Raw genomic sequence first — 448,514 nt, forward strand, 5'->3', positions numbered from 1 at the left:
CAGGACGAAAGCATCGACCTATACGCTGAATTGATTAGCGACCCGAAAGAGGCGCTGCTGATTGTGCGGCAGGCTTTGCGGGCCGGAAAAACCATTGTGTCGGCCAACAAGAAGATGATTTCCGAAAACCTGACCGAACTGGTTGCGCTGCAGGAGGAGTTTGGCGGTACTTTGCTGTATGAAGCGGCCGTTTGCGGCAGCATTCCGATTCTGAGAACGCTGGAGGCATATTACGGCAACGAGCCGCTGCTGGAAGTATCGGGCATCCTGAACGGTTCTTCTAACTATATTCTTACAAAACTCGACGCGGAGGGAATCTCTTACAACGAGGCGCTGGCACAGGCACAGGCACTTGGCTTTGCCGAGGCCGACCCAACTTTGGACGTGGGCGGCTACGATACCCTGCACAAAATCAGCCTGATTGCCGCGCATGCCTTTGGGGCGGTGGTGAAGCCGGAGCAGGTGCTTCGGGCCGGTATCCAGCACATCTCCCGCAAGGATGTGGCGCTGGCGCAGGCACTGGGTGGCCGCATCCGGCTGGTGGCCACAGCCAAGCTCAACCAGAACAACAAACTGGAACTGCAGGTGCTGCCCACGCTGGTATTCCCGGACTCAGAACTATACCATGTAGAGGCTGAGTTTAATGGGGTGCAGCTGGAGGCCCGCTACGCCGGCGACCAATTCCTGAAGGGCCGCGGTGCCGGCAGTCACCCAACTGGCTCTGCCGTGTGGGCCGACGTGTCGGCGGCACTAGCCGGTTACAAGTATAGCTACCCCAAATTCAGGCATAACGAGGAAGGCGAGTTGAGGCCGGTGCCGGTAGAGGAAGACGATGAGTTGAAGATTTACGTGCGCTCCACTATGCCGGAGTTTCTGCCGCAGTTGCCGTGGCGCGAGCTAACTGTTTTTGGCGAAGGTAAAAGAGAAATACAGTTGGTGGGCACCATCCGCCGCAAAGACCTGCTGTTGCACCTGTCTGCCCTGAAGCAGACCATCGCTTTTATAGCACAACTTCCGGCGCATGTATCGGCTGAGCAGGTGGTGGCAGCATCGTGTATTGCCTTAGAGGAAGCTGCCTGAAAGTATACTTAGGATATTGTACTTTATTGAGCCGGCTAACACTGAGAAACTAGAATAAACAAAGTATATCTATATGATAATTATACTATGTTTATTTTTAATTTACTGAAAATGTAGCTATTGTCAAAGTCTCTGCGTACAAATAATCAGTTTATCACTGAATTTTATTTGTACCTATATGAGACGCAAATCTTTACCAATACTCGCGTTTCTGGCGGTGATCATGGTGCTGTCATCTTGTCGGCATGATGGAGCCTCACCGATTCGGAACGTAAAAGCTGGCCCTACGCTCTTGAGGGCACAAGCTGGCAATGGCTCCTGCGACAACTATACTTACTTCTATAACAACGAAGAGAGAAACCTGGGAAACGTTTTTACAAAACAAGTGCTGGTGGCTTTTGCCAGCGGAATGAGTGCTGAACAGGAAGCCGAGGTGGTAGCCGCCTATGGCTTCGTGAAAGGACAAAGAGGGCAGGTTGGCTCCAACTCTGCTCTGCTGCACAACCTGGAACTGGTGGATGGGCTAAACTGCAGGCAAGTGGAGAAGGCGATGGAGTTACTAGCCCAGGACCCTGCCGTTGCGTATGTGGCGCCCTACTTTATGAACGGCGATGGCCTGCTTGGTATCAGCAACGAGGCGATTGTGACGATTGAGGCAGGAGCAGAAGATGCCTTAACTGCCTTGGCTGCCGAATATGGCGCGGAGGTGCTGATGCCGTTAAGCGGCCAAACTTACCTGGTGCGCGTGGATAAAAACGCCTCCGGCAATGCGCTGGAACTGGCTAACTTCCTGAAGGGTAAAGCCGGTATTACGCATGCCGAGCCCGACTTTATCGTATCGGCTGAGGTGCCGGTAGCGGACAGGAGGAACGGCATCGGAAATCGATTAGATTAAGCCTTAAAAGCATAAAAAAGCCGCTCTGGGATTAACTAGAGCGGCTTTTTTATACTTTACACTTTCCAGGTCTATTCTATTCAGTGGACTAGCGCTTGCTTGCCCTATTGCTGGCGAGAGTTTGCAACTTGTGCCTAGTATGGTGTCGGGTTTGTAACCCAACTGGCTTGAAAAGCCATGCCTTATACTTTGGCTATACTTCTTATACTTTAATATAGCTGCTGTTTCGGACATCCTTGTCCGAAACTACTTCTGCTGCGGACTTCCAAGTCCCCGTAGGCCATACTTTTATACTTGTGCCTTAGCCACTGCTTCCTTCCTCTTGAACCAAGCTATCCTTTCTAGCCTCTGTTCATCCTCCAGCCTCACAAACCTACAGTTCCATAGTATACTTTCTGCTCTCAAGCCCGAGAGGGCTCGCCTTCGGGCATCGCGCGGTGTTCCCTCCTTGCCTCGCTGCCGCTCAGCATGCCCTTACCGGGCACCGGATCTCACAAGGCGCTCAACCCAAAGGCTGGGTATAGGTTCAATAGCTGCTGCAGACGGAGCTTCAGCCAAGTTCCCCTTCGAAGGGGGCAGGGGGATGTAATCGTCTGCTGAGCAATTTCCCTCTTGGGAGGGGCTGGGGTGGGTTTATACCTAGAACAGACAGCCACTACGAAGCTCATATTTAGCATCTGTAATGACAGGTTCCCCGCTTTAGTCAAGGAGGGGTTAGGGGTGGTTGGACCCGAAACTAAAAAAGCAGGGGTTAAACCCCTCCGAAGAGAGACTTAACCCCAGCTGAAAATTTATACTTTCTAAACTCAGGCGCTATACATAAACAGCCTGCACTCTGTCGCGGAGGTTGTAGGCCGAAGACATGACTTCCCCGTAAGCTCCTGCCGTGCGGATGGCAATCAAATCGCCGCGATTGGTTTCCGGCAGCATCACCGCCTTGCCAAAGCAGTCGCTCGACTCGCAGATAGGGCCCACTACATCGTAGCGTACCTCCGGCTTCTGGCTTGTCAGGTTCTCAATCTTGTGGTACGACTGGTAGAGCGCCGGACGGATCAGCTCGGTCATGCCGGCATCCAGAATGGCGAAGTTAGTGGAAACGCCGTTTTTGATGTAGAGCACCCTCGAAACCAGCGTTCCGCACTGCGCCACCAGCGCGCGGCCCAGTTCAAAATGCACTTGCTGCCCCGGCCTTAGCTCCAGAAACTGGTTAAACAAGCCAAAGTATGCCTCAAAGTCCGGAATTGGAGTCTCGTCAGGTTGGTAGTAATCTACACCCAGGCCACCGCCCACGTTCACGTGTTCCAGCTGGATGTTGCGCGCCAAAAACCACTCCTGAAACTCGTTTACGCGGGTACATAGGTTTTTAAAGGCCGTCAGGTCCGTTATCTGGGAGCCGATGTGAAAGTGAATGCCGATTAGCTCCACATGCTTGAGCTGTTGCAGCAGTTCAAGCACACTCTCCAACTCCCAGGAGTTAATGCCGAACTTGTTTTCCTCCAGGCCGGTGGTGATGTACTTGTGCGTGTTGGCATTCACGTTCGGGTTAATGCGCAGCGCCACGCGAGCCACAGCACCTTTCTTCTCCGCCAGCTCATTAATCACCTCCAACTCATGCTTCGACTCGCAGTTGAAGCAGAAAATCTCCTGCTCCAGCGCATAGTTTATCTCCGCATCCGACTTGCCCACACCAGCAAACACCACGTGCTTCGGCGAGAAACCGTTTTCAATGGCCGCCTTTACCTCGTTGCCGCTCACGCAGTCGGCCCCAAAGCCGTGCTGGCGCACCGCGTCCAAAACCGGGGTGTTAGCGTTGGCTTTCAGCGCATAGTGCACCTGGAAGTTATACTTTTCGGCCTCCTGCTTTGCCGCCTGCAAGGTCTGGCGCAGCAGGTTCAAATCGTATACATAAAACGGAGTGGCGTGCTGCTGCAGCTGCTCCGGATTAAGGTTAAGCATGGGCTTCGTTTCCGTTAAAGATGCCATCGTTCAGTTTCGTAAGGGCCTCAATTTTATCGCTTGTGTTTACCAGTACGCTGATGTTGTTCTTGCTGCCGCCATAGGAAATCATGCGCAGCGGGATGTTCTGCAACGATTGGAACACGGCTAGCCCCGAGCCACTGCGCTCGGCAATAAAATCGCCCACCACGCAGATAATGGTCTGGTCCTGGTCTACCTCTACCTGGCCGAATTCCTTCAGCTCTGCCAGAATCTCATCCAGGTGCTTGGCATTGTCAATCGTCAGCGACACGGCCACCTCGGAGGTGGTAATCATGTCGATAGGCGTTTTATACCTTTCGAATACCTCAAACACGCTGCGAAGGAAACCGTACGCGAGCAGCATTCGACCAGATTTGATTTTGATAGCAGTGATACCATCTTTGGCAGCCACCGCTTTTATTTTACCGCTTTCGGTTTTGGTGCTGATGGTGGTGCCCCTGGCCTCCGGCTGCAGAGTGTTGAGCAGTTTTACCGGAATGTTCTTCTGCTTGGCTGGTTTCACGCTGCTTGGGTGCAAAATCTTAGCGCCAAAATAGGCCAGCTCCGCCGCCTCATCGAATGAAAGCTCCGCAATCGGGTGCGTGTTCTTTACGATGCGCGGGTCGTTGTTGTGCATGCCGTCAATGTCGGTCCAAATCTGGATTTCCTGGGCATCTACGGCCGCACCGATCAGCGAGGCAGAGTAGTCTGAGCCACCACGCTTTAGGTTGTCGATTTCTCCAAAGGCGTTGCGGCAGATGTAGCCCTGCGTGATGAACAGCGCCACGCCCGGGTGCTTCTCCAACTCTTTTTGTAGCTGCTGGGCAATGTAGGCGCTGTCCGGCTCCTCGTTCTCATCAACTTTCATAAAGTTAAGGGCCGGCAGCAGCACAGACTTTTCGCCCTGCTCCTCCAGGTAAAACTGGAAAAGGGCCGTGCTCAGCAGCTCGCCCTGCGCCAGTACCGCGCGCTCCTCGTGTATGGTAAAGAGGTCGAGGGTAAAGGCGTTGAGGTACTCAAAATGCTGCTTCAGCAGCTCGTTTGCCTGTTTCTTTTTATCATCGGAGGTGTAGAGTTCCTCTACCACCTGTTTATACTTATCATGAAGCGCCTGAATGAGCGCCTTTGCTTCGTCGTGTTTATTCTGGTACAGCGTTTCTGCTATCTGCACCAATGCGTTAGTAGTGCCCGACATGGCCGAAAGCACTACAATCTTGGGCTCACCGTTCAGGATGAGCGAGGCAACCGCCTTCATTCTCTCAGCTGACCCCACCGAGGTACCGCCGAACTTTAGTATTTTCATTAAGGTGATAGAAATGAGTGATGTTAAGCAGGCAAAAATAGCAAAAAATGATGGGAGTAAGTTGGTTAGGGACAAAAGGATGTGCAAAAAAATGAAAACGACCGGATGTAGCACCCGGTCGTTCTGGTAAAGTATAAAAGCTATACCTGCAAACTACTCTTTCACCACTTTGGTGGATTCGATTAGTTGCTCGTTCTGCAGGCGCAGGATGTACATGCCGTTCGGCAGGTCGAGCGGAGGCAGGGTAAGCTTGTTATAACCGGGGTCCAGCTGCACGGTGCTTTCATACACGCGCTGCCCCTGCATGGCGGTCAGCGTTATACTTGCCGAACCGGCTTCCTCAGCAAACACTTCTATACTTGCTTCCCCCTTGAATGGGTTAGGCCATACTTTCAGGCGCTGTTCAGAAGCCTCCGCGTTCAGCCGCACGGCCACTACTTTGCTGTACTCAGAGTCCCCGTTAAAATCTACCTGCTTCAGGCGATAGTAGATAACCTGCTGGAGCGGGGCCGCATCCGTGAATGTGTAATGCTGTGGCTGCAGGGTTGTTCCGGCCCCGGCTACCGTGCCGATGGCATTAAAGTCCTTGCCATCCATACTTCGCTCTACTATAAACTCTTTGTTATCCGTCTCAGATGCGGTGAGCCACTGTAGCACCACTTGCCGTTGCTGCACACTTGCCCTTAGGTATACCAGTTCCACGGGGAGTGGTACGATTACGGGGGAGTCGCCGAGGATACGCAGGACAATAGTGGTGACTGTGGTCATGCGGTACTGGTCCATCAAGCTGATGGTGAGCGGATAAACACCTTCTACTAGTGCGTTAGGCCTTACAACAGTAATAAGTCCGTTTTCTGCTGACAATTCTACGCCAGCCGGAAGTGTACCCTGAAGGATGGTAGCCGAGATAATGGTTCCATCTTGGTCCGAAGCTGTGGCAAGTACATTGCCGGAGGAATAAGTGTCCTTATACTTTGGAATAGCCAGGGTATAGCTAGCCTCGCAGTTCACGGTAAGGATGACATCATCGGAAGCCGAAGAAGTGGTGCCTCCGCAGTCTACCGTCACCGTCCATCGGAAAGTATAAGTACCGGGTTGCAGGTTTTCTATTGTGGTATTTGGGTTGTTTGGATCTACAATGCGTGCTACTGTAGGGGTAGTGCCTACCTGACTCCAAATGCCATTGCCCGACGTAGGAGCATTACCCTGCAGCGTGGCGGTAGTGCCGCAAACGTTCCTGTCGCTACCGGCATTGGCTATAGCGGGCTGGTTTGTTACCTCCACCTGCGCTGTATTTACCAAAGTCAGGGTGCCGCAAACGTTATTCGTCATTCTTCGAACTGTTACATAGAATGTCTGTGTACCGGCTGTGCCAAGCGACCCAGTTGATACAGATTGCACCTGCCCATTGCCCCTGAAGGTGCCCAACGGAGAATCTGATGATGGGCTGGGGCTCGTTCCTGCTCTGCGGTACACTGTATATTCGAAGTCATTGTTAGGCTCTGTTGATACATTGATATTAGTCGCGCCACCGACGCATACTTTGCTGGCAGTAGGGTACACTGCCCGAGTAATAGAAGGGCTGGTTATAGTAACCGATACCTGATTGGACAGCACAGTAGCGCATGAGTTGACATCACCAGTTCTTGAGGTGATACGCAGACTATAAGACATATTTGTGGTGACTGTACCCGTGGATAAGGTAATAGCGGCAGTGGAAGAACCTTGTACAGCAGAGCCAACCAGTTGATTAGTAGTCTGGTTCACCAGTTGGTAGTTGTAGTTGGGGTTAGTGCCGTTCAGGCTGAAGTTGGCGCTGGAATTTGCACAAACAGCTTGGCTGGTGCTCGTAAATAATAGACCTGCTATAGCAGGCTGCGGTTGCACTGTTACCGTTGCTGCACTTGCATAGGTGGCATCGCAGGCCGTGCCACTTACTTTTCTGGCTCTATAAGTAATGCTGGCTGTTGTATTGGCGGAGGTATAATTGGTGATAGGTCCCGAAACCAATGTAATTGGACCGCCCGTTCCCAGCACAGAGGCTCCGGACTCCGCCCCGTTTACCAGCAGCCTGTAGGAGATACCATACTCAGAGCCGGAAAGAGTCATGTTGATGATGCTGCCTCCGCAGATGGAAGCAGGTGGCGCCGACATCGAAAATGTGGTGAGGGGAGCCTTGCAGCTAACAGTAACCACTGCAGACTTAATGCTCTCACAGCCATTGGTTGGGGTAAAGGTGGCGGTAACCTTGGCGCCGGCAAACAACTCGGTTGAGGCAATGCCCGATACTTCCCACTTCCCATCACTTGCCACTACTACATTTGTTGGGAAAGGAGTGTCTTCTATGTATAAGGTCACAGTGCTACCTGCCGCACTGGTTGGACCAGTGCCCGCTACTTTAGTGTCTCCCTCGGTAATAGGTGTCGTAATGGCTAAGACTCCGGTAGGACCGGGCGTAGAGCTTACGGCATTTGAGTTCACGCTGCGCACTTCGCCAGGAGCTTTGGCTCGCGCCGTAATCAGGGTGCCAGCCGCAATACCTCCACTCGCCGCAGCAGACAAGTCTACCGACCAAAATCCTGTGCTGGTAACAGTTGCTGTAATGGGGGTAGTGGTGCCACTTTGTGTAATAAGCGTGCCATCTCGTGAACCCGCCGTACCTCCTGTGTAAAATTGCAAGGTTGTGCCTGCTGCTTCTGTAGATGTGCCACTAAGTGTGGTCACCAATCCACATTTAAGCGGATTTATGGTTGGAGAAGCTGTAGTCTCCTGTACTGTTAAAAAGTTAGAGGGAAGTGAAGCACCTGCACAGCCAGCAGTCTGAACAGTTCTTACATTAAGTACATCACCAACTGCTAATGCAGGGCTTATCCCCGACACAGTTAGAGTCTGAGTAGTTGTTCCTACAGCATATGGCGCCGAAACATTAGTTGCGGAGCCATTCCTATAAAGTACAAGGTTGCCAGCTTGCGTGCCTCCATTATAAGTTATTGAGACAGTAATTGAAGTCAGGTTTAAGGGTACTTCAGTAGTGCTATTAGCGTTTGTGCTGTTTGTAACACTGTTATAGGTAACGCCAGTAATTGATACAGCATGGGGGTTTGTTGTAGAATTTCCGCCCGAAGTGTAGCACAACTGGTTTGAACGTAAGGATTGGCAGCCAGTAGGATTGCCTGTAGCATCTGCTGGTGTAGATGTAATAGCATAGCTGTTATTCTGAGCTACAAGAAGTGCACTAGGTGCGCCAGTTGAAGAAGCAGGAAAGGCTGTTCCAGCGGTTAGGTTTAAAACTTGGGTAGTCTGAGTAGCACCTGTTGTCAAGTTATAAACTGTTATTATTTGATTACCACTAAAGCTAGGAGTAAGCACAAGGTATCTGCTTCCCGTTGTACCTGTAATGCTTGTAAGTCTTGGTGCAAGTGTAGCACATATACCCGAGGAAACCGTAACCGGTGCCGAGGCTGCAGAAACACTCTTACCCGATGCCGTGACGGTGGCTGTGATGATATTGCCCTGAAGCAACAGGCTACTGGAGATACCGGTCAAGGTCCATGTGCCGTTGGCGGTAACTGTTGTCGTTCCCACAATAGTGGGCGTGCCTCCCGCCACGCTGCGATAAACCGTGATGGTTGAGCCCGGCGCCTCTACCGATGAACCTGTAATGGAGGTGCTGTTAGCAAGTATAGGACTGGCCACAACGGGAGCTGTGGCTGCAATCTGCGGGAAGGCAGAAGTCTGCAGCGTGCTGAGGGAAGTCGGTGGGAATACGCCAATCAACGCGCGCCACGCGGAAGGTGCATCGTGGTTGTACGCCCTGAAATCCACCCCACCCACATCCGAAACGGTACCAGTAATGCCGCTCTGGGCACTGCTGATCGTGATGCCGCTCATCCGGAGTGGCGTAGCGGCTGTTATTCCTCCCCCAAAAGCGGTAAGGGGAACATAGAAATCATAGAAGTAGTCCGGGTTGCCACCACTTGCAGAGGCCGCAACGGACCGCTGGGAATATTGGTCGGCAGAGCCTGTGAAGATGGTGCTGCTGCCGGTGCCAGTATGGCGGATAACCTGAACAGAGAAGTTGGAGGCTAGCAATACCTCATACTCAAAGCCAGGGTTCGTTCCGGTGCCATCAAACTTTTGGTCTGAGTCTATCAGCACACTGTACCCCTTCGAGGCGGTGGAGGAGCCGCCAAGCCTGAGCCTGAAGAGCACGTTTGTGCCATCGAAAAAAGCAGCTACCGGAGAGCCTGTAAAGGCGGAACTGGAGTTGGGGGTGGCCAGGTCGGTGTGGCCGCCGCTGGAGCCCGTACTTAAATCCGCAATGGGTTCTGTAATAAGTGCCGGAAAAGGTCTGTAGGGAATTTCGCTGATGCCTGAGCCTTCGTCAGCGGAGCTGCCGAATCCGGTTTTAGCTATTGATACATAGCCATCTGCGTTGGGGTCCAGTACTTTGGCTCCATTGCCAATGGCGGGTTTATAGATTAAACCTGGAGTCTGTGCTGCTGCTGTAAAATAAAATATAAAGCATAGGAGTAGCAGGAATACTGCTTTTCGGGGTAAGTATTCTTTCATGTGGGTGCTGATAAAATTGTGCTTAATTATTTCATATTGATTTATTTTTATTGACTAAATGTCTTGGTTTAAGGAGTAGGTGCTTTAGGATTTATACTTTACAAGTACTGGTGAGGTGTCTTTTTTTTGTCTAAAAATGATTAAATAGGAATATAGGAGAACTGTAATAGTAATTTTTCTATGTGTATCAGTTGAAAATATTGTACTGATATATAGTGAAATGAGTTGCTAGGATTTGGATATAATAATGACGCTTTAACACGAGTTTGCCCGCGCCGGGGGCAGAAGGGAAAATTACTTTACCACACTAACAATGACGCTGGCCGCATTGCCGCCAAAGCCGGCGGCGTTTACCATGATGCGTTTTATACTTGTGGACTCCTGCTGCGGCAGGTGATGAGGGTAAGGGATAGCAGTAAACTGCTGATACTGTAGCACATGCAGTGCGTACTGCAGGCTCAAGGCGCCGGAGGCACCTAGGGTATGGCCAATCAGCCATTTGTTTGTAGTAATGAGGGGGAGGTTATCTCCAAAAACAGCCCGGATAGCAGCTAGTTCCGCTTTATCGCCGGCGCGTGTGCCGGGGGTGTGGGTGATGACGAGGTCTACCTGACGGTCGTGCTCGGACAGTTGCGCGATGGCCTGCCGCATCGACTTCTGAAAGTTAATACCTTCGGCCGAGATACCCGTTTTGCTCACCAGTTTCTCAAATCCAAGGCCAACTCCCTCCACCACCAGAGTTCCCGGTGCCGGATTGAATACTTGCTCCAGCGCGAACACGGCGGCTCCTTCCCCTAAGGTAAAGGTATTATGCTTTTCGGCGGCATAGGGCTGGCAGGGGTATGGATGGTCGGTGAGCCGGGAGTATATGCCCACTGCTTTCATCTGGGCGATGGTAAAATCGGTGAGCGGGGCCTCGGTGCCGCCGGCCAGGAAACGTTTGGCCATGCCGGACTTCAGCCAGGCCACACCGTTGGCTACGGCCATTAGGGCAGTGCTGCAGGTAATGGAGTGACTGATTTGCCCGCCGCCGGCGTTCACAGCATGCGCCACCCAGCTCGACAGGTTGCCTAACGTAGTGGTAGGGGAGGCGCTGGAGGATAAGTTTTCCTGCTGAAAAGCCTCGAAATGCTCTTCAAACAGACCGGTTGCGCCCCTCGAAGAGCCAATGTTCACCGCCAGGTCATCATCAGTCGGGGGGGGCTCATTTAGCCAACCCGCCTGCACTGCCGCCTGCCGGGCTGCGTACACGGCCATCAGCACCGAACGGTCGAGTTGCTTATAGACAGGGTTTGCGAGAAGCAAGTCTTGCAAATGCTCCTCTGCCTCAGCTGACAAAGCAGCTACCGGTGTGGGAGTGCCCTGGTGAAGTATGGTTTTGAAAGCCGGTATACCGGAAGTATAAGCCGTTGCAGTAGAGGCGCTATCAAACCCCAGCGGGGAGATAGCACCCACTCCTTTGATGATAATATGTGCTTTCGCTGCTTCCAAAACGTGGGTAAAGGTACGAATTCCGGATCAGGATTTACAGGATTTTAGGATGTGCAGGATGAGGAAGAGCAACATACTTTCCTGCTCCTTCGCTGTTTCGGACACCTTTGCCCGGAACAGCATCCCTCCAACCTCATAGCTATACTTTAAAACTCGAGTTACACTTTACTACTTTTGCTTAGGTGTAAGCCCACCCCTAACCCCTCCCGAGAGGGGAATTCCTACAGGTGTAATTTGATTCCCCTCTCGGGAGGGTGCAGGGGTAGTTAGTGGCAACCTATACTTTATATTTGCCTAATCATGCAGCATGATGGAGTCCGGGCGCGGGTGCTGCCTTTTGCCCGCCACAATCTCCTGCATTCCTTTCAGGGTCTGGTACACCTGGTCCAGTTGGGCATCGGTGATGCAGTAAGGTGGAATCACGTAGATGATGTTGCCCAGTGGACGAAGTATGACGCCGTTGTCCAGCCCGAAACTGTACAGCGTGTCGCGCAGGTCGCTGAAGTAGGAGGTGGCGCCATCGTAAAACTCTATGGCCAGGATGGTGCCCTGTTGCCGTACTTCCAGCACTTGCGGCAGGTCTTTTATACTTGCGGCAAAGGCTGCGTGGCGTTGTGCAATGTGGTTTATACTTTCCTGCGTCTCGGGCTGCAGCAGCAAATCAAGACTGGCCAGTCCGGCGGCGCAGGCCACCGGGTTGGCCGTGTAGCTGTGGCCGTGGAAAAGGGTTTTGCTTCGGTCGTCGTGCAGGAAAGCTTCGTAGATTTTCTCGTTGCAGGAAGTCGCTCCCAGTGCCATCGTACCACCTGTTAAACCCTTAGACAGGCAGACCATGTCCGGCTTTTGCTGCAGGTAGTCGGTGGCGAAGGTGCGGCCGGTGCGGCCAAAACCAGTCATCACCTCATCGGCAATGTTAAGGATGCCGTGCTGCTGGCAGATGGCCATGAGTTTATCGAGCACCTCCGGCTTGTACATTATCATGCCCCCGGTTCCCAGCACCAGCGGCTCATAGATGAAGGCGGCGATATCGCCTTGTGCGGCAAGTTTTTCTAGTTGCTTTATACTTTCCTCTTCCTTACCGGCGGTTGGCACGTCGATGAATTCCACCTCAAACAAGAAAGGCCAGAACGGGGCGGTAAAGGCGCTGCGGGCGCTCACCGACATGGCCCCAAAGGTATCGCCGTGGTAGCTGTCGCGGAAGGCGATGATTTTCTTTTTAGGCGTATCGAGGTTGTTCCAGTACTGAATAGCCATTTTGATGGCCACTTCTACGGCAGTAGAACCGTTGTCGGAGTAAAAAATACGGCTCTGGCCCGCTGGTAATATCTGCAGAAGACGCTCGGCAAAAGTAACGGCAGGTTCATGGGTAAAGCCCGCGAAGATAACGTGCTCGAGCGTGCGCAGCTGCTCGGCCACCTTTTCGGCAATGTAGGGGTGCGCGTGCCCGTGCAGGTTCACCCACCACGAGGCCACGGCATCAATGTAGGTTTTGCCATCCTCCGAAAACAAAAGCGCTCCCTCGCCCCGCACAATCGGAACAGGCAAGGCGGCAGTTTTCATTTGCGTGTAAGGATGCCAGATAATATGTTGGTCGCGTTCAGCTAAGTTCATAACAAAAGAATTTTTAGAAGGGATAATGGCAGAAAGTATGCGGTTTATACTTTGGTAACCTGCCGCAATATCTTTTTGCCCCGGGCCAGCATGGCAGGCGACCCATCCTGGAGGTAAAACTCTGTTTGCGCCTGCAGCTCTTCTTTAATCCAGGGAAAAGTATAAGAAAAGTTCAGAAGGATGTCCAGGCAGTTTACCCTTACAGCAACAGGAGTTTCAGGTTTGATGAGCCAGTCGAAAATCACCTCCACGATGTTTTCCTGGTCGGCTATACTTGCCAGTGCCTCGCGGCAGGCTATAGGTGCCTTGGGACTGGTCAGGTGCATCAGGATTTTAGTGAAGCAACGCTGGCAACTGGAGTTCTGCTGCTCGTGCAGCCGCTGTACAAACTCTGGGAAGTAGTACAGAAAGCAGTCAGGGTACGAGAGGGCTGCATGCTCCAGCACCCAGGCCGACCGGAAGGCAATGGTTGGAGCATCCTTCCAGAAGCTGATATCGAGTAAATCAGGGATAGGAAGCTTTTCGTCTCCTGCCAAAGCGGCCAGCTCCTGTACGTTGGATTTGGAGAGTGTGGAAGACAAGGCCTCTAGCAAAGCTTCTCGGGTCATAGCCGGTGCTATAAAGTATAAATCAAAGCAGCAAACACTTGCCTGTAGTCCTGAGCAGGCGAGCCATACTTTAAACCAGGGAAAGAGCGCAAGGTTTTAAAGTATAACGCCTTTCTGTAGTAAACAGGGCTATTAATTTCTTTAGAAACTGTCCCCTTGAGGGGACTATAGGGGTGTTAAGCTAATAGCCAGAGACTTCACCCAAAAGCTGACACCCCTCTAACTCCCCTCAAGGGGAGAGTTATGCCTAAGCGATATCTAACTTCGAATCCAAAGGCCAAGTGGACAAAGTAGAATTTTACAGCTCTCCCTTTACCAGGCAGTTATGTTGTTGCAATAAAGTATAAATCCAGCGTAGAGTGTCTTCTATAGGCGACGGGGATTATAGGTAACCTTCGAACTGTTTGGCGTAGGCTGCCACAGTATCCTTGCAGAAATCAGCTTCCTGGCGGATGGAGGGCAGCAGGCGCAGACCCGTATACTTGACGATAAAGTCTTCGGAGGTGGCGTTCTCCTCACCGTTAAAAATAATGCCGGCAACCGGAATTTTGCGGTAGCGCAGCACCTCGGCAGTAAGCAAAGTATGGTTTATACTTCCCAGGTAGTTGCGCGACACAAGTATAACCTCCAGGCCCAGCTGCTGCACCAGGTCCAGCACCAGGTAGCGCTTGTTCAGGGGCACCATCAGGCCGCCGGCTCCCTCCACAATCAGGTTGTTTTGGGTATCGGGTAGGCGCATGCCTTTCACGTCGATTTCGATGCCCTCGGCAGCGGCAGCTTTGTGCGGCGACGCGGCCATTTTGAGGCGGTAAGCCTCCGGGTGGAAAACCGAGCGCTCATTCGAAACCAGACTCTTTACAGTGTCTGTGTCGGTGAAGTCCAGGCCGCCTGCTTGCACAGGTTTCCAGTAATCGGCCTGCAGGGCTTCGGTAAGTATGGCAGCGGCAACCGTTTTGCCTACGTCCGTACCGATTCCTGTTACAAAATATCGTTTCATGTACCTTTGGCTATGGCCTGCACGAGGCCCTCAATTTCTTCTTCTCTATTAAAAGCATGCACAATTACGCGCAGCCGTTCCGTACCCTGGGGCACAGTTGGTGGCAGCACGGGGCGCACGTCAAAACCTTGTTGTTGCAGTGCAGCCGCCAGCGCCTTGAGCCGCTGAGGCTGTTGCAGGAAGACAGAAAGTATAACACTGCCTTCCGGGGAGCAGCTGATGCCGCTTATGTTGTTCAGTTTTCGGTACAATAGCTGCGCCAATTCCTTAACCCGTGCCCGCTCTTCTTTAAGCTCCGGTAATAAAGTATAGGCGCATTTCAGGGCCACCAACGCGTGCGTGGGTAGCCCGGTAGTATAAATAAAAGCGCGACTGTAATTGATGAGAAACTCGCGGAGCACCTGCGGACCCACCACGGCGGCCCCGTGCAGACCCATGGCCTTGCCGTAGGTCAGTACCCGGGCAAACACCTCCTGCTCCAGCCCCAGGGCCGAGACAAGTCCTTCGCCTTTCTCACCATAGAGGCCCACGGCATGTGCCTCATCCACAATAAGTGCCGCCTTGTGCGCGTTACATACTTGAGCCAGTTCCCGCAAGGGGGCCTGGTCGCCATCCATCGAGTATACCGACTCCACCAGCACGTATACCTGCCCGCTTGTCCGCTGCAGTTTTTGCCGCAAGTCTTCCACGCTGTTGTGGCGAAAGGAATAGCTCTTGGCAAAGCTCAGCCGCAAGCCGTCTTTCATGGAGGCATGGCTGGCCTCGTCGTACAACACGGTATCGCCACGCTGGGGCAGAGCCGACAATAAACCCACGTTAGCAGTGTAGCCGGAGTTAAAAAGCAGCGCCGCCTCCGCGTGGTGGTAGCGCGCAATTATCCCCTCCAGTTCCTCAAACAGTGGGTTGTTTCCTGATAACAGTCGGGAGCCGGTCGCGCCCAATGGCAAGTGTGTATACTTTTCCTCTTCCTTGTGGATAAGTGCCCGCAGTTTCTCAGAGCGAGCAAGGCCGAGGTAATCGTTCGAGCAGAAGTCGGTAAGGCCGGAGGTGGTTTTCAGTGCCCGCAAGTTGCCCTGCGCCGCACGCTCCGCCAGCTTCTGCTGTAGTTTTATTGACAAAGGATTTTGTGACAAAGGACAAAGGAATTAAAAAGTAGTACCTTAAAGTATAAGTCTTTTGTCTTATGTCAAACAGTCTTTTGTCTTAAGAGCAAACGTGTTGCGTCTCTTCTTTAAATGATTTTCTAGGGTTCAGGCCCAGCAGTTCGAACATGGCTTTGTCCGCGTCGAAATCCGGGTTAGGGGTTGTAAGGAGCTTCTCACCGGTGAAAATAGAGTTTGCGCCGGCCAGGAAGCAAAGTGCCTGCTCCGTCACGCTCATGCGCTCACGTCCGGCCGACAGGCGCACCATCGACTTTGGCATCAGGATACGGGCTGTGGCAATCATGCGTACCATCTCCCATACCGATACCAGCGGCTGATGCTCCAGCGGCGTGCCTTTTACCGGCACCAGCGCATTCACCGGCACCGACTCCGGGTGCTGCTCCATGGTAGACAAGGTATGCAGCATTTTAATACGGTCCTCGTCCGTCTCGCCTAAACCAATAATACCACCAGAGCATACGGAGATACCTGCCTTGCGCACGTTGTTGATGGTGTCCAGGCGGTCGTCATAGGTACGGGTGGTGATGATGCTGGCGTAGTTCTCCTCGGAAGTATCCAGGTTGTGGTTATAGGCGTAGAGGCCGGCCTCTTTCAGCTTCTCGGCCTGGTACTCGTTTACCATGCCCAGCGTGCAGCATACTTCCAACCCCAGGTCATTTACGCCTTTCACCATGTCCAGCACCTTGTCGAAGTCGCGGTTATCGCGCACCTCGCGCCAGGCGGCGCCCATGCAGAAACGAGTAGAACCGCCTTCTTTGGCACGCTGGGCTGCCGAAAGCACCTGCTCCTGGCTCAGCAGCTTGTGCACCTCCACGCCGGTGTGGTAGCGCGCTGCCTGCGGGCAGTAGGCGCAATCCTCGGTGCAGCCGCCGGTTTTAACAGACAATAACGTACATACCTGCACCTCGCCGGTGGCCTGGTATTGCTTATGCACATTGGCCGCCTCTACAATCAGCTCCAGTACGGGCTTGTTGTAAATGGCTTCAATTTCCGCCAGACTCCAGTCGTTGCGGAGAGCTGTGTTTTGTCCGTTCTGCATCATGGTACTCGTGTTTAGGGTCACGAAGGTAATTTGAAGATTTAGGATTTAAAAATCAAAAGTATGGGCAGTTTCGGTGGATAAATAGTTAACTGCTTCAGCTTGTGGCGCTTCTTTGTGGATAAATTACTTTGTTGATTTGTTAAGAAAAATTGTTTAGCGGGTTGGGTGTGGAAAACAAAAAGCCCCTGCTGACGGGCAGGGGCGGGGAGTAACGGTAAGTACAGGCTGCGAACAAGGCGTAGCCGAAGTATGGAGCCTGTGCAGGGGTATACATTGTTGTTTTGCCTATGGCACCACATCATATACAGTTGTGCTGTTGTTCTCAAAGATTTCTGCCTGAATCTTTCTTCCTAATGCTACCACCTCTTCAAGGGTCGAATTAGATTCAATTCTGATTACTGGTGCTGGTGTCAAGGATTGATAATGTGGTTGATTGCCATACGTCGTCATCACACTTTCCAATTCATACATTTGGGCAAATTCTTTTAGCTTATCAATGAAAGGGGTTTGCTCTTCAACCATTGACTCAAACTCGAGGTTGAACTTTCCCTTTTCATAAACGAAGTAGAGGCAGTCAATCCCATTGGAAGTAATGCCAATGAAATCAAATTCTGTTTGCCCATTTTTTAGCTTTGTTAATGTAGTAGTCAGCTCATCTATTTTTATTTTGTCTGCCATTTGGATGGTTTGTTCATTGTTTGTCTGTACTGCCGACACAGTGCCCGCGTTTCCACAGCTTACCAATAAGGCTATTCCTAACAGTTGGAGGGTAGAGTTAATTATTTTCATTTATGACTTCAGTGTGGTGTAATAGACAGGGCTTTGCGTTGGCGTAGCTACTGTAAAGGTGTGGTTAAGCTACTTTATTTCAATTTGTCTATAATGGGAACAGTCATTGGTAAATAGCCTACTCCATAATGCCCCTTTATGACAATGTTATTACTTTTGTCAAGCTCTATTTTCTTATAAATAGTGTAGAAGAATTCAATATCAGAATCAGTTCTATCTATTTCATCTTCCAGAATCAACTCATTATCTGACTGCACGGTTAGTATTGAAAAAACCCTGTCACCAACAAAGCGGGCCAAGATGCTAACTTTGACTAAGTGACCATGAATTTGGAAGTTTGCGCATCTCATAACAAAGTCTTCGTTAAGCCCTATTTCTATTCCCTTATCATAAGCTGTACCTGCGCTAACACTCAAGGAAGCATTTCTTAAGTCATGTGCAACTAAATTTAATGTTTCGCACGCTCTCTTCCAAAGCAGTTTCTTTTGTTCTGGGAGAGCTAGCGCCTCCAATTCTGTCCTGTTGAACAAGGCATTATGGTGAACATGTCCTCCATAGCTGTGGGTATAGTTTAGCTCCAACTGCTGGTTACCTTCATATGAAGCTTGAGTATAGAATTTTAGGTTTAAAAACTTTATTTTCTTTCCTTCATATGTCTCATTTAACAGCCTATTTAAGAGCATGGCTAATGGGAAAAATCGCTTGGTATTCTCATCAAGCTTCTCTTCTCCGTCATAAAACCAAAAAAGTAACCTATCTATCATCTCTAAATTATTGTTCAATGGAGCTTAACTAGAGTATAAATGGAACCTTATTCCGTTTATACTCTAGTTGGCTTCTAAACGGAGTATAATTTAAATATAGCAAACTCTATCTAAACAAAAAGAGCACCCGTTGCCAGGTGCTCTTCTAATGCTGTAATCATACGTTATACTTTACGCTTCCTTTTTCTCCTCCAGGTGCACCAGGTAGCGGGTTAGCTTGTCCCACTGCAGCTGCTGGAAGATAGCCCAGCCACCCTCGGCTACAAAAGTGTTCAGCACGGCGCGGTTACCGGCGTCTTCGCCCTGGTTGTTGATGGCCTCATTTTTACCAATCTCATACCCGTGGATGGTGTTGCCCTCGCGCGTCACCCGGAAGGTGCTGCTGGCTTCTTTCGAGAAAAAGTGCTTCACCTCCGCCTCGTCTGCGGCCATTTCTTTTGGTTTCTCGCTGGGATGCACGGTAAACTCGGCCAGGTTCTCCTCCTCCCGAATATCCGTTACCTGCACCCAGTTTTCAATGGTGGAGGCCGGCAGGATAATCTTCATGTAATACCCGTGCTCCGGCTTGAGCGACGTGGTGTGGCGTCCGCGGTTGTCGTAGAGCTCAAACGTGGAGTTAACGCCCGAGAGCTTGGTCCAGTCGTTCACGTTAAAGAGTTTTTGCCTGGAGCGCTCAAAGGCCGCGATGGCTTCCTCCTTGGAGGGGTAAGTGTTCTCGTTCTGGTAGAGTTTGTCCTTCGTTTCCTCGCCCTGCAGCACCTTGGCCTCTTTTTTTACCTTGTTAAAAATATCCTTTATCGACATAGCTGTATTTCGTTTTGGTGATGCGGAATATATTTCCTCAGAAGAAGAATGTACGCGCAGCAGGGGCGGATGTTGGACGATAAGGCGGTTTAGGTGCCTGCAAAGTATAAAAAAGAGGGTAGCGCATCAGAAAGTATAAAAGCCGGCGTTGAGGTGCAGTATCATAAAAAGGGAATAAAATCAACCTTATATACTAGGTATTATATTGCTAACTTAGCACTTCAAAGTCAAGAACATAAAGAAGCTAGATGATAGCGATACTGAAGGAAGGACAGAGGTGGCTTGTTTTGTGGCTGTTGCTGCTGGCAGCAGGGGCAAAGGCGACGGATGCCGGCAAACTTGGCTTCCCGTACATTCAAAACTACACAAAACAGCAATACAAGGCCGGAAACCAAAACTGGTCGGTTGCGCGCGGTGCCGACGGGGTGATGTACTACGGAAATTCCAGCGGGCTGCTGGCTTTCGACGGCAGCACCTGGCAACTGCACCGGATGCCTAACAACGTAATTGTGCGGGCTGTGGCCGCCGATAACAAGGGGCGTATTTACGCAGGGGGCTTCGGAGAAATGGGCTATTGGAGCCACGACAAGCAGGGACGCTTCGGCTATACTTCGCTGACAAACCTGGTGCCCGCCGCACATAAGCTCCCGGACGAAGTATGGAAAATTTACGTGGAAGGCGACAAGGTATACTTTCAGTCGTTTTCGGGTATTTATACTTTCCAGGACGGTAAAATCAGTGTGATAAAAGCGCAGCGTCCGTTCCTGTTCCTGCACCAGGCCGGCAACCGCTATTTTGCGGAGGTTATATCAGAGGGCCTCTTCGAGCTGAAGGAAGGCAGCCTGCACTTTGTACCCGGCAGCCGGAAGCTGGGCGACTCGGGCATCCTGTGCATACTTCCCTACACCGATGGCAGCTACCTGGTAGGCACCGCTAAAAATGGCCTGTTTCTGTTCGATGGGCGCGAGTTTAGACCCTGGCAGAACGAGGCCAACGACTTTCTGAAGACTTACCAGCTGAACAACGGCACCCGCATCAACGACAGGCACTACGCCTTCGGTACGATTCTGAACGGAGTAGTGGTGCTGGATGAGCAGGGCAGGCTCCTGCACCGCCTCAGCAAATCCAATGGCCTGCAGAACAACACGGTGCTCAACCTCCACGCCGACAGCTCCCAAAACCTGTGGGTGGGGCTCGATAACGGCATCGACAGGGTAGACGTAACCTCGCCTTTATACTTTTACTTCGATAAGGTGGGCAACTTCGGCACCGTGTACAGCAGCATCATCCACGGCGACAAAATATACCTGGGCACCAACCAGGGCCTGTATTACAGCAACTGGAGCCCAGGCAACCCCGACGCCACCCAGCACCTGGACTTCCGGATGATCGAAGACTCGCAGGGGCAGGTGTGGGAGCTGAAAAAGATGGGTGGAGATCTGCTTTGCGGGCACAACGAAGGCACCTTCAGGGTGGAGGGCAACAAGCTGGTGAAAATCTCTGACGCGAAGGGCGGTTGGACGATAAAGCAGCTGCGGTCGGAGCCGGAGGTGCTGATACAAGGCACCTATACCGGCCTGGCTGTATACCGCAAGGATACCAGCGGCCATTGGGCATTCTCACACATGGTGGGTGGCTTCGGGCAACCGAGCAAGCACGTGGAGCAGGACCAGGACGGCCACCTGTGGGTGAGCCACGCCTACAAGGGCCTCTACAGGCTAACGCTCAGCCCGGATTTGCGGCAGGTAACCCATACCCAGAGCTTCGACGAGAGCCATGGCTTGCCAGGTACCCACAAAGTACACATTTCGCGCCTGGCTAACCGGTTGCTCTTTTCCACCGGCACCGGCTTTTACCAGTACACCGAGGGCACAGGCCGGTTTTCACCGCACCAGGAGCTGAACAGTCAGCTGGGGCCTTTGGCCAGTGCCAGCCGTATCCTTCCGGCCTCCGGTCAGAAGCATTGGATCATTAACCATGGCAAAATAGCCTTGGCAGATCTGTCCAGCCCGCAGCAGCCGCGCATCAACACCAGCCAGTTCAGCATCCTGGACGGCCGCATGGTGCAGGAGTACGAAAGCATCAGCAAGATCAGCGATTCGGTTTACCTGATAAGTATAGACGATGGCTTTGTGATCTATAACACGGAGGCCAGGCAGCCGCCAAGTATAAAGTTGCCCCCGGTGCTTATTCGGAAGGTGGAGAACACGACCGACCACCAAGGCGTGCTGAGCGAAACAAACCGTCAGGAGACGTTACTGGAGCTCCCCTTTAGCCAGAACAACCTGCGTATCTCTTATGCCTTGCCATACTTTAAGCAGGCACAGGTCGAGTTCCAGCACTTGCTGGAGGGGCAGTCCGGCACCTGGTCGGCGTGGAGCAGCAATACCCAGACTGAGTTTACCAACCTGCGGCAGGGAGAGTATAAATTTAGGGTGCGTGCGCGCATAAACGGGGAGGAGATAACAGCGGATACCCTCTACCGTTTTGTGGTGCTGCCACCCTGGTACGCCACCTGGTGGGCCTACACATTTTATACTTTGCTGGCAGTTGTGCTGCTGTGGCTGGGGCGCAGGCTATACTTTAAAAAACTGCAGCGCGACCAGCAGCGCATACAGCAGCAACTGGAGCAGGAGAAGCAGGAACAGCTGCGGCAGGAGGCACTGCTGCACGAGCAGAAGCTGGTGAAACTGCGCAACGAGCAGCTCAAAGCCGAGCTTGCCAGCAAGAGCCGGGAGCTTGCCAGCACCGCCCTGAACATCGTGAACAAGAACGAGCTGCTGCAGAACATCAGCCACGAGGTGAACAAGCTGCAGGACGCGGAAGGCAACAGGCTGCCGGAGCGTCAACTAAAGAAAATACAAAAAATTATCCTCGATGGCATGAGCTCCGAAACCGACTGGAGCCTGTTTGAGAAGAGCTTTAACGAGACCAATGCCAACTACTTCAAGAAGCTGAAAGAGGGCTATCCGGAGCTTACTCCGAACGATATGAAGCTGTGCGCCTACCTGCGCATGAATATGACGAGCAAGGAAATCGCCTCCCTGCTGAACATTACGGTGCGAGGGGTGGAGCTGCGCCGCTACCGCCTTCGCAAAAAGCTCAACATGGACCCCGATAAAAACCTGGTGGAGTTCTTTATGGAGATTTAGCACCACATCATTACTACATCATCCACCTCTCATGCCGCCGGAACTATGCTTCTGGCGGCTTTTTTTGCGCCTTGCCTTCATCCATAACACCCGCGCTCCGTATACAGAAGTATGCACTTACCGGGCCTAATCTGTGCAATCCCGTAGGGGTAAGCACTCACTATTTTAGCGTATGATGTGGTATTGTAGTAGCTGAATTTTTGGGTGCTGAGCGGGAATTCCGGACTTTTAAATCATTATCCTAATCAAAATTAAAACCTATCATAAAACGTATGAAGAGAAAATTTTTACTACTCGTCATGTGCCTGCTGACATTCCACCTCTCCTTTGCCCAAAGTACAATTACGGTGCAAGGCAGAGTGACGGATGCCGAGACAGGCCAGCCGCTGATTGGAGCGGGTGTGGTAGTGCAGGGAACCACCACCGGTGCCCAGACCGACGCGGATGGTAATTATACTTTAAGCGCCCCCTCCGATGGTACGCTTACCTTTAATTACTTAGGCTATAAGGCAACTTCGGTTCCGATAAACAACCGCACAAGTATAAACGTGCAGATGGAGACTGACGCCGCTACACTGCAGGAAGTAGTGGTAACCGGCTACGGTGTGCAGGAGAAGCGCGACGTGACAGGCTCCATCGCCTCGGTAAAGAGCGAAGAACTGGTACGGCAGGCCTCCCAGAACCCGGTTAGCTCGCTGCAGGGTAAAGTGGCCGGTGTAACCATCACCAACTCGGGCGCACCCGGAGCCTCTCCCCAGATTCGAATTCGCGGTGCAGGTTCTGCCTTGGGTAGCACAGACCCGTTGTATGTAGTAGATGGTACGTTCGTAAACGACCTGAGCTTCCTGAACCCGGCTGACATTGAGTCGATTGAGATTTTGAAAGATGCCTCCAGTGCCGCCATTTATGGGGTACGTGCCGCCAACGGCGTGGTGCTGGTTACTACCAAGCGTGGCAAGGCCGGAGAGTCTACCGTAAACTACAATGGCTTTGTGGGAGTGCAGCGGGTTACCAACCAGCTCGACATGACCAACGCACAGGAGTATGCTACCCTGGTAAACGAGAAACTCAGAATAGAGAACCCGACGGCCAACCTTATTCCAACAAACCTGCCAAGCACGGATTGGTATGATCAGGTGCTGCGTACTGCCACCATTCATAACCACCAGGTATCCGCTTCCGGTGGATCTGAAAAAGTAACCTATATGGCCAGCGCCGGCTACCTGAACCAGGAAGGCATCGTAAAGGGCGACGAGTACCGCCGTATCACCGCGCGTCTGCAAACTGACTTCCAGGTTAGCGAAAACATCAAGGTAGGCTACAATGGTATTTTCTATGATTATCAATCAGATAACATCCCATCCGATATCTTCTACCAGGCCTTCGTGGCGCCTCCCATCATTCCTGTATTTGAGCCAAACGGCCGTTATGGCGACCCGGCCAACTATCCGGTAGGAAACTTCGCCAACCCACAGGCGTCTTTGGACTGGTTTAACCAAAAATCCAACGGACAGCGCTTAACTGCAAATGCGTTCGGTGAAGTAAGTTTTCTGGATGGCTTCACCTTCCGTACCAGCCTGGGCCTGAACTATGGAATAGATGAGTACAGAAACTACCGTTCTCAGGACTCGCTTACTAGCGTACAGTATGCTTCCAGAAGCCTTTTGACACAGCAAAGAAGCAAGTCAAACATGTGGCTCTGGGAAAACACCCTGACCTATGACAAGACCTTTGGCGACCACGACCTGACCGTGCTTTTGGGTACTTCTGCCCAGGAAGACAAGTCGAACTTCTTTAGAGGTTCTGTGAACGATGTAGAGTTTAACTCAGAAGCAGACCTGTACCTGGACTTAGGTGATCCTGAAACTGCCCTTATTGATGCGGGCGGTGCACGTGGCACGTTCGTTTCTTATTTCGGTAGAGTCAATTACTCCTTCCTCGATCGCTATTTGTTAACTGCCACGCTTCGCTACGATGCCTCCTCCAACTATCCGCGCAATGACAGGTGGGAGTATTTCCCTTCTATCGGCTTAGGCTGGCGTGTTTCGGAGGAAAACTTTATGCAGAACCAGGCTATATTCGATAACCTGAAAATAAGAGCGAGCTGGGGTAGACTGGGTAATAACAACATTCCGGCAAACATCTACAGACTGCCGGTTGACAGAGACCCGCGTTTAGCAGCTATATACAATGGAGTGCTATTCCCGGGCGCAAACCTGAGAGAGGTTGTACCTGCCACACTGTTCTGGGAGATTGTAGAAGAAGTTGACCTGGGTGTTGAAATGGGCTTCCTGAATAACAGGCTGACTGTGGAGGCAGACTGGTATAACAAGCAAACCAAGGATGCCATCTTCGGACTTACTCCGCTTGGGTTCTTAGGCTTGGGTGGCCAGATCAGAGGCAACTTCGCTGACTTCCGTAACCGTGGTCTGGAGTTGATTGCCAACTGGAGCGATGACCTGTCCACCGATTTCAGCTACAACATTGGTGTGAATTTCTCGCGCAACCGAAACGAGGTAACAAGTATAGCTACTGAGAACGCGGCCTTCTATAATGGCAACTTGCCAGTAGGTGGTTACCAGGTAAGCATAACCCGCGTGGGCGACCCGATTGGTTCGTTCTTTGGCTATGAAGTGGATGGTATCTTCCAGAACGAGCAGGAGGTTGAAGGATCCGCACAGCCGAACGCTGTTCCCGGCGACTTCAGGTTCAGAGACAGAGATGGTAACGGCATTATCGATGAGAGAGACAAAACGATAATCGGTAATCCAAACCCAGGATTTACTTACGGCATCAACACAGGGTTCCGCTTCAAGAGCTTCGACCTGCAGCTGGACATACAAGGAGTGGCTGATGTGGATATTTACAACGGTAACCGCAACGTGCGCTTCGGTAACGAGAACTACGACAAAGACTTCTACGACAACCGCTGGACCGGACCCGGGTCTACCAATTCTTACCCATCGGCTAAGTTAACCGGCAGAAACCTGGATCCAAGTGATTACTATGTAGAGAGCGGCAGCTATGTCAGAATCCGTAACCTGCAGTTAGGGTATAACTTACCGAGCGGAGTGGTGAATACCCTGAAGATGCGCAACCTGCGTGTATATGTAAACGCCCAGAACCCGGTAACCTGGTTTAAGTACAACGGCTTCTCCCCAGAGGTGAGCGGCGCTCCAATTAGCCAGGGTATCGACCGCAACGTGTACCCGCTGTCGGCTACTTACAACTTTGGTGTTAATGCTACATTCTAATTAACAGGGAAAACCCATGAAAAATATATTTTATAGCGTTAAACGCAACTCATTTATACTCATCAGTGCGCTGACCATTGGAGGCCTGGCCTCCTGCTCGGAGGACTTCCTGGATGTGGAGCCTGAAGGCGTAGGGGTAGGAGAGGATTTTTTTACGACTGCAGAGCATGCCAGGCTTGCCATTAACTCTGTCTATGGCAACACAAGGGAGTGGAACGTGATCGCTTTTGCCCACCTGGCCATTACCACCATCACCTCCGACAATGCTGCCAAAGGCAGTGTACCTGGAGACGCCGGCTTTATGGACGAGTACGACAACTTTACGCTGACAGCTACAGAAGGGCAGCTGAACGGCTACTGGAACGGACAGTATCAGGCGATCAACCTGACAAACCAAATCCTGACGAATGTACCGCTCATTGATATGGATGCGGCTGAAAAGGAGCGTATCCTGGCTGAGGCGAAGTTTTTCCGTGCCTACCACTACTTTAGCCTGGTTAGGGCCTTTGGTGGTGTGCCGCTACGTTTGTCTGTGCCACTGCCAGGCGAACAGGAAGATCCGGCTACGCTGAACATTCCAAGATCGAGCCCAGAGGAGGTATACGCGCAGATTATAAAGGACCTGACTGAGGCTGCAGCAGTGTTGCCAAACAGAGGAGCTACTGCACGGGGCCGTGCCACACAGGGGGCTGCCCTGGGTATGCTCGCCAAAGTACAGCTGTACCAGCGCAACTGGCAGGAGGTCGTAAACCTGGCAAACCAGGTAGAAGGCCTAGGGTATAACCTCGTGGAGGATTACTACAGCATTTTCCGCATCGCAGGAGAGCACAACAACGAGTCTATCTTTGAGATAGAGGCACAAACAGTACCTGGTAACTGCCCAGCCTCCAACAGCCAATGGGCTGAGGTGCAGGGTGTTCGCGGTCAGTTTGGCTGGGGATTTGTTGAGCCAACCGAGGATCTGGTAAACGCTTATGAGGAAGGCGATGAGCGCCTGGATGCCACCATCCTGTTCAGAGGCGAGACCACACCGGAAGGAGATTTAATCAACCCGAACGCGCCAAACCCAAGGTATAACCAGAAGGCTTATGTGCCGAGCTTTGTTACTAACGAGTGCGGTTACGCCAAAGATCAGAACGTGCGTATCCTGCGCTTTGCCGAGGTGCTGCTGATGCGTGCGGAGGCATCCAACGAGTTGGGTGATACGCAGCAGGCGCTGGCAGACCTGAACCGCGTGCGCGAAAGAGCCGGTCTGGACCCTATCGAATCAGCAACGCAGGAAGAGCTGCGCAACCTGATTTGGCATGAGCGCCGGGTAGAGCTCGCCCTGGAAAACGGCGACCGCTTCTTTGACCTAGTGCGCCAGGGCAGGGCTGCAGAGGTGCTGCAGGCACAGGGCAAGCAGTTCCAGGCGGGTAAAAATGAGTTGATGCCGATTCCGCAGCAGCAGATCATTCTCAGCAACGGTACCCTTACTCAAAACCCAGGTTATTAATCACTAAACTTTTAAAGTATGGAGCCGCTGCAAAGTGGGGCTCCATACTTTCTTTTCTTTCAATCAAACCCCACCCTTACCCCAAAGGATGATAAACAAACAGCTTTGCTACTGTTGTCTGTTACTGCTATGCGCGCTGCTATCGTGTAAGAGTGAGCCGGATGAAGGGCAGCCTACACCAGAGCCAACGGAGCCCGACACGCCAGCGGTGCCGACGGCTGCAGAAAACAGAGCCCTGCTGGATGAGGTGCAGGAGAGTACCTTCCGCTATTTCTGGGATTTTGCGCACCCTGCCAGCGGCATGGCCCGCGAGCGCAGCAGCTCCGGCGATCTGGTAACGACTGGGGGCACCGGCTTTGGTGTGCAGGCCATACTTGTAGGCGTGCATCGTGGATGGATAACACGTGAACAGGCTGTAACGCGACTAAACAAACTTACCGATTTTCTGGCCCGTGCCGACCGCTTTCATGGGGCATGGCCACACTGGCTTGACGGCAACACTGGTGCTACCATACCTTTCAGTCCCAAAGACAATGGCGGCGATCTGGTAGAGACATCCTTTCTGATAAACGGACTGCTGACGGCCCGCGCATACTTTGATGGCGGCGGGGCAGAGGCCGAGCTCCGGCAAAAGATCACCCAGCTCTGGGAGACGGTGGAGTGGGACTGGTACGCCTCGCGCGGCGACGGCAAGCTCTACTGGCACTGGAGCCCCAACTATGGCTGGGAAATGAACCTACCGATACGGGGTTGGAACGAATCACTGATCACGTACGTGCTGGCTGCCGCCTCGCCCACACACCCTATCTCGCCGGAAGTATACCAGAACACCTGGGTAAACGCCAATTTCGGGGCGGCCCAAAACTACGGCGGCTATACTCTGAAAATGGGACCGGCCTACGGTGGTCCGCTATTCTTTGCCCACTACTCTTTCCTGAGCCTGGACCCGCGGCAGCTGGAGGATAACTATACTAACTACTGGCAGCACAACCTGAACCATACCATGGTGAACCGCTCCTACAGCCTCAGCTCCGCGCCCAAAAACTACGGCTATACCGAGAGCTTCTGGGGCCTTACGGCTTCGGATGATCCGGATGGGTATGCTGCGCACTCACCGGCCAACGATAACGGAACCGTGGCACCCACGGCGGCGCTCGGCTCTTTCCCATACACGCCCTACTACAGCATGCAGGTGCTCCGGAATATGTACAACGGTCTTCGCAGCAGGATGGTGGGGCAGTATGGCTTGCGGGATGCCCATAACAAAGCCCGCAACTGGACGGCCACCGATCACCTAGCCATCGACCAGGGGCCTATCGTCGTGATGCTGGAAAACTACCGCAGCGGCTTGCTCTGGAGTCTTTTCACCAAACTGCCGGAGGTACAAACCGGGCTTTCAAAACTTGGTTTCCGGCAACCGACTTATGAGACCGGCTTCCCGCTGGTAACCCCCGACATCAGAACAAACCAGGTAGACCTGCTGCGCCACCCGGACAAGGATAACTATTTGATGGATGTGGCCACAAAAGAATCCGGAAGCTATACTTTAAAACTGCTGAAAGAAGACGGCACGGAGGTGAAAACAATCTGGAACAATGAGAGCAAAGGCCCTGGCCTGGAGCAGGTGGCACTGGGGCAGGAACTCGCGCCGGGAAAGTATAAACTGGTGCTCCAAGCGGGCGCTACATCCTGGGAGCTTATGCTTTCCCTCCATTAGCAACAAGTAGAAACAGTAGCAGATATAAGATTACAGAAATAAAATAACATTGACATGAAGCGAACCTTACTAGCCATACCCTTGCTGGCTGCCCAGCTTTTCTACGGCTGCCAGAATTCTTCCGAAACCTCTACCACGACAACTGAAACGGCTGCCGATACAACCGCAACAGACGTCAAGCAGCTTTCGGATGAGGAACTGCTGACACGGGTGCAGGAGCAGACTTTTCAATACTTCTTGGATGGAGCGGAACCTAATTCAGGTCTAGCCCGCGAGCGCATCCACATCGATGGCGAGTACCCGCAGAACGACCAGAATGTAGTGACTACCGGCGCCACTGGCTTTGGGCTGATGGCCATTGTTGTGGGAATAGAGCGTGGCTTTATTACCCGAGAGGAGGGGGTACAGCACCTGCAGAAGATGGTGAACTTCCTGGAGAAGGCAGACCGCTTTCATGGCGCCTGGCCGCACTGGCTGCATGGCGAGACGGGTAAAGTAAAGCCCTTCAGCCCGAAAGACGACGGTGCCGACCTGGTGGAAACAGCCTTCCTGGTGCAGGGCATGCTGACCGTGCGCCAGTACCTGCAGGACGGCAATGAGCAGGAGAAAGCCTTGGCCGCCCAGATAGACAAGCTCTGGAAAGAGGTGGATTGGAGCTGGTTCCGAAACGGCGGTCAGAACGCGCTGTACTGGCACTGGAGCCCGAACCATGGCTGGGCCATGAACTTCCCGATACGCGGGTACGACGAGTGTCTGATAACCTATGTGCTGGCGGCTTCCTCCCCAACCCACGGGGTGCCTGCCGAAGTATACCACGAGGGCTGGGCCCGCAGCGGCGCCATCAAATCCGATGCGACAAAGTATGGCCATGAGGTGGTGCTGAACCACAACGGGCACAAAGGCAGCGTAGGACCGATGTTCTGGGCGCATTATTCTTACCTGGGCCTGGACCCGCGCGAGCTCACTGACAAGTATGCCGACTACTGGAAACTTAACCGCAACCATACGCTGATTCAGCGCGACTACTGCGTGGATAACCCGAAAGGCTACAAAGGCTATGGCGAGAACGCCTGGGGGCTTACCGCCAGCTACTCCGTGAACGGTTATTCGGGCCACAGCCCGGAAAACGACCTGGGCGTGATCACGCCGACGGCTGCCTTATCGTCCTACCCGTATGCACCGGAAGAATCGATGAAAGTTATCCGCCACCTGTACGAAGACCTGGGCGACAAAGTGATCGGCAAGTATGGACCATACGATGCCTACTCGGAACAGGACAACTGGTTCCCGCAGCGCTACCTGGGCATCGACCAGGGACCGATTGTGGTGATGATCGAGAACGGACGCACCGGTTTGCTGTGGGATCTGTTCATGAGCGCTCCTGAAGTACAGGCCGGCCTCAAGAAGCTCGGCTTCCAGAGCCCGCAGCTGAAGTAAATATAAAGTATAAAAGCTGGCGCGGGAGTTTCTCCTGCGCCAGTCCTAATATAGGTCTGTTTAGTTCTGGTTTTGCTGTTTATATAGGTTCTGTCATTCTGTGAAGAAACTTGGTGGAATAAGCCTAAGCTTATGCTACAAGGCCACCAAGATCCTTCCAGGATGACATAAAGAAAAGAGCTTAGCAAGCTGTATCAGCTAGCAGGAAAATACCCAATAGGAAGAAAAACAAAGTATAAAACCATACTTATGAGAAGAGCCTTACAAGCTATACTTTCACTGGCCATACTTTGGGGGAGCGGCACGGCGGCCCTGGCCCAGAGCACGCACATGAGCACGTACTGCAATCCGATTAACATCGACTATACGTACGCCGTGTACGATGCCTACAAAGACATCTCGTACCGATCCGGCGCCGACCCGGCCGTAGTGGAGTTCCGCAACGAGTACTACATGTTTGTGACCCGCTCGATGGGCTACTGGCACTCCACCGACCTGCAGAACTGGAACTTCATCAAACCGGAGAAATGGTATTTTCAGGGCTCCAACGCACCGGCGGCTTTCAACTACAAAGACTCCTTGCTGTACGTGGCCGGTGACCCATCCGGCTCCATGAGCGTGCTGTTTACCGACAATCCCAAGCGGGGCGACTGGCAAGCCACACCCGGCATTTTGGGTGATTTGCAGGACCCGGCGCTCTTTATCGACGACGATGGCAAGGCCTACATGTACTGGGGTTCCTCCAACACCTACCCGCTTCGGGTAAAAGAGCTGAATAGGAAAGACCGCTTCAAGCCATCGGAGAAAACAGTGGAGCTTTTTAAGCTGCATGGCGACAAGCACGGCTGGGAGCGCTTCGGCGAGAACCACTCTGACACCGTACTGGCCGGCTACATGGAAGGCGCCTGGATGACGAAGCACAATGGCAAGTATTACCTGCAGTATGCTGCTCCTGGCACCGAGTTTAACGTGTATGGCGATGGCGTTTATATAGGCGATTCACCACTCGGGCCATTTACGTACGCGCCCAATAACCCGGTATCCTATAAACCGGGAGGCTACATGAACGGCGCCGGCCACGGTAGCACCGTGGTGGGTCCGGCAGGAGAGTACTGGCACTTTGGCTCGGCTTCGGTGTCGGTGAACATGAACTGGGAGCGCCGCATCAACATGTTCCACACCACGTTTGACAAGGATGGGCTGATGCACGTGGATACTTATTTCGGCGACTACCCGCATTTCGGTCCGTCGGTGCCGGGCAAGATGGGCCAGTTTGCCGGCTGGATGCTCCTATCTTATAAAAAGCCGGTGAAAGCTTCCTCTACCCTGGAGAACTTCAAGCCCGAGAACATGCTGGATGAGAGCACCAAAACCTTCTGGGTGGCCGAGCAAAACAATGACCAGCAGTGGGTGCAGATCGATCTGGAGAAGCCGGGCAAAGTATACGCTGTGCAGGTCAACTACCATGACTACAAATCCAACCTCTACGGCAAAGTGCCGGGGTTGTACCACCGCTACGTGGTGGAGGGCTCTACAGACGGCAAGAACTGGAAAACGCTGGTGGACAGGAGCGACAACTACCGCGACGTGCCCAACGATTATGTTGAGCTGGGTACCCCGCAGACGGTTCGCTACATCCGTTACCGCAACATCCATGTGCCGACGCCTAATCTGGCCATTTCCGGCTTGCGCGTGTTTGGCGTGGGGCAGGGCAAAGCGCCGGCCCGCGTGAAAAACTTTAAGGTAAACCGCCAGCAGGACCGCCGCGACGCGATGATTACCTGGGACAAGCAAGCCAACGCGCAGGGCTACAACGTGCTCTGGGGCATTGCTCCGGATAAACTCTACAGCTCCTGGATGGTGTACGACGACAACAAACTGGACCTGAAAAGCCTGGGCGTGGACCAAGGCTACTACTTCGCCATCGAGTCCTTCAACGAAAACGGCGTGTCCGAAAGAACGAAGCCGGTGAAGGTGGATTAAGGTGTTGAGCTAATGTATACTAACTATACTCTTTATACTTTGACTAACCTTAAATTAAGTGACGCCCTTAACTATACTTGATCATGATAGATGTATAAAACTGTTCCCAGTTTTTCCAGGAGGCGCCTTGTGAGATCCGGTGCCCGTTTAGGGCATGCCGAGCGCAGGCGAGGCAAGGAGGGAACACCGCGCTGAGTGGGAAAACGAGGCCTCCCGGCCTGGGAGGGCACCCAAACAGGAGATGAAACAGCAGCTTATTTAAGCCTGGAGGATGAACGGGAGCTAGCAAGGATAGCTTAGTTCCAGTCGAAGGAAGCGGTGGCTATGAAAGTATAAGCCGGCAAGTATAAAAGTATAGCAGAAGTATAAATTTGGCTTTTCAAGCCACTCGGATTGCAAATCCGAGAACATAGAAAGGCACGAGCTACAAGCTCGCGCCAGCAATGGGAATGAATAAAGTATAAATCGACAAGTATAAAGTATAGCCAAGTATAAATCAGAAAGTATAAACCAGCTAAGAGCCATGCGAAGTATACTTCTTGCCATCATTACCCTGTTGCACGCCACCAACCTGATGGCGCAGGAGACCCCCTACACCAGGGTTTTCTTCGACAACAGCTTGATGGACAAGGACCATTTCTATACTTCGGCCAGCTATACTTCGCCAAGCTGGGTGAAGAACAGCAGCGGCAAATTGCCTGTGAGCGAGGAAGTATACTTTACCCCCGGCAATGCGCTGGAGCTGAAGTATAACTCCGCCAAAGGCGGGCAGTGGCAGGCGCAGGTGCTGTACCACCCCATCCGGGGCATGGACTTTTTCCGGCCACAGGAGAAGCTGGTCTTCAGGCTATACATCAAATCCAACACGGCGGCAACAGAGCTTCCGGCAGTGGCTATTGGCAAGCGGGAGGCGAAGGAGCTTTCCCAGTTCCTGCCGCTGCAAAACTACATGCCCAACTATAAAACCGGTGCCTGGTTGACGGTGGAGGTGCCGCTCAGCAGCTTCAAAGGCCTGAACTTCAGCGATGCGAAGGAGGTGGATGTGGTGGCCTTTCAGCAGCAGGCAGAAGACGGAAAGTGGCACGAACTGTACCTGGATCAGGTGGAGATGCTGCCGCTGCAAGCCGGGGAAAGTATAAAGTCGGCCCCCAAACTGCTAAGCGCCACAGGCTACGAAAAACACATCGACCTGACATGGGAAAATATCGAAGACCCTGCCGTGCGCTACGTGCAGGTATACCGCTCCACCGATAACAAAAACTTCAGGCCGGTGGCGGTGCAACTGCCCTCCATCTGCCGCTTCGCCGACTACGTGGATACCGTGGGGCAGACGTTCTACTACAAAATCAGCTTGCTGGATGATCGCTACCAGGAAACAGGCCCCTCTAAAAGTATAAGCGCCGCCACCCGGCCCATGACGGACGAGGAACTGCTGACGATGGTGCAGGAGGCCAACTTCCGGTATTACTGGGAGGGAGCGGAGCCCAACAGCGGATTGGCGCTGGAGAACATTCCGGGTCGCCGGACGATGGTGGCCTCCGGAGCTTCCGGCTTTGGCATATTGGCCCTGCTGGTAGGTATCGAGCGCGGGTGGATAACGCGGGAGCAAGGGGTGGAGCGCTTTCTGCAGATCGTGCACTACCTCGACAAGGCTGAGAAGTTCCATGGTGCCTTTTCGCACTTCATCAGCGGGGAGACGGGTAAGGTAGAGCCTTTCTTCGGCCCGCGCGACAATGGCGGCGACCTGGTGGAGACGGCTTTCCTGGTGCAGGGGCTGCTGGCGGCGCGGGAGTATTTCACGGCAAACACGCCGCAGGAAAAAGAGATTCGCAACACCATTACCACAATCTGGCGCGGCGTGGAGTGGGACTGGTACCGCAAAAAGCCGGAATCTGATTTCCTGACCTGGCACTGGTCGCCGGACCAGGCCTGGGTGCTGAACCACCAGCTTATCGGCTGGAACGAAACGATGATCGTGTACCTGCTCGGCATTGCTTCGCCGACGCACAGCATACCCGCCAGCATGTACTACAGCGGCTGGGCCAGCCAGAGCGAGAAAGCGCAGCAGTACAGGGCCGCCTGGGGCCAAACCAAAGAGGGAATGATGTATACCAACGGCAACACCTATTTCGGCATTCCGCTGCCGGTGGGGGTGTCCAACGGCGGGCCGCTGTTCTTTATACATTACTCCTACATGGCAGCCGACCCGCGCAAGCTGACTGATAAGTACACCAACTACTTTGAGAATAACCGGAACATCGCGCTGATAAATTACCGCTATAGTATAGAGAACCCGGAGAACCACCAGGGCTACAGCGAGAACAGCTGGGGCCTCACAGCCTCGGACGGCCCGTGGGGGTACGCGCCCAACGAGCCGGTGCCGCACGCCGATTCCGGCAAGATGACACCGACCGGGGCGCTGGCCTCGTTCCCTTACACGCCGGAGGAGTCGATGCGGGCACTGAAGCACTTTTACCGCGAGTATGGCCACTTTCTGTGGGGTGCCTATGGTTTCCGGGATGCCTTTAGCCTGGAGGAGAACTGGGTGTCGCCGCTGTACATGGGCCTGAACCAGGCACCTATTACGGTGATGATCGAAAACCACCGAAGCGGCCTGATCTGGAACCTGTTCATGAAAAACAAAGAGATACAACAAGCCCTTAAAAAAATAGAGAGAACCCGATGAGAAAAATCTACTTGTCCTTCGCCCTGCTGTTTATACTTCTGGCGCTGCCCAACGCACACGCCCAGCATAACAATCCGCCTTTCTGGAACGAAATCCAGGCTTTTAAGCAGCAGGACAGCCAGCAGATGCCGCCCCGGGACGCCATACTTTTCGTGGGCAGTTCCTCCATCAAACTCTGGAATAACCTGCAGGAGATGTTCCCGAAGCATACGGTTGTTAACCGTGGCTTTGGCGGCTCCAACCTCCTCGACCTGAAGCGCTACCTCAACGACATCGTGATACCCTACCAGCCGAAGCAAATCGTGATCTATTCCGGTGAGAACGACATTGCCGGAGGCGATGTGCAGGCGCCGGAGGTGCTGGAGCGCTTTCAGGATGTGTTCCAAAGTATAAGGCAGGAGCTGCCGCAGGTGCCGGTGGTGTTTGTGTCCATCAAACCCAGCCCATCCCGCCTGAAGTATAAACCCATTATAGAAGAGGCGAACCAGCTGATAAAGGCCTACTTGCAGACACAGCCCAAGACAAAGTATGTGGATGTGTACAAGCCGATGCTGCAGAAGAATGGAAAACCAAAGCCCGAGATTTTTACGCAAGACAGCCTGCACATGAACCAGCAAGGCTACCAGATCTGGAGGAAGAAGATAAAATCAAGCTTGATTAAATAACCTAACTATAGTATCCATGAAACAAATCATACGCACAGCCCTGGTCATGTCAATCGGGTTGATGAGCACACAGTGTAATACAGCCCAGCAGCCTACCACCGCACAGCAAACCGAAACCGTGGAGCCGACACAAACGCCAACCGCTAGGGCCAGCAGCACAGCAGACCCGCGCATGCGCCAGTTTGTGGACAGCCTCCTGAGCCAGATGACGTTGGAGGAGAAGATCGGGCAGCTGAACCTGGTGTCGGTGGGCTTCGACGTGACGGGGCCGGTGGTGAGCCAGAATGTGGACGAGAACATCCGCAAGGGCAACGTAGGGGGCGTGTTCAACACCTATACCCCGGTGGCCGCCCGAAAGCTGCAGGAGTTTGCCGTCAACAACACGCGCCTCAAAATTCCGCTTTTGTTCGGCTACGACGTGATCCACGGGCACCGCACCATTTTCCCGATTCCGCTGGGCCTTTCGGCGAGCTGGGACCTGGAGGCGATTGAGCGCAGCGCCCGCATTGCCGCCGACGAGGCCTCTGCCGATGGCCTGAACTGGGTGTATTCGCCGATGGTGGACATTGCCCGCGACCCGCGCTGGGGCCGTATTTCGGAAGGCGCCGGGGAGGACCCATACTTAGGTTCTGAGATAGCTCGGGCGATGGTGCGCGGCTACCAGGGCGATGACCTGACCAAGGAAAATACCGTGATGGCCACCGTGAAGCACTTTGCGCTGTACGGCGCCTCCGAGGCCGGCCGCGATTACAACACCGTGGACATGAGCCTCAACCGCATGTTCAACGAGTACATGCCGCCGTATAAAGCCGCTATAGAAGCAGGTGTGGGTAGCGTAATGTCCTCCTTTAACGACATAAATGGCGTACCGGCTACCGGTAACCACTGGCTGATGACCGAACTGCTGCGCGACAAGTGGGGCTTCGATGGCTTTGTGGTGGCAGACTACACCGCCGTGAGTGAAATGATAGCACACGGGATGGGCGATGAAGCCAAGGTGGGCGAGTTGGCCCTGTCAGCCGGCGTGGACATGGACATGGTAAGTGAGGTATACCTCCGGCACGTGAAGCAGTCGGTGGATAAAGGAAGCCTAAGCGAGGAAGTGGTAAACACCGCGGCGCGCCGTATCCTGGAGGCAAAGTATAAACTGGGCCTGTTCGAGGATCCGTACCGCTACACAAATGATCAGCGCGCCAAAACAACGATAATGAAGCCGGAGTACCGCGAGGCCTCCCGCGACATTGCCCGCAGAAGCATGGTGCTCCTGAAAAACAGCAAGCAGACGCTGCCGCTGAAGAAGTCCGGCACGATTGCCCTTATCGGCCCGCTGGCCAACAACCAGCGCGACCTGATTGGTAACTGGAGCGGCGCCGGCGACTGGAAACAGGCCGTTTCGGTGGAGCAAGGTATCAAAAACGTGGCAGGCAACGGCGTGAAAATCAACTACGCCAAGGGAGCCAACATCACCGACGATGAGCAGATGATCAAGCGCCTGAATGCCCACGGCGGCGAGCTGCAGCTTGACAAGCGTACTTCCGAGCAAATGATTGCCGAGGCCGTAAAAGTAGCCCGCGCCTCTGATGTGATCGTGGCCGTAGTGGGAGAGTCGCAGGGGATGAGCGGGGAGGCCGCCAGCCGCGCCGACATTGGCTTGCCTGGCAAGCAGCGCGAACTGCTGATGGCCCTGAAGAAAACCGGCAAGCCGCTGGTGGTGGTGCTGATGAACGGCCGTCCGCTGGCGCTGCCTTGGGAAGACCAGAATGCCGACGCCATCCTGGAGACCTGGTTTGCCGGCACCGAGGCAGGCAACGCCATTGCCGATGTGCTGTTCGGCAACTATAATCCATCAGGTAAACTCACGGCCACCTTCCCGCAGATGGTGGGCCAGATTCCGCTCTATTACGCGCACAGAAACACAGGCCGCCCCTTCAACGGCGATCTGCTCAACAAGTATACCACCCGCTACATGGACGTGACAAACGAGCCGCTGTATCCTTTTGGGTTTGGCCTGAGCTATACTTCGTTTACCTACTCCAAGCCACAGCTGAGCAAGACCAGCATCAGCCCGAGCGAGAACCTGGAGGTAAGCGTGCAAGTGCAGAACACCGGCAACTACGACGGAGAGGAAGTGGTGCAGCTGTATGTGCAGGACGTGGTGGCCAGCATCACGCGCCCGGTAAAAGAGCTCAAGGGCTTTCAGAAAATCAACCTGAAGAAAGGCGAAAGCCGGACCGTGACCTTCACCATCACCCCGGAGCACCTCAAGTTTTATAACAACGAGCTGGACTTTGTACTGGAGCCAGGCGAGTTTAAAGTATACGTAGGCACCAACTCCCGCGACGTGCAGGAGGCCAGCTTTACGGTAACACAGTAAATTTGATAGGTTAGGTAGGTAGCTGCTGCCGGCCCTGAAAAGCCGGTGGCGGCAAACCTTCTTCTCATCAACTTAAAAAAACCGACACCATGAACAACCCCTACACGCTTAGCAAGTGGCTGGTAAGTGTACTGGCGCTGCTGCTGTGGCTGCCCACCGCGGAGGCCCAGAAAAAGAAGCAGGCCAAGCCCATGAACGTCATCTTTATACTTAGTGATGACCACCGCTATGACTTTATGGGGTTTATGGGCAAGGTGCCGGAGCTGCAAACGCCCAACATGGACCGCCTGGCCAAAGAGGGCGCGCACCTGCAGAATGCCTTTGTCACTACCTCGCTTTGCTCACCCAGCCGCGCCTCCATCCTGACCGGCCAGTACGCCCACAACCATGAGATAGTGGATAACAGTGCGCCGCTCCCCGAGGGACTCGTTTTTTTCCCGCAGTACCTGCAGCAGCAGGGCTACCAGACCGGCTTTTTCGGCAAATGGCACATGGGCAACACCGACGATCAGCCGCAGCCGGGCTTCAACAAATGGGTGAGCTTTAAAGGGCAGGGCGTGTACTATAGTCCTACGTTTAACATCGATGGCAAAGAGGTGAAGCAGCCGGAGGGGAGCTATACCACCGACCTGCTCACCGACTATACTTTGGAGTGGCTGCAGCAGCGCGACAAGAATAAGCCTTTTTTTGCCTACCTCTCGCACAAGGGCGTGCATGCCGAGTTTATGCCGGCCAAGCGGCACGAGGGCAAGTATAAAGACATCGAAGTTGTCAGCCCGCCCTCCATGTACCTCACCGCCACCGACTCCAGCAAGCGCTACGGCAGGGTGCAGGAGCCGAAGGGGCCGGTAAACGTGCGCGACATCCCTAAGTGGGTGAAGGCGCAGCGCAACAGCTGGCACGGTGTGGACGGCATGTATGACGGCGAGATAAAGTTCGATGATTTTTACCGCCAATACCTGGAAACACTGCTGAGCGTGGACGAAAGCATTGGCCGCGTACTGGAGTGGCTGAAGAAAGAGGGGCTGGACAAGAATACGCTGGTCATTTACATGGGCGATAATGGTTTCCAGTTTGGGGAGCTGGGCCTGATTGATAAGCGCGATGCCTACGAGGCTTCTATTCGCGTGCCGCTGCTGGCCCGCGCGCCGGGCTTGATTAAGCCTGGCACCAAGGTAGAGCAGATGGTGCTGAACGTGGACATTGCCCCCACCATTATGGAGCTGTCAGGCATGGAGAAACCGGCGCAGATGCAGGGCTACTCGTTTCTGCCGCTGCTGCAGGGAAAGAAGATCCCGTGGCGCGACAAGATTTTCTATGAGTATTACTGGGAGTGGGCCTTTCCGCAGACACCCACTATTTTCGGCGTGCGCACCGACCGGTACAAATACATCTACAACCACGGCGTCTGGGACATCAACGAGCTCTACGACATACAGAACGACCCCGAGGAGATGAACAACCTGATACGCAACCCGCAGTACGAGAAAATCGCAGGGGAGCTGAAGGCGGAGCTGTGGAACTGGCTGGAGACAACCAACGGACTGCAGATACCGCTCAAGAACGTGCCCTTTAAGCGCATCGACCTGCCCTATAAAGGAACTTTCTAAACATTAGAGACCCTGGTATTTCTCAAGTATAGCCCCCGGATTTGCTGCTGCCAGCCCTGTTCGCAGCTGATTTTATACTTAGGAAGAGGCAACATGCCCTGGCCAAAGCAGCTCAAAGGCTAGGGGGCAGGGAAGTATAGAAAACTATCGTCAGGCATCAAACTACTTGCATGAAGTATAACCGCAGGAATACCAGAAGTATGAAAATCAGCGTGTGGCCCAAAGCCATACTGGGCGGGTTTATACTTTGGCTGCTGCAGGTAACGGCCTTGGCGCAGGGGCAGCAAACCTACTGCAACCCCATCAACATCGATTATACTTACAGCGTGGTGCATGCCAGCCGGGGCGTGTCCTTTCGCTCGGGTGCCGACCCTGCCGTGGTGCCGTTCCGGGGCGAATATTACATGTTCGTGACACGTTCCCAGGGCTACTGGCACTCGAAGGATTTGCGCAGCTGGCAGTTCATCCGGCCGCAGAGCTGGTACTTTGAGTCCTCCAACGCGCCGGGTGCCTGGCCCATGGGCGATTCTGTACTGATAGCGCTGGGCAACCCGGCATCGGCGCAATCAGTCATTTTTACCGACAACCCAAAGGTGGGCACCTGGCGGGGAGCGCCTTCTGTGCTGCCGCTCACGCTGCACGACCCGGCCTTGTTTGTGGATGACGACGGCAAAGTATACCTCTACCACGAGTCCTCCAACACGCACCCGTTGCAGGGCGTGGAGCTCAACCCGAAGCATTACTTTCTGCCGGTGGGGGAGAACAAAAAGCTCATTACCCTTCATCCAGAGCAGCACGGCTGGGAGCGCTTCGGCGAAACGCACCAGGACTCGGCGGCAGGGTTTCTGGAAGGGGCCTGGATGACCAAGTATAACAACAAATACTACCTGCAGTATGCTGCGCCTGGTACCGAGTGGAGCGTTTACGGTGACGGCGTTTATACTTCCGATTCACCGCTTGGACCTTTCACTTACCAGGAGTACAGCCCCTTCTCCTATAAGCCCGGCGGCTTTATCAGGGGGGCAGGGCACGGCAGCACTGTGCAGGACCCTTATGGCAACTGGTGGCACTACGCTACCATGGTGATTGGGGTAAGCTTTAACTTTGAGCGCCGCATCGGGCAGTTCCCGGCAGGCTTTGACAGGGACGGGCAGCTTTACGCTAACACCGCCTACGGCGATTACCCGCACTACCTGCCCTCACCGGAGAACAAGAACCGTGAAAGTTTATTTACCGGCTGGATGCTGCTGTCTTACAAAAAGCCTGTGAGGGCCTCCTCGGTGCAGGAGAAGTATGGCCCGGAAAACACGGTGGATGAAAGTATAAAAAGCTTCTGGGTGGCGCAGACCAGCAAGCCCGGCGAATGGCTGGAGGTAGACCTGGAGCAGGTGAGCGAGGTAAGGGCCGTGCAGCTCAATTACCATGATTATAAGTCCAACATCTTCGGAAAACCGGACACGCTCTACCACCAGTACCTGCTGGAGTACTCGCTGGACGGGAAAAACTGGCAGACGCTGGTAGACAAAAGGGAAAACCGGCAGGATGTACCCAACGATTACGTGGAGCTGCCGCAGCCGCAGAAAGCCCGCTACATCAGGTTTACCAATCACCATGTGCCCACGCCCAACCTGGCCATCTCGGGGCTGCGGGTGTTCGGAAAAGGCGCGGGTAAAAAGCCCGCCACACCGGCACGCTTTAGCGTGAAGAGGGAGGCAGACAGGCGGCAGGCCAAGCTGGCGTGGCAGCCGGTAAAGGGAGCGCAGGGGTACCACGTGTACTACGGCATTGCCCCCGATAAGCTTTACAACTCCGTGCTGCTTTACCAGGACACTGCCTATGACTTGAACGCCCTGAATGTGGCACCCACTTACTACTTCCAGGTAGAGGCGTTCAGCGAAAACGGAATCAGTAAAAGAACCAAGATTGTGAAAGTGGAGTAGGAGCCACTGAAAAAGTATAAATTACGCGACATGATAAAGTATAAACACACCTTAACCTATAGATGCTCACTTATAGCACTCTTGTTCCTGTTGCTGGCAAGTATAACTACCCAGGCGCAGGGCGAACTGGATGCGTACGAGCGCCAGGTATACGTGCAGGGCAATGATACGCTGCCCTACCGCATCCTCTACCCGAAAAACTTCGATCAGAAAAAAAAGTACCCGCTGGTGCTGGTGCTGCACGGGGCCGGCGAGCGCGGCACTAACAACGAGTCGCAGCTGGTGTATGGGGCCAAACGGTTTCTGGAAGAGCAGGAGCAATTCCCGGCCATTGTGGTGTTTCCGCAGTGCCCCAAGGACAGCTACTGGTCTAACGTGAACATCGTGCCCAACGCGCAGGGCCAGCGCACCTTTAACTTTCAGGCAGGCGGAGAGCCTACCCGAGCGATGGCGGCGCTGATGGGGCTGCTGAAGCAGCTACGCAAGAGCGGAAACGTGGACAAGGACCGGGTGTATTTGGGCGGCCTTTCAATGGGGGGCATGGGTACCTTCGAGTTGCTGTGGCGCCAGCCCAAAACGTTTGCAGCGGCTTTCCCGATATGCGGTGGCGGGGCACCGGAAATGGCCCGCAAGTATGCCAAAAAGGTGGAGAGCTTCTGGGTTTTCCATGGGGAGAAAGACGGAGTGGTGCCGGTGGAGCACTCCAGAATTATGGCCGGGGCCATAGAGAATGCCGGCGGCGACGTGAAGCTGACGGTTTACCCCGGCGTGAACCACAACAGCTGGGATTATGCCTTCCGGGAGCCCGAACTGCTGCGGTGGCTTTTCTCCCAGGAGAAGTGAAAGCAAGAGATAAAGTATAGATAACGCAGGAAAGGCAGCATTCGCTGCCTTTTTCTTTGCCCGCCTATGTAAGTGTAGCGGCCTGACATAGAAAGATTTACAAGGTGCCGGATGGTGTTGTAATAAAAAAATAATATGTGGCGCTAAACCTCATGCACATTCTTAAGTATAGCAAAAACGCTGATTAAACGCTTTCTGGATTCATTCACACTATTTTTAGAGGCTTCGGCTTATTTTTAAAATTTGTTGTGATATTCTAGCTTAGTTTTGAACTTTAAAAACGCACAACTTGTATATGCTTTAGAATTAATTACACTATGAAAGAACTGGAAAGAATCGAGAGTAGCTTAAAAAAGAGTAACACATTACTTTACAAGCAGGATGATAAAGGACTTGCCTGCTCCTTCGTAAATGGCGGCTTAGTGGTAGACTCCTTTGTTATCCAAGACGAAGTGATTGCCGAGGCACTGGCCAAGAAGGGCACGAACGGCGTGGTGGAAGGGAGTAACTTTAACTTGCTTCGTAGCAACTACGATTGGTTTTCGCTGCACGTGAAGTCGAAAAAGCTTTACGACACCCTAAAAAAATAACCTGAGAAAGCAGCCAAGCGGCTGCTTTTTTGCTTTTATAGCCTCCCCTTATACTTTCACTTTTGCTTCCGAGGGCAGTTCTCCGACCAAGGCTATCCGCAGCTTGGCAAACAGGCGCAGCGATACCTGAAACACGGGGCTCAGGATGAGCGTGTACAGAAACGTGACCACATGAACCGGCCCGCCCAGCAGAAAGCCTATCACCAGCACCACGCTCTCTACCATAATCCTGGCCCTGCTAACTGAAAGTCTGGTGCGTTCAGAGATGGAGAGCATAAACCCGTCGCGGGGACCGGCACCAATGCCGCCTGCCACATACAGGCCGCCCGCCATACCCGTGATGAGAATCGCCAGCAGCAGCCACCCATAATCTAGCCAGGTATAACTGGCGTTGGGCAGGAAGTCCAGCCACAGGAAAAAATCCATGAAAGGCCCGATGAGCAGCGCGTTAAGGAAGGTGCCGATGTTGATGTACTTGCGGCTGATCAGCAGCGAGGAGAGTATCACCACCATACCCACCAGCACGCTCCAGGTACCGATGCTCCAGCCAAATTTATCTGTGAGGGCCACATTCAGCACATCCCAAGGGTGCAGGCCCAGGTGCCGTACCTTCACGGAAATGGCAATCCCAAGTCCAAACAAAACTAGTCCGAGGAAAAAGAAAGTATAGCGAATCGCCCAGTGGCGTAAGTTATCCATTTTAAAAAAAGCCATGCTGCAAGTTTAGTCATTCTGGCTGTTCCGCCCTATGCTTTCGCTAAATTACCCCTGCTGCGAAGGAAGCAATTTAGGATGATGGCCATATTATGATATGCTCTTTCGGATTTGCAATCCGGAGCAGGAGCAAGAGGGTGATTCCCCTCCTGGGAGGGGCAGGGGTGGGTTTATGGCACCTCAGGCTAGCCTATCAACAAAAAAGCCCCGTCTGCACGAGACGGGGCCTTAGGTAGGTAGTAGTTATACTTTCTGAGGCTTATAAGCCGCCGGCTCCGCCGTTGCCGTCGCCTTGCTTGGTGTCGTCGTTGCGGATGCTGCGCTTGCGGCGTGGCATCTTCTGTTTCTCCATCTTACCGAAGCGGTAATCGAAGGTAACACGGGCGCCGCGGTTGTAGTTGTTGATGCGCATGCGCTGCGTGAAGTCGATAGCCTCCACGTCGTTGTTCATCTTCATGCTCTTGCGGAAGGGGTTGTCCAGCCCCAGGCTAAGGCCACCTTTGCCCTCGAACAGCTCCTTTTTAAAGGCCAGCGAGTGGAAGGAGAAGGAAGCGAACTTGCCCTGCAGCTGAATCCTGCGCGAGTTAAAGCCTCCGTTAAATTGGGCGCTAAAGCCCTTGCCGAAGTCGTAGGAGGTGTTACCGTTGATGTTGTACATCCAGCCGCTATTCTCATAAAGCGAGCTCTTCAGGTCTACATAGTAAATGTTGGAGCTACCGCTTACCGTCCAGGCTTTCACAGGTTTAATGGAACCGAACAGGCTGACACCGTAGGTCTTGTTCTGAGCCACGTTGGCAAAAGTAAGGATGGTGTTATCACCTTCAAGGTCCGGCACTGTTTCGATGGCATTGTCGGTTTCGCGCATGTACAGGTTGGCACTGATAGAAGCCGTCTTGAAGTAGGTGCTATAGCCTAACTCGTACAAGTCAGTCAGCTCCGCATCCAGGCGAGGGTTACCGCGCACTATCGTTCCGGGTGCCTGCTCCTGGTCAAACGGGTTCAGGAAGAACAGCGACGGACGCTGGATACGCTGCGTGAAGTTGGCCTTTAGCGTATGCTTCTCCTTTAACGTATAAGACAAAGCTATACTTGGGATCAGGTTGTCGTAGCTATCGGAGTACTTCTCGCGCTCTTCACTGCCGTTCTCCAGCACCTGGAAGTAGTCTCCGGCAATCTCGGTGTGTTCGTAGCGGGCACCTACCTTGAAGTTGAGTTTCTTGACGGCGAAGCCATAGGTAAAGTAGGAGGCGTACACATCCTGTGCATAGTCGAAGTTCAGGTTGCTGTTAGCCGCCCCATTCTCTGCCACGAAAATATCGCGGTAAAAACCGTCACTCTTCACATCACGGAAGATAGACTTGGCGCCCAGTTCCAGCGTGGTTTTGTTCTCGAACGGCTGCACGTAATCGGCCTGGAAGGTCAGTTCGTTGTTGGCGCCGTCGTTGTTGTTGCGCTGCAGGTAAAACGGCTCCTCGCCGGCAGTATAGCGGTCCTGGTAGTTGCGGGTATCCGTGTCCGTCATGGTATACTGCGACAGGATTGCCAGCTCATGGCCCTGCTTCCCGAAGGTGTGCACGTAGTCCAGGTTCAGGTCGGTGCCCAAACGCTTGTTGCGGTTCTCGATGTCGGTGTTGAAAGTATAAGCCGGGTCTTCCACGCCATTCTCGGTAAAGCGCTGCGTCTGGTCGTTCTCCATTCTGAACTGACCGCCGTTGCGGCGCACACCGCCGGAGATGGTGTTCTTGGCGTTGATGTCGTAGTCGAAGCCAAGCTGTGCGTTCATGAAGGCACCACGGATCTTGGTGTCGCCGTACTGCTCACGTCGGTTCTGCACATCGCCCTCGCTTCTGAAAGTGGTGATGTTGCTCATGTCGCCGTGGTTGTAGAAGTGCACCCCGCTGCCGGTGGCGTTGATGCCCAGCTTGCCGCGGCGCAGGTTCAGGCTGGCGTTGCCGTTGCTGGCGCGCGTGCCGCCGGTAACCGCCACAGAGCCGCTCACGCCCTCTATCCCGCTGTCTTTTTTGGTAATGATGTTGATGATACCGGCCGTACCCTCAGCGTCATACTTGGCCGATGGGCTGGTGATAACCTCCACGGTCTTAATCATATCCGCCGGGATTTGCTTTAGGGCATCTGCCACGCTACCCGCCATAATGGAAGACGGCTTGTTATTGATGAGCACGCGCACGTTGCCGCTGCCGCGCAGCTGCACGTTGCCATCAGTGTCCACGCTCAGGGCCGGTACTTTCTGCAGCACATCGGCCGCGTTGCCACCCGTGTTGGTAATATCTTTTTCGGCATTATACACCGTGCGGTCGATTTTCTCCTCTACCAGCGGCTTCTCACCTGTAATCACCACCTCGCTCAGTTTCTGGGCGTCGGAGGCCAGGGAAATCGTGCCCACGTTTACCTCGGCGTTATCAGAGCTGACCGTAACGTTCTCAACGGCCTGCTGCTGGTAGCCCAGGAACGACACGTTGAGTTTATACTTGCCGGCGGCTACTTTTTGTATCGTAAAGCGGCCTTTGTCGTCGGCCATGGCGCCATCTATTGCCTTGCCTGTGCTCAGGTTAATCAGGGCCACGGTAGCAAACTCGATAGGCTGCTTGGTATCAGAATCCAGCACCACCCCGCTAATCTTGGCATTGCCTTTTGGGGCAGGCATGGCGGCTTGTTGCTGTTGCGGGCTTGCCTGCTGCGGTGCCTGCGCCCATCCTGCCGTGGTGCTCAGCCCCAGCAGGATTAGTAGTAACTGTTTCTTCATAGTTTAAGCGTTTAGTGGTCGGTTAAGTAAGGTGTAAGGCTTTTTCATACATGCTCTGCTATTTCTTCACGCTACAAAGTAATGCTGTAGATGTGTACTGAAAAAACAGAATATACCAATGCACGGCATTTCTATATGAATAGCCTGTGGTTGCCGATAAGGCGTTGGTAGGTATAAATGGCGGTTTTGTCGGCAGGGGGGAGGAGGAGCGCAGGATTGGTGCAACGACTCAAATATAAAAAGTGTCTCTGGCAGCTTTAATGGGAAGTTTTTGCTCTAAAAATAGTGGGTAAGGCACACAAGTACAGTGAATTTTAGCTGCGGCAGCGCATAAAATTATCCGGTAATGTATAGCCGGTATGTAAAAGCTTTAGTACATTTGCCCCGAATAGTATTGCTGACCGCAAGAAATTTATAGACGAAGAGGCGAGAGAACAGGCTCTATGACCTTCTGGCAACCATCCTCCTTGGAAAGGTGCCAAGTCCTGCCCAACAACGGGAAAATATAAATGACAACACCATGAACACAACACAGAACATCCCTACATTCGGAAACCCTTCTTCCCGACACAGCTTTACCCCTGCTGCTGCGATGTGTTGTTGTTGCTGTTGTACCTGCTAAAAATTACTTCTGATTTACGGCCTTTGACTTATTTGCTGCTTTTGTAAGGCAGCTCTACGGGCCATTTATCCTCATTTTTTACGCGTCTGTAGCGGCAGCTATACTTTTATAGTATGGCAGCCCGGGCGCATTGTAGCACAGGTATGCGTACAGCAGCAAATACCCCGTTTTTATACCTTTCCCATGCATGGGCCCAGGCCCGTTATAGCGCTATGCCACCGCATGCCTGCTGTTGTTGCCTGCAGCAGTTTGGTGGTATGCGTGCCTGTTAAGTATAACCTGCCTTTGTAGATTTCTTAGCCGCGCAGCCCTTCCTGGCCGTGTCCGGCGTTTCCATACCTTTTTTATACTTCATGCCGCTTTGGTGGCTTTTATACTTCAAGAATCACGATGCAAAGTTTTAGAACCGAAATAGAGAACCCGCTGGTAGCCAAAGACATTATTGAGCTGGAAAAGAAGATCCGGCTCTACCGCGAGGGCAAGTTGCAGGAAGATAAATTCAAGAGCCTGCGCCTGGCCCGGGGCGTGTACGGGCAGCGGCAGCTGGGCGTGCAGATGGTGCGCATCAAGCTGCCTTTCGGCAGGCTGACAACGCAGCAGTTGCTCCGCATCGCCGACATCTCCGACGAGTACTCAACCGGCAACCTGCACCTGACCACGCGCCAGGACATTCAAATCCATTTCGTGAGCCTGGACCGGACGCCCGAGCTCTGGGCCAAACTGGAAGAGGATGATATCACCATCCGGGAGGCCTGCGGTAACACCGTACGTAACGTCACCGCCTCGCCCGAGGCCGGCATAGACCCCGAGGAGCCGTTTGACGTATCGCCCTATGCCGATGCCACCTTCCGCTATTTCCTGCGCAACCCGATTTGCCAGGAGATGGGCCGCAAATTCAAGATGTCCTTCTCCTCCAGCGACTCCGACACGGCCATGTCGTACCTGCACGACCTGGGCTTTATCCCGAAAATCAAAGGCGGGGAGCGCGGTTTTAAAGTGCTGATTGGGGGCGGCCTGGGGGCGCAGCCGGTGTTGGCGCATACGGCTTTTGAGTTCCTGCCCGAGGATAAGGTTATCCCGTTGATAGAGGGCGTGCTCCGTATTTTCGACCGCTATGGCGAGCGCAACAACCGCAACAAGGCGCGCTTCAAATACCTGATTGCCAAACTGGGGCTGGAAGAGGTGCTGCGCCTGGTGAACGAGGAGTATAAGGCCTTGAAGTCGCACAGCTTCGAGGTAGACAAAAGTATAGACTTCAACGCTGCGCCGCCTGCCGCTCGCCCCATCCCGGATTTTGTGCTGGAGGATACGGACAAGTATGAGAAGTGGCTGAAGACGAACGTGTTCCGGCAGAAGCAAGAAGGCTTTTACGGCATCTACATCAAAGTACAAATCGGCGACATCAGCAGCGCCACGGCTCGTCAACTGGTGCCCCTGGTGCGCGACTTTGCAGCCGATGAACTGCGCGTGACGCAGGGGCAGAACCTGCTGCTCAAGTATGTGCGGCAGGAAGCCTTGCCCTACGTTTTTACCAGGCTGGATGAACTAGGACTGGCCGAGCCAGGCTTCAACAGCACCGCCGACATCACCACCTGCCCCGGCACCGACACATGTAACCTGGGCATCTCCAACAGCACCAACATTACCAAAGTGCTCGAGCAGGTGATTGTGCAGGAGTACCCGGAGATGCTGTTCAATACCGATTTCAAAATCAAGATAAGCGGCTGTATGAACTCCTGCGGCCAGCATGGTATGGCCAACCTGGGCTTTCACGGCTCCTCGCTGAAGAGCGGAAAAAGCGTATTGCCGGCCCTGCAGGTGCTGCTGGGCGGCGGCACGGTGCAGAACGGCGAAGGCCGCATCGCGCAGAAACTCCTGAAAGTGCCCAGCAAACGCGGGCCGGAGGTCCTGCGCTACGTGCTCAACGACTTCCTGGCAAGCAAGCAGGAGGGAGAGAGCTTCAACGCCTACTACGACCGCAACGGCAAAGACTACTTCTACCAGCTATTGAAGCCACTAACCGACCTGACTACGCTCACCGCCGAAGACTTTGTGGATTGGGGGCATCAGGATGGCTTTCAGCCGGCTATTGGGGTGGGCGAGTGCGCAGGCGTGATGATTGACCTGGTGGCGACGCTGCTCTACGAATCCGACGAGAAGCTGGAGTGGGCGGCGGAGGCGCTGGAGGAGCAGCGTTATGCCGATGCCATCTACTATGGCTATGCCGCCTTTATCAGCACAGCAAAGGCCCTGCTGCTCGGCAAGAGCGTGAGCACCAACACCCAGCACAGCATCCTGCAGGAGTTCGACACGCATTTTGTGGAAACGGGCCTTTTCACCTTCGCGCCTGATTTTAAGAGCAGCGTGCTGCAAATTAACCAGCACGAGCCAAGCGAAAGCTTTGCAACAGAATACCTGAGCCAGGCGCTCTTGTTTTTGCAGCAGGCTAACCGCTACAGGAAAGAAAAAGTTGTGAATGCCTGATGGCGTGAAGGAGCTGATTTTCAGGAAGTATAAACCTGTTTCTTTAACATCCACATTCACGCATTCACTCATTCAAAATTCAAAAAGACATGGCATCAAGAAGAAAAATAAAAAATACTACGCAGCAGGTAATTGCAAAGTATAAGCTTCCCAGACTTACGCTGGTGGGTGCGGGTCCCGGCGATGAAGAACTCATCACCCTGAAAGGTATAAAGGCACTGCAGCAGGCCGATGTGGTGCTCTACGATGCGCTGGTAAACCCGGAGCTGTTACAGCATGCCCCCGCCACGGCACCTAAAATTTTTGTGGGCAAGCGGCTGGGGAAGCATCACCTGACGCAGGACGAGATTAACAACCTGATTGTAGACTTGGCCTACTCGCATGGGCACGTAGTGCGCCTCAAGGGCGGCGACCCCTTTGTGTTTGGCCGCGGCTACGAAGAGTTGGCCCACGCCGACAAGTATAACATCCCGACGGCGGTGGTGCCGGGCATCTCCAGTTCCATTGCGGTGCCCGAGCTGCAGCAGATTCCGCTCACCATTCGCGGCGTGAACGAAAGTTTCTGGGTGATAACCGGCACGACAAGCTCCGGAGAGGTGTCTGCCGATGTAAGTTTGGCCGCTCAATCCAATTCGACTGTGATAATTCTGATGGGAGTGAGTAAATTAGCGCAAATTTCGGAAATCTTCGCAGCAGCCGGTAAAGCAGATACCCCTGTAGCAGTGATTCAGAACGGCTCTCTGCCCGACGAAAAGATAGTTTTGGGCAATGTGCACAACATCGTGGAGCGCGTGGCGGCCAAGCAGGTAGGAGCGCCCGCGGTTATCGTGCTGGGGGAGGTAGTCAATTATCACCCTGCCCTGCGCTATACCCTGGATTTGCTGCAGCAGAAGCCTGTTGCTGTGGAAGTATAAAAACAATTGATTAGATGGATAATCTCCAAGACAGTCATCTCCCCGAGCCCGTGGTGGCCCAGGAGAATGGAGAAGTGAGCAATCCGCTGTTCCCGGTTTTCCTAAAGCTGGAGGACTTGCAGACCTTGGTAGTGGGAGGCGGAGCCGTAGGGCTGGAAAAATTGTCGGCCATACTTGCCAACAGCCCCAAGGCGCAGGTGCGGCTGGTGGCCCCGGAGGTGCACAGCGCTATCTGGACCCTGGCAGCCAGGCACCCACACGTGGAGGTGGTCGTGCGCGAGTTTCAGGACGAGGACCTGACGGGCGTGGACCTGGCGCTGATTGCCACAGACGACCATATCCTGAACAAGGCCATCCGGGACCTGGCCAAATCAAGGAAAATACTCACCAACGTAGCCGACACCCCGGAACATTGCGATTTTTACCTGGGCTCGGTGGTGCAGAAGGGGAGCCTGAAGCTGGGCATCTCTACCAACGGTAAATCGCCTACGGTGGCCAAGCGGGTAAAAGAGGTCCTCAACGAGGCCTTCCCCGACGAAATAGACCAAGTGCTTGGCAAGTTGGGTAGAATCCGGACACAGCTCAGCGGCGATTTTACGGAGAAGGTCCGGCAGTTGAACCACCTCACGGAGGGGCTCGTCAACCCGCTGCCCAAGAAACGCTACCGGTACCGCTCTACCTACGTGCTGGCCACGCTAACGGCCGTGATTGCCCTGATGGTGACCGGGCACCTGCTCTTCAGCTACATCCCGCTGCAAACCATCGGCACCGTTGCCATGGACATTGCCTCCGAGGTCGACTCCGGCATCCTCATTTTTATACTTGCCGGCTTTGTGGCCCAGCTGATTGACGGCGCTCTGGGGATGGCCTATGGCGTGAGTGCGACAACTTTCCTGCTGAGCGTAGGGGTGAGCCCGGTGGCGGCCAGCGCCAGTGTGCATGCCTCCGAGATTTTTACCTCGGGCGTGTCGGGCTGGATGCACCTGAAGTTCAAAAACGTAAACAGCAAGCTCTTTAAGAGCATCGTGCTGCCCGGGGTGCTGGGAGCCATACTGGGTGCCTACCTGCTCTATGCCTTCGAGGATTACCTCTATGTCATCAAGCCGATCGTAGCCGCCTATACCATGTTCCTGGGTATCCTGATTCTGCGCAAGGTGTTGCGGAAGAAGACAAAAAAGAAGCCGGTGAAAAGGCTCGGGTTTCTGGCCACAGCAGGCGGCTTCCTGGATGCCATCGGCGGCGGTGGCTGGGGGCCGATAGTGTCCTCCACGCTCATTGCCAAAGGCCGCAACCCGATGTATACTATCGGTTCTGTGAACCTGGCCGAGTTCTTCGTGTCGGTGGCCAGCTCGGCTACTTTTGTGGCCTTTGCTGGTATTTCGCACTGGCAGATTATACTTGGCCTGATTCTGGGCGGAGCCATCGCGGCGCCGCTGGGCGCGTACCTGGCCCGTAAGCTGCCGGTTAAAACGATGATGATCATCGTGGGCATAGTGGTGATCATCGTGAGCCTGAGGCTGATGGTGCTGGCCTTGCCGTTTGATCTGCCCTGGTAAAAAATCCCGACACCATACTTTAATCTATACTAACCTTATTACGCACGATACATGAAGGATAATGAGACTGGGGCGATTCGCCTGCAGGCACAGCGCTCCCAATACCGGGAGCACTCTGTACCCTTATACCTTACCTCCAGCTTCACTTTTGAGGACGCCGAGCAGGCACGCGCCGTTTTTGCCGAAGAGGAGCAGGGGCAAGTATACTCCCGTTACGCCAACCCGAACGTAGATGAGCTGCTCCAGAAGATGTGCTTTCTTGAGAAAGCTGAGGACGGTTTTGCCTTTGCCTCAGGGATGGGCGCTATTTTCGGCACCTTGGGGGCCCTGCTGCAGTCCGGCGACCATGTGCTGGCCTGCCGTTCCGTTTTCGGGTCTACGCACCAGCTTCTGTCCAATATCTTCCCGAAGTGGGGCATTACCTATACCTATGCCGATGCTGCCAATCCGGAAGAATGGGAGAGTCTGATCAAGCCAACGACTAAGCTTATACTTATCGAGACGCCCTCCAACCCCGGTCTGGAGCTGATTGACCTGGCGTGGCTGGGGGAACTGAAACGAAAGCATAACCTGCTGCTGGTGGTGGATAACTGCTTTGCCACCCCTATCCTGCAAAACCCCACCGACTACGGCGCCGACCTGGTGATACACTCGGCCACCAAGTATATCGACGGGCAGGGCCGCGTGCTGGGAGGCATAACCGTAGGCTCTAAAGAGTTGATCGCGCAGATACGTTTCTTTGCCCGCCACACCGGTCCGGCCATCTCGCCTTTTAATGCCTGGATACTATCTAAGAGCCTGGAGACGCTGCAACTGCGCATGGAAAAGCACTGCGAAAACGCCCTGAAACTGGCCGAGGCCCTGGAAAACCACCCGGCGCTGGAGAAAGTGAATTACCCGTTTCTGCCGACCTTCCCGCAGTATGAGCTGGCCAAAAGGCAGATGAAACAGGGCGGCGGCATCGTAACGCTGGAAGTAAAAGGTGGTTATGAAGCAGCTAAGCGCTTTATCGACAACCTGCAGATGGCGAGCATCACCTCTAACCTGGGCGATACCCGCACCATCGTCACCCATCCAGCCTCTACTACCCACTCCAAACTGACCGAACAGGAGCGTTTAGCTACGGGTATCACGCCGGGCCTGGTGCGCGTTTCCGTGGGGCTAGAAAGTATAAACGATATCATCGCAGACCTACAGCAAGCGCTGGAGCGGGTTTGATAGTTATTCGTTGTTAGTTGTTAGAGAGGAAACTCTAACCCGCCTCTTCAAGAGCAGGGCCGATTCATTTTCTTCGTTTTGTCATCCTGAAAGGATCTTGGTGGCATATAGCAGTAGCTTAGCTACCCTTCTACCAAGTTTCTTAACAGCATGACAAAACTTAGATAGACCATAAATCAGAACTTAAGATTTTCTCTTTGGAGAAGGGAAGTGATGAGAGCTATATTCGGAGAGATTTTTCAAGCGCACTCATCAACTCTAAATCTACTTTTAACACCACCTGCGGGCTTAGCTTGCAGGCATTATTGTACAAACACATGGAAGTTAACCTTACACGCGTAGACGAGGATTTTCACTTTGTGGCCACAGGAGCCTCCGGAGTGGAAATTAACATAGACGGCTCCCCGGAAATCGGTGGCCACAACGCCGGCGCCCGCCCGATGGAAATGCTGCTCATGGGCCTTGGCGGCTGCAGCGCCATCGATGTTATTCAGATTCTGAAAAAGAAGCGCCAGCAGATCGACTCTTTCAAAATCAACGTGAAGGCGGAGCGGGAGCAGGGCGAATTGCCGTCAGTATTCAAGCAAATCCACATCCATTTTATACTTGGCGGGCCGCTGGAAGAGCTGAAAGTACAGCAGGCTATCCAACTGTCGATGGACAAGTACTGCTCGGTGGCGGCTATACTTTACAAGACCGCTACGATAAGCTATACTTTTGAACTGGTGAAGTAGGCAAGGAAGGCACGAGCATAAGTTCCAGCCCGCTTCCCGCAAGATTCTTGGCTGAGCAGGTGTGCAAGTATAGCAACTGTCCCCTTTAGGGGACCATAGGGGTGTTTTATACTTTGAATGAAAGCTAATGGAGTTTCCGATTTGCTGGCGTGGATTTGCAATCCGACTGGGCCCGAGGCCCAAACTATAGCCAGTCACGAGCGAGGACGCTCGCGCCATAAGGATAAGGCCTTTCGAGCCAGTCTTCATTAACTTGCTTCGTAGCTCTACACCCCTATAGTCCCCTCAAGGGGACAGTCCTGGAAAGACATATTTTCAGAAAGGATTTAGAAAAAGATAAGATACCTACCTGAGCTTACACGTTATAAAATCAAAAAGCCGCTGCAAGTATAAACTGCAGCGGCTTTTTGATTTTATAGAAAGTATAAACTTGAGATTAGTACTCAATCTCGGCCACCATACCGGCACCTACTGTTGCAAACGAAGTCTCATCCACCAGTATAAACCCACCATTAGACCGGTTGTCGGCATACTTGTCGAGTAGGAGCGGGGAGGCAGCTTTTATCTGTACACGGCAGATGTCGTTCAGCTGTATCTGGTCCACGTCCTCCAGGTAGTCGAGTGTGTTGATGTCGATTTTATAGTCGATGTTGCGCACCACACAGCGGGTTTCAGTGGAGTTGTGACGGAGCAGCAGCTTGGCACCCGGCTTCAGGGCCTTGTTGTGCATCCAGCATACTTCCGCCTCAAACTCCTGCGCTACTTCCAGGTTATCAGCAGCTTTTACAATCATATCGCCACGGCTAATGTCCACATCATCCTCCAGTTGCAGCACCACCGACATCGGCGCAAAAGCCTCTTCCAGCACCTGGCCGCCCAGTTCCACAGATTTAATGGTGGACGTTTGCCCAGAAGGCTGTACCGTCACTTTATCACCGGCTTTGTAGGTACCGCTGATTACTTTACCGGCATAGCCACGGTAGTCGTGGTGCTCGGCTGTTAAGGGGCGAATCACGTACTGCACCGGGAAGCGCGCGTCCTCCAGGTTAAAGTCCTGCGACACGGGTACCTGCTCCAGGTGCTCCAGCAGGCTGGGGCCTTTGTACCACGGCATGGTCAGCTCAGAGCCTTCCACAATGTTGTCGCCTTTCAGGGCGCTTACCGGGATGAAGGTGATTTCTTTGGCGCGCAGCTTCCTGGCAAACTGCTTGTAGTCCTCCACAATCTGGTTGTATACCTGCTCGTCATAGCCCACCAGGTCCATTTTGTTGATACAGATTACCAGGTGCGGAATGCCCAGCAGCGAGGAGATAATGGAGTGGCGGCGCGTCTGCTCCTGCACGCCCTTGCGGGCATCTACCAGTATAATAGACAGGTTAGAGTTAGAGGCACCCGTCACCATGTTGCGGGTATACTGGATGTGGCCCGGTGCATCGGCGATGATGAACTTGCGTCTCTCGGTGGAGAAGTACTTGTAGGCCACGTCGATGGTGATACCCTGCTCGCGCTCTGCCTTCAGTCCGTCCGTCAGCAATGAAAGGTCTACCTGGCCATCCTCGTTCATGCGGCCGGAGCTCTCAATGGCCTCCAGCTGGTCGGCAAATATCTGTTTGGTATCGTAGAGCAGGCGACCAATGAGTGTGCTCTTGCCGTCGTCTACGTTGCCGGCTGTTATAAATCGTAGAATGTCCATTAAAAATATCCTCCTTTCTTGCGGTCTTCCATTGCCGTTTCCGACAGTTTATCGTCGATACGGGTAGCGCCACGCTCACTTATCTTTGACTCCAGAATCTCGGCGATTACCCCATCAATGTCGTGGGCTATACTTTCCACGGCAGCAGTACAGGTCATGTCGCCTACTGTGCGGAAGCGCACCTGCTTTTTCACCACCACATCGTCCGGCTCCTGGAAGATAAAGTCAGACCAGGCCATCAGCTTGCCGTCGCGCACCAGGCACTCGCGTTCGTGGGTGTAGTAAATATTGGGGAGTTCGATTTCCTCGCGTTTGATGTAGTTCCACACGTCCAGCTCCGTCCAGTTCGAGATAGGGAACACGCGCACGTTCTCGCCTTTGTGGACGCGGCCGTTGTAGATGTTCCACAGCTCAGGGCGCTGGCGTTTCGGGTCCCACTGGCCAAACTCGTCGCGCACCGAGAAGATGCGCTCCTTGGCACGGGCCTTCTCCTCGTCGCGACGGGCACCGCCGATGCAGGCATCAAAGCCAAATTCCTCAATTGTTTCGAGCAGGGTGTGCGTCTGCAGCGCGTTGCGGCTGGCATAGCGGCCCTTCGGCTCCGATAGGCTTTTGCGCTTGATGGTATCCTCCACGTTGCGCACAATCAGCTTCTCGCCCAGGCGCTCGGCCAGCTCGTCGCGGTAGCGGATGGCCTCCGGAAAGTTGTGGCCCGTGTCGATGTGCACGAGCGGGAACGGGAACTTGCCCGGGCGAAATGCCTTCTCCGCCAGGCGCACCAGCGTAATCGAATCCTTTCCTCCTGAGAAAAGCAGGGCTGGCTTTTCAAATTGCCCCGCCACTTCGCGCATAATGTGGATTGCCTCTGCTTCCAGCTGATCGAGGTAGTCCAGGTATCTCTTTGTCATATCAATTTTGAATGAGCGATTGAGTGAATGACATTGCTTTGTCAAGCCTTCACTCTCTAACTTTTTAACTTTCTAACTTTCTAACTTATCTCGCGTGCAGCCCGCACTCTTTTTTGGAGTTGTCTTCCCACCACCAGCGGCCGGCGCGGAAGTCCTCGCCCGGCTGGATGGCGCGGGTACAAGGGGCACAGCCGATGCTGACGAAACCTTTGTCGTGCAGCGGGTTGTAAGGGATGTGCAGGGCCTTTACGGTAGCCAGCACTTCGTCCAAAGTATAATTCAGCAGCGGGTTATACTTGATGAGCTGGTGCGCCTCGTCCCACTCCAGCAACTGCAAATCCTGGCGCGCTCCGGACTGGTCGGCGCGGATGCCTGTTACCCATACCTGCACCCCCTGCAGGGCGCGGTTCAGGGGCTCCACCTTGCGGATGTAGCAACACTCCTTGCGGTCTTCAATAGAGTTGTAGAAGCTCATCGGGCCCTTCCCGTTCACCAGCTGCTCCACGGCCTCGTGCTTCGGAAAGTATACTTCCATGTTCTTGCCGTAGTGCTTGTTGGTTCTGTGCAGCAGGGTATAGCTCTCGTTAAAGAGACGGCCGGTGTCCAGCGTGAACACGCGCACCGGCAGGTTCTGCTCAAAAATGTAGTGAGTGATGAGCTGGTCTTCGATACCGAGACTGGAGGAGAAGGCGATGCTGCCCTCAAACTCCTCGGTGAGGCGGCGAAGGCCTTCGGCTGCCGGTAAACCCGCCAGTGCAGTACGCAGCACGTCGAGCTTGGCCAGTAGTTCCTGTGATAAATCCATACTTTATAAATAATCTCTTTTGAAGTCGGTTTCTGGTTCCGGGGCATTAACAGCACCTGTTCAGCGACTGCTGCATACCATGCAGGGCAATTGCTGTTTGTGCTATGGCTCTTAACATAAAGCCTGCCAAGCCGGAAAAGTTCGGGAGGTGCAATTTTAGCACATGCAACAGCAACAACAGCAACACTCCTGAGGCGGTAGTGCAGTATTGATGTGTAAAGTAGCCCAAACTGTGGTGTTGCCACAGCCTGTTGCTGTACATGGTGCCGGTTGGTTGTTGTAGGTTTGCATCGCGTTATCCATTTATATGCCCCGGCCGCGCCGGGATAGGATGTGGCACCTTACCTTGTCAGGAGGTTGCCAGAGGGTCTTGGAGCCTAGTCTCTCGCCTCTTCTCTATAAACTTCTACAGACGTTTCCGTCCTTTTAATATGAATGATGCAAAATTAAGGGTTTTTGTGAGAGATGTAAATTTTGTGTGTAAAATATTGGAAAACTTGCCGCCCGGCCGCGTTGGTTTTGAACTCAGGCGGCAAGTTTGGTTACATATTTTACAAGCGAGCGCTTGGCAATGGGCAGCAGCGACTGCTCCAGCGGCACCGGAAACCTGGAAACCGCCGCAAAAGTGGCAGGATTAGGCAGCTCCTTGCGCTCTTTAATAAGCTGGATTTTGAGGTGCTCGTGGGTGAGGGTGAGTCCCCGTCGCACGGTTTGCAGGTGCTTGGTGTTAATGCCCCTGTACTTCTCGTAGGTGTTCTCAAACACGGTGATGTGGTAGCTGTACACGTAAGTTTCTTTGCCCGCCGTGTGCTCCACAAACAGGTAACCCTCGTCGTGGTAAATGGGGGTGATGCCCACCGGGGTAATCTCGAGGTGGCGCTCCACGAAATCGTACAGTTCCTTGCCTTCGTTCAGGGCCGTGCTGAAAAGGGGGGTGGCGTACTGGATGATCTCCTCGATCTGCTCCATGGTCTCATCGTCCTGCACAATCTTCTCATACACCAGTTGCAGCTTCTCAAAATCGGCACGGCTGATGCGTTGCGGAAAGGACTCGTACACGAGCTGTTTATGCTCTTTTACCTGCACCAGGTTGCGGTAGTGCATGATCAGGTCGGAGAAAACAGGGTAGAGGCGGTGCTGACTGAACTCGCCTTTCACGGCCTGCAGGTAGGCCAGCAGCAGGTACTTTTTATACTCAAAATCCAGGAGCCCTTCGGTAAGCCAGTTGACAGGTAGGGTGTTCATAAGCCATCAACTTAATTAGGTTAAACGTGTGCTATATAAACGAAAAAGGCAGGAAAATGGGTTATACTTCCCAATATCTAAAACATGAATGTTTGGTGTACAGCCTGGGCAAAGTATAAAAACAGGCTTGGAAGTTAGGTAAGAACGAAGTAGAACCTAGCTTGAACCATTTAACCCGGCAATCAGGCCAATCAGCAGAAGGAAGATGTACACCAGCACGCTGCTCACGTTGGCCAGTATTTTCTTCCAGCCGCCCTGGTGCCGCAGGTGGTCCATCATGTAATAAAACAAGCCGCCAATGCCGCCTGAAACAGGAACCATGATGAGCGGCAGCATCATCCATCTCCACCCAGCTTCTGGGTTGGGATTTTTGCCCAGCAGCAGGAAAATGACAACTAAGATCAAAGCCAGCCCTGCGCCCTGCAGCACGCGTTTGTACAAAGGGGCTGCATGCACTGGTTGCTGGAGTTCTTCGGGGTTGGTCATGGGTTGAGGATTAAGTGATCTATACTACTGTACGAAGAAGTATAAACAACATTGACGTTTGGGCTAAGCTTTTACTTAACGAAGCTGCCAGTGCGCTTTAGACGAGCTACCGTATCCTATCAGAATCTACGTGTACCATAAGATAGTTAGTTTGCTTTTTGAAAGAGCGAATTGCTTGCGGAAGCGCCTCTTTTTGGGCTACGGTTACATTAACCAGTTTAAACTTTTCCTCTCCTTTAAGCATTCTTAAGCGCCAGTCCCACTGGTTGATAGTCTGGTGCTGGCCATTATCCATCCACCAGGCAGTATATAAGGTGTCTGCTCCCTTTTGTAGCTCTCCCACATATACTGTGTCCGCTCCAATTTGCCTTTGCTGCACGTGCCTGAATTTATAGCCGCTGCCTTCCCAGCAGATGAGTGGGTGGTGTTCTGTTGAGTAAAAGGCCTGAACCGGCTTAAGGTACACTAGCATTGCTTCGTTGCTATACTTTGTAACACCTTGCTGTAGCTTTTCCATGTCGAACCCCGGTAGCTGTGTAACTTGTTGCTCCGAAGCCACAAGTGGTTTTTGCTTGTTTATACTTACCCCAACACCTGTTAAACCTAGTAGAAGGAAGTAGTTGATGGAGAGTCCTCCGCGGAGGCTTATTGTACTGGCTGCAGGTTTGGGTGTAGCAGGCTCAAAGCTGGCATGTTGCAGCTGCTTTGCAAGAAAGTAGAAAGGGAGCAGGGCATAGAAAAACAGGCAAAGCAAGCCCAGCACATCATGCAGTGGGTTGTCTGGCAGAATCTTGAACCAGACAAGAAGCAGAATGCGCATTAGGTTTGAAACCAGGTTTAACAGCAGCATGCCCGTTAATAGCAGGCCAATAAACCAGAGCGGCCATACTTTTTTTTCAACCCGTTGCAGGTGGGCAAGTATAAATATCCCTAGCAGCAGCGCCAGCGACAGCATGGATAAGCCCGCACAAGCGGGATCCACAGCGAACTCATTCCCATTAATAAGGATAATGTTGCCTGCTGCTTCCGCCTCAGATCCTAATCGCTGAAGTATAGCCACTGCCCAGTTTGTCAGCTGTATCCTTAGCGGGAAGCTCAGAATGTTGACAACATATTTGAAAATGGGAGAAGCTACCATCAAGAGCAACAGGGGAAACAGTGAGAGGCGGCCAAGTACGGCCTGTAAACCACACCAGGCTGCAGTAACAAGTGCTAAAAAATATAATGTGCTGTTGTGCAGGTGATAGGACAGTATAGCAAAGCCAATGGCTATGAGTAAAGCGCTAATGGGAACAGACTTTTGTGACTGTACCTGTGTTACCAACGGTACCAGAGCCAGAGCCAGAGCCAGTAGCCACTGGCTGTCCCAGAGCAGGTAGTCGCTCAGAATAAACCCACCAATTAGCAAGTATAAACCCAGTATTATCGTTGTCAGGATAAAATGCTCTGTGCGGAGTATGGCTCTTAGGTTCATCGCAGGATGTATGGCTTTAAGATGATGGTACCAATGATGAGTACTGCCAGTATAATTAAGGCCCATTCTTCCGGCTCTGGCACGGCTCCTGAGCCATTCATGCTGGCGTTACCCAGGCTGTCTTTACTTTTTTGGATATCAAACCGCTCATAATCCTCCTGCGTCTCCAGCACAATAAGGCTCGATACGGGAGATACAATGTTTGCCTGCGATGCTTCCGCAAGCAGCTCATCCTCTACAAAATCTTTGCAGAGATAGCGCGGGCCAATTCGCTGCAGCAGGTGGTTGTAAGCGAACAGGCGCATCAGGTGATCAGGAGCATTTCCGTCTCCCGAAGCTCTGGTTTTCACAACGCCCAGGCCTGATAAGCCCAGTGGTACCGTGTCTTTATCCGGCGCTGTTTTGATAAATTGCTGGTGTAGCAGGAGCTGTTCCAACTGCTCTTCATCGCCCTGCATAGAGGCAATAACACGTAGCTCTTTCAGGCTTTTAAGGTATGGCGGAAGCTGCTGGCTGAGCGAGTATACTCTTACTGTTGAACTCAGCTGCAAAGCATCCGCCATGTCGTCGGCAAATGGAGAGCCCTTCAGGTCGCTGAGGTTAGGCGAGGTGCCGTTACTCTTGCTGATGACAAGTGCCTTGTCCGAATCTTTTATCTTGTGTATCGGGAAGAGCGAGAAATGTTGCTGTTGCAGTAGTTCAAACATTTGCTCCCTGTTCTGCTCTGTAAGCTGTACCATTTTCCCATCCCAGACATATACCGGCCGGTTCTTGACCAACTCCCATACTTTGTTAAACTCACTGGCAGACCAACTGGCGTTTATATCAAGGTATGCCTGCTGCGGAGCAAAAGGCGTCAACTGCTGCGGTAGTGCTACCAGGCTATAACTGTTGTCGCCATAACTGAAGCCGCCTTCTGCTGCTTTTGGCGCTGTAAAACTGAGGCTCCAGTCCTGTTGGTAGGTACTTTGGCGTTTGTACGCGTTGCTAGGGGTTAATTTGTAGCCTCGTGGGAGGTTTAAATGTTGCACCTGATCTTCCAGGTAAACAACGGATGTTTCGGATGCTGCCGTAGCAGAAGGGCCGGTAAAATAGATGTTTTCGTAAACCAGCTTTTCGCCTTGCACCAGCAGGGGAGAAGTAATGCCTATCTTAAACTGGCGGTTCTCTTCCGGGGTGCAGGGAAACACACGCACCGACACCCGGTTGCCCTCTTGCCAATGCACGACGGACGGGTCGCGTGCCTCCACACCTACAATGGTGTTATAGGCTGTTTGCGCTTTGCCCTTTGTGGTGAGATAGCCTTTTTCCTCGCGGCCGTTGATCCACAGCGATAGTGAGGTAACCACACTGCCTTCCGGTAAAAAGAAAGTATAAATCGCTTCCTGTTGACTCCAGCTGTTGGGCATACTATTGTGTATGCTCAATATTTTCTCGGTATAAGCCAGGCGGTATCCCGGGTAAATCTTCACCTGCGATACCACGTTGGTTGTGCTAAGGTTATTGCCTGACCAGAGCCGCTGCTCCGCCTGATGGCGGGCATCATACATGCTTTCCAGGATTTTTACTTTTTCAGGCCTGTCCAAGTTGGGCTTCCCCAGTAGAAGCACGGCCAGTATCACCAACGGGTCGTGCTTCTTTATCTCATGGAAGCTGTCGCCTGGCATTTCCCACATGCTGAAGGTCTCATCTGGCACCTGGTATACCAGCTCTGTTTTCATAAGTCGCTCAGTCAGGTAATCGGCAGGTAACTGCTGGCTTAGTTTCACCCAACGCGGCAAGCTTTCATTTTCCTGTAGCACATAGTCGTTGCTGTAAAAATCAACTTGTCTTTCACGCAGATGCCATTGCACCAGAAAGAAGGCTGCGAAAAGTATGGGGAAGGCAGCACCTGCCAGGAAACTCCGCAAATACTGGCGCTCCTGGGCTGCGGCTCTCATAACTCCCAGGCCTACGCTTATAACCACCCAGATTGGCACAAAAGTATGTACCGAAATACCCAGGACGAGAAGCCCAAGAATACTGATGGCGACAAGCGGCAACAAGTAAATGGAGTAGTATAGCCAAAGTATGGCGCCGGCCCCAAGCACAAAAAGCAGGAGTTGGTTCACCAGCCTCGGTAGCCGCTCCTGAAAGCTATAGGCTGTTAAGGCCACACAAAATAATGAAATGTATGCTTCCAGCCACGGAACCGAATCCTGAAAGATGTTCAGTTGACGGTTCAGCGAATAGCAGCTGATGATAGCCAAGACCTGTAGAAGGTACAGGGTATGTAGGTGTTGAAAAGGCCTTTTGAAAGAGTAGTGCCCGCTTATTATCAGAAGTAGAAAGTATAAAAAGACGAGACTGTAGTTAAGCCAGAAGATTCCGAATACCCCGCCTTCAGTTGCTCCCACACCCCATTCCGGCAACATAAAGATTAGGAAAGAAAGTATGATTAAGCCCACACCTGTGTAGTGCATCGACAGCTGAGTTTTAGCAGCCGGTTTAATAAGTTGTCTCATTTTTTCTATGTTAAAGTACTTTGTTTTCCAAAGTATAGGTTCAAAAAAATCAAAACTGAGCGGCTGTACCCTTCACAGCCTCATGGTAAGCTTCCAGACACTGCTCAAGCGGCTGGCCCTCTCGGTGGATGCAATTACAGAAATTGAGGCAAGCCTGAGGGTTGGGACTATCTTTGCAAGGCGATTGACACTCCGACAAGGTGTTATGTGGCTTAACACCATAGCTATTGGTCAGCACCACCATAACCATAAATACAGCCCATACCACTCCCATAAAGAATTTGTCGGGGAACTTACTGCTTAGCTGGCCCCAACGAGGTATTGCTGCCTGAACTGGGAAGCGATTAAAGGGAAGTATAAATTTCCAGGTGTGGTAATACCAGCAAAGCAGGTACAGGTTGGCCAACACCATTAAAGGCGAGGTAACCAGCGACCCATCGAAGCGGACAGCCAATGACAGGATGCAGATGTTCAAGATGATGGGGAAGTAGATAAACGCACCCAACACCGCCGTGCGCGGAACCAGTAACAAAACCGCTGCCGCTACCTGCATCACACCGATAAAGGTGTAGTAAAACCCGGTGTGATAAACGGCCTCCAGGTAGTTACCCATGGGATGGTTAGACGACAATACCGTAAAGCGCTCCTGCATGATTTTCACCAGCCCGGAAGGTATAAACCCGGCGGCCAGCGACACCCTGCAGAAGATGGCAAAGAGCCAGAGCCACCTGTTTCCACGTGCCCGCAAATGCAGCTGGTCTATCCTGGCAGAAATCCCCCCGGCGCTGTTGTCTTTAAACTGCTTTGCCGCCTTAAGTTCAGTCTTCGTCATGGCAGAAGTGTTAACAGCCAGGTCAATCAATCATATCCCCCAAATCACTCACCCCTAAGGTAAACCAGATGATGACAAGGCCCAGGATGACCTTCACGGCAAGCGGGACAGAGAAGCCGAACCTTGCTTTGAGCACAGCATTTACCTGGGGAGGGTACACCAGGGAAAGCAGCAGGAAAACAATTCCCGGAACGGGGTGTACCAGCACCAGGTTTGATAGGCCGATGGCAAACACAACGAGACCAATTACCCAACTGGTGATGTGTGCTGAGTTGAACGCGACTCTCATGGCTACACGATTTAACTCCCGGCCAACGGCGACTCGAAAATACCGACTGCGATTTCTGCCCATATTAGCAGGAGTGCCGCCAGCACAAGCACGATGAGAGCGATCCGGTAATCGGGCCTACGAACTTTTCTCAGCACCAGCTCGCACAACAGGCCCGTGCCCAGCAGCAGGCCGCCGGCAAGTATAAAGTCGAACAGGCCCCAGTTGAAACCGACTGAGAAAAGCGTTCCGAATAATGGGATAGACAGCAGCACTGCCACTGTAAGTAAAATGCGGGAAAGTCTTTTGTTGAGCGTTATCATACTTGTGTCTCCTTATTTTAAAGTGTTTTATGTTTTATTGATTTGCCTTACTTGAAGCTAAACAGCAGCGGGAAAAGGAAAATGACCACCACCACCCAGGCCACATAAACCGGAATGTAGAGCACGATAAACCGGCCGACTTCAGATATAGGAGCTTTCTTTGTCGCGGCCTTGTAGAGCATCACCGTTACGATTAGCAGGTGTATCAGCATCAGCACATTGGCCCCCAGCACCGCCACCCGGTTTGGCGTAATGCCCCACTCCGAGATTCGGAAGGAGATGGCCGACAGCGCAATGCCGTTTACCACCACCGTCACCACAGACAGCAACAGCAGCACCCACACGCTCCAGGCAGTTTTTTCCTCGGTGGAGCTTTCGGCCACGGAGAAGAAAATCAGGGCGATCACCCCAATCAGCAGCGCGTTAAACAGCATCAGGAATTCCCTGTCATTGTAAGGGTCTTTGCCCGAATAGATGATAGCGCCCAGGTAAATCACCAGCATGACGAGCACCAGCGGGCTGAACAGTTTGGCAATCACCGGCGATACCTTGTTGACCAGCTGCGGGTTGGTTTGGGTAAGGTAGGTGGCCACGATGGGCACGGCAGGCAGACCAAACGCCACCACGTACTCAGCGTAGAACTCCTCAATCTGAAAACCGATGAGCGCGAACAGCCCGATGGTAATGCCCGTCATTAGCACGCCAGCAATAACCAGGAGTGCCGTCATCACGGCCAGGTCGCCGTTAAAGCGCAGGAAGCCAAGGCGTTTTCTGTAGTTGCTGAGATCATCGCCCACAAACGAAACCCCAAGTATAACCCAGAGCAGCAGCGGCAAATGGATGCAGGCCAGGATGAGGGTATCGCTTTGCGGGTTGTTTGGCAGGAAATTGATATACAGGAGGCAGACAACCGTCGCAAAACCTAGGAAGGCGGCTTTGCCCTCCGGTAGTTTGTTTTTCCAGGCAAAGTAGGTGGCCAGGAACGGGAACACCAGAAACCCGATGTTGCGGGGATAGTAGAACTCTTCGCTGATGGGAAAAATGGCCGGCAGTTTGGCCAGTATGCCCGCCACCAAAGAGGCTATCACCACGAACAGCAACTCTTTTCGGGAGCCCCACGATATTTCCTCGGACTCGTAGTGGAGCCTTGCGTTCCAGAATTCGGCTAGGGCGTTGCCCTGGATCTCGGGGTAAAGTATGCTGAACTCCCGTTTGAAAGGCCCTTTGTTGCTGCGGTACAGCCTTTCGAGCTGGCCTGGGTCGTGCAGGTGGGAGAGGATCTCGTTTTTCATGACTTTATACTTTAAAGCTTATACTTCAGGATTTCCTGTATCTAATGCTCAATCCCACATGGTGCCGGCCAGCCCTAGCACAGTGCCCAGCCACAACCCGACAAAGTATACCACAATGCTCAGCAGTATGGCCAGCGTCCGGTTAAAGCCTCGGGAGCTTTGGTAGTCCATAAAGGCATAGAAGGCGCCCCCCATGGCCCCGGCTAATGGCGTCACAATAAGGGGCCTGATCCTCCAGAACTTTCCCCACTCAGCAGGAGTGTTGTCCACCCCAAATACAAAAAATGAAATGACGACTAAAGCAATGCCTGCCCCTATGAGCATAGGTTTGACAACTGACAAAGAGTGGGTTGATTGATTTTGGGATTCGTTTTGCTGTGCCATGGTTTTATATTTTTAAGTTGATAAGTGTTGTTTTGACTCTAAAGTACTTTGAGTTACAAAGTGATTAAACAAAAAAATTAGTCGAACTGCCGGTTGTTCAAAATTAACTGCTCCAGAGCGTCCAGATGGCTTTTAAAGGCTTCTCGGCCGGCCTCGGTGGCATGGTAGGTGGTGTTGGGTTTGCGGCCCACGAACTGCTTTTCCACGCGCAGGTACTCGGCCTCTTCCAGCGCCCGCAGATGGCTGGCCAGGTTGCCGTCCGTCAGCTGCAGGGTTTCCTTCAGGGTATTAAAGTCCACTTTGTCCTCCACCATCAACACCGACATAATGCCCAGCCGCGCCCTGCTCTCGAAGGCCTTGTTTATATTTTCCAGGTACTCTTTCACAGGTGGCTAGCGTTCGTATTTAAAGTACATCAAGGTACCATACACCATGTGCAGCACGCCGAACCCTACTGTCCAGGCAAGCAGGCCGTAACCGGTAAAAAAGCTGACCAGCAAGCCAAGTATCACCTCGCAAATGCCCAGGTACCGGATATCGCCATAGGTATACTTGCTCCCGTTTATCAGAGCCAAGCCATAAAAAACAAGCATGGCAGGAGCTATCAGGTATAAAATACCGTGGTAAAGCAGAATGGCACAGAAGATGCCGCCAGCCGCCAACGGAATGGCCAGGTTCATGAGCAGGCGCCTGGACTTGCTGTCCCACAGGCGGTGATTGTTAAGCTTGGCCTTGCGCGCGGTAAAGTATAGGGCAGAGCCAATAGCAAGGATGAGCACACCCAGGGCCACAGCCACCATAAACTGGATGCTGGACCAGGTAAGGGTGGCGCCGCTGTCCTGGGAATAGGTGACATTGTACTGGCTTAGGTGCCACTTTACAACAGCCGCCCCGGCAAGCGCCGACAGGCCTGCCGCCACCCCGGATAACCCGCTAAGCGAGATAAAACGGGAAGAGCGATCCATGATGTTGCGGATCTCGTGCAGGGCTTCTAGCTGGTCTTGCTGCTGATTCATGATAAAGTACTTTGAGTTTCAAAGTTAATAGGGGTTTACGTAAAGTCAAGCATCGGGTATAAAATATGCAGGAATAATTTATCAACACCGCTTCTGCCACCTGATCAGCTAAAATGGGAAGGCTTATACTTTGGGCAGGACTATCGCAGGAACCGGAAGCGCAAGTATAAAACCTGTTTAACCAAACCCCCGGCCTTACGTTTAAATGGCAAACCAAGGGGCAGGAAGTATAAAGTATGCATCCTGCCGTTTGTTATACTTGAAAACAAATAACCTATGAACTACACAGAGAACTACGAAGGCATAAAACTAGACGTACAGGCGGTTGATATTTCCATCTCGGATGCCCTGCAGCAGGGCGTGCGCGACGTGATAGACAAAGTTAAGCGCCACAACAAGAAGATAGATTCGGTGGATGTATACTTTAAAGAAGAGCCTAACCAGTCGACCAATACCAAGAGCGTGCGCATGCGCGTGGGCATTCCGGGCAACGATGTGTTTGCCCATGATGAAGGCGATAACTGGTTTGAGCTGCTGAAAAACGTGGAAGACAAACTGAGGCGACAACTGGAGAAGCGCTAAGCTGCCACCAGCCCGAAACCACAAAACCCGCTGCACTTACCAAGATAAGGCAGCGGGTTTTGCATTTAGTGCTTTTATAATTCGGGTTTTAAAACCTAAGTTGCGATTAACCCACCCCCGCCCCTCCAAGGAGGGGAATTTCTAAAATTTTATTATTATTCCCCTCCTTGGAGGGGTTAGGGGTGGGTTTACACTTCAGCGAAGTAGGCGTTAATATTTAAAGTATAGCAAAGTATACATCATACTTCACAACCGCACAAAAGTATATCATGAATCACTCCTACTACCAGCAAAAAAACATCCTGATCACGGGTGCTGCGCAAGGCATTGGGCTCGGCATGGCAGAGGCCTTTGCCAGGGCCGGCGCCAACGTCATCCTCACCGATATGGACGCGGAGGCGGGCCAGCAGGCGCTGCAGCGGCTAAAAGGGCTGCCTGCGGAGTTTATACCTTGTGATGTAAGTATAGAAAGCCAGGTGCAGGAACTGATGCGGCAGGTGGGGGAGAAGTATACTTGCCTGGACGCCCTCATCAACAACGCCGGCATAGCCGATCCGTTTCAGGGGCAGCTGCAGGAGCTATCTATAACTGACTTTGATAAAATTATCTCTGTGAACCTGCGTGGCCCCTTGCTCTGTACCAAGTATGCGCTGCCCCTGCTGCAGAAGGCCTCGCACCCCGCCATCCTGAATATTACCAGCACCCGCGCCTTTATGTCGGAGCCGGATACCTTTGCTTACTCGGCCTCCAAAGGCGGCCTGGAGGCGCTCACACATTCTCTGGCCATTAGCCTGGGCAAGGACGGCATCCGGGTAAACGCCATCGCCCCGGGCTGGATCGAGACCGGCGACTGGAAGAAGGATAGCCAAAAGTATGAACCCCGGCACTCAGAAGAAGACAAGCAGCAGCACCCGGTGGGCCGCGTGGGCCAGCCGCAGGACATCGCCGAAGCCGCCCTGTTTCTCTGCTCCGATAAAGCCGACTTCATCACGGGCCAAAGCCTTACCATCGACGGCGGCATGACGGTGAAGATGATCTATAGTTAGGAAGTTGGAGAGTTTAGGAGTTAAAGAGTTAGAAAGTTTGGTGGGGGATAGCGTGAAATTTATACTTGCGCCATCTTTCAAAGGGTCAAAGGCTTATTAATTCTTTAAAAGATTGGCGTGTGTGGCCATACAACCCTTGCCAGGTTTAAGGGGTAAAACCTATGGTTAAGATTATACGCTGATGAGAAACCTGCCACCAAACCTGTCGCTGCTTTATATTACCAACCCGATGTGTGCCTGGTGCTATGGCTTCACGCCTGTCATGCGCCGGCTGCGGGCCCTGTGGCAGGGGCACCTGGACGTGCAGGTGCGCTTCGGCGATTTGCAGGCGCACGAGTCTCACCCCTTGCAGCACGACCAGAAAGAGCGCCTGGCCATCAGCTGGCACCGGGTGCAGGAGCGCACCTACCTACCTTTCGAGTACCGTTTTTTCATCCAGCGCAGTTTTGTGTTTAACACCGAGCCAGCCTGCCGCGCCATGCTCTGTGTGCGTTTGCTGCGCCCCGTCCTTACCCTGGAGGTGCTGCGCGCCATGCACTCTGCCTTCTTCGTCGACAACATCGACCTGAAGGAAACCCGCGAGTTGGTGCGGTTGGTAGGACTTTTTGGGATACGCGAGAACCTCTTCCTGACCCTGTTTGAGTCTGATGAAATTATGCAGCAGATGGAGGAGGAGTTTGCCTTTGTAGATGACATCGGCGCCACGACCTTCCCCAGCGTTTACCTGAACACCAGCGACGGGCCCCAGCGGCTTACAGCCGGATACGTAGACCTGCACGAACTGGAGCAACGCATCCTGCAGCTACGGTAGTTGCCCAAGTATAAGTCTATACTTGCCTAACGTTTGATTTTGCCTATATAGTGGTTTCATAGCATCTATGACAACCCTTACGCCGCTATTGCCGTATATTAGAACTTCAGTATATTTAAGTGTTCTTGAATTTTAATTTAATAGAGAACCAGACTCCCCATGAGAAGCAAGACCACCACGAACCAAGTTGATGAGTATGTAGAGAAGCTGTCGCCGGAAAAGCGACTGCTTGCCCAGGAAGTACGCCGTATCATAAACACCTCCGTTGCCCACCTGGAGGAGAGCGTGCGCTGGGATTGTGCCTGTTACTTTTTCTATGGCCCGGTCTGTTACTTCGCCTCCTCGCGCAGCGGCATCCACTTTGGTTTTTTTAGGGGCAGAGAGATGGCAGACCCCCATCGCCGCCTGGTAAGCCGTAACGGCCAGCACCCGCACATCAAAATCCGCACCATCGCCGACATAGACGAGGCCTACTTTGCCGACCTCGTGCGGGAGGCGGTGCACCTGAACCAGAACTAATTTTCGTCAGAGCGCGCCCTCGTGGCTGCAAACTTCGTCGGGGCTTTCGAGTTCCAGCGTTACGTGCTGAATATCCATCTCGGCCATGGCGGCGCGCACTTCTTTCTTAAGCTCCTCGGCCTGCGCCGGAGGAAGCGAGGTGCCTGTCACAGCGTGTACCGTCAGGATATGGTAGCTTCCGTCCATCGTCCAGACATGCAGGTCGTGCACCGAGGAAATGCCGGGGATGGCCTGTAGTTTTGCCTCAATCTCCTGCGGCTTCAGGTGAGGAGGGGAGGCTTGCAAGAGGATGGTCATCGTGTCGCGCAGGTTGCGCACCACGTTGTAGAGCACATACACTGTAATGGCCACCGACAGGAGCGGGTCTATCCAGGGCAGGTCGAAAAAGTATAGAATAACACCGCCTACCAGCACGGCCACCCAGCCCAGCACATCCTCCATCAGGTGCAGCCTCACCACGCGCTCGTTGATGGAATTCCCTTTTTTCAGCCGGAGTACAGCGGCGCCGTTTACGACTATACCAAGTATTGCGAAGCCAATCATGCCGGGCGCATGCACCTCTTCCGGGTTCCAGAGCCGTGGGATGGCCTCAGAAAGTATAAAAAAGGAACCAACCAGCAGCACAACCGAGTTTATTACGGCACCCAGTATAGAAAACCGCTTATAGCCGAAGGTATACTTGTGGTCGCGGCCCCGCTTGGCCACTTTCTCAAAATACCAGGCAAGGCCCAGCGAAAGCGAGTCGCCGAGGTCGTGCAGGGCATCCGAAAGTATAGCCACGCTGTTTATCCAGATGCCGCCCACTATCTCCAGCAGGGTGAAACCCAGGTTCAGGAAGAAGGCTACCTTAATGTTGCTGCCCTCCCCGTGGTGGTGCCCATGATGATGGTGGTGGTGATGTCCGTGTGCCATTAAATATGAAACGATTTGGTGCGTTTAATAGTGCCAGGCCAGTTTTGGCTGTTAAATTTTGGCTTCCAGGTTGTACATTTGTGTGCCGCGTGAGGTAACCAGCCACTTTGCTAACCCTATTACCCATGAAGATACTGCTTATTGAGGACGAACCCAAAGTCGCCTCCTTTATAAAAAAAGGCCTGGAGGAGCAGAACTACGAGGTGGATCAGGCTTATGATGGCAGCCTGGGCATCCGGCTGGCGCTGCAGAATGAGTATGATCTGATCATCCTCGACATCATCCTGCCCCACATGAACGGGCTGGACGTATGCCGTGAGATCCGCCGCCACAACAGCACGGTCTCCATCTTGATGCTGACAGCCCTCGGCACCACCGACGATAAGATAACCGGACTCGACGCCGGCGCCGACGATTACCTGACCAAGCCCTTTGAGTTTAAGGAATTGCTTGCCCGCATCAGGGCCGTTTCCAGAAGAAGCAGCGATAACAACACCGGGGAACGCCTCTCCATTGCCGACCTGGAGCTGGATGTAACGCGCAAAACCGTAACCCGCGCCGGCAAACCCATCAGCCTGACTGCCCGCGAGTTTACCCTGCTGCATTACCTGCTGCGCAACAAAGGCCGTGTGGTGTCCCGGGTGGACATCACCGAGCAAGTATGGGAAACCTCCTTCGACACGGGCAGCAACGTGATTGACGTATACATTAACTTTTTGCGCAAGAAGATTGACAAAGGCCATTCCTCCAGGCTGATACACACGCTGGTGGGCATGGGGTATGTACTTAAAGAGCAGGACGAGGGATGAAAATACGCTCTAAACTAACGCTGCAGTTTGCCAGCATCGTGGCCCTGATCATGATCGTGTTCTCGCTGGTGGTATACTCTTTCACCTCTCTCTACCGCCAGGACGATTTCTACAAGCGTATTCTCCGGAGGGCAGAGGTAACGGCCCTCTACGTGCTGGAATCCGATAATGTAAGCGCAGAGCAGCAGCGCCAGTTTATGATCGACTTCTACCACGAGCTGCCGCAAGAGGCGGTCCGGGTGTTTGATGCCGAAGGCAAAGAGGTCTTTAGCCACGGCGAGGGCGACCTGGGCATAACGCCGGCTATACTCGATCTGCTGCGGCAAAGCCAGGTGCTGGAGTATGACAACGACGTGCGTCAGGTGGTGGGAATTATGTATGAAAACGATGGGCGTGCGTACCTGGTGTTTGCCTCCAGCATAGACTCCTACAGCCTCCGGAAGCTTCAGAACCTCAAAATTATTCTGGTAGTTGGTTTTATGGGTTCCCTGGTAGTGGTGGTGCTGGCGGGCTGGCTGTTTTCCAAGCAGGCACTAAGGCCCATCACCAAAGTGGTAGCCGAGGTAGAGAAGATCAGCGCCAACGACCTGCACCTGCGCCTGAGCAATGCCGACGGAAAAGACGAGCTGTCGCACCTGGCCCAGACCTTTAACAACATGCTGGACCGCCTGGAGCAATCCTTCGAGATGCAGAGCACTTTTGTCTCCAACGCCTCGCACGAGTTGCGCACGCCGCTCACCACCATGATCGGGGAACTGGAAGTGGCCCTGATGAAGCCGCGTGAGAAAGAAGAGTACCAGCGCGTGCTGCGCAGCACCCTGGAAGATGCCCGCCTGCTCACCGAGCTTTCCAACGGCCTGCTCCAGATTGCCCAGGCAAGTATAGACCAATCCAAAATAAAGCTGTCCATGCTGCGCTTTGATGAGCTGGTATGGATGGCCCGCGACCAGGCCCTCAAACGCCAACCCAACGCCCGCATCGAAATTGACTTTGCCAGTTTCCCGGATGATGAGAAGCGCCTGATGGTGCAGGGGAACGAGGCCCTGTTGCTGATCGCGGTGCTGAACGTGCTGGAGAACGCGATTAAATTTTCGCCGGACGGGCAGGTGGCCAGGGGGCAGATAGAGGTGCAGAGCCGCCAGGTGGTGCTGCGGGTGCAGGACCGTGGCCTGGGCATTGCCGCCGAAGACCTGAAACACGTGTTTGTGCCGTTCTTCCGGGCAGATAACGTGCGCAATATCACCGGGCACGGCATCGGGCTGCCGCTGGCAGAACGTATTCTCAAGCTGCACAGAGGCAGTATTGAAGTGCACTCGCAGATAAACAAGGGCACCGAAGTGATGATCTCCCTGCCACAGGCTTACCACACAATTTCCGCCTGAAACTCATTTTAATCTCCTTTTAATGTCGTTTTAATTTCGCCTTAATCTTGCTCACGTAGGTTTGTAACAGTTAGGTGAGACAGGTTAATCTACGCTTGCGCCCTGCATTAGCGGGCGCGGCGTGGAGACTTGTCGGTAGTAGTAAGACTAAGTATAAACATGACAGAAAGAGGAGAAAGAGTAAATTATTTGGCCACGCTCGGCAAGGATTTTCCTTCGGGCCTGGTCGTATTCCTGGTGGCGCTGCCGCTATGCCTTGGCATTGCACTCGCATCCGGTGCCCCCTTGTTTGCCGGTATCATCACCGGTGTGGTAGGTGGTGTGGTTGTGGCATGGCTTAGCGGCTCGCAGCTAAGCGTAAGTGGCCCGGCGGCAGGTTTGACGGTGATCGTGCTGAACGGCATCGAAACCATGCAGACGTATGAGGCCTTTTTGGCGGCGGTCGTGCTGGCCGGAGCTCTGCAGATAGGGCTTGGTTTAATAAGGGCCGGGGTGATTGGGTTATACTTCCCCTCCTCGGTAATTAAGGGAATGCTGGCAGCCATTGGCCTAATCCTTATCATACAGCAGGTTCCCCGTTTCATGGGTGCCAACGAGACGTTCTACAGCACACTTTTTTCTGATGTAACAGCCGGTTTAGCCTCCGTGCACACCGGGGCGCTACTGATTGGTGCTATCTCGCTCGCCATCCTTATACTTTGGGATACCCCTGCAGTGAAGAAATTTAAAGTGGCAAAGTCAGTGCCCGGTGCTCTGATAGCGGTGCTGCTCTCCATCGGTCTGAATGAGTTGTTCAAGGCTTCCTTCCCGGCTTTGGCTGTGGGCTCGTCAAACCTGGTGACACTTCCGGTGATTGGCTCCCTGGCTGAAATGGGGGATGTGCTAAGCTTCCCGGATCTGGGTGCTTTCGCTAACCCGCAACTGTATGTAGTGGCCTTTACGATCGCCATTGTGGCCAGCCTCGAAACGCTGCTTAGCGTAGAGGCCATCGACAAACTGGATCCGCACAAGCGCCGCACACCGAACAACCGGGAGCTGCTGGCGCAGGGTGTAGGTAACATGACAGCCGGTATGCTGGGTGGCCTGCCCATGACAGCGGTAATCGTGCGCGGTACTGCCAACGTTACCTCGGGCGCCCAAACCAAAATGTCGGCCTTTATACATGGCGTGTTCCTGCTCCTGTCGGTGCTGTTCCTGGCCAACTTCCTGAACCTGATTCCGCTTTCAGCGCTGGCTGCAGTACTCCTGATGGTAGGTTATAAACTCACCAAACCGAGCCTGTACAAGCAGCAAATCAAGATCGGATCAGAACAGTTCATTCCCTTCATCATTACCATCCTGGCTATCCTGTTCACCGACCTGCTGGTGGGTATTTGCGTGGGCCTGGTAGTGGGCGTATTCTTTATCCTGAAAGCCAATTACAAGTCGCCATACTTCTTCCATAAGGAGGAGCACCGCGAGCGCGAGGTTATCCGGATCAAGCTGAGCGAGCACGTGTCTTTCCTGAACAAGGCCAGCATTGTACTTACCCTGGACCACCTGCCGCATAACAGCCACGTGATCATCGACGGCGAAAACTCAGAGTATATAGACTACGATGTGCTGGAGGCGATACAGGAGTTTAAGAAGACAGCACATGAGCGCAACATCTTTGTGGAGCTGCTCAATATCAAGGAGGTAGCAGTGATGGATGTGCATTAATATGGCAACACAGGCATCATATTTAAATAATTTGTAATACTTTTAAAGGCTATAAAAGCATATATGGAGCAGATTTTTGAGAATAATAAGAAGTGGGTAGCCACCAAACTGGCTGAGGATAGCGAGTTTTTCCTGAAACTGGCCAACGGGCAGAAGCCACGTTACCTGTACATCGGCTGCTCAGACAGCCGCATTCCGATAAACGAAGTAACCGGCACAGGCCCGGGCGAGATATTTGTGCACCGCAACATCGCCAACATGGTAGTGCATACCGATATGAACCTGCTCTCGGTGCTGCAGTACGCAGTGGAGGTACTTAAAGTAAAGGATATTATTGTGTGCGGCCACTATGGCTGCGGCGGTGTAGCGGCGGCGGCCACCAACAAACAGTTTGGCCTTATTGATAACTGGCTGCGCAATATCAAGGATGTAATACGCCTGCACGAGCAGGAACTGATGAGCATTGCCGATGAGGAGCAGCGCCAGCGCCGTCTGGTGGAACTGAACATCATCGAGCAGGTGCATAACCTGTCAAAAACCTCTATTATTCAGAATGCCCAGCTTGGGGACAACCCGCCAAGGTTGTGGGGCCTGGTGTATGATATTAAAGAGGGCTTATTACGCGACCTGAAAGTGCGTGATGGGGAGTTTAAGCAGTTCGAGCATATCTACTGCGTAACTGGCGAAGTGACCGCTACTACCTAAGTACCTAAATGTTTATGATTAGTTTGTTGGAGCCTCCTGTTTTACAGGAGGCTCCTCTTTTTTATCTGTTGTAACCAGGCACGTAGCTCAGGGTTAGCTGGAACCCAGTGTTGTAGCGCTCGCGGCCTTCATAGCTTCCCTCGTCATCCAGCTTCTTCAGCCCGCCATTGTAGCGCAGGCCCAGGCCAATGCCGCTCGGGGCGCGGTACCCGATTCCGGCAGCGTAGCCAAAGTCGATAGGATAGGGGTTGTCAGTGATATCAGTTTCAGTGGTAGTGGTGGTGTTGGAGCGGCTCACTTCTGTAATCTGCTTGCCCTTCAGCAGGAAAGAAACCTGGGGGCCAAGCTCAAAGTATAGACCGCTTACCTGCAGGTGCAGCAACACCGGAATGTCCAGGTAGTTCAGGCGAAGGCGGTTCTCGATATCGGTGCCATTGGTGCTGTAGCTGTGCTTGGCGCCTTTGGAGGTGAACAGGGCCTCGGTCTGCACTCCTATCAGTTCGTTAAGGCCGTAGCGGGCGGTAAGGCCGACGGTATAGCCAGGGCGATAGTCATGGTTTTTTGCATCATCGCCTGTTAGGGAGCCATAGTTAAGACCGGCTTTAATGCCCACACTTTGGGCGCTGGCTGTGCCTGCCATCAGGGCAAGGCTTAAACCAAGTAGTAATTTCTTCATGTTAAAGTATAAAATGTTAACTTTAAAATAATGGCTGTGGCCATGTAGAGCGGCACATGCTCCGGCAAAAGTATAAAATTCTTTGAATATAGAAGCCTGAAATGCAAAAAGCCCTGCTACCTTGGTAGCAGGGCTTTTTTATTGGATTGATTTGGCTGACTTACCAACGGTTGCCGCTCAGAAACGGCCGCCTGTCGGTATGCCTACCATTCGTAATCTCTTCTGGAAGAGGAACCGTAAGAGTAGGGAGGTCCGCTATAGGTGTTCCCGTACGAGCTTCCATACCGGTTGCCGGTGTTGTAGTCGCGGTCCCTGTCGCGGTCGCGCATCTCATCCATTCTTCTGCGGCGCTCGGCCTCCTCATCTCCGAACCAGGATTTTATCTCATCACCGGCACGGTCAAAGAAGCCTCTGTCATCATCGCGGTATCTGTCGCGGTCATAGCTGGAAGAAGAGTGGCGGTCTCTGTCCCAGTTGCTGCCGCCGCTGTAGCCGGATGATCTGTAGCCTGTATTGTCTCTGTCGGAAGAGCCATAGCTGGAGCCTGAGCCCAAGCTTCTGCCGGAGTAGCCGGTGCCGTAAGTGCCCATACCGTATGATGAGCCACTGCCATAGCCTGATGAGCCGCTGCCGCTTCCGTAGTTGCTGCTGCCATAGTTTCCGCTATAGCTGGAGCCGCTGCTGTACGTAGAGCCTGGGCTGTAAGACGAGCCGGAGCCATAGGAAGAGCCCGAAGAACCATAGCCGGACGAACGGCCATAGTTAGAAGAGCCATAGTTGCTGCTGCTCCAGCGGTCGCTGTCGCGCATGTCGTCTCTTCTTCTGCGGCGCTCGGCATCATCGTCACCGAACCAGGATCTTACTTCATCCTTGGTGCGGTCCCAGGTATCGCGGTCTCCGCTGCTGCGGCCGTAGTCTGAGCTGTAGCCCGAAGAGCCGTAGCCATAGTTAGAAGATCCGGTACCGGCAGAGCGGCCATAAGATGATGTATTGCCATAGCCCGATCCGGTGTATGCATCCTGGCCGGAACCAAAACCTGATTGGCGCGATCCGTAGCCGGACGAGGAAGAATCGTAGCCTGTGCGGCGGCTACGGTTTGTCATGTCAAAATCGTTTGAATAATAGTTTCTGGCAGAACCTCTTGACTGGGTCCTGTCATTGTCGTTGTACGGGTTGTAGCCCGAGTTCTCATAGCTTCTCATAGCTTTTCGTTTTAATTTAAAGATGTTACGGCGTTAAAAAAGAACGTTTTACGAACGCATCCATAGTATAGTGCTTTCGCAGTGTTTTTTACGGAGGTCAGGATGATATGTTATCCTGCCCGTTAGTTAAGTATGATTTGCTTGCTTGGCCGCTCATCTACTTTAGGTAAAACCCCATAATTTTAGGTGTTGTGTTTTTGGTGCAATTGAAAGCTTGCATTGTACTGAAGTGTAGCTTCTGTAAAACTAATTTTAAATTGCACTTTATTTTTATGTATAGCTATCTTGCTTTTTCACTGTTTTTATATTGGACAGCTTTAATATACTATTATTTAACGTGTTGTATATTCGATTTGAGGATTAGTTCCAGGTATAAAATATAATTAAATTTGTAAAATTTAACTGAATTGTTTTGCAGGTTTGGTGGCAATGTATAACTTTGCGCTGCGTTGGATAAGAGTGGTGGCGGTAAATGCTGGCTAATAAGTGCAATTTTGCTGCGAACCAACCTGGCAACAGCAAGTTATTTTAGCCAAATTACCTATGAAACTGAAAACAATCCTCGCCTCCTTAGCTGCTGTAGCGGTACTTACCTCCTGCGAGGACATCTTTGAAGGCGGCAGCCTGCAACCAGACGGCTCAACCCCAAGCCTGACCATCAACAACCCTAGCAAGAACCAGAAAGTGACGGCTGCCACTGGCCTGAGGGTAAACGTTACGGCTGTTGACAAGGACAACGTGGAGAACCTGAACGTTACGCTACGCGGAGAGGGTTCGGAGAGGGCCGTGATAAACTTCAGCACCAAGCCGGGCAGAAAGGTAGTGGAGTTTGACACCACACTGACCGTAAGCGGTGTAGCGCCTGGTAACTATGAGTTAGCTGTTTCGGCTACGGATAAGCGCACAAACCTGACTGTGCAGCAAGTGCCTGTACTTGTGAAGTAATTAAACTAACGTATACTTTTCCTGTTGAGGCGGCTATAAGCAATTATAGCCGCTTCTTTTTTTAGCAGGACTCATGTCCGGTAACATCAGAACTGGTACACGACCTGCCACTGCTCGTTTAGGGTAAGCGAGGCATCGAAGGGTTCTCCGGTTTTTTGGGAGATGAAGCCCTTAATCTTTGGCGTCTTGCCTTTCAGTAGCAGTGCTGCAATCTGCTTTTCCGACAGCTGTTTGCCGCCCATCTCGAACGGCACTACAAACTGGCAGCCCTCCCGGAACCGGCTGCAGCCATAAGCAGCTTTTCCCTTCAACAGTTTACCCTGCTTGCAGCGCGGGCATTGCTCAAACGGGTCTTTGGCGGCGGCTTTTTCTACCAGCTCTATCTGCAGCTGGTTGTTGGTGTCCAGTTTCAGGATGGCGTCAAAGCTTTCGCCTTGCTCGTTTTTAAGTCCTTTGATGGTGGGGGTCTTACCTTTGCTGAGCAGGGCCTGCACCTGCTTTTCGGTCAGTTCCTTGCCGTGCTGCTCTATTGGGATGAGGAAGCGGCAGCCCTCTTTGTAGCGGATGCAGCCATAAGCCTTGGATCCTTTGAGGATGTGGCCTTCTTTGCAGGCAGGGCAGGAGCCCAGCCCTTTGGTTGGAGCCGTTTCCTTCTTTTCCGCTGCCTTGGCTGAGGCTGGCTTTTTGCCTTTGGCGGCAGGTTTTTCCTCCTGCTGCGGCTCCAGCGTCACGGTGGCGCGGTCATACTTTACCTCCTGCACCAGGTTGGTAACAAACTGCTCCAACTCCTTCAGGAACGCCTCAGCCTTAAACTCCCCGCCCTCGATCTGGCGCAGCTTGCGTTCCCATAGCCCCGTCATCTCTGCCGATTTCAGCGTTTCGTTTTTGATCACGCCAATCAGGTCGATGCCCATCTGCGTGGGCACGATTTTCTTTCTGTCCTTGCGGATATACTGCCGCTTGAACAGGGTTTCGATGATGGCGGCACGGGTAGAGGGACGGCCAATGCCGTTTTCCTTCAGCGCTTCCTTCAACTCCTCGTCGTCCACCTGCCGGCCGGCTGTTTCCATGGCGCGCAGCAGGGTAGCCTCGGTATACTCTTTGGGCGGGTTGGTCATCTTCTTTTCCAGCAGCGGCTCGTGCGGCCCATGCTCGCCCTTCTCAAAATGCGGCAGCACACCGGCGGCTTCTTCTTCCTCCTTGCCTTCTTTGCCTGCAGGTGCGTCCGACGATTTCACGTCTTCGGCGCCGTACAGCACGCGCCAGCCCGGCTCCAGGATCTGCTTGCCTCTTACTCTAAAAGTATAACCCGCCGACTCGGCCATCACTGTGGTGTTGCTCACGATACAGTCCGGGTAAAAGGCGGCGATGAAGCGGCGCGTGATGATGTCGTATACATCCGCCTCGCGGCCATAGAGGTTGCTGGCCGAGTCGCCGGTCGGGATGATAGCGTGGTGATCGGTAACTTTATTGTTGTTGAAGACTTTCTTCGTCTTGCGAATCTTGCTTTGCAGCAGCGGCGCTACTTCCTGCCTGTAGTTCGTCAAACCGCCTAAGATGCCCGGTATTTTTGGGTAGATATCGTCGGGGAGAAAGGTGGTGTCCACGCGAGGGTAGGAGACAACCTTCTTCTCATACAGGCTCTGCACCGTCTTCAGCGTCTCGTCGGCCGACAGCCCGTGCTTGTTGTTGCACTCAATCTGCAGCGAGGTCAGGTCGAAGAGCTTGGGCGGAGACTCAGTACCTTTCTTCGTCTCCACGTCCGTTATCGTCAGCTCATCCTGCTTGATGGCCTCCATGATTTTCTGCGCCTCCTCTTCCTTTTGGAAGCGGCCATTGGTGCTGGCGAAGGTGGTGTCGCGGTACACGGTTTTAAGCTCCCAGTAAGGCTGCGGCACGAAGTTGGCAATCTCGTGGTGGCGGTTGACGATCATGGCCAGCGTAGGCGTCTGCACCCGGCCGATGGACAGCGTCTGGCGGCCGCCGTTGGCGTACTTGAGCGTGAACAGGCGCGTGGCGTTCAAGCCCAGCAGCCAGTCGCCGATGGCGCGGCTCTTGCCGGCCTGGTAGAGCAGGTCAAACTCAGAACCCTCTTTCAGCTTGGCGAAGCCCTGGCGGATGGCGTCCTCGGTGAGCGAGGAGATCCAGAGGCGTTTGAAGGGTTTTCTATACTTGGCCTCGGTCAGCACCCAGCGCTGAATTACTTCCCCCTCCTGGCCGGCGTCACCGCAGTTAATCACTTCCTCAGCGTTTTCCAGCAGCCTCTTGATGATGCCGAACTGCTTCTGCACACCGCTGTCGTTCATCAGCTTGATGCCATACTTTTCGGGCAGCATGGGCAGGTCGTAGAGGCTCCAACGCTTCCACTCAGGGCGATAGTCGTCGGGCTCGCGCAGGGTGCAGAAGTGGCCGAAGGTCCAGGTTACCTGGTAGCCGTTGCCCTCAAAGTAGCCGTCTTTTTTTGTCTTGGCGCCAATCACCATGGCAATCTCGCGGGCTACACTTGGTTTCTCAGCAATGCAGACTTTCAAGCTGTTAAGGGGTTAGGTACGTGATAAACAGAATCCAAATTTAACGTTTTTATACCGCATCTGCGAATATTATCCCCACATAAACCTGCCCGCCGCGGAAGTGAATGTGTAAACATTTATCTGGATGGATGGTTAAGGATGCACATCGTATACGAAGTATAAAAACGGCTAGGGTAAAGTATAAACCTAAGACTGCAACCAACTGATTGAGAGTATAGTGCTACTATTAAGGCCTTTAGTGCTAAACATTGCGCCCTTTGTGAATGTAAAACCGGATGAAAGACTACTACAGAATAATACATGCTTCCTATCAATAACAAGTATAGCCGCGGTTTTATAGCTGCGGGTATATTATCGCTGGGGCTGCTGGGGCAGGCTTGCGAAGAGTTTGAGTACAGCCCCTACGAGATTAGGCTGCGCGAGGACGAAAAGAACATCAACGCGCGGAATCTGGCACGCATCCATGACCTGGGCCTGACCGCATCCGACACGCTGCGGTTTATACTTACGGCCGACACCCAGGGCTTTTATGCCGAGAATGAGCAACTGGTGGCGCACATCAACCAGCGCGACGACATCGACTTTGTGCTTATCGGGGGCGATTTGACGGACTTTGGCCTGACGAAGGAGTTCCGGCTTGTGCACCAGGATTTTAAGACGCTCAAGGTACCGTACCTGGCCGTGGTGGGCAACCACGACGCCATCAACAACGGCAAGCAGGTCTTCTCAGCCATGTACGGCGACTACGACCTGAGCTTTACGGTGGGCAACTCCCGGTTTATACTTCTCAACACCAACTACCTCGAGTTCGATAAAAAGGTGCCTGACCTGGACTGGCTGGAGGGCGAACTGCAAGCTGCGCAGGAGTCTGAGAACATCTTTGTCATCTCCCACATCCCGCCTACCAACAAAGAGTTTGGGGAGGAAAACGGCGTGCGCTATGGGCAGTTGATGAACCAATATAACGTGACCTACTCCCTCCACGGCCACAACCACGGCTACAAGCTGCACTTTCCGTTCGGAGAGGGGGTGCCGGTGCTGGAAACCGCTGCCACCGAGAAACTGGAGTACATCGTGTTCACGGTGATTGGAGGTAAGGTCAGCTTTCAGCGTGTTTTAATTTAGCCTCATCCCTTTATGCAGATAAAATTACTAGTATCTATCGCCTGCCTTCTGAGCCTGCCGTTTTATACGTTGGCACAGGAGGATACCACGACTACCTCCCGAAAATGGTACGCGCCCGACGCGGTGACGCTTCAGTTTGCCGGAAACGTAGGCATGTTTGCCGTGGGGCCGAACTACAGTTTCTCTGATGGCAAAGTGAATGCGGAACTGCTCTATGGCTTTGTGCCCAAGTTCGATGCCGAGGAGGTGTTGCACCTGCTCACTATCCGGGGCATTTATAAGCCTATTAAGCGCGTGGAGCTAAGCGACAAGTATAAACTCACGCCCCTTCGCCTGAACATGGGCCTGAGCTACTACTTCCGCGACCAGTTTTCGACCTCCTGGGACAGCTCTTACCCCAAGAACTACTACTGGTGGACGAGCAGCCTGCGCCTGACTGGCGGGCTTGGTGCCGAGCTGCACCGCCCCATCCCCAACAGCCGAAGTATAAAAGAATTGACGCTCTACGGCGAGATTGGTACTTACGACCTGATTGTGACCTCGGCCGTGAAAGACCCTACGCTTACCGCCTGGGATATTGTGAGTTTTGCGCTGGGCGTGCGGGCAGGGTTTTAGCCGAAGCCGTATATTGGAGCTGAAGCAACGCAGATAGGATGCAGCCAATTGGGAAAATTATTGTTATACTGGGAGTTATACTTGTCGTAATCGGCTTGGTCGTGTGGCTGGCCGGCGACAAGTTCAGCTGGTTCGGTCACCTGCCCGGCGACATACGGGTAGAGAAAAAGAACATGCGCTTCTACGCGCCCATCACCAGCATGATCCTGCTCAGCATCCTGCTCTCACTGGTGATGTGGCTGGTGCGGAAGTTTCTGTGAGTATAGGCCATACTTTATACTTTGGCCATACTTTTCTAACTTGCCGCCGCCAAAGTATAAACCCTGACACGGAACAGTTTCCCCAAGGATAGTTGGGGCGACAAATGAAAGTATGACAAAGGACTTCTGATTGAGGCAATCTGAACTGGTATGCACCTTAAACGGCTATACTTGTGCAGAGTGCCTTTTCCAGCAAAGTCTTTCATCCTTTGTCCTACGTCTTTTGTCTTAGTGGTGCTTTGGCTTTTCTACTGAGCCATGTTCTTTATACTTTCCAAGACCCTTGATTTTCTGCTGATGCCCCTGGTATGGGTGCTCGCGCTTTTGTTTCTGGCGGTGTTTCTGAAGTCGGTTAAATGGCGGCGCATTAGCCTGGTGAGTGCGCTGGTGATGCTCCTGTTTTTCAGCAACCCGTTTTTCGCTAACCTGGCCTGGCGTGCCTGGGAGGCCAAACCGGTGCCGGTAAGTGAGGTGGGCAACTATGACGTGGCTGTGGTGCTAACAGGCGTTACTTCCTTTAAACCCGACATCACCGACCGTGTGCACACCAACAAGGGGGCCGACCGCTTTCTGCACACCCTGCAGCTCTACCGCCTGGGTAAGGTGAATAAGATTCTGATAACCGGTGGCAAGGGCTTTTTGATGGACGAGATGGTGCCGGAGGCGGAGCAACTGAAGCGCGTGCTGCTGCTGGCTGGTGTGCCCGAGAAAGACCTCATTGTAGAGACCGGCGCCGTCAATACACGTGAGAATGCCGTGTATGCTGCCCAAGTGCTGGCGCAACACCCCAGCTGGAAGAAAGTGCTGCTGGTCACCTCTGCCTTCCACATGCGCCGCTCCGAGGGCTGTTTCCGCAAAGTAGGTGTCACCTTCGACAGCTACCCCACTGATTTCTATTCCTCCGAGCCTATTTTTACCCCGGATTATACTTTCATGCCCAGCGCCGTCGCCTTCGAGAACTGGCACCACTTAATTCATGAAATAGCGGGGTTTGTAGTGTATAAGGTGTTGGGGTATAGTTAACTTTTCGAGTTTATTTCTTGGTGTAAGCATCCGCTTGTGCCGCTAGTCGCGGCTGTTCCCCCCGCCGGCGAGGTTGCAACTTAACTAACTTGAAGAGCCATACTCATACTTTGGCCATACTTTTTATGCTTACCAGTTTATACTTTCATAGCCACTGCTTCCTGTAACTGGACACAAGCTATCCTTGCTAGCTCCCGTTCTTTCTCTAGTTCCTACTAACCTAACGTTGCATCTCTAACTTGGCTCCCTCCTAGGCCGGGAGGGCTCGCCTTCGGGCATCGCGCGGTGTACATTTCCTTTGCTCCTAACGTCACAATTTCGCTGAAGCGAAACCAGAAATCTACAAGGCGCTCAACCCAAAGGCTGGGATAATGTACGATAGCCACTGCCTCTGCTGTTATCTCGACCATTGGGAGAGATTTGATTAGAATCTCTCAATGCGTTCGAGAGGACATGGAAAATGGTAAATATAAATTCCCCTCTTGGGAGGGGCTGGGGTGGGTTTATACCTTGTGCGGACAGGTCGCGACCTGTCCGCACAAGGACTGAGGCTATGGAATTCATACTTTGGCTAGAGCAGCTACAGACTCCCCACCTTAGACTACCGAGAACGGGAGTTCGAAGGTAGCGAGCGTAGCTCTGAGGGGTTAGGGGTGGTTGGACCTGGTAAAGTACACTCCCTCCCCTGTATTTAGGGCTGGCGGTTTTTAATCTACTCCACCCAAATACTCTTCTGGTTTACAAACTCGCGGATGCCCAGGTAGGACAGTTCGCGGCCGTAACCGGACTTTTTGATACCACCAAACGGCATTTCGGGCGAGGAGGCTACTATAGCATTGACGAACATGGCGCCGGTCTCTACCTTGCGGGCTACGCGCAAACCGCGCTCCTTGTCCTGCGTCCAGACGGCGCCGCCCAGCCCGAAGCGGGAGTCGTTGGCTACCTGAATGGCCTCTTCCTCGTCTTTTACCACCATCACGGCGGCCACGGGGCCAAACATTTCCTCCTCGTAGGCGGGCATGCCGGGCCTCACGTTCTTCAGAATCATCGGCTTAAAGTAGGCGCTGTCCTTGCTCTCGCGGCCGCCATCAAGCACTACCTCAGCTCCCTGCTCTACAGATTGCCGCACCTGTTTTTCCAGATCCTCGGCCAGGTCCACGCGTGCCAGGGGGCCAAAGTCAATCTCGTCTTTCAGCGGGTCACCGGTTTTTAGGGCCTGCATTTTCTCCCTGAACTTCTGCAGAAACTGCTCGGCTATACTTTCCACCACAATGAAACGCTTGGCTGCAATACAGCTCTGGCCCCCGTTCACCATCCTCGACTTCACCGCGGTTTCAGCGGCTTTGTCCAGGTCGGCATCCTCCAGCACTATAAAGGCGTCGCTGCCGCCCAGCTCCAGCACGGTCTTCTTTATCTCCTGTCCGGCTTTCTCTGCTACCTTCGCGCCCGCGCCTTCACTGCCTGTCAGGGTTACCGCCTTCACATGAGGGTGCTCTATCACCGCATTCACCTCCTTCGAGCCAATGAGCAAGGTCTGGAAAACGTTGTCGGGGAAGCCGGCTTTGCGCACAATCTCTTCTATAGCCAGGGCACATTGCGGCACATTGGAAGCATGCTTGAGCAAGCCCACGTTGCCAGCCATCAGCGCCGGGGCCAGAAACCGGTAAGCCTGCCAGAAAGGGAAGTTCCAGGGCATAATGGCCAGCACCACGCCCAGCGGCTCAAAAGCAATCAGGCTGCGATTGGCCTTCGTTTCTACCTCTTCGTCAGCCAGAAAATCAGCGGCGTTCTCAGCATAGTAGCGGCAGGCCAGCGCGCATTTTCTGACCTCGCCGATAGCTTCTTTCAGCGGCTTTCCCATCTCCAGCGAAATGATCCGGCCATACTTTTCCGCTTCGTTTTCCAGGATCTCGGCCTGTCTGTTCATGTAGGTTGCACGCTCTTCGAAGCTGGTGTGGCGCCAGCTCCGGAAGGCTTCTTCAGCGGCCTCAATTTTCTGATTTACTTCCTCCGAAGTATGTGGCGTAAAGGTTTTCACTACCTCGCCGGTGGCTGGATTAACGGTTTCTATCGGCATAGTTTTATTTCTTCAGGTTGCGGTGTAAATATACGCATCGTGGCGCACCCGGGCCGAACAATCGTGCGTAAAGCAGCCTGTCCGCCCTGACATGGATAACATTTGCGGCCGGTTTAAGTTTTGCATACGATTGATGTTAAAAATGCTTAGATTTGGAGAGTAAATCTTGCAACCTGTTGCTTTTCAGGTACTAAGCAAGATTTGATGCCATTGTTAAAATCATACTTTAGTTAAGGTCGCTTTGAAGAAACTGCTGCTTTTCTGTGCCTTATGCTGGCTAACCTTGTTGCAAGCCTGTGGGCAATCCACAGACAGGGCATACGTGCTGATGCTGGAGGGGCTTTACCAAAAAACAGTGCCCACGATAGACCCGCTTGAGCTTAGAACTGCCCTCACCTTCGATGCTGTAAAGCCCCTGCTGATAGACACGCGGCAGCGGGAGGAGTATGAGGTGAGTCATCTGAAGGGCGCCCGGTTTATGGATTATGAAACCTTTGATGTAGATGCGCTGCAGGAGGTGCCCAAAGACACGCCGATTGTAGTATACTGCTCGGTTGGCTACCGTAGCGAGCGGGTGGGGGAGCTGCTGAAAGCGGCCGGCTTTACCAAAGTGCGCAACCTGTACGGCGGCTTGTTTGAGTGGGTGAACCGCGGGTATGCTGTGCACAACAGCCAGGGCAGAACAAACAAAGTACACGCCTACTCCAAAACCTGGGGAGTGTGGCTGCAGAAAGGGGAGAAAGTATATGGAAAAGAGTAAGCTGCTGTTGCTGTTTGTGCGCAACCCGGAGTTGGGTAAGGTAAAAACCCGGCTGGCTGCCTCTGTAGGCCCTGAAACGGCATTGGAAGTATACCTGCACCTGTTGCAACACACCAAACAAGTAACACAGGATCTGCCGGTAGAGAAGCTGGTATACTATGCTGGTGGCGTACAGGAACAGGATGTATGGCACAACAGCCGCTACAAAAAACGCGAGCAGGCGGAAGGCGACTTAGGAGCGCGCATGCAGGCTGCCTTTGCTGATGCTTTTCTGGAGGGCTATACGTCGGTAGTCATCATCGGGAGCGACTGCCTGCAGCTGACACCAGAAATAATTATGCGCGCCTACAAGGAGCTGGAAACGCACGAAGTAGTGATCGGACCAGCTCTGGACGGCGGCTATTACCTGCTAGGGATGAACTGCCTGTACCCGCAGCTTTTCCAGAACAAGCACTGGAGCACTGAGCGTGTGTTCTCCGAAACTATCCAGGACCTCCAGCGCCTGCACCTGTCATACGCGCTTTTGCCCCGCCTCTCCGACATCGACCAGGTGGAAGATCTGGATGAGGAGTTGCTGCGCAGCTTTGGGTTGTAGGATAGTGCTTCTTTATACTTTTCCAGTAGATGCCCACCCCTATTTCTCCAAGGAGTAAGAGCGTTTCATTCTGGTAAACTTGCTTTATATGGCGCGAGCGTCCACGCTCGTGACCGGCCATCGTTGGGCCTCCGGCCCAGTCGGATTACAAGTCCGACCTCATAAATAAGGCACGGGCTGCAAACCCGCGCCAGCGTGTTCTATTCCCCTCCTCGGAGGGGTCAGGGGTGGGTTTGAGAGTAAACAGAAATCAGTTGAACTCTTCAGCTAACAATTTTATACTTGAACAGCTGCAGCCTGCCTCTTCCAGCACCAAGCTACAGCCATAAGTATACTTTGAACAGACTAAATCATTCGGTCAAAGAAATTACTTTCTGCTGATTGGCTTCCTGGATTTGCTGCTTTTCCAGCAAGGCGTCGTAGCCGTACACATCTTCCCGGAAATGCACCTCCATCTGCTCGTTTACCCAGGAAGTGAAGTATACGATGTGCAACGGTATGGGCTTTCTAACACGCACGTAGTGGTTCGGCTTACCCTGCACCCACAGTTTATCCACTCCCTCGGTCGTATAACCGGAACCGCGCCTGAGCAGGTAATACGCCAGTTCCACTGGTTTTTCCAGGCGCACGCAGCCATGGCTAAAGTCGCGGTGCGGATGGTTGAAAAGCGCCTTGGCCTGGGTGTCGTGGAGGTACTGCGGCAGGCGGTTCGGGAACGGGAACTTCACCTGGCCCAACTCGTTGTCCAGTCCGCTTAGCTGCGTGATGCGGTAGTTAAAGTTGGCCCGGTTTATACTTTGCCAGTCCACCTCCGCGGGGTTGACACGCACCCAGCTGCCGTTGTCGTTGCGCTCCAGTATCATGTTCTTTTTAGACAGGTAACCGGGATTGCGCCGGAGTATAGGCACAATCTCGTTCACGGCGATAGACGTGGGCACCTGCCAGTACGGGTTCAGCACCACCATGTCGAGCTTGGAGTGGATGGGGTATGTTTTTAGCGTAGGCTTGCCAATCACCACCCGCATCTGCAGGTACACCCGGCCGCTGTCCACCACCAGCATTTTATACTCCGGCAGGTTTATCACAGCATAGGGCTCCTGCTCTTTTACAAACGTGGAATCGTAGCGGGTGAGGTTGATGCGCAGCTGCTCCAGCCGCCTGGCGGGGGGCACGTTGAGGGCAGCCACTGTGTTTGGGCCAACAACGCCATCGGGTTTGAGTCCGTGGCGGCGCTGGAAAAGCTTTACCGCCGTGCTCAGCCCTGAAGTATACTCCGGGGTGTTGTAAGAAGAGTCCAGCGGTAAATCGCCGGTGAGCAGGAGATTGTCCTGCAGTTGCGCGACAAACAGGCTGCTGTCGCCGGGGCGTAGCAGGAGGGTGTCGGGGAAAGTGTGCCAGTGGTCAGACTGGGCGATGGACTCGTACCGAAGTATGGCCTGCTCCATGCGTGCTTTGCTGTAAGGGGCATAGCTTGGCTGCTCCTGCCCCTGCGCAAACACCCTTGCCACCCCGGCCAGGATGAATAAAAGTATGTGCAGTAAGTTGAGCATGCGGAACAGAGTTGTGTCTGTTAAAGTATACGTTGCAACGCTTCTGCCTGCCATCGGTGTTCTCTTTTTCATATCCGGCTAAGGTAGTAGCTTTGCAAAGCATTAAAAATGACATATATCCCTCAACAACCAAGTATAAAATGACATCCACCATTGATAAGCACACCCTAACTTTTCTGGCAGACCTGTCGCGGAACAACACGCGTGAGTGGTTTAACGAGCACAAGCCACGTTACGAGAAGGCACGCAAAAATTACCTGAGCTTTCTGGATGAACTGTTGCGGGAAATGGAGCACTTCGAACCCGCCGCCCGAGGGCAGCAGGGCAAAGACACAGTTTTCCGGATCTACCGCGACGTGCGCTTCTCCAACGACAAACGTCCTTATAAAGACCACTTTGGCGCCTATGTGGCAGAGGGAGGCCGCAAATCCGTACTTCCAGGCTATTACCTGCACCTGGCCGGCGATAACCGGTCATTCCTGGCAGGAGGCCTCTGGTACCCGCCGGCTGCTGAGCTAAAGGCCGTGCGGCAGGAGCTGGACTATAACCTGGAGGAGTTTAAGCGCATCGTAGAGGCCGCGGAATTTAAGACCCGGTTTGGGGAGATAGAAGGGGAGCAGCTCAAAACCACTCCGAAAGGCTACGAAAAGGACAACCCGGCCATCCACTACCTGCGCTTCAAGAGCTGGAATGCCGTGATGCCGCTATCAGATGAACAAGTGCTGCGCCCGGATTTCCTGCAACTGGTGCTGGAGTCTTTCAGGATGCTAAAACCGCTAAATGATTTCCTAACGCACCCGCTGAAGGACATGGGGGAGGAGTAGATAGGTTATTAGTGGTTTATCATGAAGCCCGAGTCCATAGCAAGGAACATGATTTTTTATACTTGTGTATATCTCCGAGAGAGGTCTGTTTCGCTTTAGCCTGAAGTATGATTTTACTTCAGGCTAAAGCTATTTCTCCAACTCACCCAACAGGCCGGCTACATCAAGCGGGTGGGTGTACATGTCCAGGGAGCCATCCGGCTTCTGCGGCCATTGGTCCTTGGGCCTGTCCCAGTACAGTTCCACGCCATTTTGGTCCGGGTCATTGAGGTAGATGGCTTCTGATACGCCGTGGTCGGAGGCGCCCGTCAGCGGGTAGCCGGCATCCACGAGCCGCTTCAGAATGGTAGCCAGGTCTTTACGGGTAGGGTAGAGGATGGCTGTATGGAATAATCCTGCTGAATTTCTGGGGGCAGGAGGGCCGTTTTTGCTGTACCACACGTTCAGGCCCAGGTGGTGGTGGTAACCTCCGGCGGAGATAAAGGCAGCATCTTTCCCGTACATCGTCGTTATCTCGAACCCGAGCAGCCCGCAGTAAAAGTCGATGGAGCGCTGCAGGTCTGCCACCTTCAGGTGCACGTGCCCAATGTAGGTTGCTGCCGGAATTTTATACTTGTCATCGTTTTCCATAGATGCCGGTTTTGGTGTTATACTATGCAAGGCGCACGAGCCAAGCCAAAGAAAGTATAGTAATTACCTTATGCTTCGCTTAGTCCCTTTGCGCCTGAATTGTCGTGTGCTCAGTACATATACGGCAGGCCTGTGATAAAAGCTTTGGCAGGACACGGCGGCAGCCGAAACCAGGCAGTTGAGTGAAGCATGGGGCTGTTATACTTGTATATCCGGGCAGCATTTTCAGCGTTTAAGCCGCATCCGCTGCGTATGTTTATACTTTCTTTTAAAGAACCATACTTAGCAGCAGCACCATCAGAAAACCGGTAAGCGCAATCAGCGTGGTCATGACGGTCCAGGAGCGGAGGGTTTGGCGCTCGGTCAGGCCAAAGTATTTGCTCACCAGCCAGAAGCCGCTGTCGTTTACGTGCGAAAGTATGCTTGCCCCGGACGCGATGGCGATCACCATCAGGGCGCGGTGCATGTCGCTGGTGGCAGTGCCTTCCAGGAAAGCAGCCGTCATGCCGGCTGCGGTGATCATGGCCACCGTGGAGGAGCCCTGCAGAATGCGGATGGCGGCTGCCGTCAGGAAAGCGAACAGGAAGGCGGATAGGCCGTAGCTTGTCATCACCTCGGCCAGCATTTTGCCCGCCCCGGTTTCTGTGAGTATCTGCTTAAACACGCCACCCGCCCCGGTTATAAGTATAATCATACCTGCCGGAGCTAAGGAACTGGAAGTGATGGAGAGCAAATCCTGGCGGCTGAAGCCTCGTTTTAGGCCCAGCAGGTACCAGGCCAGCAGGTTTGCCAGGATAAGCGCCACAAAAGGATGCCCCAGCATTTTTATCCAGCTTTTGGAAGTATCGGTAAGCGGAATGCCGGCACCAAGCGGACTGTCCAGGTAGGTGTTCATCAGGATGAGCAGCAGGGGGAGGCCAAGCAAACCCAGGATCATGCCCGGAGAGGGAAGTTTTTGCGGAGTGGCCTCTGCCTCGATAAACGAAGCAGGTGTTTTGATGTGCATTCTCCTGGAGATGAAGCTGGCAAAAAGCGGTCCGGCCACGATGGTGGCAGGGATTCCTGCCATAAACCCCGCTGCAATCACCATCCCCAAATCTGCCCCCAATATATCGGCTACGGCCACAGGACCGGGCGTAGGCGGTATAAACGCATGCGTCACGGCCAGTCCGGCGAGCAGGGGCAAGCCATAAAACAGCAGCGAGCGTCCTGTTTTCTTCTGCAGCGCATACACCACCGGCACCAGAATCACAAAAGCCACATCAAAGAAAACCGGTATACTTACCAGAAAGCCCGTAACTGCCAGTGCCCAAGAGGCGCGTTTCTCGCCGGTTTTCTGAAGTATAAATGCCGCCAGCGACTGCACCCCGCCCGAGCTTTCCAGGATAGCGCCGAACATGGCACCCAGGCCCACCACCACAGCGATAAACCCGAGGGTGCTGCCCATGCCCTGCTGAATGTTGAGGATGATATCCGCAGCAGGCATACCCGCCAGCAGGCCCACCGCAATGCTGGCAATGAGCAGCGACAGAAACGCCTGCAGCCTGAAGTATAAAATCAGCAAGAGCAGCAGCGCAATACCAGCGACAACGGCAAACAGCAGCGTAGAATCTATCATGTATACTTTGTTTTCAGGGTGAGGGAAGTATAAACTAAGCAGCTCTCATGTTAGATGCGCTTAAATTTTAATGTTATGGAACAGCATCCACTGGTTCACGGTCTGGAGCCAGTATTTCAGAAAGTCCTCGCTGAGAAACTGGTTGGAGAAATCATTGAACCGCTGCACATGAATCCCGTGGTAGTAAAGCCAGATAGCCAGGCCGCCATACGGAATCAGCCTCTTTTCCTCTTCTGTGATGCTGGTAACGGACTCATACCCCCTGAAAAAGCTGTCCCGCTTCTTTATAAATACCTCTTTATCCGGCTCATTTCTGAAAAAAAGCATAACACTATACGCCATATCCAGGAACAGCCACCCGTTGCCACAGTTGTCGAAGTCGAAGATGGTGATGTGAGCCGCATCCTTGATTTTCATGTTCTCATACCACAAATCCAGGTGAACAACGCCATTCCTGAGATTGTCTGAGTCTGCTTTTTCAAACACTGAGGATACCAGCAGGCTCGCCCGCTCCAGGTACTGCATCTCGTCCGAGGTGGATAGGAAGTGGTTCCGGGATAGCTCATAAGCCCAGCCGGCAAGTGTTTCCGCATCATACTTTTTGCGGTTCAAGGTTTTGTTCACCGTTGTCTGATGCAGTTTGGCCATGGTGGTGCCGAGGTGATAGCAAACCTGCTCGCACGGATTTCTGATAGATTCTCCCTCTGCAAAGGAGAATAAAACGCCGAAACGCTTCCCTTCAACAGCGCTTAGTAGCTGTATGTAAACAGAGCTTTTATCCTGGATGGGATATGAAACCGGGATGCCTTGCCCTTTTAAATAGGTTAATAGGCTCAGCTCTTCGGCAATTTCAGTTTCGGTTTTCCAGTCGAGGAAGTAAACCCTGAACACATACTTTTTATCAGGAGTGGAGACCAGGTACGTATGGTTGATGCCGGTTTTTAGGATCCGGCAAGTGGTGTCCTGCGCAAATCCGTATTGCCTGATAACAAACGCTGCCAGGTGCTCCGGGGAAAGTATGGAACTTAGCGCAGGGATATACTGCATGTGATCGTGTCGTTAGGTAGATACAAACGCAACGCCTATTCCGCCTGCAAAGCCAGGTTCAGCGGCAAAACGAATACGCCCCCCTAAATATAATTAATTCTCTTTATACTTTACCCATTCAGGTTGGTGTGGTGGCGGCGCTGGCGGTAGAGGTATAACTCCACCACAAGCCATAGCAGCACCAGGCTATACTCCAGCGCCACGAGCAGCAGGTCCTCGCGGTAGGCAGGGGTGCGGTAGGTGGCGTAGGAAAGTATGGCCAGCCCCGTCCAGGTAATGGCGAAGCGGAAGTGGCTCATCACGGTCAGGGCCAGCAGCGTGGTCAGGTACCAGGGATGCACCGTGGTGGAAAGCAGCAAGTATACTGTCAGGGCCGCTGCCATGTAGCCGGCCAACCTCCTCACCGAGCCCAGCTTTTTAACCGAGGCCATACTTAGAATGGCGATGAAAGTAACCAGCGAGAGCAGGGGGCCAATCAGGGCAATGGCGTTGTAGCCCACCAGCCGGAAGCCCAGCCAGCGCAGCAGGTAGTAAATGCTGGCGTTAAACTCAAACTTCTGGAAGTATAAATCCAGGCTCTGGGAGATGTTCTGCAGCACCTGCAGGTTTACGAGCGGCGCAAACTGGGCCACCACCGTTATCAGCACCACGGTGCCGTAAAGTATAAACTGCCGCCACCCCAGCTTGCGCAGCACGAAGGGCAGAAACATGAGCGGCAGCAGCTTGGCGCCAATCGCCAGGCCAAAGGCAAAGCCCGACCACACCAGCCGGTGGTAAAATAGCTGGTAGAGCGCCAGCAGCAGGAAGAAGATCATCAGGGCCTCGAAGTGCAGGTTGCCCACCAGCTCAATTATCACCAAGGGGTTGAGGGCGTAGAGCAGCACGTGCTTTTCGGGCAGGGCCATTTTGCGGAGCAGGCGCCAGAGCAGCAGTATACTTCCCGCCTCGGCCAGCAGAAGTATAAGCCGCATCACCACCACACTGCCCAGTATACTGTTGGGAGAGAGCTGCGCCGCTAGCCAGAACACCGCCTGCGACACCGGCGGGTATACGCTGTAATAGTTCTGGGAATTGAGCTGCGCGAACAACTCCTGCGTAATGCCCGGCACCTGCGGCGCCTCCGGCTGCATCAGGAAAGTGGGCAGGTATAAGTATGGGTTTATCCCTGCAGCCAGCAGCCTTCCATCCCACACAAAGCGGAAAAAATCGTCGGTTAGGGCAGGGGTGGCGAACAGAAAGATGAGCCGGAAAAGTATAGCCGCTACAAGGCTGTGCCGCAGGTTAAGGCGCTGCCTGTTGAGCTGCAGGTAAGCGATAAAAGCGGCGGTGTAGAGCAGTAGCAGCTGGGTGAAATCAGTGCGTGGGGTGGCATAGGCCAGCACCACATACGCCGCCGCCGAAACAGCGAGGGCTGCATAGCTAAGTGCGTTGCTCTTTGCGGCTACCATACGTTACTGGGCTTCTGCTACCTTAATTTTACCCGATACGGCGAAAGGCGCCTACAGGTATCTAAATATAGTAAGTATGATTTTATACCCGGCCATGACTGTACCCTTTACGGTGCCCGAAACCTTGGACACGCCGATGCGCCTGCGGTACGACACGGGCAGCTCCGTATACTTTACTTTCTGTTTGGCGGCCTTTGCCTGCATCTCCACCGTCCAGCCATAGTTGCGGTCGCGCATGCCCAGGGCCTGCAGCGTTTCCAGTTTTATCGCCCGGAAGGGGCCAAGGTCGGTGAACCGCGCGCCGTAAAGGAAGCGGATAAGGGTGGTGGCCAGCCAGTTACCGAAAATCTGCTGCGGCATCATGGAGCCGCTTTCGCGCTGCCCCAGCGCCCTGGAGCCAATTACCATGTCGGCCTGCCCCTGCACAATGGGCTGCACCAGCTGCACCATCTCCTCGGGGTAGTCCGAGTAGTCGCCGTCCAGAAAAACGATGATGTCGGGGCGCAATGCTGCGGGCTTGCCGGCAGCGTAGGCAATACCCTTGAGGCAGGCGTTCCCGTAGCCGGGATTGGGCTCGTGCAGCACGGTGGCGCCTGCGGCGGCGGCAACCTCGGCGGTGCTGTCGGTGGAGTTGTTGTTCACCACAATCACATCCGCCACAAAACCTGCAGGGATATCCCGCACCACCTGGGCGATGGATTGCTCCTCGTTGTAGGCCGGGATGATAACGTTAATGCTGGGGCTTGGTAACATAGTAGCAAAGATGCCCAAAATCCTTCACACCACATTCTTGTGCCTATACTTAATAAAGCGCTGCTTCTTTTAGTTTCTGAGGTTTGTGGTATTACCTTTGCACCGAACTTTTTGCCTGTAAGCAGGTTATACATTTTAAAACTTATCGCAACACGTATGAAAGAGGAAGCCATAAAGGTAGGAGACAAAGTGCCTGACTTTGAGCTGGAGCGCCAGGACGGGGGCTTTTTTCGCCTGTATGACCTTATCGGGAAGAAAAACATTGTGCTGTACTTTTACCCAAAAGACAGCACACCCGGTTGCACCAAACAAGCCTGCGAGTTCCGCGACCAGTACGAGGTGTTTCAGGAGCAGGGGGCCGAGGTAATAGGCATCAGTTCAGACTCTGTGGCATCGCACCAGAAGTTTGAGAAGGCGTACAAACTACCCTTCACGCTGCTCAGCGACAAAGACGGTCAAATCCGGAAGCTGTACAAAGTGCCGCGCAAGCTGGGGCTGCTGCCGGGCCGCGTTACCTACATCATCGACAAGGAAGGGGTACTGCGCTACATCTTCAACTCCATGACCAAGCCGTTGGAGCACGTAAGTACAGCCTTAGAGGTGCTGCGCGAGATAAATAGCGAGGAAAAGCACTACAAGAAAGTATAAACAACCCAAAGTATAGGATTTTAAAACAAGAAGGGCCTCCGGATGCACCAGCACCGGAGGCCCTTTATACTTTCTGATTTATGCGGCAGCTTTTAGGCCTTAAGGAGTTGTCTTGGTTTTCAGCTCAATAAGCTCCAGCGTTTTACCGTTCTTCAGCTCCACTCTCAAGAAGCCATACTCCTTGTTGAAGTATACCAATTTAGGGTCATTGTCGGCGGTTGGAGTGGCGGTATAGACATACGCATTGTAATCATCGCCATTAACTTGTACTGGTTGAGGTACATCAGTGTTTTTAATTTCCCAGGCAACTTTGCTGCCCACTCCGATTTTTACAATCAGGGAGTCTGGTTTTTTCAGGATGTAAGTGCCCATGTAAGGCAGTTTACGTTCCTTGTCTTCGATGATGTTGGTCAGCTGCGTGTCGCGCTTGTCGATGCACTCGTCGTTGATGGAGTAGCCCGCGCCGGGCACGTTCTGCACATAGGTTCCGGTGCGCAGATAGGTAAGGGTATCAACTGTACCTCCGTCGGTTATTTTAAACAGAGCGGTGTCGTTCTGGCCGTACACCAGCCATTTGGTGTCCTCAACGGTGGGTTCTGTGATGGTAATATCGCCGCAGCTCTCGCAGGAGGAAAGGGTGGCCGAGGCAAACAGCAGCAGCAAAAACGATGTTACGGTAGTCTTCATGGTAGAATGACGTGTAAAAGAGTTGGTTCTAATGTACAGAATAATTTTAGCTTTTATCTACTACACAGACCCCGGTACAGGGGCGAAGGGTTGCATGGGGCAAAATATTTAGTGCCATTTGTTAAATGCTGCAATCAGGGCACCAAAAAGCCGGCACCCGAAATTAAGTTAGCTTCGAGTGCCGGCTTCATCAGAGGCTCCGGTGCCTTACTTTTTGACAGGTATGGGCTGCGGCTTTAGCTTAGGCCTTAAGAGCAACCAGGCAAGTGCACCGGCTATCGTGCCGGAGAAGAACGTCAGCAGGGTTATGATCAAACCATTCAGACCGCGTTGCTCGGCATCGAAGTATACGTACGCCAGTATCACTCCCAGCAGCACCAGGTACAGTCCTACCAGTGTCAGGAAGAGCACGTTGGTTATATCAAAAGTAATCGGTTCCATAACATGTAAGCTAAATTGTACAACTGCGAAGGGTGTATCTCACCCTTCTATACTTGTTAAACCGATTTGCTGCAGTAATGTTTATGACTATAAAAAGAATAATATAGGACTGCAGGATACTTTTACATGTTATTTTTGTACTATGACGAAGATTATGTGAAAAAAGCCAAATATCTTTCTTGCACAGCTACACATACTAATGCGCAGATGGCTGCATGGCAGCGAAATAAGAGCCCGTCTTAAAGCCTGATGAGAGGTGCCAAAGTATACTTTTACTGTGGCTGGTGCTGTTGCAGTTGCCGGAGCATGATCTCAGTCAGGTAGCTGCCGCTGTAGGGGCCGAAGAAGTTCATGCTGCGGGTTTCATACTCCTTCAGGTTGTAGTATTTATCGGGCGTGATGTAGCCGATATAGCCTCCGTTAAAGCTCGTGACAATCGCCTGCTGGCCCTGTTGCTGTGCCTGCGCCGCGATACCGGCCACAAACTCACCGGAGTAATCGGCAGGTGCGCCCAGAAACACCACATCGCCCACCTGCAAGCTGGTCACGTAAGCCGGGTGCTCGCCAAATATGCTGTTGAAGAGGAAGGGGGCCATCCGCCATCCCTTGCCGATGCGCCAGCTGGGTTTTGGCAGCTCCAGCTCCACGCGTCCGTAGCCCAGCGTGGAAACATACTTCGGCTCTACACGCCGCAGCTCCTCCCGCAGCAGTTTTGCCAGCCGATCGCCCACTGCCTCGGTGCTTTCAAAAGTATCGCCCTCAAAGTATACGGTGCTGTGGCTGCCCACCGCGCCGGCCGAGAAAGAGGCGAAGTCCACGCGCTCTTCCAGCGCATCTACCAACACGCCCGGGTAATCGCGGGAGAGGGTCGGGTCGTCGGAAGGCAAAATAGTAGGGTGCGCCGAGAAAACGGAAAGTATGGCCATGCTGCCATCCGGGCGCTCAAACTTGAGGAAACGCAGCTCGGTATCGCGGTTTTGCAGGCGCTCTTGGTAATAAGGGTTGTCCGGGTCGTCGAGCAGGCGGTTTTTCACCAGGCTGGCGGCGCTCGTGCTGCCGAAACCAATTTTGGTGGGCTGCAACTGCTGGCGGGCAAGCTTTATACTTTGCACAATCTGCTGTGCCAGCCGCTCCACCAGCTCTTCATCATACTTACCCGACATCAGCTTGATGCCCAACTTCTTTCCCCAACCCCCGAAGCTGGTATGGCTGTGGGTGGCGGTCAGGTATACTTGCTCCGGCTTCAGGCCCAGCGCCGGGTATACTTTCTCCAGCTCCTGCAGCACCTCCATCGGTACAATCAGCAGGTCCAGGGCCACGTAGTAGGCCTCTGTCTGGCCATTGCTGAAGGCAAACGTACGCGCCCAAGCCGAATCGTGCACCTGCTCATAGGCCATGCCCATGCGCTTGCCATAGCCGGCCAGCGGCGTGCCCACAGGCGGCGTAATGTTCACTTTCGCCCAGCCTACCTGCACCGTGTCGCCGTGGCTTATGATAGCCGGGGTTTCGTGCAGGTCGCTGATGGTTTCCTGGTAGTAGTCCGACTGCTGGTAAGGGGTGCGGTCCAGGGGGCGCACCACGCAGGCCGTGAGCAGCAGCAGGAAGAGCAGCAGGTACAGGTATTTGTAGCGGTCGGGGCTTTTCGGGTTCATTTCAGTCTGATAGCAAAACAGCAAGCACCCAAAGGAGCGCTTGCTGCGGCTGCATTTGCAAATATCCTGCCTTAATTCTGCATGGCCTCCGCCACATAGCCCGGCATGCGTGTGCCAGCCAGGGAATTACTCAGGTAGCGCATATCATCGGCTGCCGGGTGCTCAAACACTTCCAGGTCGAAGTACTTGACCGCTGCCAGCAAGTGGTCGAAGATATCTGCCATAATGCCCTCATAGTACGCCCAGCGCACATCGTTGGCAAACACATAGAGCTCTATCGGCATGCCGGTGGTGGTGGGCTCCAGCTGGCGCACCATCATCGTGAGCTCCTTGTGCACAAACTGGTTCTTCTCGATATAGGCACTGGCGTAAGCCCTGAAAACGCCTGCGTTGGTCAGGTTACGGCCGTTGATGAGCAGGCTTTTGTCTATCTCGTTCTCCTTGTTATAGGTGTTTATCTGCTCGTTGCGCTCCTCCAGGTACTTTTGGATAAGCTGAATCTTGCTCAATCGCTTGATATCATCCTGAGAGAGGTACTTGATGCTGGAGATTTTCAGGTGAATGGAGCGTTTAATGCGCCTGCCGCCCGTGCGCTGCATGCCGCGCCAGTTCTTAAACGAGTCTGAGATAAGGTAGTAGGTGGGGATGGTGGTGATGGTCTTGTCCCAGTTCTGCACCTTCACGGTGGTCAGGTTTATCTCTATCACATCGCCGTCGGCGCCATACTTTTCCATCGTAATCCAGTCGCCGATGCGTACCATATCGTTGGTGGAAACCTGGATGCTGGCCACAAAGCCCAGGATGGTGTCCTTAAACACAAGCAGAAGTATGGCTGAGGCCGCGCCCATGGCCGTGATAAAGGCCCATACTTCCTTGCCCGTCAGCAGCGAGAAAATCAGCAGGCCGCCCACAAAGTATAAAAAGATGGAAATGACCTGCAGGAAACTGTCCACGGGCTTATCCCGGAAGAGGTCGGTGCCCTTCATGAAATCCTTTATCGTGCGCAGGAAAGCCCGGATTACCCAGATGGAGAGCAGCACGGTGTACACATCGGTGAGCGTGCGCAGCGGCTTTATCCAGGCCGGGAAATCAGCGAAAACAAGGGGCAGCGCCTGCACCACAATGATAAGCGGCACCACCTTGGCCAGGTGGGTGAACACGTTGTTGCGGATAAGTAAATCATCGAACTGGGTAGTCGTTCTGCTGGAGAACTTCTGCGCAGCGCCCACCATCAGTTTCCTAGAGACAGTACCGGCCGCATACACCAGCAGGAGCACCACGGTAAACAACAGCAGCATGTTCAGGTAAATTGCCGTGGTTTCGGGCACGCCCATAGTTACAAGTTGGTTATAGGTCCAGTGGGTGAGGAAGGCGGAATGGGTTGCAGTTTCCATGTTGAATTGTAAAAGGTTGAAAGATGGATTGCGGTGCAAAGGTAGCAAAAATATAGGGAGGGGACGCGGAAAACCCGACGGTAGCCGCCTGCACACCACCAGCAAAACCGTTTAATTTTATACTTTCTGCCCCCGCCATTTCAGCAGATAAAGTTTTCTGGTTAGGCAATAAGGTTTAATTTTGGCGTTTCTTAAGTCCTTGTTTATACTTTGATAGCGCGGACAAAGGCTTTGGAAGCAGGAAGGGAGGAGTTTTTTTACTTATTTATACTTTTTCTGCCACAGCACCACAGCGCAACACCAGAAATTGGCTTATAGCATTATATGGAACCGAATTTAGAACATCTTTTAAAGATAGCCACCGAGCTGTCTGTTACCATTAAGCAGGTAGAGGCCACGGCCGGCTTGCTCGACGAAGGCGCCACGGTGCCGTTTATCTCGCGTTACCGAAAAGAGGCCACCGGTTCCCTGGACGAGGTGCAGATTGCCGCCATCCGCGACAGGCTGGAGCAGCTGCGCGAGCTGGACAAGCGCCGCGAAAGTATCCTCAAATCCATCCGCGACCAGGAGAAGCTGACACCGGAGCTGGAGGCCCAGATTATGGCCGCCGAGACCATGGCCGCCCTGGAGGATATTTACCTGCCCTACAAGCCAAAGCGCCGCACCCGCGCCACCATCGCCCGCGAAAAGGGCCTGGAACCGCTGGCAGAGCGCCTGTTTGCCCAGGAGAACTTTGATTTGGAAGCCGAGGCCGCCAGCTTTATCTCCGAGGAGAAAGAGGTGAAGGATGTGAACGAGGCCCTTGCCGGCGCCCGCGACATCATGGCCGAGTGGATGAACGAGAACGCCGAGGCACGTGCCGCCATGCGCCAGCTCTTCGAGAAGCAGGGCGTGTTCAAGAGCCGCGTGATGATGGGCAAGGAAGAGGATGGCCAGAAGTTCAAGGATTACTTTGAATGGGAGGAGCCGATTGAGAAAGCCCCCTCGCACCGCATCCTGGCCATGCGCCGCGGCGAAACCGAAATGGTGCTGATGCTGACTGCCCAGCCTGACGAGGAAGCCGCTTTGGCCAAACTCGAAAACATGTTCGTGAAGGGTAATAACGCCGCTTCCGAGCAGGTGAAGCTGGCAGCCAAGGATTGCTACAAGCGCCTGCTGAAGCTGAGTATGGAAACCGAGGTACGCCTGAGTTCTAAAAAGCGTGCCGATGAAGAAGCCATCCGCGTGTTTGCCGATAACCTGCGCCAGTTGCTGCTCTCTTCGCCGCTTGGCCAGAAAACAGTACTGGCCCTGGACCCTGGTTTTAGGACCGGTGTAAAGTCGGTGGTGCTGGACAAGCAGGGCAAGCTGCTGCATAACGAAACGATTTACCCGCATACCGGCCAGCACAAGGAGCAGGAGGCTGCTCAGGCCGTGCGCTACATGGTGACCCGTTTTGAGGTAGAGGCCATTGCCATTGGCAACGGTACTGCCAGCCGCGAAACCGAAGCCTTTGTGAAGAGCCTGAAACTGCCGGCTTCGGTGCTGGTGGTGATGGTGAACGAGAGCGGTGCCTCTATCTACTCTGCCTCCGAAGTTGCCCGCGAGGAGTTCCCCGACCAGGACGTGACCGTGCGCGGTGCCGTTTCCATTGGCCGCCGTTTGATGGACCCGCTGGCAGAACTGGTTAAAATCGACCCGAAAAGCATCGGCGTAGGCCAGTACCAGCACGACGTGGACCAATCCGCCCTGAAGCACTCGCTGGACGACGTGGTGATGAGCTGCGTGAACGCCGTGGGCGTGGAGGTGAACACCGCCAGCAAGCAGCTGCTGACCTATGTTTCGGGCCTTGGCCCGGCCCTGGCGCAGAACATTGTAGAGTATAGAAACCAGAACGGCCCGTTCCGTACGCGCACGGAGCTGAAGAAAGTGCCTCGCTTGGGCGACAAAGCCTTTGAGCAGGCGGCAGGCTTCTTAAGAATCCGCGACGCGAAGAACCCACTGGATGCCTCTGCCGTGCACCCGGAAAGCTACCCGATTGTAGAGCAGATGGCCAAAGACCTGGGCGTTACGGTGCAGGACCTGATGAAGAGCGAAGAACTGCGCAAAAAGATTAACCTCAAAAACTACGTTACCGACACGGTTGGTCTGCCTACCCTGCAGGACATCCTGAGCGAACTAGCCAAGCCGGGCCGTGACCCGCGCCAGACATTCGAGGCCTTCAGCTTTACAGAGGGCGTGAACGAAATCAAAGACCTGCGGGCAGGCATGAAGCTTCCGGGCATCGTGACCAACGTAGCGGCCTTTGGTGCCTTCGTGGACATCGGGGTGCATCAGGACGGCCTGGTACACGTGAGCCACCTCTCGGACCGCTTTGTGAGCAACCCGCACGAGGTGGTGAAGGTAGGGCAGAAGGTAGAGGTAACCGTGCTGGAGGTAGACGAAAACCGCAAGCGTATTTCCCTCAGCATGAAAGGCGACCCGGCTGCTCCGAAGCCAGCGGGCGGAGGCCGTGGCAAAGGCGGCAGCAAGCGCGAGGAAGAGCCGATGAACGACTTCCAGGCGAAACTGGCGCAGCTGAAAGGCCGCTTTAAATAAGCCTGGTAAAGTATAAAGTATAAAAAAGCCCCTGCTAAAGTATAGCAGGGGCTTTTTCTTTAGAGAAAGATGACTAGTTTCTGATAACCTTCAATGTCTGTGAAAATCCGAGCACATCAACCTTGATAAAGTATAGCCCACGTATTTGCTTGCTCAGGTCAATTCTGCTTAAATCCTGATTGTTTTTGTAAACCTGTTTCGAGAGAATCGTTCCATTTGAGTTCATGAGCGTGATGGTAATAGGAAAGATTTCGGGGGGTAGCTTTATCTCAAAGAAACCATCGGTGCTGGGGTTAGGAAAAACGATGATTGGCCCTACGTGGATGGGGCGATCGAAGTGCGGGTGTTTACCGGTTACAGTTACAGTCTGCCGGCTTACATCAGTCATGCCGGAGCTGCTGGAAGCCCTTAACTCAACAGTATAGGTTCCTGGTTTACGGTACGCGTACTCCGGCGATTTCTCGTTGCTAACCATGCCGTCCCCGAAGGCCCAATAGTACAGCTTCGCATCCTTAGTCTTGTTTATCAGTTTTACCTTGTGGGGTGTGCTCACAGCTTTAAACCTGGCCTCTGGGGTTGGCCCGGTAACAGGAAGGTTCACCACATCCGCTGTATAAATCTGCTTCAGTTTAATGCCTTTATAGAGGAATGGATTTTCCCAGAGGTGAGTTCGTTCTGTTGTGAGCAGCCCCCAGGGTTGCTGGTGTTCCGGTGCATAGTATGGGTAGTTCCAGTGTGTTTGCATCACGCTGTGGTCAGCTACCTCTGCTGTCTCTTCCACCTCAGCCGGGTGCGATAATCCGAAGGCGTGGCCTAGTTCGTGGGCCATCGTTCCGTGGGGCACGCAGGGCCAGGCATTTACGCCGGTGCCGCCTGAGCATACGCCAGTGTTGTTAAATTCGGGGAAGTTCTCAACCCCAGCCATGGCTACCCCACAATAGCCGTCGCACCATTGCGCCCCCAAACCGATGCCGTAAGGCTGACCTGTCTTAATCCAAAGGCTTGCAACCGTACCGTCCTGCCAGATAGGTAGACCTTGCTGCTCCATTTCGGGAAGTAGCATGCTCCACCAATCATCTGCGTAGTAAGCAGTGTTTTCCAAAGCCTCGTACACCACCACGGTGTCCGGGAAGCTGAAGGTATAGGTTACTCCGCCAGTGTTTATCTGAAACCAGGCCTGTATCTCTCTTGTGGCTTTTCTGATAGCGTCATACTCCTCCTGGCTATAAGAAGCATCCCTGGGCAGGACATAATATACAGCCACCTTATTGGCCCGTGTTGTGTCTGATGCCTGACGCAGCAGCTTTTGCTGCGAAATTGTAACGGGATTAGGCTCCCTGGTGCAATCCAACACCGGCTTTGTTACCTGGGCAAGTAGAGGCTGCAGCGAAAGGATAAGAATTGTGATGGAGAGTAAGTATGTTTTCATGATACAGTAATAAAGTGACAACCTACAAGTAGCTACCAGTATGTTAATCCCTTTCGGCTGGAGATAGCGAGGGAACATTGAAGGAGGAGGGTGACAATTATACTATATTAGAACTCATGCAACAGGCTGCTTTCTTAGCAGAAGACTGTCTTTGGGTGGGGCTCAGCCAGACCGAGCTGGCGCAAGCATTAATATTTCTTTAAATACGGGATATAGAATTGGGTTAACAAATAATTGATTTTTATTTAGTTGCAGCTGTTTTATTGTAAGTAGATAACAAGATTTGCCTAGGGATAAGTCTGATTATAGAATATGGCGCCGCTTATATAGGTATAGAGAGGAAGAGTTAATGAAAGACTTGTCATGTATAACTAGCGCAGCTGGAAATGCAAGGTTTGACAAAGTTTGGGAAGTATGAATTTATATAAAAGCCCCTGCTAAAGTATAGCGGGGGCTTTTTAGTGTTTAAAACAACCGGGTTCTGTAAAACAGGTCGAAAATAATGATATAGTACAAAGCATATATATGATAAAGATTTTGGATATTTGCCACATCCAATCATTTTAAAACCTATTTATGAAAAACAAATTTTTACTTACCCTGCTGTTTGTGGTTGCCTTAGGCTACACTTCTATGGCACAGTCAATTACCATCGGCCCTCGGGTAGGGGTTAATTTTGCTACCATGAGAGCCGTCGGCGGGGACGAAAAGGAAGATCGCAAAGACATGAACGATCATGCAAAATCAATAACCGGAGCTCAGTTTGGCGTGGTTGCCAACTTTGGTATCAATGAAATGTTCTCCATACAGCCTGAACTGCTTTACTCTCAGAAAGGACTAAAGGCAGAAGAATCTGATTATGACATGTCTTTGAAAATTGAACACAAGAAAAATTACCTTGAAATCCCTGTATTAGCTAAGCTGTCATTTGGTTCTGAAGACTTTCAGGGGTTTGTTACAGCAGGCCCTTATCTGGGATACTGGATGAGCGGCAAAGTGAAAGCAGAATTCATGGGGAGGAAAATTGAGGATGATTATGAGTTCACAAAAAACTATGACGAGGATGATTACAAGGAGAACAGACTTGATTTAGGTGCAAGCATTGGTATAGGTGCCGCATATAGGGTAGGCCCGGGCTCCCTTAACCTGGATGTGCGCTATGGCTACGGTTTCTCAGACGACACCAAGTATAAAGATGGTCGCCCGGATGGTGCTTTTAAATCCTCTAATAGAGTGATCGGCGTTTCCCTGGCTTACCTGTTCAGCCTGTAATCTTTATTGATTTAATGCTTTAAGGCGGCTCCTGCACCAGCGGGAGCCGCATTTTTTATTGCATGTGCAAAAAGATATTAGGCACTTCTACTAGCTGATTAAACAAGGCAGGAATTAACCTCGGAGCCGGTTTAGTTTATCCCATCACCGAAACGCTGGACCTCAACGCACAACTAAAGTATAAAACGCCGCTGGAGCAGATTGCCATTCAGGTAGGCATTGCCTTCCCTATAAACTAAGCGACACATAAAACGCCTCCGGGGAACTTGCTCCGGAGGCGTTTTATATTGATTGGGTGTACGGATTGGTGGTTTGATTAGTACGGAATCTGTAAAAATAGCGACCAGGTTTCAGCGGGCAACTTGTTCTCGTACTTTGTCCTGTTTTGGCACACGGTTTTTGGGGAGGAGTTGGCCTAAAAAGAGCCCGCCTATACTTCCGGCCAGCCCGTAGAGCATGGGATTGACGGCAGTGTCCAGGTATAAAGCCAGCAGCCATACGCCCATTCCGGCCAGCATAGAGAAAATGGCCGCAGCAGAGGTGGTTTTGCGCCAGAACATGCCCGCCACCAGCGGCACAAACAAGCTCACCAAACTCAAAGCCGAAGATTCGCTCACCAGTTCATGGATATTGCTGCGCATCAGCGCCATGCCCAGCGACACGGCTGCCACCAGCAACACGCTCAGCCGGGAGAGCAGCAGCAATCCCTTGTCGTTGATGTTGGGGAGGAGAGGCCGCAGCATGTTTTCGCTTAGCACGGCGGCCGGGGCAAGTATAGCGCCGCTGGCCGTGCTGATGATAGCCGACAGCAGGGCCCCGAAAAACAGTACCTGCACCGCCAGCGAGGAGGAACCCATCACAAGGCCGGGTACCAGCAGTTGGGTATCTTCCTGGAGCAGGTTCGGGTGTAGCTCTTTGGCGTAAAGCGCTAGCACAAGGGGCATAAAGGCTACTGTCAGGTATAAAAAGCCGGCTGCTATAGAGGAGGCCACCGCCACGCGCTCCGACCGCGCCGACATCACCCGCTGAAACACATCCTGCTGCGGAATGGAGCCCAGCCCAATCGTGATCCAAAGGGCAAAGTAGTTGAGCCAGCTGATGCTGTCGCGCTCCTGCGGCACAAACCGGAAAAAGCCTTCGGGCAGCGCGGCAGTGACCTGCTGCAGCGGCACTTCCTGCATCAACTCCCACGAAATAAAAATCAGCCCACCGATGATCATCACCGTCTGCACAAAATCCGTGACCGACACCGACCACATGCCGCCCATAAAAGTATAGCCCACCACCAGCGTGCTTCCCAGCACAATACCTGTGGCTGTGGAGATGCCGAACACCTGGTTCATGACGATGCCCAGGGCCACCATTTGCGCTGCGATCCACCCGAAATAGGAGATGATCATGAAAAAGCCGGCGATTTGCTCGGTCAGGCGGTTGTAACGCACCCGGTAGTAGTCGCCCATGGTGAGCAGGTTCATGCGGTAAAGCCGTTTGGCAAAGAACAACCCCACCAGCACCAGGCAGAGCGCGGCGCCAAACGGGTCTTCAATCACCCCCAGCAGCCCGTGCTGCGCGAATTCAGAGGAGGCCCCCAACATAGTTTCGGAGCCGAACCAGGTGGCAAACACCACCGCGGTGGACATGTAGAAGGGCAGCTGCCTACCCGCCAGCAGAAAGTCCGTGGTGTTTTTAACGCGCCTGGAGGCCCAGAATCCTACCCCCACGTTGAAGAGCAGGTAAAGCAGCACAAGAAGTAGAAGCATGGCTAAAGGTTAGAAAAGCGAAAATAAGCGATCCGGAAAAATGATAAAAGAGGGAGCTGCCAGCGAATGGTACAAAAGTGCATGGATACTGCATTTTTGGCAGCATACTTGCTATTATACTAGCCGTGCCGGAACCTGCGTTCTCAGGTATAGCCGCTTCATACTAAAGATTTTACCATGCCATACTTCAAAAAAATAGCTGTAGTACTTAGCCTTGTACTTGCCCCGGTGCTGGTGCAAGAGGCTGCAGCCGCAGCAGTGCCTCCTGCCGCTGTGGCTGTGCAATCCGATACCCGCGATATTGTGCAGGAGATAATCAACGTGGTGGGCCTGAAGCCCCGCTTCGAGCTGCGTGCCGCCGATATAGACAATGCCGCCGCTGTCATCTACAACGGCAAGCGTTACATCCTTTACAGTGAACGCTTTCTGGATGCCATCAATAATGCCGTGCACACCGACTGGGCCGGCGTAAGTATACTGGCCCATGAGATAGGCCACCACCTGAATGGCCATACCCTGAGCCGCAGCGGCAGTAACCCCGCCGATGAACTGGAGGCTGATGAGTTCTCGGGTTTTGTGCTGCGGAAGATGGGAGCCAGTTTGGCCGAGGCACAGGCCGCCATCAACCTGCTTTCGGAAGAGGAAACCTCGCGTTCGCACCCGGGCCGTAGTTACCGCCTGGCCGCCATCAGCAAAGGATGGCGCAGCGCTGACGAGCAACTGCTGGCCAGCGCCAGCAATCCCAAACCCGATAGCCGGGCTATAGAGCCAGCGCCACGCCAGCCGCGTGTGGCCCAGCAGCAGCCCGCCGCTCAGTCGGCTTCGCTCAGCAGCCGCATGGTGCTCTCCAAGGTGGTGTTTAGCCAAGCGCCCCGCGAGCAGTTTTACCTCACCACGCGCCTCCAGCTGGTGCACCTGACCAAAGATGGCCCCCGGGTAATCGGGAAGCTGGTGAAAACCGGAGATGCGCGCTACCCATATTATTTTGAGAGCGAGTACCTGAGAACCGTTTTCATTACCGAAAGGGGCGAACTGGTGAACAAGCAAGGACAGCGGGTAGGGCACCTGGCATAAAGTATAGCACAAAAGCCGCAGGTAAGGCCACATCGCAGGGAAGCGTCGTGGCCTTTTTTATACTTTGAAAATTAATATATTGCAGCAAAAAGTATAAAATCTATAAACTATGAAAATCCTGAAACTGCCGCTGTCCCTTTCCCTGCTCATGCTGGTGGGTGCGTTCACTTCCTGTAACCTGAACTGCCTCCGGGGCGAGGGCGATGTGGAAAGCCGCACCCTAGAACTCGCGCGCCTCAGCGGTGTTGACGTGAGCGGCGGCACTAAAGTATACATCTCCAGGGGAGAGCGGCAGCAGGTGGAGGTAAAGGGGCAGGCGAACATCCTGAACGAGCTTAAAACCGACATAAACGGCGACGGCACTTGGGAAATAGGTTTTAAGCAATGCCTGGGCAACCATGAAACCGTGGAAGTATACATCACGGTGCCGGAGCTGCACACTGCGCGGGTAAGTGGTTCCGGTGCGGTGGAGTTGCAGGATGTGTTCGAGAGTCGGGAATTTAATGCGGGTGTGTCGGGTTCTGGTAAGGTGCTGCTGCGTTTGGCAGCCGAGAAAGTGAGCGCCCGTATCAGCGGCTCTGGCACAATTCATGCGGCAGGCGTAGCCGACGTGCAGGACATCTCTATCTCGGGCTCCGGCAAGTATAACGCCTATGACCTGAACAGCCGCACAGTGCAGGTGGATATTTCCGGCTCGGGCAGGGCAGAGGTAACGGCCGAAGAAGAGATGAAGGCCGACGTGAGCGGCAGCGGCCAGGTATACTACGCCGGCAACCCAAGCGTTTCCTCGGATATGTCGGGCTCCGGGAAAGTAATGAAAAGGTAATTTTAGGAATGAGAATGAAGAAGATAAGTAACTACGCGCTCTTGCTGATGCTGTTGGTTGTTGGCTTTGCGTGTAAAACAAAGAATGACGTAGAGGCCTTCAAGGAGGCAAAATATGATTTGCAAAGTATAGATCAGATGGAGGTGAACGGCGTTGATTTGCTTAAGAAGAAGCGTCCGCAGGATTTCTCCTTCAACGATGCCGCCACGCTTTACACGGCCTTCTCCCAAAACGCGCTGACCGCTGTATCCACTATAGGGTTGAACGTGGAGCTACCTGAGGGGAGCCAGGAGCGCACCATGACGGTAACGCAACTGAAATGGCAACTGCTGGTGGACGACAAGCATACGCTGAATGGTTTGGTAAGCGAGCCGGTAGAACTCAAAAACGGGCTGAACACCATCACCATCAGCTCGCCGTTAACTTTTGCCACCGATGGCGGCAACCAGCCAGACCTGAACAACCTGCTCCGCCTGGCCACGCTCCTGAACAAGGACAGCGCCGACCGGCCTAAGATAACCCTGCAGATAAAGCCCACGATTCAAACCTCAGTCGGACCCTTCGAGCTGCCCGCCTTCATCAAGATAAAAGGATAGTATAAAGACCAGGTTTGCCGCCTGGTCTTTGTGTTTCCGGAAGTTTATTTAAAATTTTATGATGGGTTTGTAACTTTTAAGGGAATGCAATCGTAGTGGCACGATTTTTTAGCACCTTCTGTTGGAGTACTGAAGCAAATATCCAATTTTCAACCAACGAAGAAGATGACCTACAACGATTTAAAAACGGAAGAACTGTTTGTAGAAGCAAGTGCCATCAAATTTTACATGCGCCACTCCGGTTGGGTAAATCCGGGTGAGATTATAGGAAGCCGCAGTACCGTTACAGCCCAGGAAACCCATTCCTCCAATTCACATCAAGATACTAACAGCAATCAACCGCACCGCCAGCGCAACTGGATTGAGTGGGTGAGGTCGCTGTAAGATATAAGTCATTGCCAAAGGTAGCAGCCTCTGCTGTGCCGGTTTTCCGGTGTAGCAGAGGCTGTTTTATTTATACTTTATACTTTCCGGCTTATACTTTATGCTTTCATAGCCGCTGCTTCTTTCCACTTGAACCAAGCTATACTTCCAAACCACCGTTCATCCTCCATCCCCACTTGCCTAAAGTTGCATCTATACTTTAATGCCCTCCCAGGCCGGGAGGCCTCGTTTTCCCGCTCGGCGCTGGGAGCTTTTCCTGCCCTCGTGCCTCGGGCTGCCTGCGGCACCGGAAAAACTCGCATAGGCGCCTCCCAGAAAAACTGGGAATCATTTAGATTTCTACCTTATTTGTCATCTCGACCTTTGGGAGAGATCTAAATAGAATTCCGATAGATCTCTCGCGCTGCTCGAGATGACAGTGAATGTGGAATGTATAAATTCCCCTCTTGGGAGGGGCAGGGGTGGGTTTATACTTGTAGGGACAGGTCGCGACCTGTCCGCACGATAACAGCAGCTATGCAACTTATACTTAAGAAACAGTAATCACAGACTCCCAGCCTTAGACAAGGAGGGGCCAGGGGTGGTTGGACCGGGTATGGCAGCATTTCTCTAAAGCTAAGGAAAGGCTAACTGTAGGCATATAAAGTATAAGCAGACTATGCTCATCCCAAACTTGCCATAACCGCGCGCAACGCTTACCTTCGGTTTTTATACTTATGAAGAAACTACTCACATTCGCTTTTATACTTGCTACTCCTGTTTTGGGGCTGGCGCAGAAAAGTAAACCCGATGCCGCCACGTTGCTGCGGGATGTAAAGGTGCTGGCCGCCGACTCCATGCAGGGGCGCTTAAGCGGCACCGAAGGAAACCTCATGGCGCAGGAATACCTCCTGAAGCGTTTTCAGGACCTAGGACTGAAGCCGTTTGGCGATACTTACAAGCAGCATTTCCGAATAGACTCCAGAAGGGCGCAGGTGGAGCAGGCTACTAACCTGATTGGCTACATTCCCGGAAAGTCAGATAAAGTGATTGTGGTAACCGCTCATTACGACCATGTGGGGCAGCGCAACGGGGATATCTACAACGGGGCTGACGACAATGCCTCCGGGGTAGGTGCCTTGCTGGCCGCAGCGGCGCATTTCACGAAGCATCCTCCCAAGCACACCATCATCTTTGCCGCCCTGGATGGCGAGGAATTGGGTCTGCAAGGCGCCAAAGCCTTTCTGGACAACCCACCGGTGCCTCTGGCCAATATCCTGCTCAACGTGAACATGGACATGCTCAGCATTAACAACAAAGGCGAACTATATGCCAGCGGCGCTTACCATTACCCGCAGCTGAAGCCATACTTGCAGAAAGTGAAGCCCCGCAAGCACGCACGCCTGCTTTTAGGCCACGACAACCCTGCACAGGGCCGCGACGACTGGACCGGCCAGTCGGACCATTTCCGGTTTCATGAGCGGGGCATCCCCTACGTATACTTTGGGGTAGAGGACCACCCGCACTACCACAAGCCTTCCGACGATTACGAGAACATCAACCCAAACTTTTACCCGGATGCAGCGGCCCTGGTGATAGACTTTCTGGAGCTGATGGATAATCACTTGCACCGGCTGCCGGCGCGTGCGCAATAGTTAGCCAGGTAGGCGCCCAGGTACCATCCGGGATGGGGTGCTCCGTTTATCAATATTTTATACTTTAATTATTCTGATATTTCCATATATTTATCAGGAAACTGCCATCCTTCTGCCCGATAAAACGTAGAGAAGAGGACAATTAAGGCACCTGAAGGGATTGCCTGCCTACTCAAAAAAGATGTTTAACCTGTCTGATGATATGAACAGGAAGCGATACTATCTGCTTACACTTTTACTTCTTCTCTTACTAAACCCCTGGGATGCACTGGCGCAGCAATACCGCTATAAGCGCGGAAGCAAGGAAACCAATGTGCTGGAGCGGGGTTGGGTAATTCTGCTCGGAGGCGGGGTAACGGCCGTGCGCAGCGACATTTGCGGCAGCTGGGACTGCAACGACTTTGGCCCGAATGTAAGCGTGGGGGGGCTGTATAAGTTTTCGCCATACTTCGGGGTGAGCGGTACGATAGACTATGTAAAGCTTGGGGCAGTGGAGAAAAATACAGATGCACCGCTCAATATTGCCTTCGAGTCGGAGGTGATAGAGGTGGCGGCGTCTGCGGTGGTTAACCTGCTCGACAGTTATGCGGGCTCCGGTAATTACCGGGCTAAGCGTAAGCGCTTTATGGTGCCCTACATACGGGTAGGCTTGGGCGGTTTATACTATAACGCCACTTCCTTCCCCGCCGACCGCAAGCTCAACGACTCGCAGGTGACCTATGATCCGCAGCAGAAGTACCCGGCTTTTGCGGCAGTTGTGCCGGTGGGCGGGGGTATCCGGTTCTACATCAACGACGAGTTTAGCCTGGCTGGCGAGCTGGGGTACCGCATCACCAGCACCGATTTGCTCGATAACATTCCTGCCACCCTTACCAACGGCTCCCGCAAGGATGAGTATGGTGTGCTGGCCATCAAGCTGCAGTATACCCCGGTTTTTAAAAACAAGATCTTCTCCAAGAAACCCTAGCCAGTTTATACTTAACCCCGCTAATTCTACCGACGTAGAGGTAAGGGCAGGTGCACAAAGGCACCTGCCCTTATTTTATACTTCTACCGCTATGAAAACAAAAGACGGAAATAACCTCTTCTGGCTGGCCGCGGGCGTCAGTGCGCTGGCTGTGGGACGCGCCGTAATCCGGAGCCTTACCGCCTATGACTTTAACGGCAAGACTGTGCTGATAACGGGCGGCAGCCGTGGGCTTGGGCTGGTGATGGCGCGGCAACTGGCAAAGGAAGGAGCCAGGCTGGTGCTCTGCGCCCGCGACGAAACCGAGCTGGAAAATGCACGCATGGAGCTGGCCGGGAACGGTGCCGAGGTGCTGGTGCAGAAATGCGACGTAACCGACGAGCAGCAGGTAAACGACATGATTACCAATGTGCAGAACGAGTTCAGCCCGATTGACGTGCTGATCAACAATGCCGGTATCATCCATGCCGGTCCGGTGGCAGAGATGACGGTGCAGGAATTTGAGGAGGCCATCAACATACATTATTGGGGACCGATTTACACGACCCTGGCTGTGCTGCCCGCCATGAAGGCCCGGGGCGGCGGCCGCATCCTCAACATCGCCTCCATTGGCGGCAGGATAAGTGTGCCGCACCTGGTGCCCTACAGCGCCAGCAAGTTTGCCCTGGTAGGTTTGTCGGAGGGGCTGCGGGCCGAGCTGAAAAAGTATAACATCCTGGTTACCACCGCTACCCCGGGGCTGATGCAAACAGGCAGCCCACGCCATGCCTATATCAAAGGGCACCACAAGGAGGAGTATACGCTGTTCAAGATCATGGACTCGAGCCCGATTACCTCTATTTCCGCAGAGCAATCTGCCCGCCAGATGCTGAACGCCCTGCGCCACGGAGATGCTACCGTGACTACTACTGCCTTTGCTACAATCGGTGAGTTGCTGCACAGGCTCTCGCCGGGCCTCACCACGGATATACTGGCGCTGGTAAATGCCATACTTCCCGGTGAGGGAGGCATTGGGAAAAACAGGGCCAGGGGCTACGAGAGCGAAACGCCGCTGTCGGAGTCGTGGCTGACGGAGCGCACGCAGAAGGCTGAGACTAAAAACAACGAAGTATAGTTTATACTTACACAAAGTATAACTGGCCTATAGGTCAGATTTGCTAATTTTATACTTGCCAAACATTCACCCTTATGGATATCAAGAGCAGAGAAAAGGCCTATGATGGCTACTTTAAGATTTATAAACTAACCGTAGAGCAGCAGGGGCACACCTTCACCCGCGAGCAGTTTGACCGTGGCGATGCCGTGGCCGCCTTGGTGTTTGATACCGAGAAGCAGCAGTACATCCTGACCAGACAATTCCGGGTGGGTTCGGAGTCGGAGCTGGTGGAGGTAGTGGCTGGCATGGTAGACAAAGGCGAGCAGCCCGAGGAAAGTATAACCCGCGAAATTGAGGAGGAAACCGGCTACCACGTCGATAGGCTGCAGCACCTGTACACGTTCTATTCCTCGCCGGGCGGCACTACCGAGCGGGTGATGCTATACTATGCCGAGGTGACGAAGCAGAACGGCGCAGGCGGCGGCAACGCCCATGAGCACGAATTCATCGAAATCCTGCACCTGACGCCGGAAGAGCTGGACGCTCTCGAGACACCGGATGCTAAAACCATCATCGCGCAGCAGTGGGCCAAGCTGAGCAGGAGGGGGTAAGAAGACTGCGAAGTTCCTTCAGCGCGCAAGAGTAAGTATAAAACTTAAGTTCCGATAAACCCACCCCATGAGCTCTCGAGCGTAGCTCTAAGGGGGTGGGTTTACACCTTCACATCAAATTAGTAATCGTAACTTGAGTGTTATAGTATACTTGAGTGATAAAGTATAAATGCGGTACTGGCAAGGTCCCAAAAACCGGCACGGCCAAAATGCTTACCTTTGCCCCCATGAGGATACTGATAGTAGAAGACGACCCTACCCTGAACAGCAACATCATCAAAGCCCTGAAGCATGAAGGATTTCAGGCAGAAGGCGTTTTTGACGGTTTGCTGGCAGAGAAACTGCTGCGCAGAGAGGCGTACGACTGCATTGTGATGGACATTAACCTGCCTGGCAAGACAGGCTACGATCTGTGCAAGGACTACAGAATCCTCAACACCACCACCCCGGTACTGATGCTAACGGCTTTCTCCGAGCTGGAAGACAAGGTAAAGGGGTTTGAGTGCGGCGCGGACGACTACCTGACCAAGCCCTTTTTTATGCGGGAGCTGGTGATGCGCGTCAAGGCCCTGCTGAAGCGGGCAAACCAGCAGCAGACAGCTTCTGGCGTAAACGACATAATCGTTGCCGGTGATATCAGCATCCATACCGCACAGAAAAAGGTGACGAGGCAGGGCAAGGAGATAGCCCTGACGCCGCGGGAGTACCAGATTCTAAAAAGGCTTTGCGAGCATGCCGGGGAAGTCGTTTCTAAAAAAGACCTTATCAGCGAGATTTGGGGAAGCGCCCTGGATGTGAACACGAACACGGTGGAGGTGTACGTAAACTTTCTGCGCAACAAGGTGGACAAGCCCTTTGGAAAGGAAAGCATCAAGACAAAAGTAGGGTTCGGGTACTTTATTGCGTTTGAATGAAGCTACAGAACAGAATACTTTTATACTTCTCTAGCACTGTCATCACCCTGACAGCCATTTCGCTTACCGTTATTTACTTGCTTTTCGCAGAGCACCGGGAGCAGGAGTTCCGGCAAAGGCAGCGGGAGAAAATCAAGCTGACGATTGAGCTGCTGGCCAAGTATAAGGAGATGAGCGAGAACCTCACCGAGATGATGGACCGGCTCACCATCCACGACTTCTACGACGAGAAGGTGCTGATTTTTGACCGGCACAAGGACCTGATTTATGAAAGCGTGGACGACCTGCCCATCGCCAACAGAAACGCTATACTTACCCAACTGTCTCCTGCCATGCGGGAGCTGGAACTAAAGGAAAACGGCTACGAGATTATTGGTGTCTACGAGGAAAGGGCGAACACCCACTTCTATGCCATCAGCAAGGCGTACGACAAGTTTGGTTATACCAAGCTCACCTTCCTGCGCAATACCCTGATTTTTATCTTTATCTCCATCTCTGCCCTGGTGGTGTTTATCTCGCTGTTCCTATCCAAGCGTATTTCGGAGCCTATCATCAGGCTTGCGCAGAAGCTGGGCCGTTTTAAGGTGGGCGATAACCCTGACTACACCGCGCTGCACACCAACACCTACGAGCTCAATTACCTGAACGAGAAGTTCCACCAGCTGCTGAAGCGCACCAACGAGTCGTTTGATTTCCAGAAACATACCATCCACCACATCTCCCACGAGCTAAAGACACCCATTGCAATTCTGGTATCTGAGCTGGAGCGGATTGGGCAAAACCAGCTCCCCGGCGACCTGAACCGGCAACTGGAGGAGCAAATCACAAACGGCAAATCGCTGGGCGACATCATCAACACGTTGCTCGAAATCTCCAAGCTGGAGGCTGGGCAGGAGGTTTTTACGCAGGCCGTCCGGGTAGATGAGCTGATTTTTGATTTAGTGGAAGGCTTCAACCTCATTCACCCCACCTTTACCTTTGAGCTCAACTTTTTCCCGGAGAACATTGATGAGACCAGGCTGGAGATAAGAGCGAACAGGATGCTCCTGCGGCAAGCATTTCAGAATATTCTGGCCAACTGCATTAGCTATGCGGATAACGGCTCGGCAAAAATCAGCATCGACTGCTCCAGCCCCAGTCAGCTAAAGGTGCAGTTTAGCAACTCAGGCAAGGCCGTGAGCCAGGAGGAGCAAAAGTACCTGTTCAATCATTTCTTCCGGGGGGAGAACAGCCGCGGCAAGGGCGGTTTTGGACTGGGCCTGGTGCTGGTCAAGAGAATCATCAACCTCCACCACGGCACCATCGAGTACGCGCACGCCGACAACCAATTCAATGTGTTTGAACTGACCTTCCCCTTAAGGTAATTTTTATCCGCCTTAAGGCTTTTTTAATCTCGCTGCCCGGACCTTTGCCTGCAGTTAAAAGCAGCGAGGTAAAATGGATATCATTAAGTTCGGCACGTTATACTTTCTTCTTCTCTTACTTTCTTTCCCGGCCAGGGCACAGGATACGCTACGGCTCAGCCGTGAGCAGAGCGAGACCCGCTTTCTAAAAGAAAACTTACTCTTGATGGCCGAGAGCTTGCAGATTTCGCAAGCAGAGGCCGTGCTGTTGCAGGCAAAGCTGTGGCCCAACCCCAGCCTCTCCGTGGATGAGGTTAACCTGTGGGCAACCGACAGGCAGTTGCGTGTTTTCGGGGAGGAGCTGCAAGGGTTTAACGGGGGCAGCTTCGGCAGAAACCAGCAAATCAGCCTCAGCATTGAGCAGCTGGTGCTCACGGCGGGCAAGCGCAAAAAGCTGATGGCCCTGGAGCAGGTAAGCGTGGATAAATCACGCCAGTATTTCGAGGACCTGCTGCGCCACCTGAAAATGGAATTTCGTGGCCAGCTGACCAACCTGCAGTACCTGCAGGGCGTCCGGGATACGTATCATGGGCAGCTCAAATCTGTACAGCAGCTCACTCAGGCCTACAAACGGCAGGTAGCGCAGGGTAGCATCCCCCGGGGAGAGTACATCCGCCTGAAGGCGCTGGAGCTCGAGCTCGCCAAAAACATCAGTGCGCTGAACGAAGACCTGAACGAGGCGCAAAAGGAGCTGAAGCTGCTCATGCGACTGCCCGCCCATACGCACCTGGAGCTTACCGACGACGGGTATACCCGGGATACCCAGCAGCTGCAGGCGCTGGCACTCGAGCACCTGGTGTCGCAGGCCAAAGAGGCCAGGCCGGATTACAAACTGGCTGAGTTGGAGCAGACCTACTTCGACAAGCTTTATACTTACGAGCGCGCCCAGCGGGTGCCTGACCTGACGCTGAGCGGCGGCTACGACAGGGGCGGCAACTTCATGTATAACTTTGTTGGCTTCGGCGTGGCCATGGACCTGCCGTTCTTTAACCGCAACCAGGGCAATATCAAGGCTGCCAAAATCGGCAGAGAACAAGCGAAGTTACTCTTCCAGCACAAAGACCAAAGTATAGAAAGCGAAACGGTATTGGCCTACCAGAACCTGCGCAACGCCTTGCACTTCTACAGCCAGATTGAGCCGGATTATGAGCGCTCGCTCGATGAGTTGCTCAGCAGCTATACCCGCAACCTGACGGGCAGAAACATCAGCCTGCTCGAGTACCTCGACTTCATGGAGGCTTACCTGGAAAACAAGAAAATCATACTGGAGGCGGGCAAGGAGCTCAACGACAAAGCCGAGGAGCTGAACTTCGCTATAGGCCAGGATATCATCAATTACTAACGGATAAGAAAGATGAAAATAACACAACATGCTGCTTGGTCATGTTTAGCCGCACTGGTGTTCAGTGGGTGTGGCAGCAATAATCCGGAGGTGTCACAATCGGAGCGCGTGGAGACGTTTTGCTTGGAAGACTCTTTCCGGCAGAAACTGGCGTTTGAGCAACCTGTCAGCAAGCAGGTAACCGAAGGCATCCCGCTTACCGGAGCCGTGGAGACCAACCCGGACAAGGTAGTGCAGTTCGTGAGCCTGGTGGGGGGCGTTATCTCCAACACCTACTTCTCGCTGGGGGACAAAGTGGCGAAAGGGCAGGTGCTGGCCGAGCTGCGCAGCTCCGAACTGAGCAGCCTGCAGGCCGAAAAGAAAAACCTGGAGCTGCAGCTACAGGTGGCCGAGAGCAGGCTGCAATCCACTAAGTCTATGTATGAGGACGGCGTTTCGTCGCAGCGCGACCTGCTGGAGGCGCAAAGTGAGCTGGACATACTTAAGTCCCAACTGCAGCGGGTAAACGCCAACCTGACCCTGTACAGCGCTAGCCCCGAGAAAGGCGTGTTCCAGATAAAGGCCCCTACCTCCGGCATTATCACCTCCAAATCCATCGCAGCCGGGACGCAGATTTCGGCAGAGGGAGAGCCCCTCTTCACGATTTCTGACCTGAGCGAAGTATGGGTGATGGCCAATATCCATGCCTCCAACGTGCAGTATGTGCAGGAGGGCATGTCGGTTGATATTAAATCCCTCTCTTATCCGGATGAAACCTTTAAAGGAAAGGTGGCGGCTGTCTCGCAAGTATACGATAATGAGGCCAGGGTGCTGAAGGCGAGGATTGTGCTGCCCAACACAGACTTGAAGTTTAAGCCGGGAATGCTGGTAGATGTGATGGCCTTGAAAGAGCGAGACATCGAGGCCCTGAGCATCCCGACCAGGGCGCTGGTGTTCGACAACAACCAGGACTTCGTGATTGTGCACCGCTCGGATTGCGAACTGGAAATCCGGAAAGTGGAGGTCCTGACCAGTAGCAACGGCACCACCTTTCTCGCCGCCGGGCTAAAGGAAGACGAGACACTTGTTTCAAAAAATCAGCTTCTGGTTTACGAGCAGCTTAAGAACTTACAGGATTAGGACGCATGCAAAAGTTTATACAAGGCATTGTCGCCTTCTCGCTGAAGAACTCCATCATCGTGTTCTTTCTGACGGGATTGTTATTAGTGGCAGGGGTTATCAGCTACATCAACACACCCATCGAGGCGTTCCCGGATGTAACCAACACCCGCGCCCGTATCATTACCCAGTGGCCGGGCAGAAGCGCCGAGGAGGTGGAGAAATTCATCACACTGCCCCTCATGAAGGAGATGAACACCATCCCCAAGAAGTCGGAGGTGCGCTCCATCTCGCTTTTTGGCCTGTCGGTGGTGACGGTGATTTTTGAGGATGGGGTGGAAGATTTCTACGCGCAGCAGTATGCCGCCAACCGCTTGCAGGGCGTGGACTTGCCGGACGGTGCGGATGCAGGCATTGAGCCGCCTTACGGGGCCACCGGTGAGATTTTCCGGTATGTGCTCAAGAGCAAAAGGCCCATTAAAGAGCTCACCGCTATCCACGACTGGGTGATTGAGCGGGAGCTAGTCGCAGTGCCCGGCGTGGCCGATGTGGTGAGCTTTGGAGGCGAGGAAAAAATCTACGAAATCCGGATTAACCCTACCAAGCTGGCCAACTACGACCTGTCTCCCCTGGAAGTATACGAGGCAGTGTCGAAGAGCAACATCAACGTGGGGGGCGACGTGATAGAGCGCGGAAGCCAGGCCTATGTCGTGCGCGGCGTAGGCTTGTTGGAGAGCATTGCCGATATCGAAAACATTCTGATAGAGGTAAGGGGAACCAACCCCATCCTGGTAAAGCACGTGGCTGAGGTGGAAGTATCTGCCAAGCCGCGCTTAGGCGTGGTGGGCCTGCAGGACGAGGATGATTTGGTGCAGGGCATCGTCATCATGCTTCGCGGAGAAAACCCGGGCGACGTTATCGCGCGGCTAAAGGATAGAATTGCCGACCTGAACGACCGCATCCTACCGAAGGATGTACAGATAGAACCCTTTATCGACCGCACCGACCTGGTGGATGCCACAGTGAGCACCGTGAGCAAGAACCTGGTGGAGGGAATCTTCCTCGTATCTGTCATCGTCTTTATCTTTCTGTTCAACTGGCGCACTACCGTTATCGTCGCCTCCGTTATCCCGCTTTCCTTTTTGTTTGCCATTGTGATGCTGCGCATCCAGGGCCTGCCGGCCAACCTGATTTCCTTGGGCGCCATTGACTTTGGCCTGTTGCTGGAAGGTACGCTGGTGATTGTGGAGACGGTTTTTGTGGCGATGGAAAGGCGGGCGCACCAGCTCGGGATGGAGCGGTTTAACCGAATGAGTAAATCAGGGCTGATAAAGAAGAGCGCGGGCAGTGTGGCTACCTACATCGTGTTCGCCCAGATTATCCTCATCGTGGCCCTGCTTCCTATCTTCTCTTTCCAGAAAGTAGAAGGGAAGATGTTCTCTCCGCTGGCCTTTACGCTGGGGTACGCTCTGCTTGGGTCGCTGCTGCTGAGCATCACCTACGTACCTGCCCTGTGCAAAGTGATGCTGAAAAGAGACATCAAGGAGAAGGAGAACTTCATCTCCCGCTTCTTCCGCAATAACCTGTTCAACCTGTTTCTGTGGAGCTTCAGGCGTAAAAAGGCCGTTGTGGCTGGCTTTGTGGGTATCCTGGCCGTCTGCACGGCAAGCTTTCTGTTCTACGGCTCTGAGTTTATACCCAAGCTGAACGAGGGAGCCCTCTACGTAAGGGCCACGCTGCCCAACAGTGTGAATATTGAGGAATCGCAGCGGCTGGCCAGGGAGATGAAGGCCAAGCTCCGGGAGTTTGAAGAGGTGAAGTTTGTGCTCAACCAGGTAGGGCGACCCAACGACGGCACCGACCCGACAGGCTTCTTCAACATCGAGTTCCACATCCAGCTGTACCCAGAAAAGGAGTGGAGCCGGAAGATAAATAAGGACGCACTGATTGATGAGATGAGGCAGGCGCTGCAGGCCTACCCGGGCATTGTATTGGGTTTCAGCCAGCCCATCCAGGACAACGTGGAAGAGTATGTGGCAGGCGTGAAGAGCTCTTTGGTGGTGAAAATATTTGGGGACGACCTCTTTGAGCTGGAAGGGTATGCCGAGCAGGTGGCCAATAGCCTGCGGGATGTGAAAGGCATCGAAGACCTGAACATTTACCGGAACATCGGCCTGCCCGAGCTACGGGTGCAACTGCACGACCACAAGCTAGCCCGCTACGGGGTGGATATTTCCGATGCCCAGGCGGTAGTGGAGATGGCCATAGGTGGCCGGGCGGCTACCAAGTTCTATGAGAATGAGCGCATGTTTGATGTGCGGCTGCGCTTTGCCAAAGAGTATAGGGATGATGACCAGAAAATCGGCAACATCCTCATCCCGACCAAAGACAACCGCAAGATTCCTCTGAAGGAGATAGCCACGATACAGTACCTGACGGGCCCGGCCTTTATCTACCGCGAGGGCAGTAGCCGCTACATTGCCGTTGGCTTTAGCATCGAGGGAAGGGATTTGGGCAGCACGATTGCGGAGGCGAAGGCAAAAGTTGCCAGTGAGGTGCAGCTGCCGGCTGTGAACAAAATGGTGTGGGCGGGCGAGTTTGAAAGCAAAGAGCGGGCAAGCAAGCAGTTGGCCGTGATTGTTCCGGCGGTTTTGCTGCTCATCCTCTTCCTGCTATACTTTAACTTCGGCACCGTCAAGGACACGCTCATTGCAGCTAGCACTATCCCTTATGCCTTTATTGGGGGCTTTATCTCGCTTTGGGCAACGCAAACCATCTTTGGCATTTCGGCGGGAATTGGATTCATCATCCTGTTCGGGGTCAACACCATAAACAGTATCATTCTGATTGCCGTGATGAAAGAGAACATGAGGCGAATGTCGCTGAAAGAGGCCATCAGCAACGGCGTGTATACCCGCATCCGGCCTATCGTGATGATTGCCCTGATGGGCTCTATGGGCTTGCTTCCGGCCGCGCTCTCGACGGGGATGGGCTCTGAGATCCAGAAACCCCTGGCGATCATGATTGTGGGTGGCTTGCTTATATGTATGATTTTGTCGCTGACGGTGTTGCCGCAGGTGTTCTTTTTGGCTTACCGTAAAGCGGGGCAGGCGAAACAGCGGCAGGTCAGGTAGCGCAACTCCGCTGAAGTTTATACTTTGGCATTTATACTTGAAGGTTAGTTGTTTGTGTGAGCAGGCCAGGCCTCGGAGCCTCCCTTAGCGGAAGTTCCGGGCGCCTGGCCTGCTGCGTTGATAGGGTTGGGTGTGCGGGTGCTTTATGATATGAAATGGTTATACTTTGTAGCCTATGTAGCGAATGACCCACTGCTGAGAGCTTTGTTGGCTAAGACGAAATGCTATTTAGTCAGCTATGAGGAAGGGAACCACTACGTGTGTAATGTGATTCCTTGGTGTAAGAGCGTTTCATCCTTTTCCTTTTGTTATCCTGAAAGGATCCTGGTGGCTAGTAGTTCAGGCTTACCCCCCTTCTACCAAGTTTATTAACAGAATGACAGATAGTTTAGAGGACGTTGCGAATAGAATTAATTGGCCCTGCCTCTGGGGTGAGTAGACTGTAAGTTAGGTTTTATACTTCCCTTGGGAGACAATAGGCGCTACAGGTTCCCCATACCTAAGGGGCATGCTGGCGACAGAAAAAGTAAGGGTATGAGATGTATAGCAGCCAGCAAGTATAAAAGCTAACCATAATTGCTGGTTAGCTTTTATACTTTGGATGTGTTTATACTTTACTCTTCTACGTCCCTAAACATATCTTTGGTGTCGGCGGCGCCTTCCAGGGCCAGGTACTCTGCCTGCAGGGTGCGGATTTTGAGGTTATCAGATGTGCTGATTTGTCCTTCAAGCTGGCGGCGACGGTCATTCAGCTGGCTGTACACATGGTCCACGTAGTCCCAGTCGTTCTGGGTCCAGTTGCTCTTTTTGGTGCGTACGGTGCCGATAAAGGTTAAATAGGCCTCCCGGAGCTGCGCTGGTTGCAGCTGGTCGATGCTGGCGTACTCGCGCAGCAGGTCCTTCTGCCAACTGGTTACTTTTTCTGCCTGCAAGGGCTGTTGCATACGGCGATCCTGGCGCTCCTCCCAGCTGCGGTAGCGTCTCTGCAGGTCTCTGTACTCGGCTTTAGACTTCTCGGAGAGGCTGTCGAAGTTCTCTTCCAGTTGGGCGTTGCGGCGGCGAAGCTCCTCTTTTGCCTGCGGCCACTCACGGCGGATGGCCGTATCGCCTTTATCTGCCTGCTTGTTCAGCCAGCCCCTGAACTCCTCCAGCTCCCGCTCTGCCGTTTTTCCAGAGCGCACCACGGTGGCCGTATCGCGTTCTTCCGTTGTGGTCACGTCTCCTTCCTCACTCGCTACCTCACGGCGGCCATCGCAGCTCCACAACAGGGCAGCCAGGCAAAGTATAAAAGTGATATTTAAAGTATAGGTGGCCTTTTTCATCAGCATGTTTCTAGCATTTTTCATTTGATGCTATAGTACGAAACTTGCCGGTTCAGGATGCTTATTGTGCCGCAGCGCTCGCCATAAACGGTTTGTTCAGGTAAATGCCGTCGCCAAAGGCAAAGTGCTTGTTTACCGTTACAGCCAGCTTACCGCGTGCAGGCACCTTGCCGAAGATAACCTCAGCGGCGGCGGCCTGCGCATGAAAGTAGCCCTGGTAGGCCACCAGCAGTGCCCGGCTCTCCTCAATATCCGGAAACTGGTTTAAGGTATAGGCATTGTTGAAGAGCGTAATAACCGCTTTGTTCGACTTGGCCAGTTGCTGCACCAGCTTGGTGGCATCTTTGGAATAAGCCACATTGTTAGTTGGGCGTAAGCCGGGGCCGTAAAGCGCTACCAGCACCACGTCATACTTCTTCAGTTGTTTCCAGAGTTTCTTAGTCTCTTTGGCGTTAGCTTTGCGTGAGATGAAGAAGTGATCGGTTTCAGTGGCTATCTGGTTCACCTGCCGCTGAAAGGCTGTCACCCGGGTAGCTCCAATAGACAAAGTGGCAACCGTTTGCTTCTGTGACTCTTGCAGCGGGAGCATCTTTTTTCGGTTGCTCAGCAAAGTAACCGCCCCTTCGGCGATGCGCTTGTTTATCAGGTCGGCCATGGGTGGGTTTAGGTCTTCGTACAGGTTCTCCAGCGCCACCGGTTTATACTTGTCCAGCCCCAGCCATTGCTTGGCCGCCAGCACGCGTTTGCAGCGCCTGTCTATTTCTTCCTGCGTCAGGTCGCCTCTTTCGATAGCCTCCTCCACGGCACGGATAGCCTTGGGCACACTGTTCAGACGCTCCAGCACATCGTTGCCGGCCATCAGGGCGCGGGCTTCGGCCTCTCCGGGCTCAAAGAATTTGGTGACGCCCTTCATCACCATCGCATCCGTAAAAATCAGGCCCTTGTAGTTGAGCTGCTGCTTGAGCAGGCCGGTAACGATAGGCTCCGAAAGGGTAGAGGGCAGGTTGGGCGTGGGGTCGAGCTGCGGGATGTGCATGTGCGCCACCATCATGCCGCCGAGGCCGTGCTTGATCAGCTCCTGGAAGGGGTACATTTCCAACGAATCCAGGCGCCCGCGGCCGAAGGGGATAACCGGTAAATCGTAGTGCGAGTCCACGTCGGTGTCGCCGTGGCCGGGGAAGTGCTTGGCCACCGCCATAATGCCGCCATCCTGCATGCCTTGCATATAGGCAATGCTTTTAGCGGTCACGTCATACTTGTCCTCGCCAAAAGAGCGGTAGCTGATTACCGGGTTGTTGGGGTTATTGTTCACGTCGGCCACCGGCGCGAAGTTGATGTGCATGCCCAGGCGCTTAAACTCCTGCGCCACCTCCACGCCCATGCGGTAAATCAGCTCATTGTCGGTAAGGGCACCCAGCATCTGCTGCGAAGGGTACTCCACAGTGGAGTCCAGCCGCATGCCCACGCCCGTCTCGGCATCCATCGAAATCCACAAGGGCACTTTGGAGGCTGCCTGGTATGCATTGGTAAGTTTTGCCTGGCGCACCGGACCACCCTGGAAAAAGATGATGCCGCCCACTTTATACTCTTTGATGAGTCGCATCACGTCCGCCTCATACTTTGGCCCCCGGTTCGAGAATGCCTCTATAATAATGAGCTGCGCAATGCGCTCCTCGGGGGTAAGCGTATTGAAAACCGAATCAACCCAATAAGAGGAAGTGTCTTCGAGAGCGGCAATAAGGGAAGCAGGGCGGTTGTAGGCAGATGGCCTTTCCACCGGGAAAAACTGTCCCTGATCCTCAGAGTAGCTGCTTTGCTGGGCATCGGAGCCCTCGCAGGCATACAGGAGCACCGCCAGTAGGGGGAGCATCCATAGCCAGAGCTTGCTTAATCGGTTTGCCGTATGGTGAGTGCTTTGCATGATACTTCTTTTATAACGCACCAATTTGTACTTTCTTGCCTTAAACTGGTGTCTCTTTGACAGGAGTATACCTGATAGTATACCTTTTACGGTGTAACAGGCAATTGCGTATGATTCGGTTGGTTGAATAAGGTAACGGCATCCAGCCCGCTTTTTGTTCAATTTGGTTTATCTTTAGCCAAACACAGCTTCACTTATGGCCCTCTTTTCATCCAGAGATTATATACCGCAAACAGGGGGTGAGCCTCCTCATTTTGGCTACAGCTTTCTGCCGGGTTTGCTGTTTGTGGCGCTTATGTGGCTGGTTAGTTTTCTGAGCTACCTTACCAATGTCAACCTGGCCTTTCTGGGGATTATGCCGCGCAATTTCCTGGGACTGATCGGGGTCTTTCTGGGCCCTTTGATACACAGCGACCTGCTGCACCTGCTCTCTAATACCTTTCCGCTGGTGCTGCTCTCGGGGTTTATACTTTACATGCACCGCCGTGTGGCGCTAAAGGTAGTGGTGCTGGTATACCTGCTCAGCGGCTTGCTTACGTGGGTTATTGGCAGGCAGGCCTACCATATCGGAGCGAGTGGGGTGGTGTATGGCTTGGCGGGCTTTCTGCTGTTTAACGGCTTTCTGCGGCAAAACCGGGGCGCTATGGCGGTATCGCTGGCGGTGCTGTTTCTGTACAGTGGCTTGTTTTACGGGATTTTCCCCGGTGAGGAGCGGGTGTCGTGGGAGGGACATTTGGCTGGCCTGCTCAGCGGCTTGATAGCAGCCATTGCCTTTGGGGAAGGGGAGCTAACCAAGGAGGCGAACAGGCCTCTGGAACCGGATGTGGTGCAGCGCCATGTAAGTAGTACAGCAGGCAAACACTACCAGCACATGTTCATCAGCTACAGCGTGCAGCCGGAAGAACTGAGCAAGCCTTACCATTATACTTTTGACGCAGCCAGTTTATCGGCTAAAGTGTCAACCCCCGCCGCGCCTGCTCCGTCTAAGGATAAGGCCAAACCAAAGTGAACCTATGCGAGAGAAGCAAGAAGAAACCCGCCAATACCCCCAACAAGTAAGCGAGCCTAAGAGCCGCTTTGACACTGATCCATCCGAATCCCGCCCTGATACCCGGCAGCAGGACGAGGAAGTAAAACAGAGCAAGTTGCCCCTGTTTATAACCGCGGCGCTTATTGGCTGTCTGGTTGCCTCGTACTTTATTTTTCCTGGCTTTCAGCAGGGGGTAAAGGAGGGCTGGGAGGTGCTCACGAGCGGCGACGAGCAACGCATATCGGAGTGGGTAGGCCAGTTCAGTTTCTGGGGGCCGGTGTTTATTATCCTGGCCATGGTTGCCCAGATGTTCTTGCTGGTGGTGAATGTGGTGCTGCTGATGTTGGTGGCTATTATCGCCTACGGGCCTGTCTGGGGCTCCCTTATAGCGGTGGCGGCCGTGATGGTAGCCTCTACTGTCGGGTATATGATTGGCCGGGGCATAGGCGCTGCGGGGGTAAGCAAGCTGATTGGGCAGAAATCGCAGCAGAAGGTATCGCAGTGGATGGATGAGTATGGCATCTGGGCTATCGTGATTGCCCGCATATCCCCCTTCCTGTCAAACGATGCGGTGAGCCTGGTGGCCGGGCTGGCCTGCATGGGATACCTGCGCTTTATGGCGGCCACGCTGGCTGGCATCGTGCCGCTTACCATACTGCTGGCCTGGCTGGGTGAGGATAACGACCGCCTCATGAATGGCTTGATCTGGGTTTCAGCCGCCAGCCTGGCTGTGTTCCTGGGCTACCTGGGGTATAAAAAGTTCATCAGCAAGAAGTAAGCCTACAGTTATACTTTATTGGCGGTGCAGCCCAGTGGCAGGGGTTATCTTCCCCCTCCTTAATGCGCAAAAGTTATCTCCTTCTTTAGGTTTGTACTTTGTTTATTTATAATGAATATTATAAAAATCTTACGTATTTGAATTTTCTCTAAAAGGCCCTTTAGCAGCATTTCGGATAACATTGCAAAACCCAAACAAAAATCCATCGTTTAAGCGGTTTATTGTTTAGAAAATCGATGTTTCACGAAATGGACTGCTTATGTTTAGGATCAAAGTACTCGCAGCCGTGTTCTATGTAGTAGTGGCACTGGCTGAAGAATTATCCTTCTTCCAAGCTGATTATTCCGCTCCGAATATCGAAGAAACGCCCTCCGGAATAACCCTAGAATGGCCCCCGCTGGAACCAGAAGACAAGGCCACCAACCCGGAAGCGTTACCCGAACCCACCCCGACCCTCACAGTTACTGCTTCCATATACCACCCAGAGCCAGGCCAGACCGATTCCACGCCCTACATCACCGCCGACGGCTCACGCATCAACAAAAAAGACCCCAAGAAACACCGCTGGATTGCCGTCTCCCGTGACCTGCATAGCAGGTGGGGAGGAGTCATGGAGTTTGGTGACTCGCTTTGGGTAACAGGCATATCAGAGGAGCTGGATGGCCTGTACATTGTGCGTGATGTGATGAACCAGCGGATGCGCAACAAAATAGATATTCTGGTAGGCAGACACGATCCCATCTACGGCAAGTGGGAAAACGTGCAGATCGCGAAGCTGGATTAGCGGGCAATTATACCTTGTGCTGCTGCAGGATTATCGTTATTTTGGGTGCTTAAAACCTAAAATAATAGCGAAATGATAACCTACCAGGAGGCCAGGGAACTGCTCGAAAGTATGACCCGAAGTGAAAGCTTGCTGCGCCATGCTTATACCGTGGAATTGGTGATGCGCGCCTATGCGGCCAAATTGGGGGAAAACGAAGAGCAGTGGGGCATCACCGGCCTGCTGCACGACGCTGACTACGAGGCCCACCCGGATCAACACCCTAATGTGATTGTAGGCTTGCTGCGGGAGCGTGGTGAGGAGGAGATGGCGCATGCTATTTCGGCGCACTACACCAAGTGGGGTGTACCCTACAACTCGCTGCTGGATAAGGCGCTGCTTGCCTGTGATGAGATCACGGGCTTTATTGTAGCCTGCGCCTTAATCCGTCCGGGAAGGTTGCAGGGGCTGGAGGCAAAGTCGGTGGTGAAGCGGCTGGGGCAGAAGAGTTTTGCCGCCTCCGTTGACAGGGAGGAGGTACGCCTCGGTGCCGAGAAGTTTGGCGTGGACCTGAAGGAGCACATCAGCTTCATCATCGGGGTACTACAACAGCACCAGCAGGAGCTGCAACTGGAGCCAGTGGGAGAGCAGGCGTAAGTTACTGGAAGCAAAGTAAAAAAGCGGCAGCTGCTGGTAAAGCAGCTGTCGCTTTTATTTTTTAGATAGGTTTTAGTGATACCGGGTCCAATCACCCCTTACCCCTCAGAGCTACGCTCGCTACCTTCGAACTCGTGTTCTCGGTAGTCTAAGGAGGGGAGCTCTGTGATTGCTTTGGCTGAAGTATAAATCACATAGCCTCGGTTCTCGCGCGGACAGGTCGCGACCTGTCCCTACAAAGTATAAACCCACCCCTAACCCCTCCCGAGAGGGGAATTATACTTACTTCTTCTCCTGTCATCTCGAGCTGCGCAAGAGATCTATCGGGAACTCTAACCAGATCTCTCCTAAGGGTCGAGATGACAGCAAGGGCAGGAGCTATCGACCTCTTCCCAGCCTTTGGGTTGAGCGCCTTGTGGATGTTGCGGTGCCCGAAGGGCAGCCCGCAGCGGAGCGAGGAGCAGCTTCAGGCACACCGCGCGATGCCCGAAGGCGAGGCCTCCGGCCTGGGAGGGAGCCAGAGCTGGAGGTGAAACAGTAGCTTAAGTAAGTCTTGAGGATGAACTGGAGCTAGTAAGGATAGCTTGGTTCGGATTGCGGGAAACGGCGGCTATGAAAGTATAGCCAAAGTATAAAAAGGCACGAGCTACAAGCTCGCGCCAGCGGGAAGGGGCTATGAAAGTATAAGCCAGCAAGTACAGCTGGCTCTAAGCAAAATCCACTGCTACGAAGTATAATCCTTCAAAATCTCAAACCCCTCCTTATCATCCTTTGCCTCTACCACCTCATCTATCACATATTGGATTTCCGGCTCCGTCCAATTCTCTTTCTCAGCAGCCTTTATAAATATATCGAGGGCGGCAAAGCGGGAGCCCTGCGCAGGTATAGTGGCTTTCACCTTTTTCCGGATACGCATCGTTCTGTTTTTGCCCCAATTTACGAAGTATACCCCAATTCTCGCCACTTTATACTTTGCTAATCCCTTTGCTGGAGGGCCATCAGGCGCTAACTGCCTATAATCATACTTGCCAAAGCCAATGCAAGGCTAACCCTTTTGCGCGCTGGTCGTTTTAATAGGCTACATAAAGCTTCCTGCCGATGGAGAAAGAGCTATACACCTTCGACGACCTTACCCGACTCAACGACCTTACCATGATGCACTACGCCGCCCCGATCATTGTGCTGTCGGTGGTGGGGGAGTGGCTCTATGGGGTTTATAAAAACAGAAACACCTACCATCCAACGGAGTTTGTCTCTGCCCTGACCATTGGGGGCGTGAACGCTGTGATGGGAGCCATGCTGAAGTTGTGGCTTTTCGGACTGGCGCTGGTTATCTATAACACGGTGCCCTGGGCCATACCCCGAGGCTGGGTGGCCTTTGTGGTATGCTTTGTGGCGGTGGATTTCTGTCGCTACTGGGCACACCGGATAGCGCACGAGCAGCGGTTTTGGTGGGCTACCCACGTGACGCACCACTCCTCAGAGCGCATGAATTTCTCGGTTTCTTTCCGCACCGGCTGGACACAGCATATCAAGTTCATCTTCTTCATACCAGTGCCGCTGCTGGGCATCGATCCGTTCACGTTCTTCATCTGCCACCAGGTAGCCGTGCTGTACCAGTTTTTTGTGCATACCGAGCTGGTGCGCAAACTGCCTAAACCGATTGAGTACATTTTCGTTACGCCGTCGCACCACCGGGTGCACCACGGCTCTAACCCCGGCTACATCGACAAGAACTATGGCTCCACCTTTATTATCTGGGACAGGATGTTCGGCACTTTTGAGCCGGAGCGGGAGCAGGTAAAATATGGACTGACGAAACCGGTGAGCACCTTCAACCCGGTGTACCTTGTTTTTCATGAATGGATGGATATCTGGGAGGATTTGAAGTACGCCAAATCCTGGAAGGAGCGGTTCCTTATACTTTACAAGCCCCCGGGGGCCATTGTGACAGAGCACCAGCGCAGAAGTCAGCACGAGCCGGTGCAGCCCGCGCATCAGCAGCCAGAGGAGGTGGTGCTGAGTACAACTGTGGCGCAGCCTGAGGTATGAGCGCTTCCGTCAATCGCCCAGGAGCCAATGTATGGCGCTCTCCTCGTCTATAAAAGTCTCAAACTGCAGCTCGTTTGGCAGGGTAGCCTCTGCCTCCAGTCTTCGCTTCACCTCAAGCGAGTTAAGGTCCATCATCGTGAAGGGATCTTCCACGCGTGCCCATTTCACCACGGTGGATGCTTTTAGCCTGGGCATGATATGATCCCATAGCCAGTTGGCATCGCCAAGGTTCAGGTGATGCAGGGCCCGCACATTGCCGAGCAGGTATTTTAGCTGGTAGGTGTGGATGATGTCGAGTACCTGCATCAGGTTTTGCCTTACTTCCTCGCTCTCCAGGTGCTCTTTGCAATAGATGGTCAGCATGGAAAGGGTGAGGTCCACTTTAATGTAGCAGGTGTCATCCTCCCTGACAACAATAACATTTGTTTTTTGCTCTGCTTCCATACCTCGTCATAAGTAAGCCGTGAAATTATTCTACGTGGTGTTGGCCAAGCAGTTGAACGTGAAATAATTACCTCCTGTCCTTCCGGAAAGAAAAGTAGATATAAGCCAAAGCTCGCTCATAAGCAAATTTTGATGCCGAACAGGCCGATATTGTTAGTGGAAGTAGAGGAACTGGCTGGGAGAAGGGGCAAAAGAAAAAGCACGGCGGGAGCCGTGCTTGCTGAGTTAGTAACTGTCCTGGTAAGCGGAGTTTTGCTGCCTGGCGGCGGGATTGCTCTGCATCTCGCGCGGCACGCCCATTTTCTCCTCGCGGCGCTGCTGGTATTGCTGAAACTGCTGCGGCGTAAGTATGTCTTTCAGCTGCGACAGCCTGGTCTGGCTGATCATGTCCATCTGGGTCACCAGCTTCTTGGGATTGTTTTTATACTTCTTCTGAGCCTCTTCAGCACTTTTCAGGCTGCTCAGGTTAATGGCGTATACTTTCTGGCTCTGCTGCGGCGAGAGGCGCAGGTTCTTGGTAAAGCCGGCGGTAATGGCCTCGGCCCGTTGCTCCAGCGTTTGGGTGGCCTGCGCGGTTTTGGCCTGCGGCTGTTGGGCCTGCGCAAAAACGGAAGGGGCAGCGATGGCAAAGGCAATGGCAAAGACAATCTTCTTCATACTTTTCTGGTCGTTTTCTGTCCTGCTGGTACAGGCAATTATCGTTCCGGTTCTTTTAAGAAGTATAAAACAGGTTTTGGGGGATGATAGTTTCGCCTAACTCTCGTTGTAAAAGTATACTTTGTAAAAGTGCATGCCGCGCTCCTTGTCAAAGCCCCGCTCCACATACTGCTCGCTCTGCTCGGGGTTGTAGCCACTGAATTTTATCTCTATCTGGGTGTCGAGCTTGATAAAGTTGCGGAACTTACGCTTCATGTTGCGCACCGTGTTCTTGTTGATTTCGAAGTCGGTGAAGCCCTCGATGTCGCGCTCCTCAGCAAATGTATGGCTGTACTGCATAAAGCGCTCCTTCGTCTCCGGCTCATCTATCACGCTGCTGGTAAACTCCTCCAGGTCAAACGTTTCGCTTTTGGAGAAGTAGTCCACCGAGCGGCTAATGAAGTCTACCTGCGCCTTTTTGCTTTCGGTGCGGGCAAAAACCTCCTCCGAGAAATCCTTGCACAGATTCAGAACGGCTTTGGTGTTAAAGTTAGTGTCTTTCAGCTCGATTACGTTCAGGAAATCATCTTTCCAGAAAACGGCGTCGTAGCTGTTGGCGTCTACCATTTTCACCCGGAACCCGTCCTCGGCCTGTGTATTGTAAATCATGCAGCCCTTGTCCACGCCCTTCAGGTTCACGCCGAAGTGGTAGTTCACGTTCAGGTCGTCCGCCTCATCCTGGAAAGTCAGGAACGTATCCTTGTTCTCGGATTTAAACACGCCGATGGCATCCACCACCTCATCGCCCATCACGCAGCCCTCAAAGTATACCACGTACAGCTCGCCACTCTTCACCTTGGGGTGGTCCGACTGCTGGTAGAGGTGGTTGAGGATGTGGACCGAGTACTCGTGGAAGTTTTGCGGCTCGGTAAACATCAGCGCCGCGTAGGCGAACATCTCGTTCAGGGCCAGGTCCGAAGTATGGGTAAAGCGGAAAAACTCCTCCTGCTTAAACGGCGACAGGAAGTAGTTGAGCAGCAAGTCGTACAGTTGCTCGTCGTGCAGGTCCACCAACTCCCTGGAGGCCACCACGCCTTCCTCTTTTGCCTTGTTCCCGACCCGGTGCACAGCCAGTTTCCTCAGGCGCACCTGCGTTCTGTCTTTCATCTGTTCAGCTTCTTTTTTAAGGCTCCAAAGCTACACATTTAGCCGCGCATTGCCGATGCAGAATCGAAATCACTTGTACTTTTAAGAAGGGCTGCGGCGGCAGGGATAGCTAAAAGTATGGAACTGTGTTAAATTATAATATTGGGAATCAGTATTTTATACTTTGTTGAGCTTGGAAAGGAGAGAAGCTTATACTTTTCTGGCACGGTTATTTCTTTAGCGAGTTCGAGCAGGCCAGCTTAACGGAAAAGGATGAAGAAACAAATCTACTATTACCATGAAAAAGATTTTCCTACTCATAGCAGTGGCTGTGGGACTGGCAGCGGCCAGTGCCGAGGCCCAGCAGCAGCCTGTTCGATACAACAAGCAATCTGCCTACAACAATAACCCAAATCAGGTGCGCTTCGGCATAAAGGCCGGCCTTAACCTAGCCGACTGGCAAGGCGAAACCGTGCAAAGTATGCAGGACCTGGTGGATATGTCGGGCGGGTATGTGAGCAAAGAGATGCGCCCCGGATTTCATGTGGGCACCTATGTAAGTATACCGGTAGCGCCGGGCTTTGAGATTGAGCCGGGACTGCAGTACTCCCAGAAAGGCACTGTGCTGAAAGGCAAGATTCCGCTGGAGCAGTTCGACTTCCTCAACGCCAACGTGACCCTGACCAACAAGGCGGAGTACCTGGACCTGCCCATACTTGCCAAAGTATACGTAGGCGAGGGATTCCATATTTTCGCGGGTCCACAGGTGTCGTACCTGCTGTCTAACAAAGTATCGGCCGAGGCCGGCGCCTTTGGGTTTAAGGCCCTGAACCAGGAGTGGGACATGAACAGCGGCTTCCGTGACTTTGACGTAGCCCTTACCGGTGGCCTTGGCTACAGGTTTGCCAACGGCTTCAACCTCAGCGCCGGCTACGATTACGGCCTCAACTCCATCGACAGCAACGGCAGCTTTGATACCTACAACCACGTGATAAAAGCCTCTGTAGGCTTTACCTTCTAAAAGTTTAGTGTTTGAGTGATTTACAGGAGCCCACCGCTATCCCAGTGGTGGGCTCTTCTTTTTGCAGGGGCAGGAAAGTATAACTTAATCCCGGATCAGCCTGTTATGAGGGGTAAAACCAAATCTGTAATGATGCATAAACTTAACTTACTGTTGTTTAGCCTGCTGCTACTGGCAGGGCAGGTGCTGGGCCAGCAAGTGCCGGCTTCCCTCAATGCTACCCTCGATGACTATGAGTATCCCCACCCGGTAAATTATTTTGAAGTGGAACTGGAGGGGGCAAAGTATAAAATGGCCTACATGGACGTGCCCCCGGCCAAAAAAGCAACGGATGCGCCAGTGGTAATGCTGCTGCACGGCAAGAACTTTATGGGAGCCTACTGGCGCCAGACCATCGACTATCTCTCTAAAAATGGCTTCAGGGTGGTCGTGCCTGACCAGATTGGCTTTGGGAAGTCTGACAAGCCGGAAGTATACTATACGTTCCACCAACTGGCCCAGAACACGCAGCAGTTGCTGCAGCACCTAGGGGTGAAGCAGGTGGCGGTGGTGGGCCACTCCATGGGGGGCATGGTGGCCACACGTTTTGCGCTGATGTACCCGGAGATGACCTCGAAGCTGGTGCTGGAGAACCCCATTGGGCTGGAGGACTACCGGGTGATGGTGCCCTTCAAAAGTATGCAGGAGCTTTACCAGGCCGAGCTGAAGCAAACCGAGCAGGCTATCCGCAACTACCACCAGACCTATTACCCTGCCTGGAAGCCAGAGTTTAACGAGTGGGTGCAGGTACCCGCCGCGCAGATAAACCACCCCGATTACCCGAAAGTGGCTAAAGTAGCCGCCCTAACCTTCGCCATGATTTACCAGCAGCCGGTGGTGTATGAGTTCGGAAACTTGAAGGCCCCTGCCTTGGTGGTGATAGGGCAGGAGGACCGCACCATTGTAGGGAAGGGGTATATTCAGGATAAAGCGAAACAACAGCAGTATGGGCAGTACCCGCAACTGGGCAAGCAAACAGCCAAGGCCATACCGCAGGCACAACTGGTTGAACTGCAGAATGTAGGGCACATCCCGCACCTGGAAGTTCCGCAGTGCTTCCACCAGGAGTTGCTGCGTTTCCTAAAGAAGTGAGTTATTAATGGTGGTGATGGTGGTCGTGGTCGCCGGGTTTGCTGTTAAAGTTGGCGATGGTGCCAAGTATAAAGAAGGCGATCCAGCAAACGTAAAGCGCATTGAAGTTATCCACCGTTTTGCCCAGCAGCAGCATGATCAGGTTGGCGACTAAAGACATCACCAGGCCGGTGGTGGCCACAAACTGGTAGGAGTTCATCTCCCGTGGGTCGTATATCTTCGATAACTTCATGTGCTGCTGTTAAGGGTTAACTACCTGGTAACGCATATTCCGTACCGGAGGTGCCATTGGGGCAAAATTTAAGCAAAGATAAGGGAAGCCTCCGTACTTGCGGCAGTTTATACTTTAAACTTAAGTCGCACTGAATCCGCCCCTTCCCAAAGTATAATTCTCAGTCTGGGTTCTATACTCTTTTGCGGAAGCATAAAGTGTAAACGGCACAACATTTCTGCAGTTGTTCTATTATGTTAACTCATGCATGTCATTTCCGAACCGGGGCATTGTTACAGCGTATACCTCTCTGTAACTAACCTTCAGAAACGATGAATAATAAAGAGGAAGATAAAAAGAAAGCTCCATCTGAGGAGAAGAACATACATAGTGACTATAACAAACGCGTGGGCATGGGCAATTCGCCCGACCCCAGCGCAAAACGCAATATAGGACCTGAGGGCTATACCGAGCGACCGGGGCAAAAAGACAAGCTCAAGAATATGCACATCCAGGGGGATGAGACAACCGGCTACGGCGCCCACGATCCGCTAAGCACGGAGTCTTTTGCGCAGGGCCCAGGCTTTGAGGCAGAGGGCAGCGACACAGGCATGGCCGGCGACACAGCAGGCATCCGCAAGGGAGAACAGCCTCTGGGCGAGAAAAGAAAAGACGATGCTGACACAGATCAAAGCCGAACATAACTAATTGTTAATAAAGTATAAAAGCAGAAGCGGGAGCCATATTGGCTCCCGCTTCTGCTTTTATAGGTATTTCCATTCGAAGCAGGCCGGCAGGTGTGACGGCCTGCTTCATCTCGGGCAGTTCGGGTTGTTACTCCTCGTAGCTGACAGCTACGAAACGGGTCTGTTGCTGACGTGTCGGCTGGCTTTTGTAGTTAGCATAGGCCTGCAGCTGGTTAGGGTTTAAGAAAGCAGTAAGTTTCTGATCGTATTCCTGAGCCAGCTTCTCCAGTAGCTGCTCGGCAAGGTGCGTATCGTTGCGGTGGTTTTTAAGGATCTCCTGGGTGGCAGCGATGCGCTCCCGGTTCAGTTCTTTCAGTTTAATGTACCCCAGCTCGTTTAAACGGAGTTCGTTAGCCATGGAGCGGGTAAGGTTGGTGCAGTAGGTTTCTGCCTCCCGACTTAGGTTACTATTGGATTGGGCAGAAACAGAAGTATGAATTAAAAAAGCAAACGCGAATAGTAAACAGTATTTCATAGGGTTATCTGTTAAGTGTTAAATTGGATTGATTCTTGAATTCCTGCTTGCCCCTATATAGCTATATAGGCTTCGGAAGACACTCAACAGTACGCACCGGTTAAAAGAAGGGTTGTATAATTTTTGTAATAAATGTTAAATATTAATGATAGTATATATAATACTATATGAATTTACTTATGTTCTAGCACTTGGGGACGTGTAAAGGCAGGGGTAGAGAAACAAAAAAGCCACCGCGGAGAGCAGTGGCTGTACGTTAGCAGCGGCTATACTTGACAGGTTAGACCTGGCTTTACGTCAGGAGGTAATCTTCCTTGATCAGGTGCAGAATTTCCGGGGATAGGGGCTTGGAAAAGAAGTCGCGAACCTCGGAATGGGTCTTGGCGCAGATGATGTCTTCCCTGTCCACGGCAGAGGAAAGCATAAACAGGCAGCATTTTTTAGTAACAGCCTCCGGCAAGCTCCTATAGGCATCCAGAAACTTCCAGCCATCCATACCCGGCATGTTGATGTCGAGGAATATCAGATCCGGAAACTCCTCGGGATTCTGCTCAGCCGCCTGCTTCAGGTTGTTCAGCGCATCCTCTGCCCACTCATAACTTACCACCCTTTCCGCGAAGTTTTCACTCCTGATGATCGTCTCACAAACAAAGTTGTTTATCTGATCATCATCAATTAGAACCACCTTTTTTAACATACCTCTCCTAATGTTCTGTCGTCTGTTTTATATGTAGACTTTGAATGTAGTGCCTTTGCCAGGCTGGCTATCTACCTCGATTTTCCCCTCCAGAAGGTCTACCTGGGTTTTTACAAGGTGCAGCCCCAAGCCCCGGCCTTCTATGTGTGGATGGAAGCGCTTGTAGAGTCCGAACAAGCTGCTCCTAACTTTTGCAAGATCGATGCCAAGACCGTTGTCTGAAATTTCGATACAAATATAATCCTTTTCCTTATAAGTTCTTAAATAAATCCTTGGCTTACGTGCCGGCTCCCGGTACTTGACGGCATTTGTTATCAGGTTCTGCAGTATGCTGTACACATAGCTCCTTAGCGAGACGATTTCGGGAGCTTGGCTGAAATCATACGTCACCTCTGCACCCGTTTTCTCTAGCTCTATCGAGATGCTCTTCAGTATATCCTGCAGCAACTCCTCAAACTGCACCTCCTCCGAAACGCTCAGCACCTGCCCGCGCACTGTCAGGATATAGTTCAGGTCGCGGATGATGTTATCGAGGTTCTGCGCCGACTTGGCCAGGCTATCAATAATATGCCTGTTGAGCTCCGACTCCGGCCGCTGGCGGTCATATACTCTGGTAAGGCCGAGAATGTTGGCAATAGGAGCCCTAAGGTTGTGCGACACGATGTAGGCAAATTGCTGCAGGTTCTGGTTCTGTATCTGCAGTTGCTCGGTTAGCAGCGTCCGCTTTGCCTCTACCATCTTGCGCTCGGTAATATCGGCGGCGGATGCATCCAGCCGCAGCACCTTGCCATCTTCGCCCAGCATAGGCGAGAGGCGCAGCAATACCCATTTCTCCCTTCCGTCGCGGGCTATGATGCGCATTTCGTGTTGTATCTTTTTGCCGAGCGATACTTCTTTCTCCAGCAGGCCGCGCAGTACCGGGTAATCATCCCCGTGGATAATTTTTGGCCAGAGGTGATCTCCTGTAAATTCTTTCTCAGTGTAACCCGTAACATAGCTGCATTGCGGGCTAATGTAGAAGATCCGGAAATCGGCATCGGCTGAGAAAATAACTTCAGGGATGTTCTCGATGGTGGACTGGAACAGGTTCTTGGCCTCCCTTACCTCCATCTCTTTCTGCTTCTGCTCGGTGATATCCTGCGCGGTGCCCGTTACTTTCAACACCTGCCCGTCGTGGGTTACCAAGGGCTCCATGGTCTGGTGCAGGTATTTCACCGAGCCGTCCTTAAGCCGGATGCGGTGCTCTGTCGTAACGGCGGTTTTCTCCTCAATCACGCGACGGAAGGCCTCTAGGGCATCCTCCTTATCGTCGGGGTGGAAAAAAGAAACTATACTGTTAAAAGTTACTGTAAAGGTATGGGGGGCAATGCCATAAATATTGTACAGGTTATCGGAGATGGTGAGGGTGTCACGCAGGATGTCGTATTCCCAACTGCCAAGTTTGGCCAGCTTCTGTGCCCTGGTAAGCTGTGCCTCGTTGTCGCGGATGGAGGCTATGATTTTGCGCTGCTCCGATATATCATGGATGCTCATCGCTACGGCAATAATCTCCTGCTGCTGCGTCATCACGGGGCGGTAGGCCACCTCGAACCAGAAGTCGCCGAAGCCGGTTTCATAGGTAGTAGGCTCGCCCTTCATGGCCCGTGCATGGCTTTCCAGGAGCATGCTCTTCTGGTCTTCGGCCGTGATGCTGAGTACGCTTTGCCCGGCCTGCAGTTCCCGAAGCGTTAACTGCTTCACCTCCCTGGCTGCCACAGCGTTAAAAAGTATGATGTTCAGATCCTTGTCCAGCAGGTAAATAGCCTGTGGCGAGCTGTCGAGCAGGGCGCGCAGGTTGGCCTCGCTGGCTACAAGCTGCCGCTGTGCCTCTGCCTGGTCTGTGATATCAATAAAAGTACCGTTATAGATGAGTATACCGTCCTCTTTAGAAGAGGGAAGCCCGTGCCCGCGTATCCAAATCCATTTTTGCCGCACCTTGTTCCAGAGCCTGAAGTCTTTTACCCAAGGCTGGAAGTGGCTAGTGGCAGTAGCTATGCTTTCCTTCACATCCGGCAGGTCGTCCGGGTGAACGGCATTGAAAAGTATGTTCAGATCCTGGTACACCTCTTCCGGGGTAACACCAAATATTCTTGTAATGCCACCACTTAGGAACGGAATGCTCATGTTCCTGTCGGCGTCCATCCTGAACTGGTACACAGCCCCGGGGATGCTGGAGCTCACTTCGCGGAGCTGCTGCTCCCTTTTCCGCAGTTCCTCTATAAAGTCCTCCTGCTTTTGCACGTTTTCAGACGTTACAAGGCGGGGAAACACGCCATCAGCCGCTGCAAATGCATGCGACTTAAGCTTTACCCAAAAAACGGAGCCATCCTTGCGCTTGTGCAGGGCCCTCTCGCTACTGGCAAAGGCGGTCTTATCCAGCTGGCTGAGATGTCTCTCTACTTTCTCCCGTTCCTCCTCCGGCCTGATATCCAGAAGTGTCATTTGCCCGAACTCCTCCGAAGTATAGCCATACTCCTGTACGGCCGCCTCGTTTACCTCCAGAAACCGGTACGTATCCTGGTCATACACGAACATGGGGATTGGGTTGAGCTCGAATAGCTGCTTAAAGTGCAGCTGGGTTTGCTCCAGTTTAAGCTGTAGTGCCTCCCGCTCCTCTATCTCCTGGCTGAGCCTGTCGTTCTCGTGCTGCAGGCGCCTGGTAACCCTGCTGGATGCAAAGGCCGCCCAGATAATACAAACGGCCGCCAGCAGAAGCAGAAAGGCATAACTGTCAATAATATCCGTAACGGCCGGAAAGAACTCAGAGGTGTGCTTTTTGCCAGCCGCTGTAAGCCCATTGCTAAGGTTAATGAGGTTTGCCTGGTGGCGGATATAGAAAGGGGTGACAAATGCCCTGTTGTAAGCCACCAGCTTTTGCTGCTGCTGGTCACGGGAAAACCTGAGCAGGCTATCTACATGGATATGGTACTGCTGGAGGTCCAGGCTGATGTTGTGCAAGGTGCGCAGTAGCTCAGGTTGCTCCAACACGGTGTGCAGTTCCCGTATAGTAGCCTCGTTGGAGGCGTAGGCCTTTACAAGTTCCCGGCGTATGCTGTCCTTGCTGGCTCCGTCCTGCGTGCGCAAGTGTGCACTTAGTAGGTCCTGGGTCAGCTCTTTGTTCTTGAAGAGGCTGTTTACAAGCTCCAGGCGTTTATACGTGCGCAGCATCTCGCCTCCATATTCCTGCTGCAACTGGCTGACCTGGATGTAGAAAAAAAGGCAAACCGATACCAGGGCCACCATCATGCTGAGGAAGGCTATACCAATAGACCGTATAGCCCGCGCATTTCCCTGCTGATTATCAGGTGTTGTCATGCTGCTCTGTAAGCGTCATATTATACTTTCTGAACTGTGTGGTTGGGCGGCTTATGATAAAGACTAGTATAGTGCAATAAAGATACTAGCGTCCTTATTGTACAATAATAGATAAGAACATAAGAGCGATCAAGAAAAGTGGTTGAAAATTAGCAAGAATTAGTAAGATACCTTTTAACGTGGAAGGAATGGTAAGTGTATAAAGTATAAATTCAGCAGTTATTCAGTACAACTATTTTATACCTGAGCAGGGGGTGCCCTTTGGGTTAGCGTAAACTATGTAATCCTTATCCGGAATAATGTAACACTCCCGGGGTGATTGAGGGGTATCTTTGTAACAGATAAAACGATGAAAGAAATGGCAACTGTAAAAGATAGAAAACTAACCAAAGCCACCTTTCCGGTAGAGGGGATGACCTGTGCCTCCTGCGCCAACAGTATCCAGAGTATGCTGAACGCGCGCGAGGGAGTGGCTGAGGCCAACGTAAACTTTGCCGGTAAAACCGTGCAGGTGGCCTACGATGCCCAGGAGGTAAACCCTGTGCAGCTGCGCGAGACCGTGCAGGAAATCGGCTTTGACATACTCATTGAGGACACTACCCAGGAAGAACTGGAGGAGCGGCAGGCTAAGTCGCTGGCGGCCCTAAAACGCAAGACGATTATAGCCAGTATTTTGGCCTTCCCGGTGTTTGTGCTGGGCATGTTCTTCCACGACACCTTTACCTGGGGCAACTGGGCTATGCTCATACTGACCACCCCGATTCTGCTGTGGGCGGGGCAGCGCTTTTTTACCGGTGCCTGGGCACAGGCCAAGCACGGCCGCGCCAACATGGACACGCTGGTAGCCCTTAGTACCGGTATCGCCTATGTGTTCAGTGTGTTTAACACCGTGTACCCGGAGTTCTTCCTGAGCCGCGGTCTGATGCCGCACGTGTACTTTGAGGCGGTGGCCGTGATTATCGCGTTTATACTTTTGGGCAAGTACCTGGAGGAAAACGCCAAGGACCGCAGTTCTTCGGCTATTAAAAAGCTGATGGGCCTGCAGCCGAAGACGGTGCGGGTGCTGCGAAACGGCACCCAGATGGAGCTCAAAATAGAGGAGGTACAACTGGGCGACCGGGTTGTGCTGCTGCCCGGCGAGCGCGTGCCGGTGGATGGCGAAGTGGCCTCGGGCTCTACCTACGTGGATGAAAGTATGCTGAGCGGAGAGCCGCTGCCGGTGCAGAAAAATCCGGGCGACCTGCTCTACGCCGGTACCATTAACCAAAAAGGCAGCGTGCTGCTAGTTGCGCAGAAAACCGGTGGCGAAACCATGCTGGCGCACATCATCAAACTCGTGCAGGAGGCGCAGGGCAGCAAGGCCCCGGTGCAAAAGCTGGTGGATAAAATCGCGGGCATCTTCGTGCCGATTGTGCTGGTGATTGCCCTGCTGACCTTTGCCGCCTGGATGGTGTTCGGAGGCGAGGCCTACCTGACAGAGGCGCTGCTCTCCACCATTTCGGTACTCGTCATTGCCTGTCCGTGTGCGCTGGGTTTGGCTACGCCAACAGCCATTATGGTGGGCGTGGGACGGGGCGCTGAAAACGGCATCCTGATAAAAGATGCGGAGAGCCTGGAGCATGCGCATAAAGTAAACGCCGTTATACTTGACAAAACCGGTACCATCACACTGGGCAAACCCTCTGTAACGGATGTGGTCTGGGCGCAGGACACGCCGGGGCAGGCGCACCTTGAAACCCTGTTCTTCTCGATGGAGGCACAGTCGGAGCACCCTATTGCACAGGCCATTTATACGTTCTACAAAGAGCAGGGGCGGCAAGCTGTGCAACCCGACTCCTTCAACAGCCTGACGGGCTTGGGGATTGAGGCTACCTTCGCCGGCAAGCGCTACCTGGCGGGCAACGAGAAGCTCCTGCGCCAGCAGGGCGTGGTGCTGCCGGAGTACCTGCTGCAGGCGGCAAAAGCCCTGCAGGATGACGCGAAGACTGCCATCTTTTTTGCCGATGCCGCCCAGGCGCTGGCCGTGTTTGCCGTAAGCGACCCGATTAAGCCTGCCGCTGCCGAAGGTATCAAAGCCCTGCACGAGGCCGGGCTGGAAGTATACATGCTCACCGGCGACAACAGGCAAACGGCTGAGGCTGTGTCACGTCAGGTTGGCATAGACCATTTCCAGGCGGAGCTGCTGCCAAACGACAAGGCGGAGTTTGTGAAGAAACTGCAGGCCGAAGGCAAGGTGGTGGCCATGGTAGGTGACGGCATCAACGATGCGCAGGCGCTTGCCACCGCCGATGTAAGCATCGCCATGGGGCAGGGCACGGACGTCGCCATGGAAGTGGCCGGTATCACCCTCATGCGCTCGGACCTGACGCAGGTGGCCAAGGCCGTGAAACTGTCGCGGGCCACGGTGCAGACAATCCACCAGAACCTGTTCTGGGCCTTTTTCTACAACGTCATCTGTATTCCGGTAGCGGCCGGCGTGTTGTTCCCCTTCACAGGCTTCCTGCTGAGCCCGATGGTTGCAGGGGCGGCCATGGCCCTGAGTTCGGTGTCGGTGGTAACCAACAGCCTGAGGCTGCGCGGCAAGAAATTGTGAGAGTTAGAAAGTTGAGAAGTTATAAAGTATAAATCTTATACTTTGGTAGCGTCAATTTGCAACTCGTACTACTACCTGTCACAAGTATAAAGTGTGATTAATATGTTAAATAAATAAAGATGAATTAGTATGGAAACCTATAAGTTTAAGACCAACATCAACTGCGGAAACTGTGTAAAAGCTGTAACCCCACATCTGAACAAGCTCGAGGGCGTGCAGGAGTGGAAAGTGGATACCGATAACCCGGACAAGGTGCTGGAAGTGAAAGCAGATGCTGCCAACGCCGAGACCATCAAAGAAACGGTGCAAAAAGCCGGTTTTGAGGCAGAGCAGATTTAAGCAAGTATAAAGTACAAGTTTAGCTGTAGAAAGGCTGATGGGGTGTTACCTATCAGCCTTTTTTGCTTTGGGTAGCAAGTATAAAAAGAAGTATAGTGTTAAAATTTAACCATGCTCAGTAAACTTTTGAGTTACATATTTACTTGCCTGGTAACATATCATAGCGCGAGCGTCCTCGCTCGTGATGAGTATAGGAGTGGCCTCTGGCCGCTGTAGAATTACAGTATTGCGGCCCTCACTGCTGCTTCGGATTTGCAATCCGGAGCTTATTTAGAAGCGGATTTGTAATCCGCCTGTTTGCCCGTAGCTGCTGCCTTTGCCACTGCGGATTACAAATCCGCGGGTCCTATACTTTCGGATTGCAAATCCGAAAGAGCATGAAATAAGCAAATCTGGGCCAGAGGCCCCTCGATAGCAAGTCACGAGCGAGGACGCTCGCGCCATGCAACAACGCACCCTCGCTCGCCTCCGCCGAGTGTGCGTTGTAGTTTAGCCTCTGGCTAATTTAACCTTGGCCTTTATCGAACATGGCGGGACGCCACCTGGAAACCTCGCACTCGCCGGAGGCGAGCGAGGGGAAGTTCTAAGCGGTCAGAGTTTCCCTAAACCGTTCATCAGTAGATGCGCTACTAAGTATAAATCATTGTCAGTTAGCGTATTTAAAAAGAAAAGGACAGCTAAAGTAGCTGCCCCATTTCTGTACTCTCAAAACTAAACCATTATTGTCTTATATCACCAAGCCCATTCCGGGCAGATAATTTTTCGTGTGTTGCGCAACTTAAAACCGAGCACCACCTCGTGGCTGCCGGCGCTGGCATGCCCCAGCGGGGAGGTGGTGGCATCATAAGAATAGCCCAGGTCAAGGAGGGGGCTGATGTTGATGCCCGCCATGGCCGCCACCGACTCCTGATGGCGGTATGTAACTCCGGCCCAGATTCTGTCGCCATACATCACCTTCATGGTGGCATCCACCGACACCGGGCTAGGCTGTGCCACTTTTACCATCACGGAAGGGATGAGCGAAACGTAAGGGGCCACGTCCACGCGGTAGCCGCCCGTTACGTAGTAGTGCTGTTGCAACGAGCCATCGTCATCAGACGGAGCATTGTCGGTCAGGTATTTGCGCTTGCTTGGTACCAGCTGTGCCCCTGCCACCCCTGCGTAGAAGTTGCGTGAGTACAGCCAAAGGCCCATGCTCAGGTCAAACTTAACCTCGTTTACTCTTCCATCATAAATAGCCGGGTCGTGCAGGCTGTTGCCGGCCAGCTTCACCTTCGCCGGGTCTAGGCTGTACTGTATAATGCCTGGCTGAACCCCGGCAGAAACTTTCACGGTGCGTGAAAGTGGCTGGTGGTATGCATAGCTGGCCGATACGCTGCCCCGCTTCAGCGGACCTGTTTCCGTGGACATGGCCATCAACCCAAAGCCGTGGTGGGAGCGCACCCTGCGGTACATGTTCGTAGACTTCATGCTCGATTCCTTCGCCATTCCTCTGCCGCCATAGGTGCTGCCACCCGACTTGTTTATCGGCATGTGCAGCGTGGCATAGTAGGTCTGCGGTGCTCCCTCCAGCCCCGACCACTGGTGGCGTGTGCCCAGCCTCAGGTCAGCATAATCTTCTATGCCCGTAATGGCAGGGTTTGCCAGGTAATTATTCAACGTGTACTGGGTAAACTGAGGGCGCTGCTGGGCAAAGGCACAGCCGGTTGCCGCCAGAAACATCACACCCAAGGCTAAAAGTTTGTTCATAGATAAGGCTTATTTAACGATGGTTACGCTGCCGGTAAGCGGCTTTTCGTTTCGGTCTAATTTGATAACATAGTAGTAAGTGGCCATCGGCAGCGCACTACCGTTCTGGCGTCCATCCCAAGGCTGTTTGTAACCATCGGATGCAAACACCAGGTTGCCCCACTGGTTAAAAATCTCCACGCGGCAGTTGTTATACTTTTCAATGTTCTCGATGACCCAGGTGTCGTTGATGCCGTCTTGGTTTGGCGTGAACGTGTTCGGGATATCGACGTAGGGCAGCACCACGACCACCACTTCATCTGTGAACGTACAGCCGCCTTCCGTTGTAGCCGTTACCGTATAGACGGTGGTTTTCTCAGGCTTAACCATTGGGTTGGCGATGTTCGGGTTATCCATGCCGGTGGCTGGTGACCAAGTATATGTCAGGCCGCCGCTAGCCTGCAGCTGGGTGCTTCTGCCTTCCAGGATAGTCACATCAGGGCCAGCGCTCAGCTTAGGCTCCGTTACGGTAACTGTTACCGGCAAACGCTTGCTGGCACAGCTCTGCACTTCCTGCACATAATAGGTCGTGGTATGGAGCAAAACCGGCGTTTCAAAGGTGCTGCCTGTGGCAATCGGGCTTCCGCCTGCCGCGCTGGCATACCATTCCAGTCTGCCGCTGCCAGAACCTTTGGCCATTAGCGTCGTGCTGAGGCCGGCGCAGATAGTAGACCCCTGTGCCACAGTGGTTTCCGGAAGCGGCGTTACTTTCACTTCCACCGGGTTGCTGGTAAGCGAGCCGCAGGAAGCGGACGTGACCACACGGCGGAACCAGGTGCCCTCTGTCAGCGGGTTAGGCGTATAGTCCTTGCGGTTGTTTTGACCTAGGGCCGGAGTGTATACCCCATTGCGTGCGTTGCTTTGCTCCCACAGGTAAGCCGGGTTACCGCTTCCTCCGGTTGGCTCAGAACCTACCAGTGTAGCAGGTGCCTCACCGTAGCAAACGGTCTGCGTGCCGGAAAGCACCACGTTCTTGCTCAGGGCAGGCTTCACAGTAACCAGCACGGCATTGCTGGTGCTGCTGTAAGCGCCCGAGGTGGCCACTCGGCGGAACCAAGTGTCCTGGCTTACCGGGCCGGGCTGGAAGTTCTGCGCGTCGTTCGGAGCGCCGTTGTAGCCCTGTGCTGTCACAAAACCGGTTTTATCGCCTTTGGTGCTCATCTCCCAGCGGTAGTTGAAGTTGCCCTCACCGCCTTTTGGTACTTCGCCTTCCAGTAGGGCTGGCACGCTGCCGACACAAATGACCTGGTCTGCCTTGATGACGTTGCTGGCGATTTCAGCAATCACCGAGATTTTAACTGCATTGGAGATGGCCTCGCAGCCGCCGGAAATAATCACCCGACGGTACCAGGTATCCTGATACAAGCCTCTCGGGAAAGTATAATCAGCATTCAGGTTGTTGCCTTCGGCAGGGGCAAAGTTCTGACCGTCCGTACTGGACTCCCAGCGGTAGCCATACTTGCCGTTGCCTCCTTTTACCGGAGCCGTGTTCAGGCCGGTTAGCGTGGCCGGTTTGGTGCCGGCATAGATGCTCTGGTCAGCCTTGATGTTATAGTTCTCAATCGGGGCGTTTACCGTCACTTTTACCGGCTCCGAATAGCTGATACAGCCGCCGGAAGTAACCTTGCGACGGAAAAGCGTGGTCCGGCTCAGGCTGCCTGGCTGATAATTACCATCGGCGCGGGTGTTGGCGCCCGGAGCCGGCATGAAGTCGGTGCTTCCCTCTGGTTTATACTCCCAGGTGTAGCTATACTTACCCGCTTCGCCGCCTGTGGTCGGCGTGAGGCTGGTCAGCAGGGTAGGAGTGCCGCCCTGGCATACTTCCTGGTCTCCCGTAATCAGGTTCAGGAGCTTGGGGTTGACAGTGACTGTTACCGGGTCGCTGGTGCTCACGGTGCAGCTGCCGGACATCACAACTCTTCGGAAAGAGGTGGTCTCGGTCAGGTTGCTTGCCGTCCAGTCTTTGGTGTTGCTGCCGCGGCTGTTCGGTACCTCGCGATACTCGCCGCCTGCCGTTCTCGATTCCCAATAGTAAGTATAGCTGCCTGCGCCGTAGCCACCTTCCGGCATTTGGCCGGTAATCGTAGCCGCATCGCCCTCACAAATCGTTTGCGTGCCGGAGATGATGTTCTTGCTGATAGGCGGCATCACCTGCACCAGGATAGTGTTGCTGGTTACTGCCTGGCAGGAGCCCGACTGCACCACGCGCTTGTACCAGGTATTGCCTGTCAGCGGAGCCGCTGGCTTGTAGTTTGGTGCGTTGCTGTTCTCTATAGGCGTAAAGTTGACGTTGTCTTTGCTCACATACCAGGTATAAGTGTACGGGGCAGCGCCTCCTGCCAACACACCCTGAATTTCGTCTGGGATTTGGCCGTGGCAAATCGTCGCTACTTCGCGCAGCTCATTTTTGGTAATGGTTGGGATTACCTTCACCTCTACCGCTTCGGAGGCCAGCGCACAGCCATCGGAGTACACCATCCGCTTATACTTGGTCGGGAGCTTGAGCCCTGCCTGCACCTGGTAATCTTTGCCGGTGGCGCCGATGATGTTGGTAAAAGTGGTGCCGTTGGCGCTGCTCATCCACTGGTAAGTATAGGAGCCCTTGCCGCTTCCGCCAACAGGCTCAGAACCCGCCAGGTTGAACGGAGCATCCTCACATACTATTTCCGGAGCCGTGATGGCGTTGTTGTCCAGGATGGGGTTTACCGTGACCTGCACCTGGGTGCGTGGCCCGGCGCAGTTGCCCACTACCGCTTCTGCAAAGAAAGTAGTCGTGTGCTCCACGGTCGGCTCGTATACTTTGTCGCCCTCTTTTACCAGCAGGTTACCGCTGGCATCATACCAGTTATACTTGCTCGCATTGCCCTGTGCTACCAGCGTGGCCTTTCCAGCACCGCAAATGATAACAGGTGCCACTACAGGGGCTGCAATCTCCGGACGCACGATTACGGTGACGCGGGTGCGTGGGCCGGCGCACTGGTTTTCACCCACGTGCTCGGCGTAAAAATCAGTGGTTTGAGTTAGGTTACCGGTCTCAAAGCCAGTTCCGGCCGGAGTGGTAGCGAGCAGCTTACCGCCGTTCGGTTGGTCGTACCAGTTCACCTGGCCCGTCTGTACAGCTGCCTGCAGAGTGGTAGAGGTATTAAAGCAGATGTCTTTGATGCCTGATACTACCGGAGCGGCTGGCAGCGGCTTTACAATCACCTGCATCTCATCCGTGGTAAAGCAGGTGCCGGTATAAACGGTATAAGTCAGGGTATAGGTACCTACTTCCGAAGGCGTGAAAGTGCCATCCACCGTTACGAACCTGGAGCCGCTCCACTTACCACCCGCCGGGCTGGCACCAAGTATAAACTTGCCTTCATTCAGGCAGACTTCCTGCACCTTCTGTGCTACAGCAGCCTGCGCCACATCAGTTACCTGCACCGTCATCTGGTCGGCGTTGGTACAGCCTTTGGCGTCGGTGTAAGTATAGGTTAGTATGAAAGTACCTCTTCCATTTGGAATGAAAATACCGTCGGCGCTCACATGCTCGCCGCTCCAGGTACCGCCTGCCGGAATGGCCTTCAGCGTCAGTGGGGTGGGGTCGTCGCAGACAGTCATGTCCGGTCCGGCATTTACTTCTGGCAGGGGATTTACCGTTACTGTTACGGTGGCCGTGCTGCTGCAGCCGGTGGCGCTGTTGTAACCTGTCACGGTATAGGTGGTGGTCTCGGACGGAGAAGCCGTCACTTCCGCCCCTGAGGTAGCGCTAAGCCCGGCAGCCGGTGACCAGGTATAGGTGTCGGCACCGGAGGCGGTGAGGATGGCGCTGCCTTGTCCCTGGCAAATTTCCTGAGACGAAGCCGTTACTTTCACCTCTGGCAGCGGGTGCACGACTACGGTATAGGTAGTGGTGCTGGTACAGCCTGTTTCCTTGTTCGTACCCGTGATGGTATAGGTGGTTGTCTCGGTCGGGTTGGCAGTAACCGTGCTGCCGGTGGTGGCGCTCAGGCCCGTGGCCGGTGCCCAGGTATAAGTATCGGCTCCTTCTAATGTAAGGGTGGTGCCGCTACCGCTAATACAAATGCCTCCTGGTGCCGCTGGCGTTACCTTTAACTCGGGCAAGGGGTTGATAGTGATTTGCTGCGTAGCTGCCTCCGAGGCACCACACTCGTTGGTGGCCACCAGGCTGACGGTATAGGTGCCTGCCTGGGTGAAATTTATACTTGGGTAGGCCGAACCCGCATCAGTGCCCTCGGTAAAGTTGGCCATTCCCGGACCTGAAACGGACCAGTTGTATTGGCTGATGGTACCAAATTGTGCATCGTATACTGGCGCATGCAGCTTATTGTCGGTTGTAAAGGCGATGGTCTGCGGACCGCAGTATACTTGCTGCGCCGGCAACTGCACCTTCGGTTTGCCTTTGATAACGACTGTGGTTTCCTTCAGCGAGGTCTGGCAGCTGTTGCTGGCAGTCAGCGAGATGGTATAGGTGCCCGGCTTGGTGAACTGAAACTGGGCATTTCTGGAGCTGGACTTCGTACCGTTGGCAAAAGCCCATCCTTCAGCAGAGTTCACGCGCCAAGTATAAGCGGCCTCCGGACCAGTAGAGGTGTTCGTGGCAGCAAATACGGCTGTTACGCAGCTATTATCCCCGTTCAGGGTGAAGTCGGCCACTGGTGGCTCTTCGATGGTGATGACTTTGTTCACTGTACTTGCCAAACACTTCGTGTTAAGGCCTGTAGGTGTGGCCGTCATCTGAATGGTATAAGTGCCTGGTTTGGTGAACTTCACCGAAGGGCTCTTGGTCTTGCTGTTACCGGAAGTATACTCCCATCCCTCTGCCGGAGAGATTACCCAATCCACGATATAGCTGCCGGCACTGGCATCCGTGTTGGCGTTGGCGTTAAAGCCTTCAATCGTTTTGTCTGTCAGTTTGATAGGGGTGTTTAGACAGGCAGTGCCGAAAGCAAAATCAGCAATAGGGCCTTTGGACACTTTAATACCACCCACAGTGGCTGGCGTGGTGCCGCAGGGGTTGGTGGCCGTCGCGGTTAGGGTAAAGGCGCGTCCCGGTTTCTTCATGGAGGACTCGGTGAAGGTATGCTCGATGGTGGAAGGCAGGTTAGCGTGCGAGAACACCATTGGGGCCGAGCCATCGTCGAACTGGAAAGTATAAACCGTTTGCGGGGAGTTATACTTGGTGATTTCCTTGTCGATGTCGAAGATGAACGTGGCCGGGGCACAGTCGTTGGTGTTACCGCGGCTGGAGATACCCAGGCTTGGGTTACTGCCAATGAAAACGCGCTCCTCGTGGGTGCTGCTGCAGCCGTGCGCGTCGTAAGCCGTGACGATCAAACGGAAAGAACCGCCCGATTTGTACGTATGGGTGGCTGTCTCAAATTCTGCTCCCAGGGTGGTGGAGTTCCCATCGCCCCAGTTAATGACATAGCGGGTGTTCGTTGCTTTGGTGGTAGAGGCATTCTCGATGGTGAGCTCAAACGTGGCCACGTTACCTGCATAACTACAGGAGGTAAAGAAGCTGATGGGGTCGGCCACCGTGGCATCCGGACCACTAGTTATCACTATTTCCTCGGAGGTCGCCTCGCAGCCATCGGTCTGCTTGGTTTTAACCGAGTAAGTGCCAGGTTGGGTGATGGTTATACTTTTAGAAGTAGCCCCGGTAGACCACAAATAGGAGTCGGCCTCGGTAGCTGAAAGTACAACTTGGCCATCGCCGCAAAGGCTGCCGGAAGAGGTGATTTGTGCGGTACAGGTTTGGGCGTAGGTTGAGTTTGAGAGGGCACTCCAAAGCTGCAGCAGGAGCAGACATAAAATGCCTAGGGCAGGGGATCGCATATACTTTGGTTGTAAAATTTTTCTATATAAAGCTGCTCTTAGTTGGTATAATCACGCTCCTGTTGGTGACTTATCCCCGAAGGAAAGTCGCTGTCTCAGAAGTCGTTAATAAGTGAACCTGTATATTCTGGGACAGCCGTGTGTTCGGGTATAAGTCCAATAGCAGTATTTGCAGGTTCATTACAGGTAAGTGCTTTTCGGGATGCTAAAGTTCAAAACCGACACTGTTTTTTTGTGAAAAGTCGGTCAATTTTGAAACTTAAATTTAGAGCGAATCGTATAACGCTGATTTTTTGGTGATTACGGGTTTTTTCTCTCCTGATGTAAATTTCACCAGCGGCTCGGGAATCTCCTGGATGGAAGCAGATTGCATTCTTTCGGTAGAACAAATTATGCTTGAGGTCAGCGTTTTGCCTGAATATTTACATTTCTGTATATAACTATACAACCTGTATAGTTATAGTAAATACTTAAAATAGTTATAATAATCATGGCAGTTATATCCTCTGCCCCTCTCTCACTATACCTATTTTTCCGGCTACCCATATTAGTTGCTGATATATTGGAAGAGTTATATATGTGTGTGAGCGGCTACTAAGTGAGGGGTGGAGGATAGGTAGCTGCAAGTATGTTTTTATGCGAATAAATGAAGATTTCGTATATATAGATATCCTAATTAACGTATATTATTAAATTATTCTTTTTTAATAGAACTTGGTAAAATCATAAACCTTCCTGTTGGCACGCCCGTATTTCCCACTACACTCACAAGACCAAATGCTGCAGCTTTAGTGCTACAGTTAATGTACTTAAAAGCACGGCCTCTTCACATGAGGCCGGACTGAGCCGGAGACGCCGGCATTGCATAATGACTGTTGTAAGTAAGGAGGCAGCGGATAGGCCTGCAGGTAGCTAGTGATGATGGAACGTGAGGCAGAGACAAGATTTTCAAAGTTTACTTATGACCCCAAAATGTACTCAACCAAATGAATAGATATAGACATTACTACGGCTTTAACAGAGTACTTCTGTTGATTCTCGATATTACGCTTATCGCCTTCGCATTTAAGCTGTCAAACATGCTCCGCTACGGAAGCTTCGAGTTTGAGTATCAATACAATATCTTCTTCGTTCTGTTCGGCCTGGTGTGGTGGATCGTGTCTGGCTTCACCAACTTTATCGTGCGGGTGGACAGCATCCTGCCGATAGACAGGCGTTTGGGAAATCTTATCAACGTGTTCCTGATGCACGCGCTCATCCTGGCAAGCTGTATCGTTGTCTTTAACCTGGAGCAGCTTTCGCGCCTGCTGTTACTTTATACATACCTGTCCACCGCGTTTCTGATTGGCCTTAGCCGCCTGGTGCTGCACATGGCCGATCGCTACTTCACCGACTCCGATATGGCACACACCCGCTATGTTATAGTTGGTTCGGGTCCGGCAGCGGTTTCTTTGCAGCAAACCCTGAGCAACAACGATGAGATTGGTACCAAGTTCATGGGCTTTTTTGATGATGAGGTGGACCCAAGCAGCCCACACCAGGTGCTCGGAAGTATAGAAGACATGAAGGACTACTGCCTGCAGCACAGCATCGACGAGGTATACTATGCCAAGCCCATCATCGACTCTGAGCAGATAGAGGAGCTGACCGAGTTTGCCAATGACAACTTTATCTACCTGCGCCTTGTGCCTGATTTCAGCGCCATCGTGAAGAAGGAAGTGAACATGTACTTCTACCACAACATCCCGATGCTGAGCGTACGCAACGAGCCGCTGGAGCTGGCCTCTAACCGCATTGTGAAACGCATTTTCGACGTGGTCTTCTCCCTGGCGGTTATCCTGCTGATTTTCCCAATCCTGTTCCCCATCATTGCCCTGCTGATTAAGCTGGAGTCGAAGGGACCGGTGTTCTTTAAGCAGCTGCGCCCGGGTAAAAAGAACAGGCTGTTTGTGTGCTACAAGTTCCGCACCATGCGTGTGAACAACAACACGGAGCTGCAGGCTACTAAAAACGACCCACGCATTACCCGCTTTGGCGCCTTTATGCGCAAGACAAGTTTAGACGAACTGCCGCAGTTCTTCAACGTGCTGCTGGGCGACATGTCGGTAGTAGGGCCACGTCCGAACCTGGTGTCGCAGCTGGACCAGTACTCCAAGGTTATCTCCAAGTATAAAACACGCCACTTCGTAACGCCGGGCATTACGGGCTACGCACAGGTGAGCGGCTACCGTGGCGAGACCAAGGAAGTGCACCTGATGGAAAAGCGCGTGGAGTACGATGTGATGTACATGGCCAACTGGAGCCTGATGATGGACATGAAAATTATCTTCCTCACAGTGTGGAACATGATTAAAGGTGAAAAAAATGCTTACTGATACGACGACCCTACAAGAAAAACCTGTTGCCGCCGAGCCTCCTATAAAAGTAAAGCGTCAACTGCTCGGCTCCCTTATCTCGGCCGGCTCTTTCAACGACTTTGTGAACCATGTTTTCTGGCTCACCGATACTAAGGAATCCTCTTACGTGTGCTTTGCCAACGTGCACATGCTCATGGAAGCCCGGCAGGACAAGGAGTTCCAAAACCTGCTCAACAACGCCGACATCGCCTCGCCGGATGGGGGGCCGCTGTCGAAGCTGATGAAGCTGCTCTACGGCAAGCACCAGGACCGCGTGCCGGGTATGGACCTGATGCCGCGCCTGCTGCAGGAGGCCGAGAAGCGCGGAAAATCCGTGTTTTTCTACGGCTCCACCGACCCGGTACTGGAGGCGGTGGTAGCCCGCACCAAAGCCGATCTGCCGAACCTACGCGTAGCCGGCTATTACTCGCCGCCTTTCCGCAAGCTCACGCACATTGAGGATGAGGCCATCACGAACATGATCAATGACTCTGGCGCTGACTTGGTGTTTGTAGCCCTGGGTTGCCCGAAGCAGGAGCGCTGGATGGCAGAGCACAAAGGCAAGGTGAAGGCCTGCATGCTGGGGGTAGGGCAGGCTTACATGACCTATGCCGGGCTGGAAAAGCGCCTGCCCAAGTGGGCCCGCGACCTGAGCCTGGAATGGACCTACCGCCTGTGGCAGGAGCCGGGCAGATTGTGGAAACGTTATCTGCTCACCAACAGTAAGTTTTTGTATGAGGTAACCAAGCTGATGCTATTCGGCCGAAACAAGCGGGCAGAACTGAGCCAGTAAGTCTACGTATAGCTTTGATGCATAACGAAGCAAAGTACAATGAGATGGAGGCACTTCATCGTTCACCATTACCGTCATAAGCAGCGCTACAGCCTGTTCAGGCAATCCGCTGTGCAATTTTACGGAAAGGTGAAGTGCGGCAGAAGCAGTGCGCAGGCCATGTGCCTCTCCTCTAAACATGATGGTTTTACACGTTATGCAGGCATTACATCGGCCCATGCAGCCATTTCCAAAGCCGGGCCAGGCTCATGCGCGGCTAAGGCTGTATCAAGAAGTTCTAATTTCAATAAATCCTAATATAGAAATTCTCGTATTGAGCTTTAGGCTGCGTTGCCGGGGACAGTGCAACATTTAAGCGGCCGGAGCAAAATCTGATAACCTGAATTTTACCCTTTACAACATGAAAGCAGTTATACTTGCCGGAGGCTACGGGACCAGGATAAGTGAAGAAAGCGGCGTGCGCCCGAAGCCGATGGTAGAGATTGGTGGAAAACCGATCCTTTGGCACATCATGAAAATCTACTCCCACCACGGCATCGATGAGTTCATCATCTGCTGTGGGTACAAGGGCCACCTCATCAAGGAGTACTTCGCCAACTATTTCCTTTACAACTCTGATGTGACGTTCGATATGCGCACCAATAAAATGGAGGTGCACCAGAACAACAACGAGTCGTGGAAGGTAACGTTGGTGGACACCGGTGAGGGTACCATGACTGGTGGTCGCCTGAAGCGCGTGCGCGAGTACCTGGGCGATGAAACCTTCTGCATGACTTACGGCGACGGCGTGAGCGACGTGAATATCTCGGAAGCCATCGCATTCCACAAGCAGCAGGGCACTATGGCCACGCTGACAGCCGTGCAGCAGCCGGGCCGTTTCGGCGTATTCACGCTGGCGGGCGGTGAGACCCAGGTACGCCAGTTCCAGGAGAAGCCGAACGGGGGCGATCAGCCTTGGATTAACGGCGGTTTCTTCGTGCTGGAGCCTTCGGTTATCGACTATATCGAGGGGGACCACACTACCTGGGAGCGGGAGCCGATGGAGCACTTGGCCAAAGCAGGCGAGCTGTCGGCTTACAAGCACACCGGTTTCTGGCAGCCTATGGATACGCTCCGTGATAAGAACGTACTCGAGGAGTTGCTTAACGCCGGCAAGGCCCCCTGGTACAACATGATTAACAGTCCGAAAGAGCAGGAGGTAAGTCCTGCCATACTTTAAGCATTTTTTATAAGCAGGCATGGCGAAAGCCGCGCCTGCTTATACTTTGTGCTCAACCCTAAAGTATAACTCACGCATTGCCTGCCATACTATAAATCAGCAGATGAAGAAAGACGTTCTGCAGCGCACTTACAGCGGTAAAAAGGTTTTCCTGACCGGCCACACCGGCTTTAAGGGATCCTGGATGCTGCAAATGCTGCACCTACTGGGAGCAGAGGTGAAAGGATACGCCCTGGCCCCTGAAACAGAAGAAGACCTGTACCACCTGAGCGAAGGGGACTCCCTTTGCGAGTCGGTGCTAAGCGATATCCGAGATAAAGAGGCGTTGGAGCAAGCCATACTTGATTTTCAGCCCGACTTTATCTTCCACCTGGCCGCGCAGCCGCTGGTCAGACTTTCCTACGAGTTTCCTTCCGATACCTTTGCCGTTAATGCCATCGGCACGGCCTATGTGCTGGACGCGGTAAGGCTGCTGGAGAAGCCCTGCACCGTGGTGCTCATCACCACCGACAAAGTATACGAGAACAAGGAGTGGGTATACCCGTACCGCGAAACTGACCAGTTAGGCGGCTACGACCCCTACAGTGCCAGCAAGGCCTGCGCTGAACTGGTGATTTCCTCCTACACCCGCTCGTTTTTCCACCCCGACAAGTATGGCCAGCACCAGAAGGCTATCGCCAGCACCCGTGCCGGCAACGTAATCGGTGGCGGCGACTGGGCCAAAGACCGCATCATCCCCGATATTGTACGGGCTCTGCGGGTAGGCGAGCCGGTGACGGTGCGCAACCCCAATGCCGTGCGCCCTTGGCAGCACGTGCTGGAGCCGGTGGCCGGTTACCTGCTGCTCGGCGCCAAACTCGCCCAGGACCACAGCACGTATGGCGGTGCCTGGAACTTCGGCCCATTGGCCGGCGATAACAGCAGGGTGGAGGAACTGGTGCAAAGCGCCCTGCAGGTGTGGGGCAGCGGCGACTACGACAAACCGGAGCTGAAGAACCAGCCACATGAGGCTGGCCTGCTGAAGCTTGACATCAGCAAGGCACAGAACGTGCTGGGCTGGAACCCAAAGTATGACTCGGCGCAAGCTATTGAGCGCACCATTTCCTGGTACAAAACCTACCACGAGCAGCCGGAAAGTATAAAAGCGTATACTTTGGCCCAGATTGAGGAGTTCCTGACAGACGAGCAGCCGGTGCTGCAGGAGGGCTAAGTATACCTAAAAGTATAACCTATGATCTTTACAGAGACAAAGCTTAAAGGAGCTTACATCATCGACATAAAGAAGCTGGAGGATGACCGCGGTTTTTTCGGTCGCGCCTACTGCCAGAAAGAGTTTGAGGAATACGGCCTGAACACGAACCTGGTGCAGGCAAACGTGAGCTTCAACAAGAAAAAAGCCACCCTGCGCGGCATGCACATGCAGCTGGCCCCGCATGCCGAAACCAAGCTGGTGCGCTGCACCCGCGGCGCCATTTACGACGTGATTGTGGACCTGCGGCCGGACTCCGAGACTTACAAGCAATGGATTGGGGTGGAGTTGACGGCAGACAATTACCGCATGCTGTACGTGCCGGAGGGCTTTGCGCATGGCTACATCACCCTGGAGGATAATACGGACGTGACCTACCAGGTGACGGCCTTTTATGAGGCTAGTGCCGAGCGCGGCCACCGCTGGGACGATCCTGCTTTTAACATACAGTGGCCGCTGGAGCCGCAGCTGATTTCGGAGAAAGACCGGAATCATCCGTTACTGGAGGCTGTGGCTGAACAGACCGGAGTTTCCTGACAAAGGACCAGTGGACAAAAGACCTTTTGAAAGGCGCTTATGAACGTTATACGGGACAATCCTTTGTCTAAAAAACAGATAACACGAAGAAAATGATAATAGTAGATACAGCCTTAGCCAAGCGTGCCGCCGCCGGCAAGCCCATACGGGTGGGCATGGTGGGAGCCGGCTTTATGGCCAAAGGCGTTGCCCTGCAGATAAAGCACCACACGCCCGGTATGGAGCTGGTGGCCATCGCCAACCGCACCCCGGACAATGCCCGGCAAGTATACACAGAGGCTGGCATACAGGATGCCGTGGAGGCGAAGAGCCTGACGGAACTGGAGGAGAATATCCGTCAGGGCAAGTATAGCATCACCAACGATGCCATGCTCCTGTGCCATGCCGAAGGGATAGACGCTATCCTGGAAGTAACCGGGGCTGTGGAGCTGGGTACGCACGTAGCCATGGAGGCCATCCGCCACGGCAAGCACATCATCATGATGAATGCCGAGGTAGATGGCACTATCGGCCCAATCTTGAAAGTATACGCCGACAAGGCCGGGGTGGTGTTTACGAACGTAGACGGCGACCAACCGGGCGTGATCATGAACCTGTACCGCTACGTGAAGTCGATTGGCATGAAGCCGGTGCTGTGCGGCAACATCAAGGGCCTGCACGACCCGTATCGCAACCCAACCACGCAGGAGGGCTTCGCCAAACGCTGGGGGCAGAACCCGGCCATGGTCACTTCTTTTGCCGACGGTACCAAGATCTCGTTCGAGCAGGCGATTGTGGCCAACGGAACGGGCATGCGTGTAGCCAAACGCGGGATGCTGGGGCCATACGCACCGCAGGGCGCGAACATCCGGGAGTCAGTTAACCTGTTCCCGCTGGAAGAGCTGACGAACGGACCGGGCATTGTAGACTATGTGGTGGGCATTGCGGAGCCTGCGGGCGGCGTGTTTGTGCTGGCCACGCAGGATAACCCTGCCCAGCAGCATTACCTCAACTACTATAAAATGGGGGAGGGGCCGCTTTACTGCTTTTACACGCCTTACCACCTGTGCCACCTGGAAGTGCCACTGACCATTGCCCGCGCCGTGCTGTTTCAGGATGCCGCGTTGGCGCCGCTGGATAAGCCGTATGTAGAGGTGGTGGCTGCCGCCAAAACCGACCTGAAAGCCGGGCAAACCATCGACGGCATCGGCCATTACATGACCTACGGCCTGTGCGAAAATGCTGACGTAACGGCAAAAGAGCGCCTGCTGCCCATGGGCCTGGCCGAAGGCTGCGTGCTGAAGCGCGACATTCCGAAGGACCAGGTGCTGACCTACGACGACGTGGTGCTGCCACAGGGGCGCTTGGTGGATGCACTGCGCGAAGAGCAGAATTTATACTTTGCCGCCACTGAGGATGAAAGCCGCCATAACATTCTCAGGCACGGGCACAAAGCGGAGGCCTCGGTGTAACGAGACACACTCAAACTAAACCAGATTACCGCGCATCGCAGCCACAGGTAGCGGTGCGCATTTTTTATGATAAGTGGGGCCGCTGCCGTATGGCGCATCCCATTTATACTTTATCCTGATTTATACTTTATGCGCATACTTCAGATCCATAATTTTTACAAGCAGGCCGGCGGAGAGGACACGGTGTTGGAGCAGGAGGCGCAGCTGCTGCGGGCGCACGGCCATACAGTAGAGCAGCTTACCTTCTCCAACAACAACGTAACAAGTATAAAAGATAAGCTGCAGGCGGCGCTGGGGGTAGTATACAACCCGCAGAGCGCGCAGGTTATCAGCCAAAGTATAAAAACCTTCAGGCCGGACGTGGTGCATGTGCACAACTTCTTCCCGCTGGTGTCGCCGGGGGTGTTTTGGGTGTGCCACAAGTATAAAGTGCCTGTGGTGATGACCCTGCACAATTACCGCCTGGTTTGCCCAAGCGCGGTTTTATACTATGATGGCAAAGTGCAGCTGGAAAATGTACAGCAGCGTTTTCCCCTTAAGCCTGTTCTAAAAGGCGTTTACCGAGGCTCGAAAGTAGAGACGGCCTCCGTGGTCTTGGCTACCGGGGTGCATAAGCTGCTGGGCACCTGGCGCGAGAAGGTAAATAAGTTTATCGCCCTCACACCGGGCGCGGCGGCGCTTTTTCAGAACTCCTCCCTTCACTTAAAACCTGAGCAACTAAGTATAAAACCCAACTTTACGGAAGATCCGGGGATGGGTGCCGCCACCCGTGACGGGTACTTTTTATACTTGGGCAGACTGACCGAGGAGAAGGGTATCCGGACACTGCTGAAGACACATGCTTTGAAGCCGTTTCCGCTCCGAATTATCGGCACCGGGCCCTTGCAGGCGCTGGTGGAGGAGTATGCAGCGAAGCACCCAACGGTGGAGTATATGGGCTTCCGGCCACGGGAGGAGGCTATGGAGCAGCTTAAAAAAGCCCGTGCCCTTATCTTTCCATCGGAATGGCTGGAGACGTTCGGCATGACGGCAGTGGAGGCCTTTGCCACCTGTACCCCGGTGATTGCGTCTAAGATTGGCGGCGGAGCCCACCTGGTGCAGCACCAGCGCAATGGGTTGCACTATACGCCCGGGGACGCGCAGGAATTGGTAAAGCAAGTGGAGCTATTGCAGCAGCTACCAGATCTGGCCAGGGCGATGGGGCAAAATGCGCGCTGTGACTACGAGCGGCTTTATACCCCGGAGGCAAACTACACTATGCTGCTGCAGATTTACGAGCAGGCCATGGGTACAAAGAAAAAGCCTGCCGCAAACGTAGTTGCTGAGGCAGGCCTTTAATTTTATACTGTAGCAGAGGCGGCGTTTCAGGCCACTTCTGCTTTTTTCGGTTTCTCCGTTCGCATTTTTTCCAGAATCTCCACCACCTTATCGGTCTCCACCAACAAGTGCTCCCGCTGCCCCTGGTCGGCGTTACGCACGATCTTGTTGCTCTTGCAGATGATGTAATCGTAGTCCAGGTCCAGTTTGGTGGCGATGTCGTAGAACGGCTCAATCACAAAGCCCTCGTTAAAGATTTCGATCATCTTGGTGCCCGGCTTGCAGAAAATCATACTTATCAGCCCGGCGCCGGTCGCGCCCAACACCACCTTGGCCTTGGAGAATAGCCTGATCTTCTCTTTTATACTTAGCTTGCTCGACACGATGCTCCGGAAACCATACGGCTCCAGTTCCGCCAGCAGTTCCTGCTCGTTGAGTACGTTGCGGATGGCGGAGTCGGAGCGGCTCACGTACAGGTAAGGCGTTTCCGGGGTGATGCTGTCGGTTTCCTCCTCGGCGAAGGGCAAAAACGCCTCCTGCAGGTAATCGCACAGCCATTTCGGAACAAGCGTGTGGTTACCGCGTGGGGCTGTGGAGGCAATGATGCAGTCGGCGGCGATGTGCGGACACTTGTCCCCCTCAATCAGCTTCTCCCTCGGGATACCCAGCATGTCCAGCGTTTCGGTCTGGAAGTCGTAGCGGATGCTGGGCACATAGAACCAGTCTACTTTGTCGTAAAGGCCGCTTTCGCGCAGCAGGTGCAGGCGGGGCAGCACATCTATAAACCAGTGGCTGATGTTGTTAAGGCCCGCGCCACCCGTCAGCAGGGAGAAAACGGTGCCTTTATACTTTACCGGCGGCTTAAAGTAACGCTGCTCAAATATGTTGTTCAGGTTTGGCTCCGATACCTTACCACCGCTCAGACTCAGCGACACGTTCTCCACCAGGCGGTTATACTGCGATACCACTGCCACACTGCTCTCATTATCGGTATAAATGCGGCCGTTCGGCACCTCTACCACCATGTAGTCTGTCTCTACCTTTCTTTTGGGCTTCCAGTATTCGGAGCAAGCATCATATAGATCTTCAGAGATAAGCAGCTCTGTGGTGAGGTGGGGGTAAATCGGGTAAACTTTTATTTCGCGGGCATTATTGGCCGAGAGTTGCTCCAGGTTAATCCGGCACACGCCCCCCGGGCGGTAGTGGGTGTTGTGTGGGATGTATCTGCCAAGTATCTTCTTTAACTTCTTTTGTCCCTTCGTATAGTAAGCTTTAAGTTTCATGTGTATAGTTAGGTTTAATAGGTATTACATTCAATTTCCGGCTACTCCTCCTTGTAGTTCACCAGCAAGTGCTCTTCCGCTTCATACGGAGTTGCTTTAAGTTGTGCTACGGTGGAGTGCCTCGTTAGTAATTGGGCAGCTACTTTTACGGCTACTTCGTTCCAATGGGCATCATCCACCGGGTAAAGTTGCACTTGTTGCTGCTGGTAAAGCTCTCGGAAAGCAGGCTGCAGGTCTACGTACGCCACCCCGCGCGCGTCAAGCCGGCGCAGCAGCTGCGGCAGAAAAGTGGGCTCTTTCTGGTTGGGCAGCAGTTGGTAGTAAATATTCTCCTTGTTTGGTATGGGCAGGAAGACAAAGTGCATGCCGCGCGCCTGCAGCGCATCCCGGTAGCCTTCCAGCACATCGGCTATGCGGTCCAGTTCCTCCTCCGGATACGTACGGTTGGCATACTCGCCTTCCATGAAAAACTCGTTGTGGTAGCTGATGTACGCCTTGCGTCCCATGGCACGGTCTATCTCGGCCAGCGTGCGGCGGTAGAGCGACAGCTTGGAAATACGGTCGGCTTTTACAGTAAGGTTTGTCAGGAAAGGGGAGGAGCTGATGAGCTTACCGGTCATATTCCTGACTTTGGAGCCCAGGCTGTTGTCCCCAACCGCCGGGAGCTCGGGGATGCGGCGTTCTATACTGGATACAATCACCAGCTCAGGCGGGTTTTCCTCAAAGCGGTCGGTGGCCAGGAAACGGTTGACGGTGGCAGGGGCGAAGGAGTATACATCCCGGCCAAGGTGCTGCTCCAGCACTTCCGCCAGCGTCTCTTCCTGCGATAGCTTGGCCCCGGTAATGTTGGAGTCGCCGATGAGCAGCACGTCGTTTTTTGTGTCGCGGTTGCGGTAGCCATAGGGGTCGGTGTACCACTCTACCTGGCGCTTCCGGGCAAACGGTGTGCGCGGGGCCAGTTCGCCCTCCTCTTCCATTTGCATGTGCACGTTCGGATAAAAGGGGCCCGGCATCACGCGCATGCTGTTCACTGAAATGGTCTCCCAGATGCGGAAGGTAAAGAAGTTCATGGGCAGCACAAACACCTCTACCAGCGGCCAAAGTATAAAGGGCAGCGCCAGCAGGGTAAGTTTCCCCAGCAGTTTCTTAACACCTTTATGTTTCATGTCCTCTGCCATACTTCCTTAAAACTGAAAATAAATGAACTCCTGGTGCCCGAATTGCCCGAAGAGAAGTATGAAAACGATGGCTGTATAGTACAGGCCCCACCGCACCCAAACAGGGCGGCGCATGATAAGCTGGGAAACGCTGCCGTTGCGCTGAATAAGGTGGACGGTCTCCATGATGGCTATGGCTACCACCGACACGGCAAACACCTTCACGCCCTGGTCCATAAACACGTCGTGACTCCAGTCGAGGGCAGTGAGCTGCAGTGGGTTAGAGACTATCGAAGCGCACTGGCCCACGATGTAAAAGGCATCGCTGATGCTGTTGGCCCGGAAGAAAATCCAGCTGAAGCAGACCAGGAAGAACACGGTGAGCACCTGTACCCATTTATATACTTGGGCGTTGCTGTTGAGCCCGAGCTTTTGTACCAGGGCGTTGCGCTTCTCCTTTGTCATCATCCCAAATACCTGGTAAACACCGTGCAGGGCTCCCCATACTACAAAGGTCCAGCTGGCGCCGTGCCACAGGCCGCTCACCATAAACACGATAAACAGGTTATAGTACCAGCGCCACTTCACCACGCGGTTGCCCCCCAGCGGGATGTAGAGGTAATCGCGGAACCAGGTGGAGAGCGAGATGTGCCAGCGGCTCCAGAACTCGGGGATGGTTTTGGCAAAGTATGGGCTGCGGAAGTTTTCCATCAGCTTGATACCCATGACCTGTGCCGCCCCGATGGCGATATCAGAGTAGCCCGAGAAGTCGCAGTAAATCTGGAAGGCGAAGAACACGGTGGCGATGATGTGGGAGACGCCATCGTACTCGGTCGGGTTGTTGTATACCTGGTTCACCATCAGGGCCAGGTTATCGGCAATCACTAGCTTTTTAAAGAAGCCCCAGGCCATGCGGCGCAGGCCGGCCACCACGCGCGGGTAGCTGAACTCGTGGTACTGGCGCAGTTGCCCCAGCAGGTTGCCGGCCCGCTCGATGGGGCCCGCCACCAGCTGCGGGAAAAAGGTGACGAACAGCGCGAAGATGCCCAGGTGCCGCTCCGGCTTGATGCGCCCGTTGTACACGTCTATACTATAGCTCATCGTCTGGAAAGTATAGAAGGAGATGCCCATGGGCAGCAGCAGCTCAAAGGCAGGCATGGCGTAGGCCATGTTCAGGGCATGGGCAATGTCGCGGGCGCTCTCGTTAAAGAAGTTGTAGTATTTGAATAAGCCCAGGATGCTGAGGTTGGATATCAGGCTCAGCCACAGCCACGGCTTGCGTTTGTCCTTTTCTTCGTGGCGGCCCATCATCTGGCCGCAGAAGTAGTCTATCAGGGTAGAGAAGACAAGTATAAGGGCATATGCCGGCTTCCAGGCCATGTAAAAGTAGTAGCTGGCAAGCAGCAGGATAAGCCAACGGCGGTTAAAAGGCGTCAGGAAGTACAGGGTAACTACTACCGGGAAAAATATGAAAAATTCAGTAGAGTTGAAAAGCATACGTTCTCCAGTTTCTCAGGGTGTTCGTCTCAGGTAGCATCAGGGTCTATATGCACTGGCACGGGAGTCGGATAATGCGAGGCGTTGGGTTAACCTCTTCTGGTATTATATAGAAGTTGCACTAAAAGGTTGTCCTATTTTGGATATATTTTTTTTAATACTTTGATATTACCATGCTTAGGTTTCGCAACAGCTTGGAAAGCCACTTTTTACGGCCTCCGCGCGTGAGTGTTCATAGATGGGGTAATTTCAAAATGTACTTTTATCAGGGAATATAGGGTAAACGGCAACCAAGGTATAGGATGCCCGTTATATAGGGCATCATCAAAAAAGGCCTAAACAGTATACCCGCTCTATGCCCTTATACTTTTACCTCAAACAGCTGCACGTTAGGCTGCTGCCTCTTGTTTTCTTGACGATTTTATACTTTTCTGCTGCGGCCACTCCTGCTAAATTAACAGCTCTGTCCGCCCCGGCTTTGGAGGCCAAGCCTTCCCTTGCGGGCGCCATCACCCTGAAATGGACAGCAGTGGCAGGAGCCACAGGCTATGTGCTGGAGCGCTCTTTAGCAGGTCCGGAGGGAGCCTTTGTGCCTGTTAAGACACTTGCCGCCTCGGAGCTTACATTCAGAGACACAGAGCTATACTATAGCCAGCAGGCGCATTACCGCATCAAGGCCACCGGCAGCGGGGCCACCCCCTATAGCAACGTAGCCAGTGCCACTACGCTCCCGCAGAACCATGTGTACAGAATCATGCCGCTCGGCGACTCCAACACGGAAGGCGGCGTGCCCAGCGATCCGGTGGGAGCCCGTGCCTCTTACAGGGCTAAGCTGGAGCAACTGCTGAACGGGGCAAGTATAAAGTTCGACTATGTGGGCAGCGAGCGCCACGGTGGCAACCTGGTAAAGGACATTGACCATGCCGGCTTTGGCGGCAGCCGCAACGAGGACCTGGTGACCATCATCCAGAACGGCTGGTACGACCGCTGGTACGATGGCGAGCGCTTTGGCCTGGATCACACCGAAAATTACCTGGACTATTACAAACCCGATGTTATCCTGCTGCACAGCGGCACCAACGAGATCAGCAACGACGGCGTGGATAACTCGCAGCGCTCTGTGGATGACCTGGCGCAGATACTTGATGAGGTGGATAAGTATGAGCAGCGCTCCGGCAAGGAAGTAACCGTGATTGTATCCCGGATCCTGCTGACGGTGTGTACCCCAACCGATTGCTACCGGGGGCCTGAGAACACGAAAAATGACATCATCGAGCGATACAACGATAAACTGGAGGCCCTGGTGAAAGCCCGTATAAAGGCCGGCGACCGGCTGGAGTTGGTGGACATGGCTGATGCAGGCCTCATCTACCAGTTTGCCTCCGATGGCGGTGACATGGCCGACCGGTTTCACCCCTCCCAGCGGGGCTTTGATAAAATGGCCCCGGTTTGGTTTAAGGTGCTGGACCCGCTGCTGAACAGAGCATTAAAGCCTGTTGACACGACCGCACCAGAGACAGAGATTGCCGCCAAACCAAAAGAACTATCCAACAGCAGCAGTGCCGAGTTCAGGTTCAGCAGCAACGAGAGCGGCGTAAGCTACCAGGTAAGTATGGATGGGAGAGACTTTACGACCGTGCCCAATCCGTATACCTTGGCAAACCTGGCAGATGGGGAGCACACCATCCGGGTAAGGGCCGTGGACGCTGCCGGAAACATTGACGCCAGCCCTGCTGCTTATACTTGGGTGATAGACACCAAAGCCCCTGATGCCCCGGTGGTTGCCGCCCCGGCGCAGGGCAGTTTCCTGAACACAAACAAGCCAACCTTTAACGGAACAGCAGAGGCTGGCAGCACAGTCGCTTTATACTTTGGCACCACGAAAATCGGTGAGAGTATAGCCGCTGCAGATGGCAAATGGAGCCTGGCACCTGCCAATGCCCTATCCGAAGGCGCAAAGCAACTAACCGCCACCGCCACCGATGCCGCCGGCAATACCAGTAAGGCTAGCAGCGCCCGAAGCTTCACCATCGATACCAAAGCCCCTGAAACCACGATTGCCTCGGGTCCGGACAAGATGAGCAATAGCAAGGAGGCTAGCTTCAGCTTCAGTAGCAGCGAGGAAAACGTAACCTATGAAGTAAGCCTGGATGGCGGATCCTACGCAGCGGCAGAGAGTAAGTATACTGTGCAGAACCTGTCGGAGGGCAGTCATACTTTGTCGGTTAGGGCGATTGATGCGGCCGGCAACAAAGACCAAAGCCCGGCTACCTACTCCTGGGAAGTAGACACCAAAGCCCCGGAAGCCCCCGCCATGGCCGGCATTACGGAAGACCGTGGCCCGGCGGACGACGACCAAATCACTTCGGATAATACGCTCAGATTTTTTGGCCGCGCCGAGCCGGGTGCTGTGGCAGCTGTGTGGCAGCAAGAGAATAAGTTGGGTACAGCTGTCGTGAAGGAAGACGGCACCTGGGAGTATAGCCACGAGAAGACGTCGCTGCGGGAGGGGAAGTATACTTTTGTTGCCACTGCGACGGATGCTGCCGGAAACACAAGTCCGAAAAGCAAGGAGCTTGCGGTAACGATAGACCTGACCGCCCCGGAAGTAGCAATCAAAACGGAGCAGGAGTCACCTGTGAATACTTCTTTCCCTATAAGTATAGCTTTCACGGAAGAGGTGTATGGCCTCCGCGCTTCAGGCTTAAGTATAACCAACGGCAAGCTGCAGGATTTTAAGGAGTCCAGCAAAGCAACGTACACGGCCACCGTAGTGCCTGAGGCGGATGGGGAAGTGCGCATTAGCCTGGCCGCCGGCAAGGTGACCGACCTGGCTGGTAACCCTAACACAGCCTCAGAAGTGCTGCGCATCACCTATGATGCCGCTGCCCCTGCGGGTTATACTTTAGCGTTTAGCACCGAGCTGGTGGACATAACAAACCAGGAGCGGGTAGGGCTGCAGGTTGCGAGCGCGGAGCCGGGTGCTACGTACTTCTACAGCATCAGCAGCAACAAAGGCGGCGCACCGCTAACTGGCACTGGCGCCGTGGCCTCGCAAAGCTTTACGATTGATAACCTGAACCTGAGCGGCCTGTCCGACGGTTTGCTAACCGCCACTTTATACTTGGTGGATGCCGCCGGAAACCGGGGAGAGGAGATAAGCGCGCAGGTAGAAAAGTTAACCAAGGACATCACAGCGGTCATCAACCCGGCTGATAAAACAGTAAAGTTTAAAACAGGCTTTGAGGAAATCGGGTTGCCGCAGGAGGTGGAGGTGCGGTATACGTTCGGCAGCAACGAAAAGCTGAAAGTTACCTGGAACCCTGCTGATTACAATAGCGCCATTCCCGGCAGCTACCTTATACTTGGTCAGCTGGAGCTGAAGGAGAACACCAGCAACAGCAAAAACCTGACTGCCCGGGTGATTGTGACGTTGGAACCAAACCAACCCCCAACCGCCATCAGCCTGAGCGCCGACAAGTTCAGGCCAGACCTTAGCCCCGACGAGCAAATCGGCACATTCTCCACCACCGACCCGGACGACAACGCCTTTACTTATTCGTTGGTGAAAGGCCAGGGCGATGCGGATAATCCGCTTTTCGAGCTGCGCGAGGACGGGCTGTTTCTGAAGACAAACCGGGGCCTTTCGGGGAAATCCGTTTTCAGCATCCGCGTGCGCAGCACCGATCCATACAACAACACGTTTGAGCAGCAGTTTACCCTCACCAAATCACTTTATAATACTGATGGAAGTATAAAACTCGTCAACGCCTTCTCCCCGGACGGAGACAACATCAACGACCTGTGGCTGGTGCCTGAGCTTCGTTACTACAACCAGGTGCAGGTGCAGGTGTTCGACCGTTCCGGCACGCTGCTTTTCGAGACGACTGACCCGGAAAAAGGTTGGGATGGCAAGGGCAAGGATGGCCGCGTAACGGCCGGGTCCTACTTCTACATCATTCAGATAAAGGACATTAACCTGGTAGAGCGAGGAGTGCTAACCGTACTTAATTAAAGTAGATGAACAGATTTATACTTTGCCTCTGCCTGACGATGCTGGCCGGCGCGGTGCAGGCGCAGAACCGCAGGCAACTGGCAAACTTCTCACAATTCAGACACTATTATAACCCAGCCCTCACCGGCCACGAAGGCACCGTGCTGCGGGCGGCTTACCGCAACCAGTGGACGGGCTTTAAGGATGCCCCCAAGACCATGCTGGCCTCCGGGGAGCTGGATTTGCAGGACGCGCAGGGACCAAGCAGACCCTTTGCTGCACGGCCGCAGGGGCGGGAGCAAGCAGGCCCAACCGGCGCCAGGCACGGGCTTGGGCTTATACTTTTCCACGACCAGTTCGGGCCGACCAAAGAGACACAAGCCGTGCTGAGCTACGGTGCCGGTGTGCAGCTGTCGGAGCGCCTGAGCCTGCGCTGGGGCACCGGCCTGAGCTACACGTTCTATCGCCTCGATGGCAACAGCCTGACGGTGGACCAGGTAAACGACCCCCGCTTTGCCGATGTGCTGGGCAGTGAGAACCGCAGCGGCCGGGCAGACATCAACCTCGGGTTATCGCTGACGGGGCAGCACTTCTATGTTGGCTACGCGCTATTGGATGTGACGGAGGGGAAAGTTGCCTCCAGCGGGAATGAGCTGTTGGGTGATTTATACAAACGTCGGCATGTGGCCCAGGTGGGGTTCCGCCAAAGTATAACCGACCTGGTGGGTATTTCCCTGAGCGGCATTTACCAGCACGACAGCCAGCAGAAATCGGTGACCGAGGGGCAGGTGAAGGCCATCTACAACAACCTTTTCTGGGTAGGCGGCGGCTACCGCCACGAGATGGCTTACACCTTAGGGGCGGGGCTGCGGCTGAACCAGCTGGGCATCGGTTATACTTACGAAACACCTACCCAGGACGCCAGGGCCATAGATAAATCCACTAACGAAGTGACCCTCAGCTTTTACCTCAATCCTGCCGGGCAGAGCAACGGCAACGGACGCAAATCCTCGCGGCTAACTATATGGTAATGTTGCACAAGTAAACCCTCCTAAAGGCCCCTCACCTGTGAATAATGCTAAAATGCAGAAGCTCAGCAATACTATACTAAACTTAGCTATATAATTGGCGTACTATGCTTAAGTGACGTCCTGATAGTAAGATTAGTAGAGAAGCAGTTCCTGGCCCTGAAGGAATGGTGCTATCGGCCTCATGTAAATTATTGCACAGGTCTGCTGCGGGTTTAGCGGCGGATATCCAATAAGTATATACTTCATGACATACTTTATAGCAGCGTCAATACGCCGGAAGGGCGTAGCGCAGTTTACTCGTTTTCTGTTGATAGCCTTGCTTTTGCAGTGGCTGGCAGGCGCTGCTGCCCAGGCACAGCAGAATTGCCCGGACGGCCTTGTGCATTACTTTGGCTTTGATGAAACGGCTGCCGGCACCTACCAGGACTATGTTTCTGAGGCTACGGCCTCCTGCTCCACCTGCCCCTCACCGGAAACAGGGCTTTTCAACGGAGCACAGGCCTTCAAAGGACGTAGCCCGGGCATCACTATCCGGGGGCTGGAGCATTTTGAGTGGGGGCCCAACAGCAGCTTTACCATTGAGCTTTGGATGAAAGCCTCCGGTACCTCCTCCGATAACCAGGTGTTCATCGGCCGCGATGCCAAAGACTCAAACATGATCTGGTGGCTTGGCATGAACACGGAGGGCAACCCGCAGTTCGACCTTTTCGACAACAACCCCAACCGCACCCAGGGAGGCTTCAGCCTGGTCGGGAAAGACATCAAGATAAATGACAACAAGTGGCACCATATTGTGGTGGTGCGAGACGGCCGCCTGCGCCTGAACAAGCTCTATGTGGATGGCTATACGGTGGGCAACTTCCAGTATGATTATACCTACAACTTTGAGAGCGGCTCCCCGGTAAACATCGGCTTCCTGGACCTCAACAACGGGTATGCCTACAATGGCCTGCTGGATGAGATCATGGTGTATAACCGCAACCTGACGGAGAATGAGGTTCGGGCTCGCTATAACAATGGCGCGGGCAATTACTGCGGACCGCAGCAGGTAAAGCCGGTTATCATGTCGGAGGCAGTTACCCATGGGGTGGCGGAGCAGCAGTATAAGTATGAGGTGCAGGCTGTGGGAAATGCCAGGCCAACGTTTGCCCTTGCCGAGGGGCCGGCCGGTATGAGCATCAACGCCACTACAGGCGAAATCAAGTGGGTGCCCAGCGCTGCGGGCAGCTTTAAGGTAGGCGTTACAGCCAGCAACGCCGCCGGTTCCGACAGGCAGGACTTTACTGTTACCGTAAAGCGGGCATCAGGGGAGACGTCCGGGATGCTGCACCACTGGATGCTGCACGAGATGCGCGGGCCCACCTACCACGACTACTATACCCCAAGCCATGCCGCTGGCGCGGATAACAGGATGCCGAAGCCAGTCACCGGGGTGATATCCGGTGGGCAGGAATTTGACGGCGAAGACGATGGGCTGGATGTAACAGCCTGCGAAAATTTTAACTGGGCACCCGACGAGAGTTTCAGTATAGAGCTTTGGATGCGCAGCGCAGCCAGTTCCTCCGGCAACCGCGTACTCATTGGCCGCGATGCCAAAGACTCAGAAGCGCACTGGTGGCTGGGACTGGACAGGGAGGGACGCGCCATTTTTACCCTGCTCGACCTCGAATGGGCAGGGCCAAAAGTGGAACATGGCAGCGGCCCCGGTTTAAATGATGATCAGTGGCACCAACTGGTGGCGGTGCGTGACGGGAAATCGGGGCTCACAGAGCTGTACGTGGATGGGGAACGGGTGGCGAGCCAGACATTCAGGTATACTAACAGCTTTGCCAGCCGATCGCCGGTCAACATCGGCTACCTCAACGACGGCAGCGGGTATCATTACAAAGGCATTTTAGATGAGGTGAAGCTTTTTGGCCGAGCCCTCTCTGCGGCCGAGGTGAAACAGCGGTATGAGGATGTGTACGATGCCATCACGGAGCTGGTGCGCTTTGAGGGGGAATATGTGGGAGGCGTGGTGCAGCTGACATGGGAGACAGTTGCCGAGGCTGGGCTTTCTCACTTCGAAGTAGAGCGTGCCCCTGATTTGGAAACTTTCGAGAAGTTGGGTGAGGTAAAGGCCGCAGGAAACAGCAATACTCCGATTGCCTATCCTTTCACGGATGTTGATCCGCTTTCCGGCATTGGGTACTATCGCCTGAAAATTGTGAAGCAGGATGGCAAGTATACTTACTCCAATATCATACAGGTAGAGAACAAGAGTCTGCGCTCTGTCTCCTTCAAGGTATACCCAAATCCAGTGGATGTAGGCGACGTAACGGCCAGCGTGTTTGGCCTCTCAGCCGACGAGCAGGTGCAGTTTACCGTGTCGGACCTGCGGGGTAAGGTACTCCTGCAGCAACAGTTGCAAGCCAATAGCTTTGGCCAATTGGAAGTACTGGTGCCTATCACCACGGACTACAGGGCGGGGATTTATGTGCTGACGGTGATAACGGACAAACGGATTGTGAGCCGCAGGTTGGTGGTGCGGTAAATAAAAAGGGGCCTGCCAATCAGCAGGCCCCTTTCCTTTGGGCTAAAAGTTGTGATTTTTTATTCTTTTACAAGCTTGATGCTGTCAGACTTACCAGACTTATCTGTGTATTTCAGAATATACATGCCTCTTTTCAGGTCAACCAGGTTAAGCGATAGCCTGTTATTGGTCAACTCAAGTTTAGATTCTTTGTAAACTACGCGCCCGGTTTGGTCCAGTACAGTAACCTCTGCCAGTTCAACGCCTTCTCTGTCTCCGAAGTCAAGGGTTACCACATCGGCAAATGGGTTAGGGTAAGCAGTAGTCTGGGCGAAGAAAGGCTCTGAGTCAGCAATTTCAGATACTTTCATGGCAGAGATGCCGGTCAGTTCATCACCGAATGGTGACAGGTGCTTGCCTTCAATTGGCATCTCTTTGGCGCCGCTCGGCAATTGCCAGGCCACGGCCAGGTTGTCGCCACCGCCGCCTTCCATGTGCAGGGCCTCAATGTAGTAGCGCTTGCCGGCTTCGAGTGTGATTTTAGCAGACTGCTGTCCGGTACGCTTGTTCCACTCACGAGAGTTTGTCCAGTCGCTGGCATAGGCAATTCGCTGCTTCTTAGCCGGATCTTCTGAAGTGCTCAGGTACAGGTCGGCTTTGTCGTCGGCAGCAATCCATAAGGTATACTGGCCGCTTTCAGGAGCCGTCACGTAGCCACGGATACGCTGACCGTAGTTGTCGCCTGAGTTAGATGGCGCCTCGAACTTGGTTAGTTCCAGTGTGCTGGCTGGCTTGTCATTCACCGGAATCACGCTTACGTTTGAGCCGTGTACGCCTGTCCATTTCTCCAGGATGATTTTACCTGTAGCCACGATTGGCGTGATGTTTTGCTCTGCTGGAGCAGGGGCTGTGCTTCCCATCTCAGAAAGCCTGCTACCGGCAATTGGCATTTCTTTGGCGCCGCTCGGCAGTTGCCAGGCTACAGCCAGGTTATCGCCGCCGCCCTCTTGCTTGCTCAGGGCCTCAATGTAGTAACGCTTTCCGGCCTGCAGTGTAACCTGTGCTGATTTCTGTGAGCCATACTTGCTCCACTCACGTGGGTTGGTCCAGCTGGTGGTGTAGGCGATTTTCTTCTTGCTGCCGGCATCCTCTGAGGTGCTCAGGTACAGTTCAGCCTGGTCGTCGCCGGCAATCCAGAAGGTATACTGGCCGCTTTCAGGAGCCGTCACGTAGCCACGGATACGCTGTCCATAGTTGTTGCCTTTTCCGCCTGGCGCTTCGAAAAGCGACAGCGTGTTGGTGCTGGTAGGAGAGGTGCTAACCGGAATTACGCTTATGCCTGCTCCGTGCACATTGGCCCAGAACTCATGTGTGATCTTTCCAGTACCGGATGTCGTGCCATCTGACGGTTGCTGTGCCAGGGGATCCTCAGTTGGTGTGGATGGACTGGCTACCACGTTGATGTTCACGGCAGAAGATGTCTTGGAAGCACCGGCATTGTCATACGCCTTGGCTGTAAGGGAGTAAGCACCGGTTGGGGCATTGTTCCAGGTATAGGTAAACGGTGCGCTGGTGTCCTCACCTAGCTTCACGGCACCCTGGTAAAACTCTACTTTGGTAACAGAACCATCAGCGTCTGTGGCATTTGCCTCGATAATGATAGCACCACCTTGCGTAACAGAAGCGTTAGCGATAGGGGAAGTGATGCTTACACTTGGATCCTGGTTGGCAGGGGCAGAGCCGCCAGTGCCGTTCGGGCCAAGCTTGATGCCGTTCTTAGACAGTTTGCCTTGCCATAGGTTATACTCATCCTTCTCGGTCTGCTTCGTGATAGGATTCGGAAGGGCAGTGTTGTTTTTGAAGTCAGCGTTCTCCGCTACAGAAATGTCGTTACGGTTGTTGGTGTAACCCCACGCCACGATGCCCATCACGTTGTTATCCACAGAGTTCGCAAAAGTGGTGTTCTTTCTGTAGTAGTCCTTACTCCAGTAGCCGGAAGTATACATGTTATACCTTGAGCCGTTGTCGAAGGTGGCTGCGTTTACAGCTCTGTTGTGGTGGTAGCGGATGTTGTTGCCGCCGGCGATACCCATAGAGTAGTTGCCTAGGCCCACCAGGTGGTTGTCATGCGCCTCGATGTAGGCAGGGCAGTTGTTGATGTCGCCGTCACCGTCAGTGATGATACCGCCACCGGAGTACTGCTTACCACTGGCAGCTATCGGATAAGCCCCCTGTATGTAGTTGTTGTGGATCTTGATAGGCGAGCCTGACATACCGCGGGAGTTGTACATGTTGATGTTATCCTCCACCAGCGACTTGTCTGCCTCGTTGATTACCTGGTTCCAGGCAATTTCAGCGTGGCGGATAGCGCCCTTGAAGTTAAACTGCACGAACTGGGAGTGCTCTCTGTCGCCGCCGTACACACGGCCATCAATGTTTTTGGCAATGTTGTAGCGGATTCTAACCCCTTGAGATGAAGAGTTATCGCCTTCGTAGCGCGTACCCAGGTAAATACCTGCTGTGCTCTCCATGTAGTTGTTTTCCACCACCACATTTTTAAAGTTGTTCACGGTAACGAAACGGCGTGGCTTTTTGCTGCCGCTGTATGGGGTCTGTGGCAGGCCATAGCCATTCGAGTGGCGAACGGTAAGGTTTGTGGCGTAACCCCAGCTCTTGATCAGGTAACCGGCACCACGAATGTTGGAGTGCTCGATAATAACCGGTTCGCTGGTTTTGATTTCCACAGCGGCAACATTCGAGTCTCGGGACTCCCAGTTTCCTTTGTAAGTTCCGCCTTTCGTGATGACGATAGGGCCGCTGTAAGTTTGTGCATGTACTGTGGAAGGAAGAAGCACGAACAAAATGTAGGCGAAGAGCTGGGCCATAATTGCCCTACTTGCCCTTCTGCTCAGGGTAGAGGTTTTTGTGTTCATTTCCTTTGGCTAAAAGTTGAAAATTAGATTTTTTAATGTTTTGTTTCCTTTAAAAATCTTACAGTGTCCTTTGGCTAATGCACTGTTAATAAGATTTTTCTTTGTAATCCCCCGTAGTAAGACTGTGGTGTTAAGTGGCTAAAATTATAATTGTTGAACTGTTGCAAATATAGAGTAGAAAAAATTATAAATCATACAGGGTCCTTGAAAAATTAATAAAAAAATACATAATACTTAAAAAAGTTATACGTTTTGAAGCCTTTTATAAGGATTTAAATTCATTATAAAGCTGATAATCAGCTCTATAGCGTAGGTTACACTAATATATAACTTCTTTAAATATTAATATGCTATATTGTGCTGTTAATCAATGGGTATAGCAAATATTAAATGTTTTTTTGCGAAGAGTGGCAGGTGGGGCAATAGCGGAATAGTAATATAAACATGTAGCGAGAGATATATAGCTATATTACTGATTAGGTACCTCTGTAAATTTGTATTTTATTGTGTAGAAAGATTCCACACATTTAGAGTCGGCCTTCTAAAAAGTGCGATTAGATTGAAATGGGAGGGGTAGTGGATTCCACAGGTTGTGGATTTGGCCTGTGTTATAAGGCCTGCTGTGGGCCTATCTTCACGCTGTTTTGCTGCAGTTTTCGTTGCCACAGCCTATACTCTTCATCCTCCATTGTCTTAGTTATACTATCGGGGAGGATGTGGTTGGCGTACTCGGCGGCGGCGGCAAAGGTGCTATCAAACACCTCGTTGCGCCAGGTGCGGTTCTTGCCCATCACAGCCAGTGTGTTGTGGTGCATGCTGTTGTTAAAGGTGTTGCCCATCTTATAGTAGTCCTTGGCCCAGATGCCGCTGGTCCAGAAGTGGTAGGGCTTTCCATCGGGGAACGCTGCCGCCACCACGGCGCGGTTGTGGTGCATCTCGATGTGGTTGCCGCCAGCAATGCCTAAACAATAGTTGCCCAGGCCCACCAACTGGTTCTCGTATACTTTTACATAGGCGGTGGCCTCCAGCGAGTCGGTGCCCGGGGAGTCGGTGATGATACCGCCGCCCGTATACTTGGTTAGGTGAAGCGGGTAGGGGAAGGCCCCCTGTATGTAGTTGTTATGAATGCGGATAGGGGACTGGGGCGTTCCCCTGGAGTTGTAGATGTTGATGTTATCCTCCACGGCAGAGGCTTCCGGATAATTAATAACCTCATTCCAGGCAATCTCGGCACCCGGTACCTGCCCGCGGTAGTTAAACTGCACAAACTGCACGCGCTCCAGCCCCTGGTATACTTCGCCGGTAATGTTGCGGGCCTTGTTGTAGCGGATTTTTATACTCTGGTTTGGGCTTCCATCGCCGGTATACTCCACGCCCAGGTAAATGCCCGCTGTGTTCTCTATATAGCAATTCTCCACCACTACATTCCGGAACACATCCACTGCCAGAAAGCGGCGAGGCTTGGCGTAATTGCTCGTCGGGGTAGGCGGGAGACCGTAGCCTACCGTGTTCCTAACGGTGATGTCGGCGCCATAGCCCTTGCTGCGGATCAGGAAACCGGCGCCCCGGATTTTAGAATTCTCAATGATAACCGGCTCCTTTGTACGCACCTCCACCGCAGGCACCTCCGAGTCTCTGGATTCCCAGTGGCCGCTGTACGTGCCGCCTTTCGTAATAATAAGCGGGCCCTGGTAGGAAGGGGAGGCAGCTTTGGGTGAGAAGTATAAACTGCGCGTCAGGCTGCCTAGCGCTAGGGCAATGAGCAGCACAGCAGCAACAGCAAACAGCCACTTCCTGCTTGCCTGCAGCATATAGCTGCGGCGGTGGGAAGTGGCTGTTATACTTTCGAATTCCGTCATCTACTTCAGCATATACCCGAAAATGCGGCGGGCATAACCGTTTGCCAGATAGTATGGAATATAAGGTGGCGGGCAGTTCTTCAAAGTAAAGCGGGTGAAGTCGCGCAGGTTGCCGCCACCCTTGATATCAAACAGGTGCTTGTAAAAGTTCTGCAGCGATTTGCTCTGGCGGTTCTGGCGCTCGCCGCTTTCCTCCGGGTACGTATAAAGCTTGGCATCGTAGTTCACATACAGCTCAAAGCCGTTGCGCAAGGCTGTGTGGGTAAAGTCGTAGTCGGCCACGTAGTGCGGAAATCTTTCCTGGTCCAGCAGGCCGATTTTCTCAAACACAGCACGCGGAATCAACAAGCCACGGCCCGGCAACTGCGACACGGCGTGCAGGCCTACCTGCTGCTCCTTGGGCAGCTCCTGAAGCAGGTAACGCACCTTGTTCAGCTTAAAGTCTACAATCTCGCCACCAAAGGCTGGCTCGCGGGTGCCGGCATCCATCTCCAGGGCACCAAGTATAGCGTTTGGCTTCTCAGCCATCCTATTATAGGTGTTCTCAATGTAGTCCTCGGCTACCTCCAGGTCGTTGTTGAGCGTCATCACATACTCAGCCCCGGCCTGCAGGGCATGCTTGATGCCCATGTTCACGCTGGCAGTCCAGAAGAGGTTGCCGTCTCCAAAGAGTACCTCAACTTCCGGGAATTCCTCGCGCAGCATGTCGGCGGTGCCGTCGGTAGAGCCATCGTCCACCACAATTACTTTATACTTTTGGTTGGTACCACGCTTAAGGGAGAGCAGGCATTCTTTTGTAAAATGTTTTCGGTTAAAAACAGGGATAACAATGTATATCATTTCTAAAAAGGGCTAATTTATGGTTGAACGGTTAGTTCGGCAGGCTGCGCCTGGGTATACTTACTGTAAAAGTCGTTGATGTGTTGTGTCTTCACGGTCCAGGTTTGGGATTTGGAGAATTTATAGCCGTTCATGCCCATCTTGCGGCGCAGCAGGGGTTGGTCGTATAACTTCTCCACGGCGGCGGCTATGGCTTTTACGGTTTCATCAGCCGTGCTCACCGGCACTTTAATCCCCGCGTCGTCAGGCACCAGATTTTTGGCACCGTGCAAATCCAGGGTGATGATGGGCAGGCCGTAGGCCATGGCCTCCAGGAACTGCGCGGCACTGGAGTCACGCAGGCTGCAGAACAGGAAGAGGTCGTTGTGGGTATAGGCGCGTTTCACCTCATCCCAGGGCACCTGGCCTTTCCAGTTCACCTTGCCCTGTAGTTTATACTCTTCTATCCAGCGCGGCATGTAGTCACGCATCTGGCCATCGCCCAGTATCGTCAGTTCATATTTTAAGTCAGGACGCACCTTGCTCAGGGCATCCAGCACCAGCGGCAGTCCTTTGCGCGGAAACAAACGGCCAACCCACAGAATCCGCAGCGTTTCATCAGGGATGCGCTCGGGGTAGGCTTCCGGATAGAAGTCCTCCGGAAGGCTGGTGTCCAGGAACATTTTCGGGTTGAGCGCTCCGATGCGCTGGGCCATGTCGTAGGTATCCTGGTTAGTGGTGAGCACCAGCGAGGCGTGGCGCATGGCTTTGCGGGCATTGGGGTTAAAGGCCAGCAGTGCTTCGCTGATAACCTTGCGCATCACCTCGGTTTTCCAACCGCTGTAGAAGTACTTTTTCAGTGCCCTCGGTGCTTCCTGCCCGCCACCGGTCGGGCCGAAAATAAGTGGTTTGTTCAAGCGCCACAGGGCAGTGCCCATCTGCAGGCTGCCGATGGTGACGTGGTGCACCAGGTCGAAGTTAACCTTCTCGTCCAGTTCCTTTGCCTTCAGGTAAGCGCGGTGCTGCCAGTACATGTAGTGCGGGTAAAAGCCCAGGTGGTACTCAAACAGCTTGTCTACCCAGGCCGGAAGCTCTACAAAAACGATGTGCAGGTTGGGCAGTGCCAAACGCTCTACCTCCCGCTCTATACTTTCCCTGCCCTCCACAGTGGTCAGGCACCATACCTCGTGGCCGAGCCTGGCGGTGTTAAGCGCCCAATTCCAGCCGTTGCCCAGTTCGGTGCCCCGGTTTGGCTCACAGGCATATGCAGATAAAAGTAACTTCATAAACTCTACTAAAGACTAAAGCTAAACATAGCTTTCAGTTTGGCGCTTGCTTTGTCGCGCATCATTTTGTTAAAGTTGCGCCGGTCCGACTCCACATCGCGGATAACGAACTTGGGGTGGCGCAGCGGGAAGGCAATTTCCTCCTCGTATACTTTGGCCTTCTTGTCGTGCAGGTTAAAGGTATGGGTGGCATCCTCTCCGAAGCCGATGTTGCGCACCAGGTTTACCTCCGGCACAATGCACAGGCCCGAGTTGCTGTACACGGTAAACTCCCACTGGTAGTCCCACACGTCGCCTTTCTGGATGTTCTCAAAGGTCTCCTCCAGCTTGCTCAGCCTATACTTTTCCTCCAGCTTGTTGAGGAAGATACCGTTGAGGTATCCTTTGCGCTTTAGCTCCGGGAAAGTCCCCAGGTGGAAGTCGTAGAGCTGCCAGGCGCGGCGCCAGGTGGCCCAGCCCCAGCTGTTCACCTTGTCGGAGAAGTAGTAGGAGTAGTCCGAGTCGCGGCGCCAGCCATCCAGGTAGTTGTTCCCGCTGATATGCATCACGCGGGTATCGTGTTTATACTTCTCCAGCAGTTCCTGGCAAAACCAGAAAAAGCTTTTGGACGGGATGCAGTCGTCCTCCAGGATGATGCCGGTCTCCTCGTGCTCAAAGAGCCATGAGATGGCGCGGGAGGGGGCCACGCCGCAGCCCAGGTTCTGCTCCTGGAACAGCGTCTTCACCTCGCACTCCCAATCCACCTGCTCCACGATGCGGCGGGTCTCGGCGCAGCGCTCAGCATCGGTGGCCACGTGTGGGCGGGCGCCATCGGCGGCTACGTAAAGCTTTGTGGGCTTTACCTGCCGGATGCGGTCAAATACTTTCTGGGTGGTATGGGCTCTGTTAAATATGATTAGCAACACCGGAGTGTGCAGCGGTTCTTGCGGTATAGCGGTACTCATACAAGTGTAAGGGTTTTGGTATATGCATGTACTGCTATTCTGTTGTAGAGGTTATGTAAGATTTAAACAGAATGCAGTGTTTTTTGTAGGCTTTCCCGGCGCGCCCTCATGCGCATGCCAGATTCCTGTATACGTGTCTTATACGTCACCCTCTCTTCCTCCATGGCGGCAATGGCCCAGCCAACCACACCATAGAAAAACACCGGCAGCACATAGGAAATACCGAACACAAAGCCGCTGGAAATGAAAGCGACAAGTATAATCTGGTTGATGGTGAGCACCCGGCGGCGGAAAGTCATGACGATGGGGTAAAGGTAGAAGAGCAGGAAAAGTATAAATCCGACCAAACCGGTATAGAACAGCACCTCTACGTAAAAGCTGTGGAAGTGGTGCCCGTTGCCGTCCTCAAACACAGGGGCGTTCAGGTCGTCTCGGTAGAACTGGATAGGCAGCTCGAAGCCCTCGAAGCGCATGCCGAGCATGAAGTTATCCTGGATAAAGGGCACGTACGACATGATTTGCTGGTAGCGCCAGCCGCCGGTGCCCTGCTTGTCATAGTTCTCAATGTCGGAGAAGCTCTCCTGTATCTTGTCTACAATCTCGGGGTGGATGGAAAGTATAAACCCGCTGGCAAAAAGCGCCAGCACGCCCACCACCGTGCCGATGGGCAACAGCTTGGCCACAAAGTTGATGGGCTTGTCGGTCTTAAACCGGATCAGCAGGTAGTATACGGCCAGTACAAAGGCCGTCGTGATCCAGACGGTGCGGTGCTGGAAAAAGAAGATCAGAAACAGCACGAAGAAAGCCATGAACAGGTCCTTGAACTTGCTGTGGTAGAAGTAGTTGCTCAGAAAGTATAAAAAAGGCACGGTGAGCATGTACACTGAGTTAGAGTACACGCCGCGCTCGTGGTTGGTAAAGGATGATATGCTCAGGGTATGCGAGTTCACCAGCAACACGTTCAGCAGGAAGCCGCCTAGTATAAACCAGGACACATGCTTCATCTGGATGTGGTAATTGCCTTTGTAGTAAGTATAAACAAAGTAGGCGTAAGTGAAGATGAACACTTTCATGAACACGTGCGGGTACACCATAAAGGTGCCGTACACATACTTCGACTCAAACACAAGCGCGGCGATATAGACCACCAGCAGGCCGAAGGCCAGCTTCATGTGCTTCGACATCCGCTTAAAGAAGAGTACGCCGTAGCCCAGCGAGAGGGCCGCCATCCCCTTGATCATCATGCTCAGGATCATGCCCTGCCTGTCCTCATTATTAGGCGAGAGCAGCTCGATGAACAGGTGGTCCATGAGCAGGATGAGGACCAGGGGGATGCTGAATAGAAAAGTATAATTTATCTTCATGGTGCGATCGCTAGTTTAGTTCGACCAGGCTGCCGTTGCTTTTGTGCCGGAGCCAGCCATGGTGGGTACGAGCGGTTTGCCAAGTATGGTGGCGTAGTAGTCGAGGTGCTGCTGGATGATGGCGTCGGCAGAGTAATTCTCCTGCGCAAAAGTATAGCCTTTCTCTTCCAGCCTGGCCCGCAGCGTGTCGTCTTCCACCAACTGCAGCACAGCCCCGGCAATAGACTCCGGCGACTCCACATCACAAAGCAGGCCGGTGTTACCCTTATCCAGCAGGGTAGGCACGTAGCCGCTCTTTTCCCCGCCAATCACGGCAGTACGGGCAACCATGGCCTCCAGCAGCACCATCCCAAACGACTCCTCGCGGGCAGGGTGCAGCAGGGCTTTGGCGCCGGCTATCTGGTCCATTACCTCTTTAAAAGGCAGCTGCCCCAAAAACCTGACGCCCTCGGCCAGGCCGTTTTGCAGTGCATACTGGTGTGCCAGCCCGTTCTCCTCCATCTCTGCCCCCACCAGGTGATACTCCAGCTCAGGGTGCTTTTGGCGTACTTGTGCGAAAGCTTTCAGGGCCGTCTCGGCATTTTTCCGGTACGAGAAACCCATCAGCACCGACACAATGTAGTCCCCCTTCTCAATATCGGGGCTGAGCATTTGCTCCAGGTCCGGAGAGAAGAAGTTGTTGATCACGCGTGACTTGCGGCGGGTGCTGCGGTCGAGCATGTGATACGTATAGTCGGAGTTGGCAATCAGGTGCGAGGCTCGGGTTACTACCACGTAGTTCATGGCCCAGCGCACCAGCCGGAACATGTCCTTGTGGTTGAGCAGGATTTGCAGGGCCACATCGTGCAGACTCACCACCATCGGTATACCCGACTTCTGTGCGGCCCAGGCATACTCATAAGACCAGAAGGCACTGATGAAATCGGCAGGGTGCTGCTTTATCAGCCGGGCCATGTCGTTGATCTCGAACCAGAAAAAGCGGCGGCCCGGCTGCGGCTTCATGCGGCCAACGCACACGGTCAGTTGCTCAGTCTGGTATACTTTGGGTTCGGCAATGTCGGGGGAGTTAGTATACACAATCACCTTAAAGCCGCGCGCCAGCAACCCATTCACAAAATAGGTACTCAGCGGCACAGCGTGGGTTTCAGGTAAATCCGACCCCGCCAACTCCCAATCCAGCATCTTTATATCCACAGGGGCGCAAACTCCTATCGTCATGGTTTTCTTCAGGTTGTATCGCCTCAACCGGCGATTGTTCTGGTTAAGCTTCTTTTAATATGAATGTCCTGTACTTCTGCACCATACGGCCCACCGGGCTGTCGCCGCCGCCGTTCAGGCCAAACCGGTCGAGGATCATCTGCAGCTCGGCGCGCAACAGCGGGTGCGGGAAAAGCAGCGTGAGCACTGCCAGTAGCACAGCTCCTGTTACGGCTTGTGCAGCGAAGATGATGCCTGCCGGCATATCGGCTGTGCGCAACAACGAGCTCACAAAGTATAGCCCCACGGCCACCAGGATGCCATTCAGCATGCCCGGCAGGTAAATGGACAGCTGCTGGCGGTACGACAGCTCGAGCACCAGGTGCATCACACGCTGGTACAAAGCCATACGCACTGTCTCCCCGATAAGCACGGCAAAGGCAAAGCCTACCAGCCCATACGCACGCAGCAGGTAAAACAGGACACCAATCACAAGTATAAATACAATGTTGAGGATGATCTTCTGGTTTAGGATAGCCTTGGCATCGCACACGATGCCCGCAAACATGGTGATGAAGCTCAGGGAAATAGCCAGGCTTAGTACCTGCAGCACCGGCACCGACTCGCCCCACTGCTCGCCCAGCACAATGCGCACCAACTCAGGGGCCGCCACGGCTATGCCCATACAGGCCGGAAGCACGATGGCAGCCAGCAAGGTGATACTTGACAGGTAAATGCGGCCAAGCTTTTCGGTGTCATTCTGGATTTTGCTGAAGCTCGGAAACACTACCTTGCTAAAAGTGCGTGTGAGCATGTACATGGGCAGGTTCACCAGCATGTAAGCGCGGTTGTAAATACCGAGTTTATGCGAGCCCAACACACGGCCGATAAGGATGGTGCCAAACTCCTGGCTCAGGAACTCCAGAAAGCTGATGAACGACATGCGGCTGCCGTAGCTGAACAGCGGCTTGTAGGGCTCCAGCCGAAACTGCGGCAGCACGCTGTGCCGCACGGCAACATAGGCCCCGATTGCCGAGAGCGCCATCTGCAGCAGAGTGGCAATAATCAAACTCCACACCCCAAAGCCGAGCGCAGCCAGCACAATGCCCGCCACCAGATAGGAGAGCACGTAGGCCACCATCTCAATAATGCTGACAAGCTTGAACCGCATCTCGCGCTCGAGCATACTGACCGACGTAATCGACAAACCGCTGATCAGGAAAGCCAGCGACATGACCTGCACAATAGGCGTTACATCGGGGTTCTCAAAGAAGTCGGCGGCGAGAGGGGCCAGCAGAACGGTAAGGATGGTGAAAAGCAGCCCAAGTCCTGCAGATGCCGTGAAGGCAGCCCGGATGTGCTGGGGCTCCAGGTCCTCCTTTTGCACAATGGCCTTGGTCAGGCCCATGTTGGCAAAGTAGCTCCCGAAACGGATAACAACTCCGGCAATAGCCACCAAACCGAAAGCCTCCGGAGCCAGCAGGCGGGCCATGGCCGAAGTATAACCAATCTGCATGACTGCGTTGGCTATGGTAGACACGGTGCCCCACTTCAGTCCGCTGACGGCTTTAGAAGCTAAATTTTTACTCATCTTAAAAAAACGTAATTAGGTAACAGACAAGGTGCAGCCATACGTTGGCTGCACCCGCTGGTATTTCCTTGCCCGAGGCTCTAGGCGTAATAGTATTTGGCCTTCTTTTTATAGCCGTACTCGTAGGTTTTGTTATAGTTCAGGTCGTTCATGATCATGTAGATATTCTTGACCCTCCCGGTGCTGTACAGCTCGTTGATATCGGCCAGCAGATCCTTGTTTGTATACTTGTGCTTCACCACGTACAGGTTCACGTCCATGTGGCGCATCAGCACAAAGTACTCCGATACATACCCAATCGGCGGCGTGTCAATTACAATATAATCGTAGCGCTCCTTCAGCTCACTCAGCAATTGCTGCATTCTCGGCAACTCCAGCAGGTGAAGGGCATTGTCCGGAATCGGGCCGCACGGAATGATGTCCAGGTTCTCCATGTATGTCTTCTGCACTACCTCGTCCAGCGCATGGCCCTGCGTGAGGTAAGACGACAGGCCTACTGACTCTGCCACCGGGAAATACTTGCTGAACGTTGGCTTGCGCATATCCGACTCAATGAGTACCACGCGCTTGCCCGACATGGCCATCTCAGAGCTCAGGTTTACCGAGCAGAAGGTCTTGCCCTCGCCGGAGATAGACGAAGTGACGCCTATCACCTTGAAATTCTGATCGGCCATCAGGTACTGCAGGTTTATCCGGATGGAGCGGAACGACTCGGCAATGGCAGAGCGCTGGTTGTTCATCACGGCCAGCTTGTCTGACTTGGAGCCATGCGCCACCACGCCCAGGAACGGAATCTTGGTTAGGTTGCTCAGATCGTTTTTGCCCTGGATGGTGTTATCCACGTTAGACAGCAGCACAATCACACCGGCAGGTATGGCCAACCCGATAATCAGGGCCAGCAGGTAGATCATTTTAGGCTTCACGTTCACCGGGGCGCTGCCCACCATCGAGGCCTTGTCTATGATTTTCTTGTCGGTGGTGTTGGTAGCCAGGGCAATAGCCGCCTCGGCACGCTTCTCCAGCAGGAAGTCATACTTTTTGTCGATGAACTCAGACTGGCTTTGCAGATCCATCAGCTTGCGCTCATTCTCCGGCAGCGAGGCCAGCGTTCCTTCAATTTTGTTGATGCGCTCGCTCACATTGGCAATGGAGATGTCAGCCGACTCCACCAGGTTCTGCAGGTTGGCCTCGATGGCGCTGCGGGTGTTGGCAATTTCGCCCTCAATCTTGCGCAGCATCGGGTTCTCCTCCGTAGCGGTGGTTCTGTAGCCTGCCTTTTTCTGATTCAGCTCAGCCAGTTGCAAAAACAAGTTGTTCAGGATTGGGCTTTGGATGCCGCCCACCGTAGGCGATACCGACTGTGCAATGCCATTTCCATTACGGATCTGGTCCAGGATGTTCTCGTAGTATGTTTTGTCCGTATTCAGGCGCGCGCGTTCAGCCTCCAGCTGCGAGAGCTTCTCGTAGTTCAGGTTAGACTGCACGTTGATGTTGGCGATGCGGTTGTTGGACCGGAAGGAGGAAAGGGCCTGCTTGCTCTGGCGCAGCGAGTCCGACAGCGTAGCCAGCTGGCTATCGATAAACTCGAGCGTTTTCATGCCGTTTTGGTTCTTGTCCTTCAGGTCGTTGGCTACATACTCGGCCATCAGCGTGTTCAGGAAGGCCACCTGCTTGTCCGGTATACTTCCCTTGCTGCCCAGCACCAGCACGCGTGCCTCCCTGTCCAAGGGGGAGATGCCCAGCGATGCCTGGTGTTGCTTCACAAGGCTTTCGAGGCTATTTATAACAAAGTAATGCTTCTTTGCCGGCTCGATGTCCTTCATGTCGCTGCGGTAAAGCGTCAGGCTTATATTGTCGTCAGTGTAAGGCTCGCCGAAGTGCAGCGTTTTCTTAAAGCTCACGATAGGCAGGGAGCCTACCCGGGCATGGGAACGGAAGTCGTAGCGGGGCACGTTTTCTGCTTCTATCGACAGCTCATACGTTTGCTCATCCAGTATGCGCACCGAAATCGGAACATCTACCAGCTGTATGGAGGAGGTGTCTAAATCCACTTCATACGGGGCCGATTTATACTGCTCCTCTACCACCAGGTCCGAAACTTTATTCAGCCAATGGTCGGTAACGCGGTAATAGGCAACGGTAAAGTCCAGCTTTTGCAGGGCCTGCTTTACCATTTCAGCAGACTGCAGGAGGCCAATCTCATCCTCTACTTTAATGCCTCTGCTCTGCACATCCAGTACCTCCAGCAGTTCCTGGGCTTTTTTCGAACCAGTCTGTTGGTCGCCAAGCAATAGCGTGGACTTAAACTCAAATACGCGCGGAGAGCTTTTTACATACACATACCCCGCCGCAAGCGCTATCACGGCACTAAGGGCAAACCAATACCAGTTTGACCTGAACTTGAAAAACCAACTCCTTAAATCTATCTCGTGCTCCTGTTTATTTCTCTTCATCGTTATCTAAACAAATTATACAATAGTGCACCCGTCGAGATTACTCCGAACACAGCATTCAACACCACCAGGTTATCTCGTTTAAGTTGTCTCTTGCGTGGCTCCACGTAGAGCACATCGTTGGGCATGAGGTAATAGTATTGTGACTGTACGAGGTTAGGGTCTTTAAGGTCTAACAGCACTACCTCAGAGGAGCCGTCATTCTTCTGGCGCACCAATTTTACGTTGTCGCGGTTGCCGGCCTGCGTCATATCGCCGGCCAGGCTGAGGCCTTCCAGCAGGTTTGCCCGCTCGTTATAAATGTAGAAGTACCCGGGGTTGCGCACCTCGCCCAGCACACTCACCTTAAAGCTGATCAGCTTCACCACTACGGTGGCGTCGGTAATGTAGCGGTCCAGGTTCTTCTGTATCAGATCCTGAGTCTGGCTGGTGGTCAGGTTCTCCACCTTCAGCCGGCCCACGGTGGGCAGGTTGATAAAGCCCTCGCTATCGATGGCGTAGCCGCTCAGGTAAAGGCTGGCCGGCTCTGACATGCCCATCGCGTTAACGGGGTTGGTGATGTTGAACAGGTTGGACATGTCCGGGTCCACGCTCAGCACTTTAATAGACAGCACATCATTTGACTGCAGCTTATAAGCAGAATAGCGGGTCTGGAAGTCGGTAGGGGCGTTTTCCTTTAGGTTTGGATTCTGAATGTATACAAGTTCTTTCTTTGTTACGCAGGAACTTACGCCCAACAATAGCAGGAGAAAGTATACTATATGTCTCATAATAAAGGGTTAAGGGTGATGTTACAGCGTGGCGAAATGGGTTTGCATCTGTAAGCCTTCGATAATTTTAATATATACGCTTTGGGGTACCGATACTTTGGTTCTGCCATATATACTTCTGCTTGCATAAAAGGATTCTTAAACGGTGCAAATTTTTGGATATTTGTTAGGAAGCTTGCTTTAGGTATACCTGGGAATTGGTATAGTGCAAGTATAGGCCGGACGGCGGGGAGCCTGAGGAGAAAGAGGGGCAGAAACGGAAAAACCCACTTGCAGAGCTGCCGTGGCTGGCCCTGCAAGTGGGTTCTTTATACTTTGGTTAGTAAGCTTACATCAGGTGATATTACTCAATCCATTTGGTGCGGCGCTGCTTGGCAGGTTGCCTGCGCTGCTGCTGCTGTTGCACCCGTAATCTGTCTTTGGTGTGGCGCACGAGCTGTTGTGCGTATCCATCGCCGTGCTCCAGAATGCCGCCTTTCAATCTCCAACCCTGTGGCAGAAAACCTGCCACTTCCGATGCCAGACCCTCCAGGTCAGGCGCAGTGATAATATTGTACTCCATTACTTATTTAAACTTGGCTAAAAGAATTAGACCAAAGTAGAAAAAAAGAACAAAAGATGCACGGGCGCGCTACGAAAATAAATGCAATAGTGTTACATTCTTTTTAAAATAAAGCTGCTGCGCACAATAATGCAACAAAAGGGGAGATGAAGGTCTGGTTTTATGCTTATAATCCTATTATGTATTTATAAATACCGGCGGCTGCAGTTGCACATAGCTTATGTCGAAAGAAGAAATAGAAAAGACAAGCAAGTATAGATTAGACTGAGGATGCGCGTTAGAACCTGATGGTGAAGGTGGTATGCTGCGCATTGGCAGAGCCAAGGGAGAAGGTAAAACCATGGTTGACGAGTATGTCGCGCACCATGGTGAGGCCGATACCCTGGCCGTTGGCCTTGGTGGTATAAAATGGGGTAAACAGGTTTGCCTGTACATCCGCCGGTATCCCTCCGCCAGAGTCTGTTATACTTAGCTGCGGCGGTGTCATGCTGGTCGAAACGGTTATTTCCCCCCCGGAGCCGATGGCCTCCATGGCGTTTTTAAAGATATTGAGCAGCACCTGCTCCAACTGCTGTGCATCCAGCGATACGATGAGCGGGGCCTTGGCTAAGTCCCATTGCAGCTGTATGTTGCGGCGCTGCAGATCCGGCTGCAGCAGGCGGTGCAGGCTCTGCAACAGCGTGTGCACATTGGTTGGTACTTTTTTGGGTTGCGGCAGGCGCACCACCTCGGCAAAATTGGCCATAAACCGGCTCAGGTTGGTGTTGCGGTCGGTGGCTACCTGCAGTACATGGGCAAAGTCCTCGCGGTCATCTGGCTGCAGCTGGGAAGTATAAAACCCCAGTGAGCCAAGTATAGAGTTGATGGCCCCGGTGGTGTTGTTCACCTCATGCGACATCACCCGGATCACCTTCTCATAGGCCTGCCGCTCGTTCTGAAGGATGGCCTCGGTAAGTTCCTCGATAAGTATAAAGTAGTGCTGAAAGCCCCTGTCCAGGAAGTGGGCGCGGTGGCAGCGGTAGGTCCAGGTGCCGTTGATGCGGAACGTGACGGACTGCCCCGTGTTCAGGTCCTGTAGCTCCCTGGCCCATACGTCGGGCAGCTGGCTGACGTGCTTGCCCGCAAGCGCTGCGGCCGGTTGTCCCAGAAAGCGCTCTGCCGCCGGGTTTATACTTTCCACCTGGTTATCAAAACCTAAAAGTATAATACCAGCAGGGGAGGCCTGGATGAGCTTGTCGAGCAGAAAGTGCTTTTCGGCCTGGGCCACGCGCTCGTGCCTAAGCTGGTCTATCATGCGGTTGTACACGTTCACCAGCTCGTCCAGGTCCTTCTGGCCCACCGCCATAAACTTAGTCGAAAAGTCTTTGTCGCGGATCGACTCTATGCCCGAGCGAATGAGTTGCAGGGGTTTGAAAAAGGACCTGTAAAGCTGGAAGGTTACGTAGGCAGACACGATGATCAGCAGCTCCATGCCCAGGAACAGAAACTTGTTCTGTTGCAGCACAAACCACGACAGCGCCAGCAGGATGCCATGCATGAGCACGGCAAAAAGTATAAACTTAGTCCGCAGGGTCATACGGGATATCGAACTTGTCGAGGCGGCGGTACAGGGCAGCGCGGCTCAGGCCCAAGGCCCGGGCCACTTTGCTGATATTGTTGTGGTAAAAGCTCATCGACTTGCGAATCATGGAGGCTTCCATTTCTTCCAGCGTCATGGTGCCCACGGCGGGCAGGGTTTTGTCGCCGGGTTTGGCGGGGCTCTGCTGTGCCTGCGCCTTAAAATCCTCGGCCTGCAGCACATCCCGCTCTGCCACCAGCACCGTGCGCTCCACCAGGTTCTTCAGCTCCCGGATGTTGCCGGGTAATGGCAGCTCCCGGAGCCACTGCAGCGCCCGCGAACTCACCTCCAGCTCGGGGTGGTTGTAGGTCTTCTTTAGGTTGTTTACAAAGTACTGCACCAGCAGGGGCACATCGCCCTCCCGTTCGCGCAGGGCGGGAAGTTTTACCTTTATCAGGTTGATTCTATAGTATAAATCCTCCCGGAACTTACCTTCCTCCACCAGCTTGGCCAGATCCCTGTTCGTGGCGCACACCACCCGGATGTCGAGTTTGCGGGAGCGGCTGTCGCCGAGAACTTCGTAGGTGCGGTCCTGGAGCACGCGCAGCAGCTTTACCTGGCTGCCCAGGTCCAACTCTCCGATCTCATCCAGGAAAATAGTGCCTTTGTTGGCCAGCTCGAAACGGCCCGCGCGGTCGGCCTTAGCGTCCGTAAAGGCGCCGCGCTTGTGGCCAAACATCTCGCTCTCGAAGAGGGTGGAGGAGATGCCACCCAGGTTCACCTTCACGAAGGGCTGGTTTTTGCGCTGGCTGTTGCGGTGGATGGCCTCCGCAATCAGTTCTTTGCCAGTGCCACTTTCACCCTCAATCAGCACCGAGGCATCGGTGGGTGCGATTTGCCCAATCTTTTTCAGGATCTGCAGCAGCTGCGGATCCTGTCCGATGATGTTGCCGAAGTCGTACTGCTGGTCCAGCTTTTTGCGGGTGAGGGCACCTTCTGTTTCCTGCGGCTCCTTTGATAAACTCAGCGCTGTCCGCACCGCCTGCAGCAGGTAATCGTTGCTCCAGGGCTTGGTGATAAAATCTGCCGCGCCCAAACGCATGCCCTCCACAGCCAGACTGATAGAGCCCCAGCCCGTGATAAGTATAACCGGGAGCTTCGGGTAAAGGCCTTTAAACTTGCCCAGCAGGTTCAGCCCGTCGTTGCCGGTAGTGTCGATGGAAAAGTTCATGTCCATGATCGCCAGTTCCAATGGATGTAGCTCCGCCAGCTGCAGCGCCTCCTTGGGGGTGGCCGCCTCTTTGGTCTTATACCCGTTCTGCTTGAGCAGCAGGCTCAGCGAAGCGCGCACGGCTACGTCATCGTCTATTATCAGGATCATGGTTTGCGTTTAAAGTATAAAGATAAGGGTTTGGGATATAAATAGGTAGTGGGTAAGAGTGAGTGTTGGTTATACTTTTCTTTCTGGTTTATTGCTGTGTATTTTCTAGATATGTGTCAGGTATACTTTGTACTGTGATTTATACTTTATGCTTCCCCATTGCTGGCGCGGGTTTGCAACCCGTGCCTTTCTATTTTCTCGGATTTGCAATCCGAGTGGCTTGGAAAGCCATACTTTTATACTTTGGCGATACTGCTATACTTGAGCTATACTTTATACTTTCGCTGGCGCGAGATTGTAGCTCGTGCCTTTTTATACTTTGAATTATACTTCCATAGCTCCTGCTTCCTTCTGCTTGAACCAAGCTATCCTTTTAAAACACCGTTCATCCTCTAGTTCCCACCAACCTGTTGTTGCATCTCTTGCATTCTGCCCTCCTAGGCCGGGAGGCCTCGTTTTCCCGCTCGGCGCTGTGTTCCCTCCTGCCTCCGCTGCGCTTCGGCTGCCCTTAACGGGCACCGGATCTCACAAGGCGCCTCTCAGAAAAACTGGGAAGCAGTCCTATAGCCGCGGCCCTTGCTGTCATCTCGACCTTCGGGAGAGATCTGAATAGAATTCCCTCCAGTTCTCTCTCGCTGCTCGAGATGACAAGAGTGTAGCAAGTATGAATTCCCTGCCTTAGCTAAGGAGGGGCCAGGGGTGGTTGGACCCGGTCCTACAAATCTCCCTCCCCTGTTTTTAGGGGAGGGCCGGGGAGCGGTAAAACTCTCCCTCCCCTGACAAGAAACTTACTCCTCATGCAGCGCTATGGCAGGGTGTATTTTAGCGGCTTGTCGGCTGGGGTAGAAGGCGCAGATAGTGGTAAGCAGGTAGATGATGCCCACCGCACTCAGAAGCGCAATAAAGTATACTTCTGACTCTACCTGAAAGACCTGCAGGAGCGGAAACTGAACCGCAAAGAACACGCCCAGCAGCAATCCGAACGTGGCCAGCACCAGCACTTCGCCGATGAACTGCCAGTAAATCTGAGAAGATGCCGCTCCCAGGGCTCTGCGCAGGCCTATCTCGCTGTTGCGGCGGCTGATGTTGTGCCACAGCACGCCAAACAAACCCAGCGCCACGTTAAAAATCAGGAAGCCACAAACCAGGCCCAGCGCTATAAGGGGCACCAAAGCGAGCTTGGACTTATTCTGACGCATTTTCTCGAGCGTCGATACTTCCAATGTCCAGTTCTTGGCGACCTGGCCCAGCTGCCGGATCATCTTCTCCTCAAAGGCCACGCCTGTACCTGGCTTCACCCGAATGAGCATTTCGCCCCAGAACGCTCTCTCATTTTTTGCCGGAATTATGCGCTGGAAAAAGCTTGGTTCCTCAGCTGTATATTCGCTGGCGGGGCGGAAGTGCTCCACAACCCCTACCACCTGAAAGTTGCTGCTGTCGTTTTGTGGGAGCAGTTTTCCGAGCGGACTTTCATCGCCGAACAGTTGCTGGCGCATCATCTCATTAATCACGATCGGGATGTGGTGTGATGCGTCATCTTCCTGACCAAACCAACGTCCCTGACTTAGCTCCATTTGCATCACGTCTTTGAAGTCGTCTTGTACCTCGAAGATGTTAGCCAATACCGTTTTGTTATTGTAGGTGACGTTGTTGTTCATTTGGCTGAACGAAAAAGGCGCGTTGCTGCTGGTAAGCGCCGCAGCCTCTACCTCCGGCATACCTTTCACAAGTTGCAGCGCTTGGTCCATGTATTGGCGGTTTAGCGCAGTGGAGTCGAGTTCGGGGCGCATGGTCAGCAGCCACACTTGCTCGTACTTAAAGCCCAGCGGCTTGTTGTAGTTGCGGACGTTGTATACGATCAGGCTGAGCACCCCGAACAGCACCAGGAAACAGATGAAAATTTCGGTGATCAGCAGGAAGTTGCTTTTCTTCCGGTTCCAGATCAGTTTAAACAGATGGCGTATCATTTTGAACCTCCTCTCAGTGCCTCTACGGCTTGTAAGCGTGACATCTTAAAAGCGGGGTATACCCCGGAAACCAATCCAAAAACAAGGCAGAGCAGCAAGCCTACCCCAAAGATGCGCAGGTTCAGGCTCAGGTCTGCGTAAACGATAATCCCGCTATCGTTAATGAGCCACAGCACCAGGGCAGACAGTACAAAGCCCAGTAAACCGCCCAGCAGCGTCAGGAAGACGTTCTCAACCAGAAACTGGCCGATGATAGTGGAGGAGGAGGCGCCGAAAGCCTTGCGCACCCCGATTTCTGAGGAGCGCTCCATAATGCGGCTGATGTTGATGTTTACCAAGTTAATGGCTGGCAGCAGCATGAATAGCAACGCAAGTCCTGCGAGCAGGCCATACACGATGCCCACACCAGTTTCTTTCCCGTTGCCTAAGAAAGTGCGCGTTACGCTCTCCAGAAAAGTATCCGGGTAAGAGTGTAGTGTAACCCCTTTTTCAGGGCGTTGGCGCTCCACTTCGGCCATCATCGTGTCATATTCCTTTTTAATCTGCGGGATATCCGAAGCCTTTGCGGCTTTGATGGTGGCGAAGTATGTACCGTGCAGCCCCGGTTTGTTAAAGTCCTGGCTCTTGAGTGAGATGGGCACCCACACATCGGCATAGGAGTGCAGGCGCAGCACGGGCACATCCTCCACCACACCCACTACTTTATACTTTACCTGGTCTACTTCTATGTACTGCCCCAGGGCCTGAGCATCTCCAAAGTAACTTTTGCGGGTGTTTTCGTTTATCACGGCTACGCGGTTAGCGCTTTTCACGTCCTGCTGCCCGAAAGCGGCTCCTTCCACGAAGTTAAAATCGAGGATATCCCAGAACTCCTGGTCGGTATACTTGATATCAAGAGCCAGTTTGCGGTTGTTGATGTAGCTGTTGACCTGGAAGAACATGGAGTTGATGGATACCTTTTCTGGCGTTTGCAGTGTGCGCACGTGGCGATCGAGGAAGTGGTAGCTCAACGGTCCGCTTCTCGAGTGGCCTTCCTGTATCTCCTCGCGCATCATGTTCACGAAAAGCAGTTTGTCCGTTTCGCGCTCCGGCATTTGCGGCCCGAAAGTATGGTCGAAGAGGGAGGTGGCTACCACCAGCACCATCAGGGTAAAGCTGATGCCGAAGAGGCTGATGAAGGTGAAGAACTTGCGTCGCAAGAGCACCTTCCAGGCTATTTTAAGGTAATTCTTCAGCATGGCTATACTTGTTGAAGGTTGGCAAACACCTTGGCGTCAGACACCTGCTGCCCGTCAAAGAAGCGCACCAGACGCTCGGTTTTCTGGGCCATGTTCTCGTCGTGCGTCACCATCACGATGGTGGTGCCATCCACCCGGTTTAAATCCAGAAGGATGTTCATGATTTCCTCACCCATCACCGAGTCCAGGTTACCGGTAGGCTCGTCGGCCAGTATAATTTGCGGCTGGCCTATAAGAGCGCGGGCAATAGCCACGCGCTGGCGCTGTCCGCCGGAAAGCTGCGTGGGGTAGTGTTTGGTGCGGGCGCTGAGGCCTACTTTCTCCAGGGCGGTTTTGGCGAGTCTGGTGCGCTCGGAGGCGGAAATGCCGTTGCGGTAGAGCAGGGGAAGCTCCACGTTGTCAAGCACGCTCAGGTCGTTTACCAGGTGGTAGCTCTGGAAAACAAACCCGATTTTCTCATTGCGGATGTGCGCCAGTTCCTTGTCTTTGTAGCTGGTGATGGTATGTCCGTCTATTTCCACGGTGCCCTGGGTTGGCACGTCCAGCAGGCCCATGATGTTGAGCAGCGTGGATTTGCCGCAGCCCGAAGGCCCCATGATGGAGAGGAATTCGCCTTTGGGAACCAGCAGGTTCACGTGCTGCAGGGCCACCGTCTCGATAGACTTGGTTTGGTAGACCTTTTCGATGTTTGATAGCGTGATCATAGTTTTAAATATAATGTCTTTTGATTTTTATGGTGATTCAGTGTTTTATCATCTCTAATTGCTGGCGCAAGTCTTCAGACTTGTGTCCTATGATGATGTCAAGTTTGTAACTTGACTGGCTTGAAAAGCCATACTTGCTTCGGCTATACTTTTATCCTTGGCGATTTATAATTCGGTTTATACTTTCATAGCCCCTGCTTCCCGCAACTTGACATAAGCTATCCTTTCTAGCCACCGTTCATCCTCCAGCCCCACAAGCGGCTCGTTTCATCTCTGGCTTTGGCTCCCTCAAGGCCGGGAGGCCTCGTCCTGGGGGTAGGGGCCCTCGATAAGGGCATCGCGCTGCTTTCGCTTCCTGCCCTCGTGCCTCGGGCTGCCTCGCTTACGCTCGTCACCGGAACCTCTCGAGGCGCTCAACCCAAGGACTGGGAACAAGTTCGATAGCCGCTGCTTTGAAACTTGAACCAAAGTCCCCCTTCGAAGGGGGTAGGGGGATGACAATCGCCTGCCCAAAGCTCCCCTCCTTAGACAAGGAGGGGTAGGGGTGGTTGGATATATACCTCTGCTCATAACTCCTCCTGCGCCTCCACCACAATCGGTTCCTGTTTCTCGAAATCATAAAGCGTCAGTTGTCTTAAAGTATAATGTGCTTCCCAGAACTCGCTGAGCGAGGCGATGTAAGCGCGGCGGGCCTGGTCTTTCTCTGCCAGGGCGATGTTCAGTTCTGTGATGCTGATGCGGCCGATCAGAAAGGTGTTCTTGGCGATTTCATAGCGTTCGGCGGCAATGGCGTCTGCTTCTGCCGTGGTGCTGATGCGGGTTTTCAAGGTGTTGTATTGGTTCACCTGCGTCAGCACAGCCTGCTCAAAGTTGGTTTCTTCCTGGCTGATGGTATACTCTACCAGCTTCTGGTTCAGCTGCGCCACCTTAGTAACTGAGCGCTGGCGACCCCAGTCGAGGATGGGCATGGTAAAGCCGATGCGGGCGCGCTGCTGGTTGTCTGGCCGGTCATAGATATCGCTGAAGGCAACACCCTGGTTAGTGAGGCCGAAGGTGGCAAACAGGCTGGCGTTAAACCCGTTGTCACCGCGGGCTTTGGCTATCAGGCTTTCAGCTTCCAGTATCCTGCGCCGGAAGTTTATACTTTCCTTGCGGTTTTTCTTTGCCTCGGCCAGGGCTACTGCGGCTGCCACGGTGGTTTCGGGTATACTTTCGGGCACGTGCAGGCTGAACTGGGTGTCGTCTTTCAGACCGAGGTAGTTGCGCAGGGCCAGCGCCGCTGTCTGGGCATCCAGGTCGGCCTGCGCCAGCGCCAGGTCTGAGTTGAGGACCGCCAGGCGCAGCTGCAGCAAGTCGTTTTTGGAGAGGCGGCCGAGGTTATACTTTTCCTGCGCCACCTGGTATAGCGTATCGTTGTTAGCCAGGTTCTTGGCGGCTATACTTTGATTGGCCTGTGCCAGCAGCAAATCAAAGTATAAACCAGTGGCTTTCACGGCTATACTTTCCCTGTCCTCCACATACTGCTTCTGGGCCTCCTCGTAGCGCAGCGGCTCTATCTTCTTGTTCCAGCTCAGGGCGTTGTAGGCAAACAGCGGTTGCTCCAACCCGATAATGGCCGGGTTGCCGTTGTAACGGGTCTGGTCACGGTCAAAGTCGTCGAAGCGCTGCATGAGCGAGGTCACGAACACCTTGCCGCCGGTCGGGCTGATCACCTGGCTCAGCGTCAGGCCCAAATCTGTGTTGTTGATGGAAACGGGTTTAAACTCCGTAGTGCCGTCTGGTTGCGTAACGGGGGTAATCGTGCGGCTGAAATCGGGCAACGTACCTTCCAAACTGAGCTGCGGCCTGTACTCCGATTTCACGCTGCGCCATTTCCAATAGCTGTTTTCCCGGGTCGTCTCCACCTGCAGCGCCTCTGCCGACTGCGCCTGCGCCAAAGCAATCACCTCCTGCAGGCTCAGTTGCCGGGTGTCAGGCTGTGCTATACTTTGGACGCAGTGCAGGGCAAACACTACAAACAGTAAACAGTATGGGTAATGCTTTTTCATAGTTTCAGTTTAAGCGTATCAGGTAGCATGTATCAAGTATCATGATTTCTTGAGTTGTAAATCTGTGGTTTTATACTTTAGGCTTGCGCTTCTGAGAACCGAATCGAGCAACGTGTGTCATCCTGTTTGATTCGCATCTTACTTCAGCCGCACTTTCTGCACGTGCTCAAAGTCTTTCATATCAGAGATGACCACCACATCGCCCGGCTGCACACCGTTTTCCAGTTCCACAAAATCCGTGTTGCTCATGCCGGTGCGGGCCGGCACCTGTACCAGCGCATCCTCGCGCAGCACAAACACATTGTCGGGAGAGCCGCTGTTGAAGTAGGGACCATTTTTCACGCGCAGGGCGTCGTTTTTGCTGGCAGTCGTCACAAAGAGGTCCACGCGGAGGCTGGGGCGGAGTAACTGGTGACTTTTCTCCTCCAGGGCCACATAAAACGTCACGGTGCCGTTCTTTACCGAAGGTTCGATGGCCACAATGCTGCCTTTCAGGTCGGTGTTGTTGATGCGGGCAATGGCGTCGCCGCCCACGTGCAACTGGTCGGCAAAGGCATCCGAAATGCTGGCCTGCACCCGGAAGCTGCTCAAATCGGCCAGTCGGGCAATCACCTCGCCGGCGTTCACGCTGCTGCCAACCTCGCTTTTCACCCAGGTAACCACGCCTGGACGGGTGGCGCGTACTTCGGCCTGCTGCATCTTGCGCTCCAGTTCCTCCAGCGAGCGGCCGTTCATCGCCAACGTATAGCTTAGTTCCTGCTCGTCGGCTCGTAGCAGTTTGCGCTCGCTTTCGATGTCCTGCTCCAGCTGCGCCAGCTCCTGCTGCGCGATTTTCAGTTTCAGCTCTGCCTGTTTTACCTGCTCCTGGGTGCCGCCGCCAATCTTTAGCAGGTACTGCTCGTCCTCCAGCTGCGCCTGCAGGCTCCTCACGTTCATGCGCTTAATTGCCAACTGCGACTCCAGGCTGTTGAGTTTTTTGTCCAGTTGCAGGCGCATCTGCACGCTTTTGTGCTGGTTCAGCTGCTGCTCGTCTTTCAGTTTGTCGTAGGCCAGTTGGGTGAAGGAGCGGTCGAGGAGGAGCACTTGGTCGCCGGGCTTTACCTGCTCGCCGGCATTGCGCACCACCTGCTCGATGCGCGCCTGGATGGGACTCGTGATAGCCTGCTCATGCTCCGGCACCACCACGCCCGATGCGCTCAGGGTAGCTACTACCGGACCACGCTCCACCATGGCGGTGCGTACCTCGCTGCGGCTGATGCCCGGCGCCAGCAGGTTTCTGATCCCGAAGATGGCTGCCAGCACCAGGGCCGCGGCTATACTTACCTGCCAGATGCGCTTGCGTCGGTTAGCTTGTTTGGTAGCGGCTGATAATTCACGATCCATAGTCTTATTTTATACTTGCTCGTGAGGGTATAGCCAATTTAGATGCCAGTAATGTAAGTTGTTGATTATTAGTGTTTTGTGTGCTATAATATTGATTTTAAGGCTTTTGTAGGTGTTCAGTATTGAACAGTTTGTGCGGTTTTGGGAGGGGGGAGGTAATAATTTTATTGTATTTTTAGTATACAGGTAGACAATTTTTGCTACTTAAGTTTGAAAATTGAAATGAGGAGTACCAAATTATAAAATGATGTATACTAATGAGGATTGTCGCTGCACCCACATATAGGCATATTTTTGATGAGCCAGCCCCACAATTAACCGAACTGTTAAAAGATATTCCTACCAAAGTAATTATAGGGGTTGTTTCAGTCATAAATGCTGAACTCTATCTGAAAGCTGAAGAACCTGAGACCCATAAGAAGATACTGGATTTTTTGCTCTTTAGGCAGAATCAAAAAACAAAACGACTCATAATTGAAAGAATATATGCAAATGCAGTTAATTCAGAAGGTGCAGGGATTGCAATTTTTTCTACACATTTACTACTTGAGTTTCTGCATCATTCATTGTTGCATTATTATGAAAATGAACAATTTATTGACACCAACCCCACTCAAGAACTCTCAATTTTCAAAGCATACTTTTTGATTGCCGAAAAAGTAAATGCAAGAACGAAGCTAACAAAGGAAACAAACTCTCATCTTGATTATTATAGAAGAAATACTTGGCCTACTCACATCAATCAAATAGAAATAAATGATCGAATAAATTACCTGAACTCAATGGTTCGATCGAAATGCTTTTTTGATTTCTTAGAATATGATTCAAAGTTTTCAAATTACGTTTCCAGTTTTCTTCAACAACACCAATTTAAAGATTCCTGGTCATACATTTTTACTTTGGTACAGACAATTCAAATTTCTCATCAGACTGAAGAGGAATCTAGATTTGCTCCATTTTATATTAACATAGATATAAGTAACTATACTTTCCTTGATGAATTATGCCTTGATCCTAAATCTTATTCAGAACAATTTATTGAAGGAAAAAGGAATTATGACGGCTTCAAGGATAAACCCCTAATTAAGTTTGGTGCTAAAAGCTACTTGGTAATTGATTGGAATTTATTGGCTAATAAACTTTACAACGGACTTATTTATGATTTTTTTAGTAGATCTGGGATAGCTCAAGAACCTAGTTTCAAGAACACTAAATCTCCTTTCATCGCATTCAAGAAGTTCATTAGTGAATATTCAATTGAAAACTACCTATTCAAAAGATTGATAAGTTCTATTTTTAAAGGCACATATTCCACACCATATTTTAGTGATCAAGCAGGTCAAGGATTACCAGATGCTTACATCCGGGTAGGAAAGAGAATATTTATTTTTGAAATTAAGGATGCATTTTTCCCAACCCAAGCAGTTGAATCATATAACTATGACCAAATAGTATCTAAGATAGATGAGAAGTATAACACTGATAAGAAAGGTACAGGTCAGCTAATCAAACACTTCTTAAGGTTAAGAGAAAAGCCATTCGAACCATCATCTTATTCAAAACTAAAGCTAAAGACCAGAAACCTGGTAATTTATCCCATAATCATCTACACTGATACCTTTTTTAGTTTACCAGGAGTTATGCTCTACCTTCAGCAACGGCTTAGAGAAAGAATAACACAAGAGGGAATGGATAAAGATTTTCAGCAAATTAAAAGCCTCTCCTTTTTTAATATAGACTTTCTAATTGAGAACTTGGATTTGTTGCAAAAGAAAGAAAATTCTCTGGACAGAATAATTGATTATGTGCTAAGGGAAATAACAAAAAGAGAGAAGAGGTATGAAAGGAAAAGAAAGATACGTGATTTGCTAGATTGGAAAGATAACTTTGAAATAATTGCTTCTAAAATGCTTGATTTAAAAGTATCTAGAGATTACGTACGAACAATTTTTAACGAGCTAGACCTAAATCAAAAAGGAGTTGATTAATTTTTAGATAGCTCAAACGGTATATGTCGATCCTAGTATAATCTAAACCCTATCTTTGAGCCTCCATACTTTCCCCTCAGTTATGCTTCCTCTAAAAATCATAGTATAACCGTATACTTTACACATCAACCTAAACCTAAGAAACTATGAAAATTTTACTCGTTGGTGGCACCGGCACCATTGGCAAACGCATTTACTGGCGGCTGCAGGACGCACACGAAATCATAACGGCTGGCTCCAAGAGCGGCGACGTGCAGGTGGACATGACAGACCCGCATTCGATTGAGGAAATGTTCACGAAAACAGGCAAGCTGGACGCGATGGTGGTGGCTGCCGGCGGTGCGCCCATGGCGCCTGTGCAGGAGCTGACGCAGGAGCACTTTTACGAGGGCATCCGCAGCAAAATGATGGGGCAGATCAACCTGGCGCTCATCGGGCAAAAGCACCTGAACCCGGGCGGAAGTATAACGCTCACCTCCGGCATTTTATCCGAAGACCCAATAGCACTGGGCGCGGTGCTGAGTACGATAAACAGCGCTGTTAACGGTTTTGTGATTGGCGCGTCTGGCGAGCTGTTGCGGCAGGGCATCCGCATTAATGTAGTGAGTCCCGGCATCGTGGAAGACTCGGCAGAGGCAATTGGCAGTTACTTCCCTGGCCACAACCCGGTGCCGATGGAGCGGGTGGTCAACGGCTACCTGAAAAGTATACTGGGCATCTGCACCGGGCAGGTCATCAAGGCGTATTAAATACCGCTTCCCTGCGCATTTCTCCCCATCTTTCCTTAATTTGCCCGCAACCGAAAAACAACATTCCACATGACGCATAAAGATAGATTAGCAGCCATACAGAGCCAGATGCGAGGGGAGGGCGTGAGCGCCTACATCATTCCATCGGCCGATCCACATATTAGCGAGTATGTGCCGGACAGGTACAAGTGCATCGAGTTTGCCTCCGGTTTTACCGGCTCAGCAGGCACACTGGTGATAACTCCTGACACGGCCTACCTCTGGACAGACGCACGCTACTTTGTACAGGCCAACGAGCAGCTGGAAGGGACCGGATTTGAGCTGGCGAAACTGCGCGTACAGCACGCCCCGGAGTATATCGATTGGCTGGCGGATCGCCTTCCGGCCGGAGCCACCGTGGCCTTCGATGCCAAGCTTATCTCGGTAGGGCTGGCACAGCAACTGGAGGCGCAGCTTGTTCCGCTGGGCATCCACATCAACAGCGACCGCGACTACCTGGACCCGATCTGGCAAAACAGACCGGACCTTCCTTCGGCTCCTGCTTTTCTGCTGGGCGAAGACGTGGTAGGGGAGTCGCTGGAGAGCAAGCTGGCGCGCGTGCGGGCGGCCCTAAAAAAGTATAGAGCCGATTACCACCTCATCTCCTCGCTCGACGACATGGCCTGGCTGTTTAACATGCGCGGCTCCGACGTGAAGTGCAACCCCGTGGTGCTGAGCTTCGCCCTCATCAGCCAGGACAAAGCCATGCTGTTTATCGACACCGCCAAGTTCTCAGAGGAAGACCAGGCAAGGCTTAAAAAAGCAGGCGTTGAACTGGAAACCTATGATATGATAGAGCGGGCTGTTTCTGCCATCCCCGGCGACAGCATCCTAATAGATCCGCGCCGTAACTGCTATGCCCTGTACAAAGAGCTGCCAAAAGAGGTGCGCGTGATTCAGGATACCAACCCGACTACTTTCTTTAAGGCGGCTAAAAACGAGGTGGAGATAGCCCACACGCGTCAGGCGATGATCAAAGACGGTGTGGCCCTGACCCGCTTCTTTAAATGGCTGGAAGAGAACATCGGCAAGACCCGCATCACCGAGATCTCCGTGGCAGAAAAAGTGCGTGAGTTCCGGGCAGCGCAGGATGGTTTTATTGGCGAGAGCTTCGATACCATTGCCGGCTACCGAGCGCACGGTGCCCTGCCGCACTACAAAGCTACACCGGAAAGTGACGCCGAGCTGCAGCCTGAGGGCCTGTTTCTGCTGGATTCGGGCGGACAGTATACTTCCGGCACCACCGATATTACGCGTGTAATGTCGCTTGGCAACCTGACCGAGGAAGAAAGTATAGATTATACTTTGGTGTTGAAAGGGATGATAGAAGGCGCCACCGCCCGTTTCCCAAAAGGCACCAGAGGCTATCAAATCGATGCCATCACCCGCAAGCCGCTCTGGGACTATGCCCGCAACTACGGGCACGGCACCGGCCACGGCGTAGGTTTCTTCCTGAACGTGCACGAGGGGCCGCATGTGTTCAATCCAACTCCGACAGCAGTGGATATTGAGCTGGGCATGATCACATCGGTAGAGCCTGGCATTTACCGCCCGGGCAAGCACGGCGTGCGCATCGAGAACCTGGTGCTGACTGTGCCGGACGAGGCGAATGATTTCGGCGAGTTCTATACTTTCGAGCACCTCACGCTGGCTTTGATTGATACCACGCCGGTTAAAAAAGAACTGTTGGAGGCGCACCAGATCAAATGGCTGAACGAGTACCACCAGCAGGTAGTAGAAAAGCTCGGCCCACACCTGACCGAGGACGAACTGGCCTGGCTGAAGGAGAAAGCGAAGCCGATATAGATTTAGGTAACTCCCTCACCTGGGAACAGGGGAGGGAGTTTATACTTTGCCGGGGCCGGGTCCAACCACCCCTGGCCCCTCCTTGGCCAAGGAGGGGAGCCTATGATTACTGAGGTTGAAGTATAAGTTGTATAGGCGGAGGTGTTACGCGGACAGGTCGCGACCTGTCCCTACAAAGTATAAACTCAGCAACAGATTATCATCCCCCTGCCCCCTACGAAGGGGGACTTGGGTTCAAGTTGCATTAGCAACGGCTATCGAACTGCTTCCCAGTTTTTCTGGGAGGCGCCTTGTGAGATCCGGTGCCCGCCAAGGGCAGCCGCAGCGCAGCGGAGGCAGGAGGGAACACAGCGCCGAGCAGGAAAACGAGGCCTCCCGGCCTGGGAGGGCAGAAAGTATACTATGAAACGAGCCGTTGGTGGGAACTAGAGGAGGAACGGTGGTTTGAAAGTATAGCTTGGTTCAAGCTACAGGAAGCAGGGGCTAATGGAGGAAATCGCCAAGTATAAAAAGACACGAGCAGCAAGCTCGCGCCGGCGAAAGTATAAATCAGCAAGTATAGCTCAAGTATAAAGTATAGCCAAAGTATAAATATGGCTTTTCAAGCCAGTTGGGTTGCAAACACAACACTATAGTAGGCACGGGTTGCAAACCCGCGCCAGCGGAAAGTATTTCCACACCAACATGCAGATAAAAGAAATAACAGCCGAAGAAACCTGGCAGCTTAGGCGTGACGTGATGTGGCCGGAAAAGGACATCAGCTACGTGCAGTTGCCGGAGGATAAAGAAGGCCAGCACTTTGGTTTATACTTATCCGGCGAGCTGGTATCGGTGGTGTCGCTGTTTGCGGCGGGGCAGCGGGCGCAGTTTCGCAAATTTGCTACCTTGCCGCAGTACCAAGGCAGAGGCTATGGCTCCCAGCTGTTGCAGCACCTTATCTGGCAGGCGGCAACACAAGGTATCACGAAGCTCTGGTGCAACGCCCGCCAGGAAAAAACTTCGTTCTACAGGCGCTTTGGCCTGCAAGAATCAAATCACACGTTTGTGAAAGACGGTAAAAGTTATGTGGTGATGGAGGGAAGTATAGCCGCACCACCAAAGTCAGGAAGCGCAGCCAGATAGCCTATGCGGGAATTTATACTTTTCATAGACACCGAAACCACCGGCATTCCGCTCGATTGGGACGCGCCTTATTCCGACAATGAGAGCTGGCCCTACTCTGTGCAGATTGCCTGGTCGGTGTATAACCGGCAGGGGCAGGAGCTCAAATCCGAGAACCACTACATTTATGAGCCGGAGCTCGTAATATCTGAGGCTTCGGAGCGCATACACGGCATTACGAAGGCCTTTTTGGAGGAGCGGGGGGAACGCAGAAAGGATGTGCTCCTGCTGCTGACGCAGGATTTAAAGCAGTACAAGCCTTTGGTGGTGGGGCACTTCATGCAGCTGGATTACCACATGCTCGGGGTTGGGTTTCACCGGGCGAATCTGCCTAACCCATTGCCCGGCCTGCCGACTTTCTGCACCATGAAGGCCTCTGCCAGTTTCCTGCTTCGCCAGCAACAATGCTTTCTGAGGCTGGGCGAGCTGTATGAGCGGCTGTTTCATAAACCCCTGGAGCGCCAACACGACGCCGCCGTAGATGCCCAAGCCACGGCAGCCTGTTTCTTTAAGCTGCTCGAGCAGGGCGATATCACCGAAGATACCATCCGGCAGCAACAGACAGCGCGACAGGAAGTGGTGAAAGCCCCGGAGCCTCGCACTAACAGTATACTGTTGCTGCTACTTGCCATCGTTATACTTGCTGTTTTACTCATCTTACTGATATGACGGACAAACTAACGTTTCTGAAAACGGTAAAGCCTTTCAACCTGCTGCCCGAAGAGGTGCTGCGGGGCGTGGCCGATTTGCTGCAGGAGGTGCGGTATACCAAAGACACGGCCCTTTACCACCAGGAGGTAACCAAGATGAAAGGGGTGGACCTGATAGCGGCCGGCGAGTATGAGAGCTTTTTTTACGACAGTGAACAGAACAAGCGGGTGGTGGAGCAACATCATAGCGGTTACTGCTACGGCGGCATTTCGGTGCTGCTGAACCGCAAGCGCTCACTCCGCTCGGTTATCGCCCAAAAAGGTACGCTGGTATACTTCCTGCCGCGCCGCGATTTCCGGCAGCTGTGCCAGGGCTACGAGAACTTCTTCCACCATTTTACGGCAGAGTTTGGCCGCCGCATGCTCAACGATGAGTTTGCCCACTTTGTAAAGAAACCCACCGCCTTTGAGGATAACTTTATCTCCTCCGACCAGCTCTACTCGCGCAAGATAGAGTCGCTGGTGTACCGCGAGCTGGTGGTTTGCCACGCCGGAACCCCGGTGTACGAGGCTGCCCGCATGATGGCCGAAAAGAAGGTGAGCTGCCTGTTTGTGCAGGACGCGCAGGGACAAATTATCGGTTACCTCACCGACATCACCATCCGCGATAACGTAGTGGCAAGCCAGGTGAGCGTGCAGGAGCCGGTGCACGGGGTGATGGATAACCCAATTGTAAGTATAAACAAGCAGGCGTTTGTGTATGAGGCCATCCTGTTGATGTTCCATACCAAAACCCGTTACCTGCTGGTGGAGGATAATGGGCAGTATGTGGGCTTCCTGAGCCGTAACAAACTGCTGAGCGAGCAGGCGCAGTCGCCGTTCGTGTTCATACAATCCGTAAAGCTGGCGCAGTCGGTGCAGGAGCTAAGGCGCAAGTGGGAGAAAGTGCCGGAAATCGTATACCAGCTCCTGGACAGGGGCGTGAAGCCTGAGATTGTGAACCAGGTGATAACGACTGTTTCGGACACGATTACCACCAAAGTGATTGAGGGGGTGATAGACGAGATGGGCACACCGCCTGCCAAGTTTGCGTTTATGGTGCTGGGCAGCGAGGGGCGCAAAGAGCAGACCCTGAACACCGACCAGGATAACGCCATCATTTACGAGGACAAGGCCAATGAGCAGCGCGAGCTGGTGCGGGAGTATTTCCTGCGCTTCGCCGAGCAAGTGTCGGAGCGGCTCGACATGATAGGCTTTAGCTTTTGCAAGGGCGGTTTTATGGCCAAAAACCCCAAATGGACGCATTCGCTCTCGCACTGGAAGCGCAACTATAGCAGCTGGATGAAAGAGCCGGACCCGGAAACGGTGATGAAATTCTCCACTTTCTTCGATTGCCGTTACATTTATGGGGAGGCTTCTATTATAGATGAGCTGCGGGAGTACCTGGACCAGGAACTGCAGGAGCCATTGGGTAGATTCCTCTACCACATGGCCAAAAACGCGCTGCAGTACGTGCCGCCGCTCACCTTTTTCAAAAACATCAAAACCTTTACCAAGGGGGGGCAGGAGGTGTTCGACATCAAGAAAACCATGACTCCCATTGTGGACCTGGTGCGAGTGTACGCGCTTAAGAACCGGATTTTCAAAACCAACACCGGAGAGCGGCTCGAAGCCTTACGGGCCATGGGCGAGTTTACGGATGCCGATTACCACGAACTAATGCATTCCTACTACTACCTCATGAGCCTACGCCTGAAAAAGCAGGCGGTGCAAATCATCCACGACAAAGCGGAGCCGGACAACTTTATTGATGTGCGTGGCCTGACCAAAATTGAGCAGGTTACCCTGAAGGAGATTTTCAAGACCATCGCCAACTTCCAGGCAAGTATAAAGCTCAAGTTCACTAACTCGCTGCAGGGTTAAAAAGAACAGGCTACCCCTTTAGGATAGCCTGTTTTGTTCTTATTTATTTACCACAAGCCGGATTGTTTGTACTTCATCTGAAGTTATCAGCCGGAGGTAATACACCCCTTTGGGCAGGCGGGAGGCATCGAGTTGCTGCTGCATCTCCTGACCAGCCTCGCCTGTGCCTCTGGCCAGTTGCTTAACAAACAAACCGTTAGCGGTATATAGCTCTATCCTGAAAGCTCCAGCTTCCTGCAGAGTCCATACGATGTCGGCCAGGGAATTGATAGGATTAGGGTACACGATGAGGCCAGGCGCAGCGTAGTCTGGCTGTTTAGAGTCGCAAACCCCTAGCTTATCTTCTGGATGATGTTTCAGATGTGCGGCCACTGCGTTAGGAGGAATACAGATGGCCCTGCCGCGATGGCAAAGGGTTACTTTGTTGTTGCCACAACGCACGTCAATCACCTCTATCTCAATGGATGCAGTTGCCCAGCAGGTGCCGTTATAGGCTGTCACCGTGAAACTGTACGTACCGGGAGCAGTCGGCGTGAAGACAGGATTGGCAATGGAGGCATCGCTTAGTCCTGCAGCCGGGCTCCACACATACCTTTCTGCACCACTGGCCACCAGCTGTACGCTTTGCGGACCGTAGCCCAGGTAAATGGTTGTAGGAGGACCGCCTGTGTATACATTAGAAGTAGGCACCACTGCGATGGATGGGGTAGGAGCCGTGCAGGGCGCTTCGGGGCTAAGTTTTACGATCCAGTAGTCGTAGGACTCCCCACGATTGGGCTCGCTCTTGTCACCACTGATGCCAGAGGTAGAGCTCCCGGCAAGCAGGTATCCTCCTGTGGTAGCCTCTACTATTTCCGCAAGTACTTCTCCGCTTTCACCTCCTATGGTTCTATCCCACAGCTTGTTCCCTGTACTGTCAATTTTGACTATCCACATATCGGAGCTTCCTTTGCTGTCCTCGCTTTTCTCTCCCGAGACATCTGACTCTGATTCCCCACCTAGCAAATACCCTCCGTCGCTGGTTTGTACCATATCGGATAGCTCATCGGAATCACTGCCTCCGTAGGTTCGGTCCCATTCTTTGTTACCTAGGCTATCAGTTTTTACGATCCAGTAGTCGCCAAATTCTCCACCCCGGAATTCCTCACTTTTATCACCACCAATACCGGAGCCTGACGAACCACCGAGTAAATAACCCCCATCCTGTGTCTGTATTACATCAGAAAGGTAATCTGCCAGCAAGCCTCCATAAGTCTTGTCCCATTCTTTATTTCCTTCAGTATCAATTTTGACTATCCAATAGTCGTTCCCCATCCCGAAATCGATATCGTTTCCTCTGTGAGGCGCACTTTTTTCACCAGAAACGTCAGATTCAGAGGAACCTCCCAAAATATAGCCTCCATCGGTAGTAGGTTTTAGGCTGATCAAAATATCTGAGTAATTTCCCCCGTAGGTTCTGTCCCACAACTTGTTTCCGTCAGCGTCTATTTTTAGAACCCAGAAGTCAGTTTCTCCTCTGGAGGCTTCGCTTTTATCACCACTTATTCCGGAGCCTGACCTACCTCCAAGTATATACCCGCCGTCACTGGTTTGTTGGATTTCTGACAGTGATTCGGAATCGCTGCCTCCAAAAGTCCTGTCCCATTCCACCTGGCCGTTCTTGTCTACCTTTACCACCCAAAAGTCAAAGCCCCCTCTTGAGTCTTCGGATTTATCTCCGCTTGCGACGGAGAGGCTGTTACCACCTAAGATGTAGCCGCCATCACTCGTCTGCTTTATGTCCTGCAACTCATCCCGGCCGCTTCCTCCTATGGTTCGGTCCCACTCCTTGTTGCCCAAAGGATCTATTTTTACAATCCAAAAGTCTTCTTCTCCTTTCAATGGCTCGCTTTTTTCTCCGCTCACACCAGATGAGGAGGTGCCGCCAAGAATGTAGCCTCCATCTGTTGTCTGTTCTGCATGGCGAAGTAAATCCCGAGCTTCCCCTCCGTAAGTTTTGTCCCATTCTATTTCTTGTGCTTTGGAGGCAAAAGCGAGGAGCATTATCAGACAGATGAGTAAGTGTCTAAGGAAATTGTTAGGGCGCATAAAGGCCATCGAGTATTGAAACTGTGTTCTCATAGTTTAAATATTTAGGTTTAGCAATTTTCTGTTAGCGAGTTAAACTCTCTGGTAATAGCTGTCGCCCATTGAGGGAAAAGCATGATCGGCTTTTAGAGATGCCAGATGATGCGCCTGCTTAAAGATGAATGCAGAAGGGTGAAGGAAGGCTTAGTATAGAAGTAGTATAGCAATGTTTTTAATATACATATATTGAGAAAATATTGATTATAATAAATAGCGGAAGCCTCACTTTTCCTAGTAAAGTATAGCTTTTAGCTATTAAATCATTTTTGCTGCCGTACCTTTGCCAGCTGTTCCATACCTGGAGCAGAGAATCTGATAGAAGGAATGAGCAGTTTTATACTTTTGTTTGGGTGTCTGGGGCTGGGCTTGCTGCTGCAGCGCGTCAAGGCGTTTCCGAGGAATTCGGCGCAGGTACTCAACCAGTTTATAATTTATATTTCGATGCCAGCGCTGGCGCTGTACTTTATCCCGGAGGTAATGTTGAATAGCAGCGTGCTTTTGCCAGTGGCCGTGGCCTGGATTTGCTTTGGTGCTTCTGCCTTGTTTTTCTGGAGCCTGGGCAAAACGTTTGGCTGGTCGCAGAAACTGGTGGGCTGCCTGATTATTACGGCCGGTTTTGGAAATACCTCATTTGTGGGCCTGCCGGTCATTGAGGCGCTTTTCGGGCCTGAAAGTGTAGAAACGGTTATTCTGATAGACCAGCCCGGCACGTTCGTGGTGTTATCTACGCTGGGCATTGCGCTGGCAGCCAGCTACTCCCGCGGCGCTGCCAATGGGCGGGCTATTTTCCGGAAGATACTGACCTTTCCGCCGTTCCTGGCATTTCTGCTGGGTCTGGTGCTTAACCTGCTCAACCTCCACTTCTCTGCGGATATGAAGGACGTTTTCCAGCGCCTGGGCAGCACAGTGTCACCTTTGGCGCTTGTATCGGTGGGGCTGCAACTACGGCCGGAGTGGCGCAGCAAGCACTGGGGCTTTCTGGCGCTCGGGCTGGCCTTTCAGCTTATACTTGCGCCGGCGCTTATACTGGGGCTATACTATGGGGTGTTTGGTCTTCGGGGGGAGTTACTGCAGATTTGTGTGCTGGAGGCGGCCATGGCCCCGATGATTACGGCCAGTATTGTAGCAGCCTCTTATGGCCTCAAGCCACGACTCGCCAGTATGATGGTAGGCTTCGGGATTCCCATCTCCTTCATCACGCTCGCCTTCTGGTACTGGATCCTGAATTTCGTTATTGGTTGATAGTTATTCGTTATTAGATTTTTAACTATTAACTATTAACTATTAACTATTAACTATTAACTATTAACTATTAACTATTAACTATTAACTATTAACTATTAACTATTCCTCGTAGGTATCCAGCTTAATCTTTTCTATGAGGAGGTAGTTCTTAAACTGGTGTATCAGCTTGTCCATCTCCCGCTCTTTCTCCATCAGCGCTTCTACTTCCTCGTCAGACCCCTGCAGCACGGGGCGCAGGCGCGAAAGGCTGTCCTGAAGTTGGGGCAGGGCGGCCTCGGTATGCTGTCGCAGGCTCGGGTCCATCTCTGCGTCTAATGATGCTTCGAGCTCCTTGATGTATAGCTCCAGAAATGCTACCATATCCCAAGGGTTATTGGGGCGATTCCAGGTGAAGGTGGTGTTGCAGCGGCGGCAGCGGTAGGAATTGCATTTCCAGTCGTGCTCGTTCGTGACAACACCCTGACGCTTCAGCATGTCGGCTTTATGGCACTTGGGGCATTGGGCGTTATCCTCGATGAGTTTCTCCAGCCGGCCGCGCTTTTCCAGAATAGCGGTGCGGTTGTCAGCATGTTGCAGCAGTTGCCGCTCCAGGTTCTCGCATGCCTCCGTTAGCTTCTGTTGATCCTCGCTCAACTCTCCGTCTACTGTCATCTGTTCTGCACGCTTGCTAAAGTAGCGCGTCAGCTTTATTAACTCTCTCTCGTTTGCCTTCAATGCCTTTTTCATACTTTCAAAGATAAAGGTTCTAGGTTGAAAAAGTTAGAGAGTTTGGGAGTTTAAGAGTTGAGGAGTTAGAAAGTTAGAAGGTTAAAAAGTTAGAAAGTGGGTGGTGCTTTCTGCTTTTATACTTTCTGCCGCAAGTTTAGCGCTAGCGTAAATTTGGCTATGTATGGCAGCTTTTTCAACTGCTTTGCTTTGAAAAAGCAAGGGGTGCCAAGGGACTGGCTATACTTTATACTTTCCAAAATAGCGTTTACAGCTTGTCGCTAAGGTCTACCAAAGTATGAATTGTTGGTGATAACACCAACAATGGCGGAAAAGGACGGGAAAGGGCCACCAGATTGCTGGGGCTATACTTTAGCTAGGGCCAATCGAAGTATAAAGTATCTGCTAACCTATACTTTTCTGCTCACGCAGAAAGCAAGTTACAAACTTGCCTCAAGCACAGCCACAAGCTACGCTGCCACTAAACTTGCGGCAGGAAACGGCAAAGTATAGAATGGGAGCGGCTGGCACTTTAAGTAGTACCAGCCGCTCCCATTCTATACTGTAGAGAATTAAATTCCTAACTCCTCAACTTTCTAACCTTCTAACTTCCCAACTCTCTAACTCTTAAACTCCCAAACTCTCTAACTCTCCCTCGTTTTCTTGTAAATGCGGATGGCCAGCATGAGGATAGCAGAGAAAAGGATGAGGCCGATGATGCCCCAGAGCATGCTGAGGGAGCTTTTTAGCACCACCAGGAATACGATACTAATGAGAAAGAGCGTAGCGACCTCGTTCCAGATGCGGAGCTGGGTGGAGGTATACTTGATGAGCCCCTGCTGCTGCTGTTTAAAGATGCGGTGACAGAGGAAGTGATACACGTAAAGCCCTACTACAAATCCAATTTTCCAGACAAGCCAGCCCGGAATGGAGCCATACAAGTATAGCATCGTGCCGCCGAAAATGAGCGTCAGGATGGCGGAGGGCCAGGTGATGCCGTACCACAGGCGCTTCTGCATGATACCAAACTGTTTCTGAAGGATGGATTTCTCCGGCTCAGGCTTTTCGGCGGCCTCGGCATAGTAGATGAACAGGCGCACGATGTAGAACAGCCCGGCAAACCAGGTGACTACAAAAATGATGTGCAGCGCCTTTACGTAGAAATAACTCATGACAGCAGATGGTGTTTCTGCAAAGGTAAACCCTTTTGTGGAGTTTGGGAGTTGTAGAGACGCAATACCTTGCGTCTTTCTAGTTAGAAAGTTAAAAAGGTAGAATGTCAGAAAGTTGAAGAGTTGAGGAAGTATAAAAGATAAAGAGACGCGTGGTACAGCGTCTCTTTGTCCTCAAAACCAATTCAATCACTAAATCTATTCTTTATACCGATTTGCTGAACACCGGCGTGGTTGGTTTGTCGCTCCACAGCCGGGCGTCGAAGCACATGGCGATGTTGCGCAGGAACGGTCTTCCGGCCTCCAGTACCTGGATATCGTGGTTGGAGTACTCCAGCAGGCCATCCTCCTCCAGCGGTTGCAGACGGATGAGGGCATCCACAAAGTAGGGCAGTTCCTCCTCGGTCCAGGAAGTATAGAGGCGGCACATCAGGTTGAGGATATGCTTGCGGATAATCAGGTCTTCTTCGGTCAACTCGTGGCCTTTCAACAGGGGCAGTTCACCGGTTTCCACAGCTGCCTCGTAGGGCTCCACTTCTTTGATGTTCTGCATAAAAGCGGTGCCGGTGTCGGAGATGCTGGAGCAGCCCAAGCCAATTAGCAGCTCGGTGTGGCGCGGCGTGTAGCCCATAAAATTGCGGTGCAGCTCGCCGTTTTGTGCGGCAAGATATAGCTCGTCCTCCGGCAGGGCAAAGTGGTCCAGCCCGATTTCGATGTAGCCGGCTTCTTCCAGCATCATGCGTCCCAGCTCATAAAGGCCACGTTTCTCGGCGGGCTCTGGCAGGTCTTTCTCCGAATAGCGGCGCTGCGCTTTGCTTTTCCAGGGCACGTGGGCATAGCTGTAGAAAGCAATACGCTCAGGGCGAAGCTCTTTTACACGCTCAATCGTGTAGCGCACGCAGTCAGCATCCTGGAAGGGCAGGCCGTAAATAATATCAGCATTGATAGAAGTATAGCCAATGGAACGGGCCACGTCGAAGGTTTCTTTGGTGCGCTCAAAAGTCTGGATGCGGTTGATGGCCAACTGCACGCGCGGGTCAAAATCCTGCACGCCCACACTCAGCCTCCGGAAGCCCAAATCATAGAGCACCTGCAGCTGCTCGGCATTGGTGGCGTTGGGGTGCACCTCGATGCTAAAGGCCGCGTCTGGCGTTACTTCGGTTTTTTCCAAAAGCGTTTCCAGTAGCGTTTTCAGGTTTTGAGCGCCGAAGAAGGTAGGCGTGCCGCCGCCCAGGTGCAGCTCCGTGATGCGCGGCTTCTCCTCAAATTCGGCCAGGTATAGCTCCCACTCCTGTAGGATGGCGCGCAGGTAAGGCTCCTCCACAGCGTGGTTTTTGGTGATGCGCTTGTTGCAGCCGCAGTAGGTGCAAAGGCTCTCGCAGAAGGGCAGGTGCAGGTACAAGCTGATTCCCTCCGTGCTGTTGGTCTTGCGGAAGGCCTGCTTTACGTGCTGCATCCACTGTGCCTGCGTCAGCGGCTTCTCGTCCCAGTACGGCACGGTAGGGTAGCTGGTATAGCGCGGCGATGGTACATCATACTTGGCGAGCAATTCGGCAGGGGTGGTTTTCAGTATGTCTTGCATCTTTTTCCTTCTACTTAATTCGCTACAAAGGTCGGGTTTACCTGTTTTTAGCGAAATGACATTCGTCACCTTAAAGTATAGCTGGGGGTGGTTCTTTGTCATTTTATACTTAAATTCACATGATTTGCCACCTTTTGCAGACTCAGAACTCATGAACATCACTACCCCTACCTTACTGTTAGATAAAGAGAAAGCCATACGTAACATTAGCCGCATGGTAGAGAAGGCCAAGCGAAGCGGCGTGCGCTTGCGGCCGCATTTTAAAACGCACCAGTCGGTGCAGGTGGGGGAGTGGTTCCGGGAGCAGGGCGTGGAGGCGATTACGGTATCATCGGTGCACATGGCCCGCTACTTTGCCGACCACGGCTGGCGCGATATTCTGGTTGCCTTTCCGGCCAACGTGCTGGAGGTGGAAAGTATAAACGAGCTCGCCTCGCGCATAAAGCTGCACCTGATAGCAGTGAACCAGGAGACGGTTGTGGCCCTTGCCAAGGGCCTGCAGCACCCGGTGCAGCTTTCACTCAAGATAGACACCGGCTACCACCGCACCGGCATTCCTGCAAACAATTATGCTGAGATAGACGCCATGCTAGAACTGATACAGAGGCAGGACAAGTTGCAGTTTGCCGGTTTTGTGGTGCACAACGGCCACACCTACAAGCAAACCGATGCTGCTGCCAGTCGAAATATCCACGATACCTCAGTAGACCAGCTGCACCTGCTGCGCGAACGCTACAAGGCCCAATTCCCGGACCTGCAGCTTTCCGTGGGCGATACCCCTTCCTGCAGCATCCTGGAGACGTTTGAGGGGGTGGATGAGATACGGCCCGGCAACTTCGTGTTTTACGACATCACCCAACAGCACATTGGCTCCTGCTCTTTTGAGGAGATTGCCGTTTGCATGGCTTGTCCGGTAGTAGCCAAACATCCTGACCGCAGCGAGCTTATACTTTACGGGGGCAGCGTGCACTTCTCCAAGGATGTTCTGGTTCAGGAAGATGGTGCTGCAGTTTTTGGTCGGGTAGTGGAGCTAACCGACAAGGGTTGGTCTGAACCGCTCGAAGGATTTGAGGTGATATCGCTATCGCAGGAGCACGGGGTGGTGCGGGTATCGGCGGAGCATTTTGACAAGTATAACATCGGTGACCTGATGGGAGTATTACCCGTGCATTCCTGCCTCACCGCCGATATCATGCGGGGCTACCTAACCACCGAGGGAGAGCCTATTGACCACTTATCCGGCGTCAGATAACCCACTAATAAGCAAAAGTATAACCTGAGCATGTTTCCGAAGCTGCCATACTTGTAGGGAGCGAGGACGCAGCTGATTTTAGCCGGAGCGCTGGCAAATTACGCTTGGCTTTATACTTTTGCAGGGAAGAGCTATGGCCACCACTACCAAACCACCCTTAAAGAAAGCCCCCACTGTAAAGCCGCCCGCCAAACGGGTGCCCAAACCCCGTCAGCCGCGCAAGAAGCAACGCACGGGCGGCGTGCCCAAGCGTTTCTGGGTGGGGCTGGCTGTTTTAGTGGGAATTGTGCTGCTGGTGTTCTATGTGGAGTATTTCGTAGTAAAGTCAAAGCCTGTCTGGCCGGAGGGGCATACCATCTACGGAATCGACGTCAGCCATTACCAGAAGGACATTGAATGGCTAAAGGTGCGGGAGCACGAAATTACCTTTGCCTTCGTGAAGGCCACCGAAGGGATATCGCTGCGGGATAAGAAGTTTGAACAAAACTGGGCTGGGGCTGCCGAAGCGGGCATTATCCGGGGCGCTTATCACTTTTACCTGCCTTACCTAGACCCGGAGAAGCAAGCCCGAAACTTTACCTCCCTGGTGCAGCTGCAGAGCGGCGACTTACCGCCTGTGCTGGACGTAGAGGTACGCGGCCGTAAACCTATCGACAAGTTCCGGAGAGACCTGAAAGTATGGCTGGACCATGTAGAGAATGCCTACGGTACCAAGCCCATCATTTACACCGGCTACTACTTTTATAAAGATTATCTGCAAGGCCACTTCGACAGCTACCCCCTCTGGATTGCGCACTACGATGTGCCTAAATTAAACCTGGAGCGAAGCAACACCCGCAAACTTGCTTTCTGGCAGCACACCGATAAAGGATTCATAGGAGGCATAGACGCAACTGTGGATTGTAATGTGTTCTACGGAAGTATGCGGGACCTGAAGAGTCTTTGTATTCCGTAGTCATGCTGGGAATGGGGTTAGGTCTCTAACAGCGTTTATTTTTACCTATTAGAGTATAAACCTGCAGTGCCAGGTCTAAGCAGCTCTACAAGGTATTAACCCACCTTGGGCCAGCGCTAAGAACAAGTAACTGAGCTTTTTAGTAATACCGGGTCCAACCATCCCTACCCCTCAGAGCTGCGCTCGCTACCTTCGAACTCCCGTTCTCGGTAGTCTAAGGCGGGCCTGTAACTGCTGATGCTGAGTATAAGCTTCGTAACTGCTGTTCTCTCGAAGTATAAACCCACCCCAGCCCCTCCGAGGAGGGGAATCTCAGTACACGATTGCACCCCTATTGAGCTTTGCTCGCAAGCTTCGAACTCTCGTTCTCGCTTGTCCTCAAGGGGACAGTTTATACTTACCTCTCTCTCTGTCATCTCGAGTACTCTTGAGGCGGGAGCCGAAAAGAGCCAGCGTAGCTGTGAGAGCTCTATCCGGAGTTCTCTTCAGATCTCTCCCAAAGGTCGAGATGACAGTAGGGGCAGCAGCTATCGAATAATTCCCAGCCTTCGGGTTGAGCGCCTTGTGCATGTTGCGGTGCCGCGGATGCGGCAGCCGAAGCAGAGCGGAGGCAGCTTCAGGCACACCGCGCGATGCCCGAAGGCGAGGCCTCCCGGCCTAGGAGGGCAGAAAGCCAGAGATGCAACGAGACGTTGGTGGGAGCTAGAGGATGAACGGATGCTAGCAAGGATAGCTTGCTTCCAGTTGCGGGAAGCGGTGGCTAGGAAAGTATGGCCAAAGTATAAAAAGCATGAGCTACAAGCTCGCGCAGCGAAAGTATAAATCAGCAAGTATAGCTCAAGTATAAAGTATAGCTAAAGAATAAGTATGGCTTTTCAAGCCAATCGAGTCAGAGACTCGACATCATATTTAGTCCCAAGTCTGAAGACTTGCGCCAGGAACGGGACCGCAGGTTGCTGTAAAGTATAAAAGCGCAACATAGAGGCTGCGCTTTCATACTTCTATACTTTATTTAGAATCAATAACGGTCATAATCCCTGTTGCCTTCATGTCCACGGTCCCAGGTGCGGCTGCGGTTATGGCTCCGGATGTATTCCGGGTCCCGGCGCACGTCAAAGCTGTGGTTAGGGTCGTAGTCATAGTCGCTGTCGCGGTGCTGGATGCGCGTATTTTCCGCGTCGCGGGCATAGGTATCGTTCGGGTACTCCGTGTAGCGGCTGCTCGTATCGCGCATGCTGTAAGGTTCTCCGTAGTTCATACTGCTGCTGCCCCGGTCGTAGCTACCCATAGAGCCATAGTTGCCAGTGCCGTAGTCGCTGCGGCTGGAGCGGCTGTAACCACTGCCCATGTAGCCGCCGCCAGAACTGCCGTAGCCAGAAGAGCCTCTGTCTCTGTCAGAACTGTGGAAGCTGCCGCTGCCCTGGTTGTAGTTGTCGCGGTCGAAGTCATAGCGGCCCTGGTCGGAGCCTTGAAATCTGCGTGACGTGTCCGAGCCGTAGAGCGAGGAACCCATCTCGTTGTTATAGCCGGAGCCGTGGCTGTCGTAGTCGCTTTCATAGCCGTGGCTTCTGTGGCGCTGCTGTCCCATGCCACTCTCTCCGCGGGAGCCCATGCCGCTGTAGTAATTGTAGTTGCTTCCTTGCGGATGCTGGCCGCCCCGGTAATCACCGAAACCCTGGGCACCGCCGTAGCTACCCATGTTGCCGAAGTTTCGGCCTGTGTCGTAGGTGCTGAAGCCACGGTTGGCTACGTTTCTGGAGCCTCCCATCTCGTTGCCTTGATTGCCCCAAGTGTCGCTGTAGCCCTCGTTGCCGTAGCCGCCCCGGGCCGAAGAGCCATAATCATCAAAGTGATAGCTGCTGTCCCTCTCCGGATAGCGGTAGCGGTCTGAGCGATGGGTATGAAAGTCCCGGCTGTCGCCTCTTCCAGAACGATTAGAATAATCTGAATTCATAGCTTTTTGGTTTTTAGGTTTAAAAGCAAGTTCACTTTTATCTAAACGCATAGGCGCCGCAGGGGTTGAGGCGATTAGTTTACCGGCTTGTGAGGTAGTGGCCTGGCAGGCGTGAGTGCCTGGGCTGCGGTTTCGGAAGTGGGGGAAGCCTCCACCGAACGCTCACCCCAGTAGCGTAGCAACTCGTCCTTCCCGAAAATAAAGCTCACCGAAACCACCGTGGCCACCATGACCACCAGCACGGACGCAAAGCGGATGCCGTCGTAAAATCCGTGGCGCGTACGCCAGATAGCATAGCGCAGCGGCATAAAGAGGGGCTGCAACAAGCGAGCATGCAACAGGTAGTGTCGCACCCATTGCATAAAGCGCTCCTGCCCAATCACCACGATACTGCCCAAAATTGCCACGTTGGTCAGGGTAAAGAGCGCCATCATCTGCACATAGGGATTGTCATACAGGTGGCCGTACTCCAACTGGCTGTAGGCAATAGCCCAGAAGCTGGCAACTATAATTAGGAAGTTAGGCAGGCTCAGCAGGTAGTTGTTTTTCGGTTTATCGTCCTTGGGAGTCGGGATGTAGGGCACCTTCACGCGCAGGATGGAGTAAACAAACCCTAGCAAAAATATCCACCAGGTGCCGGTGCGCAGGATACCGCCGAAAAGGTGGAAACCCTTCTCATTTTTCTCCAGGTACCAGCGCTGCGCAAACTGCCGGATGCAGATGGAGATGCAGAAGAAGGGCGCAAACATCACCACAAACTCTCCAAGCGACACATACCACGGAAACTCCACCAGCACCAGCGCCAGCACCGGAATTAAAAAGTCGATGAGGTTGAAAACGCCGAACAGGTAGTAGAGGGGCAGGGTAAAGTAGTGGATTTTCTGACGCAGCGTAAAGTGGCGGAACAGCTTCGGGTAGACCATAAACAGCAGCTCAAAAGTGCCACGCGCCCACTTGATCTGCTGCTTGTAGTAGGCGGCCAGGGTGCCCGGTACCAGTCCCCGGCTCAGCATCTTGGGCACATACTTCGATTTCCAGCCCTGGGCGTGCAGCTGCATGGCCGTGTGCATGTCCTCAGCCAGCCCTGCCGCGTGCCCGCCTATGCTATCCAGCGCCTTGCGGCGGAAGGTACAGTTGGCCCCGATGGCCTGCACCGTGCCGTAGCTGTTCATGCCCATCATCATAGGGCCGTAGAAGCTATAGGTCTGCTCGGCTGCCCCGTAGGCTACCAGGCTTTCCTTCTGGTTATAATAGCCCTGCACCACCTGCACAAAGCCAACCTCCGGGTCCTCAAAGTAGGGCAGCACCTCGTCCAGAAAATCCGGCTCGGGTATATGGTCGGGGTCCAGGATAAGGCAGATGTCGCCGGTGGCTTGCTTCAGGGCGTTGTTGATGTTGCCGGCCTTGGCGTTTATTTTTTCGGTGCGGGTCACGTGCACCACCCCCAGCCGCTCGCATTCTGCCTTCAGCACCGGGTCGTTGCCTTCGTCGCAGAGGTAGGTGGTATGGGGGTAGCGGATGTTCTGTATCGCCTCCAGTGTGTTGATGACCATGCTATGCGGCTCGCCGGGGCAATAGGTGGTCAGGATGTCTACTGTATACCTGGTGCGCAACTCGGGCTTCTCGGGTATGCTGACGGCGTAGTAATGGTACCACTCGTGCAGCGTGCGCAAAAGTTTGAAGGTCAGGGCCGTGGTCAGGAGCCAGTACAGCGGCTCGTAACCGATGTGGTCCTCATCTATAAACCAGTAGAGGAAGAGCGCCATTGTGAGCAGGCCCATCCAAATCATGAAGCGAATGGTGCGCACGTCGCGCCGCAGTTGCGCCTGTTCCTGGTTATTTTCCTGTATTTCAGTAGTTGTATGTGAAGCGGAGAAAAAGTGTCGCATGAGGTACCTCTGCTTTAGGATGTAAAGGTGAAGTTGGGTAAGCGCATCGGTGTGGAAAGTACTTTTTAAGGATGCTTATATAGTATTAATTGCGTTTTATCAAGCTCCTTATACTTGAAACAAGCGGAAATGTTCTGCGTAAACCTCTGCGTTTGGATTGAAAAAAATCTTCCGTTCCGCCACACCACTATGTTTCACCCTTCGCCTATGAGGCTCCTGCCCAATATTGTATTATACCTTATGTTAAGCCAGCTGCTCTTTGCCTGCAGCACCTCCCCAGACCTTGCCGAGAAGTATAAACCCAAGGGCAGAAAGGTGGAAGTGGTAAAGAAAGGAGAGAGCTTCCTGTTGATGCGGGACGGAGAGCCATACTTTATTAAAGGCGCTGCCGGCTACGAGTATTTTGGCCGCTTGAGCAAGTATGGCGGCAACTCGGTGCGGGTGTGGCACACCGATAACGCCCAGCAAGTGCTCGACTCGGCCCATGCCCACGGGCTTACCGTGACCCTGGGCCTGTGGATGGCCCGCGAGCGTGAGGGCTTCAACTACTACGATAAAAAGCTGGTAGCCAAGCAGCGGGAGGAGCTGCGCGAGGTAGTGCTCAAGTATAAAGACCATCCGGCCCTGCTGATGTGGGGCATCGGAAACGAACTCTATGCTGATGGCTCCAACGTGAAAGTATGGGACGCCGTGAACGGGATTGCCGAGATGATCCACGAAGTAGACCCCGACCACCCCACCACCACGACCATCATGAACGTGCCCCACAAGGTCGTAAACCTGATCGTCAAGCGGGTGCCGGCGCTGGATATCCTTTCCATCAACTCCTTTGGAGCGATGCACAACCTGCCCGGAGAACTGGCCAAAACCGACTGGAAAGGCCCTTATGTGGTGTCAGAATTCGGCGCCCGCGGCTATTGGGAGTCTTATTATACCTGGTGGATGGCCCCCATCGAGCAGACAAGCTCGGAGAAGGCCGAATTTGCCCGCCAGCGCTACGAGCAGTCGGTGCTGGCAGACACCAGCCGCTGCCTGGGCTCCTATGTGTTTCTGTGGGGTAATAAGCAGGAGACCACGCCCACCTGGTTTAGCCTGATAAACGAGCAGGGCGAAGAAACGGCCCTGGTGCACGAAATGCGACAGCTTTGGGGCGATACGGCCACCGCCATGCTGAACAAGCCGCCTTACATCGCTTACCTTACCCTGGACGAAAAGTTCGCTTTCGACCAAATCTACCTGAGGCCTGGCCATACCTTCGAGGGAGCCGCCTTTACCTATGACCCTGAGCAGGACTCGCTGCAGGTGCAGTGGGAGGTGCTGCCCGAGTCGGAGGTGCAGGATGGCAATGCCGACAAGCAGGAAAAGCCCGCGCCGGTGGCCGACATGCTGGTGCGGCAGGAGGGGACCAAAGTATGGCTGCACACCCCGCAGGAAGAGGGCGCGTATCGGCTGTACCTGTACCTGCGCGACGGGCAGAACAACCTGGCCACCGCCAACATTCCCTTCTATGTTACGAACAAGCCACTCAAATAATTTATACTTGTTATAGTACAATAAATGCTTTTGCTATACTTTGGTTTAGAGCCTTGTAGGCCACAATACAGATAATTTGTTCAAAAGCAGGCAACCAACCGCCCTTTTGTATAGTACAACATCTCTACGCTGCTTTGGTGTGCAAACCACAAAGAGCTGCTCCCAAAGCAGTACCCCACCAAGGATAGCTGCAGCCTGCACCGGCGGCTGCCAGTATCAACCAACAACAAGACATAAGACCTATAATGGCTAAAGTAATAGAACTACAAGAGGGGATTCATCGCCAGGATGCGCATGAGTTCTACCGCGAGGCCCTGAGCATCATGACCGAGAGCAACATCGACTTTATGGTGGGCGGGGGCTTTGCACTGCGCCTATATACCGATATCTTGCGCGACACGAAGGACCTGGACGTGTTTTGCAAGGGCAGCGACACACCCGCGCTACTCAAGGCCTTCAAGGAAAACGGGTTTGAGACCGAGCTTACCGACGTACGCTGGCTGGCCAAGGCCATCCGCGGCGACCATTTCATGGACATCATCTTCAACAACCCCGGCAACCACTGCGCCGTGGACGACAGCTGGTTTGAGCGCGCCACCCAAAGCGAACTGCTGGGCATCAAGGTAAAGGTGATCCCTGCCGAAACCCTTATCTGGTCGAAGCTGTACGTACAGAACAGAGAGCGCTACGACGGAGCCGACATCAACCACATCATCCTGCGCTACGGCGACCGCCTGGACTGGAAATGGCTGTGGCAGCACATGGAAACGCACTGGCAGCTGCTGCTGGCGCAGTTCCTCTCGTTCCAGTTCGTGTACCCGTCGGAGCGGGATTTGATACCTAAGTGGCTGGTGGATGACCTGTTTAAGCGTGCCAAGGATGAGCTGGAGATGCCGGCGCCGAAGGAGAAAATCTGCCGCGGCCCGCTCATCGACCAGACACAGTATAAAATCGACATCACGGAATGGGACTTTAAGGTAGTTACCATCAGATCTGTTTAGTAAGGCATGGCTACAAAAAAAGAGAAGAAAACCAGGATTGCGGCAGTAGGGGATATACATGTGCGGGAGACGGACCGCGGAAAATGGGAGGAGTTTTTCAGGAAGGCGTCGGAGGAGGCGGATGTGCTGCTGCTCTGCGGCGACCTGACCGACACCGGACGCACCGCCGAGGCGGAGGTGCTGGCCCAGGAAATGAAAGTATGCACCATACCAGTAGTAGCGGTGTTGGGCAACCACGATTATGAGCGCGACAACCAGAAAAGTATCCGGAAGGCTCTATTGCGGGATAACGTATATGTCCTGGATGGCGACAGTATCGTGATCGGGGATGTGGGCTTTGCTGGCGTAAAAGGCTTTGGCGGCGGCTTTGACAGAGGCATGCTGGGTATGTTCGGAGAGCCCATGATCAAAAGCTTTGTGCAGGAGGCCGTGGATGAAGCCCTGAAACTGGACGGTGCCCTGGCTCGCCTCGAAAACGATCATATCGATATCAAGAAGATCGCTGTGCTACACTATGCTCCGATTAAGGCCACGGTAGTAGGGGAGCCCGAGCAGATTTTCCCCTTCCTGGGGTCTTCGCGTTTGGCCGAGCCAATCAACCGCCGGGGAGTTATCGCAGCCTTTCACGGGCATGCGCACATCGGCACACTGGAGGGCGAGACATCCAAAGGAGTAAAGGTTTTTAACGTATCCAGGCCTATACTTCAGCAAGAGGGTTATGACCCAACATACTATATTTTTGAAGTATAAATCCTGAGAGCAAAGTATAAACTAAGTATGAATTATACTTCTGGAGCGAGAGAGAACCAAAGTATAAATGAAGTATAAACGTATACTTTAGAAAATAAAAAAGGGAGCTGCAACTTATACTTGCAGCTCCCTTTTCTGTTGAAGGCATCCGATTTTAGCTTGCCTGTTTCAGGGTTTGGGTAGATACGTAATTCACGAAGTCGTCTAACGTATAAACCGGCACCTCGTCAGGTATCGTCAACTGGTAGGTTTTCTCCACCTGCAGAATGATATCCACCACGTCGATAATATCAAGACCTAGCCTGGTCAGGTCGCGGACCTGCAGCAGGCGGTTGGGGTTAATGTTTGTAACGGATGTGATGATGTTCACCACCTCGTTCTGAATTGCCTGGGTGTTAAGACTAACATTGTTCATGGCATTAAGGGTAAATCAGGTAAAATTGATTTTCAGAAACTGTTCTGGCTAAGATAAATTTCCGGGAGCCAGCAGCCCCCGGAAATCAAGTTTTAAACAGTCATTATAGGTATTACAGAAAATTATCTTAGTGGGCGAACTCGTGCGCCATCTTCTTCTCTTCCAGCGCCTTTGTTTCGTGCTCCAGCTCCTCCATTGATTTTTCTTCCAGCTCGATAACGGTTTTCTTATCCAGTCCGAACTTGGCCAGGATGCGGTCGAAGCCATAGTAGATGATCGGCACCACAATCATGGTCAGGAACATCGAAGAGCTCAGACCACCAATCAGGGCCCAGCCCAGGCCGTTCTTCACGGCACCCACAGAGCCACCTGCCAGCGCAATCGGCAACATACCAATCACCATCGCCAGCGTCGTCATCAGGATAGGGCGGAAACGGATTCGAACGGCTTCTATCAGGGCCTCCTTCACCGGCACGCCTTCCGCTTTCAGGTTGTTGGTAAAGTCCACCACCATAATCGCGTTCTTGGCTACCAGACCAATCATCATGATAATACCAAGTATGGAGAAGATGCTCAGCGACTGGGCAGCCAGCGCCAGGGCCAGCAAGGCACCAATAATCGCCAGCGGAATAGAGAACAGTACCACCAGCGGGTACACGTATGAGTCGTAAAGCGCCACCATGATCAGGTACACGAAGATGATGGAAGCCATCAGGGCAATACCCAGCGTACCGAAACCTTCGCTCTGGTTCTTTAGGTCACCGCCAAACTCAACCGTAATGCCGCTCGGCATGTCCACCTCAGCCATCTTGGCCTGGATATCAGTACCGATGGAACCGGACGGACGGCCAATTACCTGGGAAGTCACGGTTACGGAAGTCACACGGTTGTAACGCTCCAATTGCGACGGACCGGTTGACTGCTTAATATCAGCGAACTGCGCCAGACGCACCAGTTGGCCCTGGTTGTTCACAAAAGACAGGTTGCCGATGTCGGTCACGCTGCGGCGGTCGAACTCATCCAGGCGGATGTTGATGTCATAGTCCTCGGTGCCGGAGCGGAAGGTAATGTCGGAGTTACCATTGAAGGCCAGCTGCATGCTTGCACCAACGTTCTCCAGCGACAGGCCAACACTGGCCATCTTATCACGGTCCACTACTACCTCAATCTCAGGGTTACCACCCTCCACCGAAGTTTCCACGTCCACGGTACCCTCCACGTTCTCTGTTATGTCCACCACTTTTTGCGAGAAGGCCATGACAGAGTCCAGGTTAGAACCGGATACGATGATTTGGATTGGCGCCTGCGCGTTACCTACCAGACCTACCGGGGTCGGCGTCACTTCCACGTCCGGAATTCGGCTCTCAATGTCAGCTTTTGCCTGGCGACCGAACTGGTTTGTGCTGTAGCTACGCTCCTTCACGTCCACCAGGGTTACCGATACCTCGGCCTTATAAGCTGTGTTCTGGCCTTCCTGAGCTGTAGAAGTAGTACCTACTGTGGTAAATACTTTCTTTACCTCCGGGATGGCCAGCAGGTATTCTTCTACCTGTTGTGTCGCAAAGTTGGTTTGCTCTACAGTGGCGTTCTTGGGTAGCTCCAGCATCAGGCTCACCTCACCACGGTCACCGGACGGAACGAACTCCGAACCGATAAAGCCATACTTGGGCAGCATAAACGAAGCAACCAGCATCAAAACAGTAACGCCAAGCGTGATGAACTTATGGTTGAAAGCCCACTGCAGCGCAGCTGTAAAACCATCGATGATTCTGTCCAGCAGGCGCTCGAAGGCAAGTATAAACCTGCCGAAAATATTCGTGTCAGAGATATGTTCCAGGCGCGAGAAACGGCTGGCCAGCAACGGAATCAGCGTAAAGGCCACGAACAGGGAAATCATGGTTGCTACCGCTACTACCACGGCAAACTGACGCAGAATGTCGGACACCAGACCTGAAGACAGGGCAATCGGGATAAACACCACCGCGATTACGAGCGTAATGGAAGTTACCGTTGCCATAATCTCGCGGATACCATCGTAAGCGGCCTGAGCCGGCTTCTTGCCCATCTCCATGTGGCGGTGAATGTTCTCAATCACCACAATGGCGTCGTCCACCAGGATACCTACCACCAGCGAGAGCGCCAGCAGCGACATCAGGTTCAGGGAGTAACCCAGCAGGAACATTACAATAAAGGTTGCCACCAAAGAGGCCGGGATAGAGATCATTACAATCACGGCGTTGCGCAGCGAGTGCAGGAACAGCAACATCACCACAGCCACCAGTATAACCGCAATAATAAGGTCGTGCATTACCGAGTCGGCAGCCTCCAGCGTAAAGTCGGAGGAGTCGTTGGCAATGTTAAATTGCAGGCCTTCGGCCGCATAGGTTTGCTCCAGCTTGGCAAGCGCTTCCTTGGTCAGGCGGCTTACTTCCACAGCATTCGCATCAGACTGCTTCTGGATGGTGATACCCACCGAGGCCTTCTGGTTGATACGGTTCATTACCTCGATGTCCTTCTGCGTGTCCTGTACTTCGGCCACGTCAGAGAGGCGAACAATACCGTTCAGGTCATCGCGCAACACCAGGTTGCGCAGCTGGTCCAGCGACTGGAACTTACCAGCCAGTCGGATTTGGGTCTGGCCACTTTCCTGCTTGATTCTTCCGGTCGGGAAGTCGAGGTTGGAGTTGCCGATTTTCTGCTGTACCTGCAAGATAGACAGGTTGTAGGCTTCCAGCTTGCTGGCGTTGATGTTTACCTTGATCTCGCGCTCCTGGCCACCCAGTACTTTAATGGCCGCCATACCTGGCACCCTGGACAGCTCCGGCTTGATCTTCTTGTCGATCAGGTCGTAGAACTCAGTCGGGGTCATGTTGGCTGTGGCACCCATCTTAATGATAGGCAGGTCGTCGAAGTCGAACTTGTTCAGCGTTGGCGCGTCCGCATCCTCCGGCAGCTTAGCCAGAATGGTGTTGATCTTGCGCTGCGCGTCCTGCAGGCTCAGGTCCACATTGGTGCCCTGGTTCAGCTGGATGGTGATGATGGAAAAGCTCTCCAGTGAGGTACTCTTCATCTCCTTCACGTTCTCCAGCGAAGACAGCACGTCCTCAATCTCCTTGGTTACGGAGTTCTCCACCTCGTTTGGCGAGGCACCGGGGTAAATGGTACTTACGGTAAGCACCGGCGGGCTGAACTTGGGCAGCAGCTCGTAGTTAAGCGATTGGTAGCTGACAATCCCCAGCAGGGTGAGGACGGTAAACACCACCACCACCAGGGTTGATCGCTGTATCGATAATTTGGTTATGTTCATTTCTAGATAATCTTAAGAAAGAAATTTTGCTTTGTAATAGCGCGAGCCTCCAGGCTCGTGTTTATGATGGTGCGGCCTCTGGCCGCATTGGTCCTATGGCACCGGGCCAGAGGCCCTCGCCATAGTTTCGTCACGAGCGAAGACGCTCGCGCCATGGTGTGCTTACTTCAGCACCGACACGTTGATGCCTTCGCGCAGGTTGATCTGGCCGCTTCTGACGATCTGCTCGCCAGGCTGCACGCCATCCAGTATTTCCACCTGGTCTTGTGTCACCACACCTACTTTCACTTTGCGCATGGTCGCTTTGCCATCTTTCACCACGTACACGCTCGGGTTCTGAATGCTGCCTACAATGGTTTCGCGTGGCAATAACATGGCGTCGCGCTGCTCGGCTACCTCAAAGAAGGCCGTGCCATACATACCAGCTCTCAGGTTGTTGTTGGCGGCGTTTTTCACCTCCACTTCCACGTCAAACTTCAGGGTAGGGTCAGCCTGTGCGGCAATGGCGGTCACCACACCCTCATACTCCTGGCCGGAGCCGGCATTCGCTTTCACCGTTACCTTGTCGCCTTTGCCGATGAGCAGTACTTCGCTTTCGTTCACTTTTACCTGCAGCTTCAGCTTGTCCACGTTCACGATGTCGTAGAGCTTGGTGCCTGCGTTCAGGTAAGAGCCAACTTCTACGTAAATCTCATTAATCTCCCCGGTGATAGGGGCTGTGATGCGTGTTTTGGCCAGGCGCTGGCGGGCAGCCACCAGTTGTGCCTGCGTAGACTTGGCAGCCAGGCGGGCATCCTCCAGCTGGCGCTGCGTGATAGCGTCACCGGCGGCCAGGTTCTCAAAACGCTCCAGGTCTTTCTTGGCTTTCTCGGCGTTTGTCTGGGCTGTGGCCAGGTCAGCGGACATGGTATTGCTCTCCACCAGAATCAACAGCTCTCCGGCTTTTACTTTGTCGCCTTTGCGCTTAAGCACCTTCTGGATCTGTCCTTGGGTTTCAGACAAAAGCGTCAAGCTCTGGATAGGGGCGAAGTTGCCCTGTGCTCTAAAGGATTTATCGAGTTGGGCCGTTTTTACTTCTGTAATGCTTACCGGGATGGCTTCGCTTCGGATCTCTGCTACAGCGGCGTTGGCAGCCATCTGCTCCTTGTTGTTCATCAGCTTATAGCCAATAGCACCCAAAGCAACCAGCGCAACCAGGATATAAATTACCTTCTTCATCTTCGTATGTCGTGTATGTCTTATTTAGTTAGTGTTTCCAAATCTCCTGTGGCCTGCAGGTAATTCAATTCGGCCAGTTTATACTTCAGTCTTTCGTTGTTGAGGTTGGTCTGTGCCTCCCGCAGCGATGTCTCGGCGTTCAGCAGGTCCGTCAGCGGCGAAAGGCCTTCTTTGTAGAGCTGGTTCGTGGTGTCGTATACTTCCTGCGCCAGCTTCACATTCTCCTCCTGCGCCACAATGGAGCTTTGGCTGTTCTGCAGCTGCGCCACGGCATTGGTCAGCTCCACCTGCGTGTTTTTGTTGTATTGCTTGATGTCGAGGTCAATCTTCTGCAGCTCTACTTCCCGCTGCTGTACCTGAGCTTTCTTGCGCAGGCCATCAAACACCGGGATGTTCAGTTGCAGGCCCACCTGCGAGTTCGGGAACCACATGGTTGTCGGGTTGCCAAACAGCTGGCCGTCGTACTGGGTCTGGTAGTTGTAGCTGCCGAAAGCCGACAGGGTAGGGTAGTAACCCGCCTTCACGTTCTCCATTTCCAGCGACTTCAGTTCCTTTTGCTTGTTGAGCACCTGGTACTGAGCACGGTTCTGGGCTAGGTTCTCGGTGTTAGCCATTGTTGGCTGCTGAAGCAGCAGGGCGTCTTCTGCGGAACCGCTAAGCTTGATAGGTTGCTCCAGCGGCATGCCCATGAAGAACTTGAGCACGTTTTGCTGCTGCTCGTAGGCCGTCATCAGGCTTTTCTTCTGGTTCTCCAGGTTTATCTTGTTCACCTTGATGCGGTTCACGTCCACCTTCTTTACCAGGTCGTTCTCATACTGCAGTTGCAGGATGCGCTCCAGCTGCGTCAGTTTCTCCAGGTTGGCGTTGATGTTGTTGAACTGCTCCTGGGTTTGCAGTACCTGATAATAAGCGCTGCCCACGTTGTAAATCACCTCCTCAGTGGTCATTTCCTTGCGGATGCGGTACAGGTCTTCAGCCGATTGAGCAGCCTTCAGGCCCACAAAGTATGATTTGCTGAACAGCAGCTGAGACACCGAAAGGCCCGCCTGCATGTTGTAATCGGTACCCATCTGCGCGATAAGCGGGCCGGTGCCTTCCTGGTTAAATTCGGCAGGTAAAGCTATCCGGGCCTTCTCAATGGTTCTGATACCCTGTCCTTTTATATCCACCTGCGGCAGGCCTGCGCTGCGGGCCTCTTTTACCTGGTATTTAGAGCCAATCTCATCTAAGGATGCCTTCTGGATGTTCTCATTGTTCTCCAGGGCATAATTCAGGCTTTCCTGCAGCGTCAGCTCCTGCACCTGACCGGTAGTGGCCGGTTCCTGGGCAAAGGCTGGCTTGAGGAAGAGCGCCATTACTCCGACTAAAAAATATTTCTTTATCACGGTGTTGTGTAGTTAAGAATAATTTACTAAGTTCTAGATAGTTATAGTTAGTTCTGTATTAAAAGAACTAATTAGGGCAAAAAAATTACTTCTTCTGCTGCTCCCACTCCGTCAGAAGCTTCGGAAGCTCTGTGTGCAGGTACTTCAGGAAGTCAGCAACGTCCAGCAGGTTTTGGTTATACTCTTTCGTTTCGCTGGTGCGCTCGGCCACCACCTCCTGCAGCATTTCCGAGAAGTCGGTAATGGATTCTACTCCCTGCAGCACCAGGTCGCGCCATTTGTCCAGCTTCAGGCGGAAATAGCGCTTGCGGTCGCCGCTGTAAGTAACATACTCCAGGCGGTTGAGGTGCTGCAGCATGCTCAGGGCGTTGCTGGTGGCACTCTTGCTAATGCCTAGCGCCTCCCGGATTTCGTCAAACGTAAGCTCCGGCTTGTCAGACACGTAAAGCAGGCCCATAATGCGACCCGCCACCGGCTGCATCCCAGATTTCTCCTGGAAAACACCGATACGCTCTATTAATGCCCGCTGCTTGTCTGTTAGGTTCATGTTTTTATACTTTGTTCTCGTGTGTCTAGGATAAGAACAGTACAAAGGTATAAGATAGTTCTTTTGGTTCCTAATTTTAAGAACTAAATTTATCTACTAAAATTTAAGCCCTGCAAAGGTAGGAAGTATAGGGCACTTATGCAGCCATATTTTAAGATTCCTATCTATAAATGTGAAACCTGCGTACCTGGTTTGGGTATATCAGTATTTCCGGCTTTTACCGTTTATGTGCTGGAGATAACAGAAGAATCGATTTTTGTAAAGTATAAACAACTGGCTCTCTATGGCTTCACAATATAGCAGATGGTACCATCCCTACGAGATAAATGAACAGTATAATAAGCGCGTGGCCTACTTCTGCATGGAGTATGGCATCGACCAAGCCCTGAAAGTATACTCCGGCGGCCTGGGCTTTCTGGCGGGTTCGCACATGCGCAGCGCCTACGAGCTGCGGCAAAACATGATTGGCATCGGCATGCTCTGGAAGTACGGCTACTACGACCAGGAACGCAACGAGGACCAGACGATGCGCCCGCACTTTCAGCAGAAGTTCTATTCTTTCCTGGAGGATCCGGGCATTACGGTTCGGGTGCTGGTAAACGAGCATCCGGTGCTGGTGAAGGCGCTGGTGCTGCGGCCTGATGTTTTCGGCACCGTGCCCATGTACTTTCTCACCACCGACATCCCCGACAACGACCACCTGGCCCGCACCATCACGCACCGCCTTTACGACCCGGAGCCGCAGGCGCGCATTGCGCAAAGTATCGTTCTCGGCGTAGGAGGATCGAAGGTGGTGGAGGCCTTGGGCGGCGCCGAGATCTACCACATGAACGAGGGCCACGCCCTGCCTTTGGCTTTCAAACTGTTTGAGGATTTCGGCAAGCTGGACGAAGTGCGAAAGCGCCTGGTGTTCACGACACATACACCGGAGAAGGCCGGCAACGAGCAGCACGACATTTACCTGTTGCACCGCATGAGCTTCTTTAACGGACTGCCGCTGGAGGAGGTGCGGGAAATTACCGCCATGCACGGGCAGATGTTCGACCATACGCTAGCCGCCCTGCGCCTGGCCAAGGTGGCCAATGGGGTGTCGCAACTACACGGCGAAGTGGCCCGCGACATGTGGTACGACAACGAGGGGGTTTGCGAGATAAAGGCTATTACCAATGCGCAGAACTTTAGCTTTTGGGCCGATACGGAGCTGTGGCAGGCGCAGGAGCGCGACGACGATGCGGCATTGCGGAGCCGCAAGGAGGAGCTGAAAAAGCAGCTGTTTAAGGTAGTGGCCGACCAGGCGGGCAAACTGTTCCGGCCCGATGTGCTCACCATTGTGTGGGCCCGCCGCTTTGCCGCCTACAAGCGCGCCGACCTGCTGGTGCGCGACATTGAGCGCTTCGTGGACCTGATTAACAACGAGGAAATGCCGGTGCAGGTGATTTGGGCCGGCAAGCCTTATCCGTTCGACTACGGTGCCATCAATGTGTTCAATAAGCTGGTGAAGCTCTCCCAGCAACTAAAGAATGTGGCCGTGCTCTCCGGCTACGAAATCGAGCTGTCGCGGAAGCTGAAGCAGGGCTGCGATATCTGGCTCAACACGCCGCGCCGCCCCCGCGAGGCCTCCGGCACCAGCGGCATGACAGCCGCCATGAACGGCGGCGTGAACTTATCGGTGCAGGACGGCTGGCTGCCCGAGTATGCGCGCCACGGCGAGAACAGCTTTGTGCTGCCCATTGCCGATATCACCCAACCCAACGAGGTGCAGGACGATGAGGATTACAACAACCTGATGCGATTGCTTGAAAAGGACATTGTGCCTGTCTATTACCACAACCAAGACCGCTGGGTGCATATCATGAAGCAGAGTATGCGCAACGTGGTGCCGCATTTCGAGTCGAACCGCATGGCGCATCAGTATTATGAGGAGATGTTTAATAGTTGATAGATAACTTTCAGGTCTGTATGAGAATAAAGATTTGGAAGTATAAATAGCCTTCCGCTTCCTGCGGAGGGCTATTTTCTTTATGGCGCAAGTCTTCAGACTTGTGTCCTACTATGGTGTCGGGTCTGTGACTCGACTGGCTCAGAGAGCCATACTTTTATACTTTGGCTGTACTTTATACTTTCCTAACCACCGCTTTCCACAGCTTGAACCAAGCTATCCTTGCTAGCTACCGTTCATCCTCTAGACTAACATAAGCTACTGTTGCATAGCTTACTTTCTGCCCTCCCAGGCCGGGAGGCCTCGCCTTGGGGCATCGCGCGGTGTGTCTGAAGCTGCTCCTCGCTCCGCTGCGGGCTGCCCTTACGGGCACCGCAACATCCACAAGGCGCTCAACCCAAAGGCTGGGATAAGATTGATATCTTGTGCCTTTGCTATGCAACAAGTATAACTGTCCCCTTGAGGACAAACAAGAACGAGAGTTCGCCGTTTGCGAGCAGCGCTCTATAGGGGTGTTTTACTTTCGCCACGAAACCTATACTTCAGCATCAGTAAAAACAGGCTCCCCTCTTTGGACTACCGAGAACGCGAGTTCGAAGGTAGCGAGCGTAGCTCTGAGGGGTAGGGGTGGTTGGACCAGGCACTGCAAAAGGTACTTTTACGAAAGCCCAAAAAGCCAATTCTATTCTAAAACAAAAAAGCCGCCCAAAGTACGGGCGGCTCTCCTGTTTATACTTATACTTTCTCCGGAATGCGCTGCAGGGTTTCGAGCAGGTAATCCCAGTACTTCTGTACCGATCTGATCTGTACTTTCTCGTCAGGGGAGTGGGCGCCGCGGATGTTGGGGCCAAAGGAAATCATCTCCATGCCTGGGTAATTGGCGCCGATGATACCGCACTCGAGTCCGGCGTGGCAAGCGTTTACATCCGGCTCGCTGTTGAACTTGCTGCGGTAGAGGTCGCTCATCAACTTGATGATAGAGGCATCCGGGTTAGGCGTCCAGCCTGGGTAAGAGCCGCTCAACATCACCTCAGCCCCCGCCAGTTCCAGTGCCGATTGGATAGCCGCTGCCAGGTCCATCTTCTCCGAATCCACTGCGCTTCGCGTGAGGCACATAACTTTGTAGGCACCGTCTTTCAGCTCCACGCGCGCCACGTTGTTGGAGGTCTGCACCAGCCCCTGTATCTCCGGACTCATGCGGTAAATGCCGTTTGGCGTGGCGTAGATGGCGCGGAGGAAAGTAGAGGTAAAAGCCTGGGTGGCCACCTGAGCAGGAGCTTCTGCCGACTCCACTTGCACCTCCAGGTTCGGGTCTGTGGTTTTATACTCCTGAGCAAGTATAGCGTGCTGCTCTGCCACAAACTTTTCAAATGCTGCTTTGTCACCTTCAGCCAGAGCTATGACAACAGTCGATTCTCTCGGTATAGCATTGCGCAAGCCACCGCCGTCTATACTTCCAAGGCGCAAGTCAAACTGCCTGGAAGCATGGTGCAGCAGGCGGTTCATGAGTTTGTTGGCGTTAGCACGACCCAGAATGATGTCCATGCCCGAGTGACCACCGGTTAGACCTTTTACCGTAAGCTTGTAGCCTGCCATACCAGCCGGTGTCGCTTCCTGCTCATACTTCCCGCTAGCCGTTACGTCCACGCCGCCGGCACAGCCGATGGTCAGTTCGCGGTCGTCTTCGGTGTCCAGGTTTAAAAGTATACTAGCCTCCAGCAGGCCGCCTTTCAGGCCCAAAGCACCCGTCATACCGGTTTCCTCATCAATCGTGAAGAGTGCCTCGATAGCCGGGTGCGGGATGTCCTTGGAAGCAAGTATGGCCATGATGGTAGCCACCCCAATGCCGTTGTCAGCGCCCAGCGTGGTGCCACGGGCTTTCACCCAGTCGCCGTCCACATACATGTCAATGCCTTGCGTGTCGAAGTCGAAGTTGGTGTCGTTGTTTTTCTGGTGCACCATGTCCAGGTGGCTTTGCATGGCCACGGTCTGGCGGTTTTCCATGCCTGGGGTGGCTGGTTTCTTGATGATGACGTTGCCCACTTCATCCTTGATGGTCTCCAGGCCAAGTTTGTGGCCGAAGTCAAGTATAAACTGTATTACGCGCTCCTCCTTTTTGGATGGGCGCGGCACAGCGTTTAAATCAGCAAAGTTTTCCCAAAGCGCCTTTGGCTCTAGGCTGCGTACTTCAGAGCTCATAGTATCGTTCGTTTAAAATTCCAGTGTTGTTGCGGTGGCTACCGCCGGGGTTAAAGTTACGGGTTTCGGCCGGAAAAACAGGAGGAGAAAGCCTTTCTTACGACTTCAACTCCAACTGTGCCGGACCGCCTACCGGGTAGCCCACGCAGGTCAGCACCAGGCCCTGCTGCAGGTCGCGTTCGGTCAGCACCTCGTTGTACGACATCCATACCTTGCCTTCGGTGCAGCGGGCAGTGCAGTTACCGCACTTGCCGGCCTCGCAGCTGAAGGGCAGGTTTAAACCAGCCTTGCGTGCCGCCCGAAGTATGGTATCCGGGTATTCCACGGTCAGGTTATACGCCTGGTCTTTGTAGTGAAGTATCACTTCATGCGGATCGGTGTCGGGCGGCATTTGTTTGACGGCCACCTTAGTTGTATCAAAGTTTTCGCGGCGGATGTTTTCGTGTGGTACGCCTTGCTGCGTGAGCGCCCAGTAGCACATGCGCATGTAGCCCAGCGGGCCGCAGGTGTAGAACAGTATCTGGTGCAGAGGCGCCAAGGCATACTGCCGCACCAGTTGTTGCAGCAAGTCCTTGTACAGCCTGGCCTGCGAAAGGTCGGGGGAGTTGCTGAACAGGAACCGCAGCTTGAAACGCTCCGGGAAAGCCGCTGCCAGTTGCTCCAGTTCCTCTTTATAGATGGCTTTTTGCGGATTGCTGTTGCTGTAAATAAGCGTTACGGCCACATCAGGCCAAGTATAAAGTATGGTTTTGAGCAGCGATAACTCCGGGGTGATGCCGCTTCCGGCTGCCAGCAAAAACACCTGCCGATAGTCCTGCATGTTCTCCGGGAGGACGAAAAGCCCGGCGGCCCCGGCGGCATACAATGTATCGCCCACCTGCACATCGTCTACCAAGCGGCGCGAGAAGAACCCGTTGTCAATACGCCTCACACCGATGCTAAGCGGCTCGTTAAGGGCAGGAGAGGAGGTGAAGGAGTAGGAGCGGCGTATGTCCTCATCTTTCTCCGTGTGCACCAGCGTGAGGTACTGCCCGGCTTTATATTCCAAGGGTTTGTCTGGTTCCAGGATAAAGGTTTTGAAATCAGGTCGTTCCTCCCGGATGCCGGTGACTGTAAGTGTGTAATGATCGGTGGGTAAAGTGTGATCAGCCTTCATGCAATTGCTTTCGCTAAAGTATAATTGTACGGTGTAGCCGTATAAAACGGCACCTTTGTTTCTAGTACAACAGCTATTCTATATTTCTGGTTATCTCTGGTGCCAAGTATATACTTTTTTTACTATTTTTATAGGATTTCTGTACCTCTAAACGCTCCAGCTGTCATGCTCAACCTCAGTTTTACAAAGAAAATCCTGCACCGCACGCTCATGGTGTCGCTAATATTTACGGGGCTGGTCGCTTGCAAGAAGGAAAGTTCGGGAGATGAAGAACAGACAACGGGGGCGGAGGTGGCGCTCTGGCTCACTACACCGGAACAGTCTTCGTTGTTCGAGCTACAGGATTCAAGCATCACATTCGGGACATCCTCAAACCAATTCCAGACAATTGAGGTGGATGACGCACAAACCTTCCAAAGTATGGACGGCTTTGGCTATACCCTGACCGGCGGCAGTGCGATGCTGCTGCACCAGATGGCCCCGCAGGAGCGGGCTGCTATACTTCAGGAGCTGTTCGGGACGGACGGAAACAACATTGGCGTGAGCTATCTGCGGGTAAGCATCGGCGCCTCGGACCTGGACCCGGAAGTGTTCTCTTATAATGATCTGCCCGCCGGGCAGACAGACGAGATGATGGAGCATTTCGACCTTTCGCCAGACAAGAAATACCTCATTCCGGTGCTGAAGGAGATCCTGGCCATTAACCCGGACATCCTGATCATGGGCTCGCCCTGGTCGCCGCCCACCTGGATGAAAACCAACAACAGCTCCATCGGCGGCAGCCTGAAACCCGAATATTACGATGCCTATGCGCGGTATTTTGTAAAGTATATCGAGGGGATGACGGCAGAGGGAATCATCCTAGATGCTATCACCGTGCAGAACGAGCCCCTGCACCCGGGCAATAACCCCAGTCTGCTGATGCAGGCCCAGGATCAGGCTATCTTCATTAAGCAGAGTTTAGGCCCAGCTTTTAAAGCGGCTAACCTCAGCACCAAAATCGTCATCTATGACCACAACGCCGACCGCCCCGACTACCCGATTTCCATACTCGACGACCCGGAGGCGAAGCAGTACATCGATGGCTCTGCCTTCCACCTGTACGGCGGCACTATTGATGCCCTCTCCAAAGTACACGAGGCGCACCCGGATAAGCACCTATACTTTACCGAGCAGTGGATTGGGGCGCCGGGCAACTTTGCTGGCGATGTGCGCTGGCACCTGAAAAATCTCATTATCGGGGCACCGCGTAACTGGAGCAGAACCGTGCTGGAGTGGAACCTGGCGGCAGACCCGCAGCAGAAACCGCACACGCCCGGCGGCTGTACCCAATGCCTCGGCGCCATCACGATTGATGGCAACACCATTACCCGCAATCCGGCTTACTACATCATCGCGCATGCTTCCAAGTTCGTCCGCCCGGGCTCGGTGCGCGTGCAAAGCAACGAGCTGAAGGAGTTGCCCAATGTGGCTTATAAAACTCCGGATGGCAAAACAGTGCTGATTGTGCTGAACGACAGCGAGTACAGACAACGCTTTAACATCAGGCACCATGGCAAGGTGGTCGCGACTAAATTAAATGCCGGGGCTGTGGGGACGTATGTGTGGTAGCGTATAAAGTAAGGGTTTTGAAGCCATACTTTATACTTCCCAGTCGCTGGCGCGGGTTTGCAACCCGTGCCTACCTATAATGTCGGATTTGCAATCCGACTGGCTCGCAGAGCCATACTTCTGTGCTCAGGCTATACTTTTTATACTTAGGCTATACTTTATACTTTCTCTGGCGCAAGCGTCCGCTTGTGCTATTTTATACTTGCCGGTTTATACTTTCATAGCTCCTGCTTCCCGCAACTGGAACTAAGCTATCCTTGCTAGCCCCTGTTCATCCTCCAGACTCACATAAGCTACTGTTTCATCTCTAGCTTTGGAGCTCTCAAGCCCGAGAGGGCTCGTTTTCCCGCTCGGCGCTGGGAGCTTTTCCTGCCCTCGTGCCTCGGGCTGCCTCGCCTCCAGCTCGGCACCGGAAAAACTCGCATAGGCGCCTCGCAGAAAAACTGGGAACAGGTTCGATAGCCCACTGCCTTTACGATGCTACAAGTATAACTGTCCCCTTGAGGGGACCATAGGGGTGTCATTAGTTACTGAGACAATAAAGGAAAATGAATGGAATTCACGCTTCCCCTTGCTGTCATCTCGGCCTTCGGGAGAGATCTGTTTAGAGTTCCCGATAGATCTCTCGCGCTGCTCGAGATGACAGTGTAAATGGCAAGTATAAATTGTCCCCTTGAGGACAAGTGAGAACGGGAGTTCGAAACTTGCGAGCGTAGCTCTCAGGGGTGGGTTTATACTTTGTGAGGATAACAACAACGAAGCTCATGCTTCAGCCAAAGTAATGACAGGCTCCCCTCCTTAGCCAAGGAGGGGTAGGGGTGGTTGGACCCGGTGTCGCAAAACTCTCATTTGAATCTGGCATTATACTTCATAACAATTAGCTTAAAGTATAACCTGCCGAGCACCCACATGCAAAAGGCCTGCAGCAAGTGCTGCAGGCCTTTCAACATTACACAAAACAGGTGTTAATTACCCCCAGTTCGGTTGAGTTCTTCCAGGTTCACGTTGCGCTTCTTCGACTCAAACTCGGAGCCTTTGCTGAAGCGGTAGCGCAGGTTAATTCGGAAGGAACGGTTGCCCCAGTATTGGTCGATGGCGTTCACGTTGCCGTTCAGCTCGGTGTCTACCTTCATCATGCGGCTCTTGAAGATGTCGGTCACGTTCATGCTCAGGGTCAGGCGGTCGTCGAGGAAGCTGCGTTTCAGGCCGACATCCACCCACCACTGCGGCTCCACTCTATAAAGGCCGTATACCGCGGCTCCCTGATAGTTGCCACCCAGCTCCAGGCGGATGTTTTTAGGAAGCAGGATGTTGTTGGTGGTCTGTGCGATGGCCGTCACCTGGTCGTTCACCACCATTTTACCGTTGTTGAAGTTAGTGAACTCCTGGTACATCACAATCACGTTGTTGCTGATATCCCAGTTGTTGGATACCTTGATAGGGGCTACCAGCGTAGCTCGGGCACTCTTCATGTCGCGTACGTTCTGCTGCTGAAACACCGTGGTGTTATCCTCCGGGTTCTGGTTCGGAATCTCGGCGATGAAATTCTTGGTCTCGGCATAACCCAGGATCAGGTTGTAGGTCTGCTTCAGGGTGTGCGTCATCTCGAAGGAGTTGGTGTACTGCGGCTTCAGCTGCGGGTTGCCTTGCGCCCAGGTATAAGGGTCTAGGTAGAAGATGAACGGGTTGAGCGCCTGGTAATGCGGTCTGTTAATGCGGCGGCTATACTTGTAACCAATCTGGTAGTTGTCGCTCAGCTTTTGCTGCAGAAACACGCTCGGAAACAGGTCCAGGTAGTCGCGGTCAATCTTTCCCTCTGCCTTGTCAAGCGACTCGCCTTTAGCATAGGTTTGCTCCGCACGCAGGCCCGCCTGCAGGGTCCATTTCTCGCCCAAGGTAGCGTTCAGGTTAGCGTAGGCGGCCAGGATGTTTTCCTTGTACACGAAGTGGTTGCTCCGATTCGGGTCCAGCGTTTTTCTGCCGTCGGTGGTCTCATAGAAGCGCAGCTCGTTATCCGATTTCACGTGGCTGGCCTTGGCACCCAGCTCCAGCTTCGTTTTTTTGTTCAGCGGTTTTGTAAAGTCTACCTTGGCAGAGTAGATGTCGTAGCCGGTTGGGTTTTCGCTCAGCAGAAGCTCCTGCTCTGTTGGCGTGTTGCTGTTGAGGAACTCTGTGCGGTTGATGAACTTAAAATTGTCGTCGCTGGTGATGTGCACATAGTCCAGGTCGGCGGAGAGGGTAGTGCCCACGGTATCGAGTTTGCCCAGGTAGTGCAGGTTAAAAGTACCGTTTCTGTACTCTCCATCCGCTTTGTTAGTAGCATCGATAAACAGATTTTCGCCCGTGTTCACATCGTTCAGGTAAGAGTCGGTCAGGAACCTGTTGTCGCTGTTGCTGCCGATGATGTTGGCCATTACCCCGATGCTGTGCCTGTCGTTGATGTCGTAGTCGGTGCCGATGCGCAGCGAAGGCTCAAAGCGCTCGTTCTCCTCGCGTCCGGTCTGGTCGAAGTTGCTGGTGCTACCGTCTTTGTTGAGGAAGATGCGGCGCATCTCCATGTCGCGGTAACGCTGGCGGTTGGCCAGATCCAGGCTGCCGAAGGAGTTCCATTTGCCGCTTTTGTGGCTAAGCTCGGCGCCGGAAGTATAAGTGCTCAGGTTGTTGTACTGGTAACCGGCGTACACGCTGCCGCTCATGCCCATTGCCACAGCTTTTTTCAGGTTGATGTTGATGACACCGGAGGCTCCCTCTGCCTCATACTTTGCCGAAGGGTTGGTGATGATCTCCAGGTCCTTGATGTTCTCGGCGGTCATGCCCTGCAGCAGCGTCTGCAGCTCTTTGCCAGACAGGTAGCTGCGCTTGCCGTTGATCATGATCTGCACACCAGCCTTGCCGTTGAGCTGGATGTTGCCATCCTGGTCAATCCACACGCCCGGCGATTTGGAAAGTACCTCGTAGGCCGTGCTCCCGCTGGCCAGGGCGGTTCCCTCCACGCTCACCACCATCTTATCCGGCTCCGTGGTAACCGTGGGACGCATGGCCTGCACCTGTACTTCCTTTAGGGTTTTCACATCGGGCTTTACCTGCAGCTTCCCGAAATCCTTCGAAAAACCAGGGCCTGTCACCTCAAAGGTTGGCGTCTGCAGCTCCACATAGCCAAGGCCGCTGAGTTTGAGCAGGTACGTGCCTTTGGCAGGCGTCATGATCTGGAAGTTACCGTCCATGTCGGCGATGGCGCCGGTAACCACTTTGGCACTGGCAGCCTCCAGCACAGCCACATTCACAAAGCCAACAGGCTGCTCCTTGTCGTCAAGCACAGTGCCCGTGAGCATGCCCGCAGACTGTGCGAAAGTATGGCTGCTACAGAGGAAGAAGAGGAAAGCGAGGTAAACGTAAAATCTTTTCATGGTTTTATTTTGTGTAGTGTTGGTAATTGGAACGTGATGCAAACTTATACTATAGTACTTTGTATAACAAGGTACTGTTTAGTTTTAAAATATACTTTTAGACGAACACGTGATTTTTGTCTTCTAACACCGGCCGGACCCGGGCAGGGCGGCTGAACTTGTGCTAGTAATTTCCTCGCGAGGGATTTTGAGAAGAAAGATGCGGTCAAAAGTAGAATGGTTGCCTCAGGGGGAGAACTTTTTTATCGGGAAAGTATAATTAGTTAGGCCGGATGTATAACTACTTTGCCAGTTTGCTCCTGCTCAATCCGCTCTTAATCAGGATGGAAGGGGGACTGCAGTGCCGGATCCAACCACCCCTTGCCCCTCCTTGTCTAAGGCGGGGAGTCTGTCATTACTTTAGCTAAAGCATAAGTTTCATAGTCAAAGTATAACTCACCCCTAGCCCCTCCCAAGAGGGGAATTATACTTATTTCTCTCTTTGTCATCTCGAGCAGGGCGAGAGATCTATCTGGAATTCTGTATAGATCTCTCCCAAAGGTCGAGATGACAGCAGGGGCAGCGGCTATCGAATGTTTCCCAGCCTTCGGGTTGAGCGCCTTGTAGATTTCTGGTGCCGCTTAGCGGCATTGCGACCGAGGAGCAGCTTCAGACACACCGCGCGATGCCCGAAGGCGAGGCCTCCCGGCCTGGGAGGGCAGAAAGTATGAGATGAAACGAGCCGCTTGTGGGAACTAGAGGATGAACGGCAGCTAGTAAGGATGGCTTGTGTCTAGTTGCAGGAAGCGGTGGCTCAGGGAAGTATTACCAAAGTATAAGTATGGCTTTTCAAGCCAGTTGGGTTGCAAACCCAACACTATAGTAGGCACAAGTTGCAAACTCGCGCCAGCGGTGGGAAAGTATAGCCGAAGTATAAAATCCTACATTAACAAAGTATAAAGTATAGTCAAATATAAAATCCTGTTCATCCAATCATCCTGTAAATCCTGATTCAGACAAGTATAAAGTATAGTCATAAAGTAGGGCTTACAAAGAAGAGTAAGCGAACTAGCTAAATGCGCAACTTTCAGAAATCAGCAAACAAAAAAGCAGAGAGCCCGAACGAGCCCTCTGCTTTCATTTGATTTATACTTTATACTTAGTCCAACACTTCTTCGGTGCTGCCGCACTTCAGCATTTTGTCGCCGAAGTATGGGTTGCGGATTTCCTTGTTGGAGCTTAGCCAATAGCCGCCTTTGTCGTTCAGGGCCATTGGGCAGTGCTGGTAGTACAGGGTCTGGTGGTTGGCGTCAAACGCTTTGGCCATGGCAAACACCGCCTCAGACAGCTGCTCCAGGTTTTCGCGCTGGGCATCGATCGTGGCTGCGCCAGTGATGCTGGTAGCACTGCTCACCACTTCCTGCGTTTTCTCCTCAGCGTAGGTTTTTGCCTCCGGCTCCGCGATAGCGGCCACTGGCATCGCCTTGGCTACCGATAATACCTGGTTAGCCGCGGCTTTGGCTGCCTCGGCATCAGAGGCTACCAGAGCATCCGTCAGTTTCAGGTACTCATCCACCAGCTGTGATACCTTCGTTTTAAAAGGTTCGGCCACAGAAGTATAGTCAGGTGTTTCTACCACCGTCTGGCCGGCAGCGTCTGCGCTGGTAGTGTCGCCGTGGTGCATGCCTTCATGATGCTCCTGTCCGTGGGCTGCAGTTGCGTCGTCCTGGTTTTGGTTGGAGCAGGAGGTGAAAAAGAAAGCTGCCAGCGTAGCGGCTACAAGGGTTTTCTTCATGATTCGTTCTTTGATGGTTACGAAAGTATAAAGTTAACAATGATTTCCTTAAAAGCAGGAAGCAGTTTGTTACTGCTTATACTTTTTGTAAGTATCCTCTGAGGCAAAGTATAGCACCTCGCCGCGGGTACCGCCCGGCTTCAAGGCAATAAAGGCCGCTGATTTATCTACTTCCTCGCCTGTTACGGGGTCTGTGGCAAAACGTACTTCGCGCTGGTTCTTGATGGTGTTCACGCACATCTCGCAGCAGCCGTAGTACATCTTACCCTCGAACGGCACCGGGAATTGTTCATTGCCCATAAAGGCGTTGTTCACCATACACACCAAATCCTTTGGTAAACCATCTGCCGTCATCAGGTCGGCAGGGGAGGCTGGCTGCTGTGGCTGCATGCTGGCCATGTGGGCCTGGTGGTTAGCAGGCACTTCGCTTGCGGCTGCAGCCTGGGCCTGGGTATCTGATTTTTGCTCTGACGTGCAGGAGGCTAGCGTGACTGCAGCCAGGGCTGCCATATAAAAAAAGTTCTTTCTCATGGTATATGTTAAGTAGTAGTGATCTGTTCGAAAAGGACGAAGCCCAGCGCCAGCGCGATAGCCAGGTAGAGAAGCCACTTCAGCCACGGCTTCTTACGGGTGTCAGGTTGTTCGTCTCCGGTTCTGCAACACTCTTTCATGCGTAATAGGTTTAATGTACATGTCCTTTTGCCGGGGCAGAGGCTTTTTCTCCTGCCGATGCGCCGGTTCCCTGGCGGTAGGTATGTTCTGTCTCGCCGCAGGCCAGCATGGCGTCGCCAAAGTATGGGTTGCGGATGTCTTTCAGCTCGCTCAGCCAGTAACCGCCCTGGTCGCCCAGCGCCATCGGGCATTTCTGCTTATAGAGCACCTCCTTGTTGGTGCCGAAGGTCTCCACTGCCTCAATCAGGTGGTTGGAGAGCGGCGAGAAAGCCTCCCGTTGCTTGTCGATAACCGTACTTTTCTGAATAGCATCGGCGTTGGAGGCCAGCACCGGCTGCAGCTGCATCCATTTGGCATGGCTACTGCCATCCAACAGGCGCATATCGGTTTTGTTCAGTGCCTGCCTGAACTTGCCGGCAGCCTGACGGGCAGCGTCAGCATCAGAAGCCACGAGGGCGTTCTTCAGCGTATAATAACTATCTACCAGGGCGGTCAGCTGAGACTGGAACTCTTCTGGTGCCTCCAGCATCTTGTTGGCCGGACCCGCCATCATGCTATAGTTCCCGCTCAGCTGGGCGGCTCCGTCCACGGCAAACACGCCGTTAGTCACCACCTGCTCGCCTTCGCTCAGCCCGGCTTCAATCAGATACATATCGCCCAGGCGCGGCCCAAGCGTTACCTCCCGCATCTCAAAGGCCGGCGCCTCACGGTCATCCACCTTCACATATACCACCGAGCGCTTGCCTGTCCAGAGTACAGCGGTCCGCTGTATGGCCAGCGCGTTCTCTTTAGCGGCCGTGCGGGTGGAGGTTTTGATGCGTGCATTGGCAAACATCCCCGGCTTGAGCTGATTGCCCGGATTCACTACCTCGGCCCTTACCTGCACGGCACGGGTGCTGGCATCAAGCACTGGCGTCACAAAGGCAACCTTGGCAGTGAAATCCTTGCCCGGTATGCCCGGCACAGTAAAGTTAATGCTTGCGCCTTGCTTTACCCAGGAAAGATCGCTCTCATAGGCATCCAGCACGACCCAAACGGAGGAGAGATTGGCCACCTGGAAGAGCACCGAACCGGTGCTGACGTAGTCGCCTACGGCCACCTGGCGTTCAGTAACCACCCCGGCCGCATCAGAATAAATGTCGAAGCTGGTCAGGATGTCATTGGCCTGCTCGATGCGCGCTATCTGCTTGGCGGAGATATTCCACAGCCTTAGCTTGGTTTTGGCGGCTTCATAGAGTTCCGGCATCAGGTCTTTGGACTTGGCTGCCTCCTGCAGCTCACGCTGCGCTGTGATGAGTTCCGGGGAATATACCGAGGCCAGTCGCTCGCCCTTGCGTACTTCCTGCCCGGTGAAGTTGACATAAAGCCGCTCGATACGGCCCGGGAACTTGGCAGTGATGGAGGAGACTTTTTGCTCGTTCAGCTGCACCGTGCCCGACAGCAGCAGCTCATTTTCAGGGTTCACCTGATGCACCGGCGTTGTCTGGATGTTAGCCAGCGCGATGGCCTCCGGCGTCATCTCCAGCACATAAGGGCTTGCCTCGCCACCGCCGCCCGTGGCTGCTACCGGCGTCAGGTCCATGCCGCAAAGGGGGCACTTGCCTGGTTCGTTCTGCCGGATCTGTGGGTGCATGGAGCAGGTGTACTCGGTTACGCCTGCCGTTTCCGCTGCGTGGTCGTGGCCTTGTTCGGCCCCTCTGCCCCCGAATATAAGCCAGCCCAGGAGCAAGCCGGCCAGCGCTACCAGTATATAGGTCGTGATTTGTTTATTTCTTGGTTTCATCGTCTTGGATGGAATATATGTTTTATCGCCTGCTGCGGACAGGCTTAAATATCGCTGTTCATCATGCGGTTAATGGCCGAAACGGTCACATGCTGCTCGGTTATGGCCTGCAGCTGCTGCTGCCGCAGGGTAAGGATGGCCTGCCGTTGCCTCAGAATCTCTTCTATGCCCGCGCCCGCCACGCTGTAATTGGTGGTCAGGAGCCGGATGGCCTGCTCGTTAAGTGCAATCTGATCTTCTAACAACTGCAGGGTACTGCTCGTTCGCTGGTAATCGTACAGCAGTCCGCTCAGTTCGGCAAACAGCATGTTCTCGGTGGCTTCGCGGTTCTGCACCGCGGCCTCCTGGGCATACTGCGCCTCCTTCTGCGCCGCTTTATACTTTTTGCGGTAGATCGGCAGGGAAATGCTCACCATCGGCATCACCATGTTCTCGCCTCCCATGGCCATCTGCGACATCTCGTCGGGACGCGGTTTGAACACCATGTACTCCAATCCCACGCCAATCATGGGCCTGCCCATCAGCTTGGCCATGCGCAGCTGGGCCTCGCGGGCTTTCTCGTCCCACTCATACATTTTCAGCATGGGGTGGTTCTGGCGGATAGAGTCCTGGATGAGGGACAGGGATGCTGGCAAAGCAACCGGCGCCAAGGTATCGGCCACCTGCACTTCCAGGTTCAGGTCGCGGTTGAGCATGCTGTTAAAGGCAGCCACCTTAGGTTTTCTCGAGTCGCGGAGCAACTGGAGGCGGTTCTCCATGTCCTTTACCTGCACCCGGATAAGGATAACATCCACCATCGAGCTGCCCGAAGAGGCCATACTTCCACCTGTCATGCCGCCCATACTTCCGCTGCCGGAAGAAGCCGTTGAGGTGCCACTGGTGGAGCCTCCGCCCATACCGGCCATGCCCTGAGAAGTGCTGCCGGCCGTACTTTGGGTAGGGGCAGCGCCCGAGCTCTGGCGCGGGGCGGCCGGGGCACTGACAGCAGGCCCCGATTTATACTTTGCCAGGGCCACCCGCTCCAGCGATTTAAGAATCTCCAGTTCCCGCTCCAGCAGCTTTACTTCCTCGTCTAGCTGGTAGAGCGAAAGCCAGGTGGTGCGGACGGTGTGGTAGAGGTTGATTTTGGCTTCGATAAAAGAAGTAAACTTCATCTGCGCCATGTAATTCGCCTCTGTTTTGGCGGCATCCAGCGAGCCAAACCAAGGGAACATCTGCATGATGGAAGCACTGCCCACCTCCCTGCCCATGTAGCGATCCATGGGCTGCAGGAAGAAGCTGAAAGTAGCTTCCGGGTCGGGGAGGGCGCCCGCCTGAGGCACCTTTTGCAACGCTGCCTGGTACTCGGCGTAGGTTGCCTTCAGCTGCGGGTTGTTTTCGCCAGCCATTACCAGGTACTCCTCCAGGGTCTGCGCCTGCAGGGCCGGAACAGCCAGCAGTAAAAGTATAATATGTAGGATGATCTTTTTCATACGGCTTTTTTGGCTAGTTTTTTAACCTTGGCTTCCTCGCGCCAGCTGTAAAGCACCGGCACGATGAACAGGGTGATCAGCGCCACCGTCATTCCCCCGAATGTTGGGATGGCCATGGGCACCATGATGTCCGAGCCGCGTCCGGTGGAGGTAAGCACGGGCAACAGGGCCAGCAGGGTAGTGGCGGTAGTCATCAGGCACGGTCTCACACGGCGTATGCCGGCTTTCAGCACGGCCCTGCGCACCCCGTTTCGTGTCTCGGGCTTAGCCGCATCGAAACTTTGCTTCAGGTAAGTGCCCATCACCACGCCATCGTCGGTGGCAATGCCGAAGAGGGCAATAAAGCCTACCCACACGGCCACACTCAGGTTGAAGGTGCGCATCTGGAACAGCTCGCGCATGTTCGTGTCGCCGAAGGAGAAGTTGAGGAACCAATCCTGCCCGTAGAGCCACAGCATCATAAAGCCCCCGGAGAAAGCCATCGCGATGGAGGTGAAGATGAACAGCGTGGTGGACACCGAGCGAAACTGGAAGTATAGAATGAGGAAGATAATGAGCAAGCTCAGCGGAATAATGATGCCCAGGCGCTCCTCGGCGCGTACCTGGTTTTCATAGTTGCCCGAGAACTTGTAGCTCACGCCTGCCGGCACCACCAGCTCGCCGGATTCTATTTTTTGATCCAGGTAACGCTGCGCGTCCTCCACCACCGATACCTCGGCAAAGCCATCCTGCTTGTCGAAGAGCACATAGCCGGTCAGGAAGGAGTTCTCGCCGCGGATCATCATCGGGCCTGGCCGGTACACAACCTCGGCAATTTCGCCCAACGGCACCTGCGCCCCGCCAGCCGTCGCGATCAGAACGCGATCAACAGACTCAGGATCGTTCCGATACTCGCGGGCGTAACGGGCGCGGATGGAATAGCGCTCGCGGCCTTCCACGGTGGTGGTGAGAGCCATACCGCCCATGGCCACTTCGATATACTCCTGCACATCGGCCACGTTCAGTCCGTAGCGGGCCATGGCTTTGCGGTTGAGCTCGATTTCCATGTATGGCTTGCCCAGCGAGCGGTCGGCGAAAACGGCTTCCGGTTTCACGGAGGGCACCTCTTTCAGCACACGCTCCAGCTGCAGGCTAAAGTCTTCTATCGTTTTCAGGTCAGGGCCAAACACTTTGATGCCCATGGGCGCCCGCATACCCGTCTGCAGCATTACCAGGCGCGTCTCGATGGGTTGTAGCTTCGGGGCAGAGGTTACGCCGGGGATGTTAGCCGCCTTCACGATCTCGTCCCAGATATCATCCGGACTTTTGATGTGGTCGCGCCACTGGCGGTAATATTCGCCGTTTTTATCCTCGATGAGCTCACCTGCCCCGTCCCGCACGAACGCACCGTTATCATCTACCTTAAAGCGCAGTCTGTGCCCGCTGGCATCGGTTTTATACTCTGATTTGTACTGTATCACGTTCTCGTACATCGACATAGGAGCCGGGTCCAGGGCAGTTTCGGCACGGCCTGCTTTGCCCACCACCATTTCCACTTCCGGAATAGCCGTGATCAGCATATCGAGTTGCTGCACAATGCGCCGGTTGGCTTCCACGCCGGAGTGCGGCATAGAGGTTGGCATCAGCAGGAAAGCCCCTTCGTCCAAAGACGGCATAAACTCTTCGCCCATGCCGGGGAAGGTATGCACCAGCCCGCTCCAGACGGAGGTCGTGCGGATGTTATAGCCGGTTTTATCTAGGCCATTTGCCACCCAACCGAACACGCTGTTAAAGCCAACCCAGATCAGGAAGCCCAGCAGCATGATAGTGGCCGGAATGGCCATAAACTTGCCTTTGTTAGCCAGGCACCACATCAAAATGCGCGGGTAGGCTTTGATAAACAAAGCGAAAGCGCCCAGCACCAGGGCAAGTATAAGCAGGATGAAAAGGAAGTTAACCAGCAGGCTGACAGAGGCCCCCAGCGGCATCCATTGCGAGGCCAGCAGCCAGGACACGGCCAGCACGGCAATCCCCACCATTACCGGCGCGTTATACCTGGCAAACGGCTCAGGACGGTAATAGGTAAGCAGGTTGTTAGCCGCCACCAAAGTCAGCACCACACCCGCCAGCGGAAGTATGAACAGCACGGCCACCCCCAGCGCCAGCAGGGCCCAGTTCCATACTTTAGACCAGCTTACGCTCTTGGACCTGAGCCCGAAAACAGTATGCGCAAAGGCCGGCATGATCAGGAGGGTAAAAATCAGTGAGGCAACCAGCGCAAAGGTCTTGGTGTAGGCCAGCGGTCCAAACAGTTTTCCTTCGGCGGCCTCCATGGTAAACACCGGCAAAAAGCTAACGATGGTAGTGGCCACGGCTGTAACAATGGCGCTGCTTACCTCAGCAGAAGCATTGTATACCGTTTTCAGCAGCGACTGCCCGGGCGGGGCCTCCTCCATGTGCCGCAGTATGTTCTCGTTGAGGATAATGCCCAAATCCACCATGGTGCCAATGGCAATGGCAATACCAGACAGTGCCACGATGTTTGCGTCCACGTTGAACTGCTTCATCATGATAAAGCACATGAGCACAGCCAGCGGGAGCAGGGCAGAGATGAGAAGCGAGGCGCGCAGGTTGTACACCATCACAATAATTACGATGATGGTGATGAGGATCTGAAGTATAATCGCCTCGCTCAGCGTGCCCAGCGTTTCGTTGATAAGCTGCGTGCGGTCGTAGAAGGGCACCACCGTTACTTTGGAGGTGCGCCCGTCCTCTAGTTTTTTGGAGGGCAGACCAGCTGCAATCTCGTCCAGCTTCTCTTTCACGTTGTTTATCACGGCCAGCGGGTTGTCGCCGTAGCGGGCTACCACCACACCGCCCACGGCCTCGGCACCACCTTTGTCCAGTATGCCCAGCATCGAGCGGTCGGCCGGGCCAATGTTGACGCGGGCAATGTCGCGGATGCGGATTGGGACGTTGGCATTTACCCGTACCACCGCCTCTTCAATATCCTCCAGGTTCTGCACATAGCCCAGGCCGCGCACAAAGTACTCCACCTGGTTTATCTCCACGGTGTTGGCTCCCACATCCAGGTTGCTTTTCTGCAGGGCGCTCATCACCTCCATCATGGATACTTTGTTGGCCTTCATCGCCACCGGATCCAAATCCACCTGGTACTCCTTTATATACCCGCCCACGGAGGCTACCTCGGCTACCCCTTCGGCACCGGCCAGGGCATAGCGCACGTAGTAGTCCTGTATGGTGCGCAGCTCATGCAGGTCCCAGCCGCCGGCAGGCTTGCCGTTCTCGTCGCGGCCTTCCAACGTGTACCAGTACACCTGCCCCAGCGCAGTAGCATCGGGCCCCAGCTTGGGCGTTACATCCGCCGGAAGCAGGCCGGTGGGCAGGGAGTTGAGCTTTTCCAGTATGCGGGATCGGCTCCAGTAGTATTCCACATCCTCATCAAAAATGACGTAGATGCTGGAGATGCCGAACATGGACGAGGAGCGGATGGTTTTAACACCCGGCATACCCAAAAGGGAGGTGGTAAGGGGATAGGTGATCTGATCCTCCACGTCCTGCGGGGAGCGGCCCATCCACTCGGTAAATATGATCTGCTGGTTCTCGCCGATGTCCGGAATGGCGTCTACTGGAACGGGATCGTTGGGCAGGAACTTCACATTCCAGTTGAAGGGGGCCACTACTATGCCCCAGCCAACTATCAGGAGCAGCAGCAGCACAGTGACAAGCTTCTGCTCCAGGAAAAATTTTATAATGCTGTTTAACATGCTTTATTCGATTGAATACATGAATGGAAGCGGCCTAAAGGGCAGCAACAAACCGTACCTGCCTACAAAGGCAGGTAGAAATCGAAAAAAGCAGGGTTTATAGCAGGAAGGACTGTACCAGCACCGGTATGTCACGGGCCAGCGGAGGAGGGGAGTAAAGCGCGTAGGTTGGCTTTAGGTCCGTTTGGGAAGTATAGAATTGGAGGACAACCGCTTTCACGAAAGCCAGCAGCTGTATGTCCTGCAGCTTAGTCAGCGACAAGACTTCGTGCTTGGAGGTGGCATCAAAGCGCTCCACAACTACCTGGTGGTCGTTGCAGCAGGTTTCATCGTCAGCTCCGGGCTGAGGAGCGTGGCAAGCAGGAGCATCGTCCTTCTCTTCCTCCATCGGGCAGTCAGCTTTGGCCCCGAAGAAGGTAATATCGCGCAACTCACCGCCGCAAATATGCAGCCCCACGGCCAAACCCGTCGAGGAGACGAGCACCAGCAGTGTGAGGGTTAGCAATATGACCTGGCGGTAAAGCTTCATGGTATAGATTTATACTTCTTGCAAAGGTAAGTCCGAAGCAGCAAGTATGGTTACACAATTATGAAAAACTTTTACATCATTCCCATGGCCTTTCGTCGGAATGCAGCCACAGACCGATACAAAGCAGGTTATCTAAACTCAGCACAATCCGCACTAGGCACATAAACGCCGCCCGCCTGCTGGTATACCACTCGCGCTCCCAAATGGCCGGCATAGGCCAGAAAGCCGGTTCCCACAAAGAGCAGCAGGAGGATTATGACCTGTAGCAGGCGCGGTTTATACATGAGTAGACCCGTGCGCCAGGCTACATCCAGGAGCGCAGCGGCCGTGAAAGTATAGGTCAGGTACTCGGCGTAATTCTCGTGCTGCTTCAGCACGGTAGGGTCGCAGAGTTTGCGCGACACCACTCCATCGGCCAGATTACCGGTATAAAGGCTGAGCCAGGCGGCCAGCGCGCCGCTGTATAACAAAAGAGAGCCCGCCTTCTGCCAGAAATCAGCAGAAGCGGGCTTGGCAAAGGTGGCAATTAACTTGGCTAAGGTGGCAAAAGTTAGCAGGGCCACCGGGAAGTGTACCGTCAGCGGGTGCCATACTTCTGTTCGCCAGAATGTCGGTTCAGGCATGTTACTCCAGGATTCTTACCGCAATGGGGTCGAGGCGCTGGCCTACTTTTTCCACCTCCACTTCCACGCGCTGCCCTTCGGCTAGCTGATCAAACGTCACCGTTTCACCGTTTCTGGTCAGGGTAGTGTTGTCGGTAAAGTATAGCTCGAGGCGTTTGTTGTCGCTTGTTTGCACGTAAATCTCCCGCTTGTCCGGAACAGCCTTGTCGACTGTGCCTTCATAGGTGCCGGACTCTACTACATCAGTGCTTTCGCTGCAGGCATAGAGAAGTGGGAGGATGAAAAGGAGTGTAAGTAACAGCGTTTTGATGCTTTTCATGATTTTGTTTTCTGAGTTGAAAGATTTGTTTTAATCAAGGAATGCCTTGAAAATTAAGCATACGCTATACTTGTGTTTTGTGTTTAAGTGTTTGGTTTTTAATGTGTTTTGTAAGGGGCTGGATAAGGTAGGTTTTATACTTGAGGTTTATAGTTTCATAGCCGCTGCCCTGTGCCTACTTGCCTTGTCGGATTTGCAGCCCAACTGGCTTGAAAAACCATACTTTTATACTTGTGGATTTATACTTTCATAGCCGCAGCTTCCTTCCACTTGAACCAAGCTACCCTTTCTAGCTGCCGTTTATCTTCCAGCCTTACATGAGCTATCGTTTCATCTCTAGCTTTGGTGCTCTCAAGCCCGAGAGGGCTCGCCTTCGGGCATCGCGCGGTGTACATTTCCTTTGCTACCCTGCGGTCGCAATTTCGCTGAAGCGAAACCGGAAATCTAGAAGGCGCTCCACCCAAAGGCTGGGAAGCATTCGATAGCCATGGCCATTACTGTCATCTCGACCTTCGGGAGAGATCTGAAGAGAATTCTCGGTAGATCTCTTACAGCTACGCTGGCTCTTATCGGCTCTCGCCTCAAGAGTACTCGAGATAAAAGAGAGAGAAGTAAGTATAAATTCCCCTCCTTGGAGGGGTAGGGGTAGATTTATACTTTGTAGGGACAGGTCACGACCTGTCCGCGCGAGGACTGAGGCTATAGAACTTTTACCTTAGCCCAGGTAACTACAGAACTCCCCTCCTTGGCCAAGGAGGGGTAGGGGTGGTTGGACCCGGTAATATAAAAGCCCCCTTGTTTCAAGAAGATGGCCGAAAATAACCAACCATCACCCCAACGCCTTTATACCAGCCTCCATGTGCTGCAGGAAGAGGTGAATATGGTAGCCGTCGGCCAGGGCGTGGTGTACCCGCACGCTCAGCGGCAGCAGTGCCTTTTCACCCTGCATCTCCAGCTTTCCGAAGGCCAGTTTGGGGATGGCGTCGTTTGAATCACCGATGTGGGCGTGTTCCATGCCATTATACTTGAACCAGGGCAGTGTGGTGGCATGCAGCAGGTCAGGGCCGTTGTAACCGTAAAACAGGCGGTTGCTCTTTTTTACCTCCTCCACAATCGCTGCGCTGTTGTGGCAGAAAGTATGGAGGTCAGGGTGGTGGGGCAGGTGCACAAAGGCAACCGTTTTTTTATCCGTCAGCATGGTGGTGGAAATATCCACAGCCTCATACTTTACTACTTCGTCTCCCTCCAGGCGCAGCAGGAAATTTTCTGTTTTCCGGGCGGCTTCGGTGGCAGCATGCATGTAAGCTAGGAAAACCGACAGCTTGTGCTGTTTGCAGTAGCGGTAGAGATTGGTGACTTCTATCTCGGTGTGGACATTGAAGAAGGGATTGGCGAAAGTCCTGAAAAAATGAAAGTGTTCTTCCCGTTCCCAGCCCTTTACCTCGAACCGTGTTTTAGGAAATCGTGTGTGCGTGTTCATGTAATCTTGCAATGAGGTTGCAAAGGTACGACTTCCCCGGGAAGGGACAGTGGTTCTTTTATGGGATAATCTTGAAGCCTACCCCCAGCAGCCCGTGCAGGGCCACATTGGAGAGGCGGGCTTCGCCGTTGGCTACGGGTACTTCCACGTAGGAGGCCATTACGCGTCCCTCGCCAAGTATAAACCAGCGGTCGGCAAAGTAGTAGCGTTTGGCCACAGCAGCTTCTACCAGGGGGCCGGAAATATAGTAACCTTTGTTGAAGATGCCCCTGTTTTCAGGATAGGGGATGCCGCGAATGGTGGATTCCGGATGCGTGATGACTATGCCGGCCCCGGCGGAGAGGGCCAGGCCATGCACCAGCCAGAGGCGGTTCAGGGTAAGCAGGTTGTACCCATCGGTAATGGAAAAGCGTTGCACCTCTGGCGGGAGGTTGTCAAGGATAAGCTTGTGATGGGTAAACTTGAACTCCCAGCCCCTGTCGTTTTGCCAGGTGCTCACCCGGATATCGTAGTACACCGGCGGGTGGAAGGGTTCGGTTCTATACTTGGCGTCTACCTCCAGGTCTGCCAGGTCGTTTTGCTCGATGTGCAACGGAGTCCGGAAGTTGTGGGCGGCACCGCCTGCCACCGCTACTTCCCAACTTCTGCCTTGCCCTAGGCCCGCCAAAGGCAGGCTCAAAAGTATAAACACTAGCCACAACTCATACTTTCCCATCGTCCCACGTACCTCCTGCTTATACTTACTGCAGGTTTTGGGCAGATGTTGTGGTTACCTGCCCGCCATGACGGGAGCGGAGGCGAATACCTGCTGAATGACTTCGACCAGGGCAGCCGGGTATACGCCCACCAGCACGAGCAGCAGCGTCAGCACAGCCAGCGTGCCCACACTAGCCAGGTAAATAGAGGGGCGCAGGCGCGGTCGTGGCTCCGCCTCCGCCTCGGGTTGCTGAAACATCACCGCCACTATCTTAATATAATAGTATAAACCCACCACGCTGTTAAGCACGAGCATGGCCACGAGCAGCCAAAGCTGTGTGTTCACCCCGGCAGCCAGCACATAAAACTTGCCCACAAAACCGGCGGTAAGCGGAATGCCCGCCAGCGAGAGCAGCATGGCCGTAAAGGCAGTGGCGGTCCAGGGGCGGCGCCAAAGCAGGCCTCGATAATCCTCGAGCAGTTCCGCGTCCCGCTCGGTATCCGATAGCATCGCTACCACCCCGAAAGCACCAACCGTGGTGATAAAGTAAGCTACCAGGTAAAAAGTAACAGCCTCTACACCCAGCCGGTCGCCAGCCAGAAAAGCCACCATCAGGTAACCCAGGTGCGAAATAGAAGAGTAGGCCAGGATGCGTTTCACGTTCGTCTGCAGCAGTGCCAGCAGGTTACCGGCAATCATGGAAGCAATCGCGACAATCGAGAAAATGGTGATGAGGGTAGGGTAGCGGAAGCCGTCCACCTCCATAAAAAAGCGAATCAGAAGGCCCAGCACGCCTCCCTTGGAAACAGTGGCGATAAAGGCCGTCACCGGGGCAGGCGCACCTTCATACACATCGGGCGTCCACATATGGAACGGCACCACGCTCAGCTTAAAACCAATGCCGATAATCATCATGCCGAAGCCGGTGAGTAGCAAGAGCGGGAGTTCCTGAAAGTCCTTCATGGCTGTGGCGATGCCGGCAAAGGTCATGGTGCCGGTGCTGTAGTAGACCAAGGCCATGCCGAAGAGCAAAAAGGCTGAGGAAAAAGCAGCCAGGATGAGGTACTTGATGCCGGCCTCGTCGGAGCGCTCGCGGGTGCGCAGGTAGGAAATGAGTGAGTATAAGGCTACGCTCAGCACCTCCAGGCCCAAAAACAGCGAGGCAAAATGGGTGCTGATGACCAAGGTACAGGCTCCTAAAGTGGATAGTATCAACAGGATGTAATACTCCTCCTTCTGCTCCTCTCGCTGCTCAAAGTAAGCATATGAGAGCATGCTGATGACCAGCGCCGTCGCCAGAATCAACCCGATGTAGAACACACCAAAGCCATCGATAACGAACAGCGGCTCTATGGCATGGGCAGTAATGCCCCGCAGCTCAAACAGCGACAAAAAGGCCGCCACAAACGACACTGCTGTGATGACATAAATGATTTTGTGATTCCGCCAGGCCGCCACCACCAGCATGTTGAGAAGTGCAGCCAGGGTAAGTATAAGCAGCGGCATCAGGTGCAGGAAGTCTGTTTGGGTCATGGCGTTATTTGATTTGAAGATTAGGAAATTCGCAAATGCTTATACTTTCACTGGCACTTATTATGGCGCGAGCGTCCTCGCTCGTGTCGAAGTATAATTTGGGCCTCCGGCCCAATCGAATTACAAATCCGACATTATAGTGAGGCACACGTTACAAACCCGCGCCAACAAGGTTTTTTATTAACTTATCATCCCCCTACCCCCTTCAAAGGGGGACTTTTGTTTTACCTCTCTCAACCTGTTTTTCAGTTGGTTTAACAGTCGCTTCTTCCACCACCGCAACTTTCTCTTTCACTTCTGCCTCCCGGTAGGCCTGCAGTTGCTGTTTTATACTTGGCTGGACAGTGTCCAATACCGGTTGCGGGTAGAGGCCGAGCCAAAGTATAAGTGCTATCATCGGCACGGCAATCAGCAATTCTCTGGCTGACAAATCCGGAAGGTGATGGTCGGAGTGAGCGGGCTCGTAGAAGACTTTCTGCATGATGCGCAGCGAGTAGGCTGTGGCCAGTACAATGCCGATGGTGGCGACAACTGTGAGCCAGTTATTGGCCTGCCAAGAGCCTACCAGCGTCAGGAATTCGGCGATGAAGTTGCCCAGGCCCGGCAGGCCCAGCGAGGCCATCACGAAGACCATGGCAAATACGCCCAGTTTCGGGGCCTTAGCCCAGAAGCCGCCCATCTGTCCCATGTCGCGGGTGTGCAGGCGCTCGTACAAAAATCCCGCGACGATGAACAAGGCCCCCGTGCTCAGGCCATGGGCAATCATCTGCATTACCACGCCCTGCAGCGCCCACTCGTTAAAGGCAAACACGCCCAGAATTACAAAGCCCATGTGACTCACGGAAGTATAGGCCGCCAGGCGTTTGAGGTCGGTTTGGGAGTAGGCCAGGATGGCTCCGTAGATGATGCCGACAGCGCCCAGCAGCATCGCCCAAGGGGCAAACTCTACTGCCGCTGTCGAGAACAAGGGCAGCACGAAGCGCAGCAGGCCATAGGCACCGGTTTTGAGCAGCAGCCCGGCCAGAATCACGCTACCGGCGGTGGGCGCCTCGGAGTGCGCATCGGGTAGCCAGGAGTGGAATGGCACCACGGGCAGTTTCACCAGAAAGGCCGCCAGAAAACCGAACATCAGCAAGCGGGCCGCCTCCGGAGTGAACGCTGTGCCGAGCAGTTCGAAGTAATTAAAAGTATAAATTCCGGTTTGGGAGCCGTGGATAAAGTATAAACCAAGTATGGCCAGCAGCATCAGCAGCCCCGAGGCCTGCGTGAAGAGGAAGAACTTAAAGGCGGCGTAGGTACGGTTGGCGTGGCCCCAGACCCCAATTAAGAAGTACATCGGGATGAGCATCACCTCCCAGAAAAAGTAGAACAGGAACAAATCCATCGTCAGGAAAACGCCCGTGATGCCCGCCAGCACCCACAGCAGGTTAAAGTGGAAGAAGCCTGATTTGGTCCGGATTTCGCGCCACGATACGAGCACGCTCAGAATGCCCAGAAAGAAGGTGAGCAGCAGCATGAGCAGGCTCAGTCCGTCCAGGGCAAGTATAAAGTTCACGCCCCACTGCGGAATCCAGGGAATCTCCAACTGCAGCAGCCAGGGCGAGACACCTAATGTAGCCGCAGGCAAGCTCAGCCACAAGTATACGGCAAGTATAAAGTCAGCCAGCACGGCGAAGAGGGCAATCCAGCGGGGCAGCTCGGGGTGCCACTTCTTGGAGAGCCACGCCAGCAGTCCGCCGGCCATCAGGATAACAATCATCCAGAGGAGTATCATAGCAACAGGCTTATGGTGAGAATCATAATGGCGCCGAACACAATGCCAACCACGTAGTTGCGCAGCACGCCGCTCTGGGTTTGCGAGAACATCACATGGAAGCCCTCGGCCATGCGGGCCAGGCCGGTGTAGAAGCTGTCGATGATGTCGCGCTTGTTGAGGTTGGCCAGGAACACGTAAGGCCGTACGAACAGGTTATCGTAGAGCGCATCGAAGCCCCAACCCGAGTACCAGAAGCGGTGCAGGGCCATGGCAAAGGAGGAACGTTCTATACTTGCCAGCAGCGCCGGACTCTTTTGGTAAAACAGGTAGGCAACAAACACCCCGCCCAGCGAAACAACCGCCGCCAGCACCTGGAACAGCCACTCGTTAGCCGCCAGCAGTTCGTTAGCCGTAATGCCCGGCAGCACCGGCGCCATCAGCCCGGAGAACAGGGCCAGGTGCACGAAATTGTGCGGCAGCTCTATAAATCCGCCTACCAAGGAAAGTATGGCCAGTATAACCAGAGGTATGATGATGATTTTGCCCGGCGGATGCGCCACCTGCGTTTTAGGCTCCCCATAAAAGGTCATGAACACCATCCGGAAAGTATAAACCGAAGTGATAAACGCGCCTGTGAGTCCGGCCAGGTATAGCCAGATGCTGCCCTGCGGACCTGCCAAGGTATACCATAAAATCTGGTCTTTGCTGTAAAAGCCTGCCGTAATGATTGGTAAAGCTGCCAGCGAGGCCGCGCCAATCAGGAAAGTCCAGAACACGACGGGCATACTTTTGCGAAGGCCACCCATCTGGCGCATGTCCTGCTCGTGGTGCAGGGCCAGTATAATGGCGCCGGCACACAGGAAGAGCAGCGCCTTGAAGAAGGCGTGAATCATAAAGTGGAAAATCCCGGCTGACCAGGCACCCACGCCCAGCGCCAGGAACATGTAGCCGATTTGGCTGATGGTGGAGTAAGCCAGCACCCGCTTAAGGTCGTATTGCGTGAGGGCGGAGAAACCCGCCAGGAGCAGCGTCACTGCACCGACCACCGCCACGGCCATTTGTGCCACCGGCGCCAAGTCGAAAATCACGTACATACGGGCAATTAAGTATACCCCGGCCGTTACCATGGTGGCAGCATGTATGAGCGCCGAAACCGGCGTAGGGCCTGCCATGGCATCGGGTAGCCAGGTTTGCAGCGGCAATTGGCCCGATTTACCCACGGCACCACCCAACAGCAGCAGCCCCACCAGCACGGCAGCCTGAGCCCCCACGCTCCATATTTCCGGCGCCTGACTAAGTAACGTTTGGATATGAAGCGTGCCGAAGGTCTGGAAAAGTATAAACAGCCCGATGGCCATCGCGACATCGCCCACGCGGGTAATGATAAAGGCCTTGCGGGCAGCATAACCGTTGGCGGGCTCTTTGTACCAGAACCCGATGAGCAGGTAGGAGCAGAGGCCCACCCCCTCCCAGCCAAAGTATAAAAGCAGCAGGTTGTCGGCCATGACCAACAGCAGCATCGAGCCCACAAACAAATTCATGCAGGCAAAGAAGCGGGAGAAATCCGTGTCCCCGGCCATGTAGGCGGTGGAGTAGAGGTGAATCAGGAACCCGACAAACGTGATGACGAAGATGAAGACGATGGAGAGCGCGTCCAGGTGAAAAGCGACGGATGGACTGAAGCCTGCCACATTGAACCACTGCCATACTTCCTGGTGGTAAAAAGCCGGTTTTTCAGCCAAAAACTGCAGGCCTAAAAGTATGGTGATAAGTGCCGACACGCCCACGCTGCCCACGCCAAGTACAGCCACGCCTGCGCGCGACAGGCGGGTGCCGAAAAGGATGAGTAGCAGCGAGCCTAAAAAGGGCAGGGCCGGTATGAGCCAGATGTAGTTTTCCATAGTCTTATCCTTTCATAAAGCTGGCAGCGTCGCTGTCGAGGGTTTTGAGTTGATGGTAAATCTGCAGGATGAGCGCCAGCCCCACCGAGACTTCCGCGGCCGCCATGGTCAGTATAAAGATGAACATCACCTGCCCGTCGGGCTGCACCCACCGGGAGCCGGCCACGATAAAGGCAAGCCCGGCGGCGTTGAGCATGATCTCCACCGAGATGAGCATGAAGATGATGTTGCGGCGAATCAGCACACTGATCAGCCCCAGCATAAACAGAACACCTGCCAGGAGCAGGGCGGCTTCCATGGTTGATGCACTCATGCGGCTGCGCTCCTTTCCTGTAGAAACCGGTGAATAACTTTTTTCTTCTGCCTGCCCAGGTGATAGGCACCCACAATGCCCGCCGTCAGCATGATGCCGCAAAGCTGAACCCCCAGGATATAGGGCCCGAAGAGCGACAATCCCACAAGTTTGGCATCCACAGCAACCACAGCCCCTTCTGTTTGCGGAGGCGTACCAGCCGCTACGATGTATACCAGTTCCGCCAGCAGCACCGCCGAAAGTATGGCCGGGCCGACCCAGATCGAAGGGTTTAGCCATTCCTTCTCACGCTGCACATCCTCCTGCGTCAGGTTGAGCATCATGATGACGAAGATGATAAGCACCACAATGGCCCCGGCGTAAATGATGACCTCCAGCGCCGCCATAAAGGGAGCACCGAGGGTGAAGAAGACCACGGCCACCGCCAGAAATGATACGACCAGGTATAGCAGGGCGTGGATGATGTTATAGCGCGTGATCACCATGATGGTGGAAAGCACGGCAACGGCTGCGGCGATATAAAATGTCAGTTCCATAGGCTAGGGGAGTAAGCTTTTGATGTCTACAGGAGGCAGTTCGTTTTCGGCCTCACCTTTGTCTTTTCCGCCGATGGCCATGCCTGCTACTTTGTAATAGTTGTAGCCATGGTACTTGCCTTGGCCATTGATGAGCAGGTCCTTTTTCTCATACACCAGGTTCTGCCGGTTATACTCGCCCATCTCAAAGTCGGGGATGAGCTGGATGGCGTAGGTGGGGCAGGCCTCCTCGCAATAGCCGCAGAAAATGCAGCGCGAGAAATTGATGCGGAAAAAATCGGGGTAACGGCGACCGGTCTCATCCTCGGTGGGTTGCAGGGCGATGCAGTCCACGGGGCAGGCGGCGGCGCAAAGGTTGCAGGCTACACAGCGTTCCCCGCAGTCCGGGTCGCGCGTGAGCACGATGCGGCCCCGCCACCGCGTCGGAAGTATAGGCTTCTCTTCCGGGTAAAGGATGGTCTCCCGCTTATGAAACGCGTGCAGAAATGTGAGCCACATACTGCGCAACAAACTAAACATAGCTGCTCCTTTCGGTTTAAGAATTAAAACTGTCCCCTTGAGGGGACCGCAGGGGTGTTTACACCTGCGGAGTTAAACTTTGAATAAAAGCTGTTGGGGCTTCTTCTGATTTTGACACCCCTATAGTCCCCTCAAGGGGACTATTGAGCTTTTACTTTATACTTCTGTCATCTTATACTGTGCCGGGTCCAACCACCCCTGGCCCCTCAGAGCTTCGCTCGCTACCTTCGAACTCCCGTTCTCGGTAGTCTAAGGCGGGGAATTTTTCTTACTACTTATTCTGCGTTGGTCTTTAGCACAAGCTTCATTTGTTTCTATTCAGATTGTTATTCTTCAACCAACCTTGCTACTTGGTTAACCTTTTAAGTTAGTAGTTCCAAGTTCCCCGCCTTGGCTAAGGAGGGGTTAGGGGTGGTTGGATAATTCACTCATTCACTCATTCAAAACTCATTCATTGAGCCACAGCACCACCCCAGCTGTTACCATCAGGTTCAGCAACGTGAGCGGCAGCAGCACCTTCCAGCCATACTCCATCAACTGGTCATACCTGGGGCGGGGCATGGAGGCGCGCAGCAGGACGAAAATCAGCAGGAAGAAGAGTGTTTTGAGGATGAACCACACGATAGGCGGCAGGAAGTCAGGGCCCAGCCAACCACCAAAGTATAAGGTTACAATCATGCAGGCGATGAGCGTGATGCCCATGTACTCGCCGATGAAGAACATGCCGAACTTCATGCCCGAATACTCCGAGTGGAAACCGGCAATCAGCTCACTCTCCGCCTCCGGAATATCAAAAGGCAGGCGGTGCGTTTCGGCAATGCCTGCGATAAAGAAAATTACAAAGCCCACAATCTGCGGGATGAAGAACCACAGCCCCCGCTGCGCCTCCACAATCTCCACCAGGCTGAAGGAACCACTAAGCAGCACCACGCCCATCAAGGAGAGGCCCATGAACACCTCGTAGGAGATCATCTGCGCCGCGCCGCGCATGGCGCCCAGCAGGCTATACTTGTTGTTGGATGCCCAGCCGCCAAGGATAATGCTGTAAGCCCCCATCGACGACATGGCCAGGAAGAAGAGCAGCCCGATGTTCAGGTCGGCCACAATCACGCCCGGCGCGAACGGAATCACCACAAAGCTCATCAGCACCGTCACCACCACAATGGCCGGGGCCAGTACGAACACCGGTTTGTCGGCAAACGGCGGTATCCAGTCCTGCTTAAAAAACAGCTTGATGGAGTCGGCGGCCACAATCAGGAGTCCAAAGGGACCCGCACGGTTCGGGCCGTAGCGGTCCTGGAACAGGGCGAGGCCACGGCGCTCCACCCAGATGAGCAGGGCGGCTACGTTGAGCATGACGAACAGCACGCCGCCGATGATCAGAAAGTAGTTTGGGGTTGCTGTTTCCATTTGATGTCTCGGTTAAGGATGGCCCAGGCGGGTAATTCGGCAAAAGGTACCCCAGGTAAGCCATTGGGCATGCCGGCGCTGCCGCTCGGTATGGTCTGGCTTAATCTTACTGGTAACTGGTAGACTTGTCCCTCGATGGAGAAACTCAGCAGCTGCCCCTCATCCACCTTCATCCGGATGGCATCGGTTGAGTTGATGGCAACATACGGTTCCGGTATGCGCTCCCGGATGGAGGGCGATTGGTTGCTGAGTTCTTCGGAGCCAAAGGTGTGGTGCAGCGGCAGCATGTACAGGTGCCCCTCCAGCGGGACAAACCTCTGCGGCACAGCCGTGGAATAGGATGCGGTGCCGGCAGGTGCTAGCAGTCGCACGCCCGGATCGCCGCCCTTCAGATGCCCACCTACTTCTTCCTGGTACTTGTTCGTGGCCTGCTGGTTCGAGTTCCAGCCCGGCGTCCAGAAGAAGGGGATCATGGAGGAAGGTGGCTGTCCGCGGTAGCCCTCCATAGTATAAGAGAGGGGCGAATCAGGATCTTCGGCAGGCTTGGGCTCGCTTACGTTGAGGTTAGCCAGCATGGAGGTGCGGCCGCTGAAACGGTGCGGCTCGCGCGGGATGCGCTGTCCGGCAATACGGAAACCGGAAGGTGGTGCCGTTTTTGTGATGCCCTCCAGTTCGGGGTATTCTTTGGCGATGGCCTTCACAATATCGTCGTAGCCGTGCCAGCTGCTGATCTCCTCGATGGCCATGATGGTGCCAATCTCCGCCAGCCAATGCCAGCTTTCCTGTATCTCCTCCGGCACCGGGTGCACCTGGAAAAAGCGCTGTGCCCGCCCTTCGTTATTTACGAGGGTGCCATCCGCCTCAGAGAACGGTGCGGCTGGTAGAAGTATGTCTGCTTTTTCGGTGGTGGCATTGTGCAGGTGGTCCAGCGCAATCACCTGCTTGCAGCTTTTCAGAAACTGGTCGATGGTAGTGGAGCCAGCCCTGCGGTACAAGTCATTCTCCAAGATAATCACCGTGTCGGCATAACCGTTCATCACTGCCTCAAAGGCTGATTCCAGTTTATGGCCGCCGAGCAGCGCTAGGCCCATGCTGTTGCACTCGGGCACCACCAGGCTTATACCGGCGGCTTTCTCCCGGGCTACCAGCGCCTGGACAATGTTGGCGGCGGCTTTCAGCACGCGTTCGCTGCCCGAGGAGGTGCCCGAGATGATGAGCGGGTTCTTGGCAGCCATCAGCGCGTCGGCTATCTGCTGCGCCAGTTCCTGCCCCTCCTCCGAAATGTTCCTCACCTCCGGGGAGTCCGGGTGAATGATGTTGGCGACAGCAAAGCCCAGCCGGGCAATGGTATCCGTGGAGTCGAAGAAGGTTTGGGTAGCCAGCTCATCGAGCTTGGTAGGCGTGTAATGGGCAATGAACAGCGGCCCTTTCTCCGACTGCACCAGCTCCCGCACCGCCGCATCCTGCCAAACGGGTATCTTTGCCTGCGATACTTCCTCCAGTATGGGCTTCTGCCGTACCGACTGCCGCACCGCCAGCGCCAGCATGGGAGCAGTGTTGGTGAGGTCCTCGCCAAGTATAAATACCGCGTCGGCCTTCTCTACCTCCCGCAAAGAGGGCGTGCGGGCCGGGCCATTCCGAAGTATACTCAGTGACAGGTCCACCAGGTCATGGTCCACATCCGAAACGCCGTGGTAGAAATTATCCTCGCCCACGAGTTTCTTCAGCACATAGTTCGATTCTAGGGAGGCCCGCGGGGAACCGATGCCAATTACGCGGCCGGCTCTGATGGCAGAGGTAGCCGCTTTCAGGGCCGGGTATTTCTCGGTTGCCTCAGGCAGGCGGCTGCGCACCAAAGGTTTCCGGATGCGGCCGGGGCTATTGACAAACTCATAACCGAAGCGGCCGCGGTCGCAGAGAAAGTACCCGTTCACCTCGCCGTTATAGCGGTTGGTGATGTTGCGCAAGGTGCCGTACCGCTCCCCGGCGATGGTGTTACAACCCAAACTGCAGTGGTGGCAAACGGAGGCGGCAGAGGTTAAATCCCATTTGCGGGTATAATGCTGCTTGAGCGTTTTATCAGTGAACACTCCGGTGGGGCATACTTCGGCCAGGTTGCCGCTGAACTCGCTCTCCAGTACCCCGTCTTCGGCGCGGCCAAAGTATAAATGGTTGTGGGCGGCAAACACGTCCAGGTCCTTGCCGCCGGCATAGTCTTTATAGTAGCGCACGCAGCGGTAGCACTGGATGCAGCGGTTCATTTCGTGGTTGAGGAAAGGGCCCAGGTACTGGTTGCGGTACGTACGCTTCTGGAAACTATACTGCCGGTAGTTATGGCCCGTCATCACGGTCATGTCCTGCAGGTGGCAGGCTCCGCCCTCGTCGCAGACGGCGCAGTCGTGGGGGTGGTTGGTCATGAGCCAGCCGATGATGTGCGCCCGGAACTCCTTGGCCTCCAGGTCGGCAATCGATATGCGCATGCCGTCGCGCACCTGCTCCATACACGACATAAAGAGCTTGCCCTTCGTATCGTTCTCGTCCTTGTATACTTTCACGGCGCATTGGCGACAGGCGCCAATGGAGCCCATGGCCGGGTGCCAGCAAAAGTAAGGCAGGTCCTTGCCGAGGGTGAGGCAGGTTTCGAGCAGGTTTTTGCCCGCCTGTACGTCATAGGGATGGTTATCTATATAGATGGTTGCCATACTTTGCTTTTGCTCCAGGGACAGTGGTGTTCGTGAATGTGCCGTTCAAAATCCTCTCTGAAGTATTTCAGAGCGCTCTGCAGGGGTTCCATGGCGCCGGGCGCGAGGGCGCAGAAGGTGTTGCCGGGGCCAAGGTATTTGGTATGAAAATCAAGCGTGAGCAGGTGTTCGGGTTTGCCTTCGCCTTTGTCGATGGCCAGAAGAATTTTCTCTACCCAGGGCAAGCCTTCGCGGCAGGGCGTGCAGAAACCGCAGGACTCCTGCGCAAAAAAGTGCTGCAGGTTCAGCGTAAAACCCACCGGGCAGGTCTGGTCGTCAAGTATAATCATCGTGCCCGTGCCCATGCGGCTGCCGGCCGCTTGAATGGAAGGATAATCCATGGGCAGGTCCAGGTGCTCTTCTACCAGAAAATCGGTGGAGGCGCCGCCGGGCAAGAGGCCGCGGAACAGGTAGCCATCCTGCATGCCGCCGGCATGCTCTTCGAGTATCTCCCGGATGGTGGTGCCCATCGGTAATTCCCAGCAGCCGGGCTTTTTCACGCGGCCGCTCACACCGTAAAGTTTGGTGCCGGCATCCTCTGTCAGGCCCAGCTTTTTAAACCACTCGGCCCCGTTGTTGATGATGTGGGGCAGGTTGCAGAGCGTCTCCACATTATTGACGATGGTCGGTTTCCCAAACAAGCCACTGACCTGTGGGAAAGGAGGTTTAGCCCGTGGATTAGCCCGCTTACCTTCCAGGGCATTGAGCAGGGCGGTTTCCTCGCCGCACATGTAGCGGCCCACGCCCGTGTGCAGGTGCATCTCTAAATTAAAGCCGGAACCCAGTATGTTTTTGCCCAGATAACCCGCGGCGTACGCTTCCTGTATGGCCTGGGTGATTTCCCGGGCGGCCACTTTATAAGCCCAGCGCAGAAACACATAACTTATACTTGCCTCGATGGCGTAGGCGGCCACAATCATACCTTCGATGAGCTGGTGCGGGTTGCCCTCCAGCAGCAGGCGGTCCTTGAAGGTGCCGGGCTCCATCTCGTCGGCGTTGGCCACCAGGTACTTGGGCTGTGCCGCCTCAGGCCCCATGGGCACAAAGCTCCACTTCAGGCCCGTGTTAAAGCCGGCTCCGCCACGGCCGCGCAGGTTCGAGTCTTTCACCAGCGTCTGCACCTCCTGGGGTGCCATTTCTTTGAGGACTTTGCGCACAGAGGCATAGCCGCCTACTTGCTCATACTCTTTCAGGTTGAGTGGTTTGCGGCCGGGGACAATGTGTTGGGTCAGGGGCTTCTCCATAGGTGCCCGCTTTGGTTTTAGGTATACTTGCTCAGGATCTCATCCAGTTGGTCCACCGTCAGGTTACGGTACAGGTCGTTGTCAATCATAAGGGCGGGGGCACAGTCGCAGGTGCCAAGGCAGCAGTTGGGAAGCAGGGTAAAGCGGCCGTCTGCTGTAGTCTGGCCGTATTGTATGCTCAGTTTGTTGAAAAGCTGTTCTTTGATGTCCTCATAGCCCATCACGTAGCAGCTGATGCTGTCGCAGAGAAGGATCACATGCCGCCCCACAGGCCTGCGGAAGATCAGGTTGTAGAAGGTGGCCACGCTGTCGAGCTCTGCCGTGGACATGCCCACATACTCGGCCACATCCTTCAGGCTCTCATCCGACACCCAGCCCTCCCTTTGCTGCACGATCTTGAGCGCCTCGATGCAGGCGTTCTTGGGCGAAGGCACCAGGCTAATCTCGTGGTCAATTTGATGTTTTTCCTCTGCAGTCAGCATATTAAACTTATGTTTTAGCCTCTAATTTTCATGCTTTTGTATAAACTGAAGTACCGCTGCGTTAAACTCCTGCGGATTATCCATTTCCATCTCATGCGATGCATGGGAAAGTATGACACGCTCTTTATTAGGCAGGCACTTCTCCAGTTCTTCGGTAATCAGAATTAAAAACCTCGGGCTGCTGTCGCCGGTGATCAATAAAGTGGGTGCCTCTACTTTCTGTAGGTCGGGGCGGGTGAGGAAGGGCCAAAACAGAAAAATGATTTTAGGGCAAACGATCCCCTTCAGCTCCTGTAAATTTTCCATGATTTGCCGCTGCACCTCAGGCGGCATGGTGTCATAAAAATTGGATTTGCCCATCACGCCATCCAGGAATATTTTCACTGCCTCTAAATCGTTTCCATGTTCAAATGCCTGTGCGGCAGGAAGAGCAGTGTTTGTCTCAAGCTCAAAAAGGAGAGCGTTCCCTTCTTCTGTATTGGTGAGCAAAGGCATTACCGGCGGTTCGCCGAGGCAAAGGCTTTTAACAAGTTCCGGATGCTCCAGCGCAGTCAGTAGAGAAGTATAGGCACCGTACGAATGCCCTACCAGGTGAACCGGGCCCAGATCCAGCTGCTGAATAAGCGCGGCCAGATCCCTGGCATGTGGCACGACAGTATAGCCAACTGCATCATCCGCATCTTTGGCCGGATAAGCGTAGCGTCTGCTATAGGCAATCACACGGTACTGCTGCGCAAAAGCTTCCAGTTGCCCTTCCCACATCCGGTAATCGCTTAAGCCGCCATGAACCAGCACCATAGGTTCTCCCTTGCCCTGCTCTGTGTAGTACAGGGTTGTGCCGTTTACACTAACTGTTTTAAGCTCCGTGGATGTTACTTCTTCCATTTAACAAACTGTTTAATAGCTGAACTTTATGACCAATTAATCACAATTCTTAACACCTCAACTCTCTAAGTCTCTAACTCCCAAACTCACCTGTCTATGTCTGCCAGCACATAATCCATCGCGCCAAGTATAGACAGCAGGTCTGCCACGGTATAGCCTTTGGTAATGTAAGGCAGCATCTGCATGTGCGGGAAGGAGGGCGTGCGAATGCGCAGGCGGTAGGGCGAAGTGTTGCCGTCGCTGGTTACGTAGTAACCGTTGGCCCCTTTCGTTGCTTCGATGCAGCTCATCGCTTCCCCTACGGGCATCACAGGTCCCCAACTCACCCCCAGGAAGTGTGTGATCAGGGTTTCTATATCGTGCATGGTGTGTTTCTTGATGGGCGGTGTGGTGAGCGGGTGGTCGGACTTGTAAGGACCTTCGGGCATGTTTTTGAGGCATTGCTCGATTATGCGCAGGCTCTGGCGCATCTCAGCCACGCGTACCACGGCGCGGTCGTAACAGTCGCCGTTGGCGGCGGTGGGCACCTCAAAGTCGAACATTTCGTAGCCGGAGTAAGGCTGCTTTTTGCGGAAGTCCCACTCCATGCCGCAAGCGCGGAGGTTCGGGCCAGTCACGCCCCATTCTATGGCCTCATCCAGCGTGAAAATGCCAATGCCTTTGGTGCGCGCCTTGAACAGGCTGTTTTTCATCACCATGCCATCATACTCCTTCAATCGTTTCGGGAAGTAGTTGACAAAATTCTGCACGAGCGTTTCCCAGCCTTTGGGCAGGTCCTGCGCCACGCCGCCAATGCGGAACCAGTTGGGGTGCATGCGTCCGCCGGTTATCGCCTCCACAATGTCGAACACTTTTTCACGGTCGGTGAACATGTAGAACACCGGTGAGAGCTGGCCTACGTCCTGGGCAAAAGTGCCGTACCACACCAAATGGCTGGCAATGCGGAAAAGCTCGCACAGCATCACACGGATGACCTTCACGCGGTCCGGCACCTGGATGCCGGCCAGTTTTTCCACGGCCATCAAATAGGCGAGGTTATTCATGGTGCCGCCCAGGTAGTCCACACGGTCGGTGTAGGGTAGGTAGGTGTGCCACGACTGCCGTTCTGCCATTTTCTCCTGCCCCCGGTGGTGGAAACCTATATCCGGAATTGCATCCACGATGTCCTCGCCATCCAGCTGCAGCACAATGCGCAGAACGCCGTGCGTGCCGGGGTGCTGCGGACCAATATTGAGGAACATGAAATCGCTGTCTTCGCTTTGGCGTTGCAGGCCCCATTCCTCGGGCTTAAACTGCAGGGCGGCCTGCTCCAGGTCCATCTTGTCGTCGTACAGGGCAAAAGGACCCATTTCGGTGGCGCGGGCCGGGTGCTCCTTGCGCAGCGGGTGGCCTACCCAGGTACGCGGCATCAGGATGCGGTACAGGTGCGGGTGCCCCGAGAAGCGGATGCCGAACATATCGTATACTTCGCGCTCGTACCAGTTAGCGTTGGCCCAGAGGCTGCTTATACTTGGCACGGTTGGGAACTCGTCGCGGTAGCCTACTTTGAGCCGGATAAAGCTGTTGCGCTCGAAAGAGAGCAGGTGGTAAATGATGGTGAAGGCGTAGGGAATATGGCCGTTATCGGGTTTGCGGGTGCGCTCGTCAATGGCCGTCAGGTCGTAGAGCATGCGGAAGGGCTGTGGGATTTCCTTCTTCAGGTATGTCAGCACCTCCACAATTCTGCCATGAGGCATCCAGAGGGTGAGGACCTCGTCCTTCGTCGTTTGTTGGGTGAACGTATCTTCCCCGAACCGCGACTGTAGTTGCGCTACTATGCTGTTCCCGTTTTCCATGGGTGAATCTGAAAAAAAGCCCTTGATGCTACGCTACTTCATGCTATACTTTCTGTAGTTGATTATTTATGATAAGTAAATTGCTTTCTATTCTTTAATGGGTAAAGGAGTCCTATACTTAGAAGGGGAGTAGGTATACTTTAGCTTGTGTTCTTTAAATCCCAAACTCTCTAACTCCTCAACTCTCAAGCTCCCTATACTTCATCCGGCGAACGGAACTCCGTCATTTTCGACCTGGCTTCCTGCCGCCTTTCCTTCACGTCTATTTTATTCGGTCTAATGATGCCCTGTTCACCGATTGTCCAACTGAGGGGACGTCTTTCCTTGCCCACAGATTCAGCCAGAAGTATAAGCCCTTCCATAAAAGCATCAGGCCGGGGAGGACAGCCGGGCACGTAGACATCCACGGGCAGGAATTTATCCACCCCCTGCACCACACTGTAAATATCGAACATCCCCCCGGAGTTGGCGCAGCTGCCCATCGAGATGACCCAGCGCGGCTCCATCATCTGCTCGTGCAGCCGCTTGATGATGGGGGCCATTTTAATGAAGACCGTTCCGGCGATGATCATCACGTCGGCCTCTCGCGGCGTTCCGCGTATTACCTCGGCTCCGAATCGGGCCAAATCATACTTGGGCGTCATGCTGGTGGCCATCTCCACAAAACAGCAGCTCAACCCGAAGTGGAATGGCCACATCGAGTTTTTCCGGCCCCAGGCAATCAGGTCCTGCAGGGTGGTGAGCATGATGCTTTGCTGCACCGTTTCCTCGTAGGAGCTGGTGCCGCTTGTGGCCTTTACAGGATCATCGGGTTTGCTAAGCCACCATTTCATAGGCGGTATGGTTAAAGGTTATTCATTCGGACAAAGTATAACCAGTGGTATTTTGTCCTTTTTCAAATCATCTTTTTAAGGGCTCAGGCTACTGGCTTCTGCATGATGCGCTTATAAGCCGCCAGAATCTTACTGCCGTCCGGGCCAAAGTCCAGGGCGCCGTTGCGCCACTCGTATACCAGCACCACCACCAGCATCACGATGAACACCGCCACGCCGGCATAACCATACCAGCCCAACTCCCTGAAAGCAATCGCCCACGAAAGTATAAATACTACCTCCACATCGAAGATCACGAAAAGCATGGCCACCAGGTAAAACTGTGAGGAGAAGCGCATGCGGGCGCCCCCTGCACTTACAATGCCGCCTTCGTAGGGCTCGCCGGTGGCGCGCTCCTTATGCCGTTGCCCCAGCACATAGGAGAGGCCAAGTATAAGCCCCACCAGGCTGAGCACAATAGCACCGTAGACCACCATGGGCCATAACAAGGTTGTTTCTGCTGTTTCCAAAGTGTATCGCCTCCTGCGATTATGGTTTTGCGACTGGCAGTCCAGCCGACATCAGTTAAGTTCCTGTTATATAGTGCTCGAGGTTGTCGATGATGAATTTCTGCTCCTCGATAATGTATTTCACTATATCTCCAATCGAAACGAGCCCCACCAGCTTATTGCCCTCCATCACCGGAAGGTGCCGGATATACTTCTGGGTCATTAGCTTCATGCAGTTTTCTACTGTGTCGTCAGGTGTTACGGAGGCGGGATGTTCGCTCATAATTTCCCGTACAAGGGTTTGTCTGGAGGCTTTTCCTTTGAGAATTACCTTACGGGCATAGTCCCGCTCTGTGAAAATACCCACGAAGCGCCCCTCATTCACTACCAACAAGGCCCCTACATCCTGCGCAACCATTTGTTCAAGTGCTTGATATACAGTTGCGTCTGGGTTGATTGAAAGAACATCGTGTCCTTTCTTTTGCAGAATATGTCGTACGGTACCCATAATTACCTCCTTTTGGCCCTATGTAGGGGTAGAAAATGAATAATATAATGGTGCTATACGATTATTTAAAGTTATAGATGTAAATAATATATAATATTTGTGAAAAATATTTGAAATATTTGTAAAAAGGATAGTTTTTGAAATTTTACACTATAAAATTTGATGATTGCCCATATTTATATTCTGTTTACAGTATAACTTCTCAAATATATTTCGTATATTGGGTCTATGGAAACATTGATTATAGGTTTGGTTCTGGCCCTATATGGAGTGGCATACTTCATCTACTACTGCTATGGTAAACAGCAGCGTCCACCACGCAAGCGTTTCGACCATTACTGGTAGTTGAAGTATAGTGCACGCTATATAAGTGGTGCCCATTGTTGGGTGTAGCTGATCTCCTGTGAGGTTGGCTAATTGCACGTGCCTGTAATTGCAACCAGACCTATGTAAAAGCCGCCGGTTCTTTGCAAACGGCGGCTTTTATTTTTGCTGCTGTAGAAGTTAGCTGTGATATCTATGGGAGGTATACTTACTTTCTCATACTCTCATGTGTTTGTTATCATACTACAAAGTATAGATGATTTAAAGTATTATATGGAACCTTTTCTTTATACTTTTATACTTGGAAACGTAGCAGCATAACAATAGGCGTTAATGACCTCTTGTTTAGTAAGCATTACCATTGTTCCTGAATCCGTGCCAGAGCGTCAGGAAAATTATTTTCAGGTCTAAAAGGATTGACCAATTCTCTAGGTACCAAAGGTCTGCCTGTACGCGCTTTAGCATTAGTGATGTTTCCTTTGTTTCGCCTCTAAATCCGTTTACCTGGGCCCACCCGGTAATACCTGGTGTCAGAAAATGCCGGACCATGTAGTTGTTGATAACCTGGGAGTAATCATGGGTATGTTTAAGCATGTGTGGTCGCGGTCCTACAACCGACATGTCTCCCATAAAGACGTTGATAAACTGAGGCAGTTCATCAATGCTCGTCCTCCTAATAAACCTGCCAACCCTGGTTATTCGCGAGTCATTCTGGCTGGCCTGCAACTGATCACAATCGCTGTTAACTCTCATGCTCCTGAATTTTAGGCAATAAAAGGGTTTGTTGTTCTTGCCGGAACGTAGCTGCTTGAAAAAGATTGGTCCTTCTGATTCTAAAGATATGATAATGGCAAGTATCGGAGTTAACCAACTTAGGATGAACAGTATGACGAGAGATGAAAATATAACATCAAATACACGCTTCACTATCTCGTTTGCTTTGTTTTCCAGAGGCTCTTGCCTTGGCTTAAGAACTGGAACATAACCGAACAGCTCGATTAAGTAATTCTGGTGCCTTATAGCTTTCATATCTGGAACCAACCTGAACCGGATCATATGTTTGTCTGACTCCTGAATTAGGGCTTCAATTCTGTCGCTTTCATTGTGAGGCAATGCGCAAAATATTTCCTTAATATTGTGATTAGCAGAATATTCAATGCATTCCTCTACCTTGCCGAGATAATTTGCATAATGTGGCACTTTCGCTTTATCATCGTCAAAAACACCAGAAATACTGTAGACCAATTGCGGGTTGGAATTGATGTAGTTGTAAAGGTCAACCCCTACTTGCCCCAATCCCACAATAACGATGTTGTTCGCTTCTAACCAAAACGAGCGGCTGTGTTTTCTGAGTAAAAGAAAAGTAAATCTCCAGGAAAGTATGAGTATTGGGAAAAGAGCAAAGTAGTAAATAAACGGAGTGGGCGGGACATAAATATATGGCAGAGATAACTTGATAAGGATAGCCAATGTGGTAAAGATGCACAACGAGGCAATATTTGCTGACAAGATTGGCACTGCCTCACGTTTTAAGAGGTTGCTGTAGATGTTGAAAATACTAGCCCCGTAAAACCAGCAGAAGTTAAGAAGCAGTATAGTCAGTCGGTAGTCATACACATCCATCCAAGCCATAGAGTTATCGGTCATTAGGAAAGAGAAGTATAAAGTACCATTTAGTAGCGCATAGTCCACTACGACGTTTATCCATTTAAATATGGTAGCGTATTTATGAGCCATAGGATGTGTTACTTTGTACTTTTATACACTGACCTTTTTATGTTACAACACAGGGTGATAACAAAGAGGAGGATGTGTGTAGGAAAATTAAATATTAATATTGAAATTATACTAAAATATTCCTTCTAAGATATGGTTTGTTATCTTTCTTTAGTGAAAGACTTTAAATAGGAGGTAAACACCACTATTTTAGATTTTACAGATACACAATACACCTGCTTATTCTGTCTTATCATCAAAATGAGCAAAAAAGAGGGGAAGCTGAAGTGAGATTTTGTTCGGTAATAAAGTGAGTAGGAGGATAATGATTATGGACACAATCTCAGCTTGCTGTACTAAGTGGCATTGCTTTTTGATAAATACATTATATAACGAGCTGGAATCAAAATAACAATAGGCATAGGTGAGATCAACAAAGAGTCTAATCTGAAAGCAACTATGTGAAGTGACGACATTTGTAGTTGCTCCGCAACAAAGTATAAAGTTAAAGTGCTTGCGTATAGGAAAAAGTAAAAGAGAAAAGCTAATTTGCTAAGCTGAGGTTTTAAAAAGTAGGTATGAATTATTAACATGCACACACCGCTGTATAAAATCCTATACAAAAGATTCGCTAGCCTGTCCACATTTTTTAGAGAGTAAAGAGAGTGGTGAATATTCGGGTCAGGTTCGAGAAAAAGGTTATGGGTGTTACTAAAACCTATAATTACCGATTCCTTTATAGGAGTTTCATAAAGACCTACAAGAATTAATATGCTGACTAAGCCACTAAGTATAGCCCATCTCTTTTTTGAACGTTGCTGGTTAAGCTTTAGAGGTTTGTTCTGAAACATATTTATTTAGCCCTGAAAACCTTTTAACCCACAACATCCAGAGCGCAAAAATAACAGCGTATACAATTATGGTAAAGGTATACTTGTGATTGAACTCAACGGTATGACTATAGTACTGTGCGTTGATAGCTAATGCTGTAACCCGTAACACGTTGACAATATTTATGACGAGGATCCCGAATGGGATATAGAGTAGCTTTAGTTTCCACTGTCCTGGAAATGCGATAACAAATCCACTGAACAAAGCCATAAGAATCATGCCGTTACAGGCGTGATAAACAAAGACCATATCAGCCCCATCTATCTGGATCATATAATCACTTGCCTTGGCATTGTAGCCAAGTGCGCTCAGTAGAGCTACGCTAGCATTAACCACTTTAAATGTAAGTTGATCCTCTAAGCTGCTCAGCCAAAAGTCATAGAGTATGAACCAGCACAGGCACAAACCAAAGGTAAATAGCAAGAAGCGAAGAATATGTAAATACTCTTTCATACTTTATGAACTGCAAAAGGAAGTTTAACAAACTGAGATGTTTACTCTGGATTGTTCTTCTGCTTTCTAAAGTCCCTTAGCTTCTTGAGTCCATAGGCAGCTCCTGCAGCAAGCAGCACTCCACTAGCGCCATCAATTGGGACACCCGTAGCACCTTTGTTTCTACCCGGTGCTTCGCCACTGCGACCTGGCCTATCTTGTGATCTGCCCTGGGCATTGAGATCTGATGAAAAGCACCATGCAAACAAGGGCAAAATAAGTAGTGATCTGATGATTAGTGTTTTCATAACTGCATAAATACTATATGTTTAGCTTTCATAATACAGGTTCTTTTTCATTAAACTAGAAGGGGAGTCTAAGAGTGCGGTTCTAAACCAAATTTGCATTACCCATTATAGGCTGCATGTATGTTGCATAAGATGACTTACCTTTATACGGCTTAATTTTATATTATGGTTGTATAAATTTAGACTATTTCTGTTTTTCAAGTATATTTTCTTTATTTCTTTCTGCTTAGTTGATAATTAAAGCATCAAAAAGCCTGTTCAGAACTATTTAGGTTAGACACACATTGGCATTTACAGTACCCTGAATACATAGTATAAAAAAAATTATAATCAATTAAAATCGTTGCGACCTATCTCTTACCTATTTTAATTTGGTATTTACTAATTAAAAATGAAAGAATACCATCTTTGCAAATATTTAATTTAATAATTTAAATAATAAATTGAATTATTGCGTATGATGTAAGCAAACGAAATTCAAATCTTATTCCCACTTATAAGACCATGAAGCTTGCTTCTCCTTTTAAAACTGCTATAGCTGTTACTGTTGACGTACCATCTGGTAGCGTGAGCAGTGATATAAAGAAGATATGGTGGTTGTGGGTTGCAGCTTTGTGCCCAGTAATATTTACGTTCTTTCTTGTGCTGGATATTGCGCCATTCATGCACATAGATGAATTTATGACTGTTGATTTGGGGAGAGTCATTCTGCAGCCTGATACAACTTGGAGTATAGCATGGATGATTGAGAGGAACCAAGCAGCCTTTGTGTTCTTCTACATTGGTCCTGTACTACAGGAGTTATCCTTCCTAAGTATAGGAGAGTATGGACCAAGAATTTCTGGAATTCTTGGTGCAGTAGCAGCGGCAACAGCTATGGTAGGCTGGTTACATGCAAGAGGCGCTTCAGGTCACGTAAGTGTGTTTCTAGGTTTAATTCTTCTGCTCGATCCTATCTTTGTGCAGGCATACACTATAGGTCGTGTAGATGGCTGGGCTATGGCTGCTTGCCTTGCTGCATGTTGGAGCTTAGAAAGTATAAACAAAGAAGAACAAAGCTCTACCGTGAGGCCTGAATCCATGTTTGCTGGTGGCTCCACGGCACTTGCATTCTTTATCTGGCCATCTGTTATTTTCTTGCTGCCTTTAATATTGCTTCAACTCTTCACTGTTTCTAACAGGAAGAAAACAAACAGCCCTAGTAGGAAAATATACTTAGCTAATGCTATGTTTTTATTTGCAATAGGTGGAGCAGTAACATCACTTTTTCTGCTTATTCCAGTTGCTCCTAAGTTATTTGCCCTTTTTGGTAATATAGTTGATGGAGTTGTCATTAACTCTCGAACAGGTACTGCCAACTATACCTTACTGGAATCTCAGCAAATAATCAACGGTATCAAACACCTGTTGCAGGTTTTAAAATTCAGTCCATTCCTGGTACTGATGGCCTTGATAGGAGCTATCCGAGGACGTGAATGGGGCCTAATAACTGCTGGGGTAACGGTTGTTTTGTTGATGATTGCGACAGTAGTTTACTCACACCGTATCCAGTATTTACTACCCTACTTTATTGTAATGGCCTCTGTCCTGTTTATCCAGGGAAGAGGATATGAATTGAAAAGCAAAAACAAGTTTACATCAGTTTTAGCCTTAGCTACTCTTCTAGTCTGGTCTATAGGCCTTTCATTAGTTGCTCGTTCCATTATAGCCATTGAGGGAAGGAAAGAACTTGAAAGACGGCAAATATATGAGGCCGCTCAGAATATGATTGGGGTAGGTGAACACACTGTCTACTCGTTCCCTTATGAGTTCTACTACACAGGTCGCTCTTTGGGCTGGAAGATGTACAAGCCATACCTGGCAGTAGGGGTAGACCCGCTTCTAAATCCCGGGGTACTTCAGCTAACTCTTGATAAAGTCGACTTTGCTATTATGCCTTTGCCACGCTTAACACCTGAACTTGAAGAACAAATACGGAAAGCAGGTATGCGTGAAAAAGGAATTTATCGAATTTATAAAGTTCCGCTGAATGGCTCAGACCACAAAGTAACAAATAAAACCAGGCTGCAAACATTCTTCTTTATACCGAGACAGCCCTATGGCCCCTATACGGTTTATGAAAAGGAGGGGCTTCCTAAGGCTAATTAACTACCAATATTTATTTATTAACCCTATACCTAGTATGTCAATGCAGGTAATATCCTATCCTCACTCTGGCAAGTTTTTTACTAAGCTACAAGCAAAAGCTTTGGCCGTTAAGTGGCTGTGGGGGATATGGATGGTTGTTATGCTGGTTTCTTTCCTGGTGCAGCTTTTAACAATAGATGTCTTACCCCATATTCAGCAGGACGAGGCACAGATCACAGATTATGGAAGGTTAGCCCTGCATCCTCAGAGTGATTGGGCGGTAACATGGAGAGTGGCCGAGGGGAAACCACTGCTTTTATGGTCATATGTGGGGCCATTAATTGCAGAAGCGAGTTTTCACCTGTTTGGACCTTCTGGATTGGGACCAAGAATAGCTTCACTTATAGGTGGGCTTCTTGCTGCAACCATGGCTCTTGGCTGGATACTTGCGCGCAAGGTGCCAGTTTATGCTGCGTTTGGTCTTAGCTTAGCATTTTTGCTCGACCCCTTGTTTCTCCTTTCCCAGCGAATGGCGAGGGTCGACAGTTGGGTGGTCGCGTTGTGTCTTGCTGCCTGCTGGATTTTGCATTCAGAGTTAAAGAAAGATAGAAATACGGCTTTCAGATGGCAAATTATGGTAGCTGGAGGGTTGGCTGCTATGGCTGCATTAGTCTGGCCATCTGCAGTCTTTCTTTATCCGCTTATATTGCTAGAACTCATTCAACTTCCAAAGTCTGAAAATGCAGGGCCAGGGAATTGGAGGAGCATACTGATAAATGGTGTCGTGTTTGCCTCTGGAGCACTGATTGGAATAGGTGTTTTGATATTACCTGTTCTGCAGAGCATTGTAATAATCTACAATGACATGACCACTATGTTCTCACAAAACATTGATGTTACCAAGACAATACAAGAGCGCTTTTCTGGAGTGTTTCAGTACCAGTCTTGGGTAAAAATGATAAAAGCATTTGTCAAAACGTTTAGCCCAATTCTGCCTATACTAGCTTTATTTGGGGCTATAGCATATCGGAAGCATGGTGCAGTAGTGGTGGTGTGCCTTACAGCAATTGCCATTATTTTTTCCACCTTAATTTATGAGTTTAGGGTACTTTATTTAATGCCATACTTATTGGTTCTGAGCAGTGGGCTCTTTATAAGATTAGCCGATAAGCCATCAAGCTTACTGTTCCAAAGAGCAAGTAAGGGAGCACTAATACTCTTAATATTCTGGTCTGTAGGAACCTCTCTTTTTCTTAGAACCATACTTGGGACCGAAGGCAAAACCGTGCGTGACCGCGAAAAGATTTATGAAGTAGCGAACACTGGGATTGGTCCAGGCAACTATAATGTTTATTTAGGCTTCACCTATGAGTTCTATTTTGTAGGGAGATCACTTGGGTGGAATCTGTACACACCCTACATACAGTACTCCTTTGACAATCAGGGGAATTGGATAAGAGAAGTAAATCACGTACCGGATAGCAAAGTCATCGAGCTTCTCAATCATATGGACTATGCCATATTTCCGCGGGGCAGCATAGACGCAAAGCTTGCATACCAGCTAGAAGAGGCTGGGTTGAGGTATAAGCGTGCTTTGCATTTAGGTGATGACCAACCCGTGAGGCAGAGGTTTACAACCGAAAATAGAGACAGGGATGTTCTACTGTGGTTTTTGCAGGGCAAAGAAAGCTACGGATCCTACTTACTTTACTCTCGTGATACACCTTTTGCAAAAACAGCAGCCTTTAAACTCAACTAGCCAATTAATGACATCTGCATAACCCTTACAAAACTTACTACGAAGCTAAAGTACAAATTACAGTAATCTAATTTTTACCAATGTTACAAGTCTAGACAGCGAGCTATGCAACCCAGAATGACATCTACAGAAGTTCTAAATCCTCAACTTTCATATTTGGGTTTTAGAAGATTATCAAAAGACCGCTTTTGGTGGATGTGGCTGTTTGCAATTGCAATGGTGTCTCTCATAATCACATCAACTTTAGAGTATGCCCCCTTTCTGTTTGTTGATGAATTAATGAATGTTGATTTAGGAAGAGTTATACTTGACCCGGAAACAGACTGGTCTATTGCCTGGATGACAGAGACCGGTACACCTGTTTTTCTTTTATCCTATATAGGACCTGTTCTTCAGGAAGTATCCTATAAAATACTGGGGGAGTTAGGACCTCGGTATTCTGCACTGCTGGGAGCATTAGCGGCTGCAACAGTTATGGTAGGCTGGCTTCGTATAAGAGGGGTAGCTAAGGCAATAGCATTTGTTCTAGGACTTGCTTTTCTCTTAGATCCGCTCTTTGTACAGGCCTATACTACAGGCCGCGTCGATGGTTGGGCGATGGCGCTATGTTTGACAAGCTGTTTCTTACTAAGATACGCTTCACTAAATCTTGAAAGTGGTTTAACGTCAAAGCTGTTCGTCATTGCAAGCGGTGCGATAGCGGCAATTGCTGCTTTCACATGGGTATCTGCATTATTACTATTTCCATTGATTTTATCGGAGTTTGTCTTTTTACTCAAGAAGAGTGTAACGCTATTCGGGATACGAAAGGGAATAATTGTACCCTCATTGAGTTTTACTTTGGGTTGCTTGGCCACCTGCATTATACTGCTGCTACCAATAGCCCCGAGACTTCTCACTCTTTTCGAAAACATGGTTAAAGCCATAAGTATAAACTTGAATCAAGGAGATGGCACAAATCATCAACCTTACTTTGAATACTTCTTTTCGCAGTTTACAGAGTTGCTTAGGATTCTCAAGTTTACTCCTTTTGTATTTATCACTGCCTTGGTAGCAGCATCCTCTTTAAAAGAAATTGGCCATGTGCTCAGCGTTGTACTGATTGGTGTTATACTACTAAATACATTGGTCTACACAAGTAGAGTACAGTATCTGCTTCCATACTTTATAGTACTTATCTCTGTTTTTCTGCAGCAGGATTCTGGGTTCTTTAAACGAAAGACAGTGTTGAAATTAGGTGCGCTGAGTTTAATCCTTTTATGGGCAGTTAGCTTAACACTGGTTGCACGAACAGGTGTAGCAATTATAGGGCGTGAGGAAAGAGATAGAAATCTTGTCTATCAAGCTGCGTTGACAATGGTAGGCAGGGGAAATTATAATGTTTACGTTCCGTATGAGCTTTACTACATTGGGCGTTCTGCTGGCTGGAGCATGTATCGTGCATATTTACCCTTCAATGCCACCTTATCATTAGAGGTCCTCCTCAAAATTCTGCCGCATGTAGATTACGCCATAATTGAGCAGCCCTCCAAGGAGCTTGAGGTGGAGCTAATGAGAGATGGATGGCGTGATAAGGGCAGTATCAGTTTATATGACAGCCCGGCTGAGTCCTTTACCGGTGTGACTACCAATGAAATGCGGATAAGAAATCTATATCATATTAATAGGAAGCCTTATGGTCCCTACAGAGTGTTTGTGAGGGAAAACAAGAGCTTATAATATAGTAGCAGGTATAAAATCCATAATTTAAAGAGCAGACTATGGTAAATGTAGGCATCATAGGATATGGGTACTGGGGACCTAACCTTGTCAGGAATTTCTTTGCTGCAAATGATTGCTGCGTGAAAGCTGTGGCGGATGCGCGACCAGAGCGGCTGCAGCTACTTGCAAAAACTTTTCCCTCTATTGCAGGGATAAAGGATGCCGATGATATCATTTACGATCCTGACATTGACGCCATCATCATCGCGACACCGGTATCTTCTCATTTTACGCTGGCCAGAAAAGCGCTGGCGGAGGGCAAACATGTGCTGATAGAAAAGCCTATGACTTCTTCTACTGAGGAGGCTGAACTTCTCATAAACCTCGCGATGCAGAAAAATGTAATGCTCATGGTCGACCATACCTTCCTGTATACAGGCGCTGTGGAGAAAATGAAGCAACTGGTAGATAACCAAGAGCTAGGGAATATAAAATATCTTGACTCAACCAGGATTAACCTCGGGCTATTCCAATCAGATATAAACGTGCTTTGGGACCTGGCCCCTCATGATCTCTCCATCTTAAACTATATCGTACGTGAGCGCCCCTACAGTGTCAACGCTACGGGTATTACCCATACTAATAATAACATTGAGAACATTGCCTATTTGACCGTAAACTATGCCTCTGGGTTTATTGCGCACTTTAACTGTTCCTGGACAAGCCCAGTGAAAGTGAGAATGATGCTGATAGGGGGGGACCGGAAAATGATTCTCTACAACGACCTCGAACCAACAGAGAAAGTCAAAATCTACGATACGGGGTACAGTTACCTCAATGATGAAGAGATAAAAAAGGTGCGCATCGACTACAGAACAGGTGATATTCATGTTCCAAAGCTTGAAACCACTGAGGCACTTCTAGGCATGGCCAATGATTTTATACAATGTGTCCAGAAGCAGAAGCAACCGAAGTCATCCTGCCATTTAGGGTTAGATGTTGTCCGGATCCTTGAAGCATCTAACGAGTCTATTAAGCACAACGGGCGCGAAGTCATTCTAGAGTCCTCAACAGTACCAGCAGTACATACCAACCACGAAATCTTAATCTAACGCAATGGATATCATAACTATTGACAACGAAAAACAGAGCTTGCATAATGTGAGACTCGGCAAGGATGTGAAGATTTACAACTTTGTAAATGCCTATGGCTGCACCATAGGAGATGGCACAAAAGTGGGCACCTTCGTGGAGATTCAGAAAGGAGCCTCCATCGGTAAGAACTGCAAAATATCCAGCCATACTTTCATTTGCGAGGGTGTACACATAGCTGACAATGTATTTGTGGGTCACAACGTCACTTTCATAAACGATAAATTCCCACGGGCAACTAATGAGGACGGCTCTCTGCAGAGTGAGAAAGATTGGACTTGCGTGGAAACCTATGTGGAAGACAGTGCCTCCATCGGCTCCAGTGCTACCATATTATGTGGCATTCGCATCGGCAAGAATGCTATTGTAGGGGCCGGTTCAGTGGTAACCAAAGATGTGCCTGATAATGCTGTTGTTGCTGGCAACCCGGCTAAAGTTATTAAAAGCACCGATCAAATACTTGTCTGATATGGAAACGATAGCTATCCGGGAGAAAATACCTTGCCTTGACCTGAAGGGGCAGCATGAGCAGATTAAGCATGAAATGTTTGAAGCGTTTGAGAAAGTATATGAAAACACTGCTTTCTCGGGAGGGCCGTTCGTGGAGGAGTTCGAACATAACTTTGCTGCTTTCTGTGGAACAAAGTATGCCGTAGGAGTTAACAACGGAACTTCCGCCCTGCATCTGGCGCTGCTAGCTTTAGGCATAGGGACTGGCGATGAAGTAATAGTGCCAGCCAACACCTTTATTGCTACTGCCTGGGGGGTGACTTATACAGGAGCTACTCCAGTGTTTGTGGACTGTTCCCCTGACACATGGGAGATAGACCCGAGCAAGGTGGAAGAACGGATCACCTCCCGAACCAAGGCTGTTATAGGTGTGCATCTTTATGGGCTTCCTTTTGATGTGGATGCGCTAAAGGTTATTTGTCAGAAATACGGCCTTTATTTGCTGGAAGATGCCGCTCAGGCCCAAGGTGCCAGGTATAAAGGAGTTCCTGTGGGAAGCCTTGGGGAAATGGGGTGCTTTAGCTTCTATCCCGGTAAGAATTTAGGTGCATGTGGGGAGGCAGGAGGCATTACAACTAATAAAGAGGTGTATTACAAACACCTGCAAAGCTTGCGTAATCATGGTGCGTCCGTTCGCTACTACCATGATGAAGTAGGTTATAACATGCGGATGGGCGGGCTTGAAGGAGCATCCTTAAGCGTGAAACTAAGATACCTGCCAGGTTGGAATGCCCGCAGGAAAGAAATAGCCAAGCGATACCAGCAAGAGATTAACAGTCCCCACATTCAATTGCAGTACCAGCCGGAATGGGGCGAATCTGTGTACCATCTTTTTGTGGTGACCACGCAGGATAGGGACGACCTCCTAAAGTATCTGAATGAGCATAATATATTTCCTGGATTACACTATCCTGTTCCCTGCCATTTGCAGAAGGCTTATACATGCTTAGGCTATAAGGAGGGGGACTTCCCTAACGCTGAATATCTGGCAGGGCATTGCCTGTCGTTGCCCATGTATGCTGAGATGACGAATGAGGAGGTAAGTTATGTGATTGAGAAAGTTAATGCCTACGGCAATGCCTAAGAAGAAGCTCATAATCTTCCCATTCAACGGCAACGGAATCGAAGCTCTTGATTGTATCAGCACCGATGAGTATGATTTTATTGGCTTCGTAGATGATATCCGAAAAGAGTCAAGCCACTATGATATTTATACCCGCGATATTCTGAATCAATATAGAGAGGCATACGTGCTTGCAGTACCGGGCAGCTCGGCATCTTTTCGGATGCGTGGGGAAATAATCAACTCATTAGGTATAGACCAAAGTCGATTTATATCAGTCATACATCCCAAAGCATCGGTTGGAAGAGGCGTGCAGATAGGAATAAATTGCCTCATTATGGCGGGTGTGGTGCTTACAAGCAATGCTCAGGTAAAGGACCATGTATGTATACTTCCGAACTCTGTGGTACACCATGATACAGTAATCGGCAATTACACGCTCATAGGGAGCAATGTGGTTATTGCCGGAGGGACCACTATCGGAAAGAACTGCTACATCGGAAGCGGCTCCAATATCATCAACGGCATAAGTATAGGTGATGCATCGCTGGTAGGCTTAGGGAGCAATGTTCTGAATAATGTAAAGGGTAATGCTAAAATGGTGGGAAACCCTGCCAGGGACTTGAATGCCCATATCAAGCACGAAGTATTTTAAACACCAGTGGCATGGCAAAAGTATCGGTGATTATACCAGTCTACAACGAGGAGGAGAACATACATCATCTGGTTTCTGAATTGAATTCATACTTCCACGACGAGCCTAGGTTCTCTACTGAGGTTGTCTTTGTGAACGATGGCTCGTCTGATGCCACAATGGAAAGACTGAGAGAAGCTCCGCATCATGCCTATACGTACAAGATCATAAGCTTTTCCAGAAACTTCGGTTCGCACGCCGCCTTGCGAGCGGGCATTCAGAAGGCACAAGGTGACTATATCACATTCATGTACGCTGATTTACAGGACCCTCTCACGTTGGTAAGCCGGCTGTATGAAGAAATAGAAAGTAAAAGAGTTGATATAGCTTGGGCATTCAGAAACTCAACAGCGGTGTCCACTTCTGAGAAGCTTTTCTCATCAGCTTATGCAATGCTGATGCGCAACTACGCAGTCCCAAACTTCCCCAAAAAAGGGTTTGATATAGTCATGTTCAGCAAAAAAGTGAAGGCATGCTTGGATAACGGTATCGAGAACAATTCTTCAGTGTTTATACAGATTCTGAATTTTGGTTTCAAGCAATCAGGTATTACATATGACAAGAGACAACGATTAGCCGGGAAGTCAAAATGGACTTTATCTAAGAAGATAAAGCTTTTGATTGACTCCTTTGTAGCGTTTTCCTTTGCCCCGATTCGGCTAGTGTCATTTATTGGAATAGTCTTCTTTATGCTGGGTATTGCCTGGTCAGGTTATATTATTTTCCGGAAGATATTTTTTGATGATTTAGCCACTGGCTGGCCAGCACTGCTATCCATCCTAATGGTAGGGTTTGGCATTACGAACATTTCACTAGGTATTATTGCAGAATACTTATGGAGAACCCTTGATGCCAGTAGGAAGAGACCTGTTTTTGTAATTGATGAGGTAGTAGAAGAGGCGGTGGAGCCTTCGCATGTGGGTAACGTACTTTTAGATGTATACAAATGAGCAAAACAATCTTATATATCCTGCTGTATGCTGCTTTCAACGTGTCAGGAGCCGCATTAATCAAATATCAACTTAAAGGAAAGAGCCTGGAGACAATAGGAGAGTGGTTAAGGCTCATGTTAAACCTACCATTTGTGGCTGCTTTTATATTAATTGTTTTTTCAGCTCTTGCTTTTTTTAAGGCCTTATCTACAAATAACTTCTCGCTTATCATACCTATTGCCACAGGTATAAATTTTATACTTACGATAGGTGTTGGCTACTATCTGTTTCAGGATAGGCTATCGATGCTTTCTTTCGTAGGTTTCATCCTCATCATCACCGGAATTATTGTACTCAGCATAAACAACCAAGCCCATGCATAACAAAATAAAGAACAGTCGCATCCTGGTAACAGGCGGCGCAGGTTTTATAGGTTCGTACGTAGTTGAAGAACTGCTGCAGTACGAGCCGGCCAAAGTAATTATTCTGGATAATCTCATACGCGGAAGCATCGACAATATGAGCTCCTTCATCCACAACCCGGTGGTGGAGTTTGTGGAAGAGGATGTAAGAGATATTACTATACTGGAAAAATGTGTTGAAGGTACAGACTATGTCTTCCATATGGCGGCCCTACGGATAAATGCCTGCGCTGCAAATCCCCGGGAAGGTTTTGAAGTAATGTTGGGAGCTACTTTTAACCTGGCGGAGTTGTGTGCTAAGTATAAAGTGAAAAAAGTAATCTATAGCTCCAGTGCTTCGGTGTATGGATTGGCGCAGCACTTCCCTACACCGGAAACAGACAACCCTTATGATAACCAAACCTTCTATGGGGGAGCCAAATTATGGGGAGAGCAGTTGTTCCGAAGCTTTAAGTTCATGTATGGCCTGGACTATGTGGCACTGCGCTATTTTAATGTGTATGGCGCCCGCATGGATACGGACGGTAAGTATACCGAAGTGATGATTCGGTGGCTGGACTGCATTCGGGAAAACAGGGCCCCTTTAATCTACGGGGATGGGAGTACCACCATGGATTTTGTGTACGTCAGGGATGTAGCCAAAGCGAATGTAGCCGCATTGCTATCAGGGGTGACAGATGAGGTTTTTAACGTTGGCAACTGTAAGGAAACAAGTTTGAAGGAACTGCTTGAGATACTTCTGAAGGTAAATAACTCATCCTTAATACCTGAACACAGGGAGGAAAACACGGTGAACCCGGTAAGCAGAAGATTGGCAGACAATAGCAAAATACGAGATCTGCTCCACTTTGAGCCTACAATAAGCTTAGAAGAAGGATTGGCTGAATTGAGCAAGTGGTATTTTGAGAGAAAGCAGGAAACAACATTTAGCATATGATACCTATCGCAAAACCTTACTTAACAGAGGAAGAAGCCCAGGCGGCTTATGATACCATCTTATCAGGTTGGATTACGCAGGGGCCAAAGGTGCAGGAGTTCGAAGAGAAATTTGCTGCGTATACAGGCGCCAAGTATGCTGTAGCTGTTTCGAACTGCACAACTGCCTTGCATCTTGCTATGATAGTTGCCGGCATTGGCCCAGGTGACGAGGTGATTTGTCCCTCCATGAGTTATATCGCAACAGCCAATGCCATCAGGTATGTAGGTGCCACGCCCGTATTTGCGGAGGTAGAACCGGACACCTATAACCTCGATGCAGCTGATGCTGAAGCAAGAATTACAGACAGAACTAAAGCCATACTTCTCGTGCATCAGATAGGTATGCCTGCAGATATTGATGCCTTTAAAGACTTATGCGGCAGGTATAACCTCAAACTTCTAGAAGATGCTGCCTGTGCAGCTGGCTCGGCTTATAAAGGAGCAAAAATAGGTTCTCATTCTGAGCTAGTATGCTTTTCTTTTCATCCCAGAAAAGTGATTTCAACAGGTGATGGAGGTATGATTACAACGAACCGGGAAGATTACTATAATAGGCTGAAGCTGTTAAGGCAGCACGGCATGTCTGTTAACGATCGGGTTCGCCATGAGGCTAGCAGAATAATTTTTGAAGACCATGTGGAGCTTGGGTATAACTACCGCATGACTGATATACAAGCTGCAGTAGGTATTAAGCAACTCGAGAAGCTGGACTGGATTGTTGAAGAACGCAGAAAAATCGCGGCGGCTTATGATCAGGCATTTAAAGATATTGATTCAATTCGATTGCCACAGGAGTATGATGGCTATTTTAGCAACTACCAATCCTATAGTATTTATCTGAAAGACACAGCTGCAGTAAGTAGAAATACCTTGATGCAAAAGCTGCTGGATAGAGGTATAGCTACCAGACGGGGTATTATGAATACACATCGGGAAACAGCCTATAAAGAGTATGCGACCGATGTCTCGCTTCCTGTCTCAGAGGATTTACAGGATAATTCAATTATTCTGCCTCTCTATGTACCGATGAAGCAAGAGGAGATAAAATTTGTGACTGAATGCTTCACACAGGAAGTACTTGCAGTTACTATGAGCAAATCAATGTTACAGCCAGATTAAGGGACCCGTATATAGTAAGTATTCTGAGACAGAATTGCAAATCTTACTATTATATAACATAGGATGTACTTATTTGGGTGATGTGTTATTATTTCTGCATAATAGTATTGTTTTAAGCTTTTTTTTAATAATACTAGCCAAAGGTATATGCATATGTTGCTCACATATTCGGAATGATTTGGTGCTTTATAAAAAAAGTAACAAAAATTATGATTAATATTTTATTAATGTCGTATATGACATAAAATAGTTTTAGTGACTGCTAACACACGTTTTATGATTTCCAAAGCCCTTTCTTTTTGCTGCCTACTGTTTCTGATTGCTTGCTCACCCAGGAATTTAACATACCTAAGTGATTTAAGAGAACAGGAGACAAAGGAAGAAGAGATCACTAATGATGTTGAGCCCAGAATTCAGGTAAATGATATTCTGGATATTACAATTACTAGCCTTAGTGCTGAGTCAAATGTAATGTTCAACAGTGGTATCATTCAGGTTGGGGGAGGTGGAGGAAATAACCCGAGCGCATCCGTAAAGCCGGTTGGTTACCAAGTGGACAAAAATGGATATGTACTTATCCCGGTACTAGGAAAGGTACACTTGGCAGGGCTTACAAAAGAGGAGGCTAAGGAGAGACTAACTTCAGTTTTAAGTAAATACGCCCGAGATCCGATTGTTGATATGAGGTATATGAATTTTAAAATCACTGTCATTGGCGAGGTAAACAATCCTTCTACGTTCACTGTGCCGCATGAGCGGATAAATGTACTGGAAGCGCTAGGGCTTGCAGGTGACATGACGCCTTACGGTAAGCGCGAGAATGTGTTGATTTTAAGGGAACAGGATGGCAAACGCATAACATCAAGGGTGAATTTAAACAACAAAGAGGTGCTTAACTCCCCGTACTTCTATTTACAACAAAACGATATCGTTTATGTAGAGCCGGATAAAGTAAAAGCTGTACAGGTTAGCCCCGGGCGCGCTAATTTTCAATTTGGACTCTCTGTTGGATTAGCTCTATTGTCTGTAGTGACCATACTTGTAACACAGGTATTTTAGGAGCAGAAAGCTATGAGAGAAAATGAACTTTTCCCGCTCAAATCTGAGCAGCCACAGGCTAAGAATATTAGGGAAATTATCAACCAATATGCGAAGTTCTGGTATCTCTTTTTAGTGGGGGGAGTGTTAGGTTTTGGCGGAGCTTATCTATACTGTTTGTATTATACCATCCCGCAATATAGTATAACTAGTACTATTCTGTTAAAGGGTAGTGAAAACGGTCCTGATGTAGGCGCATTGGGAGACATAAGTATCAATAAGTCTGCGAAGAATATCAATAATGAAATAGAAGTACTTTATTCTTTAAGCCTCATGCAGCGTGTAGTCAGTGAGCTTAACCTGTCTGTGGGCTACTTAGTTGAAGGGCGCGTGAAGAGCACAGAGATTTATGGGAGGGATGTGCCAATCAGTGTTCTTATCAGCCGGTTTGACTCGACAGCCTATGGTAAGTCAGTGTTCATTCATCTAAAATCGAACAACACTTACCTTCTTGAAGAAGACTCTGGTAAAGTAACATCTAACAGATTTGGCCAACAGGTTAACAGGCCCTATGGTGCTTTCACTATCGTAACTGCACCTAATAACGCCGGACAAAATTGGGCAGGTAAAAAGATTCAGGTTGTTTTTCAGGATCTGAAGAAAGTTGCACAGCACTATAACCAAGTGCTGTATATTTTACCTAAGCGTGATGATGCCAGTGTATTGGAGATCAGCTTGGTAGACCCATTGCCGGAGAAGGGTATAAACATCATCAATAAGCTTATTGAAGTATATAATAATGAGGCAATTGAGGATAAGAACCTGCAGGCAGCAAACACCATCGAGTTTCTGGATGAGCGTCTAAAATATATTACCACAGAGTTGTCAGACGTAGAGAAAAATGTTGAAGATTATAAACGTCAAAATGAGCTGACAGATGTAAGTTCACTGGCTTCGCAGTATTTGGAGCAAGCCGCAGGGTATAATAACAAGCTTTCAGAGTGGGCTATACAGATAGACATATTAGAGTCAATTGAAGAGTACTTAGGAAGCAATAATAACCAGTATAAGATGGTTCCTAGTACGCTAACCATTCAAGATCCTACACTTGCTGGTTTGATAGCAAGGTTCAATGAGTTGCAATTAGAGCGTGAGCGCCTTCTAAGAAATGCCTTTCCGAACAACCCTCTGGTCCAAAATATTAACGAGCAGTTAGAGGATCTCCGGACTAATATAATTGAAAACCTAAGGAATATAAAGAAAGGGCTCATCATCACAAGCAATAACCTAAAGGCAAGCTCTGGTCAATACAAATCGAAGATAAGTAAAGTGCCTTCTATGGAGAGGGAGTTGCTAGAGATCAACAGGGAGCAGGCTATAAAACAGAACCTGTACCTGTACCTGCTTCAAAAACGAGAGGAAGCGGCTATATCCTTGGCTGCAAGTATCTCTAATACAAGGATTGTTGATCCGGCTATTGCTACAGACTACCCTATAAGCCCTAATAAACGGAATATTTACCTCATGTCAATCTTATTAGGATTAGCTGTACCATTTGCTGGCATCTTTGTCTATAATTTACTCAACACAAAAATACAAACACTGAAAGATGTTGAGTTACTGACAGGTGCCCCCATAATCGGCGAACTGGTTCATAACACTTCGGGAGAGGCACTTGTAGTTACGGCTGGCAATCGCTCCCCAATCGTGGAGATGTTTCGGCTTATTCGAGCCAAGCTTCATTTTGCAGCGGTGGACAAGGAGAATAAGGTTATACTTGTTACATCTGGTATGAGCGGAGAGGGGAAAACTTTCTTCAGTGTAAACCTTGGGGCAACTATGGCATTGACAGGGAAGAAAGTCATGTTGCTGGAACTGGATTTACGAAGCCCTAACCTATGTAGCTATCTAGGATTGCCCCATGGCCTTGGTATTTCGGATTACCTGGTTTCCGACTCCATAATTTTAGATGATATTGTCATGGCCTCAGAAGAAAACGAAGGGTTATTTGTGATTGGTGCCGGTTCTATACCACCTAATCCTGCTGAACTGATGATGTCCTCTAAACTAGGCCATATGATTGATAATTTAAAGGAAAGCTTTGACTACATCATCATAGATACTGCACCCGTAGGGCAAGTGGCGGATGCGTTCTGTCTTAGCAGTCTGATAGACTCCACTATTTATGTGATACGGTATAATTATACTTATAAGGAACAAATAGCAATACTCGAAAGTATCTATCGAAACAAAGAGTTGAGCCACCCAATGGTCGTGCTGAATGACGCAAAGCCTGACGGCAGGCATAAATATGGTTATGGGTATGGGGAGTACGGGAGTAAAAGAAAAAAATCTATACTTTCCTAAAGTGCTTCAGTAGCTATCACTAAGATTAAGAGCTGGTTATAATAAGAATAGATTATGTATGTTTTTAGATTAACCAAGTCTCTCCCAATAAAATCTGTAGCGAATAAATTTACGACTACCTGGCTTAAGGCAATTTTAAAGGTGCTAGGTTCGCAAGTGCTCTTGCAGATAATTGGCTTCGGAACAAGTATACTTCTTGTCAGAGAAATGCCAAAGGCAGATTATGCTATGTACACTGTTTTATTTTCTATACAAGCTATGCTCAACATACTCTCTGACTCTGGAATTATGATAGGCTTTAATGCGATAGGTGGAAAGGTATGGCAAAATAAAACTAAGTTTGCTTCACTACTTAGAACAGTGGCTTATATAAGGATTAGGGTTACGATCATAGCCTTTGTCTTCACCAGTATTTACGGCACTTCCGTCCTCCTGCGACAAGGAGCTTCGCCTTTACAAACTACTTTATTTGTTATTGGCCTGCTGCTCATAGTATTTCCTGAAGTTTATAAGTCCTTCACCCAGCAGGCCTTACTATTAAGGAAGGAGATAGGTAACGTGCAGATAGCTAGTGTACTATATCAGGGTAGTCGCTTATTTCTTATTATAGCCGTCTTCACTCTGTTTGAGTTTGGCCTTACCATATACTCGGTGCTCGGAGTAACTATACTTAGTGTCTGGGCATCTGCACTTTTTATACTGCAGAAGAGTAAGCACATTAGGGATCAGTCGGCTGAACTAAATTCAAACTATAAATCTTCTCTGTTTCGTTACCTTAGGCTCAATTGGCATAACGCCTTGTTTTTTTCTTTTCAAGGGCAGATTTCAATTTTCCTGCTGGGTTTACTGGGGACTACTTCTAACCTGGCCGAAATTGGAGCATTATCACGCTTTACTATTGTGTATACAGTCTTGCTAGCACTTGTCTCTAACATTATCGGGCCAGCATTTGGACGGTGCCAGGCAAGAGCAAATATGATTAGCATATATGTTCTCGTGTTGATGTCGATTTCTGCTTTTACTGGACTGACACTTCTATTAGCGTACTTGTTCCCCTTTGCTTTTTTATGGGTGCTAGGGGAGCAATACCAACATCTCTCGCATGAACTGTTTTTGATACTTGTTGGCTGCTCTATTAGTCTGGCGGCCAGTGCTATCTTCAACCTTAACTCTTACAAGGGATGGATTGCATTTACTCCTGTTTGGGAAATTCCTGTTAATCTAATTTCTCTCACACTTGGTGCGTTGCTATTCGATCTAAGCACTCTGACCGGAGTAATAAGTTTGTCAATTGTAGGAGCTTCGACTAATCTGGTATTATATCTTGCTAACAGCGTAGTTGGATTTAAACAGGCAGGGGTTACTGTAAATAATCAAGGTATATGAGACTTGCAATATTTTCTCCAATCATACTAGAGCCTACACTGGGGGCGACAAAGCACAGGATTGAGCAGGCGAAAGCGATGGAGAATCATGGCTGGCGTACTTCTTTATTCGACTATCGGGAGTTGGGACTAAAAGAAAGTTATCTGCAAAGTTTACATAGCAAGGAAACCTATAGTAATGCATTGAAAAATTACTTAATAGCTAATGCTGCGAAATATGATGTTGTTCTGTATGAAGGAGACTCCTTGCCTTATCCAAGAGACCTGTTTTATCAAGAAACATTGTTTGTAGCAAGCCCGTCCTTGCTCTTTTATCATTTCCAAAATATTCAATTCCCTTTAGATTTGAAAGGCAGATTGAAGAGAATACTATATAAGTATATAGATTCCTCAGAGGCTAAACATCACAAAACAACCTGGCTTTCACTGACGCAGGCTGATATTGTTCAGGTTCAGAATAATTATGACAAAGCTGTGCTTATCAAAAATGGCTTTCCTGAGGATAAGGTTATCACTATTCCGTGCGGTCTAGATTCCAAGCAATTAACTCAATTACATTCTTTGAATCAGGAAACAGCAACAAAGCCATGTGTAGCCTTCATCGGGACATTTGACTTTAGAAAAGGAGCTGTAGATTTTCCTCATATCCTGTCTAAGGTGGTGGAAAATCTCCCTGATTGTACTTTCAAGCTTCTTGGCACAAAAGGAATGTTTGTAGACTCGCAGCAAGTCTTAGACTTTTTCCCGAAACGACTACAGTCATCAATAACGGTTGTTCCTACTTTTTCCCCTCATGAGTTAAGGACTTTATTGAGAGGTTGCCAAGTAGGTATGTTCCCCTCCTATATAGAGAGCTTTGGAATAGGTGTGTTGGAAATGATGGCAGCAGGCATACCTGTTGTTTGTTATAAATCACCAGGACCATCGGATTTTGTTCCGGAGGATTTACTTGTCAGGACAGGGGATGTGGAGAGTTTCGCAAGTACAGTTATTGAGTTGTTGAGTAATAAATCCATACTTAATAAATATAGCAAACAGGTGTCTTTGCTCGCAGAGCAATATAATTGGAACAAGATAGGGGCAGATGTGTCAAAGGCTTATTACTCCTTGGTTAAACGCATGCGCCAAATAGAAGTGCAAGCCGCAGCCTCTGCCTAATCTTTTAACTACCTATGGTAATATTTTACTAGCATAACCTGACTAAAAGTTAATTCGAGGCCTGTGAAGATATTATTTCTTAATGCCAATATTCCGAACTATGTAACCGATGGCTTATTCCATGGGCTTCACGCTATTCCGGGTATAATGGTGGTAGATGTGCCGAGGATGAACTATATGTACAAGGATGCAACATTTGAAGATTTATATAAGACAGGTAGCAAGGGAAATACTTTGTATGGTTTGTTACAAGAGGACAAGCGCGTGCAAGGGAGGAGAACATATTGGCAGGCGGACATTGACCAATATGATCTCATAATATTCAGCGACATTTTCGAGCAGTGCGACCTTTTTAATTTTATATATAAATCGGTAAGCGCGGAAAGAAGAGGGGCTCTTTGTATTGTAGATGGATATGACATTGCTACACTTTTTCCATACTTTAACTTTTTCTTCAACCTGAGGGTAAGGCCTTGGTCGTTTCTTTACAGCACAAAGGGTGCTCAGTATTTTAAACGGGAGTATAGTAATTCAGCGGAGCTGTATGGTTTTGCCAAAGAGAAATATGCTTCATTAAATGCCATTTTTTCAGTTTTCCTACGGAGGCCTAAGAATAGGTTTTATACAATCACGATGTCCGTGCCGGAAGAAATAATTGAGTACATACCCTACCGAAGTAAGATTAAAGATTTCGTCGATTATAATGTAGACCCTGAACTTGATTGTCTCTTCCCTAATCGGAAAGCAGTGGAGGTAGGCAAATGGCTACCATCGTTTGAAAACCAATACCAGTACTACCAAGACATAAAGGGCTCCAGGTTTGGTATTACGACTAGAAGAGCAGGGTGGGACTGTCTAAGGCACTATGAATATGCCGCTATGGGGGCCATTCTGTGTTTCAAAAATTTGAACAGCAAGAGTAACGTGTGCGCTCCTCTGGATCTTGATGAGACAAACTGTATTCCCTATACTGATAAGGAAGATTTGGTTGCTAAGATCAGGCGCAAGACTATTGGTGAGTTAGAATCGATTCAGGAGGCTCAGTATAAATGGGTTTCCGGTTATACTACTAAAGCAGTAGCAAATAGATTTATAGCCCAAGTATCTGGTTGATTTAAGAAGGACAAAGGCTAGTATTCCATCAGTAATAAATGAGAGTAAGCTTCAAGTATGAGAATAGCTTTTATATGTGGCTCTCTTGAACCTGGCCGTGACGGTGTGGGAGATTATACACGCAGGATGGCAGGAGAGCTTGTGCGGCAAGGACATCAGGCTTTTATCATGTCATTGCGCGACTTAAATATACCGGATACATTGATCGGTAATCAGAAGGATGGAAGTATAGATATTCCCGTTTTGCGTATTCCGGCCGGCTTAGGCAGGGAGGAGTGTATGGAGCAAGCGTCATTATGGCTCGAACATTTTAAACCAGATTGCATAAGCCTGCAGTTTGTGCCATTTGCATACCACGCCAAAGGATTGCCTTACAGGCTGAGTCATCAGCTAAATTCAATCAGGAAAGCAAGGCAGTTGCATATCATGTTTCATGAGCTTTGGGTTGGGATGAATGAGGGGGCACCAGTGAAGTATAAAGTATGGGGTTGGCTGCAAAGGCTTATGATTCAGACTCTGCTTGCAGACTTAAAGCCGGAGATTATTCAAACGCAAACGGAAGCGTATCAGATTCTATTAGCCAAGTTAGGGTATGATGTTAAACTTCTTCCTTTGTTTTCGAATATCCCTTTGGTTAACCCTAATAAAGAAAAAACAGCTGTTAGCTATAGAGGCACAGGTGAATTGTCCTTTATACTTTTTGGTGCCATACACTACAATGCGCCTGTCAAAGATTTTGCGAATGAGGTACAGGAGTATGCAAAAGTAAACAGTATGCAAGTTCGGTTATTCATGGTTGGTAAATGTGGAGATGAGCAGAGGAACTGGGAAGAAGTTTTTCGATCAATTGGAGCAGATGTACAGAATTTGGGACAGCAGCCTCCCGAGGTAATCTCAGGGATGTTGTCCAGAGCTTCAGTTGGTATATCCACTACACCACTTGCACTTGCTGATAAGAGCGGCTCCGTCATGGCTATGAAAGAGCATGGGCTACCAGTTATCTGCGTCTCAGCTCTATGGAAGCCAGCAGGTATAAATAATTTGAAGCAGCCCTTAGGTGTGTCCGAATACAGAAAAGGGAACTTGGCGAAGTGCTTATCTGCCGATGCATATTGTTCTGATACCAATGGTCTTGAGATGGTTTCGCAGCAGTTTATAAGTGCTATCCAGGGCAAAGTTTAACTTAAATGTATAAATCGTATGGCAAGCTTGGCTTTTCTTTGGTCCAACCGAATAAGGTATCCTGTCAGGACAAGTAATTTCTTCAGGACATGGGCTAAACGTTTGCTCTCCCTCCCTGAGTTGTTACAGCTAAACTGGAGACGTACAAAATTCACGCGTCTTGGGGCAAGTATACACCATACCGCTGAGATTGGCTTGCTTAGAGCTGATGGCCATAAAAGCTTTCTTTCGGTCGGGCCATATACTTTTATCGGCCGTGTATACATGGCGCTTCATGCTCCGGTTAAAGTAGGGGAGAGAGTCTGCATTAACGATGGTGTTGAGATTCTAACTGCTTCCCATGATATAGCCGATCCTGGTTGGGGTCTTATTAAAAGTGAGGTAGTGATTGATGACTATGCTTGGATCGGGACCGGAGCTTTAATTTTGCCCGGGGTGCATATAGGTCGCGGAGCGGTTGTCGGTGCTCGTTCAGTGGTAAGTAAGTCTGTAGAACCAGGTGCCATTGTAGTTGGAAATCCTGCCAAGACAATTCAAAAGAAAAGGTGTGAAAGGCTGAACTATAATCCGTGTGAGTTTCTTGCTGCCAACCGCGCCTGGCTCCTGGGTTAATAGTTTCGAAAAATTCGATTGGAATGAGTGTGCTACTCCTACATCCAACTGGTAATGCAAATGTGCGGGCTGCAGCCAATGGGTTGGCACGGGCTAATTTGCTTAAAGAATTTCATACATCCTTTGCCTCATTCCCTGGAGAGATGCTAGACAGATTAGGAGCCATTGGGGCACTCTCAGAGATTCGCAGGAGACGCTTTAGCACATCATTAAAACCGCTGACTAGGACCTATCCATGGATAGAACTTGGCAGAATCGCCTCAACCAAGGCAGGGTTTTCAAATTTGATGAAGCATGAGTCTGGAGTATTCAGTGTTGATAATGTCTATAGAAGCTTGGATAGACGAGTTGCATTGAGGTTAAAGCATTCTAAAGCTGAAGGAATCAACTCGATATATGCATATGAGGATGGTGCTGCCTACTCCTTTAAAGAAGCCAAGAAGTATGGGATACAGTGCTTTTATGACTTACCTACGGGATACTGGAGAGCTGCGAGGCGTCTTTTGCAAACAGAGCACGAAATAAGGCCTGAATGGAGTGATACATTGTCGGGCTTTCAGGATTCGGATGCGAAGCTTTCACGCAAAGACGAAGAGCTACGTATGGCAGACATTATCATTGTTGCCAGTAGGTTCACTGCTCAAACGCTTCAGGAGTATCCTGGCGATCTTGCACCTGTTAAAATAATCCCTTACGGCTTCCCTCCAGTCAACCCCTACAAGGATTACACAGATTTGTCAGGCAACAGGCCGTTGAAGTTATTGTTTGTGGGAAAGCTGACGCAGCAGAAAGGCATTGCCAACCTATTAGCAGCAGTTGAAGCGCTTAAAGGCCAAGTTACTTTAACGTTGGTAGGCGGAAAGGCTTCTGATGATTGCAATACTTTAAATAAAGCCTTGGCAAAACATAAATGGATTCCTTCATTGAGTCACCAAGAAGTCCTTAAGTTGATGCTTGACCATGATGTACTGGTTTTTCCGTCCTTGTTCGATGGATTCGGTTTAGTAATAACTGAGGCCATGGCGCAAGGCACACCAGTTATTGCTACGGAAAGGTCTGCCGGGCCTGACCTTATACAGCATGGTAAAAATGGATGGCTAGTAGATAGCTCATCAACAGAATCGCTCCGAAAGGTGATTGAAGAATTGCTTGAGTGTCCTGAGTTAATTGCGAAGGCAGGAATTGAAGCCATAAAAACTGCTAGAGAAAGGCCGTGGGAAGCGTATGAGAAGGAATTAGTCGCGACCGTCCAGGACCGGCTTTCTGCTGTCAGCTAAAAACAGGAGATTATACTTTGGGCTTGTGTAATGTAGTTACTGGACCGAGCGCTTGGAATATTAATATTATCCGATATGGGCAATGACATAGCTTCTTCTGGCATACTGAAACACCCTGTAGGGAATGTTTGGGATCAGGGGGCACGTTTGCTATACAATACCGAGGTGAGCAGTAATAGTTTGCTTAAGCGTGTTGTATGGGCTTATATTCTATTACTGATATTCGAAGGGGCTTTACGAAAATGGATATTGCCGGAACTAGCCACCCCGCTACTTATTGTGCGGGATCCACTGGCTTTGTGGCTACTATTCAAGACATGGGAACGCGGTCAACTTCCGGCTAACAACTACCTTACAACAATGGTTTTAGTTGGGGTGTTGGGGATATTTACTGCTGCCTTTTTAGGGCATGGTAGCCTTGCAGTCGCAATCTATGGTGCGCGCGTTTATCTACTGCACCTGCCCTTAATCTTCGTGGTAGGGCGGGTCTTTACTTATCAGGATGTAGTATTGGTTGGCAAGTTTCTACTTTGGTTGGCTGTGCCCATGACAGTGCTTATCACTTTACAGTTTTACAGCCCTCAGTCAGCATGGGTAAATAGAGGGGTAGGCGGAGACCTGGAAGGTGCTGGATTCGGAGGTGCACTTGGTTTCTTTCGACCGCCAGGTACCTTCTCTTTCACAAATGGTAACACACTATACTATAGCTTGCTAGGCTGCTTTGTACTTTATTTTTGGATGGAGCGCAGAGATATTAGCCGTATTTTATTAATCTGCGCATCAGTCTGCCTCATCGCTGCTATTCCATTATCGATAAGTCGCGGCTTATTCTTTCAGGCTGGAGTGACGGTCATATTTGCACTTTTTGCTATCTCCCATAGGCCAAAATTCTTTAAGCAATTTCTGGGTATTATGATAGGAGGGACTTTTACTCTCCTGTTTTTAAGTAATGTAGAGCTATTCCAAACCGCTACAGAAGCATTCTCAGCACGCTACGAATCTGCCAATACAACAGAGGGCGGATTACAAGGAGTATTAGGAGATAGATATATCGGTGGTATGGTTAACTCTGTAGCAGGATCAACTGATTTCCCTTTTTGGGGCTATGGGATTGGATTCGGCTCAAACGTCGGGTTGATGCTGTTACCGGGGATGCAAGGAGCGCGGATTTCTGATCAGGAGTGGGAAAGAATCATTATTGAGTTAGGTACTATAATGGGCCTGATTGTGATCTTTCTCCGCATAAACTTAAGTATAAAAATTGCAGTCGCTTCATATAAAAGTCTGGTTCAGGGTAATTTATTGCCCTGGATGATTCTCAGTCTTGGTTTCCTGAACATTTTACAAGCGCAGTGGGCACAGCCAACTTCATTAGGATTTAGTGTACTAATCGGGGGGCTGATGATAGCAGCATTAAGAAGAGGCTGATAAGAACGATCTGAAGTTAAAGTAAACTCGTCATGAACATAGCTTTCTGTATCAACCGCCTGGGGCTAGTAGGGCTTGGAGGAGCATTGTCTTCTCTGATTCGGAATTGCTCGGAACAGAGCAAATTAAGGATATGGTTCTTATGCGCTGGTATGATAAGTGGAGATAAGGAACGAATTTCGAGGCTCTTAGATGACGAGAAATTCTCCGGATCATACCAGTATATAGACTTCGATCCTAAACACTATTTTGGAATATTTGCCTCGTTGCATGGTGACTGGACTACCTACGGGAGATTACTGCTAGCCGATATAATTGATGAGGAAAGAGTGCTTTATCTCGATTCTGATTTGTTAGTTGAAGTCGATGTGTTGGAACTTGAAAATTTTGATTTTGAGGGGCAGATCTTAGCAGCAGTGGGGGGAGGGAAGTTCAAGTATACCTTGGGAAACAAATTTTACATTGATAGGGTAGGTATGTGCCCTGAAACAGAATATTTTAATGCAGGCGTTTTACTCTTGAATCTAAAGCTATGGAGGCAAAACCAAGTGAAAAATGAGTGCCTTGCTATCGCAAAAAAATATCAGGGCGCACTTCCTTCTCATGACCAATCTCTCTTAAACATACTATGCGCAGGGGAATTTGCGAAATTACTGCCAGCGTTCAATTGTCAGTGGGAGGCCAACACACCTAAGCCACAGGTTGCTGATAGAATGGTTTTGCATTTTATCGGATCTCCCAAACCATGGGACCCTTTAGGTTTCATGCTTCACAATGGGTATGATGTATGGTACAAGTATTTTAACCACGAATGGTCTGCGTTTTATGGTCAACTCACTTTTGCAGAGATTGTTAGGATATGGCACATTAGGAGGTCCTATATCAGATGTATCATGACCAGAATTAAGGCAAATAAAAAAGCTGCATGAAGTCATTATGAATTAAGCTTTCCACCAGAAGTCTTTCCTAGTCGGCACCACTACAAATGCTTTGGTCTATGCACATCGTCTTCTTCTCTCATCCATCATTTCTAGGTTCACAGAGCATGCCGCGCTTTACCCGGATGCTGGCAACTGGAATGGAGAGGCATGGGCACCTAGTAGAGGTTTGGACGCCAAGGCCCCGGCTTTATAGACTTGTGCCTGTTAACCTGAGCAGGTGGCTTGGCTATGTAGATCAGTTCATAATTTTCCCTATAGAAGTAAGGAAGCGATTAAAGCGGTGCTCTCCTGATACCCTTTTTGTATTCACAGATAACGGCTTAGGACCTTGGGTCCCTTTGGTTGCCAAACGACATCATGTTATCCACTGTCACGATTTTCTGGCTCAGCTTTCGGCTCTTGGTAAAATTCCAGTAAACCAGGTAAGCTGGACTGGGCGACTCTATCAGGCTTATATTCGCTGGGGCTATACAAGAGGCAGTCATTTTATTTCTGTATCTCATGAGACACGAAAGGAACTGCATAAGCTTCTAAAAAAGCTCCCTGTGTTTTCCGAAGTAGTATACAACGGGCTTAACGGCAACTTTAGAACTCAGGATGTCATTGAGGCAAGAGCAAAGTTAGGAGATCTAACAGGCCTAGATTTAACTAATGGGTATATACTGCATGTGGGAGGGAATGAATGGTATAAGAACCGGCAAGGGGTGTTAGAAATATATAATGCCTGGCGAAAATTAAGCAGGAAGCAGTTACCACTTCTCTTAATAGGGAATGCCCCTTCTCTTCACTTAATAAAGGCTCATTCTGAATCTCCATTCAAGAATGACATGCATTGGCTTAGCAATATTAATGATGACTCGCTCCAAAAGGCATATGCTGGCGCCGAAGTTTTACTTTTCCCGTCAATAGCAGAAGGGTTTGGCTGGCCGATTGCTGAAGCCATGGCTTGTGGGTGTCCCGTTATTACAACCCGAAAAGCACCTATGACCGAGGTTGCAGGAGAGGCTGGCTTCTTTATTCCTATTTATCCTACAGAGGAAGGGGGGATTGCTCACTGGAGCCTCGAAGCGGCTAATGTAGTAGAAGAAGTACTATCCTTGTCTCCCGATAATCGGGAAAGACAAATACAGCTAGGTTTAAGGAATGCTCGTCGGTTTGACCAGGAGCAGACTATAACACATATAGAAAAGATATACACAAGTATTGTTGCCCCTCATATATCCCAAAATTACAGCATCCCCATCAATGCTGAGTCTTAGAGTTCCAATTTGGTAGTATACTTATATACTCCAAAAAAATTCTGACAAATATAATTTATAAATTATAAACAAATAATTATACTTTAAGTATATGACTTTAGTGCCTTTTCATTCTCTATGGATAGATGAAGGTGAAATATTAAAGGCAAGCAATTCATATGCATAATCAATATAATTGTTGAACCATATAAAGATTTGTGTAGAGTTGTGTTAGTCACCTGCGCTTAGACAATTCTAATCGGTAACTGAGAAAGCTGCTACAGCAATTTTCAGGATAAACCTTTAAATAATTATAAGTATATCTCGTCAGATATTAATGATTTAACATCAGCGGCACTTCATGAATATCCTACACGTCATAGCAAGTATGGATCCCGTTCAGGGAGGGCCATGTCAGGTTGTACGTGATATTATACCTGAAATCGAGAAGCTGGGTGCCCGGAGCGAGGTTGTATGTCTTGACGAGCCACAGGCCACCTATCCAGCTAAAGATGAGTTCCGAATTCACGCTCTCGGACCAAAAAGTGGGCCTTGGCAATACAGTGCAAAATTAGTTCCGTGGCTATTAGCAAATTTGAGCTGTTTCGATGCTGTTGTGGTGCATGGGCTTTGGCTATACCACGGGTATGCAGTAAGAAAAGCTGCCAACCTTCTAAAAAAGCGTCAGGAAACGATAGGAGAAAGTCAGAATAATATTAAAGTATATGTAATGCCTCATGGGATGCTAGATCCATACTTTCAGCGGGCCAAAGAAAGGAAGTTAAAGGCAGTCAGAAATTGGTTTTACTGGAAGCTAGTGGAAAGTCATTTAGTAAATGAGGCAGATGCGCTACTCTTCACCTGTGAACAGGAACTGCAGCTGGCACGTGAACCCTTCCGCCCCTACTCACCAAGGCAGGAGGTAAATGTGGGATACGGCATTGCTGCTCCCCCCGCATTCGAACAGGAAATGCAGCAGGCTTTTGCGCAACAATGCCCGCAGTTACAAGGACAGCCATATTTCCTTTTCCTAAGCAGGATTCATGATAAAAAAGGCGTTGACTTGCTAATTAGAGCCTATGCCTTTATACGCGCCAACAAGCTAAAGTCGAAAGCAGAGCCTGTGCTGATAAGTTCTACAGTTGATGAGATAGTTGAAACGATGCCTGTAGAAATTAACTTTCCAAAGCTGGTCATTGCTGGGCCAGGGCTGGAAACACCCTATGGGCTTTCCATTCAAGAATTAGTGGATGAATTTTCCGAACTCCATGGCTCAGTTTTATTTCCTGGCATGCTGATGGGCGCGGCTAAATGGGGTGCTTTTTATGGTTGCGAAGCCTTTATACTTCCAAGTCACCAGGAAAACTTCGGTATAGCTGTAGTAGAGGCGCTGGCCTGTGGTAAACCCGTCTTAATATCAGATCAAGTGAATATCTGGAAAGAGATTAGAGACGGAGAGGGTGGATTAGTGGCGAAGGACACACTGGAAGGTACTCAGCAGATGCTGCAAGAATGGCAGTCTCTGCCTGATACCTCTAGAGAGACAATGGGGCTAAAAGCCAGAGAAACATTCAAGAAATGTTTTGCTATACCGCCGGCTGCACAACGGTTTTTAAGTGCTGTAGAAGTGTAAAGTTGAGATGCCTGTAAGAGCAAAGAGCCATTAAAGATTATACTTTATGCACAACCAGGATACATTTGTAGGTGCCTCATTTTCCTTGGGTAATCGGCTGGGCAGGGTTATCTGGGGAGTGGTTGTACTGCTTTTGTTCAGATATTCTCCTAAACCCTTCCACAGTTGGAGGGCATTTCTTTTGAGGTTATTTGGGGCAAAAGTAGGGCGTGGGGTGCATGTTTATCCGCAGGTCAAAATCTGGGCACCTTGGAACCTGGAACTTGCAGATGAATGCGGAATTGGAAATGGCACTAATCTGTATTCCATGGGCAAAATATTCATAGGTAAAAGGGCTGTGGTTTCACAGGGAGCTCATTTAGTTGCAGGCACCCACGACTATACCAAGCCAGGTTTTCCCTTAGTTACAAAGCCGATTCTAGTAGGCGACCATGCCTGGATAGCTGCAGAAGCATTTATTCACCCAGGTATAATTATAGGTGAAGGGAGCGTGATAGCTGCCAGGTCCGTTGTAACAAGAAACATGCCTGCCTGGATGGTTTGCGGGGGGCATCCTTGTAAACCTATTAAGGAGAGAATTCTGGAGGGGTACAGGCCAGAGAACGAAATTGTTAAAGCATCATAATTTGTAAGTATGATTTCTGTAGTGATACTTACCAAAAACGAAGAGCGTGACCTGCCTGTATGCCTTGCATCATTGGGTTGGTGTTATGATGTGCATGTACTCGACTCAGGTAGTACAGACAGAACCTGCGAAGTCGCGGAGCACTATGGTGCAAAGGTGAGCCATCATGCTTTTGAGAGCTTCGGCAAGCAACGAAATTACGCTTTAGATAATCTGGATATACAGCATGATTGGGTGCTGTTCCTGGATGCTGATGAGGTAGTGACAGAGCAGTTTCAGGCAGCGATTATGGCTGCGGTCAGTTCTTCTGATGAGGAGGTGGCCGGTTTCTACTGCTGCTGGAAAATGATGCTGGAAGGCAAATGGTTGAAGCGTTGTGGTAATTTCCCAAAATGGCAGTTCAGGTTGCTGAGAAGGGGAAAAGCAAGGTTCATAGACTTTGGGCATGGCCAGAAGGAGGGCGAGACTCTTGGGCGTATCGAATACATTGCCGAACCATACTTGCATTACAGTTTCTCGAAAGGATGGGCGCAGTGGATTGAGAGGCATAACAAGTACTCGTGCCAGGAAGCGGCTGCCAGGCTCTATACACCCCCACCTTGGCGGAAAGTTTTTTCCAGGCACGGTAGTGTCCGTAACCCGGCATTGAAATCCTGGCTTAGCAGGGTGCCGGGCTGGCCGGTGCTTCACTTTTTGCAAGCCTATGTGTTTAACCTAGGGTTTTTAGAGGGAACACCAGGGTTAATATACTGCATCAATATGAGCTACCACGAATTCCTGATACAGATAAAAATGAGGGAAATAAGGAAAAGAAAGTATAACCTCAATTTGGCAGAGTATGAAAACTCTGCAGTGAAAGAAGCTCCGAGCTATAGTAAGCATAGGGCTCCGGTTTGAAGATGAAATTCTATAAAGCTCTACTAATTTATACTTATACTTCCCTTTAAGCCAATACCCTACGGCTCATGAGGTGACTGAGCAAAGCCTGTTTGCGATAAGCAAGCTAACTGCTACAACTTAATAAAGCACAAGCAAAAGAGATGTACCTGTTGCCACACAGGTTGTCTTTCTTACCCTACTACACCCTTCTTCGATTTTTACAATTACGTTCACCCATTTCGCATAAGTATTGGATTAAGAGGCGCTGTTCCTGCCTTTTCTTAATCCTGTTATACTTGAGTTGTACCTATTTCTTAAGAATATGAATAAAAGAGTGTTACTGATAGGGTATAATTTCTACCCAGAGCCCACTGGAATCGGTAGATATAGTGGGGAGCAGATTTATTGGTTGGCGCAAAATGGGTACGACTGCACCGTATTAGCCTCCTATCCCTACTATCCCTTTTGGAAAGTGCAAGATCCGTACACGCAGGATAAACTATGGTATAAACTAGAAGAAAAGTGTTTTGAATCGGGAGGCAGAATAGCTGTTCACCGTTGCCCTATGTTTATTCCGAAGAACCCAACAGGTTTAAAAAGGGTGTTGCTCGATTTGTCATTCTTCATTACAGCGTTCTTCAGACTGTTATACTTGCTGCCCGGTAAAAGATTCGATTTTACCATTACCATACTGCCTTCTGTAAGTCTCGGACTTCTCGGGGTTTTCTACAAAAAGATCAGAGGTACAAGATTGATTTGTCATGTACATGATTTACAGATAGAGGCTGCAAGAGATTTGAATTTAATCAAGTCCGAAACTGCTATTCGCCTCCTATTCAAATTAGAGAAATTTATTTTCGACAGGTGCGATAAGATTACGTGTGTAGGGGAGGGAATGGCCAAAAAAGTGAAGGCGAAGGCGCTGAAAGAAATTTCTTTGTTCTTCAACACGACTGATTTAGAACAGTTTTTCCCGACCCATAACCGGAATGATTTAAAACAGGACTATGGCTTCCTTTCGGATGATACGGTGATTCTTTATTCTGGCGCTATCGGAGAAAAGCAAGGTATTGAGGCTATACTTTACGCGGCTAAAGAAAACGCCCATCATCAGAAACTGAAATTTGTCATCTGCGGGTCAGGACCTTATAAAGAAAGACTACAGGGCTTGGCAAAGGAAATGCAGTTGCAGAATGTCTTCTTTCTGCCGCTTCAGCCAATGGAAAAGCTAAACCAGTTTCTCAACATGGCAGATATACACCTGATCGTACAGAAGGCCAATGCGGGGGATCTGGTTATGCCATCCAAACTTAATACAGTTTTAGCAATCGGAGGCTTGGCTTTGGTAACTGCTAATGCAGGTTCGGGCATGCATACCCTAATACAAAAGCACGACATGGGAATAGTAGTTGATGCCGAAAACCAACAAGCCTTAAACGACGGGATAACCAGCGCCCTGAGCGCTAATGCAGAAATATTGAGGCAAAATGCACGAACATACGCTGAGTCTTACCTTTCCATTGGCAGGATAATGAGAAGTTTCGAAGAATCATGCCTTAGCTCAGGTCCTGATGTAAGGCATACCCTGGAGCCAGTTAACGCCCACTTGCAGCATACACAGCCTCAAACGATTGAATAACCAAACCAACTTTTAAAGACGATAATAAATTAATTGAAGAACATCTCAGCAGCACCATCATGAATAGAACTGATAAAGTATTCGTGGCAGGCCACAACGGTATGGTTGGCTCAGCCATTATGAGGAAACTAGAGTCCTTGGGCTACTCTAATATCGTCGTAAGAAGCTCCAAGGAACTGGATCTAAGGAACCAGCAACAGGTGAACAAATTCTTCGCCGAAGAAAAACCGGATTATGTCTTTCTGGCAGCTGCTAAGGTAGGGGGGATTATCGCCAACAGTACTTATCAGGCGGAGTTTATTTATGATAATCTTATGATTCAGAACAACGTTATTCATGCTGCCTATTTGAATAATGTAAAGAAGTTGCTGTTCATGGGTTCATCCTGCATTTACCCAAAATTCTGTCCCCAACCTATAAAAGAAGAATACCTTCTGACAGGCACGATAGAACCAACGAATGAACCCTACGCCATCGCAAAAATTGCGGGTATCAAGCTATGCAATTATTACAGGGCGCAGTATGGCTGCAACTTTATCTCGGTCATGCCCACCAATATCTATGGCCCGAATGATAATTATGACTTGCAGAACTCCCATGTTTTACCAGCTCTCATAAGAAAGTTTATCATAGCCCGTAACAGAAAAGAACCTTCTGTGCTGCTTTGGGGAAGTGGCACACCCAGGAGAGAATTCTTGCATGCTGATGATCTGGCAGATGCTCTTTTGTTTTTGATGGAGACCTATAATGAAGGTGGCTTTATAAACATAGGCACTGGAAAAGATATCAGTATACTGGAACTAGCCAGGCTTGTACAGAAGGTTGTCGAGTATGAAGGCGACATTCTCACAGATACAACCAAACCTGATGGTACTCCCAGAAAGCTGATGGACGTATCAAGGCTGCTTGCAATGGGCTGGGAAGCAAAAATATCCTTGGAGGAAGGTATAAGCAAAGCCCTTTTGGAAGCGAGGGAAAAGGACTGGGCACTGGAAGGAATGGAAGCTAACTAGCTAAGTTTACGCTACAAATAGTCGCTCAAAGTATAATTATTTAACCAATTGAAGTACAGGTGTCTGTTTAGCTTCAGGCTGTATATCTTCTTTCTCTATGAAACTCGTCCTCTTTTTGCTGCTGTTAATGTTTTATACTTTCCCAGTAGTAGCCTACACCTGTCGGGTGCAGGGGAGCATGTTGGACTACTTGGCAGATTCCCTTAGCGAAGACAGCACCCGCCAAAGTATAGGCACGAATAAAGCAGCAATGGAGCGGAAGGTGAGGTTTGGCGTTAAAATTTCTGGAGGGATGTCTAACATGAATTTTAATAAAGGGTTTCCTAAACCTGCCAATCCGGTAGATGCCTCATGGAATGTAAGTATAGGTGTGGGAGGGGTGTTAGAGGTGCCGCTTTATAAAAATCTGTACCTGCAACAGGAATACCTATATGCTGATTTAGGCGGAGAGTCGAAGGAGCAAGGGCTTAAGTATAGGCTTGGTTACCTGTCTTTGCCCGTCCTTTTCAAATATCAGTTAAACCGGAATGTTGTCTTTCTGGCGGGTTCTCAGTTTGACTTGCTGCTGTACGCCAATGAGCGGCATGAAGGTAACCTCACTAATATTATGCACGAAACAGAGGAGAGAAATATTGGTCTGATAGCTGGGTTGGAGTATAAACTAACAGAAATTTTATACTTGGATGCCCGTGTCATGCACGGCATCAACCACATAGGTATAGAGTATGGCGGTACTTCCAGGGAGTTTAAGTGGGAGTCACTACAACTGTCAGTTGTGGTAAGGCCTTTCAAATAAAGTTAGCACAACTTAGACATATCTTTTAAGGCTATCTGCTTTTCATCGATTTATACTCTGATATCTTTTTATTGGTATTTATTTATGATTCTTTATTATTTATACTCTAGATTATCTTAGTTCTGCACTACAAAAGTATATCCTCACCAATAAATGCAGCAAAAATCCTTCCTCTATATAATTGCATATATCCAATAAAAAATTATATTCGTAATATAAACACACCCTTTAAGTTAAAGCCTGCACCTCATGCATTGCTTTGATAATAACCATAATTCTGCAGCTCAACCTGAGTAACACTGATTTTGAGCATCAAACTCAAAATATCAGGATGTTTTTAATATGTTTTATCAAAAGGCCTGCCTATTAAGGCAAGGTAAAGTTGATACTTCATTCGTTGTGTCTTTGCAATAATCATTGCAAACAAACCTGTCTGTACCGCATACGAGCGTGCCTAGCATCGATTACTTAGATATATCCTAAAATAAGTACCATGAGCATGAAATCTACTGTCACGACTATGTGGAAGCAACTCTTCTTACACCTAATCATCGGATTCTCCATTATTGCTACCTATGCACAGCTTCAGGTGCATACTCCTGAAATTGAGGCATTTCAGGAGTTGGTAAGCAGTAACTCCCTACAAACGAAGTATACAGCTGACCGCCCGGACATCCAAGAAGGCAGTGCAAGTATTGACCCGGTTTATGCTAAGACTGATTTAAGTATAATTTCGGTAGGTAACACCTCTGATGCCTTCGACAAGGAAAAGGATTCAGGGTATACTTCTGCTTTGGCTTCAACAGACAAAGCCATTCTCCTAATAGGTTCAACAGCCAACAAGTTTAGCCAGTATTCATCAGAGATACTGATAGCGGAGGGATTAAATGGCTTTACAACCACCGATATTACAGCCGTAACGGCGGAGATGCTAAATAGCTATGATGTTGTGATAGTGGGAAACATACCTCTAACCAGTGCTCAGGTAACCCTTCTGAGTAACTGGACCACTTCAGGGGGGACACTCATAACTTTCAGGCCGGATGTCAAACTAGCTCCGCTTCTGGGCCTGACCCCAGCTAGCGGCACCTTAGCCAACAGGTATCTTCTTGTACACACGGCCACAGGGCCTGGAAAAGGTATAGTGAGCCAGACGATGCAATACCAGGGAGAGGCGGATCTGTATACAGTGAATAGTGCTAACAAGCTTGCTACCCTTTATTCTTCGGCCACCTCAGCCACAGTATATCCTGCGGTAACTATAAACTCTGTTGGAAACCAAGGGGGCGCGGCTGTCGCCTTTACTTATGATCTGGCAAAATCTGTCATCTACACCCGCCAGGGTAACCCGCAGTGGGCTGGACAGAAAAGAGATGGCCAGGCGGGGCCTATACGTTCAGATGACCAGTTCTACCCGGATTGGATAGACTTCAGTAAAGTGATGATCCCGCAGGCTGATGAGCAGCAGCGCCTCTTAGCTAACATCATCACTTTAAATGCGCGTAAGCCTGTACCTCGCTTCTGGTATTTTCCGAGGGGGCTAAAAGCAGTTGTGGTTATGACGGGCGATGACCACGGAAACGGGGGTACTAAAGCGCGCTTCAATCAATACCTCCGCCTCAGTTCAGATAACAGTGCAGAGGCAGTTGCCGATTGGCGTGCTATAAGAGGAACCTCGTACATTTATCCTAACACCCCCATATCGGATGCTGAGGCGAAAGCTTTTGAGCAACAGGGTTTTGAGGTCGCATTGCACCTCACCACTAACTGTGCGAATTTTACCCCAACCTCCTTAGAGCGGGACCTAACCAACCAGTTAGCTGAGTTTAAAAGCCGCTACCCAAGTGTTGCTCCTCCTACAACAAACCGCACTCATTGTATAGCCTGGAGTGACTGGCATACGCAGCCTAAATTGGAAGCCCCCAAAGGGATAAGGCTTGATGCCAACTATTATTACTGGCCAAGCCCCTGGGTTCAAGACCGCCCGGGCTTGTTTACAGGTTCAGGTATACCTATGAGGTTTGCTGACCTTGATGGCGGACTAATTGACTGTTACCAGTTGACTACACAGATGACAGATGAGTCGGACCAGACCTTTCCATTTACTATTGATCAACTGCTAAACAAAGCCTTGGGAAGCGAAGGATACTATGGAGCGTTCTGTGCTAACATGCACACAGACGCCAACACATCCGATGGGTCAGATGCCATAATTGCCTCAGCAAAATCACGAGATGTACCGGTTATTTCCTCTAAGCAGCTTCTTACCTGGCTCGACGGGCGTAATGGTTCTTCCTTTAGTGCAATGAGCTGGAACGGAGGTGAGCTGCGTTTTACAGTGAGTGTGGCAAATGGAGCAAGAAGCTTACAGGGAATGCTTCCGATGACAGAAACGACCGGCCCGCTGGTTAAGCTAACACTTAATGGCGCGACAGTACCAATCGTTAAAACAGAGTTTATTAAGGGGGTGGAGTATGCCTTTTTCCCTGCTTCACCCGGGGAATATATAGCCACCTATGATGCAGATGCGCCGCAAAACCAGGCTCCTACGGTGAACATTACTGCCCCTGCCAACAACGCCACATTTACTGCGCCAGCTTCTATTACCATCACAGCCAATGCCCTTGATTCGGATGGAGATGTCACTAGGGTTGAATTCTTTAGTGGAGAGCAGAAAATAGGAGAGGACACACAAGGCAATGACGGGTGGAGTTATACCTGGAACGGCGTACAAGCTAATACCTATACCCTAACTGCTAAGGCATATGATAACAATGGCGCTTCGACTACTTCGGCTCAGGTAACAATTGAAGTAGAAGCGGTATGCCCATGCTCAGTTTTTACACAGGCGTTTACGCCCTCAGGCAGTCTGCAGAATGATGGGCAGGCTATCCAGGTGGGCATGAAGTTCCGCTCCTCGGTGAACGGTTCTGTGACGGGTGTCAGGTTCTACAAGCAGACGGGCAACACGGGCACCCACACCGGCCAGCTCTACAGTAGCGGCGGCACGCTCCTGGCCTCGGTGGTGTTCCAGAACGAGACGGCCTCGGGCTGGCAGCAGGCGGCCTTCTCCTCGCCGGTGGCCGTCACGGCCGGCACCACCTACCTGATTTCCTACCACTCGAGCGGGGGCGGCTACTCGGCCGACGACAACGGCTTCAGCCAGGCCGTGGTGAACGGGCCGCTGACGGGCCTGCAGAACGGGGTGGACGGAGCCAACGGGGTGTACCGCTATACTTCCTCGCCGGCCTTCCCGACCAGCAACTTCCAGTCCAGCAACTACTTTGTCGACGTGGTGTTCGAGACAGGCACCCAGCCCTCTAACCAGGCACCCACCGTGGCGATCACGGCTCCGGCCAACAACGCCTCCTTCACCGCGCCGGCAAGTATAGCTATCACGGCCTCGGCCTCAGATACGGACGGCACAGTAAGCAAGGTGGAGTTCTACCAAGGCACGACAAAAATTGGGGAAGACACTAATGGCAACGACGACTGGGGCTTTGTTTGGGCGGATGTGCCGGCAGGCAATTACACGCTCACAGCCAAGGCCACTGATGATAGGGGAACGGTGGGCACCTCTGTAGCAGTGAATATAATGGTTACCCCTGGCTCGGTTACCTGTCCCTGCACTGTATTTAAGACGACCGATGCTCCTGCAAACGACCTGTACAACGATGGGCAGGCCATCCAGGTGGGCATGAAGTTCCGCTCCTCCACCAACGGCTTTGTGACGGGTGTCAGGTTCTACAAGCAGAGCGGCAACACCGGCACCCACACGGGCCAGCTCTACAGCAGCGCCGGTGCGCTGCTGGCCTCGGTGGTGTTCCAGAACGAAACGGCCTCGGGCTGGCAGCAGGCAGCTTTTAGCACGCCTGTAGCCATTACGGCTGGCACCACCTACCTGATTTCCTACCACTCGAGCGGGGGCGGCTACTCGGCAAATAACCCATACTTTACGCAAGCAGTAGAAAACCATCCCCTGCGTGCGCTGGCAAGTGGCGAGGACGGACCTAATGGAGTTTATAAGTATTCTGCTAACCCAGCTTTTCCGGATGAGTTCTTCCTTTCTGCCAACTATTGGGTTGATGTGATTTTCAATACGGACGGCGCACCCTCCAATCAGTCGCCAACTGTATCTCTGACCGCTCCTTCCAACAACGCTACTTTCACTGCGCCGGCCACTATTAATCTGTCTGCCTCGGCATCAGATGCTGATGGTAGCGTGGCTAAGGTGGAGTTTTTGCAGGGTGAGACAAAGCTTGGTGAAGATACGAATGAAAGCGACGGCTGGAGTTTTGCCTGGGCGGATGTGCCAGCCGGGACTTACACGCTCACAGCCAGGGCCACGGACAATGCTGGTGCGGTAGTCACGTCAGCTGCCATCAGTATCACTGTTAACGAACCAGCCAACAAGGCGCCTTTAACAGCAATCACTTCACCAGAAACTGGAGCAACTTTCACCGCGCCCGCTTCTATCATCATCACGGCCACGGCCACCGATGAGGACGGTACAGTGGACAAGGTGGAATTCTTTAACGGCGACTTGAAATTAGGTGAAGATGTGAACGGGAGCGATGGTTGGGCATATGCCTGGAGCAACGTTCCGGCAGGCTCCTACCAACTCACAACGCGAGCATTGGATAACGGTGGTGCCGTGGGCACTTCCTCTGCGGTAAGTATCACTGTAAGCGAGCCTACCAACCAGGCCCCGGCAGTAGCTATCACCACCCCTGCCAACGACGCTACGTTCACCGCACCGGCAAGCATAGATATCGCTGTCTCGGCCTCTGATACTGATGGCAGTGTAACCAAAGTAGAGTTCTTTCAGGGCACAGTCAGTATAGGGGAGGATACCGACGGAAGCAATGGGTGGAGCTTTACCTGGGGGAACGTTCAGGCAGGAAACTATGCGTTCACAGTCAAGGCGACCGACGATAAAGGAGCTGTGACCACCTCTCCAGCTGTGAACATCACGGTTACTGAGCCAACCAACCAGGCTCCTGTCGTTGCGATAACTTCACCGATGGAAGGAGCCAATTTCATTGCTCCAGCCACAATCAAAATAGTTGCCGATGCCTCGGACGCTGAAGGAACAGTGAGCAGGGTCGAGTTTTATCAAGGGGAGGCAAAACTAGGGGAAGATACAGACAGCAGCGATGGTTGGGAGTATACTTGGAGCAACGTCACCGTAGGTGCTTATCAGCTTATGGCAAAGGCATTTGATAACCTCGGTGCCGAATCCTCTTCCTCAATAGTTAGCATTTCGGTCAATGAACCTGACAATATTGCACCAATTGTAGTGCTCACTTCACCTGATACTGGCGCCACTTTTACTGCACCCGCTACAATCACCATCACAGCTGATGCATCAGACATCGACGGCTCCATTACCAAGGTTGAATTCTACCAGGGCGAAACAAAGCTAGGGGAGAGGTTAACCAGTCCTTACACCTATACCTGGAGCGATGTTGGTACGGGATCCTATAATCTTACGGCAAAAGCTACCGATAATAAAGGCGCTGTTGCGGTCTCTAATATGGTCAACATTACAGTTAATGTTCCCAATAACCAGCCGCCGGCCGTGGCGCTGACCGCTCCGGCCAACAACGCTACTTTCACTGCGCCGGCCACTATTAATCTGTCTGCCTCGGCATCAGATGCTGATGGTAGCGTGGCTAAGGTGGAGTTCTTGCAGGGCGAGACAAAGCTTGGGGAAGATACGAATGAAAGCGACGGTTGGGCCTATGCTTGGACTAATGTGCCGGCGGGAAGCTACGAGCTAACTGCACGAGCCATCGACAATGCCGGTGCAGCGGTTACTTCCGCTGCCGTGAAAATTATAGTTAACGAACCGGCCAATCAGGCCCCTGTCGTGTCCATTACCGCCCCAGCCAATAATTCAACTTTCACCGCGCCGGCCACTGTCAATATCGTGGCCTCGGCCTCAGACGCGGATGGTACGGTAAGTAAAGTTGAATTCTACCAAGGCGCTACCAAGCTCGGGGAGGACACTAACGGCAGCGACGGCTGGGGCTATGTCTGGAGTGGGGTGCCGACGGGTACTTATCAGCTCGCGGCTAGGGCCACTGACAACGCTGGCGCTGTCACAGCCTCCGCCGAAGTAAGCATCACAGTTAACCCCGCCGCCAACCAAGCCCCAACTGTTGCCATCACGGCGCCGGCCAACAATACTTCGTTTGCTGCCCCCGCCTCGGTCACTATCACGGCTACTGCCTCAGACCCGGACGGCACTGTGGCCAAGGTAGAGTTTTACAATGGCACTGCCAAGTTAGGCGAAGACGATACCAGTCCCTATACCTTCGCGTGGGCAAGTGTACCGGCGGGAAGCTACCAGCTCACGGCCAAGGCCTTTGATAACATAGGCGCGGCTACGATTTCGGCTGTAGTTAACATCACGGTCTCGGCCCCTGCCAACACGCCTCCCACCGTACAGTTGACAGCTCCGGCCGACAATTCAACCTTTACGGCGCCGGCTACCATCACACTTACCGCCTCTGCCTCCGACGCTGACGGCAGCATCGCTCGGGTGGAATTCTACCAAGGTACTACCAAGCTCGGGGAGGATCTGACTAGTCCATACTCCTTTGCTTGGGCCAATATACCTGCAGGCACTTATCAGCTGACGGCCCGGGCCTTCGACAACGGGGGGCTTTCCACCAGTTCCTCACCAGTCAACGTGACGGTGAGTGCAGCTCCGTCGGGCTGCCCTTGCACGGTCTTTTCTGCTTCTTCGGCCCCTGTGGGTCCGCTTCGGAGCGACGGGCGGGCGCTGCAGTTGGGCATGAAGTTCCGCTCCTCGGTGGCGGGCTACGTGACGGGAGTTCGCTTCTACAAGCAGACGGGCAACACGGGCACCCACACCGGCCAGCTCTACAGTAGCGGCGGCACGCTCCTGGCCTCGGTGGTGTTCCAGAACGAGACAGCCTCGGGCTGGCAGCAGGCCTCCTTCTCCTCTCCGGTGGCCATCACCGCCGGCACCACCTACGTCATCACCTACCACTCGAGCGCCGGCTACTACTCTGCGGACGACCGGGGTCTGAGCCAAGCCATCGTGAACGGGCCGCTGCGGGGGCTGGCCAACGGGGAGAGCGGCCGCAACGGGGTCTATAAGTATACCAGGCTGCCCGCTTACCCGACAAGCAACTACCAGGCCAGCAACTACTGGGTGGATGTAGTGTTCAACACCACCCTTGCCGCCACCAGCAGCCAGGCGCTGACGGCTGTGATGACAGGAGTTGAGAAAGATGCCCTGCCCACACTGTTAGCCTTCCCCAACCCGTCCACAGGGGAAGTAACTGTAAGCTTTGCCCTTGAAGAAGACAGTAACTACAACCTAGGCCTCTATGATGCCACAGGGAAACGGATTGAGACATTAAAGCAAGGGTATGCCCCTGCTGGTGAGCAGCATAAAGTTGAGCTTAATGGGGCAAAACTTCCAATAGGGCTTTACCTCATCAGGTTACAGACAGATTCCGCTGTGCAAACGGTAAGACTAATTCTGGAAAGATGATATAAGTGGTCCATCAAATCATGCAATCGAAAAAGTATATTTTGTCCAAAACCCAATGTGTTTAATTATGAAGTTCTTCTTAGTAGCCCTCTTCGTTGTCATTCCTTTCCTGTCTTTCTCACAGGGATTCAATGTGATGATCGGTAATGCTGAATTCCCAACAGACAAGGTGCCTGAGCACGTCAGTTTACCGGATAAGGTTAAAAAACTACGAATAAAAAAGAACCAGGCAGATAAGGCCCCAAAGACTTATACAGTACAGATTGGTGAAGAGGAACATACCTTCATTGGAGATGGCACCTACCATGACGTGGAATTTTCTCATGACATAAGAGGCTTGGTGGTATCTATCCTGGACGAAAAGCGACAAGTACAGGGCAAGCCTTTTCTCATAAGAAAATCAAAATAAGTATAGCTGGACTGGTATAGGATATATCAGTCCAGCTATACTTCAGGCTTCGATAAAGGTGCAGTTGTGAATTTGGCGTGGAAGACATTGCTGCCCATGATCGAAGGTCTTTTAGCGTGTTCCCGATTAAATAACACATGCTTATGTTCCAAGAACAATATGAAAAGATGTAATAACCCCGGAAACTGGTTGCAGGCTCCCAGGCCTTATCAGGTAGATGTTCTGCCTGAAGCCAATATTGATTCTTTTATTAGGAGCCGTTTTTCAGCCTGGCATGTTCTGCTGCTAAAAGCGGTATTCCTGCTTCTCATTCTTGGGGGGATTAGCATATTGCCTGTGGCGGCCCAAAATGCTATCGTGCTTGAAAACGCTAAAACGGGTAACCCTGCCTCAGAATGGCAAATCAGCGGAGCAGGGGACCTCTCGATCCAAGGGTTTGCGACCGACATCAGTTATAATAAAGGTGAAACTGCCCGATTCAATATTAAGACAAGTGCAAGAGCTTATACTATTGCAATTTACCGGCTTGGCTTCTACCAGGGAAACGGCGCCAGGTTGCAGGGAACAGGAACTGTAACGGCAACCCTGCCACAATCTCAGCCAAACTGCCTCACTAACTCTAGCACCGGCCTGCTCGACTGCGGAAACTGGGCTGTGTCTGCCCAATGGGCGATTCCAAGCACTGCGGTATCTGGATTATACCTTGCCAAACTGACTCGCACGGACACAGGAGGTTCCAGCCATATCGTGTTTATTGTTCGTGATGATGCCAGCACTTCTGACCTGCTATTCCAGACTTCTGATGCCACCTGGCAGGCTTACAACGTTTACGGTGACAATAACAATGGCAAAAGCCTCTATACAGGTTCTGGCGGAAAGGCTGTGAAGGTAAGCTACAACCGCCCTTTTCTGACCCGTAACGGTGGCGGGGGAGGTGGCCCGTCGGAAGACTGGTTATTCAACGCTGAATACCCGATGATCCGTTGGATAGAGTCCAATGGCTATGATGTTACTTATACTACAAACGTAGATAGCGACCGTCGTGGCGAGCTTATAAAGAACCACAAGGTATTCCTCTCTGTGGGGCACGACGAGTACTGGTCGGGGGCTCACCGGGCGCATGTAACAGCCGCCCGCGATGCTGGGACCAGTCTTGCGTTCTTTAGCGGGAATGAAGTATACTGGAAAACACGCTGGGAAAACAGTATTGATGGCAGTGGGACTACCTATAGAACCCTGGTCTGCTACAAAGAAGGTTCATCTGGCGAGAATACCTGCAATGGCAAGTGTGATCCTAGCCCAGAGTGGACAGGCTTATGGCGTAGCGGATGTGAGTATAGAACCGGAGATATTCTGGTGGATGGCTGCCAACCCGAAAATGCATTAACCGGCCAGATAAGTTGGGAAGAAAACACAGTCGCCCTTCAGGTGCCAGGCACCTATGGTCAGTTAAGATTCTGGCGGAATACCAGTGTCGCCTCCTTGGGCAGCGGGCAAACTGCCACTTTAACCAGTGGCACCATTGGGTATGAGTGGAACGCTGAGCAAGAGGCCTATAGGTCTACCTACCCGAATGGAAGGATCCTGCTTTCCAGAACTGTTATTAATGGGAAGGTTCATCACTTAACACTCTATAAGCATACGAGCGGAGCCTTGGTGTTTGGCGCGGGAACTGTTCAGTACTCCTGGGGCTTAGACAGTAACCACGACCGCGGCAGTGCGGCACCGAGTACGGCCATGCAGCAGGCAACTGTTAATCTTTTTGCAGACATGGGCGCTCAGCCCGGAAGCCTGCGCCCAGGCTTAGTTGCCGCTACTGCTTCCACGGACACACAAGCTCCTGTTACTACCATCACATCTCCTGCGGAAGGCACCAATCTGGCAGCGGGTGCTGCTGTTACAATCACTGGTACGGCCTCTGATGCCAATGTAATTGCAGGGGTAGAAGTGTCCACAGACGGGGGCAATTCGTGGCGACTTGCAAATGGAACAGCTAACTGGTCATTCTCTTGGACACCTACGACACAAGGCGCTGCAGCAATCAGAGCACGAGCTTTTGATGATTCCGGGAACATAGGTGTTCCTGTAGTAGTCAATGTTACTATAGGAGGTGGAACAGCTCCTACTTGCCCCTGCACGGTTTTCCAGGCATCTACTACCCCCTCAGGAAGTCTGCAAAACGATGGGCAGGCGCTGCAGCTGGGCATGAAGTTCCGCTCCTCCACCAACGGTTTTGTGACGGGGGTTCGCTTCTACAAGCAGACGGGCAACACGGGTACCCATACCGGCCAGCTCTACAGCAGCACCGGCACGCTCTTGGCCTCGGTGGTGTTCCAGAACGAGACGGCCTCGGGCTGGCAGCAGGCCTCCTTCTCCTCGCCGGTGGCCGTCACGGCCGGCACCACCTACCTGATTTCCTACCACTCGAGCGGGGGCGGCTACTCGGCCGACGACAACGGCTTCAGCCAGGCCGTGGTGAACGGGCCGCTGACGGGCCTGCAGAACGGGGTGGACGGGGCCAACGGCGTCTACCGCTATACTTCCGCGCCCGCCTTCCCGACCAGCAACTTCCAGTCCAGCAACTACTTTGTCGACGTAGTGTTCGAGACAGGCACCCAGCCCGCCAACGAGCCACCCACCGTGGCGATCACGGCTCCGGCCAACAACGCCTCCTTCACCGCACCGGCCAGCATTGCCATAACGGCGAACGCCTCGGATACCGACGGCACGGTAAGCAAGGTGGAGTTGTTCAACGGAGATACGAAGCTGGGAGAGGATTTGACAAGCCCTTATACTTACAACTGGTCTGGCGTACAGGCTGGGACTTATGCTTTGACAGCTAAGGCAACTGACGATAAAGGGGCTATGACTACGTCCGCTACTGTGAACGTGACAGTGAACGCTCCGGCTAACCAAGCGCCTTCTGCAGCAATCACCTCACCTGCAAACAATGCCACTTTTACTGCTCCGGCAAGCATTACTTTGTCTGCCTCAGCCTCTGATGCAGATGGTTCTATAAGCAAAGTGGAGTTTTATAGCGGTACAACTAAGCTTGGTGAAGATCTGACAAGTCCGTACTCCTATAGCTGGGAAAATGTTCCGGCAGGGAGCTATCAACTGACCGCGCGGGCAATAGATAACGCCGGCGCTACGGGCACTTCTGCTGCAGTAAACATAACTGTTTCCAGCCCAGCCAATACTTCCCCAACAGTAGCAATTACCTCCCCAGCAAACAACACCACTTTCACAGCACCGGCCACGATCACGATTGCTGCTAGTGCCTCGGATACGGACGGCAGTGTGGCCAAGGTAGAGTTTTTCCAGGGCACAACTAAACTCGGGGAGGATACCAGCAGCCCGTACAGCTTTACCTGGAGCAGCGTGGTAGCGGGCACCTACACCTTGACGGCACGGGCAACGGATAATTTGGGGGCAACTACTACATCTGCCGAAGTGAATGTAACGGTAAACGCCCCGGCTAACAGCGCCCCAACAGTAGCCATCACGTCGCCTGCAAACAATGCCACTTTTACTGCCCCGGCGACTATTAACATTGCGGCCTCGGCCTCTGACACGGACGGAACCGTGAGTAAAGTAGAGTTTTACAACGGTAGCACCAAGCTAGGTGAGGATCTGACCAGCCCGTACAACTACTCCTGGAGCAGTGTGCCGGCGGGAAGCTATACGCTTAGTGCACGGGCTACTGACAATGCTGGTAGCGTTACCTCCTCCGACGCAGTGAATGTGACAGTGAACGCCGCCTCGTCGGGTTGTCCTTGCACGGTCTTCCAGGCTTCTGCTGCTCCCTCAGGAAGTCTGCAAAATGACGGGCGGGCGCTGCAGTTGGGCATGAAGTTCCGCTCCTCGGTGAACGGTTCTGTGACGGGAGTTCGCTTCTACAAGCAAAGCGGCAACACGGGCACCCACACCGGCCAGCTCTACAGCAGCGGCGGGGCGCTGCTGGCCTCGGTGGTGTTCCAGAACGAGACGGCCTCGGGCTGGCAGCAGGCCTCCTTCTCCTCTCCGGTGGCCATCACCGCTGGCACCACCTACGTCATCACCTACCACTCGAGCGCCGGCTACTATTCAGTCGACGACAGGGGCCTGAGCCAGGCCATCGTGAACGGGCCGCTGCGGGGGCTGGCCAACGGGGAGAGCGGCCGCAATGGGGTCTACAGGTACTCTAACACACCTGCCTTCCCGACTAGCAACTACCAAGCGAGCAACTACTGGGTGGATGTCGTGTTCAACACCACCCTTACCGCCGGAGGCCAGGCACAGACAGCTGTGATGACGGGAGTTGAGAAAGGCACCCAGCCCACGCTGCTGGCATTCCCTAACCCGTCCTCAGGGGAAGGGATACAGCTGGAAGTGCAGGGAATAGGCAGCATGGAAGAGTTCTCGGTAACTGTTCATAACAGCATTGGTAGTGAATTGATACGGCTTCAAAGGAAAGCAAACAAGGAAGGAAATTTCATAGAGGAGATAAAGTTTGCTCCACGGTTACCTCATGGTGCTTATACTATCAAAGTGCAGAGTAAGAGCATCATGCTTGGCCAAACCATCATCATAGACAAATAGTATTAGCCAGACAGGTATCTTGATTTCCTTAAGTCAGAGTATAAGGATGTAGGTGTAGGTAATAGGACTGTTGTAGTATTGGTTACAGTTATTGTTCAGTTAGAAGACACACATAGTTCCCACACTTTTTTGGCTTTGCTATAGGTTTGGAAAGCTCCTGTATTTCCAGTGCTAAACAGGATATTAAGAACCACGGCTTACTCAATGTTTTGGAAGGATGTCATTTATACTTTCAAGTATAGGTGACATCCTTTCTGTGTCTACTTTGAAGCACCTATAGCATTTCTGCCACAGCCTCTCTATATTTAGGCAGTGCCATATTCGAGAGATGCCCATGAGACTAACCTTTATACTTATACTTCTGATGGTGATGTATACACAGGCTTGGGGCCAGGAGCGGAAACGCGTCCGGGAGTATGGTGTGAAAGTCGGGGTGCTGCCCACCGGAAAGTATAATGCCATTACCGATGTGGCCGGTGTTACGGTGGGACACATGACCCTGCTTGAGGGAGAAAACATCCGCACGGGCGTAACGACCATACTTCCCCATGAAGGCAATGTGTTTCAGCAGAAGGTGCCGGCCGCAGTGCATGTGGGCAACGGCTTTGGCAAACTGGCAGGCAGCACGCAGATAAAGGAACTGGGAAACCTGGAATCGCCCATTATACTTACCAATACGCTAGGCGTTGGCACTGCCATGAATGCGGTAGTAGGTTATATTTTGGAACAGGCCGGGAACGAGCAGGTTCAGTCGGTGAACGCGGTGGTGGGGGAGACAAACGACGGCTACCTGAACGATATCCGGGGCAGGCACGTGCGGGAAGAGCATGTGCTACAGGCCATACAACAGGCTAAAAGCGGACCTGTGCAGGAAGGAAACGTGGGGGCAGGCACCGGAACGGTGTGCTTCGGCTGGAAAGGCGGTATCGGCACTTCTTCCCGCAAGTTGCCGGAGAGCGCTGGCGCTTATACGGTGGGCGTGCTGGTGCAGACCAACTATGGCGGCGTGCTGCAGGTAAACGGCGTGCCGGTAGGCAAGGAACTGGACCAGTACTTCATGAACCAGCAAATCAAGGACAGTGCCGACGGCTCCTGCATGATCATTGTCGCGACTGATGCGCCGGTGGATGCCCGCAACCTGGAGCGAATGGCCATGCGTGCCATGATGGGGCTGGCCAAAACCGGAGGCATTGCCTCCAACGGAAGCGGTGACTATGTGATTGCCTTCTCCACCAACTCCGAGATGCGCATTCCTTATACTTCCGGGGAGAAGACACAGGCAGCCCCTATACTTCGTAATGATGAGATGTCGCCACTGTTTATGGCTGCGATAGAGGCTACCGAAGAGGCTATTCTCAACTCCATGTTTATGGCAGAGGACATGGCCGGAAAAGAGGGGCGGAAAGTAGATGCGTTGCCACTGAAAAAGGTTCTTAAGCTATTAAAGAAATACAATGCAATCTAACCCCAACTACGCCTACGTGCGCGGCCAGGTGCTGCCACTCGAACAGGCTACCCTGCACATCAGCGATCTGTCCATCCAGCGCGGCTACGGTGTGTTCGACTATTTCAGGGTGTTCCATGGCAAACCTGTTTTCCTTGATGATTACCTCGAGCGCTTTCATGCCTCGGCAGCGGCCATGAACCTGGAAGTGCCCGTGCCGGATGCTGATCTTCGACAAGCGATAGACGAACTGATCCGGCGCAACAATTTGCCCCTGTCCGGCATGAAAATGATCCTGACAGGCGGCTACTCGGAGAATGGGTATGATCCCGCCGAGGCGAGCCTTATCATACAACAGCAGCCGCTCATCCTGCCCGGGCCGGAGATGCTGGAGCAGGGTATAAAAGTCATCACCCACGAGTATGTGCGGGAGGTGCCGCGCGCCAAAACCATTAACTATACCATGGGCATCCGGCTGATAGGGGAGATCCGCAGGCGTGGGGCCAGCGACGTACTTTACCAGCAAAACGGAGTGGTCTCTGAGTTTCCGCGCTGCAACCTCTTTATCGTGAAGCAGGACAACACAGTGGTAACGCCAGCAGATAACGTGTTGCTCGGTGTGACCCGCAAGAATGTGCTGGCACTGGCCGGTAAGAAGTATAAAGCTGCAGAAGGCACCGTAACGTTGGAGGATGTATACGGGGCAAAAGAGGTTTTTCTGACCAGCACAACCAAGCGCATCGTACCTATTGTGCAGGTGGATGAACAGGTGATTGGCACAGGCAAACCAGGAGATGTAACGCTCTCGCTGTTGCAGGACCTGGTGCAGTTAGAGGAGGAAAAAGGGGCGAAGATGTTAGTATAATCTATACTTCAGAAAGTATAATTGGCTTTGCCAACGCTTATAAAACAAACGATTGCGTAAAAAATAATTTAAATTTGTCTTGCATCTTTGTTTTCAGCCTTTACATTTGCAATCAACAAACACAGTAAAACAGACAATGCATCAGCTCATTCTATCCATTTCTATTATTATTCGCGTGGTCCTTCCGCGCGGGGTAGAGGTGGTATGCTGATTCTGAAATAGAACCTATAGTTTAAGCTAACGCAGCCATCTCCCCAAAGGAGGTGGCTGTTTTTGTTTTATATAAAAAGTAAGAGATTATGTTTTTTAGGCTACTGGTAGTCATTATTATTCTCATTTATCCTCTACCGCCGGGTTGAAGGAATGGCCTTGTATTCTCTGATGCGCCTTTCTGACTGCCCGGTTAGAAAGGCTTTTTTATACACTTTTATCTAACCCCATACTCTTAAAACAATGTATTTCAACAGCGACACACTCGTTTACCTCGACGGCAAATTTGTAAAGGCAAGCGATGCCTCCTGCTCCGTTTATGCCCAGACCCTGCACTATGGCTACTCTGTTTTCGAAGGCATCAGATCCTACAAAACTCCCAACGGAACGCAGATTTTTAAGGCAAAGGAGCATTACGAGCGCCTTCATTTCTCCTGCCAAACGGTGGGGCTTCCGCTCAACTATTCTGTGGAGGAACTTACGGAGCTAACCTACCAGGTGCTGGAGCGAAACAACCTGCAGGATGCCTACATCCGCCCGCTGGTATATGCCGGCACGCCTAACATGAGCCTGACCGCGGCGCAGGAGAGCAACCTGCTGATTGCCGCCTGGGAGTGGGGCAAATACCTGGGTGACAGAACGCTGCGCGTAATGGTTTCGCCTTACGAGCGGCCCAATCCGAAGTCGGTGCCGGTAGAGGCCAAGGTGTCCGGCCATTATGTAAACTCCACCATTGCCTGCTCCGACGCCAAGGCCAAAGGCTACGACGAGGCCCTGCTGCTGGACATGAACGGTTTCGTGGCGGAAGGCCCCGGGGCAAACTTTTTCTATGAGAAAGACGGCGAATTGTTCACGGCCCCGCCCGGAAGTATACTCTGTGGCATCACGCGCAACACCATCATCGACCTGGCGCGTGAGGCAGGTATCACGGTGCATGAAAAGTTCTTTAAGCCCGACGTGCTACAGGAGGCGGATGCTGCCTTTATGACCGGAACAGCCGCAGAAGTAGTAGGCGTGCAGTCCATCAACGAGCGCCTGTTTCCGAAGCCATACGAAGAAAGTATAGGCGCATTTCTGGGCAAGCGATACTCCGAACTGGTAACGGGAAAGCTTGTACTTGCCTAAGCAAATGTTGCTGAAAAAGTATAAATCCGCAGGTTAGAGATGGTAGCTGTGTGTTTTTATACTTGTTGAATATCAACTATTTATACTTTGGAAGCCCTGTATCAGAAAGTATGGAAGTGGCGAAAGATTGCCCCGGCCAGCGGAAAAGATAACTGAACTTGCAAAGCAACAACCATAGGTAGCCTGAGAAAGGCGCCTTGGCAACACCTGATTAACCTGTGGCAAAGGCCGCTCCTCCAAAGGGGCTTTTGCTCACCTCTAACCACCTTAAAACAATGGCATTAAACAAATACAGCCGCATCTACACCCAGGACGAGAGCCTTCCGGCCTCACAGGCCATGCTGATTGGCTCTGGCCTCTCGGAAGAGGACCTGCGCAAGCCTTTCGTAGGCATCTGCTCTACGGGCTTCGACGGAAACACGTGTAACATGCACCTCAACTCCCTGGCTGACGAGGTAAAGCAGGGCGTGAACCAACTCGGAATGGTAGGGCTGCGCTTCAACACGATTGGCGTGAGCGATGGCATCACCAATGGTACACCCGGCATGCGTTACTCGCTGGTGTCCCGCGAGGTGATCGCTGACTCGATCGAAACTATCACCGGGGCACATAATTACGACGCCCTGGCCTGCGTGGTAGGCTGCGACAAGAACATGCCCGGTTCCCTGATGGCCATGGCCCGCCTCAACCGCCCCTCGCTGATGGTATATGGCGGCACGATCAAGGGCGGCGACTTCAAAGGACAGAAACTCAACATCGTGTCCTGCTTCGAGGCCTACGGCAAAAAGCTCAACGGCGCCATCTCCGACGAGGACTACAAAGGCATCATCCGCAATGCTTGTCCGGGCCCGGGTGCCTGCGGGGGCATGTATACGGCCAACACCATGGCGTCGGCTGCCGAGGCGCTGGGTATGTCCATCCCTTTCTCTTCTTCTTCACCGGCCATCAGCGCCGAGAAGAAGCAGGAGTGCCTCACCACGGGCCAGTACCTGCTGCGCCTGCTCGAGCGCGACATCAAGCCAAGGGATATTCTGGTACGTGAAGCCTTCGAAAATGCGCTGGTGCTGATAACCGTACTCGGTGGCTCTACCAACGCGGTGCTGCACCTGATTGCCATTGCGCATGCTGCTGGTGTGAAGCTCACGCTACAGGATTTCCAGGAGGTAAGCAACCGGGTGCCGGTGCTGGCTGACTTGAAGCCAAGCGGCAAGTACCTGATGGAGGATCTCTCTGCCCTGGGAGGAGTGCCTGCCGTGATGCGTACCCTGCTGGACGAAGGCCTGCTTGCAGGTGATTTGATGACCGTAACCGGGCAGACTGTGGCTGAGAACCTGGCCGATGTGCAACCACTGGGACAGGAGCAGGATTTGCTGCGCCCATTATCTAACCCCATCAAAGCAGACGGCCACATCCAGACGCTGTACGGCAACCTGGCGCCGAAAGGAGCGGTGGCAAAAATCTCGGGTAAGGAGGGACTCATCTTCGAAGGACCAGCCATCGTGTTTGACTCTGAGGAGCAGTTAAACGAGGGCATCACCCTGGGCAAGATTAAGCCGGGCCATGTGGTCGTCATCCGCTACGTTGGTCCGAAAGGAGGACCGGGCATGCCGGAAATGCTTAAGCCAACCTCGGCTATTATGGGAGCCGGCTTAGGCGACAAGGTAGCCCTGATTACGGATGGTCGTTTCTCTGGTGGCACGCATGGGTTCGTGATCGGCCACGTTTGCCCCGAGGCGTACGATGGCGGTACTATCGCGCTGGTGGAAAACGACGACCTGATCACGCTGGACGCCACTACCAACTCCATCCACCTGCACGTGGAGGAGGCCCTGCTCCAGCTGCGCCGCGATAAGTGGCAAAAGCCCGCTTCTGATGTTAAGCAGGGAGTGCTGCTAAAGTATAGACGCACGGTTAGCGACGCCAGTAACGGATGTATCACTGATTTAGAGGAAACGCATGTTAACGAAAGAGAAACCAGCACCAGCATCATCGCCTAAGCAGACCCAGACAATCTCTGGGGCAGAAGCCGTTATACTTGCCCTGCTGGAGGAAAAGGTAGACACGATTTTCGGATACCCAGGCGGCGCCATCATGCCCGTGTATGATGCCCTGTATGACTATACTGATAAGTTGAACCACGTGCTGGTGCGCCACGAACAGGGGGGCATCCATGCCGGCCAGGGTTATGCGCGCTCCTCAGGTAAAGTTGGGGTAGTGTTCGCCACCAGTGGCCCCGGCGCTACTAACTTAGTTACCGGACTGGCAGATGCACAGATCGACAGCACGCCACTGGTATGCATCACGGGACAGGTGTTTGCGCATTTGCTCGGAACGGATGCTTTCCAGGAGACTGATATCCTCAACATTACCACCCCGGTAACCAAATGGAATTACCAGGTAACGGATGCGAGTGAGATTCCGGATGTGTTGGCCAAGGCCTTTTACATCGCAAAAAGCGGCCGTCCGGGACCGGTGCTGATTGATATCACCAAAAATGCGCAATTACAGCAGTTTGATTTCACGGGCTATCAGCCTTGCAAACACATTCGCAGCTACAGGCCCAAACCTACGGTACGGCACGAGTACATCGTGCAGGCAGCCGAGCTGATTAACCAGGCCCAAAAGCCCTTTATACTTTGGGGACAAGGCGTGATGCTTGGTGCAGCGGAGCAGGAGTTCAAAACCTTTGTGGAGAAGAGCGGCATTCCGGCAGCCTGGACCATCATGGGCGCGGGCGCTTTGCCTACCGATCATCCACAGAACGTGGGCATGCTGGGCATGCACGGCAACTATGGCCCCAACGTGCTCACCAACGAGTGCGACGTGCTGATTGCCATCGGCATGCGCTTTGACGACCGCGTGACCGGCCGCCTGGACAAGTATGCCAAGCAGGCCAAAGTAGTGCACCTGGACATCGACCCGACAGAGATTGGCAAGAACGTGCCGGTAGCCGTGCCGGTGTGGGGCGACTGCAAGGAAACGCTTCCGCTGCTGACCGAGCTGGTAGAGGCAAAAGACCACCAGGAGTGGCTCGGGAAATTTCGCAAGTATAACGACCAGGAAATTGAGGCGGTGATACAGGACGAGCTTTTCCCAACATCTGAGGAGATGACGATGGGAGAGGTAGTGCAGCAACTCAACGAGCTCACCTCCGGCGACGCCATCGTGGTGACGGATGTAGGACAGCACCAGATGGTGGCCTGCCGCTACGCCAAACTCAACCATACCCGCAGCAACATCACCAGCGGCGGCCTGGGCACGATGGGCTTTGCCTTACCGGCTGCCATTGGCGCCAAGTTCGGAGCGCAGGACAGAACCGTGGTGGCTGTGATCGGCGACGGCGGATTCCAGATGACCCTGCAGGAACTGGGTACCATCATGCAGACAGGGGTGGATGTGAAAATATTGATTCTCAACAACCAGTTTCTGGGCATGGTGCGGCAGTGGCAGGAGCTCTTTCACGAGCGCCGCTACTCTTTTGTAGACATCGCCAGCCCGGACTTTGTGAAAGTAGCTAGCGGCTATGGCATCAGCGGCAAGAGCGTTAGCAAACGCGAGGAGCTGCGAAGTGCGCTGCAAGAGATGCTGTCGCATAAAGGCTCCTTCCTACTGGAGGTGATGGTAACCAAAGAGAACAACGTGTTCCCGATGGTGCCGCAAGGGTGTAGTGTTAGCGAGATCAGGCTGAAATAATAGCCGCCTAAACAAGTATAAGTATGCGTAACGAGAACCATACCGACAAGCAGGAGTTCAACATCACGGTGTATACCGAGAACCACATCGGGCTCCTGACCCGCGTTGCCATCATCTTCTCCCGAAGAAAAATCAACGTGGAAAGCCTTAATACCTCGCCTTCCGAAATAGAAGGCATTCACCGCTTCAACATCGTGATTACTGAAACGGCGGAGGTGGTGCGCAAGATAGCCGGCCAGATTGAAAAGCAGGTGGGCGTGCTGAAAGTATACTTCAACACCAACCAGGATGTGGTATGGCAGGAGATGGCGCTCTATAAGGTACCGACGGACGTGATTGCTGAGCGCGCTATTGTAGAGCGACTGCTCCGGGAGAATGGTGCCCGGGCCGTGGTAATCCGGAAAGACTACACCGTGTTCGAAACCACCGGCCAGCGCGAGGAAACTGATAACCTTATCAAGGTGCTGCAGCCGTACGGACTAATCGAGTTCGTGCGCAGCGCCCGCATCGCCATCATTAAAGACAGCGACGGCTTCCACCGGAAACTGCAGGAGTTTGAGCAAAGCGAGCCCCACGACGAGGTGGTGGAGAACGAGTACCTCAACAGCCGCGAGAAAGTCTTCACGATGTAAAGTATAGACAAAAGAATTTTTAGACAAAAGACAAAGGACTAGTAGACAAAGGACCGGACCAAATGTAGAACAGGAAGTCTTTCGTCCTTTGTCAAACAGTCTTTCATCAAAGTATAAATCAACCTTAAAACAAATTAAACTAAAATGGCAACTATCAATTTTGGAGGAGTAGACGAAACCGTAATCACCCGCGACGAATTTCCACTTGCCCAGGCAAGAGAAACACTGAAAGACGAAATAATCGCTGTGATTGGATATGGCGTGCAGGGCCCGGGCCAGGCACTGAACCTGCGTGACAACGGCTTTAACGTTATCGTGGGCCAGCGCAAAGACTCCGCCTCCTGGGAGAAAGCGAAAAGCGACGGCTGGGTGGAAGGCGAAACCCTCTTCTCGATTGAGGAAGCGGCAGAACGCGGCACCATCATCGCTAACCTGCTGTCCGACGCCGGTCAGATTGCCGTGTGGCCAACTCTGAAAGAAAGACTCAAGCCAGGCAAGGCCTTATACTTCTCCCACGGCTTTGGCATCACCTTTAAAGAGCATACCAGCATTGTGCCTCCTGCCGATGTGGATGTGATTCTGGTAGCGCCAAAAGGCAGCGGCACCAGCCTACGCAGACTGTACCTAGCCGGCGGCGGCCTGAACTCCTCTTTCGCTGTGTACCAGGATGCGACGGGCAAAGCCTATGAGAAAGCGATAGCCATGGGTATCGGGGTAGGTTCCGGTTACCTGTTCGAAACAGATTTCCAGAAAGAAGTATACAGCGACTTGACCGGTGAGCGCGGCGTGTTGATGGGTGCCCTGGCAGGTATCATCGAGGCTCAGTACCAGGTGCTTCGCCAGCGAGGCCACTCACCGTCTGAGGCGTTCAACGAAACAGTAGAAGAACTAACCCAAAGCCTGGTACCGCTGGTAGGCGAGAATGGCATGGACTGGATGTTCTCTAACTGCTCTGTTACGGCCCAGCGCGGCGCCCTGGACTGGAAAGGCAAGTTCCGTGAGGCTACCCTGCCTGTGTTGAACGATTTATATGATAGCGTGGCTTCCGGAAAAGAGGCCGAGCGTACTATCCAGCGCGGTTCTACACCAGGGTACCGTCAGGAGCTGGAGGCAGAGCTAGCGGAACTGCGCGAATCAGAATTATGGCAAACAGGAGCCACGGTGCGTAAGCTCCGCTCCAAGTAATTACTAGTATGGATAAAGATGTAGCTTTAGAGAGTACCGTCGTGGCCCTGGAAAGGGTGCAGCGGGCGGCAATGAACCTGCGGGGGGTGATTTACAAGACGCCCCTGTTGCAGAACCACTGGCTTTCCCAGACCTATGGTGCCGATATTTACCTGAAACGCGAGGACCTGCAGATTGTGCGTTCCTACAAAATCAGGGGGGCGTACAACAAAATTTCGACGCTTCCGGCCGAGCAGGCCGCGCGCGAGATTGTGTGTGCCAGCGCCGGCAACCATGCCCAGGGAGTGGCCTACGCCTGTCAGTTGCTCGGTATTAAAGGCTACATCTTTATGCCTGCTAATACACCTGCCCAAAAGGTAAGCAAGGTACGCCTGTTTGGGAAAGAGATGGTAGAGGTGGTGCTCACGGGCAGTACCTACGACGAGGCCTATGCCGCCGCCAAAGAGCTCTGCGACAGCCGCAGCGCGACCTTTGTTCACCCTTTCGACGACATGGCCGTTGTAGAAGGCCAGGCCACGGTGGGCTTGGAGGTGCTGCAGGACGCGCACTTCTCCATCGACTACTGCTTTGTGCCAATTGGCGGAGGCGGTTTGGCGTCGGGTGTTGCCAGCGTATTTAAGCAGCTGAGCCCGAAAACGAAGATTGTGGGTGTGCAGCCGATGGGGGCACCCTCCATGTATAAATCTATCCGGGAGGACAAACGGCAGGCGCTGGAAAGTATAGAAAGCTTTGTGGATGGCGCCGCTGTGAAATGCCCTGGCGAGCTGACCTTTGAACTGTGCCGCGAGCTGCTCGACGACATCGTATTGGTGCCGGAGGGGCAGGTCTGCGTAGACCTGCTGAAGATGTATAATGAAGAAGGGATTGTGCTGGAACCGGCCGGAACCCTCACCGTGTCAGCGCTGCAAGTATACGCCGACAGAATTGCCGGCAAGAACGTGGTCTGTGTGATCAGTGGCAGCAACAACGACATCACCCGCATGGAGGATATCAAGGAGCGGGCCATGCAGCACCAGGGGCTTAAGCACTACTTTATGGTGACTTTTAACCAGAAACCCGGCGCCCTGCGCACGTTCGTAAACAAGGTGCTTCATCCCGGCGATGACATCATCCACTTCCAGTACATCAAGAAAAACAACAAGGAGAAAGGCCCTGTGTTTGTAGGCATCGAGGTAAAACAACCACACGATGTGGAAAATATCAAGCTTCGGATGAAAGAAGAAGGCTTTGCCTATGAATACCTGAACGGCAAGCAGGATTTTCTGAATTTATTGGTATAGGAGGTACTTCGAAAGTATAAATAGTATCAGATTCAAAGTATAAAAGCCGCTGCAGAACCCAATCTGCAGCGGCTTTTATACTTTACTAGTAGTTACATTACGAACTACACGACAGCATCGAGCAGCCTGCCTTCTGCGTTGCCCAACCCGGCCGGGTTTCAAAGAACTCATCATACTTATTGGAGTATGGATCTTTCAGGGCTTGCTGAAGCTTTTCAAATGATGCTGTCTCACCTTTCTCTAGCCCTTCTATGGCCTGGTGCAGCAGGTAGTTACGAAGTATAAAGCGTGGGTTGGTTTTGCGCATTAAATCCTGCGAGGCTTGCCGTTTGATGGTGTTTTTGTTCAGGCGCTCCAGGTAAGCGGTGATTAAAGTATAAAGCTGGGCGTTCTGTTCCTCTGTCAGGTCCTCGTACAGGCTCTCTTTAAAATATGCGGCCACTTCTGCTGCACTGCCCATGTACAGCGGCAGGTCGATAAGGAGCTGGAAGAAAATTGTCATGTCGGGCTTAATGGAGGCCAGCGTGTTCTCAAACTGACTGATCAGATCCGTGTCACCGCTCTTCAGTTTGTCCAGGCCCAGCTTGTTACCCATCATGCTGTAGTACTTGCGCCAGTAGACTTCTTTGTAACTCTCCAACGCAGGTAGCAACTGCTCCTTCTCCACTAGCGGCAGCAAGGCCGCTGCCAGGCAGCCCAGGTTCCAGTAGGCGATGCTTGGCTGCTTGCCAAAGGCGTAGCGGCGGCCGGGCAGGTCAGTGGTGTTCGGTGTAAAGTCGGGGTCGTAATCATCTAGGAAAGAGTAGGGGCCATAGTCGATGGTGAGACCAAGTATGGACATGTTGTCGGTGTTCATCACACCATGCACAAAGCCCACGCGCTGCCACTCAACCATCAGGCTGGCGGTGCGCTCCACTACTTCCTTAAACCAGGTAATAACCTTGTCCTCGCCCTGGATGTGAGGGTAGTACCTGGCGATGGTCCAGTCCACGAGCTGGCGCAGGTGCTCGTGCTCTTTACGGGCGTTGAGCAGCTCGAAGTTGCCGAAACGCAGGAAGCTCGGGGCCACGCGCATCATAATGGCACCGGGTTCGTAGGCGGCGTTGCCGTTGTAAAACATGTCGCGCAGCACGGGTTCGCCAGTGGCTACCAGGCTCAGGGCACGGGTAGTGGGGATGCCCAGGTAATGCATGGCCTCGCTCATCAGGTACTCGCGGACCGAGGATCGCAGCACGGCGCGGCCATCGGCGCGACGGGAGTAGGCGGTTGGCCCGGCACCCTTCAGCTGCAGTTCCACTGTTTTGGCGTCCGGCGTCTGCCATTCGCCTAAGGTGATGGCGCGGCCATCGCCCAGCTGCCCGGCCCAGCTGCCAAACTGATGACCGGCATAACAGGCGGCGTAAGGGTACATGGCCTCAGTCACGTGGTTACCACCAAGTATATCCAGCTCCTGCTGCTCTTCAGGTTTTGTAATCCCCAGTTCTGCAGCTAGCTCGCCGGACCAGGCCAACAGCGTCACTTTCTCCACGGGAGTAGGAACGGCTTTGCTGTAGAGCTTACCCGGTGTCTGGCGCGGGTTCAGGTCGCCGCTGTCGTCGCCGGGAAAAGTGCTGACAAAATCTTTTTTATAGTTTTCGGAGCGAAGGCTCTTCATATAGTATCTGATTAAATGAGGTGATTGCCCGGAGTGCACCGGAGCTCTGAAGGTAACAAGTATGAGGCGGAATTAGTTAACTTTTATACTTTTTTCGCGCCTGATGTGGCAGTCGGTGGGGCTGCGATTGACAGTCCTCAGCGAAATTGGCAGAGTATAAAGTATAAATTCAGGGGGAGGAGCGAACTTAGGTTAACTACGGTATATCTATTCTTCTTTTTACGCCGTATGCAACTAACAGAATTAAAACGAGACGACATCATGGATAATACACTTGAAAACACCTCCCTCCGTAACCTGATGCAGAACCCTTCGCAGTTAGCGGATATCATCAAGGATCCAACCAAGGGACTGGACTTCTATAAAGGACTGTCGGTGAAGGAGCAGCAGTACCTGCTGTTTGCCGCCGCCTTCGGCCTGATTGGTTACGCCATCTACCTGGGCAGGCAGGAAAAGCAGGTGGATACAACATCTTAACCTTGCCTAAGTAGCTCCGTATAAGAAGTATACATCTTTTATTTTCGACAGACAGGTGACAAGCCTGATGAAAGCTTGTAGAAGCTTTGCGAAGTAACGTACATAGTGTGTTCGAAAATGCAAAGAGAAAAGCCTGCCCTGGGTATCGCTCAGGGCAGGCTCTTTTTTTCTCCTTATGCTAGCTTCTTCCTGTTTTAGGGCGTGCATGCCGGTTTTTTATAGTATAAGTCGTAACTTAGAGACAGTGGCTACCATTGTATGTTTACAGCCGTTGATACCTTAACTGATCTATGCCTATTACAATCTTAAGCCAGGGAAGAAATGTCGAGCCCTGGGTGAAAGCACTTAAAGAGAAAAGACCGGACCTGGACCTGCGCGTCTACCCGGAAGACCAACCACGTGAGGAAATCACCTTTGCACTGGCCTGGGGCCATCCGCTGGGGGCGTTCCGGCAGTACCCTAACCTTACCTGCATCTCCTCGCTCGGAGCCGGCGTGGACCACATCCTCAAGGACCCTGATATCCCGGAGCAGGTACAAATTGCGCGCATCAAAGATGAAGACCTGACCACCGACATGGCCAACTTTACCATGGCCCTGGTGCTTAATCACCTGCGCGACCTGCACACCTACAAAGCTGCGGAAGAGACGCAAACCTGGAAGCCCCTCCGATACAAGCGGAATGCGGATGTCACCGTGGGCGTGATGGGAATTGGTACATTGGGCAGTGCTGTCGCGCAACGACTGAGCAGCATCGGCCTCCGGGTGACGGGCTGGGCTAACTCTGCTAAGCAAATTGAGGGTATCGGCATGTACGCGGGGGCCGGCGAGCTGGACGCGTTCTTGAACGCTGCTGATGTGCTCATCTGCCTTTTGCCGCTCACGCCAGATACAGCCAATATCCTCAACAAAGAAAACCTGCTGAAACTGCCAAAGGGCGCTTTCCTGATTAACGTGGCGCGGGGCGAGCATTTGGTGGAGGAAAATTTGCTGGAGTTGCTGGAAACCGGGCACCTTTCCGGTGCCAGCCTGGACGTGTTCCGGGAGGAGCCGCTACCGGAGAGCCACCCCTTTTGGTCCCATCCCAAAATTAACGTGACACCCCATATTGCCAGTGTTACCAACCCCGAGTCTGCGGTAGACCAAATCCTGGAAAACTATGACCGCAACCAACGCGGGGAGGAGCCCCTGAACCTTGTTTCACGAACTAGAGGATACTAACTTATGAACCCTTTTCACTACGCCTTTAAAATAAAGGACATCGAATCCACCCGTAAATTTTATGTAGACATTTTGGGTTGCCGGGAGGGCCGCAGCTCCGAGCATTGGATAGACTTTGACTTCTTCGGGCACCAGCTGTCGGGCCACGTATCGGACAATATTCCGGAGCTGGACTATTGCGGGAAGGTGGACGGCGTGAGCGTGCCGGTACCGCACTTTGGCTGTATCCTCACCTACGAGCAGTTTGAGCAGGTGCAGGCAAAACTGCAGCAGCACGATATTAAATTTGTGGTAAAGGCGCACACGCGCTACGAAGGGCAGGTAGGAGAGCAACGCACTATGTTCGTGCTCGATTTGAGCGGCAACCCGCTGGAGTTTAAAGCCTTCAAGAATCCTGACGAAGTGTTTGCCTCTTAGTGGGTACCCACACCTATAAAATAGCCCTTATGCCTCTTGCAGGTGTAAGGGCTATTTTTTGAACTGTATTGTAATTTTTACCTCCTGCGGTACTGCCTGGCCATTTCGTGTGGCAGGTTTCCAGGCGGGGCCTTCCTGCACCAGGCGCAGCGCCTCCGCATCGCAGGCAGCACAAAGGCTCTCTACCACGCGCAGGTGCTGCGGTTTGCCGTTGGTTGCCACCGTAAACGCTATTTTAACCTTTCCCTGCTCCGGTACAGGTCTGCTGTTCTCGCGGAGGTACTTTTTATACTTGTTCATCCCCGCTGCGGGCCTTGCTGGTTCAGTTTTCGGGGCGGCAGCGGTGCCGTTCCCTGTCACTACCACCTCGCTCAGGGCACGTTGGTCCGGCGCAAGCGTGACGTTCGCGGAGGTGTCTTTCCCAGCCAGCGCTCTTTCTGCTGTTTCATAGCCGAGGTAACTGAAGCGCAAAGTATGTTCGCCTGCCGGCACGGGCAGACTATACTTGCCCGCCTCATCGGTGGTCACGGCGGCTGTCTGGTTCTTCAACGTTACTGCCACTCCCGGGAGCGGCTTGCCCTCCGGCGACAGCACCTGCCCCGTAATCAGCTTTTTTCCGGCCGTATTCTCCGGTTTCACAGTGCTGCGCCCCCTGAGGGTTATTCCTACCGCTTTGCCAGCCAGTGCCTTGGAAACATCCGTGGACTCCGGCGCAAGCGCCATAGCAGGCTTTTGTTCTTGCTGCAAAACGGCAGCAGCGGTGTCATATATAAAAGGTCGGTTTTCTGTCACATTTTCTACGCCTGCCAAGTACCCCGGTTCAACTGACTTTGCTTCAGAGGCAACAACCTCAGCTTCTGCATCCGTCAAAAATCTTTCCTCCAGCACCTCCTGGTCATACACTTCTTCCGCATCCTGTTTTACAACCGGGGAAGTATACTTTCTTCCGGGCACCACCGCGGCTATACTTGCCGCCGGTATCTGCGCAACTTCAGCGCTATCCGGTACTGTGGCCGCTGCAGAGGGCAGGGGAGGTATACTTTGTGGCGCGGCGGCAGGCTTCAAGACAGTTTCTTCCTGTGCCAGCTCCAGCCCCGGCTGCTGCAAAGTATAGTTATAGTATAGCACCAGTATAGCCGAGGTAGCAAGTATAAGTATAGCCGCAGCACGTTGCCAGTACCCAGGCAATACTCGCTTTTTCCCCTGTTTTACCCGGGCTCGAATGCGTTGGTTGATATCGGCTACGGCGTCACTGGTCTGCTTCACATCAGAAGCGGCCATGCCTTCGAGCACGTCTGCACACTGGGCACAGTCCAGCAGGTGCCGCTCCAGCTGATGGTGCAGGGCAGGGGGCAGGTCCCCGTGCTGATACTGCCGAAGCAGCTCCAGCGAAGGGTGATCGCCGTCTGGCCAAAGTATGTGGTGCTTAGCGCGTGGCATGGTGCTTTTCCATGTAAATTTTAAGATTGCGTTTTCCGTTCTGGATGTAGCTTTTTACTTTGCTCAGTTCAAAGCCGGTCAAGTCAGCAATTTCGGCATAGCTTTTCTGCTGCAGGTAAAACAGGTCGATGCAAGTTCCCTGTTCCGCCGGCAGTTGCTGCAGGGCCTTTCGCAAAAGCTGCTCGGTCTCCTCGGTCTGCTCTGCCTCTGTAAGATGCTGCGGCTCGTGGTTTTCCATAAGCGGGAGCGCTGTATCTTCCTTGTACGGGCCTGTTACCCCCTTTTGTGCCCGCAGCTTCATCAGGCAGTGGTGTTTGGTGGTGGTGTAGAGCCAGCTTTTAAAATTACTTACCTCGTGCTGCAGCAAAGCAGTTGCCAGGTGTTCAAAAAGCTGCATGGTGGCATCCTTGCTTTCTTCCTCCTCCTTCAGGTACTTCAGGCAAACCAGGTATACCATCTCCGAGTGGCGTTGGAAAAGCTCGCCCAAATGCTCCAGGTCCCCGCTCTGCCGGTACAGGCGCAGCAGCTCCGCATCCGGGGGAGGGGGCTTGGCGTTGGTGAACAGCTTGAGGAAGAAGGGCAGCATCAGGAGGATCGTTTCCTAAATAAACTAAATTTTTTTCAGACCGGCTTATGGAAAAGCTTTGGCGGCTGCATCCTATAGGAAACAAACGCACAAAGCCATGAAAAAACAACTCTACACCTTGCTGCTGGCCCTGCTGATGCTGGGGCTGCACGCGCATGCACAGTCCGTTACCGTAACGGGCACCGTCACCGATGCCGCCAACGGAGCCCCGCTGCCAGGGGTATCTGTCACAGAAAAAGGAACAAAATCGGGTGTCGCCACAGACCAATTTGGCAAGTATAGCCTGCAAGTAAGCGGAGAAAAGGCTATACTTGTTTTCCGGTTCATCGGCTACCAGACCCAGGAAGTGAAGGTCGGAAAAAGGCAGGCGGTGGATGTGCAGCTTCAGGTCGAAACCCATACTTTACAGGAGGTAGTGGTGACAGAATCTGTCAATGCTAAAGGTATAAGGTTGAGAGGTGTCGCGGCCGGGGTGGCCGTGCAGGAGCAAAGAAACGCCTATGTTGCCTACGACCGGGAGGTGCTGCACAACACGGAGAATTACAGTCAGATACAGGAAAGCAGGTTTCAGGAGGCCAGAAAAGCCCCGCTTTCCACCTTCTCCATCGATGTGGACCGAGCCTCTTACAGCAACGTGCGCCGCTTCCTGCAACAGGGGCAAAAGCCACCGGTAGATGCCGTGCGCATCGAGGAAATGGTCAATTACTTCTCCTACGATTATCCGCAGCCAACCGGCGAGGCGCCCTTTGCCGTGTACACCGAACTTTCCCAATGCCCCTGGAACAAAGAGAATCAGCTGCTGCACATCGGCTTGCAGGGGAAGAAAATTGCAACTGATAACCTGCCGCCTTCCAACCTGGTGTTTCTGCTGGATGTGTCCGGTTCCATGGCCTCGCCAGACAAACTGCCGCTGCTCAAATCCGGTCTAAACCTGCTGGTGGACCAGCTGCGCCCGCAGGATAGGGTAGCCATCGTGGTATACGCCGGTGCCGCCGGGCTGGTGCTGCCCTCCACACCCGGAAACCAGAAAGAGAAAATATGGCAGGCCCTGGATAAACTGGAAGCCGGGGGCTCTACGGCCGGTGGCGCAGGTATAAACCTGGCCTACCAGGTAGCGCAGGAGCAGTTTATGAAAGGAGGCAATAACCGGATTATACTGGCCACAGACGGTGACTTTAACGTGGGCGTGAGCAGCGATGGGGCGCTGAACCGGCTGATTGAGGAGAAGCGCGAATCCGGCATTTTTCTGACCGTGCTGGGGTTCGGAACCGGCAATCTAAAAGACTCCCGCATGGAGCAACTGGCCAATAAAGGCAACGGCAACTACGCCTACATCGACAATATCCTGGAAGCGAAAAAAGTGTTTATCAACGAGTTTGGCGGCACCCTGTTCACCATCGCCAAAGATGTAAAGTTGCAGCTTGAGTTCAATCCGGCCAAGGTAAAAGCTTACCGCCTGATTGGCTATGAAAACCGCACCCTGCAGAGCGAGGATTTTAACGATGACAAAAAAGATGCGGGAGAGCTGGGAGCCGGCCATACCGTCACGGCCCTCTACGAGATTGTGCCGGTCAGTGCCAGGGGGACCAAAACAGCCTCGGTGGATGAGCTCAGGTACCAGCAATCGCAGCTGAACAAGCAAGCCACCGATACAGACGAACTCCTGACACTGAAGCTGCGCTACAAAGATCCGGAAGGCAGCCGAAGCAAGCTCATCACCACCACGGTTTCCGGCAAGGCCACGGTGCAGCCAGGGCAGACCTCCGATAATTTCCGGTTTGCGGCGGCGGTAGCTTCCTTCGGCATGCTGCTCCGCGATTCCGAATTCAAGGGAAACGCCACTTACGCCCAGGTGCTGGAGCTGGCGCAAAGCGCCCTTGGCAACGACGCGGAAGGCTACCGCGCCGAGTTTATCAAGCTCGTAAAGTCCAGGACACTGCTGAGCGACCGGCGCTAATTTCTTATTGCCTGTAAATAGCAAGGGTAGCTTACCTCTGATAAGCTACCCTTGGTCTGTTGTTGAAAGTATAAAATCGGCCTCTGCGCCTGCTGGTAAGTATAAACTTTAGCGGACGAAGAGGCCGATTTAGTAAAACCAAGTATAAACTACCGGCCTTTCCTGCCGCGCCCTTTTTGCTGCTGCTTTTTCTGCTTGATGTACTCTGCCTTCAGTTCCTTAAACTCCTCGTTCGAAACCGTCACCGTGTAGTAGAGTGAGGAGAGGATCGTTATGTCCAGGTCAAAATCGTATTCTATACTTAGCGAGAGCTGCTTTTCGGGGTTCAGCACATAGGCATCGTCTACGATATCATACACCTCAAACTCATACTCGCCTTCCTCCAGCAACGGGTTCTGAATGCGGGCCAGCCGGTCACCCGTGATCACGATTGGCTCGGCTAGTTCCACTTCCAAGTCGAAGGGCTGAATAAAGCGGCCGTCCTTTTTATGGGTCACATACTCTACCTTGCTGATGTGCAGGGCAATGTCCTGGTTCTTGTTCTCGCGGCTATACTTAATGTCGTGGATGTTTCCGATCAGCTTCATAGGCTTCTGTGCTTTGCTGGTGCAAAGGTAGTTAATAAAGCAGGACGATGCAGCTATAAGAGTGGGTGCAGGAAAGTATAAATCGCTTACCGGTTACCCGGAAAGCGCAGCAGAAAAGCAGTGCCCACACCCTCCGCCGACTGCACTTGGATGGAGCCTTGATGCAGCATGAGGATCTGCTTGCACAAACTCAGGCCGATGCCGGTGCCGTTTTTGCGGGTACTGAAGAAAGGGATGAAGATTTTCTCCTGCACCTCGCGCGCCATCCCGATGCCGTTGTCCTCCATTTTGACGAATGTACTCTCCCCGGAAGCATAAGCGGACAGAACGATGGTGGGTTCCGGCACGTTTTTCACCGCCTCGATGGCGTTTACCAGCAGGTTGATGAGCACCTGGTCGAGCAGGTTTTTATCGGCCTGCAGGCGTATGGCGGGGTCTTCCAGGATGAACTCCAGCGAAATGTTTTTCTGAGCCAGCGTGGGGTGCATGAGATGCTCCAGGTTCGTGAACACTTCCTGCACCGAAACATCGGCCACGTTGAGCTTGGTGATGCGGTTCAGGTTACGGTATACTTCGGCAAAGCGCAGCAGGCCCAGGCTCCGGTTTTTGATCGTGCTCACGCTCAACTCAAAATCCTCCATGTCGTGCGCCGAAGGGCCGGCGGCGGCCGTCTCATGCAGGCGGGTTTTCAGCGTGTCGGCCAGCGAGGCAATGGGGGCCACCGAGTTCATGATCTCGTGGGTGAGCACGTTCAGCAGCTTTTGCCAGGCCCGGGATTCGGTCTCGTCCAGGGCCTCGCTCACGTTCTGGAAGGCCACCAGTTTATAGGTGCGGTCCTCGCTGCGGAAAGCCGTGGCCGAGAGCAGCACTTTCAGGGTGCTCTTCTCAAAATTCGACGTGTACGCCGTGGCGATTCTGGAGCGCCCGGGTTGCAGCTCCTGCACGGCCCGGTACAGCTCCTCGTCCCTTTTCTCCAGGTGGTGGATTGTTTTCATGTAGGGCAGGTGCAGGAGCTTTTTCAGGGAGTCATTCAGCAGCACCACCTCGCCGCTTTCGACGTCATACGACAGGATGCCGGTGTCTACCAGCTCCATGATTTTCTGGAGGTGCAGGTGCTGGCTTTCCTTTTCCTTGTTTATACTTTTCAGGGTGGAGTTAATCTCGTTAAAGCCCTTGTGGAGCAGTTGCAGCCTGGCGTTCGGGTACTGCTCGTTGTAGTACCTGGAGAAGTCGCGGTAATGGACCGACTCGATGAACTGGCCCAGTTCGTCCTGCGCCTTCCGGACGTAGCGGGTCAGGTCAACGACTTGGTACACGATGAGGGGAAGTATAAACACGAGCGCCTCCGACCAGCCGTTCAGGATAGCGATCGCCGGCGTGCTCAGGGTAAGCAGGAGCAGGGCCACCCGCCACGTGATGCTCCAGTCCGGTTGCTTAAAGCCCATACTTGCCTAATCGTCGGTACAGGGAGGTGCGCGTAATACCCAGCTCTTTGGAGGCTCGGGTCAGGTTGCCGCCGTGCTTCTGCAGCACCCGGTTGATGGTGGCCCGCTCCAGTTCCTCCAGGTTGCTCTCCTCCGTTAGCTTTTCCGCCACGGGGGCTGCCTCGATGGGGGAGAAGAGGATGTCGTCGGGCTGCAGCACGGGGCCATCGGCCATGATCACGGCGCGCTCCATGGCATACTGCAACTCCCGCACGTTACCCGGGAAGTGGTACTGCAGCAGTTTCTCCTGGGCGGCCTTGCTCAGCTCCGGCACCGGCTTCATGTACTTGTCGGCGTATACGGCGGCAAAATGGTTGGCCAGCAGCAGAATGTCCTTGCCCCGCTTGCGCAGCGGCGGTATGGTGATCTCCACGGTGTTGATGCGGTAGATGAGGTCTTTTCGGAAGCGGGACTCATTGGCCAGCTCAGGGAGCGGCACGTTGGTGGCGCAAAGCAGACGCACGTCGATAGGGATGGGGTCGTTGGTGCCCAGGCGGATGATCTGCCGGTTTTGCAGTACGCTGAGCAGCTTGGCCTGCTGGTGCAGCGAGATGTTGCCGATCTCATCCAGGAAAATCGTGCCGCCGCTGGCTGCCTCAAAGCGGCCCGGGCGGTCTTCGCGGGCATCGGTAAAGGCGCCTTTCTTGTGTCCGAACAGCTCGCTCTCAAAAAGCGATTCGGTCAGCGCACCTACATCCACTTTCACAAAAGGCCTGCTGGCGCGGAGGGAGTACTGGTGAATCGCCTTGGCCACCAATTCCTTGCCCGTGCCGTTTTCCCCCAGAATCAGGATGTTGGCATCCGTTGGGGCTACTTTTTTGATTTTCAGGAAAATATCCTGCATTGCCTCTGACTCACCCAACAGTTCTGTGCCAAAGATTTCGGTGGTGTTTTTTGCCGCGCTGGAAGCATCGCCCTTGCTTTTCTTCCCAACAGCATCGGCCAGTACCGTGAGCAGCTTTTCATTGTGCCAGGGTTTCACCACAAAGTCGGCGGCGCCTTCTTTCAGCGAGCGGATGGCTAGGTCAATGTCGCCATAGGCTGTGATCATCACCACTGCCACTTCGGGTTTTAGCTCTTTTATTTTCCGGAGCCAGTATAAACCCTCGTTGCCCGTGTTCAGCGCGCTCTTAAAGTTCATGTCCAGCAGGATCAGGTCGAAAGACTGTTGCCGGAGCAAGCCGGGCAGCAGGTCGGGGTTTTTCTCCGCCACAATATCCCGCACGTGTGGCCGCAGCAGCAACCGTACAGCGGTCAACACATCTGTATCATCATCAACAACCAGTACGGAAGCCTTTTTTAACTGCATAGCTGTAGGATTATAGAGCCTAAATAAACTATAATTGTGCCATTGATGCAAAGTCCTCAATTTGAGCAGCAAGACCAATAGCCGCCAACCTATATGCGTGCGATTTCGCACACTTGTTGCGCGATTCTGCACAGGGCCAAAGTATAAAATGCTGGTAACTGGCTGATTTAGAAGGATATTTCGTTTTGGCATTGCCTGTGCAGCCGTGATAGTGCAGCTCTCTCAGACTTTCTTATTCTCTCTGGCGCTGCTGCATGTTCCCTTAACCAAAAAAGCTATGCTCAGAAACTACCTTCTCACCGCTTACCGTAACCTCATCCGGCACAAGGCCTTTTCCCTGATCAACATAGCCGGGCTGGCGCTCGGGCTCACGGCCTGCTTACTAATCGGTTTGTTTGTCTACGACGAGCTGCAGTATGATAAGTTCCTGCCGGACGGAGACCGCATTTACCGTGTCTACAATGACATGTCGGCCAAGGAGGCGGGCTCGGTGGTGGCGCCGGTGCCGCCCATGTATGGCACCACGCTTGAGCAGCGGTTTCCGCAGGTAGAGCAGGTGGTACGCATCCTCATGCTGCAGTTCGATGCCAACAACCTGGTGGAGGTGGGGGAGAAGAGCCTTTACGAGAAAGGCCGCACCTTTACCGATCCTACTTTCTTCGAGGTTTTTCAGCTTCCCTTCAAGTATGGCTCCCCAGAAAAGGCCCTGGCCGATCCCTCATCCATCGTGCTGTCGGAAGAGATGGCAGCTCGTATGTTCGGGGCGGTGGACCCGGTGGGCAAACAGATAACGGTGAACAAGCAGCCTTACCTTGTGAAGGGCGTATTTTACAGCAACAACCGTTTTCACCTGCCTGTCAATTTCATCCTGCCTCTGGAGGCGGCAGAACTCCCGGCCGATCGCATGAAAAGGTGGAGCTGGCAGCAGTTTTATACATACGTGAAGCTGCGCGAGGGCGCCGACCCGCAGCAGGTGGAGGCCACGTTCCGGGATATTGTCGGCAAGCAGATAGACCCGGAACAAAACAGGCCTTTTGACTACAAGCCCTACCTGCAGCCGCTGTGGGAAGTATACTTATACTCTGCCGATTTCAAGTATGACCAGTCCATCCGGGGTAATATTACCTATGTAAAGGCCCTAAGCATCATTGCCATCTTTATACTTCTGATAGCCTGCTTCAACTTCGTGAACCTGGCCACGGCCAAGTCGGCGCAGCGGGCCAAGGAGGTGGGGGTGCGGAAGGCCGTAGGCGCCAGCCGCATCCAGCTGGTGGTGCAGTTTCTGGCCGAGACCCTCTTGCTCACGCTCATCAGCGTTATTTTTGCGGCGGCGCTTACCTCGCTGCTCCTGCCCTCGCTCAATGCCTTTACGGGTAAGCAGATGGCTTTTAACATCTTTACGGAATCCTCGTTGCTGTTGCTGCTCTTGTTGCTAACCCTGGTGGTGGGCCTGCTGGCAGGGTTTTATCCGGCGCTTGTCCTGTCCGGCTTCCAGCCTGTGAAAGTACTCAAAAGCGCTGTGGTGATCGATAGCCGGGTAGGCAGGATACAGTGGTTGCGGCATGGGCTGATCGTGGTGCAGTTCGCCCTGTCCATTTTTCTTATCATCAGCGCTTTTGTGGTGTTTAAGCAAGTCGCCTACCTGCACAACAAGGATCTCGGGTTCAGCAAAGATCAGATCATGTTTTTCCAGATGCGGGGGGATAAGATGTTCGAGAACTACGAGACCTTTAAACAGGAACTCAAGCAGGTGCCGGGCGTCAAGAATGTTTCCATTGGCTATGGTTTCCCGGGGGATGCCACGGCCGGCGACGGAATCATAACACTTCGGAACGGCGAGCAGACGCACCACAGCGTGACCCAACTGATGGTGGACTACGACTACCTGAACACGCTCGATGTGCAACTGCTGGCTGGCAGGGGCTTTTCCAAAGCGTACGGCACCGACGCCAACCACGCCTTTCTGCTCAACGAAACCGCGGTACGGGAGCTAGGCTTCGGTACCCCGCAGGCCGCTTTGGGCCAGCCGCTGCGCTGGCAGGTATGGAGCGACACAAACCCGGACTCCCTGAAGGAAGGAAAGATCATCGGTGTGGTGAAGGACTTTCACTTCAAGAGCCTCTATGAGAAGGTGGAGCCAACCGTGCTGCAGATCTTCCCCAGCGCGTACTGGAAGGTGGCCGTGAAGATTGACGGCGGGAACGTGGCCGGCACCATCGCGCAGGTAAAGGAAGTATGGCACAAGTTCTCGCCCGATTACCCGATTGAGTACGTGTTCATGGACGAAAGCTTCCAGAAGATGTACCTGGCCGAGGACAAACTCAAAACCTTGCTCTGGATCTTTACCGGGATTGCCATTTTTGTGGCTTGCCTGGGCCTGTTCGGGCTGGCCGCCTTTGCCGCCGAGCGCAGGAAAAAGGAGATTGGCATCCGCAAGGTACTGGGTGCTGAGAACGCGGCCATTGTGGCCCTGCTCTCCAAAGAGTTCTTAATTCTGATTGTGGTCTCGGCGCTCATCGCCTTTCCGCTGGCTTGGTATGCCATGCACGTATGGCTGCAGAACTTCGCCTACCGCATCGAGATCCCGGTTTGGGTGTTTCTGGCGGCGGGCATCACGGCGGCAGCGGTTGCTTTCCTGACGGTGAGTTACCAGGCTCTGAAGGCCGCCTCCGTCAACCCGGTGGCCAACCTGCGGTTCGATTAATTTACTTGACTGCCTTGGTCTGAGAGTAGCCAGGGCAGTAAAGTATAAGACTGTACTTTGTGCATGAAAAATTTTCCTGCCCAAAACCTGTAACCATTCTCAAAACTGAAGTTCTCTAAAGTATAAACAGACGCTGCTGGTACGGCAGGTGTTGGAAGTATAGCAGCACCTGCCCGGGCTTGGGTGAATGAAAATTTTGTCTGGTGGCGGTGCAACTATCGCTCCCTGCCTGTGTCTTTAGCCCAAGAACACACCCTTCGCCGCGAGGTCAGGCATCCTAAAATATCTAACTAAGAAACTATGAAAAAAAGAGAACTCTTTTTGCCGGGTTTACTGTGCCTTTTGCTCAGCTTTTGTACTGACGTTCGCGCGCAGGATAACAGCCGGCAGCCTGCTAAAACTACTTCGCAGGCAAATGGCTCCATCTCCGGCACCCTGGTTGATTCACTCACCGGGAAACCGCTGGAGTATGCCACCGTCGCGCTGCTGCAGCAGGGCACCACGCAGGCCGTGAATGGCACGCTTACCGACGATAAAGGCAACTTTATACTTTCCGGGCTTAGCTTAGGGCAGTATGATCTTACCTTCAGCTTTATCGGGTATGCGGCTAAAACCATCCGGCAGGTTACCCTGACAGCGGGTAAGCCGCAAGTGGCGGTAGGCAACGTAAAACTGGCTGTGTCCGGGGCCACTACCCTGAAGGAGGTACAGGTGCAGGCGCTGCGGCCCACTATCACGCAGGAGGCCGACCGCATGGTGGTCAGCATTGAGGGTACGGCACTGGCCGCCGGCAGAACGGCTTACGATGTACTGTCTACCTCGCCCGGCGTGTTCATCGACCAGGAAGGCAACATCCAGCTGAACGGCCGCAGCGGGGTTACGGTGATGCTGGACGGCAAGCTCACCTACCTCTCGGCACAGGACCTGCGCTCTTTGCTGGAGGGCATGCCGGCGGAGAACATCCGCAACATCGAAATCATTACCAACCCCTCGGCCAAGTACGATGCACAGGGTTCCTCCGGCATTCTGAACATCAACCTGAAAAAGAACACGCAACAGGGCGTGAACGGCAGCGTGTACGCGGGCGCTACCTACAACGGCAAGCAGTATGGCTACTCGGGTGGGGCGGCGCTCAACCACAAAACCGGCAACTGGAATACTTTCCTGAACCTGGATGCGGCCCGACGCGTGGGAGGACGTAATTCCACCTTTGACCGTGTGTTTAAAGGAGCTGAGGAATCGGTATACTTCGACCAGGTGGCTACCGAAGACTTCCGGGTACAGGGGCCACCCTCCGTGCGCCTGGGCACCGACTATAGTATAGACGAGCGCCACAGCGTGGGGGTGATGGGCTACTTTATGACCAACAAGCTGAACGCTGACTTCCTGACGGAAACCTACCTGGGCAACGCGCCGGGGCAACCGACGCAGTTTATTGATGCCGATAACTTCCGGGAAAATCGCTTTACCAACTATACCGGCAATGTGCATTACCTGGGGAAATTCGACACACTGGGCACGCAGCTCAGCGCCGATCTGGACCTGGTGAAGATTCGCAACAGAGGGGACGCCTACTTCTATAACTACTTCCACAACCTGGCAGACGGAGGCCCGGCCACGCAGGATTTCCTCTTTACCGAAACGCCCAGCGGCTTCGACATTATCTCCGCCAAAGCCGACTTTACGAAAGCCCTCTCCAGGGGCCGCAAGGTGGAGCTGGGGCTGAAAGCCAGCAGCGTGGCCTCAGACGCCGACTCCCGTTTCTTTTTTAACAACGGCGATGTGCCCCAGCCGGACCTTGCGCGTACGAACCACTTTATTTATGACGAGAACATCTACGCCGCCTATGTGAACTGGAACAGCAACCTCGGGGAGCGCTTCAGCCTGCAGGCCGGGTTGCGGGCGGAGCAGACCGTGTCGGAAGGGGAGTCGCTGACGATGAAGGGGAGCAAGAAGAAGCGCAGTTACCTGGACCTGTTCCCAAGCCTTTTTCTGAAGCAGAAAGTGAACGAGGACTACGAGCTGAACTACAACTACAGCCGCCGCATCTATCGCCCTAACTACGGCTTCCTCAATCCGTTCTTCGCCTACCGCGACCCCTATACGTACTGGCTCGGCAACCCGAACCTGCGGCCGCAGTACACCCACTCCTTCGGCATCACGCAGACCTACAAGAAAAACTACAGCCTGGCGCTCAGCTACCAGCACCAGCAGGACGTGATATCGGAGATTGCCCTGATAGATGCGGAAACCTCTACCACCATTTATACTATCGGCAACGTGGATGATGCCAAAAACCTGAGCATGACGGCCGTGGTGCCTGTAAAGATTCTGAAGAACTGGGACACGAGTAACACGCTGGTGATCGCCTACAACGAGTACAACACCATGGTGGACAAACAGCAGGTCATCAACGACCAGGTATACTACATGCTGCAGTCCAACCATACTATCCTGTTGCCTTGGAAGCTCAAAGCCGAGATAAACGGCACCTACCAGGGTCCGGCCGCCTACGCGCTCTACCGCATTGATCCCCGCTGGTGGGTGAATGTGGGCCTCAAAAAGAGCTTTATGGAAGAAAAACTGGAAGTCAGCGTGAATGCGAACGACATTTTCCATACCCAGCACCTGATCGTCTCAGCCGACGTGGGCGAAGGCAACGTGAGCGATTGGGACCAGTATTTCCGGCAGCGCAACATCGGCTTTACCCTGCGCTACAAGTTTAGCAGAGGCGCGAAACTGGAGGAGCGCAAGCGCAACAACCTTGAGGAACTAAACCGCACCGGCGGATAAAATAGCATTTGTGTTTTTTAGTCTAAAGGCAAACGGGACTCTCTGGGTCCCGCCTGTTTTTTACCCCACTCAGTACAGCCTGAGAAATATATTTCTGTTGCGGCTGTAACCTTTCCCAAAATCGAAGTTTCCTATATTGAAGACCTAACCACACCGGATCATTTGGAACAACTAACAGATAATGCGCTGATGCTTCAGGTTAAGGAGGGAAACCTTGACAAGCTGGGCCTGCTCTTCCAGAGGTATGGCAAAAGTTTGTATGGTTTCTACTTCCGGATAACGCGCAACGCAGCCCTGAGCGAGGACCTGGTGCAGGATGTGTTTGAGCGGGTGCTCAAGTATAAGCACACGTTCCGGGGCGATGGCAAGTTCTCTACCTGGCTCTACCACCTGGCCCGCAACGTGCTGGCCGATCATCTGAAAAAGACCAAACGTGCCGGCGTGAGCACCGACCTAGACGAGCAGGACACGTTACCGGAGCTGGCGGTAGCACCGGAGGAGGCCCTGCAGAAAGAGGAGCACCTGCAGCTTATGGAACAGGCCCTCGACCACCTGAGCCACGAGAAGAAGGAGCTGCTGCTGCTCACGAAGCTGCAAGGTCTTAAGTATAAGGACATCGCCACCATGCAGGGCTGTACCGAAACCAATGTGAAAGTAAAAGTCTTACGGGCGATAAACGATCTGCGGGAGGTCTTCACAAAACTACAAGCGAAAGGAATAAACATATGATCACGGAAAGATATCAGGAGCTGCTGCTCGATTACCTGGAGGGTAACCTGAGCGAGGCGCAGCGACAGGAACTGGAGGCGCTGGTACAGACCGGGCAGGTACCGCAGGAGGAGCTGCAGGCCTTACAGGCGGCTTTCTCAGGACTGCAGGCGCTTCCCGAGCCGGAACCGGGTCCGGGGCTGCAGGCCAAGTTTAACAGCATGCTGGCAACCAAAATGGCGGAAGTGCGGCTGGCAAGGCAACAGCAGTATACTTGGGGCGATCTGTGGCGAGGCCTGCAGACGCTGCTGAGCCCGCTGCGACTGGCTTATACATTGGTTGTGTTTGCCTTTGGGTTTTTCGCCGCCTGGCTTGCCTTTGCGCCCGGACAGCAGCAGACACAAACCACCGACACCCAGCAACTGGCCGCGGAGCTGAACCAGATGAAGCAACTGCTTTTCACCACGCTGATTGAGCAGCCAGCAGCGGTAGACCGCCTGAGGGCCGTGAACATCTCCAGCGAGATGCCAGGGGCGGATGCAAAGGTGCTGGATGCGTTGTTTAACTCTCTCAACAACGACCCAAACGTGAACGTGCGCCTGGCTGCCGTGGAGGCGCTGAAAAAACACACCGACAACCCGCAGGTGCGCGAGCGGCTGATTCTCTCCATCAACCAGCAGGAGTCGCCGATGGTGCAGGTGGCGCTGGCCGACCTGATGCAGGCCCTGCAGGAGCGCAACGCGGTGCCACAGCTCCGGCAGTTGCTGCAGGACGAGAAGACGAACGAACTGGTGAAAGCCAAAATCAAGGAAAGTATAAAAGTCCTCATCTAAGAAACTATGGAAAAGAAAACATCCCTTTTCCTGCTCTTAATGGTGCTGCTCAGCAGTGCAGGAGCCTTGGCCCAGAACCAGACCGAAAAGATTGTGCGGGAGCTGCGCTTTAACCGCAGTGCCCCCGGCAACGTGGTGAAAATCGAGAACATCGACGGCTTTGTGCACGTGGAAACCTACAAGGGCGACAAGGTGCTCTTCGAGGTGGAGCGTATCATCCGACCCAAAACAGCAGATGGCCTGGAGAAAGCGAAGGAACTGAGCCTGGAGTTTGCCGTGAGCGGCGACAGCATCATCAGCTACCTCAAAGCGCCTTACATACAGTCTCACCGCACCGGCAACAAAGGCAACGGGGTGAACATCGACCGGAAGCTGGAGTATGGCTTCACGCACAACTTCACGGTAAAGGTGCCACAAAACACTAACCTCTCCGTCATCACCATCAACAACGGCGACATCAAAATTACCAACCTGACGGCAGACTATATCCAGGCCTCCAACATCAACGGACCGATTTTGCTGGAGAATGTGGCGGCGGCGGTGGATGCCAAAACCATCAACGGCAACGTGGTGGTGAGTTACCGCGAGAACCCAAAAAAGCAGGCGAGGCTGGAGACGCTCAACGGTGACATCGAGCTGCTCTACCAGAAAGTGCTTTCAGCCACCATCAGCTTCAGCTCCTTTAACGGCGACTTCTACACCGACCTGGAGGACCTGCAAAAGCTGGCTCCGAAGGTAGAGAAAGTAAGCAGCTCCGACGGCTCCAAAACCACTTACAAACTGGGCAAGGCATCCTCCTATAAAACAGGTACCGGTGCCGCGCTCATCGAGCTGAAGACCTTTAACGGCAAAGCGACCGTGAAGAAAAGGGGCTAAGCCCATAGACCAAATCATACTTGCATATCCTAATCAAACAAAAATGAAACGCAGTCTTTTTATACTGACCCTGCTGGCCCTGTGCGCACACGCCTTTGCCCAGGGAGGCAACACGGAAGAAATCGTCGTGCCCCTTACCCGCCCCAATGATACCGGAACGATGGAGGTGAGCCTGTTCTCCGGTTCTATTCAGGTAACCGGCACCAAAGGCAAGGAGGTGGTGATACGCGCTAACATGGAGGAAAGAGCGTCTAAAGCGCAGGCCAAGGAGGAGACAGGAGGGCTGAGGCGCATCGCCAACAACAGCATGGGCCTCACTGTGACCGAGCACAACAACCGCGTGGAGGTGAACTCTGAGGTGATGAACAGAAACGTGAACCTGGAGATACAGGTGCCCCAGAACTTTAACCTTAAACTCTCCAGCGTGAGTCGCGGCGATATTATGGTGCGCAACGTGAACGGAAACCTGGAAATCGACAATGTGAACGGGTCCATCAATCTGGAGAACGTGTCCGGGAGTGCGCTGGCCAATACGGTAAACGGCGCCATCAAAGCCAACTTCCTGCGGTGGGATAATAAGGCGCCCATGGCTTTCTCTACCCTGAACGGAAACCTGAACATCACCCTGCCCGCCAATTCCAAGTTCAACGCCAAACTCAACTCCGATCGCGGGGAGATATACACGGATTTTGACCTGGTGCAGGAGGCCAGGCAGACCAAGGCAAAAGGCGCCCGAACTGAAGGCGGTGTATACCAGGTCAGTACAGCGGATTTTGTAACCGGAAAGGTAAACGGAGGCGGTGCCGAGATCATGGTGAAAAGTATGAACGGCAACATTTACATCCGCAAGGGCAAGTAAGCGACCCCGGTTTATACTTTGAGATTATACCTTAGAAGCAAGCTATACGTTGGTAGCTTGCTTCTTTTTATCTTGCATGATGCAAACACCGAAACTCTTTATGCTGATGCTGGGCTGCAGGCCCCCCGGCAGAAACACCGAGCAGCACGACATGTTCTTCAGCGTGGCCGAAACCGTGAAAGACCTGGTGCCGGAGATTAAGGCCTTCTGGCCAGAGGCCAAGGGCAAGATGCACGTGGACGCCTGGCGCGAAGTAACCAACGTAAACGGCTACACAATTGAAGTAGTGCCCCGTGAAGAGGCCTCTGAAGCGTCCGAAAAGCTGTTCTTCCTCAACCTGGGTGGCTACAAACCCGGCGAGTTCGATGAGTTTCATTATAAAATGCTGGCTGTGGCCAACGATACTGCCGGGGCGGTGCAGCAGGCCAAGCAAACAGCTTTCTACAAACACACCGGCTTCAAAGGAGCCACCTCGCACATCGACGACAAGTTTGGCGTGGATGTGGATGAGCTTTTTGAGGTGCAGGACATTCTGCCTGAGGCCGTGAAAGAGAAGTATAGCCTACAGGTGACCCCATCACAAAGTATAGCTGAAGACGAGCTGCACCTGGGCTATTTCCAGCTGCACAAGCTGTAGCGCCAAAGTATAAACCGAAGGCAAGCCAGGGGAACAAGTATAAGTTAGCTGCGTTAGTAAGGGAAGTGTGTTTAACTTAAACTGACTGACGCAATGGACAGATACTATGAAAACGACAACCGCCAGCGCAAAAACCACTATGCTGATTTCGATGAGCATGGCAACCCGCTGACCGGTAACCGCAACAGTTTATCCCGCCGAAACCCGGAAGGCAACTATGGCAGCGGCATGTATGAGCGCGATGACCGCCGACGCGGAGAATATACCACCCACTCGGCACGAGCCTACGGCGACATGAGCCATGGCACCCGCTACGGCGAAGGCGGCAGCTACGAAGGCGGAGGATCTGCTTATGGGCATTCCTACTATGGCCTGTCGGGCCAGCAGGGGCCGCGCATTACGCAGCACGACCGGGGCTGGGATGAGAGCCGCCAGTACGATGCCTACGGAGACTCCAGGCACTACCAGAACCGCGACCAGCGCTTCAGCGACAGCTTCGGGCGCAGCAGCGACGGCGGCTACATCAACGAGGGCAGACGGGACGTTAATCGCCGCCGCAACAACCCGGGCCATTATGATGACAGCTACCAGGGCTACCGCAGTTCCGGCTACGACCGCAGCTATGATGACTTCCGGGGCACCGGTTATGGCTCCACGGAATACGATAACCGCGACAGGGACCGCATGCGCAGCCTCCGCGGCAACCGTGACAGCGACTGGGAAGGAAACCGCAGCTATACCGAACACAACCGCTTCAACAGCGGGCAGGACTGGTAAGCCTGTATTAACTTTTTATACTTAATCAGACAGCGCCTCTGCCGGAGTATACTTCGGCGGAGGCGCTTTTTTTGTTTATACTTTTGGAGGGCCTTATACTTCTATACTAGGTATATCAATAAACTGAGCGAGAGAAAGCAGTTCTTTGCCCTCGCTCGCCTCTGGCGAGTGTGCGTTATCTACCGGTCTCCGGCCGCCTTGGTCTATACTTTATACTTGTTGAATAGCTATACTTGAAGGGTAACGTGGCGGGACGCCACCTAATAGCCCACACTCGCCGGAGGCGAGCGAGGGCAAGAATGTTAACGGGAACGAAGGTTCAACTTCTTCCACTATAACTCTTGCCGTTGTTGTGTCTAGTGACCAACAATCAGATTTGGGCAGGCAGTGCTTTCTACCTTTACTTAAAAGTGCATTTATACTTTATATTTGGCATTGGGAGGAGCACCAAAAGGCTATTCTTTGGATGCTGCAGATAGTCTTGTTGGAAGTAATTTTTCAAGCTCCCTTAACTCAGTTTTATACTCAGAACTATATTTTGCCTCTATCATCTCAGAAATTGCATTATACTTACTATCTGAAGAACTTTGCTTTACCCGTAGCATAACTTTGCCATAATCAATCAGGCATTCTGCAGTTATTGTAAATTCGTCTCCTTGGTTAAACTTTATCTCTAGTATGCAACCACTTGCGCCCTGCCTGTAAGTTGTATCTTCCAAGTAGTAACTCACATTTGTCACAAAGCAAGCCTCATTTGTTATAGATTGGATGTCAGAAACAATAGCCTCTGTTAGGTAAGATGAGTTTTGCCAACAGACGCTATAGTTCTCAGAAAGATCGTTTGAAGCAGCGTAGAGTTTTTTACTTAGGTCGGCTAGACACTGATATATCTTAAATTCCATACTTGCAATTTAGCCCATTACCCAGCTAAATCAAGAATCTTTCTGCCCCAGCAAGTATAAGTCTGCTGAAATACTTAAATTTTGGCTATGAAACGCCTCAACCAGAAAATCACCCTGACGCTGGCCTTGTTACTGCTCCATACCTTTGCCTGGGCGCAGACGGTGCCGGAGAAAGTGACCGCGGCCTACCAGGCCTTTGAGCAGGACCCGCAGCTGCAGAACGCCATCTCCTCGCTTTACATCACCGACGCCAAAACCGGCAAGGTCATCTTCGACAAGAACAGCCGGATAGGCCTGGCGCCTGCCTCCACCATGAAGCTCATTACCAGCATCAGCGCTTATGAGCTGCTGGGCACCGACTTCAAGTATGAAACAAAGTTTGCTTACCGTAAAGGGAAAGGTCCGGCGGAACTGCTTATACTTCCGAGCGGCGACCCTACGCTGGGCAGCTGGCGTTGGCCCGAGACGAAGGAAGGCGAAGTGCTGCAGGGACTCACCAGAGCGTTGCAGAAAACAGGAGTAAAGAGCTTTGGGAGTGTGCTGGTGGCTAACGAGGGCTGGAACGACGAAACAGTGCCCGACGGCTGGATGTGGCAGGACATTGCCAACTACTACGGCGCGGGACCGGCCAAGCTGAACTGGCGCGAAAACCAATATGATGTCATACTTCAATCAGGGGCAAAAATAGGTGACCCGGTGGCCATCGTTAAAACGGTGCCTGCGCTGAATGGCTATACCCTGCACTCTGAGCTTACTGCGGCCGCGGCCGGTACTGGCGACAATGCCTATATCTACTTTCCGCTGAGTACTTCGGCGGCCACCATCCGGGGCACCATTCCGGTAAACGAAAGCAGCTTTAAAATCTCCGGGGCCATGCCTTCGGCTTCTCGCCAGTTTGTATCCACCCTTTCTGACACGCTGCGGACGGTAGGGATTAAGCTGCCTAAGTCCGTTACCGAGCATCATCTTGCTCTGCCTTATAACGATTACACGGTGTTCCACACCATCACCTCTCCGCCGCTGGACAGCATCATTTATTGGTTTAACCGCCGAAGTATAAATCTGTATGGCGAGGCGCTCGTGAAAACCATCGCCGCCAAACATACCCCCGACAGCCGGACAAGCAACGGTTTGAAGGAAATTCGTGCCTTCTGGAAAGAGTGGGGCCTGCCGGAAACAGAGCTGAGCATGGTGGATGGCTCCGGCCTTTCGCCGCTGAACCGGGTGACCACGCACGCGCAGGTGCAGCTGCTGCAGCACGCCAGGTTGCAACCCTGGTATAACGGCATCTATGCTTCGCTGCCTGTCTTTAACGGCATGAAGATGAAGAGCGGCACCATTCGCGGCGTAAAAGGTTTCTGCGGCTACCACAAGAGCGCGGACGGTAAGGAGTATGTTTTCTCCTTTATCGTCAACAACTACAATGGCTCGGCCTCTGCGCTGGTGAAAAAGATGTATAAAGTGCTGGATGAGCTGAAGTAAGAGCTTGCCAAAGTATAAGTATAAACGCCAGCGCCCCTGCTAACTGCAGGGGCGCTGGTGTTTTAAGTATAATAGGCCTTAGCCCCGCTTTTTGGTGTCCTCGTTGCTTTTGTGTGTCTTTAGCGTGCTGGCGTTGGGCTGGTTGTTTCTGAACTCCTTATCCGTGCTGTCTGCCCCACGCGTGGTGGTGCTGGGGTTAGCGTTAGAGCCCTGTGGGCTGTTCTGGTTCGGGGTGTCTTTGCCTTTTTTAGCGCCGCCACTGCTGCCTTCGCGACTCGTTTTGTTCTCGCCGCGCGTATTGTCGGCACCGCCAGCCACAGGGCCTGTTTTGGTACCCTTACCCAGTCCGCTTACACCTTCCCCTTTTCTTGAATTCGGGTCTTCTGAAATATTTCGATTGTTGCTGCTCATAGTCTGTTTTCTTCTTAGTTATACATCGTTCATCTACCCACTCGGGTTTTAGTTGTACGACGGATAAGAAGGCTTAGGTTAAGAAAAGCGTACAAATACTGCCGGCACAAAAGTATGGAGACTGCATAGAGAAAGGCCCAAAACAGGAGTATGCCCAGAGGATTTTGGACGTTGGAGCCTGCTTTATGATGTACCGTATCAGGTGTAATCAGTGCATAGAACCTTCTTTAAAAAGAAGAGTTTAAGGATAAGCTGATGGAGGGATTTTCTTCCATAGAAGCCGTTGTGTGAAGGCTATGAGATGGCACCCTTTTGTTAATTTCTTCCTGCTGATCCTGGGACTGATCGTTGTATCCGTTCTGGCAGCCTTGCTTTTGCTACCCCCGCTTTACGAAGGAAAAGCACATGCCTTCCTCAAGGCGAAAATTGCCAGCGAAACGGGCCTGGCCCTGTCACCTTTCCAGACGGAAATCTCCAGCTGGAAGAACTTTCCATCTATGACGGTTTCCCTCCACAACATCGCTCTGGTGGATACTGCACACGCGGAGCACCTGGAGGTGCTGGCTGCCAAGCATGTGGAGGTGCTCCTACCTATGCTGCAACTTCCTTACAGCGGTATCCGGGTGAGTGAAGTGTACCTGGATGGCGTGTCCTTTCACCAGCGGGTAGACTCGGCGGGGAATAAAATCAGTCTTTCATTCAGCAAGAAGAACAAGGAAAATGCTGACCCTGATGAGCTATCGCTGCGCATCCGGAAAGTAGTTATCCGAAACGCTAAGGTACTTAGCGAGAACTTCTTCAAGCAAAGCGCCTTTTCCCTGCGGTTGCTCCATGCTGATCTGGCTGCAGAGGTAAAAGATGGCCTCCTGGAAATTCAGGGAAAGCTGCAGGGCCGGATTAACCACATCTCCAGCAAGGAACTGCACCTGTTCCGGGATAATGAGTTCACCGCCGATGCCTCTTATACATTTGACCTTCGGAAAAAGCAGGGCATGATACAGGATAGCCGGGCCATTCTTAACGGGAACGAGGTGCTGATCTCCGGCACACACCAGAAGGCTGCCTCCGGCCTTGGCTCCGATCTGGACCTCCATTTTAAAGGGACGCAGCCGTTTTTCTTTCTCCTGAACCAGATGGCCGAAGTACGATCAATTCCGTTGCTGAAGCAGGTGGAGAGCGATGGCCGCGTGAAATTGCACTACCACATTGCCGGTCGTTCCGGCCCCAAACAGCGCCCCCGCAACAGGCTATACTTTGATCTGGAAGACGGCAGGCTGCACTGGCCAACCACCCGTTTCACGCTGTCGCACATCCAGATGGCCGGACAATTGGACAACGGCCCGCAGCATACTCCTGAGTCAAGCTCCTTTACACTGCACCGCCTGTCGGCCAGCACCGGCAAGGATAGCCTGCAGCTAAAAGCCGAAATCACCAACTTTACCAAACCCTATATAGATGCCCAACTCAGCGGAAGCTATACTTTAGACAGCCTGGCAGAGGTGCTGCCTCCTGATTACGTATCGTTGCCGCGGGGCACGCTTGCCGGCAACGTGGCCATCAAGGGCAACTTGCACGCCAGCAAGGATCGCCAGCAGGCGCAGGATCTGAAATGGCAGGGCGTAATCAGACTGCACGAGGTGGGGTTCCAGCCGGCAAAGCTGACTGTTCCGTGCACCGAGGTAAACGGCGAGGCCCGGCTGGCGGGCAATGAGCTGCGGCTGCACCAGATGCGCGGCAAGCTGGGAGGGGAGCCCTTCAGGGTGGAGGGTTCTGTGAAAGATGCGATGAACTATTTGTTGGGCCAGCACAACACCGTTTCGGTGGACGGGGCTGTCATGCTGCAGCAGGTGAAGACGGATTGGATAAAACTAAAGCAGGAGGGTAGGGGCGGTTCCCCTCGTGCAGCAATTGCCGCTGCCGAAGAGAACTCCACCACCATACTTCCAGCCTTCCTGCGGGTGAACGTGCGCCTGGCGTGTCAGCAACTGGACCTGCAGAAGACATCTGTCGAGAACATGCGGGCCAGGCTGCGAAGCAATGGCCGCCGGCTTACACTCTCTAATATCGGCCTGACAACACAAGGCGTAGCGGTTACCGGAAACGTGTCGGTGCCCAACGATAACAGGCAGCTGTATGCAGCCGACCTGCAGCTCTCAGCCCGGCTCGACTCGCTGGACCTGACAAGTATGGAGCAGGTAAATTCGCTGGCTAACTCGGCAGGCTCTAAAAAAACAGCTGTATCAAAAGACAAGGGGCTGGAGTACATACTGCCTCTGCAAAAGGCGCAAATCAACCTGCACGTCAGCCGGATAAACCTGCCGGGGGCCGAAGACCTGGAAGACCTCTCCGTGCAACTGAATAAGAACAAGGGCCACGTGATGATGCGGGACATGCGCTTCCGCACATCGAAGGGCGGTGCTGCCAGCGCGTACGGCGGCTTTTACCTTGTCAATTCAAAACCTGTCAGGCCTTACCTGGATGTAACCATGCAATATGGCTTTCTGGATCTGCAGGCCTTTATGCAGAACATGGCAGCGCTTAAAACACTCCTTCCGCCTGATGAGCCGGAGCCCGACACACCGCCTACTGCAAATGAAAAAGAAGCGCTCAGAAAAAAGGTGTATGACCTGGGATTGCACGTGAAAGCGCAGGAGCTGAAGTATGAGTATCTGAGTGGGACAAACTTGGCCGTTGATGTCCGGATGAACCGGGAGCAGGCGCAACTGGACGAACTATACCTGAACGCTTTCGGAGGAACAATTTACTCGCGTGGCGTCATGTACCTCAACGAGCCTACCGACACTATTCCGGTCCGGCTGAAGGCGCAGGTGCAGGATATCGACCTGGAGCAATTGTTTGCCTTTGCCGAGCAAATGGAGCTGGACGTGCTGAGTAGCCAGAACATAAAAGGAACGGCCAATTGCTATGTGACCGTCTTCACCAAACTGGACCAGACCTTTACGCCGGGCTTCGACCAGACGGTGGCTTACTCCAGGGCCACTTTCCACGATATGGAGCTGATCGATGTAAAGCCCATACAGGAGGCGCTCGGCTTTATGCGGAAGGAGCGTACCGGACACCTGTTTTTTGAGGATGTGGATGCTGACTTTGTGCTATACAAAAACAAGTTCGTCGCGCCCGGCTTCAGTCTGAACAACAACCTGTCGGCCTTTGACCTGCGGGGTTCCTATACGATGAAAGGCGCTGCCAACCTGAGCCTGGATGTGAATGTTTTCGATATCCTGTTCGGGAACAACGAGCGCCGCATCGAAAAAATACAGGAAGACTCACTGTCTTTAAATAACAACCAGAGCAAACAGCACCTGCTGCTGGTGCGGGAAGAGGAAAAGTATAAAGTGAAGCTCAGTAACCGCAAAGAAAGGGAGGACATCTCGCTGGTGCTGCGCAACGAGTTTCTGGACGTGCTGCGGCAATACCAGATAGACACCGCTTTCTCCGAAATCAAGTAATTATCACCTGTTTCTATTCATTCCCACTGCCCTCATAACTTTATAGTAAAAAGCTGATGCCAAGCAGGTTGTGCTTTAACTTAATTTCTGCAACATACGTTTATAGTGCTATGTAAATATTTTGTGATGGATTATGTATTTACAGTGTACCTAAGTTAAAAACACAACTATGGAAAGATTTTTAGGAAACTACGGCCCACAGCTGTACGCGCTGCTGCGCATCGTCGCCGGTCTGCTGTTTGCCATGCACGGCACCCAGAAATTATTTGGCTGGCCCGGAGATGGCAATACCGTGGAATTAGCGTCCCTGATGGGTCTCGCCGGTATCATCGAGTTTGTGGGCGGGCTGATGATTGCGTTTGGCTTCCTGACGAGCTGGGCTGCCTTTATCGCCAGTGGTGAGATGGCCGTGGCCTACTTTATGGCGCATGCGCCACAGGCCCTCTGGCCTATTGAGAACCAGGGAGAACTAACGGTGGTGTACTGTTTCCTGTTCTTGTACATGGCGGCCCGGGGCTCCGGCATCTGGAGCGTAGACGCCGCCAGGGGCAGGCGGCCTGTCACAGCGGAGGGTGCACGGCCTACCTATAGTTAGGTTAGCTAAATCCTGTGGCTGAATACATTAGGCTCCAGGCTTCAGCCAATCACAAGGCAAGTCCTGCGCTTGCATGTATGGCAGTGGAAAAAATAGGCGGCAGAGAACTCAGCAGGTGATTACTATCGTTAGCGGGCTAAAGTCTTATAATCGATGCTTCGCTGGAAAGATGTTATTTACTACGCCAAATACAGTAATCCGGAGCCTGCCAGAAGAGTAGAGAAAACGGAGGAGGAGTGGCGCCAGCTGCTGGAGCCCTCACGGTACCGTATCCTTCGGAAGAAGGAGACAGAACCTCCCTACCGGAATGCCTACTGCCGGTCGTATGAGCCTGGGCAATACACGTGTGCCGGGTGCGGGAGCCTGTTGTTTCATGCCAGCGAAAAGTACCACGCTATTTCCGGCTGGCCTAGCTTCACCCAGCCGGCCACCAGGGGGGCCGTTAAGTATACTTTTGATAACAGCCACAACATGGAGCGCATAGAGGTGCGCTGCAATGTGTGCGACGGGCATCTGGGGCACGTGTTTCCCGACGGACCCGAACCAGCGGGTGTGCGGTACTGCATCAACTCAGAAAGTTTAATACATGGAAGTATAGGTTGCTAATATATTTAGCAAAAAAGTTGTTTTCGGGCTTAGTTATAACCTTGTTTCTTGTATTTGCGTAAAAAATTAGCAAAAACTAAAGGTCATGAAGTTGAAGATAGATGAAAAACCATTTCTGCCCGAAGGCCGGCACGTGGTGAAAATAACGGAAGTAGAAGAAGGCAGAAGCGAAAACAAGGATATCCCGTTTATCAATTGCCGTTTAGAAAATGAAGATGGTTTTGTGAACCAGCGCTTTTACCTGAGCGAGCCAGGGCAACCGATACTTGCTTCTTTTCTGAAGGCGCTCGGCATCGACAAGCAGGAGGTAGACTCGAAGGAACTTAAGGGCAAGAGCCTCTCCGTGGAAGTGGAAGAGCGCACCTATGAAGATGCGGAAGGCAAAGAAAAAACGATCAAGCAAGCCACCCACTTTGAGGCAGTTGGCAAAGCCAATACCTCAAACAGAATTTAAGTCATATTAACTATCAAAGAAGGAGCCTGGTGCTCCTTCTTTTGTTTTTGGTCCCTGCTGCATGTGCAGACAAATAAAGCGTATGACAAGGGAGGAGTCCGAATTTAAACATGTGGATATGGTAGCAGCAGAACACAACTATAAAACAGGCCGGCTAACGGCAAGGCCGGGAGCAATTCCTGATAGTAGTAAGAAGTCCTCAGGAGTGCAGCCACTTCTTGTACAAGAGCAGAAGGCGGGCCTGCTTTATGTGCCGCAACAGTATGAACCCGTCAAACCCGCCGCGCTGGCCGTGATGCTGCACGGGGCCGGTGCTGCCGCTGCGCAAGGGCTGTCGCTGCTCCGAAGCTATGCCGACGAATCTAACATGCTCGTGGTAGCCCCTGCTGCCACCGCTTACTCCTGGGACATCATTGCCAGCAGAAAATTCGGCCCGGATATCGCTATCCTGGAGGAGGCCCTGCACGCTGTATTTGAGAACTTTGCGATAAATTCTGAGCGCATCGCCATTGGCGGCTTTTCGGATGGGGCCTCTTATGCCCTCTCTGTTGGCCTCACAAACGGCGACCTGTTTACGCACATCATTGCTTTCTCACCTGGCTTTGTCCATACGCCTGAAAACAGGGGCAAACCAAAAGTATACCTCTCGCACGGCATCCACGACCCGGTGTTGCCCATAGACCCCTGTGGCAGGCGCATTGTGCCCCAGCTTAAGCGGCTTGGCCTGGAGGTAAATTACAAGGAGTTTGACGGCCGGCACGAAGTGCCCGCGGACATAGCCCAAGCTGCCGTAACGTGGTTTATGAGTTGAATGATAAACATGTATCATGAAAGAATCAACTGCTGAGAAAAGGAGGTTCCGCTTTTACAAAGAGCCGCACGGCACCTGGTACATCGACCTGCCTGAGTACCCGGGACCCAAGGGAGACCTGGCCATGGTGGCCGGTGCCGATGATATGCTGGACTATCTGGCAAAAGGTGGCAAGCAGGTGGAGGTGGAGATGAGCGAGCTTCCTTTTGATGGCGCCCTGGCCCTGGATTTGGTAAGGATGGGAGAGCCCGGAGGAGGGGCCTACTATAAACCAGTGAGCCACAGCATCCAGTCCGTCTGGCTTTGCGACGTTACCATTTTTGCCCTGCAGAAATTCCCCGAGAAAATATACTTTCGCGCTGTTGGTTAATCTCCCGGAAGGCACCGGAAACAGGCTGCAACTTCGCCCGTCTTAGTTTGTGGTGGCCAACACCTTTGCCAGTTCCCGCTGGTAATCCGGGTTCTCGTTCATCCCGTTGTGGGGCTGGCCTTTCAGGATAATCACTTTATCGGTGGGTTTGAGGTGGGCCTTTAGTTTCTCTGAGGAGCCGTGGTAGATGATTTCATCCCGGTCGCCGTGGAAGAGCACGATGGGAGCCATGGTTAGGTCTACAAAGCGATAGGTCTCAAACCTATACTTTAAAATAAAGGCAGGAACAAAAGGGTAGAGGCTGTGCACCAGATCGGGGAGGCTGTAATAAGGTGCTTGCAGCAAGAGCAACCTGGGGCTGTTATTGGCCGCCAGCATGGCCGCTGCCGCCGATCCGATGGAGTAGCCCGCCACGACGATAGCGCTTTCTGTATACCTTGCCTTCAGGTGGTTATAGGCTGCCTGCACATCCTCGTAAAACTGTTTTTCGTTGCTAATCTGTCCGCCGCTCTTGCCGTAGCCGCGATAATCAAGTATAAAAATATCGTAGCCCAGCCGGGTATAGGTAGGAGCAATGTATCCCCAAGAGTCGACTGAGCCGGCATTGCCATGCAGGTAAAACACCAGCCCCTTCGGCTTATCGGCCTTAAACAGCAGCCCGTGCAACTGTGTCCCATCCTTGGCAGGCAGGTATACTTCCTCAAACTCCTGGCCGAAGCGGAACTGGTGCTCCTGCGGCAGTTTTTCGGGGAAGAAGATAAGGCTCTCCTGTTGAAAGAATCCAAGGCCCATAAAAAGCAGGTAAAGCGTGAATGGAATGGCTGCTATGTAAAGTATGGTACGCAAGGATAGCTTTGGTTGATGAAATAAAATAGTAGTTTTCCGTGAATAACGAGCGGTTAAATTAATCGTTTAAACTTTCTTTTTTTCTGCTTCTACCCCAGGCTTTGCTAACTTCTCCCTCCCAAAAGTGTTATCAATAGGCTTAATACCCATGGCAAACAGTTCGTGTATGTTACCTGTTAAATCCTGCATGTTGCGCAGCGGTGAGATGCATCGCTTATACTTCCGGAAGGCAAGTGTGGGGAACTCCTGCTGCCACCTTCAGAATAACGTAGTATATCATATTTTCATTCTGGCGTTTCTGTTACTTTTGGGGAGATGCCAGGCTGCAGGGGCTCCGGCGCAACTGCAGCAATATCGTACCTAACGCAATTAAGCTTTTAGAATACTAAACCAGCTACCGCATGAAGCCATACTTTCTCCTCACCCTGTATCTGTTTATACTTTCCGCGTGCGGCGAAAAACAGGAAAAGATACAACCTACGGTGGAGGACATCACAGAAGCTGTCTATGCATCCGGCGTGGTCAAGAGCCGCGATCAGCACCAGGTGTTCCCGACGGTGAGCGGGGTGATACAGCAGATTTATGTGACGGAGGGCGATGTGGTGAAGAAAGGCGATCCGCTGCTGCGCCTCGACAACGAGGCTGCGCGCCTGAGCACCGAGAACGCCCGCATCGCGGCTGAGTACTCCAGCGTGCGCGCCAACCAGGAAAAATTACGGGAGGCGCAGGAAGCGATTGACCTGGCGCGTAGCAAAATGCGCAACGACTCGCTGTTGCTGGAGCGCCAGCGCAACCTGTGGGCCAGCCGTATTGGCACCAGGGTAGAGCTGGAGCAGCGGGAGCTGAGCTATCAAAACGCCGTCACCTCCTACAAATCGGCCAAACTGCGCTACGACGACCTTAAAAAGCAACTCGAATTTGCGGCCCGCCAGTCGCAGAAGAACCTGCAGATAAGCCAGACCATGTCTGATGACTATACCGTGAAAAGCGAGACGGGCGGCAAAGTATACGACGTGCTGCGCGAGCCGGGCGAACTGGTGAGTCCGCAGACGCCGGTGGCCGTGGTGGGCAGCGCCGATGAGTTTCTGCTGGAGCTGCAGGTGGACGAGTACGACATAGCTCGTGTAAAGCCGGGGCAGCGGGTGCTGCTCAACCTCGACAGCTACAAGGGCCAGGTGTTTGAGGGGGAAGTATACAAAATCAACCCGGCTATGAACGAGCGCACCCGCTCTTTTACCGTGGAAGCCAGCTTCGTAAAAGCACCGCCCGCCCTGTTTCCCAACCTCACCACCGAGGCCAATATCATTATACAAGCCAAGAAAGATGCGCTGACGATACCCCGCGAGTACCTGGTAGAGGGCGGCTATGTGCTGACGGAAGGGAAGGAGAAGGTGCCCGTGGAAACGGGCTTGATGGATTACCAGAAGGTGGAGATTGTGAAGGGGATAACCAGGGAGGACGTGCTACTTAGACCGGCGCTATGAAAAGCAAACTGATCTATGACATTGCTAAATCGCTGTTGCTGGCGCGCTGGCGGCAGACTCTGGTGGCGGCTATCGGGGTTACCTTCAGTATTGCCATGTTTATTACGCTGCTTAGTTTCATGAACGGCCTCAACGACCTGCTGGACGGGCTGATCCTGAACCGTACCCCGCACGTGCGCCTCTACAACGAGATAAAGCCCAGCGAGAACCAACCGGTACTGGCGCACCCCGACTACAAAGGCGCTTACAACTTCATCAGCTCGGTAAAGGCAGGCATCACCCGGCAAGAGATCTATAACAGCGGCCCTATCATGCAGGCCGTCAAGAATGATCCCCGCGTGCTGGGTGTGGCGCCGAAACTTAATACTCAAGTGTTTTACAACGAGGGCACCATCGATATCTCCGGCACCATCAGCGGCATAGACGTGGAGGAGGAGATGCGGCTGTTCAACTTCCAGGACTACGTGACAACGGGTAAGCCCATGGATGTGAAGAACGTGGCCAACAGCATTATACTGGGCAAGGGCCTGGCAGACATCCTGGTGGCCGATATTGGCGATGTGGTGCAGGTCACGACGCCGCAGGGCGAGCGCTTTTCCCTGAAAGTGGTAGGCTATTTTCAGTCGGGCATACAGGAGATAGACAAGGTACAGAGTTACGCCTCCATCAGCACCACCCAAAAGCTGCTGGGCAAGCCCAACAACTACATCACCGACATACAGGTAAAGCTGCACGACCTGGACATTGCGCCCGCCATGGCCGTGGAGTACAGCAAGAAGTTTGGGGTGGATGCCGAGGACATCCAGACGGCCAACGCCCAGTTCGACACCGGCACCACCGTGCGCAGCATCATCTCCTATTCAGTGGGCATCGTGCTGCTGATCGTGGCGGGCTTCGGCATCTTTAACATCCTGAACATGATGATCTACGAGAAGATGGATTCCATTGCCATCCTCAAGGCCACGGGCTTCTCGGGCAGCGACGTGAACCGCATTTTCCTGCTTATTGCCCTGAGCATCGGCTTTTTCGGCGGCGCAGTGGGGCTGACGCTGGGGTTTATCTTCTCGGTGATTGTGGATAATATCCCTTTCAGAACGGCGGCGCTCCCCACCGTGGAAACCTACCCGGTAAACTATAGCCTGGTGTTCTATTTAATCGGAGGCTCCTTTTCCCTGATTACGACTTACTTTGCCGGCTTCTTCCCGGCCCGCAAGGCCAGCAAAGTAGACCCGGTGGAAATCATCAGGGGCAAATAGAAGTATACACATGCACGAGACCATACTTGAGGCAAAGCACATCAACAAGGAGTTCCACGACCCGGTGACGGTGAAGGTGCTGACCGATGTAACGTTTAAGGTGAATAAAGGAGAGTTTGTGTCGGTGATTGGCAAGTCCGGGAGCGGCAAGTCCACGCTGCTGTACATCCTCTCTACCATGGACACTGATTACGAGGGCGAACTGCTGATAGACAGCCAGCTGATGACGGGCAGAAAGGATATGGAGCTGGCCCGCATCCGCAACGAGAAGATTGGCTTTGTGTTCCAATTCCACTACCTGCTTAACGAGTTCACGGTGCTACGGAACGTGATGCTGCCCGGCCTGAAGTTGGGAAAGTATAGCGAGGAGGAGGTGGAGCACCGCGCCATGGAGCGTCTGAAAATGCTGGGCATCGGCCACTTGGCCCGGAACATGGCTTACAAAATATCGGGTGGGGAGAAGCAGCGCGTGGCCATTGCCCGCGCCCTCATCAACGACCCGCTGATACTGATGGGCGACGAGCCAACCGGCAACCTGGACGTGCGCAACAGCGAGATCGTGTTCGATATTTTCAAGGAGCTGACCGAGGCGCACGACCAGACCCTGCTCATCGTCACCCACGACCAAAGCTTTGCCGAGCGCAGCGGCCGCATCATCGAAATGGAGGATGGCCGCATCATCAGGCATTAGGCAGGTGGCAGTTATACTTTACATACTTCCTGTAAAGTATAAAAACAGGCTGTGCTTTGCTTTTCCGGAAGTATAGAGCGGTGTCCTCGCTTGCCTCCGGCAAGCGTGCGCTATCTGGTGGCGTCCCGCCATGCAATAATGAAAGTATAAAGTATAGGGGGAAGTATAAAGTATAAATCTAAGCCTAAGCGGCCTGACACTGTGATTTATACTTTACTGGCCAGAACGGGATAAACAAATAAACTGCGAATTTTAGCTCGCCCTAACTTATGAAGGGCAGCACCATCTCATTCACTTTCTTTGTCATCCTAAAAGGAACTTGAGAGATGGGCTATGAAGCCGAGGCTACGGGGAAGTATATGTTCCCTAACTACCGGGTCCAACCACCCCTGACCCCTCCTTGGCTAAGGCGGGGAGTCTGTTTTTGCTGGTGTTGAAGTATAAGTTTCATTTCCCCAGTTCTTGCGCGGAAAGGTCGCGACTTGTCCCTACACGTGTAAACCCACCCCAGCCCCTCCGAGGAGGGGAGTTATACTTACTACTCTCTTGTCATCTCGAGCAGGGCGAGAGAGCTATCGGGAATTCTCTTCAGATCTCTCCCAAAGGTCGAGATGACAGTAGTGGCAGCGGCTATCGAACTTGTTCCCAGCCTTTGGGTTGAGCGCCTTCTAGATTTCCGGTTTCGCTTCAGCGAAATTGCGACGTCAGGAGCAAAGGAAATGTAGACAGCGCGATGCCCGAAGGCGAGGCCTCCCGGCCTGGGAGGGCAGAAAGCCAGAGATGCAACGATAGCTTATGTAAGTCTGGAGGATGAACGGTAGCTTGAAAAGTAAAGCTTGGCTCATGCTGCAGGAAGCGAAGGCTGTAGAAGTATAAACTTAAGTATAAGATGCATAGCCATAGTGTAAGTATGGCTTTTCAAGCCAGTTGGGTTGCAAACCCAACACCATAGAAAGGCACGGGTTGCAAACCCGCGCCAGCAATTAGTATATGCGGACTTGGAAGTCCGCAGCAGTATTGGTTCCGGATAAGGGGGCCGGAACAGCGGAAAGATGTATAGCCGCAAGTACGAGTATAAAGTATAGCTCAGGTATAAACTAAAGAATTCTAAAGTATAAAACCATCTGACGTCAACCTTTACCACCCACTTCCGCCGCTGCAAACCCTGCCTTTATAGCACTTTCTAAATATAGGACAACCTTACAAAATTCCCCTTTCTGAAACTGTTAGAGTTGCATCCAAGTATCAATATATCCAACGTGTTACAAGTATGTTTCTGCACAAGGGGTATGCGGTTGCACGTTTGGAGCATATCAAACTGAAATTTAAACAACGTAAACTGAAAACAAGCTTATGCTGGCAATGAACTATCGTGGGCCCAAGCGGGTCCGTATCGATCAAAAACCCATACCCGAGATTCTGCATCCTGAGGATGCCATTGTTCGGGTAGTCCGCTCCTGTATCTGCGGCTCCGACCTCCACCTCTATAACGGCAACGTACCCGATACCCGCGTGGGCTCCACCTTCGGCCACGAGTTTGTGGGCATTGTGGAAGAAATCGGCTCAGACGTGCATAAACTGAAAGTAGGCGATAAGGTGATTGTACCTTTTAACATCTCCTGCGGTAGGTGCGCCTTTTGCAAGCAGGAGCTCTACGGCAACTGCCACGAGTCCAACTCACAGGCGACGGCCGTAGGAGCTATTTTCGGCTACTCACATACCGCCGGTGGCTACAACGGGGGCCAGGCAGAGTATGTGCGCGTGCCTTACGCGGATGTAGGGCCCACCATCATCCCCGAAGGTATGGACTGGGACGATGCCGTGCTGCTGACCGACGTGGTACCAACCGGCTACCAGGCCGCCGAGATGGCGGGTATACAGAAAGGCGACACCGTGGTGATTTTCGGTGCCGGGCCTATTGGTATTATGGCGGCCAGGTGCTCCTGGCTCTTTGGTGCGGGGCGCGTTATTATAATAGATAAGGAGGATTACCGTCTGGAGTTTGCCCGCAACTACTCTCAGTGCGAGGCCTATAACTTCATGGACATGGAAGACCCGGTGGTGTTCGTGAAAAAGACCACCGACTGGATGGGTGCTGATGTCTGCATCGACGCTGTGGGGGCGGAGGCTGCCGGAAACGTGCTGCAAACCATCACCGGCCGTAAGCTGCTTTTGCAGGCGGGTTCGGCCACAGCGTTGCACTGGGCTATCAACTCTGTGAAAAAGGGCGGCATTGTATCAATTGTGGGCGTGTACGGACCAACCGATAACCTGGTACCAATTGGTAACGTGGTGAACAAGGGCATTACCATCCGGGCTAACCAGGCCTCAGTGAAGCGCCTGCTACCGCGCCTGATCGACCATGTGCAGAACGGGATCATCAAGCCGAAGCAGCTCATCACGCACCGCGTGCCGCTGGAGGAAGTGGCAGACGCCTACCGCATGTTCTCTGAGAAACTGGACAACTGCATTAAACCCGTTCTTATTCCACCATCTGCTCACGAGTAAAACAAACTATTATGGAAGAACAAGCAAAAGACTATTCGCATATAAATGGCTGGGGGATAGACGCCGATCCGAAAAACGACCCGACGTATCCCATGAAGCGCCGCACCAACGAGGAGCATAAAGGTTACTCCTGGGAGCGGCCCCCACAGCAGCCCATCACCATGGAGGTGCTGCATTCTATTGAGCGACCCAATGTATCGGCTGTGTACGGTACGGCCATGCCACCGAGCGGCCTGAGCGGCATGATTCGTAGGTTTGCCTTTAAGCACAGCGAGAACAGCTACCTGCACTGGCTGCCGCTTCTGGTGGCCGACCGCGTTAACGTGGTGGAGGGGCTGATAGAGGATGTGGCTGAGGGCAAGGTGCCCAACATATTCTCGGAGAAGGGCTACTCTGCCGACTGGGACCATAACCGCAGCGGCCTGGCCGTGCGAGCCGCCATAGGGGCGGCCGTAGTAGGGGCTGTTGTGTTAATGTGTGCGGGGGAGAAGAACCGTAAAAGATGGTTTAATCAATTGATGGACCGTTAAACCTTCCCCAATCCTGTTCACAAGAGAGCCATCAGGTGCTGTAGTATCCTGATGGCTCTTTTTTATACTTTCAGATCGTTGTGCTTGCGTCCAGAACTTACCTGGGATGGGCGCCAGGTCTCCGGAAAGTATAAAGTCCAAGCATAGAACTCAAGTTGCGATCTCCTACTTTAGTGCAGGTATAAACTCATTCTTGATCCCTCTGAGGTAGGCTGTATTATGCTGCTCACAATCGCTCTAAACAATTTGTCATACTTGGTAGGAAGAGGAGGGCTCCTTAGCCCCGGGGGGCAAGCCTGTACGACATACTACCAAGCTCCTTTCAGGATGACAAAATGAAGGGGATGAAACGACCATGCCCCCAAGCAGGGAAATTAAATAATATTTGCAGAATCTCCCCACCTTAGGAAGATCGCTGTTCTGGTTTAAAGTATAAACCGGTACTGTCAGAGGCCTTGCGCTCTACTCGGGTTTATACTTTCAGATCAACCTTCACTTTCTGGTGAGCCGGCTTTGCGTTTAGCGTAGGCATACCGGATATACTTCTCGATGGAGATTATGACGAGCAGCACGACTCCGGCTCCGAAAATGCGCAGCACCTGCCCTGCATCCAGCGGACTAGAGCCAAAGAGCATGTTCATGAACGGGGTGTAGATAAAGAGCGCCTGGAAGAAGAACATGGTACCAATGCCGTAGTACACCCACATGTTTCTAAAGAACCCGATTTGGCTCATGGGGCGCACCAGCGAGCGGCAGTTAAGCAGGTAGAACGACTCCAGCACCACAAATACCGTAGTGGCTACCGTCTGCGCTTCGGAGCTTGTGGCGCCCTGATCCACTTCATACAAGTATAAGCCGTAGGCCGCTATCAACAGCAACACGCCCACCAGCAACGTCCGCATGATCAGGTCAAAGGTCAGGATAGGTTCGTCAGCCGGTCGTGGCGGGCGGTTCATGATACCCGGCTCCTTGGGCTCAAACGCCAGGGTAAGGCCCAGCAGCACGGAGGTCGTCATGTTAATCCAGAGCAGGTGAACGGGGGGCAGGGGCAGCTGCGAGCCCAGGATAACGGCCGTAAGTATAACCAGCCCCTCGCCCAGGTTGGTGGGCAAGGTCCAGACGATAAATTTGGTCAGGTTGTCGAACACGCTTCGGCCTTCTTCCACGGCTTCTTCTATGGAGGAGAAGTTGTCGTCGGTAAGCACCATGTCGGAGGCATCTTTGGCCACATCTGTTCCGGTGATACCCATGGCAATGCCAATGTTAGCCTGTTTCAAAGCCGGGCCGTCGTTCACGCCGTCGCCGGTCATCGCCACGATATGGTCGCGGGCCTGAAGGGCTTTCACCAGGCGCAGCTTCTGGTCAGGGGCTACCCGCGCAAAAACCGCTACTTCCTCCGCCACGGTCTCCAGTTCCCTGTCCTCAATCTGCTGCAGTTCCTTGCCGGTAATGGCTGCCAGTTTCCCGTTCTCCTCCCGACCTCTCAGGCCAATCTGGCTGGCTATGGCAGCAGCTGTTACGGCGTGGTCGCCGGTAATCATTTTAACCTCTATACCTGCACGCTGGCACAGCTTTACGGCCTCCACAGCCTCTTTGCGGGGCGGGTCTATCATTCCCTGCACTCCCAGGAAAGTGAGGCCGGAGCTGGTGGTGTCATGCGTAATATCATTCAGCCCCTCTGCGGCTTCGGTCATGGCGAAGGCCAGCACGCGCAGTCCCTCCGAGGCCATCTGCTCCACCTGCCCGTTTATTTCTTCCCGGTCCAGTTCGGCCAATTCACCGTTGGGGAGCAGGACGTTTTCGCAGCGATCCAGCACTGCCTCCAGCGAGCCTTTCAGGTATAGCACCGGGCGCTCGCCGTGGTGCAGCGTGGCCATATACTGGTACTCCGACTCAAAAGGAATGGTATCCTTGCGGGGAGCCTCTTTCTCTAAGGTAGCAAGCTCCAAACCAGCCTTCCGCGCGGCCACCAGCAAAGAGCCCTCTGTCGGGTCGCCCTCTATGGTCCAGTTGCCTTCCTTCTCCTTCAGGGAGCTATCGTTGCAGAGCATGCCGGCGCGCAGGCATTGCGCCAGGGCTTTGTTACCGCTCAGGTCCGCTGGCTTTTCATCTTCCCGCACCTCGCCCTCGGGGCGGTAGCCAAGCCCGGTTACCTCATACTTTTTACCGCCTGCAACAATCTGCTGCACCGTCATCTGGTTTTCGGTGAGGGTACCGGTTTTATCTGAGCAGATAACGTTGGTGCTGCCCAGGGTTTCCACGGCCACCAGCTTGCGGATGATGGCGCGCCGCTTGGCCATCTTAGATACACCCAGCGCCAGCATAATGGTAACGGCCACAGGCAATCCCTCCGGAATGGCACCTACGGCCAGGGCCACTGCCACCATAAACGTATCGCCCAAGGGGGCGCCCCTGAAGTACTCCACGGCAAACACGGCTGCGGAAAGGCCAAGGATAACCCAGAGCAGGAGGTTGCTGAATTCCTTTATCTTGCGGGTAAGGGGCGTTTCCAGGTCCTGGGCGCTGGCAATGGATTCCTGTATCTTGCCTACCTCGGTTTTATCGCCGGTGGCGGTTACCACGCCCGTGCCCTGGCCATAGGTTACCACCGTGGAGGAGAAGCCCATGCCTATGCGATCGCCCAGCACATCATCCGCAGCAACAGGCGTGTCGCGCTTCTCCACCGCTACCGACTCACCCGTCAAGGCTGATTCGTCTACTTTCAGGTCCCGGGCCCGCACCAGGCGCACATCTGCCGGAAACTTATCGCCTGACTGTACGAGCACGATGTCTCCGGGCACCAGTTCCTGCGCGTCGATTTGCTGCTTTTTGCCGTTCCGGATTACCTGTGCCCTGGCTGTCATACTTTTAGCCAGGGCATCGATAGCCTCCAGCGCCTTGGTTTCCTGTATGTAGCCAATGATGGCATTTACCAGCACCACAGCGAAGATAACCATGGCATCCACATACTCGTGCAGCAGGATGGTAACCACGGTGGCAGCCAGCAGAATATAGATGAGTGGCTGATGAAACTGCAGCAGGAAACGCACAAGGGCGCTCTGCTGCTTTTTAGGCGTCATGACATTGCGGCCGAACTGCTCTCTTCTCTGCTCTACTTCCGCATCGCTCAAACCCTCGTCCGGGGAAACTTGTAACAAATCCAGCGCCTCAGCCGACTCCAGGCTGTGCCAGGGGTGCTGCTTTTCGAGCTTCAAGGATGCACGGCTAATGTTTTTCTCTTTTATAGTTTCAGGCATAGTAGGTAGTAGGTCGTGTTGCGTAGTTGTCAAGGATTCTTAGGTCTTACGATGAGGTAAAGTATAAAGCTATAGTTCAATTACATGTCGTTAAGGTACCTTTAAAGTGTCTGGGTAAAATGATAACTGCCGAGGGAGGCAAGCTTCATAGCCGAGACAAAGACCAGAGCCTCAAAACAAAAGCGCAAGATATTGCTTTTATAAGTAGGGTCTAATGGTCCCGGTAAGCTGGAATGGCTGGCACGCTGTTAGTTTGCCTGCTATTCATAACTAAAGCAACTTCACAGAAAGTATACTTTTTTAAAGTACAACCGTATACAAGTATACTTATACTTGTGCGTTCCAGAAAGTAGGAATTTTATCCTACAGACCCGTCAGTTCTAAGACAGGTCATATCCACATACAAATTTCAGGCATTGGCTGCCCCGAAGGAATGAGATTTATCAATCTTACAGTTGATAAATGCCATCATTAACAGCCACATAATCAATTAATTTTGAATAGATAAAACATTGAAATCATAACTCAATTTGTATAAACCAAAGCTAAATATAACCATGAAGACACTACTAGTTCCTATCGATTTTTCGGATAATTCGCTAAGAGCTTTTGAGTATGCCGTTGAACTGGCCGCCAGATCAGAATCTGAGATCCTGCTGCTCCACAGCGTGGAGGATGCTTCGCTGCTGTCATCTCTGAACACCGATAAAATGGATGAGAAGAAAAGCGCAGCGCAACAGAAACTGGAAGCTATGGTGGCCACCCTGAACAGAGAAGATGTTCTGGTGCGGTTTGAAGTTAAAGATGGCGGGGCGGTAGGCGAGATCGTTGAGGCGATTGAGGAGAATAATGTGACGCTGGTGGTAATGGGCACCGGCGGGGCCAAGAACTTTTCAAGGAAAGTGTTTGGCACCACCACTGAGGCCATTGCCAAGCAGGGACTTTGCCCGGTACTAGCCATTCCGGAGGGAGCGGAGATTAGGCCAATTGAACATATCGTGTATGCCGCCGACTTCGAGAACGGCGACCAGGTAACCACCATGCAGCTGCTAAACCTGAAGGAGCTGCTGAACGCCACCATCACCTTCCTGCATATCAAGAGCGACAGCCAGCCCGATTACATCGACGATGAGTACATCAAATCGAACCTGGTGGCGCAGTTCCCGGAGGCGGAGCTGAACTTTGTGGAAATCGCTAACAAAGATGTGGCAGAAGGTATCTCCAATTACGTGCAGTCAAACGAGACCAGCCTGGTGGCCTTCACCATTCTTAACCGCATGTTCTGGGAGCGCATTTTCCATAGCAGCGTTACCTCGCGCCTTTTGCAGACACTCAGGATTCCGATGCTGGCCCTGCCTGAAAACGGAAACCTGCTGAACCTGCGCCGCAAAGAGCGTTCAGAGGCTGGCAGGGTATAAGCCCCAGCTGGCTGAAAGTATAAAAAAGTATAGCCCCGGCCTATTTAAAGGCCGGGGCTATACTTTTTTATACTTGCCTATACTTTATTGGGACAGGTAGGCGCCGTCCACGGCATAATAGGCCCCGTTCACAAAGGATGCTTTCGGCGAGCTTAGCCATACCACCAGCTCAGCTACCTCTTCGGCTTCGCCCAGTCTGCCAATGGGGTGCATTTTCACGAGCGCCTGCAAGGTTTCCTCGCCCAGGTTCGTAATCAGAGGCGTGTTGATGAAAGCCGGGCCAATGGCATTGATGCGAATACCTTTGGAGGCGTACTCCAGGGCACCGGTTTTGGTAAGGCCCACCACGCCGTGCTTAGCCGCCACATACCCCGATGAGTTGGCAAAGCCCACCTGCCCGAGAATGGAGGAGTTGTTCACGATGGCGCCGCCGCCGTTCTGCAGCATCTGCCTGATCTGGTAATGCATGCAGTAGAAAACGCTGTTCAGGTTGATGTTGATGACCTTTTGCCAGCCCTCGATGCTCATATCACCCACCGGGTTCGACTCGCCCCCGATGCCGGCGTTGTTAAAGGCAATGTCCAGCCTGCCGAAAACGTTCACCGTCTGCTGCACCAGTTGCTCGCAATCCTGCGGATTAGAAACATCGGCTTTCACGAAAATGGCTTCGCTGCCCATTCTGGTTATCTCCTCCACCACTTGTTGCCCTTTGTCCTCTGCAATGTCCGATACTACCACTTTGGCGCCTTCGCGGGCATAAAACAGTGCCATAGCCTTCCCAATGCCGGAGGAGGCCCCGGTAACCAACGCTACTTTGTCTGCTAACTGGTTTGTTCCATTTCCATTCATAGTTCAGTTATTACTTTATACTTTATAAGAGATTTATTTTTCGGGTAAAGTTCTGCAAACGCCTATACTTTGGAGATGACGGCGGTCAGGCCGGAAAATGCTTTTTGTCATTAAAACAAAGTATAGCTTAAGTAAACTTTCATACGTAAGTTCACGGTATAGTTGTCAGTTGCCTGGCCCTCAGGCAGCTGCCGGTTCATCCTGTGTGCCGGCACACCGTCTCAGCGCCCTTAGAACCATGAAACATCTGATGCAACAGCTTCTGAAGCCCATCGGGATTTACCCGTTGGTGTATTTCCGCATCCTGTTTGGGCTGTTGATGTTCTGCGAGGGGGTAGGGGGCGTGCTGATCGACTGGGTGCAGGAGCACTACGTGGAACCCACCATCCACTTTGGGTATATTGGCCTGGAGTGGATAAAGCCGCTGCCGGGCTACGGCATGGTGTACGTGTACCTGCTGATGGCGCTGCTGGGCCTGTTCATCATGGTAGGCTGGCATTATAAGGTGGTCTCCTTTCTGTTTTTCCTGCTGTTCAGCTACGGCTTTTTCTCCGAGAAAACACACTACCTCAACCACCACTACCTGATCATGCTCGTGAGCGGCCTGATGGTGCTGCTGCCGGCCCACCGCAAGCTGTCGTGGGATGTGCGGCGCAGGCCGGAGCTGGAAACCGAGGTGGCGCCGCAGTGGACGCTCTGGCTATTCAGGGTGCAGTTGCTGCTGGTATACTTTTACGCCGGCGTGGCCAAAATACAACCCGACTGGCTGGCGGCCAAGTCAATGAGCATCTGGATGTCGGCCAAAACACACTTCTACGTGTTCGGGCCGTACTTAAACACACCGGCCATGATACAGCTGGTGGTCTGGGGCGGCGTGGTGTTCGATTTCCTGATCGGTTTTGCCTTGCTCTGGCCCCGCACGCGTATGGTGGCTTTCTGGGTGGCCTTCTGCTTTCACATCTTCAACTCGGCCGTGTTTCATGTGGGGGTGTTCCCATACTTTATGATAGCGGCCAATGTACTCTTCTTTAGCCCGGAGCAGATTGCGCGGTGGTTTTTCCGGAGAGAGATTCATCCAAAGGCGCTGGCGCAGCAGCCCCTGAAGCAGCCGCGCTGGCAGCTGCGGCTGGGCGCACAGTTCTTTATACTTTACCTCAGTTGGCAACTGCTCTTCCCGCTGCGGCATTTCTTCATTCCCGGCGACGTGAACTGGACCGAGGAGGGACATCGCTTTTCCTGGCGGATGATGCTGCGCACCAAACGGGGCGCGGTGTATTACCTGGTGAAGGATGCAGCCACCGGGCAGCAGCAAACTGTGTGGCCCCACAACTACCTGGCCAAGGAGCAGTTGCGGGAGCTGCCTAAACACCCCGATATGATCTGGCAGTTTGCGCAGTTCCTGAAAGAGGAGTACCGCAGGCAGCGCATGCAGGAACCGGAAGTATACGCCATCTCCAGCCTCAGCCTCAACGGCTACCCGCGCCACCCCATCGTGGACCCGAACGTGAACCTGGCCGCCGTGTCCTATACCTGGGGAGCCAAAAGCTGGGTCACGCCCCGGCCTGAAGCGGATGGCTGGCCCTGGAAAAAGTGGATGGCAACAGAAGATGTGGAAAAGGAGGAGGCCAGGTAAAGTATAAAATGCCTGCCCAGGCAGTCAACCTGTTCACCACTCCATCTCGTCATCCTCATCTTCATCATCGAAGTATACTTCGTCCCAGTCTGTTTCCGGTGCGGCTGCGGCCTCCACTTCTATACTTTCTCCGGTAATTCCAGCCTCGGACAGGAGCTTGTCTACAAGGGGCTGCTGTGCTTCCTCGAAAATCAGCTCGCCGCGTTGAAGGAAGCGGTTGGTATCCAGCAGTACCTCGTAGATAGGCGTGTGCACGTGGCGGGGGATTCTGTAGAGGCGCGGGTCGTCTTTGGCGAAGGGCGTGGCCACCTTGGAACCGAACAAGTATGGGATCAGGATTTTAGAGCAGCTGATGGCGATGCGGTGAATCGTATGTTCCTCGAAGTACTCCTGCAGCCGGCCATTGATGTTCTCGAAAAACTCCAGCGTTTCGCCCAGCCGCACCCTGGAACCGGCCCTGGACTTGCCTTTCGTTTTGAGGTGCTTGATCTGGCTTTTCCCCTGCTTCTTGCGCACCATGTAGGAGCGCCATACTTTATGGTCGAGGTTGCGGCCGTTTTCGAAATATCCCATAGCGCAATTGCCCGACTGCACCAGCAGGATGACGTAATTTACCTGCGTTTTTTCTCCAGATTGGCCGGGGTAGGGGAGCGATAGGGGCAGGCGGAAGCTTAACTCCTGCTCACCCAAAGCCAGCGTGAGCCGGTGGCGCTCGTAGTCGTAAGTATGCGGCACGGCGGCCTGCTGCAGGTGGCGGAGCATTTTGGCGCTTGGTTCCAGTGGTAAGAATCGGTTCATTGCTCGTAGCTGTGGTTGCAGGCCATTTCTCGTCCGAAATTAAGTATAAATTTTAAACGGTTCGATAGCGTGTCTTCTCCTTATCAGCATACGTAACGTGTGAACAGGAAAACAGCATGTAATAAGTTTAATCGCACCTTGGGTTCGCCTTGTTCGGTGAAGTATAAGCTCTACTTGCATCTCCATATTTATTCAGATTGAGTTCGGGCTGCAGATGCGGTAAATGGACCATTATGGAAAAGAAAGTACTTGTTGTCTTTATCCTTGAAAGTGAGGAGCAGCAGTTGATCCTCTACTGAAGAATAAGTAAACTTGTATATTGCTTCATTTAATTGCAGTGACGTTTACATGATCAGGAAGTGGTTTAACTGGTTGGTGCTCTCATGCTTTATTCTGCATGTGGCGCTATACTTCAGCACCTCCCATGTTGCCGGTAAATCCATTATCCAGCTCGAGGAGCTGCTTGAGGACCGTGACAGTGGCGAAGGCTTAGCTGAGGACGACTCTCCGATCGATCTGATGCTGCAGGAGTACCTTGATCTGATCGAGGACTTCCCCCGAACCGAAACCTCTAAACCAACCCACAAGGGGGCCGGCTCTGTCTACCAGACCACCCTAAAGCCTGTTCTGAAAAACACGGAAGCGCTTTTTCAGCAGGAAGGCTTTTCCATTTCCAATAGCTGTACCCCATACCGGCCGCTGAATTTCCTGCTGTCGGAATACCACGGGTACCTCTTCCGTTTTAAACCCTTTTAGATTTCTTCCTTCATCACCCCATGGATGGCTTCCATCCACGCACTTTAACAGGCTTCTGACCGCTGAGTTTTTTGCTCTCCGGTACCGGTTGCCTCGGTATTCTATTGTCTTATAACATTACTATTGTCACAGTTACGATGAAACTGCTATCGAAGAAATCTAGCTTATTATATACCTTTACCATGAGTGCCCTTGTGGCTGGCTGCACAGCCCAGGGCGGCGAAATAGATAACAACACAAACCGGACAGCCCTGCCTGTCACACAACTCATCACCAAAGATACCACCCTGCACATCGACTACGTGTCCGACATTCAGGCCGTGCGCCACGTCGAGGTGAGGGCCCGCATCAACGGCTACATCGACAAGGTTTTTGTTGACGAGGGGCAGGAAGTGAAGGCGGGCCAGGTGCTCTTTAAACTCAACTCGAAAGAGCGTGAGGCGGAGCTTGCCAAAGCGAAGGCTAACCTCAACAATGCCGTGGCTGAGGCGATGGCCGCCGAAGTAGAGGTGGGGCGCGTGCGCCTGCTCGTGGAGAAAGACGTGATCTCAGCATCGGAGCTTGAGCTGGCCAAGGCCAGGCACAAGGCCGCCAAAGCCAGGGTAGAGGAGGCCAGATCAGCCCACAGCCACGCCGAGAACCTGCTTGCCTATACCAGCATCCGGGCTCCGTTTGCAGGTGTAGTAGACCGTATTCCGCTCAAAGTGGGTAGCATCGTGTCGGAGGGCAATCTGCTTACCTCCCTGTCAGACCTGCAGTCGATGTACGCATACTTTGAAGTATCAGAAAAAGAGTATCTCAGCTACATCAGAGCCCGCCAGGAAGGGAACAATGCCAACAATAACGCTGTGCAACTGATCCTGGCCGACGGCAGCATCTATCCGCACGAGGGTAAAATCGAGACCATGGAGGGTGTGTTCGCTCCTAACACCGGATCGATTGCCTTCCGGGCCACCTTCCCCAATCCATCTAAGATCCTAAAGCACCACGCTACGGGTAAGGTGCGCCTCTTCAACGAGGTGGATAGTGCCCTGCTGGTACCGCAGAAAGCCACCTTTGAGATCCAGGACAAGAACTTCGTCTACATTGTAGGGGAGGATAACAAGGTCCAGACCAGGAGCTTTGAGCCAAAGGCGCGCTTCTCCCACTTCTACATCGTGGCGTCTGGCCTGGAGCCGGGCGAGCAGGTGGTGTACGAAGGGGCCCAGACGCTGCGCGAAGGAACCCTCATCACACCGGAGCTTATCCCGATGGACAGCCTTCTGGCTGCTACGCCAAGGTAGGTTTTCCGGGTATGTAGACACCCGCTTCTTGTGCAGGGGGCTTTGGCCGGGCGCTGTGTCGCACCGGACGGAGAACCTATGGCCGGTCGTGCCTGAGGCAGACCGTGCCAAACCTGTTGGGTTTACTCGAGCGCCCTGCACGCATGTGTGCCGGCTGCCCCTGTGCGGCCGAAATTTTAGGTAATTAGACAATCATCCATGTTAAAGATATTTATACAAAGGCCGGTGCTCTCGCTGGTCATTTCCCTGATTATAGTGCTGCTGGGGGTTCTGTCGATCCTGAACCTGCCCGTGACGCAGTTCCCTGATATTGTACCGCCCTCCGTTACGGTTACTGCCAAGTATACCGGTGCCAATGCCGAAGTAAGTACCAATGCCGTGGCCACGCCGCTCGAGCGGGCCATCAACGGGGTGCCGGGCATGACCTACATGACCACTGTATCGAGTAACAACGGCGTGACGCTCATCCAGGTCTTTTTTGAAGTGGGCACCGACCCTGACCTGGCCGCTGTGAACGTGCAGAACCGTGTAACTACCGTGCTCGACGAATTGCCCGAAGAGGTGATTAAGGCCGGTGTGACCACTGAGAAAGAGGTGAACAGCATGCTGCTCTACCTCAACCTGATGAGCGACGACCCGAATGCCGACGAGGAGTTCGTGTACAACTTCGCTGACATTAACATCCTGCAGGAGCTCAAGCGTATCGACGGCGTGGGTTTCTGCGAGATCATGGGTAACCGCGAGTACTCCATGCGTGTGTGGCTCAAGCCCGACCGCCTGATGGCCTACGGCGTATCGCCTGACGAAGTGATTGAGGCCATCCGCGCCCAAAACGTGGAGGCTGCGCCGGGTAAAGCGGGTGAAAGCTCAGGCGGCAACGCCCAGATGCTGCAGTACGTGCTCCGTTACACCGGCAAGCTTTTCGAGCCTGCCCAGTACGAGAACATTGCCATCCGTGCGAAGGCTGACGGATCCGGTTCGGTGCTGCGCCTCAAAGACGTGGCTGACATTGAGTTTGGCGCCATGGACTACGGCATGGTATCGAAAACGGATGGCCGTCCGTCGGCTTCCATCATGATCAAGCAGCGCCCGGGCTCCAATGCTAAGGAGGTAATCGAGAATGTGAAGCTGAAGATGGCCGAGTTGGAGGAGACTTCCTTCCCGCCGAGCATGAAGTATAACCTGGCTTATGACGTATCCCGCTTCCTCGACGCCTCTATGTCTGCCGTACTCATCACCCTGATTGAGGCCTTTATCCTGGTGTCTATCGTGGTGTTCATCTTCCTGCAGGACTGGCGCTCCACGCTAATACCTATTCTGGCGGTTCCGGTATCACTGGTGGGCACTTTCTTCTTTATGGACATGTTCGACTTCTCGATAAACCTGCTCACGCTGTTTGCGCTGGTGCTGGCCATCGGTATTGTCGTCGATAACGCCATTGTGGTGGTGGAGGCCGTGCACAGCAAGATGCACGAAAAAAGGATGAATGCCCGCGAGGCTACGCTCGAAGCGATGGGCGAGATCAGCGGTGCGATTATCGCTATTACGCTGGTGATGTCGGCGGTGTTTGTGCCGGTGGCGATGATGACGGGGCCGGTGGGAATCTTCTACCGTCAGTTCTCGCTCACACTGGCCATTTCGATTGTGATCTCCGGTATCAACGCCCTCACGCTCACGCCGGCTCTTTGCGCCCTCATGCTGAAAGTAGACCACAACCAGCACAGGAAGCAAAGCCTGCTGCAGCGCTTCTTCGGCAAGTTTAACATCGGTTATGGCAAAGTGGAAAATGGCTACAAGGGCCTTATTCTGCGCATTGCCGGCCGCCGAATGGTGACGCTGGGCATCCTGCTGGTGTTCGTGCTCGGTACCTGGGGTATCACCCGCATCCTGCCGACAGGCTTTATCCCGACCGAAGACCAGGGGATGATTTACGTGAACGTGACCGCGCCGGCAGGCGCCACCGTGGAGCGTACCGAGTATGTGCTGGACCAGGTGCAGAAAGCCGCTGAGGAGATTGAGGCGGTGGAGAACGTGTCGACCCTGGCGGGCTTCAGTTTGCTGACCGATGCGGCCGGCGCCTCTTACGGCATGGGCATGATCAACCTCAAGTCCTGGGACGACCGCACCGAGTCGGTGGATGATATCATTGCCCAGCTCACCGAGAAAACCGCCTACCTGAAAGACGCCAGCATTGAGTATTTCCCGCCGCCAACCGTGCCGGGCTTCGGTAACTCGAGCGGCTTTGAGCTGCGCCTGCTGGCCCGCGATAAAACCGCCACACTCAGCGAGACTGCCGAGGTAACGAACCAGTTTGTGCAGGCCATGCAGCAGGCGCCGGAGGTGAGCAGCGCCTTCACCAACTTCGATGCCAGCTTCCCGCAGTACCTGATTCACGTGGACCAGGACCTGGCGGCTAAAAACGGCGTCACCGTGGACAATGCCATGAGCACCCTGCAGACGCTGATGGGTAGCTACTACGCCTCTAACTTTATTCGTTTCGGGCAGATGTACAAAGTGATGGTGCAGGCCTCGCCTGACTACCGCAGCAAGCCGGAGGATGTGCTGAAGATGTTTGTGAAAAACAAGTGGGGCGAGATGGTACCGTTCTCAGCTTTCGTGTCGCTGGAGCGTGTGTACGGGCCGGAGCAGCTCACCCGCTACAACATGTATACTTCGGCCATGATCAACGGAAGTGCTGCGCCAGGGTATAGCAGCGGCGACGCCATCAAAGCCATCGAGCGCGTGGCAGAGGAGAATTTGCCGAGAGGCTATACTTACGAGTGGTCCGGCATGACGCGCGAGGAGATTCTTTCTGGCAACCAGACGGTTTTCATCTTCATCGTCTGCCTGCTCTTTGTATACCTGCTGCTGGCCGGTCAGTATGAAAGCTTCCTGCTGCCGCTGCCGGTAATCCTGTCGCTGCCGACGGGTATTTTTGGTGCCTTCCTGTCGCTGCAGCTGCTGGGCCTGCAGAACAACATCTACGCGCAGGTGGCCCTCGTGATGCTCATCGGTTTGCTGGGTAAGAACGCCATCCTGATTGTGGAATTTGCCATCCAGCGGCAAAAGGAGGGGCGCACCGTGCTGCAGGCCGCCGTGGATGGTGCCGTGTCACGATTCCGTCCGATTCTGATGACCTCGTTGGCATTTGTGGCCGGTCTTATTCCGCTGACAATCGCCACCGGGGCGGGTGCCATGGGTAACCGCTCGATTGGTACGGCTGCTGCAGGCGGTATGCTCATAGGGACCATCTTCGGTGTCGTGATCATCCCTGGCCTGTACGTGCTGTTTGCCTCCATCGGGAAGGGCAAGAAGAAAAAGAAAGAAGTGTTGGCCACGGCCTAAGCCTTCGGATGTTTTATCAAATTGATTTTGCAACCATGCATTTATATAGAAGCTTTTTAAAAACCATACCTTGCCTCTTGCTGCTGGTACTGCTGGGAGCCTGTAAGGCCATCGAGCCTGCACAGCTGCCGGCTGCAGCGACCATGCCTGCCACCTTTGGCAGCAACGCCGACTCCGCCAGCCTGGGCGATATGCGCTGGCGCGATTTCTTCAAAGACGAGCACCTGGTGCGCCTGATCGATACGGCGCTGCACAACAACCCGGATGTGCTGGCAGCGGCGCAGCAGATAGAAATGGCCAGAGCCACTGTGCTGCAAACGCGGGGAGCCCGTTTGCCGCAGGTTTCGGCCGTGGGAGCCGCAGGCGTAGATCGCTATGGCAAGTATACCATGACCGGTGTTGGGAACTTCGATACCAACCTGTCACCGAACATTTCTGAAGACCAGAAAGTGGCGCAGCCGCATGTGCCGGAGTATTTCCTGGGCCTTCGCAGCTCCTGGGAGATCGACCTCTGGGGCAAGTTGCGGCAATCCAGAAAGGCCGCTGTTACCCGCCTGCTCGCCTCCGAAAAAGGCAGGCAGCTGGTTACTACTTCGCTGGTGGCCGATGTGGCCAACCTATACTACCAGCTGCTCTCGCTCGATAATGAACTGGCCATCCTGGACCGCAACATTGCCCTGCAGGAAAGAGCCCTGGAGCTGGTACGTATTCAGAAAGAAGGGGGCAGGGCCACGGAGTTGGCTGTAAAGCAGTTTGCTGCCCAGTTGCTGAACACGCAGGCTTTGAAGGCGGAGAAAGCGCAGGAGATCACGGAAACAGAGAACCAGCTGAACCGCCTGCTGGGGCGCCACCCGCAGCCGATTGCGCGGGGGGCCTCGCTGGTGGAGCAGGAGCTGCCGGAGCAGGTGCAGGCCGGTGTGCCGAGCGACCTATTGCGCCGCAGGCCCGACATTCAGCAGGCAGAGCTGGAGCTGCAGGCCACGAAGGCCGATGTGGCCGCAGCCCGTGCTGCCTTCCTGCCTGCCCTCACGCTCAACCCCTATGTGGGCTATAACGCCTTCGACGCTTCCCTGCTGTTTAAGCCAGCTTCACTGGCTTACGGAGTGCTGGGCGGACTGTCGGCGCCTTTGCTCAACCGCAGCAACATCCGGGCTGATTTACGGCGTGCCGACGCTGGTAAACTTCAGGCCTTCGCGGCCTACCAGGGCGCCGTGCTGACGGGAGTGCAGGAGGTGATGACCAACCTGCGCGGCATTGAGAATTTCCGGCAGGCGGCTGATCTGAAACAGGAAGAGGTGGAGGTGCTGCAGGAGGCTGTTGGAACGGCCAACGATCTCTATGCGGCCGGCTACGCCAGCTACCTCGAGATCATCACAGCACAGCGCAGCGTACTCGAAGCCGAGCTGCACCTGACCAATACCCGCAAAAACATACTCCAGTCTACGGTAGCACTCTACCGCGCCCTCGGCGGCGGCTGGCAGGAATAAGCGAAGTATAGACAGGGCTGATTGTTAACAGCAAAGCCGCAGACGGACCTTCCGCTGCGGCTTTGTTTTTTGAGTCTGTGAGTTGGTTGTACAACGAGCGTTTGAAGTATAGAGTATTACGTAGTGGCTAAAACTGGAGTGGTGGCAGCAATATCACGGCAGTTTATACTTTGCAACGTATACTTTCACGCACCGCCATCAAACCAAAGTATAAACCCCGCGCCCGACCTCAACTAAAAAGTATAACTTCGGTTTACAAAGTATAGATAACATCAAACAGCCATGACGACAACCTATAAACCCATCGACCGGACTTTTTTTGACCACCTGAAGGCGTTGGCTGATAGCAGGGCAGGGGTGAGGCTGCAGTACTACACCGACATCCGGGAGTTCATCACGCAGTTCGCGACCCTAAAAGGGCTGGCTACCAAAGGAGAAGAGGAGTACCTGTTGCTGGCAAGTGGCGAGGAGGTGCGGCTCGACAGAATTGTGCGTGTGGATGACAAGCCTGCACCCGGCTACGACGAGGATTACTTTCAGTGCGATATCGGCCCCGGGGCCTAGAGCTTCATCAGTTTGATCTCTTCCTCTATGGCAGGGCTGAGGACCATGATCAGGTGCTCGGCAAAGGCGGCATTGGCTATCTGTTTGTCATCCATCAACACAATCAGGCCAATCGGGTCGTTCTCCTCAGACAAAAGCATGGAGCCCAGGTAGCTGGTAACTCCCATCTTGTCCAAGTCCTCATCCTCCGGAAACGAGGCTGCAACATCAAAGGGGTAGTAGCAAAAACGCTGACACATGGTTTCTTCGCAGGGGGTGCCTTTGAGGGAGTACGTAAAGTTATCCTGGAGTTTGCCATCTTCCATCATCACCAGTGTATGCACATTTTGCATATCATCCGATAAACGGCCTATCAGCACGTGTTTAGCGCCAGTATGTTTCGTGATAAAAGCAGCTATTTCAGACAAGGTTTCATGGTGTCTCCCTTTCTCACACATAACCAAGGCCGCCTCCAATACCTCCTCTTCCTCCTGCCCAGGCACATACTGCCAGTAGTGTATTTGTCTATACTCCATCGGGAAATATAATAATAGCAGGCGAAATTACTAAATTATTAGGGAAGAGGGTGATGCAGCTAAGCGAAAAGAATGTTATTAATGGCCAGTATACGTTTTAAGACTGTGAATAACCCCATCAGCGGTTTTTTAAGTATAGCCCAGTGTCCCAGCCAGCAGCAGCCCCCGACCATACAGTGAGGCAAAAAGACCGGGAGGATAAACTCAACGTACAGAAGCCGTTATACTCATCCGGTCATCCCTTTTTTTGAAACGAAGGGCAAAAGGATATTTAGGTTTAAAGGCAGTTTTACAAAGCAGTAGCGAAGCATACACAAGTATAGCTAAATACGTATACAGCCGTAATGCTATACTAACAGGGAGCTGCACAGGCGCTGCACCTTCCTGATGCAGGGGCAAGTATACATAAAAGCGGCGCTGGCCGTTAATCAAACATGGGTAACGCAAAAATGAGGTCTATCTTTCTGCTACTGTTGCTACTGCTGGGCTCCTGCGCTACCCAACGCCAGGCCAACACACCCCCCGAAGTGAGCCCGGAGGAAAAGCAGGAGGCGCAAAGCCAGCATGCCGCGCAGCAGAATGGTCTGGCAGGGCAGGGTGGCGTATACCGGCCCCGGTTTTACCCACCGGCTATTTATACGTTACCAGCCCTGCTGCCCGTCAGATCTCAGGTTCAGCCGCTCCATACTTTCGGGCCGTTCCCTAGTCCGGGCCAATACAAGCCTTGCCAGCAGTGCCCAACCCAGCCTCTTGTGCAAACCGTGTACCTGCCTGATACCCTGCGCCTGGACTCGCTGAACCGGGAGCTAAAGGTGGAGCGACTGGCTAACGTAGCCCTGCGGGATCGGCTGCAGAGCACGGAGGCGGACCGCGATTACTGGCGCGAAATGAACCGGAAAAAGCGCTGGGCCATTATCGCGATGGTTATTTTCGCGGTGCTCTACATCCTCTTCAGGGTGCTGGCCGCGCGGGTGCGGGAGTCGGAGGAATAAGGTCCGTAACAGCATCATCCGGCAAGTATAAACCCTGCCCCAGGTATGGTTTTGTAAACCACTCGGCCTCTCCCTCGTTTAAAAAGGTACTGTATTTATTAACCTAAAAGTAAAGAAAGCTATGGACAGACGAGAAAGAGAGCATTACGACGACAATGACCGTGATTTTAACCGCAATGCCGGCTATGACAGGAACGATGAGCACTACCACAGGGCCCGCAACCTGACGAATGAGTTTGAGCGGCACTACCAGCACGATCACGGACGTGGCGAACAGCCCATCCGGCGCAGCTACCACGAGGGCAACGACCTGGGGGATATGTACGAACGCCGCATGCAGGAATCCGGCCGTTCCGGCTGGAACACCGGTCGGGAGCATGAGGAGAGCAGAAGCGGCAACAGAAACTTTAACCGCAGCATGAGCAGCGAGCGCGACCGCTTCGGCAACTACCAGGATGACTACCGTGATATTAGGCACATGGGCAGCAGCGACCGGAACCCCAACCAAGGCGGCTGGCAAAGCAATTGGAGAGACAACCCGAACCGTGGTGACGTACAGCGCGGCTACGGCATCTCCGACTACGCCGGCACCTCCGACCGCTACAATACCCTCGGCAGCGACAGCAACCGTGGCAGCTACAGCCAATCTGGCTCGCGCGGCCAGTATGGCAGCGAGCGCTACGGCGGAGGCATGGGCGATAATTTCCCGACCTCTAACCGTGGTGTGCCCGACACGACCTATGGCATGGGCAGCTCCTCCGACAGCTATGGCACCGGAAGCTCCTATGGTGGCAGCAATTATGGCGGCGGCACCGGCTACTCCGGCGGACACCGGGGCGGATCCTTTGGCAACAGCAGCTATGGCAGCTCTTCGGGTAACTACGGAGGCTACGGCTCCATGGGCAGCGGAACATACGGGGGGCGCAGCAGCTACGGCCGCGACCGGACCTCTCATAATTCCGACCGGGGTACGAATGAACTAGGTGGCTTTTAAGTAAGTATATTTTGCTGGCCGCTGCTTCGTGTGGCGGCAGGCAAAGTTTAATCTCTCTCTAAAACTATCCTGAAGGAGACCAGAAACTATGCTACATTAATGCAGATGGTAGCGTGGTAAGAGAGAAAGATGATAAGAAGCACAAGAACTGAATGCTTTTGTACATACAGCAGAAGGGGCAGCCACTAGCAGGCTGCCCCTTTTTTGTTGGTTATACTGCCGCTGGACCAGTTATTTATACTTTATTATTCAAGCTACGATTCACCCACCCCTAACCCCTCCCAAGAGGGGATTTACTTTTCACTTACATAAACTCCCCTCCTCTGGACTACCGAGAACGAGAGTTCGAAGGTAGCGAGCGCAGCTCTAGGGGTGGGTTTGCACCTTCACCAAAGAAAATCGCACTTAGCATTTTATACTTTCCGGGCCTACTGGAACGGTTCCTCTACCCAAAGCTTACGCGCTACTCCTACACCTACCAAAGTGCCCCGGCCGCCTCCGCGCAGCAGAATGGCTACGTTCTGCCCTTGGTGCAGCTCGCTGACACTGATGGGCTGGCCCTCAAGGCCTATTTTTTGCGCGGTTGGCTGCACCAGTACATAAGCCCGCTGGTAGCGGGAGTCTATCGAAGGGGCCAGCGCCTCTATCTCCAGAACCACCTGTCCTTCGCTGTAGTGGCTGGCCAATACTCTTCCCCGGATATCCACCCGCTCAGGGGCCAAGCTTTTATAAGCCCCTGTTTCCGTTTCCCCGGAAGCATTAGCCGGCGCTGTGGCGGTCTGGCAGCCCGCCAACAGCATGGATAAAATGAGATAGTTGATGTTGCTTGTTTTCATGGCGTTTACCCTTGTATCATACTTTACTAACGCAGTGCCGCAGGTTCGGGATGTGCTGTAACTGCTGTACACCAAAGGGTTATACTTTACAGTACTCGGTTGCTGGTTTTATACTTTTATTTAGGTAGTAGCTCTGCTATAGCGGGATAATAGCAGATCTTAACGGCCCTAGCTTAAGTAGACGCGTTTGCTTTCAGCACCGGCTTAAAAACACACAGGCGCTGGATGAAAATGGTCCAGCGCCTGTGCGTCATTCAAATTCGGGCGGGCATTAATTATCTAGCCCCAGCGCGGTTTTTGCCATAGGCAGGTATTCTTCCGAACCCGACTCCAGCACAAACAACCCGATATTGACGCCGTAGGCTCCCAGCCGCTGCTGTATATGCTCCAGCATGCGGGGCCATACGTTGCCGCCGGCCTGTTCGTAAGCCTGAAGCAGGGTTTTGGTTGTCTCCTCGCCAAAGGAGGCCAGCAGCGCCACGAAATCAATGGCAGGGTCGTTCACTTCGGCTTCGGTCCAATCGAGGAAGCCGTTCACCTTTCCGTTTTCGTCGGTCAGGATATGGGCCGCCTGCAGGTCACCATGCACCAGGCTGGAGTGGCTTGGCCAGAAGCTGTCGTCACGTAACCAGCTTTGCCATTGCTCCCACAGCGGTTGCGCCACACCCAGTTCTTTTTTAACGCGGAGCATCTGCGTTTCCAGCTTTTGACGCGCCTGCTCCGGCTGGTATACTTTCAGGCCTGCCTGTGCAGCAGCTTCTGTATCCAGGGTGTGCAGGGCAGCCACGGCCTCACCTAAAGAGGTGATGAAGGCTTGGGGCAGGTTCTCCGGCTCCAGGTTCCATACATAGCATTTTTGCTCCATATCGATGTTGGCGACAGGTGTGCCTGCTAAGCGGGGATAGGCAATCAGGCTTTCATGGAAAATCTGCCAGTCGGGTACGGAAACAGGAAGTTTACCCTGCAGCCATTGCAGCACCCTGTGCTCGTTTTGGGCACGGGGCAATACATCGGGGCGGCGCGGTAGCCGCAGTATCCAATTTTTCTGTTTTACATCCTGTGCGTGAATTACCTGGAAATCCAGTCCGGTTTCGTTATAGCGGAAGGTTTCCGGTAATAAGTGCAGGCCCTGTGCCTGGGCAATGGAGGTAAAAGCTGCCGGAGCGGCAGGTTTATTTATACTTTCTTTCATGGTCAACTTGTCTCTGTTAAAATGTTGTACTTTAACCGGCTCGCGCCAGCTGTTTATACTTTGCAGCGCCTATTGATGGGCAACAGAATACCAGCCCGGCCCGTGTTGGGGCAGGTTAGCAACGCAGCAGCAGCAGTGGATTACAGATAAAGTTGCAGTAAAGAAGTAGTAAAGTTCATGCGGTGTTCAGGTTTTCACTTCAAGATACGAAACTATACGCAGTTAGGGAAACAGGGTAGGAACTGTGCGGGAGGAAACTGCCCAACGTATAGCCCCGCAAAAACAAAAGCACGGGCCATAAGCCCGTGCTTTTGATATATCCTTCTTAAGCTGGTTTACTTCTTTCTAACAAATTTCCAGGTATACACGCCGCGGCGCGAGGTGGTTTTCTCCTGGTCCGGCGCTTCTTCCGGGAAGCCTGCCCAGTCGAGCTCATCTACCCACACCATCTCGTCGCCAGACAAAGAGGTGACGATGTAGTCGTTGGTTTCAGCGTCCCGCTGCAGGCGGATATAAGTTGAGTCGTTCGGGTCCGGGAAGGAGTAATTCCATACATCCTTATCTGAGCCACCCGGCAGCGTAACTGTCATTTTCTGGCCATCGAAATGGAAATTCGCCTGGCGTTTCGAAGTATCGGCATACATCACATCACCGCTGGTGGAGTAGTATATTCTTTCCACAGCCGTGTTCGTCCAGTCGCCTCTCATATCAGCATCTAGCTCCGAAACCACCGGAATTACAGTCTCTTCGTCGTCGTTACAGGAGGTAAGAAAAAGAGACAGGCATAAGGGTATAAATAATAACTTTCTCATGAAAAGTACAATTTAGTAAATAAAGGAATTTAGTTTGATGAGGTAGAAGTGGGCCGATAAATGCAGATATATGATTTTTTGTACCCTTAGTACGTGCTCATCCCAAAAGGGTTTATTAGAATTTTACAAGATGGAGTTAAATGCCCGGAAGTGGTTGTTAATCAGTTAGGTAAATTACTAGCCATCCGGTTTCGTTCCCATACGCTCGTGCCGCGGATATTGCAAAGCGGCCGCTTGCCCTTCGCCACAGCCTGGGTGAGCCAGTTACTTGCAAATTGGTTGAGGTTTCCGAGGTACTTTAAGAGGGCTTAGTTTTGCTTAAGGCGCTCCAGGCTATGCTGATCTACTTTCACGATGCCACGCACGGGCCGGTCCAGGTCGATGACAATGAAAACAACCAGACAGATCATGAAGCTCAGCAGGGCCGATGGCAGCGTGGTGCGCCTTTGGCCCAGTCCGCTGCCAAACCCGAGCAGGGCGCCCGAGGTAATAAAAACGATAAACAGCAAGTATAAAATCACTTCGGGCACGTGCATGATCAGGAGGGCGTTCCGCTCGTTGTGGGCAGTGACCAGGTTATTGAGTGCCGTAAGAAAGAAGCCCGTGGTAACCGGGTTAGGGTCCAGGCGGGCGGCTCTCACGCCCAAATCCCAGAGCGATCGCTGCAGCCCTTCCGTTTTGGTGGCCAGCGCCTCCTGCTCTTTCACCATCGCGTAATTTGTGTTGCTTAAGGCCAGCCGCAGATCGATGTACTGTTGCAACTGCGCGCGGGTGAGCGAGTCGTAGGGGGTGGGGAGCAGGTGCGTGCGCATGAGAGCCGTGCCGATGGCGTTTGCCTCGTTGATGACGGATTCGCTACGGTCGTTGTACGTTTGCAGCGACATGTTAAAGGCAAAACCGAGTATAAGCGCCAGCAAACCCAGGGTGCCGGCCTGTATGGTGTTGGTTTGCGCTTTTACGTCCTTGTCGGTATTGCGCTGGTGGTGGCGGCCAATCTGGTAGCCGGCTTCCTGGGCCAGCAGGATCAGCACAAACAGCACCGCCACAATCAGGATACTATTCTGCCCGTACAAATAGTCTTTCATGCCTTTTATACTTCTCTGAGCCAGCCGCAGGCACCTATAAAGCGGCTATGCCCTATACGTTATTTTCCGCACGGAAGAAGTATAATAGTACAGCCGTATCCATCCTGATAACCACTTTTAACAGGAAGCCCGCCCGCTGCCGCAAACGCACTGATGGGCCGCCCATTGCAGATTTGAGAAGCAAGAATAAATATAGACCAGCGTGTATACTTTTCTTGGAAAAACGATATATTTGGCTGCCCTATACTTTTCACATGAAAACACGCTTCGCCTTCTTCTTCTCTCTTATTTTATTGATTTCCTGCACAAAAGAATCGGACCGTCCTGACATGGATTACCCGACCACCTTTAAACTCAGGCGCTTTGATCAGGTGCAGCCGGTCCGGATGTTTACCCGGAATGGGGAGGTAAAAGACGCGGCCTTCATCAAAAAACACGCCCTGACCCAAAGAATGCAAATGCTCTATGATGTGGGAGCCACAGCGCCCGACGATGCGTCTGCTACAGACATTACCTTGTTGTCCCGCTCAGAAGCAGAAATGAATAGTGGGAGCCTTACGAGGTATGACGTAAAGAAACAGGGCGATGCCTTGCTGCTTACCTCCAAGGAAGAACGCTCTTCCGGGTATAGTCGCAGCGATGAGTTTTACATGGACCTGATGATTGGCCTGAGCAAGTATAAACCCCTTATTTATGATAAACAGCCATTGCCTCCTGCCTCAAACACTGGGTTTACTTATACCTATAAAACGAAAGAACAGCTTGTTGCCTCTGTAAAAGGACAGGAGTTGCTCGTTCACCGGCTGGCCTTTGCCTATCAAAATCTGCACAGCTGGCGCAGTCTCGTTATCAACAACCAGTTCGACCCAACAGGTATTTCCCTGCTCCGCGATGGGGATACGCTGGTAATACAGGAGTTTGCAATAGTAGGTGTGCCTGTAAAGTAACCAAATTGCCCCGTCACCTTGAAGCTGTCTTACAAAGCAAAGCTGCCATGAAAACAAAACTGCGCTTTCTTCTTCCTTTGGTAGTGTTGCTTGGGGGCTGCTCCGGGAGCGATGTGCCGGCGCCTGACCTGCCTGCCTGTTTGCTGGTAGAGCAGGTTTCTACAATCACCTACGATCCAGTTCTGCTTCCTGACAACCCCATCCCAACCCAGACAATCGCGACTCGCTTTGACTACACCGACAAGCATGTATTGGCCACTGTTTTCGAGACAGAAGATGCAGGAGACTACTTCGAGAGAGCTGATTTAAAGTATAACAAAAAGGGCCAGCTCACCGAAATCATACATCAGCGCTACCGCTATGTGAACGAGTACAACGGACAGGGGAAACTGGCCAGGCAGACCAGGTACGCCGATCGGATGGGCGACCACAAAGAGGAGGAAACAGGTTATTATACCTTTACCTACAACAGCCAGCAGGAACTCGCGGAGGCTCATTATTTCAACATGGCTTCCGGAAAGGCGGTTCCGGAGTTGACATGGCTCTATACTTACGTGGAGGGTGATCCGGTATATATAGAACAGCTGGAGCCGGGTGGTGAGAGCTATTACCAGGCAGCGATAACGTATGACGACAAACACCTGCCAAGCCCGTTATTTGCTTCACTGTATTTTGAGCCGCTGCGTCCGCCATCGGTGCACAACCAGGTGAGCTATACTGTGCAGAACGATAACCCAAGTTACGCCAGCTATACCACAGTCTATACTTATAATGCAGCAGGGTTTTCGGTTACGGCTACTACCCGTTTTACTAACGGTATGGAACAGGCGGTGACCTATACTTATCAGTGTGAGTAAAGACGGCGAGATAACCGCGAGAACCCTCCATCTTCAGCCCACTTATACTACCCTTCGCTTTTGTAATCATCCAGTATCGCCTGCAGCTCCTGGAGAGGCCGGAGAAAGTACTTTTTGTTTTCGTTCTGGATAGCCAGAAAGCAGCTCAGCAGCGTGAGGAGGTAGGTTACGATGGCGCCGGTCAGGAAGGCCGTCACACCTCCGGGGAAGTATAGGTTGAACACTAGGATTACGCCTATGGCAGACAGGAGCGGTATCAGCACAAGGTCATACCGCTTCTTGAAAGTATAAAACCCTGCCAGCCGGCGCCGCTGCTCGCTCACGTAAGTATAAATGGAGGCCTCACTCGTCCTGTTAAACTTTGCCACAGCCATTTGCTTGTAGCGTTTCAGCATGATGGCTGTGAACGGCACCGTCACCCCGAAGCCGAGCAGGCACAGGAGCAGGACATCCGTATCAACCCCGTACCGGATAGCGACGTGGCTTAACAAGGCATACACGATGATATGCAAAGTAAACGTTGCCCAGAAATAGCGAAAGATGCTGTTGTTTTGCTTTTTCATTCTTGTTCGGATTATATGGTTAAAGGTAGCGGCATCGTAGGGAGCGGCAACCCTGAGGTCAGATTGCTCCACGTTCCACTTTTGCTTCAGTTCATCTAGGGTTGGCATGGGAGTAGGGGTTTTCTTGTTTCTTCAGCATCTTCTCCAGTTCCTTCTTTATGCGCACCAGGCGCACGCTCACGTTGCTTTTGGTCAGACCGGTTACCTGCGCAATCTCCTCGTAGCGCAAATCCTCCAGGTATAGCAGCACGACGGCCTTGTTCAGCGGTGAGAGGGTAGCAATGGCCGCATGGAGCTGCTTTATACTTTCCTCCTGGTGTCCGGCCGGTTCGTCGGGTATCTGGTGATGGCCCGGCGAAAGCGGTTGGCTTTGGTGTTTGCGCTCCTTGCGCCGGTAGGTCAGGGCGGTGTTCAGGCAGACGCGGTACATCCAGGTAGAGAACTTGGAGCGACCGTCGAAGCCCGGGTACGACCGCCAGAGTTGGTAGAGCATTTCCTGGATCACATCCTGCTTCTCCTCCGCGTCATCAAAGTATAAACCACAGACCTTATGCGCTATGCCCAGGTGCTGGTTTAGCTGCTGCATAAAGGTGTCGTTTACGTGCTCTGCCATCGTGCTTTCGGTTTACATCAGGTTATCCTATTAGTTGCAGAAGTTAAGGGAAAACTACATCGAAGCTAAAGTTTTTTAGAAGTATGATGTACAGGGAGAAAGGGGGGATAATAATAAAATTGCATCTCAGGAGTGGCGGGACAAAGTAAAGTATAGCTGCGTGGGAAAAAGCACGAGCTGCAAGCTCGCGCCAGCGGGGGGTAAACCAAATACATTTCCAGTGGTAGAAAGAGGAAACCAAGAGCGTATGTGAGCCATGAACCTGGAGCATACTTTTTACCGCTTGCCAAATGTAAGCCTGCATGCCGCCACCGCCGGGGACAAAGGGGGCGAGGTGATATTGTTCCTGCACGGTTTTCCGGAGTGCTGGTATGGTTGGCGTAAGCAACTTTTATTTTTTGCCGGGCAGGGCTATTACGTTGTGGCTCCCGACCAGCGTGGCTATAACCTGAGTAGCAAACCTTCCGGTGTAAAGGCCTATACCCTGGAAAAACTGACTGCCGATATCGTTGAACTCATCGGGCAGCTGGGCAAAGAAAAAGTGATACTGGTGGGGCATGATTGGGGTGGGGTAGTAGCCTGGGCGCTGGCGATGCACTTCCCGCATTTGCTGCACAAACTCGTCGTCTTGAACATGCCGCACCCGGGCGTGTTGCAGGAGCATCTCCGGCAAAACCCAAAGCAGATGCTCCGGAGCTGGTATACTGCCATTTTCCAGCTGCCGCTGCTACCCGAGAAAGCCCTGCAGGCGCTGGACTATAAACTACTGGAACAAGCCATGACCGGCACAGCTCATGCCCATACTTTTTCCGAAGAAGACCTGGCGGTTTACCGGGAGGCATGGCAACAACCCGGTGCACTGAGCAGCATGATCAACTGGTACAGAGCATTCAAGTACACGCACCTACACTTAAGTAAAAAAGTAGAAGTGCCCACACTATTGATCTGGGGCAAGAAAGACACAGCCCTTGGTGCTGAAATGGCAAAACCAAGTATAGCCAAATGCCCGAACGGGAAACTGGTCTTTCTGAAAGATGCGACTCACTGGCTGCATCATGAGCATCCGGAAAAGGTGAATCGGGAGATACTTTCGTTTCTGAATTAAGTCAGCGTTTAAGGATGCAGTCCACCTTGCCTGGCAACAACGAGGCGCAACTGGATAAGATAGAAGTAATCTCTTTTCTGTTTCCCTCGTTTGTACATAGATATATCACTAACCTGTTTATACTTATGATTTTACCTGCCAAACTCCTCCTGATCCTTTCCCTGCCGCTGGCTATGGCTTTTTCGGTTCTGCACCACGGCTGGGCCAACTACGACCAGACCACCACGCTGGATTATACCGGATTGGTAAAGGAAATCACTTATGAGAACCCGCACGGCATGCTGCAGCTAGAGCACGAGGACAAAACCTGGACGGTGGTCCTGGCCCCACCCAGCCGCATGAACGCTCGCGGCCTGACGAAGGACATGATCCAGCCCGGCGACTCAGTGCGCGTAGTGGGCTATCCGCATAAAGAAGTGAAGGACGAGATGCGGGCGGAGCGGATTTACGTGGGCGATAAAAAAGTAGAGCTCCGCTAGCAGTGCCTGGTACTCTGGCAGAAATGCTGCAGGCGCTGGAGGTCTCCGCACTAGCCAGCGGCATCCGGCAGTCTACCTGGCTATACCCTTTCCTGGAGATTGTGCACATCCTGGGTATCGTGCTGCTGGTGGGCGCTGCCTTCCTGTTCGATCTGCGTTTGCTCGGCTTTTCCAGAAAACTGCCTGTCCCGGACCTGGCCCGCCACCTGCTGCCCTGGTCCAGGAGGGGTTTGTACCTGATTGTGCCTTCCGGTATACTCTTGTTCAGTACCAATGCAGTGGCCCTGGCAGGCGACACCGTTTTTCACATGAAGCTGATACTGCTGGTAGTGGGCGGCTTAAATGCAGGCCTGTTTCACCGGTTTCTCGCGCCTTCCGCACCAAACTGGGGGCAGGGCAATACACCCTTCGCCGCAAAAGCCGTAGCGTTATGCTCGATGGTGGTGTGGGTAGCGGTGATCACGTTCGGGCGCCTGCTGGCGTATTAAATTTGTTTAAACCGATGTATAAGTTGGAGGACTTGCTGTATCAACAGAAGTATGCCGCTCCGCAGTTTTATACTGTATCAGGGGCAGCTTAATGCCCTTTTTTTTGTCATCCTGAAAGGATCATCCTGGTGGCGAGAAGTAGAAGCTTTATCTCCGGGGTAGAGGCCCTCTTTTTTTACAAAAGGAAAACCTCAGCAAGTGATTATCCTCCCCCTACCCCCTCCGAAGGGGGACTTTGGTTGTTAAGCTCTACAGAAAACTGTCCCCTTGAGGGGACCACTGCTGCTCCGGATTTGTAATCAGGACCTTTTTTAATCGCGGATTTGCAATCCGCATGGCTGCCAGTAGCTACTGCCTTTGCCACTGCGGATTATAAATCCGCGGTTCCAATACTTTCGGATTGCAAATCCGAAAGAGCGTAGGAAAACCCTCAGCAGCCCATTTCATCCCCCTACCCCCCTTCGAAGGGGGACAATACACCCCTGTGGTCCCCTCAAAGGGACAGTTTCTGTATTACTAACTTCATGCTTCTCTTTCCAACAGCAAAGGCTTCGGCTATCGAACCTGAACCCAGTTTTTCTGCGAGGCGCCTATGCGAGTTTTTCCGGTGCCGAACGACAGTGAGGCATTGCGACGTCAGGAGCAAAGGAAAAGCTCCCAGCGCCGAGCGGGAAAACGAGGCCTCCCGGCCTTGAGGGAGCCAATGCCAGAGATGAAACAGTAGCTTATATTAGTCTATAGGATGAACGGAAGCTAGTAAGGATAGCTTGGTTTAAGTGGAAGAAAGCAGTGGCTAGGGAAGTATAGCTAACAAGTATGTAAGTATAGCTAAAGTATAAAGTAAGGCTTTTCAAGCCAGTCGAGTCAGAGACCCGACATCATTGTAAGACACAAGTCTGAAGACTTGCGCCAGAAAGAGCAAGTATAAAGTATAGCTTACGCGGACTTAGAAGTCCGCAGCAGAAAGGTTCCGGACAAGGATGTCCGGAACAGCGGTGTAACAAAGTATAAAAGTATAGCTGAAGTATAAAGTATGACTCTCCGAGCCACTCGAATTACAAATCCAAAAACTCTGGAAGGCACGAGCTGCAAACCCGCGCCAGAGCGTCCTCTCTTAAAGTATTAACTCAAAGTATAAAATCCTATTTACCGGCTGCAGCAGCTACCGGAGGCTCAGCGGCAGGAACCACGTTCTTGATCGGCTTTGTGGATTTGAGGTAAGCGTAGATGGCACTCAGTTCTTCGTCCGTCATGTTCTTATACATGTCCCAGGGCATGGGGGGCAGTAACATCCGTGAATTTTCGAGGCCTTTATACTTGCCCTGGCGTATGGCCGTGAAGAACTGTTTTTCGGTCCAGTTGCCGATGCCGGTAGCGTCGGAGGTGATGTTGGCCGCATACGAAATACCCCAGGGGCCTACCCAGGCTGTCAGGGTTTGGGTGACTACCAGCCCTTTCTGCTCCATCGCTTTCCGGTCCACTTCTGGCGGCGGCATATCAGCCGGGTGCCCTGACAAGGCTCTGGAGAAATCAAATTCCTGTCCTTTGTCCGTCATTTTTTTAGGGGTATGGCAATCGTGGCAGGCAGAGGTAAGCACCAGGTGTTCCCCAAGTTTTATCTTTTCCTTGTCATCCTGAAGGGCAGTAGCAGTAGTAGCCGGCTTGCTGTTTTTTTGAGACTTATCTTTTAATGGCGATGGAACAAGCACTAAGATGGAGAAGAGCAGGAGGGAAGAGATTAATAAAAAGATTTTCATAGCGTTAAGGTTTTAGGTTGAGTCAATGTGTAAACAGTGATACCTAATTTACCCATAATCTATATTATCCGGAACAACTTCCCGGATTACCGCGTGAACAGCCCGGCGGGTGGGGCTAAGGCTCTAAAAACAGGATTAAACTGTTTTGAAGCCGTCCGAAGAGCTGTTATACTCTTCGTGCATTATAAGCTCTTGCAACTCCCGCATCACGTTCTGCAGGTCCTTCTTTACTTCCAGATCATTAAAGCGCAGGAACTTAACTCCATACTTTTCCAACTCGTCTTGTCTGTTGCAATCGTAGTCGTAAGTATAGTTATGGCTGGAGCCATCAATTTCTATGGCCAGCCTTAGCTCGTGGCAGTAGAAATCAACTATAAAATCAAGCATCGGCACCTGGCGGTGGAACTGGTAGCCAAGGAGCTTCCGCTCTTTGATCTCTTGCCAGAGCAGGATCTCGGAAAGCGTGCTGTTCTTCCGCAACTCTCTGGCTTTCGCTTTAAGATCTTCTCGGTAGGGTATAAGGTAATTCTTGATCATGCTGCTGCTTATTGCCCTCCAACAAAAGTAACACCCCTATAGTCCCCTCAAGGGGACAGTTTTTCTTACTGTTTTTACAGGCGCTTCTTGTAGCAAGTTTACACTGAGGGACACCTATGAAACAACCAACCAATAAACCAGCGACAGACAGAACTGTCCCCTTGAGGGGACTACAGGGGTGTAATCGTGCACAGAAAGACCAACAGCAACCACAAAACAACCCCCCAAAGCATTCCCACTCCCACACTTCCCAAATCTCCCAACTTCCACTAACTTGCAGCAACAGACATCACCGAAAGTATGGACAAAGAACTGCAGCAGCTGAAGCAACTTGTAAATGGCATTCACCAGCTTTCCGACGAGGACTGGGAGGCATTTGCGGCTGTCTGGAGCCGCCATGTGGCCAAACGGAAGGAACCCCTGACCATGGCGGGCGAAGTGGAGCATTATTTATACTTTGTGGCCGGTGGGGTGCAGCGGGTGTATTACTTCGACGACCAGGACCGGGAAGCGACGCTGGTGTTCACCTATTCCCCGTCCTTTGGCGGCGTACTCGATTCCTTTATGCTGCAGCAGCCTTCGCGCTACTATTATGAAACCTTAACCCCGTCTGTTTTCCTGAGGGCGCCTTTCCCGGAGCTGCAGCGGCTCATGCAAACCCGGCCAGCCATCGAGTCCATGATACGGGAAGGGCTGAGCCATAGTATGTCGGGTTTGCTGGCGCGGCTGGTAGAGCTGCAGTGTTATACCTCGGAGGAGCGGTTCCGGAAACTGCTGCAGCGCAGCCCCCACATTCTGCAACTCGTGCCGCACAAGTACCTGGCCAATTACCTGGGCATCGACCCGACCAACTTCAGCAAACTGCTCAATAAAGTGCGCATCTGAAATCTTGGTATTTACCAAGAATAGTCTTTGCGGGGCACGCCATCTTTGTAACAGAAACTTAAACAAAACATGTTATGAAGACGCAAAGAACCGTAACCCTGGCCTCCAAAGGCTTTATCCTCCTCTCGGCGCTCAGCCTCCTGTCTGTTAGTATGATGGCGTTTGCCAACCCGCAGTCCGTGATGGACCTGGTGCACGTGCAGCTCAACAATACCGATGCTTTCAGCTCCATCCGCGGAGTGTATGGCGGCGTGGGGATGACGCTCTTCCTGAGCCTGATTTACCTCATGTTGCGCGACACCCAAAGCGGCCTGCTGTTTCTGTGCCTGCTCTGGGGCTTCTATGCCTTGTCGCGCACCATCACCATTTTCTCGGAAGGCGCCCTGGGCGATTTCGGAAACCAATGGCTGCTGATAGAGTCGGTGTTTTTTATACTTGCTCTGGTACTTGCGCTGGCCAACCAAAGAGCGATGCCTGGTAATAGGGCGGTTTAGAGGGAGGCTGCCAGCAAGGAGCATTCAACAAGACTGTCCCCTTGAGGACAAGTGAGACGAGAGTCGAAACTTGCGCCTGCACGTCAAGAGGGGGCCACCTGTGAGGATTTCCCCAACTGGCATTGAACAAAACTGTCCCCTTGAGGGGACCACAGGGGTGTAAAGCTACGAAGCGTAATGCTTCTGTGGGTAAAAATCGGTGACTCTGCAAGTATAAACACCCCTATAATCCCCTCAAGGGGATAGTCCTCTACTACAACTGGCACTGTTCACCCTGAAAGGCTTACCCAAATCCTACATCCAAATCATTTCAAACCTCAACCAAAATAAAACCATGAAAAAAGTACTATTTACTGCGTGTGTTCTTTTTAGTGCCCTTTGCCTGACCAGCTGCGAAGACGAGGAGCTGAGCAAAAGCACCTATGCACTGCAGGAGAGCGCCTCTGTGGTAAAGTGGAAAGGCTACAGCCAGGTGTTGTACCACGACGGCTCCTTCCAGGTGCAAAGCCAGGACATCCAGGTGGTGGATGGCAAGGTAACGTCCGGCACCTTCACTATTCCGATCGCAACGATAGCGAACTTTGATTTGCCTGACGAGGTAAAGCCCATGCTGCTCGAGCACCTCAAAAGCCCCGACTTCTTTAACCTGGCGCTGCACCCTACGGCCTCCTTCCGCATCACGAAGGTGCAGCCGCTTGCCACAGCCTCGGAGGGGGCCAACAACACCGTGACCGGCGACTTTACCATGCTCGGGCAGACGCACCCGCTCTCGTTTCCGGCCAACATCCGCCTGCAGGGAAGCAACCTGAAGCTGGAGGCAAGCTTTAAGCTGGACAGAACCAAATGGGGCATGACCTACGCCGCCGATCCAGCGCTGGGCGAACACCACATCCTGCCGGAGGTGGACATACACTTCGACCTGACGGCAAGCAGGAAGTAAGGATGCTTGCCTGGAGCAAAGTATAAAGGATTGCTTTGGAGAAGGGGCTGCCTGCTGGAGGTAGCCCCTTTTGGCTTTATAAAGTATGGCGTTTGGGAAGCGTGCTGTAGGTATAGCCAGCGTGTAAAAGAAAAGGCACGAACTACAAGCTCGCGCCAGCGGGGGGCTCTTTTTCAACCAAGTTTCCCCAAATCAAGTTCGGGATATAGCTTAACAGAATGACTGGATTTTTATCAGGTTTTAATTATTGCTTAACAACCCTGCATGGGGAAGTTGGATGATAATCGTGTGCGAACCAACTCATGCAAAACCAATCACACCCACTAACAAATAACAACCTAAAACACTAAGCTTCTTCATCATCCTGGAAAATAGCTTCTATTGGTAGGTTAAATAGCCTGGAAATTTTAAAAGCTAGCGGCAAACTTGGGTCAAATTTGCCTTTTTCGATGGCATTAACCGTTTGCCTGGAAACCGCCAGCGCATCGGCCAGGTCTGCCTGCGTCAGGTCACGCTCGGCTCTTAGTACCTTTAGTCGGTTTTTCATCTGTAGCGCATTTGTCCGATAAAAATACCGATCAGGTAGGTAATGGTCATCAGAACTACCAGGACAGAGATGTCAGCATTACCTGAAATAACATTAGTTGTATCTAGCAGCGCATAGCTGAGTCCGCCAACTAAGCCAACGCCCAATGCAATGCCCATAGCCTCCAGCTGGATTTTGCGCTGCATTTCATCCATACTTTTGGTATGGCGGATGTATGCCAGGATCATACCAACGCCGAATGCCGCATTTAGCACTATGGCAAGTATAGTAAAGGGCAGGTTTTCTTGCCAGATAAACTTGGGACCAAAAGATGCCAGGGCCATCGAGGCGACCCACGCCAAAGTCCAGTAAGCTAATTGCCTGGTGTTGTGCCGAAGCTGGGTGTTCCAATTCTGTTTTTTCATTTGTAAATAACGTTTGATATAATGTAAAGTATAGTTTACACAAAGTAGTGTAATGCTTTTCATAAAGTCAAGTAAGCTTTACAAAATATTTTTTTATTTAATTGCGGCTAGATGATGCTAAAATAATATACCCTGCTAATAATTACCTCCGCGATCAAAAGTTCCCCTTGGGGTAGGGGATTATTACACCAGCGAACAAAATTCACCCATAGACAATAAAGGCGAGGACTTACACCTGCAAACTATTTACAAGTATAAGTCCAGCTCCTTCAGCAGCACGCTGGGGTTGTTGACAGGAAGAGGAGGTGCACGTGGCTGGGCATGATGCACCAGGCATAAATCTCCATGCCTTTGTTTTTACGACAGTAGTACAGGCAGGCTGTTGGTGAGCAGGGCAATGTACTCCTCCCGCGTAAACACATCTATCCAATACACCACCGCAAAGCTTACAAAGTATAGCCCTTCCTTGTTATGAAATTTATACTTCCGGCTCATATTCCTGCTTATACTTATAGCGGATGCGTCCGAGTTTTGGGTTAGGAAAGTATGACGCTAGTGAAAACTAATGCTAGTGCGAGCTTGTAGCTCGTACTGCTACTTTAACTGGAAGTATAGCTCCGTGGTAAAGAAAAGGCACGAGCTGCATGCTCGTGGGAGCGAGAGGGACAGCAGAACACGTTGAACATAAACGCTCCTATTGGAGCCGGTAAAAGCACTCTGTTGCCACTGAGACAGCAAAGAATATGACTAAAAGAAATAAACCCACTGCCTTGCTGAACTACCAATGCAGTGGGTTTATGCTTTACTATGTTGATGTTTAGTCTTTTAGAAAATCTTGAAAGTCTTCATAATTAATCTTGATTGTTCAACCTTGTTGTATGAGGACAAAGAAGCATTAGCCTTTATATTAAGATATTCTTGGTATGTGTGGTTTTTAAACTTGAGAGTGCTGACGGTTAGCAGTTCCAACTGAGGTAAGTCTAGGCCAGCAAACTTCTTGCTTTTCAAGCCTTCTAAAAAAGTTTTTAACCGGTAACTGGTTACATCTGATGAGCCGTACACAATCCAATTTACTGTGTGGCTGGGATCAATTGCTACCCAATGCGAGTTATATATATCTGGTTTATCTGTAGTGAAAGATATCATGAAATCATCGAATTCAGATTTAGAAACAGTAAAATCTGAAGTGGTTGAGAAATCAATCTCTGTAGGGATTTGCTTACCAGAGTAATGATAATTATGAAAGTAACCGTCGGCATCTTCATATGATACGCCAAGGTCGAACTCTTCAATACCTGTTGGAGGGAATTGCAGGTCATACTCCTCACTAGGATAAAAGTTTGACCAGTAAAGGTCGAGTCTACTATCAGGATCACCTGCTTTAGTAAAACCAACAAGATTTGTTTTGTAATCAGTAACGTTCGATGGCTTTTTGTATTTGCGTTTCTCAGTTTTACCTGCTTCTGAAAAATCAGCAGTGGTCTGACTTGATGTTAACTCTGTGAACAGGTACAGACCATGGCTTGGCAACAAAATGTAAGCTAGATCTGTTGGAACTGCCCTGTCAAAGTCTTTAATAACAAAGTTATTTCCAGGCCATGAGGCGGTATAACCACTGCCGAATCTATATTTTGTCCTGAAGTGGAAATTGCGGTCATAGGGAACACTGGTATAGATAATTTCAGCCTTTTCATGTTTGAATGATGTACTAGAAGTTGTTGGACTAAAATTGAGATGCCATTTATCAGGGTTAACCTGAAGGAAGGTTTCCATCACACAAATATTATTAGTTGAATCTAATAGTATGGTAGTAAGGTCATGCTTGGTATCCTCTGATTTAACGCTCAGGCTATGGTTGGAGTTAACAGCTAACAGCGTATCTAAAAGAACTTTCCCGTCTTTATCGGATAAGATGAGCTCATAGTCTTTTGCCTTTAGGTAAGTATCGTACCTGAAGCTAAAGTCAAATGTTTTTACTGGTTCAGGAGTTGGTACTGGTGTAGACTCTTTATCTGGGCCACAGCTTAACAAAGTACTAATAAAAAGGAAGCTCGCAAGTAGTTTTGTTCTCATAAGTGAAGTGTGGTTTTCTTTCTTTAAAAAGATAACACTAAGAATTAATATTAAGCAAAAACTGAAGTATAAAAGCACTTTGTTGCCGCTGCGAAAGCACTAAGTACGATTTTAAGCAGGATAAACCTACCTCTTTGCTAGATTGGCAAAGAGGTAGGTTTATAGTTTAGATTCAATTATTCTTCAAATCATTAGAAGGAAGTCTTGTAGATTGATTTTTCTTGTCTTGTCTCATTTTCTTTAAACAGTTTAGAGTTAGCCCACAGGTCATAATACTCTGAATAAGAGTAGTTATTTACTTTGCGTGACGTTCCGGTTAAAAGCTTAAATACAGATAAATCTTTACCCGCTAGCTTTTTACTTTTTAAGCCTTCCAAGAAAGCTTTTGGTTTATAATTAGCTTCATCAGGTGAGCTGAATATGCCCCACCTAGCCTCAATGCTGGCATCTTCTGTACCCCAGAGCGAGTTGAAAATGGTCGGCTTATCATTTGTGAATGTGACTCCGAAGTCTTCAAACCCCGATTTAGTAATAGTAAAATTAGAAACAGGGCTCAGGTCCAATTCTGTGGGTACTTCCCTGCCAATGTAACTATAGCTATGGCTGTAGCCTCCGGCATCTTTGTATGATACATTAAGGTAAAACTCTTCGATTACAGTGAGAGGAAATTGCAGATCGTACTCCTCACTTGGTATGAAGGGGGACCAATAAAGGTTTATGCTACTAGTGCGATCACCTGCTTTGGTATAACCAGTAAGGAAGGTAGCAAAACTAGAGATATTAGCAGGTTTGTTAAACTTCCGCTTCTCTGTATTTCCTGCTTTAGAAAAATCAGCAGTAGTCTGATTAGATGTTATTTCCGTAAACAAATACTTACCGTGCGATGGCACCAGTAGGTAAGCCAGGTCAGTCGGAACCAATCTTGTAAACTCATTGATTGTTAGTGTATTGCCAGTTATAGAGCCCCTGTAGCTATTTAATGATCTGGATTGGAAGTAGAAATCACGGGCACTAGGAAAATTAGTATAGGTTATGTCTGCTTTTTCCTTTACAACCGGCGTTTCAGAACTTGGGAGGTAGGCGACACGCCATTTATCGGGATTCACTTGCAAATAGGTTTGTATCCAATAACTGTTGTCTATTGGATCTATTAGTAAGGTCGTAAGGTTATACTTGGTATCCTCTGATTTAAGGCTAAGATTATGGTTGACGTTAAAGGCTAACAGTGTATCTAATAGAACTTTTCCTCCTTTATCTGATAAGATGAGTTCGTAGTCTTTTGCCTCCTCCAGAGAAGTATCGTACCTGAAGCTAAAGTTAAATGTTTTAGCAGGTACAGGTGCCGGATCTGTTTCTTTATCTGAGTTACAGCTAAGTAAGGTGCAGGTAAAAAAGAGACTAGCGAGTAGTTTTGTTTTCATAGGTGATAATTGAGCTATGGGTAATATGAAAAATGCACAGATTGTTTAATGAACTACAATATTAAAAAATCCTGTTATTTATTGATGCAATTTTTTCAGATTAATGCCTTAGCTGTAGTAGAGAGAAATGCCTCAGAACTTGTGTAACTTGCGGTCTCAATTATATCACTGTTTAACATCAATTTTCTCCCCCCTTGCCCTTCAACCCATTTACCATAGACTTACCCGTTAGGGAAATTATACCTTCCGTTAGGGAGCACCTGGCGGCGCAGAACACGCTGATCGTAAACGCCCCTCCCGGAGCCGGTAAAAGCACCTTGCTGCCCCTGGCTTTGCTGGACGAGGCCTGGCTAAAAGATCAGAAGATCATCATGCTGGAGCCCCGGCGCCTAGCGGCCAAAACCATTGCCGAGCGCCTGGCGCAGCTGCTGGGCGAGGAGGTTGGCCAGACCGTCGGCTACCGCATCCGTTTCGAGAACCGCACCTCCGCTGCCACCCGCATCGAGGTCGTAACAGAAGGCATCCTTACCCGCATGATCCACAGCGACCGCTCGCTGGCGGGCATCGGCATCGTGATTTTCGACGAGTTTCATGAGCGCAGCATCCATGCCGACGTAGCCATGGCCCTGAGCCGGGAGGCGCAGCAGGCGCTTCGCCCGGACCTGCGCATCATGGTGATGTCGGCCACCCTGGACATGCCCCAGCTCACGAGCCTGCTTAAGGCCCCGGTGGCGCAAAGCATGGGGAGGCAATACCCCATCAACACCATCTATACCGGCGACGCCGACGACCGCATGCTGCCTGAAATGACGGCCAAAGTGGTGCAGCAGGCAGCGCAGGAGCAGGAAGGCGATATCCTCGTGTTCCTGCCCGGCGAAAACGACATCCGGAAAGTAGAAATTATACTTCGCAGGCAGCTGCGCGGCGTGCAGATACACCCGCTGTTCGGCATGCTGCCCTTCGGCAAGCAGTACGCCGCCATCATGCCCGACCGCCAGGGCAGGCGCAAAGTGGTGCTGGCGACAAGTATAGCCGAGACCAGCTTAACCATAGAAGGCATTTCGGTGGTGGTGGATACGGGCTTCGGCAAAACCTCCCGCTTCGACCCGAAGTCCGGTTTGTCGCGCCTCGAAACGGTGCGCATCTCCAAAGACGCCGCCGACCAGCGTGCCGGTCGCGCCGGACGCCTGGGCCCCGGCACCGCCTACCGCATGTGGAGCAAAACCACGCAGGAGCGCATGGCCCCGCACCGCACCCCCGAGATCATGGAAGCCGACCTGTCCTCGCTGGTGCTGGACATGGCGCAGTGGGGCATTACGGATATCCGTGGCCTTACCTGGCTGAACCCGCCGCCGCGCGCTGCCCTGGCCTATGCCACCGACATGCTGTACCAGCTGCAGGCGCTGGAGCATGGCCGCATCACGGAGCACGGCCAGAACATGCACCGGCTGCCGTGCCACCCGCGCATCGCGCACATGCTGCTCAAAGCTGAGGAAACCAGCCAGGTGCCACTGGCCTCCGATATTGCCGCCGTCCTGGAAGAGCGCGACCCGCTGGACCGCAACGCCGGCATCGACATTAATTTAAGAGTAGAGGCCCTGCGCAGGTATAGAAAAGAGCAGGGGCAGGGCAAGCGCTTTGCCAAGATCGAGAAGATTGCCCGCTCGTACCGCCAGCTGTTTGAGGTGGCGCCCGATAACGGCATGTTTGATGAGTATGAAACTGGTGTGCTGCTGGCCCATTGCTACCCCGAGCGCATCGCCTACGCCCGCCCCGGCAACAACGCCCAGTTCCAGCTGGCCAGCGGGCAGTATGCTTCCGCCGGTCATAGAGATGATCTGGCGCACGAGCCCTGGCTGGCCATCGCGCACCTGCACGCCGGCACCGGCGACAACCCGGGCCGCATTTTCCTGGCCTCCCCGCTCAACCCCCGCGACCTGGCCCCGCTGGTAAAGCAGCAGGAAACGTATACGTGGGACGTGAATGACGGCGAACTCACCGCCTCGCTGGATACGCGCATCGGAAGCATCGTGCTGCAAAGCAAGCCGCTGCCGCCTCCCGACGAGAAGCACCGCGTACCTGCTATGTCCGAGGCCATCAAAGCAGAAGGCGAGCACCTGCTGGACTTCAACCACGAGCTCACGCAATGGCAAAACCACGTGATGAGCCTGCGCAAATGGCGCCCCTCCGAGTTCTGGCCCGACGTGAGCACCAGCACGCTGCTCATCACCAACTGGGACTGGCTGCAGCCCTACTTGTTTGATATCGAGCACCCCGACGAGCTGATGGAGCTGGAGCTGCTGCCGATACTGGAGAAGAAGTACCTGAACGAAGAGCAGCGTGCCCGTCTGGACGTGCTGGCTCCCCAAAGTATAGTTTTGCCGGATGGATCAAGTATAGGACTGGTGTATAAACCAGATGGCGCGCAACCAACGCTGGAGATACGCCTGCAGGACGTGCTGGCCTGGGAGGAAAGCCCGAAAGTAGACGAAGGCGAGATGACTGTAGAGCTGGCCCTGCTCACCCCCGAGCTCAAGCTGATCACCACCGTGTCGGACCTGGCCAGTTTCTGGAAAGGCAATTACCGGGTAATCAAACGGCAGCTGGAAGTGGTGTTTCCGGAGGTGAAGTGGGAGAGAAGTTAGTTTGGGAGTTAGAGAGTTTAGGAGTTGGGGAGTTAGAGAGTTAGAGAGTTAGAAGGTTAGAAAGTTAGAAAGTTGTTTTAGACCTCGCGGGGTCTGGAGGTTCTGTGAGGGTCTGCTATTGGCTATACTTTATACTTTCTGCCGCAAGTTTAGCGGCAGCGTAACTTGTGGCTACCTATGGCAGCAGTTTGCAACTGCTTTGCTTTGAAAAAGCAAGGGCTGCAAAGGCTTAGGCTATACTTTATACTTTGTCTTCGCGGGATTACCCCACCTCGGCCCTCCCCTAAAAACAGGGGAGGGAGCTGTCTAGCAGTCCCGGGTCCAACCACCCCTAACCCCTCCTTAGCCAAGGAGGGGAGCTTTTGTAGGGCTTCTGTTGTCTGGTGGTAGCCTCCGCGACCATTGTCATCTCGACCTTTGGGAGAGATCTGGTAAGAATTCCAGATCGAGCTCTCGCGCTGCTCGAGATGACAGAGAGAGAAGTAAGTATAATTCCCCTCTTGTGGACTAGCCAAAACGAGAGTTTTGAGCTAGCGAGCGCAGCTCTCAGGGGTGGGTTTATACTTCGCTCAGACATCGGCTTCAAAGCTTATACTTTAGCTAAAGCAGTAGCAGGCTCCCCTCCTTGGCTAAGGAGGGGTAGGGGTGGTTGGACCCGGTACCGCAGAAATCCTGTTCATCCGCTAATCCAGTAAATCCTGATTCAGACAAAGGCACGAGTTGCAAACCCGCTCCAGCGAGGGTAGCTGTGAAGTATAAATAGGCAAGTATAAAAGGCTAAAGTATAACTGCCCGGCACACACCTCACCAAAAGAGAAGGAACCAAGCAGTGAGCAAACAAAAAGCCCTCACCGCTTAGAACAGTGAGGGCTTACACTTAAAACCTTATCAAATTACAGCTTCTCCCAACCCGCCAGGCCCAGGTAAGTACTGGCGCCTACAATGATGGAAGACATCACCACACCGATCGTGATGGCGGCAAAGGCTCTTCTGCGCTCAATTTTAAAAAGCTCCGCAGCAATAGCGCCCATATAAGCCCCGGTTCCGGGCAGTGGAATCATCACGAACACCATCAGACCCCAGAAACCATACTTGTTGACGTTGTCGCCAGCGAGTTTCTTGGCCCGTTTGCAGAAGAAAATCACCCCTCTTTTATAAGCCCGGATAGGCCAGAACTTCTTGCTGAAGGTGTCAATGGACCATACAAAGAGAGGATATATCAGAACATTGCCCACTACTCCCACCAACAGGGCCCAGCCCAAGGCTACGTCGTTGAGAATAGCGTATGGTATTCCGGCTCGCGCTTCCCCAAACGGAGAAATGCTGAGTAAAAAGGTAAAAACGAGTATCTGTAACATAAACTACTTCAAAAATACATCCTGCTCATGCCTGTCATCTCCAAACTCCCTGCAGGGTTGGCCCGCCGCCGGCAAATTCTGCGTCTGGCTTTGGGCCTTACAGAGGGGGTAACAGGTCATAAACGATAAAAATTCAATCATCGTACCTTGTCTAACCCTTCCGCAACATCAACCTTTACTTTAAGAATAAAACTTATTTATTTCATTAAACCAAGTTGCTTCGTGTTTGTCACAGCTGCTGTTGCTTAGCCTGCTTTAGCACCTGTAGCTCCTGGTAGTATCTGTCTGACTACCAGCAGGCAAGTTACAGCAGACTTACACCATCGCGGCTGCAAGGTACAACCTACTATAACATACGAGGCTACGGGTAAAGGTAATTGGATTTTAGCTGGATTTTACAATAGCGAAACAGGCGTTCCGCGCTATAACATCCATTCCGGCAGCAAAGATATTAGGTGAAGCGTAATTCCAAGCAGAAATTCGACGTGATGTGCAAAATTTAATGCTGGGATAGCATGGCTCTGCTTTAAGCAGTTGCCAATTTCAACTGCAAACTGCGGATCTGACATAAACACCGCTGCCCATCGCGCAAAAAAAGTATAGCGCGAGCCGGTGGCCCACGCTATACTTTCTGGTTATACTTTGGCAGCGTTTATACTTTGCCGGCTATGCTTTTTGCAGCTCCTTTTCCTCCTGCGTTTGCTCTTCCCAGTAATCGGCATTGCTGATGCCTAGTTTGCTGGGATTAAACTCAGGGTCGATGCCAGCTTTGCGTTGCTCGTGATAGTCTTTGAGGGCGCGTAAGGCAGGCTTGCGGAGCAGGATGATGGCCACAACGTTGAGCCAGGCCATCACACCCACGCCAATATCACCCAGCATCCAGGCCGACTCAGCCGTTTTAACGGAGCCGTAGAAAGTAGAAACGAGGATGATGATGCGCAGCACCCAGATGGCCCATTTGTTGTCGTTCCGGTTCAGGTAGCTCAGGTTGGTTTCGGCGATGTAATAGTACGCCATGATGGTGGTGAAGGCGAAGAAGAAGAGCGAGATGGCCACAAAGCCCGTTCCGAACGCAGGGAAGTGCGTGTTTACCGCCGCCTGCGTATACTCGGGACCAAACGGGACGCCCGGCAGGTTCTCGACAATAAAGCCTCCCTCTGGACTTACCACGTTATACTGGCCGGTAAAGAGGATCATAAAAGCTGTGGCCGTGCAAACGAAAAGCGTGTCCACGTAAACCGAGAACGCCTGCACCAGTCCCTGTTTGGCGGGGTGGCTTACGGCTGCAGCGGCGGCGGCGTGTGGGGCGGTGCCCTGGCCAGCCTCGTTAGAGTAGATGCCTCGTTTTACACCCCAGGATACAGCCATGCCAAACACACCGGCAAACGCAGGCTCCAGGTCAAAGGCGGAGCGAACGATCAGCCCCAGCATGGCAGGAACTTCCGTAATGTTCATCAGGATGATTACAACCGACATCAGGATGTAAACACCAGCCATGAACGGTACTACTATCTGGGCAACCTTGCCGATACGCTTTACACCACCGATGATGATGAGTGCCAGCAGCAGGGTAACAAGTCCGCCTGTGTAGGCAGCAGGTATCTGAAACGCATTGCTAACACCCGAAGCGATGCTGTTGCTCTGTACACCAGGCAGCAGGAAGGCCATACTTATGATGGTGGCAACTGCAAAAATCACGGCATACCATTTCACGCCCAAGCCTTTCTCGATGTAGTAGGCCGGGCCGCCTCTATACTGCCCGTCTTTTACCTGTTTGTAGATCTGGCCCAGGGTAGCCTCCACGAAGGCAGAAGCGCTGCCCAGGAAGGCAATGGCCCACATCCAGAACACAGCGCCCGGACCGCCCATGGCGATGGCCGTGGCCACCCCGGCAATATTGCCCGTGCCCACGCGTCCGGCAATGGCCACCGTAAACGCCTGAAACGAACTGATTCCTTTGGGTGTAGAGCCGCCTTTGAAGAGCAGGTGTAGCATTTCGCGCAGGTAGCGCACCTGCAAAAACTTGGTAACAAACGAAAAATAGACCCCTGCGCCGAGGCAAAGTATAATTAAAGCGTTACTCCAAACGATGTCGTTAATAAAACTGATGACGTTCTCCATGGTGTGATTAAGCGGGAATTAAGGTATTAGATTTAGTCTCACAAGTTCAGCTAAGGCGCCCCCTCTGGTTCTTTAAATCAGATGTTTGGCCGCTTAAATTAAAGCATTTTAGCGGGAAGTTTACCTGTCCGTATAGGAGAAATTCAAGGAAAGTGAGTGCTAACCTCGTGAGAGGTATTAGATGACTCCAATTTTTGTGTACTTCTCCTGCTCTTACTCCGGAGAAAGTGTAGCCAGAAACAGCAACATGGCTTCCAGATCTACCAACTGGTCAAAATCGACGTGATGCCGGGCAAAGTAAGTAGCGATCCCGGTTTTATACTTTGGAAGCAGTGTAAAGATATTTCGCTTAGTAGCAGCTACAAAGGAGAAGTTCTTGTCTCCCAGGTAGAAGGTGGATTAGGCTAGGTAGCTAAGTTTTGAGTAGGAACTGAGGTCGTAAATCCTGTATTCAGTATAATACTCCCGTGCACTGGTGGCCGGCAGCGAGGTGGGTTCAGTACCTGGTATGCTTTTGCTCCGGATATTAGTTATCTCCTATTTATCCTGCCCTAATAAATTTGAGGTTCCCATGACATACTGCCTTCAGAAGTATATTACTCTTACAGTTCTAATCAGGAACAGCCACCAGCGAAGTATACTTTCCAGGCACAAGTATAAAGGTAGCCGTTGTTAGCCCGGACGCTTCCTGGTGCCGCGGGTAGGCGGGGCCGAGAGCGGATCGTCGGGCCAGTGGTGCTTCGGGTAGCGGCCGCGCAGGTCTTTGCGCACCTCGAAGTAGCCATTGCTCCAGAAGCTGCGCAGGTCGCGGGTTACCTGCACGGGACGCGAGGCAGGAGAGAGCAGGTGCATGAGCAGCGGAATCTTGCCACCGCCGATGCGCGGCGTATCCAGCATCCCGAACACTTCCTGCAGGCGCACGGCCAGCACTGGCGTGGTGGGGTCAGCATAATCCACTGCAATACGCGAGCCGCTGGGCACGGGCAGGTGTGAGGGCGCCAGCCGGTCCATTTCCTGCCGCTGCTCCCAACTTAAATCAGCCAGCAGTATCTCGCCCAGGTCCAGGCGACCGACCTGCTCCAGCGAGCGGAGGCCGTAGAGGTGAGGCGCCAGCCACAGGTCCATATTTTCTGCCAGCGCTGCATCCGATACATCCGGCCAGTTCTCCGGATCGAGCTGGTGCAGGAAGAGCAGGCGCTGACGTATACTGGTGGCTTCCTTGCTCCAGGGCAGCCTGTCAATGCCTTTCTCCTGCAGGGCCTGCAGCAGCGCCTGGGCTACGAGTTCCGGGTCAGGCTTGGTATTTATACTTTCCTCCAGCACCAGGGCGCCCAGCTTTTTTATACTTCGGGCCACCACCTGCTGTGCGCTTTGCTGCCAGCGTACTTCCTGCAGCATCTCTAATTGGTCTGAGAAGTGCTGTAGCAGGTCGGTTTTGTCGAGAGGAGCGGCTAACAGGATACGGGGCTGCTTCCCTAAATCCAGGTGCGCTACAGCGTAAAAATCGGCTTCCCCGAAAAGCTCAGTGGGCAGGGTAGCCCGCTGCCCGGAGATCAGCCTTACCCTTCCTGAAGACTCGCGTTGTGCAAGCCGGTCGGGGTAGGCGAGGGCTGTCAGGATTCCTGCCGTGTCCGGATTTATACTAGGGTTAGACTCGCGCAGCCGCTGTCGCAGGTTCTGTGCCTGTTCCTTCACCCGTCGCAGGGCGTTCTCATCCAGAGTATAACCAGGAGTAGGCGGTCGCTTTCCGGCCAGCAGTTCCAGGCGCAGGTGCAGGTCAGGCAAGCCATCGCCCCGCGAGATTTGCACAGACTTCAACACATCCCGCTCCGAAAGTATGGCTGCCAACGCACAGGCCGTAGCGCCGTACCCCAGTTCCTGTCCGCGGATAACCAGGTGGCCCAAACGCGGGTGAATGCCCAGCGAGGCAAGCGCTTTTCCGTGGGGGGTAGGATTGCCGGAGGCCTCCACCGCCTGCAGGCGCAGGAGCAAGTCTTTGGCCAACGACAGGGCAGTGGCAGGAGGCGTGTCGAGCCAGTGGAGGGCCGTTGCATCCTTCGCGCCCCAAATTGCCAGTTCCAGCGCCAGCCCCGACAGGTCGGCATCGAGTATCTCCGGGTCCTGGCGCTCAGGCAGCTGCAACTGGTCTGCGGTCGACCAGAGTCGGTAGCAGATACCCGGTCCCAGTCGCCCAGCACGGCCGCGCCGCTGGTCGGCTCCGGCTTTTGAGACAGGCACCGTGTCCAGGGTGGTGAGGCCGGTGCGGGGCATGAACTTGGGCACGCGGGCATATCCCCCGTCAATTACTATCCGAACGCCCTCTATGGTTAAGCTCGTTTCGGCGATGCTGGTGGCCAGCACTATTTTGCGTCGCTGCTTTGGGGAGGGCTGTATGGCCGCCATTTGCTTGGAGAGCGGCAGATCGCCGTGCAGCAGGTGCAGTTCTGTATCAGCAGGGAGTTTCTCCTCCAGCAATTGCGCCACTTTCCGGATTTCACCCATGCCCGGCAAAAATACAAGTATATCGCCTTCCGGCACCTCGGTAAGTGCCCTCCGGATGGCCTTGGGTGTTAACTCTGCCAGTCGCTGGGAAGGGTAATTTCCGGCAGAAGCGACCTCGGCAGGGGAGAGATAATGTGTTTCGACAGGATACATGCGGCCTTCGCTGCGAACCACCGGAGCACTCAGCCAATTGCCAATGGCCGTGGCATCCAGGGTCGCTGACATCACCAGGATACGCAAGTCAGGTCGTAGCACCGCCTGGGCATCCAGCGCCAGGGCCAGGCCCAAATCAGCTTGCAGGTTGCGCTCATGAAACTCGTCGAAAATGATAGCCGCCACTCCCTCCAGCGCCGGGTCTTCCTGAATCATGCGGGTCAAGATGCCTTCGGTCACCACCTCCACGCGTGTTTTGGGTGATACCTTGTGGTCCATGCGTACCCAGTAGCCTACCGTTTGTCCCACCGGCTCGCCCAGCAGGTCGGCCATGCGCTCGGCGGCGGCGCGGGTAGCCAGGCGGCGTGGTTCCAGCACGAGAATTTTGCCGTCGTTGCGCCAGCTTGCTTGTAGGAGTGCCAGCGGCACCAGCGTGGTTTTACCGGCACCCGGAGGGGCTTCCAGCACAGCACGGTTATTGGCTTCCAGGGCATTCAGCAGCCGTGGCAGCGCCTCTTTTACAGGCAGGCCGGGGAGTAGGGGGAGTAAATCAGCAGTCGGCATCACCTCCCAAAGTTCGGGATTGTTTTTGAGAAAGTATAGGTGGGGGAGGGTGGAGTATAAGGGCTGAATGATTTGGCTACACTTTTTCTGTCATCTCGAACGCAGTGAGAGATCTATCTGGAATTCTGAAGAGATCTCTCACAAGGGTCGAGATGACAGCATAGAAGTAATGAATGAAAGGGAATCAACAAGCTTACTCTCATCACCGTAATTTTACCATCATGGCCTCGCATAACTACTTCGTCTACATAACAACTAACCCAAAAAGAACCACACTTTACACAGGTGTGACCAATGACTTGCCCCGAAGGCTGAAGGAGCATTTCTTGAACTCCGGCAACCCGGCCTCATTCGCTGGCAAATACTTTTGCTACAACCTCATCTATTACGAGCGCCATACACATGTTGAGCATGCTATTGTGCGGGAGAAGGAAATTAAGAAGTGGAACAGGAGCAAAAAAGAGGAACTTATCAACAGCTTTAATCCATTTTGGAAATTCCTGAATCTGGAAGTAGAGGATGAATGATGTCATCTCGAACGTAGTGAGAGATCTATCCGGAATTCTAGATAGATCTCTCACTGCGTTCGAGATGACAAAAAGGAGTTTTTTTAAGTATGATGATTACAGCCTACCCCTCCAGCACCAACTTTGATACTTCCTTAGAAGGCAGGTCTGACTTGCCCATCAGGTAGGTGTCGATGGCGCGGGCGGCTTCGCGGCCGTCGGAGATGGCCCATACCACGAGCGACTGGCCGCGGTAGGCGTCGCCGGCAGCGAAGATACCCGGTACACTCGTTTGCCAGTTCTGCAGCTTAAAGTTGCCGCGGTTGTCTGTTTCAAATTGGTAGCTGGCTTTGAAGCTCTCGAGCAGCGGGCGTTCATAGCCGATGGCAATCAGCGCCAGGTCGCAAGGCAGAATCTTCTCACTTTCCGGTTTCTCGGTATACTCGTAGCTGTTTTTCCACTCCAGCTCTACCACCTTCAGGCCTTTTACATGACCGTTCTCATCAGCAATAAACTCCTTCGTAAGCCAGCCCCAGCTCCGCTCACAGCCCTCTTCGTGCGAGCTGGAGGAAGTATACGTCATGGGCCACTCAGGCCAGGGGTTGTGCGGTGCGCGCGCCGTGGAGGGCATGTTGCGGTACTGCAGCTGGCTGATGGACCTGGCAAACTGCCGGTTGGCCGTGCCAACGCAGTCGGAGCCCGTGTCGCCGCCGCCGATTACGAGCACATGCTTATCGGTTGCCAGGAGATCTTCTTCAGGTGCTATACTTTCGCCGGCCACCCGGCGGTTGTGCAGCGTCAGGTAGTCCATGGCAAAATGGATGCCCATCAGGTGGTTGCCCGGGATGTCGAGCACGCGCGGTTTGCTTGAGCCGATGGCCATGAGCACCGCGTCATACTTGCGGTGCAGCTTTTTCAGGGTGATGTCCTTGCCAATCGATACACCTAAGTGAAAATGGATCCCTTCTTCTTTCAGAATATCGAGGCGGCGGTCGATTACCCACTTCTCCAGCTTGAAGTCCGGAATGCCATAGCGCAGCAAGCCGCCAGCCTTATCATCCTTATCGTACACGTGCACCTCGTGACCCGCCTGGTTGAGCTGGGCCGCAGCGGCCAGCCCGGCAGGGCCGGAGCCCACAACGGCTACTTTTTTGCCGGTGCGGCGCAACGGTGGCTGTGGTTTTACCAGCCCCAGCTCAAACGACTTCTCGGCTATACTTTTCTCAATGTGCTCTATAGCCACGGCCGGTTTGTTGATGGACAGCACGCAGCTCGACTCGCAGGGGGCAGGGCAGATGCGACCCGTAAACTCAGGGAAGTTGTTGGTGCTGTACAGAATCTGCGCCGCGCGCTCCCACTCGCCCTCGTAGACGGCATCGTTAAAATCCGGAATCTGGTTGCCCAGGGGGCAGCCGCTGTGGCAGAACGGCACGCCGCAGTCCATGCAGCGACTGGCTTGCTGCCGGGTCTTTTCCTCCGGAAAGGAAGTATAAATCTCATTCGAATCGTTGATTCTTTCTTTAGGGTCGCGGGCTTGTGGCAGCTCGCGGGTATATAGCAGGAATCCGTCAGTCTTTCCCATTAGGCAATCGCTTTAACTGTTTCACTTTCACTTTTCTGCAGGGCCTTCTTCAGGTCGTGCGGCATCACTTTCTGGAAGAATTTCTGATGCACGTGCCAGCCTTTGAGCATGTCCTTGGCCAGCGCGCTGTCGGTGTAGGCGACGTGCTCTTGGAGCTTCTGCTCTATCCAGGCAAGGTCGGTGGCGTCGGGTTGTTCCAGCTCTATCATGGAGAGGTTGCACTGGTCGGGGAAGGCGTTGGCCGGGTCGTAGACGAAGGCCATTCCCCCGCTCATGCCGGCCGCAAAGTTGCGGCCCACCGCGCCAAGTATAAGTACCTTGCCGCCGGTCATGTACTCGCAGCCGTGGTCGCCGATGCCTTCTACCACAGCCTCGGCGCCCGAGTTACGCACGCAGAAGCGTTCGCCGGCCATCCCGTTGATGTAGACCTTGCCCGAAGTGGCGCCATACAAGGCTACGTTGCCTGTGATGATGTTCTCGTGCGCCACATAGGTAGAATCTTTGAACGGCTGCAGGATGAGTTTGCCACCTGAGAGGCCTTTGCCCAAATAGTCGTTTGCTTCGCCTACCAGGCGGAAGGTGAGCCCGGGTGCCAGGAAAGCGCCGAAGGTTTGTCCCGCAGAGCCGTGGAAGGTGGCATTAAAGCTATCCTCCGCTAAACCATCCTTGCCATACTTGGTGGAGACCTCATAGGAGAGCATCGCGCCTACCGAGCGGTCCACGTTGATGATACGGTACTCGTAGGGCGTGTTCTTGTCCTTCTTAAAGTCGCGGATGAGCTTCTTGTCCAGCACGTTTTCAATGTCGTGCTCCTGGTGTATCTGGTGGTAAATGCCCACGTTGTTCGGCGCTACCTCCTGGTGCAGAATCGGGTCGAAGCTAAGGTTCTTGAGTTTCCAGTGGTTGAGGTCGTTGCGTACTTTGAGCACCTGCGGCTGCCCCACCATCTCGTTTATACTTCTGAAACCAAGCGAGGCCATGATTTCGCGCAGTTCCTGGGCCATGAAGCGGAACAGGTTCACCACGTGCTCCGGCTCGCCGGTAAAAAGCTGGCGCAGTTCCGGGTTCTGGGTGGCGATACCAACCGGGCAAGTGTTCAGGTGGCACTTGCGCATCATGATGCAGCCTTCCACAATCAGGGCAGCGGTGGCCACGCCATACTCTTCGGCGCCCAGCAGGGTAGCTACCGCCAGGTCAAAACCTGTCATCAGCTTGCCGTCTGTCTGCAGCACCACGCGGCTTCGCAGGTTGTTTTTCACCAGCGTCTGGTGCGCCTCGGCCAGGCCCATCTCCCAGGGCAAGCCCGTATGGCGAATCGAGCTAAGCGGACTGGCACCCGTGCCACCATCGGCACCGGATATCATAATCGCGTCGGCTTTGGCTTTGGCCACGCCGGCAGCAATCGTGCCCACGCCCGCCTCGGCCACCAGCTTCACGTTGATGCGGGCCTTGGGGTTGGCGTTTTTCAGGTCGTAAATCAGCTGCTTCAAATCCTCGATGGAGTAGATGTCGTGGTGCGGGGGCGGAGATATCAAACCAACGCCCGGGGTAGAGTGGCGCACGCGGGCAATCCACTTGTCTACCTTATGGCCCGGCAACTGACCGCCTTCGCCCGGCTTGGCGCCCTGCGCGATCTTTATCTGAATTTCATCGGCGTTGGCCAGGTAGTGGCTCGTCACGCCGAAGCGGCCGGAGGCCACCTGTTTGATGGCAGAGCGCTCGGAGTCACCATTCTCTTTTAACGTATAGCGCGCCTCGTCTTCGCCGCCCTCGCCGCTGTTGCTCTTGCCGCCGATGCGGTTCATGGCAATAGCCAGCGTACTGTGCGCCTCATGCGACAAAGAGCCGAAGGACATGGCCCCGGTGGCAAAGCGCTTGAGTATACTTTCTACGGGCTCCACTTCCTCTAAAGGCACCGACTGACGCTTGCGGAACTCGAAGAGGTGGCGCAGTGTAATAGCTGACTGCTGGTGCTCGCGCAGGAGTTTGGCGTACTCTTTATAGAGGCGGTAATCGCCCAGGCGCGTGGATTTTTGCAGCAGGTGGATTACCTCCGGGCGCAGCAAATGCTCTTCGCCGCGTCGGCGCCATTGGAAGAAGCCGCCTGTCTCCAGCAGCTTGTCCTCGCTGGCAAAGGCAGACCAGTGTTTGGTCAGCGCCTCCTGCTCCAGATCCTCAAAGTTGAGGCCCTCCAGCCGGCTGACTGTACCCTTGAAGCATTTCTGAATCACTTCCTGCCCAAAGCCGATACACTCGAAAATCTGCGCACTCTGGTAGGCTTGCAGGGTGCTGATGCCCATCTTGGAGAGGATTTTCAGCAAACCGTTTCCTACAGCCTGGATGTACTGCTCGGCATAATAGGAGAAAGGCTTGGAGGTGTCCAGCTTCTCCTGCTCCAAGAGGTGCTGCACGGTATCATACACCATGTACGGGTACACGCAGCTGGCTCCGTAGCCAATGATGGTGGCAAAATGATGGATCTCCCAGGCATCGCCTGCCTCTACCACCAATCCGGCTTTAGTACGGATGCGCTTCTCTACCAGGTGGTGGTGGATGGCGCCCACTGCCAGTAGCGACGGAATGGCGGCACGATTAGCTTCTACTGCCCGGTTTGAGATGATCAGGATCTTTTTACCCTTGCCAATGGCCGCCTCTGCTGCCGCGCAAATCTCGTCGAGCGCCTTCTGCAATGCCCCTTTCTCCTTTGTGGAGAAGGTGGCGTTGATAGTATGGTTATCAAACCCTTCGGCTTTGAGGTTGATGAGCTTGTTAAAGTCGCCGTGGCTGAGCACCGGGTGCGAGATGTGGATCTGGCGCGTGTGGGCCGGGGTTTCATCCAGCACGTTCAGCGACTCGCCCAGGCGGGTAAACAGCGACATCACCAGCCGCTCCCGGATCGGGTCGATGGGCGGGTTGCTGACCTGCGCGAAGTGCTGCTTAAAGTAGTTGGCCACATGCTGGCTCTGGCGCGAGAGCACCGCCAGCGGCGTATCAGACCCCATACTTCCCAAGGGCTCCTTGCCGGTTGTAGCCATGGGCTGGATGATGAGTTTGAGGTCCTCGGAAGTATAGCCGTAGGCTTTCTGCTTCTGCCGCAGCTCCTCCGGCGACACGGTGTTCAGGCAGAAAGCGGGATCCGGCCGCTGGTGCAGCTTGATGCGGTTTTGCTGTATCCACTCAAAGTATGGCTTGTCGTTGCAAACCAGCTGCTTTATCTCCTCGTCCTCGTAAATTCGGTTCTCCTCCAGGTTGGCAAGCAGCATCTTGCCCGGCTGCAGGCGGCCGCGGCGCACCACATCTTTGGGGTTTACCGGCAGCGCACCCGCCTCAGAGGCCATGACTAATCGGCCCTGCTTCGTGATGCAGAATCGGGCCGGGCGCAGGCCGTTTCGGTCGAGGGTGGCACCAATCTGCTTGCCATCGGTAAAGAACAGCGCAGCGGGGCCATCCCACGGCTCCATCAGCGCTGCATGGTATTTATAGAATGCCTTCCGGTACGGGTCCATGAACGGGTTGTCCTGCCAGGCCTCGGGCACCAGCATCATCATCACATGCGGGAGCGGGCGCCCCGCCAGCGTGAGCAGCTCTACCATCGCGTCGAGGTTGGCCGAGTCGGAATTCGCCGGGTTGGTGATGGGCAGGAGCCATTTGAGTTCTTCTTCAGTAAAGAGCGGCGAAGACATCAGCGCCTCCTTCGACTTCATCTTCGTCACGTTGCCCCGGATGGTGTTGATCTCGCCGTTGTGCGCGATAAAGCGGAAAGGCTGCGCCAGCTTCCAGTTGGGGAAGGTGTTGGTTGAAAAACGGGAATGAATGAGCGCTAGTGCCGATTTGAACTCCGGGTGGCGCAGGTCGTGGTAATAGGCCTCTACCTGGTCGGTTTTCAGTTGCCCCTTATATATAATAGTACGCGAGGAGAAGCTGGGCATGTAGAAAGTGCCGTTCTCGCCGCTGACTGTTTTGTTGATTTCGTGGGTGATGAGGCTGCGCAATACAAATAGTTTGCGCTCCAGCTCTGCCTCTTTTATACTTTCATCGGTGGGCTGCACAAACACCTGCTCGATGTAGGGCTCCACCGCCTTGGCTTCGTGTCCGGGTACACGCGGGTTCACCGGTACCAGGCGGTAGCCCAGCAGCGTGAAGCCTAACTGTCGGATGCACTGGTTCATGACCTGCCTGCACTTATCCCTGACTTCGTACACGGTAGGGAAGAAGATCATCCCAACGCCATAGCTGCCTTCCTGCGGCAGTTTTATGGCAAACTCGCTTAGTTGTTTCTTAAGAAAGCTGTGCGGGAGTTGCACCAGGATGCCGGCGCCGTCGCCGGTTTCAGGGTCGCTGCCTGTGGCGCCGCGGTGTTCCATGTTGGTGAGCATCGTCAGCGCATCTTTTACAACGCTGTGCGATTTCTTACCATCCAGGTTTACCACACATCCAACACCACAGGCATCGTGCTCAAACTCGGATCTGTACAATCCTTGGGGGAGGTTATTTTGCTGGGTCATTTCACGAAATGTATTAATCATACTTGGTTTTAAGGGAGAGAGAATTCATAAATTATAAATAAAGTATTTACTATGCAAATTCTGTGGATTGTAAATTTTTCAACGGTTAGTGGTTTGATTTTATAAACATCAATAAAAACGGCTGTTAATTAGTAAATTTTAATGATTTGCGTAGTTTGTTTAGCTTTGTGATAGCATGCTCTGAAAGGTGCTTCTTAGAGTGTCATGCAAAGGTGGAAAGCGACAGAAGTATTTTGAAGTAAATACAGAAAGTGAGTCGTTACTTAGACTTATCGAAAAAGTTATAAAATAGACTGTGTTGCGTCCGAAAAGCTTATTTTTGATAAGTCAGACAGAGAATCAATAGGTTACAGTGAATTATACTTCAGCCTTTTTATTTCCAGGAAAGTATTAGTTATTTCGGCGCCTCATAAATGGTATAGCGTAGTATAAATTATGAACCCTTTTGTATTAGGAGTTGACATTGGCGGCACCCATATTACGGCGGCTACGGTGGACATGGAATTGAGAGCGCTGCTGCCCCAGACACAGGTGCGGGAGCATATTAACGCTGCTGGCTCTGTAGAAGAAATCACGACTGCCTGGGCAGCGGCGATGGCGGCGGCTATGGGGAAGAGCGGTCATCCGGTACAGCAAATCGGGATTGCCATGCCAGGACCATTCGACTACGCCAACGGCATAGCGCTGATGCAGGGGCAGGGCAAGTATGATGCGCTGTATGGCGTGGATGTGATTGCCCTGGTAGCCGATAAGCTCGGCCTCGACAAATCAGCTATCCGAACCTTAAATGACGCGGCCTGCTTTTTGCAGGGAGAGGTGTTTGGAGGAGCCGCAAAAGGCTATGGCAGAGCCATCGGCATGACCCTCGGGACCGGGTTGGGCACCGCCAGGTATAAAAATGGTCTGGCCGAAGATGCTGATCTGTGGAAAGTACCCTTTGGAGAAAGTATAGCCGAGGAGTACCTGAGTTCGAGGTGGTTTGTGAAGCGCTATACTGAGCTAACAGGAAAGCAACTGCCGCATGTAAAGGCGATGGTGGACAAGTTGCCGCAGGAGCCGGTGGTGGGGGAGATTTTCCGGGAATTCGGCGAAAACCTGGCCAAGTTTCTGGTGCCCTTTATCCAAGAGGCCACGCCGGAGGTGCTGGTGCTGGGTGGTAATATCAGCAAGGCCTACGCCCTTTTTGGGCCTGCTCTGCGGCATGGGTTGGCGCAGCAGAATTGTTTGATTCCAATTAAAACAGCTATACTTGGCGAAGAAGCAGCGCTGCTGGGCGCGGCTAGTTTGTGGGTGGAGTGAGCCTACCCCGGCCCTCCCCTAAGAACAGGGGAGGGAGTTTTATACTTTGCCGGGTCCAACCAATCCTTGCCCCTCCTTGGCTAAGGAGGGGAGTCTATGATTACTCTGGCTGAAGTATAAGTTTCATAGCTGCTGTTCTCGCGCGGACAGGTCGCGACCTGTCCCTACAGGTATAAACCCACCCTTAGCCCCTCCGAGGAGGGGAATTATACTTGCTACTCTCTCTGTCATCTCGAGCTGTGCCATAGAACTAGCGGGAATTCTAAACAGAACTCTCCCGATGGTCGGATGACAGCAAAAGCAGTGGCTATCGACCTTATCCCAGCCTTTGGGTTGAGCGCCTTCTAGATTTCCGGTGCCGCAGGCAGCCCAAGGTACGAGGGCAGGAAATGTAGACAGCGCGATGCCCGAAGGCGAGCCCTCTCGGGCTTGAGAGCTCCAATGCCAGAGGTGCAACTGTTGGCTTGTGGGAACTAGAGGATGAACGGAAGCTAGTAAGTATAGCTTGTGTCAAGCAGAAGGAAGCGGTGGCTACGGTAGTATAAGTATGAATCAGCAGTTATTAAAGTATATCAGAAGCTATAAAGTATAGCCAAAGTATAAGCTTTTCAAGCCAGTTGGGTTACAAACCCAACCTCATAGGTAGGCGCGGGTTGCAAACCCGCGCCAGCAATGGGGAATAGAGTATAGCCGAAGTATAAAGCACGACTTTACAAGCTGGCCCCTACTTATACATCTCCCCAATCAACCCCTCATACTTCTGCATGATCACCTTCCGTTTCAGTTTAAGGGTTGGGGTGAGTTCGCCGTTGCTGATGGTCCAGTGGTGCGGGAGGAGTTCGAAGCGTTTCACCTGCTCTACGGGGTTGAAGAACTGGTTGTAGTGGTTGATGGCTTCCTTGATGAGCGTTCGTACCTGTTTGTCCTGTGCGGCCGCATCGTCGCCGGGGTAGGGCAGCCCTTGCTTGGCGTACCACTCCTTCAGGGCGTGGAAGGCAGGCACGACCAGCGCCCCCACATACTTCTGCAGCTCGCCCACCACCATGATTTGCTCAATCCAGTGGCTCTCCACCATTTTGTTTTCGATGGGTTGCGGGGCGACGTACTTGCCGCCGCTGGTTTTGAACAGCTCCTTCTTGCGGTCGGTGATTTTGAGGAACTTGCCGTCTACCATGGTGCCGATGTCGCCGGTGTGCAGCCACTCGCCGGAGATGACCTCCGCTGTCAGGTCGGTGCGTTTGTAATAGCCCAGCATTACGTTCGGGCCTTTGCAGAGAATCTCTCCGTCTTCGGCTATTTTCACTTCCACGCCCTCCAGCAGCGGCCCCACGGTGCCGAACATGCGGTTCTTCTCCGGGTAGCGGTTGCCGCTGATGATAGGGGAGGCCTCGGTCAGCCCGTATCCCTCCTGAATCACCACACCGGCTGCGGTGAACACTTTTAGTAGGCGCACCTGGCAGGCGGCCGCTCCGGTGATGATGGCTTTTACCTCGCCGCCCAATGCCTGACGCCATTTACTGAAAATAAGTTTGTCGGCCAGGGCCAGCTGCACGCGGTAGTTTAGAGGTTGTGGCTGGTTTATCTCAAAGCGCTCGGCTAGGCCCAGCGCCCAGAAAAACAGCTTCTTTTTGGTGCCGGTGAGCGCGTTGCCTTTGGCCAGGATGGTTTCGTATACTTTCTCCAGCAGGCGCGGCACCGTGGTGAAAAGCGTGGGCTTTACCTCCCGCAGGTTCTCGCCAATCTTTTCCATCCCCTCGGCATAGTAAATGGATACCCCGCAGTAGAAGTAACAGTAGGTGGCCATGCGCTCGAAGGCGTGGTTGAGCGGCAGGAAGCTGAGTGCGCGCTTGCCGCGTACCCCAATCTCCTCAATAATCTTGGCGCTGCCGAATACGTTGCTCACAACATTGCGATGCGAAAGCATCACGCCTTTCGGAACACCGGTGGTGCCGGAAGTATAAAGTATGGTCGCCAGGTCTTCCTCGCCAATGGCCTCGCGGTGCCTGTTTACTTCTTGCTCCGCTTCCGGCGTGAGGGGCGAGAGCAACTCAGTCCAGCTTTTAGCATGGGGCACCGGCTTGAAAGTATAAACCTCCTGCAGGTCTGGCAGGGCGTGTATTATTTCCTGTAATTTCTCGTGCAGTACCTCATCCCCCACAAAAATTACTTTAACGCCTGAGTCGCTAAGTATAAATTTGAGCTCGCTGTTGTTGATGTTCGGGTACACGGGCACCGACACGGCCCCTGTCTGCTGAATGCCCAGGTCCACAATCATCCACTCCGGGCAGTTCTGGCTGAGGATGGCTACCTTGTCCCGGCCCTCGGGGGAGCCGTCGCCGCTGGTGAGGCCCATGCCTAGCAGGGCGGCGCTGATTTGGTTGGCCATGTCGCGCACCTGCTGGGTGCTATAGGTGTGCCAGGCGCCCTTTTCCTTGGCGGCCAGCATGTCCGGCAGCGGGAAGTGCTCCAGCTGGTAGGTAACACAGTCGAAGAGTCTTTTAGGCACAGTCATCTTGCCCGAAACAGTAGCTTGCATCTGGTGCTATTCGTTAAACAAACCAAACCGACTCCGGCTCCAGCGAGACCTGCACGGCATCACCGGCACGGAAGCCGTTATCCCATACTTTGGCTTTGACCACGTCGTGGGGCAATTGTACCTCCACCTCGTAGAAACTGCCAAAGAAATGTATACTGTTTACTTCACCTGGCAGTGCCTTGTTACTTTCGGCGGATAGCTTTAGCCTTTCTGGCCGCACCAGCATACTTTTGCCTTCCGGTTTTAGGTTGTATAAAGTCGCAAAGGCACTGGTGCCCTCGTCGCTTAAAAGGTTGTAGCCCCCGAAAAGTGCGGCCGTATACTCGTTGGCCGGTTGCCGGTACACCTGCTCGGGTGTGCCTTGTTGCTGCAGCTCCCCATCCTTCAACACCACCAGCTCGTCGGCCCAGGAAAGGGTGTCGTGCGGGTCGTGGGAGATGAGGGTGCAGGTGATGTCGAGCGCTTCGCTGATGTCGCGGAGCACCTCCTTGAGTATACTTTTATGGGCGGTGTCGAGGTTAGAGAAAGGCTCATCGAGCAACAGCAGGCGCGGTGAGGTACTGAGCAGGCGGGCCAGGGCGATGCGCTGGCGCTCCCCACCTGAGAGCTGGTTCGTTCTCCGGGACAGTAGGTGGTCTATGCGGCAAATCTCGTACAGAAAATCTGCTCCCTCGCCCGAAAGGGCATTCGCATACTTCAGCACCTGCTCCACGCGCAGCGAGTGCGGCAGCTCGAAGTGCTGCGAGAGGTAGGCGATGCCGGGATGACCGGGCACGAGTTTATCGGCCGGGCCGATCACGCGTTCTCCTTCGAAAAGTATAGAACCGGTAGTAGGCTCCACCAGTCCGGCAATGACTTTGAGCAAGGTGCTTTTGCCAGCGCCTGTTTCTCCGGCAACGGCTACCTTACGGAATTCCTCCTGGGTGAAACTGATGTTTTTAAGGATGGTTTTACCTGCCTCCTCTACAGAGATACCGGTAACGTCTAAAAAGCTCATTTATATCGAGGGGCAATAAATCTGAAATGCATGTATTAACTATGGGCAAAGGTACTGCAAAGGCAGAAGCTTTCCCATCCCCGGGTTGGAATTGGTGAGCGGGATGTTACGGGTTTATACTTGGTCTGATGCCGCAAAAGTATACTTAAAGCAGGCTCAGTCATTTAGCCAGACCAGCGCCTCTTCCCTAGTATAAAAACTGCGCACCGAAAAAGCACCCTTCACTTCATCGGCTGCCTTTTCAGCTGCTTTCTCGCGGTAACCAAGGCCGGTCGTAAGCCTGGCAAGCTTCTGAAGGCGCGTCGTGCTCAGGTCCTTGGCAAACTGGTCTACAATGGCGCCATACTCCTGCTCAGGCAGCGTAATGGTAGACTTTCTGGAGTCTGCCAGAATCTTTTTAATGTCGTAGTTCCTGACCGTGTTGATCAGCTCTGCTAAGATAAAGCGCAGCTCATAAAGCGTGTAATCGTGGATGTTGGGCCACTCTACAAAGAGGGTGTCCGTAGCGGGATTAAACTCAAGCTTAATAAACTGATTAGGGATGAGCATCGGTTTTTCTGAAAAAGGAAGGGGGCAAATATAAGTCGAAGCTTAAAGCCATCACAGGAAAAATGCTGTTTTCTCCTTCAGAAGTTCAGCGTAGATGCCTTGGGCCATTAGGTGCGGTAAACTGCTCTCCGCCAAATATCTACTGCTGCTTTCCTTCCGCGCTCTGTGGCTTTGCCACCGCCTTTTTTACGGCCGGCGCTACCACCGTGCCCAGCAGCTCGATGGCGTGCAGCATCTTTTTGTGCGGCAGCGTACCTACACTGAACTGCAGCAGGAAGCGGGTGTTGCCGAATAGCTCGTACTCGTATAGAATCTTGTCGATGACCTGCTGCGGACTGCCCACCAGCAGCGAGCCCTGCGGCTGGCGCATCAGCTCGTAGTGCTCCCGGCTCATCGGCGACCAGCCCCGCTCGCGTCCCAGCTTGCTCATCACCTGGGCATAAGGACCGTAAAACTCATCCGCCGCCTTTTGGGAGTCTTCCGAAATATAGCCGTGCGAGTTGATGGCCAGCTGGAACCTGGCCGGGTCGTGGCCTGCCTTTTTATAGGTCTCTTTGTAGAGGTCGGTGAAGGGTTCAAAGCGGTCGGGCATGCCGCCAATGATGGCCAGCGCCATAGGCAAACCCAAGCTCGCGGCCCGCACCACGGAGGCTGGCGTGCCGCCCACGGCAATCCAGATGGGCAGTTCCTGCCCGTAAGGCCTGGGGTAAACGCCCCGGTTCTTGATGGCGGGGCGGTGCTTGCCTTCCCAGGTCACGTGCTCATTTTTGTTAAGTTCGAGCAGCAGCTCCAGCTTTTCGGTGAAAAGGGTATCGTAATCTTTCAGGTCGTAGCCAAAGAGCGGGAAAGACTCGATAAAGGAACCACGGCCAGCCATGATTTCGGCGCGGCCCTTGGAAAGCAGGTCTACGTGAGCAAAATCCTGAAACACCCGCACCGGGTCGTCGGAGCTAAGCACCGTAACGGCACTGGAAAGTTTGATGTTTTTGGTCCTGACAGCGGCGGCGGCCAGCACCACAGCCGGCGAGGAAACCAGGTAATCGGAGCGATGGTGCTCCCCAATGCCAAACACGTCCAGCCCCAGTTGGTCGGCCAACTCCACTTCTTCGAGCAGGTTGCTGAGTCTTTCCTGCGGCGAGAGCAGGTTGCCGTTGGTGGGGTCCGGGGTGTTTTCTACGAAGGTGGTGATGCCGATTTCCATACGATATCTATACTTGGGTTTAACAAGAGCAATGATGCAAACTATAAAATCTGAGCAGAAGTATAAAACAATAGCTGCCTGTGGGCTGTCTTTTAACTTTACTTTCTGCTAGGCTTTTTCGTTCTTTAAAAGCAAACAGGAGGCGAAATTGTTTTGCAGCTTTAGTGCATCACCCCTAAATCGTACCAGACCAACATGCTCGACATCGTTATAGAAGCCCGTAAAGCCGCCATTGCTCCCGGCATGAGTGTGCGCCGCATCCTTCCTTTCCGCCTGCGCCGCATGGTAGGCCCTTTTATCTTTATGGACCACGCCGGGCCGGTGGATGTGCAGCCGGAGCTGATGCACAACATGGATGTGCTGCCGCATCCGCACATCGGTCTTTCAACGGTCAACTACCTTTTCGGGGGGCAGGTAACGCACCGCGACAGCCTGGGCGTGGAGCAGGTGATACGGCCGGGGGAGGTGAACTGGATGACGGCCGGCAGCGGCATTGCCCACTCCGAGCGCTTCGAAGACCCCGCCACACTGGCAGGTGGCGAGTTGGAGATGATTCAGACCTGGGTGGCGTTGCCGGAAAAAGACGAGGAATCAGCGCCTGCCTTTACCAACTACAAACCCGAGCAGCTTCCGGTGTTTACCGACACAGGCGTGTGGATGCGCCTGATTGCCGGGCATGCTTACGGGCTGCAGAGTAACGTAAAAACACATTCGCCTATGTTTTACCTGCACGTGGTGCTGGAGCCGGGCGCCCGCTTCGGCCTGCCCAGAGAGCATGCGGAGCGCGGCATCTACGTGGCCAAGGGAAGTATAGAAATAGCCGGCAGCACCTATACGGTAGGGCAGATGCTCGTTTTTAACAAGGAGGCAAGTCCGGTGATACGGGCCAAAGAGCACACGACGCTGATGCTGCTGGGAGGTGAGCCGCTGGGCGAGCGCTACATCTGGTGGAACTTCGTTTCGTCGCGGAAAGACCGCATCGAGCAGGCAAAAGCCGACTGGAAAGAAGGACGCATCCTGTTGCCGCCATCGGATAACCTCGAGTACGTACCCTTGCCGGAAGATAAATCAAAGCCGGCGGGAGGCCCCGCACCGCAGGCACTTTCCTAAGACAGGCTTCGGGCTACAAACCAGACGGCGATTTACTTTGTTAGCGGTTTATACTTCTGCTAACCCTTAATTCTGTTACCCAGTCACCCGCATGATAGCACCTGCTGATTTGTTTAGGCTGCAGCGGCTCCGCTGCAGCGCTTTTTGCCATCCCGCCACCTCCGAGTTCTACAACATCCTGTTGCTGGAGGGGATCGGCCAGCTTAGCCTGGATTTTACGGAGTATACTTTCAGCGGCAAAATTGCCCTGTTTACCTCACCTTACCAACACCTGAGCATCAGCAGCACGTCGGATGTAGAGGTGGAGCAGCTCACCTTTCACGGTGACTTTTACTGCATCGAGTACCATAAAAATGAGGTGGCCTGCAACGGGCTGCTGTTCAACAACCTCTACAGCCAACCATTTATTAACCTAAAAGATAACGAGCTGCACCAGGTGTTCGAAAAGCTGCGGGTGGAGATTGAAAAAAACGAGGCCTACTCCGAGCCGGTACTGCGAACCTACCTGCAACTCATCCTGGCCATTGCCAGCCGGGTGAAGCGGCAGCAACAGCTCGATGCCGCCGTCGCCCCGAACCCGATGGAGAAGTTCCGGGAGCTGCTGGAACAGCATTTTCTCACAGAGCGCAGCATTACCTTCTACGCTCAGGAAATGGCGCTTTCGCCGGGCGCCTTCTCCCGCAAGTGCCGGTTATACTTTGGCAAGTCGCCCTCGCAGCTGCTGCAGGACAGGGTGGTGCTGGAAGCTAAAAAGCAGCTGCACCTCACCCACAAAAGTATAAAGGAGGTGGCTGTGGCCCTGAACTTCGACGACGAGCATTATTTCAGCCGCTTCTTTAAAAAGCACACGGGCGTGTCGCCCACGCTGTTCCGGGAGAAGGTGGGCATCTCGGTGGTGGCAGATTTGTCCATGAGATAGAAAAATCTGTCCATGTTGCCGGGATAAAGTATAAAGTAGGTTTGCAACATGAAAGAACTCACACAAAACCTGCTGGTTCAATTAGCTGACGCACAGCGCTACTTTATTCATTTTATCCGGATTTCCATCTTCATCGTCATGGCCTGGATTGGGGGGCTGAAGGCCTTCCAGTATGAGGCGGACGGCATCGTGCCCTTTGTGGCCAACAGCCCGTTCATGAGCTTTTTCTACAGCAAGGAAACACCGGAGTATGCCAAGTATAAAAACAAGGAAGGGGAGGTGGTACCCGAAAACATCGCCTGGCACCAGGAAAACAATACCTATGCTTTCTCTTATGCCTTGGGCGCGGTCATCATCGCCATTGGCACCGTCACGCTGCTGGGTATTTTCAACGCCAAACTGGGCGTAGTGGGCGGTTTACTGACCTTCGGCATGTCCATCGTCACGCTCTCTTTCCTCATCACTACCCCGGAAGTATACGTGCCGGACCTGGGCGGCCCAGACCACGGGTTCCCTTACCTATCGGGTGCAGGAAGGCTGGTACTGAAGGACATCATTATGATGGCCGGCGGCCTGGTGGTTGCCTCGGATGCCGCCAAACGGCTGTTGGAGGGAAACCGGGTAAAAGCTGAAAAAGCAGCTGTTAGGGCGTAACGTTGGTGCGGCTATACTTTGTACTGAGGCATCTGGAACGGTCAAAGTATAGGGAAAGTATAAAGTATAAAACTCAAGTTGTAATTAACCCACCCCTACCCCTCCGAGGAGGGGAATAACCTGCTCTTTTGCGGAAGTCCTCGTTATGGCGCGAGCGTCCACGCTCGTGACTGGCTATAGTTTGGGCCTCCGGCCCAGTCGGATTACAAATCCGACCTGATAAACAAGGCACGGGTTGCAAACCCGCGCCAGCAAGTGGGAATTCCCCTCTTGGGAGGGGTAGGGGTGGGTTTACACCTTCCTACAATAGTAAATCGAAACCTGAGTCCTGTAAAGTATAAAGAGCACACCAACGCGAAAACATTTGCGATAGTAAACGGTATTAACCCCGAAAGAGTAAAATCAGGAAGAAAGAAATACCTTCACGGCAAAGAAACAGGCGCGCTCCATGTACGAATTATTTTTTGAGGAATTTAACAAGAAGGTTCCGATCACGGCCGAAGAGCAGGAGCAGATAAAACATTACCTCACTCCCAAGAAGCTCCGCCGAAAGCAATACCTGCTGCAGGAAGGGGACGTGTGCAAGTTTATTGCCTTTGTAGAAAAAGGCGCGCTGCGGGCCTACTCCGTAGACGAGAACTTTACCGAGAACATCATCCAGTTTGGCCTGGAAGGGTGGACCATTTCCGACCTCTACAGTTTCCTGACGGAGGAGCCTGCCGTGTACAACATCGATGCCCTGGAGGACTCCGAGCTGGTGCTCATCAGCAAGTCGGCGCACGAAGAGATGCTGCAGACAATTCCTAAGTATGAAACTTACACCCGCCTGAACATTACGGGTGCTTACCTGGCCATGCAGCGCCGGATAACCACTATTATCAGCTCCACCGCCGAGGAAAGATACCAGGATTTTATCAACCTCTACCCGCATATCGCGCAGCGCGTTCCCCAGCACATGATTGCCTCTTACATCGGCCTTACCCCCGAAACCCTGAGCCGCATCCGCAAAAAACTCTCCTCGGGCAAGTAGTTTTCCCATCCTCCAAACCCCTTGATTTAAATCAAGGGGTTTTCTTGACAATACGCAATGCGGCAGGGCCTCCCATCGCCGTACCTTTGTATTGTTAAAAGTACAGCGCATGATAACGAAGCAAACCATCACCATTGTAGGAGCCTCCGGAAGTATGGGCACAGCTATTTCCAGTAGCCTGTCGCGGGGAAACTACCGGTTGCTGCTTTGCGGGAGTGAACTTGCCGAAGTACAGAAAGTGGTAGATGCGGTAAAGTATAGCATCGCCGCAGCGGAGGTGGAGGCCCTGGACTGTACGCTGGACGCCTGCTGGGAAGCGGACATTATCGTTCTGGCGGTGCCTTTTGCGGAAATGCAGGAGGTGGCTGACCGGATACGAGAGGTGGTGAACCAGAAAGTGGTCATCAGCCTGGCCAACCCGCTGGATGACGCGACCGATACCCCGGCGACAGGGGTAGTGGCGGAGTTACAGAAACTGCTGCCTTATACCAAAGCGGTGCGTGTGTCTGCCAATCCTTTCACAGATGCCAAACCGAAAGAGGTCATTATTGCCGGAGATGACGAGGAGGCGCTGGAAACGGTTTCCGAGCTGGTGAGCACGGCCGGTTTCCGACCGGTAGTGGCTGACGCCGGAGCACCAGATACTGCTTCTGAACCGGAAGTATAAGCTGGCCGGAGCATCCTTAACAAGTAATTCAACTAAAAATCAACACCATAATTTAATTCAACACACAATTTTAAACATCTTATGAAAAGAGCATTTTTAATTATTTTCGCTTTCATTTCGCTTTCAGCTTTTACCACCCTCAGCAGCGTTTGGACGAACGACGACGCCCACTCACAGCTTGGTTTTACTGTAACGCACCTGGGTATTTCCGACATCTCCGGAACGTTTGACGATTTCGATGTGAACATCACCGCCACAAAGCCTGATTTCAGCGACGCGCAGGTGGAACTGACAGCCAATACCGCTTCTATCAACACCCGAGTGGCAGACAGAGACAACCACCTGAAGAGCCCAGATTTCTTTGACGTGGAGAAATACCCGACACTTACTTTCAAAAGCACTGGCGTGAAGAAAGCTGGCAAAAACGCTTACAAGCTTTCCGGTAACCTGACTATGAACGGCGTAACCAAGCCCGTAACAATGGACATGGTATACAAAGGCTCTGTAGAGAACCCAATGAACAAGAAGCAGACAGCTGGTTTCCAGGTAACAGGCACTATCAAGCGCTCAGACTTTAACCTGGGTAACGGCTTCCCGGCTCCAATGATTAGCGACGAAGTACGCATCAAGGCTGACGGCGAGTTTATCCAGTAATCCATACTTTAGGAACGTACTATGAAGAGGCTTCTGAACGTATATCCGAGCGCGACTGGCATTGATGTGGCGCTGCTGATTACCAGGGTAGCGGTTGCCTTCCTGATGCTGGCGCACGGGCTGCCCAAAATGGAACAACTATTCGGAGACGGACCCATCCAGTTTCCGGCGGTGCTCGGCCTTAGTGCCGGCATCTCGCTTGCCCTGGCCGTTTTTGCCGAAGTAGTTTGTTCCGTACTTATCCTGGGAGGGCTGGGCACCAGATTGGCTGCTATTCCTTTGCTCATCACCATGCTGGTAGCGGCGTTTTATGTGCACCTGCCAGACCCCTTTGCTCAAAAAGAGCTGGCAATCATGTACCTGATTCCGTATGTGGTGCTATTGCTGATGGGCAGCGGAAGATACTCCCTCGATTACCTGATACTGCAACCTTCCTATAAGCGAAGACTTTCGATGGAATAGTGCCCTAAGGGGTATACCGCTTGAAAGTATAAACTGAGAGAAGGTACCTTCTCACTGAGATTAAAAGCAAGTTGCCCGACCTAATCAGGTCGGGCAACTTGCTTTTTGTGTATAGGCGCTTGCCTGAAATTATACTTTTAGGGACGTGCGTCGACCTTACTTACTCGGTCAAAGTACTCGCGCTGCAGTTCCAGCGTTTTGGTGTCTGCTTTCACGGCTTTCAGCGCCTTTACCAGCGTTTCCACCTTGTTATCAGTAATTAGCTTGCCTAATTCCTTCGAGGCTTTGGCACCCTCGCCGGCATAATGGTTCGGGTAGCTGGCGTACCACCAGATGCCGGTGTATAGGTTAGGCAGCGAGGCCATCCGCTTCTGGTCTTCCCCGGACTCGGTTGTAGCAAGGTTCTGCTTCACCAGGTCGGGGCGCAGGTAGAGCAGGGTGGAGGTCTCATTTTCGCCGGCATGCATGTCGCCGGCCGCATCAGATTTACGCATCTTTCTTGCTTTTTCCGCAAATGCTTGGTCTTGGCCGGGGTCGAAGAAATACACAGCATAGTCGCGACGCTTCTCCAACTGGGCCTGCACAAAGTAGCGCAGCAGCTGCGGGTTGCCGCCGTGGCCGTTCACGATAACAATCTTATCGAAGCCGTTCCGGGCAATTTCCTCCACAGTGGCCTCGAGCAGGTCCCAAACCACGCGGCTGGGCAGCGCGAAGGTGCCAGGTTGTTGCTTTGCTTCGTACACCTGCCCGTAAAAGTAGTCCGGGAAAACAACGGCATACTCCTGCTTGGCGGCCATGGCCGACCACTCCCGCACGTGAATCAAATCAGAACCAAGCGGGGCGTGCGGGCCATGCTTCTCCAGAATGCCAATAGGCAGGATGCAGGTGCGGTTAGATTTCTCCAGCGCCTTGGGCCAGTCATTGGCGGTGAGCTCGTCCCAACGGTACGGGATGCTCTGTGCCACGGCAGTAGTCGTAGCGAAGAGAAATAGAAGTAAAAGAAATCGCATAGGTTAGAATAGGTTAAGGTGAGATTATACTTTGTGAATATAGTATTCTTGTGATTCAGTTGCAACGTTTCTTTGTCTGTTTAAATCTGAATATGTGCTGCTTGTCTTGGTCGCCTCCTGTTGTTTGCATGGGACTATCAGAAGAGCTGTAGACGAAGGCTGCCAGGGGCTGCTGGTTGCTGAACAGTATAAAAAGCAACGGGCCCGACTTCGTAAAGCCGGACCCGATGCTGAAAAGTATAAACACTTGCCTGAAGCTTAATGGAAGAACAGGTAGGCGATGAAGATGGCGGCAATCACGCCTGCCAGGTCGGCCAGCAGGCCGCACGTGAGCGCATACCTCGATTTACGGATTCCTACCGAGCCAAAGTATACAGCCAGGATATAGAAGGTAGTTTCGGTAGAGCCCTGGAACACGGAAGCCATGCGGCCCACAAAAGAATCGGCCCCGTAATTGGTCATGGCCTCCACCATCAGCCCGCGGGCGCCGCTACCGCTCAACGGTTTCATAAAGGCTACCGGCAGGGCAGGTACGAAGTCGGTATTCACACCGGTCAGGCCGATGAGGTAAGCGATGCCATCCACCAGCATATCGAGCGCGCCGGAGGTCCGGAATACCCCAATAGCCACCAGTATCGCCACCAGGTACGGAATGATGGTAATCGCGACTGTAAACCCTTCCTTAGCTCCTTCGATAAAGGCCTCATATACATTTACTTTCCTGAAAAGGGCCAGCCCGATAAAGGAGATGATGATGGAGAATAAAATCACGTTGCTGGCGACGGTGGAAATAACGCTTACCTGCTCCTGCGGGATAGTGGAGAAATAGTAAATCAGGGCCCCTATCAGCACGAGCAGGGTGCCCAGGTAAGCCATGATAACCTTATCAAACAGGTTAATGCGCTGGTAAATAGCTACAGCAATCAGGCCAACCAGTGTAGCGAAGAAAGTGGCCAAAAGTATAGGGATGAATACATCGGAAGGGTCGGCGGCCCCCAGTTGTGCCCGGAACACCATGATGCTGATTGGGATGATGGTGAGGCCGGAGGTGTTGAGCACCAGGAACATGATTTGCGCGTTGGAGGCCCTTTCCTTTTCGGGGTTGAGCTCCTGCATCTCTTTCATTGCCTTCAGACCGAGGGGTGTGGCGGCATTATCCAGCCCCAGCATGTTGGCCGAGAAGTTCATCAGGATGGAGCCATATACGGGGTGGTTGTTGGGAATCTCCGGGAAGAGGCGGTGGAAGAAAGGGCCCACCAGCCGGGCCAGGATGGCCACCACGCCACCTTTCTCGCCCACTTTCATCAGCCCCAGCCAGAGCGTCATCACGCCCGTCAGGCCCAGGGAGATTTCGAAGCCCAGCTTAGCGTTGTCGAAGGTGCTGGCCACGAGCTTCTGGAAGATCTCGGTATCGTTAAAAAAGATGAGTTGAAACAGGGCAATTGCGAAGGCCACCAGGAAAAAGGTAGCCCAAAGGTAATTTAAAACCATTGGCTAAAAGGTTGGATAGGTTCAAATTTAGCCTGTAAGATACAAAGCCGGTATAAGAAAAACCATTGGCCCTTTGGCAGAACCAATGGTTTTCCGGGAATATTTTGCCGGAAGTGGAGTGCGGCTAATACAGCCTGCGAACAAGGCAAAGCTGAAGTATGGAGCCTGTGCTCTGTTACCTGAAGATGTACTTTCTACCAAAATTTCCACCACTTACTCTCAGGCTTTACATCATCAAAGCCAGCTGGCACTTCGCCATCATACTTCATATGTTGTTCAACGGCGGCTTTTACATAAACAAACAAGTCATCTTCTTTGCCATTCATTATTCTTTTCATAACTCTTTGCACAGGCCAAATTGTCGTTCCATTAAGGGAGGTAATAGCAACATTTATTTCGCCCTGCGGGTCTTTGTCGTCTGTTTCCCATTTGGAACCGTTCGAGTTCTTGATGATAACTTCTCCTGTGTAGGCTCCAATGGCAAATATCTTACTCCCAAGGCCACTCGAAAGAAAGCTTCCCTTTTTGGGTTGCCCGTTTATGAGCTCCTTATCCAGAAAGCTTTCAATATGTCGAAGACTTTCTACAGAGTAGTCAAGCGGTTTGCCAAATGTCTTGAAAGTTCTTACAAGGAGATTTGATGATGACTTAATATCTTTTCTTAAAGAGGCCATGTATGATTCCATTTACAGATTACAGCAGGCTACAGTACCAACCCGTGGAACAGCTCCGGCTTATCGACACTCAGATCGTACACAAACCCGTTTACGATGGCGTAACGCAGCTTCCCTTTTTCATCGGAAAGTATAAAGTTGGCGTCGCCATTCAGGTTTAAGTCGTGGTTGACCTGGCGGGAGGTGCTTACCACGTTGAGCGGGAGTTCCAGCGGGTTTATACTTTCGGGCAGCTGCTCTACCTGCACCGTGGTATACCCTTTGGCCAGCAGGCTCTTGGCGCGGCGCGGCTTGAGGTCGGCTATACTTTTAAAAGGCTTGTCGTATACTTTGCCCGGCTCCAGGCGCAGCCCCGACGCGTCGATTTCCTCATACCCGTGGAAGATGCTCATGTCGCCTACCTGCGCTACCGAACTGCGGTGGTAGAAGCCCTTGCCCACCGGGGCGTCTTCTTCGTCCCGGAAAACACCCACATCCAGCAGCACGTCGTGGCCGTTGCGGTGGAAACGCACGTTGCGCAACACCAGGTCGTAGAGGTTGCGTTCGTTCTGCGGGATTTTGTAGTAATCTTCAAGGGCGTAAGCGGAGTAGCCGTTTTCCGAAATCAGGTGCAGCGCCGAGAGAATGGAGGCAAAGTTGAGCCGGCGGATGTGCTGCTTCTCCGGGTCGTTGGGGTAGCCGCCCGACTCGATAAGAATCACGCTGGTGCCCCATTTCTGGATGTTGTCACCAAAGGCCCGGGGCTCGAACTCATCAGAGTACTTGGCCACATGGCCCGGCACAAGCTGCTGCAGCGCCTCGTTCATCCCCACAATCGTGCGCATGGCCCGCTCGCGCACATGGTTGACGGTCTGGGCATGGTCGAAGGCGGGGGCCAGGAACGAGATGGTGGCGGGCTTGGGACCGCTGCCAGCCGTGTAGTAGCGGCTCTGGTCGTGCAGGTTAAAGCCAAACTCCGGGTTGAGGCTGTCGCGCAGGGTTTTGAGCAGGCGGGCCTCCGGACTCTGCAGGCGCAGCGCGTCGCGGTTCAGGTCTATTTCTAAAGCGTTATGGCGCCGGTACTGCTCGGCCCCGTCGGGGTTAAGCATCGGCACAAAGTATAAAGTGATGTTCTCGAGTAGCTGCTGGCGCAGCGGGTTCAGCGCGTCAGACTGCTGCAGAAAGTTGAACAGGTCAAACATCGCCATGGTGGCTGTGGGTTCGTCGCCGTGCATCTGCGACCAGAGCATGACCTTGGTTTTGCCGCTGCCGGCCTTCACCAGGTAAATATCGCGCTGCTCCACCGACTGGCCCGCCACCTGTACCTCGAACAGCGGGTTTTGGCGGAGCTGCTCCAGCAGCGGCACGATGTCCTGGTGCTTAAACCGGCGGTGTTGCAGGCTGGGCTCTATGTAAGTGGCGTGTTGGTCGAAGGCCTGCTGCGCCACCTGCATTGCGGATGGCGACTGGGCCTGAACGTGTAAAAAGCTCATGAGTAACAGGATGAGGGTAAAAGGTTTACGCATCGGTGCACGGGTTTAGAGGTGGCACTGCTTCAGCTGGGTAAGTTATAAAGTATAGCGCTGGAATGAAATGGCTGTTTATACTTTTTGCGTATTACCCCGGCCCTCCCCTAAAAACAGGGGAGGGGGTTTTGCAATACCGGGTCCAACCACCCCTAACCCCTCCTTGCCTAAGGCGGGGAGTCTGTCATTACATTGGCATAAGTTTAAGTTTCATAGCTTCTGTTCTTGTGCGGACAGGTCCCTACCTGTCCCTGCAAAGTATACACCCACCCCTGCCCCTCCGAGGAGGGGAATTATACTTGCCGCTTTCCCTGTCATCTCGAGCTGCGCGAGAGATCTAGCGGGAATTCTAAACAGATCTCTCCCGATGGTCGAGATGACAGCAGTGGCAGAAGCTATCGAATGATACCCAGCCTTTGGGTTGAGCGCCTTGTAGATTTCTGGTGCCCGCTAAGGGCATTGCGACCGAAGGGTAGCAAAGGAAATGTACACCGCGCGATGCCCGAAGGCGAGCCCTCTCGGGCTTGAGAGCTCCAAAGCTAGAAATGCAACATGAGCTTATGTAAGTCTGGAGGATGAACCGAAGCTAGCAAGGATAGCTTGGTTCGTGTGAAAGGAAGCGGAGGCTAATAGAGGCACAAGCAGACGCTTGCGCCAGATAAGTATAAAGTATAGCCCAAGTATAAAAGTATGGCTCTGCGAGCCAGTTGGGTTGCAAACCCAACATTATAGTAGGCACGGGTTGTAAACCCGCGCCAGTGAGGAGGGTTAAAGTATAGCTCAAGTATAAAAACATAGCCAAAGTATTAAAGGAGCCTCCCGGCATAAACCAGAAGGCTCCTTTTATTCTTTATAGATGACCAGAAACTACTCCGCTACAGCCTCAATCACTGAAACTGAAGACGCTCCGAAGAACCCAATGGCCCCGCCCGAGATGTTGGTTGGCGCATTGGCAGGTGTGCTTTCGAACGGCCCGCCGGAGGAGTTCTGCTGCTCCTGCAGGGCGTACCAGAACTTGTAAGCCGGTTTATCCATTCCGTACAGCTCTACTCTCAAAACATCGCCTTTCTGGACGGGGAAAAACATATCCGCATGGCCGTAGTTGCCATCGTAAATATCGTCGCTGAGTACGGTCAGCTCGTCCGGGTCTAGCTCCCCGTTGATGTAGACATTCCAGCGGTAGTAGTTGCCTTTGCCGGCCGGGTCCTGGAAGTGGAGGACCGGGTAGTAGCCTTCGTCCTGCATGTGCGTCTTTTTCTTGAACTCAAAGGTCAGCGAATCGATAGGCGAAACGGTGGGCATGTAGCTCTGGGCAGTATACTCTTTCCCGGCCACCACTGCCTTAAAGTAATAAGTATAGCCTGGTGTACCCTGCAGCTTGGTGGTCTGGTAAAGACCATCGCCAGCCGTAATTAAGGTATCGGCGTTGCCGTGGTTGTCGGTGATGATGACCAGCGCGCCGTTCACGCCGGGTGGGCGCCCCTCGTCGAGGTAACCTTTAGTGGTAGACAGGCGCACGGTGTACGGGCCAGGCTGGTCGGTTACCAGGCCTTCCACAACCAGTTTGGTATCAGAAGTGCGGAGTTCGTAATCGATGACCTCTTCGCAGCTGGTAAAGCCCAGCGTGAGCATAGCAGCCACGTATAAAAATATCTTTTTCATAGTATTAGAGGCGTTGAGAATTAGAAGTTGAAGTTATAGGTAAGCGATGGCAAAAAGCCGAACAGGTAGGTTTTCACGGCCTCCGTTTTGGTTCGGTCGTCCTCGCTCTCACGGAAGTAAATCGAGAAGGCATTCTTGCGGGCATAGGCGTTGTAGACGCTCAGCGTCCAGGAGCTGCTATACCTTTTGAATTCGTTCCTGGGCTTCTCATAGGTTGCTGATAGGTCGAGGCGGTGGTAGTCGGGCAGACGGTAGCCGTTGCGCTCGGAGTAGACCGGGTAAGTTTTGCCGTTGTACTCGTAGCGGCCCACCGGCATGGTGATGGCGCCGCCGGTGCTGTAGGTCCAGTTGGCCCCGAAGTTTATGCTTGGTGTAAACTGGTAGGCCAGCACCAGGTTGCCGGAGTGGCGACGGTCGTGGCGGGGCGCGTACGGCTTGCCGTCGTTAATGCCCGGCACAGTGCGTTCAGTTTTTGACAAGGTATAGCTCACCCAACCCGTCAGCAGCCCCTTCTGCTTGCGCAGGAAGAACTCTGCCCCATAGGCCTCGCCGGTGCCGCGCAGCAGCTCTGTCTCCAGGCGCTCGTTGAGCAGAATCTCCGCGTAGTCTTTGTAGTCAATCTGGTTGTCCATCCACTTGTAGTATACTTCCACGGAGCCCTCAAACATGTTGTCGGCAAAGTTGCGGAAGTAGCCGGCGGCTACCTGGTCGGCCATCTGCGGTTTTACATAGGTGCTGCTCGGAATCCACACATCAAAAGGCATGGCGGAGGTGGAGTTCGACACCTGGTGCACGTACTGCAGCGTACGGTTGTAAGAAGCCTTAATCGAGCTCACTTCGTTCAGGTCATACTTGGCGGCAATGCGTGGCTCTAGCCCACCGTAGGTTTTTATTTTCTCGAAGCGGCTATACTTCACCGTATCCACCGGCGTCTCAAATTCCTCGTCGTAGAGGTACACATCCCCCGGACCCACATTGGTGAAGCGGGAGAAGCGCAGGCCGTAATCCACGGTGAGGCGGTCGGTAATCTGGTGCTCGTTGCTCAGGTACACGGCCGACTCCAGGGCGCTGGTGGAGTTGAGCTTCAGCGCATTCACGTACGATTTTTTACCCGGCTTTACCTCGGCTGGCATAAAGTTGTGGTAAGTTACCTGCAGGCCAAAACGCAGCTGGTTTTTTGGGTTCAGGAAGTACGTATAGTCGTTCTTGATGCCATAGTCCTTGATGTGCGATTTCCAGGTAAACTCCGACTCCTCTTCTTTGGAACCCAGGGCATAGTCAAAGTCGGAGAAGATGAAGGTGGTGTTCGAAAAGAGCCTGTCGTTGAAGAGGTGGTTCCAGCGCACCGTGGCCGTGGCGTTGCCCCAGTTCATCATTGCATCCTTGGTGGCGGCCACGTCGCGGCCAAAGTAACCCGACACAAACAATCGGTTCTTCTCATTCAAAGTATAATTCACCTTCGCGTTCAGGTCGTAGAAGTATAAATCGTTGCCTTTGATGTCCTCGTCGCTGCTCAGGCCGAAGAACACGTCGGCGTAGGTGCGGCGGCCCGAAAGTATAAACGAGCTTTTGTCTTTGATGATGGGAGCTTCCACGGTCAGGCGGCTGGAGATGGTGCCGATACCGCCCGATACCTCCATCTTCTGGTTGTTGCCTTCCTTCATGCGGATGTCGAGCAGTGAGGAGAGCCTGCCGCCGTGCTGGGCCGGAATGCCGCCCTTGTAGAGCTGCACGTCTTTAATGGCATCGGCGTTGAAGACCGAGAAGAAGCCCATCAGGTGGGAGGCGTTGTATACCGGCGCCTCGTCGAGCAGAATCAGGTTCTGGTCAGCCCCGCCGCCGCGCACGTAAAAGCCGCTGGTGCCCTCGCCGGCATTCTGCACGCCTGGCATCATTTGGATGGCCTTCACCAGGTCGACCTCACCCATCAGGGCCGGCATACTTTTAATCTGGGCCACCTGCATTTTCAGGGTGCTCATCTCCATGGAGTGCACGTTTTCATCTTCTTTGCGCGTGGTGATTTCTACTTCTTTCAGCGTAGTTGCATTCTGGCGGAGCGACACATCCAGTTTCTGGCTAGCGCCCAATTTCACGGGCTTGTTTTCGGTGATGTAACCCAGGTAGGTCACCAGCAGTGTGTAGTCGCCCTGTGGCAGGGTGAGCGAGTAGAAGCCGTACTCGTTGGTGGCGATGCCCACGCTGGGCAGCTCCTGCACGCTTACCGAGGCCCCAATCAGGCCCTCGCCGGAGGCACCGTCTTTCACGTAGCCGCTCAGGGTTACCCTGTTCTGGGCCTGCCCTGCCGTTAGCAGCAGGCAGAGCAAGAGGAATGTAAAAGTTAATCTTTTCATCATAGTTTTATTTTGTAGTAATGGCTGTGTGGCGTTATGTATGGCTGAGTTGATGGCGCAAAATTAGGCTGGTCACATCAACAGAATTTTACATAATTCCTGGTATGTGTTATATAATTGTAAAGGTGCCAGGGTAGCTGGGGTAGGGTAGAGGCAAGAGGCTGCTCTGCTGAGCTGTAATTTTTTTCATGGTTTTATGTTGTTGGTAGTCAGGTGCGCGTCGCTTGCAGGAGAGGAGCACCCAGGAGTACCTCCCCCGAAAGCGGCCGCAAAATTATGACTTCTTTTCAGCATGAAAAAGCCAGGCATAAAACTTAACCTGGCTTTTATATGAATGGCGCGAAAGTATAGATGAAGTGCGCGTAACAGGGGATGCTTACTGGCTGCTCTGGAGCGGGCTGAGGCTGTTTATCCAGTCGACCATATAGGCCACCACATCCGGGGCCATCGTTTCATCTAGCTGGCCATACTCCCCAATTAAGCCGGTGCTGGTGGTCTGGAACAGGTGGTTTTTGTTCTCAAACTCCTTGATAGTATAGTGCGTGTTACCGCCTTTCTGCAGCGCCTTCTCGATGCGTTGCAGGTTAACAGGGAGTATCTGCAGGTCTTTGGAGCCGTTGATGGCCAGCACCGGACACTTGAGTTTCTGTAGCTCTGCCGCCGTGTTGTGAAACAGGTCCACGCGGTGCGCCGGCGAGAGGAACTGTGTATACTCCTTCGAATTAAGCGGGATAGTCATGTCCAATAGCTCGCGGTCCTGCTGGTTCAGCTTGGCAACTTCCTTCTCCATCTTTTGGAGCATCGTTTTGATTTTAGCTTTTGCCAATTCGTTATCCGGCTCGGTACGCACAATCTCAAAGGCTTTTTTCAGGATTTTCTCATTTAGGTCTATGCCTGCCTTGCTCACGCCTACCGATGTATAGTGGGCGCGGCACTGCTCGAAGAATAGCATTGGGCCCGAAGTAGACGCCGAACCAGACATGAGCACCACATAGGCAACATCACTCGAGTTATTGGCAGCAATCGGGGCAATCTCGGCGCCCAGGCTATGGCCCATCAGACCGATGTGTGCTTTGTCTATTTCAGGGCGGTTCTTCAGGTAATTCACGGCTGCCACAGCGTCGCTGGCTAGGTCTATCACACTGGCTGAGGCAAAGTCTCCGGTGGATTTGTTTACGCCCCTGTCGTCAGCACGCAGCACGGCATAGCCGGCGCGGGTGAGCATGTCGGCTAGCACCAGGAACACCCGGTGCCCGAAGATGGTCTGGTCGCGGTCGTTGGGGCCGGAGCCGGGGATGAGCAGGATAGCAGGGTGCGGACCGGCCGTGGCGGGCATGGTGAGCGTGCCGGAGAGGGTCACGTTGGCCGTCCCGTTGCGGTAGCTTACTTCTTCCTCCAGGTAAGGGTAGGGTTTTACAGGCTCCTGCGGACGTTTGGCTCGGGCTACGGGCAACCGGTCCACCTTCTTCATGTTCATTGGGAAAGCGTCTTTGCTGTTCTGGGCCAGACCACCCTGCAGGGTAGTAGCATCGAGCAAGATGCCTTTGTAGGTGGCGTTCAGGGCCAGCACCTTTAGCGTCAGGGCGCTGCCATCAAATACCACTTCATCCACCGGAATGTCATACACTTTTTGGTCGAGGCTGTGCAGCACCGCCTTTAGTTGCTGGTCTTCGGTGCTTTCAATCTCAAAGGCGATGTTCATGTGCACATCTTTTTTAATCTCGAGTTTACCGAGCCAGATACCCTGTATGGTTTGGCTTTGCTGCGCCTGTGCCGCGGTACAGAATATGCTCAGCAGCATAATAGTTAGGGAAAGGAAAGAGAAGTGTAGCGGTTTCATGGTTTTATTTTGCTTAAGGTTTGACCGTCAGGCACCTTGCCTGCTTGGATGATTCAAACCTAGCATGCTTTCACCTTCACAAAAAATCAAATCCGGCAACACCTATACTTGCTCCACCAACACCGGATTTTATACTTCAGGAAGCGTTTGCCCATCCTTTTTCAAGTTCACATAAAATATCACATAGTTCATCCAGCGAAGTAGGGAAGGTGTAGCGGGTTTTATACTTTTAGGGGAGGGGGTGATTATAAGAGTTTTAGAAGTACCGGGTCCAACCACCCCTAACCCCTCCTTTTCTAAGGCGGGGAGTCTGTAATTGCTATGGCTGAGGTGTAAGCACTTTAGCAAGAGGTGTTGCAGCTTACACCCCTCTTGAGCTATGCTCGCAAGCTTCGAACTCCCGTTCTCGCTTGTCCTCAAGGGGACAGTAAGAATAGCCATAGCTATCGATTCTGTTCCCAGCCTTTGGGTTGAGCGCCTTCTAGATTTCCGGTGCCGCTGTTGCGGCATTGCGGAGCAAAGGAAATGTACACCGCGCGATGCCCGAAGGCGGGCCCTCTCGGGCTTGAGAGCACCAATGCCGGCAATGAAACTATAGGTAAGTAAGTCTGGAGGATGAACAGGAGCTAGTAAGGATAGCTTGTGTCCAGTTGCAGGAAGCAGGGGCTATGGGAAGTATAAGCTGAGCAAATATAAAGTATAGGCAAAGTAAAAGTATGGCTTTTCAAGCCAGTTGGGTTACAAACCTAACCTCATAGTAGGCACGAGTTGCAAACTCGCGCCAGCGGGAAGAGGGGGCTAAAAGGCACAAGCGGGCGCACACGCCACTAAGTATAAGAACAATCAAAGTATAAAAAGATAACATCACCCCAATGCTGCAACGCAAACACATAGAACCCCTCATCCATACCACCCTCTGGCTAACCGGCTACCTGGCCATTATACTTTGGGTAAACACGCTGGGGTCTTTCCGAAGCGCTGACGGCAGTATCCTGCTGCCCGTGACCATTGGCACGCTGCTCAATATTTGCCTGTTTTACACGATAGCCCTTGTCCTCATTCCGCGTTACTCTACCGATAAAAAGGCTGTTAACTTTCTATTGAGCATCCTGTCACTTTGGGTGGGACTCACGGTGCTGGAGACAAGTGTAGATTACCTGGTTTTTATCAATTATTACTCTACCGAAGACGAGGGTTTTGGGGGACAATTGGTGATTAATCTGCTGTTTAACTTTATTATTTTCTCGATGGCGCTGGGGTATGGCTTTACCAAAAACTGGCTGCGCAACGAAAAGCAGCGACAGCAACTGAAGGAGGAGATGCTGCAGGCTGAACTTAACTTCCTGAAGGCGCAGGTAAATCCACACTTCCTGTTCAATGTGCTCAACATGGCCTACGCCAGTGCGGCAGGCAACGGCGACGAGCGGACGGCGGACATTATCGAGAAACTAGCTAACCTGATGCGCTACATGCTCTACGAGAGCAACGTGGTAAGTATAGAATTGTCGCGGGAAGTGGAGTACATGGAAAGCTTTATCGAGCTGCAGAAAATGCGCCTCTCGAAGGAGATACAGGCGGCGGTAAAGTTCTGCGTGGAAGGCGACCACAGCAAGTATAAAATCGCGCCCCTCATCCTAATCCCTTTCGTGGAGAACGCATTTAAGCACGGCATACGGCTCGACAAACCCTCCGACATTTTAATTAAATTAAAGGTGGAAGGGATGAATTTATACTTTGAAGTGGAGAACAGCATCGCCCAAGCCAAAAATGAGCTGGGGCGAAAAGCAGGAGGGGTAGGACTGGAAAACGTGAAGAAACGGCTGGCCCTGCTCTACCCCAACAACCACCAGCTGCAAATCTCCCCAAAAGATGATACCTTTCATACAAAGCTCATACTTAGGCTGGACTGAGGTCCGGTGTTCGTTGCTAGAATTTTGAATGAGTGACTGAGCGAATGAGTGAATAGAAAACCAACTTTCTAACTCTCTAACTCCCAAACTCTCTAACTCCTAAACTCTCTAACTTATGCGTTGCATTGTAGTAGATGATGAGCCTTTTGCCCTGGAGCTGGCGGCGGATTATGTCCGGAAGACGCCGTTTCTGGAGCTGGTCGGCACGTTCAGCAACCCGGTGAAGGCGCTGGCTTTTCTGATGGAGCGGGAGGTAGACCTCGTGTTCCTGGATATCAACATGCCGGAGCTATCGGGGATGCAGTTGCTGCACGCGCTGCCACGCAAGCCGATGGTGGTGTTTACCACGGCCTACCCCGAGTTTGGGGCTGAGAGCTACAACTACGATGCGGTGGATTACCTGCTCAAGCCGATCAACTACGCCCGTTTCCTGAAGGCGGTGAATAAGGCAGTGGAGCTGCATAACCTGAAGAAAAAAGACAAACCCGCCCCCGCAGCACCAGCCACTCCCACGCATGATAAAGCGCATATGCTGATAAAAAGCGGCACGCAGACCTTTAAGGTAAAGCTGGAGGATATACTTTACGTAGAGGGAGCCGGCAACTACATGGCTTTCTGCACCAAAGGCAAAAAAATCCTCTCACTGCTGACGATGAAGGAGGCGCTGGAGCTGCTGCCAGCCGACCAGTTTGTGCGGGTGCACAAGTCCTACATCGTCTCCCTCAACCACCTCGACGTGATTGAAAGGCACCAGGTAACCATCGCCGGCAAAGCCATTCCCATTGGCCTGACCTACCGCGAGCAGTTTCTGGCGAAGGCGGATAACGTATAAAACGCACAACAAGCTCCCGCTATATGGGAGCCTGCTGTGCGTTAACACCAATCACAAAGTATAAATAACCTATACAGTAGCGCCGGCCACAGCGGCAGCAGCCACTTTCCTTTGCACCAGCCTATCAATGGCCAGCACACTGAACATGGTTACCAGGGTGGTGGTGATGACCACGTAGCCAACCACATCATAATGCTGCAGCGCCCCACCCGGCGACTGCACCACAATCAGACCGGCTGCCATCGTAGCCAGGCCGCCCGATACCTGCTGCACCGACGACTGAATGCTCATGTAGGCACCGCGGTCGGCGGGGTCTGGTACGGCGCTCATCAGGGCGGTGGCCGACACCATGCGCGAAGTGATACCGATGAACATAACCACGTTTAGCAGGAGCACCAGCCAGAGCGGCGAAGGACCGAGGTTGCAGTAAAATCCAATCACTACCATCGAGATAACAGAGCCCCAGAAGAAGACTTTATACTTGCCCAACTGGTCGCTGAGCTTGCCTGCGAGTGGTCCTGCCACCATGGCGCAGAGCCCGGTCACCATGTAAATCATGGGCAGCTGCTCCAAGCTGATACCTAAGTTGTAGACGGTAAAGGTGCTGGCAAAAGGCATGAGCATAAAGCCGCCGGTAGCCAGCAGCACGATGGCCCCAAAGCCCTTCAGGTAGTGCCGGTTCGAGACCACCCGCACCAGGCGCCAGACAGCTTTGCTTTCCGTTTGCAGCTTCAGGTGCGCGTCAATCGGTTTCATGTAAAGTATAACCGCTGCCGCCACCAGCACGCTTACGCCCACCAGCAGCAGGAAGGGCGCATGCCAGCCCCAGAGATTGGCTAAGTATAAGCTGAGGGGAATACCCATCACTTGGCTCACAGCAAAGGCCATCTGCACAAAGCCCATCACGCGGCCCCGCATTTGTAGCGGAAACAAATCGGTGATGATGGCAAAGGAGATGGAGCCAATCACCCCTCCGAAAATACCCGTCACGATTCTGGCGATGAGCAGGGAGAAATAGTCCGGGGCGAGGCCACAGAGCAGCGTGCCGAGGATAAAGCCGCTGTAGAAAACGAGCAGCAGTTTTTTACGGTCGAACCTGTCGGCAAAGCCGGCAGCCAGCAGACCCGACGCGCCCGCACTGAACGCATAGGCCGACACCACCCAGCCAAATTGCTGCGGCGTAATGGCAAGCTCCTGAATCAGCTGCGCCCCCAGCGGCGAGAGCACGATAAAGTCGAGGATGATGGTGAACTGCAGGATAGCCAGGATGGCTACAATAAATACCTGGTACCGCGAAAATTTATCCGTTGCGGCCGGGGTATTGCCAGCTGCTGCGGTTGGTGTATGTTCTTTCATAGATGTCGGATGGAGTACTTTAGTTAAACGCTGGCACCAGCAAAGCAGGCACGACTTCTGAAGCTTTTCTGTCGTGCCATCGCCGTGCTCAGGCGCAGTATTTTATACTTAGTTTATATGTCTTTCCCGATAGGCACCATACTTCCATACTTGCGGAAAGTATGATGGGCCACAATGGCGGCTGTCGTGCCAATCAGGATGGAAGCAAGCACATCGCTGGGATAATGCACCCCAAGCGCCAGCCTGGAATATGCTACCAGAACGGCCCAGGCCAGCACCGTGACGCGCAGCGGTGCATTCCGGAACATCAGCGCCAGGGCTACAGCAGCGGTAAAGGCAAAAGCTGTGTGCCCCGACGGGAAGGAGGGACTGCTGGCCTCCGCTATCCGCTCAATGCTGTTATGGCCGACAAAAGGTCTCGTCCGGTTAACCGTATACTTGAGCGCGCCAATCACTCCCACCATCAAACACATGGCCAGCAGGTACTGGAAGGCCTTCAGGCGCAGCGCGGCGCTCTTCCGGACATGGCCGAGCAAGTATAAGGCAACCGGAACAACTGCGCCCAGGCCATAGGCACTCATGGTTAAGGCCAACAGAAGGATGTCCAGGTCAGTGATTCTGCTGCTGTTCAGGGCTTCGAGCGTGGCCAGGTCCATGGCCTGAAATGTATCGGTGATGGTGCTTACAAAGAGGTAAAGTAAAAGGTGCTGTAGGAGAAACATGGTAAATTGTAAAATCTTCTTTTTAGCGAAGGCAAGTATAAACCAGAAGGGCTCACCTGATACAGGAGCCTTGGTGCCTTATAGCCAATGATGTAAATTATATTGAAACAAGGGCCGGCCGCGAAAGGGAGCGGCAAAGCAGTTACCCTGCTCCAGGTATAGGAACAGGGGTACTTAGAAGAACTGCAAAAATCATAGTTTTATTTTGTGTGTCGTACTTATGCGTGTTTATAGTCTATAATGCTTTATCCTACAGAAACCGGTGCCCGATGCGTTGGAGCAGTGCCTCGCGTTGGCTGCGGGCCAAGGGTAAAAGGCAGCTCCCGATGCGTACGCTGCTGCCGTCAAGTGCCTGTACCTGGCTCAGGTTAACGATGTAGGACTTGTGGATACGGAAAAACTGCTGTTCCGGCAAACGCTCCGCTACGGCTTTAATCGTCTGGTGCACCATTAGCTTTTGGGAGGTGGTGTGAATCTGCACATAGTTCTGCATACCCTCCACATAAAGTATGTCGGCAAGCACCACCTTTTCCAGCGCGCGGTTGTGTTTCACGAAAAAGTACTCGGCCTCCGCAGGCTGTTGCGGCGCCTGCTGCTGTTGCCGGAGCAGGTATAAATCCCGGGCCTTGTTCACCGCTTTCAGGAAGCGCTCCAGCGACACAGGCTTGAGCAGGTAATCTACCACATCCAGCCGGAAGCCCTCCAATGCAAAATTGGGGTAAGCCGTGGCCAGAATAGTAAGAGGTGGGTTGGGCAGCAGTTCCAGCAGGTTCAGTCCGGTTAGGCGGGGCATATTGATGTCCAGAAACATGAGGTCTACGGGGTGTTGCTGCATTGCGTTATGGGCGGCCACGGCACTGTTGTAGCTGCCCACAAGCTCCAGGTAGTCCACCTCGGCCACGTAGCTTTCCATTCCTTCGCGCGCCAGCGCCTCGTCATCCACAATAATACACCGCATAAGAGTTTAGGAGTTAGAAAGTTTAAGAGTTAGAAAGTTAGAAGGTTAAAAGGGTGATTTTTATTCACTCATTCACTCAGTCACTCATTCAAAATTTGACTAGCGGCCTTGGCTGTTTGTGTTGGGTTTATACTTTCCGACAGGTGCAGGTCCAGCTTCGCCCGGAAAATGCCGAACTCCTGCTGAAACTGTAAAGTATGCCGGCCGGGATAGAGTAGGTCCAGCCGCTTTTTCACGTTTTCCAGGCCCAGCCCTCCGGCTTTGCTTGGCTGTACTACCTCCGCAGGCTCGTCGTAGCTGTTCCATACTTCCAGCCGCAGCTGCCCTTGCTGCTCTGTGCTCAGCCGGACCTGAATGAAATTGCCCCCGGCTGCCGCGCGCGATACGTGCTTAAAGGCGTTCTCTACAAAGGGAGCAAGTATAAAAGGGGCAATGGTATGCCCATATGTATGGGTAGGCCAGTCGGTGTCGAGGCGCAGCTCTTTGCCGTGGCGCACCTGCTCAATCTGCACATAGTTTTGCAGGTAGCTGACTTCCTGCTCCAGCGGAATAGCGGCCTGCGAGCACTCGTAGAGCTGGTAGCGCAGCAGGTCGGCAAACTGAAACAGCACCTGCGAGGCTTTCTTCGTGTCTTTGTTCATGAGCACATGGATGCTGTTGAGCACATTGAACAGGAAGTGCGGGTTAATCTGGTCGCGCAAGAGTTTAAGCTCTGCCTCCAGGTGCTCGGCCCGCAGCTGCTGGTGCTTTTTCTCCATCCGGCTGTGCTCGGTATAAAACCGGATGCCGCAAATGGCGCTGCTCGTAAGCAAGAGCCCGGTAAACAGTCCCAGCGCCCGCGGCACAAACTCCAGGTGCCCGCCATCGAAGTTAAGCAGGCGGTAGTGCAGCAGCTGCTCCAGCCACAAGTCCACAAAGCTTAGCAGCACCGACATGCCCGCACAGGCCACCAACACCAGCAGCGAGAAGCGGAACATCTGCCGCCGCAGCATAAAGCGCGGCAGTGCCAGGTCGGCCAGCAGGTGGGCACAGGCAATGTGCGCCGGCACCAGCACCGCCACGTAAAGCAGGCTGGCCCCGAAAGGCATAATGGCCGTCATATTGATCTTCAGCAGAATGGCGGCGGCCAGTATACTCCAGATAAAAGGGATCAGGTGCCGGGTGGTCAGCATGGGTTTACTTCTTAATTCTCCGGCAAAGCAAGGAAAATAATTTTACTTCTCTCTTCTAAAAGCCATAGCTTGTTGGATGAAAAGTACCGCCAGGCCCGATTGAAGTTACCGTTCGTCAATTAAAAAGTACAGTTGGTCAAAATTTATACTTGGGGGAGGGCAGGGCAGTTAAGTTCTCACCTAAAGCGCTAAGCCTGGGCAGTAAAGGTGAAAATAGTTAGAGCGTGATTCTCCCCTCGAGGACAAACGAGCACGGGAGTGTGTAGTTTGCGAACGCAGTTCATGGAGGGGTGTTAGAATCTAGCAGATGACATTTGCTACTGGCTTTACACCCCTATAGTCCCCTCAAGGGGACAATTTTCTAGAAATTTATACCTCAGGTGAGTGCAGGAGGGGTCGGAGTATGATGTAGAGTTGGGGAGGAAGTATAATAGCCATACAACTTAAACTTTATGGCATTTATACTTCGACAGTGTCCAGAAAAGTGTGTAAGTGAGTTCGGGCTGGTGTTTTAGAATCTACATCTTTCCGGGTATAAAGTTACAAACTGGTTCATAATCAGG

The 448,514-nt window shown here is 52.5% G+C and carries 351 protein-coding genes and 2 riboswitches (1 of these 353 only partly in view); of the genes, 182 read left to right on the forward strand and 169 right to left on the reverse strand.

What is annotated here, in order from left to right; all coding sequences use genetic code 11:
• Both BM040_RS14700 and BM040_RS14705 read left to right on the forward strand, forming a co-directional pair.
• Positions 1 to 1,080, forward strand: partial view of a homoserine dehydrogenase gene (locus BM040_RS14700; protein WP_092103114.1) — the 3' portion only. 180 nt of this gene lie to the left of the window's left edge; the window shows 1,080 of its 1,260 coding nt (coding positions 181-1,260); its start codon lies off the left edge, out of view; the stop codon is at positions 1,078 to 1,080.
• A gap of 178 nt (positions 1,081 to 1,258) precedes the next feature.
• The gene (locus BM040_RS14705) at positions 1,259 to 1,975 is read left to right on the forward strand and encodes a hypothetical protein (RefSeq protein ID WP_139217817.1); all 717 of its coding nucleotides are present in this window, start codon (positions 1,259 to 1,261) and stop codon (positions 1,973 to 1,975) included.
• An 813-nt stretch (positions 1,976 to 2,788) separates the two neighbouring features.
• Here BM040_RS14705 and lysA read toward each other — a convergent pair.
• The 3 genes from lysA to BM040_RS21795 all read right to left on the reverse strand — a co-directional run bounded on the left by lysA (position 2,789) and on the right by BM040_RS21795 (position 7,934).
• The gene (lysA, locus tag BM040_RS14710) at positions 2,789 to 3,931 is read right to left on the reverse strand and encodes a diaminopimelate decarboxylase (RefSeq protein ID WP_092103120.1); all 1,143 of its coding nucleotides are present in this window, start codon (positions 3,929 to 3,931) and stop codon (positions 2,789 to 2,791) included.
• Positions 3,924 to 5,255, reverse strand: a complete 1,332-nt coding sequence (locus BM040_RS14715; RefSeq protein ID WP_092103123.1) for an aspartate kinase — start codon at positions 5,253 to 5,255, stop codon at positions 3,924 to 3,926. The genes lysA and BM040_RS14715 overlap by 8 nt, the downstream gene beginning before the upstream one ends.
• 153 nt (positions 5,256 to 5,408) lie before the next feature.
• Positions 5,409 to 7,934 (reverse strand): T9SS type A sorting domain-containing protein, encoded by a 2,526-nt coding sequence (locus BM040_RS21795; protein WP_175491082.1) that lies wholly within the window; start codon positions 7,932 to 7,934, stop codon positions 5,409 to 5,411.
• A gap of 943 nt (positions 7,935 to 8,877) precedes the next feature.
• Between BM040_RS21795 and BM040_RS21800 the strand changes: the two genes are divergently transcribed.
• Together BM040_RS21800 and BM040_RS21805 are read left to right on the forward strand one after the other, a co-directional pair.
• The gene (locus tag BM040_RS21800; protein WP_175491083.1) at positions 8,878 to 9,201 is read left to right on the forward strand and encodes a hypothetical protein; all 324 of its coding nucleotides are present in this window, start codon (positions 8,878 to 8,880) and stop codon (positions 9,199 to 9,201) included.
• 177 nt (positions 9,202 to 9,378) lie between these two features.
• Positions 9,379 to 9,612 (forward strand): hypothetical protein, encoded by a 234-nt coding sequence (locus BM040_RS21805; RefSeq protein ID WP_175491084.1) that lies wholly within the window; start codon positions 9,379 to 9,381, stop codon positions 9,610 to 9,612.
• Positions 9,613 to 10,121: 509 nt separating this feature from the next.
• On the opposite strand, the gene BM040_RS14725 is transcribed toward BM040_RS21805, so the two are convergent.
• The 9 genes from BM040_RS14725 to BM040_RS14765 form a co-directional block, all read right to left on the reverse strand.
• On the reverse strand, positions 10,122 to 11,318 hold the full coding sequence (locus BM040_RS14725) for a beta-ketoacyl synthase N-terminal-like domain-containing protein (RefSeq protein ID WP_092103129.1): 1,197 nt from the start codon (positions 11,316 to 11,318) through the stop codon (positions 10,122 to 10,124).
• A 294-nt stretch (positions 11,319 to 11,612) separates the two neighbouring features.
• The gene (gene bioA, locus BM040_RS14730; RefSeq protein WP_092103131.1) at positions 11,613 to 12,929 is read right to left on the reverse strand and encodes an adenosylmethionine--8-amino-7-oxononanoate transaminase; all 1,317 of its coding nucleotides are present in this window, start codon (positions 12,927 to 12,929) and stop codon (positions 11,613 to 11,615) included.
• 44 nt (positions 12,930 to 12,973) lie between these two features.
• Positions 12,974 to 13,537 carry a hypothetical protein gene (locus tag BM040_RS14735; RefSeq protein ID WP_092103133.1) on the reverse strand — a complete coding sequence of 188 codons (564 nt, stop codon included), beginning with the start codon at positions 13,535 to 13,537 and terminating at the stop codon, positions 12,974 to 12,976.
• Positions 13,538 to 13,919: 382 nt separating this feature from the next.
• A complete protein-coding gene (gene bioD / locus BM040_RS14740) occupies positions 13,920 to 14,534 on the reverse strand; it encodes a dethiobiotin synthase (RefSeq protein WP_092103135.1) in 615 nt (204 codons plus the stop codon).
• Positions 14,531 to 15,652, reverse strand: a complete 1,122-nt coding sequence (locus BM040_RS14745; protein WP_245756231.1) for an aminotransferase class I/II-fold pyridoxal phosphate-dependent enzyme — start codon at positions 15,650 to 15,652, stop codon at positions 14,531 to 14,533. Before BM040_RS14745 ends, bioD begins: the two co-directional genes overlap by 4 nt.
• An 85-nt stretch (positions 15,653 to 15,737) precedes the next feature.
• Positions 15,738 to 16,739 (reverse strand): biotin synthase BioB, encoded by a 1,002-nt coding sequence (gene bioB, locus BM040_RS14750; RefSeq protein WP_092103137.1) that lies wholly within the window; start codon positions 16,737 to 16,739, stop codon positions 15,738 to 15,740.
• A gap of 285 nt (positions 16,740 to 17,024) precedes the next feature.
• Positions 17,025 to 17,417 (reverse strand): hypothetical protein, encoded by a 393-nt coding sequence (locus BM040_RS14755; RefSeq protein WP_139217818.1) that lies wholly within the window; start codon positions 17,415 to 17,417, stop codon positions 17,025 to 17,027.
• Positions 17,418 to 17,602: 185 nt separating this feature from the next.
• Positions 17,603 to 18,310 carry a hypothetical protein gene (locus tag BM040_RS14760; RefSeq protein ID WP_139217819.1) on the reverse strand — a complete coding sequence of 236 codons (708 nt, stop codon included), beginning with the start codon at positions 18,308 to 18,310 and terminating at the stop codon, positions 17,603 to 17,605.
• 153 nt (positions 18,311 to 18,463) lie between these two features.
• Entirely contained in the window at positions 18,464 to 19,096 is a 633-nt protein-coding gene (locus BM040_RS14765; protein ID WP_092103143.1) for a hypothetical protein, read from the reverse strand.
• A gap of 248 nt (positions 19,097 to 19,344) precedes the next feature.
• Here BM040_RS14765 and BM040_RS14770 point away from each other — a divergent pair, with 248 nt between their 5' ends.
• The 6 genes from BM040_RS14770 to BM040_RS14795 all read left to right on the forward strand — a co-directional run bounded on the left by BM040_RS14770 (position 19,345) and on the right by BM040_RS14795 (position 32,134).
• The gene (locus BM040_RS14770) at positions 19,345 to 22,248 is read left to right on the forward strand and encodes a ligand-binding sensor domain-containing protein (protein WP_092103145.1); all 2,904 of its coding nucleotides are present in this window, start codon (positions 19,345 to 19,347) and stop codon (positions 22,246 to 22,248) included.
• A 272-nt stretch (positions 22,249 to 22,520) separates the two neighbouring features.
• Positions 22,521 to 25,502, forward strand: a complete 2,982-nt coding sequence (locus BM040_RS14775) for a SusC/RagA family TonB-linked outer membrane protein (protein WP_092103147.1) — start codon at positions 22,521 to 22,523, stop codon at positions 25,500 to 25,502.
• A gap of 16 nt (positions 25,503 to 25,518) precedes the next feature.
• A complete protein-coding gene (locus BM040_RS14780) occupies positions 25,519 to 26,997 on the forward strand; it encodes a RagB/SusD family nutrient uptake outer membrane protein (RefSeq protein ID WP_092103149.1) in 1,479 nt (492 codons plus the stop codon).
• Positions 26,998 to 27,085: 88 nt separating this feature from the next.
• Positions 27,086 to 28,714: a glucoamylase family protein gene (locus tag BM040_RS14785; protein WP_092103151.1), complete on the forward strand. Its 1,629-nt coding sequence runs from the start codon at positions 27,086 to 27,088 to the stop codon at positions 28,712 to 28,714.
• 54 nt (positions 28,715 to 28,768) lie between these two features.
• On the forward strand, positions 28,769 to 30,151 hold the full coding sequence (locus tag BM040_RS14790; RefSeq protein WP_092103153.1) for a glucoamylase family protein: 1,383 nt from the start codon (positions 28,769 to 28,771) through the stop codon (positions 30,149 to 30,151).
• Between the two features lie 249 nt (positions 30,152 to 30,400).
• Entirely contained in the window at positions 30,401 to 32,134 is a 1,734-nt protein-coding gene (locus tag BM040_RS14795) for a family 43 glycosylhydrolase (protein ID WP_092103155.1), read from the forward strand.
• Positions 32,135 to 32,416: 282 nt separating this feature from the next.
• Here the strand turns inward: BM040_RS14795 and BM040_RS21590 are convergent, their stop codons facing one another.
• Positions 32,417 to 32,659, reverse strand: coding sequence for a hypothetical protein (locus BM040_RS21590; protein WP_139217820.1), 243 nt, complete (start codon positions 32,657 to 32,659; stop codon positions 32,417 to 32,419).
• Here BM040_RS21590 and BM040_RS22005 point away from each other — a divergent pair.
• The 7 genes from BM040_RS22005 to BM040_RS14830 all read left to right on the forward strand — a co-directional run bounded on the left by BM040_RS22005 (position 32,658) and on the right by BM040_RS14830 (position 42,842).
• Positions 32,658 to 34,820, forward strand: coding sequence for a glucoamylase family protein (locus BM040_RS22005; RefSeq protein ID WP_092103157.1), 2,163 nt, complete (start codon positions 32,658 to 32,660; stop codon positions 34,818 to 34,820). The two genes, BM040_RS21590 and BM040_RS22005, sit on opposite strands and share 2 nt — an antisense overlap.
• A complete protein-coding gene (locus BM040_RS14805) occupies positions 34,817 to 35,485 on the forward strand; it encodes an SGNH/GDSL hydrolase family protein (RefSeq protein ID WP_092103159.1) in 669 nt (222 codons plus the stop codon). The genes BM040_RS22005 and BM040_RS14805 overlap by 4 nt, the downstream gene beginning before the upstream one ends.
• Positions 35,486 to 35,501: 16 nt before the next feature.
• Complete coding sequence (gene bglX / locus BM040_RS14810; protein ID WP_245756232.1) at positions 35,502 to 37,859, forward strand: beta-glucosidase BglX; 2,358 nt, start codon at positions 35,502 to 35,504, stop codon at positions 37,857 to 37,859.
• An 89-nt stretch (positions 37,860 to 37,948) separates the two neighbouring features.
• The gene (locus BM040_RS14815) at positions 37,949 to 39,469 is read left to right on the forward strand and encodes a sulfatase family protein (RefSeq protein ID WP_092103164.1); all 1,521 of its coding nucleotides are present in this window, start codon (positions 37,949 to 37,951) and stop codon (positions 39,467 to 39,469) included.
• A gap of 170 nt (positions 39,470 to 39,639) precedes the next feature.
• Positions 39,640 to 41,409, forward strand: coding sequence for a family 43 glycosylhydrolase (locus BM040_RS14820; RefSeq protein ID WP_217646784.1), 1,770 nt, complete (start codon positions 39,640 to 39,642; stop codon positions 41,407 to 41,409).
• A gap of 30 nt (positions 41,410 to 41,439) precedes the next feature.
• Positions 41,440 to 42,252, forward strand: coding sequence for a carboxylesterase family protein (locus tag BM040_RS14825; RefSeq protein ID WP_092103169.1), 813 nt, complete (start codon positions 41,440 to 41,442; stop codon positions 42,250 to 42,252).
• 317 nt (positions 42,253 to 42,569) lie between these two features.
• Positions 42,570 to 42,842, forward strand: coding sequence for a hypothetical protein (locus tag BM040_RS14830; protein WP_092103172.1), 273 nt, complete (start codon positions 42,570 to 42,572; stop codon positions 42,840 to 42,842).
• 48 nt (positions 42,843 to 42,890) lie between these two features.
• On the opposite strand, the gene BM040_RS14835 is transcribed toward BM040_RS14830, so the two are convergent.
• Positions 42,891 to 43,541: a YczE/YyaS/YitT family protein gene (locus BM040_RS14835; RefSeq protein WP_092103778.1), complete on the reverse strand. Its 651-nt coding sequence runs from the start codon at positions 43,539 to 43,541 to the stop codon at positions 42,891 to 42,893.
• 274 nt (positions 43,542 to 43,815) lie between these two features.
• Positions 43,816 to 46,320 (reverse strand): TonB-dependent receptor, encoded by a 2,505-nt coding sequence (locus tag BM040_RS14840; RefSeq protein WP_092103174.1) that lies wholly within the window; start codon positions 46,318 to 46,320, stop codon positions 43,816 to 43,818.
• A 409-nt stretch (positions 46,321 to 46,729) separates the two neighbouring features.
• A riboswitch (SAM riboswitch) is annotated at positions 46,730 to 46,832 on the forward strand.
• A gap of 500 nt (positions 46,833 to 47,332) precedes the next feature.
• On the opposite strand from BM040_RS14840, the gene BM040_RS14845 reads away from it, so the two are divergent.
• From BM040_RS14845 to BM040_RS14865, 5 genes are all read left to right on the forward strand, one after another.
• A complete protein-coding gene (locus BM040_RS14845) occupies positions 47,333 to 49,426 on the forward strand; it encodes a HEPN domain-containing protein (RefSeq protein WP_092103175.1) in 2,094 nt (697 codons plus the stop codon).
• 89 nt (positions 49,427 to 49,515) lie between these two features.
• Positions 49,516 to 50,340 (forward strand): uroporphyrinogen-III C-methyltransferase, encoded by an 825-nt coding sequence (cobA, locus tag BM040_RS14850; protein WP_092103177.1) that lies wholly within the window; start codon positions 49,516 to 49,518, stop codon positions 50,338 to 50,340.
• Positions 50,341 to 50,354: 14 nt separating this feature from the next.
• The gene (locus BM040_RS22135) at positions 50,355 to 51,896 is read left to right on the forward strand and encodes a TSUP family transporter (protein WP_092103179.1); all 1,542 of its coding nucleotides are present in this window, start codon (positions 50,355 to 50,357) and stop codon (positions 51,894 to 51,896) included.
• A gap of 51 nt (positions 51,897 to 51,947) precedes the next feature.
• A complete protein-coding gene (locus BM040_RS14860) occupies positions 51,948 to 53,114 on the forward strand; it encodes a trans-sulfuration enzyme family protein (RefSeq protein ID WP_092103181.1) in 1,167 nt (388 codons plus the stop codon).
• Between the two features lie 317 nt (positions 53,115 to 53,431).
• Complete coding sequence (locus BM040_RS14865) at positions 53,432 to 53,848, forward strand: OsmC family protein (protein ID WP_092103780.1); 417 nt, start codon at positions 53,432 to 53,434, stop codon at positions 53,846 to 53,848.
• 436 nt (positions 53,849 to 54,284) lie between these two features.
• On the opposite strand, the gene BM040_RS14870 is transcribed toward BM040_RS14865, so the two are convergent.
• The 14 genes from BM040_RS14870 to BM040_RS14935 form a co-directional block, all read right to left on the reverse strand.
• A complete protein-coding gene (locus BM040_RS14870) occupies positions 54,285 to 55,541 on the reverse strand; it encodes a sulfate adenylyltransferase subunit 1 (RefSeq protein ID WP_092103183.1) in 1,257 nt (418 codons plus the stop codon).
• Positions 55,541 to 56,449 carry a sulfate adenylyltransferase subunit CysD gene (gene cysD / locus BM040_RS14875; RefSeq protein ID WP_092103185.1) on the reverse strand — a complete coding sequence of 303 codons (909 nt, stop codon included), beginning with the start codon at positions 56,447 to 56,449 and terminating at the stop codon, positions 55,541 to 55,543. The genes BM040_RS14870 and cysD overlap by 1 nt, the downstream gene beginning before the upstream one ends.
• 85 nt (positions 56,450 to 56,534) lie before the next feature.
• Entirely contained in the window at positions 56,535 to 57,254 is a 720-nt protein-coding gene (locus BM040_RS14880; protein WP_092103187.1) for a phosphoadenylyl-sulfate reductase, read from the reverse strand.
• A gap of 300 nt (positions 57,255 to 57,554) precedes the next feature.
• A riboswitch (SAM riboswitch) is annotated at positions 57,555 to 57,659 on the reverse strand.
• A gap of 120 nt (positions 57,660 to 57,779) precedes the next feature.
• Positions 57,780 to 58,499, reverse strand: coding sequence for a hypothetical protein (locus BM040_RS14885; RefSeq protein ID WP_092103189.1), 720 nt, complete (start codon positions 58,497 to 58,499; stop codon positions 57,780 to 57,782).
• A gap of 156 nt (positions 58,500 to 58,655) precedes the next feature.
• A complete protein-coding gene (locus BM040_RS14890) occupies positions 58,656 to 58,985 on the reverse strand; it encodes a hypothetical protein (protein WP_092103191.1) in 330 nt (109 codons plus the stop codon).
• A gap of 106 nt (positions 58,986 to 59,091) precedes the next feature.
• A complete protein-coding gene (gene xrtN, locus BM040_RS14895; RefSeq protein WP_175491085.1) occupies positions 59,092 to 60,459 on the reverse strand; it encodes an exosortase N in 1,368 nt (455 codons plus the stop codon).
• Entirely contained in the window at positions 60,456 to 62,963 is a 2,508-nt protein-coding gene (locus BM040_RS14900; protein WP_092103196.1) for an XrtN system VIT domain-containing protein, read from the reverse strand. Before BM040_RS14900 ends, xrtN begins: the two co-directional genes overlap by 4 nt.
• A 49-nt stretch (positions 62,964 to 63,012) precedes the next feature.
• Positions 63,013 to 63,795 carry a DoxX family protein gene (locus BM040_RS14905; protein ID WP_092103782.1) on the reverse strand — a complete coding sequence of 261 codons (783 nt, stop codon included), beginning with the start codon at positions 63,793 to 63,795 and terminating at the stop codon, positions 63,013 to 63,015.
• A gap of 22 nt (positions 63,796 to 63,817) precedes the next feature.
• Positions 63,818 to 64,084, reverse strand: coding sequence for a hypothetical protein (locus BM040_RS14910; RefSeq protein WP_092103206.1), 267 nt, complete (start codon positions 64,082 to 64,084; stop codon positions 63,818 to 63,820).
• A gap of 11 nt (positions 64,085 to 64,095) precedes the next feature.
• Entirely contained in the window at positions 64,096 to 64,386 is a 291-nt protein-coding gene (locus BM040_RS14915; protein WP_092103208.1) for a hypothetical protein, read from the reverse strand.
• Between the two features lie 47 nt (positions 64,387 to 64,433).
• Complete coding sequence (locus BM040_RS14920; protein ID WP_092103210.1) at positions 64,434 to 65,678, reverse strand: DUF4153 domain-containing protein; 1,245 nt, start codon at positions 65,676 to 65,678, stop codon at positions 64,434 to 64,436.
• A gap of 48 nt (positions 65,679 to 65,726) precedes the next feature.
• Positions 65,727 to 66,002, reverse strand: coding sequence for a potassium transporter KefB (locus tag BM040_RS14925; protein WP_245756233.1), 276 nt, complete (start codon positions 66,000 to 66,002; stop codon positions 65,727 to 65,729).
• Between the two features lie 137 nt (positions 66,003 to 66,139).
• Entirely contained in the window at positions 66,140 to 66,448 is a 309-nt protein-coding gene (locus tag BM040_RS14930) for a winged helix-turn-helix domain-containing protein (RefSeq protein ID WP_092103214.1), read from the reverse strand.
• A gap of 6 nt (positions 66,449 to 66,454) precedes the next feature.
• The gene (locus BM040_RS14935) at positions 66,455 to 67,078 is read right to left on the reverse strand and encodes a hypothetical protein (RefSeq protein ID WP_092103217.1); all 624 of its coding nucleotides are present in this window, start codon (positions 67,076 to 67,078) and stop codon (positions 66,455 to 66,457) included.
• Between the two features lie 276 nt (positions 67,079 to 67,354).
• On the opposite strand from BM040_RS14935, the gene hpf reads away from it, so the two are divergent.
• The 4 genes from hpf (at position 67,355) to BM040_RS14955 (ending at position 70,036) form a co-directional block, all read left to right on the forward strand.
• Positions 67,355 to 67,660: a ribosome hibernation-promoting factor, HPF/YfiA family gene (gene hpf / locus BM040_RS14940; RefSeq protein ID WP_092103220.1), complete on the forward strand. Its 306-nt coding sequence runs from the start codon at positions 67,355 to 67,357 to the stop codon at positions 67,658 to 67,660.
• 269 nt (positions 67,661 to 67,929) lie between these two features.
• Complete coding sequence (locus BM040_RS14945) at positions 67,930 to 68,706, forward strand: SDR family NAD(P)-dependent oxidoreductase (protein ID WP_092103222.1); 777 nt, start codon at positions 67,930 to 67,932, stop codon at positions 68,704 to 68,706.
• Between the two features lie 181 nt (positions 68,707 to 68,887).
• Complete coding sequence (locus tag BM040_RS14950) at positions 68,888 to 69,517, forward strand: DsbA family protein (RefSeq protein ID WP_092103224.1); 630 nt, start codon at positions 68,888 to 68,890, stop codon at positions 69,515 to 69,517.
• Between the two features lie 159 nt (positions 69,518 to 69,676).
• Positions 69,677 to 70,036: a DUF1801 domain-containing protein gene (locus BM040_RS14955; RefSeq protein WP_092103226.1), complete on the forward strand. Its 360-nt coding sequence runs from the start codon at positions 69,677 to 69,679 to the stop codon at positions 70,034 to 70,036.
• A 6-nt stretch (positions 70,037 to 70,042) separates the two neighbouring features.
• Here the strand turns inward: BM040_RS14955 and BM040_RS14960 are convergent, their stop codons facing one another.
• The gene (locus BM040_RS14960; protein ID WP_092103228.1) at positions 70,043 to 70,948 is read right to left on the reverse strand and encodes a cation diffusion facilitator family transporter; all 906 of its coding nucleotides are present in this window, start codon (positions 70,946 to 70,948) and stop codon (positions 70,043 to 70,045) included.
• A gap of 125 nt (positions 70,949 to 71,073) precedes the next feature.
• On the opposite strand from BM040_RS14960, the gene BM040_RS14965 reads away from it, so the two are divergent.
• The 4 genes from BM040_RS14965 (at position 71,074) to BM040_RS14980 (ending at position 75,545) form a co-directional block, all read left to right on the forward strand.
• Complete coding sequence (locus BM040_RS14965) at positions 71,074 to 71,757, forward strand: response regulator transcription factor (protein ID WP_092103229.1); 684 nt, start codon at positions 71,074 to 71,076, stop codon at positions 71,755 to 71,757.
• Entirely contained in the window at positions 71,754 to 73,139 is a 1,386-nt protein-coding gene (locus BM040_RS14970; protein ID WP_092103231.1) for a HAMP domain-containing sensor histidine kinase, read from the forward strand. Before BM040_RS14965 ends, BM040_RS14970 begins: the two co-directional genes overlap by 4 nt.
• A 159-nt stretch (positions 73,140 to 73,298) precedes the next feature.
• Positions 73,299 to 74,840: a SulP family inorganic anion transporter gene (locus BM040_RS14975; protein ID WP_092103233.1), complete on the forward strand. Its 1,542-nt coding sequence runs from the start codon at positions 73,299 to 73,301 to the stop codon at positions 74,838 to 74,840.
• A 63-nt stretch (positions 74,841 to 74,903) separates the two neighbouring features.
• The gene (locus tag BM040_RS14980; protein WP_092103235.1) at positions 74,904 to 75,545 is read left to right on the forward strand and encodes a carbonic anhydrase; all 642 of its coding nucleotides are present in this window, start codon (positions 74,904 to 74,906) and stop codon (positions 75,543 to 75,545) included.
• Positions 75,546 to 75,606: 61 nt separating this feature from the next.
• Here the strand turns inward: BM040_RS14980 and BM040_RS14985 are convergent, their stop codons facing one another.
• Both BM040_RS14985 and BM040_RS14990 read right to left on the reverse strand, forming a co-directional pair.
• Positions 75,607 to 76,221, reverse strand: a complete 615-nt coding sequence (locus tag BM040_RS14985; protein WP_092103236.1) for a porin family protein — start codon at positions 76,219 to 76,221, stop codon at positions 75,607 to 75,609.
• Between the two features lie 203 nt (positions 76,222 to 76,424).
• Positions 76,425 to 77,423 (reverse strand): SWFGD domain-containing protein, encoded by a 999-nt coding sequence (locus BM040_RS14990; RefSeq protein ID WP_092103238.1) that lies wholly within the window; start codon positions 77,421 to 77,423, stop codon positions 76,425 to 76,427.
• 543 nt (positions 77,424 to 77,966) lie between these two features.
• On the opposite strand from BM040_RS14990, the gene BM040_RS14995 reads away from it, so the two are divergent.
• Complete coding sequence (locus tag BM040_RS14995; RefSeq protein WP_092103240.1) at positions 77,967 to 78,368, forward strand: hypothetical protein; 402 nt, start codon at positions 77,967 to 77,969, stop codon at positions 78,366 to 78,368.
• An 86-nt stretch (positions 78,369 to 78,454) separates the two neighbouring features.
• Here the strand turns inward: BM040_RS14995 and BM040_RS15000 are convergent, their stop codons facing one another.
• Positions 78,455 to 80,899 (reverse strand): type IA DNA topoisomerase, encoded by a 2,445-nt coding sequence (locus BM040_RS15000; protein ID WP_092103242.1) that lies wholly within the window; start codon positions 80,897 to 80,899, stop codon positions 78,455 to 78,457.
• Between the two features lie 300 nt (positions 80,900 to 81,199).
• Between BM040_RS15000 and BM040_RS15005 the strand changes: the two genes are divergently transcribed.
• The 4 genes from BM040_RS15005 (at position 81,200) to BM040_RS15020 (ending at position 83,922) form a co-directional block, all read left to right on the forward strand.
• Positions 81,200 to 82,024 (forward strand): metallophosphoesterase family protein, encoded by an 825-nt coding sequence (locus BM040_RS15005; RefSeq protein WP_092103244.1) that lies wholly within the window; start codon positions 81,200 to 81,202, stop codon positions 82,022 to 82,024.
• Between the two features lie 12 nt (positions 82,025 to 82,036).
• Entirely contained in the window at positions 82,037 to 82,639 is a 603-nt protein-coding gene (locus tag BM040_RS15010; protein ID WP_092103246.1) for a hypothetical protein, read from the forward strand.
• A gap of 38 nt (positions 82,640 to 82,677) precedes the next feature.
• Positions 82,678 to 82,899, forward strand: a complete 222-nt coding sequence (locus BM040_RS15015; protein ID WP_092103248.1) for a DUF2905 domain-containing protein — start codon at positions 82,678 to 82,680, stop codon at positions 82,897 to 82,899.
• Positions 82,900 to 83,157: 258 nt separating this feature from the next.
• On the forward strand, positions 83,158 to 83,922 hold the full coding sequence (locus BM040_RS15020) for a YdcF family protein (RefSeq protein WP_092103250.1): 765 nt from the start codon (positions 83,158 to 83,160) through the stop codon (positions 83,920 to 83,922).
• A 712-nt stretch (positions 83,923 to 84,634) separates the two neighbouring features.
• Here the strand turns inward: BM040_RS15020 and BM040_RS15025 are convergent.
• Complete coding sequence (locus BM040_RS15025; protein ID WP_092103252.1) at positions 84,635 to 85,999, reverse strand: NAD-dependent succinate-semialdehyde dehydrogenase; 1,365 nt, start codon at positions 85,997 to 85,999, stop codon at positions 84,635 to 84,637.
• A gap of 283 nt (positions 86,000 to 86,282) precedes the next feature.
• On the opposite strand from BM040_RS15025, the gene BM040_RS15030 reads away from it, so the two are divergent.
• Both BM040_RS15030 and BM040_RS15035 read left to right on the forward strand, forming a co-directional pair.
• Positions 86,283 to 86,759 carry a rhodanese-like domain-containing protein gene (locus tag BM040_RS15030; protein ID WP_245756234.1) on the forward strand — a complete coding sequence of 159 codons (477 nt, stop codon included), beginning with the start codon at positions 86,283 to 86,285 and terminating at the stop codon, positions 86,757 to 86,759.
• Positions 86,746 to 87,354, forward strand: a complete 609-nt coding sequence (locus BM040_RS15035) for a TIGR04282 family arsenosugar biosynthesis glycosyltransferase (RefSeq protein ID WP_092103254.1) — start codon at positions 86,746 to 86,748, stop codon at positions 87,352 to 87,354. The genes BM040_RS15030 and BM040_RS15035 overlap by 14 nt, the downstream gene beginning before the upstream one ends.
• 350 nt (positions 87,355 to 87,704) lie before the next feature.
• On the opposite strand, the gene BM040_RS15040 is transcribed toward BM040_RS15035, so the two are convergent.
• The gene (locus BM040_RS15040) at positions 87,705 to 88,976 is read right to left on the reverse strand and encodes a L,D-transpeptidase family protein (RefSeq protein WP_092103257.1); all 1,272 of its coding nucleotides are present in this window, start codon (positions 88,974 to 88,976) and stop codon (positions 87,705 to 87,707) included.
• Between the two features lie 68 nt (positions 88,977 to 89,044).
• Between BM040_RS15040 and BM040_RS15045 the strand changes: the two genes are divergently transcribed.
• On the forward strand, positions 89,045 to 89,728 hold the full coding sequence (locus BM040_RS15045; RefSeq protein WP_092103259.1) for a DUF2461 domain-containing protein: 684 nt from the start codon (positions 89,045 to 89,047) through the stop codon (positions 89,726 to 89,728).
• 129 nt (positions 89,729 to 89,857) lie between these two features.
• Here BM040_RS15045 and BM040_RS15050 read toward each other — a convergent pair whose 3' ends face one another.
• The 5 genes from BM040_RS15050 to BM040_RS15070 form a co-directional block, all read right to left on the reverse strand.
• Entirely contained in the window at positions 89,858 to 90,358 is a 501-nt protein-coding gene (locus tag BM040_RS15050) for a VOC family protein (RefSeq protein ID WP_092103261.1), read from the reverse strand.
• A 268-nt stretch (positions 90,359 to 90,626) separates the two neighbouring features.
• On the reverse strand, positions 90,627 to 91,976 hold the full coding sequence (locus tag BM040_RS15055) for a GntP family permease (RefSeq protein WP_092103263.1): 1,350 nt from the start codon (positions 91,974 to 91,976) through the stop codon (positions 90,627 to 90,629).
• Positions 91,977 to 92,036: 60 nt separating this feature from the next.
• The gene (locus tag BM040_RS15060; RefSeq protein WP_092103265.1) at positions 92,037 to 93,023 is read right to left on the reverse strand and encodes a phosphotransferase; all 987 of its coding nucleotides are present in this window, start codon (positions 93,021 to 93,023) and stop codon (positions 92,037 to 92,039) included.
• A 110-nt stretch (positions 93,024 to 93,133) separates the two neighbouring features.
• Positions 93,134 to 94,471 carry an MptA/MptB family glycosyltransferase gene (locus tag BM040_RS15065; RefSeq protein WP_092103267.1) on the reverse strand — a complete coding sequence of 446 codons (1,338 nt, stop codon included), beginning with the start codon at positions 94,469 to 94,471 and terminating at the stop codon, positions 93,134 to 93,136.
• 51 nt (positions 94,472 to 94,522) lie between these two features.
• Positions 94,523 to 95,224, reverse strand: coding sequence for a glycosyltransferase family 2 protein (locus tag BM040_RS15070; RefSeq protein ID WP_092103787.1), 702 nt, complete (start codon positions 95,222 to 95,224; stop codon positions 94,523 to 94,525).
• A 156-nt stretch (positions 95,225 to 95,380) separates the two neighbouring features.
• Here BM040_RS15070 and BM040_RS15075 point away from each other — a divergent pair, with 156 nt between their 5' ends.
• Positions 95,381 to 95,872, forward strand: a complete 492-nt coding sequence (locus BM040_RS15075; protein ID WP_092103269.1) for a peroxiredoxin — start codon at positions 95,381 to 95,383, stop codon at positions 95,870 to 95,872.
• A gap of 99 nt (positions 95,873 to 95,971) precedes the next feature.
• Here BM040_RS15075 and BM040_RS15080 read toward each other — a convergent pair whose 3' ends face one another.
• From BM040_RS15080 to BM040_RS15095, 4 genes are all read right to left on the reverse strand, one after another.
• Positions 95,972 to 96,559, reverse strand: coding sequence for a hypothetical protein (locus tag BM040_RS15080; RefSeq protein ID WP_092103271.1), 588 nt, complete (start codon positions 96,557 to 96,559; stop codon positions 95,972 to 95,974).
• 207 nt (positions 96,560 to 96,766) lie between these two features.
• A complete protein-coding gene (locus BM040_RS15085; protein ID WP_092103274.1) occupies positions 96,767 to 97,000 on the reverse strand; it encodes a hypothetical protein in 234 nt (77 codons plus the stop codon).
• Between the two features lie 272 nt (positions 97,001 to 97,272).
• Positions 97,273 to 98,652: a neutral/alkaline non-lysosomal ceramidase N-terminal domain-containing protein gene (locus tag BM040_RS15090; protein WP_092103276.1), complete on the reverse strand. Its 1,380-nt coding sequence runs from the start codon at positions 98,650 to 98,652 to the stop codon at positions 97,273 to 97,275.
• A gap of 71 nt (positions 98,653 to 98,723) precedes the next feature.
• Positions 98,724 to 100,046: a mechanosensitive ion channel family protein gene (locus BM040_RS15095; RefSeq protein WP_092103279.1), complete on the reverse strand. Its 1,323-nt coding sequence runs from the start codon at positions 100,044 to 100,046 to the stop codon at positions 98,724 to 98,726.
• Between the two features lie 324 nt (positions 100,047 to 100,370).
• Here BM040_RS15095 and BM040_RS15100 point away from each other — a divergent pair, with 324 nt between their 5' ends.
• Positions 100,371 to 102,623 (forward strand): Tex family protein, encoded by a 2,253-nt coding sequence (locus BM040_RS15100; RefSeq protein WP_092103281.1) that lies wholly within the window; start codon positions 100,371 to 100,373, stop codon positions 102,621 to 102,623.
• Between the two features lie 73 nt (positions 102,624 to 102,696).
• Here the strand turns inward: BM040_RS15100 and BM040_RS15105 are convergent, their stop codons facing one another.
• Entirely contained in the window at positions 102,697 to 104,052 is a 1,356-nt protein-coding gene (locus BM040_RS15105) for a PKD domain-containing protein (protein ID WP_092103283.1), read from the reverse strand.
• A gap of 576 nt (positions 104,053 to 104,628) precedes the next feature.
• On the opposite strand from BM040_RS15105, the gene BM040_RS15110 reads away from it, so the two are divergent.
• Entirely contained in the window at positions 104,629 to 105,324 is a 696-nt protein-coding gene (locus BM040_RS15110) for a porin family protein (RefSeq protein ID WP_092103285.1), read from the forward strand.
• A gap of 350 nt (positions 105,325 to 105,674) precedes the next feature.
• Here BM040_RS15110 and BM040_RS15115 read toward each other — a convergent pair whose 3' ends face one another.
• Positions 105,675 to 107,084 carry a high affinity choline transporter 1 gene (locus tag BM040_RS15115; RefSeq protein WP_092103287.1) on the reverse strand — a complete coding sequence of 470 codons (1,410 nt, stop codon included), beginning with the start codon at positions 107,082 to 107,084 and terminating at the stop codon, positions 105,675 to 105,677.
• A gap of 177 nt (positions 107,085 to 107,261) precedes the next feature.
• Between BM040_RS15115 and BM040_RS15120 the strand changes: the two genes are divergently transcribed.
• The 13 genes from BM040_RS15120 (at position 107,262) to BM040_RS15185 (ending at position 122,163) form a co-directional block, all read left to right on the forward strand.
• Positions 107,262 to 108,158, forward strand: coding sequence for a M48 family metalloprotease (locus BM040_RS15120; RefSeq protein ID WP_092103289.1), 897 nt, complete (start codon positions 107,262 to 107,264; stop codon positions 108,156 to 108,158).
• Between the two features lie 109 nt (positions 108,159 to 108,267).
• On the forward strand, positions 108,268 to 108,984 hold the full coding sequence (locus BM040_RS15125) for a head GIN domain-containing protein (protein ID WP_092103291.1): 717 nt from the start codon (positions 108,268 to 108,270) through the stop codon (positions 108,982 to 108,984).
• A 14-nt stretch (positions 108,985 to 108,998) separates the two neighbouring features.
• Positions 108,999 to 109,580 (forward strand): hypothetical protein, encoded by a 582-nt coding sequence (locus BM040_RS15130; protein WP_245756235.1) that lies wholly within the window; start codon positions 108,999 to 109,001, stop codon positions 109,578 to 109,580.
• A 165-nt stretch (positions 109,581 to 109,745) separates the two neighbouring features.
• Positions 109,746 to 109,964 (forward strand): hypothetical protein, encoded by a 219-nt coding sequence (locus tag BM040_RS15135; RefSeq protein WP_092103295.1) that lies wholly within the window; start codon positions 109,746 to 109,748, stop codon positions 109,962 to 109,964.
• A 716-nt stretch (positions 109,965 to 110,680) separates the two neighbouring features.
• Positions 110,681 to 111,598 carry a M28 family peptidase gene (locus BM040_RS15145; protein ID WP_092103299.1) on the forward strand — a complete coding sequence of 306 codons (918 nt, stop codon included), beginning with the start codon at positions 110,681 to 110,683 and terminating at the stop codon, positions 111,596 to 111,598.
• 202 nt (positions 111,599 to 111,800) lie between these two features.
• A complete protein-coding gene (locus BM040_RS15150) occupies positions 111,801 to 112,565 on the forward strand; it encodes an outer membrane beta-barrel protein (protein WP_092103301.1) in 765 nt (254 codons plus the stop codon).
• 91 nt (positions 112,566 to 112,656) lie between these two features.
• Entirely contained in the window at positions 112,657 to 113,679 is a 1,023-nt protein-coding gene (locus BM040_RS15155) for an SDR family NAD(P)-dependent oxidoreductase (RefSeq protein WP_092103303.1), read from the forward strand.
• A gap of 74 nt (positions 113,680 to 113,753) precedes the next feature.
• Positions 113,754 to 114,272, forward strand: a complete 519-nt coding sequence (locus tag BM040_RS15160; RefSeq protein ID WP_092103305.1) for an NUDIX domain-containing protein — start codon at positions 113,754 to 113,756, stop codon at positions 114,270 to 114,272.
• Between the two features lie 227 nt (positions 114,273 to 114,499).
• Positions 114,500 to 115,186: a response regulator transcription factor gene (locus BM040_RS15165; protein ID WP_092103789.1), complete on the forward strand. Its 687-nt coding sequence runs from the start codon at positions 114,500 to 114,502 to the stop codon at positions 115,184 to 115,186.
• A complete protein-coding gene (locus BM040_RS15170) occupies positions 115,183 to 116,550 on the forward strand; it encodes a sensor histidine kinase (protein ID WP_092103307.1) in 1,368 nt (455 codons plus the stop codon). Before BM040_RS15165 ends, BM040_RS15170 begins: the two co-directional genes overlap by 4 nt.
• A 73-nt stretch (positions 116,551 to 116,623) precedes the next feature.
• Entirely contained in the window at positions 116,624 to 117,931 is a 1,308-nt protein-coding gene (locus BM040_RS15175; protein ID WP_092103309.1) for a TolC family protein, read from the forward strand.
• 12 nt (positions 117,932 to 117,943) lie between these two features.
• Positions 117,944 to 119,050, forward strand: a complete 1,107-nt coding sequence (locus BM040_RS15180; RefSeq protein WP_092103311.1) for an efflux RND transporter periplasmic adaptor subunit — start codon at positions 117,944 to 117,946, stop codon at positions 119,048 to 119,050.
• Positions 119,051 to 119,055: 5 nt separating this feature from the next.
• The gene (locus BM040_RS15185) at positions 119,056 to 122,163 is read left to right on the forward strand and encodes an efflux RND transporter permease subunit (RefSeq protein ID WP_092103313.1); all 3,108 of its coding nucleotides are present in this window, start codon (positions 119,056 to 119,058) and stop codon (positions 122,161 to 122,163) included.
• 614 nt (positions 122,164 to 122,777) lie between these two features.
• Here the strand turns inward: BM040_RS15185 and BM040_RS15190 are convergent.
• Positions 122,778 to 123,509, reverse strand: coding sequence for a hypothetical protein (locus BM040_RS15190; RefSeq protein WP_245756236.1), 732 nt, complete (start codon positions 123,507 to 123,509; stop codon positions 122,778 to 122,780).
• A gap of 37 nt (positions 123,510 to 123,546) precedes the next feature.
• Entirely contained in the window at positions 123,547 to 125,406 is a 1,860-nt protein-coding gene (locus BM040_RS15195; RefSeq protein ID WP_092103315.1) for a glycoside hydrolase family 3 protein, read from the reverse strand.
• 196 nt (positions 125,407 to 125,602) lie between these two features.
• Here BM040_RS15195 and BM040_RS15200 point away from each other — a divergent pair, with 196 nt between their 5' ends.
• The 5 genes from BM040_RS15200 to BM040_RS21815 all read left to right on the forward strand — a co-directional run bounded on the left by BM040_RS15200 (position 125,603) and on the right by BM040_RS21815 (position 129,167).
• Positions 125,603 to 126,415 (forward strand): rhomboid family intramembrane serine protease, encoded by an 813-nt coding sequence (locus BM040_RS15200; protein WP_092103317.1) that lies wholly within the window; start codon positions 125,603 to 125,605, stop codon positions 126,413 to 126,415.
• Between the two features lie 4 nt (positions 126,416 to 126,419).
• Positions 126,420 to 127,214 carry a TVP38/TMEM64 family protein gene (locus BM040_RS15205; protein ID WP_092103319.1) on the forward strand — a complete coding sequence of 265 codons (795 nt, stop codon included), beginning with the start codon at positions 126,420 to 126,422 and terminating at the stop codon, positions 127,212 to 127,214.
• Positions 127,215 to 127,473: 259 nt separating this feature from the next.
• Positions 127,474 to 127,998, forward strand: a complete 525-nt coding sequence (locus BM040_RS21810; protein WP_175491086.1) for an RlpA-like double-psi beta-barrel domain-containing protein — start codon at positions 127,474 to 127,476, stop codon at positions 127,996 to 127,998.
• Between the two features lie 72 nt (positions 127,999 to 128,070).
• Complete coding sequence (locus tag BM040_RS15215) at positions 128,071 to 128,634, forward strand: HD domain-containing protein (protein ID WP_092103321.1); 564 nt, start codon at positions 128,071 to 128,073, stop codon at positions 128,632 to 128,634.
• A 359-nt stretch (positions 128,635 to 128,993) separates the two neighbouring features.
• Complete coding sequence (locus BM040_RS21815; RefSeq protein ID WP_175491087.1) at positions 128,994 to 129,167, forward strand: hypothetical protein; 174 nt, start codon at positions 128,994 to 128,996, stop codon at positions 129,165 to 129,167.
• A gap of 191 nt (positions 129,168 to 129,358) precedes the next feature.
• On the opposite strand, the gene BM040_RS15220 is transcribed toward BM040_RS21815, so the two are convergent.
• Complete coding sequence (locus BM040_RS15220; protein WP_245756237.1) at positions 129,359 to 129,598, reverse strand: hypothetical protein; 240 nt, start codon at positions 129,596 to 129,598, stop codon at positions 129,359 to 129,361.
• Between the two features lie 134 nt (positions 129,599 to 129,732).
• Between BM040_RS15220 and BM040_RS15225 the strand changes: the two genes are divergently transcribed.
• A complete protein-coding gene (locus BM040_RS15225) occupies positions 129,733 to 130,686 on the forward strand; it encodes a sterol desaturase family protein (RefSeq protein ID WP_092103324.1) in 954 nt (317 codons plus the stop codon).
• 9 nt (positions 130,687 to 130,695) lie between these two features.
• Here BM040_RS15225 and BM040_RS15230 read toward each other — a convergent pair whose 3' ends face one another.
• The 3 genes from BM040_RS15230 to BM040_RS15240 form a co-directional block, all read right to left on the reverse strand.
• Positions 130,696 to 131,130 carry a hypothetical protein gene (locus BM040_RS15230; protein WP_092103326.1) on the reverse strand — a complete coding sequence of 145 codons (435 nt, stop codon included), beginning with the start codon at positions 131,128 to 131,130 and terminating at the stop codon, positions 130,696 to 130,698.
• 225 nt (positions 131,131 to 131,355) lie between these two features.
• Positions 131,356 to 131,787 (reverse strand): hypothetical protein, encoded by a 432-nt coding sequence (locus BM040_RS15235; protein WP_092103328.1) that lies wholly within the window; start codon positions 131,785 to 131,787, stop codon positions 131,356 to 131,358.
• Positions 131,788 to 131,883: 96 nt separating this feature from the next.
• The gene (locus BM040_RS15240; protein WP_092103330.1) at positions 131,884 to 132,933 is read right to left on the reverse strand and encodes a nucleoid-associated protein; all 1,050 of its coding nucleotides are present in this window, start codon (positions 132,931 to 132,933) and stop codon (positions 131,884 to 131,886) included.
• Positions 132,934 to 133,210: 277 nt separating this feature from the next.
• Between BM040_RS15240 and BM040_RS15245 the strand changes: the two genes are divergently transcribed.
• Together BM040_RS15245 and BM040_RS15250 are read left to right on the forward strand one after the other, a co-directional pair.
• Positions 133,211 to 133,933, forward strand: coding sequence for a porin family protein (locus tag BM040_RS15245; protein WP_092103333.1), 723 nt, complete (start codon positions 133,211 to 133,213; stop codon positions 133,931 to 133,933).
• A 129-nt stretch (positions 133,934 to 134,062) separates the two neighbouring features.
• Entirely contained in the window at positions 134,063 to 135,064 is a 1,002-nt protein-coding gene (locus tag BM040_RS15250) for an alpha/beta fold hydrolase (protein WP_245756238.1), read from the forward strand.
• Positions 135,065 to 135,068: 4 nt separating this feature from the next.
• Here the strand turns inward: BM040_RS15250 and BM040_RS15255 are convergent, their stop codons facing one another.
• A complete protein-coding gene (locus tag BM040_RS15255; RefSeq protein ID WP_092103335.1) occupies positions 135,069 to 135,296 on the reverse strand; it encodes a hypothetical protein in 228 nt (75 codons plus the stop codon).
• A 311-nt stretch (positions 135,297 to 135,607) separates the two neighbouring features.
• Between BM040_RS15255 and BM040_RS15260 the strand changes: the two genes are divergently transcribed.
• Positions 135,608 to 135,979: a hypothetical protein gene (locus tag BM040_RS15260; RefSeq protein WP_092103337.1), complete on the forward strand. Its 372-nt coding sequence runs from the start codon at positions 135,608 to 135,610 to the stop codon at positions 135,977 to 135,979.
• 130 nt (positions 135,980 to 136,109) lie between these two features.
• On the opposite strand, the gene BM040_RS15265 is transcribed toward BM040_RS15260, so the two are convergent.
• The 3 genes from BM040_RS15265 to BM040_RS15275 form a co-directional block, all read right to left on the reverse strand.
• Complete coding sequence (locus BM040_RS15265; protein WP_092103339.1) at positions 136,110 to 136,379, reverse strand: hypothetical protein; 270 nt, start codon at positions 136,377 to 136,379, stop codon at positions 136,110 to 136,112.
• Positions 136,380 to 136,788: 409 nt separating this feature from the next.
• Positions 136,789 to 137,181 (reverse strand): response regulator, encoded by a 393-nt coding sequence (locus BM040_RS15270; protein WP_245756239.1) that lies wholly within the window; start codon positions 137,179 to 137,181, stop codon positions 136,789 to 136,791.
• A gap of 39 nt (positions 137,182 to 137,220) precedes the next feature.
• Positions 137,221 to 140,547, reverse strand: a complete 3,327-nt coding sequence (locus BM040_RS15275) for a PAS domain S-box protein (protein ID WP_092103343.1) — start codon at positions 140,545 to 140,547, stop codon at positions 137,221 to 137,223.
• 358 nt (positions 140,548 to 140,905) lie between these two features.
• Between BM040_RS15275 and BM040_RS15280 the strand changes: the two genes are divergently transcribed.
• Positions 140,906 to 143,140: a heavy metal translocating P-type ATPase gene (locus tag BM040_RS15280; RefSeq protein ID WP_092103795.1), complete on the forward strand. Its 2,235-nt coding sequence runs from the start codon at positions 140,906 to 140,908 to the stop codon at positions 143,138 to 143,140.
• 129 nt (positions 143,141 to 143,269) lie between these two features.
• Positions 143,270 to 143,479, forward strand: coding sequence for a heavy-metal-associated domain-containing protein (locus tag BM040_RS15285; protein ID WP_092103345.1), 210 nt, complete (start codon positions 143,270 to 143,272; stop codon positions 143,477 to 143,479).
• Positions 143,480 to 144,211: 732 nt separating this feature from the next.
• On the opposite strand, the gene BM040_RS15290 is transcribed toward BM040_RS15285, so the two are convergent.
• Together BM040_RS15290 and BM040_RS15295 are read right to left on the reverse strand one after the other, a co-directional pair.
• Positions 144,212 to 145,228: a PorP/SprF family type IX secretion system membrane protein gene (locus tag BM040_RS15290; RefSeq protein WP_092103347.1), complete on the reverse strand. Its 1,017-nt coding sequence runs from the start codon at positions 145,226 to 145,228 to the stop codon at positions 144,212 to 144,214.
• Between the two features lie 9 nt (positions 145,229 to 145,237).
• Positions 145,238 to 151,108, reverse strand: coding sequence for a gliding motility-associated C-terminal domain-containing protein (locus BM040_RS15295; RefSeq protein ID WP_092103349.1), 5,871 nt, complete (start codon positions 151,106 to 151,108; stop codon positions 145,238 to 145,240).
• Positions 151,109 to 152,094: 986 nt separating this feature from the next.
• Here BM040_RS15295 and BM040_RS15300 point away from each other — a divergent pair.
• The 7 genes from BM040_RS15300 to BM040_RS15330 all read left to right on the forward strand — a co-directional run bounded on the left by BM040_RS15300 (position 152,095) and on the right by BM040_RS15330 (position 160,091).
• Positions 152,095 to 153,483 carry an undecaprenyl-phosphate glucose phosphotransferase gene (locus BM040_RS15300; RefSeq protein WP_092103351.1) on the forward strand — a complete coding sequence of 463 codons (1,389 nt, stop codon included), beginning with the start codon at positions 152,095 to 152,097 and terminating at the stop codon, positions 153,481 to 153,483.
• Positions 153,473 to 154,297 carry a WecB/TagA/CpsF family glycosyltransferase gene (locus BM040_RS15305; RefSeq protein WP_245756240.1) on the forward strand — a complete coding sequence of 275 codons (825 nt, stop codon included), beginning with the start codon at positions 153,473 to 153,475 and terminating at the stop codon, positions 154,295 to 154,297. The genes BM040_RS15300 and BM040_RS15305 overlap by 11 nt, the downstream gene beginning before the upstream one ends.
• 400 nt (positions 154,298 to 154,697) lie before the next feature.
• Positions 154,698 to 155,516: a glucose-1-phosphate cytidylyltransferase gene (rfbF, locus tag BM040_RS15310; protein WP_092103353.1), complete on the forward strand. Its 819-nt coding sequence runs from the start codon at positions 154,698 to 154,700 to the stop codon at positions 155,514 to 155,516.
• Between the two features lie 103 nt (positions 155,517 to 155,619).
• The gene (gene rfbG, locus BM040_RS15315) at positions 155,620 to 156,726 is read left to right on the forward strand and encodes a CDP-glucose 4,6-dehydratase (RefSeq protein WP_092103355.1); all 1,107 of its coding nucleotides are present in this window, start codon (positions 155,620 to 155,622) and stop codon (positions 156,724 to 156,726) included.
• 21 nt (positions 156,727 to 156,747) lie between these two features.
• On the forward strand, positions 156,748 to 157,302 hold the full coding sequence (rfbC, locus tag BM040_RS15320) for a dTDP-4-dehydrorhamnose 3,5-epimerase (protein ID WP_092103357.1): 555 nt from the start codon (positions 156,748 to 156,750) through the stop codon (positions 157,300 to 157,302).
• A gap of 92 nt (positions 157,303 to 157,394) precedes the next feature.
• Positions 157,395 to 158,753 (forward strand): NAD(P)H-dependent oxidoreductase, encoded by a 1,359-nt coding sequence (locus BM040_RS15325; protein WP_092103358.1) that lies wholly within the window; start codon positions 157,395 to 157,397, stop codon positions 158,751 to 158,753.
• Positions 158,754 to 158,819: 66 nt separating this feature from the next.
• Positions 158,820 to 160,091, forward strand: a complete 1,272-nt coding sequence (locus BM040_RS15330) for a glycosyltransferase (RefSeq protein ID WP_245756241.1) — start codon at positions 158,820 to 158,822, stop codon at positions 160,089 to 160,091.
• Positions 160,092 to 160,117: 26 nt separating this feature from the next.
• Here the strand turns inward: BM040_RS15330 and BM040_RS15335 are convergent, their stop codons facing one another.
• From BM040_RS15335 to BM040_RS15345, 3 genes are read right to left on the reverse strand one after another with little or no spacing between them, the layout of a single operon-like run.
• The gene (locus BM040_RS15335) at positions 160,118 to 161,353 is read right to left on the reverse strand and encodes a glycosyltransferase family 61 protein (RefSeq protein WP_092103362.1); all 1,236 of its coding nucleotides are present in this window, start codon (positions 161,351 to 161,353) and stop codon (positions 160,118 to 160,120) included.
• A gap of 41 nt (positions 161,354 to 161,394) precedes the next feature.
• The gene (locus BM040_RS15340; RefSeq protein WP_175491088.1) at positions 161,395 to 162,519 is read right to left on the reverse strand and encodes an alginate O-acetyltransferase AlgX-related protein; all 1,125 of its coding nucleotides are present in this window, start codon (positions 162,517 to 162,519) and stop codon (positions 161,395 to 161,397) included.
• Positions 162,520 to 162,537: 18 nt separating this feature from the next.
• The gene (locus tag BM040_RS15345; protein WP_092103366.1) at positions 162,538 to 164,007 is read right to left on the reverse strand and encodes an MBOAT family O-acyltransferase; all 1,470 of its coding nucleotides are present in this window, start codon (positions 164,005 to 164,007) and stop codon (positions 162,538 to 162,540) included.
• Between the two features lie 355 nt (positions 164,008 to 164,362).
• Between BM040_RS15345 and BM040_RS15350 the strand changes: the two genes are divergently transcribed.
• The 3 genes from BM040_RS15350 to BM040_RS15360 all read left to right on the forward strand — a co-directional run bounded on the left by BM040_RS15350 (position 164,363) and on the right by BM040_RS15360 (position 171,565).
• Positions 164,363 to 168,022, forward strand: a complete 3,660-nt coding sequence (locus BM040_RS15350) for an Ig-like domain-containing protein (protein ID WP_092103368.1) — start codon at positions 164,363 to 164,365, stop codon at positions 168,020 to 168,022.
• A 5-nt stretch (positions 168,023 to 168,027) separates the two neighbouring features.
• Positions 168,028 to 169,032: a PorP/SprF family type IX secretion system membrane protein gene (locus tag BM040_RS15355; protein ID WP_092103370.1), complete on the forward strand. Its 1,005-nt coding sequence runs from the start codon at positions 168,028 to 168,030 to the stop codon at positions 169,030 to 169,032.
• A 244-nt stretch (positions 169,033 to 169,276) separates the two neighbouring features.
• A complete protein-coding gene (locus BM040_RS15360) occupies positions 169,277 to 171,565 on the forward strand; it encodes a LamG-like jellyroll fold domain-containing protein (protein ID WP_092103372.1) in 2,289 nt (762 codons plus the stop codon).
• A 59-nt stretch (positions 171,566 to 171,624) separates the two neighbouring features.
• Here BM040_RS15360 and BM040_RS15365 read toward each other — a convergent pair whose 3' ends face one another.
• The 18 genes from BM040_RS15365 to BM040_RS15455 form a co-directional block, all read right to left on the reverse strand.
• Positions 171,625 to 174,477: a PA14 domain-containing protein gene (locus BM040_RS15365; protein WP_092103374.1), complete on the reverse strand. Its 2,853-nt coding sequence runs from the start codon at positions 174,475 to 174,477 to the stop codon at positions 171,625 to 171,627.
• Between the two features lie 608 nt (positions 174,478 to 175,085).
• Entirely contained in the window at positions 175,086 to 176,336 is a 1,251-nt protein-coding gene (locus BM040_RS15370; protein WP_245756242.1) for a right-handed parallel beta-helix repeat-containing protein, read from the reverse strand.
• Complete coding sequence (locus tag BM040_RS15375) at positions 176,337 to 177,176, reverse strand: glycosyltransferase family 2 protein (RefSeq protein WP_092103376.1); 840 nt, start codon at positions 177,174 to 177,176, stop codon at positions 176,337 to 176,339.
• A 17-nt stretch (positions 177,177 to 177,193) separates the two neighbouring features.
• Positions 177,194 to 178,441, reverse strand: coding sequence for a glycosyltransferase family 4 protein (locus BM040_RS15380; RefSeq protein WP_092103378.1), 1,248 nt, complete (start codon positions 178,439 to 178,441; stop codon positions 177,194 to 177,196).
• A gap of 8 nt (positions 178,442 to 178,449) precedes the next feature.
• On the reverse strand, positions 178,450 to 179,385 hold the full coding sequence (locus tag BM040_RS15385; protein ID WP_092103380.1) for a nucleotide-diphospho-sugar transferase: 936 nt from the start codon (positions 179,383 to 179,385) through the stop codon (positions 178,450 to 178,452).
• A gap of 62 nt (positions 179,386 to 179,447) precedes the next feature.
• Positions 179,448 to 180,749: an O-antigen ligase family protein gene (locus BM040_RS15390; RefSeq protein WP_092103382.1), complete on the reverse strand. Its 1,302-nt coding sequence runs from the start codon at positions 180,747 to 180,749 to the stop codon at positions 179,448 to 179,450.
• A gap of 15 nt (positions 180,750 to 180,764) precedes the next feature.
• Positions 180,765 to 181,967, reverse strand: a complete 1,203-nt coding sequence (locus tag BM040_RS15395; protein WP_139217821.1) for a glycosyltransferase family 4 protein — start codon at positions 181,965 to 181,967, stop codon at positions 180,765 to 180,767.
• 43 nt (positions 181,968 to 182,010) lie between these two features.
• Complete coding sequence (locus tag BM040_RS15400) at positions 182,011 to 183,537, reverse strand: lipopolysaccharide biosynthesis protein (protein ID WP_092103387.1); 1,527 nt, start codon at positions 183,535 to 183,537, stop codon at positions 182,011 to 182,013.
• An 80-nt stretch (positions 183,538 to 183,617) separates the two neighbouring features.
• Entirely contained in the window at positions 183,618 to 185,990 is a 2,373-nt protein-coding gene (locus tag BM040_RS15405; RefSeq protein ID WP_092103389.1) for a GumC family protein, read from the reverse strand.
• Positions 185,991 to 185,992: 2 nt separating this feature from the next.
• Complete coding sequence (locus BM040_RS15410) at positions 185,993 to 186,760, reverse strand: polysaccharide biosynthesis/export family protein (protein ID WP_092103391.1); 768 nt, start codon at positions 186,758 to 186,760, stop codon at positions 185,993 to 185,995.
• 343 nt (positions 186,761 to 187,103) lie between these two features.
• Positions 187,104 to 187,322: a DUF1737 domain-containing protein gene (locus BM040_RS15420; protein ID WP_092103396.1), complete on the reverse strand. Its 219-nt coding sequence runs from the start codon at positions 187,320 to 187,322 to the stop codon at positions 187,104 to 187,106.
• A 277-nt stretch (positions 187,323 to 187,599) separates the two neighbouring features.
• Positions 187,600 to 188,898, reverse strand: coding sequence for a sensor histidine kinase (locus BM040_RS15425; RefSeq protein WP_092103398.1), 1,299 nt, complete (start codon positions 188,896 to 188,898; stop codon positions 187,600 to 187,602).
• Positions 188,882 to 190,261, reverse strand: coding sequence for a sigma-54-dependent transcriptional regulator (locus tag BM040_RS15430; protein ID WP_092103400.1), 1,380 nt, complete (start codon positions 190,259 to 190,261; stop codon positions 188,882 to 188,884). Before BM040_RS15430 ends, BM040_RS15425 begins: the two co-directional genes overlap by 17 nt.
• 788 nt (positions 190,262 to 191,049) lie before the next feature.
• The gene (locus BM040_RS15435) at positions 191,050 to 192,228 is read right to left on the reverse strand and encodes an ABC transporter permease (protein ID WP_092103403.1); all 1,179 of its coding nucleotides are present in this window, start codon (positions 192,226 to 192,228) and stop codon (positions 191,050 to 191,052) included.
• Positions 192,225 to 193,466 carry an ABC transporter permease gene (locus BM040_RS15440; protein ID WP_092103405.1) on the reverse strand — a complete coding sequence of 414 codons (1,242 nt, stop codon included), beginning with the start codon at positions 193,464 to 193,466 and terminating at the stop codon, positions 192,225 to 192,227. Before BM040_RS15440 ends, BM040_RS15435 begins: the two co-directional genes overlap by 4 nt.
• A gap of 2 nt (positions 193,467 to 193,468) precedes the next feature.
• Positions 193,469 to 194,170, reverse strand: coding sequence for an ABC transporter ATP-binding protein (locus BM040_RS15445; protein WP_092103407.1), 702 nt, complete (start codon positions 194,168 to 194,170; stop codon positions 193,469 to 193,471).
• A gap of 566 nt (positions 194,171 to 194,736) precedes the next feature.
• Positions 194,737 to 196,218 (reverse strand): TolC family protein, encoded by a 1,482-nt coding sequence (locus tag BM040_RS15450; RefSeq protein ID WP_092103409.1) that lies wholly within the window; start codon positions 196,216 to 196,218, stop codon positions 194,737 to 194,739.
• Between the two features lie 138 nt (positions 196,219 to 196,356).
• Positions 196,357 to 197,601: an efflux RND transporter periplasmic adaptor subunit gene (locus BM040_RS15455; RefSeq protein ID WP_092103411.1), complete on the reverse strand. Its 1,245-nt coding sequence runs from the start codon at positions 197,599 to 197,601 to the stop codon at positions 196,357 to 196,359.
• 257 nt (positions 197,602 to 197,858) lie between these two features.
• Here BM040_RS15455 and BM040_RS15460 point away from each other — a divergent pair, with 257 nt between their 5' ends.
• The 6 genes from BM040_RS15460 to BM040_RS15485 all read left to right on the forward strand — a co-directional run bounded on the left by BM040_RS15460 (position 197,859) and on the right by BM040_RS15485 (position 205,917).
• Complete coding sequence (locus tag BM040_RS15460) at positions 197,859 to 199,589, forward strand: hypothetical protein (RefSeq protein ID WP_092103413.1); 1,731 nt, start codon at positions 197,859 to 197,861, stop codon at positions 199,587 to 199,589.
• Positions 199,590 to 199,735: 146 nt separating this feature from the next.
• Positions 199,736 to 200,338 (forward strand): short chain dehydrogenase, encoded by a 603-nt coding sequence (locus tag BM040_RS15465; protein WP_092103415.1) that lies wholly within the window; start codon positions 199,736 to 199,738, stop codon positions 200,336 to 200,338.
• Between the two features lie 69 nt (positions 200,339 to 200,407).
• Positions 200,408 to 202,183, forward strand: a complete 1,776-nt coding sequence (locus BM040_RS15470; RefSeq protein WP_092103417.1) for an aminopeptidase P family protein — start codon at positions 200,408 to 200,410, stop codon at positions 202,181 to 202,183.
• A gap of 645 nt (positions 202,184 to 202,828) precedes the next feature.
• Positions 202,829 to 203,305 (forward strand): GNAT family N-acetyltransferase, encoded by a 477-nt coding sequence (locus tag BM040_RS15475; protein ID WP_245756243.1) that lies wholly within the window; start codon positions 202,829 to 202,831, stop codon positions 203,303 to 203,305.
• A 3-nt stretch (positions 203,306 to 203,308) separates the two neighbouring features.
• Positions 203,309 to 204,013: a 3'-5' exonuclease gene (locus BM040_RS15480; protein ID WP_092103419.1), complete on the forward strand. Its 705-nt coding sequence runs from the start codon at positions 203,309 to 203,311 to the stop codon at positions 204,011 to 204,013.
• Positions 204,010 to 205,917 (forward strand): DUF294 nucleotidyltransferase-like domain-containing protein, encoded by a 1,908-nt coding sequence (locus BM040_RS15485; RefSeq protein WP_092103421.1) that lies wholly within the window; start codon positions 204,010 to 204,012, stop codon positions 205,915 to 205,917. Before BM040_RS15480 ends, BM040_RS15485 begins: the two co-directional genes overlap by 4 nt.
• A 39-nt stretch (positions 205,918 to 205,956) precedes the next feature.
• On the opposite strand, the gene BM040_RS15490 is transcribed toward BM040_RS15485, so the two are convergent.
• Complete coding sequence (locus BM040_RS15490; RefSeq protein WP_092103423.1) at positions 205,957 to 208,038, reverse strand: T9SS type A sorting domain-containing protein; 2,082 nt, start codon at positions 208,036 to 208,038, stop codon at positions 205,957 to 205,959.
• Positions 208,039 to 208,368: 330 nt separating this feature from the next.
• Here BM040_RS15490 and BM040_RS15495 point away from each other — a divergent pair, with 330 nt between their 5' ends.
• Positions 208,369 to 209,286 (forward strand): AEC family transporter, encoded by a 918-nt coding sequence (locus BM040_RS15495; protein WP_092103425.1) that lies wholly within the window; start codon positions 208,369 to 208,371, stop codon positions 209,284 to 209,286.
• A gap of 102 nt (positions 209,287 to 209,388) precedes the next feature.
• Here BM040_RS15495 and BM040_RS15500 read toward each other — a convergent pair whose 3' ends face one another.
• The 3 genes from BM040_RS15500 to hemN all read right to left on the reverse strand — a co-directional run bounded on the left by BM040_RS15500 (position 209,389) and on the right by hemN (position 212,748).
• Positions 209,389 to 210,015 carry a hypothetical protein gene (locus BM040_RS15500; protein WP_092103427.1) on the reverse strand — a complete coding sequence of 209 codons (627 nt, stop codon included), beginning with the start codon at positions 210,013 to 210,015 and terminating at the stop codon, positions 209,389 to 209,391.
• A gap of 623 nt (positions 210,016 to 210,638) precedes the next feature.
• Positions 210,639 to 211,166 carry a CopD family protein gene (locus BM040_RS15505; RefSeq protein WP_092103429.1) on the reverse strand — a complete coding sequence of 176 codons (528 nt, stop codon included), beginning with the start codon at positions 211,164 to 211,166 and terminating at the stop codon, positions 210,639 to 210,641.
• Positions 211,167 to 211,371: 205 nt separating this feature from the next.
• Positions 211,372 to 212,748 (reverse strand): oxygen-independent coproporphyrinogen III oxidase, encoded by a 1,377-nt coding sequence (hemN, locus tag BM040_RS15510; protein ID WP_092103431.1) that lies wholly within the window; start codon positions 212,746 to 212,748, stop codon positions 211,372 to 211,374.
• A 55-nt stretch (positions 212,749 to 212,803) separates the two neighbouring features.
• Here hemN and BM040_RS15515 point away from each other — a divergent pair, with 55 nt between their 5' ends.
• Both BM040_RS15515 and BM040_RS15520 read left to right on the forward strand, forming a co-directional pair.
• Entirely contained in the window at positions 212,804 to 214,000 is a 1,197-nt protein-coding gene (locus BM040_RS15515) for an alanine racemase (protein ID WP_245756244.1), read from the forward strand.
• 118 nt (positions 214,001 to 214,118) lie between these two features.
• Entirely contained in the window at positions 214,119 to 214,955 is an 837-nt protein-coding gene (locus BM040_RS15520) for a glycoside hydrolase family 25 protein (protein ID WP_245756245.1), read from the forward strand.
• Between the two features lie 1,018 nt (positions 214,956 to 215,973).
• Here BM040_RS15520 and BM040_RS15530 read toward each other — a convergent pair.
• Positions 215,974 to 216,909: a hypothetical protein gene (locus BM040_RS15530; RefSeq protein WP_139217822.1), complete on the reverse strand. Its 936-nt coding sequence runs from the start codon at positions 216,907 to 216,909 to the stop codon at positions 215,974 to 215,976.
• 74 nt (positions 216,910 to 216,983) lie between these two features.
• Positions 216,984 to 218,798, reverse strand: a complete 1,815-nt coding sequence (locus BM040_RS15535; RefSeq protein ID WP_092103442.1) for a glycosyltransferase — start codon at positions 218,796 to 218,798, stop codon at positions 216,984 to 216,986.
• A gap of 240 nt (positions 218,799 to 219,038) precedes the next feature.
• Here BM040_RS15535 and BM040_RS15540 point away from each other — a divergent pair, with 240 nt between their 5' ends.
• From BM040_RS15540 to BM040_RS15550, 3 genes are all read left to right on the forward strand, one after another.
• The gene (locus BM040_RS15540; protein ID WP_245756246.1) at positions 219,039 to 220,331 is read left to right on the forward strand and encodes a glycoside hydrolase family 2 TIM barrel-domain containing protein; all 1,293 of its coding nucleotides are present in this window, start codon (positions 219,039 to 219,041) and stop codon (positions 220,329 to 220,331) included.
• 245 nt (positions 220,332 to 220,576) lie between these two features.
• Positions 220,577 to 221,332, forward strand: a complete 756-nt coding sequence (locus BM040_RS15545; RefSeq protein WP_092103444.1) for a nucleotidyltransferase — start codon at positions 220,577 to 220,579, stop codon at positions 221,330 to 221,332.
• A 6-nt stretch (positions 221,333 to 221,338) separates the two neighbouring features.
• A complete protein-coding gene (locus BM040_RS15550; protein WP_092103446.1) occupies positions 221,339 to 222,082 on the forward strand; it encodes a metallophosphoesterase family protein in 744 nt (247 codons plus the stop codon).
• A 154-nt stretch (positions 222,083 to 222,236) separates the two neighbouring features.
• Here BM040_RS15550 and BM040_RS15555 read toward each other — a convergent pair whose 3' ends face one another.
• The 5 genes from BM040_RS15555 to BM040_RS15575 all read right to left on the reverse strand — a co-directional run bounded on the left by BM040_RS15555 (position 222,237) and on the right by BM040_RS15575 (position 228,954).
• Positions 222,237 to 222,497: an acyl carrier protein gene (locus tag BM040_RS15555; protein ID WP_139217823.1), complete on the reverse strand. Its 261-nt coding sequence runs from the start codon at positions 222,495 to 222,497 to the stop codon at positions 222,237 to 222,239.
• A 127-nt stretch (positions 222,498 to 222,624) separates the two neighbouring features.
• The gene (locus BM040_RS15560; protein WP_092103448.1) at positions 222,625 to 225,804 is read right to left on the reverse strand and encodes an efflux RND transporter permease subunit; all 3,180 of its coding nucleotides are present in this window, start codon (positions 225,802 to 225,804) and stop codon (positions 222,625 to 222,627) included.
• A 162-nt stretch (positions 225,805 to 225,966) separates the two neighbouring features.
• Complete coding sequence (locus BM040_RS15565; RefSeq protein ID WP_092103450.1) at positions 225,967 to 227,022, reverse strand: efflux RND transporter periplasmic adaptor subunit; 1,056 nt, start codon at positions 227,020 to 227,022, stop codon at positions 225,967 to 225,969.
• Positions 227,023 to 227,042: 20 nt separating this feature from the next.
• Complete coding sequence (locus BM040_RS15570) at positions 227,043 to 228,407, reverse strand: TolC family protein (RefSeq protein WP_245756247.1); 1,365 nt, start codon at positions 228,405 to 228,407, stop codon at positions 227,043 to 227,045.
• Between the two features lie 85 nt (positions 228,408 to 228,492).
• A complete protein-coding gene (locus BM040_RS15575; protein ID WP_092103454.1) occupies positions 228,493 to 228,954 on the reverse strand; it encodes a GbsR/MarR family transcriptional regulator in 462 nt (153 codons plus the stop codon).
• 283 nt (positions 228,955 to 229,237) lie between these two features.
• Here BM040_RS15575 and glgP point away from each other — a divergent pair, with 283 nt between their 5' ends.
• The gene (glgP, locus tag BM040_RS15580) at positions 229,238 to 230,893 is read left to right on the forward strand and encodes an alpha-glucan family phosphorylase (protein WP_092103456.1); all 1,656 of its coding nucleotides are present in this window, start codon (positions 229,238 to 229,240) and stop codon (positions 230,891 to 230,893) included.
• Positions 230,894 to 231,628: 735 nt separating this feature from the next.
• Here the strand turns inward: glgP and BM040_RS15585 are convergent.
• On the reverse strand, positions 231,629 to 233,092 hold the full coding sequence (locus BM040_RS15585) for an aminoacyl-histidine dipeptidase (protein ID WP_092103458.1): 1,464 nt from the start codon (positions 233,090 to 233,092) through the stop codon (positions 231,629 to 231,631).
• 97 nt (positions 233,093 to 233,189) lie between these two features.
• A complete protein-coding gene (locus BM040_RS15590; RefSeq protein WP_092103460.1) occupies positions 233,190 to 234,248 on the reverse strand; it encodes a ferredoxin--NADP reductase in 1,059 nt (352 codons plus the stop codon).
• 165 nt (positions 234,249 to 234,413) lie between these two features.
• Between BM040_RS15590 and BM040_RS15595 the strand changes: the two genes are divergently transcribed.
• Together BM040_RS15595 and BM040_RS21820 are read left to right on the forward strand one after the other, a co-directional pair.
• Positions 234,414 to 235,859 (forward strand): glycoside hydrolase family 30 protein, encoded by a 1,446-nt coding sequence (locus tag BM040_RS15595; RefSeq protein ID WP_245756248.1) that lies wholly within the window; start codon positions 234,414 to 234,416, stop codon positions 235,857 to 235,859.
• Between the two features lie 79 nt (positions 235,860 to 235,938).
• The gene (locus tag BM040_RS21820; RefSeq protein WP_175491089.1) at positions 235,939 to 236,109 is read left to right on the forward strand and encodes a hypothetical protein; all 171 of its coding nucleotides are present in this window, start codon (positions 235,939 to 235,941) and stop codon (positions 236,107 to 236,109) included.
• A 715-nt stretch (positions 236,110 to 236,824) separates the two neighbouring features.
• On the opposite strand, the gene BM040_RS15600 is transcribed toward BM040_RS21820, so the two are convergent.
• The 31 genes from BM040_RS15600 to BM040_RS15745 all read right to left on the reverse strand — a co-directional run bounded on the left by BM040_RS15600 (position 236,825) and on the right by BM040_RS15745 (position 273,037).
• On the reverse strand, positions 236,825 to 239,266 hold the full coding sequence (locus BM040_RS15600; protein WP_092103809.1) for a TonB-dependent receptor: 2,442 nt from the start codon (positions 239,264 to 239,266) through the stop codon (positions 236,825 to 236,827).
• A 1,138-nt stretch (positions 239,267 to 240,404) separates the two neighbouring features.
• The gene (locus BM040_RS15605; protein ID WP_245756249.1) at positions 240,405 to 241,040 is read right to left on the reverse strand and encodes a DUF3347 domain-containing protein; all 636 of its coding nucleotides are present in this window, start codon (positions 241,038 to 241,040) and stop codon (positions 240,405 to 240,407) included.
• A 69-nt stretch (positions 241,041 to 241,109) separates the two neighbouring features.
• A complete protein-coding gene (locus BM040_RS15610; protein ID WP_092103465.1) occupies positions 241,110 to 241,571 on the reverse strand; it encodes a hypothetical protein in 462 nt (153 codons plus the stop codon).
• Between the two features lie 8 nt (positions 241,572 to 241,579).
• Entirely contained in the window at positions 241,580 to 241,711 is a 132-nt protein-coding gene (locus BM040_RS22105) for a hypothetical protein (RefSeq protein ID WP_262502463.1), read from the reverse strand.
• A gap of 11 nt (positions 241,712 to 241,722) precedes the next feature.
• Complete coding sequence (locus tag BM040_RS15615; RefSeq protein WP_092103468.1) at positions 241,723 to 243,495, reverse strand: efflux RND transporter periplasmic adaptor subunit; 1,773 nt, start codon at positions 243,493 to 243,495, stop codon at positions 241,723 to 241,725.
• Between the two features lie 44 nt (positions 243,496 to 243,539).
• Positions 243,540 to 244,967, reverse strand: a complete 1,428-nt coding sequence (locus BM040_RS15620) for a TolC family protein (protein WP_092103470.1) — start codon at positions 244,965 to 244,967, stop codon at positions 243,540 to 243,542.
• Positions 244,964 to 248,734 carry an efflux RND transporter permease subunit gene (locus tag BM040_RS15625; protein ID WP_092103473.1) on the reverse strand — a complete coding sequence of 1,257 codons (3,771 nt, stop codon included), beginning with the start codon at positions 248,732 to 248,734 and terminating at the stop codon, positions 244,964 to 244,966. The genes BM040_RS15620 and BM040_RS15625 overlap by 4 nt, the downstream gene beginning before the upstream one ends.
• Before the next feature lie 97 nt (positions 248,735 to 248,831).
• Complete coding sequence (locus BM040_RS15630; RefSeq protein ID WP_092103475.1) at positions 248,832 to 249,263, reverse strand: HYC_CC_PP family protein; 432 nt, start codon at positions 249,261 to 249,263, stop codon at positions 248,832 to 248,834.
• 128 nt (positions 249,264 to 249,391) lie between these two features.
• Positions 249,392 to 249,886, reverse strand: coding sequence for a DUF2231 domain-containing protein (locus tag BM040_RS15635; RefSeq protein WP_092103477.1), 495 nt, complete (start codon positions 249,884 to 249,886; stop codon positions 249,392 to 249,394).
• A gap of 1 nt (position 249,887) precedes the next feature.
• Positions 249,888 to 250,205: a hypothetical protein gene (locus BM040_RS15640; protein WP_092103480.1), complete on the reverse strand. Its 318-nt coding sequence runs from the start codon at positions 250,203 to 250,205 to the stop codon at positions 249,888 to 249,890.
• A gap of 829 nt (positions 250,206 to 251,034) precedes the next feature.
• Positions 251,035 to 251,685 carry a CatA-like O-acetyltransferase gene (locus tag BM040_RS15645; protein WP_092103482.1) on the reverse strand — a complete coding sequence of 217 codons (651 nt, stop codon included), beginning with the start codon at positions 251,683 to 251,685 and terminating at the stop codon, positions 251,035 to 251,037.
• A 58-nt stretch (positions 251,686 to 251,743) separates the two neighbouring features.
• Positions 251,744 to 252,364 carry a hypothetical protein gene (locus BM040_RS15650; RefSeq protein WP_139217824.1) on the reverse strand — a complete coding sequence of 207 codons (621 nt, stop codon included), beginning with the start codon at positions 252,362 to 252,364 and terminating at the stop codon, positions 251,744 to 251,746.
• 90 nt (positions 252,365 to 252,454) lie between these two features.
• A complete protein-coding gene (locus BM040_RS15655; protein WP_092103488.1) occupies positions 252,455 to 253,915 on the reverse strand; it encodes an NADH-quinone oxidoreductase subunit N in 1,461 nt (486 codons plus the stop codon).
• Between the two features lie 205 nt (positions 253,916 to 254,120).
• Complete coding sequence (gene nuoM / locus BM040_RS15660; RefSeq protein WP_092103490.1) at positions 254,121 to 255,689, reverse strand: NADH-quinone oxidoreductase subunit M; 1,569 nt, start codon at positions 255,687 to 255,689, stop codon at positions 254,121 to 254,123.
• The gene (gene nuoL / locus BM040_RS15665; protein ID WP_092103492.1) at positions 255,686 to 257,572 is read right to left on the reverse strand and encodes an NADH-quinone oxidoreductase subunit L; all 1,887 of its coding nucleotides are present in this window, start codon (positions 257,570 to 257,572) and stop codon (positions 255,686 to 255,688) included. Before nuoL ends, nuoM begins: the two co-directional genes overlap by 4 nt.
• Before the next feature lie 4 nt (positions 257,573 to 257,576).
• Positions 257,577 to 257,885 carry an NADH-quinone oxidoreductase subunit NuoK gene (nuoK, locus tag BM040_RS15670; protein ID WP_170114025.1) on the reverse strand — a complete coding sequence of 103 codons (309 nt, stop codon included), beginning with the start codon at positions 257,883 to 257,885 and terminating at the stop codon, positions 257,577 to 257,579.
• Positions 257,882 to 258,421 carry an NADH-quinone oxidoreductase subunit J gene (gene nuoJ / locus BM040_RS15675; protein ID WP_092103494.1) on the reverse strand — a complete coding sequence of 180 codons (540 nt, stop codon included), beginning with the start codon at positions 258,419 to 258,421 and terminating at the stop codon, positions 257,882 to 257,884. Before nuoJ ends, nuoK begins: the two co-directional genes overlap by 4 nt.
• 3 nt (positions 258,422 to 258,424) lie before the next feature.
• Positions 258,425 to 258,940, reverse strand: a complete 516-nt coding sequence (nuoI, locus tag BM040_RS15680) for an NADH-quinone oxidoreductase subunit NuoI (protein ID WP_092103495.1) — start codon at positions 258,938 to 258,940, stop codon at positions 258,425 to 258,427.
• 447 nt (positions 258,941 to 259,387) lie between these two features.
• A complete protein-coding gene (gene nuoH / locus BM040_RS15685; protein ID WP_092103497.1) occupies positions 259,388 to 260,350 on the reverse strand; it encodes an NADH-quinone oxidoreductase subunit NuoH in 963 nt (320 codons plus the stop codon).
• Positions 260,320 to 263,052, reverse strand: a complete 2,733-nt coding sequence (nuoG, locus tag BM040_RS15690) for an NADH-quinone oxidoreductase subunit NuoG (RefSeq protein ID WP_092103499.1) — start codon at positions 263,050 to 263,052, stop codon at positions 260,320 to 260,322. The genes nuoH and nuoG overlap by 31 nt, the downstream gene beginning before the upstream one ends.
• Entirely contained in the window at positions 263,034 to 264,335 is a 1,302-nt protein-coding gene (nuoF, locus tag BM040_RS15695; protein WP_092103501.1) for an NADH-quinone oxidoreductase subunit NuoF, read from the reverse strand. The genes nuoG and nuoF overlap by 19 nt, the downstream gene beginning before the upstream one ends.
• Before the next feature lie 17 nt (positions 264,336 to 264,352).
• The gene (gene nuoE / locus BM040_RS15700; RefSeq protein ID WP_092103503.1) at positions 264,353 to 264,817 is read right to left on the reverse strand and encodes an NADH-quinone oxidoreductase subunit NuoE; all 465 of its coding nucleotides are present in this window, start codon (positions 264,815 to 264,817) and stop codon (positions 264,353 to 264,355) included.
• 21 nt (positions 264,818 to 264,838) lie between these two features.
• Complete coding sequence (locus BM040_RS15705; RefSeq protein ID WP_092103505.1) at positions 264,839 to 265,702, reverse strand: alpha/beta fold hydrolase; 864 nt, start codon at positions 265,700 to 265,702, stop codon at positions 264,839 to 264,841.
• Between the two features lie 86 nt (positions 265,703 to 265,788).
• Positions 265,789 to 267,537: an NADH-quinone oxidoreductase subunit C/D gene (gene nuoC, locus BM040_RS15710; RefSeq protein WP_092103507.1), complete on the reverse strand. Its 1,749-nt coding sequence runs from the start codon at positions 267,535 to 267,537 to the stop codon at positions 265,789 to 265,791.
• A gap of 194 nt (positions 267,538 to 267,731) precedes the next feature.
• Positions 267,732 to 268,370, reverse strand: a complete 639-nt coding sequence (locus BM040_RS15715; protein ID WP_092103509.1) for an NADH-quinone oxidoreductase subunit B — start codon at positions 268,368 to 268,370, stop codon at positions 267,732 to 267,734.
• 83 nt (positions 268,371 to 268,453) lie between these two features.
• Complete coding sequence (locus BM040_RS15720) at positions 268,454 to 268,879, reverse strand: NADH-quinone oxidoreductase subunit A (protein WP_245756250.1); 426 nt, start codon at positions 268,877 to 268,879, stop codon at positions 268,454 to 268,456.
• Between the two features lie 55 nt (positions 268,880 to 268,934).
• Positions 268,935 to 269,366, reverse strand: a complete 432-nt coding sequence (locus tag BM040_RS15725; RefSeq protein WP_092103513.1) for a CBS domain-containing protein — start codon at positions 269,364 to 269,366, stop codon at positions 268,935 to 268,937.
• A gap of 669 nt (positions 269,367 to 270,035) precedes the next feature.
• On the reverse strand, positions 270,036 to 271,427 hold the full coding sequence (locus BM040_RS15730; RefSeq protein ID WP_092103515.1) for an undecaprenyl-phosphate glucose phosphotransferase: 1,392 nt from the start codon (positions 271,425 to 271,427) through the stop codon (positions 270,036 to 270,038).
• 335 nt (positions 271,428 to 271,762) lie between these two features.
• On the reverse strand, positions 271,763 to 272,257 hold the full coding sequence (locus BM040_RS22165) for an XrtX-associated membrane protein (protein WP_092103517.1): 495 nt from the start codon (positions 272,255 to 272,257) through the stop codon (positions 271,763 to 271,765).
• The gene (gene xrtX / locus BM040_RS15740; RefSeq protein WP_092103519.1) at positions 272,229 to 272,750 is read right to left on the reverse strand and encodes an exosortase X; all 522 of its coding nucleotides are present in this window, start codon (positions 272,748 to 272,750) and stop codon (positions 272,229 to 272,231) included. Before xrtX ends, BM040_RS22165 begins: the two co-directional genes overlap by 29 nt.
• Positions 272,751 to 272,791: 41 nt before the next feature.
• Complete coding sequence (locus BM040_RS15745; protein WP_092103521.1) at positions 272,792 to 273,037, reverse strand: PID-CTERM protein-sorting domain-containing protein; 246 nt, start codon at positions 273,035 to 273,037, stop codon at positions 272,792 to 272,794.
• A gap of 504 nt (positions 273,038 to 273,541) precedes the next feature.
• Between BM040_RS15745 and BM040_RS15750 the strand changes: the two genes are divergently transcribed.
• From BM040_RS15750 to ilvA, 39 genes are all read left to right on the forward strand, one after another.
• A complete protein-coding gene (locus BM040_RS15750; protein ID WP_092103523.1) occupies positions 273,542 to 275,185 on the forward strand; it encodes a hypothetical protein in 1,644 nt (547 codons plus the stop codon).
• 34 nt (positions 275,186 to 275,219) lie between these two features.
• Positions 275,220 to 276,923, forward strand: a complete 1,704-nt coding sequence (locus BM040_RS15755; protein ID WP_139217825.1) for a glycosyltransferase family 39 protein — start codon at positions 275,220 to 275,222, stop codon at positions 276,921 to 276,923.
• 117 nt (positions 276,924 to 277,040) lie between these two features.
• The gene (locus BM040_RS15760; RefSeq protein WP_139217826.1) at positions 277,041 to 278,642 is read left to right on the forward strand and encodes a hypothetical protein; all 1,602 of its coding nucleotides are present in this window, start codon (positions 277,041 to 277,043) and stop codon (positions 278,640 to 278,642) included.
• Positions 278,643 to 278,683: 41 nt separating this feature from the next.
• Positions 278,684 to 279,736: a Gfo/Idh/MocA family protein gene (locus tag BM040_RS15765; RefSeq protein WP_092103530.1), complete on the forward strand. Its 1,053-nt coding sequence runs from the start codon at positions 278,684 to 278,686 to the stop codon at positions 279,734 to 279,736.
• Between the two features lie 4 nt (positions 279,737 to 279,740).
• Positions 279,741 to 280,244 carry an acyltransferase gene (locus BM040_RS22110; protein ID WP_092103532.1) on the forward strand — a complete coding sequence of 168 codons (504 nt, stop codon included), beginning with the start codon at positions 279,741 to 279,743 and terminating at the stop codon, positions 280,242 to 280,244.
• Between the two features lies 1 nt (position 280,245).
• Positions 280,246 to 281,370 carry a DegT/DnrJ/EryC1/StrS family aminotransferase gene (locus BM040_RS15775; RefSeq protein ID WP_175491090.1) on the forward strand — a complete coding sequence of 375 codons (1,125 nt, stop codon included), beginning with the start codon at positions 280,246 to 280,248 and terminating at the stop codon, positions 281,368 to 281,370.
• Positions 281,363 to 282,004 carry an acetyltransferase gene (locus tag BM040_RS15780; protein WP_092103534.1) on the forward strand — a complete coding sequence of 214 codons (642 nt, stop codon included), beginning with the start codon at positions 281,363 to 281,365 and terminating at the stop codon, positions 282,002 to 282,004. Before BM040_RS15775 ends, BM040_RS15780 begins: the two co-directional genes overlap by 8 nt.
• An 11-nt stretch (positions 282,005 to 282,015) precedes the next feature.
• Positions 282,016 to 282,993, forward strand: a complete 978-nt coding sequence (locus BM040_RS15785) for a glycosyltransferase (RefSeq protein WP_092103536.1) — start codon at positions 282,016 to 282,018, stop codon at positions 282,991 to 282,993.
• Positions 282,990 to 283,358 carry a DMT family transporter gene (locus tag BM040_RS15790; RefSeq protein WP_092103537.1) on the forward strand — a complete coding sequence of 123 codons (369 nt, stop codon included), beginning with the start codon at positions 282,990 to 282,992 and terminating at the stop codon, positions 283,356 to 283,358. The genes BM040_RS15785 and BM040_RS15790 overlap by 4 nt, the downstream gene beginning before the upstream one ends.
• Entirely contained in the window at positions 283,351 to 284,334 is a 984-nt protein-coding gene (locus tag BM040_RS15795; RefSeq protein WP_175491091.1) for an NAD-dependent epimerase/dehydratase family protein, read from the forward strand. The genes BM040_RS15790 and BM040_RS15795 overlap by 8 nt, the downstream gene beginning before the upstream one ends.
• Positions 284,331 to 285,494, forward strand: a complete 1,164-nt coding sequence (locus BM040_RS15800) for a DegT/DnrJ/EryC1/StrS family aminotransferase (protein WP_092103539.1) — start codon at positions 284,331 to 284,333, stop codon at positions 285,492 to 285,494. Before BM040_RS15795 ends, BM040_RS15800 begins: the two co-directional genes overlap by 4 nt.
• A 276-nt stretch (positions 285,495 to 285,770) precedes the next feature.
• Positions 285,771 to 286,553 carry a polysaccharide biosynthesis/export family protein gene (locus tag BM040_RS15805; RefSeq protein WP_092103541.1) on the forward strand — a complete coding sequence of 261 codons (783 nt, stop codon included), beginning with the start codon at positions 285,771 to 285,773 and terminating at the stop codon, positions 286,551 to 286,553.
• A 12-nt stretch (positions 286,554 to 286,565) separates the two neighbouring features.
• On the forward strand, positions 286,566 to 288,899 hold the full coding sequence (locus BM040_RS15810; protein WP_092103543.1) for a GumC family protein: 2,334 nt from the start codon (positions 286,566 to 286,568) through the stop codon (positions 288,897 to 288,899).
• Between the two features lie 54 nt (positions 288,900 to 288,953).
• Positions 288,954 to 290,285, forward strand: a complete 1,332-nt coding sequence (locus tag BM040_RS15815; RefSeq protein WP_092103545.1) for a lipopolysaccharide biosynthesis protein — start codon at positions 288,954 to 288,956, stop codon at positions 290,283 to 290,285.
• Positions 290,282 to 291,442, forward strand: coding sequence for a glycosyltransferase family 4 protein (locus BM040_RS15820; protein WP_092103547.1), 1,161 nt, complete (start codon positions 290,282 to 290,284; stop codon positions 291,440 to 291,442). Before BM040_RS15815 ends, BM040_RS15820 begins: the two co-directional genes overlap by 4 nt.
• A 63-nt stretch (positions 291,443 to 291,505) precedes the next feature.
• Positions 291,506 to 292,555, forward strand: a complete 1,050-nt coding sequence (locus BM040_RS15825) for a hypothetical protein (RefSeq protein ID WP_092103549.1) — start codon at positions 291,506 to 291,508, stop codon at positions 292,553 to 292,555.
• A gap of 57 nt (positions 292,556 to 292,612) precedes the next feature.
• Positions 292,613 to 293,737, forward strand: coding sequence for a glycosyltransferase family protein (locus tag BM040_RS15830; protein ID WP_139217827.1), 1,125 nt, complete (start codon positions 292,613 to 292,615; stop codon positions 293,735 to 293,737).
• Between the two features lie 18 nt (positions 293,738 to 293,755).
• Positions 293,756 to 294,349, forward strand: coding sequence for an acyltransferase (locus BM040_RS22140; protein ID WP_092103553.1), 594 nt, complete (start codon positions 293,756 to 293,758; stop codon positions 294,347 to 294,349).
• A gap of 143 nt (positions 294,350 to 294,492) precedes the next feature.
• Complete coding sequence (locus tag BM040_RS15840; protein WP_245756252.1) at positions 294,493 to 295,626, forward strand: glycosyltransferase family 4 protein; 1,134 nt, start codon at positions 294,493 to 294,495, stop codon at positions 295,624 to 295,626.
• A 75-nt stretch (positions 295,627 to 295,701) separates the two neighbouring features.
• Positions 295,702 to 297,054, forward strand: coding sequence for a hypothetical protein (locus tag BM040_RS15845; RefSeq protein WP_139217828.1), 1,353 nt, complete (start codon positions 295,702 to 295,704; stop codon positions 297,052 to 297,054).
• Positions 297,055 to 297,086: 32 nt separating this feature from the next.
• On the forward strand, positions 297,087 to 297,983 hold the full coding sequence (locus BM040_RS15850; protein WP_092103559.1) for a glycosyltransferase family 8 protein: 897 nt from the start codon (positions 297,087 to 297,089) through the stop codon (positions 297,981 to 297,983).
• Between the two features lie 68 nt (positions 297,984 to 298,051).
• Positions 298,052 to 299,254 carry a glycosyltransferase gene (locus tag BM040_RS15855; protein WP_092103561.1) on the forward strand — a complete coding sequence of 401 codons (1,203 nt, stop codon included), beginning with the start codon at positions 298,052 to 298,054 and terminating at the stop codon, positions 299,252 to 299,254.
• 340 nt (positions 299,255 to 299,594) lie between these two features.
• Positions 299,595 to 300,866, forward strand: a complete 1,272-nt coding sequence (locus BM040_RS15860) for a glycosyltransferase (RefSeq protein ID WP_092103563.1) — start codon at positions 299,595 to 299,597, stop codon at positions 300,864 to 300,866.
• A gap of 46 nt (positions 300,867 to 300,912) precedes the next feature.
• On the forward strand, positions 300,913 to 301,491 hold the full coding sequence (locus BM040_RS15865; RefSeq protein ID WP_092103565.1) for a WcaF family extracellular polysaccharide biosynthesis acetyltransferase: 579 nt from the start codon (positions 300,913 to 300,915) through the stop codon (positions 301,489 to 301,491).
• 9 nt (positions 301,492 to 301,500) lie between these two features.
• Complete coding sequence (locus BM040_RS15870) at positions 301,501 to 302,388, forward strand: glycosyltransferase family 2 protein (protein WP_092103567.1); 888 nt, start codon at positions 301,501 to 301,503, stop codon at positions 302,386 to 302,388.
• 304 nt (positions 302,389 to 302,692) lie between these two features.
• Complete coding sequence (locus BM040_RS15875; RefSeq protein WP_092103569.1) at positions 302,693 to 304,009, forward strand: WcaI family glycosyltransferase; 1,317 nt, start codon at positions 302,693 to 302,695, stop codon at positions 304,007 to 304,009.
• A 59-nt stretch (positions 304,010 to 304,068) separates the two neighbouring features.
• Positions 304,069 to 305,022, forward strand: a complete 954-nt coding sequence (locus tag BM040_RS15880) for a GDP-L-fucose synthase family protein (protein ID WP_092103571.1) — start codon at positions 304,069 to 304,071, stop codon at positions 305,020 to 305,022.
• Between the two features lie 97 nt (positions 305,023 to 305,119).
• Positions 305,120 to 305,818 (forward strand): porin family protein, encoded by a 699-nt coding sequence (locus tag BM040_RS15885; RefSeq protein ID WP_092103573.1) that lies wholly within the window; start codon positions 305,120 to 305,122, stop codon positions 305,816 to 305,818.
• 493 nt (positions 305,819 to 306,311) lie between these two features.
• Positions 306,312 to 313,349: an Ig-like domain-containing protein gene (locus tag BM040_RS15890; protein ID WP_139217829.1), complete on the forward strand. Its 7,038-nt coding sequence runs from the start codon at positions 306,312 to 306,314 to the stop codon at positions 313,347 to 313,349.
• A gap of 67 nt (positions 313,350 to 313,416) precedes the next feature.
• A complete protein-coding gene (locus BM040_RS15895; protein ID WP_092103576.1) occupies positions 313,417 to 313,758 on the forward strand; it encodes a hypothetical protein in 342 nt (113 codons plus the stop codon).
• A gap of 336 nt (positions 313,759 to 314,094) precedes the next feature.
• Entirely contained in the window at positions 314,095 to 318,339 is a 4,245-nt protein-coding gene (locus BM040_RS15900; RefSeq protein WP_245756253.1) for a DUF4082 domain-containing protein, read from the forward strand.
• Positions 318,340 to 318,667: 328 nt separating this feature from the next.
• On the forward strand, positions 318,668 to 319,804 hold the full coding sequence (locus BM040_RS15905; RefSeq protein ID WP_394333089.1) for a DmpA family aminopeptidase: 1,137 nt from the start codon (positions 318,668 to 318,670) through the stop codon (positions 319,802 to 319,804).
• Positions 319,794 to 320,648 carry an aminotransferase class IV gene (locus BM040_RS15910; protein ID WP_092103582.1) on the forward strand — a complete coding sequence of 285 codons (855 nt, stop codon included), beginning with the start codon at positions 319,794 to 319,796 and terminating at the stop codon, positions 320,646 to 320,648. Before BM040_RS15905 ends, BM040_RS15910 begins: the two co-directional genes overlap by 11 nt.
• 453 nt (positions 320,649 to 321,101) lie before the next feature.
• The gene (locus BM040_RS15915) at positions 321,102 to 321,983 is read left to right on the forward strand and encodes a branched-chain amino acid transaminase (protein WP_092103584.1); all 882 of its coding nucleotides are present in this window, start codon (positions 321,102 to 321,104) and stop codon (positions 321,981 to 321,983) included.
• Between the two features lie 275 nt (positions 321,984 to 322,258).
• Complete coding sequence (gene ilvD, locus BM040_RS15920) at positions 322,259 to 323,980, forward strand: dihydroxy-acid dehydratase (protein WP_092103586.1); 1,722 nt, start codon at positions 322,259 to 322,261, stop codon at positions 323,978 to 323,980.
• The gene (gene ilvB, locus BM040_RS15925) at positions 323,940 to 325,676 is read left to right on the forward strand and encodes a biosynthetic-type acetolactate synthase large subunit (RefSeq protein ID WP_092103587.1); all 1,737 of its coding nucleotides are present in this window, start codon (positions 323,940 to 323,942) and stop codon (positions 325,674 to 325,676) included. Before ilvD ends, ilvB begins: the two co-directional genes overlap by 41 nt.
• A 23-nt stretch (positions 325,677 to 325,699) precedes the next feature.
• Complete coding sequence (gene ilvN / locus BM040_RS15930; protein WP_092103589.1) at positions 325,700 to 326,308, forward strand: acetolactate synthase small subunit; 609 nt, start codon at positions 325,700 to 325,702, stop codon at positions 326,306 to 326,308.
• A 144-nt stretch (positions 326,309 to 326,452) separates the two neighbouring features.
• Complete coding sequence (gene ilvC, locus BM040_RS15935) at positions 326,453 to 327,493, forward strand: ketol-acid reductoisomerase (protein ID WP_092103591.1); 1,041 nt, start codon at positions 326,453 to 326,455, stop codon at positions 327,491 to 327,493.
• Positions 327,494 to 327,501: 8 nt separating this feature from the next.
• On the forward strand, positions 327,502 to 328,773 hold the full coding sequence (ilvA, locus tag BM040_RS15940; protein ID WP_092103592.1) for a threonine ammonia-lyase IlvA: 1,272 nt from the start codon (positions 327,502 to 327,504) through the stop codon (positions 328,771 to 328,773).
• 97 nt (positions 328,774 to 328,870) lie between these two features.
• Here the strand turns inward: ilvA and BM040_RS15945 are convergent, their stop codons facing one another.
• Entirely contained in the window at positions 328,871 to 330,427 is a 1,557-nt protein-coding gene (locus tag BM040_RS15945; protein WP_092103593.1) for a protein adenylyltransferase SelO, read from the reverse strand.
• Positions 330,428 to 330,688: 261 nt separating this feature from the next.
• Between BM040_RS15945 and BM040_RS15950 the strand changes: the two genes are divergently transcribed.
• The 3 genes from BM040_RS15950 to BM040_RS15965 all read left to right on the forward strand — a co-directional run bounded on the left by BM040_RS15950 (position 330,689) and on the right by BM040_RS15965 (position 332,541).
• A complete protein-coding gene (locus BM040_RS15950; RefSeq protein WP_245756254.1) occupies positions 330,689 to 330,904 on the forward strand; it encodes a hypothetical protein in 216 nt (71 codons plus the stop codon).
• A 290-nt stretch (positions 330,905 to 331,194) separates the two neighbouring features.
• A complete protein-coding gene (locus tag BM040_RS15960) occupies positions 331,195 to 332,124 on the forward strand; it encodes a 2-hydroxyacid dehydrogenase (RefSeq protein WP_092103596.1) in 930 nt (309 codons plus the stop codon).
• 3 nt (positions 332,125 to 332,127) lie between these two features.
• Positions 332,128 to 332,541, forward strand: coding sequence for a VOC family protein (locus BM040_RS15965; protein ID WP_092103598.1), 414 nt, complete (start codon positions 332,128 to 332,130; stop codon positions 332,539 to 332,541).
• Positions 332,542 to 332,592: 51 nt separating this feature from the next.
• On the opposite strand, the gene BM040_RS15970 is transcribed toward BM040_RS15965, so the two are convergent.
• Both BM040_RS15970 and BM040_RS15975 read right to left on the reverse strand, forming a co-directional pair.
• Entirely contained in the window at positions 332,593 to 333,981 is a 1,389-nt protein-coding gene (locus tag BM040_RS15970; protein ID WP_092103600.1) for a TonB family protein, read from the reverse strand.
• Positions 333,968 to 334,567 (reverse strand): RNA polymerase sigma factor, encoded by a 600-nt coding sequence (locus BM040_RS15975; protein ID WP_092103602.1) that lies wholly within the window; start codon positions 334,565 to 334,567, stop codon positions 333,968 to 333,970. The genes BM040_RS15970 and BM040_RS15975 overlap by 14 nt, the downstream gene beginning before the upstream one ends.
• Positions 334,568 to 334,664: 97 nt before the next feature.
• Between BM040_RS15975 and BM040_RS15980 the strand changes: the two genes are divergently transcribed.
• The gene (locus BM040_RS15980) at positions 334,665 to 336,524 is read left to right on the forward strand and encodes a vWA domain-containing protein (RefSeq protein WP_092103604.1); all 1,860 of its coding nucleotides are present in this window, start codon (positions 334,665 to 334,667) and stop codon (positions 336,522 to 336,524) included.
• Between the two features lie 149 nt (positions 336,525 to 336,673).
• Here BM040_RS15980 and BM040_RS15985 read toward each other — a convergent pair whose 3' ends face one another.
• From BM040_RS15985 to BM040_RS15995, 3 genes are all read right to left on the reverse strand, one after another.
• A complete protein-coding gene (locus BM040_RS15985) occupies positions 336,674 to 337,111 on the reverse strand; it encodes a hypothetical protein (protein WP_092103606.1) in 438 nt (145 codons plus the stop codon).
• 86 nt (positions 337,112 to 337,197) lie between these two features.
• Entirely contained in the window at positions 337,198 to 338,556 is a 1,359-nt protein-coding gene (locus BM040_RS15990) for a sensor histidine kinase (RefSeq protein ID WP_092103608.1), read from the reverse strand.
• Complete coding sequence (locus BM040_RS15995; RefSeq protein WP_092103610.1) at positions 338,546 to 339,904, reverse strand: sigma-54-dependent transcriptional regulator; 1,359 nt, start codon at positions 339,902 to 339,904, stop codon at positions 338,546 to 338,548. The genes BM040_RS15990 and BM040_RS15995 overlap by 11 nt, the downstream gene beginning before the upstream one ends.
• A 277-nt stretch (positions 339,905 to 340,181) precedes the next feature.
• On the opposite strand from BM040_RS15995, the gene BM040_RS16000 reads away from it, so the two are divergent.
• The 8 genes from BM040_RS16000 (at position 340,182) to BM040_RS16035 (ending at position 350,091) form a co-directional block, all read left to right on the forward strand.
• Entirely contained in the window at positions 340,182 to 342,608 is a 2,427-nt protein-coding gene (locus tag BM040_RS16000; protein ID WP_092103612.1) for an ABC transporter permease, read from the forward strand.
• Between the two features lie 300 nt (positions 342,609 to 342,908).
• A complete protein-coding gene (locus tag BM040_RS16005; protein ID WP_092103614.1) occupies positions 342,909 to 345,401 on the forward strand; it encodes a TonB-dependent receptor in 2,493 nt (830 codons plus the stop codon).
• 162 nt (positions 345,402 to 345,563) lie between these two features.
• A complete protein-coding gene (locus BM040_RS16010) occupies positions 345,564 to 346,130 on the forward strand; it encodes an RNA polymerase sigma factor (RefSeq protein WP_092103616.1) in 567 nt (188 codons plus the stop codon).
• Positions 346,127 to 346,942 (forward strand): HEAT repeat domain-containing protein, encoded by an 816-nt coding sequence (locus tag BM040_RS16015; RefSeq protein WP_092103618.1) that lies wholly within the window; start codon positions 346,127 to 346,129, stop codon positions 346,940 to 346,942. Before BM040_RS16010 ends, BM040_RS16015 begins: the two co-directional genes overlap by 4 nt.
• Positions 346,943 to 346,948: 6 nt before the next feature.
• Positions 346,949 to 347,818, forward strand: coding sequence for a DUF4097 family beta strand repeat-containing protein (locus tag BM040_RS16020; protein WP_092103620.1), 870 nt, complete (start codon positions 346,949 to 346,951; stop codon positions 347,816 to 347,818).
• Between the two features lie 43 nt (positions 347,819 to 347,861).
• Positions 347,862 to 348,677, forward strand: a complete 816-nt coding sequence (locus tag BM040_RS16025) for a DUF4097 family beta strand repeat-containing protein (RefSeq protein WP_092103622.1) — start codon at positions 347,862 to 347,864, stop codon at positions 348,675 to 348,677.
• 76 nt (positions 348,678 to 348,753) lie between these two features.
• Entirely contained in the window at positions 348,754 to 349,314 is a 561-nt protein-coding gene (locus BM040_RS16030; protein WP_245756255.1) for a DUF1543 domain-containing protein, read from the forward strand.
• 93 nt (positions 349,315 to 349,407) lie between these two features.
• Positions 349,408 to 350,091 (forward strand): hypothetical protein, encoded by a 684-nt coding sequence (locus tag BM040_RS16035; RefSeq protein WP_092103624.1) that lies wholly within the window; start codon positions 349,408 to 349,410, stop codon positions 350,089 to 350,091.
• Between the two features lie 455 nt (positions 350,092 to 350,546).
• Here the strand turns inward: BM040_RS16035 and BM040_RS16040 are convergent, their stop codons facing one another.
• Entirely contained in the window at positions 350,547 to 350,993 is a 447-nt protein-coding gene (locus tag BM040_RS16040; protein ID WP_092103626.1) for a hypothetical protein, read from the reverse strand.
• An 87-nt stretch (positions 350,994 to 351,080) separates the two neighbouring features.
• Between BM040_RS16040 and dacB the strand changes: the two genes are divergently transcribed.
• Entirely contained in the window at positions 351,081 to 352,475 is a 1,395-nt protein-coding gene (gene dacB, locus BM040_RS16045) for a D-alanyl-D-alanine carboxypeptidase/D-alanyl-D-alanine endopeptidase (RefSeq protein WP_092103628.1), read from the forward strand.
• Positions 352,476 to 352,553: 78 nt separating this feature from the next.
• Here the strand turns inward: dacB and BM040_RS16050 are convergent, their stop codons facing one another.
• Positions 352,554 to 352,886: a hypothetical protein gene (locus BM040_RS16050; RefSeq protein ID WP_092103630.1), complete on the reverse strand. Its 333-nt coding sequence runs from the start codon at positions 352,884 to 352,886 to the stop codon at positions 352,554 to 352,556.
• 296 nt (positions 352,887 to 353,182) lie between these two features.
• Between BM040_RS16050 and BM040_RS16055 the strand changes: the two genes are divergently transcribed.
• The 6 genes from BM040_RS16055 to BM040_RS16080 all read left to right on the forward strand — a co-directional run bounded on the left by BM040_RS16055 (position 353,183) and on the right by BM040_RS16080 (position 359,192).
• Positions 353,183 to 356,356, forward strand: coding sequence for an AsmA family protein (locus BM040_RS16055; protein ID WP_092103632.1), 3,174 nt, complete (start codon positions 353,183 to 353,185; stop codon positions 356,354 to 356,356).
• Positions 356,357 to 356,525: 169 nt separating this feature from the next.
• Positions 356,526 to 356,951, forward strand: coding sequence for a DoxX family protein (locus BM040_RS16060; protein ID WP_092103634.1), 426 nt, complete (start codon positions 356,526 to 356,528; stop codon positions 356,949 to 356,951).
• 153 nt (positions 356,952 to 357,104) lie between these two features.
• Entirely contained in the window at positions 357,105 to 357,557 is a 453-nt protein-coding gene (gene msrB, locus BM040_RS16065) for a peptide-methionine (R)-S-oxide reductase MsrB (RefSeq protein WP_092103636.1), read from the forward strand.
• Positions 357,558 to 357,642: 85 nt separating this feature from the next.
• Positions 357,643 to 358,011, forward strand: coding sequence for a hypothetical protein (locus BM040_RS16070; protein WP_092103638.1), 369 nt, complete (start codon positions 357,643 to 357,645; stop codon positions 358,009 to 358,011).
• 118 nt (positions 358,012 to 358,129) lie between these two features.
• A complete protein-coding gene (locus tag BM040_RS16075) occupies positions 358,130 to 358,822 on the forward strand; it encodes an alpha/beta hydrolase (protein ID WP_092103821.1) in 693 nt (230 codons plus the stop codon).
• A 16-nt stretch (positions 358,823 to 358,838) separates the two neighbouring features.
• Positions 358,839 to 359,192: a DUF6717 family protein gene (locus BM040_RS16080; RefSeq protein ID WP_092103640.1), complete on the forward strand. Its 354-nt coding sequence runs from the start codon at positions 358,839 to 358,841 to the stop codon at positions 359,190 to 359,192.
• Between the two features lie 42 nt (positions 359,193 to 359,234).
• Here BM040_RS16080 and BM040_RS16085 read toward each other — a convergent pair whose 3' ends face one another.
• The gene (locus BM040_RS16085) at positions 359,235 to 360,038 is read right to left on the reverse strand and encodes an alpha/beta hydrolase (protein ID WP_245756256.1); all 804 of its coding nucleotides are present in this window, start codon (positions 360,036 to 360,038) and stop codon (positions 359,235 to 359,237) included.
• 401 nt (positions 360,039 to 360,439) lie between these two features.
• Here BM040_RS16085 and BM040_RS16090 point away from each other — a divergent pair, with 401 nt between their 5' ends.
• The 5 genes from BM040_RS16090 to BM040_RS16110 all read left to right on the forward strand — a co-directional run bounded on the left by BM040_RS16090 (position 360,440) and on the right by BM040_RS16110 (position 366,507).
• Positions 360,440 to 361,522: an efflux RND transporter periplasmic adaptor subunit gene (locus tag BM040_RS16090; RefSeq protein WP_092103642.1), complete on the forward strand. Its 1,083-nt coding sequence runs from the start codon at positions 360,440 to 360,442 to the stop codon at positions 361,520 to 361,522.
• On the forward strand, positions 361,519 to 362,778 hold the full coding sequence (locus BM040_RS16095; protein ID WP_092103645.1) for an ABC transporter permease: 1,260 nt from the start codon (positions 361,519 to 361,521) through the stop codon (positions 362,776 to 362,778). The genes BM040_RS16090 and BM040_RS16095 overlap by 4 nt, the downstream gene beginning before the upstream one ends.
• A 10-nt stretch (positions 362,779 to 362,788) precedes the next feature.
• Complete coding sequence (locus BM040_RS16100; protein WP_092103647.1) at positions 362,789 to 363,469, forward strand: ABC transporter ATP-binding protein; 681 nt, start codon at positions 362,789 to 362,791, stop codon at positions 363,467 to 363,469.
• 1,353 nt (positions 363,470 to 364,822) lie between these two features.
• Positions 364,823 to 365,977 (forward strand): zinc-dependent alcohol dehydrogenase, encoded by a 1,155-nt coding sequence (locus BM040_RS16105; protein ID WP_092103649.1) that lies wholly within the window; start codon positions 364,823 to 364,825, stop codon positions 365,975 to 365,977.
• An 11-nt stretch (positions 365,978 to 365,988) separates the two neighbouring features.
• Positions 365,989 to 366,507 carry a hypothetical protein gene (locus BM040_RS16110; RefSeq protein ID WP_092103651.1) on the forward strand — a complete coding sequence of 173 codons (519 nt, stop codon included), beginning with the start codon at positions 365,989 to 365,991 and terminating at the stop codon, positions 366,505 to 366,507.
• Between the two features lie 485 nt (positions 366,508 to 366,992).
• Here BM040_RS16110 and BM040_RS16115 read toward each other — a convergent pair whose 3' ends face one another.
• The gene (locus tag BM040_RS16115; protein ID WP_092103653.1) at positions 366,993 to 369,764 is read right to left on the reverse strand and encodes a cation-transporting P-type ATPase; all 2,772 of its coding nucleotides are present in this window, start codon (positions 369,762 to 369,764) and stop codon (positions 366,993 to 366,995) included.
• Positions 369,765 to 370,321: 557 nt separating this feature from the next.
• Here BM040_RS16115 and BM040_RS16120 point away from each other — a divergent pair.
• Positions 370,322 to 371,182 carry a universal stress protein gene (locus BM040_RS16120; protein ID WP_092103655.1) on the forward strand — a complete coding sequence of 287 codons (861 nt, stop codon included), beginning with the start codon at positions 370,322 to 370,324 and terminating at the stop codon, positions 371,180 to 371,182.
• Between the two features lie 84 nt (positions 371,183 to 371,266).
• Here BM040_RS16120 and BM040_RS16125 read toward each other — a convergent pair whose 3' ends face one another.
• Positions 371,267 to 372,031 (reverse strand): SDR family NAD(P)-dependent oxidoreductase, encoded by a 765-nt coding sequence (locus tag BM040_RS16125; protein ID WP_092103657.1) that lies wholly within the window; start codon positions 372,029 to 372,031, stop codon positions 371,267 to 371,269.
• A gap of 238 nt (positions 372,032 to 372,269) precedes the next feature.
• On the opposite strand from BM040_RS16125, the gene BM040_RS16130 reads away from it, so the two are divergent.
• The gene (locus BM040_RS16130; RefSeq protein WP_175491092.1) at positions 372,270 to 373,664 is read left to right on the forward strand and encodes an HTTM domain-containing protein; all 1,395 of its coding nucleotides are present in this window, start codon (positions 372,270 to 372,272) and stop codon (positions 373,662 to 373,664) included.
• A 33-nt stretch (positions 373,665 to 373,697) separates the two neighbouring features.
• Here BM040_RS16130 and BM040_RS16135 read toward each other — a convergent pair whose 3' ends face one another.
• Positions 373,698 to 374,462, reverse strand: coding sequence for a hypothetical protein (locus BM040_RS16135; protein WP_092103661.1), 765 nt, complete (start codon positions 374,460 to 374,462; stop codon positions 373,698 to 373,700).
• A 348-nt stretch (positions 374,463 to 374,810) separates the two neighbouring features.
• Between BM040_RS16135 and BM040_RS16140 the strand changes: the two genes are divergently transcribed.
• The 5 genes from BM040_RS16140 to BM040_RS16160 all read left to right on the forward strand — a co-directional run bounded on the left by BM040_RS16140 (position 374,811) and on the right by BM040_RS16160 (position 381,897).
• Positions 374,811 to 375,218: a hypothetical protein gene (locus BM040_RS16140; RefSeq protein ID WP_092103663.1), complete on the forward strand. Its 408-nt coding sequence runs from the start codon at positions 374,811 to 374,813 to the stop codon at positions 375,216 to 375,218.
• Between the two features lie 182 nt (positions 375,219 to 375,400).
• Entirely contained in the window at positions 375,401 to 376,501 is a 1,101-nt protein-coding gene (locus tag BM040_RS16145) for an efflux RND transporter periplasmic adaptor subunit (RefSeq protein WP_092103825.1), read from the forward strand.
• 198 nt (positions 376,502 to 376,699) lie between these two features.
• Positions 376,700 to 379,846, forward strand: a complete 3,147-nt coding sequence (locus tag BM040_RS16150) for an efflux RND transporter permease subunit (RefSeq protein WP_092103665.1) — start codon at positions 376,700 to 376,702, stop codon at positions 379,844 to 379,846.
• Between the two features lie 35 nt (positions 379,847 to 379,881).
• Positions 379,882 to 381,333, forward strand: coding sequence for an efflux transporter outer membrane subunit (locus BM040_RS16155; RefSeq protein WP_092103827.1), 1,452 nt, complete (start codon positions 379,882 to 379,884; stop codon positions 381,331 to 381,333).
• A 282-nt stretch (positions 381,334 to 381,615) separates the two neighbouring features.
• On the forward strand, positions 381,616 to 381,897 hold the full coding sequence (locus BM040_RS16160; protein WP_092103667.1) for a hypothetical protein: 282 nt from the start codon (positions 381,616 to 381,618) through the stop codon (positions 381,895 to 381,897).
• On the opposite strand, the gene BM040_RS16165 is transcribed toward BM040_RS16160, so the two are convergent.
• Positions 381,894 to 382,412 carry a hypothetical protein gene (locus tag BM040_RS16165; protein ID WP_092103669.1) on the reverse strand — a complete coding sequence of 173 codons (519 nt, stop codon included), beginning with the start codon at positions 382,410 to 382,412 and terminating at the stop codon, positions 381,894 to 381,896. The two genes, BM040_RS16160 and BM040_RS16165, sit on opposite strands and share 4 nt — an antisense overlap.
• Before the next feature lie 449 nt (positions 382,413 to 382,861).
• Here BM040_RS16165 and BM040_RS16170 point away from each other — a divergent pair, with 449 nt between their 5' ends.
• Both BM040_RS16170 and BM040_RS16175 read left to right on the forward strand, forming a co-directional pair.
• Entirely contained in the window at positions 382,862 to 383,404 is a 543-nt protein-coding gene (locus tag BM040_RS16170) for a hypothetical protein (protein WP_139217830.1), read from the forward strand.
• A 121-nt stretch (positions 383,405 to 383,525) separates the two neighbouring features.
• Positions 383,526 to 384,398, forward strand: coding sequence for a hypothetical protein (locus BM040_RS16175; RefSeq protein WP_092103673.1), 873 nt, complete (start codon positions 383,526 to 383,528; stop codon positions 384,396 to 384,398).
• A gap of 428 nt (positions 384,399 to 384,826) precedes the next feature.
• On the opposite strand, the gene BM040_RS16180 is transcribed toward BM040_RS16175, so the two are convergent.
• The 4 genes from BM040_RS16180 to BM040_RS16195 all read right to left on the reverse strand — a co-directional run bounded on the left by BM040_RS16180 (position 384,827) and on the right by BM040_RS16195 (position 388,323).
• Positions 384,827 to 385,234: a hypothetical protein gene (locus BM040_RS16180; protein WP_139217831.1), complete on the reverse strand. Its 408-nt coding sequence runs from the start codon at positions 385,232 to 385,234 to the stop codon at positions 384,827 to 384,829.
• A gap of 271 nt (positions 385,235 to 385,505) precedes the next feature.
• Positions 385,506 to 386,426 (reverse strand): macrolide 2'-phosphotransferase, encoded by a 921-nt coding sequence (locus BM040_RS16185; protein ID WP_092103676.1) that lies wholly within the window; start codon positions 386,424 to 386,426, stop codon positions 385,506 to 385,508.
• Positions 386,427 to 386,761: 335 nt separating this feature from the next.
• On the reverse strand, positions 386,762 to 387,238 hold the full coding sequence (locus BM040_RS16190; protein WP_139217832.1) for a hypothetical protein: 477 nt from the start codon (positions 387,236 to 387,238) through the stop codon (positions 386,762 to 386,764).
• Between the two features lie 308 nt (positions 387,239 to 387,546).
• A complete protein-coding gene (locus BM040_RS16195; protein WP_245756257.1) occupies positions 387,547 to 388,323 on the reverse strand; it encodes a bestrophin-like domain in 777 nt (258 codons plus the stop codon).
• Positions 388,324 to 388,577: 254 nt separating this feature from the next.
• On the opposite strand from BM040_RS16195, the gene BM040_RS16200 reads away from it, so the two are divergent.
• Together BM040_RS16200 and BM040_RS16205 are read left to right on the forward strand one after the other, a co-directional pair.
• Complete coding sequence (locus tag BM040_RS16200) at positions 388,578 to 389,270, forward strand: hypothetical protein (RefSeq protein ID WP_092103680.1); 693 nt, start codon at positions 388,578 to 388,580, stop codon at positions 389,268 to 389,270.
• A gap of 47 nt (positions 389,271 to 389,317) precedes the next feature.
• Positions 389,318 to 390,127, forward strand: coding sequence for a hypothetical protein (locus BM040_RS16205; protein ID WP_092103682.1), 810 nt, complete (start codon positions 389,318 to 389,320; stop codon positions 390,125 to 390,127).
• A gap of 47 nt (positions 390,128 to 390,174) precedes the next feature.
• On the opposite strand, the gene BM040_RS16210 is transcribed toward BM040_RS16205, so the two are convergent.
• Both BM040_RS16210 and BM040_RS16215 read right to left on the reverse strand, forming a co-directional pair.
• On the reverse strand, positions 390,175 to 390,798 hold the full coding sequence (locus tag BM040_RS16210; protein ID WP_139217833.1) for a hypothetical protein: 624 nt from the start codon (positions 390,796 to 390,798) through the stop codon (positions 390,175 to 390,177).
• On the reverse strand, positions 390,782 to 391,303 hold the full coding sequence (locus tag BM040_RS16215; RefSeq protein WP_092103686.1) for an RNA polymerase sigma factor: 522 nt from the start codon (positions 391,301 to 391,303) through the stop codon (positions 390,782 to 390,784). The genes BM040_RS16210 and BM040_RS16215 overlap by 17 nt, the downstream gene beginning before the upstream one ends.
• Positions 391,304 to 391,559: 256 nt before the next feature.
• On the opposite strand from BM040_RS16215, the gene BM040_RS16220 reads away from it, so the two are divergent.
• Genes BM040_RS16220 through BM040_RS16230 form a run of 3 tightly spaced genes read left to right on the forward strand, consistent with a single transcriptional unit; the run spans position 391,560 to position 393,375 of the window.
• The gene (locus BM040_RS16220) at positions 391,560 to 392,408 is read left to right on the forward strand and encodes an alpha/beta fold hydrolase (protein ID WP_092103688.1); all 849 of its coding nucleotides are present in this window, start codon (positions 391,560 to 391,562) and stop codon (positions 392,406 to 392,408) included.
• Between the two features lie 14 nt (positions 392,409 to 392,422).
• Positions 392,423 to 392,887, forward strand: coding sequence for a DUF6152 family protein (locus tag BM040_RS16225; RefSeq protein ID WP_245756258.1), 465 nt, complete (start codon positions 392,423 to 392,425; stop codon positions 392,885 to 392,887).
• A 2-nt stretch (positions 392,888 to 392,889) separates the two neighbouring features.
• Positions 392,890 to 393,375 (forward strand): DUF6644 family protein, encoded by a 486-nt coding sequence (locus BM040_RS16230; protein WP_245756259.1) that lies wholly within the window; start codon positions 392,890 to 392,892, stop codon positions 393,373 to 393,375.
• Positions 393,376 to 394,517: 1,142 nt separating this feature from the next.
• On the opposite strand, the gene BM040_RS16235 is transcribed toward BM040_RS16230, so the two are convergent.
• Together BM040_RS16235 and BM040_RS16240 are read right to left on the reverse strand one after the other, a co-directional pair.
• Positions 394,518 to 395,132: a c-type cytochrome gene (locus BM040_RS16235; protein ID WP_092103690.1), complete on the reverse strand. Its 615-nt coding sequence runs from the start codon at positions 395,130 to 395,132 to the stop codon at positions 394,518 to 394,520.
• Positions 395,133 to 395,267: 135 nt separating this feature from the next.
• The gene (locus BM040_RS16240; RefSeq protein ID WP_092103692.1) at positions 395,268 to 395,669 is read right to left on the reverse strand and encodes an endonuclease domain-containing protein; all 402 of its coding nucleotides are present in this window, start codon (positions 395,667 to 395,669) and stop codon (positions 395,268 to 395,270) included.
• Between the two features lie 300 nt (positions 395,670 to 395,969).
• Here BM040_RS16240 and BM040_RS16245 point away from each other — a divergent pair, with 300 nt between their 5' ends.
• From BM040_RS16245 to BM040_RS16255, 3 genes are all read left to right on the forward strand, one after another.
• Positions 395,970 to 396,554: a Crp/Fnr family transcriptional regulator gene (locus tag BM040_RS16245; protein WP_092103694.1), complete on the forward strand. Its 585-nt coding sequence runs from the start codon at positions 395,970 to 395,972 to the stop codon at positions 396,552 to 396,554.
• Positions 396,555 to 396,628: 74 nt separating this feature from the next.
• A complete protein-coding gene (locus BM040_RS16250; RefSeq protein ID WP_092103696.1) occupies positions 396,629 to 397,048 on the forward strand; it encodes a DUF4345 domain-containing protein in 420 nt (139 codons plus the stop codon).
• 334 nt (positions 397,049 to 397,382) lie between these two features.
• Complete coding sequence (locus BM040_RS16255) at positions 397,383 to 397,988, forward strand: YceI family protein (RefSeq protein ID WP_092103698.1); 606 nt, start codon at positions 397,383 to 397,385, stop codon at positions 397,986 to 397,988.
• Between the two features lie 346 nt (positions 397,989 to 398,334).
• Here BM040_RS16255 and BM040_RS16260 read toward each other — a convergent pair whose 3' ends face one another.
• The 5 genes from BM040_RS16260 to BM040_RS16280 form a co-directional block, all read right to left on the reverse strand.
• Positions 398,335 to 398,535 carry a helix-turn-helix transcriptional regulator gene (locus BM040_RS16260; protein ID WP_092103700.1) on the reverse strand — a complete coding sequence of 67 codons (201 nt, stop codon included), beginning with the start codon at positions 398,533 to 398,535 and terminating at the stop codon, positions 398,335 to 398,337.
• Complete coding sequence (locus tag BM040_RS16265) at positions 398,532 to 398,939, reverse strand: hypothetical protein (protein ID WP_092103702.1); 408 nt, start codon at positions 398,937 to 398,939, stop codon at positions 398,532 to 398,534. Before BM040_RS16265 ends, BM040_RS16260 begins: the two co-directional genes overlap by 4 nt.
• 357 nt (positions 398,940 to 399,296) lie before the next feature.
• Complete coding sequence (locus tag BM040_RS22025; RefSeq protein ID WP_245756260.1) at positions 399,297 to 399,434, reverse strand: hypothetical protein; 138 nt, start codon at positions 399,432 to 399,434, stop codon at positions 399,297 to 399,299.
• Between the two features lie 330 nt (positions 399,435 to 399,764).
• Positions 399,765 to 401,012 carry a hypothetical protein gene (locus tag BM040_RS16275; protein ID WP_092103704.1) on the reverse strand — a complete coding sequence of 416 codons (1,248 nt, stop codon included), beginning with the start codon at positions 401,010 to 401,012 and terminating at the stop codon, positions 399,765 to 399,767.
• Positions 401,013 to 401,203: 191 nt separating this feature from the next.
• Positions 401,204 to 402,433, reverse strand: coding sequence for a hypothetical protein (locus BM040_RS16280; RefSeq protein WP_092103705.1), 1,230 nt, complete (start codon positions 402,431 to 402,433; stop codon positions 401,204 to 401,206).
• A gap of 194 nt (positions 402,434 to 402,627) precedes the next feature.
• Here BM040_RS16280 and hrpB (BM040_RS16285) point away from each other — a divergent pair, with 194 nt between their 5' ends.
• Positions 402,628 to 405,078 (forward strand): ATP-dependent helicase HrpB, encoded by a 2,451-nt coding sequence (gene hrpB / locus BM040_RS16285; RefSeq protein WP_092103706.1) that lies wholly within the window; start codon positions 402,628 to 402,630, stop codon positions 405,076 to 405,078.
• An 893-nt stretch (positions 405,079 to 405,971) separates the two neighbouring features.
• Here hrpB (BM040_RS16285) and BM040_RS16290 read toward each other — a convergent pair.
• The 3 genes from BM040_RS16290 to hrpB (BM040_RS16300) form a co-directional block, all read right to left on the reverse strand.
• Positions 405,972 to 406,436, reverse strand: a complete 465-nt coding sequence (locus BM040_RS16290; RefSeq protein ID WP_092103708.1) for a COG2426 family protein — start codon at positions 406,434 to 406,436, stop codon at positions 405,972 to 405,974.
• A gap of 666 nt (positions 406,437 to 407,102) precedes the next feature.
• Entirely contained in the window at positions 407,103 to 408,557 is a 1,455-nt protein-coding gene (locus BM040_RS16295) for an alanine/glycine:cation symporter family protein (protein ID WP_092103710.1), read from the reverse strand.
• Between the two features lie 672 nt (positions 408,558 to 409,229).
• Positions 409,230 to 411,776, reverse strand: coding sequence for an ATP-dependent helicase HrpB (gene hrpB, locus BM040_RS16300; RefSeq protein WP_092103712.1), 2,547 nt, complete (start codon positions 411,774 to 411,776; stop codon positions 409,230 to 409,232).
• Between the two features lie 173 nt (positions 411,777 to 411,949).
• Between hrpB (BM040_RS16300) and BM040_RS16305 the strand changes: the two genes are divergently transcribed.
• Positions 411,950 to 412,303 carry a GIY-YIG nuclease family protein gene (locus tag BM040_RS16305; protein ID WP_394333090.1) on the forward strand — a complete coding sequence of 118 codons (354 nt, stop codon included), beginning with the start codon at positions 411,950 to 411,952 and terminating at the stop codon, positions 412,301 to 412,303.
• Positions 412,304 to 412,406: 103 nt separating this feature from the next.
• Here BM040_RS16305 and BM040_RS16310 read toward each other — a convergent pair whose 3' ends face one another.
• On the reverse strand, positions 412,407 to 413,864 hold the full coding sequence (locus BM040_RS16310; RefSeq protein ID WP_092103716.1) for a glutamate synthase subunit beta: 1,458 nt from the start codon (positions 413,862 to 413,864) through the stop codon (positions 412,407 to 412,409).
• Positions 413,864 to 418,390, reverse strand: coding sequence for a glutamate synthase large subunit (gene gltB, locus BM040_RS16315; RefSeq protein ID WP_245756261.1), 4,527 nt, complete (start codon positions 418,388 to 418,390; stop codon positions 413,864 to 413,866). Before gltB ends, BM040_RS16310 begins: the two co-directional genes overlap by 1 nt.
• Before the next feature lie 435 nt (positions 418,391 to 418,825).
• Here gltB and BM040_RS16320 point away from each other — a divergent pair, with 435 nt between their 5' ends.
• Positions 418,826 to 419,689: an ROK family protein gene (locus BM040_RS16320; RefSeq protein ID WP_092103720.1), complete on the forward strand. Its 864-nt coding sequence runs from the start codon at positions 418,826 to 418,828 to the stop codon at positions 419,687 to 419,689.
• 724 nt (positions 419,690 to 420,413) lie between these two features.
• Here the strand turns inward: BM040_RS16320 and BM040_RS16325 are convergent.
• The 4 genes from BM040_RS16325 to BM040_RS16340 form a co-directional block, all read right to left on the reverse strand.
• The gene (locus BM040_RS16325) at positions 420,414 to 422,225 is read right to left on the reverse strand and encodes an AMP-dependent synthetase/ligase (protein WP_245756262.1); all 1,812 of its coding nucleotides are present in this window, start codon (positions 422,223 to 422,225) and stop codon (positions 420,414 to 420,416) included.
• A gap of 13 nt (positions 422,226 to 422,238) precedes the next feature.
• Positions 422,239 to 423,222, reverse strand: a complete 984-nt coding sequence (locus BM040_RS16330) for an ABC transporter ATP-binding protein (protein WP_092103722.1) — start codon at positions 423,220 to 423,222, stop codon at positions 422,239 to 422,241.
• A gap of 156 nt (positions 423,223 to 423,378) precedes the next feature.
• Positions 423,379 to 423,771 (reverse strand): hypothetical protein, encoded by a 393-nt coding sequence (locus BM040_RS16335; RefSeq protein ID WP_092103723.1) that lies wholly within the window; start codon positions 423,769 to 423,771, stop codon positions 423,379 to 423,381.
• Between the two features lie 139 nt (positions 423,772 to 423,910).
• A complete protein-coding gene (locus tag BM040_RS16340; RefSeq protein WP_092103725.1) occupies positions 423,911 to 424,972 on the reverse strand; it encodes an LLM class flavin-dependent oxidoreductase in 1,062 nt (353 codons plus the stop codon).
• Between the two features lie 195 nt (positions 424,973 to 425,167).
• Here BM040_RS16340 and BM040_RS16345 point away from each other — a divergent pair, with 195 nt between their 5' ends.
• From BM040_RS16345 to BM040_RS16375, 7 genes are all read left to right on the forward strand, one after another.
• Entirely contained in the window at positions 425,168 to 426,082 is a 915-nt protein-coding gene (locus BM040_RS16345) for a pirin family protein (RefSeq protein ID WP_092103727.1), read from the forward strand.
• Positions 426,083 to 426,173: 91 nt separating this feature from the next.
• Positions 426,174 to 427,001, forward strand: coding sequence for a helix-turn-helix domain-containing protein (locus BM040_RS16350; protein WP_092103729.1), 828 nt, complete (start codon positions 426,174 to 426,176; stop codon positions 426,999 to 427,001).
• 48 nt (positions 427,002 to 427,049) lie between these two features.
• Positions 427,050 to 427,655 carry a reactive chlorine resistance membrane protein RclC gene (rclC, locus tag BM040_RS16355; RefSeq protein ID WP_092103731.1) on the forward strand — a complete coding sequence of 202 codons (606 nt, stop codon included), beginning with the start codon at positions 427,050 to 427,052 and terminating at the stop codon, positions 427,653 to 427,655.
• A 448-nt stretch (positions 427,656 to 428,103) separates the two neighbouring features.
• The gene (locus BM040_RS16360; protein ID WP_092103733.1) at positions 428,104 to 428,685 is read left to right on the forward strand and encodes a Crp/Fnr family transcriptional regulator; all 582 of its coding nucleotides are present in this window, start codon (positions 428,104 to 428,106) and stop codon (positions 428,683 to 428,685) included.
• A 109-nt stretch (positions 428,686 to 428,794) separates the two neighbouring features.
• The gene (locus tag BM040_RS16365) at positions 428,795 to 429,352 is read left to right on the forward strand and encodes an NADPH-dependent F420 reductase (protein ID WP_092103735.1); all 558 of its coding nucleotides are present in this window, start codon (positions 428,795 to 428,797) and stop codon (positions 429,350 to 429,352) included.
• 81 nt (positions 429,353 to 429,433) lie between these two features.
• Positions 429,434 to 430,006: a YceI family protein gene (locus BM040_RS16370; protein WP_092103737.1), complete on the forward strand. Its 573-nt coding sequence runs from the start codon at positions 429,434 to 429,436 to the stop codon at positions 430,004 to 430,006.
• A gap of 21 nt (positions 430,007 to 430,027) precedes the next feature.
• Positions 430,028 to 430,468: a DoxX family protein gene (locus tag BM040_RS16375; protein ID WP_092103738.1), complete on the forward strand. Its 441-nt coding sequence runs from the start codon at positions 430,028 to 430,030 to the stop codon at positions 430,466 to 430,468.
• Positions 430,469 to 430,605: 137 nt separating this feature from the next.
• Here BM040_RS16375 and BM040_RS16380 read toward each other — a convergent pair whose 3' ends face one another.
• From BM040_RS16380 to BM040_RS16410, 7 genes are all read right to left on the reverse strand, one after another.
• Entirely contained in the window at positions 430,606 to 431,478 is an 873-nt protein-coding gene (locus tag BM040_RS16380; RefSeq protein WP_092103740.1) for a creatininase family protein, read from the reverse strand.
• Between the two features lie 258 nt (positions 431,479 to 431,736).
• Complete coding sequence (locus BM040_RS16385; RefSeq protein WP_092103742.1) at positions 431,737 to 432,969, reverse strand: nucleoside recognition domain-containing protein; 1,233 nt, start codon at positions 432,967 to 432,969, stop codon at positions 431,737 to 431,739.
• 194 nt (positions 432,970 to 433,163) lie between these two features.
• Positions 433,164 to 433,655, reverse strand: a complete 492-nt coding sequence (locus BM040_RS16390; protein ID WP_139217834.1) for a hypothetical protein — start codon at positions 433,653 to 433,655, stop codon at positions 433,164 to 433,166.
• A gap of 17 nt (positions 433,656 to 433,672) precedes the next feature.
• Positions 433,673 to 435,148 carry a M14 family metallopeptidase gene (locus BM040_RS16395; protein ID WP_245756263.1) on the reverse strand — a complete coding sequence of 492 codons (1,476 nt, stop codon included), beginning with the start codon at positions 435,146 to 435,148 and terminating at the stop codon, positions 433,673 to 433,675.
• Positions 435,149 to 436,015: 867 nt separating this feature from the next.
• Positions 436,016 to 436,810, reverse strand: coding sequence for a DUF4249 domain-containing protein (locus BM040_RS16400; RefSeq protein ID WP_092103750.1), 795 nt, complete (start codon positions 436,808 to 436,810; stop codon positions 436,016 to 436,018).
• Between the two features lie 20 nt (positions 436,811 to 436,830).
• Entirely contained in the window at positions 436,831 to 439,164 is a 2,334-nt protein-coding gene (locus BM040_RS16405) for a TonB-dependent receptor (protein ID WP_245756264.1), read from the reverse strand.
• Between the two features lie 373 nt (positions 439,165 to 439,537).
• Positions 439,538 to 441,001 carry an alpha/beta hydrolase family protein gene (locus BM040_RS16410; protein ID WP_092103752.1) on the reverse strand — a complete coding sequence of 488 codons (1,464 nt, stop codon included), beginning with the start codon at positions 440,999 to 441,001 and terminating at the stop codon, positions 439,538 to 439,540.
• Between the two features lie 872 nt (positions 441,002 to 441,873).
• On the opposite strand from BM040_RS16410, the gene BM040_RS16420 reads away from it, so the two are divergent.
• Positions 441,874 to 442,911, forward strand: coding sequence for a sensor histidine kinase (locus BM040_RS16420; RefSeq protein WP_092103756.1), 1,038 nt, complete (start codon positions 441,874 to 441,876; stop codon positions 442,909 to 442,911).
• 115 nt (positions 442,912 to 443,026) lie between these two features.
• Positions 443,027 to 443,743 carry a LytR/AlgR family response regulator transcription factor gene (locus BM040_RS16425; protein WP_092103758.1) on the forward strand — a complete coding sequence of 239 codons (717 nt, stop codon included), beginning with the start codon at positions 443,027 to 443,029 and terminating at the stop codon, positions 443,741 to 443,743.
• A 69-nt stretch (positions 443,744 to 443,812) separates the two neighbouring features.
• On the opposite strand, the gene BM040_RS16430 is transcribed toward BM040_RS16425, so the two are convergent.
• From BM040_RS16430 to BM040_RS16445, 4 genes are all read right to left on the reverse strand, one after another.
• The gene (locus BM040_RS16430; RefSeq protein ID WP_092103760.1) at positions 443,813 to 445,099 is read right to left on the reverse strand and encodes an MFS transporter; all 1,287 of its coding nucleotides are present in this window, start codon (positions 445,097 to 445,099) and stop codon (positions 443,813 to 443,815) included.
• A gap of 113 nt (positions 445,100 to 445,212) precedes the next feature.
• The gene (locus BM040_RS16435; protein WP_092103762.1) at positions 445,213 to 445,821 is read right to left on the reverse strand and encodes a phosphatase PAP2 family protein; all 609 of its coding nucleotides are present in this window, start codon (positions 445,819 to 445,821) and stop codon (positions 445,213 to 445,215) included.
• Between the two features lie 250 nt (positions 445,822 to 446,071).
• On the reverse strand, positions 446,072 to 446,779 hold the full coding sequence (locus tag BM040_RS16440; RefSeq protein WP_092103764.1) for a LytR/AlgR family response regulator transcription factor: 708 nt from the start codon (positions 446,777 to 446,779) through the stop codon (positions 446,072 to 446,074).
• 80 nt (positions 446,780 to 446,859) lie between these two features.
• A complete protein-coding gene (locus BM040_RS16445; RefSeq protein WP_092103766.1) occupies positions 446,860 to 447,951 on the reverse strand; it encodes a sensor histidine kinase in 1,092 nt (363 codons plus the stop codon).
• Positions 447,952 to 448,514 lie beyond the last annotated feature (563 nt).

Origin of the sequence: Pontibacter chinhatensis (genome assembly GCF_900113285.1) — a bacterium.
GTDB lineage: Bacteria > Bacteroidota > Bacteroidia > Cytophagales > Hymenobacteraceae > Pontibacter > Pontibacter chinhatensis.

What these genes read in the sequence shown, in the direction of transcription:
- BM040_RS14705 (WP_139217817.1), top strand. Translation starts at nt 1,259, where the DNA reads ATGAGACGCAAATCTTTACCAATACTCGCGTTTCTGGCGGTGATCATG.
- lysA (WP_092103120.1), bottom strand. Translation starts at nt 3,931, where the DNA reads ATGCTTAACCTTAATCCGGAGCAGCTGCAGCAGCACGCCACTCCGTTT.
- BM040_RS14715 (WP_092103123.1), bottom strand. Translation starts at nt 5,255, where the DNA reads ATGAAAATACTAAAGTTCGGCGGTACCTCGGTGGGGTCAGCTGAGAGA.
- bioA (WP_092103131.1), bottom strand. Translation starts at nt 12,929, where the DNA reads ATGAACTTAGCTGAACGCGACCAACATATTATCTGGCATCCTTACACG.
- BM040_RS14735 (WP_092103133.1), bottom strand. Translation starts at nt 13,537, where the DNA reads ATGACCCGAGAAGCTTTGCTAGAGGCCTTGTCTTCCACACTCTCCAAA.
- bioD (WP_092103135.1), bottom strand. Translation starts at nt 14,534, where the DNA reads ATGAAACGATATTTTGTAACAGGAATCGGTACGGACGTAGGCAAAACG.
- bioB (WP_092103137.1), bottom strand. Translation starts at nt 16,739, where the DNA reads ATGATGCAGAACGGACAAAACACAGCTCTCCGCAACGACTGGAGTCTG.
- BM040_RS14755 (WP_139217818.1), bottom strand. Translation starts at nt 17,417, where the DNA reads ATGGCAGACAAAATAAAAATAGATGAGCTGACTACTACATTAACAAAG.
- BM040_RS14765 (WP_092103143.1), bottom strand. Translation starts at nt 19,096, where the DNA reads ATGTCGATAAAGGATATTTTTAACAAGGTAAAAAAAGAGGCCAAGGTG.
- BM040_RS14770 (WP_092103145.1), top strand. Translation starts at nt 19,345, where the DNA reads ATGATAGCGATACTGAAGGAAGGACAGAGGTGGCTTGTTTTGTGGCTG.
- BM040_RS14775 (WP_092103147.1), top strand. Translation starts at nt 22,521, where the DNA reads ATGAAGAGAAAATTTTTACTACTCGTCATGTGCCTGCTGACATTCCAC.
- BM040_RS14780 (WP_092103149.1), top strand. Translation starts at nt 25,519, where the DNA reads ATGAAAAATATATTTTATAGCGTTAAACGCAACTCATTTATACTCATC.
- BM040_RS14785 (WP_092103151.1), top strand. Translation starts at nt 27,086, where the DNA reads ATGATAAACAAACAGCTTTGCTACTGTTGTCTGTTACTGCTATGCGCG.
- BM040_RS14790 (WP_092103153.1), top strand. Translation starts at nt 28,769, where the DNA reads ATGAAGCGAACCTTACTAGCCATACCCTTGCTGGCTGCCCAGCTTTTC.
- BM040_RS14795 (WP_092103155.1), top strand. Translation starts at nt 30,401, where the DNA reads ATGAGAAGAGCCTTACAAGCTATACTTTCACTGGCCATACTTTGGGGG.
- BM040_RS22005 (WP_092103157.1), top strand. Translation starts at nt 32,658, where the DNA reads ATGCGAAGTATACTTCTTGCCATCATTACCCTGTTGCACGCCACCAAC.
- BM040_RS21590 (WP_139217820.1), bottom strand. Translation starts at nt 32,659, where the DNA reads ATGGCTCTTAGCTGGTTTATACTTTCTGATTTATACTTGGCTATACTT.
- BM040_RS14805 (WP_092103159.1), top strand. Translation starts at nt 34,817, where the DNA reads ATGAGAAAAATCTACTTGTCCTTCGCCCTGCTGTTTATACTTCTGGCG.
- bglX (WP_245756232.1), top strand. Translation starts at nt 35,502, where the DNA reads ATGAAACAAATCATACGCACAGCCCTGGTCATGTCAATCGGGTTGATG.
- BM040_RS14815 (WP_092103164.1), top strand. Translation starts at nt 37,949, where the DNA reads ATGAACAACCCCTACACGCTTAGCAAGTGGCTGGTAAGTGTACTGGCG.
- BM040_RS14820 (WP_217646784.1), top strand. Translation starts at nt 39,640, where the DNA reads ATGAAGTATAACCGCAGGAATACCAGAAGTATGAAAATCAGCGTGTGG.
- BM040_RS14825 (WP_092103169.1), top strand. Translation starts at nt 41,440, where the DNA reads ATGATAAAGTATAAACACACCTTAACCTATAGATGCTCACTTATAGCA.
- BM040_RS14830 (WP_092103172.1), top strand. Translation starts at nt 42,570, where the DNA reads ATGAAAGAACTGGAAAGAATCGAGAGTAGCTTAAAAAAGAGTAACACA.
- BM040_RS14835 (WP_092103778.1), bottom strand. Translation starts at nt 43,541, where the DNA reads ATGGATAACTTACGCCACTGGGCGATTCGCTATACTTTCTTTTTCCTC.
- BM040_RS14840 (WP_092103174.1), bottom strand. Translation starts at nt 46,320, where the DNA reads ATGAAGAAACAGTTACTACTAATCCTGCTGGGGCTGAGCACCACGGCA.
- BM040_RS14845 (WP_092103175.1), top strand. Translation starts at nt 47,333, where the DNA reads ATGCAAAGTTTTAGAACCGAAATAGAGAACCCGCTGGTAGCCAAAGAC.
- cobA (WP_092103177.1), top strand. Translation starts at nt 49,516, where the DNA reads ATGGCATCAAGAAGAAAAATAAAAAATACTACGCAGCAGGTAATTGCA.
- BM040_RS22135 (WP_092103179.1), top strand. Translation starts at nt 50,355, where the DNA reads ATGGATAATCTCCAAGACAGTCATCTCCCCGAGCCCGTGGTGGCCCAG.
- BM040_RS14860 (WP_092103181.1), top strand. Translation starts at nt 51,948, where the DNA reads ATGAAGGATAATGAGACTGGGGCGATTCGCCTGCAGGCACAGCGCTCC.
- BM040_RS14865 (WP_092103780.1), top strand. Translation starts at nt 53,432, where the DNA reads ATGGAAGTTAACCTTACACGCGTAGACGAGGATTTTCACTTTGTGGCC.
- BM040_RS14870 (WP_092103183.1), bottom strand. Translation starts at nt 55,541, where the DNA reads ATGGACATTCTACGATTTATAACAGCCGGCAACGTAGACGACGGCAAG.
- cysD (WP_092103185.1), bottom strand. Translation starts at nt 56,449, where the DNA reads ATGACAAAGAGATACCTGGACTACCTCGATCAGCTGGAAGCAGAGGCA.
- BM040_RS14880 (WP_092103187.1), bottom strand. Translation starts at nt 57,254, where the DNA reads ATGGATTTATCACAGGAACTACTGGCCAAGCTCGACGTGCTGCGTACT.
- BM040_RS14885 (WP_092103189.1), bottom strand. Translation starts at nt 58,499, where the DNA reads ATGAACACCCTACCTGTCAACTGGCTTACCGAAGGGCTCCTGGATTTT.
- BM040_RS14890 (WP_092103191.1), bottom strand. Translation starts at nt 58,985, where the DNA reads ATGACCAACCCCGAAGAACTCCAGCAACCAGTGCATGCAGCCCCTTTG.
- xrtN (WP_175491085.1), bottom strand. Translation starts at nt 60,459, where the DNA reads ATGAACCTAAGAGCCATACTCCGCACAGAGCATTTTATCCTGACAACG.
- BM040_RS14900 (WP_092103196.1), bottom strand. Translation starts at nt 62,963, where the DNA reads ATGAGACAACTTATTAAACCGGCTGCTAAAACTCAGCTGTCGATGCAC.
- BM040_RS14905 (WP_092103782.1), bottom strand. Translation starts at nt 63,795, where the DNA reads ATGACGAAGACTGAACTTAAGGCGGCAAAGCAGTTTAAAGACAACAGC.
- BM040_RS14910 (WP_092103206.1), bottom strand. Translation starts at nt 64,084, where the DNA reads ATGAGAGTCGCGTTCAACTCAGCACACATCACCAGTTGGGTAATTGGT.
- BM040_RS14915 (WP_092103208.1), bottom strand. Translation starts at nt 64,386, where the DNA reads ATGATAACGCTCAACAAAAGACTTTCCCGCATTTTACTTACAGTGGCA.
- BM040_RS14920 (WP_092103210.1), bottom strand. Translation starts at nt 65,678, where the DNA reads ATGAAAAACGAGATCCTCTCCCACCTGCACGACCCAGGCCAGCTCGAA.
- BM040_RS14925 (WP_245756233.1), bottom strand. Translation starts at nt 66,002, where the DNA reads ATGCTCATAGGGGCAGGCATTGCTTTAGTCGTCATTTCATTTTTTGTA.
- BM040_RS14935 (WP_092103217.1), bottom strand. Translation starts at nt 67,078, where the DNA reads ATGAATCAGCAGCAAGACCAGCTAGAAGCCCTGCACGAGATCCGCAAC.
- hpf (WP_092103220.1), top strand. Translation starts at nt 67,355, where the DNA reads ATGAACTACACAGAGAACTACGAAGGCATAAAACTAGACGTACAGGCG.
- BM040_RS14945 (WP_092103222.1), top strand. Translation starts at nt 67,930, where the DNA reads ATGAATCACTCCTACTACCAGCAAAAAAACATCCTGATCACGGGTGCT.
- BM040_RS14950 (WP_092103224.1), top strand. Translation starts at nt 68,888, where the DNA reads ATGAGAAACCTGCCACCAAACCTGTCGCTGCTTTATATTACCAACCCG.
- BM040_RS14955 (WP_092103226.1), top strand. Translation starts at nt 69,677, where the DNA reads ATGAGAAGCAAGACCACCACGAACCAAGTTGATGAGTATGTAGAGAAG.
- BM040_RS14960 (WP_092103228.1), bottom strand. Translation starts at nt 70,948, where the DNA reads ATGGCACACGGACATCACCACCACCATCATCATGGGCACCACCACGGG.
- BM040_RS14965 (WP_092103229.1), top strand. Translation starts at nt 71,074, where the DNA reads ATGAAGATACTGCTTATTGAGGACGAACCCAAAGTCGCCTCCTTTATA.
- BM040_RS14970 (WP_092103231.1), top strand. Translation starts at nt 71,754, where the DNA reads ATGAAAATACGCTCTAAACTAACGCTGCAGTTTGCCAGCATCGTGGCC.
- BM040_RS14975 (WP_092103233.1), top strand. Translation starts at nt 73,299, where the DNA reads ATGACAGAAAGAGGAGAAAGAGTAAATTATTTGGCCACGCTCGGCAAG.
- BM040_RS14980 (WP_092103235.1), top strand. Translation starts at nt 74,904, where the DNA reads ATGGAGCAGATTTTTGAGAATAATAAGAAGTGGGTAGCCACCAAACTG.
- BM040_RS14985 (WP_092103236.1), bottom strand. Translation starts at nt 76,221, where the DNA reads ATGAAGAAATTACTACTTGGTTTAAGCCTTGCCCTGATGGCAGGCACA.
- BM040_RS14990 (WP_092103238.1), bottom strand. Translation starts at nt 77,423, where the DNA reads ATGAGAAGCTATGAGAACTCGGGCTACAACCCGTACAACGACAATGAC.
- BM040_RS14995 (WP_092103240.1), top strand. Translation starts at nt 77,967, where the DNA reads ATGAAACTGAAAACAATCCTCGCCTCCTTAGCTGCTGTAGCGGTACTT.
- BM040_RS15005 (WP_092103244.1), top strand. Translation starts at nt 81,200, where the DNA reads ATGCTTCCTATCAATAACAAGTATAGCCGCGGTTTTATAGCTGCGGGT.
- BM040_RS15010 (WP_092103246.1), top strand. Translation starts at nt 82,037, where the DNA reads ATGCAGATAAAATTACTAGTATCTATCGCCTGCCTTCTGAGCCTGCCG.
- BM040_RS15015 (WP_092103248.1), top strand. Translation starts at nt 82,678, where the DNA reads ATGCAGCCAATTGGGAAAATTATTGTTATACTGGGAGTTATACTTGTC.
- BM040_RS15020 (WP_092103250.1), top strand. Translation starts at nt 83,158, where the DNA reads ATGTTCTTTATACTTTCCAAGACCCTTGATTTTCTGCTGATGCCCCTG.
- BM040_RS15025 (WP_092103252.1), bottom strand. Translation starts at nt 85,999, where the DNA reads ATGCCGATAGAAACCGTTAATCCAGCCACCGGCGAGGTAGTGAAAACC.
- BM040_RS15035 (WP_092103254.1), top strand. Translation starts at nt 86,746, where the DNA reads ATGGAAAAGAGTAAGCTGCTGTTGCTGTTTGTGCGCAACCCGGAGTTG.
- BM040_RS15040 (WP_092103257.1), bottom strand. Translation starts at nt 88,976, where the DNA reads ATGAAAAAGAGAACACCGATGGCAGGCAGAAGCGTTGCAACGTATACT.
- BM040_RS15045 (WP_092103259.1), top strand. Translation starts at nt 89,045, where the DNA reads ATGACATCCACCATTGATAAGCACACCCTAACTTTTCTGGCAGACCTG.
- BM040_RS15050 (WP_092103261.1), bottom strand. Translation starts at nt 90,358, where the DNA reads ATGGAAAACGATGACAAGTATAAAATTCCGGCAGCAACCTACATTGGG.
- BM040_RS15055 (WP_092103263.1), bottom strand. Translation starts at nt 91,976, where the DNA reads ATGATAGATTCTACGCTGCTGTTTGCCGTTGTCGCTGGTATTGCGCTG.
- BM040_RS15060 (WP_092103265.1), bottom strand. Translation starts at nt 93,023, where the DNA reads ATGCAGTATATCCCTGCGCTAAGTTCCATACTTTCCCCGGAGCACCTG.
- BM040_RS15065 (WP_092103267.1), bottom strand. Translation starts at nt 94,471, where the DNA reads ATGGTAGCCGCAAAGAGCAACGCACTTAGCTATGCAGCCCTCGCTGTT.
- BM040_RS15070 (WP_092103787.1), bottom strand. Translation starts at nt 95,224, where the DNA reads ATGTTACCAAGCCCCAGCATTAACGTTATCATCCCGGCCTACAACGAG.
- BM040_RS15075 (WP_092103269.1), top strand. Translation starts at nt 95,381, where the DNA reads ATGAAAGAGGAAGCCATAAAGGTAGGAGACAAAGTGCCTGACTTTGAG.
- BM040_RS15080 (WP_092103271.1), bottom strand. Translation starts at nt 96,559, where the DNA reads ATGAAGACTACCGTAACATCGTTTTTGCTGCTGCTGTTTGCCTCGGCC.
- BM040_RS15085 (WP_092103274.1), bottom strand. Translation starts at nt 97,000, where the DNA reads ATGGAACCGATTACTTTTGATATAACCAACGTGCTCTTCCTGACACTG.
- BM040_RS15090 (WP_092103276.1), bottom strand. Translation starts at nt 98,652, where the DNA reads ATGAACCCGAAAAGCCCCGACCGCTACAAATACCTGTACCTGCTGCTC.
- BM040_RS15095 (WP_092103279.1), bottom strand. Translation starts at nt 100,046, where the DNA reads ATGGAAACTGCAACCCATTCCGCCTTCCTCACCCACTGGACCTATAAC.
- BM040_RS15100 (WP_092103281.1), top strand. Translation starts at nt 100,371, where the DNA reads ATGGAACCGAATTTAGAACATCTTTTAAAGATAGCCACCGAGCTGTCT.
- BM040_RS15105 (WP_092103283.1), bottom strand. Translation starts at nt 104,052, where the DNA reads ATGAAAACATACTTACTCTCCATCACAATTCTTATCCTTTCGCTGCAG.
- BM040_RS15110 (WP_092103285.1), top strand. Translation starts at nt 104,629, where the DNA reads ATGAAAAACAAATTTTTACTTACCCTGCTGTTTGTGGTTGCCTTAGGC.
- BM040_RS15115 (WP_092103287.1), bottom strand. Translation starts at nt 107,084, where the DNA reads ATGCTTCTACTTCTTGTGCTGCTTTACCTGCTCTTCAACGTGGGGGTA.
- BM040_RS15120 (WP_092103289.1), top strand. Translation starts at nt 107,262, where the DNA reads ATGCCATACTTCAAAAAAATAGCTGTAGTACTTAGCCTTGTACTTGCC.
- BM040_RS15125 (WP_092103291.1), top strand. Translation starts at nt 108,268, where the DNA reads ATGAAAATCCTGAAACTGCCGCTGTCCCTTTCCCTGCTCATGCTGGTG.
- BM040_RS15130 (WP_245756235.1), top strand. Translation starts at nt 108,999, where the DNA reads ATGAAGAAGATAAGTAACTACGCGCTCTTGCTGATGCTGTTGGTTGTT.
- BM040_RS15135 (WP_092103295.1), top strand. Translation starts at nt 109,746, where the DNA reads ATGACCTACAACGATTTAAAAACGGAAGAACTGTTTGTAGAAGCAAGT.
- BM040_RS15145 (WP_092103299.1), top strand. Translation starts at nt 110,681, where the DNA reads ATGAAGAAACTACTCACATTCGCTTTTATACTTGCTACTCCTGTTTTG.
- BM040_RS15150 (WP_092103301.1), top strand. Translation starts at nt 111,801, where the DNA reads ATGAACAGGAAGCGATACTATCTGCTTACACTTTTACTTCTTCTCTTA.
- BM040_RS15155 (WP_092103303.1), top strand. Translation starts at nt 112,657, where the DNA reads ATGAAAACAAAAGACGGAAATAACCTCTTCTGGCTGGCCGCGGGCGTC.
- BM040_RS15160 (WP_092103305.1), top strand. Translation starts at nt 113,754, where the DNA reads ATGGATATCAAGAGCAGAGAAAAGGCCTATGATGGCTACTTTAAGATT.
- BM040_RS15165 (WP_092103789.1), top strand. Translation starts at nt 114,500, where the DNA reads ATGAGGATACTGATAGTAGAAGACGACCCTACCCTGAACAGCAACATC.
- BM040_RS15170 (WP_092103307.1), top strand. Translation starts at nt 115,183, where the DNA reads ATGAAGCTACAGAACAGAATACTTTTATACTTCTCTAGCACTGTCATC.
- BM040_RS15175 (WP_092103309.1), top strand. Translation starts at nt 116,624, where the DNA reads ATGGATATCATTAAGTTCGGCACGTTATACTTTCTTCTTCTCTTACTT.
- BM040_RS15180 (WP_092103311.1), top strand. Translation starts at nt 117,944, where the DNA reads ATGAAAATAACACAACATGCTGCTTGGTCATGTTTAGCCGCACTGGTG.
- BM040_RS15185 (WP_092103313.1), top strand. Translation starts at nt 119,056, where the DNA reads ATGCAAAAGTTTATACAAGGCATTGTCGCCTTCTCGCTGAAGAACTCC.
- BM040_RS15190 (WP_245756236.1), bottom strand. Translation starts at nt 123,509, where the DNA reads ATGAAAAATGCTAGAAACATGCTGATGAAAAAGGCCACCTATACTTTA.
- BM040_RS15195 (WP_092103315.1), bottom strand. Translation starts at nt 125,406, where the DNA reads ATGCAAAGCACTCACCATACGGCAAACCGATTAAGCAAGCTCTGGCTA.
- BM040_RS15200 (WP_092103317.1), top strand. Translation starts at nt 125,603, where the DNA reads ATGGCCCTCTTTTCATCCAGAGATTATATACCGCAAACAGGGGGTGAG.
- BM040_RS15205 (WP_092103319.1), top strand. Translation starts at nt 126,420, where the DNA reads ATGCGAGAGAAGCAAGAAGAAACCCGCCAATACCCCCAACAAGTAAGC.
- BM040_RS21810 (WP_175491086.1), top strand. Translation starts at nt 127,474, where the DNA reads ATGTTTAGGATCAAAGTACTCGCAGCCGTGTTCTATGTAGTAGTGGCA.
- BM040_RS15215 (WP_092103321.1), top strand. Translation starts at nt 128,071, where the DNA reads ATGATAACCTACCAGGAGGCCAGGGAACTGCTCGAAAGTATGACCCGA.
- BM040_RS21815 (WP_175491087.1), top strand. Translation starts at nt 128,994, where the DNA reads ATGACAGCAAGGGCAGGAGCTATCGACCTCTTCCCAGCCTTTGGGTTG.
- BM040_RS15225 (WP_092103324.1), top strand. Translation starts at nt 129,733, where the DNA reads ATGGAGAAAGAGCTATACACCTTCGACGACCTTACCCGACTCAACGAC.
- BM040_RS15230 (WP_092103326.1), bottom strand. Translation starts at nt 131,130, where the DNA reads ATGGAAGCAGAGCAAAAAACAAATGTTATTGTTGTCAGGGAGGATGAC.
- BM040_RS15235 (WP_092103328.1), bottom strand. Translation starts at nt 131,787, where the DNA reads ATGAAGAAGATTGTCTTTGCCATTGCCTTTGCCATCGCTGCCCCTTCC.
- BM040_RS15240 (WP_092103330.1), bottom strand. Translation starts at nt 132,933, where the DNA reads ATGAAAGACAGAACGCAGGTGCGCCTGAGGAAACTGGCTGTGCACCGG.
- BM040_RS15245 (WP_092103333.1), top strand. Translation starts at nt 133,211, where the DNA reads ATGAAAAAGATTTTCCTACTCATAGCAGTGGCTGTGGGACTGGCAGCG.
- BM040_RS15250 (WP_245756238.1), top strand. Translation starts at nt 134,063, where the DNA reads ATGATGCATAAACTTAACTTACTGTTGTTTAGCCTGCTGCTACTGGCA.
- BM040_RS15255 (WP_092103335.1), bottom strand. Translation starts at nt 135,296, where the DNA reads ATGAAGTTATCGAAGATATACGACCCACGGGAGATGAACTCCTACCAG.
- BM040_RS15260 (WP_092103337.1), top strand. Translation starts at nt 135,608, where the DNA reads ATGAATAATAAAGAGGAAGATAAAAAGAAAGCTCCATCTGAGGAGAAG.
- BM040_RS15265 (WP_092103339.1), bottom strand. Translation starts at nt 136,379, where the DNA reads ATGGCTAACGAACTCCGTTTAAACGAGCTGGGGTACATTAAACTGAAA.
- BM040_RS15275 (WP_092103343.1), bottom strand. Translation starts at nt 140,547, where the DNA reads ATGACAACACCTGATAATCAGCAGGGAAATGCGCGGGCTATACGGTCT.
- BM040_RS15280 (WP_092103795.1), top strand. Translation starts at nt 140,906, where the DNA reads ATGGCAACTGTAAAAGATAGAAAACTAACCAAAGCCACCTTTCCGGTA.
- BM040_RS15285 (WP_092103345.1), top strand. Translation starts at nt 143,270, where the DNA reads ATGGAAACCTATAAGTTTAAGACCAACATCAACTGCGGAAACTGTGTA.
- BM040_RS15290 (WP_092103347.1), bottom strand. Translation starts at nt 145,228, where the DNA reads ATGAACAAACTTTTAGCCTTGGGTGTGATGTTTCTGGCGGCAACCGGC.
- BM040_RS15295 (WP_092103349.1), bottom strand. Translation starts at nt 151,108, where the DNA reads ATGCGATCCCCTGCCCTAGGCATTTTATGTCTGCTCCTGCTGCAGCTT.
- BM040_RS15300 (WP_092103351.1), top strand. Translation starts at nt 152,095, where the DNA reads ATGAATAGATATAGACATTACTACGGCTTTAACAGAGTACTTCTGTTG.
- BM040_RS15305 (WP_245756240.1), top strand. Translation starts at nt 153,473, where the DNA reads ATGCTTACTGATACGACGACCCTACAAGAAAAACCTGTTGCCGCCGAG.
- rfbF (WP_092103353.1), top strand. Translation starts at nt 154,698, where the DNA reads ATGAAAGCAGTTATACTTGCCGGAGGCTACGGGACCAGGATAAGTGAA.
- rfbG (WP_092103355.1), top strand. Translation starts at nt 155,620, where the DNA reads ATGAAGAAAGACGTTCTGCAGCGCACTTACAGCGGTAAAAAGGTTTTC.
- rfbC (WP_092103357.1), top strand. Translation starts at nt 156,748, where the DNA reads ATGATCTTTACAGAGACAAAGCTTAAAGGAGCTTACATCATCGACATA.
- BM040_RS15325 (WP_092103358.1), top strand. Translation starts at nt 157,395, where the DNA reads ATGATAATAGTAGATACAGCCTTAGCCAAGCGTGCCGCCGCCGGCAAG.
- BM040_RS15330 (WP_245756241.1), top strand. Translation starts at nt 158,820, where the DNA reads ATGATAAGTGGGGCCGCTGCCGTATGGCGCATCCCATTTATACTTTAT.
- BM040_RS15335 (WP_092103362.1), bottom strand. Translation starts at nt 161,353, where the DNA reads ATGAAACTTAAAGCTTACTATACGAAGGGACAAAAGAAGTTAAAGAAG.
- BM040_RS15340 (WP_175491088.1), bottom strand. Translation starts at nt 162,519, where the DNA reads ATGAAACATAAAGGTGTTAAGAAACTGCTGGGGAAACTTACCCTGCTG.
- BM040_RS15345 (WP_092103366.1), bottom strand. Translation starts at nt 164,007, where the DNA reads ATGCTTTTCAACTCTACTGAATTTTTCATATTTTTCCCGGTAGTAGTT.
- BM040_RS15350 (WP_092103368.1), top strand. Translation starts at nt 164,363, where the DNA reads ATGCCCTTATACTTTTACCTCAAACAGCTGCACGTTAGGCTGCTGCCT.
- BM040_RS15355 (WP_092103370.1), top strand. Translation starts at nt 168,028, where the DNA reads ATGAACAGATTTATACTTTGCCTCTGCCTGACGATGCTGGCCGGCGCG.
- BM040_RS15360 (WP_092103372.1), top strand. Translation starts at nt 169,277, where the DNA reads ATGACATACTTTATAGCAGCGTCAATACGCCGGAAGGGCGTAGCGCAG.
- BM040_RS15365 (WP_092103374.1), bottom strand. Translation starts at nt 174,477, where the DNA reads ATGAACACAAAAACCTCTACCCTGAGCAGAAGGGCAAGTAGGGCAATT.
- BM040_RS15370 (WP_245756242.1), bottom strand. Translation starts at nt 176,336, where the DNA reads ATGACGGAATTCGAAAGTATAACAGCCACTTCCCACCGCCGCAGCTAT.
- BM040_RS15375 (WP_092103376.1), bottom strand. Translation starts at nt 177,176, where the DNA reads ATGATATACATTGTTATCCCTGTTTTTAACCGAAAACATTTTACAAAA.
- BM040_RS15380 (WP_092103378.1), bottom strand. Translation starts at nt 178,441, where the DNA reads ATGAAGTTACTTTTATCTGCATATGCCTGTGAGCCAAACCGGGGCACC.
- BM040_RS15385 (WP_092103380.1), bottom strand. Translation starts at nt 179,385, where the DNA reads ATGAGTACCGCTATACCGCAAGAACCGCTGCACACTCCGGTGTTGCTA.
- BM040_RS15390 (WP_092103382.1), bottom strand. Translation starts at nt 180,749, where the DNA reads ATGAAGATAAATTATACTTTTCTATTCAGCATCCCCCTGGTCCTCATC.
- BM040_RS15395 (WP_139217821.1), bottom strand. Translation starts at nt 181,967, where the DNA reads ATGACGATAGGAGTTTGCGCCCCTGTGGATATAAAGATGCTGGATTGG.
- BM040_RS15400 (WP_092103387.1), bottom strand. Translation starts at nt 183,537, where the DNA reads ATGAGTAAAAATTTAGCTTCTAAAGCCGTCAGCGGACTGAAGTGGGGC.
- BM040_RS15405 (WP_092103389.1), bottom strand. Translation starts at nt 185,990, where the DNA reads ATGAAGAGAAATAAACAGGAGCACGAGATAGATTTAAGGAGTTGGTTT.
- BM040_RS15410 (WP_092103391.1), bottom strand. Translation starts at nt 186,760, where the DNA reads ATGAGACATATAGTATACTTTCTCCTGCTATTGTTGGGCGTAAGTTCC.
- BM040_RS15420 (WP_092103396.1), bottom strand. Translation starts at nt 187,322, where the DNA reads ATGGAGTACAATATTATCACTGCGCCTGACCTGGAGGGTCTGGCATCG.
- BM040_RS15425 (WP_092103398.1), bottom strand. Translation starts at nt 188,898, where the DNA reads ATGACCCTGCGGACTAAGTTTATACTTTTTGCCGTGCTCATGCATGGC.
- BM040_RS15430 (WP_092103400.1), bottom strand. Translation starts at nt 190,261, where the DNA reads ATGATCCTGATAATAGACGATGACGTAGCCGTGCGCGCTTCGCTGAGC.
- BM040_RS15435 (WP_092103403.1), bottom strand. Translation starts at nt 192,228, where the DNA reads ATGATACGCCATCTGTTTAAACTGATCTGGAACCGGAAGAAAAGCAAC.
- BM040_RS15440 (WP_092103405.1), bottom strand. Translation starts at nt 193,466, where the DNA reads ATGCTGAAGAATTACCTTAAAATAGCCTGGAAGGTGCTCTTGCGACGC.
- BM040_RS15445 (WP_092103407.1), bottom strand. Translation starts at nt 194,170, where the DNA reads ATGATCACGCTATCAAACATCGAAAAGGTCTACCAAACCAAGTCTATC.
- BM040_RS15450 (WP_092103409.1), bottom strand. Translation starts at nt 196,218, where the DNA reads ATGAAAAAGCATTACCCATACTGTTTACTGTTTGTAGTGTTTGCCCTG.
- BM040_RS15455 (WP_092103411.1), bottom strand. Translation starts at nt 197,601, where the DNA reads ATGGATCGTGAATTATCAGCCGCTACCAAACAAGCTAACCGACGCAAG.
- BM040_RS15460 (WP_092103413.1), top strand. Translation starts at nt 197,859, where the DNA reads ATGAGGATTGTCGCTGCACCCACATATAGGCATATTTTTGATGAGCCA.
- BM040_RS15465 (WP_092103415.1), top strand. Translation starts at nt 199,736, where the DNA reads ATGAAAATTTTACTCGTTGGTGGCACCGGCACCATTGGCAAACGCATT.
- BM040_RS15470 (WP_092103417.1), top strand. Translation starts at nt 200,408, where the DNA reads ATGACGCATAAAGATAGATTAGCAGCCATACAGAGCCAGATGCGAGGG.
- BM040_RS15480 (WP_092103419.1), top strand. Translation starts at nt 203,309, where the DNA reads ATGCGGGAATTTATACTTTTCATAGACACCGAAACCACCGGCATTCCG.
- BM040_RS15485 (WP_092103421.1), top strand. Translation starts at nt 204,010, where the DNA reads ATGACGGACAAACTAACGTTTCTGAAAACGGTAAAGCCTTTCAACCTG.
- BM040_RS15490 (WP_092103423.1), bottom strand. Translation starts at nt 208,038, where the DNA reads ATGAGAACACAGTTTCAATACTCGATGGCCTTTATGCGCCCTAACAAT.
- BM040_RS15495 (WP_092103425.1), top strand. Translation starts at nt 208,369, where the DNA reads ATGAGCAGTTTTATACTTTTGTTTGGGTGTCTGGGGCTGGGCTTGCTG.
- BM040_RS15500 (WP_092103427.1), bottom strand. Translation starts at nt 210,015, where the DNA reads ATGAAAAAGGCATTGAAGGCAAACGAGAGAGAGTTAATAAAGCTGACG.
- BM040_RS15505 (WP_092103429.1), bottom strand. Translation starts at nt 211,166, where the DNA reads ATGAGTTATTTCTACGTAAAGGCGCTGCACATCATTTTTGTAGTCACC.
- hemN (WP_092103431.1), bottom strand. Translation starts at nt 212,748, where the DNA reads ATGCAAGACATACTGAAAACCACCCCTGCCGAATTGCTCGCCAAGTAT.
- BM040_RS15515 (WP_245756244.1), top strand. Translation starts at nt 212,804, where the DNA reads ATGACATTCGTCACCTTAAAGTATAGCTGGGGGTGGTTCTTTGTCATT.
- BM040_RS15530 (WP_139217822.1), bottom strand. Translation starts at nt 216,909, where the DNA reads ATGAATTCAGATTATTCTAATCGTTCTGGAAGAGGCGACAGCCGGGAC.
- BM040_RS15535 (WP_092103442.1), bottom strand. Translation starts at nt 218,798, where the DNA reads ATGCGACACTTTTTCTCCGCTTCACATACAACTACTGAAATACAGGAA.
- BM040_RS15540 (WP_245756246.1), top strand. Translation starts at nt 219,039, where the DNA reads ATGTTAAGCCAGCTGCTCTTTGCCTGCAGCACCTCCCCAGACCTTGCC.
- BM040_RS15545 (WP_092103444.1), top strand. Translation starts at nt 220,577, where the DNA reads ATGGCTAAAGTAATAGAACTACAAGAGGGGATTCATCGCCAGGATGCG.
- BM040_RS15550 (WP_092103446.1), top strand. Translation starts at nt 221,339, where the DNA reads ATGGCTACAAAAAAAGAGAAGAAAACCAGGATTGCGGCAGTAGGGGAT.
- BM040_RS15555 (WP_139217823.1), bottom strand. Translation starts at nt 222,497, where the DNA reads ATGAACAATGTTAGTCTTAACACCCAGGCAATTCAGAACGAGGTGGTG.
- BM040_RS15560 (WP_092103448.1), bottom strand. Translation starts at nt 225,804, where the DNA reads ATGAACATAACCAAATTATCGATACAGCGATCAACCCTGGTGGTGGTG.
- BM040_RS15565 (WP_092103450.1), bottom strand. Translation starts at nt 227,022, where the DNA reads ATGAAGAAGGTAATTTATATCCTGGTTGCGCTGGTTGCTTTGGGTGCT.
- BM040_RS15575 (WP_092103454.1), bottom strand. Translation starts at nt 228,954, where the DNA reads ATGAACCTAACAGACAAGCAGCGGGCATTAATAGAGCGTATCGGTGTT.
- glgP (WP_092103456.1), top strand. Translation starts at nt 229,238, where the DNA reads ATGGCTTCACAATATAGCAGATGGTACCATCCCTACGAGATAAATGAA.
- BM040_RS15585 (WP_092103458.1), bottom strand. Translation starts at nt 233,092, where the DNA reads ATGAGCTCTGAAGTACGCAGCCTAGAGCCAAAGGCGCTTTGGGAAAAC.
- BM040_RS15590 (WP_092103460.1), bottom strand. Translation starts at nt 234,248, where the DNA reads ATGAAGGCTGATCACACTTTACCCACCGATCATTACACACTTACAGTC.
- BM040_RS15595 (WP_245756248.1), top strand. Translation starts at nt 234,414, where the DNA reads ATGCTCAACCTCAGTTTTACAAAGAAAATCCTGCACCGCACGCTCATG.
- BM040_RS21820 (WP_175491089.1), top strand. Translation starts at nt 235,939, where the DNA reads ATGTCGGATTTGCAATCCGACTGGCTCGCAGAGCCATACTTCTGTGCT.
- BM040_RS15600 (WP_092103809.1), bottom strand. Translation starts at nt 239,266, where the DNA reads ATGAAAAGATTTTACGTTTACCTCGCTTTCCTCTTCTTCCTCTGTAGC.
- BM040_RS15605 (WP_245756249.1), bottom strand. Translation starts at nt 241,040, where the DNA reads ATGAAGAAAACCCTTGTAGCCGCTACGCTGGCAGCTTTCTTTTTCACC.
- BM040_RS15610 (WP_092103465.1), bottom strand. Translation starts at nt 241,571, where the DNA reads ATGAGAAAGAACTTTTTTTATATGGCAGCCCTGGCTGCAGTCACGCTA.
- BM040_RS22105 (WP_262502463.1), bottom strand. Translation starts at nt 241,711, where the DNA reads ATGAAAGAGTGTTGCAGAACCGGAGACGAACAACCTGACACCCGTAAG.
- BM040_RS15615 (WP_092103468.1), bottom strand. Translation starts at nt 243,495, where the DNA reads ATGAAACCAAGAAATAAACAAATCACGACCTATATACTGGTAGCGCTG.
- BM040_RS15620 (WP_092103470.1), bottom strand. Translation starts at nt 244,967, where the DNA reads ATGAAAAAGATCATCCTACATATTATACTTTTACTGCTGGCTGTTCCG.
- BM040_RS15625 (WP_092103473.1), bottom strand. Translation starts at nt 248,734, where the DNA reads ATGTTAAACAGCATTATAAAATTTTTCCTGGAGCAGAAGCTTGTCACT.
- BM040_RS15630 (WP_092103475.1), bottom strand. Translation starts at nt 249,263, where the DNA reads ATGAAGCTTTACCGCCAGGTCATATTGCTAACCCTCACACTGCTGGTG.
- BM040_RS15635 (WP_092103477.1), bottom strand. Translation starts at nt 249,886, where the DNA reads ATGCCTGAACCGACATTCTGGCGAACAGAAGTATGGCACCCGCTGACG.
- BM040_RS15640 (WP_092103480.1), bottom strand. Translation starts at nt 250,205, where the DNA reads ATGAAAAGCATCAAAACGCTGTTACTTACACTCCTTTTCATCCTCCCA.
- BM040_RS15645 (WP_092103482.1), bottom strand. Translation starts at nt 251,685, where the DNA reads ATGAACACGCACACACGATTTCCTAAAACACGGTTCGAGGTAAAGGGC.
- BM040_RS15655 (WP_092103488.1), bottom strand. Translation starts at nt 253,915, where the DNA reads ATGACCCAAACAGACTTCCTGCACCTGATGCCGCTGCTTATACTTACC.
- nuoM (WP_092103490.1), bottom strand. Translation starts at nt 255,689, where the DNA reads ATGATACTCCTCTGGATGATTGTTATCCTGATGGCCGGCGGACTGCTG.
- nuoL (WP_092103492.1), bottom strand. Translation starts at nt 257,572, where the DNA reads ATGGAAAACTACATCTGGCTCATACCGGCCCTGCCCTTTTTAGGCTCG.
- nuoK (WP_170114025.1), bottom strand. Translation starts at nt 257,885, where the DNA reads ATGAGTGCATCAACCATGGAAGCCGCCCTGCTCCTGGCAGGTGTTCTG.
- nuoJ (WP_092103494.1), bottom strand. Translation starts at nt 258,421, where the DNA reads ATGGAACTGACATTTTATATCGCCGCAGCCGTTGCCGTGCTTTCCACC.
- nuoI (WP_092103495.1), bottom strand. Translation starts at nt 258,940, where the DNA reads ATGTTTAGTTTGTTGCGCAGTATGTGGCTCACATTTCTGCACGCGTTT.
- nuoH (WP_092103497.1), bottom strand. Translation starts at nt 260,350, where the DNA reads ATGGAAACAGCAACCCCAAACTACTTTCTGATCATCGGCGGCGTGCTG.
- nuoG (WP_092103499.1), bottom strand. Translation starts at nt 263,052, where the DNA reads ATGGCAACCATCTATATAGATAACCATCCCTATGACGTACAGGCGGGC.
- nuoF (WP_092103501.1), bottom strand. Translation starts at nt 264,335, where the DNA reads ATGGAGAAGCCCCTGACCCAACACATTGTCCCCGGCCGCAAACCACTC.
- nuoE (WP_092103503.1), bottom strand. Translation starts at nt 264,817, where the DNA reads ATGCTGACTGCAGAGGAAAAACATCAAATTGACCACGAGATTAGCCTG.
- BM040_RS15705 (WP_092103505.1), bottom strand. Translation starts at nt 265,702, where the DNA reads ATGGAAGAAGTAACATCCACGGAGCTTAAAACAGTTAGTGTAAACGGC.
- nuoC (WP_092103507.1), bottom strand. Translation starts at nt 267,537, where the DNA reads ATGGAAAACGGGAACAGCATAGTAGCGCAACTACAGTCGCGGTTCGGG.
- BM040_RS15715 (WP_092103509.1), bottom strand. Translation starts at nt 268,370, where the DNA reads ATGAAATGGTGGCTTAGCAAACCCGATGATCCTGTAAAGGCCACAAGC.
- BM040_RS15725 (WP_092103513.1), bottom strand. Translation starts at nt 269,366, where the DNA reads ATGGGTACCGTACGACATATTCTGCAAAAGAAAGGACACGATGTTCTT.
- BM040_RS15730 (WP_092103515.1), bottom strand. Translation starts at nt 271,427, where the DNA reads ATGGCTCATAAATACGCTACCATATTTAAATGGATAAACGTCGTAGTG.
- BM040_RS22165 (WP_092103517.1), bottom strand. Translation starts at nt 272,257, where the DNA reads ATGTTTCAGAACAAACCTCTAAAGCTTAACCAGCAACGTTCAAAAAAG.
- xrtX (WP_092103519.1), bottom strand. Translation starts at nt 272,750, where the DNA reads ATGAAAGAGTATTTACATATTCTTCGCTTCTTGCTATTTACCTTTGGT.
- BM040_RS15745 (WP_092103521.1), bottom strand. Translation starts at nt 273,037, where the DNA reads ATGAAAACACTAATCATCAGATCACTACTTATTTTGCCCTTGTTTGCA.
- BM040_RS15750 (WP_092103523.1), top strand. Translation starts at nt 273,542, where the DNA reads ATGAAGCTTGCTTCTCCTTTTAAAACTGCTATAGCTGTTACTGTTGAC.
- BM040_RS15755 (WP_139217825.1), top strand. Translation starts at nt 275,220, where the DNA reads ATGTCAATGCAGGTAATATCCTATCCTCACTCTGGCAAGTTTTTTACT.
- BM040_RS15760 (WP_139217826.1), top strand. Translation starts at nt 277,041, where the DNA reads ATGACATCTACAGAAGTTCTAAATCCTCAACTTTCATATTTGGGTTTT.
- BM040_RS15765 (WP_092103530.1), top strand. Translation starts at nt 278,684, where the DNA reads ATGGTAAATGTAGGCATCATAGGATATGGGTACTGGGGACCTAACCTT.
- BM040_RS22110 (WP_092103532.1), top strand. Translation starts at nt 279,741, where the DNA reads ATGGATATCATAACTATTGACAACGAAAAACAGAGCTTGCATAATGTG.
- BM040_RS15775 (WP_175491090.1), top strand. Translation starts at nt 280,246, where the DNA reads ATGGAAACGATAGCTATCCGGGAGAAAATACCTTGCCTTGACCTGAAG.
- BM040_RS15780 (WP_092103534.1), top strand. Translation starts at nt 281,363, where the DNA reads ATGCCTAAGAAGAAGCTCATAATCTTCCCATTCAACGGCAACGGAATC.
- BM040_RS15785 (WP_092103536.1), top strand. Translation starts at nt 282,016, where the DNA reads ATGGCAAAAGTATCGGTGATTATACCAGTCTACAACGAGGAGGAGAAC.
- BM040_RS15790 (WP_092103537.1), top strand. Translation starts at nt 282,990, where the DNA reads ATGAGCAAAACAATCTTATATATCCTGCTGTATGCTGCTTTCAACGTG.
- BM040_RS15795 (WP_175491091.1), top strand. Translation starts at nt 283,351, where the DNA reads ATGCATAACAAAATAAAGAACAGTCGCATCCTGGTAACAGGCGGCGCA.
- BM040_RS15800 (WP_092103539.1), top strand. Translation starts at nt 284,331, where the DNA reads ATGATACCTATCGCAAAACCTTACTTAACAGAGGAAGAAGCCCAGGCG.
- BM040_RS15805 (WP_092103541.1), top strand. Translation starts at nt 285,771, where the DNA reads ATGATTTCCAAAGCCCTTTCTTTTTGCTGCCTACTGTTTCTGATTGCT.
- BM040_RS15810 (WP_092103543.1), top strand. Translation starts at nt 286,566, where the DNA reads ATGAGAGAAAATGAACTTTTCCCGCTCAAATCTGAGCAGCCACAGGCT.
- BM040_RS15815 (WP_092103545.1), top strand. Translation starts at nt 288,954, where the DNA reads ATGTATGTTTTTAGATTAACCAAGTCTCTCCCAATAAAATCTGTAGCG.
- BM040_RS15820 (WP_092103547.1), top strand. Translation starts at nt 290,282, where the DNA reads ATGAGACTTGCAATATTTTCTCCAATCATACTAGAGCCTACACTGGGG.
- BM040_RS15830 (WP_139217827.1), top strand. Translation starts at nt 292,613, where the DNA reads ATGAGAATAGCTTTTATATGTGGCTCTCTTGAACCTGGCCGTGACGGT.
- BM040_RS22140 (WP_092103553.1), top strand. Translation starts at nt 293,756, where the DNA reads ATGGCAAGCTTGGCTTTTCTTTGGTCCAACCGAATAAGGTATCCTGTC.
- BM040_RS15840 (WP_245756252.1), top strand. Translation starts at nt 294,493, where the DNA reads ATGCTAGACAGATTAGGAGCCATTGGGGCACTCTCAGAGATTCGCAGG.
- BM040_RS15845 (WP_139217828.1), top strand. Translation starts at nt 295,702, where the DNA reads ATGGGCAATGACATAGCTTCTTCTGGCATACTGAAACACCCTGTAGGG.
- BM040_RS15850 (WP_092103559.1), top strand. Translation starts at nt 297,087, where the DNA reads ATGAACATAGCTTTCTGTATCAACCGCCTGGGGCTAGTAGGGCTTGGA.
- BM040_RS15855 (WP_092103561.1), top strand. Translation starts at nt 298,052, where the DNA reads ATGCACATCGTCTTCTTCTCTCATCCATCATTTCTAGGTTCACAGAGC.
- BM040_RS15860 (WP_092103563.1), top strand. Translation starts at nt 299,595, where the DNA reads ATGAATATCCTACACGTCATAGCAAGTATGGATCCCGTTCAGGGAGGG.
- BM040_RS15865 (WP_092103565.1), top strand. Translation starts at nt 300,913, where the DNA reads ATGCACAACCAGGATACATTTGTAGGTGCCTCATTTTCCTTGGGTAAT.
- BM040_RS15870 (WP_092103567.1), top strand. Translation starts at nt 301,501, where the DNA reads ATGATTTCTGTAGTGATACTTACCAAAAACGAAGAGCGTGACCTGCCT.
- BM040_RS15875 (WP_092103569.1), top strand. Translation starts at nt 302,693, where the DNA reads ATGAATAAAAGAGTGTTACTGATAGGGTATAATTTCTACCCAGAGCCC.
- BM040_RS15880 (WP_092103571.1), top strand. Translation starts at nt 304,069, where the DNA reads ATGAATAGAACTGATAAAGTATTCGTGGCAGGCCACAACGGTATGGTT.
- BM040_RS15885 (WP_092103573.1), top strand. Translation starts at nt 305,120, where the DNA reads ATGAAACTCGTCCTCTTTTTGCTGCTGTTAATGTTTTATACTTTCCCA.
- BM040_RS15890 (WP_139217829.1), top strand. Translation starts at nt 306,312, where the DNA reads ATGAGCATGAAATCTACTGTCACGACTATGTGGAAGCAACTCTTCTTA.
- BM040_RS15895 (WP_092103576.1), top strand. Translation starts at nt 313,417, where the DNA reads ATGAAGTTCTTCTTAGTAGCCCTCTTCGTTGTCATTCCTTTCCTGTCT.
- BM040_RS15905 (WP_394333089.1), top strand. Translation starts at nt 318,668, where the DNA reads ATGCCCATGAGACTAACCTTTATACTTATACTTCTGATGGTGATGTAT.
- BM040_RS15910 (WP_092103582.1), top strand. Translation starts at nt 319,794, where the DNA reads ATGCAATCTAACCCCAACTACGCCTACGTGCGCGGCCAGGTGCTGCCA.
- BM040_RS15915 (WP_092103584.1), top strand. Translation starts at nt 321,102, where the DNA reads ATGTATTTCAACAGCGACACACTCGTTTACCTCGACGGCAAATTTGTA.
- ilvD (WP_092103586.1), top strand. Translation starts at nt 322,259, where the DNA reads ATGGCATTAAACAAATACAGCCGCATCTACACCCAGGACGAGAGCCTT.
- ilvB (WP_092103587.1), top strand. Translation starts at nt 323,940, where the DNA reads ATGTTAACGAAAGAGAAACCAGCACCAGCATCATCGCCTAAGCAGACC.
- ilvN (WP_092103589.1), top strand. Translation starts at nt 325,700, where the DNA reads ATGCGTAACGAGAACCATACCGACAAGCAGGAGTTCAACATCACGGTG.
- ilvC (WP_092103591.1), top strand. Translation starts at nt 326,453, where the DNA reads ATGGCAACTATCAATTTTGGAGGAGTAGACGAAACCGTAATCACCCGC.
- ilvA (WP_092103592.1), top strand. Translation starts at nt 327,502, where the DNA reads ATGGATAAAGATGTAGCTTTAGAGAGTACCGTCGTGGCCCTGGAAAGG.
- BM040_RS15945 (WP_092103593.1), bottom strand. Translation starts at nt 330,427, where the DNA reads ATGAAGAGCCTTCGCTCCGAAAACTATAAAAAAGATTTTGTCAGCACT.
- BM040_RS15950 (WP_245756254.1), top strand. Translation starts at nt 330,689, where the DNA reads ATGGATAATACACTTGAAAACACCTCCCTCCGTAACCTGATGCAGAAC.
- BM040_RS15960 (WP_092103596.1), top strand. Translation starts at nt 331,195, where the DNA reads ATGCCTATTACAATCTTAAGCCAGGGAAGAAATGTCGAGCCCTGGGTG.
- BM040_RS15965 (WP_092103598.1), top strand. Translation starts at nt 332,128, where the DNA reads ATGAACCCTTTTCACTACGCCTTTAAAATAAAGGACATCGAATCCACC.
- BM040_RS15970 (WP_092103600.1), bottom strand. Translation starts at nt 333,981, where the DNA reads ATGCCACGCGCTAAGCACCACATACTTTGGCCAGACGGCGATCACCCT.
- BM040_RS15975 (WP_092103602.1), bottom strand. Translation starts at nt 334,567, where the DNA reads ATGCTGCCCTTCTTCCTCAAGCTGTTCACCAACGCCAAGCCCCCTCCC.
- BM040_RS15980 (WP_092103604.1), top strand. Translation starts at nt 334,665, where the DNA reads ATGAAAAAACAACTCTACACCTTGCTGCTGGCCCTGCTGATGCTGGGG.
- BM040_RS15985 (WP_092103606.1), bottom strand. Translation starts at nt 337,111, where the DNA reads ATGAAGCTGATCGGAAACATCCACGACATTAAGTATAGCCGCGAGAAC.
- BM040_RS15990 (WP_092103608.1), bottom strand. Translation starts at nt 338,556, where the DNA reads ATGGGCTTTAAGCAACCGGACTGGAGCATCACGTGGCGGGTGGCCCTG.
- BM040_RS15995 (WP_092103610.1), bottom strand. Translation starts at nt 339,904, where the DNA reads ATGCAGTTAAAAAAGGCTTCCGTACTGGTTGTTGATGATGATACAGAT.
- BM040_RS16000 (WP_092103612.1), top strand. Translation starts at nt 340,182, where the DNA reads ATGCTCAGAAACTACCTTCTCACCGCTTACCGTAACCTCATCCGGCAC.
- BM040_RS16005 (WP_092103614.1), top strand. Translation starts at nt 342,909, where the DNA reads ATGAAAAAAAGAGAACTCTTTTTGCCGGGTTTACTGTGCCTTTTGCTC.
- BM040_RS16015 (WP_092103618.1), top strand. Translation starts at nt 346,127, where the DNA reads ATGATCACGGAAAGATATCAGGAGCTGCTGCTCGATTACCTGGAGGGT.
- BM040_RS16020 (WP_092103620.1), top strand. Translation starts at nt 346,949, where the DNA reads ATGGAAAAGAAAACATCCCTTTTCCTGCTCTTAATGGTGCTGCTCAGC.
- BM040_RS16025 (WP_092103622.1), top strand. Translation starts at nt 347,862, where the DNA reads ATGAAACGCAGTCTTTTTATACTGACCCTGCTGGCCCTGTGCGCACAC.
- BM040_RS16030 (WP_245756255.1), top strand. Translation starts at nt 348,754, where the DNA reads ATGATGCAAACACCGAAACTCTTTATGCTGATGCTGGGCTGCAGGCCC.
- BM040_RS16035 (WP_092103624.1), top strand. Translation starts at nt 349,408, where the DNA reads ATGGACAGATACTATGAAAACGACAACCGCCAGCGCAAAAACCACTAT.
- BM040_RS16040 (WP_092103626.1), bottom strand. Translation starts at nt 350,993, where the DNA reads ATGGAATTTAAGATATATCAGTGTCTAGCCGACCTAAGTAAAAAACTC.
- dacB (WP_092103628.1), top strand. Translation starts at nt 351,081, where the DNA reads ATGAAACGCCTCAACCAGAAAATCACCCTGACGCTGGCCTTGTTACTG.
- BM040_RS16050 (WP_092103630.1), bottom strand. Translation starts at nt 352,886, where the DNA reads ATGAGCAGCAACAATCGAAATATTTCAGAAGACCCGAATTCAAGAAAA.
- BM040_RS16055 (WP_092103632.1), top strand. Translation starts at nt 353,183, where the DNA reads ATGAGATGGCACCCTTTTGTTAATTTCTTCCTGCTGATCCTGGGACTG.
- BM040_RS16060 (WP_092103634.1), top strand. Translation starts at nt 356,526, where the DNA reads ATGGAAAGATTTTTAGGAAACTACGGCCCACAGCTGTACGCGCTGCTG.
- msrB (WP_092103636.1), top strand. Translation starts at nt 357,105, where the DNA reads ATGCTTCGCTGGAAAGATGTTATTTACTACGCCAAATACAGTAATCCG.
- BM040_RS16070 (WP_092103638.1), top strand. Translation starts at nt 357,643, where the DNA reads ATGAAGTTGAAGATAGATGAAAAACCATTTCTGCCCGAAGGCCGGCAC.
- BM040_RS16075 (WP_092103821.1), top strand. Translation starts at nt 358,130, where the DNA reads ATGGTAGCAGCAGAACACAACTATAAAACAGGCCGGCTAACGGCAAGG.
- BM040_RS16080 (WP_092103640.1), top strand. Translation starts at nt 358,839, where the DNA reads ATGAAAGAATCAACTGCTGAGAAAAGGAGGTTCCGCTTTTACAAAGAG.
- BM040_RS16090 (WP_092103642.1), top strand. Translation starts at nt 360,440, where the DNA reads ATGAAGCCATACTTTCTCCTCACCCTGTATCTGTTTATACTTTCCGCG.
- BM040_RS16095 (WP_092103645.1), top strand. Translation starts at nt 361,519, where the DNA reads ATGAAAAGCAAACTGATCTATGACATTGCTAAATCGCTGTTGCTGGCG.
- BM040_RS16100 (WP_092103647.1), top strand. Translation starts at nt 362,789, where the DNA reads ATGCACGAGACCATACTTGAGGCAAAGCACATCAACAAGGAGTTCCAC.
- BM040_RS16105 (WP_092103649.1), top strand. Translation starts at nt 364,823, where the DNA reads ATGCTGGCAATGAACTATCGTGGGCCCAAGCGGGTCCGTATCGATCAA.
- BM040_RS16110 (WP_092103651.1), top strand. Translation starts at nt 365,989, where the DNA reads ATGGAAGAACAAGCAAAAGACTATTCGCATATAAATGGCTGGGGGATA.
- BM040_RS16115 (WP_092103653.1), bottom strand. Translation starts at nt 369,764, where the DNA reads ATGCCTGAAACTATAAAAGAGAAAAACATTAGCCGTGCATCCTTGAAG.
- BM040_RS16120 (WP_092103655.1), top strand. Translation starts at nt 370,322, where the DNA reads ATGAAGACACTACTAGTTCCTATCGATTTTTCGGATAATTCGCTAAGA.
- BM040_RS16125 (WP_092103657.1), bottom strand. Translation starts at nt 372,031, where the DNA reads ATGAATGGAAATGGAACAAACCAGTTAGCAGACAAAGTAGCGTTGGTT.
- BM040_RS16130 (WP_175491092.1), top strand. Translation starts at nt 372,270, where the DNA reads ATGAAACATCTGATGCAACAGCTTCTGAAGCCCATCGGGATTTACCCG.
- BM040_RS16135 (WP_092103661.1), bottom strand. Translation starts at nt 374,462, where the DNA reads ATGAACCGATTCTTACCACTGGAACCAAGCGCCAAAATGCTCCGCCAC.
- BM040_RS16140 (WP_092103663.1), top strand. Translation starts at nt 374,811, where the DNA reads ATGATCAGGAAGTGGTTTAACTGGTTGGTGCTCTCATGCTTTATTCTG.
- BM040_RS16145 (WP_092103825.1), top strand. Translation starts at nt 375,401, where the DNA reads ATGAGTGCCCTTGTGGCTGGCTGCACAGCCCAGGGCGGCGAAATAGAT.
- BM040_RS16150 (WP_092103665.1), top strand. Translation starts at nt 376,700, where the DNA reads ATGTTAAAGATATTTATACAAAGGCCGGTGCTCTCGCTGGTCATTTCC.
- BM040_RS16155 (WP_092103827.1), top strand. Translation starts at nt 379,882, where the DNA reads ATGCATTTATATAGAAGCTTTTTAAAAACCATACCTTGCCTCTTGCTG.
- BM040_RS16160 (WP_092103667.1), top strand. Translation starts at nt 381,616, where the DNA reads ATGACGACAACCTATAAACCCATCGACCGGACTTTTTTTGACCACCTG.
- BM040_RS16165 (WP_092103669.1), bottom strand. Translation starts at nt 382,412, where the DNA reads ATGGAGTATAGACAAATACACTACTGGCAGTATGTGCCTGGGCAGGAG.
- BM040_RS16170 (WP_139217830.1), top strand. Translation starts at nt 382,862, where the DNA reads ATGAGGTCTATCTTTCTGCTACTGTTGCTACTGCTGGGCTCCTGCGCT.
- BM040_RS16175 (WP_092103673.1), top strand. Translation starts at nt 383,526, where the DNA reads ATGGACAGACGAGAAAGAGAGCATTACGACGACAATGACCGTGATTTT.
- BM040_RS16180 (WP_139217831.1), bottom strand. Translation starts at nt 385,234, where the DNA reads ATGAAAACAAGCAACATCAACTATCTCATTTTATCCATGCTGTTGGCG.
- BM040_RS16185 (WP_092103676.1), bottom strand. Translation starts at nt 386,426, where the DNA reads ATGAAAGAAAGTATAAATAAACCTGCCGCTCCGGCAGCTTTTACCTCC.
- BM040_RS16190 (WP_139217832.1), bottom strand. Translation starts at nt 387,238, where the DNA reads ATGAGAAAGTTATTATTTATACCCTTATGCCTGTCTCTTTTTCTTACC.
- BM040_RS16195 (WP_245756257.1), bottom strand. Translation starts at nt 388,323, where the DNA reads ATGAAAGACTATTTGTACGGGCAGAATAGTATCCTGATTGTGGCGGTG.
- BM040_RS16200 (WP_092103680.1), top strand. Translation starts at nt 388,578, where the DNA reads ATGAAAACACGCTTCGCCTTCTTCTTCTCTCTTATTTTATTGATTTCC.
- BM040_RS16205 (WP_092103682.1), top strand. Translation starts at nt 389,318, where the DNA reads ATGAAAACAAAACTGCGCTTTCTTCTTCCTTTGGTAGTGTTGCTTGGG.
- BM040_RS16210 (WP_139217833.1), bottom strand. Translation starts at nt 390,798, where the DNA reads ATGCCAACCCTAGATGAACTGAAGCAAAAGTGGAACGTGGAGCAATCT.
- BM040_RS16215 (WP_092103686.1), bottom strand. Translation starts at nt 391,303, where the DNA reads ATGGCAGAGCACGTAAACGACACCTTTATGCAGCAGCTAAACCAGCAC.
- BM040_RS16220 (WP_092103688.1), top strand. Translation starts at nt 391,560, where the DNA reads ATGAACCTGGAGCATACTTTTTACCGCTTGCCAAATGTAAGCCTGCAT.
- BM040_RS16225 (WP_245756258.1), top strand. Translation starts at nt 392,423, where the DNA reads ATGCAGTCCACCTTGCCTGGCAACAACGAGGCGCAACTGGATAAGATA.
- BM040_RS16235 (WP_092103690.1), bottom strand. Translation starts at nt 395,132, where the DNA reads ATGAAAATCTTTTTATTAATCTCTTCCCTCCTGCTCTTCTCCATCTTA.
- BM040_RS16240 (WP_092103692.1), bottom strand. Translation starts at nt 395,669, where the DNA reads ATGATCAAGAATTACCTTATACCCTACCGAGAAGATCTTAAAGCGAAA.
- BM040_RS16245 (WP_092103694.1), top strand. Translation starts at nt 395,970, where the DNA reads ATGGACAAAGAACTGCAGCAGCTGAAGCAACTTGTAAATGGCATTCAC.
- BM040_RS16250 (WP_092103696.1), top strand. Translation starts at nt 396,629, where the DNA reads ATGAAGACGCAAAGAACCGTAACCCTGGCCTCCAAAGGCTTTATCCTC.
- BM040_RS16255 (WP_092103698.1), top strand. Translation starts at nt 397,383, where the DNA reads ATGAAAAAAGTACTATTTACTGCGTGTGTTCTTTTTAGTGCCCTTTGC.
- BM040_RS16260 (WP_092103700.1), bottom strand. Translation starts at nt 398,535, where the DNA reads ATGAAAAACCGACTAAAGGTACTAAGAGCCGAGCGTGACCTGACGCAG.
- BM040_RS16265 (WP_092103702.1), bottom strand. Translation starts at nt 398,939, where the DNA reads ATGAAAAAACAGAATTGGAACACCCAGCTTCGGCACAACACCAGGCAA.
- BM040_RS22025 (WP_245756260.1), bottom strand. Translation starts at nt 399,434, where the DNA reads ATGAGCCGGAAGTATAAATTTCATAACAAGGAAGGGCTATACTTTGTA.
- BM040_RS16275 (WP_092103704.1), bottom strand. Translation starts at nt 401,012, where the DNA reads ATGAGAACAAAACTACTTGCGAGCTTCCTTTTTATTAGTACTTTGTTA.
- BM040_RS16280 (WP_092103705.1), bottom strand. Translation starts at nt 402,433, where the DNA reads ATGAAAACAAAACTACTCGCTAGTCTCTTTTTTACCTGCACCTTACTT.
- BM040_RS16290 (WP_092103708.1), bottom strand. Translation starts at nt 406,436, where the DNA reads ATGTTACAGATACTCGTTTTTACCTTTTTACTCAGCATTTCTCCGTTT.
- BM040_RS16295 (WP_092103710.1), bottom strand. Translation starts at nt 408,557, where the DNA reads ATGGAGAACGTCATCAGTTTTATTAACGACATCGTTTGGAGTAACGCT.
- hrpB (WP_092103712.1), bottom strand. Translation starts at nt 411,776, where the DNA reads ATGCCGACTGCTGATTTACTCCCCCTACTCCCCGGCCTGCCTGTAAAA.
- BM040_RS16305 (WP_394333090.1), top strand. Translation starts at nt 411,950, where the DNA reads ATGAAAGGGAATCAACAAGCTTACTCTCATCACCGTAATTTTACCATC.
- BM040_RS16310 (WP_092103716.1), bottom strand. Translation starts at nt 413,864, where the DNA reads ATGGGAAAGACTGACGGATTCCTGCTATATACCCGCGAGCTGCCACAA.
- gltB (WP_245756261.1), bottom strand. Translation starts at nt 418,390, where the DNA reads ATGATTAATACATTTCGTGAAATGACCCAGCAAAATAACCTCCCCCAA.
- BM040_RS16320 (WP_092103720.1), top strand. Translation starts at nt 418,826, where the DNA reads ATGAACCCTTTTGTATTAGGAGTTGACATTGGCGGCACCCATATTACG.
- BM040_RS16325 (WP_245756262.1), bottom strand. Translation starts at nt 422,225, where the DNA reads ATGCAAGCTACTGTTTCGGGCAAGATGACTGTGCCTAAAAGACTCTTC.
- BM040_RS16330 (WP_092103722.1), bottom strand. Translation starts at nt 423,222, where the DNA reads ATGAGCTTTTTAGACGTTACCGGTATCTCTGTAGAGGAGGCAGGTAAA.
- BM040_RS16335 (WP_092103723.1), bottom strand. Translation starts at nt 423,771, where the DNA reads ATGCTCATCCCTAATCAGTTTATTAAGCTTGAGTTTAATCCCGCTACG.
- BM040_RS16340 (WP_092103725.1), bottom strand. Translation starts at nt 424,972, where the DNA reads ATGGAAATCGGCATCACCACCTTCGTAGAAAACACCCCGGACCCCACC.
- BM040_RS16345 (WP_092103727.1), top strand. Translation starts at nt 425,168, where the DNA reads ATGCTCGACATCGTTATAGAAGCCCGTAAAGCCGCCATTGCTCCCGGC.
- BM040_RS16350 (WP_092103729.1), top strand. Translation starts at nt 426,174, where the DNA reads ATGATAGCACCTGCTGATTTGTTTAGGCTGCAGCGGCTCCGCTGCAGC.
- rclC (WP_092103731.1), top strand. Translation starts at nt 427,050, where the DNA reads ATGAAAGAACTCACACAAAACCTGCTGGTTCAATTAGCTGACGCACAG.
- BM040_RS16360 (WP_092103733.1), top strand. Translation starts at nt 428,104, where the DNA reads ATGTACGAATTATTTTTTGAGGAATTTAACAAGAAGGTTCCGATCACG.
- BM040_RS16365 (WP_092103735.1), top strand. Translation starts at nt 428,795, where the DNA reads ATGATAACGAAGCAAACCATCACCATTGTAGGAGCCTCCGGAAGTATG.
- BM040_RS16370 (WP_092103737.1), top strand. Translation starts at nt 429,434, where the DNA reads ATGAAAAGAGCATTTTTAATTATTTTCGCTTTCATTTCGCTTTCAGCT.
- BM040_RS16375 (WP_092103738.1), top strand. Translation starts at nt 430,028, where the DNA reads ATGAAGAGGCTTCTGAACGTATATCCGAGCGCGACTGGCATTGATGTG.
- BM040_RS16380 (WP_092103740.1), bottom strand. Translation starts at nt 431,478, where the DNA reads ATGCGATTTCTTTTACTTCTATTTCTCTTCGCTACGACTACTGCCGTG.
- BM040_RS16385 (WP_092103742.1), bottom strand. Translation starts at nt 432,969, where the DNA reads ATGGTTTTAAATTACCTTTGGGCTACCTTTTTCCTGGTGGCCTTCGCA.
- BM040_RS16390 (WP_139217834.1), bottom strand. Translation starts at nt 433,655, where the DNA reads ATGGAATCATACATGGCCTCTTTAAGAAAAGATATTAAGTCATCATCA.
- BM040_RS16395 (WP_245756263.1), bottom strand. Translation starts at nt 435,148, where the DNA reads ATGCGTAAACCTTTTACCCTCATCCTGTTACTCATGAGCTTTTTACAC.
- BM040_RS16400 (WP_092103750.1), bottom strand. Translation starts at nt 436,810, where the DNA reads ATGAAAAAGATATTTTTATACGTGGCTGCTATGCTCACGCTGGGCTTT.
- BM040_RS16405 (WP_245756264.1), bottom strand. Translation starts at nt 439,164, where the DNA reads ATGATGAAAAGATTAACTTTTACATTCCTCTTGCTCTGCCTGCTGCTA.
- BM040_RS16410 (WP_092103752.1), bottom strand. Translation starts at nt 441,001, where the DNA reads ATGAAACCGCTACACTTCTCTTTCCTTTCCCTAACTATTATGCTGCTG.
- BM040_RS16420 (WP_092103756.1), top strand. Translation starts at nt 441,874, where the DNA reads ATGCTGCAACGCAAACACATAGAACCCCTCATCCATACCACCCTCTGG.
- BM040_RS16425 (WP_092103758.1), top strand. Translation starts at nt 443,027, where the DNA reads ATGCGTTGCATTGTAGTAGATGATGAGCCTTTTGCCCTGGAGCTGGCG.
- BM040_RS16430 (WP_092103760.1), bottom strand. Translation starts at nt 445,099, where the DNA reads ATGAAAGAACATACACCAACCGCAGCAGCTGGCAATACCCCGGCCGCA.
- BM040_RS16435 (WP_092103762.1), bottom strand. Translation starts at nt 445,821, where the DNA reads ATGTTTCTCCTACAGCACCTTTTACTTTACCTCTTTGTAAGCACCATC.
- BM040_RS16440 (WP_092103764.1), bottom strand. Translation starts at nt 446,779, where the DNA reads ATGCGGTGTATTATTGTGGATGACGAGGCGCTGGCGCGCGAAGGAATG.
- BM040_RS16445 (WP_092103766.1), bottom strand. Translation starts at nt 447,951, where the DNA reads ATGCTGACCACCCGGCACCTGATCCCTTTTATCTGGAGTATACTGGCC.